The sequence below is a fragment of the Mycobacterium vicinigordonae genome (genome assembly GCF_013466425.1).
Taxonomy (GTDB): Bacteria; Actinomycetota; Actinomycetes; order Mycobacteriales; family Mycobacteriaceae; genus Mycobacterium; species Mycobacterium vicinigordonae.
Window position 1 is genome coordinate 2,124,203 of record NZ_CP059165.1, and the last position, 455,445, is coordinate 2,579,647.

The 455,445-nt window shown below is 66.3% G+C and carries 440 protein-coding genes, 4 tRNA genes and 5 pseudogenes; 294 read left to right on the forward strand and 155 right to left on the reverse strand.

Annotation, left to right across the window (positions count from 1 at the left end):
• Nucleotides 1–194 precede the first annotated feature (194 nt).
• Together H0P51_RS09700 and H0P51_RS09705 are read left to right on the forward strand one after the other, a co-directional pair.
• Complete coding sequence (locus H0P51_RS09700) at nt 195–389, forward strand: ferredoxin (RefSeq protein ID WP_180917707.1); 195 nt, start codon at nt 195–197, stop codon at nt 387–389.
• A gap of 195 nt (nt 390–584) precedes the next feature.
• Nucleotides 585–1,364 carry an SDR family NAD(P)-dependent oxidoreductase gene (locus tag H0P51_RS09705; RefSeq protein WP_246398773.1) on the forward strand — a complete coding sequence of 260 codons (780 nt, stop codon included), beginning with the start codon at nt 585–587 and terminating at the stop codon, nt 1,362–1,364.
• An 18-nt stretch (nt 1,365–1,382) separates the two neighbouring features.
• Here H0P51_RS09705 and H0P51_RS09710 read toward each other — a convergent pair whose 3' ends face one another.
• Both H0P51_RS09710 and H0P51_RS09715 read right to left on the reverse strand, forming a co-directional pair.
• Nucleotides 1,383–1,844 carry a Zn-ribbon domain-containing OB-fold protein gene (locus H0P51_RS09710; protein WP_180917709.1) on the reverse strand — a complete coding sequence of 154 codons (462 nt, stop codon included), beginning with the start codon at nt 1,842–1,844 and terminating at the stop codon, nt 1,383–1,385.
• 61 nt (nt 1,845–1,905) lie between these two features.
• Complete coding sequence (locus tag H0P51_RS09715) at nt 1,906–2,901, reverse strand: TIGR03619 family F420-dependent LLM class oxidoreductase (RefSeq protein WP_180917710.1); 996 nt, start codon at nt 2,899–2,901, stop codon at nt 1,906–1,908.
• A gap of 2,199 nt (nt 2,902–5,100) precedes the next feature.
• On the opposite strand from H0P51_RS09715, the gene H0P51_RS29315 reads away from it, so the two are divergent.
• On the forward strand, nt 5,101–5,463 hold the full coding sequence (locus H0P51_RS29315) for an Rv1352/Rv1906c domain-containing protein (protein WP_484549465.1): 363 nt from the start codon (nt 5,101–5,103) through the stop codon (nt 5,461–5,463).
• Nucleotides 5,464–5,742: 279 nt separating this feature from the next.
• On the opposite strand, the gene H0P51_RS09725 is transcribed toward H0P51_RS29315, so the two are convergent.
• The 3 genes from H0P51_RS09725 to H0P51_RS09735 all read right to left on the reverse strand — a co-directional run bounded on the left by H0P51_RS09725 (nt 5,743) and on the right by H0P51_RS09735 (nt 7,492).
• The gene (locus tag H0P51_RS09725; RefSeq protein WP_425489036.1) at nt 5,743–6,330 is read right to left on the reverse strand and encodes a hypothetical protein; all 588 of its coding nucleotides are present in this window, start codon (nt 6,328–6,330) and stop codon (nt 5,743–5,745) included.
• Between the two features lie 110 nt (nt 6,331–6,440).
• Entirely contained in the window at nt 6,441–6,917 is a 477-nt protein-coding gene (locus tag H0P51_RS09730) for an Rv2253/PknI dimerization domain-containing protein (protein WP_246398531.1), read from the reverse strand.
• Nucleotides 6,918–7,207: 290 nt separating this feature from the next.
• Entirely contained in the window at nt 7,208–7,492 is a 285-nt protein-coding gene (locus H0P51_RS09735; RefSeq protein ID WP_180917713.1) for a DUF732 domain-containing protein, read from the reverse strand.
• 805 nt (nt 7,493–8,297) lie between these two features.
• Between H0P51_RS09735 and H0P51_RS09740 the strand changes: the two genes are divergently transcribed.
• From H0P51_RS09740 to H0P51_RS09780, 9 genes are all read left to right on the forward strand, one after another.
• Complete coding sequence (locus H0P51_RS09740) at nt 8,298–9,179, forward strand: MlaE family ABC transporter permease (RefSeq protein WP_180917714.1); 882 nt, start codon at nt 8,298–8,300, stop codon at nt 9,177–9,179.
• Nucleotides 9,179–10,051 carry an MlaE family ABC transporter permease gene (locus tag H0P51_RS09745; protein WP_180917715.1) on the forward strand — a complete coding sequence of 291 codons (873 nt, stop codon included), beginning with the start codon at nt 9,179–9,181 and terminating at the stop codon, nt 10,049–10,051. The genes H0P51_RS09740 and H0P51_RS09745 overlap by 1 nt, the downstream gene beginning before the upstream one ends.
• Before the next feature lie 7 nt (nt 10,052–10,058).
• The gene (locus H0P51_RS09750) at nt 10,059–11,198 is read left to right on the forward strand and encodes an MlaD family protein (RefSeq protein WP_180917716.1); all 1,140 of its coding nucleotides are present in this window, start codon (nt 10,059–10,061) and stop codon (nt 11,196–11,198) included.
• Entirely contained in the window at nt 11,195–12,196 is a 1,002-nt protein-coding gene (locus H0P51_RS09755) for an MlaD family protein (RefSeq protein WP_180917717.1), read from the forward strand. Before H0P51_RS09750 ends, H0P51_RS09755 begins: the two co-directional genes overlap by 4 nt.
• Nucleotides 12,184–13,152, forward strand: coding sequence for an MlaD family protein (locus H0P51_RS09760; RefSeq protein ID WP_180917718.1), 969 nt, complete (start codon nt 12,184–12,186; stop codon nt 13,150–13,152). Before H0P51_RS09755 ends, H0P51_RS09760 begins: the two co-directional genes overlap by 13 nt.
• Nucleotides 13,122–14,246 (forward strand): MlaD family protein, encoded by a 1,125-nt coding sequence (locus H0P51_RS09765; protein ID WP_246398775.1) that lies wholly within the window; start codon nt 13,122–13,124, stop codon nt 14,244–14,246. Before H0P51_RS09760 ends, H0P51_RS09765 begins: the two co-directional genes overlap by 31 nt.
• A 26-nt stretch (nt 14,247–14,272) precedes the next feature.
• Nucleotides 14,273–15,241 (forward strand): MlaD family protein, encoded by a 969-nt coding sequence (locus H0P51_RS09770; RefSeq protein WP_246398535.1) that lies wholly within the window; start codon nt 14,273–14,275, stop codon nt 15,239–15,241.
• Nucleotides 15,242–15,288: 47 nt separating this feature from the next.
• Entirely contained in the window at nt 15,289–16,197 is a 909-nt protein-coding gene (locus tag H0P51_RS09775; protein WP_180918863.1) for an MlaD family protein, read from the forward strand.
• 203 nt (nt 16,198–16,400) lie between these two features.
• Nucleotides 16,401–17,033, forward strand: a complete 633-nt coding sequence (locus tag H0P51_RS09780) for a hypothetical protein (RefSeq protein WP_180918864.1) — start codon at nt 16,401–16,403, stop codon at nt 17,031–17,033.
• Between the two features lie 621 nt (nt 17,034–17,654).
• On the opposite strand, the gene H0P51_RS09785 is transcribed toward H0P51_RS09780, so the two are convergent.
• On the reverse strand, nt 17,655–18,524 hold the full coding sequence (locus H0P51_RS09785; RefSeq protein WP_180917721.1) for an esterase: 870 nt from the start codon (nt 18,522–18,524) through the stop codon (nt 17,655–17,657).
• A 311-nt stretch (nt 18,525–18,835) separates the two neighbouring features.
• Between H0P51_RS09785 and H0P51_RS09790 the strand changes: the two genes are divergently transcribed.
• The gene (locus H0P51_RS09790) at nt 18,836–19,888 is read left to right on the forward strand and encodes a WD40 repeat domain-containing protein (protein WP_180917722.1); all 1,053 of its coding nucleotides are present in this window, start codon (nt 18,836–18,838) and stop codon (nt 19,886–19,888) included.
• Between the two features lie 214 nt (nt 19,889–20,102).
• Here the strand turns inward: H0P51_RS09790 and H0P51_RS09795 are convergent, their stop codons facing one another.
• Entirely contained in the window at nt 20,103–20,759 is a 657-nt protein-coding gene (locus H0P51_RS09795) for a response regulator transcription factor (RefSeq protein WP_180917723.1), read from the reverse strand.
• Nucleotides 20,756–21,997, reverse strand: coding sequence for a sensor histidine kinase (locus H0P51_RS09800; protein ID WP_180917724.1), 1,242 nt, complete (start codon nt 21,995–21,997; stop codon nt 20,756–20,758). The genes H0P51_RS09795 and H0P51_RS09800 overlap by 4 nt, the downstream gene beginning before the upstream one ends.
• A 134-nt stretch (nt 21,998–22,131) precedes the next feature.
• Between H0P51_RS09800 and H0P51_RS09805 the strand changes: the two genes are divergently transcribed.
• Both H0P51_RS09805 and H0P51_RS09810 read left to right on the forward strand, forming a co-directional pair.
• Nucleotides 22,132–22,521: a hypothetical protein gene (locus tag H0P51_RS09805; RefSeq protein WP_180917725.1), complete on the forward strand. Its 390-nt coding sequence runs from the start codon at nt 22,132–22,134 to the stop codon at nt 22,519–22,521.
• Between the two features lie 37 nt (nt 22,522–22,558).
• Nucleotides 22,559–25,402 carry an MMPL/RND family transporter gene (locus tag H0P51_RS09810; RefSeq protein WP_425489037.1) on the forward strand — a complete coding sequence of 948 codons (2,844 nt, stop codon included), beginning with the start codon at nt 22,559–22,561 and terminating at the stop codon, nt 25,400–25,402.
• A gap of 50 nt (nt 25,403–25,452) precedes the next feature.
• Here the strand turns inward: H0P51_RS09810 and rpmB are convergent, their stop codons facing one another.
• Nucleotides 25,453–25,647: a 50S ribosomal protein L28 gene (gene rpmB / locus H0P51_RS09815; RefSeq protein WP_036354526.1), complete on the reverse strand. Its 195-nt coding sequence runs from the start codon at nt 25,645–25,647 to the stop codon at nt 25,453–25,455.
• Nucleotides 25,648–25,974: 327 nt separating this feature from the next.
• Between rpmB and H0P51_RS09820 the strand changes: the two genes are divergently transcribed.
• The 3 genes from H0P51_RS09820 to H0P51_RS09830 are packed head-to-tail and all read left to right on the forward strand — an operon-like array spanning nt 25,975 to nt 30,538.
• Nucleotides 25,975–27,612, forward strand: coding sequence for a DAK2 domain-containing protein (locus tag H0P51_RS09820; protein ID WP_180918865.1), 1,638 nt, complete (start codon nt 25,975–25,977; stop codon nt 27,610–27,612).
• Entirely contained in the window at nt 27,612–29,828 is a 2,217-nt protein-coding gene (gene recG, locus H0P51_RS09825) for an ATP-dependent DNA helicase RecG (RefSeq protein WP_180917727.1), read from the forward strand. Before H0P51_RS09820 ends, recG begins: the two co-directional genes overlap by 1 nt.
• Nucleotides 29,825–30,538: an HNH endonuclease family protein gene (locus tag H0P51_RS09830; protein WP_180917728.1), complete on the forward strand. Its 714-nt coding sequence runs from the start codon at nt 29,825–29,827 to the stop codon at nt 30,536–30,538. The genes recG and H0P51_RS09830 overlap by 4 nt, the downstream gene beginning before the upstream one ends.
• A gap of 100 nt (nt 30,539–30,638) precedes the next feature.
• Here the strand turns inward: H0P51_RS09830 and H0P51_RS09835 are convergent, their stop codons facing one another.
• Nucleotides 30,639–31,487, reverse strand: coding sequence for an aldo/keto reductase (locus tag H0P51_RS09835; RefSeq protein ID WP_180918866.1), 849 nt, complete (start codon nt 31,485–31,487; stop codon nt 30,639–30,641).
• A 207-nt stretch (nt 31,488–31,694) separates the two neighbouring features.
• Between H0P51_RS09835 and H0P51_RS09840 the strand changes: the two genes are divergently transcribed.
• From H0P51_RS09840 to coaD, 7 genes are all read left to right on the forward strand, one after another.
• A complete protein-coding gene (locus tag H0P51_RS09840) occupies nt 31,695–32,813 on the forward strand; it encodes an alpha/beta hydrolase (protein ID WP_180917729.1) in 1,119 nt (372 codons plus the stop codon).
• 73 nt (nt 32,814–32,886) lie between these two features.
• Nucleotides 32,887–33,645: a DsbA family protein gene (locus H0P51_RS09845; RefSeq protein WP_180917730.1), complete on the forward strand. Its 759-nt coding sequence runs from the start codon at nt 32,887–32,889 to the stop codon at nt 33,643–33,645.
• A 5-nt stretch (nt 33,646–33,650) separates the two neighbouring features.
• Nucleotides 33,651–34,271, forward strand: a complete 621-nt coding sequence (locus H0P51_RS09850; protein ID WP_180917731.1) for a vitamin K epoxide reductase family protein — start codon at nt 33,651–33,653, stop codon at nt 34,269–34,271.
• A 13-nt stretch (nt 34,272–34,284) separates the two neighbouring features.
• A complete protein-coding gene (locus tag H0P51_RS09855; RefSeq protein ID WP_180917732.1) occupies nt 34,285–37,668 on the forward strand; it encodes a pyruvate carboxylase in 3,384 nt (1,127 codons plus the stop codon).
• 26 nt (nt 37,669–37,694) lie between these two features.
• Complete coding sequence (locus tag H0P51_RS09860; RefSeq protein ID WP_180917733.1) at nt 37,695–37,955, forward strand: hypothetical protein; 261 nt, start codon at nt 37,695–37,697, stop codon at nt 37,953–37,955.
• Nucleotides 37,952–38,500: a 16S rRNA (guanine(966)-N(2))-methyltransferase RsmD gene (rsmD, locus tag H0P51_RS09865; RefSeq protein WP_180917734.1), complete on the forward strand. Its 549-nt coding sequence runs from the start codon at nt 37,952–37,954 to the stop codon at nt 38,498–38,500. The genes H0P51_RS09860 and rsmD overlap by 4 nt, the downstream gene beginning before the upstream one ends.
• A gap of 23 nt (nt 38,501–38,523) precedes the next feature.
• The gene (coaD, locus tag H0P51_RS09870) at nt 38,524–39,009 is read left to right on the forward strand and encodes a pantetheine-phosphate adenylyltransferase (protein ID WP_180917735.1); all 486 of its coding nucleotides are present in this window, start codon (nt 38,524–38,526) and stop codon (nt 39,007–39,009) included.
• Nucleotides 39,010–39,094: 85 nt separating this feature from the next.
• Here coaD and H0P51_RS09875 read toward each other — a convergent pair whose 3' ends face one another.
• Nucleotides 39,095–39,724, reverse strand: a complete 630-nt coding sequence (locus H0P51_RS09875) for a hypothetical protein (RefSeq protein WP_180917736.1) — start codon at nt 39,722–39,724, stop codon at nt 39,095–39,097.
• Between the two features lie 300 nt (nt 39,725–40,024).
• Here H0P51_RS09875 and H0P51_RS09880 point away from each other — a divergent pair, with 300 nt between their 5' ends.
• The 3 genes from H0P51_RS09880 to H0P51_RS09890 all read left to right on the forward strand — a co-directional run bounded on the left by H0P51_RS09880 (nt 40,025) and on the right by H0P51_RS09890 (nt 42,324).
• A complete protein-coding gene (locus H0P51_RS09880) occupies nt 40,025–40,588 on the forward strand; it encodes an HTTM domain-containing protein (RefSeq protein ID WP_180917737.1) in 564 nt (187 codons plus the stop codon).
• A 257-nt stretch (nt 40,589–40,845) separates the two neighbouring features.
• The gene (locus tag H0P51_RS09885; protein ID WP_180917738.1) at nt 40,846–41,235 is read left to right on the forward strand and encodes a nuclear transport factor 2 family protein; all 390 of its coding nucleotides are present in this window, start codon (nt 40,846–40,848) and stop codon (nt 41,233–41,235) included.
• A 33-nt stretch (nt 41,236–41,268) separates the two neighbouring features.
• Nucleotides 41,269–42,324 (forward strand): NAD-dependent epimerase/dehydratase family protein, encoded by a 1,056-nt coding sequence (locus tag H0P51_RS09890; protein ID WP_180917739.1) that lies wholly within the window; start codon nt 41,269–41,271, stop codon nt 42,322–42,324.
• Between the two features lie 12 nt (nt 42,325–42,336).
• Here the strand turns inward: H0P51_RS09890 and purU are convergent, their stop codons facing one another.
• Both purU and H0P51_RS09900 read right to left on the reverse strand, forming a co-directional pair.
• On the reverse strand, nt 42,337–43,272 hold the full coding sequence (gene purU, locus H0P51_RS09895) for a formyltetrahydrofolate deformylase (protein ID WP_180918867.1): 936 nt from the start codon (nt 43,270–43,272) through the stop codon (nt 42,337–42,339).
• Between the two features lie 314 nt (nt 43,273–43,586).
• The gene (locus H0P51_RS09900; protein ID WP_180917740.1) at nt 43,587–44,768 is read right to left on the reverse strand and encodes a permease; all 1,182 of its coding nucleotides are present in this window, start codon (nt 44,766–44,768) and stop codon (nt 43,587–43,589) included.
• A gap of 334 nt (nt 44,769–45,102) precedes the next feature.
• Here H0P51_RS09900 and sepIVA point away from each other — a divergent pair, with 334 nt between their 5' ends.
• The 11 genes from sepIVA (at nt 45,103) to H0P51_RS09955 (ending at nt 58,653) form a co-directional block, all read left to right on the forward strand.
• Nucleotides 45,103–45,840, forward strand: coding sequence for a cell division protein SepIVA (gene sepIVA, locus H0P51_RS09905; protein WP_180917741.1), 738 nt, complete (start codon nt 45,103–45,105; stop codon nt 45,838–45,840).
• 57 nt (nt 45,841–45,897) lie between these two features.
• The gene (locus tag H0P51_RS09910) at nt 45,898–46,476 is read left to right on the forward strand and encodes a YceD family protein (protein WP_180917742.1); all 579 of its coding nucleotides are present in this window, start codon (nt 45,898–45,900) and stop codon (nt 46,474–46,476) included.
• The gene (gene rnc, locus H0P51_RS09915) at nt 46,473–47,201 is read left to right on the forward strand and encodes a ribonuclease III (protein WP_246398538.1); all 729 of its coding nucleotides are present in this window, start codon (nt 46,473–46,475) and stop codon (nt 47,199–47,201) included. The genes H0P51_RS09910 and rnc overlap by 4 nt, the downstream gene beginning before the upstream one ends.
• 100 nt (nt 47,202–47,301) lie before the next feature.
• A complete protein-coding gene (mutM, locus tag H0P51_RS09920) occupies nt 47,302–48,162 on the forward strand; it encodes a DNA-formamidopyrimidine glycosylase (protein WP_180917744.1) in 861 nt (286 codons plus the stop codon).
• A gap of 23 nt (nt 48,163–48,185) precedes the next feature.
• The gene (locus H0P51_RS09925) at nt 48,186–48,599 is read left to right on the forward strand and encodes an OsmC family protein (protein ID WP_180917745.1); all 414 of its coding nucleotides are present in this window, start codon (nt 48,186–48,188) and stop codon (nt 48,597–48,599) included.
• Nucleotides 48,586–48,870 (forward strand): acylphosphatase, encoded by a 285-nt coding sequence (locus H0P51_RS09930; RefSeq protein WP_180917746.1) that lies wholly within the window; start codon nt 48,586–48,588, stop codon nt 48,868–48,870. Before H0P51_RS09925 ends, H0P51_RS09930 begins: the two co-directional genes overlap by 14 nt.
• Nucleotides 48,871–48,922: 52 nt before the next feature.
• The gene (gene smc, locus H0P51_RS09935; RefSeq protein WP_180917747.1) at nt 48,923–52,534 is read left to right on the forward strand and encodes a chromosome segregation protein SMC; all 3,612 of its coding nucleotides are present in this window, start codon (nt 48,923–48,925) and stop codon (nt 52,532–52,534) included.
• Nucleotides 52,535–52,683: 149 nt separating this feature from the next.
• Nucleotides 52,684–54,036, forward strand: a complete 1,353-nt coding sequence (gene ftsY, locus H0P51_RS09940; protein ID WP_180917748.1) for a signal recognition particle-docking protein FtsY — start codon at nt 52,684–52,686, stop codon at nt 54,034–54,036.
• A gap of 322 nt (nt 54,037–54,358) precedes the next feature.
• Nucleotides 54,359–55,774, forward strand: a complete 1,416-nt coding sequence (locus H0P51_RS09945) for an ammonium transporter (RefSeq protein WP_180918868.1) — start codon at nt 54,359–54,361, stop codon at nt 55,772–55,774.
• Between the two features lie 2 nt (nt 55,775–55,776).
• Entirely contained in the window at nt 55,777–56,115 is a 339-nt protein-coding gene (gene glnB / locus H0P51_RS09950) for a nitrogen regulatory protein P-II (protein ID WP_180917749.1), read from the forward strand.
• A 63-nt stretch (nt 56,116–56,178) separates the two neighbouring features.
• Nucleotides 56,179–58,653 (forward strand): [protein-PII] uridylyltransferase, encoded by a 2,475-nt coding sequence (locus H0P51_RS09955; protein WP_180917750.1) that lies wholly within the window; start codon nt 56,179–56,181, stop codon nt 58,651–58,653.
• Between the two features lie 159 nt (nt 58,654–58,812).
• Here the strand turns inward: H0P51_RS09955 and H0P51_RS09960 are convergent, their stop codons facing one another.
• Genes H0P51_RS09960 through H0P51_RS09975 form a run of 4 tightly spaced genes read right to left on the reverse strand, consistent with a single transcriptional unit; the run spans nt 58,813 to nt 63,146 of the window.
• Nucleotides 58,813–60,597, reverse strand: coding sequence for a DEAD/DEAH box helicase (locus tag H0P51_RS09960; protein ID WP_180917751.1), 1,785 nt, complete (start codon nt 60,595–60,597; stop codon nt 58,813–58,815).
• A 38-nt stretch (nt 60,598–60,635) separates the two neighbouring features.
• Nucleotides 60,636–61,421 (reverse strand): alpha/beta hydrolase, encoded by a 786-nt coding sequence (locus H0P51_RS09965; protein ID WP_180917752.1) that lies wholly within the window; start codon nt 61,419–61,421, stop codon nt 60,636–60,638.
• Nucleotides 61,422–61,457: 36 nt separating this feature from the next.
• Complete coding sequence (locus H0P51_RS09970) at nt 61,458–62,282, reverse strand: SAM-dependent methyltransferase (protein ID WP_180917753.1); 825 nt, start codon at nt 62,280–62,282, stop codon at nt 61,458–61,460.
• A gap of 54 nt (nt 62,283–62,336) precedes the next feature.
• Nucleotides 62,337–63,146 (reverse strand): helix-turn-helix domain-containing protein, encoded by an 810-nt coding sequence (locus H0P51_RS09975; RefSeq protein ID WP_180917754.1) that lies wholly within the window; start codon nt 63,144–63,146, stop codon nt 62,337–62,339.
• Between the two features lie 53 nt (nt 63,147–63,199).
• On the opposite strand from H0P51_RS09975, the gene ffh reads away from it, so the two are divergent.
• From ffh to H0P51_RS09995, 4 genes are read left to right on the forward strand one after another with little or no spacing between them, the layout of a single operon-like run.
• Nucleotides 63,200–64,756: a signal recognition particle protein gene (ffh, locus tag H0P51_RS09980; RefSeq protein WP_180917755.1), complete on the forward strand. Its 1,557-nt coding sequence runs from the start codon at nt 63,200–63,202 to the stop codon at nt 64,754–64,756.
• A complete protein-coding gene (locus H0P51_RS09985; RefSeq protein WP_246398777.1) occupies nt 64,722–65,843 on the forward strand; it encodes a metal-dependent hydrolase family protein in 1,122 nt (373 codons plus the stop codon). Before ffh ends, H0P51_RS09985 begins: the two co-directional genes overlap by 35 nt.
• A gap of 30 nt (nt 65,844–65,873) precedes the next feature.
• The gene (locus H0P51_RS09990) at nt 65,874–67,694 is read left to right on the forward strand and encodes an N-acyl-D-amino-acid deacylase family protein (protein ID WP_180917757.1); all 1,821 of its coding nucleotides are present in this window, start codon (nt 65,874–65,876) and stop codon (nt 67,692–67,694) included.
• A 1-nt stretch (nt 67,695) separates the two neighbouring features.
• On the forward strand, nt 67,696–68,289 hold the full coding sequence (locus tag H0P51_RS09995; protein WP_180917758.1) for a TetR/AcrR family transcriptional regulator: 594 nt from the start codon (nt 67,696–67,698) through the stop codon (nt 68,287–68,289).
• 6 nt (nt 68,290–68,295) lie between these two features.
• On the opposite strand, the gene H0P51_RS10000 is transcribed toward H0P51_RS09995, so the two are convergent.
• Nucleotides 68,296–69,171, reverse strand: coding sequence for a D-alanyl-D-alanine carboxypeptidase family protein (locus H0P51_RS10000; protein WP_180917759.1), 876 nt, complete (start codon nt 69,169–69,171; stop codon nt 68,296–68,298).
• 71 nt (nt 69,172–69,242) lie between these two features.
• Here H0P51_RS10000 and H0P51_RS10005 point away from each other — a divergent pair, with 71 nt between their 5' ends.
• From H0P51_RS10005 to trmD, 6 genes are all read left to right on the forward strand, one after another.
• The gene (locus H0P51_RS10005) at nt 69,243–69,671 is read left to right on the forward strand and encodes a nuclear transport factor 2 family protein (RefSeq protein WP_180917760.1); all 429 of its coding nucleotides are present in this window, start codon (nt 69,243–69,245) and stop codon (nt 69,669–69,671) included.
• Nucleotides 69,672–69,708: 37 nt separating this feature from the next.
• Nucleotides 69,709–70,005, forward strand: coding sequence for a CDGP domain-containing protein (locus H0P51_RS10010; RefSeq protein WP_180917761.1), 297 nt, complete (start codon nt 69,709–69,711; stop codon nt 70,003–70,005).
• A 172-nt stretch (nt 70,006–70,177) separates the two neighbouring features.
• Complete coding sequence (gene rpsP / locus H0P51_RS10015) at nt 70,178–70,675, forward strand: 30S ribosomal protein S16 (RefSeq protein WP_180917762.1); 498 nt, start codon at nt 70,178–70,180, stop codon at nt 70,673–70,675.
• A 5-nt stretch (nt 70,676–70,680) separates the two neighbouring features.
• Complete coding sequence (locus H0P51_RS10020; protein WP_036354608.1) at nt 70,681–70,923, forward strand: RNA-binding protein; 243 nt, start codon at nt 70,681–70,683, stop codon at nt 70,921–70,923.
• Nucleotides 70,924–70,930: 7 nt separating this feature from the next.
• A complete protein-coding gene (gene rimM / locus H0P51_RS10025) occupies nt 70,931–71,455 on the forward strand; it encodes a ribosome maturation factor RimM (protein ID WP_180917763.1) in 525 nt (174 codons plus the stop codon).
• A gap of 13 nt (nt 71,456–71,468) precedes the next feature.
• Nucleotides 71,469–72,155, forward strand: coding sequence for a tRNA (guanosine(37)-N1)-methyltransferase TrmD (gene trmD, locus H0P51_RS10030; protein ID WP_180917764.1), 687 nt, complete (start codon nt 71,469–71,471; stop codon nt 72,153–72,155).
• Between the two features lie 88 nt (nt 72,156–72,243).
• Here trmD and H0P51_RS10035 read toward each other — a convergent pair whose 3' ends face one another.
• The gene (locus H0P51_RS10035) at nt 72,244–73,197 is read right to left on the reverse strand and encodes a serine hydrolase (RefSeq protein WP_180917765.1); all 954 of its coding nucleotides are present in this window, start codon (nt 73,195–73,197) and stop codon (nt 72,244–72,246) included.
• A 315-nt stretch (nt 73,198–73,512) separates the two neighbouring features.
• Between H0P51_RS10035 and rplS the strand changes: the two genes are divergently transcribed.
• From rplS to H0P51_RS10055, 4 genes are all read left to right on the forward strand, one after another.
• Nucleotides 73,513–73,854 (forward strand): 50S ribosomal protein L19, encoded by a 342-nt coding sequence (gene rplS, locus H0P51_RS10040; RefSeq protein ID WP_180917766.1) that lies wholly within the window; start codon nt 73,513–73,515, stop codon nt 73,852–73,854.
• 90 nt (nt 73,855–73,944) lie between these two features.
• Nucleotides 73,945–74,805, forward strand: a complete 861-nt coding sequence (lepB, locus tag H0P51_RS10045) for a signal peptidase I (protein WP_180917767.1) — start codon at nt 73,945–73,947, stop codon at nt 74,803–74,805.
• A gap of 13 nt (nt 74,806–74,818) precedes the next feature.
• A complete protein-coding gene (locus H0P51_RS10050) occupies nt 74,819–75,568 on the forward strand; it encodes a ribonuclease HII (protein WP_343061785.1) in 750 nt (249 codons plus the stop codon).
• The gene (locus tag H0P51_RS10055; protein WP_012393608.1) at nt 75,565–75,870 is read left to right on the forward strand and encodes a DUF2469 domain-containing protein; all 306 of its coding nucleotides are present in this window, start codon (nt 75,565–75,567) and stop codon (nt 75,868–75,870) included. Before H0P51_RS10050 ends, H0P51_RS10055 begins: the two co-directional genes overlap by 4 nt.
• 12 nt (nt 75,871–75,882) lie before the next feature.
• Here H0P51_RS10055 and H0P51_RS10060 read toward each other — a convergent pair whose 3' ends face one another.
• Both H0P51_RS10060 and H0P51_RS10065 read right to left on the reverse strand, forming a co-directional pair.
• On the reverse strand, nt 75,883–76,680 hold the full coding sequence (locus H0P51_RS10060) for a GAF and ANTAR domain-containing protein (protein WP_180917768.1): 798 nt from the start codon (nt 76,678–76,680) through the stop codon (nt 75,883–75,885).
• A 5-nt stretch (nt 76,681–76,685) separates the two neighbouring features.
• Nucleotides 76,686–78,041, reverse strand: coding sequence for a WS/DGAT/MGAT family O-acyltransferase (locus H0P51_RS10065; RefSeq protein ID WP_180917769.1), 1,356 nt, complete (start codon nt 78,039–78,041; stop codon nt 76,686–76,688).
• A gap of 245 nt (nt 78,042–78,286) precedes the next feature.
• Between H0P51_RS10065 and fdhD the strand changes: the two genes are divergently transcribed.
• The 7 genes from fdhD (at nt 78,287) to H0P51_RS10100 (ending at nt 85,242) form a co-directional block, all read left to right on the forward strand.
• A complete protein-coding gene (gene fdhD / locus H0P51_RS10070; protein WP_180917770.1) occupies nt 78,287–79,111 on the forward strand; it encodes a formate dehydrogenase accessory sulfurtransferase FdhD in 825 nt (274 codons plus the stop codon).
• Nucleotides 79,112–79,219: 108 nt separating this feature from the next.
• Nucleotides 79,220–79,588: a YraN family protein gene (locus tag H0P51_RS10075; RefSeq protein WP_180917771.1), complete on the forward strand. Its 369-nt coding sequence runs from the start codon at nt 79,220–79,222 to the stop codon at nt 79,586–79,588.
• Nucleotides 79,588–81,099, forward strand: coding sequence for a YifB family Mg chelatase-like AAA ATPase (locus H0P51_RS10080; RefSeq protein ID WP_180917772.1), 1,512 nt, complete (start codon nt 79,588–79,590; stop codon nt 81,097–81,099). The genes H0P51_RS10075 and H0P51_RS10080 overlap by 1 nt, the downstream gene beginning before the upstream one ends.
• Nucleotides 81,096–82,241, forward strand: a complete 1,146-nt coding sequence (gene dprA / locus H0P51_RS10085; RefSeq protein WP_180917773.1) for a DNA-processing protein DprA — start codon at nt 81,096–81,098, stop codon at nt 82,239–82,241. The genes H0P51_RS10080 and dprA overlap by 4 nt, the downstream gene beginning before the upstream one ends.
• A 34-nt stretch (nt 82,242–82,275) precedes the next feature.
• The gene (locus H0P51_RS10090; protein ID WP_180917774.1) at nt 82,276–83,127 is read left to right on the forward strand and encodes a siderophore-interacting protein; all 852 of its coding nucleotides are present in this window, start codon (nt 82,276–82,278) and stop codon (nt 83,125–83,127) included.
• Nucleotides 83,128–83,152: 25 nt separating this feature from the next.
• Nucleotides 83,153–84,313: a lactate 2-monooxygenase gene (locus H0P51_RS10095; protein WP_180917775.1), complete on the forward strand. Its 1,161-nt coding sequence runs from the start codon at nt 83,153–83,155 to the stop codon at nt 84,311–84,313.
• Between the two features lie 32 nt (nt 84,314–84,345).
• The gene (locus H0P51_RS10100; RefSeq protein ID WP_180917776.1) at nt 84,346–85,242 is read left to right on the forward strand and encodes a tyrosine recombinase XerC; all 897 of its coding nucleotides are present in this window, start codon (nt 84,346–84,348) and stop codon (nt 85,240–85,242) included.
• A gap of 90 nt (nt 85,243–85,332) precedes the next feature.
• Here H0P51_RS10100 and H0P51_RS10105 read toward each other — a convergent pair whose 3' ends face one another.
• Entirely contained in the window at nt 85,333–85,824 is a 492-nt protein-coding gene (locus tag H0P51_RS10105; protein ID WP_425489038.1) for a M23 family metallopeptidase, read from the reverse strand.
• A 349-nt stretch (nt 85,825–86,173) separates the two neighbouring features.
• Here H0P51_RS10105 and rpsB point away from each other — a divergent pair, with 349 nt between their 5' ends.
• The 3 genes from rpsB to H0P51_RS10120 are packed head-to-tail and all read left to right on the forward strand — an operon-like array spanning nt 86,174 to nt 89,237.
• Nucleotides 86,174–86,995 carry a 30S ribosomal protein S2 gene (rpsB, locus tag H0P51_RS10110; RefSeq protein WP_180917778.1) on the forward strand — a complete coding sequence of 274 codons (822 nt, stop codon included), beginning with the start codon at nt 86,174–86,176 and terminating at the stop codon, nt 86,993–86,995.
• A gap of 13 nt (nt 86,996–87,008) precedes the next feature.
• Nucleotides 87,009–87,833: a translation elongation factor Ts gene (tsf, locus tag H0P51_RS10115; RefSeq protein WP_180917779.1), complete on the forward strand. Its 825-nt coding sequence runs from the start codon at nt 87,009–87,011 to the stop codon at nt 87,831–87,833.
• Between the two features lie 9 nt (nt 87,834–87,842).
• Nucleotides 87,843–89,237 (forward strand): amidase, encoded by a 1,395-nt coding sequence (locus H0P51_RS10120; protein WP_180917780.1) that lies wholly within the window; start codon nt 87,843–87,845, stop codon nt 89,235–89,237.
• Between the two features lie 3 nt (nt 89,238–89,240).
• Here the strand turns inward: H0P51_RS10120 and H0P51_RS10125 are convergent, their stop codons facing one another.
• Nucleotides 89,241–89,669 (reverse strand): MarR family winged helix-turn-helix transcriptional regulator, encoded by a 429-nt coding sequence (locus H0P51_RS10125; RefSeq protein ID WP_180917781.1) that lies wholly within the window; start codon nt 89,667–89,669, stop codon nt 89,241–89,243.
• Nucleotides 89,670–90,179: 510 nt separating this feature from the next.
• Here H0P51_RS10125 and H0P51_RS29210 point away from each other — a divergent pair.
• Together H0P51_RS29210 and H0P51_RS10135 are read left to right on the forward strand one after the other, a co-directional pair.
• Nucleotides 90,180–90,944 carry a DUF1942 domain-containing protein gene (locus H0P51_RS29210; RefSeq protein WP_246398545.1) on the forward strand — a complete coding sequence of 255 codons (765 nt, stop codon included), beginning with the start codon at nt 90,180–90,182 and terminating at the stop codon, nt 90,942–90,944.
• A gap of 85 nt (nt 90,945–91,029) precedes the next feature.
• Nucleotides 91,030–91,965, forward strand: coding sequence for a lysophospholipid acyltransferase family protein (locus tag H0P51_RS10135; protein WP_180917783.1), 936 nt, complete (start codon nt 91,030–91,032; stop codon nt 91,963–91,965).
• Between the two features lie 13 nt (nt 91,966–91,978).
• Here the strand turns inward: H0P51_RS10135 and H0P51_RS10140 are convergent, their stop codons facing one another.
• Both H0P51_RS10140 and mbp1 read right to left on the reverse strand, forming a co-directional pair.
• Nucleotides 91,979–92,719, reverse strand: a complete 741-nt coding sequence (locus H0P51_RS10140; RefSeq protein ID WP_180917784.1) for a winged helix-turn-helix domain-containing protein — start codon at nt 92,717–92,719, stop codon at nt 91,979–91,981.
• Between the two features lie 222 nt (nt 92,720–92,941).
• Nucleotides 92,942–93,178: a microaggregate-binding protein 1 gene (gene mbp1 / locus H0P51_RS10145; protein WP_180917785.1), complete on the reverse strand. Its 237-nt coding sequence runs from the start codon at nt 93,176–93,178 to the stop codon at nt 92,942–92,944.
• A gap of 303 nt (nt 93,179–93,481) precedes the next feature.
• Here mbp1 and pyrH point away from each other — a divergent pair, with 303 nt between their 5' ends.
• From pyrH to H0P51_RS10185, 8 genes are all read left to right on the forward strand, one after another.
• Nucleotides 93,482–94,261 carry a UMP kinase gene (gene pyrH, locus H0P51_RS10150; protein WP_180917786.1) on the forward strand — a complete coding sequence of 260 codons (780 nt, stop codon included), beginning with the start codon at nt 93,482–93,484 and terminating at the stop codon, nt 94,259–94,261.
• 174 nt (nt 94,262–94,435) lie between these two features.
• The gene (frr, locus tag H0P51_RS10155; RefSeq protein ID WP_180917787.1) at nt 94,436–94,993 is read left to right on the forward strand and encodes a ribosome recycling factor; all 558 of its coding nucleotides are present in this window, start codon (nt 94,436–94,438) and stop codon (nt 94,991–94,993) included.
• A gap of 31 nt (nt 94,994–95,024) precedes the next feature.
• Nucleotides 95,025–95,993, forward strand: a complete 969-nt coding sequence (locus H0P51_RS10160) for a phosphatidate cytidylyltransferase (protein ID WP_425489040.1) — start codon at nt 95,025–95,027, stop codon at nt 95,991–95,993.
• A gap of 13 nt (nt 95,994–96,006) precedes the next feature.
• Nucleotides 96,007–97,110 (forward strand): dual-specificity RNA methyltransferase RlmN, encoded by a 1,104-nt coding sequence (gene rlmN, locus H0P51_RS10165; RefSeq protein WP_180917789.1) that lies wholly within the window; start codon nt 96,007–96,009, stop codon nt 97,108–97,110.
• 77 nt (nt 97,111–97,187) lie between these two features.
• Nucleotides 97,188–97,697: a disulfide bond-forming protein DsbE gene (gene dsbE, locus H0P51_RS10170; RefSeq protein WP_180917790.1), complete on the forward strand. Its 510-nt coding sequence runs from the start codon at nt 97,188–97,190 to the stop codon at nt 97,695–97,697.
• A gap of 4 nt (nt 97,698–97,701) precedes the next feature.
• A complete protein-coding gene (locus tag H0P51_RS10175) occupies nt 97,702–98,595 on the forward strand; it encodes a cytochrome c biogenesis CcdA family protein (RefSeq protein ID WP_180917791.1) in 894 nt (297 codons plus the stop codon).
• A gap of 4 nt (nt 98,596–98,599) precedes the next feature.
• Entirely contained in the window at nt 98,600–99,076 is a 477-nt protein-coding gene (locus tag H0P51_RS10180) for an Arc family DNA-binding protein (protein ID WP_180917792.1), read from the forward strand.
• Between the two features lie 22 nt (nt 99,077–99,098).
• On the forward strand, nt 99,099–99,923 hold the full coding sequence (locus H0P51_RS10185; protein WP_180917793.1) for a DUF4097 family beta strand repeat-containing protein: 825 nt from the start codon (nt 99,099–99,101) through the stop codon (nt 99,921–99,923).
• Here H0P51_RS10185 and H0P51_RS10190 read toward each other — a convergent pair.
• Nucleotides 99,916–100,170 carry a DUF2631 domain-containing protein gene (locus H0P51_RS10190; protein WP_180917794.1) on the reverse strand — a complete coding sequence of 85 codons (255 nt, stop codon included), beginning with the start codon at nt 100,168–100,170 and terminating at the stop codon, nt 99,916–99,918. The genes H0P51_RS10185 and H0P51_RS10190 overlap by 8 nt on opposite strands.
• Before the next feature lie 170 nt (nt 100,171–100,340).
• A complete protein-coding gene (locus H0P51_RS10195; RefSeq protein WP_180917795.1) occupies nt 100,341–102,080 on the reverse strand; it encodes a cytochrome c biogenesis protein DipZ in 1,740 nt (579 codons plus the stop codon).
• Between the two features lie 76 nt (nt 102,081–102,156).
• Between H0P51_RS10195 and dxr the strand changes: the two genes are divergently transcribed.
• The 7 genes from dxr (at nt 102,157) to map (ending at nt 110,175) form a co-directional block, all read left to right on the forward strand.
• Complete coding sequence (gene dxr, locus H0P51_RS10200) at nt 102,157–103,362, forward strand: 1-deoxy-D-xylulose-5-phosphate reductoisomerase (protein ID WP_180917796.1); 1,206 nt, start codon at nt 102,157–102,159, stop codon at nt 103,360–103,362.
• Nucleotides 103,362–104,573, forward strand: coding sequence for a M50 family metallopeptidase (locus H0P51_RS10205; RefSeq protein WP_180917797.1), 1,212 nt, complete (start codon nt 103,362–103,364; stop codon nt 104,571–104,573). Before dxr ends, H0P51_RS10205 begins: the two co-directional genes overlap by 1 nt.
• A 21-nt stretch (nt 104,574–104,594) precedes the next feature.
• Nucleotides 104,595–105,776, forward strand: a complete 1,182-nt coding sequence (ispG, locus tag H0P51_RS10210; protein ID WP_180917798.1) for a flavodoxin-dependent (E)-4-hydroxy-3-methylbut-2-enyl-diphosphate synthase — start codon at nt 104,595–104,597, stop codon at nt 105,774–105,776.
• Between the two features lie 64 nt (nt 105,777–105,840).
• Nucleotides 105,841–106,695, forward strand: coding sequence for a GNAT family N-acetyltransferase (locus tag H0P51_RS10215; protein WP_180917799.1), 855 nt, complete (start codon nt 105,841–105,843; stop codon nt 106,693–106,695).
• Nucleotides 106,696–106,837: 142 nt separating this feature from the next.
• On the forward strand, nt 106,838–108,646 hold the full coding sequence (locus H0P51_RS10220; protein ID WP_180917800.1) for a penicillin-binding transpeptidase domain-containing protein: 1,809 nt from the start codon (nt 106,838–106,840) through the stop codon (nt 108,644–108,646).
• 63 nt (nt 108,647–108,709) lie between these two features.
• Nucleotides 108,710–109,303, forward strand: a complete 594-nt coding sequence (locus H0P51_RS10225; RefSeq protein WP_180917801.1) for a DUF1707 SHOCT-like domain-containing protein — start codon at nt 108,710–108,712, stop codon at nt 109,301–109,303.
• A gap of 14 nt (nt 109,304–109,317) precedes the next feature.
• Complete coding sequence (gene map / locus H0P51_RS10230) at nt 109,318–110,175, forward strand: type I methionyl aminopeptidase (protein ID WP_180917802.1); 858 nt, start codon at nt 109,318–109,320, stop codon at nt 110,173–110,175.
• Nucleotides 110,176–110,191: 16 nt separating this feature from the next.
• Here map and H0P51_RS10235 read toward each other — a convergent pair whose 3' ends face one another.
• Genes H0P51_RS10235 through H0P51_RS10265 form a run of 7 tightly spaced genes read right to left on the reverse strand, consistent with a single transcriptional unit; the run spans nt 110,192 to nt 114,877 of the window.
• Nucleotides 110,192–110,743, reverse strand: coding sequence for a nucleotidyltransferase family protein (locus tag H0P51_RS10235; RefSeq protein ID WP_180917803.1), 552 nt, complete (start codon nt 110,741–110,743; stop codon nt 110,192–110,194).
• 25 nt (nt 110,744–110,768) lie between these two features.
• On the reverse strand, nt 110,769–111,158 hold the full coding sequence (locus H0P51_RS10240; RefSeq protein ID WP_180917804.1) for an SCP2 sterol-binding domain-containing protein: 390 nt from the start codon (nt 111,156–111,158) through the stop codon (nt 110,769–110,771).
• The gene (locus H0P51_RS10245; RefSeq protein WP_180917805.1) at nt 111,155–111,736 is read right to left on the reverse strand and encodes a (2Fe-2S)-binding protein; all 582 of its coding nucleotides are present in this window, start codon (nt 111,734–111,736) and stop codon (nt 111,155–111,157) included. Before H0P51_RS10245 ends, H0P51_RS10240 begins: the two co-directional genes overlap by 4 nt.
• Nucleotides 111,733–112,596, reverse strand: coding sequence for an FAD binding domain-containing protein (locus tag H0P51_RS10250; RefSeq protein ID WP_180917806.1), 864 nt, complete (start codon nt 112,594–112,596; stop codon nt 111,733–111,735). Before H0P51_RS10250 ends, H0P51_RS10245 begins: the two co-directional genes overlap by 4 nt.
• The gene (locus tag H0P51_RS10255; RefSeq protein ID WP_180917807.1) at nt 112,596–113,429 is read right to left on the reverse strand and encodes an alpha/beta fold hydrolase; all 834 of its coding nucleotides are present in this window, start codon (nt 113,427–113,429) and stop codon (nt 112,596–112,598) included. Before H0P51_RS10255 ends, H0P51_RS10250 begins: the two co-directional genes overlap by 1 nt.
• A 13-nt stretch (nt 113,430–113,442) precedes the next feature.
• On the reverse strand, nt 113,443–113,862 hold the full coding sequence (locus H0P51_RS10260) for a YybH family protein (protein ID WP_180917808.1): 420 nt from the start codon (nt 113,860–113,862) through the stop codon (nt 113,443–113,445).
• A gap of 19 nt (nt 113,863–113,881) precedes the next feature.
• Nucleotides 113,882–114,877 (reverse strand): LLM class flavin-dependent oxidoreductase, encoded by a 996-nt coding sequence (locus H0P51_RS10265; RefSeq protein WP_180917809.1) that lies wholly within the window; start codon nt 114,875–114,877, stop codon nt 113,882–113,884.
• Between the two features lie 230 nt (nt 114,878–115,107).
• Between H0P51_RS10265 and H0P51_RS10270 the strand changes: the two genes are divergently transcribed.
• Both H0P51_RS10270 and H0P51_RS10275 read left to right on the forward strand, forming a co-directional pair.
• Entirely contained in the window at nt 115,108–116,340 is a 1,233-nt protein-coding gene (locus tag H0P51_RS10270) for a metal-dependent hydrolase family protein (RefSeq protein WP_180917810.1), read from the forward strand.
• 144 nt (nt 116,341–116,484) lie between these two features.
• A complete protein-coding gene (locus H0P51_RS10275; protein WP_180917811.1) occupies nt 116,485–117,549 on the forward strand; it encodes a Glu/Leu/Phe/Val dehydrogenase family protein in 1,065 nt (354 codons plus the stop codon).
• 7 nt (nt 117,550–117,556) lie between these two features.
• On the opposite strand, the gene H0P51_RS10280 is transcribed toward H0P51_RS10275, so the two are convergent.
• Entirely contained in the window at nt 117,557–118,027 is a 471-nt protein-coding gene (locus H0P51_RS10280) for an Lrp/AsnC family transcriptional regulator (protein ID WP_180917812.1), read from the reverse strand.
• 144 nt (nt 118,028–118,171) lie between these two features.
• On the opposite strand from H0P51_RS10280, the gene H0P51_RS10285 reads away from it, so the two are divergent.
• From H0P51_RS10285 to lpdA, 4 genes are read left to right on the forward strand one after another with little or no spacing between them, the layout of a single operon-like run.
• Nucleotides 118,172–119,305 (forward strand): thiamine pyrophosphate-dependent enzyme, encoded by a 1,134-nt coding sequence (locus H0P51_RS10285; RefSeq protein WP_180917813.1) that lies wholly within the window; start codon nt 118,172–118,174, stop codon nt 119,303–119,305.
• Nucleotides 119,302–120,306: an alpha-ketoacid dehydrogenase subunit beta gene (locus H0P51_RS10290; RefSeq protein ID WP_180917814.1), complete on the forward strand. Its 1,005-nt coding sequence runs from the start codon at nt 119,302–119,304 to the stop codon at nt 120,304–120,306. Before H0P51_RS10285 ends, H0P51_RS10290 begins: the two co-directional genes overlap by 4 nt.
• Nucleotides 120,303–121,844, forward strand: coding sequence for a dihydrolipoamide acetyltransferase family protein (locus H0P51_RS10295; protein ID WP_425488979.1), 1,542 nt, complete (start codon nt 120,303–120,305; stop codon nt 121,842–121,844). The genes H0P51_RS10290 and H0P51_RS10295 overlap by 4 nt, the downstream gene beginning before the upstream one ends.
• Nucleotides 121,841–123,220 (forward strand): dihydrolipoyl dehydrogenase, encoded by a 1,380-nt coding sequence (lpdA, locus tag H0P51_RS10300; RefSeq protein ID WP_180917815.1) that lies wholly within the window; start codon nt 121,841–121,843, stop codon nt 123,218–123,220. Before H0P51_RS10295 ends, lpdA begins: the two co-directional genes overlap by 4 nt.
• 160 nt (nt 123,221–123,380) lie before the next feature.
• Here the strand turns inward: lpdA and H0P51_RS10305 are convergent, their stop codons facing one another.
• Nucleotides 123,381–124,364, reverse strand: coding sequence for an SDR family oxidoreductase (locus H0P51_RS10305; RefSeq protein WP_180917816.1), 984 nt, complete (start codon nt 124,362–124,364; stop codon nt 123,381–123,383).
• Between the two features lie 156 nt (nt 124,365–124,520).
• Here H0P51_RS10305 and H0P51_RS10310 point away from each other — a divergent pair, with 156 nt between their 5' ends.
• Nucleotides 124,521–125,651: an XdhC family protein gene (locus H0P51_RS10310; protein ID WP_180917817.1), complete on the forward strand. Its 1,131-nt coding sequence runs from the start codon at nt 124,521–124,523 to the stop codon at nt 125,649–125,651.
• Here H0P51_RS10310 and H0P51_RS10315 read toward each other — a convergent pair whose 3' ends face one another.
• From H0P51_RS10315 to H0P51_RS10325, 3 genes are all read right to left on the reverse strand, one after another.
• Nucleotides 125,652–125,963: an EthD family reductase gene (locus H0P51_RS10315; RefSeq protein WP_180918870.1), complete on the reverse strand. Its 312-nt coding sequence runs from the start codon at nt 125,961–125,963 to the stop codon at nt 125,652–125,654.
• Between the two features lie 23 nt (nt 125,964–125,986).
• Nucleotides 125,987–128,026 carry a phenylacetic acid degradation bifunctional protein PaaZ gene (paaZ, locus tag H0P51_RS10320; protein WP_246398547.1) on the reverse strand — a complete coding sequence of 680 codons (2,040 nt, stop codon included), beginning with the start codon at nt 128,024–128,026 and terminating at the stop codon, nt 125,987–125,989.
• A 101-nt stretch (nt 128,027–128,127) separates the two neighbouring features.
• Complete coding sequence (locus H0P51_RS10325; RefSeq protein WP_180917818.1) at nt 128,128–128,748, reverse strand: TetR/AcrR family transcriptional regulator; 621 nt, start codon at nt 128,746–128,748, stop codon at nt 128,128–128,130.
• 208 nt (nt 128,749–128,956) lie between these two features.
• On the opposite strand from H0P51_RS10325, the gene H0P51_RS10330 reads away from it, so the two are divergent.
• The 7 genes from H0P51_RS10330 to paaK all read left to right on the forward strand — a co-directional run bounded on the left by H0P51_RS10330 (nt 128,957) and on the right by paaK (nt 135,046).
• The gene (locus H0P51_RS10330; protein WP_180917819.1) at nt 128,957–129,757 is read left to right on the forward strand and encodes an enoyl-CoA hydratase/isomerase family protein; all 801 of its coding nucleotides are present in this window, start codon (nt 128,957–128,959) and stop codon (nt 129,755–129,757) included.
• A 79-nt stretch (nt 129,758–129,836) separates the two neighbouring features.
• Nucleotides 129,837–130,817 carry a 1,2-phenylacetyl-CoA epoxidase subunit PaaA gene (gene paaA, locus H0P51_RS10335; RefSeq protein ID WP_425488980.1) on the forward strand — a complete coding sequence of 327 codons (981 nt, stop codon included), beginning with the start codon at nt 129,837–129,839 and terminating at the stop codon, nt 130,815–130,817.
• Nucleotides 130,814–131,122, forward strand: coding sequence for a 1,2-phenylacetyl-CoA epoxidase subunit PaaB (gene paaB, locus H0P51_RS10340; RefSeq protein WP_180917820.1), 309 nt, complete (start codon nt 130,814–130,816; stop codon nt 131,120–131,122). The genes paaA and paaB overlap by 4 nt, the downstream gene beginning before the upstream one ends.
• Nucleotides 131,123–131,174: 52 nt before the next feature.
• A complete protein-coding gene (gene paaC / locus H0P51_RS10345) occupies nt 131,175–132,086 on the forward strand; it encodes a 1,2-phenylacetyl-CoA epoxidase subunit PaaC (RefSeq protein ID WP_180917821.1) in 912 nt (303 codons plus the stop codon).
• A gap of 5 nt (nt 132,087–132,091) precedes the next feature.
• Nucleotides 132,092–132,616, forward strand: coding sequence for a 1,2-phenylacetyl-CoA epoxidase subunit PaaD (gene paaD, locus H0P51_RS10350; RefSeq protein ID WP_180918873.1), 525 nt, complete (start codon nt 132,092–132,094; stop codon nt 132,614–132,616).
• A 1-nt stretch (nt 132,617) separates the two neighbouring features.
• On the forward strand, nt 132,618–133,718 hold the full coding sequence (paaE, locus tag H0P51_RS10355) for a 1,2-phenylacetyl-CoA epoxidase subunit PaaE (RefSeq protein WP_180917822.1): 1,101 nt from the start codon (nt 132,618–132,620) through the stop codon (nt 133,716–133,718).
• Between the two features lie 20 nt (nt 133,719–133,738).
• Nucleotides 133,739–135,046: a phenylacetate--CoA ligase PaaK gene (paaK, locus tag H0P51_RS10360; RefSeq protein ID WP_246398549.1), complete on the forward strand. Its 1,308-nt coding sequence runs from the start codon at nt 133,739–133,741 to the stop codon at nt 135,044–135,046.
• Here paaK and H0P51_RS10365 read toward each other — a convergent pair.
• Nucleotides 135,023–135,955, reverse strand: a complete 933-nt coding sequence (locus H0P51_RS10365) for a DUF1028 domain-containing protein (RefSeq protein ID WP_180917824.1) — start codon at nt 135,953–135,955, stop codon at nt 135,023–135,025. The two genes, paaK and H0P51_RS10365, sit on opposite strands and share 24 nt — an antisense overlap.
• Nucleotides 135,952–138,342, reverse strand: a complete 2,391-nt coding sequence (locus H0P51_RS10370; RefSeq protein WP_180917825.1) for a xanthine dehydrogenase family protein molybdopterin-binding subunit — start codon at nt 138,340–138,342, stop codon at nt 135,952–135,954. The genes H0P51_RS10365 and H0P51_RS10370 overlap by 4 nt, the downstream gene beginning before the upstream one ends.
• Before the next feature lie 169 nt (nt 138,343–138,511).
• Here H0P51_RS10370 and H0P51_RS10375 point away from each other — a divergent pair, with 169 nt between their 5' ends.
• The 6 genes from H0P51_RS10375 (at nt 138,512) to H0P51_RS10400 (ending at nt 144,139) form a co-directional block, all read left to right on the forward strand.
• On the forward strand, nt 138,512–139,123 hold the full coding sequence (locus H0P51_RS10375) for a TetR/AcrR family transcriptional regulator (RefSeq protein WP_180917826.1): 612 nt from the start codon (nt 138,512–138,514) through the stop codon (nt 139,121–139,123).
• Nucleotides 139,124–139,275: 152 nt separating this feature from the next.
• Nucleotides 139,276–139,818, forward strand: a complete 543-nt coding sequence (locus H0P51_RS10380; RefSeq protein ID WP_180917827.1) for an alpha/beta hydrolase — start codon at nt 139,276–139,278, stop codon at nt 139,816–139,818.
• A 38-nt stretch (nt 139,819–139,856) separates the two neighbouring features.
• Nucleotides 139,857–141,230 (forward strand): glutamine synthetase family protein, encoded by a 1,374-nt coding sequence (locus tag H0P51_RS10385; RefSeq protein WP_180917828.1) that lies wholly within the window; start codon nt 139,857–139,859, stop codon nt 141,228–141,230.
• Nucleotides 141,211–142,002 carry a gamma-glutamyl-gamma-aminobutyrate hydrolase family protein gene (locus H0P51_RS10390; RefSeq protein ID WP_180917829.1) on the forward strand — a complete coding sequence of 264 codons (792 nt, stop codon included), beginning with the start codon at nt 141,211–141,213 and terminating at the stop codon, nt 142,000–142,002. The genes H0P51_RS10385 and H0P51_RS10390 overlap by 20 nt, the downstream gene beginning before the upstream one ends.
• Nucleotides 141,999–143,366: an aldehyde dehydrogenase family protein gene (locus tag H0P51_RS10395; RefSeq protein WP_180917830.1), complete on the forward strand. Its 1,368-nt coding sequence runs from the start codon at nt 141,999–142,001 to the stop codon at nt 143,364–143,366. Before H0P51_RS10390 ends, H0P51_RS10395 begins: the two co-directional genes overlap by 4 nt.
• Complete coding sequence (locus tag H0P51_RS10400; RefSeq protein WP_180917831.1) at nt 143,363–144,139, forward strand: 3-oxoacyl-ACP reductase; 777 nt, start codon at nt 143,363–143,365, stop codon at nt 144,137–144,139. Before H0P51_RS10395 ends, H0P51_RS10400 begins: the two co-directional genes overlap by 4 nt.
• Here the strand turns inward: H0P51_RS10400 and H0P51_RS10405 are convergent.
• Nucleotides 144,126–145,076 (reverse strand): class I SAM-dependent methyltransferase, encoded by a 951-nt coding sequence (locus tag H0P51_RS10405; protein WP_180917832.1) that lies wholly within the window; start codon nt 145,074–145,076, stop codon nt 144,126–144,128. The two genes, H0P51_RS10400 and H0P51_RS10405, sit on opposite strands and share 14 nt — an antisense overlap.
• Nucleotides 145,077–145,139: 63 nt before the next feature.
• On the opposite strand from H0P51_RS10405, the gene H0P51_RS10410 reads away from it, so the two are divergent.
• Nucleotides 145,140–145,856 (forward strand): TVP38/TMEM64 family protein, encoded by a 717-nt coding sequence (locus H0P51_RS10410; RefSeq protein ID WP_180918874.1) that lies wholly within the window; start codon nt 145,140–145,142, stop codon nt 145,854–145,856.
• 14 nt (nt 145,857–145,870) lie between these two features.
• On the opposite strand, the gene H0P51_RS10415 is transcribed toward H0P51_RS10410, so the two are convergent.
• The 14 genes from H0P51_RS10415 to nicT all read right to left on the reverse strand — a co-directional run bounded on the left by H0P51_RS10415 (nt 145,871) and on the right by nicT (nt 157,593).
• Entirely contained in the window at nt 145,871–146,635 is a 765-nt protein-coding gene (locus tag H0P51_RS10415) for a class I SAM-dependent methyltransferase (RefSeq protein WP_180917833.1), read from the reverse strand.
• Between the two features lie 84 nt (nt 146,636–146,719).
• Nucleotides 146,720–147,835: an alkaline phosphatase family protein gene (locus H0P51_RS10420; protein ID WP_180917834.1), complete on the reverse strand. Its 1,116-nt coding sequence runs from the start codon at nt 147,833–147,835 to the stop codon at nt 146,720–146,722.
• Nucleotides 147,836–147,839: 4 nt separating this feature from the next.
• Nucleotides 147,840–148,589 (reverse strand): DUF6390 family protein, encoded by a 750-nt coding sequence (locus H0P51_RS10425; RefSeq protein ID WP_246398550.1) that lies wholly within the window; start codon nt 148,587–148,589, stop codon nt 147,840–147,842.
• Nucleotide 148,590: 1 nt separating this feature from the next.
• Nucleotides 148,591–148,857, reverse strand: coding sequence for a HypC/HybG/HupF family hydrogenase formation chaperone (locus H0P51_RS10430; protein ID WP_180917835.1), 267 nt, complete (start codon nt 148,855–148,857; stop codon nt 148,591–148,593).
• Nucleotides 148,858–148,860: 3 nt separating this feature from the next.
• Nucleotides 148,861–149,346, reverse strand: coding sequence for a hydrogenase maturation protease (locus tag H0P51_RS10435; protein WP_180917836.1), 486 nt, complete (start codon nt 149,344–149,346; stop codon nt 148,861–148,863).
• A 19-nt stretch (nt 149,347–149,365) separates the two neighbouring features.
• Nucleotides 149,366–149,485, reverse strand: a complete 120-nt coding sequence (locus tag H0P51_RS29215) for a DUF6893 family small protein (RefSeq protein WP_425488981.1) — start codon at nt 149,483–149,485, stop codon at nt 149,366–149,368.
• Nucleotides 149,473–150,819 carry a hypothetical protein gene (locus H0P51_RS10440; protein ID WP_180917837.1) on the reverse strand — a complete coding sequence of 449 codons (1,347 nt, stop codon included), beginning with the start codon at nt 150,817–150,819 and terminating at the stop codon, nt 149,473–149,475. The genes H0P51_RS29215 and H0P51_RS10440 overlap by 13 nt, the downstream gene beginning before the upstream one ends.
• Nucleotides 150,816–151,475 carry a DUF6084 family protein gene (locus H0P51_RS10445; RefSeq protein ID WP_180917838.1) on the reverse strand — a complete coding sequence of 220 codons (660 nt, stop codon included), beginning with the start codon at nt 151,473–151,475 and terminating at the stop codon, nt 150,816–150,818. The genes H0P51_RS10440 and H0P51_RS10445 overlap by 4 nt, the downstream gene beginning before the upstream one ends.
• Nucleotides 151,472–152,101: a DUF5947 family protein gene (locus H0P51_RS10450; RefSeq protein WP_180917839.1), complete on the reverse strand. Its 630-nt coding sequence runs from the start codon at nt 152,099–152,101 to the stop codon at nt 151,472–151,474. Before H0P51_RS10450 ends, H0P51_RS10445 begins: the two co-directional genes overlap by 4 nt.
• Complete coding sequence (locus H0P51_RS10455; protein WP_180917840.1) at nt 152,098–152,970, reverse strand: NifU family protein; 873 nt, start codon at nt 152,968–152,970, stop codon at nt 152,098–152,100. Before H0P51_RS10455 ends, H0P51_RS10450 begins: the two co-directional genes overlap by 4 nt.
• Nucleotides 152,971–152,978: 8 nt before the next feature.
• Nucleotides 152,979–154,778 (reverse strand): nickel-dependent hydrogenase large subunit, encoded by a 1,800-nt coding sequence (locus tag H0P51_RS10460; protein WP_180917841.1) that lies wholly within the window; start codon nt 154,776–154,778, stop codon nt 152,979–152,981.
• A 53-nt stretch (nt 154,779–154,831) separates the two neighbouring features.
• Entirely contained in the window at nt 154,832–155,887 is a 1,056-nt protein-coding gene (locus H0P51_RS10465) for an NADH-quinone oxidoreductase subunit B family protein (protein ID WP_180917842.1), read from the reverse strand.
• Nucleotides 155,888–156,082: 195 nt separating this feature from the next.
• Nucleotides 156,083–156,418, reverse strand: coding sequence for a hydrogenase maturation nickel metallochaperone HypA (locus H0P51_RS10470; protein WP_180917843.1), 336 nt, complete (start codon nt 156,416–156,418; stop codon nt 156,083–156,085).
• A 56-nt stretch (nt 156,419–156,474) separates the two neighbouring features.
• Nucleotides 156,475–157,593, reverse strand: a complete 1,119-nt coding sequence (gene nicT / locus H0P51_RS10475; protein ID WP_180917844.1) for a Nickel transporter NicT — start codon at nt 157,591–157,593, stop codon at nt 156,475–156,477.
• A gap of 137 nt (nt 157,594–157,730) precedes the next feature.
• Here nicT and H0P51_RS10480 point away from each other — a divergent pair, with 137 nt between their 5' ends.
• Nucleotides 157,731–158,285: a Fur family transcriptional regulator gene (locus tag H0P51_RS10480; protein WP_180917845.1), complete on the forward strand. Its 555-nt coding sequence runs from the start codon at nt 157,731–157,733 to the stop codon at nt 158,283–158,285.
• On the opposite strand, the gene mtr is transcribed toward H0P51_RS10480, so the two are convergent.
• Together mtr and H0P51_RS10490 are read right to left on the reverse strand one after the other, a co-directional pair.
• Nucleotides 158,197–159,585 (reverse strand): mycothione reductase, encoded by a 1,389-nt coding sequence (gene mtr, locus H0P51_RS10485; protein ID WP_180917846.1) that lies wholly within the window; start codon nt 159,583–159,585, stop codon nt 158,197–158,199. The genes H0P51_RS10480 and mtr overlap by 89 nt on opposite strands.
• A 4-nt stretch (nt 159,586–159,589) precedes the next feature.
• A complete protein-coding gene (locus H0P51_RS10490) occupies nt 159,590–160,606 on the reverse strand; it encodes an alpha/beta hydrolase (RefSeq protein ID WP_180917847.1) in 1,017 nt (338 codons plus the stop codon).
• 182 nt (nt 160,607–160,788) lie between these two features.
• Between H0P51_RS10490 and mqo the strand changes: the two genes are divergently transcribed.
• The 8 genes and pseudogenes from mqo to H0P51_RS10530 all read left to right on the forward strand — a co-directional run bounded on the left by mqo (nt 160,789) and on the right by H0P51_RS10530 (nt 171,408).
• Nucleotides 160,789–162,231 (forward strand): malate dehydrogenase (quinone), encoded by a 1,443-nt coding sequence (mqo, locus tag H0P51_RS10495; RefSeq protein WP_425489041.1) that lies wholly within the window; start codon nt 160,789–160,791, stop codon nt 162,229–162,231.
• Nucleotides 162,224–162,700, forward strand: a complete 477-nt coding sequence (locus H0P51_RS10500; RefSeq protein WP_180917849.1) for a GNAT family N-acetyltransferase — start codon at nt 162,224–162,226, stop codon at nt 162,698–162,700. The genes mqo and H0P51_RS10500 overlap by 8 nt, the downstream gene beginning before the upstream one ends.
• Nucleotides 162,697–164,541 carry a magnesium chelatase subunit D family protein gene (locus H0P51_RS10505; protein ID WP_180917850.1) on the forward strand — a complete coding sequence of 615 codons (1,845 nt, stop codon included), beginning with the start codon at nt 162,697–162,699 and terminating at the stop codon, nt 164,539–164,541. Before H0P51_RS10500 ends, H0P51_RS10505 begins: the two co-directional genes overlap by 4 nt.
• A 20-nt stretch (nt 164,542–164,561) precedes the next feature.
• Nucleotides 164,562–165,176 carry a cob(I)yrinic acid a,c-diamide adenosyltransferase gene (gene cobO / locus H0P51_RS10510; protein ID WP_180917852.1) on the forward strand — a complete coding sequence of 205 codons (615 nt, stop codon included), beginning with the start codon at nt 164,562–164,564 and terminating at the stop codon, nt 165,174–165,176.
• A 23-nt stretch (nt 165,177–165,199) separates the two neighbouring features.
• A complete protein-coding gene (locus tag H0P51_RS10515) occupies nt 165,200–166,573 on the forward strand; it encodes a cobyrinic acid a,c-diamide synthase CobB (protein ID WP_180918876.1) in 1,374 nt (457 codons plus the stop codon).
• 89 nt (nt 166,574–166,662) lie between these two features.
• Nucleotides 166,663–167,891, forward strand: a pseudogene (gene cobA, locus H0P51_RS10520) (uroporphyrinogen-III C-methyltransferase).
• Between the two features lie 22 nt (nt 167,892–167,913).
• The gene (locus H0P51_RS10525; RefSeq protein WP_180917856.1) at nt 167,914–169,506 is read left to right on the forward strand and encodes an MFS transporter; all 1,593 of its coding nucleotides are present in this window, start codon (nt 167,914–167,916) and stop codon (nt 169,504–169,506) included.
• A gap of 123 nt (nt 169,507–169,629) precedes the next feature.
• Complete coding sequence (locus H0P51_RS10530) at nt 169,630–171,408, forward strand: proline--tRNA ligase (RefSeq protein ID WP_180917858.1); 1,779 nt, start codon at nt 169,630–169,632, stop codon at nt 171,406–171,408.
• On the opposite strand, the gene H0P51_RS10535 is transcribed toward H0P51_RS10530, so the two are convergent.
• On the reverse strand, nt 171,377–171,841 hold the full coding sequence (locus tag H0P51_RS10535; protein ID WP_180917860.1) for a ferritin-like domain-containing protein: 465 nt from the start codon (nt 171,839–171,841) through the stop codon (nt 171,377–171,379). The genes H0P51_RS10530 and H0P51_RS10535 overlap by 32 nt on opposite strands.
• The gene (locus tag H0P51_RS10540) at nt 171,838–172,377 is read right to left on the reverse strand and encodes a hypothetical protein (protein ID WP_425488982.1); all 540 of its coding nucleotides are present in this window, start codon (nt 172,375–172,377) and stop codon (nt 171,838–171,840) included. The genes H0P51_RS10535 and H0P51_RS10540 overlap by 4 nt, the downstream gene beginning before the upstream one ends.
• 199 nt (nt 172,378–172,576) lie before the next feature.
• Between H0P51_RS10540 and rimP the strand changes: the two genes are divergently transcribed.
• The 13 genes and pseudogenes from rimP to H0P51_RS10605 all read left to right on the forward strand — a co-directional run bounded on the left by rimP (nt 172,577) and on the right by H0P51_RS10605 (nt 184,901).
• Nucleotides 172,577–173,107 carry a ribosome maturation factor RimP gene (rimP, locus tag H0P51_RS10545; RefSeq protein WP_180917864.1) on the forward strand — a complete coding sequence of 177 codons (531 nt, stop codon included), beginning with the start codon at nt 172,577–172,579 and terminating at the stop codon, nt 173,105–173,107.
• Nucleotides 173,104–174,147, forward strand: coding sequence for a transcription termination factor NusA (gene nusA, locus H0P51_RS10550; protein ID WP_180917866.1), 1,044 nt, complete (start codon nt 173,104–173,106; stop codon nt 174,145–174,147). The genes rimP and nusA overlap by 4 nt, the downstream gene beginning before the upstream one ends.
• A 236-nt stretch (nt 174,148–174,383) precedes the next feature.
• Entirely contained in the window at nt 174,384–174,623 is a 240-nt protein-coding gene (locus H0P51_RS10555; RefSeq protein ID WP_425489042.1) for a YlxR family protein, read from the forward strand.
• 75 nt (nt 174,624–174,698) lie between these two features.
• Nucleotides 174,699–177,509: a translation initiation factor IF-2 gene (infB, locus tag H0P51_RS10560; protein WP_180917869.1), complete on the forward strand. Its 2,811-nt coding sequence runs from the start codon at nt 174,699–174,701 to the stop codon at nt 177,507–177,509.
• 62 nt (nt 177,510–177,571) lie between these two features.
• On the forward strand, nt 177,572–178,105 hold the full coding sequence (gene rbfA / locus H0P51_RS10565) for a 30S ribosome-binding factor RbfA (protein WP_180917871.1): 534 nt from the start codon (nt 177,572–177,574) through the stop codon (nt 178,103–178,105).
• Nucleotides 178,068–179,090, forward strand: a complete 1,023-nt coding sequence (locus tag H0P51_RS10570) for a DHH family phosphoesterase (RefSeq protein ID WP_180917873.1) — start codon at nt 178,068–178,070, stop codon at nt 179,088–179,090. The genes rbfA and H0P51_RS10570 overlap by 38 nt, the downstream gene beginning before the upstream one ends.
• Nucleotides 179,056–180,399, forward strand: a complete 1,344-nt coding sequence (locus H0P51_RS10575; protein WP_180917875.1) for an MATE family efflux transporter — start codon at nt 179,056–179,058, stop codon at nt 180,397–180,399. Before H0P51_RS10570 ends, H0P51_RS10575 begins: the two co-directional genes overlap by 35 nt.
• Before the next feature lie 135 nt (nt 180,400–180,534).
• A pseudogene (locus tag H0P51_RS10580) lies at nt 180,535–180,695 on the forward strand (PPE domain-containing protein); the annotation flags it as partial.
• Nucleotides 180,659–180,796: a hypothetical protein gene (locus H0P51_RS10585; RefSeq protein WP_180917878.1), complete on the forward strand. Its 138-nt coding sequence runs from the start codon at nt 180,659–180,661 to the stop codon at nt 180,794–180,796. The pseudogene H0P51_RS10580 and the gene H0P51_RS10585, both read left to right, overlap by 37 nt.
• Nucleotides 180,793–181,689: a carbohydrate ABC transporter permease gene (locus tag H0P51_RS10590; RefSeq protein WP_180917880.1), complete on the forward strand. Its 897-nt coding sequence runs from the start codon at nt 180,793–180,795 to the stop codon at nt 181,687–181,689. Before H0P51_RS10585 ends, H0P51_RS10590 begins: the two co-directional genes overlap by 4 nt.
• On the forward strand, nt 181,686–182,519 hold the full coding sequence (locus H0P51_RS10595) for a carbohydrate ABC transporter permease (RefSeq protein ID WP_180917881.1): 834 nt from the start codon (nt 181,686–181,688) through the stop codon (nt 182,517–182,519). The genes H0P51_RS10590 and H0P51_RS10595 overlap by 4 nt, the downstream gene beginning before the upstream one ends.
• 11 nt (nt 182,520–182,530) lie before the next feature.
• Nucleotides 182,531–183,829, forward strand: coding sequence for an ABC transporter substrate-binding protein (locus H0P51_RS10600; protein ID WP_180917883.1), 1,299 nt, complete (start codon nt 182,531–182,533; stop codon nt 183,827–183,829).
• Nucleotides 183,822–184,901, forward strand: coding sequence for an ABC transporter ATP-binding protein (locus H0P51_RS10605; RefSeq protein WP_180917885.1), 1,080 nt, complete (start codon nt 183,822–183,824; stop codon nt 184,899–184,901). Before H0P51_RS10600 ends, H0P51_RS10605 begins: the two co-directional genes overlap by 8 nt.
• Nucleotides 184,902–184,957: 56 nt before the next feature.
• Here the strand turns inward: H0P51_RS10605 and H0P51_RS10610 are convergent, their stop codons facing one another.
• A complete protein-coding gene (locus tag H0P51_RS10610) occupies nt 184,958–185,707 on the reverse strand; it encodes an enoyl-CoA hydratase (RefSeq protein ID WP_180917887.1) in 750 nt (249 codons plus the stop codon).
• A gap of 129 nt (nt 185,708–185,836) precedes the next feature.
• Between H0P51_RS10610 and H0P51_RS10615 the strand changes: the two genes are divergently transcribed.
• Nucleotides 185,837–186,106 carry a DUF2277 domain-containing protein gene (locus H0P51_RS10615; protein ID WP_180917889.1) on the forward strand — a complete coding sequence of 90 codons (270 nt, stop codon included), beginning with the start codon at nt 185,837–185,839 and terminating at the stop codon, nt 186,104–186,106.
• A 10-nt stretch (nt 186,107–186,116) separates the two neighbouring features.
• Nucleotides 186,117–186,659, forward strand: a complete 543-nt coding sequence (locus H0P51_RS10620; RefSeq protein ID WP_425488983.1) for a DUF1802 family protein — start codon at nt 186,117–186,119, stop codon at nt 186,657–186,659.
• Here H0P51_RS10620 and H0P51_RS10625 read toward each other — a convergent pair.
• On the reverse strand, nt 186,618–188,333 hold the full coding sequence (locus tag H0P51_RS10625) for a CocE/NonD family hydrolase (RefSeq protein WP_425488984.1): 1,716 nt from the start codon (nt 188,331–188,333) through the stop codon (nt 186,618–186,620). The genes H0P51_RS10620 and H0P51_RS10625 overlap by 42 nt on opposite strands.
• A gap of 60 nt (nt 188,334–188,393) precedes the next feature.
• Nucleotides 188,394–188,975, reverse strand: coding sequence for a DUF3558 domain-containing protein (locus H0P51_RS10630; protein WP_180917893.1), 582 nt, complete (start codon nt 188,973–188,975; stop codon nt 188,394–188,396).
• Between the two features lie 145 nt (nt 188,976–189,120).
• Between H0P51_RS10630 and H0P51_RS10635 the strand changes: the two genes are divergently transcribed.
• From H0P51_RS10635 to H0P51_RS10665, 7 genes are all read left to right on the forward strand, one after another.
• The gene (locus H0P51_RS10635) at nt 189,121–190,080 is read left to right on the forward strand and encodes a metallophosphoesterase family protein (RefSeq protein ID WP_180917895.1); all 960 of its coding nucleotides are present in this window, start codon (nt 189,121–189,123) and stop codon (nt 190,078–190,080) included.
• A complete protein-coding gene (gene pptT / locus H0P51_RS10640; protein ID WP_180917897.1) occupies nt 190,077–190,757 on the forward strand; it encodes a 4'-phosphopantetheinyl transferase PptT in 681 nt (226 codons plus the stop codon). Before H0P51_RS10635 ends, pptT begins: the two co-directional genes overlap by 4 nt.
• Complete coding sequence (gene truB, locus H0P51_RS10645; protein WP_180917899.1) at nt 190,754–191,656, forward strand: tRNA pseudouridine(55) synthase TruB; 903 nt, start codon at nt 190,754–190,756, stop codon at nt 191,654–191,656. The genes pptT and truB overlap by 4 nt, the downstream gene beginning before the upstream one ends.
• 142 nt (nt 191,657–191,798) lie before the next feature.
• Nucleotides 191,799–192,998: a lipid-transfer protein gene (locus H0P51_RS10650; protein WP_180917901.1), complete on the forward strand. Its 1,200-nt coding sequence runs from the start codon at nt 191,799–191,801 to the stop codon at nt 192,996–192,998.
• Between the two features lie 12 nt (nt 192,999–193,010).
• Nucleotides 193,011–194,264, forward strand: a complete 1,254-nt coding sequence (locus H0P51_RS10655) for an acyl-CoA dehydrogenase family protein (protein WP_180917902.1) — start codon at nt 193,011–193,013, stop codon at nt 194,262–194,264.
• Nucleotides 194,265–194,404: 140 nt separating this feature from the next.
• On the forward strand, nt 194,405–195,382 hold the full coding sequence (locus H0P51_RS10660; RefSeq protein WP_246398551.1) for an alpha/beta hydrolase: 978 nt from the start codon (nt 194,405–194,407) through the stop codon (nt 195,380–195,382).
• A 94-nt stretch (nt 195,383–195,476) separates the two neighbouring features.
• Nucleotides 195,477–195,650, forward strand: coding sequence for a hypothetical protein (locus tag H0P51_RS10665; protein ID WP_180917903.1), 174 nt, complete (start codon nt 195,477–195,479; stop codon nt 195,648–195,650).
• Nucleotides 195,651–195,684: 34 nt separating this feature from the next.
• Here the strand turns inward: H0P51_RS10665 and mntR are convergent, their stop codons facing one another.
• Nucleotides 195,685–196,386, reverse strand: a complete 702-nt coding sequence (mntR, locus tag H0P51_RS10670) for a manganese-binding transcriptional regulator MntR (protein WP_180917904.1) — start codon at nt 196,384–196,386, stop codon at nt 195,685–195,687.
• A gap of 94 nt (nt 196,387–196,480) precedes the next feature.
• Between mntR and H0P51_RS10675 the strand changes: the two genes are divergently transcribed.
• The 6 genes from H0P51_RS10675 to H0P51_RS10700 all read left to right on the forward strand — a co-directional run bounded on the left by H0P51_RS10675 (nt 196,481) and on the right by H0P51_RS10700 (nt 203,390).
• Complete coding sequence (locus tag H0P51_RS10675) at nt 196,481–197,449, forward strand: bifunctional riboflavin kinase/FAD synthetase (protein WP_180918879.1); 969 nt, start codon at nt 196,481–196,483, stop codon at nt 197,447–197,449.
• A gap of 174 nt (nt 197,450–197,623) precedes the next feature.
• Nucleotides 197,624–197,893: a 30S ribosomal protein S15 gene (rpsO, locus tag H0P51_RS10680; protein WP_180917911.1), complete on the forward strand. Its 270-nt coding sequence runs from the start codon at nt 197,624–197,626 to the stop codon at nt 197,891–197,893.
• 44 nt (nt 197,894–197,937) lie between these two features.
• Complete coding sequence (gene lppU, locus H0P51_RS10685; protein ID WP_180917912.1) at nt 197,938–198,435, forward strand: LppU family putative lipoprotein; 498 nt, start codon at nt 197,938–197,940, stop codon at nt 198,433–198,435.
• 326 nt (nt 198,436–198,761) lie between these two features.
• The gene (locus tag H0P51_RS10690; protein ID WP_180917914.1) at nt 198,762–201,029 is read left to right on the forward strand and encodes a polyribonucleotide nucleotidyltransferase; all 2,268 of its coding nucleotides are present in this window, start codon (nt 198,762–198,764) and stop codon (nt 201,027–201,029) included.
• Between the two features lie 8 nt (nt 201,030–201,037).
• On the forward strand, nt 201,038–202,357 hold the full coding sequence (locus tag H0P51_RS10695) for a M16 family metallopeptidase (protein ID WP_425488985.1): 1,320 nt from the start codon (nt 201,038–201,040) through the stop codon (nt 202,355–202,357).
• A 4-nt stretch (nt 202,358–202,361) separates the two neighbouring features.
• Nucleotides 202,362–203,390, forward strand: a complete 1,029-nt coding sequence (locus tag H0P51_RS10700; RefSeq protein ID WP_180917916.1) for a nitronate monooxygenase — start codon at nt 202,362–202,364, stop codon at nt 203,388–203,390.
• Between the two features lie 5 nt (nt 203,391–203,395).
• Here H0P51_RS10700 and ald read toward each other — a convergent pair whose 3' ends face one another.
• Nucleotides 203,396–204,511, reverse strand: coding sequence for an alanine dehydrogenase (gene ald, locus H0P51_RS10705; protein ID WP_180917918.1), 1,116 nt, complete (start codon nt 204,509–204,511; stop codon nt 203,396–203,398).
• A gap of 138 nt (nt 204,512–204,649) precedes the next feature.
• On the opposite strand from ald, the gene H0P51_RS10710 reads away from it, so the two are divergent.
• The 4 genes from H0P51_RS10710 to H0P51_RS10725 all read left to right on the forward strand — a co-directional run bounded on the left by H0P51_RS10710 (nt 204,650) and on the right by H0P51_RS10725 (nt 208,111).
• Nucleotides 204,650–205,111 (forward strand): SRPBCC family protein, encoded by a 462-nt coding sequence (locus H0P51_RS10710; protein WP_180917920.1) that lies wholly within the window; start codon nt 204,650–204,652, stop codon nt 205,109–205,111.
• Between the two features lie 77 nt (nt 205,112–205,188).
• Nucleotides 205,189–206,106, forward strand: coding sequence for a metal-dependent hydrolase (locus tag H0P51_RS10715; RefSeq protein WP_180917922.1), 918 nt, complete (start codon nt 205,189–205,191; stop codon nt 206,104–206,106).
• Nucleotides 206,107–206,117: 11 nt separating this feature from the next.
• Nucleotides 206,118–207,032: an alpha/beta fold hydrolase gene (locus H0P51_RS10720; RefSeq protein WP_281373951.1), complete on the forward strand. Its 915-nt coding sequence runs from the start codon at nt 206,118–206,120 to the stop codon at nt 207,030–207,032.
• Nucleotides 207,029–208,111: a PDR/VanB family oxidoreductase gene (locus H0P51_RS10725; RefSeq protein WP_213016736.1), complete on the forward strand. Its 1,083-nt coding sequence runs from the start codon at nt 207,029–207,031 to the stop codon at nt 208,109–208,111. Before H0P51_RS10720 ends, H0P51_RS10725 begins: the two co-directional genes overlap by 4 nt.
• Here the strand turns inward: H0P51_RS10725 and H0P51_RS10730 are convergent.
• From H0P51_RS10730 to H0P51_RS10740, 3 genes are all read right to left on the reverse strand, one after another.
• The gene (locus H0P51_RS10730; RefSeq protein ID WP_246398553.1) at nt 208,108–209,289 is read right to left on the reverse strand and encodes an epoxide hydrolase family protein; all 1,182 of its coding nucleotides are present in this window, start codon (nt 209,287–209,289) and stop codon (nt 208,108–208,110) included. The genes H0P51_RS10725 and H0P51_RS10730 overlap by 4 nt on opposite strands.
• Nucleotides 209,268–209,789, reverse strand: coding sequence for a GNAT family N-acetyltransferase (locus H0P51_RS10735; protein WP_425488986.1), 522 nt, complete (start codon nt 209,787–209,789; stop codon nt 209,268–209,270). Before H0P51_RS10735 ends, H0P51_RS10730 begins: the two co-directional genes overlap by 22 nt.
• 84 nt (nt 209,790–209,873) lie before the next feature.
• On the reverse strand, nt 209,874–211,247 hold the full coding sequence (locus tag H0P51_RS10740; RefSeq protein ID WP_180917926.1) for an HNH endonuclease signature motif containing protein: 1,374 nt from the start codon (nt 211,245–211,247) through the stop codon (nt 209,874–209,876).
• A gap of 184 nt (nt 211,248–211,431) precedes the next feature.
• Between H0P51_RS10740 and dapB the strand changes: the two genes are divergently transcribed.
• From dapB to H0P51_RS10755, 3 genes are read left to right on the forward strand one after another with little or no spacing between them, the layout of a single operon-like run.
• A complete protein-coding gene (gene dapB / locus H0P51_RS10745) occupies nt 211,432–212,169 on the forward strand; it encodes a 4-hydroxy-tetrahydrodipicolinate reductase (RefSeq protein ID WP_180917928.1) in 738 nt (245 codons plus the stop codon).
• A complete protein-coding gene (locus tag H0P51_RS10750) occupies nt 212,166–212,630 on the forward strand; it encodes a hypothetical protein (protein WP_180917930.1) in 465 nt (154 codons plus the stop codon). The genes dapB and H0P51_RS10750 overlap by 4 nt, the downstream gene beginning before the upstream one ends.
• Nucleotides 212,627–213,082, forward strand: a complete 456-nt coding sequence (locus H0P51_RS10755) for a flavodoxin family protein (RefSeq protein WP_180917931.1) — start codon at nt 212,627–212,629, stop codon at nt 213,080–213,082. The genes H0P51_RS10750 and H0P51_RS10755 overlap by 4 nt, the downstream gene beginning before the upstream one ends.
• Nucleotides 213,083–213,144: 62 nt before the next feature.
• Here H0P51_RS10755 and H0P51_RS10760 read toward each other — a convergent pair whose 3' ends face one another.
• On the reverse strand, nt 213,145–213,978 hold the full coding sequence (locus H0P51_RS10760) for a thioesterase family protein (protein WP_180917933.1): 834 nt from the start codon (nt 213,976–213,978) through the stop codon (nt 213,145–213,147).
• 74 nt (nt 213,979–214,052) lie between these two features.
• Between H0P51_RS10760 and H0P51_RS10765 the strand changes: the two genes are divergently transcribed.
• The 6 genes from H0P51_RS10765 to H0P51_RS10790 all read left to right on the forward strand — a co-directional run bounded on the left by H0P51_RS10765 (nt 214,053) and on the right by H0P51_RS10790 (nt 222,932).
• Entirely contained in the window at nt 214,053–214,454 is a 402-nt protein-coding gene (locus tag H0P51_RS10765) for a PNPOx family protein (protein ID WP_180917935.1), read from the forward strand.
• 99 nt (nt 214,455–214,553) lie between these two features.
• Nucleotides 214,554–216,077, forward strand: a complete 1,524-nt coding sequence (locus tag H0P51_RS10770; RefSeq protein WP_425489043.1) for a class I adenylate-forming enzyme family protein — start codon at nt 214,554–214,556, stop codon at nt 216,075–216,077.
• Between the two features lie 221 nt (nt 216,078–216,298).
• Entirely contained in the window at nt 216,299–217,066 is a 768-nt protein-coding gene (locus H0P51_RS10775; protein ID WP_180917943.1) for a PPE family protein, SVP subgroup, read from the forward strand.
• Between the two features lie 17 nt (nt 217,067–217,083).
• The gene (locus tag H0P51_RS10780; protein WP_180917945.1) at nt 217,084–218,220 is read left to right on the forward strand and encodes a PPE family protein; all 1,137 of its coding nucleotides are present in this window, start codon (nt 217,084–217,086) and stop codon (nt 218,218–218,220) included.
• 331 nt (nt 218,221–218,551) lie between these two features.
• Nucleotides 218,552–219,667 carry a PPE family protein gene (locus H0P51_RS10785; RefSeq protein WP_180918883.1) on the forward strand — a complete coding sequence of 372 codons (1,116 nt, stop codon included), beginning with the start codon at nt 218,552–218,554 and terminating at the stop codon, nt 219,665–219,667.
• 22 nt (nt 219,668–219,689) lie between these two features.
• A complete protein-coding gene (locus tag H0P51_RS10790; protein ID WP_180917947.1) occupies nt 219,690–222,932 on the forward strand; it encodes an acetyl-CoA carboxylase family protein in 3,243 nt (1,080 codons plus the stop codon).
• A 38-nt stretch (nt 222,933–222,970) separates the two neighbouring features.
• Here the strand turns inward: H0P51_RS10790 and H0P51_RS10795 are convergent, their stop codons facing one another.
• Complete coding sequence (locus H0P51_RS10795) at nt 222,971–223,303, reverse strand: PE-PGRS family protein (RefSeq protein WP_180917949.1); 333 nt, start codon at nt 223,301–223,303, stop codon at nt 222,971–222,973.
• 105 nt (nt 223,304–223,408) lie between these two features.
• On the opposite strand from H0P51_RS10795, the gene H0P51_RS10800 reads away from it, so the two are divergent.
• Nucleotides 223,409–224,176 (forward strand): SDR family oxidoreductase, encoded by a 768-nt coding sequence (locus H0P51_RS10800; RefSeq protein ID WP_180917950.1) that lies wholly within the window; start codon nt 223,409–223,411, stop codon nt 224,174–224,176.
• A gap of 7 nt (nt 224,177–224,183) precedes the next feature.
• On the opposite strand, the gene H0P51_RS10805 is transcribed toward H0P51_RS10800, so the two are convergent.
• Nucleotides 224,184–224,921, reverse strand: coding sequence for a dienelactone hydrolase family protein (locus H0P51_RS10805; protein WP_180917951.1), 738 nt, complete (start codon nt 224,919–224,921; stop codon nt 224,184–224,186).
• A 111-nt stretch (nt 224,922–225,032) separates the two neighbouring features.
• Here H0P51_RS10805 and H0P51_RS10810 point away from each other — a divergent pair, with 111 nt between their 5' ends.
• Genes H0P51_RS10810 through H0P51_RS10835 form a run of 6 tightly spaced genes read left to right on the forward strand, consistent with a single transcriptional unit; the run spans nt 225,033 to nt 231,004 of the window.
• The gene (locus tag H0P51_RS10810) at nt 225,033–225,833 is read left to right on the forward strand and encodes a thymidylate synthase (RefSeq protein ID WP_180917953.1); all 801 of its coding nucleotides are present in this window, start codon (nt 225,033–225,035) and stop codon (nt 225,831–225,833) included.
• The gene (locus H0P51_RS10815) at nt 225,830–226,312 is read left to right on the forward strand and encodes a dihydrofolate reductase (RefSeq protein ID WP_180917955.1); all 483 of its coding nucleotides are present in this window, start codon (nt 225,830–225,832) and stop codon (nt 226,310–226,312) included. The genes H0P51_RS10810 and H0P51_RS10815 overlap by 4 nt, the downstream gene beginning before the upstream one ends.
• A 58-nt stretch (nt 226,313–226,370) precedes the next feature.
• Nucleotides 226,371–227,066, forward strand: a complete 696-nt coding sequence (locus tag H0P51_RS10820) for a coiled-coil domain-containing protein (protein WP_180917963.1) — start codon at nt 226,371–226,373, stop codon at nt 227,064–227,066.
• Between the two features lie 55 nt (nt 227,067–227,121).
• Nucleotides 227,122–228,342 (forward strand): winged helix-turn-helix domain-containing protein, encoded by a 1,221-nt coding sequence (locus tag H0P51_RS10825; RefSeq protein WP_180918884.1) that lies wholly within the window; start codon nt 227,122–227,124, stop codon nt 228,340–228,342.
• Complete coding sequence (locus H0P51_RS10830; RefSeq protein ID WP_180917964.1) at nt 228,342–229,415, forward strand: restriction endonuclease subunit S; 1,074 nt, start codon at nt 228,342–228,344, stop codon at nt 229,413–229,415. Before H0P51_RS10825 ends, H0P51_RS10830 begins: the two co-directional genes overlap by 1 nt.
• A gap of 8 nt (nt 229,416–229,423) precedes the next feature.
• A complete protein-coding gene (locus tag H0P51_RS10835) occupies nt 229,424–231,004 on the forward strand; it encodes a class I SAM-dependent DNA methyltransferase (protein WP_180917966.1) in 1,581 nt (526 codons plus the stop codon).
• Here H0P51_RS10835 and H0P51_RS10840 read toward each other — a convergent pair.
• Nucleotides 230,976–232,577 (reverse strand): FAD-dependent monooxygenase, encoded by a 1,602-nt coding sequence (locus H0P51_RS10840; protein WP_180917968.1) that lies wholly within the window; start codon nt 232,575–232,577, stop codon nt 230,976–230,978. The two genes, H0P51_RS10835 and H0P51_RS10840, sit on opposite strands and share 29 nt — an antisense overlap.
• A 45-nt stretch (nt 232,578–232,622) precedes the next feature.
• Complete coding sequence (locus H0P51_RS10845; RefSeq protein WP_180917970.1) at nt 232,623–233,270, reverse strand: TetR/AcrR family transcriptional regulator; 648 nt, start codon at nt 233,268–233,270, stop codon at nt 232,623–232,625.
• Nucleotides 233,271–233,389: 119 nt separating this feature from the next.
• Between H0P51_RS10845 and thyX the strand changes: the two genes are divergently transcribed.
• From thyX to H0P51_RS10860, 3 genes are all read left to right on the forward strand, one after another.
• Entirely contained in the window at nt 233,390–234,142 is a 753-nt protein-coding gene (thyX, locus tag H0P51_RS10850) for an FAD-dependent thymidylate synthase (protein WP_180917972.1), read from the forward strand.
• Nucleotides 234,143–234,278: 136 nt separating this feature from the next.
• The gene (gene dapA, locus H0P51_RS10855; protein ID WP_180917974.1) at nt 234,279–235,181 is read left to right on the forward strand and encodes a 4-hydroxy-tetrahydrodipicolinate synthase; all 903 of its coding nucleotides are present in this window, start codon (nt 234,279–234,281) and stop codon (nt 235,179–235,181) included.
• Between the two features lie 7 nt (nt 235,182–235,188).
• On the forward strand, nt 235,189–236,865 hold the full coding sequence (locus tag H0P51_RS10860; RefSeq protein WP_180917976.1) for a ribonuclease J: 1,677 nt from the start codon (nt 235,189–235,191) through the stop codon (nt 236,863–236,865).
• On the opposite strand, the gene H0P51_RS10865 is transcribed toward H0P51_RS10860, so the two are convergent.
• The 3 genes from H0P51_RS10865 to H0P51_RS10875 are packed head-to-tail and all read right to left on the reverse strand — an operon-like array spanning nt 236,862 to nt 238,870.
• Nucleotides 236,862–237,734, reverse strand: coding sequence for an SAM-dependent methyltransferase (locus tag H0P51_RS10865; protein WP_180917977.1), 873 nt, complete (start codon nt 237,732–237,734; stop codon nt 236,862–236,864). The genes H0P51_RS10860 and H0P51_RS10865 overlap by 4 nt on opposite strands.
• 3 nt (nt 237,735–237,737) lie before the next feature.
• Nucleotides 237,738–238,556 (reverse strand): mycofactocin-coupled SDR family oxidoreductase, encoded by an 819-nt coding sequence (locus tag H0P51_RS10870; RefSeq protein WP_281373952.1) that lies wholly within the window; start codon nt 238,554–238,556, stop codon nt 237,738–237,740.
• Nucleotides 238,556–238,870, reverse strand: a complete 315-nt coding sequence (locus tag H0P51_RS10875; RefSeq protein WP_180917979.1) for a putative quinol monooxygenase — start codon at nt 238,868–238,870, stop codon at nt 238,556–238,558. Before H0P51_RS10875 ends, H0P51_RS10870 begins: the two co-directional genes overlap by 1 nt.
• Before the next feature lie 186 nt (nt 238,871–239,056).
• On the opposite strand from H0P51_RS10875, the gene H0P51_RS10880 reads away from it, so the two are divergent.
• Entirely contained in the window at nt 239,057–241,648 is a 2,592-nt protein-coding gene (locus tag H0P51_RS10880; protein ID WP_246398555.1) for a DNA translocase FtsK, read from the forward strand.
• Between the two features lie 5 nt (nt 241,649–241,653).
• Here H0P51_RS10880 and H0P51_RS10885 read toward each other — a convergent pair whose 3' ends face one another.
• The gene (locus tag H0P51_RS10885) at nt 241,654–242,178 is read right to left on the reverse strand and encodes an amino-acid N-acetyltransferase (protein ID WP_180917982.1); all 525 of its coding nucleotides are present in this window, start codon (nt 242,176–242,178) and stop codon (nt 241,654–241,656) included.
• A gap of 58 nt (nt 242,179–242,236) precedes the next feature.
• Between H0P51_RS10885 and pgsA (H0P51_RS10890) the strand changes: the two genes are divergently transcribed.
• The 4 genes from pgsA (H0P51_RS10890) (at nt 242,237) to pspM (ending at nt 245,051) form a co-directional block, all read left to right on the forward strand.
• Nucleotides 242,237–242,833: a CDP-diacylglycerol--glycerol-3-phosphate 3-phosphatidyltransferase gene (pgsA, locus tag H0P51_RS10890; RefSeq protein WP_180917996.1), complete on the forward strand. Its 597-nt coding sequence runs from the start codon at nt 242,237–242,239 to the stop codon at nt 242,831–242,833.
• A gap of 101 nt (nt 242,834–242,934) precedes the next feature.
• Nucleotides 242,935–243,261, forward strand: coding sequence for a transcriptional regulator ClgR (gene clgR, locus H0P51_RS10895; RefSeq protein WP_180917998.1), 327 nt, complete (start codon nt 242,935–242,937; stop codon nt 243,259–243,261).
• A gap of 129 nt (nt 243,262–243,390) precedes the next feature.
• Nucleotides 243,391–244,215, forward strand: a complete 825-nt coding sequence (gene pspA / locus H0P51_RS10900) for a phage shock protein PspA (RefSeq protein ID WP_180918000.1) — start codon at nt 243,391–243,393, stop codon at nt 244,213–244,215.
• Between the two features lie 14 nt (nt 244,216–244,229).
• On the forward strand, nt 244,230–245,051 hold the full coding sequence (gene pspM / locus H0P51_RS10905; protein ID WP_180918002.1) for a phage shock envelope stress response protein PspM: 822 nt from the start codon (nt 244,230–244,232) through the stop codon (nt 245,049–245,051).
• Nucleotides 245,052–245,062: 11 nt separating this feature from the next.
• Here the strand turns inward: pspM and H0P51_RS10910 are convergent, their stop codons facing one another.
• Nucleotides 245,063–245,494 (reverse strand): limonene-1,2-epoxide hydrolase family protein, encoded by a 432-nt coding sequence (locus H0P51_RS10910; protein WP_180918004.1) that lies wholly within the window; start codon nt 245,492–245,494, stop codon nt 245,063–245,065.
• Nucleotides 245,495–245,537: 43 nt separating this feature from the next.
• Between H0P51_RS10910 and H0P51_RS10915 the strand changes: the two genes are divergently transcribed.
• Nucleotides 245,538–246,704 carry a glycosyltransferase gene (locus H0P51_RS10915; protein ID WP_180918006.1) on the forward strand — a complete coding sequence of 389 codons (1,167 nt, stop codon included), beginning with the start codon at nt 245,538–245,540 and terminating at the stop codon, nt 246,702–246,704.
• 22 nt (nt 246,705–246,726) lie between these two features.
• On the forward strand, nt 246,727–246,921 hold the full coding sequence (locus H0P51_RS10920) for a DUF3046 domain-containing protein (protein WP_425488987.1): 195 nt from the start codon (nt 246,727–246,729) through the stop codon (nt 246,919–246,921).
• A gap of 76 nt (nt 246,922–246,997) precedes the next feature.
• Here H0P51_RS10920 and H0P51_RS10925 read toward each other — a convergent pair whose 3' ends face one another.
• A complete protein-coding gene (locus H0P51_RS10925) occupies nt 246,998–247,645 on the reverse strand; it encodes a (2Fe-2S)-binding protein (protein ID WP_180918007.1) in 648 nt (215 codons plus the stop codon).
• A 190-nt stretch (nt 247,646–247,835) separates the two neighbouring features.
• Here H0P51_RS10925 and recA point away from each other — a divergent pair, with 190 nt between their 5' ends.
• Nucleotides 247,836–248,876 (forward strand): recombinase RecA, encoded by a 1,041-nt coding sequence (gene recA / locus H0P51_RS10930; protein WP_180918009.1) that lies wholly within the window; start codon nt 247,836–247,838, stop codon nt 248,874–248,876.
• Complete coding sequence (recX, locus tag H0P51_RS10935; RefSeq protein WP_180918011.1) at nt 248,842–249,366, forward strand: recombination regulator RecX; 525 nt, start codon at nt 248,842–248,844, stop codon at nt 249,364–249,366. Before recA ends, recX begins: the two co-directional genes overlap by 35 nt.
• Before the next feature lie 30 nt (nt 249,367–249,396).
• On the opposite strand, the gene H0P51_RS10940 is transcribed toward recX, so the two are convergent.
• Nucleotides 249,397–250,284 (reverse strand): SDR family oxidoreductase, encoded by an 888-nt coding sequence (locus tag H0P51_RS10940; protein WP_180918012.1) that lies wholly within the window; start codon nt 250,282–250,284, stop codon nt 249,397–249,399.
• 108 nt (nt 250,285–250,392) lie between these two features.
• Here H0P51_RS10940 and H0P51_RS10945 point away from each other — a divergent pair, with 108 nt between their 5' ends.
• The 3 genes from H0P51_RS10945 (at nt 250,393) to H0P51_RS10955 (ending at nt 253,652) form a co-directional block, all read left to right on the forward strand.
• Nucleotides 250,393–251,454, forward strand: a complete 1,062-nt coding sequence (locus H0P51_RS10945) for an Lrp/AsnC family transcriptional regulator (protein WP_180918014.1) — start codon at nt 250,393–250,395, stop codon at nt 251,452–251,454.
• 83 nt (nt 251,455–251,537) lie between these two features.
• Nucleotides 251,538–253,025 (forward strand): tRNA (N6-isopentenyl adenosine(37)-C2)-methylthiotransferase MiaB, encoded by a 1,488-nt coding sequence (gene miaB / locus H0P51_RS10950; protein ID WP_246398783.1) that lies wholly within the window; start codon nt 251,538–251,540, stop codon nt 253,023–253,025.
• Nucleotides 253,026–253,037: 12 nt separating this feature from the next.
• Nucleotides 253,038–253,652 (forward strand): Rv2732c family membrane protein, encoded by a 615-nt coding sequence (locus H0P51_RS10955; protein ID WP_180918018.1) that lies wholly within the window; start codon nt 253,038–253,040, stop codon nt 253,650–253,652.
• 13 nt (nt 253,653–253,665) lie between these two features.
• On the opposite strand, the gene H0P51_RS10960 is transcribed toward H0P51_RS10955, so the two are convergent.
• Nucleotides 253,666–255,051 carry a DUF349 domain-containing protein gene (locus H0P51_RS10960; protein ID WP_180918020.1) on the reverse strand — a complete coding sequence of 462 codons (1,386 nt, stop codon included), beginning with the start codon at nt 255,049–255,051 and terminating at the stop codon, nt 253,666–253,668.
• 518 nt (nt 255,052–255,569) lie between these two features.
• Between H0P51_RS10960 and H0P51_RS10965 the strand changes: the two genes are divergently transcribed.
• The 7 genes from H0P51_RS10965 to H0P51_RS10995 all read left to right on the forward strand — a co-directional run bounded on the left by H0P51_RS10965 (nt 255,570) and on the right by H0P51_RS10995 (nt 264,452).
• A complete protein-coding gene (locus H0P51_RS10965; RefSeq protein ID WP_180918022.1) occupies nt 255,570–256,565 on the forward strand; it encodes a DMT family transporter in 996 nt (331 codons plus the stop codon).
• Nucleotides 256,566–256,588: 23 nt separating this feature from the next.
• The gene (locus H0P51_RS10970; RefSeq protein WP_180918024.1) at nt 256,589–257,272 is read left to right on the forward strand and encodes a class III extradiol ring-cleavage dioxygenase family protein; all 684 of its coding nucleotides are present in this window, start codon (nt 256,589–256,591) and stop codon (nt 257,270–257,272) included.
• Nucleotides 257,269–258,189, forward strand: coding sequence for a tRNA (adenosine(37)-N6)-dimethylallyltransferase MiaA (gene miaA, locus H0P51_RS10975; RefSeq protein ID WP_180918026.1), 921 nt, complete (start codon nt 257,269–257,271; stop codon nt 258,187–258,189). Before H0P51_RS10970 ends, miaA begins: the two co-directional genes overlap by 4 nt.
• A gap of 4 nt (nt 258,190–258,193) precedes the next feature.
• A complete protein-coding gene (gene dapF / locus H0P51_RS10980) occupies nt 258,194–259,063 on the forward strand; it encodes a diaminopimelate epimerase (protein ID WP_180918028.1) in 870 nt (289 codons plus the stop codon).
• A gap of 47 nt (nt 259,064–259,110) precedes the next feature.
• On the forward strand, nt 259,111–260,541 hold the full coding sequence (hflX, locus tag H0P51_RS10985) for a GTPase HflX (RefSeq protein ID WP_180918029.1): 1,431 nt from the start codon (nt 259,111–259,113) through the stop codon (nt 260,539–260,541).
• 116 nt (nt 260,542–260,657) lie between these two features.
• Entirely contained in the window at nt 260,658–261,815 is a 1,158-nt protein-coding gene (locus H0P51_RS10990) for an acyl-CoA dehydrogenase family protein (RefSeq protein ID WP_180918031.1), read from the forward strand.
• A 270-nt stretch (nt 261,816–262,085) separates the two neighbouring features.
• Complete coding sequence (locus tag H0P51_RS10995; protein WP_180918033.1) at nt 262,086–264,452, forward strand: sunset domain-containing protein; 2,367 nt, start codon at nt 262,086–262,088, stop codon at nt 264,450–264,452.
• An 18-nt stretch (nt 264,453–264,470) separates the two neighbouring features.
• On the opposite strand, the gene lexA is transcribed toward H0P51_RS10995, so the two are convergent.
• The gene (gene lexA / locus H0P51_RS11000) at nt 264,471–265,151 is read right to left on the reverse strand and encodes a transcriptional repressor LexA (protein WP_180918035.1); all 681 of its coding nucleotides are present in this window, start codon (nt 265,149–265,151) and stop codon (nt 264,471–264,473) included.
• 293 nt (nt 265,152–265,444) lie between these two features.
• Here lexA and H0P51_RS11005 point away from each other — a divergent pair, with 293 nt between their 5' ends.
• From H0P51_RS11005 to H0P51_RS11015, 3 genes are all read left to right on the forward strand, one after another.
• A complete protein-coding gene (locus H0P51_RS11005) occupies nt 265,445–265,960 on the forward strand; it encodes a LysM peptidoglycan-binding domain-containing protein (RefSeq protein WP_180918037.1) in 516 nt (171 codons plus the stop codon).
• Nucleotides 265,961–266,122: 162 nt separating this feature from the next.
• Nucleotides 266,123–266,584: a transcriptional regulator NrdR gene (gene nrdR / locus H0P51_RS11010; protein WP_180918038.1), complete on the forward strand. Its 462-nt coding sequence runs from the start codon at nt 266,123–266,125 to the stop codon at nt 266,582–266,584.
• Nucleotides 266,585–266,595: 11 nt separating this feature from the next.
• Complete coding sequence (locus H0P51_RS11015; RefSeq protein ID WP_180918040.1) at nt 266,596–267,081, forward strand: peroxynitrite isomerase; 486 nt, start codon at nt 266,596–266,598, stop codon at nt 267,079–267,081.
• Nucleotides 267,082–267,092: 11 nt separating this feature from the next.
• Here H0P51_RS11015 and H0P51_RS11020 read toward each other — a convergent pair whose 3' ends face one another.
• From H0P51_RS11020 to sthA, 4 genes are all read right to left on the reverse strand, one after another.
• Nucleotides 267,093–267,779 (reverse strand): PhzF family phenazine biosynthesis protein, encoded by a 687-nt coding sequence (locus H0P51_RS11020; protein WP_180918042.1) that lies wholly within the window; start codon nt 267,777–267,779, stop codon nt 267,093–267,095.
• An 11-nt stretch (nt 267,780–267,790) separates the two neighbouring features.
• Entirely contained in the window at nt 267,791–268,816 is a 1,026-nt protein-coding gene (locus H0P51_RS11025) for an alpha/beta fold hydrolase (RefSeq protein WP_180918044.1), read from the reverse strand.
• Between the two features lie 37 nt (nt 268,817–268,853).
• Nucleotides 268,854–269,846, reverse strand: coding sequence for a proteasome assembly chaperone family protein (locus H0P51_RS11030; protein ID WP_180918045.1), 993 nt, complete (start codon nt 269,844–269,846; stop codon nt 268,854–268,856).
• A 171-nt stretch (nt 269,847–270,017) separates the two neighbouring features.
• Complete coding sequence (sthA, locus tag H0P51_RS11035; protein WP_180918887.1) at nt 270,018–271,424, reverse strand: Si-specific NAD(P)(+) transhydrogenase; 1,407 nt, start codon at nt 271,422–271,424, stop codon at nt 270,018–270,020.
• 113 nt (nt 271,425–271,537) lie between these two features.
• Here sthA and H0P51_RS11040 point away from each other — a divergent pair, with 113 nt between their 5' ends.
• The gene (locus H0P51_RS11040) at nt 271,538–272,593 is read left to right on the forward strand and encodes a DUF4192 domain-containing protein (RefSeq protein WP_180918047.1); all 1,056 of its coding nucleotides are present in this window, start codon (nt 271,538–271,540) and stop codon (nt 272,591–272,593) included.
• Nucleotides 272,594–272,610: 17 nt separating this feature from the next.
• On the opposite strand, the gene ideR is transcribed toward H0P51_RS11040, so the two are convergent.
• The 3 genes from ideR to H0P51_RS11055 all read right to left on the reverse strand — a co-directional run bounded on the left by ideR (nt 272,611) and on the right by H0P51_RS11055 (nt 275,000).
• Nucleotides 272,611–273,303 carry an iron-dependent transcriptional regulator IdeR gene (gene ideR, locus H0P51_RS11045; protein WP_180918055.1) on the reverse strand — a complete coding sequence of 231 codons (693 nt, stop codon included), beginning with the start codon at nt 273,301–273,303 and terminating at the stop codon, nt 272,611–272,613.
• Nucleotides 273,304–273,471: 168 nt separating this feature from the next.
• Complete coding sequence (sigB, locus tag H0P51_RS11050) at nt 273,472–274,443, reverse strand: sigma-70 family RNA polymerase sigma factor SigB (protein WP_180918062.1); 972 nt, start codon at nt 274,441–274,443, stop codon at nt 273,472–273,474.
• Between the two features lie 146 nt (nt 274,444–274,589).
• The gene (locus H0P51_RS11055; protein WP_180918888.1) at nt 274,590–275,000 is read right to left on the reverse strand and encodes a DUF3099 domain-containing protein; all 411 of its coding nucleotides are present in this window, start codon (nt 274,998–275,000) and stop codon (nt 274,590–274,592) included.
• Between the two features lie 58 nt (nt 275,001–275,058).
• On the opposite strand from H0P51_RS11055, the gene H0P51_RS11060 reads away from it, so the two are divergent.
• Nucleotides 275,059–275,298 carry a DUF3039 domain-containing protein gene (locus tag H0P51_RS11060; RefSeq protein ID WP_180918064.1) on the forward strand — a complete coding sequence of 80 codons (240 nt, stop codon included), beginning with the start codon at nt 275,059–275,061 and terminating at the stop codon, nt 275,296–275,298.
• On the opposite strand, the gene H0P51_RS11065 is transcribed toward H0P51_RS11060, so the two are convergent.
• A complete protein-coding gene (locus tag H0P51_RS11065) occupies nt 275,299–276,300 on the reverse strand; it encodes a YihY/virulence factor BrkB family protein (protein WP_180918066.1) in 1,002 nt (333 codons plus the stop codon).
• Between the two features lie 64 nt (nt 276,301–276,364).
• Entirely contained in the window at nt 276,365–276,550 is a 186-nt protein-coding gene (locus H0P51_RS11070; RefSeq protein ID WP_180918068.1) for a DUF7455 domain-containing protein, read from the reverse strand.
• 126 nt (nt 276,551–276,676) lie between these two features.
• Between H0P51_RS11070 and H0P51_RS11075 the strand changes: the two genes are divergently transcribed.
• Nucleotides 276,677–277,042 carry a DUF952 domain-containing protein gene (locus H0P51_RS11075; protein WP_180918069.1) on the forward strand — a complete coding sequence of 122 codons (366 nt, stop codon included), beginning with the start codon at nt 276,677–276,679 and terminating at the stop codon, nt 277,040–277,042.
• Here H0P51_RS11075 and H0P51_RS11080 read toward each other — a convergent pair.
• From H0P51_RS11080 to ppgK, 3 genes are all read right to left on the reverse strand, one after another.
• Nucleotides 276,997–277,398, reverse strand: a complete 402-nt coding sequence (locus tag H0P51_RS11080) for a RidA family protein (protein WP_180918071.1) — start codon at nt 277,396–277,398, stop codon at nt 276,997–276,999. The genes H0P51_RS11075 and H0P51_RS11080 overlap by 46 nt on opposite strands.
• 29 nt (nt 277,399–277,427) lie before the next feature.
• Nucleotides 277,428–278,915, reverse strand: coding sequence for an RNA polymerase sigma factor (locus tag H0P51_RS11085; protein ID WP_180918073.1), 1,488 nt, complete (start codon nt 278,913–278,915; stop codon nt 277,428–277,430).
• A 175-nt stretch (nt 278,916–279,090) separates the two neighbouring features.
• A complete protein-coding gene (gene ppgK / locus H0P51_RS11090) occupies nt 279,091–279,897 on the reverse strand; it encodes a polyphosphate--glucose phosphotransferase (protein ID WP_180918075.1) in 807 nt (268 codons plus the stop codon).
• A 114-nt stretch (nt 279,898–280,011) separates the two neighbouring features.
• Between ppgK and H0P51_RS11095 the strand changes: the two genes are divergently transcribed.
• Complete coding sequence (locus H0P51_RS11095) at nt 280,012–280,896, forward strand: inositol monophosphatase family protein (RefSeq protein ID WP_180918077.1); 885 nt, start codon at nt 280,012–280,014, stop codon at nt 280,894–280,896.
• A 4-nt stretch (nt 280,897–280,900) separates the two neighbouring features.
• Here the strand turns inward: H0P51_RS11095 and cei are convergent, their stop codons facing one another.
• Nucleotides 280,901–281,554, reverse strand: a complete 654-nt coding sequence (cei, locus tag H0P51_RS11100) for an envelope integrity protein Cei (protein WP_180918078.1) — start codon at nt 281,552–281,554, stop codon at nt 280,901–280,903.
• A gap of 199 nt (nt 281,555–281,753) precedes the next feature.
• Here cei and H0P51_RS11105 point away from each other — a divergent pair, with 199 nt between their 5' ends.
• Entirely contained in the window at nt 281,754–282,056 is a 303-nt protein-coding gene (locus H0P51_RS11105; protein WP_065158606.1) for a DUF4193 domain-containing protein, read from the forward strand.
• A gap of 8 nt (nt 282,057–282,064) precedes the next feature.
• Here the strand turns inward: H0P51_RS11105 and H0P51_RS11110 are convergent, their stop codons facing one another.
• A complete protein-coding gene (locus H0P51_RS11110; protein ID WP_180918080.1) occupies nt 282,065–282,544 on the reverse strand; it encodes a DUF3093 domain-containing protein in 480 nt (159 codons plus the stop codon).
• Nucleotides 282,545–282,569: 25 nt separating this feature from the next.
• On the opposite strand from H0P51_RS11110, the gene dut reads away from it, so the two are divergent.
• Entirely contained in the window at nt 282,570–283,034 is a 465-nt protein-coding gene (gene dut, locus H0P51_RS11115; RefSeq protein ID WP_180918082.1) for a dUTP diphosphatase, read from the forward strand.
• Nucleotides 283,035–283,076: 42 nt separating this feature from the next.
• The gene (locus H0P51_RS11120; RefSeq protein ID WP_180918084.1) at nt 283,077–283,847 is read left to right on the forward strand and encodes a DUF3710 domain-containing protein; all 771 of its coding nucleotides are present in this window, start codon (nt 283,077–283,079) and stop codon (nt 283,845–283,847) included.
• On the opposite strand, the gene H0P51_RS11125 is transcribed toward H0P51_RS11120, so the two are convergent.
• Nucleotides 283,844–284,545: an alpha/beta fold hydrolase gene (locus H0P51_RS11125; RefSeq protein ID WP_180918086.1), complete on the reverse strand. Its 702-nt coding sequence runs from the start codon at nt 284,543–284,545 to the stop codon at nt 283,844–283,846. The two genes, H0P51_RS11120 and H0P51_RS11125, sit on opposite strands and share 4 nt — an antisense overlap.
• Before the next feature lie 155 nt (nt 284,546–284,700).
• Between H0P51_RS11125 and H0P51_RS11130 the strand changes: the two genes are divergently transcribed.
• Together H0P51_RS11130 and H0P51_RS11135 are read left to right on the forward strand one after the other, a co-directional pair.
• Nucleotides 284,701–285,069 carry an OB-fold nucleic acid binding domain-containing protein gene (locus H0P51_RS11130; RefSeq protein ID WP_180918088.1) on the forward strand — a complete coding sequence of 123 codons (369 nt, stop codon included), beginning with the start codon at nt 284,701–284,703 and terminating at the stop codon, nt 285,067–285,069.
• Nucleotides 285,070–285,102: 33 nt separating this feature from the next.
• Nucleotides 285,103–285,765, forward strand: a complete 663-nt coding sequence (locus H0P51_RS11135) for a DUF3159 domain-containing protein (protein WP_180918090.1) — start codon at nt 285,103–285,105, stop codon at nt 285,763–285,765.
• On the opposite strand, the gene H0P51_RS11140 is transcribed toward H0P51_RS11135, so the two are convergent.
• Nucleotides 285,762–286,430 carry a potassium channel family protein gene (locus H0P51_RS11140; RefSeq protein ID WP_180918092.1) on the reverse strand — a complete coding sequence of 223 codons (669 nt, stop codon included), beginning with the start codon at nt 286,428–286,430 and terminating at the stop codon, nt 285,762–285,764. The two genes, H0P51_RS11135 and H0P51_RS11140, sit on opposite strands and share 4 nt — an antisense overlap.
• Before the next feature lie 52 nt (nt 286,431–286,482).
• The gene (locus H0P51_RS11145; protein WP_180918094.1) at nt 286,483–287,154 is read right to left on the reverse strand and encodes a potassium channel family protein; all 672 of its coding nucleotides are present in this window, start codon (nt 287,152–287,154) and stop codon (nt 286,483–286,485) included.
• An 80-nt stretch (nt 287,155–287,234) separates the two neighbouring features.
• On the opposite strand from H0P51_RS11145, the gene H0P51_RS11150 reads away from it, so the two are divergent.
• The 4 genes from H0P51_RS11150 to dxs are packed head-to-tail and all read left to right on the forward strand — an operon-like array spanning nt 287,235 to nt 293,880.
• Nucleotides 287,235–289,232: an APC family permease gene (locus tag H0P51_RS11150; RefSeq protein WP_180918095.1), complete on the forward strand. Its 1,998-nt coding sequence runs from the start codon at nt 287,235–287,237 to the stop codon at nt 289,230–289,232.
• Nucleotides 289,229–290,440, forward strand: coding sequence for a class I SAM-dependent RNA methyltransferase (locus H0P51_RS11155; protein ID WP_246398557.1), 1,212 nt, complete (start codon nt 289,229–289,231; stop codon nt 290,438–290,440). Before H0P51_RS11150 ends, H0P51_RS11155 begins: the two co-directional genes overlap by 4 nt.
• Before the next feature lie 7 nt (nt 290,441–290,447).
• The gene (locus H0P51_RS11160; RefSeq protein ID WP_180918097.1) at nt 290,448–291,911 is read left to right on the forward strand and encodes a cation:proton antiporter domain-containing protein; all 1,464 of its coding nucleotides are present in this window, start codon (nt 290,448–290,450) and stop codon (nt 291,909–291,911) included.
• A 55-nt stretch (nt 291,912–291,966) separates the two neighbouring features.
• Nucleotides 291,967–293,880 carry a 1-deoxy-D-xylulose-5-phosphate synthase gene (dxs, locus tag H0P51_RS11165; RefSeq protein WP_180918099.1) on the forward strand — a complete coding sequence of 638 codons (1,914 nt, stop codon included), beginning with the start codon at nt 291,967–291,969 and terminating at the stop codon, nt 293,878–293,880.
• Between the two features lie 17 nt (nt 293,881–293,897).
• Here dxs and H0P51_RS11170 read toward each other — a convergent pair whose 3' ends face one another.
• The 3 genes and pseudogenes from H0P51_RS11170 to H0P51_RS11180 form a co-directional block, all read right to left on the reverse strand.
• Nucleotides 293,898–295,187: a ribonuclease D gene (locus H0P51_RS11170; protein WP_180918100.1), complete on the reverse strand. Its 1,290-nt coding sequence runs from the start codon at nt 295,185–295,187 to the stop codon at nt 293,898–293,900.
• A 1-nt stretch (nt 295,188) separates the two neighbouring features.
• A pseudogene (locus tag H0P51_RS11175) lies at nt 295,189–295,826 on the reverse strand (DUF3000 domain-containing protein).
• A 57-nt stretch (nt 295,827–295,883) separates the two neighbouring features.
• Nucleotides 295,884–296,690: an enoyl-CoA hydratase/isomerase family protein gene (locus H0P51_RS11180; RefSeq protein ID WP_180918103.1), complete on the reverse strand. Its 807-nt coding sequence runs from the start codon at nt 296,688–296,690 to the stop codon at nt 295,884–295,886.
• A 53-nt stretch (nt 296,691–296,743) separates the two neighbouring features.
• On the opposite strand from H0P51_RS11180, the gene hemE reads away from it, so the two are divergent.
• The 4 genes from hemE to H0P51_RS11200 are packed head-to-tail and all read left to right on the forward strand — an operon-like array spanning nt 296,744 to nt 300,601.
• Nucleotides 296,744–297,805 carry a uroporphyrinogen decarboxylase gene (gene hemE / locus H0P51_RS11185; RefSeq protein ID WP_180918104.1) on the forward strand — a complete coding sequence of 354 codons (1,062 nt, stop codon included), beginning with the start codon at nt 296,744–296,746 and terminating at the stop codon, nt 297,803–297,805.
• Nucleotides 297,802–299,154: a protoporphyrinogen oxidase gene (locus H0P51_RS11190; protein ID WP_180918105.1), complete on the forward strand. Its 1,353-nt coding sequence runs from the start codon at nt 297,802–297,804 to the stop codon at nt 299,152–299,154. The genes hemE and H0P51_RS11190 overlap by 4 nt, the downstream gene beginning before the upstream one ends.
• Nucleotides 299,155–299,159: 5 nt before the next feature.
• Nucleotides 299,160–299,855, forward strand: coding sequence for a hydrogen peroxide-dependent heme synthase (gene hemQ / locus H0P51_RS11195; protein WP_180918106.1), 696 nt, complete (start codon nt 299,160–299,162; stop codon nt 299,853–299,855).
• Nucleotides 299,852–300,601, forward strand: coding sequence for a class I SAM-dependent methyltransferase (locus H0P51_RS11200; RefSeq protein WP_180918107.1), 750 nt, complete (start codon nt 299,852–299,854; stop codon nt 300,599–300,601). Before hemQ ends, H0P51_RS11200 begins: the two co-directional genes overlap by 4 nt.
• Nucleotides 300,602–300,800: 199 nt before the next feature.
• On the opposite strand, the gene msrB is transcribed toward H0P51_RS11200, so the two are convergent.
• From msrB to H0P51_RS11220, 4 genes are all read right to left on the reverse strand, one after another.
• Nucleotides 300,801–301,220, reverse strand: a complete 420-nt coding sequence (msrB, locus tag H0P51_RS11205) for a peptide-methionine (R)-S-oxide reductase MsrB (RefSeq protein ID WP_425488989.1) — start codon at nt 301,218–301,220, stop codon at nt 300,801–300,803.
• Entirely contained in the window at nt 301,217–302,479 is a 1,263-nt protein-coding gene (gene aftC / locus H0P51_RS11210) for an arabinofuranan 3-O-arabinosyltransferase (RefSeq protein WP_180918891.1), read from the reverse strand. Before aftC ends, msrB begins: the two co-directional genes overlap by 4 nt.
• Before the next feature lie 93 nt (nt 302,480–302,572).
• Entirely contained in the window at nt 302,573–304,132 is a 1,560-nt protein-coding gene (locus H0P51_RS11215; protein ID WP_180918108.1) for an alpha/beta fold hydrolase, read from the reverse strand.
• A gap of 30 nt (nt 304,133–304,162) precedes the next feature.
• The gene (locus tag H0P51_RS11220) at nt 304,163–304,954 is read right to left on the reverse strand and encodes a pyrimidine reductase family protein (protein ID WP_180918109.1); all 792 of its coding nucleotides are present in this window, start codon (nt 304,952–304,954) and stop codon (nt 304,163–304,165) included.
• On the opposite strand from H0P51_RS11220, the gene zapE reads away from it, so the two are divergent.
• Nucleotides 304,953–306,029 (forward strand): cell division protein ZapE, encoded by a 1,077-nt coding sequence (gene zapE / locus H0P51_RS11225; protein ID WP_180918117.1) that lies wholly within the window; start codon nt 304,953–304,955, stop codon nt 306,027–306,029. The genes H0P51_RS11220 and zapE overlap by 2 nt on opposite strands.
• Here zapE and H0P51_RS11230 read toward each other — a convergent pair.
• The 3 genes from H0P51_RS11230 to H0P51_RS11240 form a co-directional block, all read right to left on the reverse strand.
• Nucleotides 306,001–306,534, reverse strand: a complete 534-nt coding sequence (locus H0P51_RS11230) for a GNAT family N-acetyltransferase (protein WP_180918892.1) — start codon at nt 306,532–306,534, stop codon at nt 306,001–306,003. The two genes, zapE and H0P51_RS11230, sit on opposite strands and share 29 nt — an antisense overlap.
• Nucleotide 306,535: 1 nt before the next feature.
• Nucleotides 306,536–307,072 (reverse strand): hypothetical protein, encoded by a 537-nt coding sequence (locus H0P51_RS11235; RefSeq protein WP_180918893.1) that lies wholly within the window; start codon nt 307,070–307,072, stop codon nt 306,536–306,538.
• Nucleotides 307,073–307,152: 80 nt separating this feature from the next.
• On the reverse strand, nt 307,153–307,884 hold the full coding sequence (locus H0P51_RS11240) for a Clp protease N-terminal domain-containing protein (protein WP_180918118.1): 732 nt from the start codon (nt 307,882–307,884) through the stop codon (nt 307,153–307,155).
• 140 nt (nt 307,885–308,024) lie between these two features.
• On the opposite strand from H0P51_RS11240, the gene H0P51_RS11245 reads away from it, so the two are divergent.
• Nucleotides 308,025–308,357 (forward strand): DUF732 domain-containing protein, encoded by a 333-nt coding sequence (locus tag H0P51_RS11245; RefSeq protein WP_180918120.1) that lies wholly within the window; start codon nt 308,025–308,027, stop codon nt 308,355–308,357.
• 26 nt (nt 308,358–308,383) lie between these two features.
• Here the strand turns inward: H0P51_RS11245 and H0P51_RS11250 are convergent, their stop codons facing one another.
• Nucleotides 308,384–308,563, reverse strand: a complete 180-nt coding sequence (locus H0P51_RS11250; protein ID WP_246398560.1) for a YncE family protein — start codon at nt 308,561–308,563, stop codon at nt 308,384–308,386.
• A 14-nt stretch (nt 308,564–308,577) separates the two neighbouring features.
• Here H0P51_RS11250 and H0P51_RS28895 point away from each other — a divergent pair, with 14 nt between their 5' ends.
• From H0P51_RS28895 to H0P51_RS11260, 3 genes are all read left to right on the forward strand, one after another.
• Nucleotides 308,578–308,709 (forward strand): hypothetical protein, encoded by a 132-nt coding sequence (locus H0P51_RS28895; RefSeq protein ID WP_281373964.1) that lies wholly within the window; start codon nt 308,578–308,580, stop codon nt 308,707–308,709.
• A gap of 95 nt (nt 308,710–308,804) precedes the next feature.
• The gene (locus tag H0P51_RS11255; protein WP_180918123.1) at nt 308,805–310,550 is read left to right on the forward strand and encodes an MFS transporter; all 1,746 of its coding nucleotides are present in this window, start codon (nt 308,805–308,807) and stop codon (nt 310,548–310,550) included.
• A gap of 309 nt (nt 310,551–310,859) precedes the next feature.
• Nucleotides 310,860–311,771: an alpha/beta fold hydrolase gene (locus tag H0P51_RS11260; RefSeq protein ID WP_180918124.1), complete on the forward strand. Its 912-nt coding sequence runs from the start codon at nt 310,860–310,862 to the stop codon at nt 311,769–311,771.
• Nucleotides 311,772–311,967: 196 nt separating this feature from the next.
• Here H0P51_RS11260 and H0P51_RS11265 read toward each other — a convergent pair.
• The 3 genes from H0P51_RS11265 to H0P51_RS11275 all read right to left on the reverse strand — a co-directional run bounded on the left by H0P51_RS11265 (nt 311,968) and on the right by H0P51_RS11275 (nt 312,228).
• Nucleotides 311,968–312,042 (reverse strand) — tRNA-Val (locus H0P51_RS11265).
• A gap of 17 nt (nt 312,043–312,059) precedes the next feature.
• A tRNA-Cys gene (locus tag H0P51_RS11270) sits at nt 312,060–312,130 on the reverse strand.
• 25 nt (nt 312,131–312,155) lie between these two features.
• Nucleotides 312,156–312,228: transfer RNA gene (locus H0P51_RS11275), tRNA-Gly, on the reverse strand.
• Between the two features lie 179 nt (nt 312,229–312,407).
• Here H0P51_RS11275 and H0P51_RS11280 point away from each other — a divergent pair.
• Nucleotides 312,408–312,479, forward strand: a tRNA-Val gene (locus H0P51_RS11280).
• Between the two features lie 38 nt (nt 312,480–312,517).
• Here the strand turns inward: H0P51_RS11280 and H0P51_RS11285 are convergent.
• Nucleotides 312,518–312,937: a DUF732 domain-containing protein gene (locus tag H0P51_RS11285; protein ID WP_246398562.1), complete on the reverse strand. Its 420-nt coding sequence runs from the start codon at nt 312,935–312,937 to the stop codon at nt 312,518–312,520.
• Nucleotides 312,938–313,129: 192 nt separating this feature from the next.
• Here H0P51_RS11285 and H0P51_RS11290 point away from each other — a divergent pair, with 192 nt between their 5' ends.
• From H0P51_RS11290 to H0P51_RS11305, 4 genes are all read left to right on the forward strand, one after another.
• Nucleotides 313,130–313,423 (forward strand): putative quinol monooxygenase, encoded by a 294-nt coding sequence (locus H0P51_RS11290; RefSeq protein ID WP_180918125.1) that lies wholly within the window; start codon nt 313,130–313,132, stop codon nt 313,421–313,423.
• Between the two features lie 5 nt (nt 313,424–313,428).
• Nucleotides 313,429–313,731, forward strand: coding sequence for a hypothetical protein (locus H0P51_RS11295; RefSeq protein ID WP_180918126.1), 303 nt, complete (start codon nt 313,429–313,431; stop codon nt 313,729–313,731).
• Nucleotides 313,732–314,055: 324 nt separating this feature from the next.
• A complete protein-coding gene (locus H0P51_RS11300; RefSeq protein ID WP_180918127.1) occupies nt 314,056–314,928 on the forward strand; it encodes a hypothetical protein in 873 nt (290 codons plus the stop codon).
• Between the two features lie 150 nt (nt 314,929–315,078).
• Nucleotides 315,079–315,846: a sulfite exporter TauE/SafE family protein gene (locus tag H0P51_RS11305; RefSeq protein ID WP_180918895.1), complete on the forward strand. Its 768-nt coding sequence runs from the start codon at nt 315,079–315,081 to the stop codon at nt 315,844–315,846.
• 4 nt (nt 315,847–315,850) lie between these two features.
• On the opposite strand, the gene H0P51_RS11310 is transcribed toward H0P51_RS11305, so the two are convergent.
• Nucleotides 315,851–316,957, reverse strand: coding sequence for a carboxylate-amine ligase (locus H0P51_RS11310; RefSeq protein ID WP_180918128.1), 1,107 nt, complete (start codon nt 316,955–316,957; stop codon nt 315,851–315,853).
• A gap of 144 nt (nt 316,958–317,101) precedes the next feature.
• On the opposite strand from H0P51_RS11310, the gene H0P51_RS11315 reads away from it, so the two are divergent.
• On the forward strand, nt 317,102–317,764 hold the full coding sequence (locus H0P51_RS11315; RefSeq protein ID WP_180918129.1) for a TetR/AcrR family transcriptional regulator: 663 nt from the start codon (nt 317,102–317,104) through the stop codon (nt 317,762–317,764).
• Between the two features lie 27 nt (nt 317,765–317,791).
• On the opposite strand, the gene H0P51_RS11320 is transcribed toward H0P51_RS11315, so the two are convergent.
• Nucleotides 317,792–318,217 carry an anti-sigma factor antagonist gene (locus H0P51_RS11320; protein WP_180918130.1) on the reverse strand — a complete coding sequence of 142 codons (426 nt, stop codon included), beginning with the start codon at nt 318,215–318,217 and terminating at the stop codon, nt 317,792–317,794.
• Nucleotides 318,218–318,377: 160 nt separating this feature from the next.
• Here H0P51_RS11320 and H0P51_RS11325 point away from each other — a divergent pair, with 160 nt between their 5' ends.
• On the forward strand, nt 318,378–319,010 hold the full coding sequence (locus tag H0P51_RS11325; RefSeq protein WP_180918131.1) for a TetR/AcrR family transcriptional regulator: 633 nt from the start codon (nt 318,378–318,380) through the stop codon (nt 319,008–319,010).
• Nucleotide 319,011: 1 nt separating this feature from the next.
• Here the strand turns inward: H0P51_RS11325 and H0P51_RS11330 are convergent, their stop codons facing one another.
• Nucleotides 319,012–319,671, reverse strand: coding sequence for a DedA family protein (locus H0P51_RS11330; RefSeq protein WP_180918132.1), 660 nt, complete (start codon nt 319,669–319,671; stop codon nt 319,012–319,014).
• Nucleotides 319,672–319,828: 157 nt separating this feature from the next.
• Complete coding sequence (locus tag H0P51_RS11335; protein ID WP_180918896.1) at nt 319,829–320,590, reverse strand: polysaccharide deacetylase family protein; 762 nt, start codon at nt 320,588–320,590, stop codon at nt 319,829–319,831.
• 424 nt (nt 320,591–321,014) lie between these two features.
• On the opposite strand from H0P51_RS11335, the gene H0P51_RS11340 reads away from it, so the two are divergent.
• Entirely contained in the window at nt 321,015–321,779 is a 765-nt protein-coding gene (locus H0P51_RS11340; RefSeq protein WP_180918133.1) for an IclR family transcriptional regulator, read from the forward strand.
• On the opposite strand, the gene phtC is transcribed toward H0P51_RS11340, so the two are convergent.
• From phtC to H0P51_RS11370, 6 genes are all read right to left on the reverse strand, one after another.
• Nucleotides 321,776–322,504, reverse strand: a complete 729-nt coding sequence (phtC, locus tag H0P51_RS11345; RefSeq protein WP_180918134.1) for a 3,4-dihydroxyphthalate decarboxylase — start codon at nt 322,502–322,504, stop codon at nt 321,776–321,778. The genes H0P51_RS11340 and phtC overlap by 4 nt on opposite strands.
• Nucleotides 322,482–323,267, reverse strand: a complete 786-nt coding sequence (hcaB, locus tag H0P51_RS11350; protein ID WP_180918135.1) for a 3-(cis-5,6-dihydroxycyclohexa-1,3-dien-1-yl)propanoate dehydrogenase — start codon at nt 323,265–323,267, stop codon at nt 322,482–322,484. Before hcaB ends, phtC begins: the two co-directional genes overlap by 23 nt.
• Entirely contained in the window at nt 323,264–323,497 is a 234-nt protein-coding gene (locus H0P51_RS11355; RefSeq protein WP_180918136.1) for a dihydrodiol dehydrogenase, read from the reverse strand. Before H0P51_RS11355 ends, hcaB begins: the two co-directional genes overlap by 4 nt.
• Complete coding sequence (locus H0P51_RS11360; protein ID WP_180918137.1) at nt 323,494–324,012, reverse strand: 3-phenylpropionate/cinnamic acid dioxygenase subunit beta; 519 nt, start codon at nt 324,010–324,012, stop codon at nt 323,494–323,496. Before H0P51_RS11360 ends, H0P51_RS11355 begins: the two co-directional genes overlap by 4 nt.
• A gap of 4 nt (nt 324,013–324,016) precedes the next feature.
• The gene (locus H0P51_RS11365; RefSeq protein WP_180918897.1) at nt 324,017–325,300 is read right to left on the reverse strand and encodes an aromatic ring-hydroxylating dioxygenase subunit alpha; all 1,284 of its coding nucleotides are present in this window, start codon (nt 325,298–325,300) and stop codon (nt 324,017–324,019) included.
• Between the two features lie 116 nt (nt 325,301–325,416).
• Nucleotides 325,417–327,099, reverse strand: coding sequence for a PE family protein (locus H0P51_RS11370; protein WP_180918138.1), 1,683 nt, complete (start codon nt 327,097–327,099; stop codon nt 325,417–325,419).
• A gap of 331 nt (nt 327,100–327,430) precedes the next feature.
• Here H0P51_RS11370 and pcaH point away from each other — a divergent pair, with 331 nt between their 5' ends.
• From pcaH to H0P51_RS11385, 3 genes are read left to right on the forward strand one after another with little or no spacing between them, the layout of a single operon-like run.
• Nucleotides 327,431–328,129 (forward strand): protocatechuate 3,4-dioxygenase subunit beta, encoded by a 699-nt coding sequence (pcaH, locus tag H0P51_RS11375; RefSeq protein WP_180918898.1) that lies wholly within the window; start codon nt 327,431–327,433, stop codon nt 328,127–328,129.
• Nucleotides 328,122–328,685, forward strand: a complete 564-nt coding sequence (pcaG, locus tag H0P51_RS11380) for a protocatechuate 3,4-dioxygenase subunit alpha (RefSeq protein WP_180918139.1) — start codon at nt 328,122–328,124, stop codon at nt 328,683–328,685. The genes pcaH and pcaG overlap by 8 nt, the downstream gene beginning before the upstream one ends.
• Nucleotides 328,682–329,899, forward strand: coding sequence for a lyase family protein (locus tag H0P51_RS11385; protein ID WP_180918140.1), 1,218 nt, complete (start codon nt 328,682–328,684; stop codon nt 329,897–329,899). The genes pcaG and H0P51_RS11385 overlap by 4 nt, the downstream gene beginning before the upstream one ends.
• A gap of 27 nt (nt 329,900–329,926) precedes the next feature.
• Here the strand turns inward: H0P51_RS11385 and H0P51_RS11390 are convergent, their stop codons facing one another.
• The 4 genes from H0P51_RS11390 to H0P51_RS11405 all read right to left on the reverse strand — a co-directional run bounded on the left by H0P51_RS11390 (nt 329,927) and on the right by H0P51_RS11405 (nt 332,610).
• On the reverse strand, nt 329,927–330,619 hold the full coding sequence (locus tag H0P51_RS11390; protein ID WP_180918141.1) for a phosphoribosyltransferase: 693 nt from the start codon (nt 330,617–330,619) through the stop codon (nt 329,927–329,929).
• Nucleotides 330,620–330,702: 83 nt separating this feature from the next.
• On the reverse strand, nt 330,703–331,188 hold the full coding sequence (locus tag H0P51_RS11395) for a baeRF2 domain-containing protein (RefSeq protein WP_180918142.1): 486 nt from the start codon (nt 331,186–331,188) through the stop codon (nt 330,703–330,705).
• Nucleotides 331,189–331,210: 22 nt separating this feature from the next.
• Nucleotides 331,211–332,011, reverse strand: coding sequence for a class I SAM-dependent methyltransferase (locus H0P51_RS11400; RefSeq protein ID WP_180918143.1), 801 nt, complete (start codon nt 332,009–332,011; stop codon nt 331,211–331,213).
• The gene (locus H0P51_RS11405) at nt 332,011–332,610 is read right to left on the reverse strand and encodes a DUF2249 domain-containing protein (RefSeq protein WP_180918144.1); all 600 of its coding nucleotides are present in this window, start codon (nt 332,608–332,610) and stop codon (nt 332,011–332,013) included. Before H0P51_RS11405 ends, H0P51_RS11400 begins: the two co-directional genes overlap by 1 nt.
• A gap of 54 nt (nt 332,611–332,664) precedes the next feature.
• On the opposite strand from H0P51_RS11405, the gene fdxA reads away from it, so the two are divergent.
• From fdxA to H0P51_RS11435, 6 genes are all read left to right on the forward strand, one after another.
• A complete protein-coding gene (gene fdxA, locus H0P51_RS11410; protein WP_180918145.1) occupies nt 332,665–333,009 on the forward strand; it encodes a ferredoxin in 345 nt (114 codons plus the stop codon).
• A gap of 15 nt (nt 333,010–333,024) precedes the next feature.
• Nucleotides 333,025–333,681, forward strand: a complete 657-nt coding sequence (locus tag H0P51_RS11415) for a helix-turn-helix transcriptional regulator (RefSeq protein WP_246398564.1) — start codon at nt 333,025–333,027, stop codon at nt 333,679–333,681.
• The gene (locus H0P51_RS11420; protein ID WP_180918146.1) at nt 333,678–334,103 is read left to right on the forward strand and encodes a hypothetical protein; all 426 of its coding nucleotides are present in this window, start codon (nt 333,678–333,680) and stop codon (nt 334,101–334,103) included. The genes H0P51_RS11415 and H0P51_RS11420 overlap by 4 nt, the downstream gene beginning before the upstream one ends.
• A gap of 12 nt (nt 334,104–334,115) precedes the next feature.
• On the forward strand, nt 334,116–334,463 hold the full coding sequence (locus H0P51_RS11425) for a cupin domain-containing protein (protein ID WP_180918147.1): 348 nt from the start codon (nt 334,116–334,118) through the stop codon (nt 334,461–334,463).
• Nucleotides 334,464–334,471: 8 nt separating this feature from the next.
• On the forward strand, nt 334,472–335,335 hold the full coding sequence (locus H0P51_RS11430; RefSeq protein WP_180918148.1) for an NAD(P)H-dependent flavin oxidoreductase: 864 nt from the start codon (nt 334,472–334,474) through the stop codon (nt 335,333–335,335).
• 101 nt (nt 335,336–335,436) lie between these two features.
• Nucleotides 335,437–336,681, forward strand: a complete 1,245-nt coding sequence (locus H0P51_RS11435) for an alpha/beta hydrolase family protein (RefSeq protein WP_246398566.1) — start codon at nt 335,437–335,439, stop codon at nt 336,679–336,681.
• Nucleotides 336,682–336,684: 3 nt separating this feature from the next.
• Here H0P51_RS11435 and H0P51_RS11440 read toward each other — a convergent pair whose 3' ends face one another.
• Entirely contained in the window at nt 336,685–337,188 is a 504-nt protein-coding gene (locus H0P51_RS11440; protein WP_180918149.1) for a DUF1990 domain-containing protein, read from the reverse strand.
• A 32-nt stretch (nt 337,189–337,220) separates the two neighbouring features.
• On the opposite strand from H0P51_RS11440, the gene H0P51_RS11445 reads away from it, so the two are divergent.
• The 8 genes from H0P51_RS11445 (at nt 337,221) to H0P51_RS11480 (ending at nt 345,250) form a co-directional block, all read left to right on the forward strand.
• On the forward strand, nt 337,221–338,078 hold the full coding sequence (locus H0P51_RS11445; protein WP_180918150.1) for an aldo/keto reductase: 858 nt from the start codon (nt 337,221–337,223) through the stop codon (nt 338,076–338,078).
• A 49-nt stretch (nt 338,079–338,127) separates the two neighbouring features.
• A complete protein-coding gene (locus H0P51_RS11450; RefSeq protein ID WP_180918151.1) occupies nt 338,128–338,751 on the forward strand; it encodes a PaaI family thioesterase in 624 nt (207 codons plus the stop codon).
• A gap of 136 nt (nt 338,752–338,887) precedes the next feature.
• Nucleotides 338,888–340,930 (forward strand): threonine--tRNA ligase, encoded by a 2,043-nt coding sequence (thrS, locus tag H0P51_RS11455; RefSeq protein WP_180918152.1) that lies wholly within the window; start codon nt 338,888–338,890, stop codon nt 340,928–340,930.
• Entirely contained in the window at nt 340,927–341,481 is a 555-nt protein-coding gene (locus tag H0P51_RS11460; RefSeq protein ID WP_180918153.1) for an ATP adenylyltransferase, read from the forward strand. Before thrS ends, H0P51_RS11460 begins: the two co-directional genes overlap by 4 nt.
• Before the next feature lie 16 nt (nt 341,482–341,497).
• Nucleotides 341,498–342,151 carry a phosphatidylinositol phosphate synthase gene (gene pgsA, locus H0P51_RS11465; protein WP_180918154.1) on the forward strand — a complete coding sequence of 218 codons (654 nt, stop codon included), beginning with the start codon at nt 341,498–341,500 and terminating at the stop codon, nt 342,149–342,151.
• Nucleotides 342,152–342,162: 11 nt separating this feature from the next.
• Nucleotides 342,163–343,101, forward strand: a complete 939-nt coding sequence (locus tag H0P51_RS11470) for a phosphatidylinositol mannoside acyltransferase (RefSeq protein WP_180918901.1) — start codon at nt 342,163–342,165, stop codon at nt 343,099–343,101.
• Nucleotides 343,101–344,225 carry a glycosyltransferase family 4 protein gene (locus H0P51_RS11475; protein ID WP_180918902.1) on the forward strand — a complete coding sequence of 375 codons (1,125 nt, stop codon included), beginning with the start codon at nt 343,101–343,103 and terminating at the stop codon, nt 344,223–344,225. The genes H0P51_RS11470 and H0P51_RS11475 overlap by 1 nt, the downstream gene beginning before the upstream one ends.
• Nucleotides 344,225–345,250 (forward strand): NUDIX hydrolase, encoded by a 1,026-nt coding sequence (locus H0P51_RS11480; protein WP_180918155.1) that lies wholly within the window; start codon nt 344,225–344,227, stop codon nt 345,248–345,250. Before H0P51_RS11475 ends, H0P51_RS11480 begins: the two co-directional genes overlap by 1 nt.
• Before the next feature lie 66 nt (nt 345,251–345,316).
• Here the strand turns inward: H0P51_RS11480 and H0P51_RS11485 are convergent, their stop codons facing one another.
• Nucleotides 345,317–345,904, reverse strand: coding sequence for a TIGR03086 family metal-binding protein (locus H0P51_RS11485; protein ID WP_180918156.1), 588 nt, complete (start codon nt 345,902–345,904; stop codon nt 345,317–345,319).
• 259 nt (nt 345,905–346,163) lie between these two features.
• A complete protein-coding gene (locus H0P51_RS11490; protein ID WP_180918157.1) occupies nt 346,164–346,649 on the reverse strand; it encodes a hypothetical protein in 486 nt (161 codons plus the stop codon).
• Nucleotides 346,650–346,805: 156 nt separating this feature from the next.
• On the opposite strand from H0P51_RS11490, the gene pdxS reads away from it, so the two are divergent.
• From pdxS to pdxT, 3 genes are read left to right on the forward strand one after another with little or no spacing between them, the layout of a single operon-like run.
• Nucleotides 346,806–347,654: a pyridoxal 5'-phosphate synthase lyase subunit PdxS gene (gene pdxS / locus H0P51_RS11495; RefSeq protein ID WP_246398785.1), complete on the forward strand. Its 849-nt coding sequence runs from the start codon at nt 346,806–346,808 to the stop codon at nt 347,652–347,654.
• 9 nt (nt 347,655–347,663) lie between these two features.
• Entirely contained in the window at nt 347,664–348,509 is an 846-nt protein-coding gene (gene tesB / locus H0P51_RS11500) for an acyl-CoA thioesterase II (protein WP_180918158.1), read from the forward strand.
• Complete coding sequence (gene pdxT / locus H0P51_RS11505) at nt 348,506–349,102, forward strand: pyridoxal 5'-phosphate synthase glutaminase subunit PdxT (RefSeq protein WP_180918159.1); 597 nt, start codon at nt 348,506–348,508, stop codon at nt 349,100–349,102. Before tesB ends, pdxT begins: the two co-directional genes overlap by 4 nt.
• Here pdxT and H0P51_RS11510 read toward each other — a convergent pair.
• On the reverse strand, nt 349,093–350,193 hold the full coding sequence (locus H0P51_RS11510; protein WP_180918160.1) for an FAD-dependent monooxygenase: 1,101 nt from the start codon (nt 350,191–350,193) through the stop codon (nt 349,093–349,095). The two genes, pdxT and H0P51_RS11510, sit on opposite strands and share 10 nt — an antisense overlap.
• Before the next feature lie 81 nt (nt 350,194–350,274).
• Between H0P51_RS11510 and H0P51_RS11515 the strand changes: the two genes are divergently transcribed.
• Together H0P51_RS11515 and H0P51_RS11520 are read left to right on the forward strand one after the other, a co-directional pair.
• Nucleotides 350,275–350,925: a TetR/AcrR family transcriptional regulator gene (locus tag H0P51_RS11515; protein ID WP_246398568.1), complete on the forward strand. Its 651-nt coding sequence runs from the start codon at nt 350,275–350,277 to the stop codon at nt 350,923–350,925.
• Nucleotides 350,922–351,677, forward strand: coding sequence for a YebC/PmpR family DNA-binding transcriptional regulator (locus H0P51_RS11520; protein WP_180918161.1), 756 nt, complete (start codon nt 350,922–350,924; stop codon nt 351,675–351,677). The genes H0P51_RS11515 and H0P51_RS11520 overlap by 4 nt, the downstream gene beginning before the upstream one ends.
• Before the next feature lie 7 nt (nt 351,678–351,684).
• Here H0P51_RS11520 and H0P51_RS11525 read toward each other — a convergent pair whose 3' ends face one another.
• Nucleotides 351,685–352,179, reverse strand: coding sequence for a DUF2617 family protein (locus tag H0P51_RS11525; protein ID WP_180918162.1), 495 nt, complete (start codon nt 352,177–352,179; stop codon nt 351,685–351,687).
• A gap of 101 nt (nt 352,180–352,280) precedes the next feature.
• Between H0P51_RS11525 and ruvC the strand changes: the two genes are divergently transcribed.
• From ruvC to H0P51_RS11550, 5 genes are all read left to right on the forward strand, one after another.
• Nucleotides 352,281–352,835: a crossover junction endodeoxyribonuclease RuvC gene (gene ruvC / locus H0P51_RS11530; protein WP_180918163.1), complete on the forward strand. Its 555-nt coding sequence runs from the start codon at nt 352,281–352,283 to the stop codon at nt 352,833–352,835.
• Complete coding sequence (gene ruvA / locus H0P51_RS11535; RefSeq protein ID WP_180918164.1) at nt 352,832–353,422, forward strand: Holliday junction branch migration protein RuvA; 591 nt, start codon at nt 352,832–352,834, stop codon at nt 353,420–353,422. The genes ruvC and ruvA overlap by 4 nt, the downstream gene beginning before the upstream one ends.
• On the forward strand, nt 353,419–354,462 hold the full coding sequence (gene ruvB, locus H0P51_RS11540; RefSeq protein ID WP_180918165.1) for a Holliday junction branch migration DNA helicase RuvB: 1,044 nt from the start codon (nt 353,419–353,421) through the stop codon (nt 354,460–354,462). Before ruvA ends, ruvB begins: the two co-directional genes overlap by 4 nt.
• A gap of 8 nt (nt 354,463–354,470) precedes the next feature.
• A complete protein-coding gene (locus tag H0P51_RS11545) occupies nt 354,471–354,857 on the forward strand; it encodes a DUF1304 domain-containing protein (protein ID WP_180918166.1) in 387 nt (128 codons plus the stop codon).
• Nucleotides 354,858–354,920: 63 nt separating this feature from the next.
• Nucleotides 354,921–355,580 (forward strand): hypothetical protein, encoded by a 660-nt coding sequence (locus H0P51_RS11550; protein ID WP_180918167.1) that lies wholly within the window; start codon nt 354,921–354,923, stop codon nt 355,578–355,580.
• A 3-nt stretch (nt 355,581–355,583) separates the two neighbouring features.
• On the opposite strand, the gene H0P51_RS29220 is transcribed toward H0P51_RS11550, so the two are convergent.
• On the reverse strand, nt 355,584–355,835 hold the full coding sequence (locus H0P51_RS29220; RefSeq protein ID WP_246398968.1) for a hypothetical protein: 252 nt from the start codon (nt 355,833–355,835) through the stop codon (nt 355,584–355,586).
• On the opposite strand from H0P51_RS29220, the gene H0P51_RS11555 reads away from it, so the two are divergent.
• A complete protein-coding gene (locus H0P51_RS11555) occupies nt 355,747–356,046 on the forward strand; it encodes a hypothetical protein (protein ID WP_246398787.1) in 300 nt (99 codons plus the stop codon). The genes H0P51_RS29220 and H0P51_RS11555 overlap by 89 nt on opposite strands.
• Here H0P51_RS11555 and H0P51_RS28900 read toward each other — a convergent pair.
• The gene (locus H0P51_RS28900; protein ID WP_180918169.1) at nt 355,958–360,994 is read right to left on the reverse strand and encodes a PE family protein; all 5,037 of its coding nucleotides are present in this window, start codon (nt 360,992–360,994) and stop codon (nt 355,958–355,960) included. The two genes, H0P51_RS11555 and H0P51_RS28900, sit on opposite strands and share 89 nt — an antisense overlap.
• An 863-nt stretch (nt 360,995–361,857) precedes the next feature.
• Here H0P51_RS28900 and H0P51_RS11565 point away from each other — a divergent pair.
• Both H0P51_RS11565 and H0P51_RS29225 read left to right on the forward strand, forming a co-directional pair.
• Nucleotides 361,858–364,287 (forward strand): PE family protein, encoded by a 2,430-nt coding sequence (locus H0P51_RS11565; RefSeq protein ID WP_180918170.1) that lies wholly within the window; start codon nt 361,858–361,860, stop codon nt 364,285–364,287.
• 390 nt (nt 364,288–364,677) lie between these two features.
• Nucleotides 364,678–364,931, forward strand: a pseudogene (locus tag H0P51_RS29225) (hypothetical protein); the annotation flags it as partial.
• A 260-nt stretch (nt 364,932–365,191) separates the two neighbouring features.
• Here the strand turns inward: H0P51_RS29225 and H0P51_RS28905 are convergent.
• From H0P51_RS28905 to gabT, 4 genes are all read right to left on the reverse strand, one after another.
• Nucleotides 365,192–369,709, reverse strand: a complete 4,518-nt coding sequence (locus H0P51_RS28905) for a PE family protein (protein ID WP_425488992.1) — start codon at nt 369,707–369,709, stop codon at nt 365,192–365,194.
• An 857-nt stretch (nt 369,710–370,566) separates the two neighbouring features.
• Nucleotides 370,567–372,624 (reverse strand): PE family protein, encoded by a 2,058-nt coding sequence (locus tag H0P51_RS28910; protein WP_180918171.1) that lies wholly within the window; start codon nt 372,622–372,624, stop codon nt 370,567–370,569.
• A gap of 503 nt (nt 372,625–373,127) precedes the next feature.
• Nucleotides 373,128–376,634, reverse strand: a complete 3,507-nt coding sequence (car, locus tag H0P51_RS11580) for a carboxylic acid reductase (protein ID WP_180918172.1) — start codon at nt 376,632–376,634, stop codon at nt 373,128–373,130.
• A gap of 172 nt (nt 376,635–376,806) precedes the next feature.
• Nucleotides 376,807–378,147 carry a 4-aminobutyrate--2-oxoglutarate transaminase gene (gabT, locus tag H0P51_RS11585; protein WP_180918173.1) on the reverse strand — a complete coding sequence of 447 codons (1,341 nt, stop codon included), beginning with the start codon at nt 378,145–378,147 and terminating at the stop codon, nt 376,807–376,809.
• 158 nt (nt 378,148–378,305) lie between these two features.
• Here gabT and yajC point away from each other — a divergent pair, with 158 nt between their 5' ends.
• The 6 genes from yajC (at nt 378,306) to H0P51_RS11615 (ending at nt 386,661) form a co-directional block, all read left to right on the forward strand.
• Complete coding sequence (gene yajC, locus H0P51_RS11590) at nt 378,306–378,644, forward strand: preprotein translocase subunit YajC (RefSeq protein ID WP_180918174.1); 339 nt, start codon at nt 378,306–378,308, stop codon at nt 378,642–378,644.
• Nucleotides 378,645–378,750: 106 nt separating this feature from the next.
• Entirely contained in the window at nt 378,751–380,637 is a 1,887-nt protein-coding gene (gene secD / locus H0P51_RS11595; protein WP_180918175.1) for a protein translocase subunit SecD, read from the forward strand.
• A 3-nt stretch (nt 380,638–380,640) separates the two neighbouring features.
• Complete coding sequence (secF, locus tag H0P51_RS11600) at nt 380,641–382,005, forward strand: protein translocase subunit SecF (protein WP_180918176.1); 1,365 nt, start codon at nt 380,641–380,643, stop codon at nt 382,003–382,005.
• A gap of 4 nt (nt 382,006–382,009) precedes the next feature.
• Nucleotides 382,010–383,662, forward strand: a complete 1,653-nt coding sequence (locus H0P51_RS11605; RefSeq protein ID WP_180918177.1) for an ABC transporter substrate-binding protein — start codon at nt 382,010–382,012, stop codon at nt 383,660–383,662.
• Nucleotides 383,644–384,192, forward strand: a complete 549-nt coding sequence (locus tag H0P51_RS11610) for an adenine phosphoribosyltransferase (protein ID WP_180918178.1) — start codon at nt 383,644–383,646, stop codon at nt 384,190–384,192. Before H0P51_RS11605 ends, H0P51_RS11610 begins: the two co-directional genes overlap by 19 nt.
• A gap of 108 nt (nt 384,193–384,300) precedes the next feature.
• Nucleotides 384,301–386,661, forward strand: coding sequence for a RelA/SpoT family protein (locus H0P51_RS11615; protein WP_180918179.1), 2,361 nt, complete (start codon nt 384,301–384,303; stop codon nt 386,659–386,661).
• Between the two features lie 26 nt (nt 386,662–386,687).
• Here the strand turns inward: H0P51_RS11615 and H0P51_RS11620 are convergent, their stop codons facing one another.
• From H0P51_RS11620 to H0P51_RS11630, 3 genes are read right to left on the reverse strand one after another with little or no spacing between them, the layout of a single operon-like run.
• Nucleotides 386,688–387,812: a serine/threonine-protein kinase gene (locus H0P51_RS11620; RefSeq protein ID WP_180918180.1), complete on the reverse strand. Its 1,125-nt coding sequence runs from the start codon at nt 387,810–387,812 to the stop codon at nt 386,688–386,690.
• A gap of 25 nt (nt 387,813–387,837) precedes the next feature.
• Nucleotides 387,838–389,631, reverse strand: a complete 1,794-nt coding sequence (locus H0P51_RS28915) for a protein kinase domain-containing protein (protein ID WP_281373971.1) — start codon at nt 389,629–389,631, stop codon at nt 387,838–387,840.
• Nucleotides 389,632–389,646: 15 nt separating this feature from the next.
• Nucleotides 389,647–390,555 (reverse strand): peptidylprolyl isomerase, encoded by a 909-nt coding sequence (locus H0P51_RS11630; RefSeq protein WP_180918181.1) that lies wholly within the window; start codon nt 390,553–390,555, stop codon nt 389,647–389,649.
• 44 nt (nt 390,556–390,599) lie between these two features.
• On the opposite strand from H0P51_RS11630, the gene H0P51_RS11635 reads away from it, so the two are divergent.
• The 3 genes from H0P51_RS11635 to H0P51_RS11645 all read left to right on the forward strand — a co-directional run bounded on the left by H0P51_RS11635 (nt 390,600) and on the right by H0P51_RS11645 (nt 393,775).
• A complete protein-coding gene (locus H0P51_RS11635) occupies nt 390,600–391,262 on the forward strand; it encodes an MBL fold metallo-hydrolase (RefSeq protein ID WP_180918182.1) in 663 nt (220 codons plus the stop codon).
• On the forward strand, nt 391,259–392,518 hold the full coding sequence (gene hisS, locus H0P51_RS11640; protein ID WP_180918183.1) for a histidine--tRNA ligase: 1,260 nt from the start codon (nt 391,259–391,261) through the stop codon (nt 392,516–392,518). Before H0P51_RS11635 ends, hisS begins: the two co-directional genes overlap by 4 nt.
• A 228-nt stretch (nt 392,519–392,746) precedes the next feature.
• Nucleotides 392,747–393,775: an Rv2578c family radical SAM protein gene (locus tag H0P51_RS11645; RefSeq protein WP_180918184.1), complete on the forward strand. Its 1,029-nt coding sequence runs from the start codon at nt 392,747–392,749 to the stop codon at nt 393,773–393,775.
• On the opposite strand, the gene H0P51_RS11650 is transcribed toward H0P51_RS11645, so the two are convergent.
• Complete coding sequence (locus tag H0P51_RS11650; RefSeq protein WP_180918185.1) at nt 393,772–395,334, reverse strand: purple acid phosphatase family protein; 1,563 nt, start codon at nt 395,332–395,334, stop codon at nt 393,772–393,774. The genes H0P51_RS11645 and H0P51_RS11650 overlap by 4 nt on opposite strands.
• 73 nt (nt 395,335–395,407) lie before the next feature.
• Between H0P51_RS11650 and H0P51_RS11655 the strand changes: the two genes are divergently transcribed.
• Entirely contained in the window at nt 395,408–395,860 is a 453-nt protein-coding gene (locus H0P51_RS11655; RefSeq protein WP_180918186.1) for a hypothetical protein, read from the forward strand.
• A gap of 105 nt (nt 395,861–395,965) precedes the next feature.
• Complete coding sequence (locus H0P51_RS11660; protein WP_180918187.1) at nt 395,966–398,929, forward strand: DUF4132 domain-containing protein; 2,964 nt, start codon at nt 395,966–395,968, stop codon at nt 398,927–398,929.
• Between the two features lie 24 nt (nt 398,930–398,953).
• Here the strand turns inward: H0P51_RS11660 and H0P51_RS11665 are convergent, their stop codons facing one another.
• The gene (locus H0P51_RS11665; protein ID WP_180918188.1) at nt 398,954–399,484 is read right to left on the reverse strand and encodes a helix-turn-helix domain-containing protein; all 531 of its coding nucleotides are present in this window, start codon (nt 399,482–399,484) and stop codon (nt 398,954–398,956) included.
• 77 nt (nt 399,485–399,561) lie between these two features.
• Between H0P51_RS11665 and H0P51_RS11670 the strand changes: the two genes are divergently transcribed.
• Nucleotides 399,562–400,350: an aldolase gene (locus H0P51_RS11670; RefSeq protein ID WP_180918189.1), complete on the forward strand. Its 789-nt coding sequence runs from the start codon at nt 399,562–399,564 to the stop codon at nt 400,348–400,350.
• Nucleotides 400,351–400,367: 17 nt separating this feature from the next.
• Nucleotides 400,368–401,237 carry a dihydrodipicolinate synthase family protein gene (locus tag H0P51_RS11675; protein WP_180918190.1) on the forward strand — a complete coding sequence of 290 codons (870 nt, stop codon included), beginning with the start codon at nt 400,368–400,370 and terminating at the stop codon, nt 401,235–401,237.
• On the opposite strand, the gene ypfJ is transcribed toward H0P51_RS11675, so the two are convergent.
• The 3 genes from ypfJ to H0P51_RS11690 are packed head-to-tail and all read right to left on the reverse strand — an operon-like array spanning nt 401,234 to nt 403,565.
• Nucleotides 401,234–402,118, reverse strand: coding sequence for a KPN_02809 family neutral zinc metallopeptidase (ypfJ, locus tag H0P51_RS11680; protein ID WP_180918191.1), 885 nt, complete (start codon nt 402,116–402,118; stop codon nt 401,234–401,236). The two genes, H0P51_RS11675 and ypfJ, sit on opposite strands and share 4 nt — an antisense overlap.
• Nucleotides 402,119–402,163: 45 nt before the next feature.
• Complete coding sequence (locus H0P51_RS11685) at nt 402,164–402,667, reverse strand: SRPBCC family protein (RefSeq protein WP_180918192.1); 504 nt, start codon at nt 402,665–402,667, stop codon at nt 402,164–402,166.
• A 10-nt stretch (nt 402,668–402,677) separates the two neighbouring features.
• Nucleotides 402,678–403,565, reverse strand: a complete 888-nt coding sequence (locus H0P51_RS11690; protein WP_180918906.1) for an oxidoreductase — start codon at nt 403,563–403,565, stop codon at nt 402,678–402,680.
• 61 nt (nt 403,566–403,626) lie between these two features.
• Between H0P51_RS11690 and aspS the strand changes: the two genes are divergently transcribed.
• The 3 genes from aspS to H0P51_RS11705 all read left to right on the forward strand — a co-directional run bounded on the left by aspS (nt 403,627) and on the right by H0P51_RS11705 (nt 407,037).
• Nucleotides 403,627–405,408: an aspartate--tRNA ligase gene (gene aspS, locus H0P51_RS11695; RefSeq protein ID WP_180918193.1), complete on the forward strand. Its 1,782-nt coding sequence runs from the start codon at nt 403,627–403,629 to the stop codon at nt 405,406–405,408.
• 48 nt (nt 405,409–405,456) lie between these two features.
• Entirely contained in the window at nt 405,457–405,894 is a 438-nt protein-coding gene (locus H0P51_RS11700; protein WP_180918194.1) for a nitroreductase family deazaflavin-dependent oxidoreductase, read from the forward strand.
• 84 nt (nt 405,895–405,978) lie between these two features.
• Complete coding sequence (locus tag H0P51_RS11705) at nt 405,979–407,037, forward strand: FUSC family protein (protein ID WP_180918195.1); 1,059 nt, start codon at nt 405,979–405,981, stop codon at nt 407,035–407,037.
• On the opposite strand, the gene H0P51_RS11710 is transcribed toward H0P51_RS11705, so the two are convergent.
• Nucleotides 407,009–407,398: an MmcQ/YjbR family DNA-binding protein gene (locus tag H0P51_RS11710; protein ID WP_180918196.1), complete on the reverse strand. Its 390-nt coding sequence runs from the start codon at nt 407,396–407,398 to the stop codon at nt 407,009–407,011. The genes H0P51_RS11705 and H0P51_RS11710 overlap by 29 nt on opposite strands.
• A 334-nt stretch (nt 407,399–407,732) precedes the next feature.
• On the opposite strand from H0P51_RS11710, the gene H0P51_RS11715 reads away from it, so the two are divergent.
• Entirely contained in the window at nt 407,733–408,665 is a 933-nt protein-coding gene (locus H0P51_RS11715; RefSeq protein ID WP_425489045.1) for a transglutaminase family protein, read from the forward strand.
• Nucleotides 408,658–409,698: a zinc-binding metallopeptidase family protein gene (locus H0P51_RS11720; RefSeq protein WP_180918198.1), complete on the forward strand. Its 1,041-nt coding sequence runs from the start codon at nt 408,658–408,660 to the stop codon at nt 409,696–409,698. The genes H0P51_RS11715 and H0P51_RS11720 overlap by 8 nt, the downstream gene beginning before the upstream one ends.
• A 76-nt stretch (nt 409,699–409,774) precedes the next feature.
• On the opposite strand, the gene H0P51_RS11725 is transcribed toward H0P51_RS11720, so the two are convergent.
• The 3 genes from H0P51_RS11725 to H0P51_RS11735 all read right to left on the reverse strand — a co-directional run bounded on the left by H0P51_RS11725 (nt 409,775) and on the right by H0P51_RS11735 (nt 417,033).
• Nucleotides 409,775–412,465, reverse strand: a complete 2,691-nt coding sequence (locus H0P51_RS11725; RefSeq protein ID WP_180918907.1) for a circularly permuted type 2 ATP-grasp protein — start codon at nt 412,463–412,465, stop codon at nt 409,775–409,777.
• A gap of 54 nt (nt 412,466–412,519) precedes the next feature.
• Nucleotides 412,520–415,867, reverse strand: coding sequence for a transglutaminase family protein (locus H0P51_RS11730; RefSeq protein ID WP_180918199.1), 3,348 nt, complete (start codon nt 415,865–415,867; stop codon nt 412,520–412,522).
• Between the two features lie 131 nt (nt 415,868–415,998).
• Complete coding sequence (locus H0P51_RS11735) at nt 415,999–417,033, reverse strand: DUF2189 domain-containing protein (RefSeq protein ID WP_180918200.1); 1,035 nt, start codon at nt 417,031–417,033, stop codon at nt 415,999–416,001.
• 132 nt (nt 417,034–417,165) lie between these two features.
• Here H0P51_RS11735 and H0P51_RS11740 point away from each other — a divergent pair, with 132 nt between their 5' ends.
• On the forward strand, nt 417,166–418,533 hold the full coding sequence (locus H0P51_RS11740; RefSeq protein ID WP_180918201.1) for a replication-associated recombination protein A: 1,368 nt from the start codon (nt 417,166–417,168) through the stop codon (nt 418,531–418,533).
• Nucleotides 418,534–418,609: 76 nt separating this feature from the next.
• Here the strand turns inward: H0P51_RS11740 and H0P51_RS11745 are convergent, their stop codons facing one another.
• A complete protein-coding gene (locus tag H0P51_RS11745; protein WP_180918202.1) occupies nt 418,610–419,230 on the reverse strand; it encodes a hypothetical protein in 621 nt (206 codons plus the stop codon).
• Nucleotides 419,231–419,363: 133 nt separating this feature from the next.
• Here H0P51_RS11745 and H0P51_RS11750 point away from each other — a divergent pair, with 133 nt between their 5' ends.
• The 10 genes from H0P51_RS11750 (at nt 419,364) to aroQ (ending at nt 428,868) form a co-directional block, all read left to right on the forward strand.
• Nucleotides 419,364–419,753: a secondary thiamine-phosphate synthase enzyme YjbQ gene (locus H0P51_RS11750; RefSeq protein WP_180918908.1), complete on the forward strand. Its 390-nt coding sequence runs from the start codon at nt 419,364–419,366 to the stop codon at nt 419,751–419,753.
• 94 nt (nt 419,754–419,847) lie between these two features.
• Nucleotides 419,848–422,562 carry an alanine--tRNA ligase gene (alaS, locus tag H0P51_RS11755; RefSeq protein WP_180918203.1) on the forward strand — a complete coding sequence of 905 codons (2,715 nt, stop codon included), beginning with the start codon at nt 419,848–419,850 and terminating at the stop codon, nt 422,560–422,562.
• Nucleotides 422,563–423,042, forward strand: coding sequence for a Holliday junction resolvase RuvX (gene ruvX / locus H0P51_RS11760; RefSeq protein ID WP_180918204.1), 480 nt, complete (start codon nt 422,563–422,565; stop codon nt 423,040–423,042).
• Entirely contained in the window at nt 423,035–424,288 is a 1,254-nt protein-coding gene (gene mltG, locus H0P51_RS11765; RefSeq protein ID WP_180918205.1) for an endolytic transglycosylase MltG, read from the forward strand. The genes ruvX and mltG overlap by 8 nt, the downstream gene beginning before the upstream one ends.
• A complete protein-coding gene (locus H0P51_RS11770) occupies nt 424,275–425,093 on the forward strand; it encodes a shikimate dehydrogenase (protein WP_180918909.1) in 819 nt (272 codons plus the stop codon). The genes mltG and H0P51_RS11770 overlap by 14 nt, the downstream gene beginning before the upstream one ends.
• 11 nt (nt 425,094–425,104) lie before the next feature.
• On the forward strand, nt 425,105–425,521 hold the full coding sequence (locus H0P51_RS11775) for a prepilin peptidase (RefSeq protein WP_180918206.1): 417 nt from the start codon (nt 425,105–425,107) through the stop codon (nt 425,519–425,521).
• A gap of 97 nt (nt 425,522–425,618) precedes the next feature.
• Nucleotides 425,619–426,827 (forward strand): chorismate synthase, encoded by a 1,209-nt coding sequence (gene aroC, locus H0P51_RS11780; protein ID WP_180918207.1) that lies wholly within the window; start codon nt 425,619–425,621, stop codon nt 426,825–426,827.
• A gap of 6 nt (nt 426,828–426,833) precedes the next feature.
• Nucleotides 426,834–427,358 (forward strand): shikimate kinase, encoded by a 525-nt coding sequence (locus H0P51_RS11785; RefSeq protein ID WP_180918208.1) that lies wholly within the window; start codon nt 426,834–426,836, stop codon nt 427,356–427,358.
• Nucleotides 427,355–428,443, forward strand: coding sequence for a 3-dehydroquinate synthase (aroB, locus tag H0P51_RS11790; RefSeq protein ID WP_180918209.1), 1,089 nt, complete (start codon nt 427,355–427,357; stop codon nt 428,441–428,443). Before H0P51_RS11785 ends, aroB begins: the two co-directional genes overlap by 4 nt.
• A complete protein-coding gene (gene aroQ, locus H0P51_RS11795; RefSeq protein ID WP_180918210.1) occupies nt 428,440–428,868 on the forward strand; it encodes a type II 3-dehydroquinate dehydratase in 429 nt (142 codons plus the stop codon). Before aroB ends, aroQ begins: the two co-directional genes overlap by 4 nt.
• A gap of 38 nt (nt 428,869–428,906) precedes the next feature.
• On the opposite strand, the gene H0P51_RS11800 is transcribed toward aroQ, so the two are convergent.
• Nucleotides 428,907–429,662, reverse strand: a complete 756-nt coding sequence (locus H0P51_RS11800) for a B-4DMT family transporter (protein WP_180918211.1) — start codon at nt 429,660–429,662, stop codon at nt 428,907–428,909.
• A 33-nt stretch (nt 429,663–429,695) separates the two neighbouring features.
• Between H0P51_RS11800 and H0P51_RS11805 the strand changes: the two genes are divergently transcribed.
• The 16 genes and pseudogenes from H0P51_RS11805 (at nt 429,696) to H0P51_RS11880 (ending at nt 447,868) form a co-directional block, all read left to right on the forward strand.
• On the forward strand, nt 429,696–430,841 hold the full coding sequence (locus H0P51_RS11805) for a M24 family metallopeptidase (protein ID WP_180918212.1): 1,146 nt from the start codon (nt 429,696–429,698) through the stop codon (nt 430,839–430,841).
• Nucleotides 430,842–431,048: 207 nt separating this feature from the next.
• On the forward strand, nt 431,049–432,407 hold the full coding sequence (locus tag H0P51_RS11810) for a PE family protein (protein WP_180918213.1): 1,359 nt from the start codon (nt 431,049–431,051) through the stop codon (nt 432,405–432,407).
• A gap of 165 nt (nt 432,408–432,572) precedes the next feature.
• Nucleotides 432,573–433,136, forward strand: coding sequence for an elongation factor P (efp, locus tag H0P51_RS11815; protein ID WP_180918214.1), 564 nt, complete (start codon nt 432,573–432,575; stop codon nt 433,134–433,136).
• A 2-nt stretch (nt 433,137–433,138) separates the two neighbouring features.
• Nucleotides 433,139–433,648 carry a transcription antitermination factor NusB gene (gene nusB, locus H0P51_RS11820; protein ID WP_180918215.1) on the forward strand — a complete coding sequence of 170 codons (510 nt, stop codon included), beginning with the start codon at nt 433,139–433,141 and terminating at the stop codon, nt 433,646–433,648.
• The gene (locus H0P51_RS11825; RefSeq protein WP_180918216.1) at nt 433,645–434,052 is read left to right on the forward strand and encodes an antitermination protein NusB; all 408 of its coding nucleotides are present in this window, start codon (nt 433,645–433,647) and stop codon (nt 434,050–434,052) included. The genes nusB and H0P51_RS11825 overlap by 4 nt, the downstream gene beginning before the upstream one ends.
• Nucleotides 434,053–434,071: 19 nt before the next feature.
• Nucleotides 434,072–435,592, forward strand: coding sequence for a PucR family transcriptional regulator (locus tag H0P51_RS11830; RefSeq protein ID WP_180918217.1), 1,521 nt, complete (start codon nt 434,072–434,074; stop codon nt 435,590–435,592).
• An 85-nt stretch (nt 435,593–435,677) separates the two neighbouring features.
• On the forward strand, nt 435,678–436,115 hold the full coding sequence (locus H0P51_RS11835) for an Rv1733c family protein (protein WP_180918218.1): 438 nt from the start codon (nt 435,678–435,680) through the stop codon (nt 436,113–436,115).
• A 125-nt stretch (nt 436,116–436,240) separates the two neighbouring features.
• Entirely contained in the window at nt 436,241–437,509 is a 1,269-nt protein-coding gene (locus H0P51_RS11840; protein ID WP_425488993.1) for an NAD(P)/FAD-dependent oxidoreductase, read from the forward strand.
• Between the two features lie 118 nt (nt 437,510–437,627).
• Nucleotides 437,628–438,059 carry a GreA/GreB family elongation factor gene (locus H0P51_RS11845; protein ID WP_180918219.1) on the forward strand — a complete coding sequence of 144 codons (432 nt, stop codon included), beginning with the start codon at nt 437,628–437,630 and terminating at the stop codon, nt 438,057–438,059.
• Between the two features lie 126 nt (nt 438,060–438,185).
• Nucleotides 438,186–440,924 (forward strand): annotated as a pseudogene (locus tag H0P51_RS11850) (aminotransferase class I/II-fold pyridoxal phosphate-dependent enzyme); the annotation flags it as partial.
• Nucleotides 440,925–441,219: 295 nt separating this feature from the next.
• Nucleotides 441,220–441,957, forward strand: a complete 738-nt coding sequence (locus tag H0P51_RS11855; RefSeq protein ID WP_180918221.1) for a GntR family transcriptional regulator — start codon at nt 441,220–441,222, stop codon at nt 441,955–441,957.
• A complete protein-coding gene (locus tag H0P51_RS11860) occupies nt 441,954–442,184 on the forward strand; it encodes a 4Fe-4S dicluster domain-containing protein (RefSeq protein WP_180918222.1) in 231 nt (76 codons plus the stop codon). The genes H0P51_RS11855 and H0P51_RS11860 overlap by 4 nt, the downstream gene beginning before the upstream one ends.
• An 8-nt stretch (nt 442,185–442,192) precedes the next feature.
• On the forward strand, nt 442,193–443,578 hold the full coding sequence (locus H0P51_RS11865; RefSeq protein ID WP_180918223.1) for an ABC transporter substrate-binding protein: 1,386 nt from the start codon (nt 442,193–442,195) through the stop codon (nt 443,576–443,578).
• On the forward strand, nt 443,575–444,429 hold the full coding sequence (locus H0P51_RS11870; RefSeq protein ID WP_180918224.1) for an ABC transporter permease: 855 nt from the start codon (nt 443,575–443,577) through the stop codon (nt 444,427–444,429). Before H0P51_RS11865 ends, H0P51_RS11870 begins: the two co-directional genes overlap by 4 nt.
• Nucleotides 444,426–445,178: an ABC transporter ATP-binding protein gene (locus H0P51_RS11875; RefSeq protein WP_246398570.1), complete on the forward strand. Its 753-nt coding sequence runs from the start codon at nt 444,426–444,428 to the stop codon at nt 445,176–445,178. The genes H0P51_RS11870 and H0P51_RS11875 overlap by 4 nt, the downstream gene beginning before the upstream one ends.
• Complete coding sequence (locus tag H0P51_RS11880; RefSeq protein ID WP_180918225.1) at nt 445,175–447,868, forward strand: fumarate reductase/succinate dehydrogenase flavoprotein subunit; 2,694 nt, start codon at nt 445,175–445,177, stop codon at nt 447,866–447,868. Before H0P51_RS11875 ends, H0P51_RS11880 begins: the two co-directional genes overlap by 4 nt.
• Here the strand turns inward: H0P51_RS11880 and H0P51_RS11885 are convergent.
• Nucleotides 447,835–449,082, reverse strand: a complete 1,248-nt coding sequence (locus tag H0P51_RS11885) for an FAD-dependent monooxygenase (RefSeq protein WP_180918226.1) — start codon at nt 449,080–449,082, stop codon at nt 447,835–447,837. The genes H0P51_RS11880 and H0P51_RS11885 overlap by 34 nt on opposite strands.
• 21 nt (nt 449,083–449,103) lie before the next feature.
• Nucleotides 449,104–450,309: a serine hydrolase domain-containing protein gene (locus H0P51_RS11890; RefSeq protein WP_180918227.1), complete on the reverse strand. Its 1,206-nt coding sequence runs from the start codon at nt 450,307–450,309 to the stop codon at nt 449,104–449,106.
• A gap of 488 nt (nt 450,310–450,797) precedes the next feature.
• Between H0P51_RS11890 and H0P51_RS28920 the strand changes: the two genes are divergently transcribed.
• The 6 genes from H0P51_RS28920 to H0P51_RS11910 all read left to right on the forward strand — a co-directional run bounded on the left by H0P51_RS28920 (nt 450,798) and on the right by H0P51_RS11910 (nt 455,419).
• Nucleotides 450,798–451,199, forward strand: a complete 402-nt coding sequence (locus H0P51_RS28920; protein ID WP_281373977.1) for an LppX_LprAFG lipoprotein — start codon at nt 450,798–450,800, stop codon at nt 451,197–451,199.
• 29 nt (nt 451,200–451,228) lie between these two features.
• Complete coding sequence (locus tag H0P51_RS28925; protein WP_281373978.1) at nt 451,229–451,423, forward strand: LppX_LprAFG lipoprotein; 195 nt, start codon at nt 451,229–451,231, stop codon at nt 451,421–451,423.
• Nucleotides 451,371–451,535, forward strand: a complete 165-nt coding sequence (locus H0P51_RS28930) for an LppX_LprAFG lipoprotein (protein WP_281373979.1) — start codon at nt 451,371–451,373, stop codon at nt 451,533–451,535. The genes H0P51_RS28925 and H0P51_RS28930 overlap by 53 nt, the downstream gene beginning before the upstream one ends.
• A 238-nt stretch (nt 451,536–451,773) precedes the next feature.
• Nucleotides 451,774–453,258, forward strand: a complete 1,485-nt coding sequence (locus H0P51_RS11900) for a cytochrome b5-like heme/steroid binding domain-containing protein (protein WP_180918228.1) — start codon at nt 451,774–451,776, stop codon at nt 453,256–453,258.
• Nucleotides 453,255–454,442: a type III polyketide synthase gene (locus H0P51_RS11905; protein WP_180918229.1), complete on the forward strand. Its 1,188-nt coding sequence runs from the start codon at nt 453,255–453,257 to the stop codon at nt 454,440–454,442. The genes H0P51_RS11900 and H0P51_RS11905 overlap by 4 nt, the downstream gene beginning before the upstream one ends.
• A complete protein-coding gene (locus tag H0P51_RS11910; protein ID WP_180918230.1) occupies nt 454,439–455,419 on the forward strand; it encodes a sulfotransferase domain-containing protein in 981 nt (326 codons plus the stop codon). The genes H0P51_RS11905 and H0P51_RS11910 overlap by 4 nt, the downstream gene beginning before the upstream one ends.
• The last annotated feature ends 26 nt before the right edge of the window (nt 455,420–455,445 follow it).

Genomic DNA, 455,445 nt, shown 5'->3' on the forward strand with positions numbered 1-455,445 from the left:
TGTAGCGGATGCATTTCGGAACCCGCTTGGACGTGACGAGGCGAGTGAACATGTGTGGCGTCGCTTGGACGGCGCCGTCGGGCTGGAAGAGGCAGCCGGACTGTCCGGGTATCCAATAAACAGTTAAGCATTTACTGGTATCTTACGGCCGTCCAGTACGTGTCGCGCCGTCCGGGTGAGAGAGGAGAGAACGCGTGAAGGTCCGTCTCGACCAAACGAAGTGCTCTGGTCATGCACAGTGTTATGCCGTCGACCCCGACTTGTTCCCTATCGACGATTCTGGTTATTGCATCCTCGAGGAGCGAGAAGTGGTACCCGACGAGCAGGAGCGGGTTCGCGAAGGCGTCGCCGCATGTCCGGAAGCAGCGTTGATGCTTGACGAGGGCTGACGACACGTGTCGTCCGACGTGTGGGCCATCGTCGTGAACGGGTGCCCGCACTCGCGGCCTTTGGCAAGGTGCCCAGTGCGCCCAAATAGCTAGCTTAAAGCACTAACTATTTAGATAAATTTCGGTACCGTGAGCATGCAGCGATACCAACAGCGGCGACGGAGGACAACGGTGCGTGTGAGGAATAAGGTTGTGATGGTAACTGGATCCACTCGGGGGATCGGCCAGGCAATATGCGAGCGTTTCGCGGCCGAGGGAGCCAGTGTCGTCGTCACGGGGCGATCCACAGACGACGGGCGGCGGGTTGCGGCCGCGATTCGGGAGCGCGGGGGGCGTGCGGCGTTCACACCCATGGATATTGCAGTGGAAAACGATGTGCAAGAAGCGGTTCGTTTCGCCGTCGAGAACTTCGGGGGCTTAACCACCCTGATCAATAACGCCGCACCCTCCGAGATGGTCACCCCGGGAATCGGCTTCGACCAGCCCGTTGCCGACCTGAGCGCCGAGCGCTTCGCGCAGATCATTAATGTTGGGCTCGTCGGCACTGTGCACGCTTATCGCCACGCCTTACCGGTGATTCGCGACTCGGGGGGCGGTTCGGTGGTGACCATCTCGTCCGCGACGTCAATCCAAGGGGCGCCTGGATTACCCGCATATTCGGCGACCAAGGGTGCACTGAATGCCCTTACGCGCCAGATCGCTGTCGACTATGGCGCCGACGGTATCCGGGTTAACGCTCTCGTCGTCGGCTTCGTGATGTCCGGAGATATCGCAAACTCACTTGATGCTCATCCTGAGTTTGGCAAGGCGCTGCGCGAGTCGATCCTTACGCGTACGGGACGACCTGAGGATGTCGCGGCAGCCGCCGTGTTTCTTGCGTCAGATGATGCCGAATTCATCACTGGCGCATGCCTAGTCGTAGACGGTGGACTGAGCGTCAAGATTCACGTCCCGACACTCGCACCGGTGCAGTGAGTGCCGCGGCGAAGGCCCTCAGCTGGAACCGCCGCCCACGGGACGGAAGAGTGGGAGCCAAACCCGGCTTTCACTAGCGCCCGATACGGGCCATTCCTCGAAGAATACTTCGACCGGCATACCGATGTAGACGCCGTCGACGTCGACATCCACGATATTGGTGATCAATCGCACGTCGGGCTCGTCGTCAAGCTCCACCATGGCCACCACGTAGGGCGGTTCGAATCCACGGATCCAGGGCTGTCGGTTGACGGTGTGTGCAGCGACCTTCGCCCGTCCCGAAATCGGTTCCGGCGCAACATTGCGACTGCGGCAACGCCAACAAACCGGCGCGGGCGGATGAAAGAAGTGCCTGCAAGCATGGCAGCGGTGGACCAGAAGCTCTCCCCGCCCGCCGCCCGTCCAGAAAGCCAGTGACTCTGTGGTCGGCGTTGGAGCCAAACGCAGCAGCGGCCGTTGATATTTCAAGTCGGCTGTCATGAATCGAACCTCCTGAAGGTCGCCATACTCACCGGGTCAGCGAACGGCTCTCGACGGGCTATCATGCCGGCGCCGACATCGAGCCCGTCGGGTCGACGGGACTCTTGAACTCATTTGGCGGCTTTCGGTGCTCGGTGCGGCCGTGCGTTTCGCGAGCAACCGTTTCAGCGAAGCCAGCGATATAGTCAAGTGCAGCGTTCACGCTAGACGCGTCGACGTGTACGAGAGCCCACGTTGCGCCCGCATCCGACAGTTCGTTCAGGTCATCGATCGCATGGGCAGTAGCCGCGGCGCTACTGAAATCGAACTTGGGCGCTTCTATTTGGATGTCGACTGAGCCACGGCGCCTCCCAGCGGCCTCGAGCTGGTCGTCGAGACGACGAACCGCAGCCTCGAAACTGCGTACACCGTCGATTGTTTCGGTACGAATGGACGTGGCCATCGACGGTGGGGCGATCACCGGACACCACCCCTGCCCGTGCGACACGACCCGCCTGCGGGCCGCTGCACTGTTTCCCCCGATCCACAGTGGAGGGTGTGGTGTCTGGACAGGCCGTTGTAGCCACATCGGACCGTGTGCTGTGAACTCTTCCCCCGAGAACCCACGATCAGGGTTAGTCCAGATATCGACCAAGGCGTGCAACGCCTCGTCGAGAAGTGCTGCGCGCCGGTCGAACGCAACCCCGAGGGCGGCGAACTCCGAGCGCAGATAGCCTGCTCCCACCCCTGCGGTCAACCGGCCACCCGACACGATATCGAGACTCGTTAGCGCCTTCGCGCTGAGATATGGATTGCGAAACGGCAGTACCCACAGATTCGTTATCAACCGGATCCGTTTGGTCGCCGCCGCGAAAAAGCCCAGGGCGACGGCAACATCGAAGGTGTCATGACCGCCACTGTGCCGCCACTTCGCAGACGGTGCCGGGTGGTCACTGAGACAAAGGCCGTCGAATCCTGCTGATTCTGCGGCCTTCGCAACTCGGATCATCGCCTCCGGAGACATGAAATCCGCAGTCGCGGTTGGAACGTCACTAGGGTACTCGAGACAGAACTTCACTGCTTCTGCAACTCCTCAACGCACATTTCTCCACCCACTGGCTCGGCAGTCGGAGACACTATTTGGGACGATTGTATGTCACAACTATATAATCATATTTCCATATAAGGATTTATTGGATCACGGGTGCGTACGCAACCAGATCCGCCAGCACGGATTGTCATACCTATCTTCGCCTTCTCCGCAAGTCGACCGTATGAGGCCCGACCACGTAATCAACAGCATTGCCAACCATTCACGAGCCATCGCGCTGTGATGCTTGGCATCGTCATGGAGAGTGGGTGAGATGAGTCCAGGGAATCTTTCATTGCCGCCGAGGGCATACTGGGTCGTCGCCAAAGCGATCGCAGGGGTAGTAAATCCCCAGTGCATGCCGGGCGGCATCGATGCAGCCTGCAACGAATCCATCATCACTTTCGGGGGAGTTGTTAGACTGCGCGATTCTCAGTTCTTCGTAACACGGCGGGCTCAACTGGCTTGATGGGGTGAAATGGTATTTCCAGCCGACGATTCGGGCCATTGCGTCGTATCCCTGGTCATAGGAGCTGAGATAGCCAGGCGGAAGGGGATAGGGAACAGCCGCCGCGACAGCACCTCCATGTACCGTCATCGCCGCGGCACAAGCGAATACGACGCAGCTCAATAACGACCGGATGTTGTACGCCTTCGCCACTAGAGGCCTCCCGACAGGAACCGACAGCCGCCACTCACTCGGACGGCGTACGCGCGGAATTAATCGAATGCACATGCGCCTGTGGTGTCGGGGTCTAGCGTCGTTGGGTCGGGAAGAGGGAGGCCAGCCATCAGGTCAAGCAGCTTGGCTCGCGCATTTGCCTCCGCCGTCTTTCTGTCCGGGCCCTCAGCTTCCATCCACTTTGAGCCAAACCCGGTGGCAATTCCTATGCACTGTGTGCTCGTTCCTGCTGGTGCACAGGCGGACAGATGCGCCTGGCACGATTGCATCGCACCCTGCCTTGCTCCCGCGGCAGTCGCACTGACGTAAGGCATACCCTGCGGTGCGCCACTGGGCTGGTACCCGACGGCTACGCTCACGTAATTGGGATCGGCTCCCGCCCCAGCTGGTGTCACTACCATGATTGCCGCACCCACGACGAGCGCTGCGGCGGTGCTGGCCTGCGCCATCAATGGTCCTCCCATCTTGCGTTCCGCTTGTTCGAAATGAAGCTAGGTGGCCCTTGGCTCAGCCAAGTTGGATTTATGAGGACAGCGCGCGGCTGATGGTGCGGGTCATGACGGGCTGGACGGCTGTCCTAACGGCGGGCCCGCCGGGGGCCCAGTGGTGGGAGCAAGCGGACGCGAGTGACCGGGCGCAGCCTGTCGCCAAAGCAATTCGTCCAGCTCCGCCTGCCTGTCGAGGTCGTTCAATGCCGCCTCGAGGTCCGGGTCGTTTTGTGCGGCCGGCAGGTCCTGGACGTCTACTGACAGATCGTGCCGCGGCGGCGCCGCCGGTTCCGACCGCACGTCGCTTGTTTGCGGCGCGGAGCCGGTATGTGGTCCATCGGCAACGGTGAGTTGCCTGAGGGGGTCGGGCCGTGGACTTGAGGAACTCGACACGGTTCCAGATGAGCGCGGTGTTGTGTGGCTAGCAACCAGTGCATGCGGCTGGTGTGCTGGCTTGAAATGTTGCCCCGCAACGATGACTCCTCCACCTATCGCGCAGGCGGTCAGCACAGCGGCCACCAACGCCCGGCTCTGGACTGCATGCGCCATGCGAGCGGCCACCGCTGCATTTGGTACGGCCGCAGTGACGTCGAGCAGGATCCGCGGGACGCGCAGTACACGGGCTATGCGCTGTTGCAATGCTGCCAAAGACGGGGGAGCTTGCCTAGCAACGGGAATGGCTGCTCGACTATCCACGGAGTGACGCGCATGATTTCGGAGTGTGGGCCTTCCCTTGCGCGGCTGGCCACCGGCAGACGAGAGCGCGTGTTTCGGCCGTCGGCGCCCTCGGCTGCGGACCAATGCGTGCGTACGCCCGGCGCACGTCTGCGCTATTCCCCTGTGCCGCAGTCTTGGTTGTCCACCCATCGGCTGATGTCACTTCCGCGAGGCGCTACGATTGCCCGCAAGTAGCCGGTGCAACCACCGTCGGGCTCTGACACTTAAACAGTTATATGTTTAGTGATGTTACTTTGTCAATGTCGCCCGAGTGGCCGACGATCGGGGTATCCTTCGCCTATGAAGGCGATAGTGCTCGTCGCCGCCGCAACGGCGGCTGTCGGACTTGCTGCGCCAGCGGCAAGTTCTCCCACCTCGTACATCGAGCACGACGGAACTTACCGAGTTGGCAGCGATATTCAGCCCGGACTTTATTTCACTCCAGGCGGCGCTGCGGGTCGTACCTGCGTATGGTCGCGAGGGACGGATCGGGGCGAGTCGAGCGAGGCCCAATACGTGTTAATAGCGCCCAACGACACGACATTTACGACTGACGGTTGTCAACCATGGACCACGGCGACTCGTCCAGCGACGCCGATCGCGCCGCCAGTTCGCACCTGCATTTATCCGCTAACTGGTTGTGTCGACGTCAATCCGTGGTAGCAGCGCGTTGACCCCGGTCGGGGTTGATGACCGAATCCCGTGGCTTACGATTTCTGCTGGTCGCGGGATAACTTGCGCGACAATCTGATTCAGAGTATTTCGCGTCCGGACTCATCCTACTGCTTTGGCCTGCTTTGGCGCATTCCGTCCGGTAGATGGTGGGCGCGCCGACTGCCCGTCCCCGGCACGGGTTCCGACAGGGCGCATCTCGTTGCGTGGCCTGCAACACGTGCCGACGGCTCGTCTAGATGTGGGCGCGTATGGAGTCTGGAGATGAGCTCACGCCGAATCGCAGACGTGCGACCGGTGAATTTGGCTACCCCAGTGCTTAACCCTTTCCACTGATGGACCGTTTACCCAAGAGGTATTGCGGGCCTTGATACCGACGCCGACATTCGAGAGGTGCTGCCACAACCGATAAAACGCTTCCCCCTCGTAGATGGAGAAGTGTTCGTCGTTGGCGAAATCCGTGGTTCGGGTCAAGGCTTGGGCTCGCGGAGCGAGGAATGCTTCTGACTGGTCGATATTGGCAGCCACGGCGTCAGCCTGCGCCTGGATCTGGCCAACAGTCCAGTCGTTACTAGCTTCGAGCAGGTTGTAGCCAAACCTGTCGATCTGACGGACTAGCTCCCTATATTCTGCTGTAAACCACTGACACATCTCGCGTTCCGCGGTTATGTCAGCGTCCGTCACATCGTTGCGGTTGGCGCTATAGGGAAACGGGAACTTCGGCTGCCAACCACTCGCATGCACGATTACCTCAGGCAATGGCGGATCGGGCGGATCCGTTGGGCTGGCGTAGGCGCGACCGCTGAGCGTCGCAAGTGCAGAATACAGAAACGCTAGACAGCACAGAAGTCCATAGATCAAGCGCGCCAGAGTCTTTGGTCCGCGCCCCGGGCGTGACCCACTCGCCATTTGGTGCCTCCTTGGAATATCGGACCATGACTGGTGTGATCGTCGGTTTGCAGGCGCGGTCACCGAATTTTGTCCAGTCGGAAAGGCATCACGATCGTTAGCGGTTTGCCGTAGCTACCCGAGGCCGGCGCATCGGCTACCGGCGGTATTCCACACGCGGCACGGACGCCCACTGTTTTGTCCCTACCTTCCAGATATGGCGATCCGATCTGGGTGACACCGTTTGTGTTGGCCGGATAGAACATGAAGGTCTGGTGCCCAGCCAACGTGGATCCGTCAAGGCACGTTTCCCAATTCGGAATATCGCGCTCGACGTACCAGACGTTGCCCTCCATGCGAAGCGGTGCGCTCCATCCCTGGTCGCTGCTCACCAGTCCGCTGCAATGTCCGGCGGCGGGGCACGTTGATGTGATGGTCCAGGTGCTTGTCACCGTAGCCTCGTCGTGAAACGCATAGTCCGTGGTGGCGAATGCGCCGTCTGATGTCGCGACGTAGGTTCCGTTGATGGCGTACCCGCTATTATCCGCCTGAGCCAAGGGTGCTGTACGGACTCCACTGAGCAAGGTCGCCGCTACTAGTGATGCGCGCACGAGTGCATTTGACGGATGCATCAGGCTCCCTTCATCCCCTCACTGAACTGCCGCTGCCAATGGTGGCTGGTCGTAGCTGCACGCCACGAACCGAACGCACGGCGCCTTAGCAGCAACCGTTTTCAGCGATGCCACTGTGGTTAGGAAACGAACGGCGGCAGCACATACCGCCGCTTGACGCAGCCGCGGCTGGGTGCCGAATTCGGCGATAGGATCCTGACTCACGCTGCGCGACACTAGTAGTCACCCGGGTTTAGCTGTCTGAAGTTAGGCTCGCACAGCGTCGCCTTGGCGGCGTCTACAAAGCTCACAAGTTGAGCCCGCGTGGCGTCGGGAAAGCCGTAGCCAACTTCTCGTATCGCGACTTCGGTCGGATAGCCGTAGTGGAGTAGTCGGCAGGCGAGCATTCCTCTGCTCAGCGTCAGAACTACATCGGCGGGCGAATCACCGACATTGATACCCGTCTTGGAAACCACGGCTAGAAAGTCGGTACTGCTATCTGCATTGGCAGGCGTGCCCACTGTCGCTGCCGCAGCTAGGAGGGCGACTATCACACCGGTAAGTCGCTTTGCTGTGGCCCCTCCGTAGGTTCTGAATGCGCGGATGCGCTCCGCTCTGGGACCACGACAGCGGTCAATGGCTCGGCCAACAAGGCCGAGTAATTGTTTGGCCCGCAAGCACATTCGCCGAGTGTGGTCGGAAGACACACATCGGAGACTGCTGCCGCCGTTGGTGGATCGACGGCTTCGTGGGGAGCTCATCAGCGCTCACCCCGGACAGCCGTGGCGGCGACATCAATCCCGCCGCCTGCATGATCTTTGTGGCTGCACCGGAAGTGCGCCGTGCAACGGCTCATTCGGTCCAGACGCGGCTGTCTACCCGCGACTCGGAATGACCCCATTACGGCGACTTCTTCTCCGAAATCGCCCGGGTAGCGCTGGAGACTGGCCTTGACTACGGCTGTCCTGCCGGGGGTGTACGACGCGAAGGGTTTGGGAGGGCGCAGACCGCCGATGAGGACGCTGGTCATACCGAAACTCCTTCGACAGCAGACGATTGCTTCGTCCGACTCAAATTAGCGAAATAGTTGTAGAATTCCAACTCTACCGCGTAGCATCCTCCGCGTGGCACAGGTCACTGAAAGCGCAGCACCCCCGAGGAGGTCACAGTGGTTGGGGAGTTAGGTCGCCCACTACCTGCGCGAATCCCGATCGGCAGTTGTCGCGGACAACATCGAGTGACGGGCCCCGCCCCCGCCGACGCCCTCATCAACAAAGCCGGTCAAGTTGACGACCACTGCCCGCTATCGAAGTACCGGCAAGGCTGATGACCGCAGGGACGTTCACTGGCGCGCGGTCGCAATCGCCGCCGACTCCGCAATCGGCGCAAGCGCCTTGGCGACCACCCAAGGCGGTGGTCGCATTGGGGATGCGTCCGCTGAACGCCGTCGGAACGATAGGGCGAACCGCCAAGTTGGTGGTCGACGTCGTTCGCTACGCCGTCGGCGACACGATAGCTGGACGCGTGCGCGCGGGCGAGATCATTGTCCAGGCCTGGACGTTGTACAAAGTCACAGCCTTACCAGCGATCCTGATGGCGGTTCCCTTCGGTGCAATGGTGGCAGTCTGGATCGCGGGCCTGATTAATCAGGTTGGGGCTAATTCACTTGTCGGGGCCGCGAGCGGGGTGGGCATCGTTCGCCAGGGTGCGCCGATCACTGCCGGCCTACTCATGGGTGGTGCTGCTGCATCGGCAATCGCCTCCGACATCGGCGCGCGGGCCATACGGGAAGAACTCGACGCCTTACGCGTGATGGGAGTCGATCCGGTTCGTTATCTCGTCGTCCCGCGCTTTTTGGCTTTGATAATTCTGGCGCCCGTCTTGTGTTCGGTCATCATCGCATCTTCGGTGACGGCGTCACTCATTCTTTCGCTCAACATCAGCGATGTGGCGCCGGGCACCTTTTGGCTGTCCTTTGGGGCATTCGCAAAGATGACTGACATCTGGTTTGCGTTCGGTAAGGCAGTCGTATTCGCGGCAATTACCGCAATTGTGTCCTCAATGCGGGGCATGGAAGCGAAGGGTGGGCCACGCGGTGTCGCCGATGCGGTCAACGCAGCCGTCGTACTGAATGTCGTTTGCATTCTCATCGCTAATGTCGTGATTACGCAGATAGAGACAATGTTTTTCCCTATGAGGGTCGCATAATGGGGTCTCAGACAGCGGCACGCGACAATGCGCCTTCGGTGTATCACCATATATGGCGGAAATTTTCACTCGCGTTACTTGGCCAATTCCGGAGAGTTGGGCAGTGGGTAGTCTTTATCGCCCAAGTCATCTACCTCCTCCCGTTGACTCTCCGCAAGTATCGCAAGGAAACCTTGGCCCGAATGGTTGATCTGGCCTGGGGTCGCGGTTCATTGGTTGTGGACGGGGGGGTGGTCAGCGTTCTGGTCATCCTCGGTCTGGCACTCGGAACGATGGTGTCGATTGAAGCATGGGCGACGCTAAATATCATGGGCATGGGGCCGCTAGCAGGGATTATTGGTAGTTTGGGGGGCGGGCGAGAGATGGCGCCACTGGTTGCGGGAATTGCATTTGCAGCACAGCCCGGTGCTCGCATGACGGCTGAGATTGGCGCGATGCGGATCGCCGAGGAAATCGACGCAACCGAGGTAATGGGGCTGCGGCCCATACCATTTGTCGTGGGTACGCGTCTAGTTGGTGGGTTGCTGTGCGTCATTCCCGGATACGCGCTTACGCTGCTCACGTCGTTTCTAGTCCTCAACTGGGTAACGCTTTTCGCGTATCACGCACCTGGCGGTACATTCAACCACTACTTTGTCGAATTCTTGTCACCAACAGATTTGGTCTATTCGACGGCGAAAGCAGCCGTGTTTTGTGCGGGGGTAATAATAATTCACTGCTATTACGGATACTTCGCGTCGGGCGGTCCGGTGGGAGTCGGTCTAGCTTCCGGACGTGCAGTGCGAGCGAGTCTCGTAGCGGTGATGACGCTCGACTTCGTCATGACGGTGGCGTTGTGGGGCCTGAAACCAACGTTTGTCTTCAAGGGCTAGGCGGGCGATGACGATACTTCATGCTTCCGCAGAGTCGGAAACGCGGACCCTAACCAGGGTCGGGGCGATCGCGGTCCTGGCGCTCGTGATTACGACGACATTCTTGTTGCTGGCCAAACCATTTGATAGCCGACCGCGCAACGTCATCTCCGTCGTTATCGAGGCAGCGTATGTCGGTCACGGAGTCATCGCCGACACTCCCGTGATTATGCACGGGGTAAAGATCGGCCGTGTCGTATCCGTGGCGAACAACGCGGGAGGCGGTGTCCGGTTGCAGACAGACTTGCAGCGGGACCCGACACGCGGGCTTACCGACGCCATGGGAATTGACTACCGGCCATCAAACTATTTCGGCGTAACGGCAATCAATATCATACCCGTGCAAGGTGGTCGCCCGCTGAAAAGCGGCATGCAGATCAAGGTCAAACCTGAAGGCAACTTCTCCCTTCAGGCATTGCTTTACCGCCTCGGGGAACTATCCAATGGCGTGTTCAATCAGCGCCTCATCAGCGTCATTGAGCGCTCGACCCGATACGTGGATGGCCTCAACCCTCTCCTCGAGACCGCGCTCATCGTAGGTAATTCGATCGCGAAGGTGCAGACAGTCAGTAGCGAGCAACTCTTGCGAAATGCGACTGGCATTAGCGTAGCGTTTCCTGGTTTTCTCAGCGCGATAATTGGCACCGGTAAGGATATCTATCACACCGGATATGCGGGTTTTAATCTAGAAGCAGTGAAAAAGAGGAACAGATACTATCCAACATGGGATGAGAATCGAAAAAGACACCTCGAAGAGATGTATCGGATGTTTACGGAAAATCTGAGTAATGACAAATGGTTTGAGTATTCTCACGATCAGATATTGAACATTGCAAAAACGGATCTATTTCTTCGAGTGGGGTATCTGGAGGGATCCCATATTAATGAGTTATTTCCCGTGCTTGAAAGTGTAAGGACCCTGGCCGACACGGTACCGAAAATCCTCAGTCCGGACAGTTTTGCTTACACGATCACGGAAATGCGTCGACGATTGGAGCGCATGTACGAAGGGTCGGGTGAGCAGCGCGCACTGCAGGTGCGGCTCATCTTGGACCGTGTTCCCGGGGTTGCCGCGCCTCTTGGCCTCGCGACGGGCAGTCATCAATGAAAGCTAGGTCCGCGCTCTGGCGATTCGTCCTCGCCTCGATCGTCAGTTCCCTACTGCTGTTCGTGATCGCGAATGCAATCAAGCAACCCGTCGACGCAACAACACGTACCTACAAGGCGGAATTCACCGATGTCTCGGGTCTGAGCGATGGAGCCGATGTGCGGGTCCGCGGCGTGGCCGTAGGAAAAGTCGAAGCCATCGAACTTAAACGATCAGGCGGCCGCAGTATCGCGTTAGTGCGTCTCACCATGGACAAGAGATTTAGCATCGTGCCGGTAAGTCGACTGGCAGTTAGATACCAAGCGTTGACGGGCCTGCGTTATATCGATGTGCGAAACGCCAGCGAAGGAAACTCGGGCGGAAATCTGGTAACCAATGTGCCGACCACAATGACGCAGCCCTCATTTGACATAACTGTGCTATTTAACGGGCTGCAGCCAGTTCTCGCCACGCTGAGCCCAGAGGAGATCAACAGTTTCACCGAGAATGCGTTGGCATTTCTCCAAGGCGATGGCAACGGACTCGGACCCATGCTCGATAGCATCAACAAACTATCCGCACTCGTTACTAATCGGCAGGAAGTCGTTTCCACAATCGTGAGGAACCTCGCGTCCCTGGCTGAAGACACGCAAGGTCGATCTCAATATCTAACCAAAATTTTGGATGAAGTTGAGTTGCCCATTAATCAGGTGCTACAAGTAGTGGACGAGTTCCGCAAGGCTCAAATATCCGGCCCGGCTTTCACCCGAGTGGTGATGCGTCTACTTGCGGCAATAGGAGTCAGGCCCGGGATCGACGCCAACACGGCGCTTGATCGAGCTTTCACAAACGTCTACACCAGCATCGAGGCGCTCAAGCGAACGCCAGTGATATGGGACAACATCCCACCGCCACCTGAGAACGGTGCACCCGTGCCCTGTTCTCACGGACGGGCACAACTGCCCGAAGCCATGGATGTACTGATACAAGGTCAACGGGTGGTGCTGTGCCAGAAATAACGCAGAGCCCAAGGTTATTGGGAGCAATCACCCTTGCCATCGTCGTCGTTGCAGCCGCGGTCGTGGGCTACGTCTACGTCCGGCCGCCGAACCACCAGATCATTTCGTTTTATACGGACGACGCGGCATCGATCCGCCCTCAAGATACCGTCCGGATTGCCGGCATCGTGGTGGGAACCGTCGAGGGCCTGTCGCTCGAGGCCAACCACGTGCGGGTGCGGGCCAGCGTGGACAAGAACGCATTCATCGGCGATCAATCTCAAGTCCAGGTCCGCATGCTCACCGTGATTGGTGGTTACTACATCACCGTCATTCCGCTCGGCAATGTGCCCCTCGGCGACCGCCCCATTCCCAAGGAGCGAGTAACTACGCCCTACACATTGATACAAGCCCTTACGGGTACAACGAAGATAACCGAAAACGTCGCACCGAAGCCGATCGAGGAGAATATCGACCAGTTGCAGCAGGGTCTGCGTGGCACCAATGTCGACTCCGTCGCGTCAGTCCTCAATGCCGGCAACGCAATCACCAGCATGCTCGAGAGGCAACGCGGGCAAATCACCGAGATTCTGCAGCTCACGGATGAGTACATTGACAGGCTGACCAAATACCGCGAACGGCTGCAAGAATATATTCGCAAAATAGCCATTCTCGAACAGGCGCTGGTTCTGGAAGGCAAAGCTTTTGCAGACTCGATCTTAGGAATCGGGGGAGTGCTCGAGATGCTGAAGCCGGTGGTCGACCTGTATGACACGCATCGTCAAGATTTCGTCGAAAAGATCCGATCCCTTCTAGGAGAATTTCGCACAATAGTTTCACGGAATGGGCTGGTCGTACGGCTACTTGGTCGAGTACACGACAGGATGGAGCGTGCATTAGATAGACAGAACAACTTCGTTCGCCCCGAGCTGCTGGCGACAGACATCTGCATCCCGACGCACGGGAGCCCGTGCTGATGTTTGGCATCTCAACGGCTTATGCGCGAAAGGCTATTGGGTGCATTGCCGTCGCGGTGGTAGCCGCTTGCGGCACCTCATGCGGGGCCGAGCCGCGGCGTCACGCTATTCAATACTGCGCAATCATGTCGGACAGTGTCGGACTCTACACCGGAAATCCCGTAACCCAGATGGGTTACAAGATCGGCACCGTCGACAAAATTACCCCTGAAGAAACGGGTGTTCAGGTCGCATTTTCGATAAACGTAGACCGGCCGATACCGCGCGATGTCATGGCAGTGACGCGGTCGACATCAATTCTTGCCGATCGTGCGCTCGAACTCCTGGGGAACTACTCCTCAGGTCCGCGACTGGCGGCACATGAGTGCATACCCCGCAGTCGGACGGCCACGCCGCTGAGCATCTCGCAGGTGATCGGAGCGGCAACAAACTTCGTCAACGGTGTTAACCCGCACGGTTCCACCAACATCCAAGATGCACTCCGCGGTGTCGATGAGGCAGCTAAGGGCAACGGGGCGAATCTAAACAAGTTACTGATCACGTCGTCGTCCCTTCTGGATAATCCCGACCAAGCGATTGCAGACGTCGGCTCGATCGTGCGAAACGTAGTCCAGTTGACAGAAATGTTGAAGCAATCCCGGCCTCCGCTGAAAGAGATACTGCTCGAACTAAAAGAAACCACTCCGTATCTGGTGAACACCCTCGCTGGTACATCCGGTCTCGTCGAGCCAATCGGCGATCTCGTCTTCCTGGCCTCCCAACTGGAAGTCGAACTCGGTGACGAGATCCAACTCGGACTAGACACCGCCGGAGACGCGCTACGACACTTAAGCCCGCACTACAAGGGCATCGCGAACCTTCTCAACCCGGTTCCGAGATTCATCAATACCTTTTCGTCTTATGTCAACAATCATGAGTTCGATGCGATCGCGTGGAGCCCACCGATATTTCGTATCAGCACTCCGAACGGACTGGCCCTGTGTGGGGCGATGAATGCATCGATGCCGGGCAGTTGCGCGGATGTTAACGGCCAACCACATGCCGTGGACGTCGCGCTCCTGCAGTACGTGTTAACGGAGGTTCAGAGACGATGAGAAGCAGAGCCCGCTCAGCGCTAGCAATGGCAGTCGCGGCCGTACTGCTGTTGTCGTCATGCGCCTCGCTCAACGTTAATGCGATACCGATTCCCGGCAACAGCTACAGCCACGGATACGACATCATTATCGAATTCGAGAACATCCTCAATTTGCCTGACCGCGCAAAGGTAGTGATGGACGGCACCAAAGTGGGTGTGGTTAAAGGCGTAGCCCTTACATCCCACGGGGTTGATGTCACAGCACGTATTGATAGCGGGGTCGCCGTTCCGTCGGACATCCATTCAGTGATGCAGCAGGCTACTGTCCTCGGCGACACCTACATTGCACTCGAAGCCGCACTGGATGCGTTACCCACTGCGCCACCGTTGAGGGCCGGTGGGCGGATCCCTGCCGCGCACACCACGTCTCCGCCGCAGCTGGAAGACACCCTTGCCAACATGGCAAATTTTGTCGGCAGCGGTGCGATTCAGCGAGCGCAAAACACGTTGATTAAGATCAATAGAATTACCCCGCCTCGACCGGAAATCCGTGCGATGGCGTCGCGTGTAGCGTTGGACTTATCTGACGTGTCAAAAAACATCGACGATGTCGACCTGTGGCTTAGGGGAGTGTCCGAAACCGCTAATGTGCTGGAAGCCAATGCTCCAGAGCTGGGGCGCTGGTTTACCCCGCAGGGTGTGACGGATTTTCATCACAACTTCATTCTGTCGCACTATCTCGCGCCGATTGTGCCAACGCTCGGGACGATCTACTACAACGGATACTGGCTCACGCCGGCACTAACGGCGCTTGCTGATTCCGCCGAAGCTTTCCAGCATTCTAAATGGGCTTTCGACGAAGAAGTGCCCCGCTGGCAGCATTTATTCACGGACTACTTCCTGCCGGAGCGGCGATATCCAGCGATCAACATCACGTCGATCAAGGGCCCGGACGGACGGGAACTATCTGGCAACATCCAAGAGGTCCTGCGGATGATCGGGGCGATGCCGTGACACGGAAATCGGCAACCGTCATTGCTTCATTCGCCGCGTTTATAGCGATGATCGCTGTGTTCGTGGCATACCTTGCTTCGCTGGGACTTCGTGTAGCCCCGCCGACGAACCGTACAACGCTCTCGATGGCGGTGGCCGACACAAATAACCTGGTCGCCGGTTCCAGTGTGTTGCTCCGCGGCGTGCCGGTCGGAAAGGTAACTTCTATCGACGCCTCGGTGGCAACCGCGAACGTCCACTTCTATGTCGCAGATCAATACAAAATCCCCGTCGACAGTGACGTCCGGCTTGAGAACCTCTCCGCGCTCGGCGAGTCCTACATTGAACTGGAGCCGCGAAGTTACGGCGGCCCCTTCTTTCGTGACGGGCAGCGTATTAAATCAGAGGCGGTAAAACAACCTCCCTCGATCACTGAACTTGCAACCAGTGTCGTGCGCGTCCTGAACCAGCTGGACCCCAAACAGCTTGGTCGCGTCGTCGGCGAGGCTGACGCGGCGCTCCCCGACCCCGCGGCGGTGCTGCCCAACCTGGCGCGCGCCAGTCTGTTAACCCGCAACACCGTCGCCGGTTTCAAGGGTCAGGGCGCAGAACTGCTCGACAATTTCCAGGTACTGCTACGCAATGCCGGCTTTGTGGGTCCCGCACTTGCCGAAGCGGCCCCGCCCGTGCGCGATCTCGGGCCGGTATTCAACATCGTTTGGAGCCACTCCCTCGAAGAGCTCTTGATGAGCATCTATCCCGCAACGGTTACGCAATTGGCCGACCTGGTCAGCCGGATTCAGAAGTTCTTGGACGACCGCGGGACCGACTTGAAGGTGTTAGGTGAAGCGACATCGTCGAACGTGGTGTTGATTGCGAACGCCTTGAAAAACTTGGACAGCAGCCAGATTCTGAGCAATCTGCTGGCGACGGTGCCCGAGGATGGCGCCGTCGAGCTGCATGTGCCGATTCCGTAAAATTAGAGAGGGCCAAAGAGGTGATGAAAACCAAGGAAGGTGTCAGCATGGCTGACGAGGGGGAAAGGCTCGAGCCAGCCGATCTGGAGGGCACTGCGTCGTCGGGAACGGTTGCAGAGCGGGAAAGCCGCGATGGCGGAAAGGCTGACATCACCAAGTCCGGTAATGCTGATGCAGCCACTGACGAGCCGGAAACCGTTGTCGTGCAGAACAAGTCCGATAGTGGAACGGCCAAAGCCACTGACTCCGCTGCCGCTGATGATGCCGCTGATGATTCTGCGGTCGACCGGAAGAAGGCCGGCAAGGCAGAGGCTCGGCGCATATCGGTGTCGGTTCGAACGCTGCTGGTGGCGACGCTGGTTTCCGCTCTGGTGGCGTCAGTGGGGGTATTGGTGTGGTTATATCTCGGCGAACGGGCAAAGCTCGACGAACAAGCACGGCAAGTCGCCAACAACAGCCACGCTGAGCGGATTGCACTCGACTACGCGGTTAACGCTGCAAAAATAGATGCCAGAGACCTGGACGTCTGGAAAAAGAACCTGGTGAAAGGCACAACGCCTGAGCTGAAGACTAAGCTCGATGAAGCCGGGAGGTCGATGGAGCAGATTTTGACTCCGCTGCAATGGAATTCAACCGCGATCCCGCTCGCCGCTAAGGTGCGGTCAAATGCCAACGGCATCTACATTGTCGATACCTTTGTAGGGGTTGAAACAAAGACAGTGCAAGCTCCAGACGGTCTGCAGTCGACCGCCACCTATGGCATTACCATTGACAGCAACCATGATTGGCAGATAAGTGATGTTGGCGGAATCGGTTCGGTCGTCGGGCAGAAGTAGAAATCGACGGCCTGCTACCAGAGTTGTGGCGCGCGCCGTCGTAAGCACACTGGTAACTACCATCGCGGCAGTCACCTGTTCGCCGGTATCGGCCGCCGAGCCACCGTCGAATCTGCAGTCGTCACTGGACGCTGCGCGAGCTGAGTATGGCTGCGCGCCATTGCAACTCGATCCTGTTCTGAACAATGTAAGTCATCGCATAGCCGGCGAAAATGCCGACTATGTCACCCACAGCCCGCGGTCTAGGACATTGCCCACCTCCGGGGAAATCCCTTTGATGGCGACCGGGACCGAAGGACTGCTGCAGGTCCTGCGAGAAGCGGGCTACAACACAAACAGGGCCCGATTACTGATCGGCTATGGCGATGACACTATGGGCGGCGACGGCGATAAGAATGCCAAAGCAGTCCAATCGGCGACAGTGGAAGGTAAGGCGCTCGGTGCTCTTTCTGACTGCTCCTACACGAAGTACGGGGCCGGTGCTGTGGACAACGTGGATACCAGCCAGGGATGGCCATCGATGCCGGCTAGAACCTTCTCCCTGATATCCGTGGTTGTGGCTGGCGCTTCCGGAACGCCCTAAGCGCACGTCCACGGGGCGTGCTTCGCAGCGTTCTGGCCTCAAAGCTGCAGTGGCGGAAGGTTGGCGCGCGAAACGGGAGCGAACAACGGCCCTGCCTCTACCGAAATCGGGAGTTCACCGGAGCCGAAGAAGAAGATCACCGCGTCGTCGGTAATGGCGAAGTTCTGGTAGTGGGACGGATCTTGCCAAACGGCTGCCGGCGCCAACTTGAACTTCCGATCCAGTTGCTGCCGCTCCAGCTCCGTCTTCACCGCAGGGTAGATCGAGGTCATGGGATTCGTGCCAGGCGCAAATAAGGTATCGAATGTCACGGGTCGGTTGTGGTCATAGTCGAAAGTGAACGACTTGAATTTGGTTCCCAGGACAGTGTTCGGATCCATGGACCTGTTGATCTTGAGCACCAGCGTTTGCGTACCGTGCCACGGCTGACCGAGTTCTGAGTAAGAGCGAATCGGCTGCCCGGATCTGTAGTGGTCGTACCTGACGGTCAACTGGTATGGCAGCCCCCGTGCCCCCGGAGACTGAGCCGCCCTGACGAATTGATCGCGAGTCTGGGTCACGAAGTCGAGCACAGGTCGGCTATCGGGATAGTCAGTCCTGAAGCGAAGATCTGAAGAGTAGGTAGGAGTTTCTTCGTAGATGCGGCAAACATTGCCCGACTGAACGTTACCGCCCATCGCCAAGCATTCGCGTTGATCGGCACTAGCGACGCCGGTAGACATATCTCCTGTCGAGACGATGACCGAAGCGCAGAAGGCGAGTGCACGCAGCGTTGCCAATGTTCGCTTGATCCGAGCGCCGCCATTAGATTTTGCCGGCGTCGCAGTGTTGCTCTGGCGGCTGCGGCTGGGCACCTCTGGTCGCATATCCGAGATCGTCGGAGTCGAGTAAGTTACCGCTGCTTTCATAGCGATGCCTCTTTCCGTTCATTGTCTGGCTCGTGGCAATCCTAGCCGGGAAACGCTAAACGGACTAACTGTTTAGCTATTTAACTCATCCATAACCCCTGGGCATCCGCCGTCATGAGCAGATCCATCCATGGCCGCGGTTGAGGCCCAGCATCGACGACCGCAGCGGCGTTGCTGTAGCTTGCGGTCGCAGCCGAGCGGTAGCGCTTCGAATTCGCTTTTTGGCTGGACGTCACAGCGCCGATCACGAGATTTTCAGTTTTCCTGCTACGCAGGCGCCTAACCCTAATCAGGCACCTAAACTGAACGCCATGTGGCCGGAGTACGAGCAAGGTCGCCGACGCGGGAAATTGCGCACAGTCGTGGGCGCGCACCTGTTCTCACATGAATGGTCGCTGGGGATGGGACTGGACCCACAAGGCCGGTTTCTGATCGCCGGCAGCGATCCGGCGCGGGTATGGGATACCGCGAGCGGTCGCTGTGTCCTGACCATTCCAAAGTTCAGCGCCGATACGGTGAATCGGGCGTTCTCCGGGGACGGACGTACTCTCATCACCGGCGGTCCAGACCGTACCGCGCGGCTGTGGGACTGCGCGTCCGGCCGGCTGGTTCGGATGCTGCGCGGTCACTGGCGATCAGTCTGCTGTGTCGCCTTGAGTGCCGACGGGCGTACGGCGGCAACAGGTTCCAGTGATGGGCGGATATGTGTGTGGGGTGTGGTGACCGGCCAGCGCCTGCACACCATGCGCGTCCATCACGGACCGATCTACTCTGTTGCGGTCAACTGCAACGGTACGGTAGCGCTGTGCGGCAACAGGGATTCGGCAACGCTGTGGGATGTCACTACTGGGCGTCGCCTGCACACCGTGGCGGACTTGGGCGGAATCGCTTGGGTCGTTCAACTCAGCGGAGATGGACGCGTCGCACTTACGCTAGCGGGCGAGACAACTCGGGTGTGGGAGACGGCAACCGGCCAAAGTGCGCATAAGTTTTCGGTTCGCACCGACTGCTGGCAGGCGACCGCACTGGCCGCTCGGGGCGACCTAGCGGTCACAGGCGGTATCGACGGAAACGCGTCGGTGTGGGATGTAAGGTCCGGAAGCTTGCGGCACACTTTGACAGGCCACACGCGCAAAGTCACCTCGGTCGCGGTCAGCGCGGACTCGCTAATTGCGTTAACCGGCAGCGAAGACGCGACCGCCCGACTTTGGGACCTCGAGTCCGCCCATTGCTTGACCACGTTCGACGAGCACGCCGCGGCGGTGGATTCGGTGGCCCTCAGCGCCGACGCGCGGATCGCTGCCACCTGTTCGCATGACCGAACACTACGAACATGGAAACTGGAATGGGACTCGGAGTCCTAAAAGTTGCAGCGCTCAAAGCGACTGACCGGACGAGTTATTAAAGCCTGTAGGCGAACGCTGTTGTGGGCTGCACAATGGATCGTGGGCACACGGGGAAGGTGAATGTGGGCCGAGGAGCATGCCGCGTGCATTTTTTCGTCATCCGAAGCAATGCCCGCGAAACTAATTGCGATACCCCGCGTTACATCACCGTGGCAGATTGGCCGGTGGTCGGTTAACGCGGCGCGACTAGGCCGTTGTCGTAGGCATACACGATTGCGGCGGCGCGGTCACGCAACTCGAGCTTGCCGAAGATCCGTCCGATGTGACTCTTGACGGTCACTCCGGAGATGCAGAGTTGGTCAGCGATCTCGTTGTTGGACAACCCTTTTCCTATCAAGGTCAGCACATCGCGCTCGCGCGCGGTGAGTCCGGCGATGTCACCGCCGACCGGCCCGGTCGCGGCCTTGCGGTAAGTATTGAGCACACGTGAGGTCACCGCGGGATCCAGGTAGCTGTCACCCCGCGCGACCGCGCGCACAGCCCGGATCAGCTCCTCGGCCGAGGAGTCCTTAAGTACGAAACCGGCCGCGCCGGCCCGCAGCGCCCCGGATAGCAGGTCGTCCTCGTTGAACGTGGTCAAGGCGAGCACCGGCGGTGTACCGCCGAGCCGTCGTGTCGCCTCTATCCCGTCGACGCGGCGCATCCGAAGGTCCATCACAACCACATCGGGTTTGTAGCAGGCTACCGCGTCGGGCACCTCATCGCCGTCGGCGCATTCGGCGACTATCACGAAACCATCTTTGCGGCGCAGGATCCGGCGCAGCCCGGAGCGCACCAGATCCTGGTCGTCGACCAGCAGGACCGCGATCTCGGGTAGTTCGTCCATCATGAGAACCGACACCTGCGCGGTCGCCGGCCGGTGCTGCCCTCATCGAGTGGAATCTCCGCGTTGACCGACCAGCCGCACTCGGTCGGGCCGACATCGATGTCGCCGCCCAGCAATTCGACGCGCTGGCGCATGCCACGCAGCCCACGACCCTCCATTGGCCGCTCATCGAGCCTTCGAACCGGCAGCTTGACTGATAGTCGGCTGTCCACCGCCAGCCGGGCAGAATGCCCGGCAATCTCAAGCCTTACAACAGATTCGGAATCAGCAGCATGTTTTGCGATGTTGGCCAGCGACTCCTGAGCGATTCGATACAGTGCCAGACCCACCGCTGGGGAGACGCAATCGGTGGACCCCTCGACGCGCAGCGTCACCTTCAGGCCGGCCCGCTCGAAATCGGTAACAAGGCCACCGATGTCGTCCACGCCAGGTTCCGGGGAAGTCGGCACAGCCTTGGCGGTTGGACCGTCGAGCAGCCCGACGGTGCGGCGGATGTCGGCCATCGCCTGCCGGCCCAGCCGCTCGGCCTGTTCGAGCGCCTCGACCGCGTCGTCGAGTTCTTCGGGGTCGCGGTCGTGCTGCAGCGCGCGCCGCACACCCGTCACGTGCAGCAGAGTGATTGATAACGAGTGCGCGATTACGTCGTGCACTTCACGGGCGATGCGCCGCCGTTCGTCGGCTGCGGCATGCTCGGCCAGCGCGTCGCGGGCTTCGAGCACTTCCACCAGCAGCCGACGGTGGGTGTACATCAGGAAGCCGATCAGCCACGCCCCGGCGATAAAGCCCAAGTAGAGCACGACGTTGTCGAGGCGGTGCAGGCCGGACGCGGCGAGCAGCAGCGCCACCGAGGACAGCGCGGCCAGCAGGCCGCCGACCGCGGCGGTCAATGTGCCCACGGCGCCAACCATCACCATCAGCAGCCCGGGTGCGAAATCACTGCGGACCGGAGTCGACGTCGCGAACAGCATGAGCGCGGTCGCCGATGTCCACGTTGCCCAGGTCCACACCGGACTGAGCTTGAGATTGATGAAGAAGAACACAATCGACGGGATCATCATGATGGCGAAAGCGGCCAGTCCGACCGGCAGGTCGGCGGAGGGCCGCTGCAGCATGGACAGCACCGCCCCGCAGACCACCAGGGTGTCGATGACGATGATTGACGACCACGTGACGCCCACTGGCAGCAACTCGCTGCGTCGGCGGAGTTGCTCCCGGAGGTAGCTGGCCGCGGCGTCCAACATTCGTCCAATCGTAGAAGAGAGTGGCAGGTGGCCACATCATGCCGGGGTCGGTACAGGCCTCCTACCGTGGTAGGAGACGAAGACCGTCCTCGGGCACGACGCGCAGCGGCGTTGGCGTTCCTAGCGTTTGAGTCATGACATGGACACTTCTGCACCAGCGCATGGCCCTGATGAAGGAACTGATCGATCTCGCTGCCACCGATCCAGAATCGGCACTGGCACAGCTGTCCCGTCCCGAGCTCGCAGCCGAGGTCACCCGGTTGTTCGGCGACGAGGAGGGACTGCTTTTGTCGTTGCGGCAACGCTGGCTGACGGCGTTGTCGGCGAAATTGGATCAGGCTGACTACGAAGGCATCTCTTCCGAACAGGCGAGAGCGGACCTGGTCGCCGCGCAGCCTGGGTTGCGGGCCCTGCTGGACGTCGCGGGCCGCCGCTCGCTGCGGATGCGCGCGTTGTCCGGCGGCGAACAACGGGTGGTCGATCTTTTTGTGGGGTCGATGGTTGATCGGCTGACTGTTGCCTGACGACGACCTCGACGAGGACGACAGTCGGCTCTCTCGGCTGCTGCACCGGCTCACCGGGCCGGCGGCAATCCTGGTCGTGGGTCTGTGGGTGGTTGCCGCCGCTGTTGGCAATCTGCTGGTACCACAACTGGAACGGGTGATCGACGGCCACTCTCGGTCTTTCATGCCGGCCCATGCCCCGAGCTCGATCGCCGCCGCGCGGGCAGCGCGACTATTCGGGGAAACTCCCAGCAACAATTTCGTCTACGTTGTGCTGGAACAAAGCGGTACCCTCAGCGCGAATGATCGCCGGTACTACGACGCGCTGACGTCGCGACTGAAAGCGGATGCACGACACGTGTATTCGGTGACCGACCTTTGGTCACAACCGGCGACCGCCGCAGGCGCACAGAGCGCCGACGGTCGCGCGGTCACCGTGATGGTGCGACTGGCCGGGATGCTGGGCACTTCCCAGGCACGCGACTCGGTCAACTCGGTGCGTGCCACCGCCAATGCGCTGTCGCCGCCGGCCGGCCTGCAGGTCCATGTCACCGGCCCCGGCGCCACGATTGTCGACGAATTCGCCGCGATCGATCGGCAGATGCTTGGGATCACCGCCGCCACGGTCGTTCTGATCCTGGCGTTGCTGCTGGTGGTGTACCGGTCGCCGACGGCTGCGGCCATCCCGCTGGTGTCGGTGGGACTGGGTTTGGCGGTTGCCCGTCCCATCGTCGCTGCCCTGGGTTTGTCTGACACCGTTGAGGTGTCGCTGTTCTCTGTGGCGTTAATGGCCGCGATGACGCTGGGTGCGGGTACCGACTACGCGATCTTCCTGATCGGCCGTTATCACGAAGGCCGTCGGCGCGGTGTGCCGCCAACCCGGGCACTGCTGCAGGCGCATCGTGCCGTCGCACCGGTGGTGATCGGATCGGCGCTGACGGTCTCGGTGGCATTGTCCTGCCTGGGCTTCGCCGAAGTGGGGATGTTGCGCAGCACCGGGATACCTTGCGCGATAGGGATTTCGGTGACCATGTTGGCGGCACTCACGCTAACGCCGGCGTTGATGGGCCTGGCCGCACGCCGCGGATACCTGGAACCCCGACCCTCGACGACAGCTCGGCGCTGGCGCCGCGTCGGGACGTCGGTGGCACGCTGGCCCGGCCCGATTCTTATCACCGCGGGTGCGCTGACCATGCTGGCGGCGCTTCCGCTGACCGGCATGAAGGTGGGCTGGGACGAACCCGCGGCGACGCCCTCGGACACCGACTCTAGCCGCGGCTACGCCTCGGCCGACCGGCACTTCGCGTCTGACGCGCTGCTGCCCGACGTCGTCACCGTCCAGACAGACCACGACCTGCGCAACCCGGCCGGGCTGATCGCGATCGAGCGGATCAGTCGGCAGATTATGGCGATCCCCGGAGTGCGAGCGGTGCAGTCGGCGACCCGTCCCGACGGCAAAGTACCCGAACAGGCAACGCTGAGCTTTCAGGCCGGGGAACTAGGCCGCCGATTCAACGAGGCGGTCGACTCGCTGACCGCGCGCCTGGACCGCGTCTCCGAACTGGACCAAGCGCTCGCCCAAACCCAGACCGCGGTGGACCGGATGGGTGGGGGACTGCGCGGCGGCAGCGCGGGCCTCGCCGACATGTCCTCGGCGGCAACGGATATGCGGGCCGGCGTGGACGGAGTGCAACGCACGGTGACCACCGTGTCCGGATACCTCGACCCGCTGCGCGACTTCGTCGCCGGGACCCCGAACTGCGCCGCGAACCCGTTGTGCGCGACCGTCGACCGCGTACTGCAACCCATCGACGGGTTGCTGCAGACATCCACTCGAATCGGTGACGGCGCCGCGAAGCTGACCCGCGGGTCGAACACCGCCGCCGACGCGCTGGCGGGACTCCCGCAATCGGTCGCTGCTATGAACGACGCTTTGGGACAAGCCCGTTCGGCCACCCGCGAATTGCTCAGCCTGCGTGAGTCGATCGGGCCGCAGTTACGCCAACTGACCGACTATCTCAGCGAGATCGACACGCAGTTCCGGGGCAGCTCGGCATCGGGTTTCTTCATGCCGCAACGGGCGCTGTCCGACCCGCGTTACCGCGAGGTACTGAACCGACTCGTCTCGGCCGACGGACACGCCACTTTCCTGTTGGTCTATGGCGACGGCGGCGAGTGGGGTGGCGCCGGAGCCGCGCGGGCACAACAGGTGCGTGCGGCGGTCCAGCAGGCGACCAAAGAAGGGACGCTGACTCCGACCGGGATCGACCTGGCCGGTGTCGGACCCGTGACCTCGGACCTGCAGCGGGCGGTCGGCCGCGACACCTTGTTGCTGGTGGCGGCGGCGCTGGTGCTGATCTTCCTGATCGTCACGGCCATGCTGCGCAGCCCGGTGGCCGGCCTGGTGGTCGTGGGCACCGTGCTCGCCTCTTTCGCGTCGGCGTTGGGCGCCAGCGTGGTGATCTGGCAGTACCTGCTGCATCAGCCGCTGCACTGGGCGGTCGCGCCCATTGCGTTCATTGCCCTGATTGCCGTCGGCGCCGACTACAACCTGCTGCTCGCGCTGCGCATCAAACACGAGGCCGCGGCCGGACTCAAGACCGGGATCATCCGGGCGTTCGGCGGCACCGGCGGTGTGGTCACCACCGCGGGCATTGTCTTCGGGATCACCATGCTGGCGCTGCTGGCCAGCAGTGTGCTGTCCATCGCCCAGGTCGGGACCACCATCGCGGTCGGCCTATTGCTCGACACCCTGGTGGTGCGGGCGTTCGTGGTGCCCTCGCTGGTGGCGCTGCTCGGGCGCTGGTTCTGGTGGCCACGTCGCGGCGCGCCGCGACGTCCACCGCGCGAATCCGCCACCGCGCTCAGTGCCGATCGGGCCGCTGCGGAGTTGCTCGGCTAAGGTTCCAAGGCTGTGCGTGCCTAGTTGTGCGTGAAGGCCGGGAGCCGGCTCTAGCCGCGGGTAACCTTGCCCGCTTTGATGCACGATGTGCAGACGTTCAGCCGCTGCTTGTTGCCGCCTGGACGGGTCACCGCGTGCACCGTCTGGACGTTGGGGTTCCACCGGCGGCTGGTGCGGCGGTGGGAGTGCGACACCGACTTACCGAAGCCGGGGCCTTTCCCGCAGATATCGCACACAGCGGCCATGGTTCAAACTCCTCAAGTCTGTTGCTGGGTCCGGCGACCCCTGATGGGTCGGCCGACCTGAGCCGGAATAGCCCGGGTGGACCCAGGCCGTCCCACAATACCGACTGCAGTCGGCAACCACCAAAACGGCCGGGCCACCGCGACGCGCCGTGACCAGTGCTGTCGGCCTAGCTGGATAGGCTTTTGCACTGGCTCACGCGGCGGCGGGCCCGAAGCTACGCTGGCGCGCATCGGGGACCTCGAAAATTGCGCCGTGATGCACCGTCGAGCCCGGGCAAAGGAGGTGGGGTCGGGTTGAACGCCGCGGAAAGCCGCCTGGATCGGCTGTTGGACGGGCCGGCCCTGCGCGACTGGGCGCATGCCGTCGTGAGCGACCTGATCACCCATATCGACGAGATCAACCGGCTCAATGTCTTCCCCGTCGCAGACTCCGACACGGGCACGAACATGCTGTTCACCATGCGTTCGGCGCTCGCCGAGGCGGACGCCGAAGCTGGGCGCCGCAACGACGCCCCCCTTGGCGTCGCCCGGGTCGCGGCGGCGCTGTCAGCGGGTGCGCTCAACGGGGCCCGCGGCAATTCCGGGGTGATCCTGTCGCAGATCCTTCGCGGGTTCGCCGACGCGACCGCCAAGGCCCCCGCCCTGCCGGCTATCGACCCCGCGGCGCTGGCCGCGGCGCTGTGGCGCGGAGTCGAGCTGGTCGTCGCCTCGATGGGCGGCGAAGAGATTCCCGGCACCATCGTGTCGGTGTTGCGGGCGGCCGCCGACGCTGTCGAACAATGCGCTGCCGCCAGCGAGTCACTGGGCCGGGCGGTTGTCGCGGCCGGTGACGCGGCGGTGGTAGCGCTGGAAAAGACGCCCGAGCAGCTCGAGGTGCTCGCCGACGCGGGGGTAGTGGATGCCGGCGGACGCGGCCTGCTGGTGATGCTGGACTCGCTGCGGGCCACGATTACCGGGAAAGTGCCGGCCCGGTCGGTCTACGAACCGGCACCACGCTCGTCGGCGATCGATTCAGCGCCTAGCCGCCCGGCCCCGCAATTCGAGGTCATGTACTTGTTGACCGGCTGCGACGCGTCAGCCGCGGACACGTTGCGACAGCGACTCGACGAACTGGGGGATTCGGTGGCCATCGCCGCCGCGCCCCCCAAGAGCTACTCCGTACACGTCCACACCGACGACGCGGGCGCCGCGGTGGAGGCGGGTATAGCGGCAGGTCAGTTGAGTCGGATCGTGGTCTCGGCGCTCAGTTCCGGCGCCACCGGGCTGCCCGCCGGCAGCTGGACCAAGGAACGTGCGGTACTCGCCGTCGTCGACGGCGACGGGGCCGAGGAGTTGTTCGCCGGTGAGGGCGCCAGCGTGTTGCGTCCGGACCGGGACACCCCCGGCATCAGTGCGCATCAACTAGTCCGTGCGGTGGTGGACACCGGCGCCGCGCAGGTCATGGTGCTGCCCAACGGATATGTGGCCGCCGAGGAACTGGTCGCCGGGTGTACCGCGGCCATCGGCTGGGGTGTGGACGTGGTGCCGGTGCCGACGGGTTCGATGGTGCAAGGACTCGCCGCGCTGGCCGTGCACGATACGGGTCGCCAGGCCGTCGACGACGGCTACACCATGGCACGCGCCGCCGGGGCGGCGCGGCACGGATCGGTACGCGTGGCCACCGAGAACGCGTTGACCTGGGCGGGCACCTGCAAGCCGGGCGACGGGCTGGGTATCGCTGGCGATGAGGTGCTGATCGTCGCCGACGACGTGCCCGCGGCTGCGATCGGCTTGCTTGACTTGCTGATGGCGTCTGGCGGCGACCTGATCACCGTGTTGATGGGAGCCGAGGTCGACGGCGACGACGTCGCCGCGGATGTTGAGAATGTGCTGGAGCGACACATGCACGACCACCACCCCGGCAGCGAGCTGGTGGTGTACCGCACCGGGCACCGCGGCGACGTGCTGCTGATCGGGGTGGAGTAGTGGCCACGCTGAACGATCGGCTCGACTACCTGTTGACGGACAAGTCCATCGCCCTACTCGAGGAGCACTTCGGTATCCGTACCGTCGGCGAGCTGCTTCGGCACTATCCGCGGAGTTATGTCAGGCGTACTGAGACACGCGGTCTCGACGATGAGCGGCCCGAGCCCGGCGAGCACATCACCCTTGTGGACGTCATCACGAAGACCGAATCGTTCCCGATGAAGAAGACGCCACGGCGAAAATGTCTGCGCATCACGCTCGGCAGTGGCGCTACCAAGGTGACCGCCACCTTCTTCAACGCGGACTACATCTCGAAGGTGCTCACCAAAGACGCCAAGGTGATGCTGTCCGGGGAGGTCGGCTACTTCAAAAGCACCATGCAACTCACCCACCCGGCGTTCCTGGTGCTCGACTCGGCGGATGGCAAGAACCACGGCACCGTCTCGCTGCGCAGCATCGCCAACGCTTCGAATCAGACGCGCGGCGAAGTGGCCTTGGAAGAGTTCGAGCGGCCCTTCTTCCCGATCTATCCGGCCAGCGCCAAGCTGCAGAGCTGGGACATCTTCGCATGTGTCCGGCAGGTGCTCGACGTGCTCGATCCGGTACCCGACCCGCTGCCCGCCGACGTACTTGCCGTGCACGACCTGATCTCTGAAGACGAAGCGCTGCGCGCGATCCACCTGGCCGAGGACGAATCCCAGCGCGAGCGCGCCCGGCGGCGGCTAACCTTCGACGAGGCCGTCGGCCTGCAATGGGCACTTGCTGGTCGCCGGCACGGCGAACTGTCGGAATCGGGTCCGCCGGCATCGCCGCGTTCCAACGGGTTGGCAGCGGAGTTGCTGAGGCGGTTACCTTTTGCGCTGACTGACGGGCAACGCGAGGTGCTCGATGAGCTGTCCGACGAGCTGGCGTTGACACGCCCGATGAACCGCCTGCTGCAGGGCGAGGTTGGGTCGGGTAAGACCATCGTCGCACTGCTGGCGATGATGCAGATGGTCGACGCCGGCTACCAGTGCGCTCTGCTGGCACCGACAGAAGTTCTTGCTGCACAACATCTTTCGTCGATCAACAACATGTTGGGCCCGTTGGCGATGGGCGGCCTGCTAGGGGGCGACGATCGTGCCACCCAGTTGGCCCTGCTGACCGGTTCCATGACGCCGGCGCACAAGAAGAAGGTGCGAGCCCAGATCGCGGGCGGCGAGGTCGGTATCGTCGTCGGCACCCACGCCCTGCTGCAGGACTCCGTGCAGTTTCACAAACTGGGCATGGTCGTGGTCGACGAACAACATCGGTTCGGCGTCGAGCAACGAGATCAGTTGCGCGCCAAGGCGCCTGACGGCATCACCCCGCACCTGCTGGTGATGACCGCCACGCCGATTCCGCGGACAGTGGCGCTCACGGTGTACGGCGACCTGGAGACATCGACGTTGCGCGAGTTGCCGAGGGGACGCCAGCCGATCACCAGCAACGTGATCTTTGTCAACCAACATCGGGCCTGGCTCGACCGGGCTTGGCAGCGTATCCGGGAGGAGATCGCCGCCGGCCGGCAGGCATACGTGGTGACCCCGCGCATCGACGAGGGCGAAGCCGACAACAAAACAGACGGTGCCCGATCGTCGGCGACTGCCGAGGGCACCTTCGCTCGGCTGCAATCTGCCGAGCTCGCGGGCCTTCGGCTGGGTCTCATGCACGGTCGGTTGCCCGCCGAGGAGAAAGACGCCGCGATGGCCGCCTTCCGCGCCGGCGACCTCGACGTGCTGGTGTGTACCACGGTGATCGAGGTTGGTGTCGACGTGCCCAACGCCACCGTCATGTTGGTGCTCGACGCCGACCGGTTCGGCATCAGCCAATTGCATCAGCTGCGTGGCCGCATCGGCCGTGGCGAGCATCCCAGCGTGTGTCTGTTGGTCAGCTGGTCTTCGGAGGGATCGACGGCCGGCAAGCGACTCAAAGCCGTCGCCGCGACGATGGACGGCTTCGCCCTGGCGGACCTGGACCTCGAGGAGCGCAAAGAAGGAGACGTGCTGGGCCGCAACCAGTCTGGACGGGCGATCACCCTGAGGCTGCTGTCGTTGGCCGATCATCTGGAGTTCATCGAGGCCGCCCGTGACTATTGCGTTGTCGCTTACGCCAAGAACCCCGACGACACCGGATTGGCGTCCTTGGCAGCGCGTTTCACCGACACCGAACAGATCGAATACCTGGACAAATCATGACCCGCAGGACGCTGCTGTGGCTTGCGGCAATCGCCGCGCTGGCGCTGGTGGTTGCCTACCAGACGTTGGGGTCCTCCTCGTCCCGGCATGCCGACGAATTCGCCGCACGCGCCGACGTCCCGACGGTGCAACCGGGCGACGACGTGCTGTCCGGCGTCGCCGTGGTGCCGTTGCGCATTCGCCGCTATGACTACCTGCGGGCCGCCTACGGCCCGGCGTGGGACGACGAGAACGACGCGCCGCTCGGCCACAACGGCTGCGACACCCGCGACGACATCCTCAACCGCGACCTGGTGGACGTCACGCACGTGTACACCAAGCGGTGCCCCGACGCCGTAGCTACCGGCACCTTGCACGACCCGTACACCAACACCGTCATCGCTTTCCAGCGCGGCCCCAAGGTGGGCGAAGCGGTGCAGATCGACCACATCGTGCCGCTCTCCTACGCGTGGGACATGGGTGCTTACGCCTGGCCGGCCGCGGAGCGGAAGCGCTTCGCCAACGACCCCGCCAACCTGCTGGCCGTGCAGGGGCAGGCCAATCAGGACAAGGGCGACTCGCCGCCGGCGCAGTGGATGCCGCCCAATGCGGCGTTCGCCTGCCAGTACGGCATGCAGTTCATCGCGGTGCTGCGCGGCTACGAGTTACCCGTGGATCTGGCGTCCAGCTTGATGCTGCGTCAGGCGGCAGCCACCTGCCCCGCCCGTTAACCGCCGCGCCCGCCCTTTCGGCGCCGCGTCTCTTTACCGCCGCATCTCTTTACCGCGGGGGTCGTAGAAGAGGGGCGGCGAGGACGAAGGACGAAGGGGGTCAGGTTCCGGCGTAGGTGTCCGGATCCGGACGGAACCGGGTGCCGTCGTCGAGCCCGTTCAACGCGTCCATGTGCTCAGTGGCGAGTTCGAAGCCGAAGACATCCAGGTTGCTTGCGATGTGCTCGGGCTTGGCCGACCGAAAGACAACCGAATTGCCCAGCTGCACGTTCCAGCGCAATAACACCTGAGCTGGCGTTTTGCCGTACTCGTCGGCGACCGACGTCACCGTCGGGTTGTCGTTCAACTTGCCCAGCGCCAGGGGGGTGTAGGACTGCGTCACCACCTCGTGCTCGGCGTTGGAGTTACGCAGCTCCTGCTGGTTGAGCAGCGGGTGCAGCTCGATCTGGTTGACAGCCGGCGTGACGAACGTCAGGTCAATGACCATCGACAGGTGCTCGGCGGTGAAGTTGGAGACTCCAATCGAGCGGGCGTGCTCGTTGCCGCGGCATTGGATCAGCCCACCAAAGGAGTCAACGTACTTGCCCAGCGAGGCGGCCGGCCAGTGAATCAGGTAGAGGTCGACGTAGTCCAAACCCAGCCGTTCCAGGCTGCGCTGGCAGGCGTCCTGCGAACTCTGGAAACCCTGCTCGGCGGTGGCGAGTTTGGTGGTGACGAACAACTCGGCGCGGGGAATGCCCGAGGCTGCGAGCGCGCGGCCTACCGCTGCCTCATTGCCGTAGGCGGCGGCGGTGTCGATGAGCCGGCAGCCCACCTCCAGCGCGGCCGAGACTGCGCGTTCGGTCTCGTCCTCCGACAAGTCCGCGGTTCCAAGACCGAGCACCGGAATGGTGTTCTCGTCATTGAGGGTTATCGAGGGGATCGAAGCGGCGCCCGACTCGCCAGTCAACGTCATCACCTGCCTATTGAATTCGAACCTATGAAATTTGACGGTCTACGGATGAAGCCAAGCCGGGTGCTGTTCAAATCGCCGGCTTGGGGATCACATACTACCGAGTTGAATATGCCACCTAACCAATGCATCGGTCCGTGTCCGTACAGTTGTCGCGGGGTATGCGAGCTAACGGCAGCGAAGCAATTTCTGAGGGAGTGGCCGATGACTAATAGTCTGCCAGGCGCACCGGAGCTTCATCCGGGAGCAACGGACGAACCGACCGGGTGGATGGGTCGCGTGCAGAACACCGTCACCGCCGTCGGCGTAAAGGTGATCCCATGGATTCCGGCTGGGGCCAAACGGCTGCTGACCCGCGGTCGTTCGGTGATTATCGACGGCAACACCCTCGACCCGACCCTGCAACTGATGCTGACCGGTTTACGGGCCGTCGGCATCGACGGGCTGGTGGTGGACGACGACGCGGCCGTCTCGCGGGCGTTCATGCGCCAGACCATGGTCGACATGCCGGGTCCGCAGATCCACGTCGAAGTCGACGAGATCACGTTGCCCGGACCGGCAGGCGACATCACGGCACGGCACTACCGGCCGCCCGGGGACGCGCCAACGCCGCTGCTGGTCTTCTACCACGGTGGCGGCTTTGCCCTCGGCGACCTGGACAGCTATGACGCCCTCTGCCGGTTGACCTGCCGCGACGCGGGAATCCACGTGCTGTCAGTCGACTACCGGCTGGCGCCCGAACACCCGGCGCCGGCCGCGATCGACGATGTCTATGCCGCATTCCAATGGGCCTGGGAGCATGCCGAGGCACTCGGTGCCCTACCCGGGCGGGTCGCGGTCGGAGGCGACAGCGCCGGCGGCAACCTGGCAGCAGTGGTCTGCCAGCTGGCGCGAGACAGCGGCGGACCCGCCCCGGTGCTGCAGTGGCTGATCTACCCGCGGACCGATTTCACCGCGCAGACCCGTTCGCTAAGCCTGTTCGCACGCGGCTTCCTGCTGACCAAACGCGACATCGACTGGTTCACGGCGCAATATCTGCGCAACTCCGGCATTGATGCGACGGATCCCCGGGTCTCGCCGGCGCGCGCCGAGTCCCTGTCGGGGCTGGCACCGGCGCTGATCGCGGTCGCCGGATTCGACCCGTTGCGCGATGAAGGTCAGGACTACGCCACCGCGTTGCGTGCCGCCGACACCCCCGTCGACCTGCGCTACCTGGGTTCGTTGACGCACGGCTTCGCCAATCTGTTTCAGCTCGGAGGCGACAGCGCCGCGGCGACGACGGAGCTGATCTCGGCGCTGCGCGCGCACCTGAGCCGGTGCTGACCGTTGCCGGCAGCACCGTCGGTACTCTAGAGGCGCCCGTGCAGCGGGTGCCGCCAACGAACGTGAGGAAGCTGTGGCCGACAAACGAAAGCGCCCCGCGCGACTTGACCTGAAGTCCGCCGACGGCAAATCCGGCCGACTCATCCAAATCGCCGGCACCGCGATCGTGGTGATCTTCGCCGTCGCCCTGGTCTCCTACATCGTCATCTCGAAGCAGCACAAGAACGGCCCCATCGACGCCCACGGCGCCGTCGTCGTCACGTCGAGCAAGCTCGTCACCGACAACGGCAAGCCCAAGGCGGAGGTGCAGTTCTTCGAAGACTTCCTGTGCCCGGCGTGCGGCAACTTCGAGCGCGGCTTCGGGCCCACTGTCTCCAAGCTGATCGACATCGGCGCGATCGCCGCCGATTACACGATGGTGGCCATCCTGGACAGTACGCACACCCAGAACTATTCGTCGCGGGCGGCTGCGGCCGGCTACTGCGTCGCCGACGAGTCCATCGAAGCGTTCCGCAGGTTCCATGAGGCGCTGTACAGCCAGGACATCCAGCCGTCCGAGACCGGCACCACATTCCCCGACAACGCGCGGCTGATCGAGATCGCCCGGCAGGCCGGCGCCGCGGGCACAGTCCCGGACTGCATCAACAGTGGCAAGTACGTCGCCAAGGTGACCGGGTTGGCTTCCGCCAACGACATTCACGGGACCCCGACGGTCAGGATCAACGGCGCCGAGTACCAGTGGTCGACTCCGGCGGCCTTCGTCGACAAGATCAAGGGAATCGTCGGCAACATTCCCGGCATCGACGAGGTCGCCGCGGCGGCGAAGTCCTGAGGAACGTGTTCGCGGAACCAGCCGAACAATTCGAGGCCAGCGGTGCGGCGGCACCCCGGGTGCCCGTGCTCAGCGCGTGGTGGACGCTGATCGGCGGCGTGATCGGGCTGATCGCGTCGGTCACGCTGACGGTGGAGAAGATCGAGCTGCTGCGCAACTCGTCGTATGTGCCGTCGTGCAACATCAATCCGATCGTGTCCTGCGGTTCGGTGATGGTGACACGGCAAGCGTCGCTGCTGGGTTTTCCGAATCCGCTGCTGGGCATCGCGGGGTTTACCGTCGTGGTGGTCACCGGGGTGCTGGCGGTGACGAAAGTGCAGCTGCCGAGCTGGTATTGGGCGGGACTGGCGAGCGGTCTGTTGATTGGCGCCGGCCTGGTGCACTGGCTGATCTTCCAAAGTCTGTACCGCATCGGGGCGCTGTGCCCCTACTGCATGGTGGTATGGGCGGTTACCGTCACGCTATTGGTTGTGGTGCTGTCGATTCTGGTGCGCCCGAACGCCGACTCGGCTGCCGCGCTGCGGTTGCTCTTCGGCTGGCGGTGGTCGCTGGTGACGTTCTGGTTCACCGCCGTTTTCCTGCTGATTTTGGTTCGGTTCTGGAATTATTGGTCGACACTCATCTGAGTTAGGCTCGGGCGTGATCTCCAAAGTGTTGGTGGCCAACCGCGGCGAAATCGCGATCCGCGCGTTCCGCGCCGCCTACGAGTTGGGCGTTGGCACTGTCGCCGTCTACTCGTACGAGGACCGCAATTCGCTGCATCGCTTGAAGGCCGACGAGTCGTACCAGATCGGGGAGCCGGGGCACCCGGTGCGCGCGTACCTTTCGGTCGACGCGATCGTCGAGACGGCGCAGCGCTGCGGGGCGGACGCGGTGTACCCCGGTTACGGATTCCTTTCGGAGAATCCGGAATTGGCCGCGTCGTGCGCGGCGGCGGGCATCACCTTCGTGGGGCCGGACGCCGAGGTGCTCAAGCTGACGGGCAATAAGTCGCGGGCGATCGGGGCGGCGCGGGAGGCGGGACTGCCGGTGCTGCAGTCCTCGGCGCCGTCGTCCTCGGTGGCGGATCTGGTGTCGGCAGCGGAATCGATGCGGTTTCCCTTGTTCGTCAAAGCGGTTGCCGGTGGCGGCGGTCGCGGGATGCGCCGGGTGACCGAGAAGTCCGCTCTGCCGGAGGCGATCGAGGCCGCCAGTCGTGAGGCCGAGTCGGCATTCGGCGACCCGACGGTCTATTTGGAGCAGGCAGTGCTGCGCCCGCGCCACATCGAGGTACAGATCCTGGGTGATACCCAGGGCAACCTGATTCACCTCTACGAGCGCGACTGCAGCGTGCAGCGCCGCCACCAGAAGGTGATCGAGCTGGCGCCGGCACCCAACCTTGCCGACGAGCTGCGCGAAAAGATGTGCGGGGACGCGGTCGCCTTCGCACGGCACATCGGATACAGCTGTGCCGGCACGGTCGAGTTCCTGCTAGACGAGAACGGCGAGTACGTCTTCATCGAGATGAACCCGCGAATTCAGGTGGAGCACACCGTCACTGAGGAGATCACCGACGTCGATCTGGTGTCCAGCCAGCTGCGGATCGCGGCGGGGGAGACGCTGGAAGACCTGGGCCTGACCCAGGGCGGCGTGCGTCCGCACGGCGCGGCACTGCAGTGTCGTATCACCACCGAGGATCCGGCCAATGGATTCCGGCCGGACACCGGCCGGATCAGTGCGCTGCGCACTCCCGGCGGCGCCGGTATCCGCCTGGACGGCAGCACCAACCTAGGTGCGGAGATCAGTGCGCACTTCGACTCCATGCTGGTCAAGCTGACCTGCCGCGGCCGCGACTTCAAGACCGCCGTCAACCGTGCCCGACGGGCCATGGCGGAGTTCAGGATTCGCGGTGTATCGACGAATATCCCTTTTCTGCAAGCGGTTCTGGACGATCCCGCCTTCCAGGCCGGCCGTATCACCACGTCGTTCATCGACGACCGCCCCCGGCTGCTGACCGCCCGTACGTCGGCCGACCGCGGCACCAAGATCCTGAACTATCTGGCCGACGTCACCGTCAACCAGCCGCACGGCGCTCGGACGTCAAAGGTCTACCCGCAGAACAAGTTACCCGAGATCGACCGGGAAGCCGAGCCGCCGCACGGATCGCGGCAACGGCTACTGGAGCTGGGTCCCGACGGATTCGCGCGCTGGCTGCGGGAATCACCGGCCGTGGGCGTGACGGACACGACGTTCCGTGATGCGCACCAGTCGTTACTGGCGACCCGAGTGCGCACCAGCGGACTGATGATGGTTGCGCCGCACCTCGCGCGTACCACCCCCGAGTTGCTGTCGGTGGAGTGCTGGGGCGGTGCCACTTACGATGTGGCGCTGCGCTTCCTGAAGGAGGACCCGTGGGAGCGGTTGGCCGCGCTGCGCGAGGCGATACCCAACATCTGCCTGCAGATGCTGCTGCGCGGCCGCAACACGGTTGGCTACACGCCGTATCCGGAGATTGTCACGACGTCATTTGTCGAGGAGGCGACGACCACCGGCATTGATATCTTCCGGATTTTCGATGCGCTAAATAACCTGGACTCGATGCGGCCGGCGATCGACGCGGTGCGCGAAACTGGTTCTGCGATAGCTGAAGTCGCTATGTGCTACACGGGCGATCTCTCCGACCCGGGCGAGCGGCTCTACACGCTCGACTACTACCTGCGATTGGCCGAGTCGATCGTGGCGGCCGGCGCGCACGTACTGGCGATCAAGGACATGGCCGGGTTGCTGCGGGCGCCGGCCGCACGCACCTTGGTGAGCGCGTTGCGTAGTCGCTTCGACCTGCCCATCCACGTGCACACCCACGACACCCCGGGCGGTCAGTTGGGCAGCTATGTGGCCGCCTGGCAGGCCGGTGCCGACGCGGTGGACGGGGCCGCCGCGCCGATGGCCGGGACCACCAGCCAGCCGGCGTTGAGTTCGATCGTGGCGGCCGCCGCGCATACCGGCTACGACACCGGGCTGTCGCTGTCGGCGGTGTGCGCCCTGGAACCGTACTGGGAGGCGCTGCGAAAAGTGTACGCGCCGTTCGAATCCGGTCTTCCCGGCCCGACCGGGCGGGTGTATCACCATGAGATCCCCGGTGGGCAGCTGTCGAACCTGCGCCAGCAGGCGATCGCACTGGGGCTCGGTGACCGGTTCGAAGAGATTGAGGAGGCGTACGCGGGCGCCGACCGGGTGCTGGGCCGGCTCATCAAGGTCACCCCGTCGTCGAAGGTGGTCGGCGATCTGGCTTTGGCGTTGGTCGGATCGGGATTGACTGCCGACGAATTCGCCTCCGACCCAGCCCGATTCGACATCCCGGACTCGGTACTGGGTTTCCTGCGTGGTGAGCTGGGCGATCCGGCCGGCGGGTGGCCCGAGCCGCTGCGTTCGCGGGCGCTGGAAGGTCGCGCCGACGCCAAGCCGTCCCCGGAGTTGACCGACGATGACCAGGCCGCGCTGTCGGTTCCGGGTCCCGACCGCCAGGCGACTCTCAACCGATTGTTATTTCCCGGTCCAACAAAGGAATTCGAGGATCACCGGGAAGCTTACGGCGACACCTCGCAGTTGTCGGCCAATCAGTTCTTCTACGGTCTGCGACAGGGCGAAGAGCATCGGGTGAAGCTGGAACGCGGGGTGGAACTGCTGATCGGGCTGGAAGCCATCTCCGAGCCGGACGAGCGCGGCATGCGGACGGTGATGTGCATTATCAACGGACAGCTGCGGCCGGTGCTGGTGCGTGACCGCGGTATTGCCAGCGCGGTGCCGGCCGCGGAGAAGGCGGACCGGGGCAACTCCGGCCACGTCGCCGCTCCGTTCGCCGGCGTCGTCACCGTCAGCGTCTCCGAGGGCGACAAAGTCAGTGCGGGGGAGACCATCGCCACCATCGAGGCCATGAAGATGGAGGCGCCGATCACCGCGCCCGACGACGGCGTGGTGGAACGGGTGGCCGTTTCGAGCACCGCGCAGGTAGAGGGCGGAGACCTGCTGGTGGTGCTGAGCTGACGCCGGCGACGATGCAGAGTGTAGCGATGAGGAGGAGCGGCGCCGTGTTGTTGGCGGCGACGATGCAGAGTGTAGCGATGAGGAGGAGCGGCGCCGTGTTGTTGGCGGCGACGATGCAGAGTGTAGCGATGAGGAGGAGTGGCGCCGTGTTGTTGGCGGCGACGATGCAGAGTGTAGCGATGAGGAGGAGTGGCGCCGTGTTGTTGGCGGCGACGATGCAGAGTGTAGCGATGAGGAGGAGTGGCGCCGTGTTGTTGCCGGCGACGATGCAGAGCGCAGCGATTTGACGCGGATCATCGGGGGCGCGGCTCGGGGCAGACGCCTCGTAGTTCCCCAGCGGGGGACGAGACCGACCACCGACCGAGTCCGCGAGTCTTTGTTCAACATCCTGACGGCACGCATCGACCTGACGGGTCTGGCGGTGCTTGACCTCTATGCCGGATCGGGCGCGCTCGGATTGGAAGCTTTGTCGCGCGGCGCGGCGTCGGCGCTATTCGTGGAATCCGATGCTCGGACCGCGGCCGTGCTGGCGCGCAATATCGATGCGGTGGGCCTGCCCGGTGCAACAGTGCGTCGTGGTGCGGTGGCTGCCGTGCTCGCGGCTGAGACCCGGTCGCCGGTGGACCTGGTGCTGGCGGATCCGCCCTACGAGGTGGAGACCTCAGACATCAACGCAGTGTTGTCGGCGCTGCGTGACTGGACGAGGGAGGGCACGGTGGCCGTGGTGGAACGTGGTGTCGGCAGCGCACCGCTGACGTGGCCGCGGGGCTGGTCGGTATGGCCCGAGCGCGGTTACGGCGACACCCGGTTGGAGCTGGCCGAGCGGGTGTGAGCCGCCGTGTAGCGTCATCTCCCATGAGTGGCGCGGTATGCCCAGGGTCATTCGACCCGGTCACGTTGGGTCACATCGACGTTTTCGAACGCGCCGCGGCCCAGTTCGACGAGGTGGTGGTGGCCATCTTGGTCAATCCCGCCAAGAAGGGCATGTTCAACCTGGAAGAGCGGATCGCGATGATCGAGGAGTCGACGGTGCACCTGCCGAACCTGCGGGTCGAGGCCGGTCAAGGCCTGGTCGTCGACTTCGTCCGCGCGCGTGGGATAAATGCGATTGTCAAAGGTCTGCGTACCGGCACCGACTTCGAATACGAACTGCAGATGGCGCAGATGAACAAGCACATCGCCGGCGTCGACACGTTCTTCGTGGCTACCGCGCCGGAGTATTCGTTCGTATCGTCGTCGCTGGCCAAGGAGGTCGCGATGCTCGGCGGAGACGTGACCGCGTTGCTGCCCGAATCGGTCAACCGGCGGCTGCGTGAGCGGATCAACAACAATCGGTCCTAATCGTCTTGGGACTAGGGCCTGAGACGCGCCCGATCAGGCCAGCCGGGAATTCGACATTGCCGGAATGCCGTTGGGGCGCAGCGGCTCATGGCTGCTGTGTCAGCGGCGACGGCGCTGGTGCGCCGTCGCGGTAGGGACTGGGTCGCAGACGGTCGGTGCACCACCACACCGTCGGCACGACTGCACCGCGGGGCAGGATGACCTGGTTCCACACATCGTTTCCCCACCGCCGCGCTTCTTCCAGCCTCGCGGCGTCGCGTACCGAATCGCGCCGCACCCACCTGCCGCCGCGAGGTGGTCCCGACAACAGCAGCACGTAATCCTGGTCGAGCCTTGCATCACCGACCAGGTCGAGCCGGTCGCGCTCGGCCCAACCGGAGAAGATCTTGATGAAGGCCGGCTCCACCGTGTCGAAGATGTAATTGCGTAGCCCCGCCATGTCGTTGCGCTGCCAGAAGCTGGCGATGCGTCGCTCCGCTAGTCCCGACAGGTCGACGAATTTCAATCGGCTGGTCAATGATGCGCCGCCCCCATCTACTGCCAGCAGGGTCCCGTCGCGCACACCGAGGATATCGGCGTAGCCGTTGAATAGGTAGCCGGTGTTCTGCGCAATATCGCACAGCCCGGCAGACGGATTTCGCTGAAAGTCGCGAGCGGCAGAGAAGAACCCGCTGACCGTGAGCGCCGCGATCACCGCAGCGGTTGTGCTTGCCACCCACCGACCACGGGTTGAGACACTTGCTAGGACTGGCGTTGCCGCCAACGTCACCGTCAGGGCTGCCAGTGGCCAGACCGGTGTGGCAAACCGATACTCGTCCATCCAATCTGGTTGCAGCACAGCATAACTCGTGAAAGCGAGGCTAAGCGGCACCAGCAGCACCGACACAGCTCTGGCCGTAGCTCCGCCGCGACTCAGCGCAAGGGCGACCGTTGCGGCACAAAGCAGTGCGGTGAGCCAGCCGACGTAGGCGATCAGGATTGCGGGCCGATTCAACGCGTCGAGACCGGGCAGCCCTTGCCCGCCGTATCTCCTTGTGGTGCCGGGCTATCACTCGACCAGCGACGCCGGCCGGGATTCTTCTGGTCGGCACAGACGAAGGCCAACTGGCCGATTCGACTGATTCAGGTCCAGATGTCGCTCATCTATCTCGCGGCGGCGCGATCGAAGTTGGCGGGCGAGACGTGGCTGAACGGCACTGCGGTCGCCTATGCGTTGCGCATCGACGACATGCGACGGGTGCCACTGCCTCAGTGGCTCGTGAACAACGCGCTCGCGATGAATGTGATGACCTGGGGCGCGATCGCGATCGAGTTGACAGTCGCGCTATTGGTATGGCTCCCGCGCTTTCGCGCGTGGGTGCTGGCCGGTGGTGTGCTGTTGCACTTGATGATCGATGTCCACATCCAGATCGGCATATTCAGCTATGCCACGTTGGTCATGTACCTTGCGTGGCTCTCACCCGAGACGGTAAAACAACTGCCGGACAAGCTAAGTCACACGTTGAACTGGCGTGGCCGCAACTCGGACACGCACCTACCGGACGACATGGAATCAACCGATGCGGCACCTTCGGATTAGGCGAGCTGCACGCAGTGTTCGGCGTCGATCGCCTTTTCGCCCGACCCTCGGTCGGCGGTCAACGTGCCATCCTTGGCCACACTGAAGTTTACGCAGGCGCAGTGGTCGGTCCAATCGCACTTGGGCTGCGGCTTGTCCCTGCGCCAGTAGTGCCCTCCCTTCCGATTCTTGGGGCGGCGGTATTGGCGTTGCACCCAAGGTTGGCGCGGCCACCTGGCGAAACCTTCTGGAATTTTTGGCGCGTAGAGTGACTAGCCATGACATCGCAAGCCGTCGTCGGCAGCTTCGCGACTGCGATCGTCGAGGAACGTTTGGAGGATGCCCGTCGGCTGCTGGCTGACGAGTTCGTCGCGTACGAGGCGGGCGGACTGCCGTACAGCGGCGAATATCATGGCCCGCAAGGGTTTTTCGAACTGCTGGGGAAGATGACCGACGCCATGGATCTCGCGATGGGCGAGTCGGTTCAATATTTGTTGGCGGACAACACCGTTGGACTGCGGTCCCGGGTGACATTCACCGCGCGGGCGACCGGCAAGAGCGTCGAGATGGGTCTGGTCGAGGTATACACGGTTCGCGATGGGCTAATCGTGGAACTCGATGTCTACTACAAGGACCCCGCGGCGGTCGCCGCCTTGCTGGAGGCGTAGCGCTGTCTTCGGGGAATGGGTTACGGTCCTCCTGTGGCGGAGACCGTGCTGATTACCGGAGCTTTCGGCCTGGTCGGGGTCGAGACCGTGCGACGGTTCGCCGCCGACGGCTGGCAGGTGGTCGCCACCGCTCATCGCAAGACAGCGGGATTGCCACCCCGGGTGCAAACCCGGCGCGTCGACCTGACCGACGCCGATCAGATTGACTCCGTGGTGGCCGAGGTGTCGCCCGACGTAATTGTCCACCTCGCCGCCGTCATTCCGCCGTTGATCTACCGCGACCCGGCGTTCGCCCGCAAGGTGAATGTCGATGCCACAGCCGCGTTGGTGCGCGCGGCAGAGAAGCAACCGAATCGGCCCCGTTTCCTGCACGCATCCAGCGCCGCCGTATATGGCTCGCGCAATCCCCATCGCCACACCGAGCCGCTCGGCGTGGATACGCCGTTGCGACCGTGCGAATTGTATGGGGGACACAAAGTCGAAGCCGAGCAGATTGTGCGGTCGTCGAGTCTGGACTGGGTGATCTTGCGGCTCGGCGGCGTGCTAAGCGTCGACCCATCGGCCATGCCGTTCACCACCGACACGGTGTACTTCGGCAGCGCAATTCCTGCCGACTGTCGGGTGCACTGCATCGATGTGCGCGATGTAGCAATGGCTTTCGCGGCGGCGGCGCACGCTGCTGTCGTTGGAGAGATCCTGTTGATCGCCGGCGACGACTCACATCGTCTGATGCAGGGTGAGATCGGTGCGGCCATGGCGGCCGCGCAGGGCATGGTCGGCCTGATGCCGCAAGGTCTGCCCGGAAACCCGGACAGCGACGACGACTGGTATCTCAACGACTGGATGGATGTCGCCCGGGCACAAGAGTTGCTCCAATTTCAGCACCACTCGTGGCCGGAGATGTTGGCCGAGTTGCAAGCGCAGGCCGGTTGGAAGCGTTACCCGAGACGGTTGATCGCACCGTTGGTGCGCCAGATGATGAAACGACATGCAGCCTACCGGGACTCAACCGGTCAGTACGCCGACGTATGGCCGGCTTTGAATGCCAGATTAGGCGCCACCGCGATGGACATCACCCGTGCCGAATAAGGTCAGCCGACCTCAGAACACGATCGTCTGGTTGTCATGCACGATCACCCGGTCCTGGCAGTGCCAGAGCACGGCACGCGACAGCACTGCGCGCTCCACGTCGGCGCCGACGCGCACCAGATCGTCGACGGTGTCAGTGTGGCTGACGCGCACCACATCTTGTTCGATGATCGGGCCTTCGTCGAGCACCTCGGTGACGTAGTGTGCGGTCGCGCCGACGAGTTTGACGCCTCGTTCCCGGGCACGTTTGTATGGGGCGGCTCCGATGAACGCCGGCAGGAACGAATGGTGGATGTTGATCAGCGGGCAGCCGACCGCGGCGAGGAACTCCGGCGTGAGTATCTGCATGTAGCGGGCCAGCACCACCAAATCCACATTTCCGCTGAGCAACTGCAGTTGGCGCTGTTCGGCTTCGGCGCGGGTGTCGCGGGAAGCGGGAATGTGAATGAACGGTATTCCGAAGGGGCGAACCCGCTCGGCCAGGTCTGCGTGGTTGGCGATTACCATCGCGATCGACATCTGGAGTTCGCCACGACGATTGCGCCACAACAGGTCTAGCAAGCAGTGGTCGTCCTTGGAAGCCATGATGGCGACCCGTTTAGGCTTTGCTGCCTCGGTGAAGCGGTAGTCGATGCCGAACTGTTCGGCGACGGTATCAGCGAACTCGCGTTCCAGGCCGTCGATCGCAGCGGTGAGACCGGGCAGGTGAAAGATCGCGCGCTGCAAAAAGGTTCCGTCTTCGGGCGCGGTGGAATGCTGGTCCAGCGAAATGATGTTGGCCCCGGCTCCGGATAGGAAGGCGCTCACCGCGGCGATGATTCCCGGACGGTCGTGGCAGCGCAGCAACAACCGTCCGATGTCGGCGGGTGGAGGGGGACCGGCAGGCCGTTGCGGAAAGTTGCCTGGCTCTTTCGGTGTGGACACCGTGGCCCCTTTCGCTGTGAAGATTTCGCAGGCCAGGATACCGCCCGCCGATAGATGTGCCGGCAGCTATGGCTCAGGTTCGTCGACCTGCACGCAGAGGATTGGTGGTAGCGGTTGGTGCGTGGTGATGACCACGATCGAGGTCGGCAAGCCATTGGGTTGGCTCAGTTTGCCCGACATGAGCGGGGCGCGACCGCCGAGGAGCGGGGCGTCGTGGAAACGCTGGCCGACAAATTTAGGTCAAGAATGTAAGCACCACAGTTTATTTCGTTCACGACCAATATGGAGCGGCGAGCGTGCAGGAAATGCCCACCGCAGTGGCCTGTCGCCGTATCTGTTCAGTGGCAATCGTTCCCGCTGTGCCCGCTGTGCTCAGTCTCCGGCGGCCCACCCATCATCCGCAGCATCGATTTTCCGCCCGAGGTGAAGAACCGCAACACCAACGCCGCCGCCAGCGCCAGGAAGGCGATGTTCAACCACGTCGTGTAGTTCCACGAGATCCCGGCCGACATAACCATCGCGTTGCGTTGGCTCGGTATCAGACCGACTGTGCCGAAGATCAATTCGACCAGGTAGCCGGCCATCACCATCGCGGCGTAGAACGTAGCCAGCAGGGTCAGCATCATCCGGGTGCCGTAGTACTTGCGGTAGATGTTCAGGATCGGCAGGATCAGCAGGTCGGCGAAGATAAACGCGATAACCCCGCCAAAGCTGATGCCGCCGTTCCACAACACCGCGGCCAGCGGCACATTGCCGATCGAGCAGACGAACGATGCTATCGCCACCAGCGGCCCAACCAATGGGCCCCACACCGTCGACCATGCCGGGTGATTCGCCAAAAAGAAGTCTTGCCAGAACGTTTCGGGAACCCAGGCCGCGATCGCGCCCGCGATCAGCAGGCCGATGACCAGATCTCGCAGAATCGCCAGCCACTCCATTACGAACACGTGTGAGACCGAGGTGAAGCCCGGTCGGGAAAACAGCCGCCGCCAGAACGACCCGTCTCCTCTAATTGACATGTCCATGGCCGCGTGGCCTTCCATGGAACCGGCAATGCCCTTGTCGGCCTGCTCGTGGGCGGCCTCGATCAGCCGCGACCGCACGAAGAGCCGGAACAGCAGGGCCAGCACGATGATCATCAACGGGCCGCCGACGAACTCCGCGGCGGTGAACTGCCAGCCCATCAGCAGGGCCAGGATTATGCCCAACTCCAGCACGAGGTTGGTCGAGCCGATCTGAAAGGCCATGGCGGCGGTGAAGTTCGCACCCTTGCGGAACAGCGATCGGGCCAGGGCCACGGCGGCGTAGGAGCACGACGACGATGCCGCGCCCAGACCTGCCGCGACGGCCAGGGTCCGCGGCCGGTCGTCGCCCATCAGTGCCACGATCGTCGAACGGCGCACCACGGCCTGTACCACCGCCGACAGGGCGAAGCCCAGGATGAGTGCCCAGAGGATCTCCCAGGTCATCGAGCCGGTAAGGGACAAGGCGTGGCCGATGGCCGGTAGCACATTGTCCATTGCGAGAACCTCCGTCGGTTAGGTTTTAGCGCATTCAGCCACACATATACCCCAGTGGGGTATATGTCAAGGCAAACCTCGACGGCCGAGCCCTGGAAGCCGCCGAGCGGGCACTCCAGAGGGCAAACTGCGCGGTGGCGGCTGATCGCTGAATGCCAAGAACCCGCCGACGGCGATAGGCTGGTAGCAAACCACGTGCGTAGGGGTGGTCTGCGGGTCCGAACCGAAAAATTCGAACCCGACACACCGGCGTCACCACCGCCGTCACAGACGTAACACCAGGCACACTGGTAACAACCGGGATTTTATTGCAGGACGCCAGGAGGGTGTGGCCGTGTACCGAGTCTTTGAAGCGCTCGACGAATTGAGCGCCATCGTCGAAGAAGCCCGTGGCGTGCCGATGACGGCGGGCTGCGTGGTGCCCCGTGGCGATGTGCTGGAACTGATCGACGACATCAAGGACGCCATCCCCGGCGAACTCGACGACGCTCAGGACGTGCTCGATGCCCGCGATTCGATGCTGCACGACGCCAAGTCGCACGCCGACTCGATGGTGTCCTCGGCGACCACCGAATCCGAGTCGATGATCAACCACGCCCGCGCCGAGGCCGACCGCCTGCTATCCGACGCCAAGGCCCAGGCCGACAGGATGGTCGGCGAAGCGCGCCAGCACAGCGAGCGGATGGTCGGGGAGGCGCGCGAAGAAGCCGTCCGGATAGCCGCGTCGGCCAAGCGCGAGTACGAGGCCAGCATCAGCCGCGCCAAGTCCGAGTGCGACCGGCTGATCGAGAATGGCAACCTCTCCTATGAGAAGGCGGTGCAGGAAGGCATCAAGGAGCAGCAGCGCCTGGTGTCGCAGAACGAGGTGGTGCAGGCCGCGCACGCCGAGTCCACCCGCTTGATCGACACCGCGCACGCCGAAGCCGACCGGCTGCGCGGCGAATGCGACATCTATGTCGACAACAAGCTCGCCGAATTCGAGGAGTTCCTCAACGGCACCCTGCGCTCCGTCGGCCGGGGGCGTCATCAACTGCGCACCGCTGCCGGCACACACGACTACGTGACGCGCTAAATCGCCGACATCCCCGCAGGCCGTGGCGCTACCGACCGGTAGCCGTAGGATTCCGGTATGGCCAAGCGGCATAGCCAGACGACGCATCGACACGCATCCGGACCAATGGCAATCGACATCGCCCGGTTGGGTCGACGGCCCGGCGGAATGGTGTTGGTTCGCCAGACCGTAGACAGCCCGGTGCGCATCGGTTTGGAGCTGATCGCGATCCAGTCCGGTGCGCCCGTCGACCTGGATCTGCGACTGGAATCGGTGTCCGAGGGCGTGTTGGTGACCGGAACAGTTACCGCACCGACCGCCGGTGAGTGCTCGCGCTGCCTCTCGCCGATCGAGGGGCGGGTGCAGGTTGATTTGACCGAGCTGTTCGCCTACCCGGACAGCGCTACCGAGGCGACTACCGAAGAAGACGAGGTTGGCCACGTCGTCGACCACATGATCGACTTGGAGCAGCCGATCATCGATGCCGTCGGCCTGGAACTGCCGTTCTCTCCCGTATGCTCGCCCGATTGCCCAGGTCTGTGCCCGCAGTGTGGAGTTTCGCTGGCCGCCGAACCGGGCCACCACCACGATCAAATTGACCCCAGATGGGCCAAGCTGGCCGCGATGCTGCCCCCGCCGGAAGGGGAACAACGGTGACCCCGTCGCCGCAGAGTCTGCTTGACGCGCTCGGCGTGGACCTGCCCGACGAACTGCTCTCCCTGGCTCTGACCCACCGCAGCTACGCCTACGAGAACGGCGGCCTGCCCACCAACGAACGGTTGGAGTTCCTCGGCGATGCGGTGCTGGGTCTGACCGTCACCGACGAGCTGTACCACCGCCATCCCGAACGTACGGAAGGCGACCTGGCCAAACTGCGGGCCAGCGTGGTCAACACCCAGGCGCTCGCCGAAGTCGCCCGAAAGTTGTCCGACGACGGGCTAGGCGCCCACGTGCTGTTGGGCCGCGGTGAAGCCAACACCGGCGGTGCCGACAAGGCCAGCATCCTGGCCGACAGCATGGAGTCGCTGCTGGGGGCCATTTACCTGCACCACGGCATCGAGGTGGCGCGCGAGGCGATCCTGCGGTTGTTCGGCCCGCTGCTGGACGCGGCACCCACCCTGGGCGCCGGTTTGGACTGGAAGACCAGCCTGCAGGAACTCACCGCGGCGCGCGCCCTGGGAACGCCGTCGTACCAGGTCACCTCGACCGGGCCGGACCACGACAAAGAATTCACCGCGGTAGTCGTGGTGATGGAAACCGAGTACGGGTCGGGAATGGGCCGTTCCAAGAAGGAAGCCGAACAGAAGGCGGCTTCGGCCGCCTACAAGACGCTCGAGGCAGGCGAAGCGCTCGGTTCGGTGGGGAACCCGTCTGCCTCATGACCCGCGTCCGGTCGCGCCGCCGGCGAAAGTGAACGACCCGACGGCCGCGCGTCGTGTCGCGTCGCAGACTTCACGCTCGGCGCTGAAGGAGGCCCGCTGAATGCCCGAACTGCCCGAAGTCGAGGTGGTACGGCGCGGATTGCACGAGCACATCGTGGGCAAGACCATCACCGCGGTACGCGTCCACCACCCCCGTGCGGTGCGCCGCCACGAAGCCGGTCCGGCCGATCTGACCGCGCGGCTACTCGAAGCCCGAATCACCGGAACCGATCGGCGCGGCAAGTACCTGTGGCTGCTGTTGGACAAGCCGGCTGATCTCGACGTGGCCCTGGTTGTGCACCTCGGCATGAGCGGGCAGATGTTGCTGGGGACGGTGCCGCGTGCTGAGCATGTCCGGATCTCGGCGCTGCTCGACGACGGGACGGTGCTCAGCTTCGCCGACCAGCGGACCTTCGGCGGGTGGCTGCTGGCGGACCTGGTGACGGTGGACGGCAGCGTGCTGCCGGAGCCGGTGGCGCACCTAGCCCGCGATCCGCTGGACCCACGATTCGCCGTCGATTCAGTGGTTAAAGTGTTGCGGCGCAAGCATTCCGAGATTAAGCGCCAGCTGCTCGACCAGCAGGTGGTGTCGGGCATCGGCAACATCTATGCGGACGAGGCGCTGTGGCGGGCCAAGGTCAACGGCGCCCGGGTGGCCGACACGCTGACCCGCCGTCAGCTCACCACGGTGCTGGACGCCGCCGCCGATGTTATGCGGGAGGCGCTGGCCAAGGGCGGGACGTCGTTCGATTCGCTGTACGTCAACGTCAATGGCCAGTCCGGTTACTTCGACCGGTCGCTGGACGCGTACGGTCGCGAGGGCGAACCCTGTCGTCGCTGCGGAGCGGTGATGCGCCGCGAGAAATTCATGAACCGGTCGTCGTTCTACTGTCCGCGCTGCCAGCCGCGGCCGCGCCGGTAGCACACGACGGTGGAAAGGGAGGCATGACCGAACTCTGGGTCGAGCGAACCGGCACTCGGCGCTACACCGGACACAGCTCACGAGGAGCGCACGTCTTGATCGGCAGCGAGGACGTCGAAGGGGTGTTCACCCCGGGCGAGCTGCTCAAGATCGCGCTGGCGGCGTGCAGCGGGATGTCCAGTGACCAGCCGCTAGCCCGTCGGCTCGGCGACGACTACCGGGCGACGGTCCGGGTATCCGGGGTCGCCGACCGCGAGCAGGAGCGCTATCCGCTGCTCGAAGAGACGCTGGAACTGGACCTTTCGGGTTTGAGTGCGCAGGAAAAGCAACGCGTGCTGACGGTCGTGGAGAGGGCCGTCGACGCGGTGTGCACCGTCGGACGGACGTTGAAATCGGGGACCACGGTCGACTTCGAGGTTGCTGATGTCCGCCCCTGATGACGTTCGTCTGACCGCTTGGGTGCACGGTCATGTCCAGGGTGTGGGTTTTCGCTGGTGGACGCGGTGCCGGGCACTGGAACAGGGCCTGACCGGGTATGCGGCCAACCAGGCCGACGGGCGCGTGCTGGTGGTTGCCAACGGACCGCGTGACGGCGCAGAACGGCTGCTGGAACTGCTGCGTGGTGGCAGCACGCCGGGCCGGGTGGACAAGGTCGTCGCCGACTGGTCACAGCCGACCGAGCGGTTCACCGGATTCGTCGAGCGCTAGCCACGCGTCTGGCTTGCCGGCCGGCGCGCAGGTGGCGGTAATCTGGCCCCTCGTGTACCTCAAGAGTCTGACGCTGAAGGGCTTCAAGTCCTTCGCCGCGCCCACGACTCTGCGCTTCGAACCGGGCATTACCGCCGTCGTCGGGCCCAATGGGTCGGGCAAATCCAACGTGGTCGACGCCCTGGCCTGGGTGATGGGGGAGCAGGGCGCCAAGACGCTGCGCGGCGGCAAGATGGAAGACGTCATCTTCGCTGGTACGTCGTCACGCGCGCCGCTGGGCCGGGCAGAGGTCACCGTCACCATCGACAACTCCGACAATGCGCTGCCGATCGACTACTCCGAGGTATCGATCACCCGCCGGATGTTCCGCGACGGCGCCAGCGAGTACGAAATCAACGGCAGCAGTTGCCGTTTGATGGATGTGCAGGAGCTGTTGAGCGACTCCGGCATCGGCCGCGAGATGCACGTGATCGTCGGGCAGGGCAAGCTCGACGAGATCCTGCAGTCGCGTCCCGAAGACCGTCGCGCGTTCATCGAGGAAGCCGCGGGCGTCCTCAAGCACCGCAAACGCAAAGAGAAGGCACTGCGCAAGCTCGACGCGATGGCGGCAAACCTGGCCCGGCTGACCGACCTGACCACCGAGTTACGCCGCCAGCTCAAACCGTTGGGCCGCCAGGCCGAGGTGGCGCGTCGCGCCCAGACCATCCAGGCCGACCTGCGCGACGCCCGGCTGCGGCTAGCCGCCGACGACTTGGTCAGCCGTCGCACCGAGCGGCAGACGATTTTCGACGCCGAGGCGAGCATGCGCCGCGACCACGACGAGGCCGCCGCCCGGCTGTCGGTGGCGGCCGAGGAGCTGGCCGTGCACGAACAAGCGCTGGCCGAGCTCTCGCAGCGCGGCGAGGCGATCCAGCAAACCTGGTTTCGGCTATCTGCGCTGGCCGAGCGGGTCGGCGCAACGGTGCGCATCGCCACCGAACGCGCCCAGCACCTTGACGTCGAACCGCTGCGCGCCAGCGACACCGACCCCGACGCCCTAGAGGCCGAGGCCGACGAGATCGCCTCGTTCGAGCGCCAGTTACTTGAGGAACTCGCCGAAGCGGGCACCAAGTTGGACGCCGCGCGTGCCGAGTTGGCCGAATGGGAACGCCGCTCCGTCGAGGCCGAGAAGGCCCACCTGGCGGCAGTGCGCGCCGAAGCCGACCGGCGCGAGGGCTTGGCGCGGCTGGCCGGGCAGGTGGAAACCATGCGCGCACGCGTCGAATCGACCGACGACAGCGTCGCGCGGCTCACCGAACGCATTGAAGAGGCCGCCGCCAGGGCCCAGCAGACCCGAGCGGAATTCGAGAGCGTACAGAGCCGCGTCGGCGAACTCGACCAGGGTGAGGTCGGCCTCGACGAGCACCACGAACGGACGATGACGGCGTTGCGGCAGGCCGATGCCCGCCTGAACGAGCTGCAGGCCGCAGAACGCGGCGCCGAACGGCAGGTGGCGTCGCTACGGGCTCGCATCGACGCGCTATCGATGAGCCTGGAGCGCAAAGACGGCACTGCCTGGCTCGCCCAAAACCACAGTGGCCCAGGACTTTTAGGATCGATCGCGCAGCTGGTTAAGGTGCGCTCGGGCTATGAGGCGGCGCTGGCCACGGTCCTCGGCCCGGCCGCGGACGCCCTGGCCGCCGACAGTTTAGGTGCGGCTCAGAACGCGGTCGCCGCGCTCAAACAGGCCGACGGCGGCCGCGCCGCGCTGGTGCTCAGCGACTGGCCCGCGCCCGCCGACGCGCCGCATCCGGTTGCCCTGCCCGCCGGGGCGGTGTGGGCGCTGGACCTGATCGATGCTCCGCCCCGGCTGCGCGGCGCGATGGTCGCGATGCTGTCGGGTGTCGCGGTGGTCGACGACCTGGGCGCGGCACTGGACCTGGTGGCCAACTGGCCGCAACTGCGTGCGGTCACCCTCGACGGCGACCTGGTGGGCGCCGGTCGGCTCAGCGGGGGATCGGACCGCAAGCTGTCCACGCTGGAGGTCGCCTCTGAGATCGACAAGGCCCGCGCCGAGCTGGTCGCCGCGGAGGAACACCTCGCCCAGCTCAGTGCCGCGCTGTCCGGTGCGCTGACCGAGCAGGCCGCGCGCCAGAATGCGGCCGAGCATGCGCTGGCTGCGCTCAACGAGTCTGACACCGCGATCTCGGCGATGTACGAGCAGCTCGGCCGACTGGGGCAGGATGCCCGCGCGGCCGAAGGCGAATGGAACAAGTTGCTGCGCCAGCGCGAGGAGCTGGAGGCAGGGCGTGCCCGCACCGTGCAGGAAGTCGTCGAACTCGAGACCCGACTACGCAATGCTCAGCAGACCGAGCTGATCAGCGAGGCCGAGGTCAATCCCGCCGAGGCACGGCAGGCGATCGCCGCCGCGGCAGACAATGCGCGCACCTTCGAGGTTGAGGCCCGGCTGGCGGTGCGCACTGCCGAGGAGCGCGCCAACGCGGTGCGCGGACGCGCCGATTCGCTGCGCCGTGCGGCCGCGGCCGAACGCGAGGCGCGGGTGCGGGCCGAGCAGGCGCGGGCCGCCCGGGTGCGTGCCGCCGGGGTGGCCGCTGCCGTCGCCGACTCCGGGCGGTTGCTGGCGGCACGGCTCAACGGCGTGGTGGATGCGGCGGCGCGCCGGCGCGATCAGCTGGCCGCCGAGCGTCAGCAGCGGTCCGCCGCCTTGGCCGCGGTGCGCGAGGAGGCGAACACCTTGAATGCGCGGGTGGCCGCGCTCACCGATTCGTTGCACCGCGACGAGGTGGCCAACGCTCAGGCGGCGATGCGTATCGAGCAGCTCGAACAGATGGTGCTCGAGCAGTTCGGGATGGCGCCAGCCGACTTGATCTCCGAGTACGGTCCCGACGTCCCGCTGCCGCCCACCGACTTGGAGCTGGCCGAGTTCGAACAGGCCCGCGAGCGGGGTGAACAGGTGATCGCACCCGCGCCGATGCCATTCGACCGCAGTACCCAGGAACGTCGGGCCAAACGGGCCGAGCGGGAACTCGCCGAGCTCGGCCGAGTCAATCCGCTGGCCTTGGAGGAGTTTGCAGCGTTAGAGGAACGCTACAACTTTCTGTCCACTCAGCTCGAGGACGTCAAGGCCGCTCGCAAGGATCTGCTGGATGTCGTCGCTGAGGTCGACGCCCGCATCCTGCAGGTGTTCAGCGATGCGTTCTTCGACGTAGAGCGTGAATTCCAGACGGTGTTCACCGCATTGTTCCCGGGCGGCGAGGGCCGGTTGCGGTTAACCCAGCCCGACGACATGCTCACCACCGGCATCGAGGTGGAGGCGCGCCCGCCCGGCAAGAAGATCACTCGGCTGTCTTTGCTGTCCGGTGGGGAAAAGGCGCTGACCGCGGTGGCGATGCTGGTCGCGATCTTCCGTGCGCGCCCGTCGCCGTTCTACATCATGGACGAGGTGGAAGCCGCCCTGGACGACACCAACCTGCGCCGGTTGATCGGGCTGTTCGAGATGCTTCGGGACCGTTCGCAGCTGATCATCATCACCCATCAGAAGCCCACCATGGAGGTTGCCGACGCGCTGTACGGCGTGACCATGCAGGGGGACGGCATTACCGCGGTGATTTCACAGCGCATCCGGGGCCAGCAGGTGGATCGGCTGGGCGCGGCTGCGGGGTGAGTCACTTCGACCACCCGCGGGTACCGGTGGCGTTGAGTGTGAACCCGATTTGCCGGAGGTGCGAGCGCATGCCCCGGTCTCAGCCCGCCCCCTAACTCGCCGTCAACCCGCCGAGTGCCGGATACCCCCCGGCTGAAAGGATTGTCCGCGTGTCCGAAGGTCTCTGGATCGCTATCGCGGTCGTCGCCGCCCTGCTGATCATCGCGGCGCTGGTCGTCGGCCTGGTCCGGTACCGCAGGCGCCAAATCAGCCTCGCCAAACCGCAACCCGACGCCATCGACCGGTCCGGCGGATACACCGCGTCCTCCGGTATCACGTTTAGCCAGACACCGACGCTGGACACCAGTGGGCTGCCCGCGGTCGGCGACGACGCGACCATCCCGCGCGACGCGCCCAAACGCCCGATATCCGAGGTCCATCTGCCAGCCCCCGAGCCGGACCTCGAGGTGCCGAAGCCCACCGCGCCGCCCGAGGTCCCGGACACCCCCGAGGGTCTGGAAATCCTCGACGTGCTCGAACCCGAGGCACCCGAGAAGCCCGCGCCCGAGGTGCCCGAGTCCGAGCCGCGGGTCGAGGAGATCGCGCCGACCGAAGGGCGGCTGGAACGTCTGCGCGGCCGCTTGTCCCGGTCGCAGAACGCACTCGGGCGCAGCGTGCTCGGCCTGATCGGCGGCGGCGACCTGGACGAGGACTCCTGGCAGGACGTCGAAGACACCCTGCTGGTCGCCGACCTGGGCCCGGTGGTCACCGAGTCGGTGGTCACTGAGCTACGCGCCCGGTTGGCCAGCGGCAATGTCCGCACCGAGGCCGACGCGCGCGCCGTGCTGCGCGACGTGCTGATCAAAGAGCTGCATCCGGATATGGACCGGTCCATCCGTGCCCTGCCGCACGCCGACCACCCGTCGGTGCTGCTGGTCGTCGGTGTCAACGGCACCGGGAAGACCACCACGGTCGGCAAGCTGGCCCGTGTACTGGTGGCGGATGGCCGGCGCGTCGTGCTCGGGGCCGCTGACACGTTCCGGGCCGCGGCAGCCGACCAGCTGCAAACCTGGGCGTCGCGGGTCGGCGCGGAGGTGGTGCGTGGCGCCGAAGGCGCTGACCCGGCGTCGGTGGCGTTCGACGCCGTCGACAAGGGCATCGCCGCGGGCGCCGACGTCGTCCTCGTCGACACCGCCGGACGGCTGCACACCAAGGTGGGCCTGATGGACGAGCTGGGCAAGGTCAAACGCGTGGTCACCCGCCGTGCCGCCGTGGACGAGGTGCTGCTGGTGCTGGACGCCACGATCGGCCAGAACGGGCTGGCGCAAGCCAAGGTGTTCGCTGAGGTCGTCGACATCACCGGTGCGGTACTGACCAAGCTGGATGGAACCGCCAAGGGCGGCATTGTGTTCCGGGTTCAGCAGGAGCTGGGGGTGCCGGTGAAGCTGGTCGGCCTCGGGGAGGGGCCCGACGACCTGGCGCCCTTCGAACCGTCCGCGTTTGTCGACGCCCTGCTCGGCTAGCGGCGATCGCAAGCGCGGCGTATGCCGGGTGCGGCGGGTCGCCGCCATGTGGCTAGCGGCGATCGCAAGCGCGGCGTATGCCGGGTGCGGCGGGTCGCCGCCATGTGGCTAGCGGCGATCGCAAGCGCGGCGTATGCCGGGTGCGGCGGGTCGCCGCCATGTGGTGAGCACTTCTTACACACCAGTTTCTACGTTAATTTTCACGAAACATCGCTGCCCCATTCGCGCAACAACTTATGCGCATGGTTCTGGATCAGGTCACCAGTCATCCATCTGGGGCCCTCCCGACGCTGACTGGAGGTGATAGCGAGTGAGTTTCCCGATGATGGGCCAGCCCAATACGGGCGATACCGCCTGGATGCTGGCAAGTTCCGCGCTCGTTTTGTTAATGACGCCGGGACTGGCGTTCTTCTACGGCGGCATGGTGCGCGCCAAGAGCGTGCTCAACATGATCATGATGAGCATCAGCTCCATGGGCGTGGTCACGGTGCTGTGGGTGCTCTACGGCTATTCCATGGCATTCGGCAACGACGTGGGCGGCGTCGTCGGCGACCCGACCAGCTACTGGGGTCTAAAGGGCCTTATCGGCGGGAACAGTGTTGCCGCCGACGCCACCGCGCAGCCGCCGGTCGACGCGGTCAACATCCCCCTGGCGGGCACCCTGCCGGCCACCGTCTTCGTGGCGTTCCAGCTGATGTTCGCGATCATCACGGTCGCCCTGATCTCGGGCGCCGTTGCCGACCGGCTCAAGTTCAGCGCCTGGCTGGTGTTCTCCGGCCTGTGGGCGACGCTGGTGTACTTCCCGGTCGCGCACTGGGTGTTCTCGTTCGACAAGTTCGCCTCGGAGAAGGGCGGCTGGATCGCCAACAAGCTGCATGCGATCGACTTCGCGGGCGGTACTGCGGTGCACATCAACGCAGGTATGGCAGGCCTGGTGCTGGCGATCGTGCTGGGCAAACGGAAGGGCTGGCCCGCCACCCTGTTCCGCCCGCACAACCTGCCGTTCGTGATGCTCGGCGCCGGCCTACTGTGGTTCGGCTGGTACGGGTTCAACGCCGGCTCGGCCACCAGCTCCAACGGGGCCGCCGGGTCAACGTTCATCACGACCACGGTCGCCACCGCCGCGGCAATGCTGGGCTGGCTGCTCACCGAGCGCATCCGCGACGGGCACGCCACAACGCTGGGCGCGGCCTCCGGCATCGTTGCCGGACTGGTCGCGATCACGCCGTCCTGTTCGTCAGTCAACGTGGTCGGCGCCCTGGTGGTCGGCGTGGTGGCCGGCGTGCTGTGCGCGCTGGCGGTCGGGCTGAAGTTCAAGCTCGGCTTCGACGACTCGCTCGACGTGGTCGGCGTGCACTTGGTCGGCGGTCTGGCCGGCACCCTGCTCGTCGGTCTGCTGGCTGCACCGGAAAGCGTCGCGATCAACGGCGTCGCCGGGGTCTCCAAAGGGCTGTTCTACGGAGGTGGCTTCGCGCAGCTGGAACGGCAGGCGATCGGCGCGTTCAGCGTGTTGGTCTACTCCGGCATCGTCACGCTGGTCCTGGCCCTTATCCTGAAATACACCATGGGGTTGCGTTTGGGAGCGGAGCAGGAGTCCGCCGGTATCGACGAGTCTGAGCACGCCGAGAGTGGCTACGACTTCGCTGTCGCCAGCGGCTCGGTTCTGCCTCGCGCCAGCCTGCCGGACACCCCGAACGGCCTGGACGCGCGTTTGGCCGAGAAAGTGGAGGCGGAGTAGATATGAAGCTGATCACCGCGATTGTCAAGCCGTTCACCCTCGACGACGTCAAGACCAGCCTGGAGGACGCCGGAGTCCTGGGCATGACGGTCAGCGAGATCCAGGGTTACGGGCGGCAGAAGGGCCACACCGAGGTCTACCGGGGTGCGGAGTACTCGGTCGACTTCGTCCCCAAGGTGCGGATCGAGGTCGTTGTCGACGACTCCATCGTCGACAAGGTCGTGGACAACATCGTCCGGGCCGCGCGGACCGGCAAAATCGGCGACGGCAAGGTCTGGGTCAGCCCGGTGGACACCATCGTGCGAGTGCGTACCGGTGAACGCGGTCCCGACGCGTTGTGACTCAGACACGCCTTGTGACACTGAACCCACTGTGACGCCGCACCCAAGACGGGCCGGGCGGGTGTGACACCCGACCCGCCAGGCCCGTCGGAAACCTCGGAATCGGATGTAACGCAAGCAGGAAGCGCCGTCGCGGCAGTCGATCTGGCTACCGCGCGGCGCGAACTGCTGTCCGGCGATCTCAGCGACATGGCACCGGCCGAGCTGCGCAAGGCGGTGCTGGACCTCTACGAAACCTGGCTGACCGCCAAAGCTGCCGAGATCGGCATCACCGGCGACAGCGGCTTTGCGCTCGTGGGTGTCGGTGGGCTTGGCCGGCGCGAACTGCTGCCATATTCGGACCTGGATCTGGTGTTGCTGCACGACGGCAAACCCGCCGACGTGCTGGGCCCGGTCGCCGACAGGTTGTGGTACCCGCTGTGGGACGCCAATGTTCGGCTCGACCACAGCGTGCGGACCGTCAGCGAGGCGCTGACCACCGCCAACGCCGACATGACGGCCGCCCTGGGCATGCTCGAGGCGCGGCACATCGCCGGCGAAGAGCGGCTGTCGGCCGAACTCATCGACGGTGTGCGACGGCAATGGCGCAGTGGAATCCGTTCTCGCATGGACGAACTCGTGGAGATGACGCACGCCCGCTGGCTACGCCTGGGCCGCATCGCGCATCGCGCCGAGCCGGATCTGAAGGCAGGTCGCGGCGGGCTTCGCGACGTCCAGACGATCAACGCGCTGGCGTTGGCTCAGCTCATCGACCGGCACAGCATGTCGCGGCCGGACAATCCAGCCGGGTCCCTGGACGATGCCTACCTGACCCTGCTCGACGTGCGCACCGAGCTGCATGTGGTCTCGCGCCGTGGCCGCGACCAGGTGCTGGCGCAGTTCGCCGATGAAATCAGCGCCGCGTTGGGCGTCGGCGACCGGTTCGACCTGGCCCGCATGCTGTCGAGCGCCGGTCGCACCATCAGCTACCACGCCGTGACCGGCCTGCGCACCGCTGCCAACGCCCTGCCCAAGCGTGGTTTGGCGGCGCTGGTGCGCCGTCCCAAGCGACGCCCGCTGGACGAGGGCGTCGTCGAATACGCCGGTGAGATTGTGCTGGCTCGGGAAGCCCAACCCGAACGCGATCCCGGCCTGGTACTGCGGGTGGCGGCAGCGTCGGCCGACACCGGCGTACCGATCGGTGCGGCAACGTTGAGCCGGCTGGCCGACAGCGCGCCCCCGTTGCCGACGCCGTGGCCGCGCGAGGCGCTGGACGACCTGCTGGTGGTGTTGCTGGCCGGACCCACCGCCCTGCAGACCATCGAAGCGCTGGACCGTACTGGTTTGTGGGGCCAGCTGCTCCCGGAGTGGGATTCGATCCGTGACCTGCCGCCGCGCGACGTCTCGCACAAATGGACGGTGGATCGCCACGTGGTCGAGTGCGCGGTTCATGCCGCGCCGCTGACCACCAACGTGGCCCGTCCGGACCTGCTGGCTCTTGGCGCGCTGCTGCACGACATTGGCAAGGGGCGGGGAGTGGACCACTGTGTGCTGGGCGCCGATTTGGTGGTCCCGATCGGTGAGCGCCTGGGGCTGCCCGCCGCCGACATCAACACCCTGTCCCAGATGGTTCGACACCACCTGCTGCTGCCCATCACCGCCACCCGCAGCGACCTGAACGACCCCAAGACCATCGAGTCCGTCGCCGAGGCACTGGGCGGGGATCCGCAATTGCTTGAGCTGATGCACGCCTTGACCGAGGCCGACTCAAAAGCCACCGGACCCGGGGTGTGGAGCGACTGGAAGGCCTCCCTGGTCGCGGATCTGGTGCGCCGCTGCCGGCTGGAGATGGCCGGTGAACCGCTGCCACAAGCCGAACCGACTGCGCCGCACTACCTTTCGCTGGCGGCCCGGCAAGGCGTGCATGTCGAGATCAATCCGGGTGACGGCGAGCGTCGGCACGCGGTGATGGTGGCGCCGGACGAGCGTGGCCTGGTGTCCAGAGCTGCCGCAGTGCTGGCGCTGAATTCGCTGCGGGTGCATTCGGCGTCGGTCAATGTGCACGAAGGCGTCGCGATCACCGAGTTCGTGGTGTCGCCGCTGTTCGGCTCGCCGCCGGCGGCCGACATGTTGCGTCAGGCGTTCGTGGGCGCCCTGCGCGGCGACGTCGACGTGCTGTCGGCAGTGGCGAAGCGCGACGTCGAAGCCACCAGCTCGGCGACCGCGCGGGCTGGTGAGGTGCAGGTCGGGGTGCCCGTCACCCGCTCGACGGCGCCGCCGCGCATCCTGTGGCTGGACACCGACACTCCGGGCCAGCTGATCCTGGAAGTGCGCGCCATGGACCGCGTGGGTTTGCTCGCGCTGCTGGCCGGGGCGCTGGAGCGCGCCCGTACCGACATTGTGTGGGCGAAGGTGAATACGTTCGGCTCGACGGCGGCTGACGTGTTCTGCGTGACGGTACCGCCGGACATCAACGCCCGCGCCGCAGTGGAGAAGAATTTGCTGGAGGTGTTGGGCACCCCGGCGGTGGTGATGGTCGACGAACCGGTCGGGGATTAAGCCCGAAACCCTCGGTGCCCGCCGCCCAGCGTGAAACCCACGACGTGACACGCCGCTGAGGCGTAGCCGGTTCCACAGTCGGCGGGACGGGGTGGTGCAGGTCCTCACCGGGAGGTTGGTGCCAGGGGGTCTTATCCGGAGGGTCTTAGCTGGGGTTTATCAGCCCTGCTCGGAATTGAGCCGGCGCACGGCGTCGATGCGTTCCTTCAGCTGATCCCGCGTCGCCGCCGCGATCGGCGGGCCACCGCAGCGGCGACGCAGCTCGTTGTGGATCCAGCCGTGCGGCTTGCCGGTGCGGTGATGCGCGATAGAAACCAGCGCGTTGAGCTCGCGGCGCAGCTCCCGCAGCTGGCCGTGCGTGGTGATCGGCTGCACCACCGCGCCCTGGGCGGAGGCGGCCCGCTTTTGCAGCTGCTCGTCCTGGCGGCGGTGTAGCAGCGCACGCATCTGCTCCGCGTCGAGCAGCCCCGGAATGCCCAGGTAGTCGGCTTCTTCCTCGCTGCCGGCGGGGGTGGCAGTGCCGAAGGAGGAGCCGTCGAAGATCACCTGATCCAGTTCCGCGTCGGCCCCCAGCGAGACGAAGCCTTTGTCGGGGTCACCCGGCTCGTTCTGCTCCTTGACCGCCGGTTCGTCGAGCAGCGGATCCTCGAGCGATTCGCGGTGCGGTTTGCCCAGCACGTGGTCGCGCTGCGCCTCTAGCTCACTGGCCAACTGCAGCAGGTTGGGTACCGACGGCAGGAAGATGCTGGCCGTCTCACCCGCCCGGCGGGAACGCACGAACCGCCCGATGGCCTGTGCGAAGAACAACGGCGTCGAGGCACTGGTGGCGTAGATGCCAACCGAGAGCCGGGGTACGTCCACGCCTTCGGAGACCATTCGCACCGCAACCAACCAGCGGCTGGTGCCGGCGGAGAACTCGCTGATGCGGGCCGACGATTTGGGGTCGTCGGAGAGCACCACGGTCGGGTCCTCGCCGGTGAGTTTCTTCAGCAACGTGGCGTAGGCGCGGGCCGCGGTCTGGTCGGAGGCGATGATCATGCCGCCCGCGTCCGGCACGTGCTCCCGCAGCTGGCGCAGCCGGCGATCGGCCGCGGTGATGACCGCCGGCATCCATTCGCCGGCCGGGTCCAGCGCGGTGCGCCACGCCCGAGCCGTCTGCTCGGCCGACAATGGCTCACCCAGCCGGGCCTCGTGCTCTTCGCCGGCGCTGTCGCGCCAGCGCGCCTGACCGGAATAGGCCATGAACACCACCGGGCGCACCACGCCGTCGGCGAGCGCCTCGGCATAGCCGTAGGTGTGGTCGGCCCGCGACCGCAGCACACCCTCGGCGTCCGGCTCGTAGTCGACGTAGGGGATGGGGCAGTCGTCGCTGCGGAACGGCGTACCGGTCAGCGCTAGCCGGCGGGTGGCGTCGCTGAACGCCTCCTGGATCGCGTCACCCCAGGTCTTGGCATCGCCGCCATGGTGGATTTCGTCGAAGACGACCAATGTCTTGCGCTGTTCGGTGCGTACCCGGTGCAACGTTGGGTGCGCGGCGACCTGTGCGTAGGTGACAACCACCCCGTGAAACTCAGGCGAGGTCTGCGGGTTGGAGTTGGAGAACTTCGGATCCAGCGACAGGCCCTGCCGGGCGGCGGCCTGGGCCCACTGGATCTTCAGATGCTCAGTGGGGACGACGACGGTGAGTTGCTCGACGGCCCGATGCGCGATCAGCTCGCCGGCGATCCGCAGCGCGAAGGCCGTTTTGCCGGACCCGGGAGTGGCGACCGCCAGGAAGTCGCGCGGCTCGGTCCCCAGGTACTTGACCAGCGCGCGGCGCTGCCATCCGCGCAGCGCCGCAGAAGTGTCGGCGGGAAAGTGTCCGACCGGCTGCAACGACAACAATCCCCCCGTAGCTGGTTGTGCCGACACACCGAGTCGGTGCTGGTCGCGGCTGTAAAACATAGCATGGCAACGCTTTTCGAAGCGTCAGCGACGTGAGCCTACCTTGGCGCGTCGCGTGTTTCGAGCCAGCGATGAATGCGCGCGGCGACATCCGGCCAGCCGGGTTCGAGCATCATGTTGTGCCCCATGTCGAAGAACTCCGGTTCGGTCCGGTAGGCCCGCGCCGTGGCGCGTACGGCGCGCCTGCTGACGAAACCGTCGTGCAGGGCACCCAGGACCAGCGTGGGGGTCGTCACCTGACGAGTCCTGACCCGGCGGAACATCGGATCGAGCATCGCCGCCCGGATGCTTTCGGGCCCCGCCTGGTTCCAGCAGGATTCGACGATTTCCTCGGGCGTGGACGCGCAGAAGAGGTATTCGCGGGCCAGCGCCGCAGAGCCGAGAAAGCGGACCAAGGTGGGGTCGTTGAACGACTTGATCGTCATCTGAGGACGGCGCCGCCACACCCGCATTGCTGCTCCGAGAACGCCCTGCGGTGGCAGTGACCCCACCAGCACCGCGGCCGGCGCGGCTCGATCCTCGAGGTAGCGCTGGACTGTGTAGCCGCCCAGGGAGTGGCCGATCAGCACCGGCGCCCCGCCCAGCTGGTCGGCGACCGAACCGACGTCGGCGATGTAGTCGGCGATGCCGACCTTTTCTAGCGGCCTATCCGTCGGGCTGGCGCCGTGTCCGCGCAGGCTCATTGCTACTGCGCGGAAGCCGGCGTCAGCGAAATAGTTCAGGAAGTTCTCCCAGCACCAGGCGCCGTGCCAGCCGCCGTGGACGAACAGCAGCGGCGTGGGGTGGCTGTCGGTGGCGGATCCGCGATCGATCAGCTCAAGCACGAGCCTGACAGTAGCGCGCGCGTTGCAGCTTCTCGGCTATTTCTTGGTCGCGATCACGAAGTAGCCCCGCGGCACGCCCGCGACGTCCATCGGTACCGCCGGCGCGAACCAGCGGCCGTAGCGATTGCCGGGCTCCGCGATGTCGGTCACCATCGCCGCCCAGCCCCGTCGCTGCGCCAGCTGTTCGGGCTCGTCGGTGCCGAACAACCAGGGGGCGCCGTTGGCGGCCATCGATCTCACAAGTTCCGCCATGGCCGGTGATTCAAGCAAGATTTTGCCGACGACCTCGTACAGCAACACCGAACCCGGTGCTGACAGGGCGTCGACACGATCGAACAATGCGTGCACCGCGGTCTCGGGCAGGTACTGCAGCAGGCCCTCCATTAACCAGACGGTCGGTAACCCCGGATCCAGGCCGGCCGATTGGATTGCGGCCGGCCAGTCGGCGGTCAGGTCGACACCGACGCTAACCCGATTGCACCGGGGCTGCTCGGCGGCCAGCAGATCGGATTTCTCGGCCAGCACCTCCGGCCGGTCGAGTTCGTAGACGACCGTGCCGTCGGGCCAGGACAGGCGGTACGCGCGGGCGTCCATACCGGCCGCGAGGACGACGACCTGTCGTATTCGCTGCGCCGCATCGAGCAGCGCCCGATCCCAGAACGGGGTGCGTACCACGATTTGGGTGGTGGAGTGCTCGCCGGCCGACTCCAGTGCCGCGGCCAGTAGTTCCCGGCCGCGGTCACCGGCCAGTCGTGCGGCGAAGGGGTCTGAGAAGAGCCGGTCTGGGCGTTCGGATTCGCGTGCCCGGATGGCCGCGACCAACAGTCCGGTGTCCGCTACTGCGCGGTGTTGTATGTCCATGATCGACATCATCGGCCTCAGTAGCCGGTAACGGCTTGGATATTTTCGCCCGGCTCACCCGAGCGTGATGTGGCCGATCATCGGCGATCGCCGCCGCGTGTACTGGGTAGGTGTGATCGCGGCGAACTCTTGGAACTCCCGCACAAAGTGAGCCTGGTCGAAATAGCCGAGGTCGGCCGCGATCGCCGCCCCGCGCGTCGGTGTGTTCAACGCCCGCAACGCCGCTTGCAACCGCCGCACCCGCAGGTAGGCCTTGGGTGACATCCCGACTTCGGCGCGGAACAGCGCGTTAAAGCGTTTTGGCGACAGACCCATCGACTGGCAGGCGCCCGACACCCGCATCGAGGGGTGGACCTCGGCGTCGCGCAGTACCGCGGCAAGCTCGGGGGTGCGCCGTTCGCGCAGGCGGCCTAGCAGGAACTTCTCCAGCAGTGCTACCCGTGCAGATGCGGAACCGGCCAGCACCAATCGCTCGTGCAGGCGGTCCGCGGCGGAACCCCACAGCTCGGACAGGCCGACGCAGCGATCTTCGAAGTCGCTGGCCGCGTAGTCGGCGAAGGCGAGCGCGCCGGCCGGCCTGAAGTGAATCGTCATGGTGCTCTGGGCGGGGCCGATCCGGGTGACGTACGAGCGCACCCCGGCACCGATAAGAAACGCCGCGGGGGCCGGCAGCGGGGTGCGTCCATCCGCCGCGAACAGACCCGTGTTCGCCTGGCCGCCGAGGTCGATGATCACCGTCGCCGCACCGCGCGGCAGGGCCCGGCTGTCGTGCGTTGCGGTGTGATGCTGCCAGATACCGAAATATTCGACGTGGTCGGCGAGTGGCGGCCTTGGCCGATACAGCCGCGGACCGGTCGGGTGCATGCCCGCGATGGTAGAGAGGCGCCCGGTTGAGGCGCCCGGCTAGGCTGGCCTACGTGTTTGAATCGCTGTCCGACCGGTTGACCGGTGCCCTGGCGGGGTTGCGCGGCAAGGGGCGTCTGACCGATGCCGATATCGAGGCCACCACCCGCGAAATCCGGCTCGCGCTACTGGAAGCCGACGTCTCGTTGCCCGTGGTGCGAGCGTTTGTCGCGCGCATCAAGGAACGTGCTCGTGGTCACGAGGTGTCCGGCGCGCTGAACCCGGCGCAGCAGGTCGTCAAGATCGTCAACGAGGAGCTGATCGGCATCCTCGGCGGCGAGACCCGCGAACTCGCCTACGCCAAGAATCCGCCGACGGTGATCATGCTCGCCGGCCTGCAGGGTTCCGGCAAGACGACGCTGGCGGGCAAGCTGGCCTACCGGCTCAAGAACCAGGGGCACACGCCGCTGCTGGTGGCCTGTGACCTGCAGCGGCCCGCCGCGGTCAACCAGTTACAGGTCGTCGGGCAGCGCGCCGGAGTCCCGGTGTTCGCGCCGCACCCAGGCGCCTCACCTGAGTCCGGCCCGGGCGACCCGGTCGCCGTCGCGGCCGCCGGTATCGCCGAGGCTAAGGCAAAGCATTTTGACTTCGTCATCGTCGACACCGCGGGCCGCCTCGGCATCGACGAGGAGCTGATGGCTCAGGCCGCGGCCATTCGCGATGCGGTCAACCCCGACGAGGTGCTGTTCGTCCTGGACGCGATGATCGGGCAGGACGCTGTCGCCACCGCGCGGGCGTTCGGCGACGGCGTCGGCTTCACCGGCGTGGTGCTGACCAAGCTGGACGGCGACGCCCGTGGTGGCGCTGCGCTGTCGGTCCGCGAAGTCACCGGTGTGCCAATCCTTTTCGCCTCCACCGGAGAGAAGTTCGACGACTTCGACGTCTTCCACCCCGACCGGATGGCCAGCCGCATCCTGGGCATGGGCGACGTGCTGAGCCTCATCGAGCAGGCCGAGCAGGTCTTCGACGCCCAACAGGCCGAGGCGGCCGCCGCCAAGATCGGCGCCGGTGAACTCACCCTGGAGGACTTCCTCGAGCAGATGCTCGCGGTGCGCAAAATGGGCCCGATCGGCAACCTGCTGGGCATGCTGCCCGGCGGCGCGCAGATGAAGGACGCGCTGGCCGAAGTGGACGACAAGTCGTTGGACCGGATTCAGGCCATCATCCGTGGCATGACCCCCGAAGAACGGGCCGACCCGAAGATCATCAACGCCTCGCGGCGGCTGCGCATAGCCAACGGCTCCGGGGTCACCGTCTCCGAGGTCAACCAGTTGGTGGATCGTTTCTTCGAGGCCCGCAAGATGATGTCGTCCATGCTCGGCGGTATGGGCATCCCAGGGATGGGTCGCAAGTCCGCGACCCGAAAATCCAAGAATGCCAAGGGAAAGAAGGGTAAGAAGGGCGCCCGCGGCCCGACCCCGCCGAAGGTGCGCAGTCCATTCGGCACCGGGATGCCGGGCATGCCGGCCGGTTTCCCCGACCTCTCGCAGATGCCCGACGGCCTCAACGAGTTGCCCCCCGGCCTGGCCGACTTCGATCTGTCAAAGCTCAAGTTCCCCGGGCAGAAGTAGCCGAGCCGTGCGTTTGCACGTGCGCGGTGTAAGCCTGCCCGGCGAGGTTGCCACCGAGCTGTGGATCGTTGACGGCTGCATCAGCACCGAGCCGGTGGCCGGCGCCGACACCGTGTTCGACGCGGGCTGGATCCTGCCCGGGCTGGTCGACGCGCACTGCCACGTCGGGCTCGGTGAGCACGGCGGCGTGGAACTCGGGGAAGCGATCGCCCAAGCCGAGACCGAACGTGAGGTGGGCGCGCTACTGCTGCGCGACTGCGGATCACCGATCGACACCCGCAGCCTCGACCACCACGCAGACCTGCCTCGCATCATCCGAGCCGGACGGCATCTGGCTAAGCCCAAACGCTACATCCCCGGCCTAGCCGCAGACCTTGAAGACGAGTCGCAGCTTCCGGATGCGGTGGCCGAGCAGGCCCGCCGCGGCGACGGTTGGGTCAAACTCGTCGGCGACTGGATCGACCGGGGGATAGGCGATCTCGCGCCGCTGTGGTCCGACGAGGTCCTCAAAGCCGCGATCGACGCCGCGCACGCCAACGGCGCCCGGGTCACCGCCCACGTCTTCGGCGAGGACGCGCTGTCCGGCCTGATCAATGCGGGCATCGACTGCATCGAGCACGGCACCGGGCTGACCGACGAGACCATCACGTTGATGGTCGAGCACGGCACCGTGCTGGTGCCCACCCTGATCAACGTAGAGAACTTCCCCGGCATCGCCAACGCGGCCACGCGCTACCCGGTTTATGCGTCCCACATGCGCGACCTTTACGAGCGCGCCTATCCGCGGGTGGCAGCGGCGCACGAGGCCGGGGTGCCGGTTTACGCCGGGACCGATGCCGGCGGCATGATCGCGCACGGACGTATCGCCGACGAGGTCGAGGCGCTCAAGAAGATCGGCATGAGTGCTGACGACGCCCTGGGCGCCGCATGCTGGGATGCCAGGCGCTGGCTCGGGCGGCCGGCTCTGGAAGACGGGGCACCGGCGGACCTGGTGTGCTACGCGGACGACCCCCGGCACGGTCCCGCGGTGCTGAACCGCCCGGACCTGGTGATCCTGCGCGGCGGCGTGTTCCGGCCCGGTCGCTGACAGCCGAAAGATTGCGAGCGATCGCTATCTATGTTAGTTTCGCGGTCAGCCCACGATCTTGGAGGACCTGTGACTTACGACGTGATCATCCGCAACGGACTGTGGTTCGACGGCACCGGCGCCAAGCCGCAGGCCCGGACGCTGGGCATTCGCGACGGGGTGGTAGCCACCGTCTCGGTTGCGCCGCTCGACGAAACCGGGTGCCCCGAGGTGATCGACGCGACCGGCAAGTGGATTGCACCCGGCTTCATCGACGTGCACACCCACTACGACGCCGAGATACTGCTCGACCCGGGATTGCGTGAGTCGGTTCGCCACGGCGTCACCACGCTGCTGCTGGGTAACTGCTCGCTGTCAACGGTCTACGCCGACTCCGAGGACGCCGCCGATCTGTTCAGCCGCGTGGAGGCGGTGCCACGCAACTTCGTCCTTGGCGCATTGGAAGACAACCGCAACTGGGCGACGCCGCGGGAGTACATCGAGACGATCGATGCGTTGCCGCTCGGCCCGAATGTCAGTTCAATGCTTGGTCATTCGGACCTGCGCACCGCGGTGCTGGGCCTCGAACGTGCCACCGACGCCACGGTGCGCCCCAGCGACGCGGAACTGGACAAGATGGCGCGACTGCTCGACGACGCGCTGGAAGCCGGAATGCTGGGTATGTCCGGCATGGACGCCCCGATCGACAAGCTCGACGGGGAACGCTTCCGCTCGCGTGCGTTGCCGTCCACCTTCGCGACGTGGCGGGAGCGCCGCCGGCTGATCAAGGTGCTGCGCAAGCGCGGGCGGATCCTGCAGAGCGCTCCCAACGTCAACAGCCCGGTGTCCCCGCTGATGTTCTTCCTCACCAGTAGCCGAATCCTGAACCGCCGCAAAGGTGTTCGGATGAGCATGCTGGTATCCGCCGACGCCAAGTCGATGCCGTTAGCGGTGCACGTATTCGGGCGTGGCACCCGCCTGCTGAACAAGGTGCTCGGATCCAGCGTGCGGTTCCAGCACTTGCCGGTTCCGTTCGAGTTGTATTCCGACGGAATCGATCTGCCGGTTTTCGAGGAGTTCGGCGCCGGCACGGCGGCCCTGCATCTCCGTGACCAACTGCAGCGCAACGAGCTGCTGGCCGACGAGGCATATCGACGCCGCTTCCGCCGTCAATTCGACCGCCGCAAGCTCGGCCCGTCGTTGTGGCACCGGGACTTCCATGATGCGGTGATTGTGGAGTGCCCGGATAAATCGTTGGTGGGCAAGAGCTTTGGCACCATCGCCGACGAACGTGGACTTCACCCGCTGGACGCGTTTCTGGACATCCTGGTCGAGAATGGCGAGCGCAACGTGCGCTGGACCACCACCGTCGCCAACCATCGGCCCAAGCAGCTCAACAAGTTGGCCGCCGACCCGAGCGTGCACATGGGCTTCTCCGACGCCGGGGCGCACCTGCGCAACATGGCCTTCTACAACTTTCCGTTGCGGCTGCTCAAGCGAACAATGGATGCGGAGAAGGACGGTGCTCCGTTCTTGACGGTGGAGCGTGCGATATACCGGTTGACCGCCGAAGTGGCCGAGTGGTTTGGCATTGACGCCGGCACGCTGCGTGAGGGCGACCGGGCCGACTTCGTGGTCATCGACCCCGCGCACCTCGACGACTCGGTGGACAGCTACAACGAGAGCGCGGTGCCGTTCTACGGTGGGCTGCGCCGCATGGTCAACCGTAACGACGCCACCGTGGTCGCCACCGGGGTGGGCGGTGCCGTGGTCTACCGCGGCGGAGAGTTCCGCGAGGGGTACGGCTCGACCGTGCAGTCGGGTCGGTATCTGCGCGCCGGCGAGCGGCGCGCCGTACGCGTGCCCGCCTGACATGGCCAGAACCCAGCGCCAACGGCGCGAGGAGACCGTCGGCCGGCTCCTGCAGGCCTGCATCGACACCATTGTCGAGGTCGGATACGCGCGGGCGTCGGCGGCGGTGATCACCAAGCGCGCCGGAGTGTCGGTAGGTGCGCTGTTCCGCCACTTCGAGACTATGGGCGACTTCATGGCCGCCACCGCGTCGGAGGTGTTGCGCCGTCAGATTGAGACGTTCACCAAGCAGGTCGCCGAGATACCGGCCGATCGGCCCGCGCTGGAGGCGGCGCTGACGATTCTGCGGGATATCACCGGCGGCCCGGCGAACGCCGTCCTCTACGAGCTGCTGATCGCCGCCCGCACTGACGAGAAGCTCAAAGTCACTCTGCAACACGAACTTTGGCAATACCGATCGAAGATGCACGAGGCCGCGCGGCAGATGCCGGGTGCGGATGCCCTCCCGGACGACACCTTCCCGGTTGTCGTGGCGCTGCTGACCAACGTCTTCGACGGCGCTGCTGTGGTGGAAGGTGTGCTCCCGCAACCCGAAATCGCCGAGCGCCGCATTCCGGTGCTGGCGGGGTGGCTCACCGCGGCGTTGCCGAGCTGACAGTCGCTACAGCGAGCCTATGCCCGGCTGCGAACCCTGCGCGAAACCCCAATCGAACAGGCTGCCTGCCTGATCCCAGTACGTCGGGCCGCCTGCCTTGACCAGGCCGTACATCATCGAGATCACCAGCCGCCGGCCACCTCGGGCGGCCGCCCCCACGAACGTCTTGCGGGCGGCGTCGGTGAAGCCGGTCTTACCACCGATCGCACCCGGATACCGCGCCAGCAGCTCGTCCTGGTTGAGGATCGGCTGATCCCCGTGGTCGCCGGGGAACATCGCCGACGGCTCGGCGGTGATGTGGGCGAACATCGGGTTGGCCATCGCCGCGCGGAAAATGACCGCGAGGTCGTGTGCGGTCGAGGCACCCGAGCCTCCGGGCCCGTCCAGGCCGGACGGCGTCGACGCGTGAGTGTTGGTCGCGCCCAGTGCTGCCGCCTTGGCATTCATCTTGCCCACCGCGGCGTCCTGGCCGCCCAGCAGATGCGCCAGGGTGTTGGCAGCGTCGTTGCCCGACACCAACAGCAGGCCGTCCAGCAGTTGGCGCGCGGTGTAGCTGCGGCCCGCCTTGACCCCGACGCAGTTGCACTCGACGTCGGTGTCGCTGGCGTCGGCAACCACCGAGGAGTTCAGGTCCAGCTCGTCGAGCACCACCAGCGCCAGCAGCACCTTGATGGTGCTCGCGGGCGGGTGCGTGACGTTCTGGTCGCGGCCGGCAAGCACTTGCCCCGTGTCCATGTCGGCGACGATCCAGGTCTGTGCCGGGCCGTCCGGGATCGGCATCGACCCGGCCGCCTGCTGCACATCGGTGTCGGCTGACGCGATGGGCGCCGCGACCAGCGTGATCGTGAGCAGCGCGGCGGCCGCGGCGATGAGCTTTCGCATGGGCGCAGAGTTTAACGCCGCAGGGTACGGGTCGCCTATCCCATGACGCTGCCGCGGTGTTGAATCGAGGCATGTTGAGCCTGGAAGAGATTTCCGACCGCCTCGAGATCCAGCAGCTGCTCGTCGACTACTCGACCGCGATCGATCAGCGCCGGTTCGACGACTTGGACAACGTGTTCGTTGAGAGCGCCTACATCGATTACACAGCCTTAGGCGGCATCGCCGGCCAGTATCCCGAGGTCAAGAAATGGCTGTCGGAGGTGCTGCCGAACTTCCCGGTGTACGCGCACATGCTGGGCAACTTCTCGGTCCGTGTCGACGGCGACACCGCCTCTTCGCGGGTGATCTGCTTTAACCCGATGGTGCTGGGCGGACAGGGCAGCGAGGAGAAACAGATCCTGTTCTGCGGGCTCTGGTATGACGACGAGTTCGTCCGCACCCCGGCCGGCTGGCGGATGACGCGACGGGTGGAGACCAAGACGTTTCAGAAGGTTTTATAGCTCCCAGCCGCGGCCATAGGCGGTAGCGTTATTGGCCATGAAGCACCGCATTGTCGCAGCAGCGGCGGCGGCCGTGCTGATGGCGGGCGGGCTGATCGCCGCGGCATCGCCGGCCCACGCTGGCTGCGTCTACGGCGGTGCCGGCATCCTCGGAAAGTGCGACGGACCTATTCAGCCCGATGGCAGCTGGCAGCGTTGCGTGGCGTTCGCCAAATGGGTGCCCAACGGCGCCAGTTCCTACATGATGCCCGACCAGCACTGCGACGTGATGGGACCCGACCAGCGCCCGGCAGATCCGGCGTTCGCCGACCCGCCGATGCACATCGACGACTGAGGCCAACGATTGCGGCCGCGAATTTTTCTCGCGTGGCCATGATCTGGCACAATGGGCCGCTGTCCGCCGCGCGATCAAGATCGCTCGTCGGTCACACACGCGAGGCAAAACCGGACCCGGGCATCCCGCCCCGGTCGCTGAATTGCAGCGTGACATTCACAGGAGTTCGAATATGGCTGTCAAGATCAAGCTCACCCGGCTTGGCAAGATCCGCAATCCCCAGTACCGAATCGCCGTCGCCGACGCGCGCACCCGCCGCGACGGTCGTTCCATCGAGGTCATCGGCCGCTACCACCCTAAGGAAGACCCGAGCCTGATCGAGATCGACTCCGAGCGGGCGCAGTACTGGCTGTCCGTGGGAGCCCAGCCCACCGAGCCCGTCCTCAAGCTGCTCAAGATCACCGGCGACTGGCAGAAGTTCAAGGGCCTGCCCGGCGCCGAGGGTCGTCTGAAGGTCAAGCCGGCCAAGCCCAGCAAGCTCGAGCTGTTCAATGCCGCGCTGGCCGCCGCCGACGGCGGGCCCACCACCGAGGCCACCAAGCCGAAGAAGAAGGCGGCCCCGAAGAAGGCAGCCAAGAGCGACTCCGAGGACACCGCAGAAACTGCAGACGCCAAAGCCCCGGCGGCTGAGCCCGCCACCGAGGGCGGCGCCGAGTCGACCGAAAGCTGACGGACATGAGCACCGTAGTGGTCGACGCCGTCGAGCACCTGGTCCGCGGCATCGTCGACAATCCCGACGACGTGCGGGTGGACCTGGTGACCAGCCGTCGCGGACGCACCGTCGAGGTGCACGTGCACCCGGACGACCTGGGCAAGGTGATCGGTCGCGGGGGACGCACCGCGACCGCGCTGCGCACGCTGGTTGCCGGAATCGGTGGCCGCGGTATTCGCGTCGACGTGGTGGACACCGACCAATAGCGCTCGCATGGAGCTGATCGTCGGGCGCGTCGCTAAGGCCCATGGCGTCACCGGCGAACTCGTCGTCGACGTCCGCACCGACGACCCCGACATCCGGTTCGCGGTGGGCGCCACGCTGCGTGCCAGGAATCCCCGCGATGGGGGCCCGGCACGCAGCTACGTCGTCGAGAGTGCCCGCCCGCATGGCGCCCGGCTGCTGGTCAGGCTGGCCGGCGTGACCGACCGAGACGGCGCCGACGCCCTGCGCGGCGCGCTGTTTGTGATCGACTCTGACGACCTGCCCCCGATCGAGGAGCCCGACACCTACTACGACCACCAGTTGGAGGGTCTTCGGGTATCCACGACAGCGGGCCGGGCGGTCGGCGTCGTCACCGAGGTGCTGCACACCGCGGGTGGGGAGTTGTTGGCCGTCAAGGGCGCGTCCGGCGAGGTGCTGGTGCCATTCGTCGGCGCGATCGTCACTGCGGTGTCGCTGGACGACGGGACCCTGCTGATCGAGCCGCCCGACGGTTTGCTGGATCTGGACAGTTAGCCGTGCGTAGCCCATGAGGATAGACGTCGTCACCATCTTCCCGTCATTTCTGGACCCGCTGCGACAATCGTTGCCGGGCAAAGCAATTGCCTCGGGTCTGGTCGACCTGCAGGTGCATGACCTGCGCCGGTGGACCCACGACGTGCACCACTCGGTGGATGACACACCCTACGGCGGCGGTCCCGGCATGGTGATGAGGGCGCCGGTGTGGGGTGAGGCGCTGGACGAGATCTGTTCGGAAGAAACGCTATTGGTGGTTCCGACGCCGGCGGGTACGCGGTTCGACCAGGCCACCGCGCGGCGTTGGAGCGTCGAAAGCCACCTGGTGTTCGCGTGTGGCCGGTACGAGGGTATTGACCAGCGGGTGGTCGAGGACTCGGCGCGCCGGATGCGGGTAGCAGAGGTGTCTATTGGCGACTACGTGTTGCCCGGCGGCGAGTCGGCGGCAGTGGTGATGATCGAGTCGGTGCTGAGGCTGCTGACCGGTGTACTGGGCAATCCTGCCTCGCACCAACATGATTCCCATTCACCGGCCCTGGATGGGCTACTCGAAGGTCCGAGCTACACGCGGCCGCCGAGCTGGCGTGGCCTCGACGTGCCGGAGATCCTGTTGTCGGGCGACCACGCGAAGATCGCGGCGTGGCGCCGGGAGGTGTCCCTGCAACGCACCCGGGAACGCCGCCCCGAGTTGCTGGACTGACGGCGAGCAGACGCAAAGGCACCGTAAAATGGCCATTTTACGGTGCCTTTGCGTCTGCTCGGCCAGTCCCCGGCCAGTCCCTGGCGCGCTAGATGCGGCCGTTGGGGAAAATAGTCCGGACGGCCTGGGTGATGGTCTCGCGTGCGGTCGCGTCGTCGGAAGGTTGCAGCGACTCGATAACCATGATGTAGCGGTGGTCGGCGCCGATGACGCCGGTGGACAGGTGCATCCAGTCGGCTCCGATGCAGCACATCCAACCTTGCTTGACCGCAACGGGTTCGCCGTACAGTCCCTCGGGAATGCCGAACCGCTGCGGGTAGCCGTCGATCCCGGTGGGTGTCGAATGCGCCAGGTCGTCCACGATCAGGCGGGCGCGGTCGCGCGGGAGGCCGCCCGAGCCATCGAGCAGGCCCTCGTAGTAACGGATCAGGTCTTCGGCTGAGCTGATGGTGTTCCACCACCGCCCATCGCTGGGCGGCGCGGTCGAGGTCAGCCCGTAGCGGCCGGCGACGCGCGCGACGATGGTGTCTCCGCCGTCCTCGCCCCAGAATCGCTCGGCGGCGCCGTCGTCGGACGACTGCAACATCAGGTCCAGCGCCTGGCGGTCGTCGGCGGACAGCACGGCCTGACCCGCGGACTCCCTCAGCAGCAGCTCGTCGGCGATGAACAATTTCGCCACCGATGCGGTGGCGATGATCTGGTTGTTGCCATTGGAGACCAGCTGATGGGTGACGCGGTCCAGAATGGCCACGGCCAGGGTCGCGCCGGTGGCCGTGGCCTGCTCGGTGGCCTGCTGAACCCGTTCCGGCACTCCGGCCAGGCCGTCGGTTGGGGTCGGCAGCGCCATCGGAGTGCCGGTCGGCGTGATGGCCCGCAGCAACAATTCGACCAGCTGCTGCTGCTGGGGTTGTTGCTGCCGCTCGGCAGAGCGCTGATCGCCAGAGCTGGTGGCCTTGGCGTGGACCGTCGCCTCGCAACCCGCAACCACCGCCAGTGCCACCGCGGCCACCGCGGTGAGCATGGTCAGCGGCCGGGCTCGCATCGGCTCTCCTTCCGGCAGCTGGTCGGTGGTGGGCAGGCCCCGGCATCTCGGTTCGAGGCGGTTCGAACCCCGTTCATATGTACCACTTGCAGGCGGTTTAGGGCGGTCGTGAACCGCCACAGATTCCTGTGATTTTCGCTGCACGTGCACCATCTGGCACAATTGAGCGGTTGTCTCCAGCGGTCGTCGGCCGGCCTCTTGTCTGCCGCCTGTTGCGAGATGCAACTCTTGAGCCCGTACCCATCGGCTTGGTGACCGCCGCACAGTCCTGTGCGGGGGTTATCGGGCCGCGAACCTTGAGGAAGTGTCTTTCCAATGAACAGGCTGGACTTCGTCGACCAGGCGTCGCTGCGCGACGACATCCCCGCCTTTAGCCCGGGCGACACGATCAACGTGCACGTCAAGGTCATCGAGGGAGCCAAGGAACGCATCCAGGTATTCAAGGGTGTGGTGATCCGGCGATCCGGCGGTGGCGTCCGCGAGACGTTCACCGTGCGCAAGGAGAGCTACGGCGTTGGCGTCGAGCGGACTTTCCCGGTTCATTCGCCGAACATCGACCACATCGAAGTGGTGACCCGCGGCGATGTTCGTCGCGCAAAGCTCTACTACCTGCGTGAACTCCGCGGCAAGAAGGCCAAAATCAAGGAGAAGCGCTGATCTCGGAGCGTATGCGGGGGCGCGGTGCCTCCCGCCTCGAGGCGCCGCGGCGGTCGCAGACGCACACCGTGCGCTGGCTACGCTGATCCCGTGACTGACACCGAAGACTCTCCATCGGAAGACTCTTCTGGGGAGGTTTCTGCTGCGGAGACTTCGCAGTCGGAGCCGACCGCGGCCCGCGACGGCGAGGCAGCGACCCAGGATTCCAAACCGGAGCCCGAGAAGGCCGAGAAGGACAAGAAGCGCTCGACGACCCGGGAGCTGGCCTGGCTGGCGATAATCGCGATCGGGATTTACTACGTCATGCTGACGTACGTCGCGCGCCCGTACCTGATCCCGTCGGAATCGATGGAGAGCACTCTGCACGGGTGCCCCACCTGCGTCGGCGATCGGATTCTGGTCGACAAACTGACCTACCGGTTCAGCTCACCCGAACCCGGTGACGTCATCGTCTTCAAGGGGCCGCCGGCGTGGAACACCGGGTACAAGTCGATCCGCTCGCACAACACCCTGGTGCGCTGGATCCAGAACGCGCTGTCGTTTCTGGGATTCGTGCCTCCGGACGAGAATGACCTGGTAAAGCGCGTTATCGCGGTGGGCGGACAGACCGTGGAGTGTCGGGCCGACACCGGGCTCACGGTCAACGGTAAACGGTTGCACGAGCCGTACCTGGACCCCAATGTCATCAAGGTCGACCAAACCGGCTACCCACCGGCGTGCCTGGGCAACGAGTTCGGTCCCGTCACGGTCCCGGCGGGACGCCTGTGGGTGATGGGCGACAATCGGACCCACTCGGCAGACTCCCGCGCGCACTGCCCGATGCGCTGCACAGGCGACTCGACGGCGGGCACGGTGCCGGTCGGCAACGTCATCGGCAAGGCCCGCTTCATCGTGTGGCCGCCGTCGCGATGGGGTGGTGTGGGTTCGGTGAACCCTCAGCAGGGTCAGTGATCGTGGCGCCGACATGAGCCGGTCCTGGCCTCCGCGCACGGTGATCCGCAAGTCCGCGGGTCTGCGCACGCTGGAGTCCGCGCTGTACCGCAACGGCCTGGGCCCGGTCGCCGGGGTCGACGAGGTGGGCCGCGGGGCATGCGCCGGTCCGCTCGTGGTGGCGGCCTGCGTGTTAGGTCCTGGCCGGTTGGAAAGCCTTGCCGCGCTTGACGATTCGAAGAAGTTGACGGAAAGGGCGCGGGAGAAGCTGTTCCCGCTGATCCGTCGCTACGCGCTGGCCTACCACGTGGTGTTCATCTCGTCGGTCGAGGTGGACCGCCGCGGCGTGCATGTGGCCAACATCGAGGGCATGCGACGCGCGGTCGCTGGGCTGGCGGTGCGTCCCGGGTACGTGCTGAGCGACGGGTTCCGGGTTCCCGGGCTGGCGGCGCCGTCCCTGCCGGTGATCGGCGGCGATGCCGCGGCGGCCTGTATCGCCGCGGCCAGTGTGCTGGCCAAGGTAAGCCGGGATCGGTTGATGGTCGCCATGGACGCCGAGCATCCGGGTTATGGCTTCGCCGACCACAAGGGTTACAGCACCCCGGCGCACAGTCGCGCGCTGGCCGCACTGGGCCCCTGCCCGCAGCACCGCTACTCGTTCATCAACGTGCGGCGGTTGGCGACCGGGATGCTGGTCAGCTCTGGAGGTCCGGGCGCGCGCGCCGATTACGAGTGCGCAAAGATGGGGCCAAGGTTCGAGGATGAAGGACGTCTGAGCAGATGAGCGCTGAGGATCTCGAGAAGTACGAAACCGAGATGGAGCTCTCGCTGTACCGCGAATATAAAGACATCGTCGGTCAGTTCAGCTACGTCGTGGAAACCGAGCGCCGGTTCTATCTCGCTAACAGCGTCGAAATGGTGCCCCGCAACGCCGACGGCGAGGTGTATTTCGAGCTGCGGTTGGCCGACGCCTGGGTATGGGACATGTACCGTCCTGCCCGGTTCGTCAAGCAGGTGCGCGTGGTGACGTTCAAGGACGTCAACATTGAGGAAGTGGAGAAGCCCGAACTGCGACTGCCGGAGTAGCCGCCGCGGCCGCTAGAAACTCTCCTCGGTGATTTCCAACTCGCCCCGGGAGTCGATGATCTTGCGGGCCACGTCGGCCAGCTTGATGTTGAGGCCCTGGGAGTGACGCCGCAGCAAGTCGAAGGCCTCATCCTCGTTCATCTCGTGCAGCATCATCAGCATGCCGACCGCCTTGCCGATCTCCCGGTTGCTCAACAGCCCCCGCCGCAGGCTGGCGGCGTCTTCGCCGTGTGCGATCGCGTTGATCGCCACGCTGGCAAACGACGCCAGCACCGCTGCGCTGCCCGCGGATTCGGAGTCAAAGACATTTGGCGTCTCGCTGAACAGGTTCAGCGCGGCGCCCTTGCGTTTGTCGATGAGCAGCCGGAACCCCATTGCCCCGCGCACCGGGGTGTCGGCGAGCAGCTTGGCCGCGAACTTCGGCCACTGCGTCGGAACGCTCAGGTCCGATTCGATCTGGGGTGTTTCTTCCTCGATCGCGTCGATGCACGGGCCGTCCCCGGCACGTCGTTCCAGCTCGTCGATGCGGTGCGCCAGGCTGCTGCTGGCGCCAACGGTGACGTAGCGGTCCCCGCGTTTGACCATCAGGCTGGCGTGATCGCAACCGGGGACCACCAGGGTGGCGGCCACGCAGATCGCGGCATACATCTGGCTGGCGTCGGATCCCTGGTAGATGATCTCGGCTAGGGCTGCGAATACGGTCGCGGGGTCGGCGATCAGCGCGCCCTTGGACGGACTCTCCGGTTCGTTGGCCACGTCGTTACCTCCCTTCGGCGCTGCGTTCTGGCCGTACCTTAGTCCGGTGGTCATCACAGTCACACACCGACGGCGCGTTCGAGGTCTTTCAGAGACGTCTCCAGATGACTGAGCATGCGTTGCAGGTGGGGCACACTGCCTCTGGCGCCGACCAAGCCGAAGTCGAGGTTTTCGGCGTTGTTGGTCACCGTGATGTTCATCGCCTGCCCGTCCAGGGTGATCGACAATGGGTAATTGCCGACCATCTCTGCGCCCCGCCAGTACAGCTTCTCCTTGGATCCCGGAACATTGGAGATCACGATGTTGAACGGTGGCGGCGCGGTGCGGATGAATCCCGGAATCAGCCCAAGGAAAAGTCCGCCGGTCAGGAAAGCGGACAAGGCCAGTTGCTGCACCTGGGGGAGCTGGTTGAACAGCTGCTTCTGTTCCGACATCGACGAGCTGATCCCACGAAGACGCTGGCCAGCGTCCTCCACATCGGTATTGAGGTTGCACAACACGGTCCCGACCGAGTTCCCGCCGCCTTCGCTGCCCTCCTTGCGAAGACTCACCGGAACCATCGCGATCAGCGGCGCATCCGGCAGCGCATTCTGTTCGATCAGATACGCGCGGAGGGCGCCCGCGGACATCGCCAGCACGACGTCGTTGAAGCTGACGTTCGTGGCAGTCTTCACGCCGAAGATGCGTTCCAGCGGCCAGGACTGTGCGGCGATGCGCCGAGCGCCGCCGATCCGCACGTTGAACATGGACTTAGGTGCTCGAAACGGGAAGGTGAGCTGTTGCTCGAGCAACGCCGCGCGCGCCAGTGACAAGGTCGACGGGGCCAAGCCCGCTGCCGCCCCGATCGCGCCGGTCAGCGACTGCAGCGCCGACGCGTTGCTGCCCTTTTCCGGCTTGTGGCGCGGTTTGAGCTCCCAAGGCACCCGAATCTCGCCGTCGTTCGGATCGCTGGTGAACGCGCGCTGGATCAGACGCATGGCGGAGACGCCATCCATCAGTGAGTGGTGGAACTTGGTGTAGACCGCGTAGCGCCCGTCACTGAGACCCTCCACGAGGTGCGCTTCCCATAGCGGGCGGTGCCGGTCGAGCAGGCTGCCGTGCCAGCGCGAGCAGACCTCGAGCAACTCACGTACGCGACCCGGGCGCGGCAGCGCGGACCGGCGGAAGTGATAGTCGAGTTCCACCTCACGGTCCACCGCCCACGCCAGGTTGGTGACCGGACCCACGAACGAGGGGTGTTTGCGGAACGTCGGTTGTACGTCGGTGCGGCTGAGCATCGACTCGTACGCTTCGGTGACGAAGTCTTCGTTGGCGCCGTCGGGCGGTTGGAATAACTGCAACCCTCCGACGTGCATCGGATGCTCCCGTGATTCTCCGAGCAGAAACATAGAGTCGGTCGGCGCGATCAGCTTCATGTTTTGCCCCTTTGCCCGAAAGTACGACCCCGCGATTGACGGCGTAGGTATAGCCAACTGTGGCGTCTCGCACACATTTGGTGACGTGTCTCGTTCAAGAGTCTGACCGTCGGCGGCGTGGGAAGGCTGACCGGGCTCGGCGCCGCTGACCGAGGACGGTCCGACAGGCGGCTTTGGCGGCGGGGATGTGACGCCGCGCCCGGTAATCTGGCGGCCGTGACAACCGTGGCAGTTGAGCGGATCCAGTGGGGCACGTAACCGCGCGGCGCCGGGTACGGCATCTTGCTGCCGATCACGCCAGTGACCGGTCGGAGACGCTGGCGGTCGAGGAGCCGTTGGAGATCCGGGTCAACGGGGCGGCGGTAGCGGTAACCATGCGTACACCCGGCTCGGATGTCGAACTGGCGCAAGGGTTTCTGCTCACCGAAGGGGTAATCGTCCGGCGGGCCGATGTGCACACCATTCGCTACTGCGACGGCCGCGACGCCGGTGGCGTCAACAACTACAACGTGCTCGACGTGACGCTGGCTGCCGGCGTCGCACCCCCGAGTCGCGATGTGACCCGCAACTTCTACACCACGTCGTCCTGCGGTGTCTGCGGCAAGGCGTCGTTGGACGCGGTGCAACTACTGAGTCATTACCCGCCGGGCGACGACCCGGTCTGCGTCACCACTGCCGCCCTGGAGAGAATGCCGGACCAGTTGCGCAGCGCGCAAAAGGTTTTCGCGGCCACCGGGGGTTTGCACGCCGCTGGACTGTTCGGAGCGGACGGCACGATGTTGGTCGTGCGCGAGGACATCGGCCGGCACAACGCGGTCGACAAGGTGATCGGCTGGGCGCTGGAGCACGAGCGGGTGCCGCTGACGGGATCGGTCCTGCTGGTCAGCGGTCGGGCATCGTTCGAGTTGACCCAGAAGGCGTTGATGGCTGGGATCCCGGTGCTGGCGGCCGTTTCGGCGCCGTCGTCGCTGGCGGTGTCGCTGGCCGAGGAGTCGGGCATCACCCTGGTGGGGTTCCTGCGCGAGGACTCGATGAATGTCTATGCACGCGCGGATCGGGTGGCCCGCTGACCGCTCGGCCTGTGGATGAAGGGCTGACTGGGGATAGACAGCCGCTGTCGATGCCCTTCGGGCCGCTGCCGCACCGCCGGTGTCGGGGCGCACTGGCAGTTTGGCGGCATGACGACGTTGACGCGGGCCCAGCTCGGGGCGCTGGGCGAACAACTGGCTGTTGACCACCTGAGCGGCCTCGGGTTGCAGATCCTGCACCGCAACTGGCGCTGCCGCTACGGCGAACTCGATGTGATCGCCTGCGATACATTAAGTCGCACTGCCGTTTTCGTTGAGGTCAAGACCCGCACCGGGGACGCCTACGGCGGGGTGGCGCAAGCGGTGACCGAGGCGAAGGTGCGTCGGCTGCGTCGGCTGGCCGGCCTGTGGTTGGCCGATCAGGACCAGGGTTGGGCGGCCCTGCGCATCGACGTGATCGGGGTGCGCATCGGCCGGCGTCCGACCCCCGAACTGATCCACCTCAAGGGTGTCGGCTGATGGCGCTCGGGCGGGCGTTCTCGGTGGCGATTCAGGGGCTCGACGGGCACATCGTGGAGATCGAAGCCGACATCACCTCGGGGCTGCCGGGAGTGCACCTGGTCGGTCTGCCCGACGCGGCGTTGCAGGAGTCCCGCGACCGGGTCCGCGCCGCCGTCACCAACTGCGGCAACACCTGGCCGATGGCCAGGCTCACCCTCGCGCTATCGCCGGCCACCCTGCCGAAGGTCGGATCGGTCTACGACATTGCCCTGGCCGCCGCCGTGCTCTCGGCGCAGCGCAAGAAGCCGTGGCACCGGTTGGAGAAGACGGTCCTGCTCGGCGAGTTGTCTCTGGACGGCCGGGTGCGGCCGGTGCGCGGGGTGCTCCCCGCGGTGCTCGCGGCCAGGCGCGAGGGCTGGCCGGCGGTCGTCGTCCCGACCGCCAACCTGGCCGAAGCCGGCCTGGTGGACGGCATCGACGTCGGTGGTGTGCGCACCCTCGGGCAACTGCGGGACTGGCTGAACGGCTCCGCCGGCCTGGACGAGCCCGCCGACGCATCCGACGCCGAGGAGGAGCCGCTGATGGACATGGCGGACATCGTCGGACAGTCGCAGGCCCGCTTCGCCGTGGAAGTCGCCGCGGCCGGCGCGCATCACCTGATGATGACCGGGCCGCCCGGTGTGGGTAAAACCATGCTGGCACAACGCCTTCCGGGACTGCTACCCCCGCTGACACACCGCGAGGCGCTGGAGGTCACCGCGATCCACTCGGTGGCAGGGCTATTGTCCGCGGACACACCGCTGATCACGCGGCCGCCGTTCGTGGCGCCACATCACAGTTCCAGCGTGGCCGCGCTGATCGGCGGCGGGACGGGCATCGCCCGCCCCGGTGCGGTCAGCCGAGCCCACCGCGGAGTGCTGTTCCTCGACGAGTGCGCCGAGATCGGTGGCCACACGCTGGATGCGCTGCGCACCACGTTGGAGGACGGTGAGATACGCCTTGCCCGCCGCGACGGGGTGGCGTGCTACCCGGCCCGATTCCAGCTGGTGATGGCGGCCAACCTGTGTCCGTGTGCACCCGCGGATCCGCAGGATTGCCAATGTCCAGCCGCGGTGAAGCGCCGCTACCTGAGCAAGTTGTCCGGTCCGCTGCTGGATCGGGTCGACCTGCGGGTGCAAATGCACGTGGTGCGGGCCGGGGCGTTCTCGGCCGCGGACGGCGAACCCACCGCGCAGGTACGCCGCCGGGTGGCGCAGGCCCGGCAGGCCGCGGCCCATCGCTGGGAACCGTACGGGTTCAGCACCAACGGCGAAGTCAGCGGCGCGTTGCTGCGGCGTAAGTTCCGTCTCGGCAGCGCCACCATGGAACCGCTGCGCAAAGCGGTGGAGCGCGGCATCCTCAGCATCCGTGGGCTCGATCGCACGCTCCGGGTCGCCTGGACGCTCAGCGACCTGGCCGGCCGTACCGCCCCGGGAGTCGCGGAAGTTGCTGCGGCACTGAGCTTTCGGCAGTCGGGAGCGGCGCGGTGAGTGCCTGCGACCGGCAGCTGGCGTGGGCCTACCTATCGCGGGTGGCTGAGCCGCCCTGCGCGCAACTGGCGGTCCTGATCGACTCGGTGGGACCGCAGGAGGCCGCCGACCGCATCCGGCGTGGCGCGGTCGAGGGCGAGCTGGCCCGACGCACCGATGCAAGGCGCCATATCGAGCAGGGAAGCGCGGACCTGCGACTGCTGCAGAGCCGAGGTGGACGGCTGATCACCGCCGATGACGAAGAATGGCCAGCGCTGGCGTTCGCCAGCTTCGGCAATATGGCGGTGCGCTCGCGCAGCGGGGCGCCGCTGGCGTTGTGGGCGCTGGGGCCGGCCCGCCTAGACGAGGTGTCCTATCGCTCGGCGGCCGTCGTGGGCACCCGGGCCGCCACCGGCTACGGCGAGCACATCGCGGCCGACCTGGCGGCCGGTTTGGCCGAACGTGACGTCGCGGTCGTCTCCGGTGGTGCCTTCGGCATCGACGGCGCTGCGCACCGCGCGACGCTGGCGGCGGACGGGACCACCGTCGCGGTGCTGGCCGGCGGGATCGACGTCCCCTATCCGGCCGGGCATTCCTCCTTGCTGCATCGGATCGGCCGAACCGGCCTGCTCGTGACTGAATACCCGCCGGGTGTCCGGCCGGCCCGGCACCGCTTCTTGACCCGCAACCGGCTGGTGGCCGCGCTGGCGGGCACTGTGGTGGTGGTGGAGGCGGGACTGCGCAGCGGCGCCGCCAACACTGCGGCCTGGGCGCGTGCTCTGGGCCGGCTGGTAGCCGCGGTGCCCGGACCGGTGACGTCGTCGGCGTCGGCGGGGTCGCACGTGCTGCTGCGCGGTGGCGCGGAATTGGTCACGCGCGCCGAGGATGTCGTCGAGCTCGTCGGACGCATCGGCGAGCTGGCCGAAGATGAGCCGCGGCCCGGCACCGCGTTGGACGGGCTCAGCGACGCCGAGCGGCGGGTGCACGACGCGTTACCGGGCCGCGGCGTCGCCACCGTCGACGAGATCGCCGTTGCGTCCGGGCTGGTGCCCGAGCAGGTGCTGGGGCCCTTGGCGTTGTTGGAGGTAGCCGGCCTCGTGGAGTGCGAAGACGGGCGCTGGCGCATAGCGCGCCACCGTAGTGAACGACCGCGGCTCGTATAGTCGAATGAAATCGGGGTTCGAACAGGAGGATTCAGTGGCAGGTCGGCCTCTGCAAGCATTCGAGGTGGTCAGTACCGAGCAGCTCACGCCGCACATGATCAGGGTGGTGTTGGGCAGCGACCATTTCGACACCTTCGTGCCCAGCAAGTTCACCGACTCCTACGTGAAGCTGGTCTTCGTAACCGACGGCGTAGACGTCGCAGCGCTGCCGGAGCCGCTGACCCTGGACAGCTTCGCCGAACTGCCGCCGGAGAAGCGGCCCGCGGTGCGCACCCTGACCGTGCGCCGCGTCGATGAGCAGGCCCGGCAGATCACCTTGGACATCGCCATTCACGGCGAGCACGGTGTGGCCGGTCCGTGGGCCGCGTCGGTGCAACCGGGTCAACCGATCTATCTGATGGGCCCCGGTGGCGCCTACACGCCCGACCCGGCGGCCGACTGGCACCTGCTGGCCGGGGATGAATCGGCGATCCCGGCCATCGCGGCTGCCCTGGAGGCGCTGCCCGACACCGCCGTCGGCAAGGTGTTCATCGAGGTCGCCGGACCCGACGACGAGATACCGCTGGCCGCCCCCGAATCGGTCGAGGTGAACTGGGTCTACCGGGGCGGGCGCGCCGACCTGGTGCCCGAAGACCGAGCTGGCGACCACGCGCCGCTGATCGAGGCGGTCACCACGACGCTGTGGCTGCCGGGCCAGGTGCATGTCTTCATCCACGGCGAGGCGCAAGCCGTCATGCACAATTTGCGTCCCTACATCCGCAAGGAGCGTGGCGTCGGTGCCCAGTGGGCGTCCTCGATCTCGGGTTACTGGCGCCGGGGCCGCACCGAAGAGTCATTCCGGGCATGGAAGAAAGAACTCGCCGAGGCGGAGGCCGGATCCCAGTAGGGCACCGGGCTGGCATTCTCTTCGCATGGCATTCGGCGATTACCAGTACGAGATCTACTTCCAGGGCCTGTCCGGCGTCACGCCTTCGCTACCGATGGCCTACACGGAGTTGGAAGCCAGGGCGCAGCTGGCCATGCCGCCATCGGTGTGGTCCTACGTGGTCGGGGGAGCCGGCGACGAGCGCACCCAGCGGGCCAACCGCGAGGCCTTCGACCAATGGGGCTTGATGCCACGCATGTTCGTCGGCGCCGCCGAACGCGACCTGACGGTCGATCTGTTCGGCTTGAAGCTGCCTTCGCCACTTTTCATGGCGCCGATCGGGGTGATCGGGCTGTGCGCGCAGGACGGCCACGGTGACTTGGCCACCGCGCGCGCCGCAGCCCGCACCGGGGTCCCGATGGTCGTCTCCACGCTCACCGCCGATCCGCTAGAAGACGTCGCCGCGCAATTCGGCGACACCCCCGGGTTCTTTCAGCTCTACACGCCGAAGGATCGCGATTTGGCCGCCAGCCTCGTCCAGCGGGCCGAGGCCGCCGGCTTCAAGGCCATCGTCGTCACGCTGGACACCTGGATCCCAGGTTGGCGCCCGCGGGACCTGAGCACCGCCAACTTTCCGCAGCTGCGCGGGCACTGCCTGAGCAACTACACCAGCGACCCAGTCTTCCGCGCCGGCCTAACCAAGCCGCCCGAGGAAGACCCGCAAGGGGCCGTGCTGCGCTGGGCACAGCAGTTCGGAAATCCCCTGACCTGGGCCGATCTGCCCTGGCTGCGCTCGCTGACCGACCTGCCTTTGCTCATCAAGGGCATCTGTCACCCCGACGACGCCCGGCGCGCCAGGGACGGCGGCGTCGACGGCATCTACTGCTCCACCCACGGCGGCCGGCAGGCCAACGGCGGTTTGCCCGCGCTGGACTGCCTGCCTGGTGTGGTGGAGGCAGCCGAGGGCCTGCCGGTCCTGTTCGACTCCGGCATCCGCAGCGGCGCCGACGTAATCAAGGCGCTGGCCATGGGCGCGACCGCGGTCGGTGTCGGCCGGCCGTACGCCTACGGCCTGGCGCTGGGGGGTGTCGACGGCGTCGTTCATGTACTGCGCATGCTGCTCGCCGAGGCCGACTTGATCATGGCCGTCGACGGCTACCCGACGCTTAAAGATCTCACCCCGGACACGCTGCGGCGCGTCCGGTAGAAACACCGCGCCCCTTTTGTCAGCGTGGGGGAGTGCAGGCGATTTTCGACGAGTTCGACGAATACCTGAACCTGCAGTGCGGTCGTTCGGCGCACACCCGCAGAGCCTATCTGGGTGACGTGCGGTCGCTGCTCGACTTCCTCGCCGAGCGCGGCTCAGATCTGCAGACCCTGAGCCTGCCGGTACTGCGGTCGTGGCTGGCCAGCGCGGCGGGTTCCGGTGCGGCCCGCACCACGCTGGCCCGGCGCACCTCGTCTATCAAGGCGTTCACCGCGTGGGCGGTCCGGCGGGGTCTGTTGTCCACCGACCCGGCGGTCCGGCTGCAGGTGCCCAAGGCGCACCGCACCCTGCCCGCGGTGCTACGCCAGGACCAGGCGCTGGCGGCGATGGCGGCCGCGAAATCGGGTGCGGAGCAGGGCGATCCGCTGGCGCTGCGGGATCGGTTGATCGTGGAAATGTTGTACGCCACCGGCATCCGGGTCAGCGAGCTGTGCGGCTTGGACGTCGATGATGTCGACACCGGGCATCGGCTGGTACGGGTGCTGGGCAAGGGAAACAAGCAGCGCAGCGCGCCGTTCGGCCAACCGGCCGCCGAGGCGCTGCGCGCCTGGCTGTCCGACGGCCGCCCGGCGCTGGCCACCGTCGAGTCCGGGCCGGCGCTGCTGCTGGGCACGCGCGGTCGCCGCCTTGACGTGCGGCAGGCCCGCACCGTGGTGCACCAGACCGTCGCCGCCGTGGACGGCGCCCCCGACATGGGGCCGCACGGTCTGCGGCACAGTGCCGCGACCCATCTGCTGGAAGGCGGTGCCGACCTGCGGGTGGTCCAGGAGTTGCTGGGCCATTCCAGCCTTGCCACCACTCAGCTCTACACCCATGTGGCGGTCTCCCGGCTGCGGGCGGTGCACGACCAGGCCCACCCGCGTGCGTGAGTATCTGCCAGCAATTAGAAGGCACCGCGAATCTCGGCCGCCGAATCGCAGAGCGCGGTTACGTTTGCAGCCAACCGCAGCCAACCGCAGCTAAGCGGGCGGAGGTGCGAGCGGCTTGAGCCGCAGCGGCGTCGACTCCAGCAGGCCCAGCGGGTCGACGTAGTCGGCGTGCGACGCCGGGCCCCACATGGCACCCCAGTGCAAGCAGGCCGCGGCCGGGCAGCCGGAGTGACCGGCCTGCAACGCGCCGAGCACGCTTCCCGACGCCACCGCTTGACCACCCCGCACGACCGCGCGCACCGGCTCGTAGCTGGTGTGCAGTCCGCCTGGATGCGCCAGCGACACCACCGGCCGGCCGGCCAATAGCCCGGCGAACACCACGGTTGCGTCGCCGGCGGCGTAGACCGGCTGTCCGGGGCGTCCGGCCAGGTCAACCCCACGGTGCCCGGCTAGCCAGCGCTGCGACGGCGCGTCGAACCCGCGCGACACCGTCGGCGGCGGCCGCAGTGGCCAGCTCAACCGGCCGCCGGCGGCGTCCGCTGGCGGCGCGTTGAGCAGCACCCAGCCCAGCAGCAGCACCAGGAACACCCATCGCACCTGCTCAGTGCACTGGTACGCCGAACCCTGGGCCAGTCACCCGCTAACCGCTGTGGACGAGGGGAAAAGCACCGCCGCGACTCGGTGTAAACTGCTCCACGCAGCTCGCATCAGCGGGCTGACTTCGCGCGTCTGCACCGCGACCCAGTATTTGAGGGATCCGCAACAGCATGCCGAGCGGTCCCGCCGTCACAAGCGGGTGCGGCATCGCAGCAGGCGCCAGGGCCCGGCTTCACCCGTCGCCGGGCGACAAACCGAATGGTGCTGACTCGCTGCGCCCGGCCTCGCCGCGCTCGCGACCACCACCAACGACACATGAAAGCTGGGCACAGTCATGGCTGTTGTGACCATGAAGCAGCTGCTCGACAGCGGCACCCACTTCGGGCATCAGACCCGTCGCTGGAATCCCAAGATGAAGCGGTTCATCTTCACCGACCGCAATGGCATCTACATCATCGACCTGCAGCAGACGCTGACCTTCATCGACCGGGCGTACGAGTTCGTCAAGGAAACCGTCGCCCACGGTGGCACGGTGCTGTTCGTTGGCACCAAGAAGCAGGCGCAGGAGTCCGTCGCCGCCGAGGCGACCCGCGTCGGCATGCCGTACGTGAACCAGCGCTGGCTGGGTGGGATGCTCACCAACTTCTCCACCGTTCACAAGCGCCTGCAGCGCCTCAAGGAACTCGAGGCGATGGAGCAGACCGGTGGCTTCGAGGGCCGCACCAAAAAGGAAATCCTTGGTCTGACCCGCGAGAAGAACAAGCTGGAGCGCAGCCTGGGCGGTATCCGGGACATGGCCAAGGTGCCCTCGGCGGTGTGGGTCGTCGACACCAACAAGGAGCACATCGCCGTCGGCGAGGCCCGCAAACTAGGCATCCCGGTGATCGCGATCCTGGACACCAACTGTGACCCCGACGAGGTCGACTACCCCATCCCGGGCAACGACGACGCGATCCGCTCGGCGGCGCTGCTGACCAAGGTGATCGCCTCGGCGGTCGCCGAAGGCCTGCAGGCCCGGGCCGGTTTGGGCCGCGGCGACGGTAAGCCGGAGGCTGAGGCCGCCGAGCCCCTGCCCGAATGGGAGCAGGAATTACTAGCCGGCGCTGCCCCGCCCGATGGCCCCACCGGGGTCGAACCAACCACAGACGCAACCTAAGAAAGGCTGAGCATTGGCGAACTTCACCGCTGCCGACGTCAAGCGACTTCGGGAGCTGACCGGTGCTGGAATGCTCGACTGCAAGAACGCGCTGGCCGATTCGGATGGCGACTTCGACAAGGCCGTCGAGGCGCTGCGTATCAAAGGCGCCAAGGACGTCGGCAAGCGCGCTGAGCGGGCGACGGCCGAAGGTCTGGTCGCCGCCAAGGACGGTGCGCTGATCGAGCTGAACTCCGAGACCGACTTCGTCGCCAAGAACGCCGAGTTCCAGCAGTTGGCCGACACGATCGTTGCGGCCGCCGCGGCATCGAAGGCCACCGATATCGAGGCCCTCAAAGCCGCGCGTTCCGGTGACAAGACGGTCGAAGAGGCCATCGCCGCGCTGTCGGCCAAAATCGGCGAAAAGCTGGAGCTGCGTCGGGTCGCCAACTTCGACGGCACCGTCGAGACCTATCTGCACAAGCGGGCGGCTGACCTGCCGCCGGCGGTGGGCGTGCTGGTGGAATACACCGGCGACGGCGCCTCGGCCAAGGAAGCCGCACACGCGGTCGCGTTGCAGATCGCCGCGCTCAAGGCGCGCTACCTGTCTCGTGACGACGTGCCGGAGGATGTGGTGACCAGCGAGCGCCGCATCGCCGAGGAGACGGCGAAGGCCGAAGGCAAGCCCGAGCAAGCGCTGGCCAAGATCGTCGAGGGCCGGTTGCAGGGCTTCTTCAAGGACTCGGTGCTGCTCGAGCAGCCGTCGGTGTCCGACAGCAAGAAGACCGTCAAGGCGCTGCTCGACGAGGCCGGTGTCACCGTGACCCGCTTCGTGCGCTTCGAGGTCGGGCAGGCCTGAGCGGGCCCCGTGGCGCGCGTACACGCGTTCGGCGATGACGCCCTGCGCGACCTGGACGGCGTCGCGCTGGCCGAGGCCATCCGGGCCGGCGAGCTGGACCAGTCCGCGGTCGTCAAGGCGGCGATCGCCCGCGCCGAAGCGGTCGATCCCGAGCTGAACGCATTGGCGCACCCGGCGTTCGACAGAGCGTTGGCGGCGGGCCGCAGCAGCGGCTTTTTTGCCGGCGTGCCGACGGTCATCAAAGACAACGTCGACGTCGCGGGCCAGCCCACCATGAGTGGCACCGATGCGTGGCAGCCGTACCCGGCGCGAGCGGACAGCGAGGTCACGCGCGTGGTGCTGGGCTCCGGCCTGGTGTCGCTGGGCAAGACGCGGCTGTCGGAGTTCGGGTTCAGCGCCGCCGCCGAGCACCCGCGGCTGGGTCCGGTCCGAAACCCCTGGAACACCGACCACACTGCCGGTGCGTCGTCTTCGGGCTCGGCGGCGTTCGTCGCCGCCGGCGTGGTGCCGATCGCGCACGCCAACGATGGCGGCGGCTCCATCCGGATACCGGCCGCGTGTAACGGTCTGGTGGGTCTGAAACCGTCGCGTGGCCGGATGCCCCTGGAAGCCGCGCTGCGGCGGATGCCGGTCAACATCGTTGCCAACGGGGTGGTGACCCGCTCGGTCCGCGACACCGCAGCCTTCTATCGGGAGGCCGAACGGACGTTCCGCGCGGCCAAGCTGCCTCCGATCGGGGACGTCACCCGCGCCGGCGTCCGGCGGCTGAAGATCGCCGTCACCACCCAGTCGATGCACCGCGACTGCAGCCCTGAACTGCGCGAGCTGACGCGCAGCACCGCGACGCTACTCGAGGAACTAGGGCACCGTGTCGAACCCATCGACCGGATACCCGCGACGGCCAGCTTCCACGCCGACTTCGTGCTGTATTGGGGCTTTCTCGCGCTAGCCCAGGTGAGCGCGGGACGGCGGATGTTCGGTGAAACCTTCGACCGAACCCGGTTGGACGCTCTGACGATGGGGCTGCACGACCACACGCGGCGCAACATCCACCGCCTCCCGCTGGCGATTGCCCGGCTACGCCGGCTACGGGGCCGCAGCGCCGAGTTCTACCGCAGCTACGACGCGCTGCTCACCCCGACACTCGCCGACCCGACGCCACGGGTCGGCTATTTGGCACCGACCGATTACCAGCAGGTGATCGACCGACTGTCCGACTGGGTCGCCTACACGCCGCTGCAGAACGTGACCGGGGATCCGGCGATTTCACTGCCGTTGGCCCAATCCAGCGAAGGCCTGCCGGTCGGGATGATGCTGTCGGCCGACCTAGGCCAGGAAGCGCTGCTGCTGGAACTGGCCTACGAACTCGAAGAGGCCCGGCCTTGGGCACAGATTCACACCTGACGCTCAGTCCGAGCCGAGCGTTCCCAGCATCCGCTTGAAGTCGCGTTGCTCACGCTCGGTCAGTTTCGCCAGGATGCGTGCGTCAGCAGCGTGGACGACCGTTTCGGCGCGCTTGAGCAGGGCCCGGCCGTGGCTTGTCAATGCGGCCGGCAGGGCGCGACCGGCGGACACCGAGGCGGGACGTGACACCGCGCCGATGTCTTCCAGCTTGCGCAGCACCGTATTCATAGCCTGCGGGGTGACGCTGGCGTGTCGCGCCAGTTCGGCGCTGGAGGAGCCCGGCGAGTGGGACAGGATGCGTAAACAGACGAATTCCGGCAGCGTCAGGCCCAGCGGCCCCAGTGCGGCGCTGGCACCGGGTCGTAACACGGACATCACTCGATAGAGCAAGTAGCCCAGCGGGGCGTCCTCAGTGTCGGCGGCTTCACCCATATCAGGTATCCTGACATACCGCGTGGTCCGGACGCGGGGATTGTGCCAAAAAGGTGCAGATCAGCCGGCGTGCGGATGCGGTGGTCCATTTCCGAATGTTGACAAAGCTTTTCGCCGGATGCGCCCTATATATGTCGGCCGCCTGTTTCATCATCAAGCACTGCAATAGATTTGGTAACCCGCTCCTCGTATTTGTCGGCCGCTGCGTCGATGTTATTGCCTGCCGCTCCTATTCGACTGCTGTCACAACAATTCGGTGTGCGTGGGCGCTCGAGCGGCGTAGGGTGGAACACGCTGGGTCCCTGGTGGTGCCCATGGTGACAATGTGGCGCGAATAATTTTGTGGCGCAAATCAATTTGGCCTGGTTCGCGCAGGTAGGCAGGCCGCACAAGGCAATTCGAATGCGGTCGCAGTTTGAGGCTGCGCCCGTTGGGTAAGCGATGAATGCGCGGTTGGTTCGCTCATGTGCTGCTGACCGCTTGGAACGACACCAACGGAGAGGATTCAGCGTGAAGTTCACCAAAACCACTGCAAAGACGGCTCTCGGTGCCGCCGGGATTGCCGCGGTCAGTCTTTTCGGCGCGGCTTCTGCCTCGGCGGCTCCTACCATTGTCGAGGGACTCGGAACGCCCGAGACGCTGGTCGATGGCGCAATGTCGACTGACTACACGGTCAGCGGTCTGCAGCCCGCCAATGTCACCATCCCGGGCTACAACCCGGCCGGGCAACTGTGGCAGGCCGACGTGCACGTGAAGGCAAACACCGGTGTTGTGACGCCTGTGGTCTCAAACTTCAACGCCAGCTCCGGTGAGCAGAGCTACCGCGTGATCAGCGCTCCGGCCGCACCTGCGGGCCTAAGTCCCGCGCCGATCGCGCAGGGTGGCACCGCGACCGGAAAGATCTACTTCGATGTGACCGGCGCGCCCCCGACCCGGGTCGCCTACAACGACGGTGCGCAGGACGTGCTGGTGTGGGAGGGCAACCCGGCGAACATGCCGGCGCCGAACTCGATTCCGGGTCAGACGGCGCCCGGCCAGACCGTGCCGGGTCAGACGGCGCCCGGTCAGACCGTGCCGGGTCAGACGGCGCCCGGTCAGATGATGCCGGGCGAGACGGCCCCGGGTCAGACCATGCCGGGTCAACCGGCTCCGGCTCAGACCGCGCCGGGTCAGACCGCGCCCAGCCAGCTGGCACCTGGGCAGGCGCCCAACGCGGTGCCCGGAGCTGACCAGGAGCCTGAGGCGACACCGAACTCACCGGTGCACAGCAGCTAAATTCCGCACCACAAACCTCCCCGCGCCACCGCCATGGCGCGGGGAGGTTTGCGTTTGATAAGTGCGATCTGGGTATCCGGTCCCTATGACTCAGACTGACCACCGGCCCCCGGAAGTGCAGGATCAAGCCAAGCAACACGCCCGGCGGGCCAGGGAGGAAATGGCCGAAAAGCGCGACAACACCGACGGTGGTGTCAGCGGTTGGGTGGCGGAGCGCGCCGGCCAGTGGGACCTCGACGGCCAGGATGAGACGACTATGCACCGGCAGAAGTTCTTCTGGAACGCGCTGGTGGACTACTGGTTCCGGATGGAGATCGACGGCTGGGAAAACGTCGGACAGTCACCGGTGTTGCTGATCGGCATCCACTCCGGCGCACCATTCGTCTGGGATGCCTGGACCGTCGGGTTGCAATGGTGGCGCAGGTTTGGGCCGGACCGTCCGCTACACGGCACGGCCCACGACGCGCTCATGGCGATTCCCGGCATCGGCCGGTACTTCCGGGCGATGGGTGTGCTGCCGGCAGCCCCCGACGCAATCGCGACAGCCTTGGCTGAAGGCCGCGACGTCGCGTTGTGGCCCGGTGGCGAGGTGGATTCGCTGCGCCCCTGGGCGGAGCGCGATCGCGCCACTCTCGCCGGACGCAAAGGCTTCGTGAAGATGGCGATCCGGGCCGGGGTGCCTATCGTTCCGATCGCGACTGTGGGCGGCGCCGATGCAATGCCGGTGCTGATTCGCGGTGATCGTCTGTCACGGGCCCTGCACCTTGATAAGGTGCTGCGGCTCAAGGTATTCCCATTGGCGATCTCACTGCCCTGGGGCATCGCGCCAGCTGCTCTGCCGCAGCTGCCGCTGCCGGCCAAGATCCGGACTCGATTCATGCCCCCGGTGGAAATCGACCCGGATCCCGCCCGCACCGAGGACGACGACTACATCGAGTCCAAGTACCACGAGGTGGAAGACAGCATTCAGCAAGGCATGGATGCGTTGGCCCGTAAGCGAGCGCTGCCGGTTTTCGGCTAACGCGCGGGTAAGACTATTGGACTATCGGATCGGGTTGGCGCGCACCGGCTTCCGATGTCCATGCTGGACTCAGCATCGGCTCTCCGACTATCCAACGTGGCTGCGGCGGCGTCACTGCCATGTATCCGACACCGCGGACGGTGTCGACCATCGACTCGTAGCGGGCACCGAGCTTGGCGCGAAGCCGGCGTACGTGTACGTCGACGGTGCGGACGCGGCCGTTGCTGTCGTAGCCCCACACTTCGTGCAGCAGCCGGGTGCGGCTGAACGCCCGACCTGCGTGCTGGACAAGGAAATTCAGCAACCTGAACTCGGTCAGTGTTAGTCCGAGGTCGTTGCCGTCCAGCGACACCGTGTAGCTGGACGGGTGCAGGATCAGGTCTCCGAATTGCAGTTTGCCGCCGACGGCGTTGCGGCGGCGCGTGATCGCCAGCCGCAACCGAGCCTGTAGCTCGGCTGCACCGGCCGCGGCCAGCAATACGTCGTCGAAGTTCCAATCGACGTCGACGGCCACGAAGTCGGTCGGCGTGACCACAGCCACCACGGCCAGCGCGGGGGCGGTGGCGGTCAGTCGGCGGCATGCGGCGCGTGCCGCCAACAGGTCAGTGCGTGCGTCGATGACCGCCACGTCGGCGCCGTCGACCGTTCCGGCGGCACCGTCTGCCAAGGGGGCGGTGCGCACCGTTAGGGCGAACGAATCCAGCTCTAGGACGGATTCGAAATCGGCGTCATCGGTTAGGAGTAGAACGTCCAACTGCTATCTCCCAACCCTTGAAGTTGATGCCCGAACAACCCCGACCCGTCGCTGCCTCCGCAGGACTGCCACCCCGCGGCGCCGCGCTGATTACCCCGTCCAGAGGGATTATCCCAAGAATTTGTTACCGCGGGTACTGCGAATCGGGATTAAGAGATATTCGATGGGCCCGGTCCGTTGGCACAGACCGGGCCCATCCTTCCACCAAGTCTTGGTTGACTCCTATTGGTTGGCCTTCTGGCGCTGCTCGGCGACATCTGCCGCGGCGCGGGCCGCTTCGGCCTGTGCTTCCTTCTTGGCGGCGTCGCGCTGCGCCTCCGCCTTGTCCTGCTGCGCTTCGCCCTCGTTGATCAGGTCGCCGTCGCCCGTCACCGTTCCGATGGCTTCCTTGGCCTTGCCCTTGACGTCCTCGACGACTCCCTTGGCCGCCTCGACGGGTCCCGAGTTGCTGTCCGCCATGAGTTCCTCCCTGAGTTGGTCGCAATGGAATGGGCTGTGCGAGTGGATGTGACCGGCCGAAGAGCTGGCCGGTACGGCATCAGGCGGTGCGGTCCTTCTCCTCAAGACCTGGGCTCCGCCGCCGCGGACAGCGGATTCCCGCACCGGCGGGCCGTCAAACCTGTGGTTCGGCGGTGCTCGTCTCAGGACCCCGCCCTCGTCAAACCGTGGCGATGAGGCAGGATGAGTGCGGCTGTTCCGGGTATTTGCCAAGATGGCCCGGGTGGGATGGCCGGAGATGGCACCTGTCATACGAGGAGACTGATGACGGAGTCGAACAACGCCGGTTCGGCGACTCCGGGGCCGAACGGCACCAATGGCGCGGTAACCGGTTCGCCGTCGAAGTACTCACGGGTGCTGCTCAAGCTCGGTGGTGAGATGTTCGGTGGCGGCCAGGTCGGACTTGACCCCGACGTCGTCGCCCTGGTGGCCCGGCAGATCGCCGAAGTGGTCCGGGACGGTGCGCAGGTCGCCGTGGTGATCGGTGGCGGCAACTTCTTCCGCGGCGCGCAGTTGCAGCAACGCGGTATGGAGCGCACCCGGTCGGACTACATGGGCATGCTCGGCACCGTGATGAACAGCCTTGCGCTGCAGGACTTCCTAGAAAAGGAAGGCATCGCCACCCGCGTCCAGACGGCGATCACGATGGGCCAGGTGGCCGAGCCCTACCTTCCGCTGCGGGCCGTCCGCCACCTGGAAAAGGGGCGGGTGGTGATCTTCGGCGCGGGCATGGGTCTGCCGTACTTCTCGACGGACACCACCGCGGCACAGCGGGCCCTGGAGATCGGGGCCGACGTGGTCCTGATGGCCAAGGCGGTCGACGGTGTGTTTGCCGAGGATCCCCGGACGAACCCGGATGCCGAACTGCTCACCGCGATCAGCCATCGGGAAGTCATCGACCGCGGTTTGAGGGTGGCCGACGCGACTGCGTTCAGCCTTTGTATGGACAATGGCATGCCGATCCTGGTGTTCAACCTGCTGACCGACGGAAATATCGCTCGGGCGGTCGCGGGTGAGAAGATCGGGACGCTGGTCACCACTTGAGGAGATGACGCGCAAATGATTCGCGCTGGCGACGATGCAGAACGCAGTGATGAGGAGGAGCGGCGCAAATGATTCGCGCTGGCGACGATGCAGAACGCAGTGATGAGGAGGAGCGGCGCAAATGATTCGCGCTGGCGACGATGCAGAACGCAGTGATGAGGAGGAGCGGCGCAAATGATTGACGAAGCTCTCTTCGACGCCGAGGAGAAGATGGAGAAGGCGGTGTCGGTGGCCCGGGATGATCTGTCCACCATTCGCACCGGTCGGGCCAATCCGGGCATGTTCTCCCGGATCGTGATCGACTACTACGGCGCCACCACCCCCATCACACAGCTGGCTAGCATTAACGTCCCCGAAGCGCGGATGGTCGTCATCAAGCCCTACGAGGCCAACCAGCTCAGCGCCATCGAGACGGCGATCCGCAATTCTGACCTGGGCGTCAACCCCACCAATGACGGCACCATCATCCGGGTGGCCATACCCCAGCTCACCGAGGAACGTCGGCGCGATCTCGTCAAGCAGGCCAAGGCTAAGGGTGAGGACGCGCGGGTTTCGGTCCGCAACATCCGGCGTAAGGCGATGGAAGAGCTGCACCGCATCCGCAAAGACGGCGAAGCGGGGGAGGACGAGGTCAGCCGGGCCGAGAAGGACCTGGAGAAGGCGACCCACCAGTACGTCGCGCAGATCGATGAGCTGGTCAAGCACAAAGAGGGCGAGCTGCTCGAGGTCTAGCGGCCGACAGCAGCCTAATCCGTTGAAGTCCGTGGCAACCACCGACGCCGAAGCCGGCAACAGCCCGTCCGAGGACCCGCTCGCGACGTCAGCGAAGTCGGCCGAGCGCACGAGGTCGGCTGGGAACGAGCGCGCGCAGCCGGCGCGGAAGAAGTCCCGCGCCGGGCGGGACCTGCCTGCCGCCATCGCCGTCGGCGTGAGCATCGGCGCCGTCCTTGTCGCGACGCTGTTGTGGTTCCCGCGGTTCTGGGTGGTGTTGTGCGCCGGGGCCATCCTGCTGGCCAGCCACGAGGTGGTGCGCCGACTGCGCGAGGCCGGATACCTGATCCCGGTGATCCCGCTGCTGGTCGGCGGGCAGATCACGGTGTGGCTGACGTGGCCCTACGGCGCCGAAGGGGCGGCGGCCGGGTTCGGCGGCATGGTCGTGGTTTGCATGATCTGGCGACTGTTCATGCAGGACAACCGGGAACATGACGGCGACGGCACCGGCCCAACGACGTCGAGCAACTATCTGCGCGACGTGTCGGCGACCGTCTTCTTGTGCGCCTGGGTGCCGCTATTCGGCTCGTTTGCTGCGATGCTGGTTTACGACCCGCAGCACGGGCCGGCACGGGTGTTCTGCATGATGATCGCGGTCGTGTGCTCCGATACCGGCGGCTACGCCGTAGGTGCGCTGTTCGGCAAGCACCCGATGGTGCCCAAGATCAGCCCGAAGAAGTCCTGGGAGGGCTTCGTCGGCTCGCTGGTATGCGGCATCACCGCGACCATTCTGACCGCGACTTTCCTGGCCGGTCAGCCACCGTGGGTCGGAGCCCTGCTCGGTCTGCTCTTCGTACTTACCACCACGCTCGGCGACCTGATCGAGTCCCAGGTGAAGCGCGATTTGGGCATTAAGGACATGGGCCGCTTGCTGCCCGGCCACGGCGGATTGATGGATCGGCTGGATGGTGTCCTGCCGTCCTCGGTGGCCGCGTGGGCCGTTCTGACGCTGTTGCCCTGATACTGGACTGGTCATGGTCCAGCAGTTGGTGTTCGAGGAGCCGCCGCGCCGCGGCTCGATTCGGCGACCGCCGCGCCACCTGGCCGACCTCGACGCGGCCGGGCGCGCGGCGGCCGTGGCCGAGTTGGGATTGCCGGGGTTTCGGGCCAAGCAGCTGGCCAACCAGTACTACGGCCGACTGATCGCCGATCCCCGCCAGATGACCGACTTGCCGGCAGCGGTGCGCGAGCAGGTCGCCACCAGCATGTTCCCGACGCTTCTCAAGCCGGCGCGCGAGATCACATGCGACGCCGGTGAGACCCGAAAAACGTTGTGGCGCTGCGTCGATGGTGCCACTGTCGAGTCGGTGCTGATGCGCTACCCGCAGCGCAACACGGTGTGCATCTCCTCGCAGGCCGGCTGCGGCATGGCGTGTCCGTTCTGCGCCACCGGGCAGGGCGGGCTGACTCGCAATCTATCGACCGCCGAGATCCTCGAGCAGGTGCGCGCGGCGGCTGTGGCGTTGCGCGACGACTTCGGTGACCGGTTGTCCAATGTGGTGTTCATGGGAATGGGGGAGCCGCTGGCTAACTACGCCCGCGTGGTGGCGGCGGTGCGCGGCATCATCCAGACGCCCCCGTCGGGGTTCGGAATCTCGGCGCGCTCGGTGACGGTGTCCACGGTGGGGCTGGCCCCCGCGATCCGCAAGCTCGCCGACGAACGGCTCGGCGTGACGCTGGCGCTGTCGCTGCACACCCCCGACGACGAGTTGCGGGACACCCTGGTTCCGGTCAACAACCGGTGGAAGGTCACCGAGGTCCTGGATGCCGCCCGCTACTACGCCGACGTGACCGGCCGCCGGGTGTCCATCGAGTACGCGCTGATCCGGGACATCAACGACCAGCCGTGGCGGGCCGACCTGCTGGGCCGGCGGCTGCACCGCGCGCTGGGTCCGCTGGCGCACGTCAATCTCATTCCGCTCAACCCGACGCCGGGCAGCGAATGGGACGCGAGCCCGAAACCAGTGGAGCGCGAGTTCGTTAAACGCGTTCGTGCGCAAGGTGTTTCGTGCACAGTACGGGACACCCGCGGTCGGGAGATCAGTGCGGCATGCGGCCAGCTGGCTGCCGAAGGTTGAGTGTTCGGTGAACCGCGGCGGCGGGTAATCCGTTAATCACGGCAACGGCTATCGAATGCCTCTCGAAAGGGTTCATCATGATTCGTCGCCTTATGCTGCCGGTCAAGCTCCTGGCCGTCACTGTCTCGGTCCTAGCGATATTGGCCGGTGTCGCCACGGCGCCGCGCGCGATGGCCGCCGACGACCGCCTGGACTTCACCGCAACCACCCTGTCCGGTGCCCCGTTCAACGGCGCCAGCCTGCAGGGCAAACCCACGGTGCTGTGGTTCTGGACGCCCTTCTGCCCGTTCTGCAACGCCGAGGCGCCCGCGCTGAGCCAAGTCGCGGCCGCCAACCCGGGGGTGAGTTTCGTCGGTATCGCGGCGCACTCGGACGTCGCGCAGATGCAGGGCTTTGTCTCCAAGTACGGCCTGAACTTCACCAACCTCAACGACGCCGACGGCGCGATCTGGGCCCGCTACGGTGTGCCCTGGCAGCCGGCGTGGGTGTTCTACCGCCCGGACGGCTCGTCGACATTCGTCAACAACACCACCTCGGCGATGTCCCAGCAGGAGTTGTCCGGCCGGGTCGCGGCGCTGACGTCCTGAGGCGATGAACCAGTCCTTGATCGGGTTGGCTTTCGCGGCTGGGCTGGTGGCCGCGGTCAACCCGTGTGGGTTTGCGATGCTGCCGGCCTACCTGGTGCTGGTGGTGCGCGGCACGGGGACCGGTGCGACGAGGTCGCCGTTGGTGGCGGTCGGGCGCGCGCTGGCCGCCACGCTGGGCATGGCGCTCGGCTTTGTGACGGTCTTCGGCGTGTTCGGTGCGCTGACCATCTCGGCGGCCGCCACGGTTCAGCGCTATTTGCCGTACGCGACGGTGCTGGTCGGTGTCGTGCTGATCGGGCTCGGCGCCTGGCTGTTGTCGGGACGCGAGATCACTGCCGCGCCGCTCGGGGCCCGCTGGGCGCCCACCTTGGGGCTGGGGTCGATGTACGGCTATGGCGTCAGCTATGCGATGGCGTCGCTGTCGTGCACCGTCGGGCCGTTTCTAGCGGTCACCGGTGCCGCATTGCGTACGGGTTCGGCGCTGCATGGTGCGGTGGTCTATGTCGCTTATGTCGCGGGCCTGACGCTGGTCGTCGGGGCGCTGGCGGTCGGCGCCGCGACCGCGAGTTCGGCGTTGCTGGGTCGGCTGCGGCGGCTGCTGCCGTACGTCAACCGGATCGGCGGGGCCTTGCTGGTTTTGGTGGGGCTGTACGTCGGCTACTACGGCCTTTACGAGGTGCGGCTGTTGACCGCCGACGGTGATCCCGACGATGCGGTGATCGCTGCGGCGGGCCGGGTGCAGGGTTGGCTGGCGGGCTGGGTGCACCAGCACAGCGGATGGCCGTGGCTGGCCGCGTTGCTGCTGGTACCGGTGTGCGTGCTGGCCGCCGCAAAGCTCTGGCGGTGTCGCCACGACACCAAAATGTTTGCAAATGACACCACAATGGTGTCATCATGATGCTATGGACTTGCAGCCTTATGTCGACGCCGTCCGCCAGGAACTCACTGAGGCGGCGGCGACCGCCGGGCCTGACGCGCAACGGCTGGCCGATCGGCTGAGCGCTCCGCTGGACTCGGCGCTGCGGTTGGCGCTGCTGGAAGCACTGTCGTCGGCCGCCGAGGAGATCAGCGGTGAGTTGGCGCCCGGCTCCGTCGAAGTGCGGCTGCGCGGCCGCGACCCCGAATTCGTGGTCAGCCTGCCCGACGACGGGGTCGGATTCGAACCGGCAGAGCCATTCGTCCTCGACGACGACGGCGGCGCCACCTGGCGCGTCACGCTGCGGTTGCCGGAGGGGCTGCGGGAGGCCGTGGAGGCGGCGGCACGCCGCGACGGCACCTCGCTCAACAGCTGGCTGGTGCGCGTGGTCGCCAAAGCGAGTCGTGGGTCAAATCACCACGCCCATAAGAACTCCCACCGCGTGACCGGCTGGGTCCGCTGAACCAGATCGAAGGAGACCGCCAGTGCCCACATTCGCCACGCCCGACCCGATCAGCGTTCGCGTAGCGGCAGGCGCGGGATCGGTGCGCCTGGTCGCCACCGACCGCACTGACACCGTGGTGGGGGTGCGCCCGCACGACCCCACCCTGGAATCCGACGTTCGCGCGGCCGAACAGATGCGAATCGACTACCGCGACGACCGCAAACTGACCGTATCGGTTCCCAAGCGCGGCATGCCCCGCATCCGAGGTGGGGCTGTCGACATCGAGATCGAACTTCCCAAAGGCTCCCGAGTCCACGCGGAGCTGCGCTCGGCCGACCTGCGGGCCGAAGGGGAGTACGCCGACGTCCAAATCGGCACGGCCAGCGGCGACGCCGAGATCGACACTGTGACCGCAAGGATCAGGGCCGCCAGCTCATCCGGTTCGCTCACGGTGCATTCGGTTGCGGGATACGCGTCGCTCGCCACGGCGTCCGGAGCACTGCGCGTGCAGGACCTCGACGGTGACGGGAAATTTTCCTCTGCCAGCGGATCGGTGTCCGTTGACACCTTGCGCGGCAACCTCAAGGCACGCACCGCGTCGGGCGCGGTGATCGTCGAAGCCGGAGTGCGTGGCAGCGTGTCGGCTCACACCAGCAGCGGCGAGGTCGCGGTCGGGGTTCCCGACGGCACCGCGATGCGGATGGACATCGTCACCGGTTCCGGTGCCATCACAAACCGATTGCAGCCCGCGGACGGTCCCGAAGCGGGCGACGAGATCCTGGTGCTAAGCGTGCGCAGCGGTTCCGGCGACGTCCACATCCACCGGGACCCGGCCGGCGAACTGTTGCGGCAAACCGCTACCTGAGCCAGCCGCGACGACGGCCCCAGATGTCGCGCACCAGGACGAACAACACCAGTGCAGCGAATCCGACGCAGAAGATGTCTTCGACGTGGCCGACATGGTTGCCGCGGAGGAAGGCCAGCAGCAGCAGGAAGATGAAGGTGCCGACGCCGTACCAGGTGCGGTAGTTGATCTTGCTCCAACCCCACTGCGCGGACGGCACCTCAGCTTCGTCGACACCGGCGAACGGCTCCACCTCAGTACTGGCCACGGCAATCCCTCCGGTCGGACTGGACTTTGAGACCCTGACATTCTGGCACAGGCCGTCCTCGTGATCGCAGGTCCGCACCCGTTAGACGACGGCATCAGCACCGTTGCGCAGGCCTGGGTCGGTCTTGACCCGATCCCGAGTGGTCAGCGGGCCGGGCGCCAGACGCAAAATTAGCCGTAGGTGAACGAAAAGACCTGTAGACCCTTGCTGGGCTGGACTTCGATGGTCTCCGATGTCTGCTGGTCCCCGGCGACGATCTGGCGGTTCGTGGGCGGTCCGCTCACCGGCAGCGTCGTGGATTTTCCACCGCGCGTCACGGTGACGGTGCCTGCGCCGCCCACGACGACGTAAACGTTCTTGGCGTGGTAGTTGAGCTTGATGGTGGAGTCGTCGCCGTCGGCGGTAGCGCCCTGGTGGTCCAACGTCCAACGGCCGCGCAGAGCGAAGCGGTCCGGCGCGAGCATCGGCGGGTAGTCGAACGTCGCAGACCCTTCGTCGTAGTGCCCGCCACCGCCGTAGTTGTCGGCTTTGCCGACGGCAAAGTAGGTCTCCGAGGTCAGCAGGCCAGTCGGGGTGAGGTCGGGCGCGTCCACCGGCCGGGGCAGTTGGATTTTGGGTTCGGCATCCAAGAGCAGCTGCCTGATCAACCTTTCCGTTACGTCATATTCGCCTTCGCCGAACTTGACGTGCCGTACCGTGCCGTCGGCGTCGATCAGGTATTCCGCGGGCCAGTACATGTTCTGATAGTTCGTCCAGGTCGAATAATTGTTGTCCAGCGCGACTGGGTACTTGATGCCCAGGTCGGCGGCACCCTTGGCGACGTTTTCGGGGACCTTCTCGAACGCGTACTCCGGCGTGTGAACCCCGATGACCACCAGGCCATCGTCACGGTAAGCCTGATACCAGCCGACGACGTGCGGGATGGCCCGCTGACAGTTGATGCAGGAGTACGCCCAGAAGTCGATCAGCACCACTTTGCCCCGCAACGAACTCAGCGTGATCGGGCGCCCGCCCGGTGTATTCAACCACTCGGTTATGCCCTTGAGGTCCGGTGCGGGACCACAATTTTGCAGTTGGGTGTCGACATTGCTGCATGCGGACAGCGTTGCGTTCGGGTCGGTCACGTTGCCGCCGAGCTTGTTTCGGAGCTGGTTTGAACTGCCGACGTCGCGCTGCAGTGCAGCGGTGTAGTCGGGGATGGCGCGCTGCAGCGCGGCCGGCACGTCGACGACCAGCGCCACCGCCAGCAGGATTGCCACGATGCCTGCGGCTACCCGGATTTCGCGTTGACGACGCCGAAAGGCGCTCACCCGCTGGGAGATTCGCTGACCGGCCAGCGCGAAGATCAGCAGCGGAAGTGCGTTGCCGAGTGCGAACGCCGCGGTCAGCACCACGGTCGGCACGCCGATGTGAGCCGTCGCGCCTGCCACCACGATGGCGGCCAGCACCGGACCCGCACATGGCACGTACAGCACACCCAGTGCCAAACCGAGACCGAAACCGTTGCCGCGCACTGTGATCTGCCGCTGCGGCAGGCGGGCGAACGGCGTTTCCAGCAGCTGTTGAAAGCGCGGGAAGATCAGCCCCAGCCCGATCGCCACCAGCGCGGCCAGGGCGATCCAGCGGATGGCGTCCTGCGGCAGGTGCAATGCCGACAGCAGCGCCGAGCCGAGCAGGGTGGCCACGCTGAAGCTGAGCACTAAACCGCCGATCACCCGATAGGGGCGCAACGTTTCCGACCGGGTCGGTTTTGCGATCACCGCGACGCCACCCGCCGAGTGAGGTTCGGGGGGTTCGGCGACAGTTCGGTTCGCGCCGGAGAAGAAGATCACCGGCAGCACCGGCAGGATGCACGGCGAAATCCCGGTAACGAGGCCGCCGAGGAAACCGACCAGCGCAAGAGTCCACATGTCAGATATTCGTCACGATGCCGGGTTCGGTTTGGTTCATGCGGGCTGCGACGTACCCACGCGGCACAATGGACGGGTGAGAATTTCCGGTGATGGGCGTGCTGAGGGTCCGGTGCGGGTGTTGGTGCTGGGCAGCACCGGCTCGATCGGCACCCAGGCGTTGGAGGTCATCGCCGCCAATCCTGACCGCTTCGAGATCGTCGGTTTGGCCGCCGGCGGTGCCAACCTGGACACGCTGCTGCGTCAGCGGGCCGAAACCGGGGTGACCAATATCGCAGTGGCCGACGCCGACGCCGCGCAGCGGGCCGGCGACATTCCCTTCCAGGGCGCCGACGCCGTGACTCGGCTGGTGCAAGAGACCGAAGCCGACGTCGTCCTCAACGCACTGGTCGGCGCTCTGGGGCTGCGGCCCACCCTCGCCGCGCTGGAAACCGGCGCCACGCTGGCGCTGGCCAACAAGGAGTCGTTGGTCGCCGGCGGACCACTGGTGTTGGCGGCGGCGCAACCGGGCCAGATCGTGCCCGTCGACTCGGAGCATTCCGCGCTGGCCCAGTGCCTGCGCGGCGGCACACCCGACGAAGTCGCCAAACTGGTGCTCACCGCCTCCGGGGGGCCGTTCCGCGGCTGGGCGGCTGCTGACCTGCAGGATGTGACACCCGAGCAGGCCGGCGCGCATCCCACCTGGTCGATGGGTCCGATGAACACCCTGAACTCGGCGTCGCTGGTCAATAAGGGTCTGGAACTGATCGAGACGCACCTGCTGTTCGGCGTTCCCTACGACCGCATCGAGGTCGTTGTGCATCCGCAGTCGATTATTCATTCGATGGTTACCTTCACCGACGGGTCGACCATCGCCCAGGCCAGCCCGCCCGACATGAAGCTACCGATTTCGCTGGCCCTGGGCTGGCCGCACCGGGTACCCGGCGCGGCCGCCTGCTGCGACTTTGCCACCGCCTCGACCTGGGAGTTCGAACCGTTGGACAGTGAGGTGTTCCCGGCGGTCGAGCTGGCCCGGCAGGCCGGTGAGACGGGCGGGTGCATGACTGCCGTCTACAACGCGGCCAACGAAGAAGCAGCGGCCGCATTTCTGGGCGGGCGGCTCACGTTCCCCGGGATCGTCGCCACCATCGCCGACGTGCTGCACGCTGCCGACCAATGGGCCCCGCAATTGGGTCAAGCACCGGCTACCGTGGATGACGTCCTCGATGCCCAGCGCTGGGCCCGTGAGCGAGCGCAAAGTGCGATCGAGGCAGCTGGCGTGAGAAAGGTCGTAACAGGCTGATGATGTTCGTTATCGGCATAGTGCTGTTCGCACTGGCCATCCTCATCTCGGTCGCCTTGCACGAGTGCGGCCATATGTGGGCCGCCCGCGCCACCGGCATGAAGGTGCGCCGCTATTTCGTCGGCTTCGGCCCCACCCTGTGGTCTACCCGACGCGGCGAGACGGAGTACGGCATCAAGGGCATCCCGGCCGGCGGGTTCTGCGACATCGCCGGCATGACTCCCGCGGAGGAACTCGCACCCGACGAGCAGGACCGCGCCATGTTCAAGCAGGCGACCTGGAAGCGCGTGGTGGTGCTGTTCGCCGGCCCGGGCATGAACTTCGTCATCTGCCTCGTGCTGATGTACGCCATCGCGGTGATCTGGGGCCTGCCGAATCTGCACCCGTCCGACAAGGCGATCGTCGGTGTAACCGGTTGTGTCGCAGCGGATATCGATAAGACCAAGCAGGGCCCCTGTGAGGGTCAGGGTCCGGCGGCACTGGCCGGTATCCGGCCCGGCGACGTGGTGGTGAAGGTCGGAGATACCCCGGTGTCCACCTTCGGGCAACTGGCGGCGGCGGTACGCACCATGCACGGCACCGTGCCCGTCGTCGTCGAGCGAGACGGCCACCTGGTCACCACCAACGTGGCGATCCAGCAAACCCAGCGCTATGACCCCAACGCGAAAGACAAAGATCACCTGGTCACTGTCGGCGCCATCGGGGTGGGTCCGCCCCGCAACGAGCCCACCCGCTACAACGTGCTGACCGCTGTGCCAGGCACCGCCGTTTTCGCCGGTCAGCTGACCGTGGAGGTCGGCAAGTCGCTGGCCGCGATTCCCAGCAAGGTCGGCGCCCTGGTCAACGCGATCGGTGGCGGCGAACGCGACAAGGACACCCCGATGAGCGTGGTCGGTGCCAGCATCGTTGGGGGCGACACCGTCAACCACGGCTTGTGGGTGGCGTTCTGGTTCTTCCTGGCCCAGCTGAACCTGGTGCTGGGTGCGATCAACCTGCTGCCGCTGCTGCCGTTCGACGGCGGCCACATCGCGGTCGCGGTGTACGAGAAGATCCGCAATTTGATCCGGTCGGCGCGGGGCAAGGTGGCTGCCGCTCCGGTGGACTACTACAAGCTCATGCCGGCTACGTACGTGGTGCTGCTCTTCGTGGTGGGCTACATGCTGCTGACCGTCACCGCCGACGTGGTCAACCCCATCCGGATCTTCCAGTAACGAGAGAAGGCGAAGTACACAGTGTCCATTGGCCTGGGAATGCCGGCACCCCCGGCGCCCGTGCTGGCTCCCCGGCGGAAAACGCGTCAGTTGATGGTGCGAGATGTCGGAGTGGGTAGTGATTATCCGATTGCGGTGCAGTCGATGTGCACCACCAAGACGCACGAGGTCAACACGACCTTGCAGCAGATCGCCGAACTGACGGCGGCCGGTTGCGACATCGTGCGGGTGGCGTGCCCGCGCCAGGAGGATGCCGACGCGCTGGCCGAGATCGCTAAGCACAGCCAGATACCGGTGATCGCCGACATCCACTTCCAACCGAAGTACATTTTCGCCGCCATTGACGCTGGATGCGCGGCGGTGCGGGTGAACCCGGGCAATATCAAGGAGTTCGACGGGCGGGTCGGGGAGGTCGCCCGGGCCGCCGGCGCGGCGGGCATCCCGATCCGCATCGGGGTCAACGCCGGATCGCTGGACAAGCGGTTCATGCAAAAGTACGGCAAGGCCACGCCCGAGGCGCTGGTCGAGTCAGCGCTGTGGGAGGCCTCGCTGTTCGAGGAACACGGGTTCGGCAACATCAAGATCAGCGTCAAGCACAACGATCCGGTGGTCATGGTTGCCGCCTACGAGCAGCTGGCCGCGCAGTGCGACTACCCGCTGCATCTGGGCGTCACTGAGGCCGGTCCCGCCTTCCAGGGCACCATCAAGTCGGCCGTCGCCTTTGGGGCGCTGCTCAGCCGCGGTATCGGCGACACCATCCGGGTGTCGCTGTCGGCCCCTCCCGTCGAGGAGGTCAAGGTCGGCACCCAGATTCTGGAGTCGCTGAACTTGCGTCCCCGCGGGCTAGAGATCGTGTCGTGTCCGTCTTGCGGACGCGCCCAGGTCGATGTATACACGCTGGCCAATGAGGTCAGCGCTGGTCTGGACGGGCTCGACGTGCCGCTGCGGGTGGCGGTGATGGGCTGCGTCGTCAACGGGCCGGGAGAGGCCCGTGAAGCCGACCTGGGGGTGGCCTCGGGCAACGGCAAGGGCCAGATCTTTGTCAAGGGCGAGGTGATCAAGACGGTGCCCGAATCGCAGATCGTCGAGACGCTCATCGAAGAAGCGATGCGTCTTGCCGAGCAAATGGGTTCGGAAACCGGGGAAACCGAAAAAGATTCAGGGACGACCGCGAGCGGTTCGCCTATTGTGACCGTAAGCTGATTAGGGCCAAAGCTCGTCGGCCTTCGATTCGCAATACAGGTTTCGCACCACAGAGAGTTATGAGATGTCGGCTCCGCCCATCTTGCGCCTGGTTGGCGAGAGGCGGGTGTCCGTGGTGCGCGACGCCGCCGCGGTCTGGCGGGTGCTAGGCGAGAATCCGGTCGAATCGTGCATGGTGGCTGCCCGCGTCGCGGACTACGGTGTCGAGCCGAATGCGATCGGCGGGGAACTGTGGACTCGGGGCGGCGTGGACGAGTCGCTGTGCTTCGCCGGTGCAAACCTGATCCCGTTGCGCGGCAACCTGATCGATCTAAATGCGTTCGCCGACGAGGCGAAAAGCACTGCGCGGCGGTGCTCGTCACTGGTCGGGCGGGCCGACCTGGTGCTGCCGATGTGGCAAAGGCTGCAATCCGCTTGGGGTCCTGCGCGGGACGTGCGGGACAACCAGCCGCTGATGGCGATCAACGCCCATCCGAACTGCACGCTGGACACCGAGGTGCGGCAGGTGCGGCCCGAAGAGCTGGACGCCTATCTGGTTGCCGCGGTCGACATGTTCATCGGCGAGGTCGGCGTCGATCCCCGCCTCGGCGACGGGGGTCGCGGCTACCGCCGCCGGGTGGCCAGCCTGATTGCGGCCGGGCGGGCATGGGCTCGCTTCGAGCACGGGCAGGTCGTCTTCAAGGCCGAGGTGGGCTCGCAGTCCCCGTCGGTCGGTCAGATCCAGGGTGTCTGGGTGCATCCCGAGCGGCGCGGGCTGGGGCTGGGCACTGCGGGCACCGCGACGCTGGCCGCGGTGATCGTCGGCAGTGGGCGCATCGCCAGCCTTTACGTGAATAGCTTCAACACCGTGGCCCGGGCCGCCTACACCCGGATCGGGTTCAAAGAGGTCGGGACGTTCGCGACGGTCCTGCTGGACTGACACCGCTCTGCTCGGTCGGCAAAGCTCCGCGACATCAAGGGTCCGCCTGCAGCCACGCGGGACCTGCGACTAGGCGTGGATAACGGTTGAGTATCGGTGTGTCGGCGCCGCTACTGCCGTCCCACCTTTAACATCAGCATCGATGGTCACAAAAACAACACTGGCAACATTGGTGGTCTGTCTGCTGATCGCCTTGACTGTCCTGCCCGGGTGCACACCAAAGCCCGAGGGGCCGGGACCGGCCGCCCAAAAGTTCCTAGCCGCGCTGTCCGTCGGCGATACCGCAACTGCCGCGCAGCTCAGCGACAACCCCAACGAAGCCCGCGAAGCGCTGAACGCTGCGTGGGCCGGCCTGCAGGCCAACCACCTGGACGCCCAGGTGCTCAGCGCGAAATACGCCGAGGACACCGGCACGGTCGCCTACCGCTTCACCTGGCACCTGCCCAAGAACCGCACTTGGACGTACGACGGGAAGCTGAAGATGGCCCGGGACGAGGGACGCTGGCAGGTGCGCTGGACCCCCAATGGGCTGCATCCCAAGCTCGGTGAGCACCAGACCTTCGCGCTGCGCGCCGAACAGCCGCGACGTGCCTCGGTCAACGAGCTGGGCGGCAGCGACGTGTTGGCGCCCGGCTACCTGTACAACTATTCGCTGGACGCCGCCCAGGCCGGTCCCGAGCTCATCAACACCGCGCATGCGGTAATCGACGCCCTGCATCCATTCAACGACCAGCTCAACGACCCGCAGCTGCTCGCCGAAACGGCCAGCTCGGACAACCGGCCCGTCGACCTGGTCACCCTGCTGCCCGACGACAACAACCGGGTCTTTCCGGCGATCGGCAAGCTGCCCGGTGTCGTCGTGACACCGCGGCCCGAACTGCTACCCACCGATCCGCACTTCGCGCCCGCGGTGATGGCCGAAGTCAAGAAGGCCGTGGTCGACCAGCTCGACGGGCAGGCCGGCTGGCGCGTCGTCAGCACCAACCAGAATGGTGTCGACGTCGCGGTGCTGCACGAGGTGGAGGGCTCGCCGGCGCCGTCGGTGTCCATCACGCTGGACCGGGCCGTGCAGGACGCCGCGCAGCACGCGGTTGACACCCGCGGCGGCAAGGCCATGCTGGTGGTGCTCAAACCGTCGACCGGGGAGATCCTGGCGATCGCACAAAACGGTGGCGCCAACGCCGAGGGCCTGCTGGCCACGACCGGCCTGTACCCGCCGGGGTCGACGTTCAAGATGATCACTGCCGGTGCGGCCGTCGACCGTGACATGGCTACTCCAAACACCATGATGGGCTGCCCCGGCCACCTGGACATCGGCCACCGCACCATTCCGAACTACGGCGGTTTCGACCTCGGTGTGGTGCCGCTCTCACGCGCGTTCGCCAGTTCCTGCAACACCACTTTTGCGGAGCTGAGCAGCAAGTTGCCGCCACGCGGGCTGACCCAGGCGGCAACCCGCTACGGCATCGGGCTGGACTACCAGGTCGAGGGGATCACCACGGTGACCGGCTCGGTTCCTCCCACGGTGGACCTGACCGAGCGCACCGAGGACGGTTTCGGCCAGGGGCGGGTGCTGGCCAGCCCGTTCGGCATGGCCCTGGTGGCAGCTACGGTCGCCGCCGGCAAGACCCCGGTGCCGCAGCTAATCGCCGGTCGCCCCACGACGGTGACCGGCGATAACACCCCGATCAGCCCGAAGATGGTCGACGCGTTGCGACCGATGATGCGCCTGGTGGTTACCAACGGCACCGCCAAGGAGATCGCCGGTTGCGGCGAGGTCTACGGCAAGACCGGTGAGGCCGAGTTTCCGGGCGGATCGCACTCCTGGTTCGCCGGATATCGGGGTGACCTGGCGTTCGCGGCGCTGATTGTTGGGGGCGGCAGCTCGGAATATGCGGTCCGGATGACGAAGGTGATGTTCGACTCGCTGCCGCCGGCGTACCTGGCTTGACGGCGATCGCGCTGCCCGGCAACGGTAAATTGCGAGGGTGCGCGCGAAACGTCAGGACAGCCCATGACCGATGGGGACATGGCGTTGCGGGTCTCCGATGCAGACCGCAACGGCACCATGCGCCGCCTGCACAACGCCCTGGCGCTCGGCCTGATCGACATCGACGAGTTCGAACAGAGGTCCAGGCAGGTGTCCTACGCGCGGACCCGCCATGAGCTGGACAGCCTGGTCGGTGACTTGCCCGGGCCGGGTGCCGTCGTCACCTCCGCCACCGATCGGGTGGAGCTGCGCGGCTGGGCGGGCTCGCTCAAGCGGCACGGCGAATGGACGGTCCCGACCCGCCTTTCGCTGGTGCGGCGCTTCGGCTCAATCGACCTCGACCTCACCAAGGCCCGGTTCGCGGGGCCCGTCGTGGTCATTGAAATCGACATGAAGTTCGGCAATCTAGACCTGCGGCTGCCCGAGGGCGCCAGCGCCTCCATCGACAACGTCGAGGCCTACGTGGGCAGCGCGAGCGATCGGCGTAAAGACCCACCGGCGGAAGGTAATCCGCACGTCGTGCTGAGCGGTCAACTGGTGTTCGGTTCGGTGATCATCCGGGGCCCGCGCCGAGCGCTGCTGCGTCGTCCCAGGTTGTTCGGAGACCTGACACGCTGACTAAACTGGCAGTCATGCCCATTCGTACCGCGCTTTCCCCCGGCGTGCTCTCCCCGACACTGCCGGTGCCGAAGTGGATAGCGCGTCCGGAATATGTCGGCAAGGACACCGCCAAAGAAGGCACCGAGCCGTGGGTGCAGGAGCCCGAAGTGATCGAGCGGATGCGGGTCGCCGGCCAGATCGCTGCCCGCGCGTTGCATGAGGCGGGCAAGGCGGTCGCCCCGGGCGTCACCACCGATCAGCTCGATCGCATCGCACACGAGTACATGGTCGACAATGGCGCGTACCCGTCGACGCTGGGGTACAAGCACTTCCCGAAGTCCTGCTGCACCTCGCTCAACGAGGTGATCTGCCACGGCATCCCGGATTCGACGGTGATCGAAGACGGCGACATCGTCAATATCGACGTCACCGCCTACATCAACGGGGTGCACGGCGACACCAACGCGACGTTCCTGGCCGGCGACGTCTCGGAGGAACATCGCCTGCTCGTCGAGCGGACCCACGAGGCGACCATGCGCGCGATCAAGGCAGTCAAGCCCGGGAGGGCGTTGTCGGTGGTTGGCCGAGTTATCGAATCGTACGCGAATCGGTTCGGCTACAACGTCGTTCGCGATTTCACCGGACACGGCATCGGCACGACGTTCCACAACGGGCTGGTGGTCTTGCATTACGACCAACCGGCCGTCGAGACCGTGATCCAACCGGGGATGACCTTCACCATCGAGCCGATGATCAACCTGGGCGGGCTGGACTACGAGATCTGGGACGACGGCTGGACCGTCGTCACCAAAGACCGCAAGTGGACCGCGCAGTTCGAGCACACGTTGTTGGTCACCGACACCGGCGCGGAGATCCTCACCCTGCCCTGACGCGCCAGGTCACTTCCTATTCGTCGACGTCGATGCCGGCGGCTAAATCCGAGCAATCCACGTGCAAGACGTCGCCGCGTGCCCGGAGGAAGGTTCGCGCGCCTGCATCACCATGCAGGACTTCACTCAGCTCACCCCAATGCGAGCGTGCGACCACCACCGGATGACCCGGGCGCGAACCGTACCGTGCTCGCCCAATGCCGCCTGGCGCCGCACGCGTGGCCACGAGGACTCGGCTAACCACCTCGGCGCTGACATCGGGAATGTCAACCAGGTGAATGACCGCGAAACCGGCGCCGCCTGCCTTGGCGGCCGCCAACCCGGCGCGCAGTGATGCGCTCAGCCCTGCCGCCCAGTCGGTGACGACGATCGCCCGTGCCGGTGGTGGGACGGCAACAATCGCGGCGCCCAGCATCACCAGCACTTCGTCACACCCGCCGCCGACCAGCGCTGCGACCGCAAGTTGTAGCCACTTGCCTTGCTGGGCAAGCACTTTAGGTGCGCCATACCTGGTGCCCGCACCGGCCGCGAGTAAGACGCCGACGGCGCCGATCTGATCCGTCGTCACGTAGCGTCCCAGTGCGCAGGCGGGGTCAGGAGAAGTCGGTCTCCTCGCATAGTTGAGTGATATGGCGTTGATATTCGGCTGTCCGGGTCAGTGGCATTAACGCTCCGAGCTTGGCGACATTACCCGTCAGCTTGATCCGGCCTTCCATGAACGCGGTTGTCGGAGCCAATTCCCCACGCAGGATTGCGGTTGAGTCGGCAAACGACGCCGTCATGGTGCCGTCGGCGGCGGGATCATCACCGAGGCGCTGTTCGACAGCTCGGCCGTCGCGGACATCGGCGTGGTAGCGGATCTCGCCGCCGTCGGGCGCGCTGGTGAGTCGGTATTGCACGCGCGCGGTGGCTCCCGGACGCAGTCCGAATGACTGTTGAAGCTCAGTTTGCCGGTCTAGCCATTCCTGAGATGCGTACTTCATCGCTTGCCTCCGGGTGATAGGTAACTGCTGTCGATTGCGGCTACGGGGTTTGATGGCCGCGCTTGTGACGTGTGTTCGCCCGTCGCTGGATGCTCGGCAATTAGGTTGGCAACCAACTCTTCTGCGGCTGCGACAATCGGTGTGTAGCCGGTGCAGCGGCACAACGACGAATTGAGGTGCTCGCGGATCTGGGTGCTGTCAGGACGTGCGCCCCTCTCGACGTCGGCAAGCAATTCCTCGATTAGGACCACGAAGCCGGGCGTGCAGAAGCCGCACTGCAGTGCTCGGTGGCGGACCAGTGACTCTTGCACCCTCGAAGGTTGCCCCGGTGTGCTGAGGCCTTCGATGGTGACGATGTCAGCGCCATCGGCCTGGGCGGCCAGCATCAGGCATGCGCGGATCGAATGCGATCCGCAAAGGACGTTGCACGTTCCGCACATGCCTTCGTGGCAGCCGATGTGAGTGCCCGTCAGTCGAAGACGATCGCGCAGAAAGTCCACGAGCGACATCCTGGCCGGCACCGTGTCACGGATTTGTGTGCCGTTGACCCGCAGCTCGATGGCGACACTGTTGCTCATCGGAGTTGCCCCCGTAGCCTGCGCAGGAGGCGGCCGAGTATGCGAACTGCCAGTCGCCGCCGGTAATCGCCCCCGACGTGTGCGTCTGTGGTGAATCCAAGTTCGGCGGCGAAGGTACGACCCACGTGGTCGATGGTGTCGTCATCGAGTGAGTTAGCCAGCGATGCGCAAATCTCGGGGCCGGCCAACACTGGTGCTTGACCGGCTCCGCCAATCGCGATGCGGACTGCGGACGTCCGATCGGCGCCCATCTGCGCGATGACCGCGGCGCTCACCAGCGGAGTGTCGCCGGGTCCGCGAATTGTCACCTCGTCGAAGAACCCGGTCGTGCCGGGGCCTGGCCGGTTGAACCGCACGGTGTGCAGCAGCTCGTCGCCCTGCAGCGCGGTGCGGCGGGGACCGAGAAAGAATTCGTCTGACGGGATCGCACGGATGCCACGAGCGGAGATCGCGGTGACTTCGCCGCCCAGCACAATCAGGCATATGCCAATCTCGGCAGCGGGGTTGGCGTACGCCAGGCTCCCGCAGACCGTGCCGCGATTGCGAGTCGTAACCTTGCCGACCCGGGGCAGCGCTTGCGCCAACACATTGAAATCGTGAACCTCGTCGGACATCTCAACTGTGCGCTGGGTGACCGCTGCGCCCACTTGCAGATGGCTGTCGGTAGCAGAAAATTGTTGAAGTTCAGGGATTTTGGTGATATCGACCAGTCGGCGGGGTCTATCCTGGCGGCGGACCAGCACAGGCATGAGACTCTGCCCTCCGGCTAGTATCCGAGTGCCTTCGGCGTCAGAACACAGTTGCGTACAGGCTTCCTCGACGGTGCCGGGGGCCAAGTATTCGAATGGTGCGGGTCGCATCACGAGCCCCGGATCGCTCGGTAGTCGCCCCGGATCCTCCGATAATCGTTGTGCGACTCCGACTGGATGTGGTCTAGGAGCTGTGCCGCAACCAGCGCTGGATCTTCGAGGTGGGCCATGTGGCCGACGTCGGGCAACAGCGTGCAGCCGGTATGCAGCGCCGCGGCTAGCTTCGCGCCCAGGGCGGGAGGGCAGGTTGTGTCGTAGGCGCCGGTCAGGACGCGGGCAGGCGCCGTGGTCTGGGCGGCGGCCGTCGACACGTCAGCGGTGAGTGCCGCACGCAGGATCTGTTCGACGACGGCGACGTCACGATGTGCGGCCAGCCGTACGAGTTCTCGGATCGCGGAGTCGTCGGCACCGGGCCCGAAGCTGACTGCAGCGATCTGAGCCAGGAACGGTTCGAGGCCGATCCGGCGCAGTGTGGCAATTGCGTCATCGGGGTCGGCGTTGCCTGCGACATTGAGTGCGCCGCCAATAATCGTCAGCGACGCAACGGATTCCGGCATATTCGCGGCCAGCGTGACGCACACAGCACCGCCGAAGGAGCTGCCGACGAGGTGAGCGCGGGCGATGTTCAGAGCCGACATGACCGCATCGACGTCGGCCGCATAGTCCACGGCACCATAGGAACCACCGGGTTGCGAGTCGCCGTGGCCGCGCAGGTCCACAGCTACAATTTCACGGTCGGCGACATGATCGGCAACCGGCAACCATTGTGTCGCAGTCCCGTTGATGCCGTGCACGAATACCACCGGTAGGTCACCGGCTGCATACTCGACTCGGCGCAGACCGCTGATCCGCCCGACCGGGCCCGACACGGAGAATCGCTGCACGGTCTGGCTTCTACTACGTCGGTGTGGAGAAGTGTCCGTGAACAAGTTTCCACTCGCCGTTTCGGCGGCGCCAGATTTCAGTGCTGCGCATGCCCCCGTCGTAGCTGCCCAGCTCGCCAAAATCGGCTTGGTATCGGCTGAGATACGTAACCCAAGCGACGTCGCCGTCGACTTCGATGTGTTCGTCGTGCACTTCCGAGCTGAGTGCGTCTTCCTTCATCGCCGTGGACAGCGCGTCCCATAGTTGGGCGATGTGATCCTGTCCGACGTAAGTTGCGCCGTTGAGGTTGAACCAGACAAGTTCGTTGGGTACTGCACTCGCGTGTTGTCTAAGCCAGCTCGAATCGAGGGGATTGTTGGCGTCGACGAATTCACGGTGCAGCCTCATGATTTCGGCATTGTCACCGCGAAGCTCAACAGTGTTTTCAGTCACCGCAGATCTGTCCTTCTTGTTAAGGGGTCGTTGAGCACTGGGCGGTCAATTCGGGCCGATGTTCGGCCAGCAACCGGATGAGGTCGGGCACCTGTGCGGGGGGCATCAGCGGCGTGATTGCGATCTCATCGACACCCGTCTCGGCGTAGCTGGCCAGCGACTCGGCGATGCCGTCCGGTGGGCACACGATGGCCAATGCGTCGACCACCTCCGGGGTGAACACTTTGGCCGCCTCGGCCGAGCCGCGTTCGGCTGCTTGCACCAAGGCGCCCGGTGGAATAGCTCCTGCCGCAAGGTATTCCGCGGTCGTCGCATCGAAAGCCGACAGAACTGAGGCCACCGACTTTCGTGCTTTGTCCAGCTCTTCGGTGATCACCGCGGGAATCATGACCGATATCCGGAAGTCTTCCCGCCGCCGACCGGTTGCCGCCAGTGTCGACTCGACCTGCCGAACGGTTTCGGCCAGGTATGGCCGTGACGATCCTGCGCTCAGGCACACCCCGTCCGCATAGCGCGCTGCGGTCTCTACCATGCGTGGCCGGACCGCCATGATGTCCAAGTCGGGAGGCGGCCCTAACGGAGTGAGTCGGTAGTCGGCAAAGCTGAAGTCCGGCTTATCCATCGTCAGCTCGTTACCGGCTAGTGCGGCCTTGAGTGATCGGTAAAGGGAGATGGTCGAAGCAATTGGCTTGTCGATCGACTTGCCGATCCTTGCGACCATGTCCGGCACACCGGTGCCGATGGCCGCTCGGACCCGATTGGGTGCGATCTCGGCGAGCGATGCCAATTCCATGGCGGTGAGTCCGGCGTGGCGGGACGCCGGGTTGATACCCATCAGCGTGAATTCCAGCCGCTGAGTTTCCCGTAGGTAGATCGCGGTCGGCACTACGGCATCGTGAGCGCAGATGTGTTCGGCGTACCAGATGCCGTCGAGGCCACATTCTTCCGCGGTCTGGACGGCGGGTAAATCGTCCAAGATTGGGCCGAAACCGGTGAACGACAGACTTAGTCGCACGTGTGACAGACCCTTCTGTAGCGCGGTAGAGCTTTGCGAGACGATGCCCGACCAGTCGAGCTAGCGTTCACGTAACTATAAGTGTGACATCATGTCAATGATCAAGTTAAACATTCAGTAGAACGGTGGTGCACACTGTCTAGCATGTCGATCGTCCAGGTGAATGATCACCGCGCGCCGCGGTTCCGACGCCGTGCGCGTCGGGCTGTTCTCCGCGCTGCGGACGCGAAATGAAACGGCTATTGATTTGTGGGGGCCACATCTTCGACCCGGTTGGCGGCACCGCGGCGTCCGGCGACGTCGTCATCGAGGGGGATCGAGTTGTTGACGTCGGATTGAATTTGGACGGGGATCAGGCCATCGATGCCAGCGGCCGTCTGGTGGTCCCCGGCTTCATCGACTGCCACGTGCACGTCATGCTCGATGACGTCGACACGCTGCGCCTGATCCAGACACCCTTCTCACTCAGGTTCTTTCAGGCTGCCCGCAACCTTGAGCGGACGCTGCGTGCCGGGGTCACGACGGTACGGGATGCCGCGGGCGCCGACCTGGGTGTCAAGCAGGCGGTATCTACCGGTCTGATCGACGGTCCGGACATGCAAATCGCCATCGGAATGCTGAGCCAAACCGGGGGGCACGGGGATGAATGGATGCCGTCCGGGGAATGCATACACGGCTTGTGGCCGCCGCATCCGGGTCATCCGTCGACCGTCGTCGACGGTGCCGACGAAATGCGTCGCAAAGTTCGCGAACTCGTGCGCGCCGGAGCAGACGTCATCAAAGTCGCGACGAGCGGCGGGGTGATCAGTCCGCGCAGCGATCCGCGGCGTGCGGAGCTGGCCGAAGAGGAGCTCGCAGTGATGATGGCCGAAGCGCGGGCTGCTCACGTGCATGTGATGGCGCACGCGCAAGGCACCACTGGGATCAAGAACGCGGTTCGGGCAGGGGTGCGCTCGATTGAACACGGTGTGTACCTCGATGACGAAGCGGTCGAGATGATGGTGCACAACGGAACTTGGCTGGTACCGACTTTGTCGGCGCCGCACGCCATTCTGCGGCAGGCAGACGCTGCGGGCGGAGTCCTCGAGACGACGCGAAACAAGGCTGCTTCGGTGCTTGAAGCTCACAAAGCCTCAGTGGCGCTTGCTTATTCAGCGGGAGTTCGCATCGCCATGGGCACCGATGCGGGCATTTCACGCCACGGTGACAACCTCCTTGAGTTGGAACTGATGAACGAGGTTGGGGTTTCGCCCGTTGATGCGCTACGAGCGGCCTCGACGTCGGCAGCCGAATTGCTCGATGGCGGGTCCGATATCGGCGAGTTGACTCCCGGTAAGCGGGCGGACTTGGTAATCCTTGACGGCTTGGATCTGTCAGTGCAGGAACTTGCGAAACGGGTGCGCACAGTGATCCATCGCGGTGTGGTCGTCCAGGACGCGAGCGGTGCAGTCTGTAGGCCGTAGCCGGCGCATGGCGGTATCGTGTGGACAGATGCGGCAGATATCCGCGTTCTCACTGGCAATTTGTCCGCATAGTACGCCGTATCCGGCACAATATGCGTTGGACGATCTAGTGTTTGTAGGCGTTCATCGAGAGAAGGGCGCACCATGGACCTGGCTGACGAACTCCGGTGGGGTGGGGAACTTACGCTTACCCGTCACGACCCCGACACCGGCACTTTCTTTGTCATCCGCGTGGATTCGATTCGGCTGGGGCAGGCCGCAGGCGGAACGCGCGCGGCCCAATATGCATCGCATCGACATGCGCTAGCAGACGCCGCTCGGCTGGCCGGCGCCATGTCACTGAAGCTGGCGGTGAGCAATTTGCCCATGGGAGGCGGGAAATCCGTGATCGCGTTGCCGGTTCCACGCCAGGATCTCGACGAAGCCACCTGGGCAAGAATATTGCGACTCCACGCCGAGAACATCGATCGGCTGTGCGGCACATACTGGACCGGACCCGATGTCAATACCAACTCAGCCGATATGGACACTTTAAGTGAGACAACCGACTTCGTGTTCGGTCGCTCGATCGGTAGGGGCGGAGCCGGCTCCAGTGCGCTCAACACGGCCGCTGGCGTCTTCGAGGCGATAAAGGCCACTGCCCAATTCCGCGGTCTCGGCGAGCTTGGTGACCTGACGGTCCTCGTCCAGGGCTTCGGCGAGGTCGGGGCTCATCTCGCCAAGAGGACGCTGCAAACCGGCGCACGCGTACTGGTGGCTGACGTGGACGACGAACGGGCGCAGTGGGCGCGAGAACTCGGTTGCCGCATAATCCCGCCCGCGGCGGTGACCACGACATCATGCGACGTCTTCGTGCCTTGTGCGATGGGGAGCGTCATCGATAGCAGTATCGCCCGTCAGTTGCCCGCCCGGGCTGTCGTTGGGGCAGCGAACAACGTGCTCGCCGACACCGACGCCGGGTCAGTCCTGCACAATCGCGGGATCGCTTATGCCCCCGATTTTGTGGCAAACGCAGGCGGTGCGCTGCATCTGGTGGGGCACGAGGTGCTCCAATGGGATGCCGATACGGTGGCCCGTCACACCAAGGGCATTGGCGACACGTTGATCCAGGTGTACGAGATCAGCGCCGCACAGGGGATCTCGACCGATGAGGCCGCCCGCATCCTTGCCTCTCGCCGCACGGACGCACCGGAATCGCTGGCGGTCTGAGCTCGCCTCACATCCATTCGGAGTTCAGGCCACTGCATTCCTCGAACACCAGCCAGGTACGGCTGGAGCGGATGCCGGCCAAGCCATGAAGCCGCTCGAGTAACACGTCCCGCAACGTAGCGTTGTCAGGAGTGCGCACCACCACCAAGACGTCGAAGTCGCCGCCGACCAGGATGAACCGTTCGACGTAGGGGAGTGTCTTGAGCTTTTCGGACAGGCCGCGCCAGGCATCTTGCTGGATCGTCAGGGCAACCAGCGCCGACGTCGCGAACCCTGCTTTCTCCATATTGATCCTGGCGGTGAAACCCTCTATGACACCAGCCTTTTCGAGTCGCTCCACGCGCGCGTAGACGTGCGTGCGCGAGATGTGGGCGCGCTGCGCCAAAGCCAGCATCGATACGCGGCCGTCGTTGACCAACTCTCTGATCAGCCTGCGGTCGACGTCGTCCAGCTGAAGCGGGGTGTGCGGGTTGTCCATTTGTTCACCGCTCTCGTGGTATCGGTACGTCGACTGAACAGTATGCCTCAGTAGAGCAGAAATAGAAGCAATAGCTCCACATTTACCGCACTTCAGTTGGCACTGCGTACATCTGAACTAGAGGATGTAAGACACAGAGCCACTATGGAGGCAGCCGTGACGACGGTCGAGTCGCACATATCCACATACCAGAAGTTCCTTCCCGCTGACGTTCCCGTGCAGTTCCTCGATCCCGCGGGTCATGTGGTGGATAGCCCTGCACGGTACGTGCGCCCGGATGGGCGGCGGCTGGTAGCGATGTACCGAAATATGCTCATAGGCCGTCGTTTTGATGAACAAGCGATAGCATTGACCAAACAGGGAAGACTCGCTGTGTATCCGTCGTCACGCGGGCAGGAAGCCAGCCAGATCGCAGCGGCGATGTGCCTACGGGACGAGGATTGGCTCTTTCCGACGTACCGCGACTCGATGGCCTTGGTGGCGCGGGGGGTTGATCCGGTCGAGATTCTCAGGATGCTGGCGGGTGACTGGCACTGCTGTTATGACCCTAAGCGGCACAGGACAGCTCCGCAGTGCACCCCACTCGCCACCCAACTTCTGCACGCTGCGGGACTTGCACATGCTTTGGCCCGCAAGGCGACTGGCGCTGCAGTGCTGGCCCTGTGCGGCGACGGCGCCACCAGCGAAGGCGATTTCCACGAAGCCCTGAACTTCGCAGCGGTGTTCCGCGCGCCGGTAATTTTCCTAGTACAAAACAACGGCTTCGCGATCAGCGTTCCACTCGCCCGGCAAACGGTGGCTCCGTCACTGGCGCACAAAGGAGTTGGGTACGGCATTGGCAGCGAGCAAGTCGATGGCAACGATCCGGTTGCCATGCTAGGAGTGCTCGACGAGGCCCGCGAATACGTGCTGGCTGATAATGGCCCGGTCATCGTTGAAGCACACACATACCGGATCTCGGGCCACACCAACGCTGACGATCCCAGCCGGTATCGCACCGCCGGCGAAGTGTCCCAATGGCTGGCGCGCGACCCCATTCGCCGGCTGGAGACATATTTGCGTGCTGGTGGATTCATCGACGATGCCGAGGTGGCGACGATCGCGGCCGAGGCCGAGGAGCTTGCCGGTGCGATCAGACGCGGCCTGAATGGTGATCGCGCGATCGACGTCGACGACTTGTTTCGTTACGTGTATGCGGAGCCCACCGCTCAACTACGCGAACAACAAGAGCAGGCGCGCGCCGAATTTCGCGATGCGGTCCAAGGAGTCGAACGATGACACTTACCACGATGGCCCAAGCGCTCAACTCGGCGTTGCGCGACGCGATCGAGCAGGACGACTCGGTGGTGGTGTTGGGCGAGGATGTTGGCACACTCGGCGGCGTCTTCCGCGTTACCGACGGTCTCGCCGACAAGTTCGGAACAAATCGCTGTTTCGATACGCCGCTCGCCGAATCGGGAATCATCGGCTTTGCGGTCGGCATGGCCATGGGCGGCTTCAAGCCCGTGGTCGAGATGCAGTTCGATGCCTTCGCCTACCCGGCGTTCGAGCAGATCCTGTCCCACGTCGCGAAGTTGCGCAACCGAACTCGCGGGATCCTGTCGGTACCGATGGTGATTCGGGTGCCATTCGCCGGAGGCATCGGCGGTGTGGAACACCACTGCGATTCGAGTGAGGCGTACTACGCACATACCCCGGGCCTCAAAGTCGTCTCACCGGCGACCGTCGCCGACGCTTACGCGCTGTTGCGAGAAGCGATCGACGATCCTGATCCGGTCGTCTTCCTCGAACCGAAGCGCCTCTACTTCTCCCGGGCCGACGTCGAGCTCGGCCGGGGGGCGAAAATCGGTCAAGCACAGGTGCTTCGGACCGGTTGCGATGTGACATTGATCGCTTACGGACCAGCTGTGGAGCCGGCGATGCAAGCGGCCGTTGCCGCCGCCGAGATGGGCCGGGACATTGAGATCGTCGACCTCCGATCGATCGTGCCATTCGACGACGACACCGTCGCGGCGTCGGTCCGCAAAACCGGCCGTTGCGTGGTGGTGCAAGAATCGCAAGGGTTTGCCGGGGTCGCCGCGGAAGTTGCCGCGCGGATTCAGGAACGCTGTTTTCACTACCTGGCTGCACCAGTACTGCGGGTTACCGGATACGACATCCCCTATCCGGCACCAAAACTCGAGCGGTGGTATCTGCCTGACGCCGATCGCATCCTCGATGCCGTCGATCGGTTGCAGTGGGACGACGCACCCGATACGCGCTGGGCGGTAGGCGCGTGACTGAACAAACCCGCGTGACCGAACAAACCTTTGTACTGCCTGATCTTGGCGAGGGACTGAAAGAAGCCATGATCACCTGCTGGAAGGTCGACATCGGGGACTTTGTTGCCGTGGACGAGGAAGTTGTCGAGGTGGAGACCGCGAAGGCCGCAGTCGAGGTACCGATTCCGTTCGCAGGTACGGTTCTCGAACTGCACGCAAGGGCGGGAGACACCATAGCCGTGGGATCGCCTTTGATCACGGTGGGCGAACCCGGGCGGTCCGGCGAGGCGAAGCTGGGACCGCCCAATGAACCGGGTGGTTCAGCGAGGCTCGGCGGAGTTGGTCTGCGGACCGGCGAAGGCGAGGCGAAGCTGGGACCGCCCAATGAACCGGGTGGTTCAGCGAGGCTCGGCGGAGTTGGTCTGCGGACCGGCGAAGGCGAGGCGAAGCTGGGACCGCCCAATGAACCGGGTGGTTCAGCGAGGCTCGGCGGAGTTGGTCTGCGGACCGGCGAAGGCGAGGCGAAGCTGGGACCGCCCAATGAACCGGGTGGTTCAGCGAGGCTCGGCGGAGTTGGTCTGCGGACCGGCGAAGGCGAGGCGAAGCTGGGACCGCCCAATGAACCGCGTAGTTCGGGCAGTGTGCTGATCGGCTACGGGACTGGCGTCGTCACCAGCTCCACGCGTCGGCGCCGGCCCGCCGGGGTTGTCAAAAGCGGCCCCGCGAAGGTAATTTCGCCGATCGTCCGCAGACTCGCCACAGAGAACGGCATTGATCTCGACGGGGTCACCGGTAGCGGGGCTGGCGGCGTCGTCACGCGCGCCGACGTCGATCGCGCAATTGCGGACGTTCGATCAGATGCCATTCGAGACGACGACGTTCGGATTCCTCTGACCGGGATCCGGACCACGATCGCCGAAAAGGTGACCACCAGCCGCCGTGAGATTCCTGACGCCACCACGTGGGTCGACGTGGATGCAACCGGACTAATTGCGGCAAGGCGGCTCATTGCCGAGACGGCGCCGGTGAGTCTACTGGCCCTACTGGCCCGACTGGCGGTCGCAGCCTTACGCGAGTTCCCAGATTTGAACTCGTCGTTCGATCCGCACTCCAAAGAGATTTTGCGGCACAACCACATTCACCTCGGAATAGCTGTGCAATCGCCCCGGGGCCTGGTAGTTCCGGTCATTTCGAATGCGGAAACACTCGACACGGTGACACTGTCGGATCGCATCGCCGCACTCGTCGCACAGGCACGCGATGGCAACATCGCGCCGGCACTTCTCTCCGGTGGCACCGTGACACTGAACAACTACGGCGTCTTTGGGGTCGATGGGGCAGCGTCGATCATCAACCATCCCGAAGCAGCCATCCTTGGAGTGGGCCGCATTGTCGACCGGCCCTGGGTGGTAGCAGGCGAATTGGCTGTGCGGAGAGTGACGCAGCTGTCGCTGACCTTTGACCACCGCGTCTGCGACGGCGCGTCGGCAGGCGGCTTGCTGCGGCTGTTCGCCGACTATGTGGAGAACCCCGTTGCTGCGTTAGGGCGACTGTGACACAGCGTCAGCACGCCGATGTGCTTGTTCTGGGTGGCGGTCCGGCCGGGTATTCCTGCGCACTGCGTGCCAGCCAGCTGGGGTTGTCGGTGCTGATGATCGAATCCGATCAACTTGGCGGCACCTGCCTACACCGTGGTTGCATACCGACGAAGGCGCTTCTGCACGCGGCCGAGGTTGCGGATATCACGAGAGATGCAAACACTTTCGGCATTCGTGCCCGCTTCGATGGTGTTGACATGGCTGGTGTTCACGCGTACAAGGAGTCGCTGGTCAGCCGACTGCACAAGGGACTGGAAGAACTCGTCGCACGTCGCAAGGTGGTCGTTGTCCGTGGTGCTGGTCATTATCTGGGCGAGCATGCCGTCGACGTCGAAGGCATGGTCTATACCGGTGACGCCGTCGTACTGGCCACCGGTTCGGCTCCGCGACAAATTCCCGGCATCCCAATCGCCGGACGGATTGTCACCAGCGATCAGGCCCTGCAGCTGCAGTACGTGCCCGCGAGCGTAATTGTTCTGGGGGGAGGGGTTATTGGTGTCGAATTTGCGAGCTTATGGGCGTCGCTCGGGTCGACGGTGACCATCGTCGAATCGCTACCCCGGCTGCTCGCAGCAGAGGATTCGTGGTCATCGGAAGCCCTCGAAAGGGCACTGCGCCGACGTGGGCTGACAATCCGAACCGGGGTTACCGTGACCGAGGCGGTCCAGGATGCGGATAGCGTCGCAGTCACGCTCGACAGCGGTGCTGTGCTGTCTGCCCAGGTCTTACTAATCGCGGCGGGCCGCGAACCGCGCTCGGCCGGGTTGGCGGCCGCGGGTTTGGCGATCGACCGAGGCTACGTATGCGTCGATGAGCGGCTTGCGACGACACATGCGGGCGTGTATGCCATCGGTGACCTGGTGGCCGGGCCTGCGCTAGCCCATCGTGGCTTCGCCCACGGCCTGTTCGTCGCCGAGGAGATCGCGAAACGGCAACCCGTACTTGTCGCTGAGCACCTCATCCCGAGGGTTACCTACTCGGCACCCGAAGTCGCATCGGTCGGACTCACCGAGGTGGCGGCACGCGAGCAGTACCGCGACGTCTCGACCTCCGTGTACAACCTTGCCGGCAATGGTAAGAGCCAGATCCTGCGAACCTGCGGCGGCGTCAAGGTAATTCGTCGTGGTCCCAAGGAAGGCGGGGGACCTGTCGTCGGAATCCATTGCGTCGGCGATCGAATGGGCGAGCTCATCGGTGAAGCGCAACTGATCGTGGGCTGGGAAGCCCTGCCCGGCGACGTGCGCCCCTTCCTGCATGCACATCCCACACAGAACGAAGCGCTCGGTGAGTCGATGCTCGCGCTGGCGGGCGCACCGCTGTATCAACATTCATGATGCCCAAAGGTAAGGGAGCAGAACGACAAATGGGTGACATTCTCAAGCTCATAGTGATGGTAGCGCTGGTGTTGTTTCCGCTGTTCATCCCGATTGCGGTTACCGCGGTTGGGTGGTGGGCTGACCGGCGGAATGGTCGTCGACACCCGAGGACTTCGCACTAGGGAACGAATACGCCTCTATGGTCCCGGAGCCAGGCGTGTAGCGAAATCGGCTCGAATCCCAGCATTTCCGGCGTGAGATGACGTTCTCCGCCGCGTAGATCGTTGCCGCGCTTCAAGAGTTCGTTGATGAACGGAACCTCGTGATGGCACTCGGCGAGGATGTGTGCGGCGGCGTCGTCGTGCTTGTAATACCTGCGCAGCGCGGGCCCAAGCTCACGCAGGAAGCCTTCATCGGTGCCGTCGTAGCTGATTGGCACGCCCCACGCATCGCTCATTATGTCGGCAATCTGGCTGAATCGGATCATCGTGTCGACACCGTTTTCCAGGTGTAGCGTCTCACCGGGTTCGGTGAGAGCGGGGTCGAGTAGAAGTTCGGCAGCGCAGCGACCTATGTCGCGGGTCGCGATGAAATTCATCGGCCGGTCGGCCGCCATCACAAAGGTGCGCTTCTCACGGACGGGGTCAGCCAAGAATTCGGCGAAGTCCTCGAAGAACCACCCGGGAATGTTCATGTATACAACCGGTATGCCCGCTGCCGTCAGCACTTTGCGGGCGCGCAGGTGGTGCAGGGCCGGTTCATTCTTGTAGTCCGGGCCCTTCAATTTCAGCACGTCAGCTTCGTCACGAACGCCGGGCGGGTCGCCGATCAGCCGGACAAGCCGAACGAAGTCAGGCGAATTGTTGATTGCCGCAGCCACATTGGCCATCGCGGTTTCCTCGTCGATGAAGTCCGGTGTGACGACAAACGCTGCGTGAATCCCGTCGAAGGCGGCGACCATGTTCGCCGCGTCCAGGTAATCGGCGATCATGACCTCTGCGCGCGGGTGCGTGTCGGCCAGACCGGCGGCCATATCCGGCCTGCTGGACACGACCCGGATGTGGGCGCTGGGGTGCCGTTCGGCGAGCCATTCGGCACATGGTCCGCCGATGTGCCCAGCAGCGCCGAAAATGAGAAATGAGGGCTGGAGCGGCAGTGTCACAATAGATTTCCTCATGTCGAGTGATCTCGAAGCCTGTCCGGGCTGCCGAGTGTTGCTCTTCAGGGAGCTCTGTGACAGTCTGTCACAGATGCGGTCACATTGCAGCTGTCTCCGTCAGGCAAAGGCGAGGAGACCCGTTAGGCGAAACCGGCGCACATGCGCGAGGTTTTGAGCGATCTCCTTGCGGTGTGGCGCTGCGGGCAGACCGCAAGCGTCGCGACCGTCGTCCGCACCTTCCGATCCGCGCCCAGGCCAACGGGCGCGGCCATGCTGATTGCTCCCGACGGCAGTGTCAGTGGGGCCGTGTCGGGGGGTTGTATTGAGGGTGCGGTCTACCAGCTGGGGATCGAGGTGATGCAGACCGGCAAGCCCATGCTGCAGCGTTACGGCGTCGGTGACGACGATGTGTTCGCAGTCGGGCTGACCTGCGGCGGCACTCTCGACGTATTCGTCGAGCCGTTGTCGCGCAATACCTTTGCTGAACTTGAGCGGATCGGCGACGACATCGACGCGCATCGCCCGGTGGCTGTCGCGACCGTAATCTCGCATCCGGTGGCCGAACGCGTCGGCCATCGCCTAGTAGTGCGCAGTGACGAGGCCACCGGGTCGATAGGCATGCCGCACACAAATGAGGCCGTCGCCGACGATGCCCGTGGTTTGCTCGCCGCGGGTCGCAGCGAAGTGCTGACATATGGGCCCGACGGCCGGCGCCGTGGCATAGGAATGGAGGTCTTCGTCGCAAGTTATGCGCCGCGCCCGCGCATGCTGATATTCGGAGCAATCGACTTTGCCGCGGCGGTCGCGCAGCAGGGCGCCTTCCTGGGTTACCGGGTTACGATTTGCGATGCGCGGCCATTGTTTGCCACCCCGGGACGCTTTCCGGCCGCTGACGAGGTGGTGGTCGACTGGCCGCATCGTTACCTCGCCGCGCAAGCCAGGGTCGGGGCGGTCGATGCCCGCACCGTGATCTGCGTGCTCACCCATGACCCGAAATTCGACGTACCGCTGCTCGAGGTGGCGTTGCGGTTGCCCGACCTCGCCTACATAGGAGCAATGGGATCTCGCCGCACGCATGACGACCGTGTGCGCCGACTCCAACGCGTCGGCATCACCGATACGCAGTTGGCGCGCCTGAAAAGCCCCATCGGGCTGGACCTCGGTGGCCGGACCGCGGAGGAGACAGCTGTGTCGATCGCGGCAGAGATCGTGGCCCGGCGCTGGGGCGGCGGGGGCCGGCCGTTAGCGGATATTTCCGGGCCGATTCATCGGGAACAGCACGGGTGTTAATCAGTTGCGCTGGATCTCTTCAGTGCTGTAGAGCGTGACGCCACCGGTGGCAAATCTGACGACATCCGCACTGGCAGCTGCCATCTCGGGCGATTTCAGCGCTCGTCTCAGATCCTCGGCAGAGTTGAACATGAGGCTGGCGATCATGTAGTACGGTGCGTCTTGGCCCGGCATCAGCGACCGAGGTTTGCCCGTCGTAAAGCCCGCGAGTCCGGGGATCTTCAACGTCAGCGGCGTATGCGCCGCGGCGTAGTACGCATCGAACGTTTCCGGGTCGTCAGGTTGGCCATAGCAGACTGATATACGAAACACGTTTCCTCCTTGAGCGCTGATAGTCATCCGGTCTTCTTCGCAACCAGAGTCAAGACGTCGTAGGTCGCCACCGGTTTGTCTTCCTGATTGACCACGACGGCGTCCCAGCGAACTTCGCCGTAGTCGGCAGACGCGCGCGGCGTCAATTGTTTGGCGGTCAGCGTCACGGTCAGCGCATCTCCAGCCTTCACCGGGGTCAGAAATCGCAGATCGTCTACACCGAAGTTGGCAAGTACCGGGCCCGGTTTCGGGTCGACGAACAACCCGGCAGCCAAGGAGACCACCAGATAGCCGTGAGCAACGATGCCACCGAAAAGTGGATTCTGCGCCGCGGCCACGGGATCGGTGTGCGCATAGAAGGTGTCTCCGGTGAACTCGGCAAAATGGCCGATGTCATCCAAGCTGACGACGCGGGGGCCACCGACGATAGTGTCGCCGATCTCCAGTTCCTCCAGATGCTTGCGGAATGGATGCCTGTCGGTGATGGTGCGCGCCGCGCCGTTCATCCATCGCCCGGTAATGGCGGTAAGCATGTCTGGGCTGGCCTGAATCGCTGTGCGCTGCATGAAATGAAGGACACCGCGGATGCCACCCAGTTCCTCACCGCCGCCAGCACGGCCGGGACCGCCGTGAACCAGCGTGGGCAGCGGAGAGCCGTGGCCGGTCGATTCCTTCGCGTCGTCACGGTCGAGCACGAGGATGCGGCCGTGGTAGGGCGCAATGCCGACGGCGATCTGACGCGCCACCGACGCGTCGTGCGTGACCAAAGACCCGACGAGGCTGCCCCTGCCGCGAGCCGCTAGCGCGACGGCATCGTCGACGTCGCGGTAGCCCAGGACGGTACTGACCGGTCCAAACGCCTCCACCTCATGCAATTCCGTCGCCCAGGAATCTTGCGCCCGCAGCAGCAACGGCGGCAGGAAGGCGCCGCGTGATGGATCGGCGCCCGCCACGCTAAATGAATCCGGATCGCCGAAAACTAAGGTTGCCGAATCTCTCAGCCGTTTCAGCGACCGCAACACCTCGTCGCGCTGCCCCATGCTGGCCAACGGACCCATCCGCACCTTGTCGAGGTCCGGGTTGCCGACAACAATCTGCGACAGCCGTGCGATGGTGGCCTTAACCACGTCGTCGATCAACTCACTGGGGACCAACGCCCGCCGGATCGCCGTGCACTTCTGTCCGGCTTTCGTCGTCATCTCGGCGACGAGTTGCTTGACGTACAAGTCAAATTCGGGTGTGCCCGGTGCCGCGTCGGGTCCTAGAATCGAGCAGTTCAACGAGTCGGCCTCAGCGTTGAACCGCACGCCTGCAACTGCGACGTTGGGGTGACCGCGCAGCTTTGCCGCCGTTGCCGCCGAACCGGTGAACAGTACGATGTCCTGGTTGTCGAGATCGTCGAGCAGCCGCTGCGGGGGCGCGCACAGCAGTTGCACTGAACCCTCGGGCAGCAGTGCCGATTCGATCATCACGCGGAATACTTCTTCGGTGAGGTAGGCCGTTTGATGCGCCGGTTTGACGATAGTGGGGACCCCGGCGAGGAAGGCCGGAGCGAGCTTCTCCAGCATGCCCCAGACCGGGAAGTTGAACGCGTTGATCTGGAGTGCGACGCCCAGGTGAGAGGTGTAGATGTGTTGGCCGACGAAGGTTCCTGCGCGGCCAAGTGTTTCGGCCGGGCCGTCGAGATAAATAGTGTCGTTGGGCAATTCGCGAGCACCCTTGCTTGCGTAGCTGAACAGCGTGCCGATGCCCCCGTCGACGTCGATAGCGGTGTCGCGGAGGGTGGCGCCGGTGGCCGTCGACAACGGATAGAACTCGTCCTTTCGGCTCATCAACAGCTTGGCCAGCGCTTTCAGGGCGGTTGCGCGTTGATGGAAGGTCAACGCCCGCAACGCGGGTCCGCCGACCTCCCGGCCGTAGGCGATCGCGGCGCCACTGTCGATTTTCCTCGAGGTGAAGCGGGCAACTTCCGAGCCGGTGACGGCGTGGAGCAAGGGGATGGCCTCGCCTTGCGGAGAAAACCATCTTCCGGCCACATAGCTTTGCAACACAGCGCTTTCCACGTCACTCCTTACCGACCGTCCGTTCGTTCGGTAATTAATGTGTCAGTGGAATAGTGGGTCCGTCAAGTTCCAGCGCGGAATTGACCAGTCCGATCCAGCGGTCAGTGACGCACTGAGGGCGTGCGCAACCCGTCGAAGATCATCGTCGCGACTGCGTCGGCGATCTCGTTGGCACCTAAGTTCCGGGTTGGCCGGTACCACTCGATCAACGAGTTGACCGTGCCGAAGATGAGCCGACTGGTCAGTGCTGCATCGACGTCGGGCCGAATACTTCCCTCGTTGCACGCGTCTTCGACGAGGCGACCGACGATATGGTCGAACTCGCGCCGCCGAGCGAGTGCGCGCCGTTCGATTGGGGTGTTCCCGCGGATCCGCAGCAGCAACGTCACATAAGGCAATTCCTCCACCAGCACGTGGATACTCCGTTTGACCAGGGTTTCCAGCCGATCGATGGCCGGGCCGTCAGTGGTCTCGGCTGCTTGGGCCGCCGCAAAGAGCGCATCGAGTGCCCGGTCGACCGCCAGGCGTAGAAGTTCTTGCTTGCCGCTCACATGGTGATAGATCGAAGACTTGCTGATCCCCAGGCGTGCCGAGAGATGCTCCATGGAGGTGCCGTCGTAGCCGCGTTGATTGAACACGGCCACGGCCACGGCCAGCAACGAGTCCAGGTCGTAACCTGGGCGGCCGACCTGGCCCGTGTGGCGTGATCGCGAAACGGCCATCTGGCCATCATCGCATCGACCGGCCGCTTTCCCGCGGCTTTCGCCTCGCCGCCGCGTCATACTAGACAACCGACCGAACGATCGGTTATTACTGGACGGGCGAAAGAAACTGCGTACTCGGCGACCGGCCCCGCCCAAGACCCGGTCAGCGTTTCCATGACTTTTTCCAAGACCGGGCCCGTCGCCCCCCCGAAACGGAGGATGAACCGTGACCGAAACCCCTACCGATACGGTGGCTTACGAGGTGCACGCCGGCGTCGCCACCATCACCCTGGACCGGCCGGCAGCGGCCAACGCCCTTAACCGGCCTATGAAAATCCAACTGCTGCGGGCGTTGTCCGCGGCCCGCAATGATCCCTCGGTACGGACCGTGGCCATCGTGGCCACCGGCAAGAACTTCTGTGTGGGCCAGGATCTGGAAGAACACGTCGCGGCGCTTCGGGCCAACCCCGCTCAAGCCATGGGCACCGTCAGAGAACACTACAACCCAATCATGCTGGCCCTGAATGCAATCAAGGTGCCGGTAGTTGCGGCGATCAACGGGGCATGCGTCGGTGCAGGTTTAGGATTGGTGCTGGCCGCCGATATCCGAATCGCCGGTTCTCGTGCGAAGTTTGGGGCGGCATTCGCCGGCATCGGCCTGGCGTCTGATTCAGCATTGTCGGCTTCGCTTCCCCGGCTCATCGGTGCAGGCCGAGCGACGGCTTTGTTCCTACTCGGTGGCAACATCGATGCCGCTACCGCCCACAACTGGGGGATGGTGCACCAAGTGGTCGACGACGAGATATTGAGAGATGTCGCAATTGAAATGGCCGGCCGCCTTGCCGCTGGCCCGACCCAGGCATTCGTATCGATCAAGGAGTTGATGGCGGCGAACGCGATCACGTCGTTGGCCGAGGTGCTGGAGCGCGAGGCCGCCGCACAACAGCGGCTTGGGGCGTCAATCGACCATGGGGTCGCGGTCGAAGCCTTCCTGGCCAAGAAAAAGCCAGCTTTCTCCGGCCGTTAGCGCCTGCCAGTACTTGTGCCGCGGAAGGGCATACGTCAGACTATATAACCGATCGTTCGGTCGGTAACTAGGAGGCTTGATGGATCCGACCAATATGTCGTCAACGGTGGGCGAACACCAGGACGATGCCTTGGCCGACGGATTCGCTGAGATCATCTCGGCGGGTCTGCGCGTCGAACCGCGTGATTGGATGCCCGACGGCTACCGCAATACTCTTATTCGCCAAATCGCTCAGCATGCGCATTCGGAGATCATCGGCATGCAACCAGAGGGTAACTGGTTGACTCGCTCGCCATCGTTGCGCCGCAAAGCGATTCTTCTGGCGAAGGTGCAGGACGAAGCGGGCCACGGCCTGTACCTGTACTCGGCGGCGGAGACCCTGGGCGCCAGCCGGGCCGACCTGACGATCAAGCTGTGCGAAGGTTCGCAGAAGTATTCGTCGATCTTCAACTATCCGACGCTGACATACGCCGATGTCGGCGTGATCGGCTGGCTGGTGGACGGCGCTGCGATCTGCAATCAGGTTCCCCTGTGCCGCAGCTCCTACGGGCCCTACGCGCGAGCGATGATCCGGGTATGCAAAGAGGAGTCGTTCCACCAGCGGCAAGGCTACGAACTGCTGATGACGATGATGTCGGGCACCGATGCCCAGCGCGCCATGGTGCAAGGGGCTGTCGATCGATGGTGGTGGCCCGCCCTCATGATGTTCGGACCGCCCGACGCCAACTCGCCCAACACCGCGCAGTCGATGCGGTGGGGAATCAAGCGCCACACGAATGACGAACTGAGACAACGCTTTGTCGACATGACGGTGCCGCAGGCAAAGGTACTCGGGGTTACGCTCCCTGACCCCCAGCTGGTGTGGAACGAGGAGCGTGGCAGTTACGACTTCGGCGCACCAGACTGGGATGAGTTCGACAAAGTGATCAGCGGCCAAGGTCCTTGCAATGCCGAGCGCATCGCTATCCGCAAACGCGCCCACGACAACGGCGCGTGGGTCCGTCGGGCAGCGACTGCATTCGCGGTAACGACGACCGGCGCGAAAGGCGAATTCCGTTGACAGGCAGCGCTGCTAGTGCAGGAGGTGGCGACTGGCCCCTGTACGAGGTGTTCGTTCGTGGCAAGCGCGGGCTGAACCACGTTCACGTCGGGTCGTTGCACGCCGCTGACGACGCTATGGCACTGCGGCATGCTCGAGACGTCTACACCCGGCGCAACGAGGGGGTCAGTATCTGGGCGGTCCGTACGGACAACCTCATTGCGTCCAGTCCGGCCGAGAAGGATCCATATTTCGCGCCCAGCGGTGACAAGGTCTATCGCCATCCGACCTTCTACGACATCCCCGATGACGTACCCCATATGTGATGCCGGAGATTGTGACGCGGGAGAGATATGTGATGCGGGAGAGCCGAAAACAATGAACGATCACGACTCCGCCTACGCCGGCCTGCTCGATGCGGAAACGAATGAGCAATGGGCATTCGGGACCGGCTTCGACGATCCGCTGGACGGGGTGGACACCACCGTGGCCGAGGACATCGACGGTGCCGATCTTGCCGCATACTGCCTGATGCTCGCTGACGACGCTTTGATCTGCGTGCAGCGACTAATGCAGTGGTGCACCAACGCGCCTGAGATCGAGGTAGAGGTTGCTTTGGCCAACATCGGCCTCGACCTGTTGGGTCAGGCGCGGATGTTGCTGGCTCGTGCCGCCGCAGCTGATCCGAGCGTCGTCCCGGCGCTGCCCGAAGGCTCACCCGTGCCCGCCGAGGATGCGCTGGCTTACTTCAGAGACGCATCGCTGTTCAGGTGCGTGCGGCTGGTCGAAGTGCCCAACGGCGACTTCGCCCGCAGTATCGCCCGCCTGCTGGTGTTTTCGATTTTCCGACTGGCAACACTGCAGCGGCTTCGCGACTCTCGCGACCCGGTGCTGGGTGCCGTCGCGGCAAAAGGCGTGAAAGAGGTCACCTACCACCGCGACTACGCGGCGCGGTGGTTCATCACCCTCGCCCGAGGCACAGCGGAGTCACGGCGACGACTACAGGAAGGGATCGGAGTGGTGTGGCCGTACGTCGACGAGCTGTTCGCGCCCAACCCGGTGGAGCAGCGGCTCGTCAGCCTCGGCGTCGCCGCGCAATCCTCGTCCCTTCGCGGTGAGTTCGATGGGGTCCTGGAAAAGATATTCCGACGGTCCGAGTTGTCCCTGCCGGCAGCAACTCCCGTAGTTGTCGGTAGTTCCGGTCGGGATGGCGTACACACCGAAGCGCTGAGCGACCTCCTTGGAGAAATGCAGTCCGTCGCGCGCGCGCATCCCCTGGGCGTGTGGTGACACCGATGGCTCCCGACGGCACTGTGGACGCCGTGCGCAGAGCACGCGAGGTTGCTGCCACCGTGACGGACCCCGAACTGCCAGTGCTCACCCTGGTGGAACTGGGCGTGCTACGCAGTGTTCACGAGACCGCCGAGGGCTGCATTGTCGTAACGATCACCCCCACCTACTCCGGTTGCCCGGCAATGGCCACCATGCGCGCTGACCTGAAATATGCACTTGCGTCTGCAGGTTTCGATCGATTCGAGGTGCGGACTTCGCTGTCACCACCGTGGAGTTCGGACTGGATCACTGCGGTCGGCCGGCGCAAGCTCAAAGAACATGGCATTGCACCACCGCGAAGGTTGCCTACGCATGCTAATTCAGCCGACCCCATCCCGTTGACTCTGACGCCGCGCCACATGGTTCCGTGCCCACAATGCGGCTCGTTCGACACCGACGAAACCAGCCGGTTCGGATCCACGGCCTGCAAGGCTTTGCACCGGTGTCGCTCGTGCGGTGAGCCGTTCGAGCGAATCAAGGAAATCTGACATGGTCGCCGCCCAATCGTCCGTTCCAGCCCGCCGACGGCCGCGCAAAGCGACGTTCCGCCGATTGCGGGTAGCCGACGTGCAGCAACTGTGCGACGACGCCGCCGCCATCAGCTTCACCGTGCCGGATGAGCACCGATCCGAATTTGCTTTCGCCCCTGGGCAATCCATCACCATGCGTTGCAACCTCGAGGGCGTCGAGTACCGTCGCACGTACTCCATCTGCGCCCCGGCGGGCTCCGCGCCGAGAATCGGGGTTCGCGAAGTCCCTGGCGGAGCGGTATCGGGCTGGCTGGTCCGGCAGGTACGGCCGGGCGACGAAATCGAGGTCCAGCCGCCTTCGGGACAGTTCGCGGCTGACCCTGACAAGGCTTGCCACCATGTTCTGATTGCCGCCGGGTCCGGCATCACACCGATACTGTCGATCGTTGCCTCGGCCCTGGTCCATCCTGACTCTAGGGTCACTCTGATCTACGGAAATCGCCGCGCCAACTCGGTGATGTTCGCCGACGAGCTCGCCGATCTCAAAGACGCATACGGGCCCAGAATGCAAGTCATTCATGTCCTTTCGCGCGAGGCGAGGACGGATGAACTTTTCAGCGGGCGTCTTGACCGACACCGCATTTCCGCCCTCCTGCGAGGGCTCGTGCCCGTGCAGGCGGCCGACCACTTCTGGTTGTGCGGTCCGATCGGGGTGGTCACCGCGGCGCAGGAGGCACTCGACGAACACGGCGTGGACATTAGCCGAGTCCATGCGGAATTGTTCTATGTCGAAACCACAGCGCCGAACCAGGTTAGTCACGCCGAACCGGATTCCAGCGGCCCAGTCAGTGACGTGACGATTGTGTTGGACGGCTCGACGAGCACCCTTGCGCTACCGCGAAGCATGCCGATTCTCGATGCCGCACAACGATTCCGCGACGATCTTCCCTTTGCTTGCAAGGGTGGAGTGTGTGGAACTTGCCGGGCCAAGATCACCGACGGTGCAGTGGACATGCGCCGCAATTATGCCCTTGAGCCGGGCGAGGTCGCGGCTGACTTTGTGTTGACCTGCCAGTCATATCCCATGACCGACGCACTGACCGTCGACTTCGACGCATGATAATGCCCTGGGATAAGGCTATGTCAGACGTCATCAGTCATTCCGTCGACGATCTTGAGCCCATTGAAACTGCCTCACGGGATGAGATCTCGGCACTACAACTGGCTCGGCTGAGATGGTCGCTTCGTCACGCTTACGAGAACGTCGCTCACTATCGACATGCGTTCGATCAAGCCGGCGTGCACCCCAGCGACCTCAACAGCCTCGCGGACTTGTCGCTCTTCCCTTTCACGCAGAAAGCCGATCTAAGGCAGAACTATCCCTTCGGAATGTTCGCCGTGCCGCGCTCGCAGGTGGTGCGTGTCCACGCCTCCTCGGGCACCACGGGCCGGCCGACCGTCGTCGGATACACCGCTGCTGACCTAGACACGTGGGCAAACTTGATGGCGCGGTCACTCCGCGCCGCCGGAATCCGTGCGACCGACACAGTTCACGTTGCCTACGGATATGGCATATTCACCGGCGGGTTGGGCGTGCACTACGGAGCGGAACGCCTGGGCTGCACCGTGATTCCAGTGTCCGGCGGCATGACCGAACGTCAAATCCAACTCATCCGTGACTTCGAGCCAGACGCAATCATGGCCACGCCCACTTACATGTTGACCATCGCCGACGCAATGGAACAGGCTGGTCTTGACCCCCGCGGCACATCGCTGCGGATCGGCGTTTTCGGTGCTGAACCCTGGACCGAAATCATGCGAGCGGAGCTCGAAGCCAAGCTCGACATCAACGCGGTCGATATCTACGGGCTGTCGGAAGTCATGGGCCCAGGCGTCGCCCAGGAATGTTTGGAAACCAAAGACGGACTGCATATCTGGGAAGATCACTTCTATCCCGAGATCGTCGACCCAGAGACCGGACGAGTATTGCCAGACGGATCGCAGGGCGAACTGGTTTTCACCTCCTTGACCAAGCAAGCATTCCCAGTCGTGCGGTATCGGACCCGCGATCTCACCGCACTTCTTCCCGGAACCGCCAGGGCGATGCGGCGAATGCGCAAGATCACCGCGCGATGTGACGACATGATTATTCTGCGCGGGGTCAACCTGTTTCCGACGCAGATCGAGGAGCTCGTGCTCGAGATCGACTTCTTGGCACCTCAATTTCAGTGTGTGCTGGGCCGCCACGGTCGCCTTGACACCCTGACCGTCGTGGCGGAAGCGCGGCCCGGCGCGACGCCAGAACAGCGCGGCGCTGCTTCGGAACTGTTGGCTGCGCGTATCAAGGATCGAATTGGCGTCAGCGTGGAGGTCAACGTCGTCGAACCTCTTTCTCTCAATCGCGCAGAGGCCAAAGCCCGGCGACTAATCGACAATCGCCGGGCGTAGCGCGGCCACCTGAGGGGCGGTGAGAATTTTTGCGTCTGCGATGCGGCCCAGAAAGCGGAGCAGGCGTTCATTGCGGCTTGCTGCGGTGTCGAGCAAGCGGCGAGCCTCGCCTCGGAGCCCGAATTTTGCGTGCAGCACCGCCGACCAGAACACTGCCTCCGGATTGTCGTCGAGGAAGTCGTGCGCCTCTTGGAGCATTGCCGCGGCTGTCGTGACGTCCGCATCGGAGTGCCGCTCTGGTAAGCCGAGGATGGGGCCGTGGGGATCGAAGACAATCGATGACACCTTGGCGAACGCGTCGTCGAGTTCGATCAGCCGAGCGAGTTCGTCGATGGGTTCGCGGTGGTCGTCGACCCGCAGGTCGCGCAGCACGCCGTCCCACGGGGTCTCGCCGCGCTGCCCGCCGACGACCAACAGGGCTGCTGACTGGCGTCCGCGGATGTCTCCGCCGGCCCGATCGCCGTGGCGTAGTCCAGCCACGAGCCGGTGGGCCAGGTGGCCCTCGGCGTGCTGGTAGCCCAGCAAAACGGCATCGGGCACGTTGGGGTTGTCCAGCATGTTGCCCAGCGCGACCGCATTGTCGGCGACGGCGAGGCCGACCGCGCCGACGCACCGGCTCCCGGTATGGATCCCGGCGCCGCCGGATGCGTCGAGGAGTGCGACTTGGCGGATCTCGCGATGCGGATCGTCGGCAAGCAGCTCTGACAGTGCGTCCTGAGCGGAGCATCCCGAGCGCATGATCGCCAGACCGCGCGCTCCATAGGAGGGTGTGGCGAACGCCTGGGTCGCCACGACACCGACACCCGCTTCGGCCCAGGTAACGGTAGGGCCGACGCGGAAGTAGTGGGATTGTGAGGTGACGCCCAGTTGGCCGGTGTGGGCGTCGCGGGCCAGCAAGGAAAAAGTCATCGGGGCCTCCCGAGCGCCCCTGGTGATGCCTTCTGTGGCCGGCGCGCCGGGTGAAGAGATGCCGTGCTGTCAATGGCGGCGAGGATCCGCTCGGCGGTGACCGGAAGGGTGTCGACGATGTGAGCTTGTTCAGAGCCGATAGCGTCGCGGATGGCATTGGCCAGGGCTGCGGGCAGTGGGATGGCTCCGCCTTCCCCGGCCCCTTTGGCGCCATTGAGCGAAAAGGGGGAAGGGGTCTCGAGGTGGACGAGCTCGATAGGGGGAACATTGGCCGGCAGCGGAGGAAAATAGTCCCACATCGATTGGACGACTGGATGGCCGTCGTCGGTATAGGGCAGCTGCTCGTAGAGCGCCGCACCGATCCCTTGCACGGTGCTGCCGAAGACTTGGCCGGCGACAAGAGCCGGGTTGAGCTGAACGCCGCAGTCGTGTCCGAAGACCAAGCGTTGCACCAAGACCGCACCAGTGTCGCGTTCGATTTCGACGACTGCCGCGACCACGCCGAATGTGAAGGCGAAGTTCCGGGGATCGTAGGTATAGGTCGATTCGAGCCCGGGTTGGGTGTCGGGTGGCAAATCCAACGCCCGCCAAGCCGCCTCGGCGACCTCACCGACGGTGACCTGCGCGCCGGACGCCCCGCTGAAGCCGGCATCGGTGTCGTGGACCGTCGCCGAATCGGCGCTCTCCAGCATGTGTGCGGCGATGACACGCATGCGTTCCCGCAGTCCCCGCGAAGCCATCATCACCGCAGATCCGGCAACCCCGGCGCCCCGACTGCCGCCACTGGCGTAGCCGGTGTACGGGCAAGACTGCGTGTCCCCGCACACCACCGTCACCGAATCCAGTGGAACACCGACTTCGTCGGCGGCGACTTGGGCCAGGACTGTCTCCAGGCCCTGACCCATCGGAGTCTGTCCGGTGAAAACCGTCACTGCAGCTGACGCGTCCATGCGCACCACTGCGCTGTCGTGACCTGGGTTGTTGATACCCATCATCGCGGCCGCCGCGGATGGACCGAAATTTGACGCTTCGAGGTAGCAGGCGGCGCCGACGCCGACCAGTCGCCCCGCGGCACGGGCTTGCGCGGCCTCCCGCTTGGTGCGCGTCCAGTCCACGCGATCGGCAACGAGATCGAGAAGTTCGCTGTAGTTGCCGCTGTCCAGGCACATCATCGCGGCGGTCCAATAGGGCAGTTCGTCGGGGCGCAGCAGATTTCGCCGCCGGATCTCCATCGGATCGACCTCGAGACGGCGCGCTCCCTCGTCGATCGCGCGCTCGACGGCGAAGGTGGCCTCGGGCTGGCCGAAGCCGCGGTAGGCCCCGATCGGAGTCTTGTTGGTAACCACGGCCACCAGCTCACTGAGCGCGTTGGAGATTCGGTAGGGGCCCATCACCATGGCCGCTGTGACGACCCCGGACCCCGCTCCGGCCATGTAAGGCGTCGCCCCGCAATCAAGCACGACCGAGGCCCGCAGTCCGGTGATGGTGCCGTCCGCGTTGAGGCCGAGCTCGAGATCGACCGCGGTTCCCCGCCCGTGCACAGTTGCTGTGAACGCTTCGGATCTGCTCTCGATCCATCGCACGGGACGGCCCACGACCCGTGCGGCGAAAGCCACCAGGGTCTCTTCGATGTAGGCGCATGTCTTGTTGCCGAATGCGCCACCGACATCGGGGACCAGCACGCGCACTCGTCCCTCGGGAATCCGCAACGTGGCAGCGAGCGAAGCCCGGACTTGATGCAGTGCTTGTGTCGACGTCCACACGGTGACGGACTCGCCGCCGATGTCCCATGCGGCGCGCACTCCCCGGGTCTCCAGCGGGAGTCCGGCGACCCTGCCGCTGGTGTAGCGACCGGCAACGACCAGCGCCGCGTCCGCGAGGGCAGCCTGCGGGTCGCCGGCCTCAAATCGTGTGCGGGCGAAGACGTTGTCAGGCCAGTCGTCGTAGAGCAGTGGGCGGCTCTCGGCACTTGGCTCGACCACTGCGGGCAATCGATCGTAGGTGACCTCTACGAGTTCGGCGGCGTCCTCGGCCAGGTAGGGGTCGTCGGCGACGACGGCAGCAAGTGGCTCACCCACATAGCGGACCCGATCGCCGGCCAGGCACCATGTCGGTGCGCTGGCCTGCAGTTGTGCCGTCCACATCATCGCCATCGGCTCGGTCGCGCAACGGACGTCCGCGCCGACAAGCACCGTGTGCACGCCGGGGGCCGCGCGAGCTTTGCGGGTATCAACGCGGATGCGTGCGTGCGGTTCGCGCGAGCGTACTACCACCAAATGGAGTTCCCCGGCGGCTTGCTCATCGGCGAGGTAGCTGCCTCCACCAGCGGCAAAACGCCGGAGTTTGATGCCCGGTGGGCTTTGACCGACCTGGCGCCCACTCGTCATCGGTGCACTTCACGCTGTGCAGCCGCCATGTGTGACATGATGTCACGGTGACCGTCCGAATGTCACCCGTGCACCGCGGGAATGACGACAATCCGGGTGCTGGCTCAAGTTGTCCGCACCAGGCCCGACCGTAGGTAGGCTGACGCATCTGACCACTCGACAAAGCAATTTGCAGGCGCACCGGCGTGAGCGGCGTCGCGATGCACGCCGTCGGCTGCTCGACGCGGCACATGACCTCCTCGAGCGACACCGCTGGACCGAGATATCGCTCGACGACATCACCTCGGCTGCCGACGTGCCGCGAACGGCCTTCTACCGCTATTTCGAGGATCGCCAACATCTGCTGATGGCGATGCTCGACGACGTGGGCCTCGAGATGGGCCACGTCGCCGACAACTGGATGTCCGAAAGCGACGATCCCGAAGCTGAGCTGCGCGCGAGCCTGCGCGGTCTGGCGATGATATTCGTCGAGCATGGCCGCCTCATCCAGGCAATCTCCGATACCGCCAGACAAGACCCGGAGATCGGCGCCATGTATCTGCGGCTGGCGGATCAGTTCACCGCCACAACCGCGCGGCGGATTGACGCGGATGTGGCGGCGGGCAGAACTCAGATCGCTGAGTCGCTGGAGGTGGCCCGGGCGCTGACGTGGATGAATGAACGCTATCTGCTGGCTTCGTTTGGTCACACGCATGCAAGTGACCCCGAGGTGGTCATCGAGGCGTTGACAACAGTCTGGATCCATACGCTGTACGGAACCGCCGCCAAGGATGGCCGATGACGTCGCCGCGCGGCACCGCCAACGAAATCCCCACGCTGCACTGAGGGCTTCCCGCCGAGCAGTCGCAAAGTCTCCTGCTCCAACGGGACTCTACGGGGACTTTACGACTGCTCGGGCGGTAGTTTTCCGGTAATTTGCTGAACGTGCCCCCCATGCTGACCACCCTGGACGGCTTCGCCGTCCCGGTGGGTGCTGCTGGCCCGCCGAACGGCACCGTCGTGGTGATACTGGCCGACGAGCAACGTGCTCCCGCGGCGTATGACGCGGTCTGCCAGCGGCTGCACAACGCGTCGCTGCGCACCGTCGTCATCGGTGCCGACCCGCGACTGACCGCTAAATCGGTGATCGGCATCCTCGACTCGCTCGGGATCGCCTGGGCAGTGGTGGTCGGCGACCGCGGCGGCGCCGCGCTGGCCTGGGAACTGGCGGCGACGAAGCTGGGGCGCTTTGCCGGGCTGGTCGCCATCGACCGCGCCCACCCCCGGGTGACCAAGGGCGGCGACGAGAACTGCCCGCCGGTCGAGATCGCCACCACCGTCCTGGCAAGTTCGCCGGCGGTGCGCGAAGCCGCCCGCGGCAGCCAGTGGCTGATCCTGGGCGATTACCGGGTGGTGGACATGCTTGGCCGACGCAATGCCAACGAGTCGACCGCGCAGCTGGCCACCGAGATCATTCTGCGTACCAGCGGCTGGTAGCCCAGCCCGACGGCGCCGCAGGTGGTTGACTGGCGGTCATGACTGGGCAGCCGAGCGTTCCGCCCCTCGCCGAGGCCGACCTGGCGCGGCTGGTCGCCGCTGGTGACATCGACACCGTCATCGTGGCGTTCACCGACATGCAGGGCCGGTTGGTGGGCAAGCGGGTGGCGGGTCGCTTCTTCGTCGATGAGGTGGCCGGCCACGGCGCCGAATGCTGCAGTTACCTCTTGGCTGTCGACGTCGACATGAACACCGTGGCCGGCTACGCCATGTCGAGCTGGGAGACCGGCTATGGAGACATGGTGATGACACCGGACCTCGCCACGCTGCGGCTGATTCCGTGGTTGCCGGGCACGGCGCTGGTGATCGCCGACCTGGCCTGGGCCGACGGCAGCCCGGTCACCGCCTCGCCGCGGGCGGTGCTGCGCCGCCAACTCGACCGGCTGGCCGAGCGGGGTCTGGTCGCCGACGTCGCTACCGAACTCGAGTTCATCGTGTTCGAGCAGTCCTACCGCCAGGCCTTCGCCGACGGCTACCGCGATCTGACGCCGGCCAGCGATTACAACATCGACTACGCGATCCTGGGCTCGACACGGATGGAGCCGCTGCTGCGCGACATCAGGCTGGCAATGTCCGGCGCGGGTATGCGGCTGGAAGCCCTAAAGGGTGAATGCAACAGGGGCCAGCAGGAACTCGGCTTCCGCTACGACGAGGCGCTGATCACTTGTGACAACCACGCGATCTATAAGAACGGCGCCAAGGAAATCGCCGACCGACACGGCAAGTCCCTGACGTTCATGGCGAAATACGATGAACACGAGGGCAATAGCTGTCACATCCACCTTTCTCTGCGCACCGCGCAGGGGCCGGTGTTCGCCGACGCCGACGCGCCACACGGCATGTCGGTGACGTTTCGCCAGTTCGTCGCCGGCCTGCTGGCGTCCCTGCGCGACCTGACGTTGTTCTATGCGCCGAACATCAACTCCTACAAGCGATTTACCGACGGTAGCTTCGCGCCCACGGCGCTGGCTTGGGGGATGGACAACCGCACCTGTGCGTTGCGGGTGGTTGGGCACGGGCCCAGCATCCGGGTCGAATGCCGGGTCCCCGGCGGCGACGTCAACCAATACCTCGCCGTCGCCGCGCTGATTGCGGGTGGCCTGTACGGTATCGAGCAGGGCCTCGAACTCGGTGCGCCCTACCCGGGGAATGCTTATCAGGCAACCGATGTCGAGCGCCTGCCCGCTACGCTGGCCGACGCCGCCGCGACTCTCGGGGCGTCGGGGCTGGCCCGGTCGGCGTTCGGCGACGACGTGGTCGCCCACTACCTGAACAACGCGCGCGTGGAATTGGCGGCGTTCAACGCGGCGGTCACCGATTGGGAAAGGATGCGTGGTTTTGAACGGCTCTGAGTCCGATGGCGTCGACCCGCCGAGCCCAGCTGCGACGCCCCCGCGATCGCCACGAAGCCGCCCGGTTGTGGGATTGACAACGTATTTGGAGCAGATACAGAGCGGTACCTGGGACATTCCCGCCGCCTACTTGCCGTCGGACTACTTCGAGGGCGTGGTGCTGGCCGGCGGCATCCCAATGCTGCTGCCGCCGCAACCGGTGGCTGTGGACACCGTCGATGGCCTGCTCGACAGCCTGGACGCGTTGGTGATCACCGGCGGCTACGACCTGGACCCGGCCACCTATAGCCAGCCGGCGCACCCGACCACCGACCCACCGCGCGCCGATCGCGACGCCTGGGAGTTCGCACTGCTGCGCGCCGCCCTGGACCGGCGGCTGCCGGTCCTGGGTATCTGCCGGGGCGCGCAAGTACTCAACGTCGCGTTCGGCGGCAGCCTGCACCAGCACCTGCCCGAGGTCATCGGGCATTCCGGGCACCGGGCGGGCGGTGGTGTCTTCAGCCGATTGCCAGTGCGCACCGTCGCCGGCACCCGGATCGCGGCGCTCCTCGGCGCGAGTTCCGACGTACCGTGCTACCACCACCAGGCCATCGACAAGGTCGGTGACGGGCTCGTTGTCGGCGCCTGGGACGTCGACGGCGTAGTCGAGGCCGTGGAGCTGCCCGGCGAGGCGTTCGCCGTTGCGGTGCAATGGCATCCGGAGAAATCGCTGGACGACTTGCGGTTGTTCGTCGCATTGATCGACGCCGCGAGATGCTACGCGGCCCGATGAGCGTCTTCGAACTGATCAACCCGGCCACCGAGGAGGTGCTCCGCAGCGTCGAGCACGCCGATGTCGCCGCCGTCGACGACGCGGTGGCCCGGGCGCGGGCGGCGCAGCGGCGCTGGGCGGCCTTGGCGCCGGCCGAACGGGCGGCCGGGCTGCGGGCCTTCGCCGCCACCGTGGATGCCCACATTGACGAACTCGCAGCGCTGGAGGTGGCCAACTCCGGACACCCCATCGCCTCGGCCGAATGGGAGGCCGGCAACGTCCGCGACGTGCTGCAGTTCTACGCCGGCAGCCCGGAGCGCCTGTCCGGCAAGCAGATTCCCGTCGCGGGCGGCATCGACCTCACGTTCAACGAGCCGATGGGTGTGGTGGGGGTGATCACGCCGTGGAACTTCCCAATGGTGATCGCGACCTGGGGCATCGCGCCGGCGCTCGCCGCCGGCAACGCGGTGCTGATCAAACCCGCCGATTGGACACCGTTGACCACATTGCGCCTGGGCGAGCTGGCCGTGGAGGCTGGCCTCGATCCGGACCTGCTGCAGGTTTTGCCCGGCCGGGGTGCCGTAGTGGGGGAGCGCTTCGTAACTAACCCCGGGGTGCGCAAGGTGGTGTTCACCGGATCCACCGAAGTTGGCAAGAAGGTGATGGCCGGCGCCGCCGCCGCGGTCAAGCGGGTGACGCTGGAACTGGGCGGCAAGAGCGCCAACATCGTCTTTGCCGACTGCGATCTGGAGCGCGCCGCAGCGACGGCGCCGGCCGGGGTGTTCGACAATGCCGGCCAGGATTGCTGTGCCCGCAGTCGAATCCTGGTGCAGCGCAGCGTCTATGACCGATTCATGAAGCTCCTCGAACCTGCCGTCAAGGCGGTGGCGGTGGGGGATCCCGGGTCACGTGACACACAGATGGGGCCGCTGGTCTCTCGTGTGCACTGGGAAAAGGTTGCCGCCTACGTGACCGACGATGCTCCGGTCGCCTTTCGGGGTTCCGCCCCTAACGGCCCCGGATTCTGGTTCCCGCCAACGGTACTGACGCCCGAGCGAGGCGATCGCAGCGTCACCGACGAGATTTTCGGGCCGGTGGTCACCGTGCTGGCATTCGACGACGAGCACGATGCGATCGCACTGGCCAACGACACCGAATACGGCCTGTCAGGATCGATCTGGACCGACGACCTGTCTCGCGCGCTGCGCGTGTCACGAGCCGTGGAATCGGGCAACCTGTCGGTGAATTCGCATTCGTCGGTGCGGTTCAACACCCCGTTCGGCGGGTTCAAGCAGTCGGGGCTAGGACGCGAACTCGGCCCGGACGCGCCGCTGCAGTTCACCGAGACCAAGAACGTCTTCATCGCGATCAAGGAGGAGCAGTGATCGACCTGACCCAGCGACTGGCCGGGCGGGTCGCCGTCATCACCGGCGGCGCCAGCGGTATCGGCCTGGCCGCTGCACGTCGGCTGCACGCCGAGGGCGCGATGGTGGTGATCGGCGACATCGACGCCGACGCGGGCGGCGCCGTAGCCGAGCAGCTCTCCGGTTTGTTTGTGCCCGTTGACGTTTCCGACGAGGTTTCAGTGAACAAGTTGTTCGACTCCGCGGCCCACGCCTGCGGCTCGGTGGACATCGCCTTCAACAACGCCGGCATCTCACCACCTGAGGACGACCTGATCGAGAACACCGAATTGGCGGCCTGGCAACACGTTCAGGACGTCAACTTGAAATCGGTGTACTTGTGTTGCCGGGCGGCGCTGCGGCACATGGTGCCTACTGGCAAAGGCTCGATCATCAACACGGCATCCTTCGTCGCGGTGCTGGGTTCGGCGACCTCGCAGATTTCCTATACCGCCTCCAAGGGCGGGGTGCTGGCCATGTCCCGCGAACTCGGCGTACAGTTCGCCCGCCAGGGCATCCGGGTGAACGCGCTGTGCCCCGGACCGGTGAACACGCCGCTGCTGCAGGAGCTGTTCGCCAAAGACCCCGAGCGGGCCGCCCGCCGGATGATCCACGTGCCGCTGGGCCGGTTCGCTGAGCCTGACGAAATCGCGGCCGCCGTAGCCTTTCTGGCCAGTGACGACGCTTCCTTTGTCACCGCGTCGACGTTCCTGGTCGACGGCGGCATCAGCTCGGCTTACGTCACCCCGCTGTAGAACGCTGGGCGGAGATGAACCAGTGTGTCGGGGACGCACCCTGCAGATCCGGCGCCAGCGCACGGCCATAGCGGGCCAAGAGCTCCTCCGACGGAGTCGACGTCACGTCCCAGCCGTGGCGGCGCAACCAGCTACCGACATCTTCGCGTTCCTCGAAGTACCACAGCTCGTCGGTCGTGGGCACCACCAGCTTGGAGTCCGTGCGGGCCATCAAGTCGCGGATCCGGTCCATCCGCTCTCGGCGCTGGGCGCGGCCCTCGGGGTCGGCGAACTCAGGTCCCAAATCCTCCACCGCCAGGTGGCTACCCGGCGCGGCAAGGGAGTGGATGCGCTCGAACAATAGGTCCTGCGAGGGGGCCGGCAGATACATCAGCAACCCCTCCACCGACCACACGCTCGGTAGCGATGGGTCAAATCCGTTCTGCTGCAACGCCATCGGCCAGTCCTGGCGCAGGTCGGCCGCAACGGCTACCCGGTTCGCGCGTGGGTTCGCGCCGTGCTCGCGCAGCGTCGCGGCTTTGAAGTCCAGCACTTTGTCTTGATCCAGCTCGTAGACCGTGGTGCCGTCAGGCCACGGCAACCGCCACGACCGGGCGTCCAGACCGGCGGCCAGTATGACCGCCTGACGGATACCCGCACCCGCCGCTTCGATGAAACTTGTGTCGAAAAACTTTGTCCGCGTAGCAAAATAATTGACCAGCGCGCGCATTCGCGCCGGCATATCGGGTTCGGCCGCGACTACCTCGGCGGGCAGCTCTGGAGCTCCGTACCAGTTCCATACCCCGTCGCCCACGGTGTCGAGGAAAATCCGCGCATATGGATCGTTGATCAGTGGGTCGTCGCTCTCGGTATCCGCGGCTCGGGCCGCAGCCACACCGAGTGCCGTCGCGCCGACGCTTTCGGTGATTTCCCAGCTGTCGTCATCGGTTCTCGCCACGACTTGCACCCTACGTGAACCGGCCGTAGGCAAGAATTGCGGTCAATGGACGGGGACTTAGGGATGGACGAGCAGTCCGAGCCGGTATCGCGGCGACCACACATCGTGCGTCTGGCCGTCTTCGGCGTCTTCCTGGGCGTGTTGTTCTATCTGCTCGCCGTGCGGCACCTGGTCGAGATCCAGGACGTGCGGCGCGTGGTTGCGGCGACGGGTCCGGCGGCGCCGCTGGCCTACATCATCGTATCGGCGGTGCTGGGCGCGATCTTTGTGCCAGGTCCCATCCTGGCCGCCAGCAGCGGGTTGCTATTCGGGCCCCTGCTCGGGGTGTTCGTGACGCTGGGTGCGACCGTGGGCACCGCGATGGTGGCGAGTCTGCTCGGCCGGCGTGGCGGCCGGGACAGCGCACGGGCTCTGCTGGGAACCGCCCGTGCCGAGCGGATCGACGTGCTGATCGAACGCGGCGGACTGTGGGCGGTGGTCGGCCAGCGCTTCGTTCCCGGCCTGTCCGACGCGTTGGCGTCCTACGCGTTCGGCGCGTTCGGCGTTCCGTTGTGGCAGATGGCCGTCGGCGCCTTCATCGGGTCGGTGCCGCGGGCTTTCGTCTACACCGCGCTGGGCGCCTCGATCGGAGACAAGTCGCCGATGTTGGCGTATGCGGCGGTCGGTGTGTGGTGTGTGACCGCTGTAGCTGGCGTTTTCGTGGCACGGCGCGGCGTCAAGCATTGGCGTGCGCACCAGGACCAGGCCGGGGAGCGCGGGACCGGCGAACGCTCGGATTGATGTCGTGTCGCGGCTCATTGCGGTTTGGTCGCGGTGACGATGTGGGTGGGCGCCCAGGGGCCGCCGTACCACATTCGCCATCCCGCGTTTCGGCGCCGTACGTCGCGCCAGCCGAGGTCGCGGAGGTGAGTGGCGTGCCGCCGGGTCTCCCAAAGGTCGGCGATGACTAGGCGCCCGCCGGGACGAAGCACTCGCATCGCCTCGGCCAGGGCCCGACGGCGTCCGTCATGACCGGGAATGTTGTGGATGGCAAGGTTGCTGACGATCACATCGACACTGTTGTCCTCGAGCGGCAGCGCGGTCATGTCGGCCGTGCGCAATTCGATGCGGTCGGCGACGTTCTCCAGTTGCGCGTTGGCCAGGGTGGCAGCGGCCGAGTTGTCGGTCTGGTCGGCCTGCCAGATGTCCACGCCGATGGCGCGCCCGCCTGGCAGGCGTTTAGCCGTGGCCAGCAGTACTGCGCCGCGGCCGCATCCCATGTCCAGTACGGTCTCGTCGCCGTGGAGTGCAAGGTCGTCGAGGATGCGGTTCCAGACCGTGAATTTGCCGGCTTTGGTGGCATGGACGTAGAACGCGACGCTCGCCGTGATCGTGACCGCGGCCGAGCCGGTCAGCGCGGCGGTGAGCCTCTTGCCCCGGGCGAGAGCGCTCGCAGACCATAAGGCCAGGACGGCAGCCTGTCCGGCGAGCCCCAGCGCCTGGGCGCGGGCGGAGACGGTATGGAACGAGCCGTCGATTCCGTAATCGCCCTGGTGTTCTCGTCCTGTACCTGTGCTCATCTCTACTCCTCGTGCCCAGCCTCGGCCCCCGGCACCAGGCTATTCCTGCCGCGCGCATAATCGGCCGGCGGATCCGCGCGGGGCCTACCGAATGGCGATCAGTGGAATTGCCGTCTCGGCTTCGCTTGCCGCGCCGTGAAAGCCGATAAGTCGAGCGGTCTCCGGCGGTTCGTGGCCGGTGGCCAGGATTGCGGCGTCACCGGTGCAGGTCGCCACGACGTCGCCAATGCGGGCCAGATTCCGCGGTGACACAGGGCCGAATACCCCGGAAGCGACGGCCTCCTCGCGGGTGCGTACTTGCGCGCGGCCGGCGAGCAGCTCGGTCCAGGTGGCCAGCACGTCGGTGGCGGCTCCCGGTTCGGTGTGCAGGTAGCGCACCCGGGGTTCGCCGGCGACCACCCGCACTCCGGCCGCAAGCCGAGGATCGGCTGCCATGTCGATGCGGGCGTCCGGTGCCACATTGAGGCCGCCGTGGTCGGCGGTCACCAACAGCGCCGCACCGGCGGGCATCCCCTCGATAACTCGGGACAGCAGCGCGTCCACCCGGCCCGCCGCTTCGTGCCAGTGGGGTGACCCGATGCCGGACACGTGCGCGGCGGTGTCCAGGTCGGCGATGTAGCCGTAGATCAGCCCGGGTGCGGCGCGCACCTGTTCGGCCAGTCGCCCCGGGTAGTCATCACCGGAGCGTATGGCGACGAATTGCGCTCCGCCGTATGCGGCATCGGTCAGCCCGCTGCCGACGAACCGTTCCGGCAGCACCGCGCGGGCAATGACCCCGTCGTCCGTGAGTCGCTGAAACCAGGTCGGCAGCGGTTGCCACTCGGAGTGCGGTGGGTCGTCACGCCACCGGATGTGATTAAGCACCCGGTCGGTGCCGGGGATGTTGAGGGTAAAGCCCAGGATGCCGTGCTCGCCGGGCGGGGCGCCGGTGCCCAACGACACCAGGCTTGTCGGCGTGGTGGACGGGAACGTGCAATCCAGCCGTTGCAGCTGGCCGGTGCGGCCGGCCAGCACCGACGCCAGTATCGGTGCGTCGTCGACAAGGTGCGGCAGCAAATGCCAGCCCAGGCCGTCCACCAGCACCACGCAGACGCGGTCGACACCGCCCGGCTCGCCGGTCAGCCCCAGCGTATCGAGCCCGTCCGGCGCGCCGAGCAGGGCTGCCACGCTGGGCAGCACGTCGCAGATCGAACCAGGCACGCGGTCAGTCTGGCACGCGGGCGTGTGCCAGTCGTTCGCTGGTGAGCAGCAGTTGGCGCCGGGTGCTGTCCTCGAGCGCCCGCACCTGCTCTGGCGCCAGGCGCCCGCACAACCGCGACCAATGCACCGCGACGTCGTCGCCGGCGGACACGTCGGGCACCGCGCAATAGCCGTCGGCCCATAAGTCAAACAGCCGCGGGGATGTTTCGGACAGCGTCAGCGCCCGGCCGTCCCACAGCAGCCGCCGGCAGGTCACCTCGACCGTTTCCTCGGTGCGCGAAAGTACTGTGCCCCAAGTGATCCGGCAGTTATCCAGCACGTACAACGGATGTTCGACGGTGTTGGGGCCGCCGCGTCCCAGGAACCTCGTCCACGGGTACACACCGAACACGTGGAAGCAGTGATTGCCGGCTGCCTCGCGAGCCAGCTCGGCCGTCAGATGCGACCAGTAGTGGCCTGCCCGCGGTCCAATGATTGTCAGCAACCCCTCGAAGAACTCCTGGGGAGCCACGCCGGCGCCGATGCCGCCGCCGAGCCAGTACGACTCGACCAGTCGGTGATCCAGCGGGTCGGCGATCCCGGTCAGCTGCGACAGCACCAGCAGATACGGCCAGGCTCCGGAGAACGTGCGTGCCGCGGCCCGAACCTCGTCCACCGACCCGTCCCGCAGGGTGGCGCCCAGCGGGGGACCGCAATAGCCAAGGGCGTTGGGGGCGTAGGCATACCGCCCGAACATCTCGGCGCCCCCGCTCATCTCAACCGCCGCCCAGCCCGGCGGTCGGGTCGGTGCCGCCTCGACCCATCAGTTCCAGCCCGGCCATCGCCTGCTCGGCCCCGGCCCGATCGGTCTTCTCCATCACGAAACCCATGTGGATGATCACCCAGTCGCCGGGCGAGAACGTCTCGTCCGGCAACATGCCGACGTTGACTCTGCGTTGCTCGCCGGCGACGTCGACCAGCGCCAGTTGACCCTCGTAGCCGTCGAGCATCCTGATCACTCGGCCCGGGATACCCAAACACATGATTCAGCACTCCTTCGGCGCCGAAGACCGCAGGGCCGCAACGATTTCGCGGATGGCGCTGACCGCTCGGGGGACAGCGGCGGCGACCGGCCCGGTCAGACCCATGCCTTCGTCGACGCTGCCGGCCTCGCATCCGACGATCACCGTGTAAGGCGGGTTGCCGCCCAGTGCTCGCAGGCTCGCGAACACCGTCTGCGGATCCATGCTGTGCGCGTCCATGCCGACTGTGCCGTCGTCGGCGTCGTGGTCGGCCTGAAAGACATGCAGGGCACCGGGATTGCCGCGGTTTGGTATCGCGTCGACCAGGACCAGGCTGTTCCATTCGTCGAGCAGGTCATAGGCCAGGTGCATGCCGCCGATCCCGTAGTCGACCACTCGCACGTCAGATTCGTCCCGGGGCATCGTCGCGTGCCGCACCACCTCGGATCCGAACCCGTCGTCGCCGAGGAAGATGTTGCCGATCCCGGCCACCAGAATGCGCGCTGCCATAACCCTGCCTAGATGCGCTTCACATACGCCTGAGTCGCAGGTAACGCTTGACATCCGGCAGGGAGGCGACGCCGATCACTACCGCCACCGCCAGGACCACCCCGATGAGGGCGGCGAAAATCCAACCTAGGACATCCATGGCACATTCCTTTCGGCTTGTTCGCTGTCTAGTTGTTCGGCGATTGGTTCGATTTCGTCGGGGGAGAAGTACAGGTAGCGTCCGTACCAATCGTGCAGTTCGGCGGCTGGGTCGTCTTCGACCACCACGCCGACGTGCTTGTTGCCCTCGACGTCTTCGTGCACCGACGCGACCCGCGCGGTCTTACCGGCGACGAAGATGTCCTGTGCGTCGGCGTTGCGCCGGGGCCGCAACACCACCCGGCTGCCGCGGGCCACCCGGGTGCCGTTCACCAGCACCGCATCGATCTCGGGACGAACCGCGTTGTCGGCCAGCGGATCCCACCAGTCCACACCCTCGGGGACCTTGGGGATCAACCCAGATGCGCTGTGCGGGTCGCGCAGCACACCGTGCAGGCGGGCCATCGCCTCGGGTGACATCGCGTCGCACTGGTCGATGATCTGCGCCGCCCGCGGATCAGTAGCCCGCGCCTGCGCCTTCTCCTCGTCGGTCATCGTCATTACCCGCAACGTCAGGATCTCGTCGATCTCGGTGCAGTCGTACAGTGCGGTGCTGCTCTGTTCGGCGACCTCCGGGTGGTCGTAGAGGATGATCGGCGACACCAGCAGGATGTCGCGTGCACCGGGCGGCCCGGCGAGCACCGGGAAACACCGGTGCTGGCTGCAGCGCGCTGCCGCGTCGGCGGCTTCGGGCGGCGGTTCCAGTAGCGAAACGAAGTTCCCCTCAATGACTTCAGCGATGACGTGGCTGCCGATCATAGACCGGGTGATGGCATCGTCCTTGCTGGACGTGGCGCCTCCGGTGTTCCTCAGCCGCAAGGAGACTCGCAACAGACCACCGTCGGGTTCGGCGTGCAGTGTCAACTCGCCGCGGATCTCCTGTCGTTGCCGGATCAAGCGGCCGCCGTCGACGGCTTCGACGTCTGTTCCCGCGGGAGAAAGTACCGGCAGAGCCTGCGGCATTTCGTCGAACCTGATTGGTCCTAAGGGTATTTCACACTCCACCGCTTCGTCCCAGGTCAGCCAGGATCCCGACGGTGTGACCAGCTCTGCGACCGGTTCGTAACCGCCCGCGATGCGGCGCTGGGCCTGGCGGCGCTGAAGCTGCAGGAACCGTACCACAACCGTGAGCGCCGGACCCGAATCAATCAGGAACTGCGTGGCCAGCGAGTCGTCTTCCCCGAGCCCGGCGCCGGCCGCGTCGGGTGGACCCAGAACGCCAAACTGCCAACGTGATTGGTTCTTGCTTGAGGTTCCGCGGTACGGGTACAACAGATAACCCTCGTACAGCACCGCGTCGGCTACGGCGCGGGCGAGGCCCCAGCCGACGCTCATCGCGCGGCCTCCCGCCGCGCCGACTCGGTCAGCAGCGTGCTCACCGCGAGGTCGAGGTCGAGTATCCCGTGGGCCGACTTGTAACCGGCCAGAGCCGAGACCGTTTCGTGTCGTAGCCGCACCCATCCGGTGTTGGGGTAGTGCAGTGCGACCAGGTCCCGCCAGACCTGGATCGGCATGTCGTAGCGGGCTTCACAGTCCCAGGACACCTGTTGCACCGAGAATCCGCGGTCGGACTTGACGAAAATTGTTCCACTGAACAGAAATTGGAGTGGAATCGCGGCTTCGGATAAGGCGTGCATGTACTTGGCGGCGGTGACCTCGAAATCGTAGGTACAGTCCAGCGGCAGCGCCACGGTGGTGTTGCCGGCGAACCCGGGAACCATGGTGCTGCAATGCTGCCACAGAAAGGTGCGCTGGGTGGTGGCCCACCGATCCCGGTTGCCGAACAGATCGGTCAGCCCGGCGGCCTCCGCGTCGGTGTAGTTGCGGCGCAACGGTTCGATCCGGACCTGGCAGCGCAGCGCAATGGCGTGCACCGGGTCGTCAGGGTCAGCGTCGACGCCGATGCGTGCCGTCAATGTCGGGGTGACCGCGTACGGTTCGGGCACCACGTCCAGCACGGCGAAGCTCACGTCGATCGGCTGCTCGGTCATCGCGGCGCCTCCCGTGCGCGGGCAGCGATTTGCGCGAAGAAGTCGTCGACAAATTGCCGCGCCTGCTGGCCGCCGTCGAAGCCGCGCCACAACAGACGCAGCCGCCCGACGAACTCGTAGCAGGCATCGATCGGCACCAAAAACGTTTGCGGCGATCCTGTGTCGTCGTCTGGCACCCGGATCAGCAGCGCCTCCACGTCGTCGGCCAACATCCCCACTCGGGGGTCGGCGGCGCGGATGGCATTCCACAGCTCCAGGTCCAGCTCCGATTCGCACGCACCGGCCGGGCCGGGATAGAAGGCGACCGTGCGGCCCAGGTCGGAATTGGTGAAGAAGAACGCCACCCCGACCGGGATCTGCAGCGCCTCCCAGGCGCGGCGGTCCAGCGCGAATTGCGGGAACACCAGATAGCGGTCGGGCACCGCGCGGTAGCGCAACTGGGCGTGCGAATCGGCGAACAACAGATAGCAGGCACGGCACACGCACATCAGTTGCCGGGCAGCCACATTCACCACGTGCTGGTGCTCGTCGGTGATCGATTCGGCACACATTTCGCAGCGTTCGCCGGCAGGCTGCGGCTGGCGCCGGTTGGTGATGCCGGTCAACACGTCGTAGGGGCTGCTCATGCCGGGGCCCCCAGCACTGGCAGTGCCACCGACAACACCCCGTCGCGGGTCAGCAACGGCAACGGTTCGAGGTGCGCCGCTGAAGGTCCGGCACCGGCCTGGACGACATCGAATTGCGTCGTGCAGCGCGGGCATTGCAGCGAGCTGCCCGTCAACCGAGCCCCGGCCAGCGTGTCCAGGCACACCGGGCAATGGTCGCGGTAAGCCAGCGCCCGCTCGTCGACCCGGCAGGCCAGCACGGAAACACCGGCGATCGAGAAGCCCGCCACCTCGCCGGGTGCCAACTCGGCTAGCTCCGGCACTGGCTGCCACGAACCGCTCGAATGCACCCGGGACAGCAGCGATTCCGCGGCAATGACATTGGTGGGCTCCGTTGCCGCGACCACCTCGATCGAGCAAATTTCAGGGGCGGCGGCGCGGACAGCATCCTCGACAGCGAGTTCCAGTGTCATGGCCGACGAGGGGCACGTTTTGCAGGTTCCCCGGAACGCCAGGCGCGCAGCCCCGTCGGGGGTGATCTCCAGCAGATCTACGTCGCCGCCGTGCGAACCCAGGTAGGGCCGCACCCGGTCGAGCGCGTCGGCGACCCGACGGTGCACATCGTGCGGGTGCAGGCCGTGCACCAGGAGCAGGCTGGCCACCAGGTCGTCGGTGGCCAGCCGCTCGGCCAACTGCGGATCGGCGTGCGCCAGGATCCGTTCCAACCCCGCCCCGTAGAGCGCGATGACCTCACGGACCAACTCCTGGGCGCGCTCGTAGGCCCCTGGCCCGCCGGTCGCGCAGGAATCCAGCAGGGTCTGGATCCGGTCGCCCGCGGTGCGCCACTGTGCATCATCTGCTGAACCCTGCGGACGATCCGGCCGTGCCATTCGGGGTGTCACTCCCCGATCGGTGACTGGGTCGGGGTGTGCAGTCTCTCCAGCGTCTTGCCCTTGCCCAGGTACATGTGCACGCCGCAGGGCAGACACGGGTCGAAGCTGCGCACCGTGCGCATCACGTCGATGCCCTTAAAGTTCTCCCGGTCGTTCTCCTCGAAAATCGGCTGGCCCTGCACCGCGTCCTCGTATGGGCCCGGCGTGCCGTAGCTGTCACGAGGGTTGGCGTTCCACGGGGTGGGCGGATATGGGTGGTAGTTGGCGATCTTGCCGTCCCGGATGACCAGGTGGTGGCTGAGCACGCCGCGCACCGCCTCGGTGAAGCCGCAACCGATGCCCTCCTCGGGCACGTCGAAGCGCTCCCAGGTCTTGGTACGCCCGGCGCGGATTTCTTCCAATGCCTTCTCGGCGAAGTGCAGCGCGCACGCCGCCGCATAGGCCTGGAAATAGGTGCGGGCCCGGTCGCGTTCGATGGTGTTGCTGCCGAACTTGGGCACCTTCCACTCGAACTCCACCGGACCCTTGAGCGCGGTCTTCGGCAGGTTGATCTTGACGCTGTTGCCGGTGGCCTTGACGTAGCCGATATCGACCAGGCCGGCCAGCGCAGTCGCCCACAGCCGGGCCAGCGGACCGCCGCCGGTGTCTAGCGCCAGGTGGTCCTTGCCGTCGAACCAGCGCGGCGACATCACCCAGCTGTACTTGCCACCGTCCATCTCCCGCTTCTGCGGATGCGGGTTGGTGTGCTGGTTCCACGGGTGGCGGCGGTCCACCGGGTTGCCCAGCGGGTCAGTCTTGACGAACATCTCCTGATCGGTCCAGTCGTCGTAATACGAACTGCCCAAAAGGATTCGGATACCCAAGTTGATGTCTACCAGGGAGTGGGTAACCAGCTTGCCGTCCACCACCACACCGGGAGTGACGAACATCGCGTTACCCCAGCGCTCCATGTCTCGGTATTCGAAATTGCACACCTCGGGGTCCTGAAACGAGCCCCAGCAGCCCAGCAGCGTGCGGCGCAGGCCGACCTTCTCGTAACCGGGTAGAGCGTCGTAGAAGAAATCGAACAGATCGTCGTGCATCGGGACAACCTTCTTCATGAACTCGACGTAGCGCATCAACCGGGTCATGTAGTCGGTCATCAACTGGATGGTGGCCACGGTGCCGACGCCACCGGGGTACAGCGTGGAGGGGTGCACGTGACGGCCCTCCATCAGGCAGAACATCTCTCGGGTCCAGCGACTGACTTGCAAAGCCTCCCGGTAAAACTCGCCGCTGAACGGATTCAGCGAGCGCATGATGTCGGCGATCGTCTTGTAGCCATGCGCATCCGCGTGCGGTGCTTGAGTTTTCTCGGCTTTGGCCAGCACACCCGGATTGGTCTCGGAGACCATCTTTTCGCAGAAGTCCACTCCGACCAGGTTTTCCTGAAAAATGTTGTGGTCGAACATGTATTCTGCTGCCTCGCCGAGGTTGACGATCCATTCACCGATGTGCGGCGGCTTTACCCCGTAGGCCATGTTCTGCGCATAGCACGAGCAGGTGGCATGGTTGTCGCCGCAGATTCCGCAGATACGGCTAGTGATGAAGTGGGCGTCGCGCGGGTCCTTGCCTTTCATGAATATCGAGTAGCCACGGAAGATCGATGATGTGCTATGGCACTCCACGACTTCTCGATTCTCGAAGTCGATCTTCGTGTAAATGCCCAGGCTACCAACGATTCTGGTGATAGGGTCCCACGCCATCTCGACGAGTTGACCGGGCTCCCGCTTGGATGTCGACGGCTCGGGGATGATGGTTGTCATAGCGAATACTGCTCTCCGCCGCATACGGCTCTGAAGGAAAGAGTACGAGGCACCTACCAGGTGCGGCGCGCTCCGGTGGTCAGTTCGGTGCCCTTGTGCCGCCAACGCGGCTCCTTGTCGAGGGTGTGCTCGGTAATGTGCCGCAAGCCGCGGATCACCGAGCCGTACAACCCCGACGTGGTGCTCGATAGCTTGCCGCCCGGCGGTTCGTCCATGAACGGCATGAACTTGTCCGGGAAGCCGGGCATGGTGCAGCCGATGCAGATGCCACCGACATTCGGGCAGCCGCCAATACCGTTGATCCAGCCGCGCTTGGGCACATTGCACTTCACTACCGGGCCCCAACATCCCAGCTTGACAATGCATTTCGGTGACCCGTACTCGGTGGCGAAATCACCCTGCTCGTAGTATCCGGCCCGATCGCACCCCTCGTGCACGGTGTTGCCGAATAGCCACTTGGGTCGCAGCGCGTCGTCGAGCGGAATCATCGGCGCCTGGCCGGTCGCCATGTAGAGCAAGTAGGTCAACGTCTCGGAAAGATTGTCCGGTTGGATCGGACAGCCCGGTACGCACACGATCGGAATACCGGCCTTGCTCTTCCAGTCCCAGCCCAGATAGTCGGGCACGCCCATGGCGCCGGTCGGATTGCCTGCCATCGCGTGGATGCCGCCGTAGGTGGCGCAAGTACCCACCGCGACGATCGCGGTGGCCTTGGGCGCGAGCCGATCCAGCCATTCGCTGGTAGTCATCGGCTGGCCGGTGGCCGGGTCGTTGCCGAACCCACACCAGTAACCCTCGGACTTGATCTGTTCGTTGGGAATGGAGCCTTCGACGACGAGCACGAACGGTTCAAGTTCGCCGCGGTCGGCCTTGAAGAACCACTCGAGGAAGTCGTCGGCGCCCCCGGTTGGCCCACACTCGAAGTCGATCAACGGCCAGTGCACGGCGACCTGCGGGAGTCCGGGAAGGGCTCCCAGTGCGATCTCTTCGACGCTGGGTTGGGTGGCGGCAGTCAACGCCACCGAGTCACCGTCACAACTGAGACCGGCGTTGATCCACAGGACATGGATCAATGTTTGTTCTGCCTTGACTGCTGCTTCTGTTGGCATGCTGCAGCTTTCCGGGGCTGGGCTGGAACCCCTGCACCACCGGAGTCGACCGTCGGCCCACTTGCGTGGCGCTGTTTTTGGGTCTACCCCCGCCGCCAGGCGTTGTCAACGGCTCCCGCTTGGCAGCGGTGCAAGAGTGAGGGATACCCAGTTGCGAACGGTTCGCAGGTGAAAGCCGCTCGTTCCGAAGCAGTTTCACGAGACGTCGAGCGACGTCACCAGAAATTCGTTGCCGCGCAGCACCTCGACGTCGGCACTATCGCACGCCGGACACCAGATCGACCACGCCGAGGTGATCTCCGATTGCTCTCCGCAGGCGCGGCAGCGCACCTCTGCCCTCACGCACTCCAGTTCGAGTTTCGCGTCGGGCATGTCCTCGGAATCCCGCACGAGCGTCCAGCAGAAGGACAGCGAATCCGGTACCACCTGTCGCAAGGCGCCCACCCGGACCCGCACGACTTCGACGTGCCGCCCGTCGGCGTGAGACTTGACCACGCCGGCGATCGCCTGACACAGCGAGAGCTCATGCATCGGCGGCTACCGCCGGCCGACCGGGTCGGAGTCCATGGGGACCGTTCTACACCTTTCTACACAGTCGAATCGGGAGTAGCGGGGTCCGCGGCCGGGGCCCATCTCTCCTCGATGCGTCCGTAGCGCCAGACCAGCAGCGCCAGCAGCCACGTGGCGAGGAACATTGCGACGACGAGAAATCCGACGGTGTTCAGGTTGAGGCCGGCCAGCCAAGCCCAGAACGGGCCGCGCCAGCCCAGCTGTTCGGCGAACAGGCCGAGTAGTTCCACCGTGCCGATCAGCAAGGCGACGGCCACCGACAATGTGGTGACCGCAATGTTGTAGTAGATCTTGCGGACCGGACTGGAAAACGCCCAGCCGTAAGCGAAGTTCATGAACGAGCCGTCGATGGTGTCCAACAGGCACATGCCGGCGGCGAAAAGCACCGGCAGGCACAGGATGGCGTACCACGGCAACCCGGAGGCCGCGCTGGTCCCCGCCAGCACCAGCAGCGCGACTTCGGTGGCGGTGTCAAACCCCAACCCAAAGAGCAGGCCGACCAGGTACATGTGCCAGGACTTGCTGATCGACTTAGTGAATCGGCCCAGGAACCGGTTGATTAGTCCACGGTTGTCCAGCTGTCGCTCGAGTTCGCTCTCGCTGTACTGGCCGCGTCGCAGCCGGGCGAACACCCGCACCATGCCGACCAAAACGACGACATTGAGCAGCGCGATCAGGTACAGGAACACGCCTGAGACGCCGGTGCCGAATAGACCGGTGTAGTGGTGCAGCCGCGACGAGTCGTCCGCGACCGGCCCGGCGACGGCGCGCACCCCGGTCGCCAACAGCAGCGCCAGCACGAACACCACCGTGGAGTGGCCCAGGGAGAAGAAGAATCCGACCGCCAGCGGGCGTTGCCCGTCGCTCATCAGCTTGCGGGTGGTGTTGTCGATCGCCGCGATGTGGTCAGCGTCGAAGGCGTGCCGCAGGCCCAGGATGTAAGCGGTGAGCCCGATGCCGACCCCAAATGCTTTGCTACCCAACCTTAAATGAGCCGGCTCTACCACCAGTGCCAACGTCATCCAGCCGACTAGGTGCAACGCGATGATTACCGCGGCCATCAGTGCCAATCGCCGCAACTCCGCCGTCGACAAGGCGGGCCGTCGGCGGGACCGGTCGAGCGGGACGCGGGACATCCGGGTCCTTCCCACGATCGAGAGACGCACCGACTGTAGGTTCGCCGGCAATCCGGATGCAAGTGACTTGCAAGAACGCAACGAGCTGCCGCATAGGTGCGCTGGCAATCCCGAGTCGGGGGCGAGACACTGGGCGGGTGACGACTGAATCGGCGGGCTTGGATCCGGCGGCCGCCGAACGCCTTGGCGAGTTCCTTCGTGCGCGCGGGTTGCGGCGAACGGCGTCACGAATTCAGATCCTCGCGGTGCTCGAACCCTTCAACGGACATCTGTCAGTGGCCGAGATCCGCGACCGGCTGCCGGCCCACCTGTTCGCCGGAGCCCAGCTGCCCGACCTGGCCACCATCTACCGCACGGTGACCACGCTGGTGGATCAGGGTGTCCTGCATGCGCTGACCCTGGACGGCGGTGTCACCACCTACGGAATGGCCACCGCTCCGCATCACCACGCGGTGTGCACCCGGTGCGGCTCGATCATCGAGGTGCCGGCGCGGCAGCTCAGTGCGGCGCTGGAGCACGCGATGGCGGGCAGTTCCTTCGCACTGTCCGAGCGGGCGGGCCTGACGCTGCACGGCCTGTGCCCGCGGTGTCAGGGCGTTGACCTCAGCCCAGCCCCAGCAGCGCGTTCTCGACAACCTCGGGCAGCGCCGGGTGAATCCAATACTGGCCGCGGGCCATCTCCCGGGCGGTAAGCCCGAAACTCATCGCCTGAATCAGCGGCTGGATCAGCGCCGAGGCCTGATACCCCATGAAATGCGCGCCCAGCAACTGCCCGGAGCGACGGTCAGCGATCAGCTTGAGAATGCCGGTGTTGTCTTCCATCGCCCAGCCGTAGGCGACGTCGCCGTAGTCCTGGATCTTCACCGTCACATCGAATCCTTGTGCGACGGCTTGGTTCTCGGTCAGCCCGACACTGGCCAGCTGCGGGTCGGTGAACACCGCCGAAGGGACATAGCGATGATCGGTGACGGCCATCGATGCGGTGTCGTCCCAGTCGCACAGCAGATTATGCTGCACCACCCGCGCCTCGTGGTTGGCGACGTGCTTGAGCTGATACGGCGAGGAGACGTCGCCGAGCGCGAAAACCCCGCGGGCCGAGGTCCTTTGATACTGGTCGACCACCACGCGGCCGTTCTCGACGTCCACCCCGGCCTGCTCGGCGTCTAACCGATCGGCATTGGACACCCGTCCCGTCGCCACTAGTAGGGCGTCGGCGCCGATCTTCGAGCCGTCATCGAGCGTCAGGGAGACCCCTGCGGCCGTCCCGTTGCGGTTGTGTGCGTCGACGACATTGCGGTGGGTACGCAACTCCCACTTGCCGGCCGCGATACGGGTGAACCGCTCGCAGATGGTGTCGTCACAATGGCGCAGCATGCACCCGCCCCGGATGACCAACGTCACCCGGGTGCCGAGCGCCGCGAAGACATGCGCGAATTCGGCTGCGATGAAGCCACTTCCGACAATCACCAGGTGCTCGGGCAATTCGGCGATCCGCATGATGGTGTCGCTGGTGTGGTAACGGGCACCAGATTCGGCAATGGCCGGCGGAACCATGGGCCGTGAACCGGCCGCGATCACCACCTGCTCGGCGGTGAACTCGTCGCCTGCCTCGGTGCGCAATAGGTAGCGCCCGTCGGGCTGGACCGGCCCGAAGCGGGTGTGCCGGTCGTAGACGTCAATGTTCTTTGCCGAACGCCGGTAGTCCTCGCCCCCTGCCGCGATCGGGTCGATGCGACCGAAAACCCGCGACACGATGTCTCCCCAGCGCACTCCGTCGATGTGCGCGTCGACCCCGTATCGGGCTGCGCCGCGAATCGTCTTGGCCACCTCCGCGGCGTAGACGAACATCTTGGTCGGGATGCAGCCGACGTTGAGGCAGGTGCCACCGAAGGTGTCCTGCTCGCAGATCGCAACCCGCTTGGCGGCGTAGCGTTCGTCGACAATGCTGTTGCCCGAACCGGTTCCGATGATTGCCAGGTCGTAGGACTCCACTGCGTCAGCCTTTCCCCGACGGTGCCGAGGCGCCGGTGTCGTTCAGTTTGTCCAGATATTGGTCGAGCCAGCGGTCCAGATGTCCGTAGGCCAGCGTGCGTGGTTGCGGCAGCGACAAGAACACGTCGTGCTTGGCGTCGGGCACCGGAATGATGCTGCTCCGGTTGCCGATACAGCCAGCCCACCGGGCGATCTGACGGACGTCGAGAACTGCGTCGCCTTGCTGCAGTGCGGCTGCCCCGGCGTTCTCGTCCACGGTGTGGTCCGAACGCAGGATCAGGTTCGGTACACCCACGTCGAGTCCCCGATGCAGCCGGGCCTGGCCGCGGCGCACGGCGTGCAGCCAGCCGAAGGTGACCGGAAACCCGCCCAGCGGTTTCCACTGCAGGTTGTACTCGAACTCACCGTGGTAGTCGCGGTGCAGGCTGGAGCCGTAGCCGCCGGTGCCGCTGGCCCGTGCGACACCTCGGCTGCGAACCCGCGACAGCGCGGCGATGGTGGCCGAGGTGACACCGAGGCGCAGCACTGCGGGTCCGTGCAGGTCCAGAAAAGGGCTGTTGAGCACTAGTCCGTCGACCGCGGCCCGGGCGAGCCGGCGCTGTCGGCGCAGCCGGTCCAAGTACAGCGACACGATCAGGCCGCCCGCCGAATGCCCGTACATCAGTATCGTGACTCGCGGGGACTCGTCGCGGATCAGGGCCAGCGCGCGGTCCAGCTCGGCGTCGTAGTGGGCGAGGTTGGTGGTGAAGTGGGGCGTTTGCTCCGGCTGGCGCGAGCGGCCGCACTTGCGCAGGTCTAGGGCGTAGAACCCGAAGCCGCGGCCGGCGAAGTGGTCGGCCAGCTCGGTCTGGAAGAAGTAGTCGGTGTAGCCGTGGACCGCCAGCACCGCGCGGTCGCCGGCCGGACGGTCGCCGCGCCGCACCAGGGTGGCGACGACATCACCTTCGCCGTCCGGGTCGGGCCCTAGCGGGATCGTGTACTGCCAGAACCCGGGTAGGACGTCGGGCACCCAGCCAGTCACGAAGGCCAGCTTAAAGCGTGGTCGCAGGTACCGGCCATCGATCCCGCACTGATGCCCGCCGCAAGTCGTGAGGCCATCCGGCTCGCGATAGCCTGGGACCGGCGCAGGCCTGGCAAGGAAGGACCACAGACCCGGTGGCAGAACGATCCACGACCGACGTCGTGTTGGTGGGTGCCGGGATCATGAGCGCCACTCTGGGAGCACTGCTGCGACGATTGGAACCGGACTGGTCGGTCACCGTCATCGAGCGGCTCGACGCCGTCGGCGCGGAGAGCAGCAGTCCGTGGAACAACGCTGGCACCGGGCATGCGGGGCTGTGCGAAATGAACTACACCCCCCAGCGGACCGACGGTTCGATCGATATCACCAAAGCGGTGCTGGTCAACGAGCAGTTTCAAATCACCCGTCAATTCTGGGCGTACGCGGTGGAGAACGGCATGCTTGCCGATGTGCGCGGCTTCCTGCGCCCCGTCCCACACGTGAGCTTTGTTCACGGCAGCGACGGCGTGGACTATCTGCGGCGGCGCCGCGAAGCGTTGGCGCACAACCCGTTATTCGCCGCGACCGAACTGATCGAGGACCCCGACGAGTTCGCGCGCCGGTTACCGTTCATGGCTTCCGGCCGCGATTTTGCCGAACCCGTCGCACTGAACTGGGCCGCAGACGGCACCGACGTCGACTTCGGCGCGCTGTCCCGCCAGCTCATCGGTTACTGCGTGAGCACCGGCGTCACGGTGCGCTTCGGTCATCAGGTGACCGGCCTGTCCCGTCAGTCCGACGGCAGCTGGACGCTAACGGTCAGTAACCGCCGCACGGGCGAAAAGCGCAAATTGAACACAAAATTCGTGTTCGTCGGCGCGGGCGGTGATGCGCTGCCGCTATTGCAGAAAGCGGGCATCGACGAGATCAAGGGTTTCGCCGGCTTTCCCATCGGTGGTCGTTTCTTGCGCACCGCCGAACCCGCATTGACCACGACACACCAGGCCAAGGTGTACGGCGTCCCGGCGCCGGGGGCGCCGCCGCTGGGTGCGCTGCATCTGGACCTTCGGTATGTCAACGGCAAGCCGTGGCTGGTGTTCGGGCCGTATGCCGGCTGGTCGCCGAAGTTCTTGAAGCACGGGAATTTCAGCGACCTGCCCCGCTCGATTCGCCCCGGCAATCTATGGCCTGTTTTGGGCGTAGGCGCCACCGAGACCAAGCTACTCAAATACCTACTCGGTCAGCTGCGGCTGGCCGAGCCATCCCGGATCCGGCAGCTTCGCCAATTCGCCCCCAGCGCAACGGGTTCCGATTGGGAGCTGACGGTGGCCGGCCAGCGGGTGCAAGTGATCCGCCCGAACGGACGCAAAGGCGGCGTACTGGAATTCGGCACCACCATCGTTGGCGCGGCCGACCGCAGCATCACGGGATTGCTCGGCGGATCGCCAGGTGCGTCGACCGCCGTACCCGCAATGCTGGAAGTGCTCGAGACGTGTTTCGCGGGGCGATACCAATCCTGGTTGCCCACCCTCAAGGAAATCGTGCCGTCACTGGGCACGCAGCTGTCCCGTGAGCCGGCGTTGTACGAAGAGTTGCGGTCGTGGACGGCACGGGCGCTGCAGTTGGGAGAGCGACATCATGAGTGAAGCTCTGCGCCGCGTCTGGTCCAAGGACCTCGACGCTGCAACGCTTTACGAACTGCTCAAGTTGCGGGTGGAGGTGTTCGTGGTCGAGCAGGCCTGCCCGTATCCCGAGCTGGACGGTCGCGACCTGCTTGCCGAGACGCGGCACTTCTGGCTGGAAACACCTCAGGGAGAGGTGATCTGCACCCTACGGCTGATGGAGGAACATCCCGGCGGGGAGAAGGCGTTCCGGCTCGGGCGGCTGTGCACCAAACGTAGCGCCCGCGGGCAGGGTCACACCACCCGGCTGCTGCGAGCCGCCCTCGCCGAGGTGGGCGATTACCCGTGCCGAATGGATGCGCAGACCTACCTCGCGGACATGTGGGCCAAACACGGATTCGTCCGCGACGGCGACGAATTCATCGACGGCGGCATCCCGCACGTCCCGATGTTGCGACCTGCCTCCGGTCCAGCGGCGGGGGCGCAGCGGTGAAGCCATATCCGTTCAGCGCGATCGTCGGCCACGAACGACTGCGGCTCGCCTTGTTGTTGTGTGCGGTGCGCCCTGAGATCGGAGGTGCGCTGATCCGTGGCGAGAAGGGCACCGCGAAGTCGACGGCGGTGCGCGGCCTGGCCGCCCTGCTGTCCGCGGCCACCGGCTCCGGCGATACCGGTCTGGTCGAGATGCCTTTGGGCGCAACCGAAGACCGGGTGGTGGGATCACTGGACCTGCAGCGGGTGCTGCGCGATGGCGAACACGCCTTCTCGCCGGGTCTGCTGGCCCGCGCCCATGGCGGTGTGCTCTACGTCGACGAGGTCAATCTGTTGCACGACCACCTGGTCGACATCCTGCTCGATGCTGCCGCGATGGGCCGGGTACACGTCGAACGCGACGGCATCTCGCACACGCACGAGGCCCGCTTCCTGTTGATCGGAACCATGAATCCCGAAGAGGGCGAACTGCGTCCGCAGTTGCTGGACCGGTTTGGCCTCACCGTCGACGTGCAGGCGTCGCGGGACGTCGACGTGCGGGTGGAGGTGATCCGTCAGCGGATGGCCTACGAGTCCGATCCGGACGCGTTCGCGAAGCGCTACGCCGACGCAGACGCAGAACTGGCTCGGCGCATCGCTGCCGCACGCGCGACGGTCGACGATGTACTATTGCCGGACAACGAATTACGCCGTATTGCCGCGTTGTGTGCGGCGTTCGATGTGGACGGAATGCGGGCGGATCTGGTGGTGGCGCGGACCGCGACCGCGCACGCGGCCTGGCGGGGCGCCCGCACCGTCGAGGAGCAGGACATCCGGGTGGCCGCCGAGCTCGCGTTGCCGCACCGCCGCCGCCGCGACCCGTTCGACGATCACGGCATCGACGGCGACCAACTGGACGAGGCGCTGGCCAAGGCTGCTGAATCCCAGGCTGGCCTCCAGCCGGACCCCGACCCGCCCGGCGGCGGCGAGGCGGCCCAAGACGCTGAGCCCGCCGAATCGCCACCGGCTTCCCGACCGCCCACTCAGCAACCGCCGCGACCCAGTGCGCCGCCGTCGCAGGTCTTTCGCACTCGGGCGCTGACCGTACCCGGCGTCGGGGAGGGCGCGCCCGGCCGGCGATCCCGCGCCCGCAACGCCTCCGGCAGCGTGGTGGCCGCCGCGGAGCCGTCCGTGCCGGACGCGCACGGTCTGCACCTGTTCGCCACCCTGCTGTCCGCGGCCGGGCAGGCCGCCGGCGCCGGACGGCTGCGGCTGCGCCCGGAGGACGTGCGGCGCGCGGTGCGTGAGGGCAGGGAGGGCAACCTGGTGATCTTCGTCGTCGACGCGTCCGGGTCGATGGCGGCCCGGGACCGGATGGCTGCCGTCAGCGGCGCCACCATGTCGCTGTTGCGCGATGCCTACCAGCGGCGCGACAAGGTCGCGGTCATCACCTTCCGGCAGCAGAACGCCACCATGTTGCTGCCGCCGACGTCGTCGGCGCATATCGCCGGCCGCCGGCTGGCCCGGTTCGACACCGGCGGGCGGACCCCGCTGGCCGAAGGGTTGCTGGCGGCCCGCGAACTGGTGTTGCGTGAGCGGGTCCGCGATCGGGCCCGGCGGCCGCTGGTAGTAGTGCTGACCGACGGGCGGGCCACCGCGGGCCCAGACCCGTTGGCCCGCACCAAGTTCGCGGCGGCCCGGCTCGTCGTCGAGAACGTCTCCGCGGTGGTAGTGGACTGCGAGACGTCCTTCGTTCGGCTTGGTCTGGCCGGCCAGCTGGCCCGCCAGCTGGGTGCGCCCGTCATCCGGCTGGAGCAGTTGCATGCCGACCATCTGACCCGCGCCGTGCGCACCGTCGCATAATCACAAGCCGGTAATCGACTATGCCACAGGGTAATCCGATCGAAATACCGGACGATGGCCTGACCACCCGGGCACGGCGCAACACCCCTGTCCTGGCGGTGCATACCGGTGACGGCAAGGGTAAGTCGACGGCCGCGTTCGGAATGGCGTTGCGGGCATGGAACGCCGGCCTGAATGTCGCGGTCTTCCAGTTCGTCAAGAGCGCGAAGTGGAAGGTGGGGGAGGAGCAGGCATTTCGGCATCTCGCCCGACTTCGCGACGAGCAGAACGTCGGCGGCACGGTGGAATGGCACAAGATGGGTGCCGGCTGGTCCTGGACCCGCAAGTCGGGCAGCGAAATCGACCACGCGGCGGCGGCCGCCGCCGGCTGGGCGGAGATCGAGCGTCGGCTGGCCGCCCAACTGCACGACTTCTACGTGCTCGACGAATTCACCTACCCGCTGAAGTGGGGCTGGCTCGACGTCGACCAAGTGGTTGGCGCCCTGCTGGGCAGGCCCGGTCACCAGCACGTGGTGATCACCGGGCGCGACGCGCCGCCGCGCCTGATCGAGGCCGCCGACCTGGTAACCGAGATGACCAAGGTGAAGCATCCGATGGACGCCGGGCGCAAGGGTCAGAAGGGCATCGAGTGGTGACCAGGAGCGTCACGCCGTCCGCAATACCTGCCGTTGTCGTCGCGGCCCCCACGTCCGGCAGCGGAAAGACCACCGTCGCAACGGGTTTGATTGGTGCGCTGAGCCGGGCCGGTCATCGGGTGGCTCCGTTCAAGGTGGGGCCCGACTTCATCGACCCCGGTTACCACGCCATGGCCGCCGGGCGCCCTGGCCGCAACCTCGATCCGGTGCTGGTGGGGGAGCGCTTGATTGGCCCGCTGTACCGACACGGCACCGCCGGCGCCGACATCGCGGTGATCGAGGGAGTGATGGGTCTGTTCGATGGGCGGATTGATCCGAACGCGCCGGGTCCTGCACCGGGTTCGACCGCGCACGTCGCGGGCCTGCTAGGCGCTTCGGTAATCCTGGTGGTGGATGCGCGGGGTCAGAGCCACAGCGTTGCCGCCCTGTTGCACGGCTTTTCGACGTTCGATCCGCACACCCGGGTCCGCGGCGTCATCCTGAACCGGGTCGGGACGGCCCGTCACGAACAGGTACTGCGGCAGGCGTGCGAGCAGGCCGGGGTCCCAGTGCTCGGTGCCATCCCGCGTGCTGCCGAATTGGAACTTCCGACAAGGTATCTGGGGCTCGTGACGGCGCTCGAGTATGGCCGGCACGCCCGGCGGGCGGTCGAGGCGATGACCGATCTGGTGGCCCGACACATCGATCTGGCCGCAGTGGTGGCCGCCGCCTCGAGCCGCGTCCAGGACGCGCCCTGGGATCCGGCGGTGGCGGTGGGTCCGTCCACCGCGTCGCGCGTCGTCGTCGCGGTGGCGTCGGGCAAGGCGTTCAGTTTCGGTTACCCCGAGCACAACGAGCTGTTGCGCGCGGCCGGTGCGGACATCGCCGAGTTCGACCCACTTGTGGACCCATTGCCCGACGGCGCGAACGCGGTGCTGCTGCCGGGCGGCTTTCCCGAGCAGTTCGCCGCCGAGCTGTCCGCCAACGACAGCCTGCGCCGCCAGGTTCGCGAATTGGCGGCCACCGGCGCACCCCTACACGCCGAATGCGGCGGGTTGATCTACCTGGTGTCCGACGTCGACGGCCAGCCGATGTGTGGCGTGCTGGACGGATCGGCGGACTTCACCCAGCGGCTCACCCTGGGTTACCGCGACGCGGTGGCGCTGGCCGACTCGCCGCTGCATACCCTCGGCGAGCGGGTGGTGGGGCACGAATTCCACCGAACCACAATCACTTTCGCTCGGTCGTATCGGCCGGCGTGGGGGTACCTGCAGCCCGGCGATGCGGATCAGAAGGGTCGCGAGGGCGTCGTGCACCGTGGGGTGCACGCGTCGTACCTGCACACCCACGCTGCGGCGAACCCCGGGGCGGCGGCCCGTTTCGTCGCTCACGCCGCGGCGCCGAGCCCGCGAGCGTAGCGCGACTCCCGAGATCGAGCCCCGCGCAATCACCGTGCGGTCCGACTCGCGACCGAACACATCTGAGCCGCGAACATTAAGCTTGCCCGGTGACCGAGAGCCCCTACCTCGCGGGACTGCGACTGGCCGGCCGGAAAGTCGTTGTCGTCGGCGGGGGCAGCGTCGCGCAGCGCCGGTTGCCGCTACTGATTGCCAGCGGTGCCGACGTGCACGTGGTATCCCGCAGCGCCACCCGCTCCGTGGAGGCGATGGAAGGCATCACCCTGTCGGTGCGCGAGTACCGCGACGGCGATCTGCAGGACGCCTGGTATGCGCTCGCGGCTACCAACGATCCGCAGGTCAACGCAGCCGTCGTCGCCGAAGCCGAACGCCGGCGGATCTTCTGTGTGCGTGCCGACATCGCGGTGGAGGGAACCGCGGTCACGCCCGCGTCATTCAGCTACGCGGGCCTTTCGGTGGGGGTGCTGGCCGGCGGCGAGCATCGCCGTTCGGCAGCCATCCGGTCGGCCATCCGCGAGGCACTGCAGCAAGGGTTGATCAGCGCCGAGAACTCCGACGTCGTGGGAGGGAGTGTCGCGCTGGTCGGGGGCGGCCCCGGCGACCCCGAACTGATCACCGTGCGCGGTCGGCGGCTGCTCGCCCAGGCCGATGTCGTGGTCACCGACCGGCTGGCGCCTCCCGAGCTGCTCGCCGAGCTCGGCCCGCATATCGAGGTCATCGACGCGGCAAAGATCCCGTACGGCCGGGCGATGGCCCAGGACGCCATCAACGCCGTCCTCATCGAGCGGGCTCGGGCCGGTAAGTTCGTCGTGCGGCTCAAAGGCGGCGATCCATTCGTGTTCGCCCGCGGATTCGAGGAAGTCCAGGCATGCGCCGAAGCGGGGATTCCGGTGACCGTGGTGCCAGGTGTGACAAGTGCCATAGCAGTACCTGCCGCCGCGGGCGTTCCGGTCACCCATCGGGCCGTAAATCACGAATTCGTGGTGGTCAGCGGCCACTTGGCGCCCGACCATCCCGAATCGTTAGTGAATTGGGATGCTTTGGCAGCACTGACCGGCACGATCGTGTTGCTGATGGCGGTGGAACGCATCGAACTCTTCGCCGCAGCGCTGCTGAAAGGCGGCCGACCTGCAGAAACTCCGGTGCTGGTGGTCCAGCACGGCACCACGGCGGCCCAGCTGTCGCTGCGGGCGACACTGGCGGACACGCCGGAGAAAATTCGCGCGGAAGGCATCCGACCTCCCGCGATCATCGTTATCGGCCCCGTAGTGGGTCTTGAAAAGGCTTCAGCACCGTCCGGGGTTTAAACAATTCTTAAGATTACTGTAAGGTAACCCGCTATGACGGCTCTCAACGAATCAGAGCGGACAGTCCACACTTGGACGGATGGACGCTCAGAACGTTCGGCCCAGGAGCGTCCCACGCGATCGGTGGAGACCGCTTTGCAGCGCATGAGCAGGTACTACCCGACCTGGCTGCCCTCACGCCGGTTCATCGCCGCGGTCATCGCGATCGGCGGTATGCAGCTGCTGGCAACCATGGACAGCACCGTCGCGATCGTGGCGCTTCCTAAGATCCAGAACGAGCTCAGCCTGTCCGATGCCGGCCGGAGCTGGGTGATTACCGCCTACGTGCTGACCTTCGGCGGGCTAATGCTGCTCGGCGGTCGCCTCGGCGACACCATCGGCCGCAAACGCACTTTCATCGTCGGTGTCGCGTTGTTCACCATCTCGTCGGTGCTGTGCGCGGTCGCCTGGGACGAGGTGACGCTGGTGATTGCGCGGCTGTCGCAGGGTGTCGGGTCGGCGATCGCATCCCCGACCGGCCTGGCGCTGGTGGCGACGACGTTCCCGAAGGGTCCCGCGCGCAACGCCGCGACCGCCGTGTTCGCCGCGATGACGGCGATCGGTTCGGTGATGGGCCTGGTCGTCGGCGGCTTCCTGACGGAATACTCCTGGCGGCTGGCGTTCCTGGTGAACGTGCCGATCGGTCTGGTGATGATCTACCTCGCCCGCACCGCGCTGCGCGAGACCAACCGGGAACGGATGAAGCTCGACGCCACCGGGGCCATGCTGGCCACGTTGGCGTGCACCGCGGCCGTCTTCGCCTTCTCGATCGGCCCGGAGAAGGGCTGGATCTCAGTCACCACCATCGGTTCCGGGCTCCTCGCCGCGGCGGCTGCCATCGCCTTCGCGGTCGTTGAGCGCAAGGCCGAGAACCCGGTCATCCCGTTCGAGCTGTTCCGCGACCGCAACCGGTTGGTCACCTTCGTCGCCATCCTGCTGGCCGGCGGCGTCATGTTCAGCCTGACCGTCTGCATCGGCCTGTACGTGCAGGACATCCTCGGTTATAGCGCGCTGCGCGCGGGCGTCGGCTTCATCCCGTTCGTGATCGCGATGGGAATCGGCCTCGGCATCTCCTCGCAACTGGTGTCGCGGTTCTCGCCGCGGGTGCTGACCATCGGCGGTGGCTGGCTGCTGCTGGGCGCCATGATCTACGGCTCGATGTTCATGCACCGTGGGGTGCCGTACTTCCCGAACCTGGTGATGCCGATCGTCGTCGGCGGAATCGGCATCGGCATGGTCGTCGTCCCGCTGACGCTGTCGGCCATCGCCGGCGTCGGATTCGACCAGATCGGCCCGGTCTCGGCGCTGACGCTGATGCTGCAGAGTCTGGGCGGACCGCTGGTGCTGGCAGTCATCCAGGCCGTGATCACCTCCCGCACCCTGTTCCTGGGTGGTACCACCGGCCCGGTGAAGTTCATGAACGACGCGCAGTTGCAGGCGCTCGACCACGGCTACACATACGGGCTGCTCTGGGTGGCCGGCGCGGCCGTCATCGTGGGCTGCGCGGCGCTGTTCATTGGATACACGCCGGAGCAAGTGGCGCACGCGCAGGAAGTCAAGGAAGCGATGGACGCCGGGGAGCTGTAGCTTCCCCGCGGTACTCCCGTCCCGCCGAACCTCGGCGTCACGTTCGGCGCCGCAGGCCAGGGGTGGCCCTGCCCGTCCGGCGTGACGCTCGCCGCACTGGGCCGCCAAGTAGGCTTGCCGGCTGTGATCACCCGGATGTCCGAGCTGTTCCTGCGCACCCTGCGCGACGACCCCGCCGACGCCGAAGTGCCCAGCCACAAACTCTTGATCCGCGCCGGTTACGTACGGCCAGTCGCGCCCGGGTTGTACAGCTGGTTGCCCCTCGGTCTGAAGGTGCTGCGCAACATCGAACGCGTCGTCCGCGAGGAGATGAACGCCATCGGCGGCCAGGAGATCCTGCTGCCCGCGCTGCTGCCGCGTGCGCCGTACGAAACCACCAACCGCTGGTCCGAATACGGCGACGGCGTATTCCGGGTCAAAGACCGCCGCGGCAACGACTACCTGCTTGGTCCCACGCACGAAGAGATATTCACCCTGACCGTCAAGGGCGAGTACAGCTCCTATAAGGATTTCCCGCTCACGCTGTACCAAATCCAGACCAAGTTCCGGGACGAGGCGCGCCCCCGCGCAGGCATCCTGCGCGGTCGCGAGTTCGTGATGAAGGACTCCTACTCCTTCGACGTCGACGCCGCCGGGCTCAAAGCCTCCTATCATGCCCACCGCGAGGCCTACCAGCGCATATTCGACCGTCTCCAGGTGCGCTACGTCATCGTCTCGGCGGTCTCCGGCGCGATGGGCGGAAGTGCTTCCGAGGAGTTCCTGGCCGAGAGCCCCATCGGTGAGGACACTTTCGTCCGTTGCCCGGAATCCGGCTACGCGGCCAACGTCGAGGCCGTCATCACGGCGCGTCCCGAATCTCGGCCCACCGAGGGGCTGCCGGAGGCGCGGGTGCACGACACCGGTGACACCCCGACCATCGCCACGCTGGTCGACTGGGCCAACGAAGCTCTGGGCCGCACCGTTACCGCCGCCGACACCCTCAAGAACGTCCTGGTCAAGATCCGCCAGCCAGGCGGGGAGTGGGAATTGCTGGCCATCGGCATCCCCGGCGACCGCGAGGTCGACGACAAGAGGCTGGCCGCCGCCCTCGAACCCGCCGACTACGCGCTGCTCGACGACGCCGACTTCGCCAAGTACCCCTTTCTGGTCAAGGGTTACATCGGGCCGAAAGGGTTGCAGAACAACAACGTTCGCTATCTTGTCGATCCTCGCGTGGCAGACGGCACCAGCTGGATCACCGGCGCCGACGAACCCGGCCGCCACGTTGTCGGCCTGGTAGCCGGCCGTGATTTCGCCGCCGACGGCACTATTGAGGCCGCCGAGGTACGCGAGGGCGATCCCTCGCCGGACGGCGCCGGCCGGCTAGTCATGGCCCGCGGCATCGAGATCGGGCACATCTTCCAGCTCGGCCGCAAATACGCCGACGCGTTCACCGCCGACGTGCTCGGTGAGGACGGCAAGCCGGTGCGGCTGACCATGGGCTCCTACGGCATCGGGGTGTCCCGGCTGGTTGCCGTGGTGGCCGAGCAGCACCACGACGAACTCGGGCTGCGCTGGCCGTCGTCGGTCGCGCCCTTCGACGTGCACCTGGTGATCGCCAACAAAGACCCCGAGGCTCGGCTGGGCGCGGCCAAGCTGGCGGCCGAACTGGACAAAATCGGTGTCGAGGTCCTGCTCGACGACCGTCAGGCATCGCCGGGGGTGAAGTTCAAGGACGCCGAACTGCTTGGCATGCCCTGGGTCATCGTGGTGGGGCGGGGCTGGGCGGACGGCCGGGTGGAGCTGCGCGACCGCTTTGCCGGGCAGACCACCGAACTAGCTGTCGGCGACACGCTGGCCGCCGACATCGTGACCGCGATCAGCGGTGGGCTTACTCCGAACCACCCGGGAAAGACGTGGTGATCGGCCACCCGCCCAACACCTTGTTCCAGCGGGCGGCCAGCACCGCGCTTTGAGTCAGGGCGGTGGCGGCGAACGCGCGGTCGTCAGCGGTGTCCGCGTGCTCCACGACCGCCCGCCACGCCGTGGCGCCGTCATTCTCCATCCGCGCGGCCAGCCGGGCCGCTTCTGAGGGGCTGCCCACCGGCGACGGCAGCTGGTAGCCGGCCGCTGCCACCGGAACGCTGGCCTTGCGCGCGGTCAGCATCGCGATCACATCGTCGCGGCGCTGCCGGTGCTGGTTGAGTGCCTCCACCACCAGATCGTTGACGCTGGGCGGCGACATGGCCGACACGATGCCGTAGCCGTAGATGGTGGCATGTTCGACGGCGAGTGCCTCTCCCAGCGCCGCCACGTCGGCGTCCTTTCCAGCCGGTGAACGCTTCGGGCCGGTCATATCGACGGTCCTCCGGGTACCAGCGCGACGGTGGCCGACGCGGTGCACGAGGCGGCGATCGAGCCGAGCAGCCCGGCCCGGTACCCCGACGAGGCGGCCAGCAACCGGTTGGCGTCCTCGGCGGACTTCCGTAGCGAGTCGATGACGTCCGAGACCGCCGGCGGTGGGGGCGGGGGAGCCTCCGGTTCGCCCGCCGGGCTGGCGCTGGAGCTGTTCGTCGTCTCGCTCGTCGAGAAGATGAGCTTGCCCGCCGCGCGGGCAATCTCGGTGGACAGCGCCCGGGCATGCGCGGCGCGCTGAGTGGCGACCACGGTCAACGCGGCCGCGATCTGGGGTGGGCTGCCAACCGCTCCGGCGGCCGCGCTGGCCAGCGCGCTATCGTGCCGGGCCTGTTCCAGCGGAGCCAGCAGCTCTTCGACGGCCGGCGGCTTGGGTGCGGACTCGCCGCAGGCGGTGGCTGCCAACCCGAGCGCCGCGAGCGCCGCACCGCCGGCCAGCACACCCCGCCTGCTGATCACGGGTACTGCTCTGGGCACGTCCCACATCCTGCCATCACCTCATCGTGGCGGACGCCGCGGCAACTGACTGGCGCGTTGCAGCGCCGGACCGGACGAGGTGATCACGGCGTCATCGCAGATTCCTGGCGTATCGTTGTTAGCTGGCCGCAAGTCAGCTAGGTGGCGACCCCGCCGGGGGACCGCCGAACGACCGACAACTCAAGATCAGGAGCTCGCCGTGACCATCGGGCTACCTTCGCAGGCGCAGGTGATCGAGCTGCTCAGTGCTGAGTTCGCGCACGCCGGTTACGAGATCGAAGACGTGGTCATCGACAGCCGCTCCCGTCCTCCACGTATTACCGTGATCGCCGACGGTGACACCGCCTTGGATCTGGACACCGTCGCCGATCTGTCGCGTTCGGCGTCGAATCTGCTGGACAGCTTGGACGCGCCGGGCGGCGATGGCATCGGACAATACGTGCTCGAGGTCAGCTCTCCCGGCGTGGAGCGGCCGCTAAGCAGCGAGAAGCATTTTCGCCGGGCGCGCGGCCGCAAGGTCGAGGTCACGCTCGCCGACGGGTCACGGTTAACCGGACGGGTCGGCCCCGTCCGGGATGGCGCGGTCGCTCTGGTCGTGCGAGCCGGACGGAACCTGACGCTACGCGAGATCCCGCTGGTTGAGATCGTCAAAGCCGTTGTGCAGGTTGAATTTTCGCCACCGACACCAGCCGAACTGGAGTTGGCGCAGGGGATGGAGGGTGGAGCGTGAACATCGACATGGCTGCGCTGCACGCGATCGAGGTGGACCGGGGCATCTCGGTCAACGAGCTGCTCGAAACGATCAAGTCCGCGCTGCTCACCGCGTACCGGCACACCCAGGGCCACCAGACCGAGGCGCGCATCGAAATCGATCGCAAGAGCGGCGTAGTGCGGGTGATCGCCTGCGAGACCGACGACGAAGGCAACTTGATCAGCGAATGGGACGACACCCCAGAGGGTTTCGGCCGCATCGCCGCCACCACGGCCCGCCAGGTAATGCTGCAGCGATTCCGCGACGCTGAGAATGAGCGCACTTTCGGCGAATTCTCCACCCGGGAGGGCGAGATCGTCGCCGGAGTCATCCAGCGCGACAGCCGGGCCAACGCCCGCGGACTGGTAGTAGTGCGGATGGGCACCGAGGCTAAGGCTTCCGAAGGGGTGATCCCGGCCGCCGAGCAGGTGCCCGGTGAAAGTTACGAACACGGCAACCGCGTGCGCTGCTATGTCGTCGGCGTGAGCCGCGGCGCCCGCGAGCCGGTGATCACGTTGTCGCGCACCCACCCCAACCTGGTACGCAAGCTGTTCTCGCTGGAAGTGCCCGAGATCGCCGACGGTTCGGTTGAGATCGTCGCGGTGGCACGGGAGGCCGGCCATCGCTCCAAGATCGCGGTGAAGTCCAACGTCGCGGGTTTGAACGCGAAGGGCGCATGCATCGGCCCGATGGGTCAACGTGTCCGCAACGTGATGAGCGAGCTGTCCGGGGAGAAAATCGACATCATCGACTTCGACGACGACCCGGCCCGCTTCGTGGCCAATGCGCTGTCACCGGCCAAAGTCGTCTCAGTGCAGGTCATCGACCAGACCGCCCGGGCCGCGCGCGTCGTGGTGCCCGACTTCCAATTGTCGTTGGCCATCGGCAAGGAAGGGCAGAACGCCAGGCTGGCAGCGCGGCTGACGGGATGGCGCATCGACATCCGCGGTGACTCACCGGGTCCATCCGGAGACCACCCGGAGCAGGGGGCAAGCCAGGGAATGGCGCACGAACACTGAGCTGGGTGTGAACGGCGCCGGTACCCGAAGGTCCCCCCGTAACGGCCGCATCGGACCGTCCAGCACAGCGGGCCTACCGGGCGGTTCGGCGCAGTAGTTCGGTGACGCTAGACTGAGCCGTGATCCAGCGCGAGCCTTCGGCATCAGCGCACGGACGTTCCGACAACCCCAGTGGACCGGTGCGGACGTGCGTCGGATGTCGGAAGCGAGAGTTGGCCGTCGAACTGCTGCGAGTGGTGGCTCGGTCGGACGGGAACGACAACTACGCCGTGATCGTTGACAGGGCCGCAAGCCTGCCGGGACGAGGTGCTTGGCTGCATCCCGACCCGCAGTGCGCACAACTAGCGATTCGGCGGCGAGCTTTCACCAGAGCGCTGCGCATCACCGGTTCACCGGACACATCCGCGGTGATCGAGCTGTGCAGCTCGTCCCACCGTGCAACAGAACAGGTAGCAACGAACATGAGCACACCGTGAAGTCCCGATGACCATGTGTCATAGCTAAACCCGAGGCGCGGCCCACCGACTGTCGCCTCATAGACAGGAGATGTAGTGGCAGGTAAGGCCCGCGTACACGAGTTGGCAAAGGAACTCGGTGTCACCAGTAAGGAAGTGCTCGCCCGGCTGAATGAACAGGGCGAATTCGTCAAGTCCGCGTCCTCGACGGTAGAGGCGCCGGTAGCCCGGCGGTTGCGCGAGTCGTTCGGCGGCGGCAAGCCCGCCTCCGCGAAGGGCGCCGCGCAAAGCCCCGGCTCCGCGGCGGCCAAGGCTCCCGAGAAGGTCTCCGCCGGTGCGAAGCCGTCGGACGCGGCCCTCGACCGCGCGCTGGACAGGGCGGTCGGCGACGGTACTGCGCCACCCGCGGCGAAGCCGTCAGATCCCAGTCGGGTAGCCCCGCCGGCCGCAGCGGCTCCGGCGGCTCCGGCGGCTCCGGCGGCCAAGCCCACCGCACCGGCCCCGCCGACTCCGGCCCCGAGCCCGGCTCCTGGTCAGCCGCCCAGCCCGCAGACGCCCCAACCGGGCATGACACCCGGCCCGCGGCCCGGCCCGGCGCCCAAACCGGGCGTTCGTACCCCGCGCGTCGGCAACAACCCCTTCTCGTCGGCGCAGCCCGTCGATCGGCCCATACCGCGGCCGCATCCGCAGGCTCCACGACCCGGCGCACCCCGCCCCGGAGCGCCGCGCCCGGGCGGTGCCTCGCCAGGCAGCATGCCGCCGCGTCCCGGCGGTGCCGGCGGTCCCCGTCCAGCGCGTACCGGAGCGCCCCGGCCCGGCGGCGCACGTCCCGGCGGTCCCGGTGGCGGTCGATCCGACGGCGGCGGCGGTAACTACCGCGGCGGCGGAGGCGTCGGCGCAGCTCCCGGGGCCGGCGGCGGGTTCCGTGGCCGCCCCGGCGGCGGAGGCCCCGGTGGTGGCGGTGGTGGCCGTCCCGGCCAGCGCGGCGGCGCAGCCGGTGCGTTCGGCCGTCCCGGCGGCGCACCCCGGCGCGGTCGCAAGTCCAAGCGGGCCAAGCGCGCCGAGTACGAGAACATGCAGGCGCCGGTCGTCGGCGGTGTGCGGTTGCCGCACGGCAACGGCGAAACGATCCGGCTGGCCCGCGGGGCGTCGCTGTCCGACTTCGCCGACAAGATCAACGCCAACCCGGCCGCGCTGGTGCAGGCACTGTTCAACCTCGGGGAGATGGTCACCGCCACCCAGTCGGTTGGTGACGAAACGCTCGAGCTGCTGGGCAGCGAGATGAACTACGTGGTCCAGGTCGTCAGTCCCGAGGACGAGGACCGCGAACTGCTGGAGTCCTTCGACCTCACCTATGGCGAGGACGAGGGCGGCGAGGACGAGCTCGAACAGCGCCCGCCGGTTGTCACCGTGATGGGTCACGTCGACCACGGGAAGACCCGCTTGCTGGACACGATCCGCAAGGCCAACGTCCGCGAGGGCGAGGCGGGCGGCATCACCCAGCACATCGGTGCCTACCAGGTCAGCGTCGAGCACGACGGCAACGAGCGGCTGATCACCTTCATCGACACCCCGGGTCACGAGGCGTTCACCGCCATGCGTGCCCGCGGCGCGAAGGCCACCGACATCGCCATCCTGGTGGTTGCGGCCGACGACGGTGTGATGCCGCAGACGGTGGAGGCCATCAACCACGCGCAGGCCGCTGATGTGCCGATCGTGGTGGCGGTCAACAAGATCGACAAGGAGGGCGCCGACCCGGCCAAGATCCGCGGTCAGCTCACCGAATACGGCCTGGTTGCCGAGGAGTTCGGCGGCGAGACGATGTTCGTCGACATCTCGGCCAAGCAGGGCACCAACATCGAGGCGCTCGAGGAGGCGGTGCTGCTGACCGCCGACGCGGCGCTGGACCTGCGGGCCAACCCCGACATGGAAGCCCAGGGCGTTGCCATTGAGGCACACCTGGACCGCGGCCGTGGCCCGGTGGCCACCGTGCTAGTGCAGCGCGGCACGCTGCGGGTGGGTGACTCGGTGGTTGCCGGCGACGCCTACGGGCGAGTCCGCCGGATGGTCGACGAGCACGGCGACGACGTCGAAGAGGCGTTGCCATCGCGTCCGGTGCAGGTCATCGGGTTCACCTCGGTGCCCGGTGCCGGCGACAACTTCCTCGTCGTCGACGAAGACCGCATCGCCCGCCAGATCGCCGATCGGCGCAGTGCCCGCAAGCGCAACGCGCTGGCCGCCCGCAGCCGCAAGCGGATCAGCCTGGAGGACCTGGACTCTGCGCTGAAGGAAACCAGCCAGCTGAACCTGATTCTTAAGGGCGACAACGCCGGTACCGTCGAGGCGCTGGAAGAGGCCCTGATGGGGATCGAGGTCGACGACGAGGTGGCGCTGCGCGTCATCGACCGCGGCGTCGGCGGCATCACCGAGACCAACGTGAACCTGGCGTCGGCCTCGGATGCGATCATCATCGGCTTCAACGTGCGAGCCGAAGGCAAGGCGACCGAGCTGGCCAACCGGGAAGGCGTCGAGATCCGCTACTACTCGGTCATCTACCAGGCGATCGACGAGATCGAGAAGGCCCTGCGTGGCATGCTCAAGCCGATCTACGAAGAGAACCAGCTGGGCCGCGCTGAGATCCGCGCCATCTTCCGGTCCTCCAAGGTCGGCATCATCGCCGGCTGCATGATCACCTCCGGCATTGTGCGACGCAACGCCAAGGCCCGGTTGCTGCGAGACAACATAGTGGTCACCGAGAACCTTTCGATCAACTCGCTGCGCCGCGAGAAGGACGACGTGACCGAGGTCCGCGAGGGCTTCGAATGCGGTCTGACGCTGGGCTATTCGGATATCAAGGAAGGCGACATCATCGAGTCGTTTGAGTTGGTCCAGAAGGAACGGTCATGACGCGCGTCGCCGGCGATGCAAAGCGCAGCGATCAGGAAGCGGTGCAATCGTGGTGAGCGCGCATGGCTGATCCCGCCCGGGCCCGCCGGCTGGCCAAGCGGATCTTCACCATCGTTGCCTCGGCGATCGAGTACGAGATCAAGGATCCGGGTCTGGCCGGGGTAACCATCGTCGACGCCAAGGTCACCAACGACTTGCACGACGCGACCCTCTACTACACGGTGATGGGTCCCACGCTCGACGACGAGCCGGATTACGACGCGGCGGCCGCGGCGCTGGACCGGGCCAAGGGCACATTGCGCACCAAGGTCGGGGCCGGCACCGGAGTGCGCTTCACGCCCACCCTGACGTTCACCCGCGACACCACGGCCGACTCGGTGAACCGGATGGAAGAGTTGCTTGCTCGTGCCCGCGCGGCGGATGCTGACCTGGCGCGGGTGCGAGTAGGTGCGAAGCCGGCCGGGGAGGCCGACCCGTACCGTGACAGTGGGATGGCGGCCGAACCGTCGACCGCCGGGGGACTTGGCAGTCCGAATGGGCTCGGAGCTGAGGACACCGATGACGACAACCGATCGCAAGATCGACCTGAAGACTGAGCTGACCAGCATGTCGCGGCCTGAGGGGGCGCGCGTCGACGCGGTCGGCGCTGCCCAGTTGTTGTCGGATGCAGACACGGTCGCGGTGATCTGTCATGTCCACCCGGACGCCGACACCATCGGGGCCGGCCTGGCGCTGGCCACCGTGCTCGACCGGTGCGACAAGCGGGTCCAGGTCAGCTTCGCCGCGCCGGCCGAGCTGCCCGAGTCGCTGCGCTCGCTGCCCGGCGGACGCCTGCTGGTTACCCCCGACGAGCTGCGCCGCGATGTCGATCTGGTGGTGACGGTCGACGTGCCCAGTCCCCACCGGCTGGGCAGCCTGCGGGATCTGGCTGGTCCCGGGCAGCAGCTGCTGGTGATCGACCACCACGTATCCAACGGAATGTTTGGCACCGCGAACTTCGTAGACCTGTCCGCGGATTCGACCACGATGATGGTCGCCGAGATTCTCGACGTGTGGGGCAAGGTCATAGACAAGGACGTGGCGCACTGCATTTACGCAGGGCTGACCACCGACACCGGATCGTTCCGCTGGGCCAGCGCCCGCGCCTTGCGGCTGGCCGCAAGGCTGGTCGACATCGGGGTGGACAACGCGTCGATCAGCAGGTCGCTGATGGACAGCCACCCCTTCGCCTGGCTGCCGATGCTGTCGCGCGTGCTGGGTTCGGCCCAGTTACGGGCCGATGCTGTCGGTGGCCGTGGACTGGTCTATGCCATCGTCGATCACCAGGAATGGCTCAACTCCCGTTCCGAGGAAGTCGAAAGCGTCGTCGACATCGTGCGCACCACTCAGCAGGCCGAGGTCGCCGCGGTGTTCAAGGAGGTCCAGCCGCGGCAGTGGTCGGTGTCGATGCGGGCCAAGAACGTCGACCTGTCGATCGTTGCGTCCGGGTTCGGCGGTGGCGGCCACCGGTTGGCCGCCGGCTACTCGACCAGCGGCTCCGTCGAGGATGTCGTCGCGTCGCTGTGTGCCGCGCTGGGCTGAGCAGCGATTGACCGACGGCGGTGCCAGCGGGCGGCGGATCGCCGCGCTGGCTCTGCCCGCGCTGGGGGTACTGGCCGCCGAGCCGCTGTATCTGTTGTTCGACACCGCCGTGGTCGGGCGCCTCGGCGCGGTGTCGCTGGCTGGCCTGGCAATCGGCAGCCTGGTGCTGGGCCTGGTCGGATCCGGGTCGACATTCCTTTCGTACGGGACCACCGCGCGTTCGGCGCGCCATTTCGGGGCCGGTGACCGCGCAGTCGCCGTTCACGAAGGGGTGCAGGCCACCTGGGTCGCCGTTGTCTTGGGCGTGTTGACCGTCGCCGTGGTCCAGGCTGTGGCGGCGCCGGTGGTGTCGGCGATCGCCGGCAATGCCGACGTCGCGGCGGCGGCCGGGCCCTGGGTGCGGATCGCGATCCTCGGCGTTCCGGCGATCCTGGTTTCGCTGGCCGGAAACGGGTGGATGCGCGGGGTGCAAGACACCGTGCGTCCGCTGCGCTACGTGGTCGCCGGATTCACGCTGTCGGCGTTGCTGTGCCCGTTGCTGGTGTACGGCTGGTTGTACCTGCCCCGGCTGGGGCTGGCCGGGTCCGCGGTGGCCAACCTGTCGGGTCAGTGGCTGGCCGCGGTGCTGTTTTTCGGTGCGCTGCTGGCCGAGCGGGTGCCGTTGCGGCCGGATCCCGCGGTGTTGCGCGGGCAACTGGTGATGGCACGGGATCTGATCGTGCGGACGCTGGCTTTTCAGGTGTGCTACGTCTCGGCTGCTGCGGTGGCGGCCCGTTTTGGCGCCGCAGCGCTGGCGGCACATCAGATTGTGCTGCAGCTGTGGACTTTTCTGGCTTTGGTACTGGATTCGTTGGCCATTGCCGCACAGTCATTGGTGGGTGCCGCGTTGGGGGCAGGCCAGGTCGCGCACGCGAAATGGGTGGCGTGGCGGGTGACGTGGTTCTCGCTACTGGCCGCCGGGATTTTGGCGGTTGCCCTGGGGGTGGGTTCGGCGGTACTGCCGGGGCTGTTCACCGACGACCCGTCGGTACTTTCGGTGATCGGCGTGCCGTGGTGGTTCCTGGTGGCCCAATTGCCGGTCGCCGGAATTGTTTTCGCGCTGGACGGGGTGTTGCTGGGCGCGGGTGACGCCGCGTTCATGCGCACCGCGACCGCGGTGAGCGCGGTGCTGGGCTACCTGCCGCTAATCTGGTTGTCGCTGGCCTTCGGCTGGGGCCTGGCCGGCATCTGGTCCGGTTTGAGCTTGTTCATGGTGTTGCGGTTGATATTCGGGGGCTGGCGGGCGCTGTCGGGACACTGGGCGAGGTAGCGACCCGCGAGTGCGGCTTTCACCTTGTGCCGGTGCGGGCTCCGGCGCGCCAAGCGGTGCCGGGCGGGGGAGGTGGCTTTCGTGAATTTCGCGGTGTTACCACACTGCCCGACCCGCAGGTCGACTCGCTGCGGAATGTTCCTCGGTGCCGGGCCGGCACCGATGCGGCAAGCCGCGGCCGCATGGGACGTGCTTGCCGAGGAGCTGGCGGCGCGGCGCACTCTTTCGCGTCGGTGACCTCGGGGCTGACGGGGCAGGCGTGGCAGGGGCCGGCAGCGGCAACGTCGGTTTCGGCAACACCGGCGTGCTGGTCTCGGGCTTCTTCAACGTCGGGGCTATCAGGGTCGCTCGGCTTCATCCGACCGTTCACCTCGACGGCGCTACACTGCGCCGGTGACGCTCCAACGTCCACGGCTACGGTCCCGTCGGGACTACGTGTTGTTCGTCGTCCTGGTCGGGCCCAACGTGGCGCTGCTGTCGTTGTTCATCTACCGCCCGTTGGCCGACAACATCCGGCTGTCGTTCTTCGACTGGAACATCTCCGATCCGCGGGCGCAGTACATCGGGCTGTCCAACTACGCCGAATGGCTCACCCGCTCGGATACCGTCCAGATCCTGCTGAACACCGCGGTGTTCACCGTGGCCGCGGTGGTCGGCTCGATGGTGCTCGGGCTGGCGCTAGCTATGCTGCTCGACCAACCGCTGCGCGGACGGAACCTGGTGCGCTCCACGGTGTTCGCCCCGTTCGTGATCTCCGGCGCGGCGGTCGGCCTGGCCGCCCAATTCGTATTCGACCCGCATTTCGGTCTAGTGCAAGATCTGCTCCGCCGCGTAGGGGCGGGGGTGCCCGATTTTTATCAGGATGCGCATTGGGCGATGTTCATGGTGACCGTGACCTACGTCTGGAAGAACCTCGGCTACACCTTCGTGATCTATCTTGCCGCGCTGCAGGGGGTGCGGCGAGACCTGTTGGAAGCGGCCGAGATCGACGGCGCCAGCCGGTGGACCACGTTTTACCGGGTGTTGCTGCCGCAGCTGCGGCCCACCACGTTCTTCCTGTCCATCACGGTGTTGATCAACTCGCTGCAGGTTTTTGACGTGATCAACATCATGACCCGCGGCGGGCCGGAGGGCACTGGCACCACCACGATGGTCTTCCAGGTGTACGTGGAGACCTTCCGCAACTTCCGCGCCGGCTACGGCGCCACCGTGGCCACGATCATGTTCCTGGTGCTGCTGGCCATCACCTACTACCAAGTGCGGCTGATGGATCGCGAGCAGCACCAATGACTTCCGACCGGCTCCGGCCCGCGCGCCTGCTCGGCTACGCGGCGATGCTGATGGTCATCCTGCTCATCGCCGGTCCGCTGACTTTCGTGTTCTTTACCTCGTTCAAACAGCAGCCCGACATCTACTCCCAACCCACCACCTGGTGGCCGCCGCGCTGGCACCCGCAGAATTACCGGACCGCCACCCACCAGATCCCGTTCTGGATCTACCTGCGCAACTCGGTGATTATCACCTCGGCTCTGGCGCTGGTGAAGTTCGTGCTCGGCGTGCTCAGCGCGTTCGGCTTGGTTTTCGTGCGGTTCCCAGGCCGTAACGCGGTGTTCCTGTTGATCATCGCTGCGCTGATGGTGCCCAATCAGATCACCGTGATCTCCAACTACGCGTTGATCTCGCAACTGGGCTTGCGCAACACATTTCCAGGCATCATTTTGCCGCTGGCCGGTGTCGCGTTCGGAACGTTCTTGATGCGCAACCACTTTCTGTCGCTGCCGGTCGAGGTCATCGAGGCGGCCCGGATGGACGGCGCGCGGTGGTGGCAACTGCTGCTGCGGGTGGTGTTGCCGATGTCGGGGCCCACCATGGTCGCCTTTGGCATCATCACGGTGGTCAACGAGTGGAACGAATACCTGTGGCCCTTCCTGATGTCCGACGACGAGTCGGTGGCCCCGCTGCCGGTCGGCCTAACCTTCCTGCAGCAAGCTGAGGGTGTGACCAACTGGGGCCCAGTGATGGCGGTGACGCTGCTGGCGATGCTGCCGATCCTGCTCATCTTCGTCGCGCTGCAGCGCCAGATGATCAAGGGTCTGACATCGGGCGCGGTGAAGGGTTGACTCCAAACGCCATGAACCGTAGACGGTTTCTATCACTGGCCGCGGTCGCCGGGGTGACCGCAGGGTGCGCCGCGATGGGCGGATCCAGACCGGTCAGGGCCGGCAGCGGCCCAATTACGTTCTGGTCCAATCACCCTGGTTTGTCAACCACGGTGGAAAGGACGTTGATCAACCGCTTCGAAGGGGAGTTCCCCGGCCTACAGGTCAAGTTGATCGACGCGGGCAAAGACTACGACGAAGTGGCGCAGAAGTTCAACGCCGCCGTCATCGGCGCCGACGGTCCCGACGTCGTTGTGCTGGACGATATCTGGTGGTTCCATTTCGCGCTCAGTGGAATCATCGCCCCGCTCGATGGCCTGTTCGAGCAAGTCGGCGTGAAGACCACGGACTACGTCGATACGCTGTTGGCCGACTACGCATTCGACGGCCAGCACTACGCGCTGCCCTATGCGCGCTCCACGCCGCTGTTCTACTACAACAAAGCTAGGTGGGATCAGGCTGGGCTGCCGGATCGCGGCCCGACCTCCTGGCCGGAGTTCGACGAATGGGGTCCGCGACTGCAATCGGTAGTGGGACAAGGAAACTGGGCGCACGGCTGGGCCAATTCGGAAGGCATCTCCTGGACGTTCGAAGGCGTTAACTGGGCGTTCGGCGGCGCATACTCGGATAAGTGGGACCTGAAGTTCACCGACCCCGGGACCATCACGGCGGGCACCTTCCTGCACGACTCGATTCATGTCAAGCGTTATGCGGCCGTCGCCAACAACATCGCCAACGAGTTCGCCACCGGCATCCTGGCATCGACCGTGGCGTCGACGGGCGCACTGGTCGGCATCACCGCGCAGGCCCGTTTCGACTTCGGGGTGGCGCCGTTGCCCACCGGCCCCGGCGGTGCACCCGCGTGCCCGACGGGCGGGGGCGGGCTGGCTATCCCGACGAACCTGTCCGACGAGCGAAAGCTGAACGCGGCCAAATTCATTGCCTATATCACGAATCCACGCAATACCGCCTACTTTAGCCAGCGCACCGGATACTTGGCCGTGCGCAAATCCGCGGTCGAGGATCCTAGCCAGCAGCAGTATCTGGCCGACAACCCGCGCGCCCGCGTCGCTTTCGACCAGCTACCGCATACCCGACCGCAGGACTATGCCCGTGTTTTCCTCCCCGGCGCCGACCGGGTCATCTCAGCCGGACTGGAATCGGTCGGGCTGCGGGGAGCCGACGTGCGCTCCACTTTCGCCAATATCGAACGTCAACTGCAGGTCGTCTACGACCGTCAAATCAAGCGGAAGCTGCCCGACCATGGCTGAAGTCCAGTACCGCTCGGTCACCCACTGCTATCCCGGCGCCGACGCCCCGGCGGTCCAGCGGCTGGATCTTGACATCGCCGACGGCGAGTTCCTGGTGCTGGTCGGCCCGTCCGGTTGCGGCAAGTCCACCACACTTCGGATGCTGGCTGGCCTGGAATCCGTTGAAAGCGGCAGTATCACGATCGGGGATGTCGACGTGACCGCGCTGCCGCCGCGAGACCGCGACGTGGCGATGGTATTCCAGAACTATGCGCTGTACCCGAATATGACGGTGGCCGGCAACATGGGCTTTGCGCTGCGCAACGCCGGCATGTCGCGCGCCGACACCAAAGCGCGCGTGCAAGAAGTCGCGGCCATGCTGGAACTGACCGAACTGCTGGACCGCAAGCCGTCCAAACTGTCCGGTGGGCAACGTCAACGGGTCGCGATGGGGCGGGCCATCGTGCGACGGCCGCAGGTGTTCTGCATGGACGAACCGCTGTCCAATCTGGATGCCAAGCTGCGGGTCAGCACTCGATCGCAGATCTCGGGCCTGCAGCGCCGGCTGGGCACCACCACCGTCTACGTCACCCACGACCAGGTGGAGGCGATGACGATGGGGGACCGGGTTGCTGTGCTCAAAGACGGTGTGCTGCAACAAGTCGACACGCCGCGCGCGCTGTATGACAACCCGGTGAATACCTTTGTCGCGACCTTCATCGGGGCGCCGTCGATGAACCTGCTGGAGGTCGAGGTCGCCGACTCAGTGGTGTGCTCCGCGGGCTTGGGGATCGGGGTTCCCCGCGCGACGACGACCGATCGGGTGTTGATCGGCGTCCGCCCGGAGTCCTGGGACGTCGCGCCGGCGGGCACGCCGGGTTCACTGACCGTGCACGTCGAACTGGTCGAGGAACTCGGGTTTGAATCCTTTGTCTACGCAACGCCATTGGACGACGTAACCCTGGCGCAGCGCATCGTGTTCCGCACCGATCGTCGCACCGCGGTCGGCGTGGGGGAGACACTGGCGATCGTGCCGCACCCGCATGAGGTGTGCTTCTTCGACAGCACCACCAAAACGGTCATTCGACCCTGACGCTGGGCGCTTGGGCTCGGCACTTTGGACGACGGCGGAGGCATGCGAATTGCGGGCTAGCGCATCTGAGCTCGGCCGCGCTGCAGCACCGCGTCACGATTAGCGGCGATGTCGTCGCCACTGGTTTTGAACTGCCGTGCCGCGGCGGCCTCGAGCCACAGGCCGCCGCCGATCTGCGCGTCGTCGATGCGGTGGTAGGAGGCCAGCAGCGCACGCACCGCGCTTTGATTGTTGCCGACGATCGATGCCGCAACCTGACGAGCCGTGGACAGCAGCTGGTCGTGCGGAACCACCTGCGTGACCAGGCCCGCGCGCAATGCGTCGGCCGCCGAGATGTAGTCGCCGGTCATGCTCATCCGGCGGGCCAGTCCCACGCCCACTTTCTGCGGCAACCGCACGCTCAGGCCCCAGGTGGGCAGCAAACCGACCCTGGCATGCGTGTCGGCAAATCGCGCCTGCTCGGAGGCGATCAGGATGTCGCAGTACAGCGTCAGTTCGAGCCCGCCAGTGACCGCGGCGCCGTTGATGGCGCCGATTACCGGCTTGGTCATCGCCGGCCAGCGCGGGGAGATGTCCGGCAAGGTGGTCTGGTCACCCAGTTCTTTCAGGTCCAGCCCGGCGCAGAACACCGGGTCTGAGCCGGTGACGATGACGACGTCCACGCCGTGGTCGATCTCGGCGTCAGCCAGTGCGGCGAAGAATTGGTCTCGCAACGCCGCGGACAGAGCGTTGCGGGACTGCGGGCGGTGCAGGGTCAGGGTGCGCACTCGTGCGTCGGTGTCGATCAGCAGGATGTCGTCGCTCATGGGCTTCACCGTAGCCAACCGCTTCATTGGGCCCCGCACGACGACCTGTCTGCCACCGGGGTGGTTTGAAACGCCGCGCAACCATCGCAACCTCCGACCGGTCACCGATCCCGGCCTATCGTGGACGCCATGTGCCGCAACATCACCGAACTGCGCGGACTCGATCCGCCGGCCACCGCCCAGGAGATCGCCGCGGCCGCGCGGCAATACGTGCGAAAGGTCAGCGGAATCACGCACCCGTCGGCGGTCAACGCCGACGCTTTCGAAGCCGCCGTCGCCGAGGTCACCGCAACCACGGCGCGGCTGCTCGACGCCTTGCCGGCCCGGCGGCAGCCGCCCAAATCGGTGCCGCCGTTGCGCCGGCCCGAGGTCGTGGCCCGGCTCGCGAGATCACAGTGAAGCCCCGTTGATGTGGGGCCTCAAGGAATGGAGCGCGGCCGTGCACGCGTTGCTCGACGGGCGCCAGACCATCCTGCTGCGCAAGGGTGGCATTGCCGAGAAGCGCTTCGAGGTCGCCGCCCGCGAATTCCTGCTGTTCCCGACGGTTGCGCACAGTCACGTCGCGCGCGTCCGGCCTGAACATCAACATCTGCTGACCGCCGCCGCCGAGGACAGTACCGAGCAGCAGGTCACGGTGCGGGCCGCTGCGAAAGTAGTTGCGGCACTGCAGGTTAACCAGCCAGATGGGCTCAGTCAGATCGAGGACCTGCACATCTGGACTGCCGATTCGGTGCGCGAGGACCGGCTGGACTTCCGACCCAGGCACAAACTTGCCGTGCTGGTCGTCTCGGCGCGACCGCTGACCGAACCGGTGCAGCTGATCCGAACCCCCGAGTATCGGGGTTGCACCAGCTGGGTAGACCTGCCCGTGCAGCCGAGCCTGGCGGCGCCGGTGCACTCCGAGACCGCGTTAGCCGACGTCGTCGGCCGCGTGCGTCGGGCGATCGGCTGAACTGCGCTCCACCGGCAGGCGCAGGCGGGACTCGCCGAAGTGCACCGAATGCGTCGCCGGCTTTTGCTGCCGCGCCGTCAACAACGGCTCGCCGGTGCCCAGATTGCGCGCATAGCGGGGAAACCAGCTGCCGGTGATCAGCACTCGGATGCGTGAGCCGGCCACGAAGCGGTGCGCAATGGCATCCAGTTGAATGCTGACCCGGTGCGTGCCCGGCCCGAGCGGCCCGAGTCGCCGGTAGCCGTCGCTGACGTTTCGGGACTTGCCCTTCGCGTCGACCTCGCTGACCCGGACGAACAGGTCGACGTTGGGGTTATCGGCGCTGTGCTCCAACTCGATGACGGGGTTGCCGTACACGAACAAGTCGTGGGTCAGGGTGGCCGCGGTGAAGCTGAGCACGTCGTCGCGCATCGCCAGGCTGGTGTCGTCGCGATAGCCGCCGTTGGGGGCCAGCACCGGGCCGCCGATCGTCGGGGTGGGGTGCGCGGGGTCGTAGTGGAAGCTGGCCGGCCGGGTCTTGGTGGTCGGCGGGTTGTCACCCAGGTGCCCGTAGGGCTGCAGGTAGAGCGCTTGTTCGGTGGTGGGTGGTGGCCAGTCGTCGAGGTAACGCCATCCCTGCCCGTTGACGAAAATGTGCGCCGGGGCCGGTCGGCGCAGCGCGCGCGTGTCGCCCACGTAGGCGGCCAGCCAGTCCAGGGTCTCGTGTGCGCAGGTTGCCAGCCCTTTGGTCACCATTTCGTTGTGCGTCCATGGCCCGATCGTCAGCCCGACTTCGACGCCCCGGTCACGCAGATGTCGGTACTGTTGCAGCGTCTGCCGCAGAAAAATGTCCTGCCAGCCGCTGAGCAGCAACACCGGGACGTTGACGCGGTCCAGCGCCTCGGGAAAGCGCAGCTGGTCCCAGAAGGGGTCTCCGTGATCGGTGTCCACCCAGGACTCGAACCAGGGTGCGCCGTCGCCGAGCAAGGTTCGGGCCGATTCGCCCAGCGGGACCTCGGCCAGCGCGCGTGCCACCTGGCGGGGCGCGCGCAGCTGACGGATCACCGCTTGCAGCAGGCCAGGTTCTTCCTGGCGAGCCACCATGGCGCTCCAGCTCAGGAAGTCGTTGACGGCGAAGGTGCCAGTGCCCCAAACGGACTCGCGGAAATCGTGCGGTCCCACCGTGATGACCGCGGCCGCCAGCTCCGGCGGCGGATCGTCGAGCAGAGCCCACTGGGTGAAGCCGAGATAGGACAGGCCGATGGTGGCGAAGCTGCCGGTGAACCACGGCTGGTCGCGCAGCCAGTGCACCGTGTCGGCGCCGTCAGAGGCCTCGTTGATCATCGGTTCGAATTTGCCGGCGGATCCGAATGTGCCCCGCACGCTCTGCAGCACCACGTGATAGCCGCGGGCGGCATACAACGCGGCGAAGGCCAGCGAGAACGGGAACCGGCGGCCGTAGGGACCTCGGACCAGCAGGGTGCCGGCGGGTTTGGATGTCAGGGGCGCGTAGTGGTCGGCCACCAGTTGGACGCCGTCGCGCATCGGGACCTGGACGCGTTGCCTGGTGTAGCGCGTTTTTGCCCGCGGCAGACCCAATGCCAGTCCCAGCGCACGCAGGGCGGCACGACCGCCCATTCCGGGCGCGCGGTTGCGCAGCTTGACGTCGTCACGCTCGATCGATCTGGTACTCACTTGTCCCACAGTAGGGAAAGGCCGATCGCAGCGTCGGGTGAGGAAGACGCGTCGGGCGAGCTAGAACTTGTACAGGGGGGCGAGTTCGTTGGCTCGCTGCAGGTTGGTGGACGGGCAGTCGACGTCGGGTTCGGAGTAGATCGTGGAGTAGAACAGCGACTGCTGGATTACCCCGTAGCTCGTCTTGAACGTCACCATGCAGGAGATGTACCAGTAGCTGTTGTGGTACGTCGGCTTGAGCACCCAGTACTGCGCGGCGCGATGGCCCTGAACGGTGGTCTCGATGGCGTCGGGCGGCAGCGTCTGGGCGTAGGTACGCCAGACGATCGGCTCGACTGCCAGCTGGTAGTTCCCGGCGTCGAACTGGCAGCGCAGCCCCTCCTGGGGTTCCGGTGGGGAGAACGCCAGGCCCAGCCGCTGCACGGCGTCGAAGGGGATGTCGGTGCATGGGTCGAACGGGCTGGGGTTCTGGGTCTCCACGATTGGGCTCTTCATCGTGGTTTCCATCGGCTGCGCCGTCGACCGCAACTCGACTACGCCTCGGTGTGCCGGAAGCGGACCGTACTGCCAGCCCCCCACTCCCACCACGACGGCTGTGACCAGCGCACCAAACGCTGCGGCCAGACGCACCTTGGCGAACACGACACTCCCTGTAGTTGGCAGCCCTATTGCGGGGAGTGTACAAGCAGCGTCCGCGCTGTCACAGGGGAAACTGGAACTTGTTCTAGCCGCATCCAGATCGGCGGCAAATCGTGCGGCTGGCGCGGGGTCGTTAGGGTGGTTAATCGTGGCAGGGCAGGAAGCGACCGGACAGCCGACGCTGTGGGCTGTCTCGGACCTGCATACCGGTCACATGGGCAACAAGCCAGTCACTGAGTCCCTGCACCCGTCGTCGCCGGACGACTGGCTTATAGTTTGCGGCGACGTCGCTGAACGCACCGACGAAATCCGCTGGGCACTGGACTTACTGCGGCGCCGCTTCGCGAAGGTGATCTGGGTGCCGGGCAACCACGAGCTGTGGACCACCAACCGCGATCCCATGCAGATCTTCGGCCGATCCCGGTACGACTACCTGGTCAACATGTGCGACGAGATGGGCGTAGTTACCCCCGAGCACCCGTGGCCGGTGTGGACCGAACGCGGCGGACCGGCGACCATCGTGCCGATGTTTTTGCTGTACGACTACAGCTTCCTGCCGGAGGGCGCGCGCAGCAAAGCCGAGGGCCTGGCCATCGCCAAGGAACGCAACGTGGTCTGCACCGATGAGTTCCTGCTCTCACCCGAGCCATACCCCACCCGGGACGCCTGGTGCCGCGAGCGGATCAGCAAGACCCGCGCCCGGCTCGAACAGCTGGACTGGATGCAGCCGACCGTCCTGGTCAATCACTTCCCGCTGCTGCGTGACCCGTGTGACGCGCTGTTCTACCCGGAGTTCTCGCTGTGGTGCGGCACCACCAAGACCGCCGACTGGCACACCCGCTACAACGCGGTCTGCTCGGTCTACGGTCATCTGCACATTCCCCGCACCACGTGGCACGACGACGTGCGCTTCGAGGAGGTGTCGGTCGGTTACCCGCGGGAATGGCGGCGCCGCAAGCCCTACAGCTGGCTGCGGCAGGTACTGCCCGACCCCCAGTACGCGCCGGGCTACCTCAACGACTTCGGTGGTCATTTCGTGATCACCCCGGAGATGAAGGCACAGGCCGCCCAGTTCCGGGAAAAACTGCGGCAGCGACAGAACCGGTGACGGACGGCATGCTGGTGTCATCGCTGCTGCCTGCCACCCTGATCGACGACATGGGTTACGCCGAGCTGTATTCCGATCCGCCCGGACTGGTGCCGCTGCCCGAAGAGGAGCCACTGATCGCCAAGTCCGTGGCCAAGCGGCGTAGCGAATTCATCACCGTGCGCCATTGCGCCCGGATCGCGCTCGGCGAGCTGGGTGTGCAACCCGTACCGATTCTCAAGGGGGACAAGGGCGAACCCTGCTGGCCCGACGGAATCGTGGGTAGCCTCACCCACTGCGCCGGTTACCGCGGGGCGGTAGTCGGACGCAGCGAAGGGGTGCGCTCGGTGGGGATCGACGCCGAGCCGCACGATGTGCTGCCCAACGGGGTGCTGGACGCGATCAGCCTGCCTGCCGAGCGCAGCGAAATCCCGCGGGCGATGCCCACCGGCCTGCATTGGGATCGAATCCTGTTCTGCGCCAAGGAGGCAACGTACAAAGCGTGGTTTCCGCTGACCAAGCGGTGGCTGGGTTTCGAGGACGCGCACATCACGTTCTCGGCAGACTCGGAATCTTCCGGTCGATTTCTATCCCGCATCCTGATCGACCCGGCCGCCCGGTCCGGGCCTCCGTTGACGGCGCTGTCCGGGCGCTGGTCGGTGCAGCGTGACCTGGTGCTGACCGCGATCGTGCTGTGAGCGAAAGCGGTGCAGGACTACTTGTCCTCGACAAGCCGGCCGGAATGACCAGCCATGACGTGGTAGGGCGATGCCGGCGGATCTTCGCCACTCGCCGGGTCGGTCACGCCGGCACGCTGGACCCGATGGCGACCGGGGTCTTGGTGATCGGAATCGAGCGCGCCACCAAGATCCTCGGCCTGCTAACCGCGACGTCCAAGGCATACACCGCTACCATTCGGTTGGGCCAGACCACGTCCACCGATGACGCCGAAGGTGAAGTGCTGGAGTCTATTTCGGCAGCGCACGTCACGGATGCGGCGATCGAAGCCGCTGTCAGCGAGCTGCGCGGCGACATCAGTCAGGTCCCGTCGGCGGTAAGCGCAATCAAAGTTGGTGGTCGGCGGGCCTACCAGTTGGCGCGTGCGGGCGAGGCGGTTGAACTGCAGGCCCGGCCGGTACGCATCGACCGCTTTGTGGTGTTGGAGGTGCGACGCGCGTCCAGCTGGGTCGACCTCGATGTAGAAGTCGACTGCTCTTCGGGCACCTACATTCGCGCGCTGGCCCGCGACCTCGGAGCCTTCCTGGGCGTAGGCGGTCATCTGACGTCGTTGCGGCGCACCCGAGTCGGACGCTTCGACCTGGCGCAGGCGCTGACACTCGACGAAGTGGCCGAGCATCCGCGACTGAGTTTGAGCCTCGACGAGGCCTGCCTGCTGATGTTCCCGCGCCGTGCCTTGACCGTGCCGGAAGCTGAGGCGGCGGCTAATGGGCGGGCGCTGCCGGCGGCTGGTATCGACGGCACCTACGCGGCTACCGCCGACGACGGCCGGGTGATTGCGCTGCTGCGCGAGCAGGGGTCGCGGACTCGGTCAGTTGTGGTTATCCGGCCGGCGACGATGCAGTCCGGTACGGATTGAGCAGGAACCGGGGCAATCGGGTCCCGCCGCTGGACCCTGTGACCGCCCAGGGTGGGCCGCGCGCGTAACGTCACTGCAAATCCGCCTTGATCTTTCGCGGTGGCGCTCCACTCGCGAAGTCGGGCCCATGGAAGGGGCAACGATGCCTAAAGCAAGCAACAAAGTATTCGTCGTGGGTGTCGGCATGACGAAGTTCGAGAAACCCGGCCGGCGCGAAGGCTGGGATTATCCGCAGATGGCCAAGGAGTCCGGCACCAAGGCGCTGCAGGACGCCGGTGTCGACTACCGCGATATCGAGCAGGGCTACGTCGGTTATGTGGCCGGCGATTCGACCAGTGGACAGCGCGCCCTCTACGAACTCGGTATGACCGGCATTCCGATCGTCAATGTCAACAACAATTGTTCGACCGGATCCACCGCGCTGTATCTGGGCGCACAAGCCGTCCGCGGCGGACTGGCAGACTGCGTGCTGGCGCTCGGTTTCGAGAAGATGCAGCCCGGAGCGCTCCAGGTGGGGTCCCAGGATCGCGAGTCGCCGCTGGGCAAACACGTGCAGGCCCTGGCCGCGATCGATGAATTCACTTTCCCGGTGGCGCCGTGGATGTTCGGTGCCGCCGGACGTGAACACATGAAGAAGTACGGCACCACCGCGGAGCATTTCGCGAAGATTGGTTACAAGAACCACAAGCACTCGGTCAACAACCCCTACGCGCAGTTCCAGGAGGAGTACTCTCTCGACGACATCCTGGCCGCCAAGATGATCTCCGACCCGCTGACCAAACTGCAGTGCTCACCCACGTCCGACGGATCGGCCGCAGTGGTGCTGGCCAGTGAAGAGTACGTGGCGAAGCACGATCTGGCAGGGCAAGCCGTCGAGATTGTCGGGCAGGCAATGACTACCGACTTCGAATCCACTTTCGACGGGAGCGCGGCCAACATCATCGGCTACGACATGAATGTGCAAGCTGCCCAACAGGTTTATGACCAGTCTGGGCTGGGGCCCGACGACTTCCAGGTGATCGAGCTGCACGACTGCTTCTCGGCCAACGAGCTGCTGCTGTACGAAGCGCTGGGGCTGTGCGGCGAAGGTGAGGCGGCCAAGCTGATCGACGACAACCAGACCACCTACGGTGGACGCTGGGTGGTTAACCCCTCCGGCGGCCTGATCTCCAAGGGGCATCCGCTGGGCGCGACCGGGCTGGCGCAGTGCTCCGAGCTGACCTGGCAACTGCGCGGCACCGCCGACAAGCGCCAGGTCGACAACGTCACCGCGGCACTGCAACACAACATCGGCCTCGGCGGCGCCGCAGTGGTGACGGCCTACCAGCGCGCCGAGCGCTGATCGGGTAGCGACATGATCGAGTGGTCCGAAACCGACCTGATGGTGCGCGATACCGTGCGCCAGTTTATCGATAAGGAGATCCGGCCCAACCTGGACGCCCTGGAAACCGGTGAGCTCCCGCCCTATCCAATCGCGCGAAAGCTGTTCAGCCAGTTCGGCTTGGATGCGTTGGCCGCCGAATCGGTCAAGAAGATGCTTGAGCGTGAGCGCGCCAGGCAAAACGGTGAGCCCGTCGAAAAGGTAAGCGGTTCAGACGGCCTCGGTGGTATGGGTGGTGCACAGGGGTCGATGGCTGCGGTGCTCATCTCCGAACTCGCCGGGGTCAGCATCGGGCTGCTGAGTACCGCGTCGGTCAGCCTCGGTCTGGGCGCGGCGACCATCGCCAGCCGCGGTACCCTCGCGCAGAAAGAACGCTGGCTGCCCGACCTGATGACGCTGAAAAAGATTGCCGCGTGGGCGATCACCGAACCCGACTCCGGTTCGGATGCGTTCGGGGGCATGAAGACCTACGTCAAGCGGGACGGGGAAGACTACATCCTGAACGGGCAGAAGACGTTCATCACCAATGGACCCTACGCTGACGTGCTGGTGGTCTACGCCAAGCTGGACGAGGGCGATCCGTCGGTAGAGAAGCGCAACCGGCCGGTGCTGGTCTTCGTCCTTGATGCCGGCATGGATGGACTCACGCAGGGCAAGCCGTTCAAGAAGATGGGCATGATGTCTTCGCCAACCGGTGAGCTGTTTTTCGACAATGTGCGCCTGAGCCGGGACCGGCTGCTCGGGGAGAGTGAACAACACGACGGCGGCGACGGCCGCGAGAGTGCGCGGGCCAATTTTTCCACCGAACGCATCGGCATCGCGATGATGGCACTGGGCATTATCAACGAATGCCACCGGCTCTGCGTGGACTACGCGAAGAGCCGCACCTTGTGGGGTAAGAACATCGGGCAGTTCCAGCTGATTCAGCTGAAGTTGGCCAAGATGGAGATTGCCCGAATGAATGTGCAGAACATGGTGTTCCACACCATCGAACGCCAGCAAGCCGGTAAGCCGCTGACGCTGGCCGAAGCGTCGGCGATCAAGCTGTATTCGTCGGAGGCGGCTACCGATGTGGCGATGGAGGCCGTGCAGCTGTTCGGCGGCAACGGTTACATGGCCGAGTACCGCGTGGAACAGCTTGCGCGCGATGCGAAGTCGCTGATGATCTACGCGGGCAGCAACGAGGTGCAGGTTACGCACATCGCCAAGGGGCTGTTGGGCGGTTGACTTCGGTGATCGCCGTGTTGATGATTGCGGACACCGGTAGTAGTTGGGCGCTCCCGTAGGACACTGATGGTCGAACCAGACAGCAGATGGCGGTTTCGAGCATTCCAAGCGCGCCCCTCGAGGGTTCTTAAGGTCGCTACATGTCGACGATGAACGGGACTCCGGATCTGCCCACGAAGTTTGTTGCCGCAGTCATGTACGCGTTACTGCGACCGGTTTCCGCGATCCTGCCGGCGAACCGGTGGAGTGTCGCGATTGTGCGTGCGGTGCTACACGTTATGTGTCTGGCCAGCACGCCGGTTCGTGGCACGGTAATCCAACCGGTCACCGGCGAAGTGAGCGGTGAATGGGTTCGGGCGGGACGTTCACCAGTGAGTGCAGGCTCGCAACCCAAGGGGAAGCGGGCAATCCTGCTGCTGCACGGAAGTGGGTACGTGGCGTGTTCACCTCGCACCCACCGCGGTTTTGCTTCCTACCTGTCGCATTATTCCGGCATACCAGTTTTCGTTGCGAGGTACCGGCGTGCTCCGGAGCACCGCTTTCCCGCGGCGGCGGACGACGCGATGTCGGCATACCGTTGGCTACTTGACGAGGGGATCCCAGCCGAGGGAATCGCTATCGTGGGGGATTCCGCAGGTGGCCACCTCGCCATCACACTGACTATGCAAGCCAGTCAGAATGGCCTCCCGATGCCGGCCGCTTTGGCTTTGTTCGGGCCGCTGGTCGATCCGACGTTCGCGGCGTCGGTCGCCGACCCGAGGGTGCGATTCAATCCGTTCGACCCGCGCGGGGCAAAGCGCATTCTGGCCATGTACGTGGGCGACCACGATGTCGCCGACCCACGCCTGAGCGTTCTGAACGGCGAACTCGGCGAGCTGCCGCCGGTGCAACTGCACTACGGCAGCAGAGAGGTGATGCGACGTGATGCTGAGATGCTCGACACCCGAATCCGTGAGGCGGGTGGGGTCTGTCAGAGCTATCTATGGCCGGGACAGGTTCATGGGTACTGGATACTTCCCCGGCTGTTGGCCGACGCCCGCCGAAGCGTCGATACGGCGGCGAGTTTCTTGGCCGCCGCAACCAGTGCAGACCCCTTGGGTCCCGCGGCATCGGCGTAGTCGGGGCTGACTGGCCGATTCTCTGTCTGTTTCAGACAAATGGTTGTCAGGCAAGACCATTCAGCTATGCCGGACCTGCGCATACCGTTCTAACATGCGAGTCGAGTCGGATGTATTGACTGTCAAAAATTCTCCGGTGCGCACCCTGTGCGAGGCGTTCCAGATGAATGTGGCGCAGTACGCGGAAAGAATCGCGTTACGCGCCTTCGATACCGACGAGCAGTTCACCTGGAGCGAATACGGAGAGCGGGGCGGATCTTCCGATTGAGTCGGTGGGTGAACATGCCGTTCGGGTGGTGAACTCAGGCCACCACCCAGATCGCGCAGGCCGCCGGGCTGCCCAGGTCCACCGTCGTCGCGCCGTCGTCGGACTCCACCGCCACCGAGACCATCCCGGCGAATTCACGTCGGGTCAGCACCCGCAGCCGCGAGTCGAGATTGATGCCAACGCTGTCGAAATACCGCAGCATCTGCGGGTCGGCATCGGAGATGCGTGCCACCGTCCCGGTGTCGCCGTCGCCGCAGTCCCATAATTGCCGCGCCGGCGGTGTCGGCACCTGACCGTCCGTCGCCGGAATCGGGTCGCCGTGCGGGTCCCGCTGTGGAAATCCGAGTTTGGCGTCGATGCGGGCCATCAGCCGATCTGACACCGCGTGCTCGAGCACCTCGGCCTCGTCGTGCACTTCGTCCCAGCCGTAGCCGAGTTCGTTCACCAGAAAGGTCTCCAGCAGGCGGTGGCGGCGCACCATGGCCAGCGCAGCGCGCCGCCCGGATTCGGTCAGGGTGACCGCGCCGTATTTCGCATGATCGACCAGGCCCTGCTCAGCGAGCTTGCGAATGGACTCCGAGGCGGTGCTTGCCGATACCCCGATTTTCTCGGCCAGCATCTTGGTGCTGACCTTCTGCGGCGCTCCTTTGGGAGACCACTCCTGGGCAGTCCAAATGACCTTCAGATAATCCTGGGCAACCGCGGTGAGTCCACCAGGCTCTTCGTCCGCCCTCACACGCCAAATCTTAGGGGCAAATCTTAGGCAACCCACGCCTAACCGATGCCCTGAGATTGCCGGGACGTTAAGCGCGATGATTAGGCTAGCGGTCGTGCAGCGGTGGCGCGGCCAGGACGAGATCCCAACTGACTGGGGTCGATGCGTGCTGACCATAGGGGTTTTCGACGGGGTGCACCGAGGGCACGCCGAGTTGATTGCGCATGCGGTCAAAGCGGCCCGTGCCCGCGGAGTGCCGTCGGTGCTGATGACGTTTGACCCACACCCGATGGAGGTGGTCTATCCGGGCAGCCACCCGGCGCAGCTGACTACCCTCACCCGGCGTGCCGAACTCGTCGAAGAGCTCGGGATCGACGTCTTCCTGGTGATGCCGTTCACCACCGACTTCATGAAGCTCACCCCCGAGCGGTACGTACACGAACTGCTGGTGGAGACCCTGCACGTGGTGGAAGTGGTGGTGGGGGAGAACTTCACCTTCGGCAAGAAGGCGGCTGGCAACGTCGATACGCTGCGCCGGGCGGGCGATCGGTTCGGTTTCGCGGTGGAGTCGATGTCGCTGCTGGCTGAGCACCACAGCAACGAGAACGTGACGTTCTCCTCGACCTATATCCGGTCCTGCGTGGACGCCGGCGACGTGACGGCCGCCACCGAAGCGCTGGGCCGCCCGCACCGCGTTGAAGGCGTCGTCGTCCGTGGCTACGGCAGGGGCGCCGAGCTGGGCTTTCCCACCGCGAACGTGGCACCGCCGATGTATTCGGCGATTCCAGCCGACGGTGTCTACGCCGCGTGGTTCACCGTCCTCGGGCACGGGCCGTCGACCGGCACAGTGACTCCGGGGGAGCGGTACCAAAGCGCGGTGTCGGTTGGTACGAACCCGACCTTCTCCGGACGCACCCGCACCGTGGAGGCATTCGTCCTGGACACCAAGGCGGACCTGTACGGCCAGCATGTGGCCCTGGACTTCGTCTCCCGTATCCGCGGCCAGCAGCGGTTCGACTCGATCGACGAACTGGTCAGCGAGATCGCCGACGACACCGAGCGGACCCGCAAGCTGCTCAGCTGACTAGCTCGCCCGCCGTGATCGGCCCGGCGGACCAAGACGGGTCGACGGCCGAACAGCACGAGGGCGCAAAGTCTCAGTCCTGCTAAACTGCGCGACGACATCGGCGCGTGCTGCAGTTCGCGGTGGCCGTGCCGTTCAATCCTTGATCGCGGACCTATTGATGGAGATGTTTTCGTGGCGCTTACCGCCGAGCAGAAAAAAGAAATTCTGAAGTCCTACGGGCTGCACGAAACCGATACCGGATCCCCGGAGGCGCAGATCGCGCTGCTGACCAAGCGCATCGCGGACCTGACCGAGCACCTGAAGGTGCACAAGCACGACCATCACTCGCGGCGCGGCCTGTTGTTGCTGGTCGGTCGCCGTAAGCGGCTGGTCAAGTACCTGACCCAGATCGACGTGGAGCGCTACCGCTCGCTAATCGAACGGCTGGGTCTGCGCCGCTGACACTTGGCGCTGTCCGCGCCCTGATCACCGGGGCCGTTCTAGCCATGATCGGCGGCGCATTGACGGGATGTTCGGCGCGGCCCAGTGGGCCTGAGCTCGCCGACATCAAAGTGGGGGAGTGTCTCAAACTCGGCGGCACGCCCGATCGTCCGCAGGCAACCAAGCAAAGGTGCGGCAGCCCGGAGTCCAACTTCAAGGTCGTCGCCCTCGTCAAGGGTGGCGACCGGGCGAAATGTCCCACCGATGTCGACTCGTCTTATACGACGCACAACGCGCTCAGCGGCTCGGATTTCACGCTGTGCCTGGACGTCGACTGGGTGGTCGGCGGATGCATGAATGTGGATCCACACCACGCCGCCGACCCGGTGCGCGTCGAGTGCGGCGACGTCTCGGCGCCGCACCGCCAGCGTGCCACCGAGATCCTCACCGACCTCGACCCCCCGGTCGGCGTCGACCAGTGCGCCAGCGGTCTGGGCTACGCCTACTCCCAGCGACGGTTCGCCGTGTGTGTCGAGAACGTCAACGCGGGTGCCCGGACATGACCCGCGACCGAAAGGTTTGCTCAATCCGCCGAGTCCGCCGGTGTAGAGTGAGGTCGTTCTGGGCCGGTTAGGCCCGGACGACGTGGTGCGGTTCACGCAGATCCGCGGGTCCCGTTCCAGCGAGTCACCACGAATGTTCGCCAGGAGCTGCTCAGTCTGCATCGGGCGGTCTTCGGTAGTGGCTGCCGTGCTCCCCGGATCTGGGGCAGGTCGGCAGCTTCGATCGATGGCCGTAGCCGCATCCGGACTTTGCTGGTTCTACAGAGGGCGCCTTCGCGTGTGACGACGCGAAACAGCTGAATAACCAGAGAGGCCGCACGGACGTTATGTCTGCGACTGAAATTGAAGAAGGCGTTTTCGAATCCACCGCCACCATCGACAACGGTAGCTTCGGCACCCGCACCATCCGGTTCGAGACCGGGCGGTTGGCCTTGCAGGCCGCCGGGTCGGTGGTCGCCTACCTCGACGAGGAAAACATGCTGCTGTCGGCAACGACCGCCAGCAAGAGCCCCAAGGAACACTTCGACTTCTTCCCGTTGACGGTCGACGTCGAAGAGCGGATGTACGCCGCGGGACGCATCCCCGGCTCGTTCTTCCGGCGTGAGGGCCGGCCGTCCACTGACGCGATCTTGACCTGCCGGCTGATCGACCGGCCGCTGCGTCCGTCGTTCGTGGACGGACTGCGCAACGAGATTCAGGTCGTGGTGACGATCCTGAGCTTGGACCCCAACGATCTGTACGACGTGGTGGCGATCAACGCGGCGTCGGCGTCCACTCAGCTGGCCGGCCTGCCGTTCTCCGGCCCGGTCGGCGGTGTCCGGGTCGCCCTGATCGACGGGACTTGGGTTGCGTTCCCCACCGTCGAACAACTCGAGCGGGCCGTATTCGACATGGTCGTAGCCGGGCGGATCGTCGGCACCGACGGTGACGGCAAGCCCGACGTGGCGATCATGATGGTCGAGGCCGAGGCCACCGACAAGGTGATCGAGCTGGTCGAAGGCGGCGCACAGGCGCCGACCGAAACCGTGGTGGCCGAGGGTCTCGAGGCGGCCAAGCCATTCATTGCTGCGCTGTGCACCGCGCAGCAGGAGCTCGCCGATGCTGCCGCGAAGCCCACCGCCGACTACCCGGTCTTCCCTCCCTACGAGGAGGACGTGTACTACTCGGTGGCCACGGTGGCCACCGACGAGCTGGCCGCCGCGCTGAGCATCGGCGGCAAGGCCGAGCGCGACGCGCGCACCGACGAGATCAAGGCCCAAGTGCTCGAGCGGCTGGCCGACACCTACGAAGGCCGCGAGAAGGAGATCAGCGCGGCGTTTCGGTCGCTGACCAAGAAGCTGGTTCGCCAGCGCATCCTGAGCGATCACTTCCGCATCGACGGCCGCGGCATCACCGACATCCGCGCGTTGTCGGCGGAAGTAGCGGTGGTGCCCCGAGCGCACGGCAGCGCACTGTTCGAGCGTGGTGAAACCCAGATCCTGGGTGTGACCACGCTGGACATGGTGAAGATGGCGCAGCAGATTGACTCGCTGGGCCCGGAAACCTCCAAGCGGTACATGCACCACTACAACTTCCCGCCGTTCTCCACCGGGGAGACCGGCCGGGTCGGCTCGCCCAAGCGGCGCGAGATCGGGCACGGCGCGCTCGCCGAGCGGGCGCTGATCCCGGTGCTGCCGCCCGTCGAGGAGTTCCCGTACGCGATCCGTCAGGTATCCGAGGCGCTGGGCTCCAACGGCTCGACGTCGATGGGGTCGGTGTGCGCGTCCACGCTGGCGCTGCTCAACGCCGGTGTTCCGCTGAAGGCGCCGGTGGCCGGCATCGCGATGGGCCTGGTCTCCGACGACGTCGAGGGTGAGACCCGCTACGTGACGCTGACCGACATCCTGGGTGCCGAGGACGCGTTCGGCGACATGGACTTCAAGTGCGCCGGCACCAAGGACTTCGTCACCGCGCTGCAGCTGGACACCAAGCTCGACGGCATCCCGTCGAAGGTGCTGGCGGGCGCTCTCGCCCAGGCCAAAGACGCGCGGCTGACCATCCTCGAGGTGATGGCCGAGGCCATCGACGCCCCTGACGAGATGAGCCCGTTCGCGCCGCGAGTCACCACGATCAAGGTCCCGGTGGACAAGATCGGTGAGGTCATCGGCCCCAAGGGCAAGGTCATCAACGCGATCACTGAGGAGACCGGGGCGCAGATCTCCATCGAGGACGACGGCACCGTGTTCGTCGGCGCCACCGATGGTCCGTCCGCGCAGGCCGCCATCGACCGAATCAACGCGATCGCCAACCCGCAGCTGCCGACGGTGGGTGAGCGGTTCCTCGGAACCGTGGTCAAGACCACCGATTTCGGTGCGTTCGTGTCGTTGCTGCCTGGTCGCGACGGCTTGGTGCACATCTCCAAGCTGGGCCGCGGCAAGCGGATCGCAAAGGTCGAGGATGTCGTCAACGTCGGCGACAAGCTGCGCGTGGAGATCGCCGACATCGACAAGCGGGGCAAGATCTCGCTGGTCTTGGTGGCTGAAGACGACGCAGCGGCTCCCGCCGAGACTGCGCCGGCTGAGCCGGCTGAGTCGGCCGCGGCGGCCGGCAGCTGATCTGGCGGGTGGCAACCAACGCTGAGCCCGCCGGGGCGCTCCGCGCTGGCGGCGTGCGTCGCAGCACGCTGCCAGGCGGCCTGCGGGTGGTCACCGAACACTTGCCCGCAGTGCGCTCGGCGTCGGTCGGCGTCTGGGTTGGTGTCGGGTCCCGCGACGAGGGCGCGACGGTGGCCGGGGCTGCGCACTTCCTCGAGCACCTGCTGTTCAAGTCGACCCCGACCCGTACTGCCGTCGACATCGCCCAGGCGATGGACGCCGTGGGGGGCGAACTAAACGCCTTCACCGCAAAAGAGCACACCTGTTACTACGCCCATGTCTTGGACAGCGACTTAGAGCTGGCCGTTGACCTGGTTGCCGACGTGGTGCTCAACGGCCGCTGTGCGGTCGACGACGTTGAACTGGAACGCGACGTCGTGCTCGAGGAAATCGCGATGCGCGACGACGACCCCGAGGACGCGCTGACCGATACGTTCATGACCGCGCTGTTCGGCGACCATCCGGTGGGTCGTCCGGTGATCGGCAGCACGCAGTCGGTGTCGTCGATGACGCGCTCGCAGCTGCATTCGTTTCACGTGCGCCGCTACACCCCGGAGCGGATGGTGGTGGCCGTCGCCGGCAACGTTGAGCACGACGAGGTGGTGCGGTTGGTGCGCGAGCACTTCGGGTCGCGGCTGGTCCGCGGCCGCCGGCCGTCGCCACCGCGCAAGGGTGCGGGCCGGGTCAACGGGCGCCCTACCTTGCTGCTGAACAGCCGCGATGCCGAGCAGACGCACGTGTCGCTGGGCCTTCGCACGCCCGGCCGCGGTTGGGAGCACCGCTGGGCGCTGGCGGTGCTGCACACCGCACTCGGCGGCGGGCTCAGTTCCCGGCTGTTCCAGGAGATCCGCGAGACCCGCGGGCTGGCCTACTCGGTGTACTCGGCGTTGGACCTGTTCGCGGACAGCGGGGCGCTGTCGGTCTATGCCGCCTGCTTGCCGGAACGCTTCGCCGAAGTGATGAAGGTGACCAGCGCGGTGCTGGAAACGGTTGCCCGCGATGGGATCACCGAATCGGAGTGCCGGATCGCCAAAGGGTCGCTGCGGGGCGGGCTGGTGCTGGGGCTGGAGGATTCCGGGTCGCGGATGAGCCGCATCGGCCGCAGCGAGCTCAACTACGGCGCGCACCGCAGCATCGAACACACCTTGCGGCAGATCGACAGAGTGACCCTCGACGAAGTCAACGTGGTGGCGCGACGCTTGCTCGGCAACCCCTACGGCGCCGCTGTCGTCGGACCATATAGGTCGAAACGCACACTGCCACAACAACTTCGCGCGATGGTAGGTTAGCTGCGTGGTATTGGGCTTCTGGGATATCGCGGCGCCTATCGTGGGTGCGCCGATGGCCGGTGGCCCGGGCACCCCGGCGCTGGCCGCGGCGGTGTCGAATGCGGGTGGGCTCGGGTTTGTCGCGGGCGGCTATCTAAGCGCGGACCAGTTCGCCGCCGATATCACTGCCGCGCGCGCCGCCACCACCGGGCCGATCGGGGCCAACTTGTTCGTGCCGCAACCCAGCGTCGCCGACTGGCTGCAATTGGAGTACTACGCCGAAGAACTCGAAGAGGTGGCCGACCACTATCACGTCGAAGTCGGCCATCCGGTACACGGTGATGACGACGACTGGGAACGCAAGCTCGAGGTCGTGGCCGACGTGCGCCCGGAGATGGTGTCGTTCACCTTCGGGGCGCCACCTCCGGACGTAATCAGAAGGTTCAGTGCGCTGGGACTGCTGGTGTCGGTCACGGTGACCTCGGCCTACGAGGCCGGGGTGGCGGTCGCGGCCGGTGCGGACAACCTGGTGGTCCAGGGTCCCGCCGCGGGTGGGCATCGCGGCACGTTCGCCCCCGACATGGAGCCCGGCGCCGAGTCGCTGCACCAGCTGCTCGACAAGATCGGGAGCGCGCATGATGTGCCGCTGATCGCAGCGGGCGGGCTGGGCACCGTCGAGCAGATCGCGGCGGTGCTACGTCGCGGCGCGGTCGCTGCGCAGGTCGGTACCGCGCTGCTGCTCGCGGAGGAGGCCGGCACCCATCCGGCTCACCGGGTGGCGCTGAAGAACCCGTTGTTCGACGCCACGGTGGTCACGCGGGCTTTCTCCGGCCGCTATGCGCGTGGGCTGGCGAACAACTTCACTCGCCTGCTCGATCATGTTGCACCACTTGGCTATCCCGAGATCAACCAGATGACCAAGCCGATCCGGGCGGCGGCGGTTCAGCAGGAGGACCCGCACGGGACCAACCTGTGGGCCGGTGAGGGATACCGGGAGGCCCAGGCAGGCCCGGCGGCCGACATCGTCGCCGCCCTGGCGCCCTACATCCGGTAGTCGCGTCAGTTCAGCAAGCCGGCCGGATCGGTGAATGCAAGACCTAGGTCCTCGGCCACGTGATCGGCCAGCAGCGCTCCAGCGTGGGTCGAAAGGCCTTTGGCCAGTGCGGGATCCGACCGGCAGGCCCCTCGCCAGCCGAGGTCGGCCAGCTTGAGCAGGTACGGCATGGTCGCGTTGGTTAGTGCATAGGTGGACGTCTTGGGAACCGCACTGGGCATGTTCGCCACGCAGTAGAACAGGGTGTCGTGCACGCGGAAGGTGGGTTCGTCATGGGTGGTGGGTCGCGAGTCTTCGAAGCAGCCGCCCTGGTCGATTGAGATATCAACCAGCACCGCTCCCGGTTTCATCTGGGCGACAAGCGAATTCGAGACCAGGCTGGGCGCCTTGGCGCCCGGCACCAGCACCGCCCCGATCACCAGGTCGGCGCGTTTGACCGCGCCGACCAGTTCGTAGGTCGACGAGTAGCGGGTGCCGATGCGACCCGCGAATTCCGCGTCGAGCAGCCGCAGTTTGCCCAGGCTGAGGTCGAGCACCATGACGGAGGCCCCCATCCCGCTGGCGACCCTGGCCGCGTTGTACCCGGCGGTTCCTCCGCCGATCACGACCACGTCGGCCGGCTTGACCCCGGGAACGCCGCCCATCAGGGCGCCGCGACCGCCTTGGGTCCGCATCAGATGATAGGAGCCGACCTGCGCGGAGAGTCGGCCGGCGACCTCGCTCATCGGGGCCAGCAACGGCAGTGCGCCGTCAGCAGTCTGCACCGTCTCGTAGGCGATAGATGTTGTGCCGGAAGCCAATAGCGCGTCGGTGCACGAGCGGGAGGCCGCCAGATGCAGGTAGGTAAACACGATCTGGCCCGAGCGCAGGTAGCCGTATTCGGCTGGCAGCGGCTCCTTGACCTTGAGTACCAGCTCGGCCTCGGCCCACACCTGTTCGGCGGTGTCGGTCAGCTGGGCGCCGGCCGCCTTGAACTTCTCGTCGGCGATGGCCGACCCCTCTCCCGCGCCCGCCTGAATCAGTACCTCGTGGCCGTGATGGGTCAGGGTGGCTACGCCTGCGGGGGTGATGGCGACCCGGAATTCGTTGTTCTTGGTCTCGGTCGGGATTCCTACACGCATGTCCGGGCCTCCTGCCGAGTTCGCTTCCGGGGACAGTTCGATTGTCAGAAAAATCCGCGGTCAGCGCCATCCGGGGCGTCGATCCGGTGCCGATCCGTGTGCCGCTACGCCCGTTGAGGTGCTGGTTATGATTTTCCGATGACTGAGCCTTCCGCGACCGCCACCGTGCAGATCGACGCCACCCCCGAGGCGGTGTACGGCTTAATCACCGACCTGCCGACGCTGGCCTCGCTGGCCGAGGAAGCCGTGAAAATGGAGCTGCGCAAAGGTGCGGAGGTGGCCAGGGGCGCGGTGTTCGTTGGCCACAACGAGAACGGCGGTAAGCGCTGGACCACCAAGTGCACCGTGACCGAGGCCGAGCCCGGCCGGGCTTTCGCGTTCGACGTGCGCGCCGCGATCCTTCCGATTGCCCGCTGGAAGTACGACATCGAGGTCGCGGCAGATGGCTGCCGGGTGACCGAGAGCACCTGGGACCAGCGCCCCGGATGGTTCCGCAAGCTCGCAGGCATGCTCACCGGCGTCGCCGATCGCGACGCGGAAAACACCAAGAACATCCAGCTCACGCTGCAGCGCCTCAAGCAGCGGGCCGAAGAAAGGTAGTACCGCGGGTACCGTGTACCGGAGCGCCTGAGTAAAATGCCAAGTGGTTCGGTAGGACGCGAGGCGAGGGGGCCTTGATGAGCACGGTTGACGACAGGGCGGTGGGACCGCATTCGTCGGAATCCGACGCCGCCGACCACGAGCGGCTGGTCCTTGAGGCGCGCAACGTCGAATTCGACTGGGCATCGCTGCCGTTTCACTACGTTCCGAACGAGCCGATGGCGACCCACGTCCTCAATGTCCTGCATCTGCTGCTGCCGGCGGGCGAGGAGTTCTTCGTCGAGGTGTTCAAGAAGACGTTACCGCTGATCAGAGACGACCAGCTGCGGCTGGACGTGCAGGGCTTCATCGGCCAGGAGGCGATGCATTCGCAGGCGCACTCCGGTGTGCTCGCCCATTTCGACGCCCAGGGCATCGACCTGACACCGTTCACCGGCCAGGTGCGGTGGTTGTTCCAGAATTTGCTGGGGGAAAGGCCGTGGCGCAGCGCTCGGCGGCAGCACAGCTGGCTGCTGGAGCAGGTGGCGCTAATCGCGGCGATCGAGCACTACACCGCCGTCCTGGGCGAATGGGTGCTGGACTCACCGGCTCTGGATGCCGCGGGCACCGACCCGGTAATGCTGGACATGCTGCGCTGGCATGGGGCCGAGGAAGTCGAGCACAAGGCAGTGGCGTTCGACACCATGAAGCACCTGCGAGCCAGTTACTGGCGGCAGGTGCGCACGCAGCTGGTGGTAGCGCCGGTGATGCTGCTGATGTGGATTCGCGGGGTTCGGTTCATGTTCTCCGTGGATCCCTGCGTGGCGCCGGGAACCAGGGCGCGCTGGCGCGACTACCTGCGGGCGGCGCGTCGCGGATTGGTGCCCGGACCGTTCCAGTTGATCCGGGTTGTTGGTTCCTACTACCGGCCGAACTTTCATCCTTCCGAGCTGGGCGGGCTGGAGCGGGCCGTCGATTATCTGGCGGTATCACCTGCTGCCCGGGCGTCGCACTGATCATGGGTTCGATGCGGACAGTCGCAGCCTCCGACGGCGTTCTGCTTGCGGTACACAGCTACGGCGAGCCGGACCGCAAGCTCCCGACGGTGCTGGCTGTGCACGGCTATCCCGACAACCATCGGATCTGGGACGGCGTGGCTGCAGAGCTGGCGGGCCGGTACAACGTCACCGCGTACGACGTCCGTGGATGTGGTGAATCATCCTGTCCGACAAGTAGATCTGGGTATCTGCTGCCGCAGTTGGTGTCCGACATGAGCGTGGTGATCGACGGCCTGGGTGTAGACCGCGTGCATCTGCTGGCGCACGACTGGGGTTCGGTGCAGGGCTGGGCGGCGATCACAGACGAGTCGCTGGCGGAACGGATCGGGTCGTTCACCTCGATCTCGGGTCCACACCTACCGTACGCGGGTAGCTTCCTGCGCTCGGCACGCACGCCGCGTGCTGCGCTGGCCGTGGCCAGACAGGTGCTGTCTTCGGGCTATATCGGGTTCCTGTTGTGCCCAGGGTTGCCGGAACTTACCTTCCGATCCGGGCTCGGGGTGAAAGTCGTTGCGGCTCTTGAACGCATCGGACAGCCCGGCGGTACGCGCGGGCGGGCGCCGCGGGCAATCGGTGACTACGTCAACGGGTTGGAGCTCTACCGGGCCAATTTGCGCGGACCCCTGTTGTCGCCGGGTCCGGTGCAGGCGCAGACCGATGTCGCGGTCCAGGTGCTAGCGCCTACCAAAGACATCTTCATCACCCCCGCCCTGCAGCGGTTCATCGGCGCAATCCCGCGGCGCGGGAGGACCGTTGCAGTCGAAGGCGGGCACTGGGCGGTGACTTCCAACCCCGCCGAGGTCGCCCAGTTGACCGGCGAGTGGATCGACCAGGCCTCGGCCGGGGCGGTGACCCCGGATGTCGCCGCAGGCGTGCCGAAATGACCGAGTCGCCGAGCATTTGGGGAACCCGGCCCGCCGACCTGTACGGCCGCCGGAACCGAGACCGGTTTCTGACGGCGCTGTGGGGTGTGCGCACGGTGATTGGTGGCCTGTCGGCGGCGTCGCGATGGACCCCGGCGCGGGTGCGACCGGTGCAGCGCACGCATCACGCGACCGTCGTGGGACGCGAACTCGTCGCGCCCGATGTCGTGGCGCTCACCCTGGCCGATCCACTCGGCGGGTTACTCCCGTCCTGGACGCCCGGCGGGCATATCGACGTGCAGCTGCCGTCGGGTCGGCGGCGGCAGTATTCGTTGTGCGGATCCCCCGGCCAGCGCACTGAGTACCGAATCGCGGTGCGGCGCATTGCCGACGGCGGCGGCGGTTCAATCGAGATGCACGACGCCTACCGCGTTGGCGACACGCTGGTGTTCGAAGGCCCGCGCAACGCGTTCTATCTCGGTGCGGCCGAGGGCGAGGTGTTGTTCGTTATCGGCGGCATCGGCGTCACCCCCATCCTGCCTATGCTGCGAGTAGCCGAGCAACGCGGAATCAATTGGCGCGCAATCTATGCCGGCCGCAGCAGAGAATACATGCCGTTCCTGGACGAGGTGGTGGCGGTGGCGCCGGAGCGGGTGACGGTGTGGGCCGACGACGAGCGCGGCGGCGTCGCACCCGTCCAGGACCTCTTGGCTGGTGCCGGCCCGTCGACCGCCGTGTACGTCTGCGGGCCGGCCGCCATGCTCGAGGCGGTGCGGGTGGCCCGCGACGCACACGCCGATGCGCCACTGCACTACGAGCGATTCAGCCCGCCACCGGTGGTGGACGGCACGCCCTTCGAGCTGGAACTGGCCCGGTCCCGCGAAGTGCTCTCCGTTCCGGCCAATCGCTCGGCGCTGGAGGTGATGCTGGACCGCGACCCCACCACCGCGTACTCCTGCCGGCAAGGTTTCTGCGGCACCTGTAAGGTGAAAGTGCTTGCCGGACAAGTCGATCACCGTGGCCGCGCCGTAGAAGGCGACAACGATATGCTGGTGTGCGTGTCTCGGTCCGGCGGCGGCCGGATTGTCATCGACGCCTAGATCACCCCGCTTTCGGCCAGGGCGTCCGCGAATTTCGCAAGGTCGGTGGCGAATAGCGCGGGTTGTTCGAAGGCAGCGAAGTGACCGCCACGGCCTTGCACCGAGTAGTGAATCAGGTTGTAGCGCGCCTCGGCCCAGGCCCGCGGCGTCTGCATCAACTCGAAGGGATACACCGCATATCCGGTGGGGACGTCGACACGACCGGTCCATTCGTCCAGGGGGCTGGTGCCCGCGCGTGCCGCTTCGCAGTAGAGGCGCGCGGCCGAGGTCGCGGTGCCGGTGAGCCAGTAGAACATCAGGTTGTCGATGAGCCGGTCGGTGCTGATCGGCATGCCGCCCCGGGTGTCGCACCATGCGTGGAACTTCTCGAGTATCCAACCCGCCAAGCCCAGCGGTGAATCGTCGAGCCCGAAGCCCAATGAATGCGGGCGCGTCGACTGCAGCTGCATATAGGCGGTGCCATCCTTGGCGCGTTCGCCGCTGGCGACGAGGGCAGTGAGTTCGGAGTCGGTGATTTTCGCCAACAGTTCTTGGTCGTTCTGGTCAGGTGGGGCGAACAACATGTTGGTGTGGATCGCTGCGACGCGGTGTGCGTAGTGTTCCCCGAGATGGCGGGTGATAAGAGCGCCCCAGTCGCCACCCTGGGCCACGTAACGTTCGTACCCCAGTTGGGCCATCACGTCGTCGACCACCGCGGCAATACGGGCCACGTCAACTCCGCGTTCGCGGGTGGGTCCGGAGAACCCGTAGCCGGGCATCGATACCGCCACTATGTGAAAGCGCTTCCGCAGCAACGGAAGTGTGTCGAGGAACTCGACGATCGAACCAGGCCAGCCGTGCGTGATCGCCAGCGGAACGGCATGTGGATGGTCGGATTTCGCGTGTAGGAAATGCACCCGCTGGCCGGCCGCCTCGGTCATGAAGGAGCCCGCGGCGTTGACCTCGGCTTCGACGGCTCGCCAGTCATAGTGGTGCAGCCAATGCTCGACGACATCGCGGAGAAACGTCTGCTCGGTGCCGTAGTCCCAACTGGCACCATCGATTTCGGCTGGCCAGCGCGCCGTGCTGAGCCGCTGCCGCAAGTCGTCGAGCTCAGCTTCTGGAACGTCGATCCGGTAGGGCTGGGGTTGTCCGGTGCCTGGTGTCAGGTTCTCGGTCATGCCCCGGCCGATCGACATAGGCGGTAGCCCACGTGTGGCACGCTCACACCGGGCAGTGGCTTCCAGATGAAGGTGCGGCCGTCCACTTCGAACTCCTTCTTCTCGTAGAATTCTCGTGCCTTGCGGTTCTTCTCGGCACACCACAGGACCATGTCGCTGTGCGGATACTGCTCCAGCGCTTTGTTCAGCAGCTCGCCCCCGACGCCGGCACGTTGACTCGTCTCCTTCACATAGAGCGCATCGATCTGAATGTGCTTGGGATTGGCGAGGTCTGGGCCTAAGAGCATCATGCCTTGCAGTTGGCCGCGAGCTTCGGCCAGCCACATCGCCCAACCGCCGCGGTTCAGTGTGGTCGGGTAAGAGGTCTCGACCCAGATCTTGGGCGTGACGATCATGTCCAGCACGTGCGGTGCGACGATGCCGTCCCACGACTGCCGCCACACCGGATAGTGCATCGCTGCCACCCGCGCGTAGTCCTTTGGCTTGGCTTCGCGGATCCGGGTCTCGCTGGATCTCACGTGAGCACCTCCGTCGGCTGCATCTGGCATATCGATCATCCAGCCTAGAGATGCACTCTCGGGCCGGGTATTGGCGTGCCCCGCTCAAGGTCCAGCGCGTTCGTCGTCGTTGTCGCGCAGGAGTCGTTCCGGATGGTGATAGGAGTTCGAGCGCGGTTGGTTGCGATCGAGGTGGGGTGGCGGGGTCCAGGCGGTGCGATTATCGCGCCGTTTGCTGGTTTTCCAGCCGTGGTTGAGCAGTTTGTGGTTGGGCCCGCAGGCCAGTGTCATTCTGTCGACGTCGGTGCGGCCTCCGGCGGCCCACTCGTCGATATGGTGGACCTCGCATTTGTCGGCAGTGACGTCGCAGCCGGGGAACGTGCACCCGCGTTCGGCGGCGAAGAGTGTCAGCCGTTGGTCGGTGGTGGCGATGCGGCGGCTGCGGCCCAGGTAGAGGGGCCGGTTGGAGTGGTCATCGAACACGGCGAGGTAGTGATACGCGTCGCGGCTCATGCGGATGAGGTCGCGCATCGGTAGTTGGACTCCGGACGCGGTGACCCCGTGACCGGCAGCGTCAGTCAGTTCCCGCAGCGTGGTGGAGACGACCACAGTAACGGGCATTCCGTTTTGCTGACCTAGGGCGGGGTTCCCGAGTTGGCTTGTCACGAGCAGATTTAGGGCGTCGTGCTGGCGTTGGCGTGGGGTGCGGGTGTCCGCCGCGGCGGCCTGGTCGGTCGGCTCGGCGTCGACAAATGGGTTGGTGTCGGCGGGATTGGCCATCCCGGGGGCGGCGAATTTGGCCAGCCAAGCGTCGAGCTTGGCGCGTAGTTCCGGGGTGGCTATCAGGGTGCCTTCGCTCATCCCGTCGGCACTTTGCGGCTTCCAGGTGAAGCCGCGCTTGCGAGCACGATCGCTGTCCGAGAACTTACCGTCCGGATTGAGATAGCAGGCCATGCGCTTGGCGACTTTGTCCAGCTGGTCGGGGCGCAACTGGGTCGCCTGGAAAGCCAAAGCTTCCTCGGCGTCTTCGACGACGGCCGGAGGAAGATCTTGGGGCACCCCTTCTACGAATCTCTGGATCACCTTCAGGTGTTCCGGGTCGAGCATGCCGTCGCGCCACTGTCGGGCGGTGGCGGGGAGTTCGGGTGGCAGCTGCTCGCCGGTCATCGTGACACGGGGCGCCAGCTGCGCGGCGTCGCGGATTCGGCGCCGGGCCTCGGCGTAGCTGAGGCGGGACCAGTCGGCGATGACCTGGTGGGGCGCGCCGCCTAGGGCAGAGATCTCCTCCTGGGCCAGAGAGTGGATGATGTCGAGGATGACCACCGCCTGAAGCCGACGGGAGGTTTCCAGCCGTTGATGGGCCCGCAGGCGGATCGTCAGGTCCAGAGTGTCGAAGTTGACTTCGCGAAGCCCCGCGACGGCGGCATCGAGGGCCTCGAAACGGGCCACGACGTCGGCCGGAAGGGCAATCGCACACATGTTCGAATGCTATCAGCCGGATTGACAGGGCCGTAGCGGCACGACAGGCGCGATGTGGATAAACCGCCAACTGTGGATAGCCGGAACGCTCGGTATTGTTCGCCGTCTGCGGCCGGGCGAAGACCGCTGCCAGGACTTACCGACCGGTCCGCGCGTCCTGATCTCGAACAGTAGGCTGCAGACCATGCGGGTAGGAGTGCTGGGGTCCAAGGGCAAGGTTGGCGCGACGATGGTTCAGGCCGTCGAGGCGGCCGACGATCTAACGCTGTCGGCCGAGGTGGACGCAGGCGACCAGCTGAGCCTGCTGACCGAGCGCGACACCGAGGCTGTCATCGACTTCACTCATCCGGATGTCGTAATGGATAACCTGAAGTTTTTGATAGACAACGGGATTCATGCGGTGGTCGGTACCACCGGTTTCACCGCAGAGCGCCTAGAACAGGTCGACTCGTGGCTTGCCGCCAAACCCGGCACCGCAGTGCTCATCGCGCCCAATTTCGCTATCGGAGCCGTCCTGTCCATGCATTTCGCCAAGCAGGCGGCCCCATATTTCGACTCGGTTGAGGTCATCGAATTGCATCACCCGCACAAAGCGGACGCGCCATCGGGAACGGCGACCCGCACCGCGAAGCTGATCGCGGAAGCGCGAAAAGAATTGCCCCCCAACCCCGACGCCACCAGCACCGGCCTCCCGGGGGCACGCGGCGCCGACGTCGACGGCATCCCGGTGCACGCGGTTCGGTTGGCAGGGCTGGTCGCTCACCAGGAAATCCTGTTCGGCACCGAGGGCGAGACGCTGACCATCCGCCATGACAGCCTCGATCGCACGTCATTTGTGCCCGGCGTTCTGCTGGCGGTGCGTCGCATCGCCTCGCGCCCCGGCCTGACCGTTGGCATAGAGTCGCTGCTCGACCTGCAATGACCGAGACCGGGCGCACCATCCGCATCCAACTGCTCATCGCCTTGATGTGTGTCGCGATGCTGGCCTACTTCGTCCTGCTCGGCCGCGCCGCGATGATTATGATCGGTTCGGGCCGGCCCGCCGCTGGGGCGTTAGGGCTTGCGGTACTAGTGATGCCGTTCCTGGGACTGTGGGCGATGGTTGCGACCCTGCGGGCCGGCTTCACATATCAAAAACTGGCCCGGCTGATCGCTGAAGACGAGCTGGAACTCGATATCAGTGCGCTGCCGCGACGAGCGTCCGGACGCATCGAACGCGACGCTGCGGACGCACTATTCGCCACCGTGCGAACCGAACTGGACGAGGACCCGGACAACTGGCGTCGCTGGTACCGCCTAGCGCGCGCCTACGACTATGCGGGCGACCGCAGGCGGGCACGCGAGGCGATGAGGACCGCCGCCCAGCTCCAGGCGCTCCAATGACCAAGACGCTGTTGATCATTCATCACACTCCGTCGCCGCATTGCCAAGAGATGTTCGAGGCGGTGGTGGCCGGCGCGACCGACCCCGAAATCGAGGGGGTGGAAGTCGTACGCCGCCCGGCCCTGACGGTCTCGCCGGTTGAGATGCTGCAGGCCGACGGTTATCTGCTTGGCACGCCGGCCAACCTGGGCTACATCAGCGGTGCTCTCAAGCACGCATTCGACTGCGCCTACTACCAGTTGCTCGATTCGTCGCGTGGCCGTCCGTTCGGTGTCTACCTGCACGGTAACGAGGGCACCGAAGGTGCCGAGCGGGGGCTGACCGGCATCACGAATGCGCTGGGGTGGGCCAAAGCCGCAGAGACCGTGGTGGTTTCAGGTAAACCGGGCAAGCAGGACGTGGAAGCGTGCTGGAACCTTGGGGCGACGGTCGCTGCCCAGCTAATGGAGTAAGCGCCCAGCGGGCGGCACTCGAAAATAGCAGGCGGCCGCACGGTTGGTGGGGCCCGCGTGGACTAGGTGTATGTGGGCCTGAACGCATCGGCGGGTTGCGCCAGCGCCAGTGCCGAACTCGAGCCGATCGGCCCGTGCTGGTCGAAGAGGATCGCGCTGCCGGTGGCCACACCGGCTGTGCCGTAATGGCTTTGGGCTGCCAGCCCGATGTACTCGCCATCCGGCAGCCGGCTTGCGGTTACGGTGTAGTCCGCGTTAATGTAGCGTAATCCGCTTGTGCCCCAATGAGTTAGCGAACTTGTCACGTCACCGACGAAGGACAGGCGGGTGAACGGGGTTAGTGGGAAGCCGGCCACCATCGGCCGGAAAAGCCTTGTCCACGCGAACTTCGGTGAGTTCGCCTGCTCCCACTCGCCGGCGGCGATGCCCGGACTGCCTTCCATCGTGGCGCCATAGCCCCAGATCAGAAAAGGCATCTCGTCCGGAAATCCTGTCGAATTGACCGGAAGGGGAGGCATCCGCACCGGCGCCGACCAGACCTCTCCGTCGGGATGTTCGCCGCGCCGCAGGAACAGTGCGCTGGCCCGTGCCACGATCTTGCCGTTCTGCACTAGCGCGCCGTCGACGAGCTTGATACGACGTCCTTCTCGCTGCACCGAGGTCTGAATCCGCACCGGCTCGAGCAGCGCCGGGCGCAACAGGTCAACTGTGAGTCGGGCGGGCTGAAAATCGGCGTCGACGCCGGATCGCTCGATACCCCAACCCAACAGGCCGCCGACGATCTGACCGCCCATTGTCGCGCCCCAGGGGCCGCGCGTCATCTCGCCGGGTAGGTAGAAATCGCCGTCGACGGTGAAGAACGCGTCGAGCGCAGCGGCGGAGTCGGCGGTCGTCATCGATCTCAGACTAGCCCGCGATTCAGGACGTAAGTCCCTGGCCACCGGCCCTCCATTTCTGCAGGCTGAAACCCATGAGCACGTACCGGAATCAGCACGTTCGCGACGCGGTCCGAGAAATCAACAGGCGGGTGACCAACCCGGTGATGATGGCTTTGGCAGGCCGTCGCCACTGGTACGCGTCGGTAATTCGGCACACCGGCCGCAACTCCGGGCGGCAATACCAGACCCCAGTCGTTGCGATCACCGTGCCCGGCAAAGTCCTGGTGCCGCTGCCGTACGGCGCGGGCGTCGACTGGCTGCGCAACGTGGTTGCCGCCGGCTCAGCGACAGTTATGACAAAAGGGTGCACCGTTGAAGTGGCGCGGCCACGCGTGGTTGACGCAGCCACTGCCGAGCCACAGCTTCCGGCGCGGTGGCGGTGGATCCTGCATGCCGCCAACGTCGACAGCTACCTCGAGGCAGCTTTGAACTAATCCTTCTGCGCTAGCGGTCTGGACCGTGGGCCACGACGCTCCTACGGTTTGGGTAAGACGTTCGATCGGGCGGCAGAAGGAGCCGAGGCCATGGTGGACATCGTCGAGATTCCCCGCGACGGCAACCCCTTCCCTCGGACGGGTATTTCCTTCGACGGCAACGGCATCCCACGGTACGACGACATCCCCGCCACCCTGTTGGGCATGCTGGCCGAGCATGTGGATACTCGCCCGGACAGCGAGGCCGTTGTCGAACTGGGCGCGCAGCGGTTGACGTACCGGCAGTTGTGGGACCGTTCGGCGCGGGTTTCCGGGGGGTTGCGGGCGGCCGGGCTCAAACCCGGCGACCGCGTTGCTATTCGCCATCCGGCCGGCGTTGACTGGGTGCTGGCATTCTGGGGCACGGTCATGGCCGGAGGCATTGCGGTGGCGGTCAACACGCGCTCCGCTCAGCCGGAAGTGGACTTCGTTCTTGCCGACGCCGAGACGCACATCGATCTGGCGCCGGGCGCGCCACTGCTCGACGGTCAGCCGTACGTGACCGAGCGGGCCGAAAGCACCGACGTTGCCGCGCTGTTCTACACCTCAGGCACCACCGGTCACCCCAAAGGCGTACCGACCACGCATGAGGCATTTTTGACCAACACCGAGAACGCCCTCCGGTGCCTGCGGCAACCCCGGGACATCGGTGAAGCCTTACGCACCCTAATTTCGGTGCCCTTGTTTCACGTGACAGGCTGCAACTCACAGCTTTTGGCTGCCCACCGGCTCGGCGGCGCGGCGGTGATCATGCCGGCTCTGCACCTCGACGAGTTGGTGACCGCACTGAACGCCGAACGTATCTCGGTGATGGTGACTGTTCCCGCAATCTACTCGTTGTTATTGCGGCACAAGGGGTTCGCTGGCGCCGACGTATCCTGCGTCCGCTGGGCAGGGTATGGCGGCGCACCGATCGCCCCCTCGCTGGTCCGGTCGGTGAAGGCCGCCTTTCCTTGCGCTCACGTGTTCAACGGTTACGGCATGACCGAGAGCGCTTCGTTGATGACCGCCTTACCCGACGAGGATGCGGTCGAGCATGCCGAATCGGTCGGATATGCCGTTCCCTCAGTAGATCTCGGTGTGATCCCGATGGATGACGGCGCCGGCGGACTGGTCGGAGAACTTGTGAGCCGGGGCGCCAATATCACCAGCGGGTACTGGAACCGCCCGGACGCGACCGCTGCGACCATCGTCGACGGCTGGTTGCGCACCGGCGACGTGGTCCGCGTAGACAAGGCCGGCCGCGTGCATATCATCGATCGGCTCAAGGACATCATCAACCGGGGTGGCGAAAATGTTTCCAGCGTGGAGGTGGAGGGCGTGTTGCTGTCGGCGCCCGGTGTCACTGATGCCTGCGTGCTCGCGGTTCCCGACGAGGTGATGGGCGAAAAGGTGGGCGCGGTGCTGATCGGAGAGCAGGTGGATGTGACGGCGGTGCTCGAGCATTGCCGCAGGCAACTGGCCGACTTCAAAATTCCGCAGTACGTCTCGGTGGCGACCACTCCGCTGCCGCGCAACGCCGGCGGCAAGCTACTCAAAGGTGCGCTCCGTGAACAGGTGCAATGGGGTCCGGCCCTGCGCTGAGCCGGGCCGCCCCAGCCGGCACTATTCGCGCGGCGCGCGGGCTGAATGGGTGCTTAGACCGTCGGAAAGTGTCACGCTCGATACAGCTGTATTAAGACTGCTGGCGGTTGCGTTACGGCCTTGTGAATGAATCCATCGCCAGCATCGTCACCAAGGTAGGGGGAGCCGACTTCAGCAAACACATGACCGCAACGCCATGTCTTCAGATAAGGAGCGCCCAGATGTCATTCCTCACCACCCAGACCGAAGAGCTTGCCGCGGCGGCGGCCCGATTGCAGACCGTCGGCACGCAATTCGTCGCACAGAACCGTGCCGCCGCAGCATCCACCACCGGCATCCTTCCCGCGGCCGCCGACGAGGTATCGGCGCTGCAGGCGTCGCTATTCGACGCGTATGGCACTCTCTACCAGCAGGTCAGTGCCGATGCGGCGGCCATGTACGACATGTTTGTGCACACCTTGGGCGTCAGCGCCGGCACCTATGCGGCCACCGAGGCCGCCAACTCCGTTGCGGCGGCCGCCGCGCCGTCGCCGGCGGCCTCGGTGTTGCCGTCGCCACTGTCCGACCTGGCGAACATCGTCAACATCGGGGTAGGCAACTGGGCCTCGGCCGCGTCGAACTTCATCGGTCTGGCAAACGGCGCGCTGATCAACCCGGTGCAGCAGGGCGCGGAAGGCGCCGCGGCGGCGGGCGCGGCGGCGGTTGCGACGACGAGTGCCGGTGCCGGCCCGGTGGTGGCCGCCGTCGGTGGCGCCTCGACGATCGGCGCACTCTCGGCACCGCCGGCGTGGGCCGGAACAACGTTGGTGTCGGCCACCTCCGCCGCGCCCCGGGCGGTGGGTTGGCTGGCTACCGCGCCGCAGACCGCGCCGGCGACGACGTTCCTGCCCGGGATGCCCGGCATGGTGTCGACGGGACGGAACAGCGCCGGGTTCGGTGCGCCCCGCTACGGCGTCAAGCCCATTGTCATGGCAGCAGCCCAAGTCTAGAGAAACGGTATGTAGCAATGGATTTCGGAGCATTTCCGCCAGAGTTCAATTCCGCGCGGATGTACGCGGGTGCCGGGTCGGCACCCATGATGGCGGCCGCCACGGCCTGGAACGGTCTGGCAGTCGAGTTGACCACCACGGCGGCCGCCTTCGACTCGGTGATCACCGAGTTGACCACTGAGCAGTGGCTGGGACCGGCCTCGCTGTCGATGGCGGCCGCGGCGCAGCCCTTTGTGGCGTGGTTGACCCAGACCGCCGAGTCGACAGCGCTGGCAGGCGCGCAGGCGATGGCGTCGGCGGCGGCCTTCGAGGCGGCATTCGCGATGACGGTCCCACCCGCCGAGGTGGCCGCTAACCGCGCGCAGCTGGCGGCGCTGATAGCCACCAACGTCCTGGGGCAGAACACGCCGGCCATCGCCGCCACCGAAGCGCTTTACGGCGAAATGTGGGCGCAGGATGCGTTGGCCATGTACGGCTACGCGGCGGCATCGGCCACGGCCGGAAAACTGAACCCGCTGACTGCGCCCGCCGAAGCAACCAATCCGGCGGGCATAGCCGGACAGGCCTCGGCGGTCAGCCGAGCGGCAGCCGGCTCCGGATCGCAGGTCGGTCTGAACAATTTGATCGGGACCGTGCCCGACGCCGTCATGGGTCTGGCTGCTCCGGCCGCGGCGGCGAACCCGATCGGCGATGCCATTAGCGACTTCCTGAGCATTCCGTTCGTCGACAACGCGATCAACGGCGTGCTCAACACTGCCGCGTGGCTCACCACCGCCGGCGTCACCACTGCGGTGTTCCTGCAGCACACGCTGGACACGGTGCCGGGGGCCGCGGCCGCCGTCGGACTCGCGCCGTTCGCGGCGGCCGGGCTGGCCGGCTCGGTGACACCGGCCGGGATGGGCGGATTGGGTTTGGGCACGGCGTCGTCGGTAGGGGGCCTGTCCGTGCCGGTCAGCTGGGCGACGGCAGCGCCGGCCGTCACCGTCGGGGCCACCGCGGCGCAGCCCAGCAGCTGGACCGTGCCGGCGGAGGCCGCACCGATCGCCGGCATACCCGGCGCGCCGGGCCTGGCTATGGGCGGCAGGGGCGCGGGCGGATACGCCGGACCGCGCTACGGCGTCAAGCCGGTCGTTATGCCCCCGGTCGTTGTGTGAGCGCCCCCCGGTCGTCGTATGCGTAGACCGTGCGAACAGCAACCAGTCGAATTCTATGAATTCTGTATGTTCGGCGACTGCGCAAACGACGTCCCAAGGCGGCCGCAGCCCGAGATCTAGGCTTCTGAGCAGTGCAGATAAGACGACACCGACCGCGAACCGCGGTGGTGCGGGGCCCCGGGGATTCGTGGAACATGCAAAGCAACGGCGACTTGTTCGCGACGAATTGGTGGGGTCTTCGGTGGGTCGGTAGGCGTTCGCCGTGCCGGAACGGAAAGCCGCCCGGCTGGGCAGCGCACCGGTACCGAGGTACCCCGGGGACGGATGCAGATTGGATTTTGGAGCGTTACCACCGGAGGTCAACTCCGCGCTGATGTACGCCGGCGCCGGGACGACGCCGCTACTCGCGGCCGGGGCGGCGTGGAATAGCGTGGCCGCCGAGTTGAGTGCTGCCGCATCGGAGTTTGAGTCGGTGGTCACCAGGCTGACCACCGAGCAATGGATGAGTCCGGCGGCGCGGACGATGGCTGCGGCGGCTCGACCGTTCTCGGCCTGGTTGAGTCGCACTGCCGATTGTTTGGCGGGTGCCGCGGGGCAGGCCAGGGCGTCGGCCGCCGCGTTCGAGGCGGCGTTTGCGGCGGTGGTGCCTCCGGCCGAGATTGCCGCCAACAGGGCGCTACTGGCGGAACTGACGATGACCAACCCGCTGGTGCAGAACATGTCGGCCATCGCGGCCACCGAGGCGCGCTACGGGGAGATGTGGGCCCAGGATGCCGCCGCGATGTATGGCTACGCGGCGGACTCGGCGATGGCCGGGAGACTGGAAGCGCTGAGCAGCCCATCGGCGGGGAGCGATCCGGCGGCAACGTCCGCGATCCAGGCTGACCTGGCAGCACTCATCGGTACCGGTTCCGACGCAATGATGGGTTTGGCGTCACCGGGCGCCACGGCGTCACCGACATCAGTCGGCGGGATCATCGGCCTGCTGGCCGCGATCGATTCCCTCGACCACCCGTTCTTTGAGATTGTCAACCACGTCAAAGCCGTTTACGCCGACTTCGGCGCGAACTTCTCCAGCATGGTGATACCGGCCAACGACGACGATGCCACCGACGAATTCGCCGAGATCGCCGCCCCGCGGGCCGCGGGGCGGACCGGCTCCACTGGGCCCGCGGTACCGTCACGCGCGGCACCGGTGGTGAGCGCCTCGCGCGCCGCGACGTCGGTTGGTCGCCTGTCGGTCCCGACGAGCTGGTTGAGCGCGGCGCCGCCGCCGAGCGCCGATCCGTTGGTGACTGGCACTGGCTGGGTGGCGCCCGACGAGAACGGCATGATCGACGCGGTGCCGCCCGGGGGACTAGGTCTAGTCCCGAACGGTGGCCGGCCGGCCGCTGGGCCGCGATACGGCGTCAAACCGACGGTGATGCCCAAGCACGGCGCCTTCTGATCCTGGCCGTACGCTAAGCGCTATGCGGCCGGCAGCGCGCGAACACCAGACAACTCTGCTGATAGCGAATCGCGGCGAGATTGCGCTCCGAATCATCCGCACCGCAACCGAACTGGGCTTGGCTACCGTCGCGGTCTACGCCGACGACGACGCTGACAGCCCGCACGTGCACGCGGCCGACAAGGCGATTGGCCTGCCGGGAAACGGGGTGGCGGCCTACCTGGATCGTGCCGCGGTCCTGGCGGCTGCCGAATCAGCCGGTGCCAAGCTGATCCATCCGGGTTACGGGTTCCTCAGCGAGAGCGCACAATTCGCGCAAGCCTGCGCTAGCGCAGGCTTTGCGTTCGTGGGCCCGGACGCCGCCGCGCTTGAGCTGTTCGGCGACAAGTCCGCCGCCCGCGGTGCCGCGGTCGCTGCCGGGGTCCCGGTGCTGGCGGCCACCCAAGGGCCGAGCAGCGTCGACGACGTGCGCGCATTTTTCGCCGATCACCACGGCGGCATCATGATCAAGGCGTTGGCTGGTGGTGGTGGCAGGGGCATGCGCAGGGTGGACAGTGCCGACCAGATCGAGGACGCCCACCGGCAATGCGCCGCGGAGGCTCAGCTCGGCTTCGGCGAGCCGGCGGTATTCGCCGAGGCGCTGCTGCGCGACGCTCGGCACATCGAGGTCCAGGTCGTGTCCGCGCCGGCGGGAGAGCAGATACGGGCCCTCGCGCTCGGCGACCGTGACTGCAGCATTCAGCGCCGTTATCAAAAGCTGGTTGAAATCGCGCCTGCGCAACAACTTTCCGGCGATATACGGCACGCACTGCACAGCGCCGCTGCCCGGTTGTGTGCTCGGGTGGGCCTATGCGGCCTGGCCACCGTCGAATTCCTCTTGTCCGGCCCAGAATTCGTCTTCATCGAAGTCAACCCGCGGATTCAGGTGGAGCACACCGTCACCGAGGAAGTTACCGGCATTGACCTGGTTGCGTTACAGCTGGCCATCGCGCAGGGCGCCGACTACGGGCAGCTGCAACTGCCCCCTGGAATCGCCTCGGACGGTACCGAACTCACCGGGCGGCCAGCGCAGTCGCACGGCATCGCGATCCAGGCCCGGGTCAACATGGAGACCTTCGCTCCGGACGGATCCGTGCTGCCCACATCGGGCACCCTGAACGTGTTCTCGCCGCCCGTCGGTCCGGGTGTGCGGGTGGATACCTACGGGCGGCCGGGGCTGACAACCAGCCCGCGGTACGATTCGCTGCTGGCCAAGGTCATCGCCCACATACGGGGCACCTCCTTTTCGGCGGCGGTCCGCAAAACACATGCCGCGCTGGGCGAATTCGGTATCGAGGGCGTCGGCACCAACCTCGATTTCCTGCGAGAGCTGCTGTCTGACAGCGACTTCCAAACAGCACCCGCGACGACGGATTTCCTTGACAGCCGACTTTCCCGGCTGGCCGCGGCGGCGCCGCGCCGGCGTCGCCAGCAGGCTCACATCGAGCTCTACCCGGGGGAAGAAGTGTTGCGTGCACAGCTCGCCGGGACGGTGATAGAGGTGGCGCCCGAGGGCGCTGACGTGCAAGCCGGCGGACAGCTAGTGGTGCTGGAGGCGATGAAGATGCAGCACGTGGTTGTCGCTCCAGGCGCCGCGCACACCACACGCAACCTGATAGAAGCCGGACAGGTCGTAGGGACCGGGGACCCGCTGGTGGTCTTCACCCGCACCGGGCCCGGCTTCGACAACGAATCATGCTCGGGGGAACTTGATCTCGATTCTTCTCGTGATGATCTCGACGAGGTGCGGCGGCGGCACCTGATCACCCTGGACGAAGGCCGCGAGGCTGCTGTTGCCAAGCGGCATGAGCGCGGCCGCCGCACCGCCCGGGAGAATATCGCCGATCTGATCGATCCTGGCAGTTTCGTCGAGTACGGCGCGCTGGCGATCGCCGCGCAGCGCAGCAGGCGCTCCGAAGATGATCTGATCGCCAACACCCCCGCTGACGGACTTGTCGCCGGCCTGGCCACTATCGGGGCGGACAGCTTCGGACGCGATGCCGCAGAGGCGGTGGTGGTGTCCTACGACTACACCGTGCTGGCCGGTACCCAGGGTATGCGCAACCATGCCAAGACCGACCGGGTTTTTGACCTCGCCGTCCGAAAGAGGCTGCCCGTGGTGCTGTTTGCCGAGGGCGGTGGTGGACGGCCTGGTGACACCGACGTCGGCGGCCACGCGGGACTGGATGTGCCGACCTTCCGGGTACTGGCAGGCTTATCGGGGCGAGTTCCGTTGATCTCGATAGTCTCGGGGCGTTGCTTTGCCGGAAACGCCGCGCTGGCCGGTGTCTGCGATGTGATCATCGCAACGCCGGACGCCAACATTGGCATGGGCGGCCCGGCGATGATCGAGGGTGGCGGCTTGGGGGTCTACCCGCCGGAGGCGATCGGACCCATTGATGTACAGCGGCGCAACGGCGTGGTGAGCCTGGTTGCACGCGACGAGTCGCACGCGGTCACGCTGGCCAAACAGTACTTGTCCTACTTCCAGGGTTCGCTCAAGAGCCCGGTGGCGCCCGATTCGCGGCTGGCACGGCATGTGGTGCCGCAGAACCGGTTACGCGCCTACGATGTGCACCGGGCGATTGAGTCGATTGTCGACGTAGGCTCGACTCTGGTGCTGCGCCCCGACTATGGCGTTGGCATCGTCACAGCTCTTGTGCGGGTGGAGGGTGAGGCGTACGGACTGATCGCCAACAGCAGCCACCATCTCGGGGGCGCGATCGACGCCGAGGCCGCCGACAAGGCCGCGGACTTCCTTGCACTGTGCGAATCGTTTCAGCTTCCGGTGATATCGCTCTGTGACACACCGGGTTTCATGGTGGGTCCGGAAGCGGAGAAAGAGGCAGCAGTTCGCCGGTTCGGCCGGATGTTCATCGTGGGCGCGCAATTGACAGTGCCATTTGGAATGATAATCCTGCGCAAGGGATATGGTCTAGGTGCGATGGCCATGGCCGGCGGCTCATTCCATGCGCCGCAATTCACCGTCGCCTGGCCGACCGGTGAGATCGGCGGTATGGGACTGGAAGGTGCGGTGCGCCTTGGGTTCAGCAAGGAATTAGCCGCAGCCGAGGATGACACGGAACGCAAAGCATTATTCGACAAGCTGGTTGCCGCCGCCTATGAGCACGGCAAAGCATTACGCGCCGCCACCACTTTCGAACTCGACGACGTGATAGACCCGTCAGAGTCCCGCGCCTGGATCACCAGGCTGCCGGGACGCTGACGGGATGTGGACAGGTCAGTCGCTCAGATCACAGCGGATCAGCCGTGGCCGGTGCCGCAGCCCACGCCGGGCAGGCAGCCCTCGCCACCGGGAACGCCGCCGGGACCAGCGAATTGGCCGCCGCTACCGCATCCAACACCCGGGATGCAGCCTTGGCCTCCGGGCCCCCCACCGGGACCTTGGTTCACACCGCCCGAACCGCAGTTGCCGTTCGCGTCGCAGCCACTGCCGCCTGGGTCAAGGGGTGCGGGTGCGAAGTGCGTGATCCCCGTGCTGGGAGAGCCCGGCACCGTCGCAACGACGTCCGCTGCTGCCATTGGCGCCGCGGCAATCGCTGTAGCGACAGCCCCGGCCACCACCAGTGGTTTCATGAAATTCAATTTCGATAACATGCACTTCGCATACCACGTGTGCACATCTTCAAACATTGCCCGAAAACATCTTTCGTCACTTCCGACAGACAGCAGGCTCACACCATGACTTCACTTGAGTTGACCGGCCGCACAGCCATCGTCACGGGTGCCTCGCGCGGCATAGGGCTCGCGATAGCGCAGAAGCTCGCCGAAGCCGGCGCCAATGTGGTGCTCACCGCGCGTAAGCAGGAAGCCGCCGACGAGGCAGCCGCCCAGGTCGGCGGGCGTGCACTGGGTGTCGGTGCGCACGCGGTGGACGAGGACGCAGCGCGGCGCTGCGTGGATCTCGCCCTGGAACGGTTCGGGCAAGTGGACATCCTGGTCAACAACGCGGGCACCAACCCGGCTTTCGGACCGCTGATCGACCAGGATCACGCCCGGTTTTCCAAGATTTTCGACGTCAATCTGTGGGCGCCCCTGTTGTGGACGTCACTTGTCGTCAAAGCGGGAATGCGCGAGCACGGCGGCGCGATCGTCAACACCGCTTCGATCGGCGGCCTGCACCAGTCGCCGGGGATGGGTATGTACAACGCGACCAAGGCCGCACTTATTCACGCGACCAAGCAATTGGCACTGGAACTCTCACCGCGCGTCCGGGTCAACGCGATTGCCCCCGGTGTGGTGCGCACCAGGCTCGCCGAGGCGCTGTGGAAAGGGAACGAGGATCCGCTCGCGAAATCCATTGCGCTGGGCCGAATCGGCGAGCCCGTCGACGTGGCCAGTGCGGTCGCGTTCCTAGTTTCCGACGCGGCGAGCTGGATCACCGGCGAAACTATGGTGATCGATGGCGGTCTGCTTTTAGGCCCGGCGGGAGGTTTTCAATCCCAGTGACCGCCCGTCAACGCAGCGCTGTCGCGAACGTCTCCGTCATCGCCGCCCAGTGCCGCTCGGCGGCCGCGGCGTCGTAGGGCGCGTTGTCGGGCACCGCGAACCCGTGCCCGGCTTGGTACCACTCGATGGTGTGCCGGACTCCCGCCGCGGTCAGCGCCTTGCCCAGCTGCTCGGCGTGGTCGGCGGTGAACGACGGGTCGTTCTCGGCGCCACCCACGTACACCGCCGCGTCTATGCGTTCGGCCAGCAGGTGCGGGCTGTCTTCGTTGTCGCTCACCAGGCCGCCGCCGTGGAACGACGCCGCGGCGGCGACCCGTTCCGGAAGGCGCCCCGCCAGCAGCACCGAGATACGCCCGCCCATGCAGTAGCCGCAGACACCGAACCGTTCGCCGGAGACCTCGGGACGTCCGGCCAGGTAGTCGAACAGTGCCCGCGCATCGCGGGTGATCCGGTCCGGGGTCAGGGTACCGATCATGAACATGATCCGGGCTCTCTCGTCGGCGTCGCTGAACACCGACGCCATATCGAACGGGGCCCAGTCACCCTCCCGGTAGTACACGTCAGGGAGCAGGACGGCATAACCGAATCCGGCCAGCTTGGTCGCCATCTCATCGAAAGTGTCCCTTGCGCCACCGGCGTCGGGGAACATCACGACGCCGGGCCAGGGACCGGCCCCGTCGGGGGTGAACAACGCGATCTGGCAGGTCCCGTCGGGGGTGCTGACGCTGTCAATGATTTTTGGCATGCCTTTCGTTCTACTCCGCCTCTCTGCACGGCTGGAGAGCACCGTCGAATCACCGACCGGAAATCGCGGCCAGGTCCCACTCCTGCAGGCAAGCGCGGCTAAGCTGACCGCGTGCTGATCGCGACGCCGTACGAAGATCTGCTGCGCTTGGTTCTGGACAAGGGAACGGCCAAATCCGACCGCACCGGCACCGGCACGCGCAGCCTTTTCGGCCAGCAAATCCGGTACGATCTGTCCGCCGGATTCCCGCTGCTGACCACCAAGAAAGTGCATCTGAAGTCTGTGGTGTACGAGTTGCTGTGGTTCTTGCGCGGCGACTCCAATATCGGCTGGCTACATGAGCACGGTGTCAGCATCTGGGACGAATGGGCCAGTGAGACAGGCGAACTGGGTCCGATCTATGGTGTGCAGTGGCGGTCGTGGCCGACCCCGAGCGGCGAACACATCGACCAGATCAGCGCTGCGCTGGAGTTGTTGCGCACCGACCCGGACTCGCGACGCATCATCGTGTCAGCGTGGAATGTCGGCGAGATTCCGCAGATGGCGCTGCCGCCGTGCCACGCGTTCTTCCAGTTCTACGTCGCTGACCGACGATTGAGCTGCCAGCTCTACCAGCGCAGCGCGGACCTGTTTCTCGGGGTGCCGTTCAATATCGCCAGCTATGCGCTGCTCACCCACATGATGGCCGCCCAGGCGGACTTAGACGTCGGTGAGTTCGTCTGGACCGGCGGTGATTGCCACATCTACGACAACCACCTGGAGCAGGTGCGGCTGCAACTCACCCGCGAGCCGCGGCCATACCCGAAACTGGTTTTGGCGCATCGGGATTCGATCTTCGACTACTGCTACGAAGACGTTGTAGTGGAGAACTACGACCCGCACCCGGCGATCAAAGCCCCAGTAGCTGTATGACCGGCCTGGTCTGGGCACAGTCGACGTCGGGGGTTATTGGGCGCGCCGGTGCCATCCCATGGCGGGTGCCCGAGGACATGGCCCACTTCAAACAGATCACCCTGGGGCACACGGTGGTGATGGGGCGACGGACGTGGGACTCGCTACCTCCGCCTAACCGGCCGTTGCCGGGGCGACGGAACGTGGTGCTGAGCCGCCAGAGCGGTTTCGTGGCCGACGGCGCCGAGGTGGCCGGATCCCTCGACAAGGCGCTCACCGACCCCGACGACACCTGGGTGATCGGTGGCGGCGAGATCTACCTGCTGGCTCTGCCCCGGGCGACGCGATGCGAGGTCACCGAGGTCGATGTCGTGCTGCCACGGGACGACGGCGACACCATCGCCCCGTTGTTGGACGAGACGTGGCGCGGCGAGGCTGGGGAATGGCAGGTCAGTCGCTCGGGCCTGCGGTACCGGTTCCACAGCTACTCTCGAGCGTGAGGGGGCGTGGCGGCGTCCGCTTGTCGAAGTGCCAGGCGTTTCAAAGGGGGAATTCGCAGTGAGAACCGAACCGGGGAAAACATTCCCGCGCATGTTCCGGGGTTACGACCCGGCAGCGGTGGACGCTCGGATCGAGATGTTGACCACCAAGGAGCAGTTGCTGCGCGATGACGTCGAGAGCCTGCGGACAAGATTGAAGGAGTCAGCCGACGAGGCCGCCGCACTGCGCGCAGAGGTCGCCGTGCTGGCCGAGACCTCGCCGTCGCCGCACGCCGTGCAGCATCGGATGGCGAAGATGATGCGGCGCGCGGTCGACGAGATTGCCGAGATGCAGGCCGAAGCGCGGGCGGAGGCCGATGCGCTGATCGAATCTGCGCAGGCTGACATCGCCGACGAGCAGCGCCGGCACGAGGAACAGCTGGCGGACATGCGGGCACAGCGTGAAGCTTTGGCAACGGAATGCGAAGAAACCAGGGAGAAGCTGGCCGCGGAACTTGCCAAGCTGCGGGCGGAAACCCAATCGACGATTGATCGAGACACCCACCAGGCTCAGCAGGAGCGGGACCGGCTCATCGAGCACGCGCGGCGCGTGGTGGACGAGGCGGCCGAGCGGCGCATCAGCATCCTGGAACAACTCGCGGGGGTTCACCGGGATCTGGAGTCGATTCCGGTGACGCTGGAAGCCGCATATCGTGAACGCGACCAGGAGGCGGGTGCCGTGACGCCGTTGGACCAGAAACGCCGTACCGGCTGAGCCACCCGCGCCACGGATCGCCGCTGCGGAGGGCGGTATTGTCGGCGCCGTGTCCATCCGGCCTCCCAGGCTGACCGCCGCCCAAGCCCGGCGGATAGCCATTGCGGCTCAAGGGTTTAGCCAGCTGCGGCCAACCGGCACACTATCCCGGGCGCACCTGCGGCGGCTGATCTCGCGGATTCAGGTGCTGCAGTTGGACTCCGTTTCGGTGGCGGTGCGGGCGCATTACGCGCCGGTGTTTAGCCGGTTGGGGCCCTACGACCGCGACGTGCTCGACGACGCAGCCTGGGGCCCGCCCCGCCGGCGGTTGCTCGCCGAGTACTGGGCGCATGAGGCTGCGCTGATCGCCGTCGACGACTGGCCATTGCTGCGCTGGCGGATGCGCCAGTATCGGCACGGCCGGTGGGGCACCCATATCGTCAAGGCCAACCCGCAGCTGGCCGACGACATCGTCGCCGCGGTGACCGTGCTCGGCCCCAGCACAGCCGGGCAGATTGAGGCCTATCTAGAAGCCGAGCCGCGCGGGGCCAGGGGCCCGTGGTGGGGTCGCAGCGACACCAAGTGGGTGGCCGAGGCGCTGTTTGCTGCCGGGGTGCTGACCACGGCCACCCGGGTCGGTTTCGCCAGGCACTACGACCTGGTGGAGCGGGTATTGCCGGCGGACGTGCTGGCCAGGCAGGTCGACGACGGGGAGGCCGTGCGCGAGCTCGTGCTGCGTGCGGCCACGGCGCTAGGGGTGGCTACCGAGGCCGACATCCGCGACTACTTCCGGCTGTCGGCGCAGCAGACCAAGCCCGCGTTGGCCGAGTTGGTTGCTAGCGGTGCGATCGAGCGGGTCGATGTCGACGGGTGGGCGCCGGCCTACCTGTGCGCTCGGACCGTGCCACGGACCGACCGTGGTACCGCGCTGCTGTGCCCGTTCGACCCGTTGATCTTCTTCCGGCCCCGAGTGGAGCGGCTATTCGGCGGCTTCCACTACCGCATCGAGATCTACACCCCCGCGGCCAAGCGCCGGTACGGGTATTACGTGTGGCCCTTCCTGCTGGACGGCCAACTGGTGGCGCGGGTTGATCTCAAGGCCGACCGGACCGCTGACCTGCTCCAGGTCGTGGGTGCGTTCGGGGAAGCCGCGATCGACCGGCGGCGGGTCGCGGCGGCGTTGACCGGCGAGCTGGAATCGATGGCGTCCTGGCTTGGTTTGGGCGAGGTCGGCGTGAGCGAGCGGGGGGACCTGGCGGGGGATCTGCGCAGAGCCGTGATCAAGCGGGCCGGCTAGTGACCGGCAGCCTCGGGGACTACCTGCAGTTCAGTGGCGGAGAGGTCGTGCCGGCGCTAAAGACCGGCGGTTCTTGTCCGGTGTACGGCGCGAACGGTGTGATCGGGTACACGAGTGAATCCAATGCCCGTGGCCCCTTGATCGTGGTGGGTCGTGTCGGCTCGTGTTGCGGAAGCGTGCACTATTGCCACGGCGACGCGTGGGTCAGCGACAACGCGTTTGTCTGCCGGGCCAGGCGGCCGGAAGAGACGCGGTACTGGTACTACCTCCTGAAAAGCCTTGGCCTTAACAGGTTTCGTGCCGGATCTGGTCAGCCGGTGCTCAATCAACGGGTGCTGCGCAGCGTGCCGGTCCACGCCGCGAACCTTGCGGATCGGCGACGGATCGGCGACATGCTGGCCTCGCTCGACGACAAGATTGTCGCCAACGCCCGCGTCATCGCGACCGCGGAGGTGTTGATGACGACGCTGGTCGAGCAAGTTTCAGAATCCACGACACTGGCGAATTTGGCGCAAAGGTCGACGGCGAGCATCAATCCCCGCAGCCTGAGCGGCAACGTGGCGCTCTACAGCTTCCCAGCATTCGACCACGGCCGACGGCCGATGAAGTTGGATGCCAAGATGATTGAAAGCGTCAAGTTCTCGATTACCCACCCGTGTGTGTTGTTCGCGAAACTGAATCCCCGCATTCCGCGGATTTGGAACGTTTCGTGCGTTGGTAGCGAAACAGGCTTGGCCAGCAGTGAATTCGTTGTGCTGCGACCGGACGGAGTGGACACTTCCGTGCTGTGGTCGGCACTACGGCAGCCTGATGTGACGACCACTATCACACGGCTGGCCCGGGGTATGACCGGCAGCCGCCAGCGAATCCAGCCACGGGAGCTGCTCGGTATCAAGGTGCGTGACGTGCGCTGTTTGGATCACGAATCGTCGCTGACGATCGCGACTCTCGGCGCGGTGTGTGAGCAGGGTCGCGCCGAATCCGCCGAGTTGGCGGCGATGCGCGACCGGCTGCTCCCGCAGCTGATGTCCGGGGACTCCCGGTTACCGGGCGCCCCCGTCGCCGGGGAATAGAGGGACGCATGCCGCCGCGGATACTGCACGAGCCATCAACCATGAAAGAACTCAAGGACACGCTGTGGAAGGCCGCGGACAAGCTGCGTGGATCGCTGCCGGCCAGCCAGTACAAGGACGTGATCCTCGGTCTGTTGTTCCTGAAATACCTCTCGGATGCATTCGACGAACCCGGCGAGCACGCGTTCGTGGTGCCACCGACTGCACACTGGCAGTTCTTGGTGGAGACAGGGAAGTGCTTGGCGGACAACGCCAAAGGCAAGTGCACCAGCGCGGGCCGGCCCCCCACGAACATAGGCCAGCTTATCGACGACGCGATGGACGCCGTGATGACGGCCAACCCGACACTTGCGGGCACGATGGCAGGGCTCTACAACCGTGACAATATCGATCAGTCGCGGCTCGAAGAACTGATCGACCTGCTCGACATTGCCCGGTTCAGCAGGCAAGGCGCGTACAAGGCACGTGACCTAATGGGTGAGGTGTACGAGTACCTCCTGGGCAAATTCGCTCGCGCCGAAGGCAAACGGGGTGGTGAATTCTTCACACCGCCTAGTGTGGTGAAGGTACTCGTCGAGGTGCTCGAACCCACCAGCGGCCGGATTTACGACCCGTGTTGCGGGTCGGGCGGCATGTTCGTGCAGACCGAGAGGTTCATTGCCGACCACCACGAACACGCGAAAGGCATTGCGATTTACGGCCAGGAGAGCGTCGAGGAAACCTGGCGGATGGCCAAGATGAATCTGGCCATCCACGGGATCGATCACAGCGGCCTGGGCAGCCGGTGGTCGGACACCTTTGCAGACGATCAGCACGCCGACGTCCAAATGGATTACGTGCTGGCCAATCCGCCGTTCAACATCAGGAGTTGGGCCCGCGACGAGGAAGATCCGCGCTGGCGGTTCGGGGCGCCGCCGCCCAACAACGCCAATTACGCCTGGATCCAGCACATTCTGTTCAAGCTCGCGCCAGCGGGCAAGGCTGGCGTGGTGATGGCCAACGGTTCGATGTCGTCGAACTCCAATGGGGAGGGCGACATTCGTGCGCGAATCGTGGAAGCCGATCTGGTGTCCTGCATGATCGCGCTGCCGACGCAGCTCTTCCGCAGTACCGGAATTCCGGTGTGCCTGTGGTTCTTCGCCAAGGACAAGACGATGGGAAAGCAGGGATCGGTCGATCGGTCTCGCCAGGTGTTGTTCATCGACGCCCGCGAGCTGGGTTACCTGGTGCATCGATCCGAGCGGGTGCTCAGTGACGGCGACATTGCGCGGATCAAAGACACCTACCACGCGTGGCGCGGCTCCCCGTCGGCAGCTGCAAATGGCCTCGTGTACGAGGATGTTCCGGGATTCTGCAAGTCGGTGACGCTGTCCGAGATCAAGGCCGCGGAGTATGCGCTGACGCCGGGACGGTACGTGGATCTGGCCGCGGTCGATGGCGATGGGGAACCTACTGGCGAGAAGATCGCGCGGTTGAAGACGGAATTGCTTGCCGCTTTTGATGAGTCGGCGCGGTTGGAGAAGTTGGTGCGTGAGCAGCTGGAGCGGATCGATTCAAATTTCAACCCTCGCTTGCGGTCTGGCCGCTGATCGCCTGCAAGGCGCACCCGAGTTCGTGGGCAGGGTCGTCGGGAAGGTGTTCAGCGCGCCATCCGACGAACGCGTCCGGCCGCACCAGCAAGGCCCCATCGCGCATCAGCCCCGTGGCGCGCAACCAGGAACCCTCGGGGTCGTCGATCGAACGAACCGTGACCGGCGGAGTGCGGGGCGAGCGGTTGAGCAGCGCCGCGGCTCGTGTCCACCCTCCGGTCGTATCGCAGCTCAATAGGGTGAATCCGGGCCCCAGCAGGTCCAGCGTCGAAGCGCGCTCGCCCCGACAAGACACCCACGCGTGCGGCACCCTGGTGCCCAACTGCCCGTGCAACCGGTCGACCAGCGCCATGTCCCGGCGCGCCGAGCCGGGCGCATCGCCGTACACCGCTGCGGAACGATACTGATATCCGGCGAGCAACGAGAACATGGACGCCTCTTCCTGGTGGCGCAGTTCAGGTTGGTAAGCATCATGATTCATCAGTTGCAGCGCCGGTCCGGTGAGCGATTGCCGAGCGCTGAACCTGCCGACCGGGTGTCTTTCGCTGTGATACGTGCCGAGCAATCGAGGGTCGGCCCAGCCCTGCAGCACCGCGGCCAGCTTCCAGGCGAGGTTGTCGGCGCTTTGGATCGCCACATTGGCACCGCCCGCCTTCAATGGCGGCATCGCATGGGCCGAATCGCCGACGAGAAATACGCGCGCACAATCAAATCGGTCGGCCACCTGTTCGTAGGGTTGCCATGGAGTGACGTCCAGCACGTCGACCGGGATGGGTTCTCCTACGCCGGCCAGGATCAGTTCCCGGCATCGTGCACGAGTGAACAGCGCGGCGCTCTCGCCGCGGTCGGGGAGGTAGCTGGCGAGGAACATGCCGAGATCGTCCTCGGCGGCGATGAATATCCCGTCCACGTCGGCGTTTCTCACCTGCACCGAGACGCCGTCGCGCAGTGTGGGCGCCAGTGCCCGCCACGGCGCCCGAAAGTACACGAAGACGAAATACATCGGCAGCGCACCGTATCCGCTGGTGCTGATGCCCAGCTGGGTCCGGACCGGGCTGTGGACGCCGTCGGCGGCGACGAGGTAATCGGCGTGAAGGTCGCCGGTGTTTCCGGTCTCGAGGTCGCGCACCCTCGCCCGGACGCCGTCGTCGTCCTGAGTGAAAGATGTCAGCTCGACTCCATAGCGTGCGCGGCTGCCTCGGCTTCGTAGGTAGCGCAACAGGATTGGCTCGAGTCGGCTCTGCGGGCAGTACTGGATCGGCGGTTCGGGGCTCAACGCGGCCAGCCCGTCGAAGATCGCCTCGATGTCTAGCGCCGGGTGCTCCTCGGTGCTACTCACGCTGGGCTTGACCACCATGTCCGAGACGCCCTCGGCCACCGCGTGGACTTCGCCCCCCAGGCCCAGTGCCCGCAGGATCTCCAAGCTGCGAAAGCTCAGGTTGCGGGCCTTCGGATAGCGGAAGATTTCCCGGCGCTTCTCCACCACCAGCGACTCGACACCGTATTTGGCGAGCAGCGCCGACGTGGCGATGCCCCCGGCGCCCGCGCCGACGATCAGAACCGGAACGCGCATGACCTTCCCTAATTCGGGCTAATCGGAACTAGTAGGTTCCGTTCACTAGAGTCGCACAGATGGTGGCTCGCCACAATCCCCGCCGACCAGCGGCAGGACCACCTCGTCCAGTGCCCGTCGCATGAACAACCGGTCCAGGGGACGGCCGGTGATCATCCGGACCAGGTTCAGACCGACCAGGAGATCAGGCACCAAGGTGAGATCACGGTCGGCCGGGATCTCGCCTCGGCGACGGGCCTGATCCAGCACCGACCCCACAATGCGGCGCGGCACGCTGAGCACCAGGTCGTCGATCGCGGCCGACAGCACCGGGTCGTGCATCGCCGCAGTGGCCACTGCGGCGATCACTTTGATGGTGCCGATGTCGGCGTCGGTGTAGCTGGGTACCGCCGCTACCAGCGCATCAAGGTCGCCGCGCAGTGAACCGGTGTCGGGTGGCTGCACCGGGCCGTGCCGTCGGCGCCAGTGGGCGATCGCCTCGGCCACTACGACAGCCTTGGACGGCCATCGCCGATAGATGGCGGCCTTTCCGACGCCGGCCCGGGATGCGACGTCGTCCATCGTGAACCGGTCGTAACCCAGCTCGGCGACCACCGCCAATGTGGCTTCTAGGATGGCGTCGTCCAAGGTTGCGTCCCATCGCGCCGCGCGGCGATTGGGCTCGCGGCGGTTCCGGGTCTCGTTGGTAGCCATCGACGTTCCCGTCTTTTGTAGAACTGGACAGTTTCGTAATAGTTTAAGCCGCAGAGCGCGACACTCGTGCTCACGGCGCGGGAAAAGGGGCGAGACAGAGGCGGGATAGGGTGAGCGCCGTGGCCGAGACCGCGCCGTTGCGCGTGCAACTGATCGCCAAGACCGACTTCCTGGCGCCGCCCGACGTGCCCTGGACCACCGATGCCGACGGCGGTTCGGCGCTGGTCGAGTTCGCCGGCCGGGCCTGCTATCAGAGCTGGTCCAAGCCGAACCCGCGAACCGCGACCAACGCCGGCTACATCCGGCACATCATCGATGTCGGTCACTTTTCGGTACTCGAACACGCCAGCGTCTCGTTCTACATCACCGGCGTCTCCCGCTCCTGCACCCACGAACTGATCCGCCACCGGCATTTCTCCTATTCGCAGCTCTCCCAGCGGTACGTGCCCGAAAGCGAGTCCCAGGTCGTGGTTCCACCCGGATTGGAGGACGACCCCGAGTTGCGGGAGATGCTGACGTCGGCGGCCGACGCCAGCCGCGCCGTGTACGGCGAGCTACTGGCCAAGCTGGAAGCCAAGTTCGCGGACCAACCCAACGCGGTCTTGAGGCGCAAACAAGCCCGCCAGGCTGCTCGCGCCATCCTGCCGAACGCCACCGAGACGCGCATCGTCGTGACCGGGAACTATCGGGCCTGGCGGCACTTCATCGCCATGCGGGCCAGCGAGCACGCCGACGTCGAGATCCGGCGGCTGGCCATCGCCTGTCTGCGACAGCTCGCCGACGTGGCGCCAGCTGTCTTCGCTGACTTCGAAATCACCCGATTGGCTGACGGTACCGAGGTCGCCACGAGTCCGTTCGCGACCGAAGCCTGAGGTGATTCAGAGCCGCCGACACCCGCCTCGACCGCGTGGGGAGACCGGCGTATCCCGTATCGAACTGATTGGATGAACCCCAGACCGCCCGCGGCGATGCCAATCCGCTTGCCGTAGCCAGGTAATCTGGTGAACCGTGAGCACCGTCGGATTCGATGCCCCAGCGCGGCTGGGAACCCTGCTGACCGCGATGGTGACACCGTTCGGCGCCGACGGCGGCCTAGACGCCAAGACTACGGCCCGGGTCGCCACCCACCTGGTGGATCAGGGTTGCGACGGTCTGGTGGTCTCGGGGACCACGGGTGAGTCGCCGACCACCACCGACGACGAGAAGCGTGAACTGCTGCGGGTCGTTCTGGAAGCGGTGGGGGACCGGGCCCGGATCATCGCCGGTGCGGGCACCTACGACACCGCGCACAGCATCAAGCTGGCCAAGGCTGCGGCGCAAGAGGGAGCGCACGGGTTGCTGGTGGTCACTCCGTACTACTCGCGGCCGCCGCAGAGCGGGCTGCGGGCGCACTTCACCGCCGTCGCCGACGCTACCGACTTGCCGATCGTGCTCTATGACATCCCGCCCCGCTCGATCGTGCCGATCGAGCCCGATACACTGCGCGCGCTGGCATCGCACCCCAACATCGTCGCGGTCAAAGACGCCAAGGCCGACCTGCACAGCGGCGGACAGATCATCGCTGAGACGGGCCTGGCCTACTACTCCGGAGACGATGCCCTCAATCTGCCCTGGCTGGCCATGGGCGCCACCGGTTTCATCAGCGTGATCTCCCACGTGGCTGCCGGGCAGCTGCGAGAATTGTTGTCCGCCTTTAATTCCGGTGACATCGCCACCGCCCGCAAAATTAACGTCTCGATGGGTCCGTTGTGCGACGCGATGACGCGGCTCGGCGGGGTTACGCTGTCCAAGTCAGGCCTGCGGCTGCAGGGCATCGACGTTGGCGATCCACGGTTGCCGCAGGTCGCGGCCACCCCCGAGCAACTCGACGCGCTGGCCGCGGACATGCGCGCGGCCTCCGTGCTGCGGTGAGATACGAATGAATGAGGAACTCGCGCCTCCTGGCCCGCTGGCCGCGGGTGGATTGCGGGTCACCGCGCTCGGTGGGATCAGCGAAATCGGCCGCAACATGACGGTTTTCGAGCATCTAGGCCGATTGCTGATCATCGACTGCGGGGTGATGTTCCCCACCCACGACGAGCCCGGCGTCGACCTGATCCTGCCCGACCTGCGTCACATCGAAGACCGCCTGGACGACATCGAGGCGCTGGTGCTGACCCACGCGCACGAGGACCACATTGGCGCGATCCCATTCCTGCTCAAGCTGCGCCCCGACATCCCCGTCGTCGGCTCCAGATTTACCCTGGCCCTGGTGGCCGCAAAGTGCCGCGAGCACCGCATCAAGCCGGTTTTCGTCGAGGTCAAGGAGGGGCAGAGCAGCCGGCACGGCGTGTTCGAATGCGAGTACTTCGCGGTCAACCACTCGATTCCGGACGCGCTGGCCATCGCCGTGTACACCGGCGCGGGCACCGTGCTGCACACTGGCGACATCAAACTTGACCAGCTCCCGCTGGACGGCCGGCCCACTGACCTGCCCGGCATGTCGCGCCTCGGTGACGCCGGTGTCGATCTGTTCCTGTGCGACTCGACCAATGCCGAGCACCCCGGCGTCGGGCCCTCCGAAAGCGAGATCGGTCCCACCCTGCACCGGTTGATCCGCGGCGCCGACGGGCGGGTGATTGTGGCGTGCTTTGCCTCGAACGTCGACCGAGTGCAGCAGATCATCGACGCCGCAGTAGCTTTGGGTCGCCGGGTGTCGTTCGTCGGTCGATCGATGGTGCGCAACATGGGCATCGCGCGCGAGCTGGGATTCCTGCGCGTTGCCGACTCCGACCTGGTCGACATCGCGGCGGCGGAGATGTTGCCGCCCGACCAGGTGGTCCTGGTCACCACCGGTACCCAGGGCGAACCGATGGCAGCGCTGTCTAGGATGTCACGTGGCGAGCACCGCAGCATCACCTTGACGGCGGGGGACCTGATCGTGTTGTCCTCGTCGCTGATTCCAGGCAACGAGGAGGCGGTGTACGGGGTGATCGACGCACTGGCCAAGATCGGAGCGCGTGTCGTCACTAACGCCCAAGCGCGCGTGCATGTTTCGGGCCACGCCTACGCCGGGGAACTGCTTTTCCTGTACAACGGGGTGCGGCCGCGCCACGTCATGCCGGTGCATGGAACCTGGCGGCACCTGCGGGCCAACGCCAAGCTGGCCGCCAGCGCCGGCGTGCCGCAGGAGTCGATACTGTTGGCAGAGAACGGCGTCAGCGTCGACCTGGTTGGCGGCAAAGCCGTTGTCGCCGGCGCGGTTCCGGTTGGCAAGATGTTTGTCGACGGCTTAATCACCGGTGACGTCGGGGAGATCACGCTAGGGGAGCGGCTGATACTGGCCGAGGGGTTCGTCGCGGTGACCGTCGTGGTCAAGCGCGGCACCGCGAAGCCGGTCACGACACCGCATCTGCATTCGCGCGGGTTCTCCGAGGACCCGAAAGCGCTAGAACCCGTGGTACGCAAGGTCGAGGCCGAGCTGGAATCGCTGGCGGCCAACAACGTCGTCGACCCGATCCGGATCGCCCAGGGCGTGCGTCGCACCGTCGGCAAGTGGGTGGGCGAGACATATCGCCGTCAGCCCATGATCGTGCCGACCGTCCTCGAGGTTTAGACCTTCTCGGCGTAGGCCGTCCATTCGACCTGGGAAGTCTCCAGCTTGCGCCCGGTGGGCGCGACGTAGCGCTCGAACAGCTCGTCCGGCCCGAGCTGCTCCACCAGCCGCCAGCCGTACCGGTCCAGAAAGGTGGCGACTTCCTCTGGCGAAAGTCCGAAGTGCCACAATGGCTTTCGTCCACGAACGGATCGATACAAGGTCCGGGTGCCGTATCGGTTGGTGCCGTCGATGAAGTCGCGGCGGACGTAGGTGAATACCAGGCGGCTCCCGGGCGCTGTCGGCCGCAGCCCCTCCATCGTGGTGCGCACCGCCTCCTCGGTGAGGTATTGGGTGACTCCTTCCCAGATGAAGAACGCCCGATAGTCGGGAAGGTAGCCGTGCTCGGCCAGCGCGGTCAGCAGGTCGTCGTGTTCGAAGTTCAAGGCCACCAACCGCACCGAGAGCGGGAGTTCGCCCAGGACTCGTCGTACCGTCTTTGCCTTGCGGGCGATGTTGACCGGTAGATCCACCTCGAAGACGGGCTTGCGAACGCGCCGGTTCAATCGGTAGGCGCGAGTATCCAAACCCGCGCCGAGCACCACCACGGCGTCGATCTGATCGAGCGCTTCGGCGAGTTTCTCGTCGATGAACCGTTTACGGCAGGCCAGATTGGCCCACAGTCCAGGCCCCGTCCACTCCGATGCGCCGATGAGCGCCCGCCTGGCAACAGCGGATGCGCTGGCCGCGACTAGCCGCCGCAGGGGCGCCGGAAGGAAAAGCTCGGCCAGGTCGTCATCCACCAGCCTGCGGTCGGTGGGCTCGTGCTGCTCGACGGCTGCCAATACCATCGGGCCAAATGCGGTGCGCGCGGCTGGGTTTCGGGACATTACCTACCTCTTATTCACCGAACCCGCATCTACGGGAAGTGTGACTCCGGTGATGTAACGGGCCTGGTCGGACACCAGCCAGGCTACCGCGTTGGCGATATCGTCGGGCTGCAGAATCTGTACCGGTAGCGCGTTGGTCATTCCTGGCGCCGAGCCCGATTCGGCGACCATGTCGGCCAACCACTTGCGGATGAACTTGTTGTTGATCATCGGTGTATCGACGCCGGACGGATGCACCGAGTTGACCCGAATATCATGTTTGGCAAGCAGATTGGCGTACAACCGCATCAATCCGACCAGGCCGTGCTTGGCGGCGGCGTAGCCGATGGAGCCGGCGTCGGCGCTGCCCACCCCCGCAAGTCCGGCGGCCGAACTGATCAGCACGATCGAGCCACCGTCGCCATGCGCGACCAGGGCAGGAATCGCGACGTCGACGGTGTGGTACGCCCCCGTGAGGTTCACGTCGATGACATCGCGCCAGCCGTCGGCGGACTGCATCGGAGCGATGCCCGCGTTGACCACCACGATGTCGAGCCGGCCGAACGCGTCCACACCTTCCTGTAGCGCTGCCGCCAGCGCGTCGCGGTCCCGGACGTCGGCTTGGCGCGCCACGATGCGCGCGCCGGTGTCCTCGACCAATTTGACGGTGACGGCCAGATCCTCTGCGGTGCCCAACGGGTAGGGGACGCTGTCGATCTGACCGCACAAGTCGACCGCGATCACGTCGGCGCCGTCAGCGGCCAATCGGACCGCGTACGCACGGCCTTGGCCGCGCGCAGCACCGGTGACGAAGGCGACCTTGCCGTCCAGCGCTCGAGTCATCAGCCGCGGAGTCGGCCCTTGTCGGGGTCCCCGGCGGGAAGTGGCTGCAACATCTTGATGTCGGGTGGCCCGGCGAGGTGCTCACCGGCGGCGCTGAACATCTTGCCGATCGCGGGTGCGGTGCTGTGGGTCTTGAGTGCCTCCTCGTCGGCCCACTGCTCGACGAAGACGAAGGTCTCGCCGGTCTGGTGCAGCGAGTACAGCTGGCAGCCGGGCTCCTCGTGCACCTGCGCCACCGCGCTGGTGAGGATGTCGCGGACGGTGTCGACCGATTCCGGCTTGACGGTCATGGTGGCGACGACGACGACGGGCATGCTGAGCCTCCTGGCGACTTTGGCGGGAACCGGAGCGAGGTTTCGATGGTGTGCCGCGGCACAACCGCGGCCGGTTGTAACCCTACTCACACAGGTCAGGTAACGAAGCGGGCACATCGCGGCGACGCACCCGTTACCAGTGTGGCGGATGGTGCAGATGTTGTTTTTGCGACTAGGCTTGCGGACATGGCAAGTAAGACCGTCGCCGGCTCTGGAACCCGAACGAGCAGGTCAAAGGCCGCTTCGCGGACCGGAGCCCGAGGTGGGCGAGGCGCCGCGGCCGGCGCGTCGCAGGCCAAGCGCCCGGCCCGGCCCGCCAAGCGGCCGGCCAGGCCCGTCAAGCGGCCCAGCAAGACCGCCAAGCGCCGGAAACAGTCGCTGCTGGTGCTCGCGGGCATCGCAGGCGGGCGAGCCGCCCGCGCCACCTGGATGATGGCGGCCCGAGGGACGGGCACCGCTGCGCGATCGATCGGCCAAGCCCGCAACATCGAACCCGGCCACCGCCGTGACGGTATCGCGCTGGTGCTGCTGGGTCTGGCCGTGATCGTCGCCGCCAGTTCCTGGTTCGGGGCCGCCCGGCCGGTCGGCGCTTGGGTGGACGCGGGGCTGCGGACCTTCATCGGTTCGGCGGTTGTGCTGTTGCCGCTGGTAGCTGCCGCCGCGGCGATCGTGCTGATGCGCACCGAACCCAACCCCGACGCGCGACCGCGGCTGATCCTGGGATCCAGCTTGATCGCGCTGTCGTTCCTGGGGCTGCGCCACCTATGGTCGGGATCGCCCGGGGAACCCGAATTACGCCGCCGCGCGGCCGGATTCATCGGATTTGCCATCGGCGGCCCGCTCTCGGACGGGCTGACAGCCTGGATCGCGGCCCCGCTGCTGTTCATCGGAGCGCTGTTCGGGCTGTTGCTGCTGACGGGCTTCACCATCCGCGAAGTGCCCGACGCCCTGCGCAGCATGTTCGGCACAAGGATGTTCCAGCGCGAGTACGAAGACGACGGCTACGACGACTTTGTTGACGACGACTTTGCCGAAGATGACTTTGCCGGAGATGAAGCCGACACCGTCGAAGTCGCTCCTGCCGAGGACTTCTCCGACGGCTACTACGACCAGTCCGTCGACCACGTCGCCAAAGCCTGGCCATCGGCACAGGCGCCCCAAACCCCGGACCCCGAAGACCTCGCCGACTCCGAGGCCCCGACGGAACCCGTCGTCGGGAGGGGACGGCGCAGCGGCAAGGCCGCGAAACGCGACACCCAAGCGCTGGACCGCGTCGTCGACGGTTCCTACACGCTGCCGTCGCTGGATCTGCTGGTGGCTGGCGATCCCCCGAAGAAGCGCAGTGCCGCCAACAACCATATGGCCGAGGCAATCGGGGAAGTGCTTACCCAGTTCAAGGTGGACGCCGCTGTCACCGGCTGCACCCGCGGCCCCACCGTCACCCGCTATGAGGTCGAACTCGGGCCCGGGGTGAAGGTGGAGAAGATCACCGCGCTGCAGAAGAACATCGCCTACGCGGTGGCCACCGAGAGCGTGCGCATGCTCGCCCCCATCCCCGGCAAGTCCGCCGTCGGCATCGAGGTACCCAATACCGACCGGGAGATGGTGCGTCTGGCCGACGTGCTCACCGCGCCGTCCACCCGCCGCGACCACCACCCACTAGTGATCGGGCTGGGCAAGGACATCGAGGGCGACTTCATCTCGGCCAATCTGGCCAAGATGCCGCACCTGCTAGTCGCCGGCTCGACCGGTTCGGGCAAGTCCAGCTTCGTCAACTCGATGCTGGTGTCACTGCTGGCCCGTGCCACCCCGGAGGAGGTCAGGATGATCCTGATCGACCCAAAGATGGTGGAACTCACGCCGTATGAAGGCATTCCGCATCTGATCACCCCGATTATCACCCAGCCGAAGAAAGCGGCGGCGGCGTTGGCGTGGCTGGTCGAGGAAATGGAGCAGCGCTACCAGGACATGCAGGCGTCCCGGGTGCGTCACATCGACGACTTCAACGCCAAGGTGCGTTCCGGGGACATCACGGCGCCGCTCGGCAGCCAGCGCGAATACCGCCCGTACCCCTATGTGCTGGCGATCGTCGACGAGCTCGCCGACCTGATGATGACCGCTCCGCGAGACGTCGAGGACGCCATTGTGCGGATCACCCAGAAGGCGCGCGCCGCCGGCATCCACCTGGTGCTGGCCACTCAGCGCCCGTCGGTCGACGTCGTGACCGGGCTGATCAAGACCAACGTGCCGTCGCGGCTGGCGTTCGCGACATCCTCGCTCACCGACAGCCGCGTGATCCTGGATCAGGCCGGCGCGGAAAAGCTGATCGGCATGGGGGACGGCCTGTTCCTACCGATGGGCGCGAGCAAGCCGATCCGGCTGCAGGGGGCCTACATCACCGACGAGGAGATCCAGGCCGTCGTCGCCGCCTGCAAGGACCAGGCCGAGCCGGAATACACCGACGGTGTCACCACCGCCAAACCGACCGGCGAACGCACCGACGTCGACCCCGACATCGGCGACGACATGGACGTCTTTTTACAGGCTGTGGAGCTGGTGGTGTCCAGCCAGTTCGGCTCGACGTCAATGCTGCAGCGCAAGTTGCGGGTGGGCTTCGCCAAGGCCGGCCGGCTGATGGACCTGATGGAGACCCGCGGCATTGTCGGGCCGTCCGAGGGCTCCAAAGCCCGTGAGGTGCTGGTCAAGCCCGACGAGCTGGCGGGGACCCTGGCGCTGATCCGCGGCGGTGCGGCGGCCGACGGCGGCGATGCCGAGTAGCGAGGCTACAGCACCAGCAGCATGCGGGAGTTGCCCAAAGTGTTGGGTTTGACGTAGCTCAGGTCCAGAAATTCGGCCACCCCGATGTCGTAGGAGCGGCACATCTCCTCGAACACCTCAGCGGTGACCGGGGTGCCCTCGATCTCGGTGAAACCGTGCCTGCTGAAGAACTCGGTCTCGAAGGTCAGCACGAACAATCGCTGCAGCTCCAGCTCCCGCGCGACTTCTAGCAGCCGGTTGACGATCGCGTGCCCGATGCCGTGGCCCGTCATCGCCGGATCGACTGCGACGGTGCGGATCTCGCCCAGATCGGCCCACAGCACGTGCAGAGCGCCACAACCGACCACTTTGCCGTCGATTTCCGGGTGCTCGGCCACCCAGAACTCCTGAACGGCCTCATAGAGCGTGACCAGATTCTTTTCCAGCAGGATTCTCCCCGAATAGGTGTCGACGAGTTGCTTGATCGCGGGGACGTCGGACGTCCGCGCCCGCCGGACTACCGGCTTATTGTCCCGTCGACTTTCGGTCACCTCCAAACACTATCGACGTCACCGACCACATCAGCTGGTCAGCCGTTATTCTGATGCCGTGTCGGGGCAGCCGCAGACGGGTCAAATCGAAGGCCGTGCCCGCATCGCGAACCTCGCCAACATCCTGACGCTGTCGCGACTAGTGCTCGTCCCGATCTTCCTGTACGCCCTGTTCTATGGCGACGGACACCACACCTACGCACGAATCGTGGCGTGGGCGATCTTCGCCGTCGCCTGCATCACTGACCGGTTCGACGGGTTGCTGGCCCGCAATTACGGGATGGCGACCGAATTCGGCGCGTTCATTGATCCGATCGCCGACAAGATCCTCATCGGGTCGGCGCTGATCAGCCTGTCGATGCTGGGCGAGTTGCCGTGGTGGGTGACGGTGGTGATCATGGCCCGCGAATTGGCCATCACGGCCTTGCGATTGGCCGTCATTCGTCGAGGCGTCATCCCGGCCAGTTGGGGCGGCAAGCTCAAGACGGTGGTTCAGGCGGTGGCGATCGGCTTGTTCGTGTTGCCGCTCTCAGGCGCGCTGCATACCGCCGCCGTGGTGGTGATGGGGCTTGCGATCGTGCTCACCTTGGTCACCGGAATCGATTACGTTGCCTCGACGGTCCGCGAAATTCGGCACACCAGGCAGGCCGGCTAGATTCTGTCGTTCTCGTGGGAACCAACTTTGCCTCGATTCGCGTTCTCCTAAAGTCCCATGCTTTCGTGGGGTGCAGACCTTGACAGATGGAGGAAAGCGCGATGACGTCACTGGTGCGCGAGGTCATTGGCGACGTGCTGCGGGGGGCTCGGACATCTCAGGGCCGAACGCTGCGCGAAGTGTCCGATTCGGCGCGGGTGAGCCTCGGGTACCTCTCCGAAGTGGAGCGCGGGCGCAAAGAACCCTCCAGCGAGTTGCTCAACTCGATCTGCGATGCGCTGCAGGTCCCGTTGTCGCAGGTCCTCATCGATGCTGGCGAGCGGATGGCCGGTGAAGAGCGCTGCGCCCGCCGCGAGGCGACCGCCGCCACCATCGATGCCAGCACCAAGGTCGTCATCCCGCCGGTGGTCGCGCTGGCCGTCGCCTGATCGTCCGGCGTACCGCGCCCCGTAGTTCTGCATCATGGGTGGGGAGATGCGGGCTGACCCACTAAATTGAGCGTCAGGGGTAGCGTTGCGGCCCAACCAGCACACAAGAAGCGAAGGCGGAGCTCACTGATGGCCAATCCGTTCGTCAAGGCGTGGAAATACCTCATGGCGCTGTTCAACTCGAAGATTGACGAGCACGCCGACCCCAAAGTGCAGATTCAGCAGGCCATCGAGGAAGCCCAGCGCACGCATCAAGCGCTGACCCAGCAGGCAGCGCAGGTGATCGGCAACCAGCGTCAGCTCGAGATGCGGCTCAACCGGCAGCTGGCCGACATTGAGAAGCTGCAGGTCAACGTGCGACAGGCGCTGACTCTGGCCGACCAGGCCACCGCCGCCGGAGATGCCGCTAAGGCCACCGAGTACAACAACGCCGCCGAGGCGTTCGCGGCGCAGCTGGTGACCGCGGAGCAGAGCGTCGAGGACCTCAAAACCCTGCACGACCAGGCCCTGCAGGCCGCAGGCCAGGCCAAGAAGGCAGTCGAACGCAACGCGATGGTGCTGCAGCAGAAGATCGCCGAGCGCACCAAGCTGCTCAGCCAGCTCGAGCAGGCCAAGATGCAGGAGCAGGTCAGCGCCTCGCTGCGGTCGATGAGCGAACTCGCGGCACCGGGCAACACCCCCAGCCTCGACGAGGTCCGGGACAAGATCGAACGGCGGTATGCCAACGCGATCGGTTCGGCCGAACTCGCGCAGAACTCCGTGCAGGGGCGCATGCTCGAGGTGGAGCAGGCTGGCGTCCAGATGGCCGGGCATTCGCGCCTCGAACAGATCCGCGCCTCGATGCGCGGCGACGCCCTGCCGGCCGGCGGGACGAGCGCGCCGGGCGTGCCCGCCCCCAATCCCGCTACCGGTGCGGGCGGACCCGTTCCCGAACAGCCCCGCGGTCAGCAGTAGGCGAGCCGTCCGAGATGGCCCCGAAGTCGAATCAACGTACGCAGTGGCGGGCGCTGCTGCAGCGTGGATTCGATACCTTTGCCGATTTGACCGGCCTGGTCGCGCAGAAGATTAACGCGGTGACCGATCCGCGGGCCCGGATGCTGCGCCGGCGCCGCCGCGCGCTGCGCTGGGCCTGGATCTTTACCTTCGGGTGCCTGTTTTGGGCCGCGGTGACGGCGGGACTGGCTGCCTGGGGTTGGTTCACGCTGCTGCTGCAGATCACCGGTGCGATCGCGGTCATCATGGTGATTCCCGCGACCCTGCTGTTCTTCCGCTACCGCTGGTTGAAAGCCGAACCATTGCCGTCCCAGCGGCTGACCAGCATCCGGCGGCTACCGGCTCCGGGGTCCGCCGCCCGGCCGGCGATGTACGCGCTGGGCGCCTCCGAGCGAGGGTTCTTTTCACTGCTGGGCGTGATAGAGCGCGGGGCACTGCTGCCCGACGGGGAGATCGCCGACCTGACCGCTGCCGCTAACCGGACATCGGCGGCGATGGGCGCCACCGCCGCGCAGGTGGTGTCGATGGAACGGGCCGCGCACACGTCTGATTCGTCGCGGGAGTACCTGGTGCCGACCATCAACGCCTACACCGCGCAGCTGGCCGCCGGCGTGCGCCAGTACAACGAAATGGTTACTGCCGCAGCACAATTGGTATCGGCAGCGAACGGTGACGGTTCGGGCGATTTCGTTTCGCTCACCCAGCAGCGGTACCGCGAGGAACTCGCCGGCGCGACCGACCGGCTGGCCGCTTGGGCGCAGGCGTTCGACGAACTCGGCGGGCTGCGCCGAGCCTGATCCGAACGGCGTTACAGCGTCGGGCGCAGCGACGGGATGACCATCCCGGCCACACCGCGCAGTGTCGCCTTGAGCATGTCGAAGACGTCGAAGTAGTCGCGCCACAGCGTGATTCGCCCGTTGCGCACCTCGAACACCCCGCACACCCAGAACTGAATCCGCAGCGGCCCGAAGACCAGGACATCGGTGCGTTCGGTGAGCACCGCGTCACCGTCGGCGGCCACCCGGTGGAATTTCACCTCGAAACCCATCCGGCCCTGCATCTTGCGGAACAGTTTCACCACGCGGCGACCGCCGCGAATCGTCGAAAACCCGACATTCTCGTAAACGAGGTTGTCGTCAAGGGCGGCGTCCACGGTCTCGAAATCCTGATCCTGTAGCGCATACAAGAATCCCTCGACCGTGCGAATGTTGTCATTGGTTGTCTGTGTCAGCTCGGTCATGGTTGCCAGCGTAGGCGAGTCCGGTTGTGGCAGGGTAGGGCCGATGCGCGTCGCCGTGGTAGCCGGACCGGATCCCGGGCACTCGTTTCCGGCGATCGCGCTGTGCCAGCAATTCCGTGCGGCCGGTGACACCCCCACGCTTCTGACCGGCGTCGAATGGCTACAGGCCGCCGGTGCGGTCGGGATCAATGCCGTCGAGCTGGACGGTCTGGTGGCGACCGACGAGGACGAGGACGCCGGCGCCAGGATTCACCGGCGGGCGGCGCGGATGGCGCAGCTCATTGCGCCGACGTTGCGAGAGTTGGCGCCCGATCTGGTGGTGTCCGACGTCATCACCTCGGGTGGCGGCATGGCCGCAGAGCTGCTGGGCATTCCGTGGGTCGAACTCAACCCGCATCCGCTCTACCTGCCGTCGAAGGGGCTGCCACCGATCGGCAGCGGGCTGGCGCCGGGCGCCGGAGTTCGCGGTCGCCTGCGAGACGCCGTGATGCGCGCGCTGACGGCGCGGTCGGTGCGTGCGGGTCTGCGCCAGCGTGCCGCCGTGCGGCTCGAAATAGGACTGCCGGCCGACGATCCCGGGCCGTTGCGGCGGCTGATCGCCACGCTGCCGGCTTTGGAGGTGCCGCGTCCCGACTGGCCGGACGAAGCCGTAGTAGTAGGTCCGCTGCACTTTGAGCCGACCAAGCAGGTGCTGCAGATCCCTGCGGGATCGGGGCCGGTGGTGATGGTGGCACCGTCCACCGCGGCGACCGGCACCGTCGGGCTGGCCGAGCTGGCACTGGAAACCTTGATTCCGGGCGACACCCTGCCGGAAGGTGCGCGGCTGGTGGTGTCGCGCCTCGGCGGGGCTGACCTCACGCTGCCGCCGTGGGCGGTGGCGGGGTTAGGCCGGCAGGACGAGCTGCTGGCCCACACCGACCTAGTGGTCGGCGGAGGTGGACATGGTCTAGTGGCCAAGGCCTTGCTGGCCGCGGTGCCGCTGGTGGTGGTACCCGGAGGTGGCGATCAGTGGGAGATGGCCAACCGGGTGGTGCGCCAGGGCAGCGGGCGGCTTGTCCGCCCGCTGACCGCCCAGGCGCTCGTATCCGCGGTCGGCGAGGTGCTGGGGTCGCCGGGGTATCGCGAGGCCGCGCGGCGAGCTGCCGACAGCGGTGCGCAGGTGGCCGACCCGGTGCGGGTATGCCACGAAGCGCTTGCGTTGGCCGGGTAGCGGGCTGGGTATCTTGGCTGGCGTGCGGCTGACGGAGTTCAACGAGCGCGTGGTGTTGCGCTTTGGTGCCGCCTACGGCGCGTCGGTACTGGTCGACCACGTTTTGACCGGGTTCGGCGGGCGCACGGCCGCGCAGGCGATCGAGGACGGGGTAGAGCCGCGGGATGTGTGGCGAGCGTTGTGCGCGGACTTCGACGTGCCGCGCGATCAGTGGTGATGTCGGGGTCTGGCTGTTAGCCCCAAGGACGCCGAAGGGTCACGGCGACGTGACATTCGGCGCTAGACCGAGCCGCTTACAGCGCGCAATCACCGCATTTGCCACCGGCGGGAACGCGATAGTAGAGGCAGCAACTGTTGCGCCGGAAGCCCAGATCGGGACCGACGATCTCGCCGGTTCCGGCTAGTTCGCCGGTATCCAGCAGGGCGACGGTCATGCGGGTGATCGGTCCGCGGAGGTCAGGCCGTGCCGCGAGCAGCATTCTCGCGGTTCCGGCGAGTGCGGAGGCGATATTGCCGTAGCGCAGACCGGGGGCCAGGTCGGCTCGAAGACCGGCTGCGACTCGCTCCATATGGTCCTGCACGACGACGCGGTACAGGAGTTCGGGTGCGGGCGGTGCGGTTTCGCCGACGGGTTCGGGTAGGCGCAGTTGGGCGCTGCCGTCGGCCCGTTGCAGGTCGGTCAGGTCGGGCAGCACGCCGTGGGCCAGCACACAGGCCAACACGGGCGACCATAGCCGGGCGGCGTGGCCCAGGTGCACCAGTGAAGTGCCGATTCGGGGCTCGGGGCTGGCCAGGCGGGCGTTGGTCGCCTCGATCAGATCGGTGAAGCCGTCGGCGTAGGACGTGGTGACGGGGTGCCATCCCGATGGGTCGCCGCCCACTGTTACCGCGAAAAAACCTCCGTACCCGGAGATTTCGGCGAGCTGTGCGGAGATGTCCATGTGTCTTCTGTCGGCATGCTATCGGCCGATACCGGACGAAACAGACCCGCGCGGCGTGTCGAACTTGAGTCGAACAGATGTTCGGCTACTGTGGTGGCATTCGGAGATCTCGACTTGTCGGTGGCTCTCTCTAGTGTCACAGCCAACCGACCAACACCGGTCACCGAACACCGACAACAGGAGAGGCACCATGGCACAAGCCCCTGATCGCGAGAAGGCTCTCGAACTGGCGATGGCCCAGATCGAAAAGAGTTACGGCAAAGGCTCGGTGATGCGCCTCGGTGACGAGGTGCGTCAGCCGATTTCGGTCATCCCGACGGGGTCCATCGCGCTGGACGTCGCCCTGGGCATCGGCGGCCTGCCCCGTGGCCGGGTCATCGAAATCTACGGCCCGGAGTCCTCGGGTAAGACCACCGTGGCCCTGCATGCGGTGGCCAACGCCCAGGCCGCTGGCGGAGTCGCGGCGTTCATCGACGCCGAACACGCGCTAGACCCGGATTACGCCAAGAAGCTCGGCGTCGACACTGATTCGCTGTTGGTCAGTCAGCCTGACACGGGGGAGCAGGCGCTCGAGATCGCCGACATGCTGATCCGCTCGGGTGCGCTGGACATCCTGGTCATCGACTCGGTGGCCGCACTGGTGCCGCGCGCGGAGCTCGAAGGCGAGATGGGGGACAGCCACGTCGGGTTGCAGGCCCGTCTGATGAGCCAGGCGTTGCGGAAAATGACTGGCGCGCTCAATAATTCGGGCACCACCGCGATCTTCATCAACCAGCTGCGCGAAAAGATCGGCGTGATGTTCGGGAGTCCTGAGACGACGACCGGCGGTAAAGCGCTGAAGTTCTACGCGTCGGTGCGCATGGATGTGCGGCGGATCGAGACGCTCAAGGACGGGACCAATGCCGTCGGTAACCGCACCCGGGTCAAGATCGTCAAGAACAAAGTGTCGCCGCCGTTCAAGCAGGCCGAGTTCGACATTCTCTACGGCAGGGGTATCAGCAGGGAAGGCTCACTGATCGACATGGGAGTCGACCAGGGCTTCATCCGCAAGGCCGGGGCCTGGTTCACCTACGAGGGCGAACAGCTCGGCCAGGGCAAGGAGAACGCCCGCAACTTCCTGTTGGAGAACGGCGAAGTGGCCAACGAGATCGAGAAGAAAATCAAGGAAAAGCTCGGCATTGGTGCAGTGGTGACCGATGACAGCGTCCTGCCCGCCCCCGTCGACTTCTGAGTCGTCTCGCCGCGATGAGCAGGCGCGGGCCGTGTGCTTGCGCTTGCTCACCGCACGAGCGCGCACCAGAGCCGAACTGGCCGGTCAGCTAACCAAGAAGGGTTATCCCGACGACGTCAGCAACCGGGTACTCGACCGGCTGGCCGCCGTGGGCCTGGTCGACGACGCAGACTTCGCCGAGCAGTGGGTGCGGTCCCGGCGGACGAACGCGGGCAAGAGTAAGCGTGCGTTGGCCGCCGAGCTGCGCACCAAAGGCGTCGACAACGAGGTGATCAGCGGGGTACTCGGCGGGATCGATGCCGGTGCCGAGCGGGCGCAAGCCGAGCAGCTGGTGCGGACTCGGCTGCGTCGCGAGTTGCTGGGCGACGACGACACCAAGCTGACCCGCAGGTTGGTCGGGATGCTGGCCCGCCGCGGGTACAGCCAGACCGTCGCATGCGAGGCGGTGCTGGCCGAGTTGGCTGCCGAACGGGAGCGTCGGCGGGTCTAGCCGCCACGCTTTACTCCGTGCCGCCGGGACTTAGTCCGCGGCGGGTTGTCGAACGAACGCGGTCGCGTTCTGCTCTGCCCAGCGTCCAAACGAAATCGGTTCGCGGCCGAGAACCGACGCGACAGTCGTGGTGACACCGGCGAGCCGGCCGGCCCGGATTGCCTGGAAGATGCCAAGCCGGGCTTGGATCAGGGGCTCCGGGGTGCCCCATGCGGCCTGCTGACGATGATCCTCGGCCGGGGATATCGACTGGAAGCTGAGTTCTCGCCCAATGGTCGCACCGACTATGGCGGTCATCTCGGCGAAGTTCAGGGCTTCGGGCCCGGTGATTGGCAGCGACCGCCCCACGTAGTCGGGGTTGACCATCGCCTCGACAACGACGGCAGCGATGTCATCGGAATGGATGAACGGAATCCTGCCCTCGCCGGCGCAGCAGCTGACCACTCCTTGGGCTCTGATCGACGCTGCCCAGTTCAGAAAGTTGTCCATGAAACCGGACGGCTGGACGAAGGTGAACCCCAGCCCGCTGTTGCGGATCGCAGCTTCCCCTTCCTGGTGCCAAGCACCTGTTCCGACGCCGGGCCCAACGTCGTACGTGGATAGCTTCACCACCGTTCGCACCCCGGCCCGCCTCGCGATCTCGGCGGCGTTCTGATCGACCTTGGCAAGGTCTGGACCCGCGGTCACCAAGAACAACACAGTGACGCCCTCCAGCGCCTGTGACAACGAGGCCGAATCGGTGAGATCGCCGATTCGGGCATCAACGCCGTCTCCAAAGATCCCCCGAGCCTTATCGCGGTCGCGGACAAAGACACGGGTTCGCTCGCCCCGCCGAACAAGTTCCGTGGCCACCCGGCGGCCAATGTTGCCGGTAGCTCCCGTGACCAAATGCGAAAGCCCGACCCTATTTTCGCGCATTTCTTGCTCCTGTCGTGACGTCCCTGGTTCGGCAAGTCTCGGGCGCTACGGCGGAAAGCAATATCAATTGCTGTCAAGTAGCAGGAAAATTCCGCAATAGTGAGCGATATGACAGATAGCATCAGCAGCCCAGCGGTCCCGACACTGGACGCGACCGACCGCCGGCTACTGCATGCCCTCGGGATCAACTGCCGTGCGTCGTTCCGCCAGATCGCGGCCGTCCTCGGGGTGTCCGAGCAGACGGCCGCACGTCGGTATCGCAAGCTGCGGGACGGGGGCGTGGTGCGGGTCGTGATGATGCAGGCAACGAATCCGGCCGATCGCGGACAGCTAGTGCGCCTCGAGGTCGCGGCCCCCGCAGCACGCACGATCGCTGATGTCCTCGCCCGCCGCCCAGACGTCTCCTGGGTGCGACTAATGAATGCGGGCACCGAGATCCTGTTCGGCGTTCGGGCCCGAGCCCGCTCCGAACGCGACCTGCTGCTCCTCGATCAGCTGCCGCGCGTCGGCCGGATCCTGCGGATTGTCGTCTATTCGGTGCTGCACCATTTCCGAACGCCGGGAGAGGCAGACTGGTCCGGATTTCCGGACCGACTACAGGAACACGAGCGCCGGCAACTGCACACCGAATTCCCGCCAGATATGCCGACATTGGGCACCAAGCCGTCCGACCGGGCGATCGTCGACGAACTTGCCGACGACGGAAGAGCCAGCTATGCGCGGCTAGCCCAGGTGAGTGGCATGTCCGAGTCGGCGGTGGCCAGACGCTTGGAGGTGCTGATGAGTGCAGGGGCCCTGTACGGCGATGTCGATATCTCTCCGGAACTGTTGGGGTATCCCGCCGGGGCGGCGTTGTTCCTCGAAGTGGCCCCTGCCGCTGTGCCAGCGGTTGGTGCGCTGTTGGCCGGTCATTCACAGACGGCGTTCGTCGCCGCCGTGGGTGGCCCGGCGAACCTGATCGCCTCAATCCGGTGCCGCAATGTCGCGGAGATCTACGACTACGTCACTAATACCATCGGCGCCCTCGAAGGCGTCAACCGTCTCGAGGTGTCCACGGTGTCGCGCACCATCAAACACGCCCGCACGACCACCGACGAAGACCGCCTCACCGGCATCGTCGTGAATCCGCGAAACCGTAGACCAGCCGGTCGCCGTACCATGGCCCCGTGACTTCGACGGTGACGCCAGACGCAGCAAGTGATGCTGTGGCTGGTGGGGCGCGCACCTACCAGGTCCGCACCTATGGCTGTCAGATGAACGTCCACGACTCCGAGCGCCTGGCTGGCCTGCTCGAGGCGGCGGGCTACCAGCGCGCCGTCGACGAGACCGAAGCCGACATCGTCGTCTTCAACACGTGCGCCGTGCGGGAGAACGCCGACAACAAGCTCTACGGAAACCTCAGCCACCTCGCTCCGCGTAAGCGCAGCAATCCCGACATGCAGATCGCGGTCGGCGGGTGCTTGGCGCAGAAGGACCGCGACACCGTGCTACGCAAGGCGCCGTGGGTCGACGTCGTCTTCGGGACCCATAACATTGGCTCGCTGCCCACGCTGCTCGAACGCGCCCGGCACAACAACGCGGCCCAGGTGGAGATTGCTGAGGCGTTGCAGGCCTTCCCGTCATCGCTGCCCAGCGCCCGCGAATCCGCTTACGCCGCATGGGTTTCCATCTCAGTAGGCTGCAACAACAGCTGCACGTTCTGCATCGTCCCGTCCCTGCGGGGCAAAGAGGTCGACCGCAGCCCAGCCGACATTCTCGCCGAGGTGCGCTCACTGGTTGACGACGGCGTCCTCGAGATAACCCTGCTCGGCCAGAACGTCAACGCCTACGGCGTTTCATTCGCCGACCCCGCGATGCCTCGCAACCGCGGTGCCTTCGCGGAACTGCTCAAGGCCTGCGGTGATATCGACGGCCTGGAACGCGTCCGGTTCACCTCCCCGCACCCGGCCGAGTTCACCGACGACGTGATCGAGGCGATGGCGCAGACGCCGAATGTCTGCCCCGCGCTGCACATGCCGTTGCAGTCCGGATCGGACCGAATCCTGCGCGCGATGCGCCGCTCTTACCGCGCCGAGCGCTACCTCGGCATCATCGAGCGAGTCAGGGCGGCCATGCCGCATGCCGCCATCACCACCGACCTGATCGTCGGCTTTCCCGGCGAGACCGAGGAGGATTTTGCGGCCACACTCGACGTCGTGGCCCACGCTCGCTTCGCCGCGGCGTTCACCTTCCAGTACTCGCAGCGCCCCGGCACCCCGGCCGCTGATCTACCCGATCAGTTGCCGAAAGCCGTTGTGCAGGAACGCTATTTGCGTCTTGTCGAGCTGCAGGAGCGAATCTCTCTTGAGCACAACCGCGCCACCGTCGGCCGCACCGTCGAACTTCTGGTCGCCACCGGGGAGGGGCGTAAGGACGCCAGCACCGCGCGGATGAGTGGCCGGGCGCGTGACGGCAGGCTGGTCCACTTCGCGCCCCGCGACCGGACCGGCACCGCCAACGGCGACCGGGCCGACGTCGGAACCGGCGACCGGCAAGTGCGTCCCGGCGACATCGTCACCGTCCAGATCACCGACGCAGCACCACACCATCTCATCGCCGATGCGGGCATCCTTACCCACCGCCGCACCCGAGCCGGTGACGCGCACGCAGCAGGGCGCAAACCCAGCAGCGGAGTCGGCCTGGGCATGCCCACGATCGGGCTGCCTGCCGTCCCGACCCAACCGGTCGGCTGCAGCGGATAGGCTGCAATAGGCATGGACGGAGAGACAGAAGTGGCGGATTTCGACGCCTACCGGTCCGAGATCGAGGCCGCCGAACGGCGTGTGGCGCGTGAAATTGACCCTGGTGCAAGGGCTCTGGTCGTAGCAATCCTGGTGTTCGTATTGGTGGGGTCGTTCGTGCTGCCGCACACCGGCAGCGTGCGCGGCTGGGACATGCTGTTCAACACCCATGGCGCGGCCCAAACCGTGGTCGCGCTGCCGTTGCGGGTTTACGCCTGGTTGGCGCTGGTATTCGGGATTGGTTTCTCGACGCTGGCGCTGCTGACCCGGCGGTGGGCGGTGGCGTGGGTGGCGCTGGCCGGTTCGGCGCTAGCCAGCGGAGCCGGGATGCTGGCCGTCTGGTCGCGCCAGACGGTGCCACTGGGCCATCCAGGCCCGGGCATCGGTCTGATCGTCTCCTGGATCACGGTGATCCTGCTGAGTTTCCACTGGGCCCGCGTGGTGTGGCAGCGCACCATCGTGCAACTGGCTGCCGAGCAGGAAAGGCGCCGGGTGGTCGCCGAAGTCGAGTCCAAGACCGTCCTGGGCCGCCCGCCGGAGCCGGATCCGCCCGCCAGCGCGGTCGACCCCGACCCGGACGACCGCTAAGACGGAACGACCGCTACGACCTGCGCGTCAGCGCCTTCGCGGCGGCGTCAGCCCACTGCCGCCACTGCTCGGCGTTCGCCTTGGCCTGTTCGGCTTCCTTCGTCTTGCCTGCGGCTTCGGCCTTCGCTGCCTGCTGTTCGTACTGCTCGGCGCGCGACCGGAACTGCTCGGCGCGGGCCTGTGCCTGGGGGTCGGCCCAGTCCGACTCGCCGGCGTCGCGCACCTTCTTCTCAATCGTCCGCAGCCGCCGTTCCAGATCAGCCGACCGTTCCCGCGGCACCTTGCCGATCGCATCCCACTTGTCCGCGATCGTGCGGAGCGCGGCGCGCGCCGCGTCGTGGTTGCTGGTGTCGATCTTCTCCGCCTCAGCCAACAGGGCTTCTTTGGCAGCAGCATTGGCTCGTTGCTCGGCATCTTTTTCCGCCGTGACGGCGTTACGTGCCTTGAAGAACGTGTCCTGAGCAGCCTTGAACCTGCGCCACAGCGCGTCGTCGACGTCCTTGCTCGCGCGTCCCGCCGCCTTCCATTCCGTCAACAGCTTGCGGAACTCGGCGCTGGTAGCTGTCCAGTCCGTCGAATCGGACAGCGCTTCGGCACGCTCGCACAGCCGCTCCTTGGACTGGCGGATGCCCGATCGTTCCCGGTCCAGCTCGGCAAAGTGGGAACCGCGCCGCCGGTTGAAGGTCTCTCGGGCGGTGGAGTAGCGCTTCCACAACGCGTCGTCGACCTTGCGGTCCAGGCCGCTGATCGTCTTCCACTCGTCGAGGATGGCCCGCAGGCGGTCGCCGGCGACCTTCCAATGCGTCGAGTTGGCGGCCAGATCCTCCGCTTCGGCGGCGAGCGCCTCCTTGCGCGCGGTCTGGGAGATCCGATGTTCTTCACGCCTGGACCGATGGGCCGTCACATACACATCAATGCGCGCCTGAATATCGTCAAGCCGGCGGGCGATCGCATCCACATCGCCCAGCACCGCCGCTGTCGGCAACGTCTCGGCTAAAGCCGCCGCGTTGGCGTTGATCTTGCGCGGATCACCGGTCCCGGACACCAGCCGCTCTTCCATCAGCGTGACCTCGGTGCTGAGGTCATCGAAACGCCGCCCGAAATGCGAAAACGCGGCTTCCGGGTCACCGGCCTGCCACGAGCCGACGACGCGCTCACCGGACGCGCTGATCAACCACACGGTCCCGTCGTCGTCGACCCGTCCGAACTTGTGCGGATCGCTGGGCGGGTTCTTCGACACATGGTGGGCGACCGGTGGCCGAGCGCCCGCCGCAGATCCCGGCGCCGGACCGGGGCGAGGCCCGGGGCGCGGACCCGGACGTGGGCCAGGTACCGGCCTGGCGGGTGTTTCACTGATCGACTGTGCTGTGTCGTTGCCGCTGGGCTGGTCACCCGTCATTGCGCTCGTCCTATCCTTCTCCGTCACGCGGTCGCGATCCCGCGCAGCTGCCGCGCGAAGCGGCACCCAAACGGTCGACAGCTCGAGTCTGACGACCGGATTCCCACAAACTATTCAAGCAGTTTGGCAGGCGGTGCGCGGCCACCTTCCGGCACCGATGCTTTCAAGCGGGTGTGATTACGGGCGACGGGGGAGCGTAACGAATCGGTTCCCGTTGGATTGCGCCCGTCGGCGGCCTCGCCCGGCCGGGTACCGTAACGGTGGATGTTTCTGGGCTCGAACCACAGCTGCTACACAGCCGGCCCTGGGTGGGGCTCAGTTTCATGAGCAAGGCTCTTGGGTCGGAGGCAACACGTTCGGGAGGCTTCGAAAAGCGCGAAACGAGTTAGCAACCGGCTAAAGCACTGTCCAGAGTGTATGCAGGGCCATACAGTATTCAGTGAACCGCCAGCGAACATCAGGTGTACGCAGACCTGGCCGGGGGACGCTGGCGGCGAAGTTGGGAATGAGGGTCACCCATGTCAATGGTTGGTATCGCCGGGATCATCGCCCTGATCGCGGCGCTGGCCTCGGCGACCGGCGACGTGATCCGTCAGCGCTCGGCGCACGAGATCACCGACGAACAGGTCGGCCATCTCAAGCTCTTCGGTATGTCCCTGCGCGACGCCCGTTGGTGGACGGGTGGGCTCTGCGCGATCCTCAACTACAGCCTGCAAGCAGTGGCGCTGATCTGGGCGTCGGTGATGCTGGTGACCGCCCTGCAGGTGACGGCGCTGCTCTTTGCCTTGCCCATCTACGCACGCCTGACGCATCATCGGATCACCCGCTCGGAGTGGACTTGGGCGGTCGTGCTGGCCGCATCCCTGGCGGTGGTTATCACGGTGGGCGATCCGACGGCCGGTCATGACCGGGCGCCGCTGTCTACGTGGCTGATCGTGGCCCTGGTGATGGGGCCCTTGCTGGTGTCCTGTGTGATCGCGGCAAAGGTGTGGTCAGGGCGTCCGCAGGCGGCGGTCCTGCTGGCGTTCGTCGCAGGTTCCTCACTGGCCCTGTTCGCCGTGCTGACCAAGGGTGTGGTCGACGTGCTGCACACGCGCGGCTTCGTGGCCGCCGTAACCGCACCGGAGTTCGTTCCCTGGCTGGTCATGATGTTGTGCGGAATGATCTTCCAGCAGTCGGCCTTCCGCGCCGGCGCGTTGACGGCGTCATTGCCCACGATGACGGTAGCCAAGCCCGTGGTCGCCACGGTGCTAGGTATCACCGTCCTGGGCGAGACACTGCTCGCCGACGGTTTCGAATGGGTCGGGTTAGGTGCGGCGGTCGCCATGGTGATCGCCGCGACCGTGGCACTGGCTCGTGGCGAAGCCGCCACGATTGAAGCAGAAGCAGAAGCAGAAGCAGAAGCAGAAGCAGAAGCAGAAGCCGAGGCCGAGGCCCACGGCGATCCGGCGCAATCCTCCACCGCCCCGGCGATCGTGGCCGAGGGCTCGGGGTGGCGGCCGTCCACCGGGTAGCGCCCAGAAGCTAGTTTTGTGGCGTGTTGAGCGCGATCGCGATCATCCCGTCCGCGCCGGTGCTCGTTCCCGAACTCGCCGGTACGGCCGCCGCCGAGACGCGGGAACTGCGGACGGCAATGCTGGACGCCGCCGCCACCTTGCCAGCGCGCTGGATCGGGTTAGGCATCGCAGGTGTGGATGCGACCCTGGGCCCCGATTGTGCCGGTACCCTCGCGGGATTCGGCGTCGACGTGCCGGTTGCTCTCACGCCAGGCATCACGTCGCAAACGGAACTGCCGTTGTGCGCGTTGATGGCCGGGTGGGTTCGTGGCCAGGCCTGCCCGGACGGCAGTGTGCAAGTGCGGGCATATGCCGCCGACCGAACCGCCGCCGATGCCCTCGCGCTCGGCCGCCGGTTGCGCGCCGAGATCGACCGCGAACCCGAGTCGTTCGGCGTGCTGGTCGTCGCCGACGGCGTCAATACCCTGACACCGAGCGCACCCGGGGGCTACGACCCCAGCGGCGCCGATGCGCAACTGGCCCTCGATAACGCGCTCGCCACCGGTGACACCGACGCACTGACTCGGCTGCCGGACCCGGTCCGGGGCCGGGTCGCCTTCCAGGTGCTGGCCGGCCTGGCCGAACCCGGGCCTCGATCGACCAAAGAGCTCTACCGTGGGGCGCCGTACGGGGTGGGTTACTTCGCCGGTGTCTGGCAACCGTGAGGCCGCTGGCGATCATCGGTCCGACCGGCACCGGCAAATCGCAACTGGCACTCGACATCGCGGACCGGCTGGGTGGGCAGACAGAAATCGTCAACGCCGATGCGATGCAGCTCTACCGCGGCATGGACATCGGGACCGCCAAGTTGCCCATCGCCCAGCGTCGCGGCATCCCGCACCATCAGCTCGACGTCCTCGATGTCACCGAAACCGCCACCGTTGCCCGCTATCAGCAGGCGGCCATCGCCGACATCGAAGCGATCGCAGCCCGTGGCGCACTACCGGTCGTGGTCGGCGGGTCGATGCTCTACATCCAGTCGCTACTGGACGAGTGGTCATTCCCGGCAACCGATCCCGCCGTGCGGGCCCGATGGGAGCAGCGCCTGGCTGAGGTCGGGGTGAGTCGGCTGCACGAGGAGTTGGCACGCCGGGATCCGGCTGCGGCCGCCGCGATCCTGCCTACCGACGGGCGGCGCACGGTGCGGGCGTTGGAGGTCATCGAGCTCACCGGGCGGCCGTTCGCCGCCTCCGCGCCGCAGATCGGCGCCCCGCGCTGGGGCACTGCCATCGTCGGGCTGGATTGCGACACAACGGTTCTCGACGAGTGGTTGGTGCGGCGCACCGAGCGGATGTTCGACGAAGGATTGGTCGACGAGGTACGGATGCTGCTGGGGCGCGGGCTGCGCGACGGCGTCACCGCTGCCCGTGCGCTGGGTTACGCGCAGGTGATCGCGGCACTGGACGCCGGCGGCACGGCCGAGTTGCTCGATGCCGCGCGGCAGCAGACCTTCTTCGGCACCCGACGCTATGTACGACGGCAGCGATCCTGGTTCCGCCGGGACCACCGGGTGCGTTGGATCGATGCGACGGCGGCAGACGTCGTGGACAGAGCTCTACAAGCGTGGCGGCAAGTAGGCTGATTTCGTGTTTTTCGCCAAGGGCCACGGCACCCAGAACGACTTCGTGCTGCTGCCCGATGTGGATTGCCGAATCGCCTTGCCCGCGGCCAAGGTTGCCGCGTTGTGCGATCGGCGCCGCGGCCTGGGCGCCGACGGTGTCCTGCGGGTCACCACCGCTGCCGCCGCGCTGGCCGGCGGCGTGCTCGATCGCCTGCCCGACGGCGTGCGGCCCGACGACTGGTTCATGGATTACCGCAACGCTGATGGCTCGACCGCGCAGATGTGCGGCAACGGCGTGCGGGTGTTCGCCCACTACCTGCGCGTCAGCGGGCTGGAGGCACGCGACGAGTTTGTGGTCGGATCCCTTGCCGGTCCGCGGCAGGTGACGCTGCATCACGTCGACCCGACCAACGCCGACGTCGCCGTCGACATGGGCAAGGCGAACAAACTGGGCAGCGGCGAAGCGATCATCGGTGGCAGGCGGTTCGCCGGCGTTGCCGTCGACGTGGGCAATCCGCACCTGGCGTGCGTCGATCCGCAGCTGACTCCCGCAGCACTCGCCGCGCTGGATGTCGCCGCGCCGGTCAGCTTCGATGCCCAGCAGTTCCCCGACGGCGTCAACGTTGAGGTTCTCACTGCACTCGCCGACGGCGAGGTCACCATGCGCGTGCACGAACGCGGCGTCGGCGAAACCCGGTCGTGTGGCACCGGGACGGTGGCGGCCGCCGTCGCGGCGCTAGCCGCCGCGGGCGCCGAGACCGGGACGCTCACCGTGCACGTTCCCGGTGGCGACGTCGTCGTCACTATCGCCGACGCCACCAGCGTGCTGCGTGGCCCCTCGGTTCTGGTGGCGCGCGGTGAACTCGCCGACACCTGGTGGGACTCGCTGGCCTGATATTCAGGTGCGTCACCGCCCATGACGTGCCACCATCGAAAGCGCTTATGAATTATCCAGATTCGCCCGAAGCGGGCACCCCGGAATCCACGCCGAGCCTTGGTGAGCTCGCGCTCGACGACCGATCCGCACTTCGGCGTGTTGCGGGGCTGTCGACCGAACTCACCGACATCTCCGAGGTCGAGTACCGGCAGCTGCGGCTGGAACGGGTGGTGCTAGTCGGCGTGTGGACCGACGGCAGTGCCGCGGACAACCAGGCCAGCATGGAGGAGTTGGCGGCGCTGGCCGAAACGGCCGGCTCCGAAGTACTCGAAGGTCTCATCCAGCGCCGCGACCGCCCCGACCCGGCCACCTACATCGGCTCGGGTAAGGCCCAGGAGCTGCGCGAGGTGGTGCTCGCCACCGGCGCCGACACGGTCATCTGCGACGGCGAGCTGTCCCCGGCGCAGCTGACCGCGCTGGAAAAGGCCGTCAAGGTCAAGGTCGTTGACCGAACCGCGCTGATCCTCGACATTTTCGCCCAGCACGCGACGAGTCGGGAAGGCAAGGCGCAAGTGGCGCTGGCCCAGATGGAATACATGCTGCCGCGGCTACGCGGCTGGGGTGAGTCGATGTCGCGGCAGGCCGGCGGTCGCGCCGGCGGTAGCGGCGGTGGAGTGGGCCTGCGCGGGCCGGGTGAAACCAAGATCGAAACCGATCGGCGCCGCATCCGTGAACGCATGTCCAAGCTGCGCCGTGACATCAAGGCCATGAAACAGGTCCGCGACACCCAGCGCAGTCGCCGTCTGCACGCCGACATGGCTTCGATTGCCATCGTCGGCTACACCAATGCGGGCAAGTCGAGCCTGCTCAACGCATTGACCGGTGCGGGAGTGCTGGTCCAGGACGCGCTGTTCGCGACGCTGGAGCCCACCACCCGGCGCGCCGAGTTCGAGGACGGCCGTCCGTTTGTGCTCACCGACACCGTCGGGTTCGTACGCCACCTGCCGACTCAGCTGGTCGAGGCATTCCGCTCCACCTTGGAGGAGGTGGTCGACGCGGACCTTCTCTTACATGTGGTCGACGGTTCCGACATCAACCCGCTGGCCCAGATCAGCGCGGTCCGGCAGGTGATCTCCGACGTCATCGCCGACCACGACACCGCTGCTCCACCGGAATTGGTTGTGGTGAACAAGGTGGACGCGGCGAGTGATCTGATGCTGGCCAAGTTGCGTCACGAACTGCCCGGCGCGGTCTTCGTCTCAGCGCGCACCGGGGAGGGCGTCGACGCGCTACGCCGGCGCATGGCTGAACTTGCCACCCCGACCGACACAGCGGTCGACGTGGTGATTCCCTACCACCGCGGCGACCTGGTGGCGCGGCTGCACGCCGAGGGCCGGGTGCAGCAGGCAGAACATCAGGCGGACGGCACTTGGATCAAGGCCCGGGTGCCGGTGGCGCTGGCCGCCACGCTGCGCGATTTCGGTCGCGGGGCCTGACCCGCTCCGAGGTGGGTAGCCGGCGGCTCCCGCCCCTGCTTACCGCCGACCAACCGCCCGGTTGGTATATGTTGGTGGCAAGTCTGTCAGTTCTTCGATAGCCGGAGGTCGCACGCATGGGCGCCGTCAAGTACCAGCGCACTCTTTTCGAACCCGAGCACGATTTGTTCCGCGAGTCCTATCGGGCCTTCCTGGACCGCCACGTCGCGCCCTACCACGAGGAATGGGAGAAGGCCAAAATCGTCGACCGCGGCGTGTGGCTAGAGGCCGGCAAGCAAGGCTTCCTCGGCATGGCGGTGCCCGAGGAGTACGGCGGCGGGGGCAACCCGGACTTCCGCTACAACACCATCGTCACCGAGGAGACCACCGCAGGACGCTACAGCGGCATCGGGTTTGGGCTACACAACGACGTCGTGGCGCCCTACTTGCTCAAGTTGACCAACGAAGAGCAGAAGCAGCGTTGGCTACCCAAGTTCTGCACCGGCGAGCTGATCACCGCAATCGCGATGACTGAGCCCGGAACCGGCAGTGACCTGCAGGGCATTAAGACCCGGGCGGTGAAACAGGGGGATCACTACGTACTGAACGGCTCGAAGACGTTCATCACCAACGGCATCAACTCCGACCTGGTCATCGTGGTCGCCCAGACTGACCCGGAAAAGGGTTCGCAGGGGTTCAGCCTGTTGGTTGTCGAACGGGGCATGGAGGGCTTCGAGCGAGGCCGTCACCTGGACAAGATCGGGTTGGACGCCCAGGACACCGCCGAGCTGTCTTTCACCGACGTGCACGTCCCCGTGGAGAACCTGCTGGGCGAGGAGGGTCTCGGCTTTATTTACCTGATGCAGAATCTGCCCCAAGAGCGGATCAACATCGCGGTGATGGCGGCGACCGCCATGGAAACCGTGCTCGAGCAGACCTTGCGGTACACCAAGGAACGCAAGGCGTTCGGCAAGCCGATCGGCAGTTTTCAGAACAGCCGCTTCCTGCTGGCCGAGCTGGCCACCGAGGCCACCGTGGTGCGCATTATGGTCGACCAGTTCCTGGCGCTGCACCTGGAAGGCAAGTTGACCGCCGAGCAGGCCGCGATGGCCAAGTGGTACTCGACCGAGAAGCAAGTTCAGCTGATCGACCGGTGCCTGCAGTTGCACGGCGGGTACGGCTACATGCGCGAATACCCGGTTGCCCGTGCGTACCTCGATGCCCGGGTGCAGACCATCTACGGCGGCACCACAGAGATCATGAAGGAGATCATCGGTCGCGGCCTGGGTGTCTGACACCCCCTAAGCCCGCAAGAGTCGTGCTATCACCCACGTTGCGTGCGGGATCCGCGCCCTGGTCTGCCCGCGACACGAGCGCGGCACAGCATCATTTCGACATCGGCTCGGTATCCGTTTCCGTAATATCTACAGATTGACTTCGCATTTCTCGTTCGCAAGAGCAAAGTTATGCGAGCCCGGCGACGATGCGCACCGTTGCGGGGAAACGGCCCGCGACGGTGAATCCGCCAGCTCGCCAGGTGGGCAGAGCATCGGCTGGGAGGCTTGGTGAACGGGCAGAGAGGTCAATTGAGCAGGCTGTTCGGGCGGGCGTTAGTTGGCTTGGCGGCTACTGCGCTGGCCGTCACGCTGCTGGCGCCGAGCGCGTCGGCATCCCCGATCGGTGATGCCGAGGCCGCCATGATGGCCGCGTGGGAGAAGGCCGGCGGCGATACGTCGACGCTGGGTGCCCGCAAGGGCGACGTCTATCCCGTCGGAGACGGTTTCGCGCTGGAATTCGACGGCGGCAAGATGTTCTACACGCCGGCCACCGGCGCGAAGTACATGTTCGGGCCGATCCTGGCCAAGTACGAGTCGCTGGGCGGGCCGGCGAACAGCGATTTGGGTTTCCCGACCATCAACGAGGTCCCTGGCCTGGCCGGGCCTGACAGCCGGGTCAGCACTTTTGCCGCCAGCGACAACCCGGTGATCTTCTGGACACCCGACCACGGCGCGTTCGTGGTTCGCGGTGCGCTCAACGCGGCATGGGACAAGTTGGGCAGTTCGGGGGGCGTATTGGGCGCCCCGATCGGCGACGAAACCTACGACGGTGAGGTGACCTCACAGAAGTTCACCGGTGGCGAGGTTTCCTGGAACCGCAAGACCAAGGAATTCACCACCAATCCGGCGGCTCTGGCTGAGCAGCTCAAGGGTCTGCAGGTGGCGATCGACCCCACCGCGGCGATAAACATGTCCTGGCGCGCCGCTGGCGGGGCAAACGGGCCCCTGGGCGCCAAGAAGGGCGCCCAGTACCCGATCGGGGGCGACGGAGTCGTCCAGGACTTCACCGGCGGAAAGATTTTCTTCAGCCCGGCCACCGGAGCCAACGCGGTCGAAGGGCCGATCCTGCAGAAGTACGAAGCGGCGGGGGGACCGGTTAGCAGCGATCTAGGCTTTCCCACCGCTAACGAGGCTGACGGCGGTATCACGCCCGCCAGCCGGATCGCGACATTCTCGGCGGCCGACAAGCCGGTCATCTTCTGGACACCCGACCACGGTGCGTACGTGGTGCGCGGGGCCATGAAGGCCGCGTGGGACAAGCTCAAGGGCCCGACCGGGAAACTTGGCGCTCCGGTCGGGGATCAGACCGTGGACGGCGACGTGATATCGCAGAAGTTCACCGGCGGCAAGATCTCGTGGAACCGCGCCAAGAACTCCTTCACCACCGATCCGGCGAATTTGGCGCCCCTGCTGTCCGGCCTGCAGGTTTCAGGACAGAACCAGCCGAGCAATTCGACCGCCTCGCCGCCGGCCAAGAAGTTCACCTTCCATTGGTGGTGGCTGGTTGCGGCCGTACCGGTGTTGCTGCTCCTGCTGATTTTCGGGCTGGTGGTGCTTGGCGTGCGGCGCCGCCGCACCGCGGGCCACGGTCCGCCCGAATATGAGCGAGAACCGGAACGCGACGCCGGTGGCGCCTACGAGTCGCGCGCCGATGTGCCCTGGGGGCAGGACGACATCGACTACGGGTCCGAGCGATTCCCGCCGCTCGACCAGGAATTCGACGAGCATCACGATGGTGGTTCGGCGGGCCGGGTCAGCTGGTCCAGGGGCGGTGGCGTCCCGGTGGGGCCCCACGGGGAAATTGCCGAGGATGAGGCGGACGCCGACGACGACGACGAATATCTCGCCCTGGCCGACGAGAGCTACGCGGCGGAGGCGGGCGAGGAGTTCGACGAGTTCGACGAAGACGAGGATCCCGATGCGGTGGGCACAACTCCCATTCCGGTTGTGTCGCAGGACGTGCTCGGCGAGCTGGACGTGGACGAACCGGTTGGCGCGGAGTCGGTCTCGCCGGAAGCCTTTGAAGCCGAGGTGATGGTTCCCCAGACCCCGGTGCCAGGCGCTGGCGCGCTGGACGCGGAGACGCCGGAAACCGGTGCGCCGGAACGCTTCCCGGATGCCGAATACCTGGATGCCTACTACGCTGACGTCGAAGTTGCGGACACCCGCTACACCGACGTGGAATATGCCGACGTCGAAGACGGCGGCGTCGAGTCCGCCGATGCCCAATCCGCCGACGACGAGTCGCCGGATTTCGCGTCACCACCGGACCTTGGTCCCCCGGTGCGGACGGGACGGCACGCGGCGGCGGAACCCGCTGAGTACACCGCGGAGGTTGATACGCCGTACGCGGCCGCGCCGCAGGCCGAAGTCCCAACGGCAGTGCCGGCCGGGAGTGCCGCGGTGCGTCCGACTATTCACCTGCCGCTCGAAGACGATCCATACCGGGCGCCGGACGGCTATCCGATCAAGGCCAGCGCCCGTTTCGGCTTGTACTACACGCCCAGCAGCGCGCTCTATCACGACACCTTGGCCGAGATCTGGTTCGCCACCGAGGATGTCGCGCGAGCCAACGGTTTCGTGCGGGCGGACTAGGAGACCGCGCCGCGGCGGTTACACCTTGCGGATGACCGTGACGACCTTGCCGAGCACGATCGCGTCGTTGCCCGGAATGGGGTCGAAAGCGGGGTTGTGCGGCATCAGCCATACCTGACCGCCCGCCCGCTTGAAGGTCTTGACGGTGGCTTCGCCGTCGATCATGGCCGCCACGATGTCGCCGTTGTCGGCGACGTTTTGCTGGCGCACGACCACCCAGTCGCCGTCGCAGATCGCGGCTTCGACCATCGACTCGCCGACCACTTTGAGCAGGAACAGCGTCCCTTCGCCGACAAGTTCGCGCGGCAGCGGAAAGACGTCCTCGACGGCCTCTTCGGCCAGAATCGGTCCGCCGGCCGCGATTCGTCCGAGGACCGGAACGAAAGTGGGCTCCGGCAGTGCGTCCGAACCGGCGACGTCGGTAAGGGGCGGCGTCACCGCGTCGTCGGCGCCGCGGACGTCGACCGCACGCGGACGGTTCGGATCGCGGCGCAGATAACCCTTTCGCTCGAGGGTGCGCAGTTGATGCGCTACCGAGGATGTCGAGGTCAGTCCCACCGCGTCGCCAATCTCGCGAATACTGGGCGGATAGCCGCGGGTGGTCACCGAGGCGCGGATCACGTCCAGGATGGTGCGCTGCCGCTCGGTTAGCGTGGCGTCGACCGCGTGCAAACCCGACTTGTCGTTGCTGTCGCTCATGGCTTTGAATGTAATCGCAGTCGGGCTAAGAATCAAACATGTGTTCGATCGGCGTGTCGGCGCTCGCATACGGCACTGCCATCAGCGGAAATTCAGTGAATCACAAGTGTGTAACTTGCGGATGGATGGGGTATTTAAGAGTCACCCAGCTGGTTGCACCGACAAAGCCTTGTCGGTGGTGTGGTCTACCGTTTTGCTCGTGCGACACGCCTCGCTCAAATGTTCGTCTATCGAACACATGAGCGACTATGGTCGAACACACGAGCGATAAGTAGTCGACCGGAGGGAACAGCATGACACTCATCTACGCGGGTCCGTACCGCAACGGCAGCGTGCAGAGCCCGCTGAACAGGCCGGTCAACAGGCCGAAAGGTGAGAGTTCCTCCTTTCGTGCGGGTCGCGATCGGTCGGTTCGACCCGGCCCTGCTGGGCCTGCGCGTCCCGCGGGCGCTCCGATGCGCTATTACGGCACCGGCGTTGCCCGGTCCACCGCCACGCATCGCCGGCGTCCGGTCGGGGTGATGACGACGATCGGCTTGGCCCTTCTCGCCGGAGTCATCACCCTCTGGCTTGGACTGATGGCAAACTTCGGCAGCATGGTCAACGGCGACTCCACCGACTCGGCGGAGCGGGTGCCGTCCGCACTGGCTGTGGTTCGGGTTGAACCGGGGGAGTCGCTGCAGGATCTGGCCGCCCGCGTCGCTCCCGGCGCGCCCGTGCACGACGTCGTCGAGCGCATCCGTGACCTCAACGCGCTGGATACCGGCGCGGTGTCCGCCGGGCAGACTCTGATCGCGCCCGTAGGCTGACGGACGTCGGTATCGCGGTCTGACTATCGACCTCAGGTTTTCGGCGAGCATGTGGCAGTCACGATCGGTGTGATACATGGCCCTTGGTCCGGCCGGGCGGCGCGCGGGTACTCTCGGGGTGTTCTGCGGACCCGGTTATGTCAGCGCGGCGAAGGAGCGGCCATGCACTGCCCGTTCTGCCGGCATCCAGACTCCCGGGTGATCGACTCCCGGGAAACCGACGAAGGTCAGGCGATTCGTCGGCGCCGATCCTGTCCCGAGTGTGGGCGCCGGTTCACCACCGTGGAAACCGCGGTGCTGGCAGTGGTAAAGCGCAGCGGTGTGACCGAGCCCTTCAGTCGGGAAAAGGTGATCAGCGGTGTTCGTAGGGCCTGTCAGGGTCGGCAGGTGGACGACGACGCGTTGAACCTGCTGGCCCAGCAAGTGGAAGACGCCGTTCGGGCGGCTGGGCCCGAGGTGCCCAGTAACGAGGTCGGCCTGGCCATCCTTGGCCCATTGCGCGACCTCGACGAAGTGGCGTATCTGCGCTTCGCCTCGGTATACCGATCCTTTTCCTCCGCCGCCGATTTCGAGCGCGAGATTGAGGCGCTGCGGGCACATCGCAACGTGTCGGCTTCCGGCTGAGAACGCCACCGATGGCTACCGAACTTCACCCCGAGCTCGCGGATCTCGCGCCGCTGCTCGGTACCTGGGTGGGCAACGGTTCCGGCGTGTACCCGACCATCGAACCCTTCGAATATCTCGAAGAGGTGGTGTTCTCCCACGTCGGTAAGCCCTTCTTGACTTATGGGCAGAAGACCAAGGCGGTTGCCGACGGCAAGCCCTTGCATGCCGAAACGGGCTATCTTCGGGTGCCCAAACGTGGTCACGTCGAGCTGGTGCTGGCCCATCCGAGTGGCGTCACCGAGATCGAGGTCGGCAGCTACACGGTCAGTGGTGACGTCATCGAAATCGAGATGGTCACCTCCGATGTCGGTCTGACGCCAACGGCCAAAGAGGTTTCGGCGCTTGGACGTTCCCTGCGGATTGGCGGCGATGAATTGTCCTATTCGTTGCGGATGGGCGCGGTCGGCCAACCCGTGCAGCATCACCTGTCCGCCGTGCTGCACCGCAGGTCCTGACCTCGCGCGCATCAATGAATCTCACGCACGGTGTCTTCGACGACCCGGCCGCCAACCCGGACCCAGCTTCGCGGACTCCAGCCGGTTTCGATAACTGACCCGTTTCCCTGTGTGATCACCAGATCCCGGCTCAGGTAGTCGGTCAGCCGCATGGCCGCCGAGCCGGTCGCTTCGTCCTCGGCGACACCAAGATTGGCGGCGAACATCCGTGCCCGGACCATTCCGGCGGGCCGGTCGGCCCAGGCCCACAGGTAGTGCGCGACGTCGTCGGAATAGTCCGCGGGATCTGCGGACGCGACCGCTTCCGGTGAGTCCAGATCGTGGATGGCGAAATCGGGCGCCCAGTCCGCGGGTGCCTCGATCGCAGTGAGATCGTGTTCGTAGCTCACTTGCACCAGACCGGCCGGCACGTGCAGAGTGTTGATCGGCAACCCTCGCTGGCGCAACCACCACGCTGCACCGAGTGTCGGGTGTCCGGCGAACGGCAGTTCGATCTGCGGAGTGTAAATGGTGGCCCGCGCCGAGGTTGCTCCGGCGGCGGGCAGATCAACGAAAACTGTTTCGCTGTAACCCAATTCGCTTGCCACGTGTTGCCGTTCGGTGGCGTCGATCAGGTTTGCGTCAACCACCCCCAGCGGGTTGCCGAATCTGCCGTCGGCAGCGGTGAAGACCCGCAGCACGGTCACGTCGACGGTCATCGCCCGGTGACCTAGGTTGCGCTGCGTTCGTCGGCTCCCATCGCGTTGAGTACCGCGACTCGGGTGTCGGCAGGCCCGGTGACGGTGCGCTCTCCGCCGCCCGAGCGGAGCAGCTCTCGCAGCGCGGCTTGGTCGTAATCGGGGGGCTCGGTGCTGTCGATAAATCGCTGCACGATGTCGAGGAACCGGGCCGGGTCATCGTGGAAGGGGAAGTGGCCGGCGTTTGCGAAGATCACGAGCTGGGAGCCGGGCATCGCCGCATGAGCCATGTGGGCGTGCCGGACCGGAATCACGGAATCCTTTCCGCCCCAAACGATCTGCACCGGGATGGCCTCCGTCAAATAACATCGGTCCAGCATCGTGACGATCTGCCCGCGCCAGTCCACCACTGCCCGCAGCGTTCGGGTGAATGCCGACGAAGCCGTCGGCTCCGGCAGGTCGTTGAGGATCCGCAACATGTTGGGCAGATCCCGACCGATGGCCGTCGAACCCAGCGCCAGACCGGCCAGTTGGCCGAGTAACTGGACCGCCGGCAGCACCAGGGGCAGCCGCAACAGCGCCAGCGCTTCGGCGCCCATCGGCAACGAGGCGAACCGCAGCGCGATGTTGACGTCCTTGGTGACGCCTCCGGCCCCGACCAGGATCAGCCGGTCTACCGAATGTGGGAACTGGTAAGCGAATTGCATTGCCACACCGCCACCGAGGGAGTGCCCGATGATGGTCACCCGCTCGATGCCCAGGACACTGAGCAAATCGCGCATGCCGTTTGCGTAGGCCGCGGTCGAGTAGTCGGCGCGGGGCTTGTCGGATTTGCCGTGCCCCAACAGGTCTGGTGCGATCACGGTGAACCGCTGCGCCAGCTTCGCGTGTATCGGCGTCCAGGTCGTGGAGTTGTCGCCGATGCCGTGGATCAGCAGGATCGCCGGGCCGGACCCCGCAATCCGGAAGGCCCGCTTGTAGCCGTGAATGGTGCGGTATTCCAGCGACGGCGAGGTCACGTCCCGCACCGGGCGAAGATTGCGCGTTCGCTCGGTCATGTCGCCAACCTCGTTGTCGTCAGGACGTCACCGAGCGCTAACCCGTGTCGTCGTCGTCACGCTTCTTCTCTGCTTGCTGAGCCAGGAACCGCTCGAACTCTGCGCCGAGTTCATCGCCGCTAGGCAGATCCTCATCCCGTGTTAGTAGGGACCGGTTCTCCTGAGCGTCAATGAAGGCATCGTACTGGCGCTCGAGTGCGGTCACCACTTGAGCGACTTCCGCACTGGCCTGGACCTGTTCGTCGATTTTGGCCCGGATTTCCGCGGCGGCCTCGGCCAGCGCGCTCAGCGGCAGGTCCAGCGACCCGGTCTTGGCGACCTGATCGAGCAATGCCTGCGCCGCAGCGGGGTAATCGGTCTGGGTCAGGTAGTGAGGGACGTGGACGGTGAAACCGACCACTTCGTGTCCGTGCTGTGCCAGGCGGTATTCGAGCAGGTTGGATGCGCTACCGGGGACCTGGATCTCCGAGATCCACGGCTGGAAGTCGGCGATGAGGTCCGGATTGTTGGAGTGTGCGGTCATCGTGACGGGCCGGGTGTGTGGGACGGCCATCGGTACGGTTCCCAGGCCAATGGTCTGCCGCACGCCGAGCCGCTCGGACAGCAGTCGCACCGCGGTGATGAAGCGTTCCCATTTGAGGTCCGGCTCCAAGCCGGCCAGCAGCAGAAACGGGGTGCCGACGCTGTCGCGCAGCGCATACAGACTCAGTTCGGGGTCGTCGTAGCTGGTGAAATGATCGGTCTTGAAGGTCATCAGGGGTCGCCGCGAGCGATAGTCCAGGAGTTCGTCGATCGCAAAGGACGCCACCAACTCGGTGTCCAGTGCCGATTTGAGGTGGGCGGCAGCCAACCGGATCGCATGACCGGCGTCGGAGAACCCCTCCAGGGCGTGGACCAGCACCGGACCGCGGCCGTCGGATGCCGACAGCTGGGGTGCCGGGAACTCGAGTTCGTACATGCCGGACTGGCCGGGCTGGTATTCCTGTGCCTCGCCGGCTTGGCGGTCGGACCGTGCTTCATCGTCGTACATGATGGGGCCTCCTTTCGGGGGTTTCACGGCGTCTCGCGGGTCACTCTAGGTTGCCCTATTCAGTCTCTCTCACTCCACGCGGCACCCACTGCGGAAAACGCGATTGCCTCAGCGGAATTTGCTGACACTTCGATCAACGCATCCGGGGCAATTTCTATTCGCTTGCTGTGTTCACCGCAGAAACTGGCTGAGTGCGCGCATCTTGTTGGTCACGTCCAACGCGGCGACCTTGTAGGCCTCGGAGAACGTCGGGTAGTTGAACACCGCGTCGACCAGGTAGTCGACGGTGCCGCCGCATCCCATCACGGCCTGTCCGATGTGGACCATCTCGGTGGCGCTGGTGCCGAAGATATGTGCGCCAAGCAGCGTGCGGTCGCGAGTGGACACCAACAGCTTGAGCATGCCGTAGGAGTCACCGGCGATCTGGCCGCGGGCGAGTTCTCGGTAGCGGCATACGCCGACCTCATAGGGGATCGAGTTCTTGGTTAACTCCACCTCGGTGGCGCCAACGTAGGAGATCTCCGGAATCGAGTAGATCCCGATCGGCTGCAGCGCGGTAATGCCGTCGGTCGGTTCCCCGAATGCGTGGTAGGCGGCCAGTCGGCCCTGGTCCATCGAGGTGGCGGCTAGCGCGGGGAAGCCGATGACGTCGCCGACGGCGTAGATGTGTTCGACTTTGGTCTGGAACTCGTCGTCGACGAAAATCCTGCCACGATTGTCGGTTTCCAGGCCGGCGTTTTCCAGGCCGAGGTTCGCGGTCTGGCCCTCGCGCCCGGCGGAATACATCACGGTCTCGGCGGGGATCTGTTTGCCGCTGCCCAGCGTGGTGACGGTGCCCGCGGCGCCGACGTCGACCGCCGTCACTTCCTCGCCGAACCGAAATGTCACCGCGAGGTCGCGCAGGTGGAACTTCAGCGCCTCGACGATTTCCGGGTCGCAGAAGTCGAGCATGGTGTCGCGCTTTTCCACGACGGTGACCTTGGTGCCGAGGGCGGCAAACATCGAGGCGTACTCGATGCCGATCACACCTGCGCCGACCACGACCATCGACGCGGGTAATGACCGCAGGTCCAGGATGCCGTCGGAGTCCAGCACCCGCCGTTCGTCGAACTCGACCCCGGATGGCCGCACCGGTTTGGTGCCGGTGGCGATGACGACGTAGTCGCCGCTGACCGTCACGCGTTCACCCTGGGCGTCTTCCTCCACCAGGATGGTGTGCGGGTCTATGAATCGCCCGTGGCCCAGCACCAGGTCGATCCGGTTGCGCATCAGCTGGGAGCGCACCACGTCGACCTGCTTGCCGATCACATGCTGGGTACGTGCCAGCAGATCGGCGGGGGTGATCTTGTCCTTGACCCGGTAGCTCGCGCCGTAGAGCTCGCGCTGGCTCATCCCGGTCAAGTAGACCACCGCCTCGCGCAGTGTTTTCGACGGGATGGTGCCGGTGTTCACGCAGACCCCGCCGACCATCCGGCCACGCTCCACGATCGCGACCGACTTGCCCAACTTGGCTGCGGCAATGGCAGCCTTCTGTCCGCCAGGCCCTGATCCGATCACGACCAGGTCGTATTCGCGCATGGAAGTCATGAGATAGACGATAAGGCTCACAGTCGCGACTTTCTCCACAAGCGGGCGCCTGAATCACGTTGTGCGGGCACCAGCTGACGGTGTCGATCGTCAGCGTTGTGGTCATGACGAAGCATCTAGCAGACTTTGAAGTGAATCGCCCCGGCTCGTTGATCGCCGCGCTGCCCGCCATCCTCGGCTTCGTGCCGGAGAAATCGCTGGTCTTGGTGTCGTTGGAGCGCGGTGCGTTGGGCGCGGTTATGCGCGCCGACCTGGACGAGGGCCTCGTCGACCGGGTCGACCAACTTGCGCAGGTTGCCGCCGCCGCGGAGCCGGAGGCCGCCATCGTGGTGATCGTCGACGACGAGGGTGCGCACTGTCCGGTGTGCAACGAGGAATACCGACGGCTATGTGAAGCGCTATTCGACGCCCTGGCGAAGTACGACATCGCGCTCTACGCGGCGCATGTGGTCGACGAGATCACCTGTGGGGGGCGCTGGCACTGCGTCGACGACTGTGGCGCCAGCGGCGAGGTCGAAGATCCGTCGGCGTCGCCCTTGGCGGCCGCGGCTGTGCTAGACGGCCGGCGTCTTTATCCTCGCCGTGCCGATCTGCAGGCGGTCGTCGCACCGGACCATACGCGCGCCATGGCGCTGGCGCCGGCGGTCGCGAAAGCGGCGAAGACGCGCGAGAAGGCGTGCCGCGATGATGCTGCGGGCTGCTGTCGCAGCGACGTCGAGAACGCGTTGGCGGTCGCCGACCGCGCCATGGACGGCCAGCCGCCGACCGATGCCGAAGTCGCGCGGCTGGGCTGCGCGTTGACCGACACCCAGGTGCGCGACACGCTCTACGCACTTGCCGTCGCCGAGACCGCCGACGCGGCCGAGTCGTTGTGGTCGATGCTGGCGCGGGCGCTACCGCAGCCGTGGCGGGTGGAGGCGCTGGTGCTGCTCGCGTTCAGCGCCTACGTGCGTGGCGACGGGCCACTGGCGGGAGTGTCGTTGGAGGCCGCGCTGCGCTGCGATCCAGAGCACCGGATGGCGGGAATGCTGGATACGGCACTGCAATCGGGTATGCGGCCCAATGAGATTCGGCGCCTGGCCAACACCGGGTATCAACTGGCCGAGCAACTCGGGGTGCGGATGCCGCCGCGGCAGAAATATCGTCGGCGCGCCGGCTAGCGGACCACGCGGATGGATCAGACCTTTTCGACCTTCACGGCATGCGCCATTTCGTGGGGGAGCGTGACGTTCTCGTGGCCGGGGATGACGATGGTCACCCCGCCGCCCGGGCTGGTTTCGACCGTGACGCGCGCGTTGGGAACCACGCCGGCGTCCTTAAGCCGGGTGATCAAGTCGATGTCGCCCTGGACGTGTTCGGTGAGCTGGCGGACGACGACGGCGACCGGCGCCCCACCCGGCAACTCGGTCAGACGAACCAGGTCGGCATCCTCGGCGCCGGATTCCGGGCCGACACCGAGGTCCAGCAGTCCCGGGATCGGGTTGCCGAAAGGGGAGGTGGTCGGATTGTCGAGCACTTTGACCAGCCTGCGCTCGACGTCCTCGCTCATCACGTGCTCCCACCGGCATGCTTCGGCGTGCACCTCTTCCCACGGCAGCCCGATCACGTCGACCAGAAGACGCTCGGCGAGGCGGTGCTTGCGCATCACCGCGATAGCCAGTGCGCGGCCCTTGTCGGTGAGTTCGAGATGGCGGTCGCCGGCTACCCGGAGCAGGCCGTCGCGTTCCATTCGGGAGACGGTCTGGCTGACAGTAGGTCCGCTCTGCTCTAGGCGCTCGGCGATTCGGGCGCGCAGCGGCGTCACGCCCTCTTCTTCGAGGTCGTAGATCGTGCGCAAGTACATCTCGGTGGTATCGACCAGGTCGTTCATTCAGCATCCTCCGTTGCCGCCGAGTCTACTTCGCCAGCCGCGCGAGTGGTTCGTGCAAAACGCCCCACCGCAGCAGTATGCCCGCCGCGTACGCGCGGCGGGCACACCGTCTCCGATAAAGCTTGCCAAATTACGTCGGCTGCTCCGACATTGGCCTCAGCTGGGGCCTCAGCTGGCGTAGGACCGCAGCCGGTCAGCACGCTCGCCGTGGCGCAGTTTGCACATCACATCGCGCTCGATCTGCCGCACCCGTTCCCGGGACAGCCCGAACAACTTTCCGATCTGGTCCAGCGTGCGGGGCTGTCCGTCGTCCAGGCCGAAGCGAAGCCGAATCACCTGATGCTCACGCTCGTCGAGCGTGGCCAGCACACTGCGGATGTCGGTGTGCAGCAGTTCAGCGATGACCGCGTTCTCCGCGGACATGGCCTCGGCATCCTCGATGAAATCACCGAGCGGAGCTTCCTCTTCGGAGCCGACCGGCATGTCCAGGCTTACCGGGTCGCGGCTGTGCTCGAGGAGATCGTTGATCTTCTCGACCGGGATCCCGGACTCGGTGGCGAGTTCCTCATCGGTGGCTTCACGTCCCAGGTTCTGGTGCATCTCACGCTTGATCCGGGCCAGCTTGTTGACCTGCTCCACCAGGTGCACGGGCAGCCGGATGGTGCGGCTCTGGTCGGCCATGCCACGAGTGATCGCCTGGCGGATCCACCAGGTGGCGTACGTGGAGAACTTGAAACCCTTTGTGTAGTCGAACTTTTCCATCGCCCTGATCAGGCCCAGGTTGCCTTCCTGGATGAGATCCAGCAGCGGCATTCCGCGACCCGTGTAGCGCTTGGCCAGTGAAACCACCAGGCGCAGGTTCGCTTCCAGCAGGTGACGACGCGCAGCTTGGCCATCGCGGACCACCGCCGCCAGATCGCGTTTCCGATTCTCGCCGAGGCGCTTTCGGGTTTCCAGCAAATGCTCGGCGTAGAGACCGGCCTCGATGCGCTTGGCCAATTCAACTTCGTCGGCCGCGTTGAGCAGGGCCGTCTTACCGATGCCGTTCAAATACACGCGCACTAGGTCAGCTGCTGGGCTCTGAGCATCCAGATCGCCGTCAATACGGCTAGTGGTCGCCCTCTTTGTGGCATCGGCCATTGCGCCCTCCCGGTTGGCTTGTCTTGTATGCGGTCAACGAAAAGCCCGCTCGCAGAGTTCCCACGGGGTCGCCATCTCACACGCTGTGACGTGCAGAAATACGGCGACGACCTGAGAATGTGCTGAGAAGTGGAGCGACTGGACGGTTAGTCGGAACTGTCCGGCTCGATGGTCTGCCATTCCGTCTGCCGCCGCGGCTCCAGCGCCGGTGGCGTCGCGGTCGGGAACAGCGGCGTTCGCCCCCGCCCGTTGTCGAAACGCCGCGGTTCTTCGGCGCTGCGAGGCGGGCGGTCATTGGCAATCAAAACCGCCATCCACGGCAACGGAATCGAGGCCGCCACGATCAGTAGACAGATCAGGCCGTTGTGCCAGGCGCCGTAGGCGAACGCGGCCAACAGCAGCGCTGGGATCCGGAATGCCATCAAAGTCAGGTATTTACGCACCCGCGCGCGGTGCTGCTCCTCGTAAGAGGTGGCAGCAGCGGTGATCAGTACTGGTTTGCCCTCTTCGTCGAAACCCAGCTGCGGGCCGCGCTTCATACCTCCACTGTCGCACATCGCAGCGGGTTGTGGTTTCCCGGTGCCGGCCGGCAGGTCAGGATGCACAATATTAGGCATGGAGACCCAGACGATTGAGCGCACCGACGCCGATGAACGCGCCGATGACGGGACCGGCAGCGACACTCCGAAATACTTCCACTACGTCAAGAAGGACAAGATCGCCGAGAGCGCGGTGATGGGCAACCACGTTGTTGCGTTGTGCGGTGAGGTATTCCCGGTCACCAAGGCCGCCAAGCCGGGTTCGCCCGTCTGCCCCGACTGCAAGCAGATCTACGACAGGCTAAAGAAGGGCTGATCACGTTTTCGGTTGTGCCGGTTCGGGATCTGGATTGGCCTCAGGTGCCTTGGGTGCGGGCGGATCCGCATCCCCCGCGCCGGAAAGGGCCGACGCCCGTCTCACCAGCCACTTTCGGAGACGGTGTGCATGCGTCGCCGGTGCCGGCCACTCCTCCTGGATGGCGGCATTGAGTTCGGCGCCGATCATGATCGAGAAGCCGCCGAAGAAGGCGAATAACAAAAACGCGATGGGTGTGGCGAGCGCGCCGTAGGTGTATCCGGTGCTGCCGATCCATCGCAGGTAGAGCCGCAGCCCAAGGGTGGCCACCAGAAACACCACGCTGGCCAGCACTGTGCCCGGTATGAGTCGATGCGTCGGCAGCGGAACCGGTAGTGACACCCGGTACAGGACGGTCATGCCGGCCATCAGGCCGAGAATCAGCGCGGGGTAGTAGCCGTAGTGCAGCAGATTCTGCAGGCCAAGCGGGATGTGTTCGCTGACCTTACGGGGTCCGACCACCGCCACCGGGGCCGTCGCCACCACGAAAACCAGCATCACGATGTAGAGGAACAGCGCGAAGAATCGTTGCCGGACCGGATGGCGCAACGGCGTCTGGTCGTGAGCGTCCACGATGGCGTCCACGAACGACGAAATCGCCGACGAGCCCGCCCACAACGAGATCAGGAATCCCAGCGAGGCCACCTCGCCGCCGGCGGTGGCGGTGATGTCCCGGATCGTGGGCTCGATGATCTCGTTGACCACGTTGGGGGAGAAGAAGTTTCGGGCCGTCGACAGGATGCTCTTGATGATGGACGACAACGTGTCCTCGCCGAACAACGGAGCCACCCAGGCTAGCGTCCCCAATATCCCCAGCAGCAGCGGCGGCGTGGAGAGACAAGTCCAAAAGCCCGCTTCGGCGGACTCGGAGAAAATCGAGTCATCCCAGGCTTTGGACAGCGTCCTTTTGCTGAGGTGCCAAATGTGATGGCGGGAAGGCTTAGGAGCTTGCGCGACGGTCATCCCGTCCAGCATTACTCACGATTGCCCGCTGCGCTGCATTGGCACTGGGTGAGTTCGTCGGCAATTACTGCCCGCTGGTCTCCAGGACGGCCGCCAGCTCCGCCAACTTCGCTTCGTGCTTGTTGGCGTGGTGCTGGCAGAAGAGGAGCTCAGCACCGGAAGGCAGCTTGGCGCGGACCCGAGCGGCGGCACCGCAGCGGTCGCAGCGGTCTGCGCGAGTGAGCTCGGGACTGGTCAGAGTTGCGTTCATGGCTCCTCCGTTCTGGCGATAAATTCACTCTGTCAGACGTTCGGAGTTTTTGCCTTGTTCCCCGACCGTTATTGGGTGTGTCGTTTCTCACGCATATTTGCCCAAGTTTCGGGCAGGGTAATCCTCATGTCTGCGAGCCCCGAAACTTTGGTGCGTTTGTGCTCTGAGCAGGAGTGGTCGGACGCCCGCGAGGGTGGCTGGATCCGCCCTGAGGGCGGCGATTCCGGCACCGCGGCATTCGTACACCTGTCGACCCCTCAGCAGGTGCACCTCCCGGCGAACCGTCTCTATGCGGGTCGCCGGGACTTGGTGTTGCTATACATCGATGCCGCGGCGCTGGCCGCTCCGGTGCGGTGGGAGACCGGCGTGCCGGGCGACCCGGAGTCGATGCTTTTTCCGCACCTGTACGGCGCGCTGCCGGTAGCAGCCGTCCGCCAGGTAGTCGCTTACCCGCCCGAGGCCGACGGGACGTTTCCGCCATTGCAGACGTAGGCGTCGGCTTCGATCTCCACCAGCATTTGCGGGGCTATGAGCGCCGAGACTTCGACCATGGTGGCGGCCGGACGGGTCGCACCGAAGATCTCCGCGTGTACGTCGCCTACTTCGCGCCAGCGGGAGATGTCGGTCACGTAGATACGGGTGCGCACCACGTCAGCCATCGTCGCGCCCACCTCGGCGAGGGCAACTCCGATGCGGCGCAAAGCATCTCGTGTCTGGGCTGCCAGGTCGTCGCCGCTGCCGGTGGTACCGGAGACCGCGACGTGCGGGCCGGTGCGCACCGCGCGCGAATACCCGACGGCCGATTCGAAATCGGAGCCCGACGAGACCATGCGGCGCGCGGCTGACATGGCGTCACCCTACGGCCGTGGCGGCCCCGCTAGTCCAGGTAGTCGCGCAGGACCTGCGAGCGGCTGGGGTGACGCAACTTCGACATCGTCTTGGACTCGATCTGGCGGATGCGCTCCCGGGTTACCCCGTACACCTGACCGATCTCGTCCAGCGTGCGCGGCTGACCGTCGGTGAGCCCGAAGCGCAACCGCACCACGCCGGCCTCGCGCTCTGACAAAGTGTCGAGCACCGACTGCAGCTGATCCTGCAGCAGAGTGAACGAGACCGCGTCCACCGCCACCACAGCCTCGCTGTCCTCAATGAAGTCGCCCAGCTGGCTGTCGCCTTCGTCACCGATGGTCTGGTCCAGCGAGATGGGCTCACGGGCGTACTGCTGGATTTCCAGCACCTTCTCCGGGGTGATGTCCATTTCCTTTGCCAGCTCTTCAGGAGTGGGCTCGCGGCCCAGGTCCTGCAGCAGCTCGCGCTGGATGCGACCAAGCTTGTTGATCACCTCGACCATGTGCACCGGGATTCGGATGGTGCGGGCCTGGTCGGCCATGGCGCGGGTGATGGCCTGACGAATCCACCAGGTGGCGTAGGTGGAGAACTTGTAGCCCTTGGTGTAGTCGAACTTCTCCACCGCGCGGATCAGGCCGAGGTTGCCTTCCTGGATGAGGTCCAGGAAGGCCATGCCGCGGCCCGTGTAACGCTTGGCGAGCGACACCACCAGACGCAGGTTGGCTTCCAGCAGATGGTTTTTCGCGCGGTCGCCGTCGCGGCAGATCCACATCATGTCGCGGCGCTGCGCGGCGGGCAGCTTCTCACCCCGGTCCGTCAGTTCCACCATCAGCTGGGTGGCGTACAGGCCGGCTTCGATCCGCTTGGCCAGCTCGACCTCTTCCTCGGCGTTCAGCAGCGCCACTTTGCCGATCTGCTTGAGGTAAGCACGGACCGAGTCGGCGGAAGCGGTGAGTTCAGCGTCCTTGCGTGCTTGTCGGAGTGCCTCGGACTCGTCTTCGTCCCAGACGAAGTCTCCGGATGCCTTGTCCTTTTCGGTGGGTTCGGCGATCTCCTCTTCGTCCTCGCCGGCAACCTCTACGGCGACAGCGGATGGCGTCGCCTCGGCGTCCTCGGCGTCGCCCGCCTCGAGATCGGTGTCGTCCGCGTCGACGGCTACGTCTTCGTCGAGATCGTCGAGAGCGAGGTCCGCGGCGTCGATTTCAAGGTCTTCACCGGGTTCGACGTCGATATCGAGCTCCTCGGTGGCGTCTAGGGCCACGTCAGCTTCGGCCGAGGTGTCGGCCGGTTGCTTCGCGGCGCCCCGCGCCGAGGGGGCCTTCGCGGCCGCTTTGGCGCGGGCCTTCTTCGGGGCTTCGCCGACGGCGCCGTCAGGCTCGGGCGCGCCGGCTTTCGCTGCCCGCTTCGCCGGGGCAGTGCCGTGGGCGGCCTTAGCCGCCGTGCGCTTAGCTGGAGACTTCGTGGCGGTGCGCTTCACCGGCTCGTCGGTCGCCGGAGTTACCTTCGTCGCTGCCACATACACCCCTTCGGTTGGACGCACTTCCGGTGGTTGGGCATGGTTGACCGAAAGTGTCTGTTATGTCGAATGTCGGCGTTTGATATCAGCGTGAGTATCGCGCGCTATCGGTTTGGGCGGCCGCCGACGACCATTGTAACTTCACCCGGCTCTCGCACTGGCCGAGCGCGAAAATTCAGTGCGTCACGTCCCTGGTCGACGCCATGGCCGCGCCGACGATCCCGGCGGCATTCTGCAAGGTGGCGGGCACGACCGGGGTGCGGTTTTCCAGCAGATGCACCCACTTGTCGGCCTTGCGGCTGATCCCGCCGCCGGCGATGAACAGGTCGGGCCAGATCGCGTTTTCGATGGCAACCAACACTTTGGTCACCTGCTTGGCCCACTTCTCAAAGCTCCACCCGTGTTTCTCCTTGACCGAAGAGGCGGCACGGTGCTCGGCCTCCTTCCCACCGACCTCGAGGTGACCGAACTCGGTGTTGGGGATCAGGACTCCGTTGTGGATCACCGCCGAGCCAATCCCGGTTCCGAAGGTGAGTAGCACGACCAGACCTTCATGCCCCCGACCGGCGCCGAAGCGTTCCTCCGCCAGGCCCGCCGCATCGGCGTCATTGAGAATTGTGACTTCTTGACCGTCGAGTTCGGCGCTGATCACGTCGCGCGCGTTGGTCCCGATCCAGGCCTTGTCCACGTTTGCCGCAGTCTGGACGATGCCGTGGGTAACCACGCCGGGATAGGTCACTCCCAGCGGGCCGGTCCAACCGAAACCATTAACTACCTCGGCGATGGTCTTGGCGACCGCTGCGGGGGTGGCCGGTTGCGGAGTGGACAGCTTGATCCGGTCGCCGATCATCTGTCCGGTTTCCAAGTCGACGATCGCGCCCTTGATGCCGCTGCCGCCGACGTCGATGCCGAACCCTCGGCGCTGCGCTGGGTGACCGGCCGGTGTGGCCGACGGGTCAGGCCCCGGGACGCTGCTGGTCATCGCGATCTCCTCGATGAGACTTGGTGGTGCGCCCACCATAGCGAGCTTGCGGGGCCCCGGCGGTGAAGCGGGATCGGCCCATTCGCGAGCCGCCGCCTGTGATGCGATAGACCGGTGACCCCACTCGACAACGCGCCCGCGGGGCTGCGGGCGGTGGCCGAACAGCTCGCGGCCGAGGCGGCGGCGTTTGTGCGCCGCCGGCGGGTCGAGGTGTTCGGCGGCGCCACTCGTGCCGGATCCAGTGTCGATTCCACTGCCGTCCGGGCCAAGACCACGCCGACCGATCCGGTCACCGTGGTCGACACCGACACCGAACGTCTGCTGCGCGACCGGCTGGCTGCGCTTCGGCCCGGTGATCCGATCCTGGGTGAGGAGGGCGGCGGGCCGGTCCAAGCCACCGGCCGCTCGCCGGCTGGTCCCGACGCGGTCACCTGGGTGCTCGATCCGATCGACGGCACCGTGAATTTCGTCTACGGTCTGCCGGCCTACGCAGTGTCGGTCGGCGCGCAAATCCGTGGCGTGTCGGTGGCCGGTGCTGTCGCCGATGTCGTTGCTGGACGGGTGTATTCGGGGGCGGTCGGGCTGGGTGCGCACGTCACCGACCAGCACGGCAGGCACGCGTTGCGGTGTACGGACGCCGCAGATCTGTCGATGGCCTTGTTGGGCACCGGGTTCGGATACTCGCAGGCACGCCGCCGCCGGCAGGCGGCGCTGCTGGCCCAGCTGCTGCCGGTGGTTCGCGACGTGCGGCGCATCGGCTCGGCCGCACTGGACCTGTGCATGGTGGCGGCGGGCCAACTGGATGCCTTCTACGAGCATGGCCTGCAGGTGTGGGATCAGGCCGCAGGTGCGTTGATCGCCGCGGAAGCCGGCGCGCGGGTGGTGTTGCCCGGGCCCGACGTGCGTGGTGCCGGTCTGGTGGTGGCCGCCGCGCCGGGAATCGCCGACGCATTGCTGGCGGCGCTGGGCGACGCCGGTGGGTTGGAAGCGTTGGACTGAACGGTCAGCAGCTGGTGGAGTGGATCTTTGCCAGCAGCGCGCGATCTGCGGGTTCGGTCGCGCCCGGCCGCAGGGTGGCCAGCACGGCGTCAATGTCGTCGTTGTGTGCCAGTGAAGTGAAGTCGGTGCCCAGAGCGAGGTCGACAGAGTCGTCACCGCGGCTATCGCGGAACAGCTCGGTGCACGGCGCAACCAGCCACAACGCGGCCGCGGTGGCCTGTCCGGCGGTGCCGAACCGAATCTGACCCTGGCAGGTCAGACGGGTGCCGGCATAGATGGGGTCGTTGCTCGCCGTGGGCTGCGCGAAGCCCAGATCCTGCAGGGCCCCGGCGACATCACCGGCCTGGCCGCCACGGCCGCTGGCGTTGAGAACGCGAACCTTGGTGTCGCTGAGTTTGGCGGGCGCCACGTCGATCATGTCCGACCGCGACACCTGCTCACCCAGCTTGGCGGGCGCCGCCGTCCCGGCAGGCTCGGGGGGAGGGTTGCACACGGCGACCTCACGGACGTCGGCGGGGCGGGTCAGCGCGACGGTCCACACCACACCGGTGACCACGACCAGGAAGATCACCACGATGATGGCCGGGCGGGGGTTGCGGCGCCGGAACGGCCGACCGTGCTTGTCGAAGGCGGTACCCTCGGTGATGTGTGCGACCACACGTGCACTCTAATCGCACCGTGACCGCGCCCTTTGAGGCCGCGCACGCCGGGCAAACACACCAATGTGACGTAAATCACAGCCAATTCACTATCAATACGGGCACGAATCATTTGGTACACGCGTTCGACGCTGGTACAAAGCGTTGCTTGAACTTTTGCGGGTATTGAAGCTTTGAGGGGATAGGACGGGGAAGAGGATGCCTACCGACTACGACGCTCCACGGCGCACCGAGACCGACGACGTCTCAGAGGACTCGCTGGAGGAGCTCAAAGCACGACGGAACGAGGCCGCCTCGGCGGTGGTGGACGTCGACGAATCGGAATCCGCCGAGTCTTTCGAACTGCCCGGCGCCGACTTGTCCGGTGAAGAGCTGTCTGTGCGCGTGGTTCCCAAGCAGGCTGACGAGTTCACCTGCTCGAGTTGCTTCTTGGTGCAACACCGCAGCCGTCTGGCCAGCGAGAAGAACGGTCTGATGATCTGTACCGACTGTGCGGCCTGACCGCGCGGTCAGCTTCGCAGCGCCGACAGCACCCGCTCGGGGTGACGGCAACTCACCAACCAGTACGGCGTCGGATCGTCCGGATCGTCGAGTACCAGCAGCACCATCGGGCCGATCCACGCCCGATGCACTACGAATGCGGCCGGATCCAGCTGACGCCCCAGGGCCGCCGATTTGGCCGTACGGACAATCTCGGCGGACCGGCAGACCACTGCGACCGGCAGGTGCGCATCGCCGGCCCACAGCTCAACCCCGTCCGTGCCTTCGGTGACGCGAACCTCGACCCGACCAAGCCACAGCAGCACGCCGGTCGCGACCGCAAACAAGACGGCGAACGACACCCAGTCGGGCAGCGCCCGCACTCCCACGTTGACTTCCGCCGCGATCAGGGCCGCCAACCCATATCCGAGGGGCCACCACCACCAGGGCACCCAGAGCCGCTCGCGATACCGCAAGCTGTGCTGCGCGATGTCGCGCGTATCGGACACGCGGTCAAGGGTAATCTGTGCCCCCGTGTCGACCAGTCTCGCCATCGTCCGTCTCGACCCGGGTCTGCCGCTGCCCAGCCGGGCCCACGAAGGCGACGCCGGGGTGGACTTGTTCAGCGCCGAGAACCTCGAACTGGCGCCGGGGCATCGGGCGCTGGTCGGGACTGGTGTCGCCGTCGCCATCCCGTTCGGCATGGTCGGCCTGGTGCACCCCCGCTCGGGATTGGCGTCCCGGGTGGGCCTTTCCATCGTCAACAGCCCGGGAACTATCGATGCGGGCTATCGTGGCGAAATCAAGGTCGCGCTGATCAACCTGGACCCCACCACGCCGATCGTGGTGCACCGTGGCGACCGCATCGCGCAGCTGCTGGTGCAACGGGTCGAGTTGGTGGAACTGGTGGAGGTCTCGTCGTTCGACGAGGCCGGGCTCGCCGCGACGTCGCGGGGCGAAGGCGGTCACGGGTCCTCCGGCGGACATGCGAGTTTGTGAGACCGGGGATGCGGAGCGAGGCGATGAGAAGGAGCGGCGCTGATGCCAGCATTCGGTAGACGCACACGCAAAGACGACAGCGCTTCAGGCGAGCAGCCGGTTGCGCGGGTCGATTCGCCGACCCTGCAGGCAGACGACGGCGACGCCGAACTTGAGGGTCCATTCGACATCGAAGACTTCGACGACCCAGCCGCGGCCGAGACGGCTCGCCTGGACCTGGGCTCGGTGCTGATCCCGATGCCGTCGGCTGGGCAGGTGCAGGTCGAGTTGACCGAGACCGGCGTGCCTAGCGCCGTGTGGGTGGTGACGCCCAACGGGCGGTTCACCATCGCGGCCTACGCGGCGCCCAAGAGCCCCGGGCTATGGCGCGAAGTAGCCAGCGAACTCGCCGAGTCGCTGCGCAAGGATTCGGCCAAAGTCTCCATCAAGGACGGTCCGTGGGGTCGCGAGGTGGTCGGCACCGCGTCCGGTGTGGTGCGCTTCATCGGGGTGGACGGCTACCGCTGGATGATCAGGTGTGTTGTCAACGGGCCGCACGAGACCATCGATGCGCTGACCGACGAGGCCCGGGAAGCGTTGGCAGACACCGTGGTTCGTCGCGGTGACACGCCGCTGCCGGTGCGCACACCATTGGCGGTGCAGCTGCCCGAACCGATGGTGGAGCAACTGCGGGAGGCCGCGGCCGCCCAGCAGGCTGCCGAGCAGGCCGATGCGCAGGGCGACGCGCCGCAGCCGACCGACGAGCCGGTCGCCCGCCGTAGCGCCGACGGATCGGCGATGCAGCAGTTGCGCAGCACCATCACCGGCGGCTAGTCGGCCTCGTGCAGCGCGGCCAGGCAGGCGGCGCCTAGCGCGGCCGTGTCCGCGCCCATCTCGTCCAGCGTGACCGTGCGCAGCCCCGCCCGTGGCGCGGCGCTCACCCAGTCCACGGCCACCTGCAGCGGGTGAATCGGATCGTCCGTCGCAGCCGCTACGCCGAGCGGCGGGGTCAGCCGACTCAACTCGGCGAGACACGGTGCCGCGTAAGCGGCCGCCTCATCCATGGCCTCGGGAAGGCCGGGCCATTGCGCCCGCCACGATCGGGCGAGCTCGTCGGCCAGCCAGGGCGGGCTGGATGCCCGCATCTGGGCCGTCGTCGTCTCTAGCCCGTCGCGACGCAGCTGCGCAGCCGTATATCTCGCAGCGTGCGCTGCCGGAGCCGCCGTGGAGTCGCCGCTCCAGGGCGGCAGTGCGGCCAGAACCGCGACCGTGGACTCGGGATGGGCCAGTGCCCATGCGGCGGCCACGGCGGCGCCGATGGAGACTCCGCCGACGCCGACGGGGCCACGGCGCGCCGCGTTATCCAGCGCCGCGAGGTAGCCGGAGATCAGTCGGCCGGGGTTCGGTGCGGGTGTGATCAACAGCGCACCCAGATCTTCCAATGGACCGGAAAATGCCCGGTAGACGTAGTTATCGTCGGATCCGGTTCCCGGTAGCAACACGGTGGTGACACCGCGCAGATCGACAGCCACCTCCTCATACTGCCCGGTAGCTCCAGGCACTCGAATATCGGTGGTTTCATCGGTGTGGCGGAAGGGAACCAACAGGTCTACGGTGACCGTTGCATGATGGAATGCTGTTTGTTACAGAGCATTCACAACGACGTCGAGTTTTGTCAGGAGTGGCCATGGGGGCCCAAGGTTATCTACGCCGGCTCACCCGTCGGTTGACGGAAGACCCGGAGCAACGCGACGTCGAAGAACTCTCCGACGAGGTCCTCAACACCGGTGCCCAGCGTGCCATCGACTGCCAGCGCGGCCAGGAGGTCACGATGGTGGGCACGCTGCGCAGCGTCGAGACCAATGGCAAGGGATGTTCCGGCGGCGTCCGCGCCGAACTCTTCGACGGTAGCGACACCGTGACGCTGGTGTGGCTGGGGCAACGGCGTATCCCGGGCATCGACTCGGGTCGCACGCTGCGTGTCCGCGGCCGGCTGGGCAAGCTGGAGAACGGCACCAAGGCCATCTACAACCCGCACTACGAAATCCAGCGGTGACCGGGCTGTCATCCTGGCCCGCATCGGAATCCTGTGAGCGTTAACCGGGGCGAGCGGCTGCTGGCGCAGGCCGGCGGTGTCAGCGGTCTTATCTACTCGTCACTGCCGGTGGCGGTCTTCGTCATCGTGTCCAGCGCGGTCGGTCTGGTGCCGGCGATCGGTGCCGCTTTGGGGACCGCCGCCGTGATCATGGTCTGGCGATTGATCCGGCGGCAATCGGTGCAGCCGGCGGTGTCGGGATTCTTCGGCGTCGCGGTTTGCGCTTTGATTGCCTACTTGGTCGGAGAGTCCAAGGGCTACTTCCTGCTCGGTATCTGGACGTCGCTGCTGTGGGCGTTCGTCTTCGGGGTCTCGATAGTGATCCGCCGGCCGGTGGTGGGTTACCTGTGGAGCTGGGCCAGTGGGCGTGACAACAGTTGGCGGCAGGTGTCGCGGGCGGTCTACGCGTTCGATTTGGCGACACTGTGCTGGACCCTGGTGTTTGCGGCGCGATTCGCGGTTCAGGGGCACCTGTACGAGCTGGGCAGGACCGGCCTGCTCGGTGCGGCCCGGATCGCAATGGGCTGGCCGCTGACCGGGCTGGCGGCCCTGGTGACGTACGCGGCGATCAAGGCCGTGATGCGCGCCACCGGCGACGGCCTTGCCGCTTCCGAGCGCGCCGCGGTCGGCGCCGAAGACGAGTCGGTGCTCGACTAGTCCGAGGTCGGCGGAAGCAGCAGCGAGCGCAAGTCTTCTTCGGACTCGGTGACCGCGACGAACAGCAGCTCATCGCCGCCTTCGAGCGGTTCGTCGCCCTCGGGCACGATTACCCGCGGTCCACGCAGAATGGTCACCAGCGAGACATCGCGGGGCAGTTGCAGCTTGCGCACCGGCTTGCCGCCCCAGGGAGTGTCGTCGGGAAGCGTGATCTCGACCAGATTTGCTTGGCCCTTACGGAATTCCATCAGGCGCACGAGGTCGCCGACGGCTACCGCCTCTTCGATCAGTGAAGCCAGCATGCGCGGCGTGGACACCGCCACGTCGACGCCCCAAGCGTCGGTGAACAGCCATTCGTTGCGTGGGTCGTTGACCCGGGCCACCACCCGCGGAACCGCGAACTCGGTCTTGGCCAGCAGGCTGAGCACCACGTTGACCTTGTCGTCGCCGGTGGCCGCGACGACGACGTCGAATTCCTCGAGGTGTACCTGTTCGAGCAGGCTCAGTTCGCAGGCGTCACCCAGTAGCCAGTGCGCAGCCGGGATGGCGTCGGTGTCGAGATGATCGGGGTTGCGCTCGATCAACGTGACGTCGTGAGCGTTCGCGACGAGTTCGCGGGCCACCGAGCGGCCAACGGCGCCGGCCCCCGCCACAGCGACTTTCATTGGCGCCACTCCTCGACCCCGGCTGCGCCGGTGTCTTCGTCGTTGCGGGGTTTCACTTGTCCAAGTCCTCGCTCGGCGGCAGCGCCGCGATGGCGAGGGCTTCGGCGACGCGGCCGGATATCGCCGCGACGTAGACCTGATCGCCGGCCTGCAGGACCGTTTTGGGCTCGGGCAGGATGCCGGTTCCGAACCGGATCAGGAATGCGACCCGCGCGCCGGTGGCCTGCTCCAGATCGGTGGCGCGGTAGCCGACCCAGTCCTCGTGCAGCACCACCTGTGCGACAGCGACGGTACCGGTCGGATCTCGCCACTTGGCGGTCTCGGTCTCCTGAGTCAGCGCGTTGAGCAGGCGATCCGTGGTCCACGGCACGGTGGCGATCGTCGGGATTCCCAGACGTTCGTAGACCTCGGCGCGTTTGGCGTCGTAGATGCGGGCGACGACGCGGCGCACGCCGAAGGTCTCACGGGCCAGCCGGGCCGAGATGATGTTGGAGTTGTCACCTGAGGACACCGCGGCGAAGGCGTCAGCCTCTTCGATGCCCGCACGCAACAGCACGTCCCGGTCGAAGCCCTGGCCGAGCACCCGGTCGCCGGCGAACTCGGGGCTAAGCCGGTTGAAAGCGGCGCTGTCACGATCAATTACCGCGACGTCATGGCCGATTCGCGACAGTCCGTCGGCCACCGAAGAACCGACTCGGCCGCACCCCATCACAACCACCCGCAATTGGAGGTCCTTTCGGTTGTGTCCTGCGCGTCGCAAGCAAACGCTACCGGCAACGTCGCGTGCGCTTACTCTTGGCTCTCGTGTCCAAACTTTCAACCGCTGCACGCCGATTGCTCATCGGGCGGCCGTTTCGCAGCGATGCGCTGGGCCACACCCTGCTGCCGAAGCGAATAGCGCTGCCGGTTTTCGCTTCCGATGCGCTGTCGTCGGTCGCGTACGCCCCCGAAGAGGTTTTCCTGATGCTCTCGGTGGGTGGTCTTGCGGCGTACTCGCTGTCGCCATGGATCGGCCTTGCGGTCGCGGCGGTCATGCTGGTGGTGGTCGCCAGCTACCGGCAGAACGTGCACGCCTATCCTTCCGGCGGCGGCGACTACGAGGTAGTCACCACCAACCTTGGTGCTAACGCGGGTCTCACGGTAGCCAGCGCTCTGATGGTGGATTACGTTCTCACGGTAGCGGTTTCGACCGCGTCGGCGATGTCGAACATCGGGTCGGCGGTGCCCTTGGTCGCCCACCACAAGGTGTCGTTCTGCGTGACGGCAATCTTGCTGGTGACGGCAATGAATTTGCGCGGTGTGCGCGAATCCGGGTTGGCGTTCGCCATTCCCACCTACGCGTTCATCATCGGGGTGACCGCCATGCTGGGCTGGGGGCTGTTCCGGATCTTCGTGCTGGGTAATCCGCTGCGGGCCGAGTCCGCCGGCTTTCAGATGCACTCCGAACACGGCAAGATCGTCGGGTTCGCGTTGGTGTTCCTGATGGCCCGGGCATTTTCGTCCGGCTGCGCGGCGCTCACCGGGGTAGAGGCGATCAGCAACGGGGTTCCCGCGTTCGAGAAGCCCAAGTCGAAGAACGCGGCCACCACTCTGCTAATGCTGGGTGGCATCGCGGTGACGCTGCTGATGGGCATCATCGTGCTGTCCAAGAAAATCGGCGTCCAACTCGTCAGCGACCCGGCGACGCAGCTGGCCGGGGCGCCGGTCGGTTACTACCAGAAGACGTTGGTCACGCAGCTGGCGCAGACGGTGTTCGGCAGCTTCCACCTCGGCTTCGTGCTGATCACCGCGGTGACTGCGCTCATCCTGGTGCTGGCGGCCAACACGGCGTTCAACGGGTTTCCGGTGCTCGGCTCGGTTTTGGCGCAGCACAGCTACCTGCCGCGTCAGCTGCACACCCGCGGCGACCGGCTGGCCTTCTCCAACGGCATCGTGTTCCTTTCCGCGGCCGCCCTGCTGGCGATCGTTGCGTTCCGGGCCGAGTTGAGCGCGCTGATCCAGCTCTACATCGTCGGGGTCTTCATTTCGTTCACGCTGAGTCAGATCGGCATGGTGCGGCACTGGACCAGGCTGCTGCGTACCGAGTCGGATCCGGCGGCGCGGCGACGCATGGCCCGCTCGCGGATCGTCAACACCATCGGCTTCCTCGCGACCGGCGCGGTGCTGCTGGTGGTCATGGTCACCAAATTCCTGGCCGGAGCTTGGATCGCCATTGTCGCCATGGGCCTGCTGTTCGTGTTGATGAAGGCGATCCGCCGGCACTACGACGGGGTCAGCCGGGAATTGGCCGAGCAGGCCGCTGCGCACGGCGACGAGATCGTGCTGCCCAGTCGCAACCACGCTTTGGTCCTGGTATCGAAGTTGCACCTGCCGACACTGCGCGCTGTGGCCTACGCGCGGGCGACCCGGCCCGACGTGCTCGAGGCGGTCACCGTCAGCGTCGACGACGCCGAGACGCGAGAACTCAAGCACGAGTGGGAGGAAAGTGATATCAGCGTTCCGCTGAAGGTCATCGCCTCGCCTTACCGCGAAATCACCGGTCCGGTACTCGATTACGTCAAGCGGGTAAGCAAGGAGTCGCCCCGGACCGTGGTGACGGTCTTTATCCCGGAGTATGTGGTGGGCCGCTGGTGGGAACAGTTGCTGCACAACCAGAGTGCGCTGCGGCTCAAGGGCCGGTTGTTGTTCATGCCGGGGGTGATGGTGACGTCGGTGCCGTGGCAGCTGACTTCGTCGGAGCGGCTCAAGACATTGCGGCCGCACGCGGCACCCGGCGACGCGCGGCGGGGCATTTTCGATTGAACGAGGAATCCGCTTGCGGGGACCTGACTTTGGTCACCGAGTCGCCCGCGAACGGCGGCAGCTGCATCGCGCACCATGAGGGTCGGGTGGTTTTCGTCCGCTATGCGTTGCCGGGGGAGCGGGTGCGGGTGCGGGTAACTGTCGACCGCGGATCATATTGGCATGCAGAGGTTCTCGAGGTGATCGAGCCGTCGCCGGACCGGATCGAATCGTTGTGTCCGATAGCTGGGGTCCATGGCGCGGGGTGTTGCGATCTGGCGTTCGCGCGGCCGTCGGCGGCCCGCGCCATCAAGGCGGCGGTGGTTGCCAACCAACTCGAACGCCTCGGCGGGCACAGCTGGTCTGGTGAGGCGGAGCCACTTTCGGATTCCGGGCCGACGGGCTGGCGTACCCGAGTTCGTCTTGAGGTCGGCGGCGACGGCCGGCCGGGATTCCACCGTTACCACAGCGACGATCTGGTCACCGATCTGCGTTGTGGGCAGCTGCCGAGCGGAATGCTTGACGGGCTGGACACCGCGGACTGGCGGGCGGGCGCGCAGCTGCAGGTGGCCGTTGATGACGTCGGTGAGCGGCATGTGGTCAGCACGTCGAAACAGGGCAAGCGCCACATCGCCACCGTCGTCGAGGGCGGCTATCACGCTGTGCAGCGGGTGGGATCGCGCCAGTGGCGAATCCCGGTGACTGCTTTCTGGCAGGCACACCGCGACGCCGCGCGGGTGTACAGCGCGCTGGTGGCGCAGTGGGCGCAACCCGCTTCGGGGGCGACCGCGTGGGACCTCTACGGCGGTGCGGGCGTGTTCGGCGCGGCGCTCGCCGACGCGGTGGGCGAGACAGGCCGGGTGCTCACCGTGGACACCTCTCGCGGGTCGTCGGGGGCGGCGCGTGCTGCCCTGGCTGACCTGCCGCAGGTCGAGATCGTCACCGATTCGGTGCGACGGGCGTTGGCCGCCCAGCGGGATGGGGCCGACGTCGCGGTGCTGGATCCGCCCCGGGCGGGGGCCGGGCGAGAGGTGATCGACCGGCTTGCTGCCGCCGGAGTACCGCGGATAGTCCATATCGGTTGTGAGGCAGCATCTTTCGCGCGCGATATCGGGCTGTACCGGGACCTTGGTTATCTCGTCGAGAAGCTCCGGGTGTTTGATGCATTCCCGCTGACCCACCATGTGGAGTGCGTGGCGCTGCTGACCCATCCGAAAATGGGTGGTTAGACCCACCGTGAACGAGACCCTGCGGTATGCGCTGATCGTCTTGCTCTCCAGTGCGGTCGGACTAGCCGCGGTCCTCGCGAACCGTCTCACCGAGAAGGTCAAGGTGCCGGTAGCTGTGCTGGTGCTGGTCGGTGCGGCCGCTGCGGTGCACGCTGTGCCGGCGGTCCAGGCTCCCGCGGAGCGGACGGTGGAGCGGGTCATCACCATCGCCCTGGTCCTGGTGTTGTTCGACGGCGGCATGCATATAGGAGTGAAGCGCTTCCGTGCGGCGGCAGTGCCCATCCTCTCGGTCGGCGTGCTGGGGACCGGCCTCGTCGCTGCCGGGGCCGCATTGTTGCTGCACTACGCGTGCGGCATCGGCTGGTACCTCGCGGTGTTGGTGGCTACCGCGGTGGCTCCCACCGATCCGGCGGTGGTCTTCTCCGTGCTGGGCAAACGTGAGATCGCTGGCCGGAGCAGCACCATCTTGGAAGGTGAGTCCGGGATGAACGACCCGGTCGGCATCTCCCTGATGTCCGGCCTGATCGCCGCGGGCGGCCTGAGTGTGGCCGGATTCATCAGCGTCGGAACCCAATTCGCATTGCAGATGGGAACCGGGCTGGTCGTCGGGGTGCTCGGCGGCCGGGTCCTGCTGGTGTTCATGCGCCGCGTCGCACTCCCGAGCGAAGGACTTTACCCGCTGCGAACTTTGGCATGCTGCCTGATGCTGTATGGGGCCGCGACTCTGGCACACGGTTCGGGATACCTGGCGGTCTTCGTCGCCGGCATCGTGATCGGCGACGCGCGCGCTCCCTATAAACCTGAGATCAAGCGATTCCATGCCGCGCTGGCCGGGCTGGCCGAGATCGTCGCATTCGCCGTCTTGGGGCTGACGGTAGACCTGCGCGTCCTCACCCATCCGGAGGTGTGGATTCCCGGGCTTCTCCTGGGCGCGGCCCTGACCGCTATCATTCGGCCGTTGGCCGCGAGCGCCTGCCTAGTTCGTGTGCGACTGGAGCCAAACGAGCGTGCCTTCATTCTGTTCGCGGGCCTCAAGGGCGCCGTTCCGATCCTGCTCGGCGAGTTCCTGCGGGCCGCGCACATCGCCGACGCCGAACGCCTCTACGGCATCGTGGTCGTTGTCGTCATCTTCTCGGTGCTGGTGCAGGGCAGCCTGGTGCCCACCGCCGCGAAGCTGTTGCGCCTGCCCATGCGTACCGTGCAGACACGGCCGTGGGAGATAGGGGCCCGGCTCGCCGACGAGCCGCACGGGGTGCATCGGTTCAGCGTTGCCTCCGGCTCGGCAGCGGAGGGTTGCACGATCGAGCACCTCAGTGACCGGGTCGGCGACATCTGGGTGAGCATCGTGGTCCGCGCCACCGGCCTGGTGGCGGTGCGGGGGCACACGGAACTTCAAGCCGGCGACGAGGTCGTCATACTGGCCGATCCCGAACTCCACAACGGCCTCGCCGAACTGTTCGGCACCTCATAGGGGGCCGACGGTCGCGTGCCCGGCCGCACTTGCGCGCGCTGCGTAGACTGACGGGATGCTGGAACAGATCCGCGGGCCCGCTGATCTGCAGCACCTTTCCCAACAGCAGCTACGCGACCTCGCGCAAGAGATCCGCGAGTTCCTGATCCACAAGGTGGCTGCCACTGGGGGCCACCTCGGACCGAATCTCGGTGTGGTCGAGCTGACTCTGGCCCTGCACCGGGTGTTCGACTCACCCCACGACCCGATCATCTTCGACACTGGTCACCAGGCCTATGTCCACAAGATGCTGACTGGCCGCGCCCCGGATTTTGAGAGCCTGCGCAAGAAGGGCGGCCTGTCGGGCTACCCCTCTCGGGCCGAGAGCGAGCACGACTGGGTGGAGTCCAGCCATGCCAGCGCGGCGTTGTCCTACGCCGACGGCCTGGCCAAGGCGTTCGAGCTGACCGGTCACCGCAACCGGCATGTGGTGGCCGTCGTCGGAGACGGGGCCCTCACCGGCGGCATGTGCTGGGAGGCGCTGAACAACATCGCGGCCTGCAATCGGCCGGTGATCATCGTCGTCAACGACAACGGGCGCAGTTACGCCCCAACCATCGGCGGCGTGGCCGACCACCTTGCCAAGCTGCGGTTGCAGCCGGCCTATGAACAGCTGCTTGAGCGAGGCCGCAACGCGATGCGTTCGGTGCCGCTGGTCGGCGAGGTCGCCTACCACTTTATGCACAGCGTCAAGGCCGGCATCAAGGACTCATTGGCGCCGCAGCTGCTGTTCACCGACCTGGGCCTGAAGTACGTCGGTCCGGTCGACGGCCACGACGAGCGGGCGGTGGAGGTCGCGCTGCGCAGTGCCCGCGGTTTCGGCGGACCGGTGATCGTGCATGTCGTCACCCGCAAGGGCATGGGTTACGGGCCCGCCGAGGCCGACGAAGCCGAGCAGATGCATTCGACGGGTCCGCTGGATCCGCTCACCGGCCAGTCCACCAAGGTGGCTGGCCCGGGCTGGACGGCCACGTTCGCCGAGACCTTGATCGCCATCGGTCATCGGCGCCGCGACATCGTGGCCATCACGGCGGCCATGCCCGGTCCCACCGGGCTGTCGGCGTTCGGGGAGGCTTTCCCGGATCGGTTGTTCGACGTCGGCATCGCCGAGCAGCACGCGATGACGTCGGCGGCCGGGCTAGCGATGGGCGGCATGCACCCGGTGGTGGCGATCTATTCGACCTTCCTGAACCGGGCGTTCGACCAAATCATGATGGACGTGGCGTTGCACAAACTGCCGGTCACCATGGTGCTCGACCGGGCCGGTGTCACCGGCAACGACGGCGCCAGCCACAACGGCATGTGGGATCTGTCGATCCTGGGTGTCGTGCCAGGTATCCGGGTGGCCGCGCCGCGCGACGCGACCCGGCTGCGCGAGGAACTGGCCGAGGCGCTCGACATCAATGATGGCCCGACAGCGATCCGCTTCCCCAAAGGCGATGTCGGCGAAGACATTCCGGCTATCGAGCGGCGCGGCGGGGTGGATGTGCTCGCGGTCCCCGGCGGCGGCTTGACCAAAGACGTGCTGCTGGTCGCGGTGGGCGCGTTCGCGTCGATGGCCCAGGCGGTCGCCAAGCGACTGCACAAGCAGGGGATTGGCGTCACCGTTATCGACCCGCGGTGGGTGCTTCCCGTTCCCGAGGTGATGCGCGAATTAGCTGTGCAGCACAAGCTTTTGGTGACGATGGAAGACAACGGATTGGCAGGTGGCATCGGGTCGGCGGTTTCGGCGGCGCTGCGTAGCGCTGAGATCGACATCCCGTGCCGCGATGTAGGCCTGCCGCAAAACTTCTACGAGCACGCGTCCCGCGGCGAGGTGCTAGCCGAGCTGGGGCTCACCGACCAGGATGTGGCCCGCCGGATCACGGGTTGGGTTGCCGCCCTGGGCAGTTCAGTTGTCGAATCCGAGGTGCACGAGCACCTTGATTGACGCCGCGTGCCCGCGGTTCAATCGTCAACAGTGGCAGGTAGGCCCACCGTCGCGGCCAACACCGGAACCACCAGTTCGCGCTGCCATGGCCGGGCCTGTCCGGCGCGCAGATACTCCTCGATGATGGTTACCGAGTCGGTCACCCCCGGCGCCAGCGTCTCCCACTCCCAGCACAGTCGTCGTACCAGGTCGGGTGCCAGCAGATTCTCGGTGGGTATCTGCACCCGCTCCGACAACTCCGATAGCGCCGCGCGGGCCGCTTCCAATCGTGCGGCCGCGTCGGGTTTGCGTCTGCTCCACCGCGCCGGCGGCGGCGGACTGCTGGACGCCTCGCTGACTTCCGGGGGGTCTGGGTTCTGCCGCGCAGCCTCCAGCGCCGAGAGCCACATCGCGGCGCTGCGCCGCTGGTTGCGCCCGCCGAATACGGGCAACGCGACCAATTCGTCGAGGGTATTGGGGTTGGTGAGCGCCGCGTCGATGATGGCCGAATCCGGCAGGATGCGGCGCGGCGCGATGTCTCGGCGCTGGGCGAGACGATCCCTGGTCGTCCACAACTCGCGCACGGCGGCCAGGGCGTGGCGATCGTGCACTTTGTGAATGCCCGACGTCCGCCGCCAGCGGTCCCGGCGGGTGACCGGGACCGCCCGGTCCTCGAAGGTCCGCAGATATTCGAATTCCTGTGCGGCCCAATCGGTTTTGCCCTGCTGGGTGAGGACCTGAGAAATTGCCGCGCGCAGCTCGATCAGCAGCTCCACGTCGAGGGCGGCGTAGTTGAGCCACGCGGCGGGCAACGGCCGCTTGGACCAGTCGGCCGCGCCGTGGCCTTTCGCCAGTCCCCGGCCCAGCAGCCGCTCGACCATGGTCGCCAGGTTCACCCGTTCGAAGCCGGCCAGGCGGCCGGCGAGTTCGGTGTCGTATAGCGCCGGCGGTCGCAGGCCGACCTCGGCCAGGCACGGCAGGTCCTGATCGGCCGAGTGCAGGATCCATTCGTCCTCGCCCAGCACCTCGGCCACCGGCTGCAACACGCTGGCGGGATCACCGCCATGGCTGACCGGGTCGATCAGCACGGTGCCGGCGCCGGATCGCCGGATCTGGATCAGGTAGGCCCGATTGGAGTACCGGAAACCTGAGGCTCGTTCGGCGTCCACGGCGAACGGGCCGTGCCCGCGGTTCAGCCGAGCGGCGGCCGATGCGATGTCGCGGGCGGTGACGGAAAGGGCCGGAATCCCGTCAGCCGGGTGCAGCAGCGGAGTGGCCAGCGGGTCCGTGCTGTCCGACGGATCCGGCTCCGTAGGAGACGAACTCATATCAGGCGCGTGACCGTGAGTTCAGGTCGGTGACACCGGCGGGCGGCAGGCCCGCCGCGTGCTCGAGCACGTCACAGAACGCGGAGACATGGCTGCCTACCGCAGGGGTGGTGGCCGTCCACGATGCACGTAGCTCCAGCTGGTGTGCGCGCGGCGGACCGGAGATGTCGCCGTAGCGCACCGAGGTGGTGGCCGTGACCGTGCCGCCGAGCGCGGTCATGTGTTCGGTGTGGGCATCGAGCGCCTCGGACAGCCAGCTCCATGCGACCTCCGGGAGCAGCGGGTCAATAGCCTCGTGCGAGTCCAGGTCAGCCTGGATGTAGGCGACCAGGCGGATGGTGCCGTCCCAGGCGTCGGAGCCGTCCGGGTCATAGAGCAGGATCAGCCTGCCGAACGCGTCACCTTCGGAGCGCTCGGGGACGATGTCGAGGTCGGGGTGTTTGACCTCGGCGCCCAGTGCGTAGCTGAAGGGCGCCAGCCGCTGCGGGGGTCGGATGGGGCCCAGCTCGATCTCCGGTCGCACAGTCACGGCGTTCATCGCCGCGACAGCCTCGCGAAACGGTGCGGGTTCGACGGCCGAAGTCATCTGCGCCGCTCCTGCTCAAAGCTGCGCTTGATCTCTTTGTGGGCCCGCCTCACAGCTTCCGACGGTAGACCTATCGTCGCGCAGGCGAAATCAGGCGCGCCGAACCGTGCTCAGCTCTGCGAACCGGTGCCGAACCGGGCGGGGCGCTTCTCGCGGTGCGCGGCCAGCCCCTCGCGAACGTCCGGTCCGGCGAAGCCGAGGAACTCCAGGCCGAGGGAGGTTTCGAAGGCGGGCGCAAACATCCGGTACCAGTGGTTGAGGCTGTGCTTGGTCCAGCGGATCGCGTTCTGCGCGCCGTCGGCCAGGTTCTCGGCCAGCCGCGTTGCGGTGGATAGCACGTCATCGTCGTCGACACAGGTCGAGACCAGGCCGATGCGTTCGGCTTCTTCACCGGAGAGCGGTTCGCAGGTCAGCAGGTAGTACTTGGCCTTGGCCATGCCGGCCAGCAGCGGCCAGCAGATCGCGGCGTGGTCGCCCGCGGCCACCCCGAGTTTGGTGTGACCGTCGATGATCTTCGCCGACCGGCCCGCCACCGAGATGTCGGCCAGCAACGCCACCACCAGCCCCGCTCCGACGGCCGGGCCGGTGATTGCCGACACCACCGGTTTGTCGAAGTTGACCAGGTTGAGTACCAGGTCGCGGGCCTCGCGCATGATGCGCAGCCGTCCTTCGTAGTCGTTGATCGTCTCGTCGATCAGCTCGAAGCTGCCGCCGGAGGAGAACGCTTTGCCTTCGCCGCGCACCAACACCACCCGTACGTCGGGGTCGCGATTGATCACCGGCCAGATGTCAGCGAGGTCGCGGTGCATCTGCGGGCCGACCGAGTTCAGCCCGGGGGCGTCGAGCACCAGATTCAGCAGGCCGTCGCGGTTGGATTCGCAGCGCAGGGTGGGGAAGTCGTCGTAGGTGACTGGCATTGGCGTGATGTTACGGGCCGGGCCGTAGCAGCCACATGGCAGCATTGGAGCCGATGAGCACCCGTCGCGATCTTCCCCACTCGCCCTACTTGGCTGCCGTGGCCGGCCGCAAACCCAGCCGTATCCCAGTCTGGTTTATGCGGCAGGCCGGCCGCTCGCTGCCCGAGTACCGGGCGCTGCGCGAACGGCACAGCATGCTGGCGGCCTGCTTCGAACCGGAAGTGGCTTGCGAGATCACCCTGCAGCCGATCCGTCGCTACGGGACCGATGCGGCGATCCTGTTCTCCGACATCGTCGTACCGCTGCGCGCTGCGGGTATCGATCTGGACATCGTCCCCGACGTGGGGCCGGTGATCGCCGACCCGATCCGCACCGCCGCCGATATCGAGGCGGTGAAACCCCTTGATCCTCAAGCGATTCAGCCGATCCTGGATACCATCGGACTGTTGGTCGCCGGGTTGGGTGACGTCCCGCTGATCGGGTTCGCCGGGGCGCCCTTCACGTTGGCGTCGTATCTGGTCGAGGGTGGGCCGAGCCGTCACCATGCCCACACCAAGGCGATGATGTTGGCCGAACCGTCGAGCTGGCACGCCTTAATGACCAAGCTGACCGACCTCACTGTGGAGTTCCTGCGCGGTCAGATCGACTCCGGGGTGGACGCGATCCAGCTGTTCGATTCGTGGGCGGGCACGCTGTCACTGGCCGATTACCGCCAGTACGTGCTGCCGCACAGCTCCCGGGTGTTCGCCACCCTGGCGGAGCACGGTGTGCCGATGACGCATTTCGGGGTCGGCACCGCCGAGCTGCTGGGTGCGATGTCGGAGGCGGTGCAGCCAGCACGCGCCCGCGTGGTGGGGGTGGACTGGCGGACCTCGTTGACTGATGCCGCGGCCCGCGTCGTATCCGGCACGGCGCTGCAGGGAAACCTCGACCCGGTGGTGGTCTTGGCGGGCTGGGCAGTGGCCGAGCGCGCCGCGAGGTCGGTCGTCGACGACGGACGCCGTGCGATCGATGCGGGTGCGGCCGGCCACGTCTTCAACCTCGGTCACGGAGTGCTGCCCGAGACCGATCCAGGTGTGTTGACCGAGCTGGTGTCGCTGGTCCACTCGCTATGACGTCGTATTGCGTTGTTGGCGGCGGTATTTCGGGTCTGGTGGCCGCATACCGGCTGCGGATGGCGCTCGGCGACGACGCCGAGATCACACTGTTCGATCCAGCCGATCGACTCGGCGGGATTCTGCGTACCGAGCAGGTCGGCGGGCAGCCCATGGATCTGGGCGCCGAAGCCTTCGTACTGCGCCGACCCGAGGTGCCGGCGCTGCTGGCCGAATTGGGGCTGTCCGAGCGCCAGCGCGCCACCACCGGTGTGCGGCCACTGATCTACAGCGGACAACGGCTGCATTCCATGCCGGCGGATACCGTCGCCGGGATTCCGTCGTCGGGTGCATCGGTGGCCGGCCTGGTCGACGACGTCACAGTCGCCCGCATCGAGGCCGAGCCGGGCCGGACGCTGCACTGGACGCCGGGTAGTGACCCAGCCACGGCCGAGCTGGTCTCCGATCGGTTCGGCGACCAGGTGGTGGCCCGACTGCTGGACCCGCTATTGGGCGGGGTCTATGCCGGTTCGGCGGCGACGATCGGGCTGCGGGCGGCCGCGCCGGCGGTGGCGGCCGCCCTCGATCGCGGAGCCCCTAGCCTGACCGACGCCGTGCTAGGCGTGTTGTCGCAGGTCAGCACCGGTCCGGTATTCGGGTCTCTGCACGGCGGCTATCAGGTGTTGCTCGACGAGCTCGTCGCGCGAAGTCGGGCCCGCTGGGTGCGCGCCAGAATCGACACACTCGAACCCGGCTGGATATTGCGCGACGTGACCGGCAAGCAGTGGGGTGCGGACGCGGTGGTGCTGGCCGTGCCGGGCGCTCAGGTTGCGCGGCTACTGGCGACGGTGGCGCCCGACGCGGCAGCGGCGGCGGGCCGGATTATCACCGCCTCGTCGGCGGTGGTGGCGCTTGCGGTGCCGGCCGACACGCCATTTCCCCAGGCCTCAGGTGTGCTGGTGGCCACCGGGGAACCGCTGCACGCCAAGGCGATCACGCTGTCGTCCCGCAAGTGGGGTCTGCCCGGAGACGTCGCGCAGCTGCGACTGTCCTTCGGGCGCTTTGGCGACGACGTGGCGGTGCGCACCGGCGACGACGAGTTGTTGGCCTGGTCGTTGCGCGATCTCGCCGACGTGTTCGGGATCGCCGTCGAAGCGATCGACGTCCGGGTGCAACGCTGGATCGACGCCATGCCGCAGTACGGGCCGGGGCACGCCGGCCTGGTCGCGCAGCTGCGCGCCGGACTGCCCCCGGCGCTGGCGGTGGCAGGCAGCTATCTGGACGGCATCGGGGTACCGGCCTGCGTCGCCGCGGCCGGCAAGGCGGCCACCAGCGTCGTCGAAGCGCGGGGAACGCAAGTGGCACGATAGGGGTCATGTCACGCCTCGATTTCGACAGCCTCAACGCAACCATCCGTTATCTGATGTTCTCGGTGTTTTCCGTCCGGGCGGGTGAGCTCGGCGACCAGCGGGACGCCATCGTCGACGAGACCAGCACGTTCATCAAGCAGCAGGAGGAACGCGGCGTCGTGGTGCGTGGCGTCTACGACGTCGCCGGGCTGCGCGCGGACGCGGACTTCATGATCTGGACCCACGCCGAGCGTGTCGAGGCGCTGCAGGCCACCTACGCCGACTTCCGCCGCACCACCACGCTGGGCCGAGCTAGTACTCCGGTCTGGAGCAGTGTGGCCCTGCACCGACCGGCCGAGTTCAACAAGAGCCACATCCCCGCGTTCCTAGCCGGTGAGGACCCCGGCAACTACGTCTGCGTGTATCCATTCGTCCGGTCTTATGAGTGGTATCTACTGCCCGACGAGGAGCGCCGCCGGATGCTCGCCGAGCACGGCATGGCCGCGCGCGAGTACAAGGACGTGCGGGCCAACACGGTGCCGGCTTTCGCGCTGGGCGACTACGAGTGGATCCTGGCGTTCGAGGCGCCCGAACTGGATCGCATCGTCGACCTGATGCGCGAGCTGCGCGCGACCGACGCCCGCCGGCACACCCGGGAAGAGACGCCGTTCTTCACTGGTCCGCGGGTCGGGGTTGAGCAACTGGTGAACGCGCTGCCATGACCAACTTTGACCCCAACGACCCCACTCGGTTCGAAGAGAGCTACCGCGACGAGCAGGTGGTGCGCGGCCTGCCCGCTGCCACGCCGTGGGACATCGGCGGCCCGCAGCCGGTGGTGCAGCAGCTCGTGGCGTTGGGCGCTGTTAAGGGCGAGGTGCTCGACCCGGGAACCGGACCCGGACACCACGCTATTTACTATGCCTCGCAAGGGCTTTCGGCGACGGGAATTGACGGTTCGCCGACAGCGATCGAACGCGCCCGGGAGAACGCGGCGAAGGCCGGGGTTTCGGTGGACTTCCGGGTTGCCGACGCCACCAAGCTCGACGGCCTCGACGGCAGATTCGACACCATCGTGGACTGCGCTTTTTACCACACCTTCAGCACCGCGCCGGAGTTGCAGCGGTCCTACGCGCAGGCGCTGCATCGGGCGACCAAGCCGGGTGCGCGGCTGTACATGTTCGAGTTCGGCGCCCATGACGTCAACGGGTTCAAGATGCTGAGAACATTGCCGGAGAGCGCTTTTCGCGACGTGCTTCCAGACGCCGGATGGGAGATCGACTATCTGGGGCCTACCACGTATCGGGTCAACATCAGCGCCGAGTCCATAGATTTGATGGTCGCGCGCAATCCCGACATGGCCGGAGAGGCGCAAGAGCTGCTGGCTCGGTATCGGGCGATCGAGCCGTGGCTGGACGGCGGGCTGGTACACGCGCCGTTCTGGGAAGTACACGCCACCCGTGTCGACTGACACGATGCGCCGCGCCCGCCTCTCTTCGCCTCCTGCCCGCCACCTCGCGCTTCCCGCCCGACTCCCCGCGCTTCCTGCCCGCCCCTTCCCACCCCGAAATTGAATCCTGCGACAGGACTCGCCGATGGAGCGTCGCGAACTTCACACTCGGCGGGGAGATGAGGCGGGGACTCGGCGGGGAGATGAGGCGGGGCCCGGGTCAGGCCAAGTCGGGCACCAGACGCAGCGAAACCGAGTTGATGCAGTAGCGCTGGTCGGTCGGGGTCGGGTAGCCCTCGCCGGAGAACACATGCCCAAGGTGGCTGTGACAGTTCGCGCACAGCACCTCGGTGCGGGTCATGCCCATCGAGTTGTCCGAACGCAGGATCACCGCGTCCGAAGAGGACGGGTCGTAGAACGATGGCCAGCCGCAGTGCGACTCGAATTTCTCTGTACTGCGGAACAATTCAGCACCGCAGGCACGGCACTGATAGATGCCTTGGGTCTTGGTGTCGGTGTACTCGCCGGTGAAGGGGCGCTCGGTGCCGGCGCGGCGCAGCACGTCAAACTCTTGCGGGTTGAGCTTCTTGCGCCACTCGTCGTCGGAAAGCTCGAGCTTCGGACGTCCGATATTGGTCATGCTTCCACGCTAGCGCGCGGGGCGCGGTCGACCTTCAGCCAAGCCGGGTCGATGCCGTGTTCCAAGCGGTTTTCCGCCTTGGCGTCCAAATACCGGAAGTAGAGCACCGTGAACGTGACGATCAGCAGCAGCGACCACCCGTAGGTGATCTTCAGGTACTCCAGCGCCCGGCCCCACCGCATCCAGTTGAACAGCAGCCAGCGGTCCAACGTCATGAACCCGTAGATCGCCAGCCAGGAGGGCCAGTTGCGGATCACGGAGTTGGGCAGCACCACCGTCATCAGGAACGGGAACAGCATCATCGAGTAGTAGCCCTGGGCCAGCGACATCGCTAGCCACGACCAGAGCAGCAGCACTCCCGAGGAGGTGGTAAACCAGAACAGCGGGTCGCGGGTCCGGTAGTAGCGGTAGAGCAGCCATAGGGCGCCGATCGCGATCGCGGTGACCAGCAGTCGCAGCGCGACGATCAGCCAGGTGGGCAGGCCGAAGTACAGGCCGTTGCCCTGGATCGAGCTGTTGAAGTAGTCGCGGGTGCCCAGGATGTAGGGCAGCGTGCGCTTAAAGAAGTCCATCGAATGCGGCACCAGCGGCAGGGCGGCCACATTGATCAGCGCCGGAACGACCAGCGCAGTCACCCATGCCCGCCACTGGCGGTTCAGCAGCGGCAACAACAGCAGAGGGCCGAGCAGGGGTTTGAGTGTAAGTGTCAGCCCTATGACAAGTCCGGCCCACCACTGATGACCGACTTTGCCGTCCATCAGCCACCGCAGGAACAGGATCTCGGCCAGCAGCACGCAGCCGTTGATGTTGGTGAAAACCAGCGTGTTGGTCACGGTCTCGGTGCAGAACATGGCCAGGATCAGCGCGGGGGCAGCCACCGACGACAGCGTGAAGTTGAACATCCGCAGCAACAGGTAGGCGGCCAGCAGGATCGCCACGGTGTTGATCGAGATAAATAGGTAGCGCGACGGCGCGAAGGGCAAGTATCCGAACGGTGCCATCAACAGGGTGCCGCCCGGCGGGTACAGGTAGTGCGGGTCGACGTAGTCGAAGTGCTCGTTGTACATATCCAGGCCGTGCCGGAAATTCTCCACCGCACGGTAGACGGGCTTGAAGTCGTCGGTGATGTTGCCGTTGGTCGTGAGCACGATGCTGCGGTGCAGTACGGACAGGATGGCCGCCGGCCAGAGCACGGATCTCAGGATCGCTGCCGTGCTCCTGGGGCCGGGACGAAACGCCGCCTGTATCGCGTTGCGCATGCCGGTCGAGTCAGCTGCCGTCACCTGCGCAAAGTATCAGGCCGACCGGCCGAAGCGTCAGGCAGTCCGCCCGCATTTCCAACGGGACAGATTTCAAGCGGGACAGTAGGTATCGGTTCCGGGCAGCTTGCCGTCGTCGAGATATCCGATCAGCGGCGGAACCGCGCAGGACGAATAAATGCTGGCTCCGTGACCGATGCCCTGCCACATCACCCGCTTGCTTGCCGCGTTGGCGTTGATGACGGTGGCCGCCGTCGCGGCGACGCCTTCGTTGCCGGCGATGGGATCGTTCTGCACGCCGAGCAGCAGTACGTTGACCTTGAGTTGCTTGGGTGCCTGCGGTGTCGAGCCCGTAGGCCAGTGCACGCATTTAGCCAAGTTGAGCGCTGCCACCGCGCCGAATTGCGGATACAGCTTGGGCCAAGCGACCACCAGCTCGCGGATCCGGTCCGGCGTGGGACGGTTCACCGCGTCGCTGCAGTTGTTGACGAACTGACCGTCGCTGTTCTGCAGGCTCTCTGCCCGGTTGACCAGGTTGGTCAGCTGGTTCATGTCTCCGGAGCGTGCGGCGGCCAACGCGGTTGCCAGATTTGTGGTGTTGGCGACGCGGTCGCCGACCGGGAAGCCCAGGGCGATTGTGATGGCATTGGTGAGCGACGCCACCGAGGTGCGGCTCACGCCTTGGCCGCTGCGGGCGGTTGCCAACAAGTCGCTGACCGCGCCCTTCGGGTCGGGCCCCAGCGGACAGTTGACCGCGACGCACTGCGCGGCGAACGCGTCGAGAGCGGCCTGCTGTCCTTTGACCTGTTGTTCGGCGGCCGCTTCCGCGCTGGCGCCCAGCGCGATCGGTGAATCGAGGATGAGCCGGGCAACCTTGTCGGGGCGCGATCCGGCGTAACTCAGCGCCACTTGGGCGCCGTTGCCGACGCCAACCAGCGCCACTGAAGGCACATCCCAGAGGTTGCGCAGCCGCTCGATGTCGGACGCCGCATGGGCGTTGTCGTAGGCCGAGTCGCCAGGAGCAATGGCGTCGGTGCAGTTCGTGGTGGCGGTGTTGGAGATTTCGGAAAGGTTGGCCACCGGGTCGTCGCCGACCTGGAACTGGGCCTGGTCGCGCATTTCGTCGCGGTCTTGACGATCGCGGCAGTCGATTGGGCTGGACATCCCGATGCCGCGGCGATCGATCGCGACGATCGGATGCCCGCGTAGCACGTCGGCACCGGCATGCGTCAACCAGACCGGCAGTTGCGTGGAGGAGGCGATGTCGGAGCCGGTGGTGAACACCAGGGGACCAGCATTGCTGGGTGTTTGGCCCGAGCGGGCGCGGACCACACCGATACTCACGGATCCGGATCCGCCGTTGAGCGGGTCGAGGTCGGCGTCGAAGGTGGCGCACTCCAGCTTGACCCCAGGTGCGCCGGGGACGCCGGCGTCGGAGTTGACCTTTGCCGTGCAGTCACGCCACGACAGATCGTTCTTGGGCGCCGCGATCGGCGGGGGCCCGCTGGGCGGCGGTGTGGTGTTCGGCACGCCCTGCGGCTTGGCGCCGGAGTTGGTGGCGAAGCGCGGGTCGGCGCCGAAAAGCGGGACGCAGCCGGTCAGCAGCGTGGTCACCGCAACCAGGGTCGTGGCGAACGTGATATGCCGGCGCATGCCGACCACAGTAGCGGGACGGTCCGTCACTCAGCCCTTGACGTAGCGGGTGTACAGGTACCCGGCGTCGTCGGTGAGGACATGAGCGCGGTGCATTCGGGTTTGCAGCTGGCCGAGCCCTGAGGCGATGCGGTGGGCAGCGCCGCCGACGACGACGGGTGCCATGGTCAGGCACAGCTCGTCGAGGAGGCCGGCTTCGATGAAGGCGCCGAGGAGTGTCGGACCGCCCTCGGTGAGGACCCGGGTCAGGCCGCGGGCCTGCAGCTGGGCCAGCATGGTGGCGACGTCCAGCACGCCCGTTGCCTGGGCTGAGCAGTCGACGACGTCGTCGATCAGACCGGTGAGATGCCGGGCGGCGTCGGCGGCGGCCGCGGTGCAGGTCAGTATCAGCGGCGGCACCTCGGTGCGGGTGAAGACCGGCAGGTCGCGGTCCAGGTGGCCGGTATTGGTGACGATGGCCAGCTGGGGGATTTCGCTTTGTCCACGGGACTGCCGCTGTTGGCGCTGGCCAGCGCTGACGTGCGCGCCCGAGTAGCCCTCCGAGCGCACTGTGCCCGCCCCAACCACGATGACGTCGGCCAATTCGCGCAATACGACGAAGACGGCTCTGTCGCCGGGGCTGCCCAGTTGTCCGCTGAGGCCCTCGACGGTGGCTCCGCCGTCCAGGCTGGAAATGAAATTAGCGCGCACGCAGGGCCGGTCGGGGGGATAGGCGTAGAGCTTGGGGAGTTCGTCGTGCCCGACTTCGCGCTGTGCGCCCAGCAGCGTCAGGGACGTCTCGGCGGCCACGCCGCCGGCGATATCGGCCTCGAAGTCGGGCATGAGTTCGATTGGAGCACGTCGCTACAGTGCCTGCATGGACGGGGCGGGATCGGGGCAGGTTGCGCATCTGGTCGATCGGCATCCGTCGGTGTCGCCGGAGCGGTTGATCGGGCAGTTGCGGCCGCCGCCGACGTTCGCCGATGTCAGCTTCGCGACCTACCGGCCCGACCCGGCCGAACCCACCCAGTCCGCTGCAGTGGAGTCGTGCCGGGAGTTCTGCCGCCAGGCGGTGCAACGCCGGGCGGGCCGCAGGAAACTGCTCGGCCGCCGCGAGGTGTTGCCCGGTGTGGGGTTGTATCTGGACGGTGGGTTCGGTGTGGGCAAGACCCACCTGCTGGCGTCGGCGTACTACCAGCTGCCCGAGGGGCAGCCCAAAGCGTTCGCCACCTTTGGTGAGCTAACCCAGCTGGCCGGTGTTTTCGGCTTCGCCGAATGCATTGAACTGCTTTCCGATTACACCGCGGTGTGTATTGACGAGTTCGAGCTGGACGACCCGGGCAACACCACACTGGTCTCCCGACTGCTTTCGTCGCTGGTGCAGCGGGGCGTATCAGTTGCCGCCACCTCCAACACGCTGCCCGAGCAGCTCGGCGAGGGCCGTTTCGCGGCTCAGGACTTTCTTCGCGAAATCAACACGCTGGCAAGCATTTTCAGCACTGTTCGGATCGAAGGGCCCGACTATCGGCATCGGGAATTACCGCCGGCGCCGGCGCCGTTGTCCGACGAGGAGGTCTTTGTTCGCGCCGCCGGGCTGCCGGGGGCAACGCTGGACCAGTTCGACGCGTTGTGCGCGCACCTGGCCACCATGCACCCGTCCCGGTATTTGGCGTTGATCGAGGGGGTGACGACGGTATTCGTCACCGGCGTGCACGGGTTGGACGATCAGAATATGGCGCTGCGACTGGTGGCGCTGACCGATCGGCTTTACGACGCGGGCATTCCGGTGGTGGCTTCCGGAGCCAAGATCGACACCATCTTCAGCGAGGAGATGCTGGCGGGTGGTTTCCGCAAGAAGTACCTTCGCGCCACGTCCCGGTTGCTGGCGCTTACTGCAGGGCGAGTTCCCGGACCATGACGTAGTCGTCTTCGACGAATTCGCCCATCTGAAAAGTCTTGGTGCCGTTCACCCTGAAGCCACACTTGGTGTAGAAGCGGGTTGCCCGCAGGTTGTTTTCGTTGGTGCCCAACCACATACAGCGCGCACCCCACGCGGTGGCAGCGGCCAGTGCGGCATCCATCAACGCCGTCGACGCACCCTTGCCGTGGAAGTCCTTCAGCAGGTAGAGCTTTGACAGCTCCACCGCCGGACGTAACGGGACGGCTCGTTGGATGTTCTCGTCGTCGGGGACACCGCGAATCAGCATGGCGTAACCGACGATTCGGCCCTCGTCGCGTGCCACGAAGACCGTGCGTTGCGGGTCGTTCAGGTAGTTCGCGAAGCAGGGTGTGGACAGGTTGCTGTCGATGAACGAGGCGATATCCCGCGGGCGTGACCACGACGGGCAGGCCAACGGAAACGTCCGCGCGGCAACGTCAGCCAGTTCGTCGACGTCATCGCGACCCGCGACTTCTACTCTCAGTTCACAGGTTCCATTGCGCTAGGTGTTCGCCGGTCTTGCGGTCCAGCAGGACGACCACCGACACCGGGTCGCGGTAGGCGTCCCAGTACACCCCGCCCCGCACTACCGACCCTTGTGGCGCGTTGCCCAGAGCGGCGTCCAGCCAGTCGGGCGCGTCGCACGGGCGCGGCTTGTAGGCGTCGGCGAACTGGGTGACGCCGTCGAAGCTGAAATTGGTCGCCATGATGAAGGAGTTGGGCACCCGCACCGCATGGACCACGACGTCGGCGCGAGCGACGGTGCTGTCGGGGAAGCTCTTGACCGGCACGCCGCTGCGCGTGTAGCCGAAACCGGGCGGCGGATCGACCGGTACCACGCTGGTTACGGTGACGTCGGCGACGTAGGTGCCGGTGTCCACCCGCAGCGTGTCGCCGAGGTGGCCGATCGGCGCGTCACCGGCGTGGGCGCGCGGTAGGGCGGCGTCGACGGGCAGCAGGCCGACTTGGAGGGCGGGCGCGCCGACGAGGAATGCACAAAGGACGATCAGCCAGCGGTGCATCTTCGCCTCCTGGGCTGCCAGTGCTCGGGACCCTCGCATGATTGCACACGAGGTGATGCCACGGGGAGGGGTTGGCCTGCTCAGGCGTTGGCCGGGCCGCCAGCGCTGAGCGACTCCAGGGCATCGACGAGGTCGGATTCGACGCGGCTCTTGTCGACGCCGGCCTGGTGCAGCGGGCCGGACCCGTGCTCTAGTTCGAGTAGCGCGAGTAGTAGGTGTTCGGTGCCGATGTAGTTGTGGCCCAACCGAAGTGCTTCGCGGAACGTGAGTTCCAGTGCCTTGCGGGCCGGTCCGTTGAACGGGATCATCGCGGGGGTTTTCGCGCTTGCTTCCGGCAGCTGGATCGAGGCGCGCAGGGCGTCGATGTCAATCTTCTGTAGACGCAACAACACCGTGGCCAGGGCACCTGGGTCGCTGAGTACGCCGAGCAGCAGATGCTCGGGCGTGATTTCGCTGTTAGCGGCCTCGTGGGCGGCGTTCTGCGCCGCGACCACCGCACCGCGTGCCCGCGGCGTGAACCGCCCGAAGCCCTGCTCGGGATCGAGGGTGGCGGAATCGGTCTTCGGGACGAACCGCTTCTGTGCGGCTTGCTTGGTGACACCCATGCTCTTGCCGATGTCGGTCCAGGAGGCTCCCGATCGGCGGGCTTGGTCGACGAAGTGACCGATCAAGTGGTCAGCGATCTCGCCGAGGTGCTCGGCGGCCAGTACCGCGTCGGACAGTTGGTCCAGTGCGTCGGTGTGCACCTTCTTGATGGCGTCAATCATTTCGTCGAGGCGGACTGGGTAGGCAATTTGAGTTGATTCGGCCATGCGTCAACTCTAGGTTGACGTTGAATCTACGTCAACCTAGAGTTGACGTAGCGGTCTGCCTCGGTTGGTCGTAGAACCTTCATTTCGTATTCGCCGCACGAGATGCGCGATAACTACAGGTGCAGCAGAATCTCGTGTTCATGAGGCGTTTGTTGGCGTTGACCAGTTTCCTGGCCGCGATCGGATGCTGCGCGGTGCCTGCACACGCCGATGCCGGGCAGGATCAAGCGTTCTTGGTCTCGCTCGGAGCTGCCGGAATCACCTTCAAAGACCCCCCGAGCGCGATAACTGCCGGCAAGACGGTCTGTGAACTGGCAGAGCAGGGCAAGACGGGTGTCGAGGTCGTCAAAATCATCCAGGGCGCAAACCCCGGCTTGTCGCAGGACAACGCCGCACGCTTCACGGCGATTGCGGCGCATACGTACTGCCCGTCGCAGCTGCCGGCCGCGACGGCCGCGAGTGAGGGGTCTTGACAGTCGCATTGTCGCCACCAGATCCACTACTCACTAATCATCGTCACCGTGCCGTTGACCGAGTTGGTGACGAAGATGTCGCCGGTGCTGGGGTCGACCGCCGCCCAGACCGGATTGCCACCGATACCGATGGTGGCGGTGACGGTGTTGGTTGCCGGGTTGATCACCGACACCGTGCGGCTGACGGGTAGCTGTAGAGAAACCAATGGACGGAGAAGCCGTGACCACCGCTGAACAGCCGCCACCGGAAGGCGACAAACAACCGCCGCAAGCCGCATCCGCCGACGAACCAGGTGAGAGTTCGGGCGCGCGGGACCGCGGCACAGAGGGTGAAGCCACATCCGACGAGTGAGTTAGTCATAGGCGGGCGCTGTCGCGCCGTCATTCGTTTGTATAGCTAACATATGCGCCGGGGGCCGACCGTGCGCAATGACAGGGACGAATGAGATGCCGATGCCTGACGGCCCCCTCGTGACCAATTCGGCCGAGACCGCCCCCGCGCCGGAGATCCGCCGGCCCCGATGGGACGTCGACCACCCGCAGTACAAGTGGGTTGCTCTGTCGAACACCACACTGGGCATGCTGCTGGCAGTAATCAACTCCTCGATAGTGCTGATCTCGCTGCCGGCAATCTTTCGCGGCATCGGTTTGGACCCGCTCGCCCCAGCCAATATCGGCTACCTGCTCTGGATGCTGATGGGCTATCTGGTCGCCACCGCCGTCCTGGTGGTTTTGGCAGGCAGGCTCGGCGACGTGTTCGGCCGGGTGAGGATCTACAACCTGGGTTTTGCGGTATTCACCGTCGCGGCGATCGCGTTGTCGTTCGACCCATTTCACCTCGGCGGTGGCGCCATGTGGCTGATCGGCTGGCGGGTGGTGCAGGGTGTTGGCGGCGCGATCCTGATGGCATTGTCAGCGGCCATTCTCACCGATGCGTTTCCCAGTAATCAGCGCGGCATGGCCTTGGGCTTCAACATGGTTGCGGCGGTGGCGGGTTCGTTCATCGGCCTGCTGCTCGGTGGCGTGCTCTCCGAATGGGACTGGCGGGCGATCTTCTGGGTCGGTGTGCCGATCGGGGTGCTGGGCACAGTTTGGAGCGTGCGCTCACTGCACGAAATTGGTTCTCGCACGGCTGAATCCATGGACTGGCTGGGCACGGTGACGTTCGGGGTCGGGCTGACCGTGTTACTGGCAGCCATCACCTACGGTATCCAGCCCTACGAAGGCCATGCCACAGGGTGGACCAACCCCTGGGTGCTGAGCGCGGTTGCCTTCGGGCTGCTCCTGTTGGGCGCGTTCTGCGTCATCGAGTTGCGGGCGCCGCATCCGATGATGAACGTGCGGCTGTTTCGGTCGTCAGCGTTCGGGATTGGCAACGTGGCTAACCTGATGTCCTCGGTCGGCCGTGGTGGGTTGCAGTTCATGCTCATCATCTGGCTGCAGGGCATCTGGCTGCCGCTGCACGGCTACAGCTTCGAGTCGACGCCGCTATGGTCGGGTATTTATCTGCTGCCGACGACGTTCGGGTTCCTGATCGGGGCGCCGGTGGCGGGGTGGCTGTCCGACCGGTACGGTGCTCGGCCGCCGAGTGTGACCGGCATGTTGCTGATGGCTGTCACATTCGTCGGGTTGGTCATGATCCCAGTGAATTTCGACTATCGGATGTTCGCGCTGCTGGTATTCCTTAACGGGTTGGGTGGTGGGATCTTCACCGCGCCCAACACCGCCGTCATCATGTCAAGCGTGCCGGTGGGGGAGCGCGGCGCCGCGTCCGGAGTGCGGTCGACGTTCTTCAACGCGGGCTCTGCACTGTCGATCGGCGTCTTCTTCTCGTTGATGATCGTCGGGTTGGCGAACACGCTGCCACAGGCTATGAGTGGTGGGTTACAGGCGCAGGGCGTGTCGGCCGCGGTAGCTCATGACGTCGCCGGGCTGCCGCCGGTGGGCAGCCTGTTCGCGGCTTTTCTGGGTTATAACCCGATCGCCAAATTGCTTGCGCCCTCGAATGCTCTGCAGCAACCCGGTGTCAACGCCGAGGTGCTAACTGGCAAAACCTTCTTCCCGCAGCTGATTTCGGGTCCTTTTCATGCTGGCCTGGTCGTGGTTTTCGTCGCTGCGGCGGTGATGATGGTGATCGGAGCGTTGGCTTCGTTGGCCGGCGCGGGGCGGTATGCGGAGGCGGTGGAGGGCTGACGCGGTCGTGGTGATTGGTATTCAGTGCCCACTGTGACGTCGATGCGCTCGTCGCCCGGACCGGCGCTCTAGCAGGGGTCGAACGCGCGGTGGATCGTCTCAGTCAAAGCCGCATCCTGGGAGGGCATGAGATAGCCGATTTGGTGGAGGAAGGTCGTCGAGGAGGTCATCCTGCCCGATACGAAAGCACTCAATCAGGCCCTTGAACAGGCCGCGGCTTCCGACTTCGATTGAGCGGTGACGTCATCGAGTTCCGGTTTGGAAAAGCGTCTACAAGTAAGCAGTAGCGCGTAGTAGACAGGTGAGGATATGGCCAGACTCTCGAAGTTCCGTTCTGACGACGCGCGTGCCGCCTATCTGCGGTTGTACGACGCGGCGCTTTCGGCCAGCCCTGTCCAAGTCACGGAATCGGACGTTGAGACATCGTTTGGAAGCACCCATGTACTGCACGCGGGAGATCGGTCGAAGCCGTCGATTGTGGCCCTCCACGGGTCGTCGATCAGCTCTACGTCCTGGGTGCCGCTCCTTGGCACTCTTACTGCCAGCCACAGCGTCACGATGATCGATGCGATCGACGAAGCCGGCAAGAGCATCGCTGCGAAGCCGACCAAGACCATCGCTGACATCGTGACTTGGCTTGATGAAACGATGCGCGCTCTTGATATTCAGCGGTCAGCGTTTGTAGCCGCTTCGCGTGGTACGTGGATATCCGCCCACTACGCGACTGCCTTCCCCGAAAAGGTGGAGCGCTTGGCGCTGTTGTGTCCAGTTGGCATCGCGGGCGGGATGAGCCCGAGCTTCATGGTCCGGGGACTTGCGCCGCTGGTTCTGCCGCTCAAGGAAGGACACGTCTGGCGAGTGCTCGACACAATGGTCATGCCTCGGAACCGCAAACTGTTGCGCGAACAGCCGTGGATGCCGTCTATGAGTCAATTTATTTGTGGTGCAATGCATTTCAAAATGTCGTTCAGGAACGCACAGCCTCGACCTTGGCCATTTCGAAGCGATTGCGATCTAGATCGACTCAGGGCGGTTCCGGTGCTGGCTGTCATCGGCAGAAACGAGTCGGCGCTGAACGGCCCGAAGGCCGCAGGCATGTTGCGCGAGTCGCTACCGAATGCACGGATCGAGGTCGTCGACGATGCGAACCACATGGTGATGGTGGACCAAGCCGCAACCGTAGAGAAACTGCTCGTCGAGTTCCTCGGTGACGTGAACTGAAGCTGTGGCCCCCGAGGGCGACGTAGTGGAGTTCCGCTTCAACGTCTAGGGACTAGCCGGCGTCGAGCGCGGAGCGACACCGGCGCGATCGCGACCGGTGCGTACCGCGGCGGTACGTCGCGCAGCGATTCGACCGGATCCGCCGCGGTGTGAGTGTCGAAGGACAAAAATCTGGAATGAAATGCCAGGTCAAACGTGGTGCGCGATACTGGGATTGAACCAGTGACCTCTTCCGTGTCAGGGAAGCGCTCTCCCGCTGAGCTAATCGCGCTGGGGGTCAAAAATCGGAGGTGGAGACGGGAATCGAACCCGTGTGCACGGCTTTGCAGGCCGTTGCCTCACCACTCGGCCACTCCACCGCTGGGGTTGATGCCACTTGCACCGAGCGGATGACGGGATTCGAACCCGCGACCCTCACCTTGGCAAGGTGATGCGCTACCAACTGCGCTACATCCGCGCGCAACGGGCGAGATCGTCGCCCGGTGCGAAGCACGACGATAGTCCAGTGTGCGGGCGCACACAAATTGCTTGGTACGCGCCGTGTCGCGTCGGTCGCCCGACCCCTCTGACCCACCTGGCCCGCTCGACCGAGCCGGCAGTCGTGCTAGTCTTCGACGTCGTTCGCCTCTCGGCGCCGGTCCCGTGGCTCAGTGGGAGAGCGTCCGCTTCACACGCGGAAGGTCGCTGGTTCGATCCCAGCCGGGACCACCCTCTTGACGGAATCTGAGCGCGGACCCCGAGCCGGACTACCAGTTGCAGTAACTAACGCGGGCAATATCGACCATCGACGTGATCTGGCCGAACGTGATTCCTCTGCCGTCCAGGTCGGCATGCACTTCCTGGGCTATCCGGTCCGGCGGCCAACCCCAGTAGAGGTCGTCGCAGATCAAGTGCCCCATCCCGACGATGGCGTTGTCATGCTCGGGTGCCCACGCGAAGCCCACGGCGCGCAGTTGAGCGAGGTATGCGTCGTCAACCGAAGTGGCGGCCGCCGTCGCGATGCCGCTATAGGCCGCAGCCACAACCAGAATCGAAAGTCCTAGCATGCGGCGGGGCAAGACCATGTGATCTGGTTCCTTTCGGCACATGTCGGCGACCGCGTCAGTCTGCGGGTTCGAAACGGCTTCGACGTGACCCGCGGCGAATTCCAGAAGAACAAAAGTCAAAGAATCACGCGTGCGTGTTCCGAATCGCTCCTTGGCAGGTCTCGTTGCAGATCAACCGCTCGTCGACGAAGATTCCGCCGCGAATTACCGAGCGGGGCAGCGGTCGCGCCGCGCCCGCCCGGTCGACAGGCCGCGCGCGGCGCGAAGTACGATCCTCGATGCCCGGCCCCGGTACCAGAATGGGAGACGACGATGTCGGTCACGGTGATACTCGAGCTGCGCTTCAAGCCTGAATCGGTCTCGGCGGGGCGCGAGCTGATGGGCCGGGCACTGCAGGACACCCGCGCGTTCGACGGAAATCTGCAGACCGACGTGTGGATCGACGAGGACGACGAGACGCACTGGCTGATCTACGAAGTGTGGGAGTCGGTCGATCACGACGAGGCCTACCGGCGTTTCCGCGCAGGCGAGGGTCGCCTGACGCAACTTCCTCCGCTGCTGGCGGCGCCGCCGGTCAAGAACCGGTACAAGACCAGCGACGTCTAACACCGATGACGGGTTTCTCCGGCTTTTCTGAGGGCATCGGAACGCTGAAACTCGAATGCCCGCAGGCGCATCCAGTCGGCCGGATCTTGCGGGAGAGCGCGCATCAGTCGGTCCAGTATGACCCAGGCGCCGCTGTAGGGCCGCGCCGCTTCTGGCCGAACGATGACGAGCAGGCTCAGTTCGCCACGCGCTGCCGCTTCTGCGACCGTCCGGTCGGAGACGCCACCGCGACGTTGCAGACCAAATTCACCGACCTGCTCGCCGATGCGTCGGAAACCTATCGGACCACCACGCTGCCCTACCTATAGACCTTTTGCTGGGTTGCCTTACGCGAATCGCAACCCAGTGCACATTAAACCCATATCAATCGCATATGTGCGTGGTCTTGACGCAGGGGTTTGACAGTCTGAATTGCCAACGTGCACAGGCACGTTCAATGCAACTACCGCACCTGGTTATCAGAACGCGGGTAGGATCACCGGCTTACTTGTCACTTGTCCAATATCGATTTCAACTGATTCGCCCATGCTGATATCGCCGAATCCTCATTGATTTCGTAAGGTTCATGAGGAAACGTCTACAAAAGCGCACGTAACCGCGTTCTTCTAGGTCCCTACTAGCACGGAGTTCTGATGACGCTAACCCGCAGGCACCCGCTGGGCGTGCTCGTCGTGGTCGTGGCCAGCCTCGCCGCTGTCACTTCTCTCGTCGCGTTCGCACCACGGGCTCAGGCGTTCTACGTCAAGTACCACGAGACGATTACGCGCAATGCTCTACCCGGCGACCAGGTCAGCCAGCTGGCCGTCAACCAGATCCTGCTGGGCCCACCACCCGGGGGCGGCGCGATGGGCAGTGACGCTTACGCCACCGATGAGTTCCGTCACCTGGACAACTCGATCAACCCGGTCGACATCTGCAACCGCGCGAAGCAGGCCTGGGACACCTTCTCGCCGATTGTGCTGAGCGGATCGGTGCTCAACGGCAACGCGGAGGCCGACGGCCCAGGCGCCCGAGCCGCATTCGGTGCCCTGCTGCACACGCAACAGGACTTCTACGCCCACTCCAACTGGGTCGACGAGAACGTCGCGATCGGCCAGTTGGACCGGATCGCCCCGCCGATCTTCCCTACGTGCAACCCAGCCGACTTCCCCGCCGACCTGCACACCGGCTACTACAGCATCGACTTCGCGCAGCAGTTCCCCCTGGAGGGCTGCCCGGCCGGCGGACCGCCGCCCGGCTTCCAGGAATGCCACAGCACGCTGAACAAGGACGGCCCACACACCCCGCGTGGGGGCCAGCTGGTGCCAGGGACCAACATGACGATGTATGAGCTGGCGGCCAAGCTGGCCACCCAGGCCAGCACCACCCTCTACACGCAGGTGCGTGACTGGGTCGCCGACACCAACGGCCAGAACGCCGCAGTGCAGCTGTTCCAGCAGGGTGGCCCGATGCCGTCGCTGAAGAACCTGCCCAACCTGCCGCAGATTCCCTACACCGGGAGCTGAACGACAAAATCAGCGGCTGCTCAGTCCGACAACGGCTGAGCAGCCGCTGATTTCGGCTCTACTGCTCGCAGAGCCAGAAGCGCATGCGCGCCTCGCCGATCAGCTCGAGCGTCGCCGAGAGTCTAGAGTTTCCCGGTGCCGGTTTCCCACATGATTCTGATCGGCCTGGCGGGCTTAGGGGCGGGTGCCATCAACTCCCTCGTCGGCTCGGGTACGTTGATCACCTTCCCGACGCTGGTCGCGCTCGGCTATCCGCCGGTAACGGCAACCATGTCAAACGCAGTGGGTCTGGTCGCCGGGGGAGTGTCGGGCACCTGGGGATATCGCGCCGAGCTGCGGGGCCAGTGGGACCGGTTGCGCTGGCAGATCCCGGCGTCGCTCACCGGCGCCGTGCTGGGCGCGTACCTGCTGCTGCATCTGCCCGAGAACGTGTTCACCCGAATCGTGCCGATCCTGCTGATCTTGGCGCTTACCTTGGTGGTGCTCGGTCCGCGGATCCAGTCGTGGTCGAGCCGACGAGCCCAGCAGGCCGGGCGATCGGCCGATCACGTCAGTCCCGCGCGGATGGCGACGCTGGTGGCAGGCACCTTTGCCGTTGGCGCATACGGCGGTTATTTCACCGCAGCGCAGGGCATTCTGTTGGTCGGCGTGATGGGTGCGCTACTCCCCGAATCCGTACAGCGCATGAATGCCGCCAAGAACCTGCTTACGCTAATGGTGAATATCGTTGCAGCCGTTGGCTATACGTTGGTCGCCTGGGGTCGCATCAGCTGGTCGGTTGCCGGCCTGATCGCGGTGGGTTCGCTGCTCGGGGGATTGCTCGGAGCTCGCTATGGCCGCCGGCTATCGCCAAATGCATTGCGCGCCACCATCGTGGCGGTAGGACTGATCGGCCTGTATCGTCTGCTCGCCCTGTAGAGACTCAGCTGAGCGTCGCCACAGCGGCCTGCTCGATGACGTCCATCACCTCGCCGCGGCGGCGCCATGCCCGCAGCTGGCGCATTGCCCCGTTGCCGTCCGTATTCAGCCGCTCGAGCTCGTCGACAACATTTGGGTAGGCATCCAGCGCATCTAATGCCCGATGTACCCGTCGTACCAGCGCGGCTAACTGGTCGCGGGTGGGCACGGCACCGCTACCGTCGATCAAATCCAGTGTGTTGCCGCTCAATCCGTCATGGGCGGCCTTCCAGTACGCCGCCCGCAGCGCGCCCGGCGGTGGTTGCACGGTGTCGCGGTCGTGCTCGTCGACGGCGGTCATCACCGCGGCCCGGATCAAGGTGGCCAACAGCACCGTCTCGGCGACCGTGGCCGGTACGTCGGCGACCCGGACCTCGACCGTCGGGAAATTCGCCGATGGACGTACGTCCCAATAAACCATGTCCGAATCCAGCAGCACCCCGGAGTCGACGAACATCTGGACCGCGCGGTCGTAGTCGTCAAGTGCGGCGAAATACGGCGGTGCACCCGCAACCGGCCAGCGTCGCCACAGCACGCTGCGCCAGCTCGCATACCCGGTGTCGGTGTTGCGGTAGATTGCCGAATTCGCCGATAGAGCAAGCAGAGTCGGCAGCCACGGCCGCAGCCAGTTGCTGGCGTGGACGGCGGCCGCCCGGTCGGGCACTTGCACGTGCACGTGGCATCCGCAGATACCTTGCTCATGCGCGACCATCCCGAACCGGTCGCCGATTAGCTGGTACCGCGGGGAGTCGGTTATGGGGAACTCGTGCGGTGTGACCGGCGGCAGGCCCAGCGCCAGCAATCGGACCCCGGCACTGTCGGCGGCTGCGGAGGCGGTGCGACGCAGTCTGGTGAGCTGCTCGCGCAGTTCCGCAGCGGTGTCAACGACGGGCGAGGTGGTTTCCACTTGGCAGCTGGTCAACTCCTGCTGCAGCTCGACACCGCGGCGCCCGGCCTCGGCGGCCACTGCCCCGCCCTGCGGGGCCGGCTCACCAGTGTGTGGGTCGACGAGCAGAAACTCCTCCTCGACGCCCACGGTGGGGAGGTCGTCCCAGGAGCATCCTGAGCCCATGGCAGCAAAGCTACCCCGGCAATCGCGGGGCAAACCTCCCCACCGGCCCGACTCAAATACTTTGGCTATCTCTGCGATTCCGCTGTAGGAACCGGGTCTGTTGGGGACAATTGCCTAGATGCGTAGCGAAGGAGCGATCTAGCGGTGTCGAGTCCCCGGCTGTACCACCACGATTACGTCCTCGATTCTGCCGAAGACCTTGTCGCTCAGGACGGCATCGAATCCGTGACGATTCGTGCTCTCACCAAGGCGACCGGAGTCTCCAACGGTGGCATCTACCGAGCTTTCGAGTCCCGCGGCGGATTGCTCGGACGTGTGTGGATACGCGCGGAACGCCGCTTTCTGGACTTGCTGATCAGCCTGGTCGACGAGGCCAGAGTGGCGCCCGGCAGCACTGCGATCGACGCGGTGTACGCGGCCGCCGAGACTTCGCTGCGGTACCCCAAGATGTTTCCAGGATCCTCGGCATGCCTGATGACGGTGCGTCGCGAAGATGTGGTGAGTCAACCGATGCCGAGCGAGGTCGCCGAAAAGCTGCGGGTGTTGGACGCCGAGCTCACCGCGACGATGGCGCAGCTGGCCGAAAGTCTCTGGGGGCGAAGCGATGACAACGCCATCGACTTGATCGCCAGCTGCATCATCGATCTGCCCAAATGGATTGGTTTGCGTGCGCAGCAGCACGGCATGCCGCTGGTGCGCAAGTACCTGCGCGCTGCGGTGCGGTCGGTGCTTGAGGTGGGTCCACCGCCGGCGGAGATCAACCCCGAATTTGTGACGAACGGCGCGCGCTGCGACGGGGCGGCGTAGGCAATAGATCGTCAAGAACCGGAGCAGCTAGCCGTCGCTCAACGCGCTGTCGACCGTCGGGTGAATCGGTAGCAGCGAATCCAGTCTGCAGACCTGCACAATCCGGGCGACGATTGGCGAGCGGCTCACCAGAAGCAGTTTGACCCCGCGTTCACGGCACTGCTCGGCAGCCTCAGCCAGCACCGAGTACGCGCCGCACGCCATGAAGTCGACCTCGGTGACGTCGACGACGAACGGGCCCGGTGGAGCGGCCGTAGCGGCCGCCTCGGTAACCAATCGGCGCCAGGTGTGCTCGTTGCAGGCGTCGATCTCGCCGCCCGCATGGATCACCACGGCTTCGCCGCTGCGGGCGGTGGTGGCCCGCAGGGTGCTGCGGGGCTCACCCAGTTCGAACACCAGCCGCGTGCTCAGAGTCAGGTGGGTGGCGAGGGATTCTGAAAGAACCAGGCTCATGGTGCACTCCTAATCGACTGGCGCTGGAGGCGGCGCCGCGATGGATTGCCCGTCCTGCAGTCTGAAGACAGACAGATAAGTCGTTCGGTGAATCTCAGTTGTATAACAAGACAGGGCGGTCTGTCTATATATCGCCGCTGTGATTACGCTGAGATCACCTATGTTGACTCCTGATGCCGCGGGTCCTCCCGGGACTGCCGTGCCAGCCCGCGAGCGGATACTGGGCGCCGCCTACGAGTTGTTCAGTCGACGTGGAATCCGTGCGGTGGGAACTGACGAGATCATCGAGCGAGCCGGCGTGGCCAAAGCCACCCTGTACCGTCACTTCGCCACCAAGAATGCTTTGGTGCTGGCGGTGCTAGAGCGTCGCGAACAGCTGTGGACCCACGGCCTGATCGAGGAGCAGTCGGCGCTGCGAGGCAAAACGGCCGAGGAACAGTTGCTCGCCATTTTCGACGTTCTGCACGACTGGTTCCAGAACCGCGACGGTTACGAGGGGTGCTCCTTCATCAATGTGCTGCTGGAGATGGGGCTCGATCACCCCGCCGGGCAGGCCAGCATCATCCATATCGACAATGTTCGCAAGATTGTGCGGGAACGCGCCGGCGCGGCGGGACTGCGCGATGCGGAGGATTTCGCCTGGTCATGGCATATCTTGATGAAGGGTGCCATCATCCTCGCCGCCGTCGGCGACCGAGAGGCGGCCCGTCGGGCCCAGGCGATGGCCCGCGACCTTATCGAACGGCACCGACCGGTGCACGCCAGCGACGTGACAGGCAGCGCGGAGAGCTGAATCAGGACGCCGCGGCGGCATCGGTCGTGCGCTTGTGTTCTTCCTCGAGTTCGGCAATTGCGCGTGAGGTGCGCTCGCGCATCAAGATCGCGGCGGTGGCTCCGCAGACGACCGCGATCACCAGCGCGATCCACGAGAACCGCGACATGTACTTCTCGGCGGCCTCACCGGCGTAGTACACCAACGCGGTGGTGCCGCCCGCCCAGCAGATTCCGCCCGAGACGTTGGCCGCCAGGAACCGCGGATAGGGCATCTTCAACGCCCCGGCCAGCGGGCCGGCGAATATCCGTAGCAAAGCGACGAATCGACCAAAGAACACCGCGCGCACGCCCCAGCGATTGAAGGTGCGCTCGGCCAGCATCACGTGCCCAGGGCCGAAGTGCTTGGGGAAGCGGCGGCCGAGACGGTCGAACAGCGGCATCCCGAACCGGCGGCCAATCGAATAGCCGATCGAGTCACCGACCACCGCGCCGACCACCGCGGCGGCGCCGACACCAATCGGATTGACCGCTAGCTCGTGGTGCGATGACATCAACGCCGCGGTGACCAGCACGATCTCCCCAGGCAGCGGGATGCCCAGGCTCTCCAATCCCACGACGCCGCCGACCACCAGATAGACCGCAAGGGGTGGGATCGAATCCAGCAGGGCCTGCACATCCATGGGTAAAGAATGCCTGACCGGCGGTGGCTCCGCGGCGCAACTGGGCCAAAGGTGGGCGGAGCCGATCTCCGTTGGCCTACTCGGGCCGTCACCTTCTGCTCCGAGCAGGACCGTTCACCATCCGGCAAGGTGGGCGGCCGGTGCGCGAAAGCTCAAATCACGCCGAACCTTTGACGATCCGGTGCGGATTCTGCGGCCGCAGGAAGACGTCGTTGAGTGTCACGGTACGCAACCCCCGGGAACGGATGATGTCGACCAATTGCCCGTAAACGTGGGTGACCGGTGGATGGTTGAGGTGGCCGATCACAATGTTCTGTGCAGTGAAGCTCTGATAGGCCATCCTGACGATGTCGGCCTCGGACCGCGGTGCGGAATCCCGGAGGTCACCGGACCACAGCGTCGGAGCCAGATAGCCCAAGTCAGCGGCCACCGCGTCGACCACCGGAGTGCGTCGGCCGTAGGGGGGCCGGTAATACGGGGTGGCGTCCACCCCGTAGGTGTTGCGCAGGAATGCGTCGGTGCTGCGGAGTTCCTCGGCGATCTGGCTTTTCGACAGCGTGGTCAAGTCGGGATGTGTCCACGTGTGGTTGCCCAGCTGGATCTGCCCCGAATCGACCAGCGGTCGCAACAGCGCGGCATTTTCGGTCCACGACCGGTAACTGCCCGTGACGAAATAGGTGAGCCGCACGCCGGTGTCCTTGGCGAATTGCGTGTAAAGGCGCACCACGTCAGGGTTGGATCCGTCGTCGACGGTCCACGCCAGCAGATTCCCGTTGCCAGGAAGTCTCTTCAATGCGCCGGCACCGGGCAGATCGACACGTGATCCAGGGTCAGGGGACGGCGCCATCGGCCGAATGTCGGCGCGCGCCAGCGGTGTTGTGTACCCAGGGAGTCCGATGGCCGCCACCGTCGCGGCCATTGCGACCAGGAGCCGCCGCCGGTCGAATTCGCCCACGTGTCTTCTCCCGATTACCCCAAACTCCCGATCAGGCTAGACGTTGGGCCGATTAACTTCGTCGGAGCGGGTGAAGTGTCGCGCGACTCTATATCAAGCCGTGACGTTCGGGAGTTGGCCAATTGGTAAACCCCGGACTGGTCGTCCACTCGTGTTGACGCCGCCCGAGCGACCATCCGTTGCGCAATTCCCGCAGCCGTGCGTTCGGCCGGATGCTAAGCGCGCCGCGTTGCCGACCAGCCATGATTCCCCGACCACCAAGCAACGCGACGCTGCGAGAACGGTATCGGGGATTCGCGGACAATATGCCGTTTTCGCGACAACTGTTGCAGCAGCCACCATGTCGGGTGTGGCACGGCACACGGAATCCGGGGGATAGGCTCGATGGATGCGGAAAGAGCCGCCGCAGTACCCGATCGAGTCGGTGGACAACGCGCTGAGGCTGTTGTTGCTGCTGGGCGAGCAACCGCAAATCCGGCTCAGTGAGGCGACGCGGTACTTGGGGGTAGCCTCCTCCACCGCGCACCGCCTGCTGGCGATGCTGGCTTATCGCGGCTTTGTCCGACAAGATCCGGACTCCAAGGCCTACCTGCCCGGACCGGCGCTCACCGGAGTGGCGTTCGCTATCTTCGGGCGCATCGACATTCAGCGTGCCGCGGTGCCGGTTATGCGCGAGCTCAGCGACCGATTGGGAGAGTCCGTCCACGTTGGGATGCTCGACGGGGCCGGCGTGCGCTTCGTCGCCGCAATCGAAGGACCCAAGGCCGTCCGGGTGGCATCCCGGCTGGGACGCACCCTGCCGGCGCACTGCACCTCGACGGGCAAGGCGCTGCTGGCGCAGCTGTCCGAACCCGAACTGCGGCAACTACTTCCGGAAGAGACGTTGCCTACCATCACGTCGCGGTCGATCAGCAACCGTACGCGTCTGGAAGACGAGCTCTTCCGCATCCGCGGGCAGGGTTACGCCACCAATCGCGAGGAGAGCGAGGAAGGCGTCGCCTCGGTCGCGGTGCCGATACCGACGCGCGCGCCCGGGATGCTGCTCGCGCTGAACGCTGCAGCGCCGCAGAACCGATTGCCGGCCAAGAAATATCCGGTGGTGGCGGCCGCACTTGTCGAGGCGGCCAACCAAATTAGCGATCAGCTGGGCTAAGCGCTCGACCGCGCGACCTCGTGCCGCCACGCCGACTCGACGTTGAAGCCAGAGCCCAAGTTCGGCAAGTCGTCCCAATCTTCGTCGGCGATTTCGCGCAGAGTTCCGCCGGCCGCGCGCACCCGCAGCGACATACGGGCCAGTTCGTTCAGGCTGATCGCCTGCAACACGGCCTGCTCGGTGGTGCCGGCGGTGCTGGTGATGCCGTGCCCACGGCAGATCACTATCGGAGCATCGCCCATCGCGGCCACCATCTCCCGACCCAGGCGCGAATCACGGATCAGCACAGCCCGTTGGTACACCGGTACTCCGCCGCGGGCCAGCCGGGCTCCGGGAATGTCGTACGCCCCGTAGATGGGGCGCAACGTGATACCGGCCAGGTCCGCGGCCACCACGGCTGGAGGGTGCAGGTGCGCGACGGCCCGATGCCGCGGGTCGGCCCGCATCGTTTCGGTGTGGATCGGCAATTCGTTGGGAACCCGGTATTCGTCGAGTTCGCCTGCGGCGCCGGGCTTCCCGTCGAAGGTCACCAGCCGGATGTCGTCGGGGCGGGTGTAGGCAACCCCGGTGTCGGAGTCGCTACGGCACCGGATCAGCAGGTGCTCGTCGTCAACTCGCAGGCTGAGGTGGCCCAGTATGCCGTCGACCAGGCCGCGGGACGCGGCGACTCGGCAGGCCTGAGCGAGGAGCGCGCGTTCGTGTTCAAGCAAGCCGGAACCCCCCATCTGGGTGGATGGTTTCGCCGGTGAGACCGCGGGAGCGGTCGGCGGCTAAAAACACATAACTCCATGCATGGTCTTCGCCGGACAGCGCGACGCGCAGCGGGGTGCGGGCGGCAAGATCGGTTGCCCTGCCGACAGAGTCGTCGAGACGCACCTGGTCGAGGCCCAGCGCGGCCAGGCCGCGCAGGTCGGTGTTCAGGGTCCCACCCGGCGCCACGCCGTTGACGCGGATCTGCGGCGCCAGTTCATGAGCCAGCGCGGTCACCAGCCCGCGTACCGCGAACTTCGACGACACGTATAGCACGCCACCGCGGCCCGGATAGTACGCGGACGTGGACTCGGTCAACACGATCGAGGGGCCCGTCCCGTCTCGCAGCCGAGGTAGTGCCGCTTGGACCGACTGCAAGTGGCTGAGCACGTTGGTACGGAACATCTCCTCGAATGCGGGGGACAGCTCGTCGGCGCCGATGTCGGCGAGTCTGCGGTAGAAGTCGAAGACACCGACACAGTGCACCAGGGTGTCCAGGCCGCCGTAGCGGTCTACCGTGGCGCTGACTGCCTGCTCGTTGGCCTCCCGGGTGACGGCATCACCTTCGATCACCGGGATGTCGGGGAACTCCGCGCGGAGGTGGTTGCATTTGTCCCGATCATGTTCCAGAACAGCTATTTTCGCGCCTTCATCACGAAACGCGTCGACGACGGCGCGGCCGATCCCGGAGCCCGCGCCCACGATTAGGGCCCGTTTGTCCTGTAGCCACCCGGTCATGGTTGAGGGTCATCCGGCAACAAAGGGGTCTGCGCGCTACCGACCATAGCCGCCAGCGTACGGGGGTTCTGCCAGGTCAGTGCCTCGACCTCGAGGGCGTCCAGGGTGATCTGGCGGCCGCTTCGGGGCGCGGTGATCAACAGCCGCGAGCCGTTGCGGGTGTCCACCCGCTGGACCACCACCTCAGTGAATTCGTTTGCCACACTGATGGGCTCGCCGACTGGATTCATAAGAACACCGCCAGGTTCTGCATCCGCAATACCGATTCGTCCGCGAAGATCGTGCGGCGGGCCAACTTCCAGCCTTGCTCGCTGCGTCGCAGCAAGTCCTCGCGCCCGCAGGACAACAATGCGCTCTCGTTGACGTCGCCGCGGCTGCGGAACAGCAGTTCGGCCGACTCGACAAGCAGTTCCGCCGGATCGTCGGAGGCGAAAGTGCGTACGTTGGTGATGAAGTGGCGCAGCCGCGAGGGCGGGTCCTCCGCCCAGACATGCTCGGTGCCCATCCGCGCCACCCGATGGCTCAACGAGTATTTGTCTTCGTCGAAGTGGTCCATCCCGGGCGAAGTGTCGAATCCGGCGCCGCGCGCGGTAGTGACCCGCACTGGCATGACGTAGCGGATGTCGTCGGTCATGGTGGCCAGCCACGCCTCGTACTGTTGGGCATCCAGCAGGTAGGCTTCGTCGACCAGGAACTGATGCGCCTGCAGGTGCCGAATATCGTTGAAAGGCAGCGGCTTTCTCACTATCTCACACCGCCTCCAGCTGCTGCGCCCACAGCTTGAGCAACTCGCGCTGGTTGTATTCGTTGTAGCCGACCTGCGCGCGGCCCGGACCGTGGAAGGACTCCGGGCTCAGCGCGGCGATGACCGGACTATCGTCGGCCAGCAGGCCCATCCGGCTGTTGAGCAGCAGTCGACGGGCCATCGAGCCGCCCGCGGTGGTGGTCAGCGACACCCAGTTCTCCACGTCGTCCTGTTCGAACATGCCGGTGGACCCGAAGCACATCAGATACGCCTTGTAGGAGTCTTTCTTGAACTGCTCGGGTGCGGCGGCGTCCACCGCGAACCACGAGTACACCTCAGTTTCGTTCGCGCTGATCGGCTGCCATTGCCGGATCGAGATGAATGGCAGCACCTGATCGGTGCCGGGCAGCTTCGGCCAGTTGTGCACGAAGCTCAGATTGGGAAAGCAGGTGGCCGCCGAGAACATGAAGCCGTCCTGTGCGACTACCTGCTGCTGGCGCGGCGACCAGACTTCTTTGATGCGGCTGATCATTTCGTCGGGATAGCCGACGTAGCGCATGCGCTCCTCAAAACCGCCCGGCGGCAGCTTATAAGTGGTGCCGCCGCCCCGGTTCGCCCAGTAGGTGGCGCCGTCCTTGCGCTTCTGCGCCTTGGGTTCCCGAAACAACCCGATCTCGACGATCGAGGCGTGGGTATGGGGCGTGTGGTACATGTCGCCGGAAAAGTTCTCGGCGCCGATCTTCCAGTTCGCCTTGATCCGCCAGCGTTGCGGCCCACGCACTTCCAGGCCGCCGATGCTCTGCTTGCTGTAGAAGTCCAGATAGAAGGTGAAGTCGCCGAGGAATTCGGTCAGCGGGGGCGCGTGCGCATCCAGGCTGATGAACATCAAGCCGTTGTACATTGCGAAATTCGGTGCCGGCAAAAGCGATTGGTCCTTGGGGAAGCCCGCGTCGCCGCCATAGGCGTCGCGGTGGAACGGCAGGCCGGTGAGCCGGCCGTCGTTGCGGTAGGTCCAACCGTGGTACGGGCAGCGGAAATTGGACGCATTGCCCATCTCGGCGCGACAAACCTGCATGCCGCGATGCAGGCACATGTTGAACAGTGCACGCACCCGGCGCTGCGAGTCTCGGGTGATGATGAACGAATCGTCGAGCACCCGGCGCACCACGTAGTCGCCGTCCTGCGGGATCTCCGATTCGTGCCCGACGAACATCCACGCGCGGTTGAACAACCGCTCCTTCTCCAGCGCGAAAATGTCCTGGTCGTTGTAGATGTGCGCAGGGATCATGCCGCGACGGACATGCTCGAAGACGTCGTCCACGGGACCCCTCTCTGTCTGCTCTACAGAGAATATCTCCGAACAGTAGAGAATGGGTGAGAGCGGGCTGCTCCTCGATCGGGAAGTCAGCCAGAGGCGCCGGGTTCGCCCTGGGCGCCGGCGGCGCCGCCGGAGCCCGCATCGCCGAAGCCGCCCGGGGTCTTGGTGGCCTGAAATGAACCCAAGGCAGAACCGCCCGCAGATCCGGGGCCCGGGGTCCCGGCAGCGCCGCCCTGACCACCGATCCCTCCGGTGCCGCCGGAGCCGCTGGCACCCGCGTAGCCCAGCAACCCGCCACGTCCCGCGCTGCCGGCCGCCCCGCCGTTGCCACCGGTTCCGCCGACGCCGCCATCGCCACCGGTGCCGCCGTCGCCGCCGGTGCCGCCGTTGGACAGGAGGGGGACACCGGATCCGGTCGCGGTCGCCGCGCCACCGGTGCCACCGATGCCGCCGCTGCCGCCACCGCCCCCGACGCCGCCCACGCCACCGACACCGCCGTTTCCGGCGTCGCCACCGATACCGAACAGGAATCCGCCGCGGCCGCCGTTACCGCCGTCACCGCCCAGTCCGCCGGTCGCGCCGGCGCCGCCCGTTCCCCCGACGCCGCCGGTGCCGCCGGTTCCCCCGGTGGCCTGCCCGTTCGCGAACCGATTTGTTGCGTCGACGCTCGCGGCGCCACCCGCGCCCCCAGTTCCACCGGCTACGCCGGCGCCGCCAGTCCCGCCGACGCCGCCGACGCCGCCGTGACCGCCCGCCGCGCCGTTCCCGTACAGCAGGCCGGCATTGCCGCCGGAACCACCGTGACCGCCGACGCCGCCGGCATTGAGTGCCGACGCGTCGGCGCCGGAACCTCCCATGCCGCCACCGCCCCCCGCACCGGCCGTCGCGGCGAAGTTCGCGACGTTGCCCCCGGACGAGGTCGCGCTGCCGCCAACGCCACCCGTGCCACCGGTCTGGCCGGGCATCCCGTCGCCGCCGCCACCCCCGTTAGTGCCAGTGACACCGGTAGTGCCGCTACCGTCCACCCCCACACTGCCAGTGGCTGCCACTCCGCCGCTGGGTGTGGTCACACCTGTCCCGGCCAGGCCGGCGCCGCCCTGGCCGCCCGCACCGCCGCTGCCGAACAGCACCCCGCCGCCACCGGTTCCGCCGTTGCCCGCCAGGCCGCCGTTGAAGCCCGTCATCGCAGCCCCACCGGACCCGCCGGATCCGCCGTTGCCGTAGAGCCAGCCGCCGCTGCCGCCCGCGCCGCCGGCCGCGCCGTAGCCCCCGCCACCGCCGCGCCCGCCATTGCCGATCAACCCGGCGTTGCCTCCGCGGCCTCCGGCTGAGCCGGACGAGCCGGTCTGGGTGTAGCCGGCGCCGCCGCTACCCCACAAGACGCCCCCATTGCCACCGTTAGGGGCGGCCGCGGTCCCGTTGGCGCCGTTGCCGACGATCAGCACGCCGAACAGTTCGAGGTGGGGGTCGGTGAGCATGCTCGCCAGGTTGGTGGCCTCGGCGCTGGCGTAGGAGGATGCGCTGGTCGACAGGGTTTGCAGGAACTGGTCGTGGAAAGCTGCGGCCTGGCTACTGATGGCTTGGAATGATCGCGCGTGCGCATTGAACAGTGCCGCGATCGCTGCAGACACTTCGTCGGAACCGGCCGCCGCCACCGATGTCGTTGCGCCCGCGACAGCCGACCGAGCCGCACCGATGGACGACGCGATGTTGGCCAAGTCCCCGACGGCAGCGCTCACCAGCTCCGGAGCGGCGACCACGTATGACATGGTGGCGAAAATTAGCATCGGCCCCCTCCGCGGCAGCGCACATTCGCCAAACTAGCTACCGTATATGGATAATTCGGGTCGCAATCTGTACAAACGACGCACGGATCACGGCCTCGGAAGCGTTGCGTGTCAACGATTCAACACACGTATCTGCCTGCCCCGGGTTAGGCGCGCAGGGTCGATCGACTTGATCGCGCGAGCTTTGCCACGCCGATTTGAGCGCGGTACACGCAGGGCGGTGCGACGCGGCGCAAGAACGGCACGAGTAGCCTCACGCTTCGTGAACGCCGCACCGCAGCGCGTCGCTTCGCAAGCCGATATCAGCGCGGAGATGGCCGCCATCGCCGCGGAGAACGGACGCGCGCCGCAGCCACAGCCACGGCTGGATTACCCGCCCTACCGCAGCAGCATCCTGCGACACCCCCAGCACCCATTGCTGCTGGTCGATCCCGACGAAATCGAACGCTCGGCGCCCTGCTTCGGCCACCAGGACGTCGGCCCCCTGGACGCCGACCTCACGGCCGGGCACCCCGGCGAACCGATCGGCGAGCGCGTCATCGTGACCGGGCGTGTACTCGACGCATCCGGGCGCCCGGTAGCAGGCCAGCTGGTCGAAATCTGGCAAGCCAACGCCGCCGGCCGCTACCGCCACCAGCACGACCAACATCCCGCCCCGCTGGACCCGAACTTCACCGGCGCCGGCCGGTGCCTGACCGGGCCCGACGGCTCCTACCGCTTCAAGACCGTCAAACCCGGCCCGTACCCCTGGCGCAACCACCACAACGCCTGGCGACCCGCGCACATCCACTTCTCGGTCTTCGGCACCGCTTTCACCGAACGCGTGGTCACCCAGATGTACTTTCCCGGCGACCCGCTGGCAGGTCTCGATCCGATCCTCGCCTCGGTTCTCGATCCCGATGCGCGGCAACGACTTATCGCGCGCTACGACCACGAGCTGACCGAGCCGGAATACGCCACTGGCTACCGCTGGGACGTCGTGCTGAGCCGCGGGGGCGCCTGCGATGGATGAGTTGGCGCGCACGCCGGGCCAGACGGTGGGTCCGTTCTTCGGCATCGGACTCCCGTTCCCGCGGGACAGCGAGTTGGTGTGCGCGGAGTTTCCCGGCGCCGTCGAGCTACGCGGGACCGTCTTCGACGGCGCGGGCGTCGCGGTGCCCGACGCATTGGTGGAACTCTGGCAGCCGGACAGCGCCGGCCGCATTCCGCGGGCCTCGGGTTCGCTGCGCCGCGATGGCTGGACCTTCACCGGCTGGGGCCGGGCAGCAACTGGCAGCGACGGCCAGTACTCATTGCGTACCGTGATTCCCGGTCCCACCGGTGCCGGACGGTCACCGTACTTCGCGCTGACGGTATTCGCCCGCGGCCTGCTGGATCGGCTGTTCACCCGCGCCTACCTGCCCGGCGCCGCCCTGGACACCGATCCGGTCCTGTCCGCGGTGGCCCCGCATCGGCGCGCGAGCCTGCTATGCGTCGAGGAAATCGGCCGAGGGGCATTCCGATTCGACATCCACCTCCAGGGTCAGGATGAAACGGTGTTCCTGGCCTACCGGGACGAGGCGCGATGACCAATCTGCTGTGGCCCGGCGACGAGCGTGCCGGGGATCTTCTGACGGACCAAATGTTGATGCGGTCGATGGTCAGGGTCGAATCCGCCTGGCTCGACGCCCTGGTCGGAGCGGGGGTGGCGCCGGCCGAGGGTGCCGACCTGGGCGAGCTGGTGGGGGAGGGCGATACCGAGCAATTGGCGCTTTCGGCCGAGAATGGCGGAAACCCCGTAATCGGGCTGGTCGGCCTACTGCGGCAACGCGCGGCGTCGGCGCAGGGCAGGTACATACACCGCGGACTCACCAGCCAGGACGTCATGGATACCGCCCTCATGCTGGCGCTGAGTACCGCCGCGGAGCAGCTCAGAGCGCAATTTGCCGAACAGATTTCGGCTCTCTCGGCACTGGCCGAAGCGCACCGCGCCACGCCGATGGTGGCACGCACCTTGACCCAGCAAGCGGCACCTACCACGTTCGGAGTGAAGGTGGCTGGGTGGCTGGACGGGGTCGTCGACGCTTATACCCGGCTGCGGGCACTCGCTATCCCGGCCCAGTTCGGCGGCGCCGTCGGAACCTATTCGGCCGCCGTCGAACTAATGGCACTACGCACTGGGGCAACCGACCCGGTGGCGGCCGCCGAACACGTAGCGCGCAGCGCCGCAACCGCTTTGGGCCTGCAATTTCGCCCGCCGTGGCACACCAACCGCGCACCGATCACCGCGTTCGGTGACGCGTTGATCGCATGCACCGACTGCTGGGGACGCATCGCCTCGGACGTAGTCACCCTGGCTCGCCCGGAGATCGGCGAGCTGAGCGAACCCGCCGGCGCGCGGCGTGGCGGGTCGTCGTCGATGCCGCACAAGCGCAATCCGGTGCTGTCCATCCTGATTCGACGCGCCGCCATCGCCGCGCCGGCGCTGGCCGCCACCCTTCACACAGCTGCCGCCCTGGCCAACGACGAACGCCCCGATGGCACCTGGCACGCGGAATGGGACACGCTGCGCACCCTGGCACGCCGCACGGTGGTCGCCGGTTCGCAGTGCATCGAACTGGTGTCCGGCCTGAATGTGCACACCGATGCGATGGCCGAGAACCTTGCTGGCGCAGACGTTCTCGGTGAGCAACGCGCTATCGCCGAGTTGGCTGGAAAACTTCCGTCGCCTGGTTATCTCGGTGCAGCCGACAGGCTGACCGAGGCAAGCGTGCAGCGTGCCCGGCGGGCGCTGGACGGGTGACGCACGCACCGGTGTCCGGGGGGATGCTCACGGCGATGTAGCCACCCAGCTGTGCCCCGATTCAACTGTGCTAGAGACGAAGCCGTTGCGGGCGCGGTCGAGGAGTGCGGCCACGTCGTCGTCGGAAACGGGTGCGAAGTCTCGGTATCCGTGGGCGACCGCGAAGTGTGGGACAGGTTTCTGTGCGCAGACCACATCGTCCGCGTACTCGGTGAGCCTTTTCGCGACGTCGGCGGCCACGATCGGAACTGCTAGGACCACCCTGCGTGCCCCCTGGGCCCGCGCAACCTGGCAGGCGGCCTGCGCAGTCGCTCCGGTTGCGACGCCGTCGTCGACGATCAATGCAATTCGACCCTTGAGTGAAATCCTGCCGTGGTCCTTGCGGAACCGCTGTCCGCGCCGGATCAGGTCCTCCCATTCCCGGTTCTCCACGTCGTCCATCTCCCGGTAGGTGAGGCCCGTCTGCTGGATAACGGCGTCGTTGTTGATTCGCACGCCCCTTTCCCCGACGGCGCCGAAGGCCAACCCGGGCTGGTCGGGCACCGTGAGTGTTCGAGCCAGTAGCACGTCGAAGGGAGCCCGCAACTCGCGAGCCACTTCGAACGCGACCGGAACGCCGCCCCGCGGTAATCCCAGGACCACTACGTCTTCCTCACGCAGATGGCTCAACAATGGGGCGAGCTTGCGCCCGGCGTCCGCGCGATCGGTGTATCGCTGCATGAATCCAGTGTGGATTCCAGTTTGCGGCCGCCGCTATGGACGGAAGGCACTTCTTGAGGTGACGAAAATCCCGACTCCTGGTGTCAGCGGCTGGCCAACGTGTCGCCGTAGCCCTTCCAACCCGCGGTAGCCGGCCGATGGACCGGGTAGCCACCGCCGTTGATGCTTGCCGCCGAGACCGTCTCGCCCTGATAAAGCGCGACGTCGGCGCCGTTGCGGTCAATCGCGGCGAACACGTATGTCGGGCGCTGCATCTCCAAATCCATCAGCGGCACCAGGTACGGATACTCGGACACCCGCACCTCGCTTGCCGAGGGCGGACTGATTGGGTGCTCGTTGACCAGCGCGCGTTCGCCGGTTGCCACGATGGCCCGCCCGCGCCGGCCAACTGGCGGCCGTGAGTTCAGCACGGCATCGCCAACCTTGTCGATGAGTTTGCCTGTGGCGCCGCGGGTTTCCAGTTCCGTGTGAATGTCGTGCCACTTGACCGCGAGTTGCTCGGCGGCGTCCGACGCATTGCGCGAACCGTCGAAATGCACTGAAGCATAAGGGCCGTCAGCGCTTGCCATCCCACGGAACGAACGGGGCGGCTCAGCCCGGTTTGTGAGCGACGATCGCGACCGCGGCCAGACGCTCGCGGTGTTTGCGAAAAGTGTTGCGCATCATGAGGACTCGCTTACGTGCCTCGGATTGCGTCAAAACGTTCCTGGCGAAGCGCAGCGCGCCCAGCACACCCTCGTCGGACACGATTCGCCGCGGCTGCAACAGCGCCATCGGTGCGGTGGTGACGTTGTCCACCACCAGCCCGTGCCCGGCCAGCAGCTGCGACCATTCGGCGATCGTCAGTGGCCGCGCGTTGACCTTGATGGCCCGGGCCAGCGACTGGCGCACCTCTGTGCTGACCTCCTCGGGTACGTCGTCCGGTGTCAGCGCAAGTTCGTGAATCGCGTAGCGGCCGCCGGGCCGCAGCACTCGTGCGGCCTCGGCCACGATCGCGTGCTTGGCCGAATCGCCCTGCATGGTCAGCATCGCCTCGCCGATGACCACGTCGGCGCTGGCGCTGGGCAGGCCGGTTTCTGCGGCGTCGGTGACTCGGACCTCGCCCTTGCCACCGAGGACACCGCGAACGTGGCTGGCCGCATCGGCGTCGCCTTCCGCCCCGACATAGGACTTCGGGTTGCGGGCGACGATCTCGGCGGCGGTGCGGCCCAGCCCTGGTGCCAGCTCGAGGACGTCGGCGCCGGTGATGTCGGCCCGGGCCAGCAGCGTGCGGGTGAGTTCGACTCCGCCGGGCCGCAGTACCCGCTTGCCCAAGCGCGCTAGCAGCCAGTGCCCTTGCACGTGTTCGTCGTCGCGCTGCGACGCCGGCAGCGGTTCGTTGCCCTGAGGCATCAGACTGCCCGCCGGGCCGGGGCCTCGAGAACCAGTGCCTGCCGGCGCTTGTGCACGGTGAGGTAGCGCAGTCCGTCCGGGCCGGCGGTGAACTGTCGTCGGGAACGTCGTGGCAGCCAGAGCAATGCGCCAGGGTGCATGTCGATGATGCCCTCCTCGGTGGTCAGCCGGCCGCTGCCGGACAAGACGTGAATCAGCACGTCAAGATCGGGTCCCGTGTGTGTGTCGATTCTGCCTTCCGGCGGCACTGCGACGACATTGGCGTCCAGATCGCGCGCGCGAACCTCGAGCTTCCACACCGCACCGGTTGCATCCGCCGCGTCGTCACCCAGTTCGGCGGTGTTGGTCAGGACGCGCGGCAACGATGTCGTGGTGCGCTTGCCGATTCGGATGCGCCACTCCTGTGGACCCCGGGCGAGATACTCCCAGTGGTAGCTGCCCGGGTGCTCGATGTCGAACTCTGCGCGCAGGTGTTTGGGGTCGTGATTGTTGACCAGGACGAAGTATTCGCCCGGCGAAAGTTCGTCATAACGGGCAAAGATCGTGGGATGCTTGTCGGGCTTACGCAACTCACGGACGTCAAGCTCGTTCTCGGCCATAGCCTTTCCCGATTCTCCTAGTTTTTACAATACCTATTGTGTAAACTCTAACCCATGGCGTACGTGATCGGGAAGCCCTGCATCGACGTGATGGACCGAGCCTGTGTCGAAGAGTGCCCGGTCGACTGCATCTACGAGGGAGGTCGGGCGCTCTACATCCATCCCGACGAATGTGTGGACTGCGGCGCTTGCGAACCGGTGTGTCCGGTCGAGGCGATCTACTACGAAGACGACCTGCCCGAAGACCTGCAACCGTACCTGGCGGACAATGAAGCGTTCTTCAACGAAACCCTGCCCGGCCGCGACGCGCCACTGGGTTCGCCGGGAGGTGCCGCCAAGGTGGGACCGCTTGGTGTGGATGCGCCGCTGGTCGCCAGCCAACCCAAGGCTGATGAGTGAAGGGGTCGAGTGCCAGTGAGTGACGCAACCGGGCCGGCCGAGGACGGAGGACGCCGCCGCCGCGCGGTGCTGCGGGTCTTGCGGGCCTCAGGAGAGCCGTTGAGCATCCTGGCCATCGCCGACGAACTCGGCGTGCACCCCAACACCGTGCGCTTCCACCTCGACAGCCTGGTGCGCGACGGACAGGTGGAGCAGGTCGAGCCCGCGCGCCGCGGCCCCGGGCGTCCGCCGCTAATGTTCGCCGCGGTGCGGCAGATGGACCGCGGTGGCACGCGGCACTACCGACTGCTCGCCGAGATACTCGCCAATGGTATTGCCACAGAGGAGAATTCGAGCAGCTTGGCGCTGGCCGCGGGTCGGGAGTGGGGCAAGAGACTCGATGCGCCCGACACTGACAGCGTGGATGAGTCGATCGACCGTCTAGTCGTACTGCTCGACGAGTTGGGCTTCGCGCCGGAACGTCGGGTGGCCGACGGCAAGCAACAGGTGGGCTTGCGGCACTGTCCGTTCCTGGAGCTCGCCGAGACCCGGTCCAACGTGGTGTGTCCGATTCACCTCGGACTCATGCGCGGCGCGCTGGAAACCTGGGCGGCGCCCGTAGCCGTCGAGCGCCTGGAGGCGTTCGTGCAGCCGGATCTGTGCCTCGCCCACCTGGAAGGGGTCTCGCGATGAGCACCCCACATGCCGTAGAGACCGCGGTTACCTTCGTGTGGCTGGGCATGGTGCTAGCCATCTCGTTCCTGGAAGCGCCGCTGAAGTTCCGTGCACCGAATGTGACCCTGCAAATCGGGTTGGGCATCGGACGCCTGGTTTTTCGCGCCCTCAATACCGTGGAAGTCGGGTTCGCCCTAGTTCTTTTGGCTTATCTGGTCGCCGGGCCGACGCCGGGGCGAATCCTGGTGGCATACGGGATCGCCGGAGTCGCGCTGGCCATTCAGTTGATCGCGGTGCGGCCCCGATTGGCCCGGCGCTCGGATCAGGTGCTGGCCGGCGCCGAAGGGCCACGGTCGCGCGCCCACTACGTCTACGTCGCAATTGAGGCGGTCAAGGTGGTCGCATTGCTGGTGGCGGGCATACTGCTGCTCAGCCTCTGAAAGGACGCACCGATGGAATCCATTTCATTGAACAGCCTGGCATCCGAGAAACTGGCCGAGGCGCGCAAGTCGCACAGCGGTCGGGCAGCCCACACCATCCACGGTGGCCACACCCACGAACTCCGCCAGACGGTGCTGGCCCTGCTCGCCGAACACGAACTTGCCGAGCACGACAGTCCGGGCGAAGCGACGCTGCAGGTGTTGCAGGGCCATGTGCGCCTCACCGCCGGAGACGACATTTGGGACGGAAAGACCGGTGATTACGTCGCGATCCCGCCGGTTCGGCACGCGCTACTCGCAATAGAGGACTCAGTGGTGATATTGACCGTGCTCAAGTCCCAGCCGGGCGCGTCGCACTAGCCAGAGGAATGCTCGCCACGGCCTGGTCGCGCGCCTTTGGCCTGCGGGTACCGATCGTCAACGCGCCAATGGGCGGGGTCGCCGGCGGCCGACTTGCGGCCGCCGTCACCGCCGTCGGCGGTCTAGGCATGATCGGCATGGGCAGTACCGCGACCAGCGAGTCGCTGGCCGCTGAGTTGCGTTATGTAAGTGAACGATTCGGGATCGGACTGGTCGACTGGGTAATGCGTTCTCAGCCCGGATTGCTGGACGACGCGCTGGCCGCTGAACCGGATTTGTTGTCGGTCAGCTTCGGCACTGACCTGTCCTGGGTCGAGCTGGCGCATGCTGCCGGAATTGCCACTGCCACACAGGTTTACGACGTGATCGGGGCGCGACGGGCGGCCGACGCCGGAGTCGACGTCTTGGTGGCCCGGGGCGCCGAGGGTGGTGGCCACGGCGAAGTGCAGGTGGGCACACTGCCGTTGCTGGATGCGGTGCTCGACGCGGTGACCGTGCCGGTGCTGGCCGGTGGTGCGATCGCGTCACCCCGCAGCCTGGCCGCCGTACTGGCCGCCGGAGCCGCCGGCGCCTGGCTGGGCACCCGGCTGGCGGCCTGCCCGGAAGCTCTCACCGGCGATTCGGCCCGGTCCGCCCTGATTGAGGCGGCCGCGACCGACACCCGCGTCACGCGCGACTTCGACATCGCCGCGGGATTGCCGTGGCCGGAGCGTTTTCCGTCCCGGGTGCTCGCCGAATCGGTGGTCGCCGATGACCTGCCAGTTGATGCGGGGCAAGGGGTCGGGATGATCCGCGAAGCGACATCCGCAGGCACGGTCATCGAGGAGCTGTGCGAGGGCGCGAAAAGTTTGCTGACGCGTTGGTGCGGCTAGGGCGCTAGACGTGATCCACGCCCCATTGACGGGCTTGAAGTGACCAAAATCCGCCTCTTTCGCCCCTAGGCGCGCATCCTTGCGGTGTTAGCGTCGGGTTTATGACAGTAGCCGGTGAACAGCGTCGTTCGCGGGGCCGCAAGGTGCGCCGGACGATCGGAGAGGTGGCGCGGCCGTTTGCGCACACGGGTCGCTATCTTTCCCGGTCGTGGCGTGAGTACCGCAAGTCGGGTGCCGACCCGGATGCCCTCGAACTCCCCGACCTGCCGATCGCACGACCCACTGTTGCGCTGGCGGCGCAAGCATTTCGCGACGAAGTGGTGCTGGCCGGTCTAAAGATTCGACGCCCGGTCAGCCGACCAGTCGCATTCCAGCGCATTAACGACGAAGTGGTCGAGGCGCTCGACTTCTACGAAAGCAAAGGCTGGCTGGAGAAGCCGGAAGGCTATTTCGTTGAGCCACCACCGCCTCCGGACGTGGTGGTTAAGCAGGGACGTCACTACCAGCGGCTGTCCTTCGACAGCGGCTACGCACCGCATGCCGGGGAACCCGGCGCCCAACGGTGGCAGAGCTATACCGCGCTGCGGCGTGAATACGCAGTGCTGCTGCGTCATCCGGAGCCACGACCCTGGCTCGTCTGTGTGCATGGCACCGAAATGGGCCATCCCGGAATCGATCTCATGATATTTCGGGCCCGCAAGCTGCACGAGGAGCTGGGCTTGAACGTGGTGCTGCCCGTGCTGCCCATGCACGGCCAGCGGGCGCGTGGGCTGCCCAAGGGCGCGGTCTTCCCGGGCGAAGACGTGATGGACGACGTGCACGCCACCGCACAGGCCGTCTGGGACATCCGCCGATTGCTGTCCTGGGTCCGCGCGCAGGAGCCGGACTCGCCGATCGGGCTGAACAGCATGTCGCTCGGTGGCTATATCGCGGCACTGGTGGCCAGCCTGGACAGCGGGCTGACCAGCGCCATCCTCGGGGTACCGGTGGCCAACCTCGTCGAGTTGCTCAGCAGGCATTCGGGTCTGCGTGCCGGCGACCCGCGCCGTGACACGATGCGGCTGGCCGAGCCCATCGGAGAGATGATGTCGCCGCTGTCGCTCACCCCGCTGGTGCCGATGCGGGGGCGCTTCGTCTACGCGGGTGTCGCCGACCAGGTAGTCAATCCTCGCGAGCAGGTGATCCGGCTCTGGGAGCACTGGGGCAAGCCCGAGATCCACTGGTACCGCGGCGGACACGCCGGTTTCATCCGGTCGCGCCCCGTCCAACACTTCATCCACGACGCGCTGCAGCAGTCGGGCCTGCTGGACGGGTACCCGCCCGTCGCCCGGCGCTCGGCATCCTGACGATCACACCGCGCGCAGGTACCTCTTGGCGATCGCCCGCTGGGCCAGCACGACGAACGGACCGCCGAGTTTGCTCCACCAGGTCGCCGGCCGGGAAAACGACGACACCTCGGCGTAGACCACGCAGGTGTTCGGGTCGTAGCGGACCACAAAGCGTTCCTCGCCGGACTCTGGGTGACCGGGCAACGTGCCGTAGGCGAAGCCGCGCACGTCGGGTTCTTCGACCACGTAAACCACCCGGCAGGGCGCCCGCAGGAGCCTCATCATCGTGACCACCACCACCGAGGAAACGCAGACCGTCTCGGTGCTGGCCTGCACCCTTAGCCCGGCGCCGCGCTGCATACCCCAGTGCATCAGGGCCTTCGCGGCCTGTTCGAAACGGTCCCGACCCGTCCCGATCTGGGCCGACACGTCGAGGTGGCCGTACCCCGGCGGCAGCTGGCCGGCAGCCGTCGCCCCCACTTCCTGGTAGGTGAGTTGCTGGCCGGCGAGGGCGTCCAAGTCCACCCGGCCAGCTTGCCACGCGTACGGTCGTAGCTGTGAGCGCACGAGCGTCTGGAACCTTCACCCTGGGCAATGAGCTGACCGTCAACCGGCTGGGTTTCGGCGCGATGCGCCTGACCGGTGACGGCGTCTGGGGGCCGCCCAGCGATCGCGGCGAATGCGTGCGGGTGTTGCGACGCGCCGTCGAGCTGGGCGTGAATTTTATCGATACCGCGGACTCCTATGGGCCCTACGTCTCGGAGGAGATCATCCGTGAGGCGCTGCATCCCTACACCGATCTGGTGATCGCCACCAAGGCCGGTTTGCTGCGTACCGGCCCCAATGTGTGGGTTCCGCTGGGTAACCCGAGCTACCTGCGCCAGGAATGTGAAATGAGCCTGCGCCGCCTCGGCGTCGAGACAATCGACCTGTTCCAGTTGCACCGCATCGACGCGAATTTCCCGCTGGCCGACCAGCTCGGGGAACTCGTCGCCCTGAAGAGCGAAGGCAAGATCCGCCACATCGGTCTGTCCGAGATCGACGTCGATCAACTCGAGGCGGCCCGCACGATTGCGCCAATCGTGTCCGTGCAAAACATGTACAACGTGACCAACCGCAAGGCCGAGCCGCTGCTGGACGCGGCGACCGCTCAGAACATCGGATTCATCCCCTGGTTCCCGTTGGCCGGGGGTCCGCTGGCGGCGCCCGACGGTCCGTTGCAGAAAATTGCCGCCGCGCACGACGCGACGTCGTCGCAAGTGGCGCTCGCCTGGCTGCTCAAACGATCGCCAGTGGTGCTGCCGATCCCGGGAACTTCGAAGCTGGCGCACCTCGAGGAGAACGTTGCGGCCGCCGACATCGAGCTTTCCGACGAGGAGTTCGAGACGCTATCGGTGGCCGGCGGCGCCCAGTAGGCCCCACCAGCGGTGCGGGGGAGCCGATCGGGACGCATACGGTGTCCTAATGGCAGCCCCAGATCAGCGACACCCCGGCGGCGGATTCAATCCGCCTGAGCCGACCACTAAGGGCGGGCCCGACTACGGCCGATTCATCGACGCGGTCCGCAGGCTGCAGGATCACGCCCGTGCTGTCGACGCGCCGGACGACGTCATCACCCAAGCCGCTGCGCGCCTCGAAGAGTTATCGGCGCTGCTGGCGCCCTACGACGTCGACGAATGGCACTCGCCGTCGGGCAGACGGATGGACCTGCCGGTACGCGGCAATCTGCTGACCGTGCCGATGGACGCGCACAAGACCCAGGACGGCCGCATCGAGGGCTGTGCCCGGTTCGCGCGATTTCACCTGGGCCGCAACGGGGCTGTGCACGGTGGGTCGCTGGGCATGCTGTTCGATACCGTGCTCGGGCTGACCGCATCTGTGCTCACCGGCAGCCGCCGCCAGCGCACCGCTTACCTGAAAATCGACTACCGCAACATCGTCCCGATCGAAAAAGAGCTGCAGTTCGATGCCGGAATCGACCGTGACGAGGGGCGAAAGATCTTCGTGTCCGGTCGCCTGCACGACGGTGACACGCTGTTGACCGAAGCCGAGGCGCTGTTCGTGCGGCTCAAGCCCGGACAGCCCTAAGCGACCCGCGACATCCACGACATCACCGCCCCTGAGCTGCGGCCCCGGGCTGCGGAAGTCCGGGCCGATCGGCCCCCGATAGCATGGTCGCGACCCTTTCGACACGTCCCGCCACACAGCATTGGAGACCAGCCCGATGAGCGCCCCAATCCGGGTCCCCGCCGGCACGACCGCCGCCGCAGCGGTCGGCGAGGCGGGACTGCCGCGGCGTGGGACTCCCGACGCCGTGGTGGTGGTGCGTGACGCCGAGGGCAAACTGCGCGACCTGAGCTGGGTACCCGAGGTCGACGCGGAGGTGACTCCCGTCGCAGCCAATACCGAAGACGGTCGCAGCGTCATCCGGCACTCTGCTGCCCACGTGCTGGCGCAGGCCGTCCAAGACCTTTTCCCACAAGCCAAGCTGGGCATTGGCCCGCCCATCACCGACGGCTTCTACTACGATTTCGCCGTCGCCGAGCCGTTCACGCCCGAGGATCTGGAGAAGCTGGAAAAGCGGATGCGCCAGATCGTCAAGGAGGGCCAGCTGTTCGACCGGCGGGTCTATGCGTCCAAAGACGAAGCGCGCCAGGAGTTGGCCGACGAGCCGTTCAAGCTTGAACTCGTCGACGACAAGTCCGTAGGAACCGAGTCGATGGCCGAAATAATGGAGGTCGGGGGAGACGAGCTCACCGCTTACGACAACCTCAATCCCCGCACCCGCGAACGGGTTTGGGGCGACCTGTGCCGCGGGCCGCACATCCCCACCACCAAGCACATCCCGGCGTTCAAACTCACCCGTAGCTCGGCCGCCTACTGGCGCGGCGATCAGCGCAACGCCAGCCTGCAACGCGTTTACGGCACCGCCTGGGAGTCGCAGGAGGCGCTGGACCGCCACCTGGAGCTGCTCCAAGAGGCTCAGCGCCGTGACCACCGCAAGCTGGGCGTGGAGCTGGACCTGTTCAGCTTCCCCGACGAAATCGGTTCCGGCCTAGCGGTTTTCCATCCCAAGGGTGGCATCGTGCGCCGGGAGCTGGAGGAGTACTCGCGGCAAAAGCACGAGCAGGCGGGGTACGAGTTTGTCAACACCCCGCACATCACCAAAGAGCAGCTCTACATCACCTCCGGCCATCTGGAGTGGTACGCCGAGGGTATGTACCCGCCGATGCATATCGACGCCGAGTACAACGAGGACGGCTCGGTGCGCAAGCCCGGGCAGAACTATTACCTCAAGCCGATGAACTGCCCGATGCACCACCTGATCTACCGGTCGCGCGGTCGCTCGTATCGCGAACTTCCGTTGCGGCTCTTCGAGTTCGGCAGCGTCTACCGGTTGGAGAAGTCGGGGGTGATCCACGGCCTGACCCGGGTGCGGGGCATGACCCAGGACGACGCCCACATCTACTGCACTCGCGAGCAGATGCGCGACGAGTTGACCTCGGTGCTGCGCTTCGTGCTCGACCTGCTGGCCGACTACGGCCTGGACGACTACTACCTGGAGCTCTCCACCAAGGACCCGGACAAGTACGTGGGCTCCGACGAGGTGTGGGCGGAGGCCACCGAGGTGCTGCGCGAGGTCGGCGAGGCTTCCGGGCTGGAATTGATTCCCGATCCAGGTGGCGCGGCGTTCTACGGACCCAAGATCTCGGTGCAGGTCAAAGATGCGTTGGGCCGCAGCTGGCAGATGTCGACGCTGCAGGTCGACTTCAACATGCCGGAACGCTTCGAACTCGAATACACGGCTGCCGATGGCAGCCGGCAGCGGCCGGTGCTGATCCACCGCGCGCTGTTCGGGTCGATTGAGCGGTTCTTCGGTATCCTCACCGAGCACTATGCGGGTGCGTTCCCCGCCTGGCTGGCGCCGATCCAGGTGGTTGGCATTCCAGTCGCCGACGAGCACCTGCCGTACCTGGAAGACGTTGCCGCGCAACTAAAGTCACATGGCATCCGGGTCGAAGTTGACGGCAGCGACGATCGGATGGCAAAGAAGATCGTTAACCACACCAACCAAAAAGTGCCGTTCATGCTGCTGGCGGGCGACCGCGACGTGCAGGCCGGCGCCGTCAGCTTCCGGTTCGCAGACCGCACCCAGATCAACGGGGTGCCGCGCGAAGCCGCCGTGGCGACTATCGCGGACTGGATCGCCCGTCGTGAAAATTCGTTTCCCACCGCGGAATTGGTGAAGGTTGGCGCTGGTGGGTGACTGTGGCTGACGACGACACGATCCTCGACCGCGGAGTCGGCGAGCGCGACCATCTGCAGCGACTGTGGACCCCGTACCGGATGAACTACCTCGCCGAAGGTCCGCTCAAGCGGGACGAGGCCAACCCGTCGCAACCGTTTACCGACATCCCGCAGATGTCCGACGAAGACGGCCTGGTGGTGGCGCGCGGCGAACTCGTTTACGCCGTGCTCAACCTGTACCCGTATAACCCGGGTCACCTGATGGTGGTGCCTTATCGGCGCGTCTCCGAACTCGAAGATCTCACCGAAGCGGAGAGCGCCGAGGTGATGGAGTTCACCCAGAAGGCGATCCGCGTCATCAAGAGCGTGTCGCGGCCGCATGGCTTCAACGTCGGCATCAATTTGGGCACCTCGGCGGGCGGATCGCTGGCCGAGCATCTGCACGTGCACGTGGTGCCGCGGTGGGGCGGGGACGCGAACTTCATCACCATTATCGGCGGCTCCAAGGTGATACCGCAGTTGCTGCGCGAGACTCGCCGCCTGCTATCCGAAGAGTGGGCCCGACAGTGATGAAGCGGATGAAGTCATGAGTAAGCTGCCGTTCCTGTCCCGAGCGTTCTTCGCCCGACTCACCGACCCGGTCGCCCGGACGGCCCTGCGGGTTGGTCTGACACCCGATGTCGTCACCGTCATCGGAACCGTCGGCTCGGCGGCGGGGGCGCTGATTCTGTTCCCGATGGGCAAGTTGTTCGCTGGCGGGTGTGTGGTCTGGTTCTTCACCCTGTTTGACATGGCCGACGGGGCGATGGCACGCGAACGCGGATTCGGCACCCGGTTCGGCGCGGTCCTGGACGCCACCTGCGACCGCATCGGTGACGGCGCGGTGTTCTGCGGGCTGCTGTGGTGGATTGTGTTTCATAAGCACGACGAACTGCTGGCCGTGGCGACGCTGATCTGCCTGGTCACCTCGCAAGTGATCTCCTACATCAAGGCCCGGGCCGAAGCCAGTGGGCTGCGCGGCGACGGCGGGTTTATCGAACGGCCGGAACGACTGATCATCGTGTTGGTCGGGGCCGGGGTGTCGGACTTTCCGTTCGTCCCCTGGCCGCCGGCGCTGCCGGTGGCGATGTGGCTGCTGGCGGTACTGAGTCTGATCACCTGCGTGCAGCGGTTGCACGCGGTGCGGACTTCGCCTGGGGCGGTCGAGCACTTGACGCTGCCAGGAAAGAGCGAGCCGTGATCCCGCCGTCGATGAACCTCAGAATTCCCGGCCGGCGCCCCCGCGAACTGCTCATCGGCACCGCCACCGACTGGGCGTACGCGAGCGGCTGGATGGCGGTGCGGGCGTTGCCGGAATTCGCCGCCCGCAACGCATTCGATGCCGGCGCCCGCTACGCGGCACGTCGTGGCGGGCCTCTGCAGCTGCGCAAGAACCTGGCGCGCGTGCTCGGCGTGAAGCCCGCCGCGGTGCCCGATACGTTGATGCGGGAGTCGGTGGCGTCCTATGCCCGCTACTGGCGGGAAGCGTTCCGGCTCCCGACGATGGACCTGCGGGCGCTGACCGAACGGCTCGACTCCTGCACCGGTGGGCAGGACAACCTCAACGGGGCACTGGCCCAGGGGCGCGGCGTGGTGCTGGCCCTGCCGCACAGCGGGAACTGGGACATGAACGGCGTGTGGCTGGCGCAGACCTACGGCACCTTCGCCACTGTCGCCGAGCGCCTCAAACCGGAGTCGCTGTACCGGCGCTTCATCGCCTATCGCGAGGGCCTGGGCTTCGAGGTGATCCCGCATTCGGGTGGCGACCGGTCCGCCTTCGAAGTGCTGGCCGAGCGGCTACGAGCAAACCAGATCGTGGCCCTGATGGCCGAGCGTGACCTCACCCGCACCGGCGTCGAGGTCGACTTCTTTGGCGAACGCACCCGGATGCCGGCAGGTCCGGCCAAGCTCGCGATCGCCACGGGTGCGGCGCTGCTACCGTCGCACTGCTGGTTCGACGGCGACGGCTGGGCATGCAACATGCAGACGCCGCTGGACTGCAGCAGCGGTGACGTCGAAGCGATTACCCAGGCACTGGCCGACGAGTTCGCGCGCAATATCGCCGCCCATCCCGCAGACTGGCACATGCTGCAACCGCAGTGGTTGGCCGATCTGTCCGACGATCGTCGGGCGTGGTTGAAGGACGGCTGATGCGGATCGGGATGGTCTGCCCCTACTCGTTCGATGTGCCCGGCGGGGTGCAATCGCACGTGCTGCAACTGGCCGAGGTAATGCGCTCCCGCGGTCACCACGTCAGCGTGCTTGCGCCGTCGTCGTCGGAATGCGAGTTGCCCGACTACGTCGTCTCGGCGGGGCGGGCTGTCCCAATTCCCTACAACGGCTCGGTGGCGCGGTTGCGGTTCGGGCCGGCCACCTACCGGAAGGTGAAGAAGTGGCTTGCGGAAGGCGATTTCGATGTGCTGCACCTGCACGAGCCGGGCGCACCCAGCCTGTCACTGCTGGCGTTGAACATCGCCGAGGGCCCCATCGTTGCGACCTTCCACACCTCGGCCACTAAATCGGTGGCTCTGTCGGTGCTGGGCGGGATATTGCGGCCCCGGTTCGAAAAGATCGTTGGGCGCATCGCAGTGTCTGATCTGGCTCGGCGCTGGCAGATGGAATCGCTGGGGTCCGACGCGGTCGAGATACCCAACGGCGTCGACGTCGACTTCTACGCCTCGGCGTCGATGTTGGACGGCTATCCGCGGCCTGGTAAGACGGTGCTGTTCCTTGGACGTTTCGATGAGCCGCGTAAGGGCATGTCGACGTTGCTGGAAGCCATGCCGATGGTGATCGAGCGATTTCCCGATGTGCAGTTGCTGATTGTTGGGCGCGGCGACGAGGACGAATTACGTTCTCAGTCAGCAGAATTCGTAGAGCACATCCGGATATTGGGGCAAGTGGACGACGACGGCAAAGCCTCGGCGATGTGCAGTGCCGACGTCTACTGCGCGCCCAACACCGGAGGCGAGAGCTTCGGCATCGTGCTGGTGGAGGCGATGGCCGCGGGCACCGCGGTGGTCGCTAGCGACCTCGATGCGTTTCGGCGGGTGCTGCAAGACGGTGAGGTTGGGCGGCTGGTGGCGGTCGATGAGGGGCCCGCGCTGGCCGAGGCGCTAATCGCGGTGCTGGACGACGACCGGCTGCGGGAACGCTACGTAGCCGCCGCGCGCGAGGAAGTTCGTCGTTATGACTGGTCGGTGGTGGCTAGCCAGATCATGCGGGTCTACGAAACGGTCGCCGGCGCCGGCGTCAAAGTACAGGTGGCCGGCTGATGGCGTGGCTGATCGCCGCGACCGCCCTTTTGTTCGTGGTGCTGGTCGCCTTCGCGGCCTGGGGATATCAGCGGGCCCACCGGCTGAATCGGCTGCATGTGCGCTACGACCTGTCTTGGCAGGTCCTGGACGGCGCGTTGGCGCGGCGTGCGGTAGTGGCCCGTGCGATCGCTATCGACGCCTACGGCGGGGCACCCGAGGGCAGGCGGTTGGCTGCATTGGCCGACGCCGCCGAACGGGCGCCGCGCGGTGCGCGCGAGACCGCGGAAAACGAGCTTTCCGCCGCGCTGGCGATGGTCGATGCGGCGTCGGTGCCTGCCGGGCTGCTGGCCGAGCTGGCCGACGCAGAAGCGCGGGTGCTGCTGGCCCGCAGGTTCCACAACGACGCGGTCCGCGACACACTTGTGCTGGCCGAACGACGCATGGTGCGCCTGTTCCGGCTAGGTGGAAGGGCGCCGCTACCAACATATTTCGAGATCGTGGAGCGGCCACACGCGCAAACACACGCCCATCACGAGCTCAACCATCGCACCTCGGCGCGGGTGGTGCTGCTCGACGAGGCCGGGGCCGTGTTGCTGCTGTGCGGCTCGGATCCCGCGATCGCCGGTGCGCCCCGGTGGTGGTTCACCGTCGGCGGCGAAGTGCAGCCGGGGGAGCGGTTGGCCGAGACCGCCGCTCGGGAACTGGCCGAGGAAACCGGGCTGCAGGTGACGCCGGCGGAGCTGTTCGGGCCGATCTGGCGGCGCGACGAGGTCTTCGAGTTCAACGGGTCGACGATCGACAGCGAGGAGTTCTATTTAGTGCACCGCACCCGGCGGTTCGAGCCGACACTCGACGGCCAGACCGAGCTGGAGCGCAGCTACATCCACGGTGCCCGGTGGTGTCGCGCCGACGATATCGCCGAGCTGATCGCCGCCGGCGAGCAGGTCTACCCACGGCAACTCGGTGAGCTGCTGCCCGCCGCGAACGAGGTTGCGGATAGCTCGACCGGTAGCGATGCTGTTGTGCTGCAGTCGATCCGCTAGTGATGAGGGTGCCGTCCGGCAGTTGGCGTTTGTCAGAAGGTCGTCGCCAAATGGTGCTTGCGACTGCTAATGAACACGGTCAACCGAGCGGCCAAGATAAGCCATGAGCCGGATCGTAGGCGTCGCGTCCGCGGGCGCAGGTTGGGCTGGCCCGAATCCGCCCGGCCGCCGCAGCAAGTGTTCCGGCAGCGAGTCGACCAACTCACGGCAGAACGTCAGCAGATCCTCCGGCAACTCGACCGGCTGGCCCTGTGAGCGGTACACGTCCCAGGTGTGCAGGATCAAGTCGGAAACGGGGAAGGTCAGCGCCCGGTAGAGCGGTACCTCGCCTTGCGGCGATGGCCGCATCGCGTTCAAGTCCGCGTTTGGGAGCGCGACTTGCAACCGGCCCGCTAATTCTCGAAGCTGTGCGGCTGGGTTCTCAGATGTCCAGTCGGCCGGTTGGGAGGGTCCCTCCCAAACCTCTCCGCCTTCGACCAACGTCACGATCTTGGTTGCGCTCCCGGTGACATGGCCTACTAGATCGCGAATAGTCCAGCCCTTGAGGTTGCAGGGCTGATCCCAGCTTTCGGGCCGAATCTGTTCTACCGCTGCAATGAGGAGGCCCATCGCAGCGTCGGCTATCGCGCCGATCCGTGAGTTCGCATCGCTCATGACCGCATGGTAAGCGCCCAACCAAGGCGCCGGATTTTTTCCGATGATGCCCTCCCGATCGGAGCTGAAGCGGCGCGCGGAGCTCGGCCAATTCGGTCAACGTGTCAAACTTCGGCGCCGCTTTTGGCCCGCTTTCTGCACCTGCCGCGACTCGAACGTAATTTCGGACCTACGCGAACGGCCCAACGCTGGTGTGCGAGAGCAGGCTGCGACGGGAATCGCCGACGGCAAGACCCCCGCTGGTCGGGAGAGGACTGCGCTAGATGTGCCCGGGCATACCACCGGTTGAATCCGGTGCCGGCATCGCAGGCATTGCGGGTACCACTGGCTCAGGCACCGCTGGCGCAGGTAGCGCGGGTGATGGCATCGCCGGCGCAGGCACCGCGGGAGATGGCGCCGCGGGCACCGGCTGAGCCGGAGCCGACGGGATGGCGTAAGGACCCCCCGCGCATGCCCCGTCGGCAGGCATGGTGGCGCACGTCGGATCAAACGGGGAGGTCGGCACCTTGGGCCCCGCGGGTGCGGCGGGTTGCGCGAACGGACCGCCCTGACACTGCGCCAGTCCCGGCATACCTATGCATCGGGGATCGTTCGGGCCGGTGGGCAGGGTGGGGTCGGGGTCGTCTGCGGCGAAGCCCGGCATTGCGTTCGCTGGGACATCCGCGCTGGTGGCCGGCAAACCTACCAGCGCTGCCGCCAGCAGTGCGGCGCGGATTCCCGAAGTGATGCGGCTTCCCGAAGTCATGGGGGTTCAGATGCCCCAGTTGCGCGCTCACGAAACGCTCCGCAATACCGATTTGCCCGTGACCACTAGACTGGACCCCTGAATCGAGAGCTGAGGAGCGTAGTGAACACCCAGCAAAACGGGGCCCAGACCGGAACCGCCCGCGTCAAACGCGGCATGGCCGAGATGCTCAAGGGCGGCGTCATCATGGACGTCGTCACCCCTGAGCAAGCCCGCATAGCCGAAGGCGCGGGTGCGGTCGCCGTCATGGCGCTGGAACGGGTGCCCGCCGACATCCGCGCCCAGGGCGGTGTCTCGCGGATGAGCGACCCCGACATGATCGAGGGCATCATCGAGGCGGTGACCATCCCGGTGATGGCTAAGGCCCGCATTGGCCACTTTGTTGAGGCGCAGATCTTGCAGAGCCTCGGTGTGGACTACATCGACGAGTCCGAGGTGCTGACCCCGGCCGACTACACCCATCACATCGACAAGTGGAATTTCACGGTGCCATTCGTGTGCGGGGCCACCAACCTCGGTGAGGCGTTGCGGCGCATCACCGAAGGCGCGGCCATGATCCGCTCCAAGGGCGAAGCCGGTACCGGTGACGTGTCCAACGCCACCACACATATGCGCGCCATCGGCGGCGAGATCCGCCGGTTGACATCGCTGTCCGAGGACGAATTGTTCGTTGCAGCAAAGGAATTGCAGGCGCCCTACGATCTGGTGGTCGAGGTGGCTCGGGCCGGCAAGCTGCCGGTGACGCTGTTCACCGCCGGTGGCATCGCCACGCCCGCCGACGCGGCGATGATGATGCAACTTGGGGCCGAAGGGGTGTTCGTCGGATCCGGCATCTTCAAGTCCGGCGATCCCGCGCAGCGCGCCGCCGCAATCGTCAAGGCCACCACGTTCTACGACGACCCCGACGTGCTGGCCAAGGTGTCGCGTGGGCTGGGCGAGGCGATGGTCGGCATCAATGTGGAGGAGATCGCGGAGCCGCACCGGCTCGCGCAGCGCGGCTGGTAAGAACATCCCGTGGCGATCGAAGAGATCCTGGATCTCGAGCAGCTCGAGGTGAATATTTATCGGGGCAGTGTGTTCAGCCCGGAGTCGGGTTTCCTGCAGCGCACGTTCGGCGGGCACGTGGCCGGTCAGTCGCTGGTGTCGGCGGTGCGCACAGTGGACCCGCGCTACCAGGTGCACTCGCTGCACGGGTATTTCCTGAGGCCCGGCGACGCCAAAGAGCGCACCGTGTTCATCGTCGAACGCACCCGCGACGGCGGATCGTTCGCCACCAGGCGGGTCAACGCGATCCAGCACGGCGAGATCATCTTCAGCATGGGCGCGTCGTTCCAGGTAGACCAGGAGGGCATCAACCATCAGGACGCCATGCCAGCGGCGCCGCCCCCGGAGGGGCTGCCCGGCCTGAGTTCGGTGAGGGTGTTCGACGACGCCGGATTCAAGCAGTTCGAGGAGTGGGACGTCTGCATCGTGCCCCGCGAGATGCTGCACTTGTTGCCGGGAAAGGCATCCCAGCAGCAGGTGTGGTTCCGGCACCGCGACCCGCTGCCCGACGACCCGGTGCTGCACATCTGCGCGCTGGCCTACATGAGCGACCTGACCCTGTTGGGTTCGGCGCAGGTGACGCACATGGCTGAACGGGAGCATCTGCAGGTGTCGTCCTTGGATCACGCGATGTGGTTCATGCGAGCCTTTCGGGCCGACGAGTGGCTGCTGTATGACCAGTCGTCGCCATCGGCCTCCGGCGGTCGGTCACTGTGTCAGGGCAAGATTTTCAACGAGAGCGGCGAGATGGTGGCTGCGGTGATGCAGGAGGGGCTGACCCGCTTTAAGCGCGAATACCAGTCGGCCGCCAAGTGAGTTCGCCCCGGATCGGGGTGCTCGCGCTGCAGGGCGACACCCGCGAACACCTGGCCGCGCTGGGCGAAGCCGGCGCCAAGGCGACGACGGTGCGCCGCCGCGCCGAGCTCGATGCGGTGGACGGGCTGGTGATCCCGGGCGGTGAGTCCACAACGATGAGCCACCTGCTGCGAGACTTCGACCTACTCGAGCCGCTGCGGGCCCGCTTGGCCGACGGCCTACCGGCCTACGGCGCGTGTGCCGGCATGATCCTGCTGGCCAGTGAAATCCTGGACGCCGGAACTAAGGGGCGCGAAGCGCTGCCACTGAAGGGAATCGATATGACGGTGCGGCGCAACGCTTTTGGCCGCCAGGTCGATTCTTTCGAGGGTGACATTGCGTTCCAGGGACTGGATAGCCCGGTGCGTGCGGTGTTCATCCGGGCGCCATGGGTCGAGCGCATCGGGAAGGGTGTGCAAGTGCTGGCCCGGGCCGCCGGCCACATTGTCGCGGTGCGTCAGGGTGCGGTGCTGGCGACAGCGTTTCACCCCGAGGTGACCGGCGACCGCCGGGTGCACCAACTGTTCGTCGACATCGTCAGTGCTCACAGCTGAGCCGCGGACAGCCGCAGGTTGCGCGCATCGATTTCTTCCTGCGTGGCCGGCACCAACATTTCGCCGCCGGGGCGGGCGGTGCCTTGTGCGTAGGTGACGTGGGGAAGCTGGTTGCGTTCGTATTGGCGGAACGCCGCCGCGACATCGTCGGGATGATCGCGCAATCCTTCGGCCAGCAGCCAGGCGCCGGTCATCGCCAGGCTGGTTCCGCGCCCGGACAGCGGTGAGGCGCAGTACGCGGAATCGCCGACCAGCACCACCCGGCCGCGGTGCCAGGACTGCAAGTGGATCTGGCTGATCGAGTCGAAGTAGAGCTCGGGGTCGCGGGCCGCGGCGTCGAGTAGTTCCGGGATTCGCCATTCGGTGTGACCGTCGAACGCCTCGCGCAGGATCCGCTTCTGCGCGGCTAGGTCGTGATAGTCGTAGTCGATCCACGGGGCGCGAAACATGAACACCCCCAACGCCTTATCGCGGTAAGTGGCGATTCCGGCCAGGTGGCCGGGAAAGTTATACATCGGGTTGCGGCGGTCCGGTTGTGAGTATCCCGGCAGGTCGGCCAACGCCACGTAGAGGCCCAGGTGTTCCAGGTACTGGCCTTCGGGGCCGTACGTCAGGCGGCGGGTGGCCGAGTGCATGCCATCAGCGCCGACGACCAGGTCATAGCGCTGCCGCGGTCCGGAGGCGAATTGCACCTCCACGCCGTCGCCGTCGTCGTGCAATGCGGTGATCGATTCGCCGAACCGCAACTCGGTGCTCGAGTCGAGAGCTGAGCGCAGCACGTCGGCAAGGTCCTCGCGGGGAATCTCGGTGTCGTCTGGGCAGTCGTTGAACTCGCTGTCGGGCAGCTCGGCGAGCAGGCTCCCGTCGCAGTCGACGAACTGCAACCGCTCGCTCATATCAACCCGGCGGGCGCGGATCTCGTCCAGCACGCCCATCTTTGCGGCGACCTGGATGGAATCGCCGCGAATGTCGATCGGGGAGCCATTCACCCGCAGGTGGTTGGCGCGCTCGACGATGGTGACGTGGTGATCCGCCAGGGTGATGCCACAACTCAAGCCGGCCATTCCGGCACCGCAAACCAAAACCCGCATCGCTAGACGTTCCTTTCAAGCCTTTCAAGTAAGATACAAAGCGTCTCTAATCGACGCTAGCGCGCATACTTAGGAAACGCAATGTCTCTTATGCAAGGCACGCCGCCGCAACGCCGACGCGGCGAGGTCCTGGAACGGGCGCTGCTCGATGCGGCCTGGGACGAACTGGCCGAGAGCGGTTACGACGACCTGACTATTGATGCCGTTGCCAACCGCGCCGGCACCAGCCGGGCGGTGCTGTACCGGAGATGGCCGAACAAGCAGGACCTGATGCTGGCAGCACTGGTGCATCGGGCGAAGTCCGACGTGGTGGCCGCGCCCGACACCGGCAGCCTGCGTGGCGACATGCTTGCGTTGTTGCGACGGGCCAACGAAGTCCGGTATCGGCTGGCCACGCTGGTGTTCACTAGGCTCGGTGGCTACTACCGAGAGGCCGACACCAACCTCGCCGAGCTCTCTGCGTATGTGCAGGGCGACCGCGAGACCGTCCTCGAGGAAGTCATCGAGAAAGCCGTCGCACGCGGCGAAATACGCCCCGGCCAGATCAGCGAACGAATCGCGCGGGTGCCCGTCGAACTGTTTCGTTACCAGCTGATGGCCACACTGCGGCCGGTTCCCGAGCGGGAGCTCGAATCCATCGTCGACGAGGTGTTTCTGCCGCTGGTCAGGGCCCACGTACACTCGTCACTCGATGACCAACGGCATGCAGAAAAAGAGGTAGTCAGTAGATGAGCGGCCATTCCAAGTGGGCCACCACCAAGCACCAGAAGGCCGTCAAGGATGCCCGCCGCGGCAAGGAGTTCGCCCGGCTGATCAAGAACATCGAGGTCGCCGCGCGGACGGGCGGGGGTGACCCGGCGGGTAATCCGACACTGTACGACGCCATTCAGAAGGCGAAGAAGACGTCGGTGCCCAATGACAACATCGAACGGGCCCGCAAGCGCGGCGCGGGCGAGGAAGCCGGCGGTGCCGACTACCAGACCATCATGTACGAGGGCTACGGGCCCAACGGCGTCGCGGTGCTGATCGAGTGCCTGACCGACAACCGTAACCGCGCGGCCGGAGAGGTGCGTGTGGCGGTGACGCGGAACGGCGGCAACATGGCTGATCCCGGGTCGGTGTCCTATCTGTTCACGCGAAAGGGCGTCGTCACCCTGGAGAAGAACGGCCTTACCGAAGACGACCTGCTCACCGCTGTCTTGGAGGCTGGCGCAGAAGACGTCAACGATCTGGGTGACAGCTTCGAAATCATCTCGGAGCCAACCGATCTGGTTGCTGTCCGGACCGCATTGCAGGAGGCCGGGATCGACTACGAATCCGCCGAGGCCAGCTTCCAGCCTTCGGTCAGTGTTCCGGTCGACGTCGAGGGCGCCCGCAAAGTCTTCAAGCTGGTCGACGCACTCGAAGATAGCGACGACGTGCAAAATGTGTGGACCAACGTCGACCTGTCCGACGACGTGCTGGCCGCCCTCGACGAGGACTAAAAGCCGGTTAAGGTTGCCACCGGCTCGCGGTGTGCACGACTGTCCCGCCGGATTTGGTTGGGTACAGGTGCCAGGTCTCCCATCTCCAGCCGGCGCCGTCAGTTTCGGCGTTCAGCACCGTCAGCGCGGCGTCGTCGCCGGGAAACACGCCGCCCAGCCAGCCGGGTTCGGTTGAACACCGTGCCCGCAGCTCGCCTGCGAGTCCCCGAAAGCTGGCTTCGTCGTGGACCTTGATCTGAGAAGTGAGCTGGTATCCGGGTGCTTGCGTTCGCGCGGGCAGATCGCCGTCGACAGCGCACGACACCTGTTCGGAGAACCGCCGGGTGCCGTGCTCGACGGCGACGACGTGCGAAGCGCCCAGCACCCCGAGTGACAACGTGCCGCCACTAGGATGTTCGAGTCGGCAGGTGGCCAGTGGCTGCGGGGCGGGGCGGTTGAGCGCTAGTGCCAATCGGCTGCCGGAGACGTCGGTCGGGGTGACGGCGAGCTGATGGAGCGGCACCGGCCCTAACCTAACGCATCAGCGCGTGTCTCTACCCGGGGTTGTCGGACCCGGCCGTTAAGCTATCGAACAGCTGTTCGGAAACGACATGGGGAGCTGCGGTGCGGGTGATGGGCGTCGATCCTGGGTTGACGCGGTGCGGGTTGTCGCTGGTGGAGAGTGGGCGTGGTCGTCAGATCACCGCGCTCGACGTCGACGTGGTGCGCACCCCGTCGGATCTCCCGCTGCACTTGCGGCTGCTAGCCATCAGCGACGCGGTTGATCATTGGCTGGACACCCACCGCCCGGAAGTGCTGGCCATCGAGCGGGTCTTCTCCCAGCACAACGTGTCGACCGTGATGGGTACCGCGCAGGCGGGCGGCGTGATCGCGCTCGCGGCTGCCAAGCGCGACATCGATGTGCACTTCCACACCCCCAGCGAGGTCAAGGCCGCGGTCACGGGCAACGGCGCCGCCGACAAAGCGCAGGTCACCGCGATGGTTACCAGAATCCTTGCGCTGCAAGCCAAACCGACGCCAGCCGACGCCGCGGACGCACTGGCGCTGGCGATCTGTCACTGCTGGCGGGCGCCGACGCTGGCCCGGATGGCCGCGGCCCAGGCGCAGGCGGCGCTGCAGCGTGACAAATATCTGGCGAAACTGAAGGCCGCCCGATGATCGCCTCGGTGCGCGGTGAGGTGCTTGAGGTGGCGCTCGACCATGTGGTTATCGAGGCGGCCGGCGTCGGGTATCGGGTGAACGCGACGCCATCGACGCTGGCCACATTGCGCACCGGCACCGACGCGCGGCTAATTACAGCGATGATCGTGCGCGAGGATTCGATGACGCTGTACGGATTCGGCGACGCCGAGACCCGCGACCTATTCCAGACCTTGCTATCGGTTTCCGGGGTGGGCCCGCGGCTGGCGATGGCGACCCTCGCCGTGCACGACGCGACGGCTCTGTGCCAGGCCCTGGCCGACGGCGACGTCACCGCGCTGACTCGGGTGCCCGGCATCGGCAAGCGCGGGGCCGAACGGATGATCCTGGAACTGCGCGACAAGATCGGTGTGGTGGCCGGCACGGGCGCCGCACCTGCGGTGAATGGCCACGCAGTGCGGGGTCCGGTGGTTGAGGCGCTTGTCGGTCTCGGCTTTGCCGCCAAGCAGGCAGAGGAGGCGACCGACAAGGTGCTGGCCGCCGATCACGACACGACGACATCGTCGGCGCTGCGAGCAGCGCTGTCGCTGCTGGGTAAGAAATGACCGATCCGGAAGAATTCGACGAGCGCGACGTCTCGCCGGCTCTTGCGGTCGGTGAGGGCGACATCGACGGCAGCCTGCGCCCCCGCTCGCTGCGCGAGTTCATCGGCCAGGCCCGGGTCCGCGAACAGCTGCAGCTGGTCATCGAGGGCGCCACGAACCGCGGCGGCACGCCGGACCACATTCTGCTGTCCGGCCCGCCGGGGCTGGGCAAGACGTCACTCGCGATGATCATCGCCACCGAGCTGGGGTCATCACTGCGAGTCACGTCGGGGCCGGCCTTGGAGCGCGCCGGCGACTTGGCGGCGATGCTGTCCAACCTGGTCGAACACGACGTGCTCTTTATCGACGAGATCCACCGCATCGCCCGGCCTGCCGAGGAGATGCTGTATCTGGCGATGGAGGACTTCCGGGTGGACGTGGTGGTCGGCAAAGGGCCGGGCGCAACGTCGATTCCGCTGGAGGTGGCGCCGTTCACGCTGGTCGGCGCAACCACTCGGTCGGGCGCACTGACCGGGCCGCTGCGCGATCGGTTCGGTTTCACCGCGCATATGGATTTCTATGAACCGGTCGAGCTGGAGCGTGTGCTGGCTCGCTCTGCCGGAATCCTGGGCATCGAACTGGGTGCGGAAGCGGGCGCGGAGATCGCGCGCCGCTCCCGCGGAACCCCGCGAATCGCCAACCGGTTGCTGCGCCGGGTGCGCGACTACGCCGAGGTCCGCGCCGACGGAATCATCACCCGCGACGTCGCCAAGTTTGCGCTGGAGGTCTACGACGTCGACGAGCTGGGGCTGGACCGGCTGGACCGCGCGGTGTTGTTGGCGCTCACCCGCAGCTTCGGCGGCGGTCCAGTGGGGGTATCGACCTTGGCGGTGGCGGTGGGGGAGGAGGCTGCCACCGTGGAAGAGGTGTGCGAACCTTTCCTGGTGCGTGCCGGGATGGTCGCGCGCACGCCGCGAGGCCGGGTAGCCACGGCGCTGGCCTGGACGCACCTGGGCATGACGCCGCCGGCCGGCGGCGGCCAGCCCGGACTGTTCGACTAGGAGGCCGAATGCTCACCGCCGCCTTGGTTTTCGCCGCGCTGGCCGCGATTCTGCACGTCTATATCTTCGTCATGGAGTCCTTGATCTGGACCTCGCCGCGTACCCGCGCGACGTTTGGCACGACGGCCGAGGAAGCCGAGACCACCAAGCTGCTGGCCTTCAATCAAGGCTTCTACAACCTGTTCCTGGCAATCGTGACCGGTATCGGCATCGCCGCGACACTGATGGGCCAGCGCAGCGTCGGCTCGGCATTGGTGTTCGCCGGGGTGGGGTCGATGGCTGCGGCGGCGGTGGTGCTGCTTGTCTCGGCGCGGGACAAAGCGCGGGCGGCGGTGACGCAGGGACTGTTCCCGATGATCGCGATTGTGCTGCTGGGACTCGCCCTGGCGTCCTGACTGGCGGATGCTTCAAGGCCTCAACGCGCGGGTACCCAGCCAGGTACCTATCGAGGAGATGCCATGAAACAGATCGAGGACCGTCCTGTCCGCGGACGCATCCCGCGCTCGCGTGGCGCGGTGACCGGATTGCTGCTCGTCATCCTGGGCGCCTGGGGAGCGCTGATACCGTTCGTTGGCCCCAACTTCGACTTCGCCTACACTCCGGGCCAGTCCTGGACGGCTGCACGCGGCTGGCTGGAAGTGCTGCCCGGCGTGGCGACCGCGCTGGGCGGGCTGCTGCTGATCGCCTCCCGGAGCCGCGCCGGCGGGCTGCTCGGCGGCTGGCTTGCCGCCCTGGGCGGCGCCTGGTTTGTGGTCGGCGGTGCGTTCGCCCCGCTGCTGGGAATCGGCTCGGCCGGCGATCCGGTCGCCGCGACCGAACGCAAGCGGGCGGTGCTGCAGATCGCGTACTTCTCCGGTCTGGGCGTGCTGATCGCCTTCCTGGCCGGCGCCGCGGTGGCCCGACTGGCGGTTCGGCTGGCGCGTGATGTCCGCCCCGTGACGCAGCCGGTGGAGGCTGCGCCGTCGCAGGAGTACACCGGCTTGGTCGAACCTGACCGAGACGCGCAGCAGACGGACGTGTTGACGACCCCCCGCGAGCAGTACACGTCGCCCGGCGAGCACGAATCGCGACGCGGCCTCTTCCGGCGGCACCGCACGCCGGCTGGTCATTCGCAGTAGCGGCTAGCCGGACTGGCTGTTGCCGTCGGTGCCGGTGCCGGTGCCGCCGCCTCCGCCTCCGGCGTAGCCAAGGTTGTTGGTGGCGCCGTGGGGCGTTAAACCGGATCTCGCCGCGGGCCGCGCGACGTTCGGCATCACGGCCGAGGAGGCCGAGACCACAGGGCCGATGGCCTGCAACCAGGGTTTCTGCAACCGGTTCCTGGCGATTGTGACTGTCATCGCCATCGCCATCGCCATCGCCATCGCCGCGGTCATCGCGAAGCCAAATGCACGTGGGCAACGCGCTGGGTCTTCGCGGGGGTGGGGGTATCCATGGTCGCTGCCGCGGTGGTGCTGGCTGCGCCATCGGAGGCGGGTCGCGCATTCGCGGCGGGACCTCAGGCGGATGCAGATGCGCCGCGGCTACCCCCGATGTCCGGGCCGGAGTACAAGCCAAGGCCGCCGCGGCCCCCGTCGCCGGCAGTAAACCCCCCATGACCGCCCGTGAGGCCAAACACACCGCCGTTGCCCTGTCCGCCATCTCCGCCACTGATGCCGTTGAGCCCGGGGAGTCCGGGACCCGCGGTGGGTGTGCCCTGGCTAACGCGCGAAATCGAGCCGCCGCCGCCTCCGCCACCGACTCCCGCGTAAAGAGCGGTGCCGCCGCCGGGGGCTCCAGTCCCGCCGAGTCCCCCGTCAGCGCCGACGGTGCCCACGGCGGTCTGCCCGCCCGCGCCACCGTTTCCAGCGGTACCGCCGGTGCCGCCGGCGGCACCGCCGCCTCCACCACCGCCGCCGTAGGCGCCATAACCGAGGACGGCGTTTCCTGCTTCAGCGCCGGCGCCGCCCCCGCCGCCGCCTCCGCCGGTGCCGCCGAGTTCGCCGGAGGCCGTGCCGCCGCCGCCGCCGCCGCCTCCGCCGCCGCCCTCCGCGAAGGCCACACCTGACGAATTCGAGCTGGCCAGTCCGCCGCTGCCGCCGTTGCCGCCGTTGCCGCCGTTGCCGCCGGCCGCGCCGCCGCCGCCGCCGTTACCGCCGTTGCCGCCGGCGCCGCCGCCTCCTCCGCCGCCGGCGGAACCGAGGGTGGTGGTGGTGCCCGAGGTGTTGGATCCGCCGAAGCCAGCGTTGCCGCCGTTGCCGCCGTTGCCGCCTTGGCCACCTAGCGTATTGCCGGCGCCGGGAGCCCCACCAGCACCTCCAGCCCCTCCGTTACCGCCGTTACCGCCTGTGGCGCTGGTAGTGCCGTTGAGGCCGGTGTTCTGGCCGCCGTTGCCGCCGCCGCCTCCGTTGCCACCTTGGCCGCCGTTACCGCCGGCACCGCCGCCCTGAACGCCAGCCAAGCCGCCGATGCCAGCCCCCCCGTCGCCGCCGGTGCCGCCTTGGCCGCCGTTGCCGCCGTTGCCGCCGACGGTGGGTGTGGTGCCGGTGATACCGGCGGTGCCGACGGCGCCGTTGCCGCCGTTGCCGCCGGTCCCACCGGTGCCGCCTTTACCGATAGCGCCCTGGAGGGGGCCGACGTTGCCGCCGCCACTGTCGACAGTGACACCAGCGGCGCCGGCGCCACCCCCGGTGCCGCCTTTGCCGCCCTTGCCGCCCGTGCCCGCGGTGGTGCCGGTGTTGTCGCCGCCGTTGCCTCCTTGGCCGCCGTTGCCGCCGTTGCCGCCGGTGCCGGCTTGTCCGCCGCCGGTACCGTTGATGCCGGCCCCGGATTGACCGCCCGCGCCGCCGTCGCCGCCTTGGCCGCCTTGGGCGCCGTCGCCGGGTGTGGCGCTGCTGGTGCCGCCGGCGCCGGTGGCGCCCTGGCCGCCGTTACCGCCGTGGCCACCGTTGCCGCCGGTGCCGATGCCACCGGCGGCGCCGCCGTCGATTTGGGTGCCGGCGGCGCCGGCGCCGCCACCGGTGCCGCCGGTGCCGCCGTCGGCGCCTTTGCCGCCCCCGGTGAGCGCGGTGGTGGTGGTGCCGGTGTTGGTGCCGCCGTTGCCGCCGTTGCCGCCTTGGCCGCCGTTGCCGCCGGTGCCGGCTTGTCCGCCGCCGGTGCCGTTGATGCCGGCCCCGGATTGACCGCCGGTGCCGCCGTTGCCGCCTTGGCCGCCGTGGGCGCCGGCCCCGGGGGTGGTGGGGTCGTTGGCGCCGGTGGCGCCGGTGGCTCCGTTACCGCCGTTGCCGCCGTGTCCGCCGTTGCCGCCGGTGCCGTTGTTGCCGGCGGTGCCGCCGTCGATTTGGGTGCCGGCGGCGCCGGCGCCGCCACCGGTGCCGCCGGTGCCGCCGTCGGCGCCTTTGCCGCCCCCGGTGAGCGCGGTGGTGGTGGTGCCGGTGTTGGTGCCGCCGTTGCCGCCGTTGCCGCCGGTGCCGCCGTTGCCGCCGGTGCCGGCTTGTCCGCCGCCGAGCCCGTTGATGCCGGCCCCGGATTGACCGCCGGTGCCGCCGTTGCCGCCTTGGCCGCCGTGGGCGCCGGCCCCGGGGGTGATGGGGTCGTTGGCGCCGGTAGCGCCGGTGGCCCCGCCGCCACCGTTGCCGCCGTGGCCACCGGCCCCGCCGGTGCCGATACTGCCGGCGGCGCCGCCGTCGATTTGGGTGCCGGCGGCGCCGGCGCCGCCACCGGTGCCGCCTTGGCCGCCGTCGGCGCCTTTGCCGCCCCCGGTGAGCGCGGTGGTGGTGGTGCCGGTGTTGGTGCCACCGTTACCGCCGTTGCCGCCTTGGCCGCCGTTGCCGCCGGTGCCGGCTTGTCCGCCGCCGAGCCCGTTGATGCCGGCCCCGGATTGACCGCCGGTGCCGCCGTTGCCGCCTTGGCCGCCGTGGGCGCCGGCCCCGGGGGTGGTGGGGTCGTTGGCGCCGGTAGCGCCGGTGGCCCCGCCGCCACCGTTACCGCCGTGTCCGCCGGCCCCGCCGGTGCCGATACTGCCGGCGGCGCCGCCGTCGATTTGGGTGCCGGCGGCGCCGGCGCCGCCACCGGTGCCGCCGGTGCCGCCATCGGCGCCTTTACCGCCCCCGGTCGCCCCGGTAGTGGTGGTGCCGGTGTTGGTGCCGCCGGTGCCGCCGGTGCCGCCGTTGCCGCCGTTGCCGCCGGTGCCGGCGTGTCCGCCGCCGAGCCCGTTGATGCCGGCCCCGGATTGACCGCCGGTGCCGCCGTTGCCGCCTTGGCCGCCGTGGGCGCCGGCCCCGGGGGTGGTGGGGTCGTCGGCGCCGGTAGCGCCGGTGGCTCCGTTACCGCCGTTGCCGCCGTGGCCACCGTTGCCGCCGGTGCCGTTGTTGCCGGCGGCGCCGCCGTCGATTTGGGTGCCGGCGGCGCCGGCGCCGCCACCGGTACCGCCGGTGCCGCCGTCGGCGCCTTTACCGTCGGTGGGAGGGGTGGAGGGGCCGGAGTTGCCCTGGCCGCCGCCGGTGATGGTGCCGGTGTTGGTGCCACCATTACCGCCGTTGCCGCCGGTGCCGCCGTTGCCGCCGGTGCCGGCTTGTCCGCCGCCGAGCCCGTTGATGCCGGCCCCGGATTGACCGCCCGCGCCGCCGTTGCCGCCGTTGCCGCCGTGGGCGCCGGCCCCGGGGGTGGTGGGGTCGTTGGCGCCGGTAGCGCCGGTGGCCCCGCCGCCGCCGTTGCCGCCGTGGCCACCGGCCCCGCCGGTGCCGTTGTTGCCGGCGGCGCCGCCGTCGATTTGGGTGCCTGCGGCGCCGGCGCCGCCACCGGTGCCGCCGGTGCCGCCGTCGGCGCCTTTACCGTCGGTGGGAGGGGTGGAGGGGCCGGAGTTGCCCTGGCCGCCGCCGGTGATGGTGCCGGTGTTGGTGCCACCATTACCGCCGTTACCGCCGGTGCCGCCGTTGCCGCCGGTGCCGGCTTGTCCGCCGCCGAGCCCGTTGATGCCGGCCCCGGATTGACCGCCCGCGCCGCCGTTGCCGCCTTGGCCGCCGTGGGCGCCGGCCCCGGGGGTGATGGGGTCGTTGGCGCCGGTAGCGCCGGTGGCCCCGCCGCCGCCGTTGCCGCCGTGGCCACCGGCCCCGCCGGTGCCGATACTGCCGGCGGCGCCGCCGTCGACTCCGGTGCCGCCCGCGCCGGCGCCGCCACCGGTACCGCCGGTGCCGCCATCGGCGCCCTTACCGTCGGTGGGAGGGGTGGAGGGGCCGGAGTTGCCCTGGCCGCCGCCGGTGATGGTGCCGGTGTTGGTGCCACCATTACCGCCGTTACCGCCGTTACCGCCGTGACCGCCGGTGCCCCCGGCGCCACCGCCGACCCCACCGATACCTTTGCCGCCGTTACCGCCCTGGCCGCCGTCACCGCCCTGCCAACCGTGTCCACCGCCGGTGGGCGCGATACTCGACGCGCCGTTCCCGCCGGCGTCGCCTTGGCCGCCGGTACCACCGTTACCGCCGGCACCACCGATGCCCGCACCACCGGCATGCCCGCCGGTCCCGAAGAACCCGCCGGTCCCACCGGCCCCACCCACCCCCGCGCCACCACCGTTACCGCCCGTGCCGCCGTTACCGCCGTCGGCCTGGAAACCCACCCCGGTACCGCCGTGACCACCCTGACCCCCGGCCCCACCGGTGCCACCGACACCGCCTGCCCCACCGGAACTGAACAGCCCATACGCGGACCCCCCGGCCCCACCAGCCCCGCCGGTACCGCCGTCGAACCCGAGACCGCCCTGACCGCCGATCGGACCGGCGCCCGCGGTCCCCGCCGCACCCATGGCGCCCTCGCCGCCGGTGCCGCCAGCCCCGCCGGCGCCGCCGCCGCCGAACACCAACGCCCGCCCCGCGCCGCCGACACCGCCGGACCCACCCGCACCGCCCACCGTGCCGACACCCATACCGCCGGTACCTCCGGCGCCCCCGACGCCACCAAACCCGCTCAACCAGCCACCGGCCCCCCCGGCGCCACCGGTTCCCCCGACACCCCCGGGGCTACCGGTTCCACCCATTCCGCCGGCACCGCCATTGCCCCACAACCCGGCATCACCGCCACGCCCACCGGATTGCCCCACGGCACCGGACCCCCCGGCACCGCCATTGCCCCACAAAATCCCGCCATCACCACCGGCCTGACCCGTACCCGCGGCCCCGTTGGCCCCGTCACCGATCAGCGGCCGTCCCAACAACGTGTTGGTAGGGGCGTTAACCAACCCCAACACACTTTGCTCCAGGAACTGCAACGGCGAGGCATTAGCGGCCTCAGCAGCCGCATACGCAGCCCCACCACCACTCAACGCGCGCACAAACTGGTCATGAAAAAGCCCCACCTGCACACTGACGGCCTGATACTCCTGACCCAACCCGCCGAACAACCGCGCCACCGCCGCCGACACCTCATCACCAGCCAACGGCACGATCCCCACCGTCGCCGGCCCAGCCTGCAACGCCGCCGCCCGCAACACCTCACCCAACCCCCGCAAATCACCCGCCGCCACCGCAACACCCTCCGGAGCAGCAACCACAAAAGACAATTCGGGCCTCCCAGCTGACGGGATCGATTGATCTACGAATGCGCAGAGAACGCTACTCGCGGGAGAAGGGAATTTCAGTCAGTTCGATGCAGTTGAATGCAATTCTAAAACTCGCCGCGTCCGGTGACGCCACCCAGCGGCTTGGGTAATTGAACCCGTTATTTGCTGATGCACAGCTGCGCCGCCTCGTGCCTCCATGCCGACGAATCCGAGTGTCGCTCAATGGGCTGGGAACTCGCCCGACTGCAGCTACAAAGCGGTTGCTCGACAGCCTGCAAGAAAGAGTCTGTTGCAACCGGCGGCCGGGGCCTTCCCACGACAACCACCGCGGACATCCCAAGTGGACACAACACTGAGATCACGACGTTCTATCCGCTGGCCGGGACAGGGATCCGCCACCCTGCTAAGCGTCGGCCGGTGGGCATTGGCGCCGCTATTGGCGGGCGCGTGCCATCCGGGCAGCCGCCACAAATCAAAACTGAAATCATGTTTCGCTGCTTGTCTATCCACAAATAGCCGACAGGACGAATCTCCGTAGGCGCGTGATGGTCAGTATGCTGCTGTGTTGTACTTCGATTTTCGCGCCATCTGTTACGACAGGCGAGTCTTTGCTCCTGCTCCAACGCGCGACACGCCCATGCCCGCCGCAGGCTAACTCATTGAAGACGCACTCAATTAATCAAAATGCCGCAGATCTGCGCCAGGCACGATAACCTTCGCTGCGCGGTCCCGGGTAGATCGCTCAGGTCATTCGGGGAGCACCGGGAACCATCGGGCTACCGCCTGATGGTGCTCCGGGGCGCAGATCGTCCCGCTGGTGACGTCGCATAGTCGGAAATGTCGATCGCCAGGAGGCGACTTTCATGTCTTTTGTGGTCATGTCCTCGGATGCGCTGAGTTCAGCAGCCGCTGATCTAAGCAACCTCGCGAATTCGCTCAGTGAAGCCAACCTGGCGGTGGCCGCGCGGACACTCAACATTCCGGTCGCGGCCGCAGACGAGGTGTCGTCCGCCATCGCGTCGCTATTCGCCTTGCACGGCAGCGAGTTTCAATTCGCTAGCGCACAGGCGCGTGCCTTACACGACCGCTTTGTGCTGGCATTGACTTCGGGTGCGGCCGCGTATTCGGGCGCCGAAGCAGCCAACGCCTCGCCATTGCAGACAGTGCTCGACGTGATCAACGCCCCCATCATCACGCTCACCGGCCGTCCCCTGATCGGCAATGGTGCCAATGGTGCACCCGGGACCGGCGCAAACGGTGGCGCCGGCGGATGGTTACTCGGCAACGGTGGCTCCGGCGGGTCGGGGGCGCCGGGTCAGACCGGCGGCAACGGCGGCGCGGCCGGATTCATCGGGACCGGCGGCGCAGGCGGTGCCGGCGGCAACTGGGCCGGCGGGACCGGCGGCGCCGGCGGCAACGGCGGAGCTGGTGGGTGGTTGTGGGGCGATGGCGGTGCGGGTGGAGTCGGCGGCAGTGCGTTGGGCGGCAACGGTAGCGGCGGTACCGGCGGTATGGGCGGTGGCTCGGGCTTGTTCGGTTATGGGGGTGCCGGGGGTGCCGGGGGTGCTGGCGCTCAGGCAGGCCTCAACAACTTCATCGCTAACGGGGGTACCGGCGGGACCGGCGGCAACGGCGGATTGTTCTGGGGCTCCGGCGGAAGCGGCGGCGCGGGCGGCGCAGCGTTTGTCGGGAACGCCGGCAGCGGTGGGACCGGCGGCAACGGCGGCTTGCTGTTCGGGTCCGGCGGTGCCGGGGGCAGCGGCGGATGGGGCGCAAACAGCGGTGGCCAAGGGGGCGACGGCGGTACCTCGAGCTGGTTACTCGGCAACGGCGGCGTCGGTGGCGCCGGTGGCAACGGGAGCGGAGCCAGCTACCCCGCCGGAGTCGGCGGTGCCGGCGGCCGCGCTTTGCTGATAGGCAACGGCGGAGCCGGGGGAATTGGCGGGTTCGGGTTGTACGGCATCGGAGGTACGGGCGGGGAAGGCGGGTTCGGCGGCGTGCTGTTCGGCAACGGCGGCGCCGGCGGCGCTGGCGGCTACGGCGCTACCGGTTTTGGGCTGGGCGGTGCCGGCGGAACGGCCGTATTGATAGGTAATGGCGGCAACGGCGGAGCGAGTTCCTTAGGTTCTGCTGGTGTTGGCGGCACCAGCGGGATGCTCGTCGGCGTCGACGGCTACAACGCACCGATCAGCACCTCGCCGGTACACATCCTGCAGCAGCAGGTTATGGGGGCGATCAACGCGCCCGCTGAGACGCTGCTTGGTCGTCCGCTGATCGGCAACGGGCTGCCCGGTGTAGCGGGTTCAGGGCACGCCGGCGCGGCGGGGGGGATCCTGCTTGGTGACGGCGGTGCCGGTGGCGCCGGCGCGCCGGGCCAAGCCGGGGGGGCCGGCGGGGCAGCGGGGCTGTTCGGGACGGGCGGAGCTGGTGGGTTCGGCGGTTCCATGAACGGCGGAGCCGGAGGGAACGGCGGTGCCGGCGGCACCGGCGGGTGGTTGTTCGGTGACGGAGGCTCCGGTGGAGCGGGCGGGTTTTCCAAGGACTCCAATTTGGTCGGCGGAGCCGGAGGCGTCGGCGGAGCGGGAGGGCTGTTGGGCGCCGGGGGTGCGGGGGGCGGCGGCGGTGCCGGCTACGGTGGGCAGGCTGTCGGGGGAGCCGGTGGCGCCGGCGGTGCTGGTGGCCTGCTCGCAGGCTTGGTTGGCGCGGGCGGCGGCAACGGCGGAATTGGCGCTTTTGGGTCCTATTCCGCTGGTGCAGGGGGTGACGGCGGCGTAGCCGGCCTACTCGGGGGGACCGGCGGCTCCGGCGGCGCCGGTGGGGATACCGCTTACGGTGCCGGGGGAATGGGCGGACGCGGCGGAAACGCTGGCCTTCTGTTTGGTTCGGGCGGTAGCGGAGGGGCCGGCGGCTTCAGCGATGGGTTTCCAGGGGGGCCGTCCGTGGTCTCGGCGGGTCAGGGCGGTGCCGGCGGTAATGCCGGATTGTTCGGCTTCGGCGGTGCCGGCGGCATGGGCGGAGCCGGGCTTGGTACCACGGCGGCCAGCACCGGCGGCACCGGCGGTGCTGGCGGCAAGGGCGGTCAGCTACTCGGGATCGGTGGTGCCGGCGGCGTCGGCGGGTACGGCGGATCGACCGGAGGTCGGGGCGGCGCCGGTGGTGACGGGGTCCTCCTCGGGGGCGGCGGCAACGGCGGCAACGGCGGCGACAGTGCGACGCCGGCAAACGACGGACCTGGTGGAGCCGGTGGTGGCGGAGGATTCTTCGGCACCGCCGGGCACGACGGCATATCGTAGTTTGAGCCCGGTCAGCGACCGATGTCGAACCGGGCACACGATTTGGGCGGCGTGCGGTAGGTCGGCCGGTATGTGGTGCGCGCCTCAGCGCGCACCACCGCACCGGCGTCGGAGGATAGCTGTTCGTATTAGGGAGTCCGCACGTACGGGCGACGCTGGGCGCGTCCACCACCGAAATGTGAGTGTGGTCACCTGATCTGGCCCAGTTCGGCCCGTTGTCGTCGCTAATTTCGGCCCCACCTGGGGTGATCGTCGGCCGCATCACCTTCAACGCGCACATCTTGGAAACCGGCCGAGTACTACTGGCTACAGACCTCGAAGACCACCCCCGCCGGAAACGGGTCAGTAGGGTCCCCGGTGACTTGGACGCGGCCCACCACCAAGTTTCGTATGCGTGCCAATGTTCATGCCGAATCTGGTCCCTCGCGTGGTACCAGCGACGGACAGCTAGACAACAACCACCAAGGCGCATTGACCGGATTGCTGCTAGTTATCCTGGGTGCCTGGGGAGCACTGATCCCGTTTCTCGGCCCGAACTTCTTCTCGGCCCGAACTTCGAGTTTGCTTACATGCCGCGACAAGTGTGGACCGCCGCGCGCGGGTGGTTGGAAGTGCTGCCCGGTACGGCTACCGCGGTGGGTGGGCCTCGTGCCTATTAATGCCGACGAATCCGAGCGCGTCGCTCACTGTGCTGGCAACTCGCCCGACAGGGCCTTCCTACGACACGACCGAGGGCTCCGCGGGCACACAACACTCAAATCACGACATCGTATTCGCTGGCCCGTATTGGCTTGCCTTTTCGCGGTGCAAGTCGCCCCGGTAGCTTCCACAAATCAAGAGCGAATTCTAGTTTCGTAGCAAACTGCGAATAGCGGGCGCGGTGACCGAATTGCTTTTGCCGGCGTCAGCCAGATTGGCCGGCACCGCCCCGCGTGTCCGGGTTGGCGAAGTATCCCTGGCCCCCTTGGCCTCCTGCGCCGGTGTCGGTGCCGCCGATGCCTCCATGAAGACCGAAGGCATTGCTGAAGGCGCCGAGTCCGCCCTCGCCCCCGAACTCACCGGAGAGCCCGGCAAAGCCTGCCAGTGCGGTGGGCGAGGGCGGGATACCTCTGTTGATCGCTGCGCTACCGCCGCCTCCGCCGCCACCACCTCCGCCGGTGGCACCCACGCCGCCGCTACCGCCCAGCGCGCCGGCGCTCACCAAGTTCGCTGCACCGGCGGTGCCTCCGGTTCCGGCGACACCGCCGGTGCCGCCGGCAGCGCCGCCTCCGCCTCCGCCGCCCCCGAAGGCGCCAACGCCAACAGAACTGCCGCCGCCGGCTGCGGCTCCGCCGCCTCCGCCGCCTCCGCCGCCGCCATTGCCGCCGGTGGCGCCGGTGTGGTTGCCGCCCCCGCCGCCGCCACCACCGGCTCCGCCGCCGGCGATTGTGTCGGTGCTCCCGCTGACTGCCGTTCCGCCGTTGCCGCCGTTGCCGCCGTTGCCGCCGTTGCCGCCGGAGGCGGTGTTGCTGCCGGCGTTGCCGCCGCCGCCGCCGGCGCCGCCGCCCCCGCCGCCGCCGGCGTAGCCGAGTGCCGTCGCGGTGCCCGAGGTGTTGATACCGCCGGTGCCGCCATTCCCGCCGTTGCCGCCATTCCCGCCGTTGCCGCCGGTGGTGTTGCCGGCGCCCGGGATGCCGCCGTCGCCGCCGGTGCCGCCGCGGCCGCCTTGGCCGCCGTTGGCGCTGGTGGTGCCGTCGGGTCCGGTGTTGGTGCCGCCCTGGCCGCCTTGGCCCCCGCCGCCGCCGGTGCCGCCGCCGCCGCCCGCGCCGCCGCCGAAGCCGTTGATGCCGGCGCCGCCGTCGCCGCCAGTGCCGCCGTTGCCGCCGGTGCCGCCGTTGCCGCCAGCTGTGGGTGTGGTGCTGTTGGTGCCGGTAGTGCCCGCGGCACCGTTGCCGCCGTTGCCGCCTTGGCCGCCGTTGCCGGCGATGCCGTTGGCGTAGATTCCGGTGCCGCCACCGGTTTCGGTGCCGGCGGCGCCGGCGTCGCCCCCGGTGCCGCCTTTGCCGCCTTTGGCGCCTGTGCCTGCGGTGGTGCCGGTGTTGTTGCCGCCGTTTCCGCCGTTGCCGCCTTGGCCGCCGTTGCCGCCGGCACCGGCTTGTCCACCGCCGGTGCCGTTGATGCCGGCGCCCCCGTTGCCGCCTTTGCCGCCGTTGCCGCCGTTGCCGCCCGTGCCGCCGTCTTCGGGGATGGTGCCGTCGCTGCCGGTGGTGCCGGTGCCGCCGTTGCCGCCGTTGCCGCCGTGACCGCCGGCGCCGCCGGTACCGATGTGGCCCTTGGTGCCGCCGTCCATTCCAACGCCCGCCGCTCCGGCGCCGCCGCCGTCGCCGCCGTCGCCGCCTTTGGCGCCTGAACCTCCGGTGTTGCCGGTGTTGTTGCCGCCATCCACACCGGCGCCGCCCTTGCCGCCGTTGCCGCCGTTGCCGCCGTTGCCGCCCCCGGAACCGCTAATACCGGCCCCGCCGTCACCACCGGCGCCGCCAGTCCCACCCTGGCCGCCGTTACCGCCGGCGGTGGGCGCAATACCGGATTTAGCCGTGGCGCCGGTTCCCCCGTTGCCGCCGTTGCCGCCGTTGCCGCCTTGGCCGCCGGTGCCGATGCTGCCGGCGTGGCCGCCGTCGGTGCCGGTTCCGGCGGCCCCGGCCGTTCCGCCGGTGCCGCCTTTACCGCCCGCGGCGCCCGCACCGCCGGCGGTGGCAGTGTTGTTGCCCCCGTCGCTGCCTTGGCCGCCGGTGCCGCCTTGGCCGCCGTTGCCGCCGTTGCCGCCGCCGCTGCCGTGGATGCCGGCGCCGCCGGTGCCGCCTTGGCCGCCGGTGCCGCCTTGGCCGCCTTGGTTACCCAGGGTCGGTGAGGTGCCCGACTTGGCGGTGGCGCCGGTGGCTCCGTTACCGCCGTTGCCGCCGTGTCCGCCGTTGCCGCCGGTGCCGTTGTTGCCGGCGGTGCCGCCGTCGATTTGGGTGCCGGCGGCGCCGGCTCCGCCACCGGTGCCGCCTTGGCCGCCGTCGGCGCCTTTACCGCCCCCGGTTGCCCCGGTAGTGGTGGTGCCGGTGTTGGTGCCACCGTTGCCGCCGTTGCCGCCGGCGCCGCCGTTGCCGCCGGTGCCGGCTTGTCCGCCGCCGGTGCCGTTGATGCCGGCCCCGGATTGGCCGCCCGCGCCGCCGTTGCCGCCGTTGCCGCCGTGGGCGCCGGCCCCGGGGGTGGTGGGGTCGTTGGCGCCGGTAGCGCCGGTGGCTCCGTTACCGCCGTTGCCGCCGTGGCCACCGTTGCCGCCGGTGCCGTTGTTGCCGGCGGTGCCGCCGTCGATTTGGGTGCCGGCGGCGCCGGCTCCGCCACCGGTGCCGCCTTGGCCGCCGTCGGCGCCTTTACCGCCCCCGGTTGCCCCGGTAGTGGTGGTGCCGGTGTTGGTGCCACCGTTGCCGCCGTTACCGCCGGCGCCGCCGTTGCCGCCGGTGCCGGCTTGTCCGCCGCCGGTGCCGTTGATGCCGGCCCCGGATTGGCCGCCCGCGCCGCCGTTGCCGCCGTTGCCGCCGTGGGCGCCGGCCCCGGGGGTGGTGGGGTCGTTGGCGCCGGTAGCGCCGGTGGCTCCGTTACCGCCGTTGCCGCCGTGGCCACCGTTGCCGCCGGTGCCGTTGTTGCCGGCGGTGCCGCCGTCGATTTGGGTGCCGGCGGCGCCGGCGCCGCCACCGTTGCCGCCGGTGCCGCCGTCGGCGCCTTTACCGCCCCCGGTGAGCGCGGTGGTGGTGGTGCCGGTGTTGGTGCCGCCGTTGCCGCCGTTACCGCCGGCGCCGCCGTTGCCGCCGGTGCCGGCTTGTCCGCCGCCGGTGCCGTTGATGCCGGCCCCGGATTGACCGCCCGCGCCGCCGTTGCCGCCGTTGCCGCCGTGGGCGCCGGCCCCCGGGGTGGTGGGGTCGTTGGCGCCGGTAGCGCCGGTGGCCCCGCCGCCACCGTTACCGCCGTGTCCGCCGGCCCCGCCGGTGCCGATACTGCCGGCGGCGCCGCCGTCGACTCCGGTGCCGCCCGCGCCGGCGCCGCCACCGGTACCGCCGTTGCCGCCATCGGCGCCTTTACCGCCCCCGGTCGCCCCGGTAGTGGTGGTCCCGGTGTTGGTGCCACCGTTACCGCCGTTACCGCCGGCGCCGCCGTGACCGCCGGTGCCCCCGGCGCCACCGCCGACCCCACCGATACCTTTGCCGCCGTTACCGCCCTGGCCGCCGTCACCGCCCTGCCAACCGTGTCCACCGCCGGTGGGCGCGATACTCGACGCGCCGTTCCCGCCGGCGTCGCCTTGGCCGCCGGTACCACCGTTACCGCCGGCACCACCGATGCCCGCACCACCGGCATGCCCGCCGGTCCCGAAGAACCCGCCGGTCCCACCGGCCCCACCCACCCCCGCGCCACCACCGTTACCGCCCGTGCCGCCGTTACCGCCGTCGGCCTGGAAACCCACCCCGGTACCGCCGTGACCACCCTGACCCCCGGCCCCACCGGTGCCACCGACACCGCCTGCCCCACCGGAACTGAACAGCCCATACGCGGACCCCCCGGCCCCACCAGCCCCGCCGGTACCGCCGTCGAACCCGAGACCGCCCTGACCGCCGATCGGACCGGCGCCCGCGGTCCCCGCCGCACCCATGGCGCCCTCGCCGCCGGTGCCGCCAGCCCCGCCGGCGCCGCCGCCGCCGAACACCAACGCCCGCCCCGCGCCGCCGACACCGCCGGACCCACCCGCACCGCCCACCGTGCCGACACCCATACCGCCGGTACCTCCGGCGCCCCCGACGCCACCAAACCCGCTCAACCAGCCACCGGCCCCCCCGGCGCCACCGGTTCCCCCGACACCCCCGGGGCTACCGGTTCCACCCATTCCGCCGGCACCGCCATTGCCCCACAACCCGGCATCACCGCCACGCCCACCGGATTGCCCCACGGCACCGGACCCCCCGGCACCGCCATTGCCCCACAAAATCCCGCCATCACCACCGGCCTGACCCGTACCCGCGGCCCCGTTGGCCCCGTCACCGATCAGCGGCCGTCCCAACAACGTGTTGGTAGGGGCGTTAACCAACCCCAACACACTTTGCTCCAGGAACTGCAACGGCGAGGCATTAGCGGCCTCAGCAGCCGCATACGCAACCCCACCACCACTCAACGCGCGCACAAACTGGTCATGAAAAAGCCCCACCTGCACACTGACGGCCTGATACTCCTGACCCAACCCGCCGAACAACCGCGCCACCGCCGCCGACACCTCATCACCAGCCAACGGCACGATCCCCACCGTCGCCGGCCCAGCCTGCAACGCCGCCGCCCGCAACACCTCACCCAACCCCCGCAAATCACCCGCCGCCACCGCAACACCCTCCGGAGCAGCAACCACAAAAGACAATTCGGGCCTCCCAAGGAAATTGGTGAATTCACGAATGCAGAGAAGAGTACACGCGACGAACCAGGACTTCAGCTGAATCGGAGAGATGGAAGCAATCGCGGACCCTGCCTGTTGAGCTGCGTTGAATTCTCTTCCCGGAAGAAACGTCCCGAATGCGCAGATGGTACTGGCGGTGAAAGAAAGGTAATGGGCCAACTCGAACATCAGGATGAGCCAATCGGAAATCGCTGGGATGCACGTCGGTGCGTTTTCGACGCATCACCGCGGTAGTCGCAGATCTGACCTTGACCAGTCTCGGCAGTGACATATCGCCATCCGGTGTCAGATGGCACGATTCGCTGCGGTGCCTCTCGGTTCGCAGTGCACAGGCAAGCGGCAGCGTGACCCGTGCCGTGCGACGCCGGAATCTCGATACCTGCCCATCCCGCAACCATCGTTGAGCCGACAGACAGCCGCGGTGAGGTCCGCGGGATCGGGGTCATCAACGTGCGACCATGTCGCGCGTTGTGAAAATGTGCACTGGTTTAAACGATTTGCACAATATTTGCAGATTGGATAATTCGCGAGATGCGGACCTGAACACCCTACTTCGCTTCTGTCGGAGTTGTGTCGACGTTCAACTCCGTCGCGTGTGAATTTCAAATGAGTTGCTTATGGGCCCATACTGGAATTTTGTTTCAGTCTATATCGCAGCAGACGCCGCGGACACAACGAGGCACGTCAATTCAAGTGCGCACGCTATAGCTTTCTAGCTGTGCAGCAGCGGCAGCTGAGATGTCCGACGCTGCACATCCGGCGGGGCGCGCAGCAACATTTCGGCATATCGTAGGTTCGGCCCGCTGGCCAGCGCCGGTGCGTTAGGTGGATTCGCCCTGAGCGCCGACATTGCCGGAGTAAAAGTCCACAAATGGCGAGCCGCCGAAGCCGCCTGACCCGTACAACTGCCCGCCCCGTCCGCCCTGCTGGAACGGTTGTGTGCCGCCGCCACCGCCCCCCGTGTTGCCCGAACCGCCGGGTAGACCGTCAATGGCAATCGGAAGACCATTGGTTGGATCGATCCCGGCGTATCCGCCTTGGCCGCCGCCGCCGCCGTGACTGTCAAGGTCTCCTGCGCCGCCCGCTCCGCCCATCCCTATCGTGCGCTGGTCGAAACCTTGCGCCAGACCACCGGACCCGCCGCTGCCGGACGTACCACCCGGATTGCCGGGTGCGCCGCCGCCTCCACCGCCTCCGCCCCAGAACGAATTCGCGAAGGCGTCGCCGCCACCGCCACCGCCACCGCCGCCGCCACCTTTGCCGCCGGTCTCCCCGGAGGCTGGGGCGCCGCCTCCGCCGTGCCCGCCGCCGCCTCCTGCTCCGCCACCGCGGCCCTGGACGCCGTCGAAGAACCCCACCCCGCCGAATCCACCAGTGCCACCCGTGCCGCCCTGCCCGCCGGCCGCTCCGCCACCGCCACTGTTGCCGCCCGTACCACCCGCGCCTCCTCCGCCGCCACCACCACCTGCCACGAAGGAGGTGGAACTAATCTGGGTGGCGCCATTGCCGCCGGTGCCGCCGGTGCCGCCCTGTCCGCCTTGGCCTCCCAGGGTTGCGCCGGCACCCGGTGCGCCTCCGTCGCCACCGGTGCCGCCTGCGCCGCCTTGGCCGCCCTCCCCACCGGCAAGAACGCTGGCGTTGCTGACCATGAGGCCGCCCAGGCCGCCCTTCCCGCCGCCGCCGCCTGCGCCGCCCTGACCGCCGATGCCGCCGCCGGCACCATCGATACCTGCACCACCTGCGCCACCAGCACCACCCGTCCCGCCGGCCCCACCCTTCAACCCTTTGGTGGGCACTTTCCCGCCATCGCCGATGTCGCCCTCGCCACCGTCGCCGCCGCCGCCCCCGATGCCGCCGGTGCCACCGTGCCCATTGGCTCCGAACAATCCACCGGCGCCGGCCGCTCCGCCGGCCCCAGCGGCGCCGCCGGTACCGCCGGGGCCACCTTCGGCGTCCATCCGCACGCCACTCCCGCCTGCCCCGCCCAGGCCGCCGGTTCCCCCGGTGCCGCCGTCTCCTCCGGAACTCAGCAGCCCATAACTCGCCCCGCCAGCACCTCCCGCGCCGCCGTTCCCGCCCGTATATCCGACGCCCGAGAAGGGGCCCCCGCCGTTCGGGCCCGCGGCGCCAATCCCGCCATCTCCTCCGATTCCACCGGCACCGGCGCCGCCACCCCACAGCGCCCGGCCGGCGCCTCCCGCGCCGCCGGTTCCGCCGTTGCCTCCCGGACTGTCGACACCGGGCCCCCCGGTTCCGCCGCCACCGCCCGTGCCGCCGAAGCCGCTCAACCAGCCTCCCGCCCCGCCGGCGCCACCGGCGGCGCCGTTCTGCCCGGCAGCACCGCTCCCGCCGGCCCCACCAGCTCCGCCATCGCCCCAGAGCCCGGCGTTACCGCCCCGCCCTCCGTTCTGCCCGGACGCCCCGGAGCCGCCGGTGCCGCCATTGCCCCAGAGAATGCCGCCGTCGCCACCGGCTTGCCCCGTGCCGGGGGCTCCGTTAGTACCGTTGCCGATCAGCGGGCGACCGAGCAGCGTATTAGTGGGGGCGTTGATCAACGCCAGTAAGTCTTGCTCGATGGACTGCAGGGTGACGAGGTTGATGGCCTCGGCGCCTGCATACGATGAACCCCCGGCGCTTAGTGTGCGCAAGAAGTGGTCATGAAACTGCGCCGCGTGCGTTCCGAGGGCCTGGAAATCCTGCGCGTAGGCGCCGAACATCGCCGTGACGGCCGCCGACACCTCGTCGCCGGCCAACGGGGCGATGATGGTAGTGACAGGCTGCGCCGCCGCAGCGGCCGACTCGAGCGCCTGCCCGATCCCTCGCAAATCACCCACCGCTGTAGCCAATGCCTCGGGTGCTGCGACCACGAAAGCTGACATAAATCCTCCTTGACCAAGCGGAATATTGGGCACGTAACGCGGAGAACGCAAGCGTGCGTGACGCACAACCTACTGCAATTGCACAGAGATTTTGGCAATGCGTTGAAATTATTTACCCAATACCCATTTGCAGTGGCGTCGGGTCCGCTGCCCGGATCAGGGGAGTTCTGATTACAATTCGTAAAGTGTTGCAAAACAAGATGTTTCGCGCGTACGGCGACCGGGGTCAAAGCTGTCGTGCCTCGCTGAATCGCTCAAAACGAAATGGTATTCCGGCGACAGCTTATATTCCTCGGATCGTTCGTCGCTGTATCGATCTACGATGGCTGGAAATTGAAATCTAGTTCTATTCATGTAAAACACAAATCAAATGCAATTCGTACAGCCATAATCAGGAAACGATTGGGCTCGTTCCGGCAATGGCGGAAACAGCTCGTCCCCCCGTTCGATAACGGTCTACCGATATCGAACGGGGGGACGGCCTGTTTCTGCGGCTGCTCGGTCTAGAGCAACCCGAGCAGCTCCAGGTCGGTGATGTACTTGACGATCACCGCCGGCGTGACATGCGGGATGTCCTTGTCGGGGCCGATCTTGGCTTCCTGCACCGCCGCCCGGAAACGGTCGGTCGGGGCCATCGAGCCGTTAATCGGCTTGTCCGGCTGCTGGTAGTTGTGCAGCAACGGCAACAACGAGTACTGGCGTTGCCGCTCTGGAAGGGCGCGCAGCGAAGTCTCGAACCGCTGCAGCCAGTCCTGGTAGTTGTCAATGCGCTCCACGCCGTACCCGGCCTCCACTAGCCAGTCGATGTACTCGTCGAGGCCGATGCCGTCGTCGTAGGGGTTCATCACGTGGTAGGTCTGGAACCCGATGTCGGGCACCTGCGCACCCAGCGTCGAAATCGACTCGGCGATGAACTCCACCGGCAGCCCGTCGTAGTGGGCACGCTGCCGGTTACCGTCAGCGTCCAGCTCGTAGAACGACTTCGGTGCGATACCGGAGGCGACGACGCTGAGCATGGTGCGGGTGAACATATCCGGCAGGTTCAGCTGGCCGGCGTAGCTGGTGTCGGCCAGGATCATGTCGCAGCGGAACACCGCGACTGGCAGCCCGCACAGGTCGTGGGCCTCGCGCAGAAGCACCTCCCCGGCCCATTTGCTGTTGCCGTAACCGTTGGCGTAGCTGTCGTCGATCTTGCGGGTCGCGCTCATCACCCGGACGTCAGCGTCCTCGACGAACTTGCCCGGAGTGATCTGGTCGCCCACGCCGATCGTGGACACGTAGGTGTAGGGCTTGCGCTTGCTGGTCAGGGCAACTCGGATCAGCTCGGCGGTGCCCAGGGCGTTCGGTCCGAACAACTCGCTGTACGGCAGCACGTGGTTGACCAGCGCGGCCGGGTCGATGATCAGGTCGACTGTGTCGGCCAGCCGCTGCCAGGTCGCAGCGTCCAGGCCGAGGTTGGCCTCTCCCTTGTCGCCCGCGATCACCTCGAGGTGATCGGCCGCGAGCTCCCGGTAGTGCGCCAGCAGCTTCGGGTCGCCACTGTCGAACGTCTTGTCTAGGCGGGCCCGGGCGTCTTCGTCAGACTTTGCCCGAACCAAGCAGATGACCTTGCCGTTCACCAGGTCCATCCGTTCCAGCCAGTCCAGCGCCAGGTAGCGCCCCAGGAAGCCGGTAGCACCGGTCAGCAACACCGTGCGCACCTCGGTGGCCGGCCCGGGCAGGTTCGGTGCCGCGGCCAGTGTCGCCTCGTCAATGAACTTGTCCAGGGTCAGGTCACTGGCGTGCACCTCGGTCGCGCCCCGACCATGCACGGAGGCGAAGGTGGGCCGCTTGGAAGCGGCCCGCTCGGCCTCGATGTAGGCGGCGACGGCGGCCAGGTCGTTGGCCGGGCTGACGATCACGCCCACCGGCACCTCGACGTCGAAGATCTCGTTCAGCAGGTTGCCGAATGTCAACGCCGACAACGAGTCGCCGCCGAGGTCGGTGAAGTGTGCGTCTGGGGACACCTCGGCGCTGGCGGCGCCCAGCAGCGCGACCGCTGCCCGGGTGACTGTGGTTAGCACCGGGGCGTCGTTGCCGCTGCGGCGAAGTTCGCTCAGCTCGTTGGCCTGGCCGGCGGCCAGGTCGGCGTAGAGCTGTTCCAGCCGCTCGCCGTAATGTTGCTTGAGCTTGGGCCAGGCCAGCTTGCGGATGCCGGTCAGCAGGCCGTTTTCCAGCGAGAACGGCGTGGTCTCGATGATGAAGTCGCGCGGCACCTCATAGGACTGCAAGTTGGCCTCGCGAGCCACGTTCTGCAGCGAGTCGGCGATCAGCGGCTTCAACTCGTCGACCGAATACCGCGACAAGGCATCTTCGGTGGGCACCACCACGGCCAGCAGGTACGGGTGCGCGCTGTTGCCGTAGACGTAGATCTGCTGCACCAGTGGGCTGTTGCCGAACACAGCCTCGAGCTTGGCGACGGTGACGAACTCGCCCTGCGCCAGCTTGAGCACGTTGTTGCGGCGGTCGACGTAGACGACGTGGTTGGGAGCGGTCTCCGCGACGACATCGCCGGTGCGGTAGTAGCCATCTTCGTCGAACACGTTGGCCGTGATTTCCGGACGCATGTAGTAGCCGGGAAACATGTTCTCGGTCTTGAGTAGCAACTCGCCCCGCGGGTAGGGCCGGTCGGTGTTGAAGTAGCCCAGGTCGGGCACGTCCACCAGCTTGTAGTCGACCACCGGCGGGCGCTGGACTTCGCCGTCGAACAGGACCATGCCGGCCTCGGTGGAGCCGTAGCCGTCCAGTAGGTGCATCTCCAGCAGGGACTCGACCCAGGTCTTGAGTTCCGGGGAGGTGGGTGCTGAGCCCGTCATCGCGAAGATGAACCGGCCACCCAGCAGGTGCTCACGCTGCTCGACCAGCACTTCCGCTTCCACGGCCGCACGGTCTTGAGTGCCATCGGCGAGGCGACGGTCGACCTCGCTGAGATATTCGGCGTACAGCGTCTCCCATATGCGCGGCACGAAGTTGAGCTCGGTGGGCCGCACCAGGGCTAGGTCTTCCAGCAGCGTGGATAGGTCACTCTTGGCGGCGAAGTACGCGGTCCCGCCGTTGCCGAGCGTGCCGTAGAGGATGCCGCGGCCCATCACGTGGCTCATCGGCATGAAGTTCAACGTGATCGACGCGGCCGTCGGGCCGAACCAGTTCTTGGCCGACCGGCGGAACATCTTGCCGACGTTGTACTGCGGGTACATCGCTCCCTTCGGGGCGCCGGTGCTGCCGGAGGTGTAGATCAGCAGTGCCAGCGCGTCCTCTGCGAGGTTCTCGACCGGATGGGCTTGCAGTGTTTTGCCTCGCTGGATCAGCTCGGCAAAGGCCTCGACGACCACGCCTGTGTCGGCTAGGGCGGCTGCAGCACTTTCGACGGCCTCACGCTGGTCTTCGACCTCGGGGTGGTAGTCGAAGACGACGAGCTTGGCCGGCGCGAATCCGGTGGAGATCAACGCGACTGCGTCGGCGAGCTGGTTGATGCTGGCTGCCATCATGCTCGGCTCGGTCTCGGCGACGATCGGTTGCAGCCCGGTGATCGAGGCGCTGGTCTGCAGCGGCACCGACACGGCGCCGATGCTGCCCAGCGCCATGTCGAAGGTGGTGTAGTCGACGCTGGTGAAGCCCAGTACGCAGACCCGGTCTCCGATCTGCACCGAGTCGGCGGTCAGGGCGCGGCCGACCGCGTCGATCCGTTCGCCGAGTTCGCGATAGGTGATGGTGTCGAAGCGGGGGAGCAGTTTCAGCTCGGTGCGTCCGGTGGCTTGGTTGGTGACGAAGTCGATGGCGCGCTGTCCGAGGGCGGGCCGGTCTGCATAGCCGGTCAGGACGGTCTGCAGAACCTCCGGCAACCGCTTATCGGGCTGCTCGAGGGCCGCGGCGACGGTGGGGTCGGGCTGGGCGGCGGCGAATTGCGGGTCGTTGGCAATGAGTTCGGCGGTGCGGCGGGCTATCCGTTCTTCGGTGGTGATGGTCGACATGGCAATCCTCTTTGACTGAATAAAAAGTTTGAAGGCTATTCGCGCGACGTTGCGCTGACTACAAAAACGTTAGCAAAACTAACGTTATTCCTCAACGACGTTGCCCCGTGAACCCGCTGTGAGATCTGACACCGGGTTCAGCTGCCCGGATTCGGGTCCACAGCGCGCAGCTTCACAGCTCGGCAAGTAGTCCCGTCAGCACCTCGACACCCTCCATCAGCAACTCATCGCTGATGGTCAGCGGGGGCAGCAGCCGAATGATGTTGCCGAACATGCCGCAGGTCAGTACAACGACCCCGGCAGCGTGTGCCGCGGTCGCCAGATTCATAGTGAGCTCGGGATCGGGATCGGAACTACCGGACTTCACCAGTTCGACGGCGATCATGGCGCCGCGGCCCCGCACGTCGCCTATCCGGTCGTCGCCCGCCTGCGCCCGCAACAGCGGTGCAGTGATCAGGCGTTCGATTTCCTGCGCGCGCTCGATCAGCCCGTCGGACTCGATGGTCGCGATGGTGGCCAGCGCGGCCGCGCACGCGACCGGGTTGCCGCCGAAGGTGCCGCCGAGGCCACCGGCGTGCGAAGCGTCCATGATCTCGGCGCGGCCGGTGATCGCCGACAGCGGCAACCCGTCGGCGATGCCCTTGGCGGTGACGATCACATCGGGCTCGAGGTCCTCGTGCTCGCAGGCGAACATCGCTCCGGTACGCGCGAACCCGGTCTGTACCTCGTCGGCGATGAACACCACGTCGTTCTCGCGGCACCACCGCAGCAGCGCCCGTAGAAATCCCTCGGCCGGGACGATGAACCCGCCTTCACCCTGGATCGGTTCGATGATGACCGCGGCCAGGTTCTTGGCGCCGACCTGCTTGTCCATCACCGCGATTGCGCGCTCGGCCGCCTTGTCGCCGTCGGTGGCGAGATCCTTGTTCAGCAGTCCGTCGCGGTAGGGGTAAGACATCGGCGCGCGGTAGATCTCGGGAGCGAACGGACCGAACCCGCTCTTGTACGGCATGGATTTGGCGGTCAGCGCCATCGCCATGTTGGTGCGGCCGTGGTAGGCGTGATTGAACGCGACGACGGCCGGCTTCCTGGTGTGGGCGCGGGCGACCTTGATGGCGTTCTCGACGGCTTCGGCGCCAGAGTTGAACAGCACCGAGCGCTTCTCGCCGGCGCCCGGGGTGATCCGGTTCAGTTCTTCGGCGACGGCGACGTATCCCTCGTACGGCGTCACCATGAAGCAGGCGTGGGTGAATTCGGCGACCTGCGCGCGCACCGCCTCGACGACCGCCGGCGATGAATTGCCGATCGTGGTGACCGCGATGCCCGAACCCAGGTCGATGAGTCGATTGCCGTCGACGTCCTCGAGGATGCCGCCGCCGGCGCGCGCCACGAATACCGGCAGGGTGACGGCTACGCTCTGGGACACCGCGGCGGTTCGGCGCTTGTTCAATTCCAGCGATGCGGGACCCGGGATTTCGGTGACCAGATGACGGCTCTGCTCGAGGCTGGCCACGGACCCCTCCTTCCGCGGCGCGCCTGTCACGTCGCGGTTCAAAGCCTAACGGTTGGTGCGACACCGCGGCGGCGGACGATGCCGGTCCGTTTGCGACCTGCGGGAATGGCAGACTGGGGCCACCGGACCCGTCCCACCCCCAACAAGAAAGCGTTTTGATGGAGAGTTTTGTCCTGTTCCTGCCGTTCCTGCTCATCATGGGCGGCTTCATGTACTTCGCGTCGCGGCGTCAGCGCAAGGCGATGCAAGCGACCATCGACCTGCACGAGTCGCTGCAGCCGGGGGATCGAGTGCACACCACTTCCGGTCTGGAGGGCACCATCGTCGGCATCACCGAGGACGACGTCGAACTTGAGATCGCGACGGGTGTGGTGACCACCTGGATGAAGCTGGCGATCCGGGACAAGATCCTGCCGGAGGAGGACCTGGACGAAGGCCAGGACGAGGCGCTCGACGAAGACACCGACGACGAGGCACCGGTCGCCAAGGACTCCTGATCGGGGCTCGCATGCCGCGTCTGTGACGCGGGCCTGAACGCGACACGTAGTCTTTCCGGAGGCTCTCACAGGGCAAGAACCGATTCGCAAGGGAGATAGAAGGAACGTGGCATCGTCTTCGGCGCCGGTGCATCCGGCCCGCTACCTGTCGGTGTTCCTGCTCATGCTGGTCGGCGTCTACCTGCTGGTGTTTCTCACCGGGGACAAAAAGCCGGCCCCCAAGTTGGGCATCGATCTGCAGGGCGGCACCCGAGTGACGCTCACCGCCCGCACGCCCGATGGCAAGCGTCCCAGCGCCCAATCGCTGGCGCAGGCCCAACAGATCATCAGCTCGCGCGTCAACGGGCTGGGCGTCTCCGGCTCCGAGGTCGTTGTTGACGGCGACAACCTGGTGATCACAGTGCCGGGCAACGACGGCAACGAAGCCCGCAACCTGGGGCAGACCGCGCGGCTCTACATTCGCCCGGTGCTGAGCTCGCAGCCCGCGCAGAAGGCTCCGCCGCCCGAAGAGCCCATACCCGCCGAACAGCAGCCGGCGCCGGGCGCTCCCGCTCCAGGTGCTCCTGCGTCGGGCGCGCCGGCGCCCGGTGCACCGGCCCCTGGCGGTCCGGCACCAGCACCTCAGCAGGGGGCGCCGCAGTCGGGAGCGCCGGCCCCGGCCGCACCGCGCGGCCAGCCCCGACCGTATCCGCGAGACCCGGCCCCGAGCCCCGCGCCCAGCCCCACCCCAGCCCCCGGCCCTGCGCCGGCCCAGCAGGCCCCCGGACCTGCCCCGCAAGCGCCCGGCCAAGCGCCGCAAGCGCCCGGGCAAGCGCCGCCTCCCGAGGCGCCCGCGGCACCCGACCCGCGCAAGGATCTCGCCGATCGCATCGCGCAGGAGAAGAAGTGGCGGCAAAGCACCAGCCAGTACATCCAGATGATCGCGTTGCAGTTCGAGGCCACCCGCTGCGACAAAGACGACATCCTGGCCGGCAACGACGACCCGAACCTGCCGCTGGTCACGTGCTCGACGGATCACAAGACCGCCTACTTGCTGGCACCGTCGATCATCAGCGGTGACCAGATTCAGGACGCCTCCTCGGGAATGGACCAACGCAGCCTTGGATACGTGGTGGACCTGCAATTCAAGAGTGCGGCCGCCAATGTGTGGGCCGACTACACCGCCGCGCACGTCGGCACCGCGACCGCCTTCACCTTGGACTCCCAGGTTGTCAGCGCGCCGTCGATCAGGGAGGCGATCCCCGGCGGGCGTACCCAGATCAGTGGCGGTGAGCCGCCATTCAGCGCGGCGACCGCCAAACAGCTCGCCAATGTCCTCAAATACGGGTCGCTGCCGCTGTCCTTCGAATCGTCGGAGGCTCAAACCGTCTCGGCAACACTGGGTTTGACCTCGCTGCGAGCAGGGTTGATCGCCGGCGCGATCGGTCTGGCGCTGGTGCTGCTGTATTCGCTGCTCTACTACCGGGTTTTGGGACTGCTGACCGCTTTGTCTCTCATCGCCTCCGGAGCAATGGTTTTCGCGATCTTGGTGCTGCTGGGCCGCTACATCAACTACACGTTGGACCTGGCCGGTATCGCGGGTCTGATAATCGGAATCGGCACCACCGCCGACTCGTTCGTGGTGTTCTTCGAGCGCATCAAAGACGAGATCCGTGAGGGACGTTCGTACCGTTCGGCCGTCCCGCGTGGTTGGTCGCGGGCCCGCAAGACGATCGTGTCGGGCAACGCGGTCACCTTCCTGGCCGCCGCGGTGCTGTACTTCCTGGCGATCGGCCAGGTCAAGGGCTTCGCCTTCACCCTGGGCCTGACCACGATCCTCGACCTCGTGGTGGTGTTCCTGGTGACCTGGCCGCTGGTGTACCTATCCACCAGGTCGTCCACGCTGGCCAAGCCGGCCTACAACGGGCTCGGGGCGGTCCAGCAGGTGGCGCGCGAACGCCGGGCTGCTTCCGCGGTAGCACGTTCGGGCGCCGGCAAGACGGGACGGGGATAACGCATGGCATCCAAACCCAAAGCCAGCGTCGGGGCCAAAAAGGCTGTGCCAAAAGCGACGTCCAAAACCACCGCCAAGGACTCCAAAGTCGACGAAAACACCACCGTCGCAGTCGAACTCACGGACAGCACCGCCGACACCGCCGGCGGGCCAAAACACAGCTTCCTGTCCCGGCTCTATACCGGTACCGGCGCGTTCGAGGTGGTCGGTCGCCGCAACCTCTGGTACGGGGTCAGCGGCGCGATCATGGCGATCGCCGTGCTGGCCATCCTGATCCGGGGCTTCACCTTCGGTATCGACTTCAAGGGCGGTACCACGGTGTCGATGCCCTCCGACGGCGCCCACGGCACCGTCCAGGTCTCGCAGGTGCAGGACGTGTTCAAGACCGCAATCGGCAAGGACCCCGAAGCGGTGGTCACCGTGGGCAAGGGCGCCTCGGCCACGGTGCAGATCCGCTCCGAGCACCTGTCCAACGAGCAGACCGAGAAGCTGCGCAATGCTTTGTTCGATGCGTTCGGGCCTAAGGGCTCCGATGGCAAGCCCAACAAGAACGCGATCAGCGACGCGGCGGTGTCCTCCACGTGGGGCGGCCAGATCACCAAGAAGGCGATCATCGCCCTGGCGGTGTTCCTGGCGTTGGTCGCCATATATATCACCGTGCGCTACGAGCGCTACATGACGATCTCGGCGCTGGCGGCCATGATCTTCGACATCACCGTGACCGCAGGGGTCTATGCACTGGTGGGCTTCGAGGTAACGCCGGCCACGGTGATCGGCTTGCTGACCATCCTGGGCTTCTCGATCTATGACACCGTCATCGTGTTCGACAAGGTCGAGGAGAACACCCAGGGCTTCCAGCACACCACCCGCCGCACCTTCGCCGAGCAGGCCAACCTCGCCGTCAACCAGACCTTCATGCGCTCGATCAACACCAGCCTGATCTCGGTGCTCCCAGTGGTGGCGCTGATGGTGGTGGCCGTGTGGCTGTTGGGTGTCGGCACGCTCAAGGACCTGGCGCTGGTTCAGTTGATCGGCATCATCGTCGGAACCTATTCATCGATCTTCTTCGCCACCCCGCTGCTGGTCACCCTGCGCGAACGCACCGAACTGGTGCGCACCCACACCAAGCGGGTACTACGTCGGCGCGGCGCGGCGCCGACCGCGGAAAAGGCATCGGCAGACAAGGCATCGGCGGAAAAAGCATCGGCGGAGCCGGAACCGTCCGACGACACAGCCGCCGAAGAGGTCACCCGGGCCGTCGAGCTCACCAAACCCACGGCGGCGAGCAAACCGGCCCCCGGTGCGAGGCCGGCGCGCCCCACCGGCACCCGGCGTCCCACCGGCAAGCGGAACGCTGGTAAGCGGTAGCCGCATGGCCGCTCGGTGTTGCTTGCGCAAAGCCTTGCTGGCCACGGGTGTTGCTGCTGTGTTGGCGGCATCGGGCCTGACCGCCTGCTCGGGTAGCGCCGCGGGTCGGATCGACTACGTCGTCGACGGCGTACTGTCCACGTACAACACCAACACCACCATTGGTTTCGCCTCGGCCGGGGCGCAGGCGTTCGCCCGCGTGCTGACCGGGTTCGGCTACCACGGACCCGAGGGGCAGGTGGTCGCCGACCACGACTTCGGCACCATCTCGGTGGTGGGTGGATCGCCGCTGGTGCTGGACTACCAAATCGCCGATAACGCCGTCTACTCTGACGGCAAGCCGGTCACCTGCGACGATCTGGTGCTGGCCTGGGCCGCCCAGTCGGGCCGCTTCGCCGGTTTCGACGCGGCGACGCAGGCTGGCTATGTCGACATCGCCAACGTCGAGTGCACGCCCGGCCAGAAGAAGGCCCGGGTGTCGTTCATTCCGGACCGCGGGGTGGTCGACTACACGCAACTGTTCACCGCGACCTCGATGATGCCGTCGCACGTCATAGCCGACACACTGGGTACCGACATCACCACCGCACTGCAGAACAACAGGGTGTCGGTGGTGGAACAGGTCGCGCGACTGTGGAACAGCACCTGGGACCTCAAGCCGGGCGCCGACCTCAAGCGCTTCCCGTCGTCGGGTCCGTACAAGATCGAGCGCATCCTGGACGGCGGCGCGGTGGTGCTCGTCGCCAACGATCGATGGTGGGGCACCAAGCCGATCACCAAGCGGATCACGGTGTGGCCGCAGGGTGGCGACATCCAGGACCGGGTCAATAACCGCCGGGTAGACGTGGTCGACGTCGCGGCCGGATCCTCGGGGGCGCTGGCCACTCCGGACGGCTATCAGCGCGGCGACTCGCCATCGGGGGGCATCGAGCAGTTGATCTTCGCGCCGCAGGGGGCAATGGCCGGCGTACCGGCCCGCCGCGCCTTCGCCTTCTGCACGCCCCGCGACGTGATCGCCCGCGATGCCGGGGTGCCCATCGCCAATTCTCGGCTGTCCCCGGCGACCGACGACGCCCTGTCCGCGGCCGACGGCAGTAACGAGGCCGGCCCGTTCGGGAAGTCCGATCCCAATGCTGCCCGCGATGCGCTGCGCGGGGCCCCGCTGACGGTGCGGATCGGCTACCGCGGCCCCAACGCGAGGCTGGCGGCCACCGTCGGCTCCATCGCGTCGGCGTGCGCACCCGCCGGGATCACAGTGACGAACGTGACGCTGGATACCTCGGGAGCTCAGGCGTTGCGGGACTCGAAGATCGACGTGCTGCTGGCCAGCACCGGTGGCGCCGCCGGCAGCGGCTCCACCGGTTCGTCGGCGATGGACGCCTACGCCCTGCACGGCGGCAACGGGAACAACCTGTCTGGTTACTCCAACCCGCAGATCGACGGAATCATCGGTGCGCTGGCGGTCTCGGCCGACCCCGCCGAGCGAGCCCGGCTGCTCGCCGAGGGTGCGCCCATCCTGTGGGGCGACATGCCGACCCTGCCCTTGTACCGGCAGCAGCGGACGCTGCTGATGTCGAAGAAGATGTATGCCGTGAGCCGCAATCCCACCCGGTGGGGCGCGGGCTGGAACATGGACCGATGGGCGTTGGTGAAGTGAGTTCCGTGACCGATGTGGCGGCCATGATCGACGCCATGACCCGCAAGGTCGCCGACTTTCCCGAGCCCGGCGTCCAGTTCAAGGACCTCACCCCGGTGTTCGCCGACCGCGACGCGCTGGCTGCCATCACCGACGCGCTGGCTGACGTCGCCGCAGGCGCCGATCTGGTCGCCGGCATCGATTCCCGCGGCTTCCTGCTGGCCGCCGCCGTCGCGACCCGGCTGCGCACCGGAGTCCTGGCCATTCGCAAGGGCGGCAAGTTGCCGCCCCCGGTGATCAGCGAGGACTACCAGCGCGAATACGGCGCGGCCACCATCGAAATCCCCGCCGACGGAATCGAGTTAGCGGGTTTGCGTGTTGTGGTCATCGATGACGTGCTGGCCACCGGGGGCAGCGTCGCCGCTGCGAGGCGGCTGCTGGAACGCAGCGGCGCTAACGTTCCGGCGGCGGCGGTGGTCGTCGAGCTTCCCGAACTGGGCGGCCGTGCGGCGTTGGCGCCGCTACCGGTGCACAGCCTGAGCCGCGCATAGCCTTAGCCTTCGTTGCGAACGTAACCTGGCTGCGAATTCCGGCTCGCTGTTTGTCAGTGTCGTTACGCTCGCGAACGACAGATATCCTCAAAGGCGGAGGTGACCAACGTGGCGGACGAAAAGAGCGTGCTGCAGGCTGCCGCGCCGCCCACCGAGCCGCTACCCGTCAGCGAGGTGCCCGAGCCGCCGGTTGAGCAACTCAAGACCACTAGCAGCGCGTCCCGCCGGGTCCGGGCTCGGTTGGCCCGACGGATGACCGCGCGCAGCAGCGCCATCAACCCCGTCCTTGAGCCGCTGGTGGCGGTGCACCGCGAGGTCTACCCGAAGGCCGACCTCTCGATGCTGCAGCGCGCATACGAGGTCGCCAACCAGCGGCACGCCACGCAAATGCGGCACTCCGGGGACCCCTACATCACTCATCCGCTAGCCGTGGCCAACATCCTGGCCGAGTTGGGCATGGACACCACCACATTGGTGGCCGCGCTGCTGCACGACACCGTCGAGGACACCGGGTACACCATCGAGGCGCTGTCCGAGGAATTCGGCGAGGAGGTGGGTCACCTCGTCGACGGGGTGACCAAGCTGGACCGTGTCGTGCTGGGCAGTGCCGCCGAGGGCGAAACCATTCGCAAGATGATTACCGCGATGGCCCGTGACCCGCGGGTGCTGGTGATCAAGGTGGCCGACCGGCTGCACAACATGCGCACCATGCGGTTCCTGCCTCCGGAGAAGCAGGCTCGCAAGGCCCGCGAAACGCTGGAAGTCATTGCGCCCCTGGCGCATCGGCTCGGTATGGCCAGCGTCAAATGGGAGCTGGAGGACTTGGCGTTCGCGATTCTGCATCCCAAGAAGTACGAGGAGATCGTCCGGCTGGTCGCCGGCCGTGCCCCGTCCCGCGACACCTACCTGGCCAAGGTTCGCGCCGAGATCACCTCGACGTTAAGCGCATCGAAGATCAAGGCGACGGTGGAGAGCCGCCCCAAGCACTACTGGTCGATCTATCAGAAGATGATCGTCAAGGGCCGCGACTTCGACGACATCCACGACCTGGTCGGAATCCGGATCCTGTGCGACGAGATTCGGGACTGCTATGCCGCGGTGGGTGTGGTGCACTCGCTGTGGCAGCCGATGGCGGGGCGCTTCAAGGACTACATCGCCCAGCCTCGATACGGGGTGTACCAGTCGCTGCACACCACTGTCGTCGGGCCGGAAGGCAAACCGCTGGAAGTGCAGATCCGTACCCGCGACATGCACCACACCGCCGAATTCGGCATCGCCGCGCACTGGCGCTACAAGGAAACCAAGGGACGCAACGGAGTTCCGCATCCGAACACGGCCGCCGAGATCGACGACATGGCTTGGATGCGTCAGCTGCTCGACTGGCAGCGGGAAGCTGCCGACCCCGGCGAGTTCCTGGAGTCCCTGCGCTACGACCTTGCGGTACAAGAGATTTTCGTGTTCTCGCCCAAAGGCGATGTCTTCACGCTGCCGGCCGGCTCCACGCCGGTGGACTTCGCCTACGCCGTCCACACCGAGGTCGGGCACCGCTGCATCGGCGCCCGGGTCAACGGCCGCTTGGTAGCGCTGGAACGCAAGCTCGAAAATGGGGAAGTCGTGGAGGTTTTCACCTCCAAGGCGCACACCGCGGGGCCTTCGCGGGACTGGCAGCAGTTTGTGGTGTCGCCGCGGGCTAAGACCAAGATCCGGCAGTGGTTCGCCAAGGAACGCCGTGAGGAAGCACTGGAGGCCGGCAAGGAGGCCATTTCCCGCGAGGTTCGCCGGGGCGGACTTCCGTTGCAGCGCTTGGTAAATGGCGGGTCGATGGCCGCGGTGGCGCATGAGTTGCACTACACCGACGTGTCGGCGATGTACACCGCGATCGGTGAGGGGCACGTCTCGGCGCGGCACGTCGTGCAACGCTTGGTGGCCGAACTCGGCGGCATCGATCAGGCCGAGGAGGACCTGGCCGAACGTTCCACGCCGGCGACCATGCCGCGGCGCCCGCGCAGCACCGAGGACGTCGGTGTCTCGGTTCCTGGCGCGCCGGGCGTGCTGACCAAGCTGGCCAAGTGCTGCACTCCGGTGCCCGGCGACCAGATCATGGGTTTCGTCACCCGCGGGGGTGGGGTCAGCGTGCACCGCACCGACTGCACCAATGCCGCGTCCCTGCAGCAGCAGGCGGAGCGGATCATCGAGGTGCTCTGGGCCCCGTCGCCGTCGTCGGTGTTCCTGGTGGCGATCCAGGTGGAGGCGCTGGACCGGCACCGGCTGCTTTCGGATGTGACGCGGGTGCTGGCCGACGAGAAGGTGAACATCCTGTCGGCGTCGGTCACCACGTCGGGTGACCGGGTGGCGATCAGCCGGTTTACCTTCGAGATGGGCGACCCCAAGCACCTGGGGCATCTGCTGAACGTGGTGCGTAACGTCGAGGGCGTTTACGACGTGTACCGGGTGACGTCAGCTTCCTGAGGCTTCGTGAGGCTCTCTGAGGCCGGTTACGGTGTCTCCTCGGTTGGTTCGGAGGTGACGGTGGTCGTCACCGTGCTCTCCGTCATCGGCTCCGAGCTGTCGGACGACTCGGGGTACTCACTGCTCGTCACGCTGGTCGTGGTGACTGGTGTCGGCTTGTCCGGGGGAGCGTCGTTACCGCTGGCGAAGAACGCCACCGCTGCGGCCACCAGAACCAGCGTCAGGCCCGAGCCGGCGACGGTCGCGATCAGCGCGGCGCGACTGCCCGCCTTGACCGGCTGCGGCGAGTAGTCCGGCCCCGTATCGGGCGGTGGCGGGGGTAACGCGACGGCTGCACCGCCCAGCGCCGCCCGGGCGGCGTCGCCGAGTTCGGTCACCGTCTGAAACCGCGTCCGCGGATCCTTGGCCAGTGCTCGCGCGACCACCGCGTCGAAGGCCGGTGGCACGTCGTGAAACACGGCCGCCGGGCGCGGGGGTGGGGCGTGGAAGTGAGCAGAGATCTGCTCTTCATACGTGTCGCCGGGAAACGGTCTGGATCCGGTCAGGCATTCGTAGAGCACGCAGCCCAGGGAATACACGTCAGCGCGGGAATCCGTTATGCCCCTGAATCTTTCGGGGGCCAGATAGGCCAGGGTGCCCATCGTCTGCCCGGTGCTAGTGAGCGAGGTGTCGGTTTGGGCCCTTGCCAGCCCGAAGTCGATCAGGTAGACAAAATCCCGGGCGTGAGCGACCAGGATGTTGGACGGCTTGACGTCCCGGTGCACCAACCCGGCGCGATGCGCGCTTTCTAAGGCTGCCGCCGTCTGGTCGATGATTGCCACCGTCTGTGCGGGGGTCAGCCGCCCGCCCTTCTCGGCGATGAACTTCACCAGGTCGCGGCCGTCGACCAGCCGCATGTCGACATACAGTCGCCCGTCGATCGCGCCGAAGCTGTGAATGGGCACAACATGCGGGTCGCTGAGGCTGGCGGCGATACGGGCTTCGCGGCGGAATCGTTGCTGGAACTCCTCGTCCTCGACCAGGTGCGGGGGAAGCAGCTTGATCGCCACGACGCGGTCGGTCTGGGTGTCGTAGGCGCGGTAGACCTGACCCATGCCGCCGCGTCCCAGCAATCCCTGTAACTGGTACCGACCGAATGAGCTATCGGTCACGAGCCTCCTTCGAGCTAGTCGCGCACTAGTCGGGCAAAACTGAGGTGATCACCACGTCGGTGGCGGGCGATCCGTCCTGGCCACCTCCTACCACACCCGCCGCGGCGATCCTGTCCAGGGTAGCCAGTCCATCGGCCTGGACGGTGCCAAACACCGTGTAGTTGGGCGGCAACGCGGAGTCGCGGTAGACGAGGAAGAATTGGCTGCCGTTGGTGTCGGGTCCGGCGTTGGCCATGGCCAGGGTGCCGCGTGGATAGACGACCGGTTGCTGCAGCTTGGGGTCCTGCGCGGGGTATTGGTCAGTGGGGTATTCGTTGCCGAATTGGTAGCCCGGACCGCCGGTGCCGTTACCAGCGGGGTGGCCGCACTGCAGTACCGACAGCGCCTTTGCCGTAGTCAGGCGGTGACACTTTGTGTCCTTGAAATAGCCCTGAGTGGCGAGACTGATGAAACTGTTGACGGTGCAAGGGGATTCGTTATTGGCCAGCATCAAACCGATGTTGCCCTGGTTGGTCACCATGCTGACGCTGACCTGGGCGGGGTCGGTGGGTACCGTGCCGGTGCGCGGCGGTTTGACTTCCTTGGCAGCCCGTTCCGACGTTGCCGGGTACTGGCAGTTTGCCCCGACGCCGGACGACGGCCGAAACGGCGGGAGCGGTGTCGCGCTGCCGAATTGTGCAGGTGGCGGGCTGGCGAAGCTGGAGTCGACCGAGGTGCCCCGCGACGTGGTCGAGCCGCTGTGGTCGTCCGTCCCGACCGCGACGGCGACGGCGGTCACCACGGCGACGACCGCAACCGCCGCGGCAACCGCCCCGCCGGCGATCCACTGAATTCGGCGTCGTCGGGCCAGCTCGGCGCGTTGCTGGCGCTCTGGCTGCACCCCAAAATTCGGCTCCGTGCGCAAGTGTTCGCTGGCCGGGGGCCAGCCGGGAAAGCCGGCAGGTTGGATCGCAGGGTGGGGGGCTGGTGCGTGCGCAATGGGGGTGGTCCACGCGGAGCCGACCGGGCCGGTCAGGGCTACTCGCGCGGCTCTGGCGAACTCGGACGCAGTTCGGTACCGGTCCTGGGGGTTCTTGGCCATACCCCGAGCAATCACCGCGTCCAGCGCTTGCGGTAGGTCGGGACAGCGCACCGACGGACGCGGCGGCGGCTTCGTCAGGTGGCCCGCGACCTGCTCCTCGAGACTGTCGCCGGGGTAGGGCCGCTCGCCGGTGAGGCATTCGTAGAGCACGCAGGCCAAGGCGTATACGTCCGAACCCGGATCCGTTGTGCCGTTGAAACGTTCGGGTGCCATGTAGGCCAGCGTGCCGATCATGTGCCCGGTCTTGGTCATCGCGGTGTCCGCCGCTGCCCGGGCGATCCCGAAGTCGATGAGATAGGCGAAGTCGCGCCCGGTGATCAAGATATTCGACGGCTTCACATCGCGATGTACCAATTGCTCCTGGTGCGCGCTGTCCAGTGCGCTGGCCACCTGTTCGATGATCGCTACGGCTCGTGCGGCGTTGAGTCGTCCACCCTCGTCGGCGATGAGCGTGCCCAAGTCGCGGCCCTCGATGAGCCGCATGTCGACATACAATCGACCGTCGATCTCGCCGTAGTTGTGGATGGGCACCACGTGCGGGTCGTTGATGGTCGCCGCCGTGCGCGCCTCGCGACGGAATCGTTGCTCGAATGCCGCGTCCCCGGCGAGGTCCGCGGGCAGCACCTTGACGGCAACGATGCGTTCGGTGATCGTGTCGTGGGCCCGGTAGACCTCACCCATTCCGCCGCGGCCCAACATATCGAGAAGTTGATACCGGCCGAACGGCTGTGCTGCCACGAACCGGCCCAGGCCTCAGTCAGGTAGCACGGAGGTGATCACCACATCGGTCGCGGGCGCACCTTCGGGACCGCCACCGGCGACACCCGCCGAGGCGATCTTGTCCAAGGTGGTCAGCCCGTCGGCCTGGATCGTGCCGAACACCGTGTAGTCGGGCGGCAATGCCGAGTCGCGGTAGACCATGAAGAACTGGCTGCCGTTGCTGTTCGGCTTTTCCGAGTGAGCCATGGCCAGGGTGCCGCGCGGATAGATAACGGGCTGCTTGAGCTTGGGATCGTTGGGCGGGAACTGATTGGTGGGGAATTCGTTGGCGAAGTCGTAGCCCGGTCCGCCGGTGCCGGTGCCGGTGGGGTCGCCGCACTGCAGGACAGAGAGCCCCGCGGACGCGACCAGCCGATGGCATTTGGTGTCCTTGAAGAAGCCCTGCGTGGCGAGACTAATGAAACTGTTGACCGTGCAGGGGGATTGGTTGTTGGTCAGCATCAAACCGATGTTGCCCTGGTTGGTCACCATGCTGACGCTGACCTGGGCGGGCTCGGTGGGTACTTTGCCGGTGCGCGGCGGCTTGACTTCCTTGGCGGCCTTCTCGTCTTTGGTCGCTGGGTACTGACAATTGGCGCCCAAGTTGGCCGGAGCTTTGAACTGCGGCATCGGCACAGCGCCGGCGAGGTCGACGGGCGGCAGATTCGTGGCAGCCGAACCTGAGGTCGCGCTGCTGGGCGTGGTCGACGCCGACGGTTTGCCTTTGTGGTCGTTCTTGCTGACGACGACGGCGACCACCACTGCCGCCACCACGGCGACCGCGGCCACTCCAGCACCGGCGATGGTCAGGATGCGTCGCCTCTTGGCCTGCTGGGCACGGCGCTCCAGCTGTCGCTCGAGTTTGCGCTTGGCGGTTTCCCGTCGCTGCTTGTTCGTTGGCACGGCCGCCATCTTTCCACGGCTATGGGGATGGGAAACTGGGCACCGTGTTGATCACCGGATTTCCCGCCGGGTTGTTGCAATGCAACTGCTACGTGCTGGCCGAGCGGCCAGGCGCCGACGCCGTCATTGTCGACCCGGGCCAGCGCGCGATGGGCCAGTTGCGGCGCATCCTCGACCAGAACCGGCTGACCCCGGCCGCGGTGCTGATCACCCATGGCCACATCGACCACATCTGGTCTGCGCAGAAGGTGTCCGACACCTTCGGCTGCCCCACCTACATCCACCCGGAAGACCGGTTCATGCTGAAGGACCCGATCTACGGGCTGGGCCCGCGGGCAGCGCAGCTGGTGGCTGGCGCGTTCTTCCGGGAGCCTAAGCAGGTCGTCGAGCTGGACCGCGACGGCGACAAGATCGACCTCGGCGGTATCTCAGTCAACGTCGACCACACCCCAGGCCACACCCGCGGATCGGTGTGTTTCCGAGTGCTTGCCGACAAAGACCTGGTGTTTACCGGCGATACGTTGTTCGAGCGGTCCATCGGCCGCACTGACTTGTTCGGCGGCAGCGGCCGGGACCTGCTGCGTTCGATCGTCGACAAATTGCTGGTGCTCGATGACGAGACGGTGATACTCCCGGGCCACGGCAACCCGACGACCATCGGCGCCGAGCGTCGCTTCAACCCGTTCCTCGAAGGTTTGAGCCCGTGAGCGAATTCGTGGCCCCCAAAGGGGTGCCGGACTACTTCCCGCCCGACTCGGCGCAGTTCGTCGCCGTGCGCGATGGGCTGCTGGACGCGGCCCGGCGCGCCGGGTACGGCCACATCGAGCTGCCGATCTTCGAGGAGACCGCGCTGTTCGCGCGCGGCGTCGGCGAATCCACCGACGTGGTGTCCAAGGAGATGTACACCTTCGCCGACCGCGGCGACCGCTCGGTGACGTTGCGGCCCGAGGGTACCGCCGGGGTGGTGCGCGCGGTCATCGAACACGGCCTGGATCGCGGCGGGCTGCCGGTCAAGCTCTGTTATGCGGGGCCGTTCTTCCGCTACGAACGTCCGCAGGCCGGCCGCTACCGGCAGCTGCAGCAGGTGGGTGTCGAGGCGATCGGCGTCGACGACCCGGCCCTGGACGCCGAGGTGATTGCGGTGGCCGACGCCGGCTTCCGGTCGCTGGGGCTGGACGGGTTCCGGCTGGAGATCACTTCGCTGGGCGACGATAGTTGCCGGCCCCAATATCGAGAACTGTTGCAGGAGTTCTTGTTTGGACTGGAATTGGACGACGAGACCCGGCGCCGCGCGGAGATCAACCCGCTGCGTGTGCTGGACGACAAGCGTCCTGAGGTCAGGGCCAAGACGGCGGACGCGCCGGTTTTGCTCGATCACCTCTCTGATGCGGCCAAGCAACACTTTGACACCGTGCTGTCGCACCTGGACGCGCTGGGCGTGGCCTACGTCGTCAACCCGCGCATGGTGCGCGGGCTGGACTATTACACCAAGACCACCTTCGAGTTCGTGCACGACGGGCTGGGCGCCCAGTCTGGCATCGGCGGTGGCGGGCGCTACGACGGGCTGATGCGTCAGTTGGGCGGACAAGACCTGTCCGGCATCGGTTTTGGGCTCGGCGTGGACCGCACGCTGCTGGCGTTGCGGGCCGAGGGCAAAAGCGTTGGGTCTACGGCGCGCTGCGAGGTGTTCGGGGTGCCGCTGAGCGAGGCGGCCAAGCTGCGGCTGGCGGTGCTCGGCGGCGAGCTGCGGGCCGCCGGGGTGCGCGTCGATCTGGCCTATGGCGACCGGGGTCTCAAGGGCGCGATGCGCGCGGCCGACCGCTCGGGGGCCCGCTTTGCTTTGGTAGTGGGGGATCGCGATCTCGACGCCGGGGTGGTGGGTGTGAAGGATCTGGCAAGCGGGGAGCAGGTCTCGATTCCGGTGGATGCTGTCGTTACCGAGGTGCTTTCGCGATTGGGCTGACGCGCCCGCGCCCCTGCCCCTGCTTCGCGGCCCCTGTCCCTGCTTCGCGCCCCCTGCCACGGCTTCGCGGCCCCTGCCCCTGCTTCGCGGCCCCTGCCGCAGCGAGCGTCCTCGTATGTACGGTCAATTGGCCTCGCGACCGGCATCTCGGGGTCTCTCGCTGGCCGGGCGGAGGACAACCCTCGCCGAAACCTTGACGCATCAATCGAACTATTGTTCGAATAGGGGATGCGCTGGTCCGATCAAGTGGTAGCTGTCAACGGATCTGCCGTCGACGACGGCGCGCTCCCCGGCCTGCAGCGGATCGGCTTCGTCCGAACCGTGCGGGTGCCGCAGTTCGAAGGCATGACTTTTCACGAGGTGCTATGCAAGTCCGCACTTAACAAGGTGCCGAACGCAGCCGCCCTGCCTTTCCAGTACACGGTCAACGGCTACCGCGGGTGCTCGCACGCCTGCCGCTACTGTTTCGCCCGCCCTACCCACGAGTACCTGGACTTCGATTCCGGTGCCGACTTCGACACCCAGGTCGTCGTCAAGACCAACGTGGCCGAGGTGCTAAGCCGCGAACTCCGCAGGCCGTCCTGGCAGCGCGAGACCGTTGCCTTGGGCACCAACACCGATCCATACCAACGCGCTGAGGGCCGGTACGCGCTGATGCCCGGCATCATCACCGCGCTCGCCGCCTCCCGGACGCCGCTGTCGATCTTGACCAAGGGGACATTGCTGCGCCGCGACCTCAAGCTCATAACCGAAGCGGCCCAGCAGGTTCCGATGTCGGTGTCGATATCGCTGGCGGTCGGGGACGCCGAACTGCACCGAGACGTCGAGCCGGGCACGCCCACGCCGCAGGCCCGGTTGGCGCTGATCTCGGCAATCCGCGAGGCCAATCTGGACTGCCATGTCATGGTGGCCCCGGTGCTGCCGTACCTCACCGACTCGGTCGAGCACCTCGACGACCTGTTGGGCCAGATCGCGGCCGCCGGGGCTACCGGCGTGACCGTCTTCGGTCTGCATCTGCGCGGATCGACGCGCGGTTGGTTCATGTCCTGGCTGGCCCACACACATCCCGAACTGGTCAGCCGGTATCGCGAGCTGTACCGCCGCGGCGCTTACCTGCCGCAGGCCTACCGCGAAATGCTGCGCGAGCGCGCCCGACCATTGGTCGCGAAGTATCGTCTGAGCGGCGACAGCCGTCGGACCACGCCCGCCGCCGCGGCCATCGCGATGCCTGAGCCCGTCCAGCAGACGCTGTTCTAACCGCGTGGCTTGGTCAAAGTGAACTGATCCACCGCCCGTGTCGCCCCGTAGGGCCCCGTCACCACGTAGTACGTCGCCTTGATCGACGTGTTTCCGCCGGCTTCGCCCGGGTCGACGTCGAAGGCGACGAAACCGTACGGGTTGTCGCGGTCGCGAAACGCGGACCAGGGCGCGTCCTCCATGACGTAAATCGGTGCCTTTCGTCCGATCGCGGGATCGAATTCACCGACGCCAGTGATCACCCGGCACCGCAGGTCGGGAAAGAACAAGCCGTTGGTCGGTCGCGACGTGCCGCCTCCGCCGATGACGAGGTGCACCGTTCCCCGGGTCACGTCGATGACGTCGCTGCGGGTGTCGACGGGGGTCGGCGTGCGGGTGTCGTTGCCCATTACGCCGCGCAGCGGATGGGACCGCTCGTAGTGATGCTCGTGGCCGCACAACACGAGATCGACGTGATATTGGTCGAACAGCGGCAGCCACTCCTGGCGTATTCCTAGGTCGGCGCCGTTGCCCTTGGCGGTCGAGATCGCGGTCTGGTGCATGCAGATCACCAGCCAGTCGATACCCGGATCACGCCGTGCCGCCGCGAGTTCGCCAGCAAGCCAACGCCTCTGCGCACCGCCGGAATAGCCGTGCACATACGAGTTACCGCCGTCCTGATAGGCGATGTCGTCGTTGTTGAGGCTGATCACCCGCACCGAACCGGCCGTGAAGGAGTACCACAATCCGCGCAGCTCGGCGGCCGCCCCCGAATCCGGCACCTCGAAGTAGGCCTGGTAGGCGCCGTAACCGACTGGCCCGTTGCCCAATTCGTTCTCGTGATTGCCCGCTGCGGGCATCCACGGCCGGTGCCGGGCTGATCGGGAGTTGTTGACGAACCAATCCGACCAGGTGCGGATCCGGTCGTGTGCCAGGTTGGCGTAGCACAGGTCGCCGTTGACCAAGTTGAACAGCGGCGCCATCCGTTCGATCGCCGCGGTGGTGTCGCCCGCCGCGGGGGAGCCGATGTTGTCACTGACGTAGGTACCGTTGGTCAACCGGCCCAGGCTTGGCGTCGACTGATCGCCGAAACTGGTGAAGCGAAGCGGTTTTCGTCCGGACGGCGCCGTCCGGATCGAGCCGAGTTCGGGGGTGGCGCCATCGTGCACCGCGGCGTAGATGTAGTCGGTGTCTGGGGTCAGGCCGACGAGCCGGGCATGGTTGACGCGAACTTCGGTGCCCGACTTCGCATCCCGATACGTGCGAGTCTCGGCCGCCACGCCGTTGCCTAGGCCTCCGGTCGGCGTCCCAAGCAGGACGCGCGGATTGCGCACGGCGTCGGTGGTGTGCCAGGAGACCGCCACCTCGGTGGCGGCGTCGCGGCCGTACTGCAGGTGCAGGCCGCCCACTGGCGGGGCGCCGGTGCGGTCGGGCTGAACCCAGGCCCCGGGGGCGTGCGACTTCGACCACAGCAGCGCCGCACCGCCCACCCCGGCGCCGGCGCCGAGCACGGCCGCTGTGGCCCCGGTACCCAACAGCGCGCGCCGGCTGATGCCTGAGCGTTCCGGGTCGTCGGTCATGGCTGTTTCATACCGCAAGCGGGTGAACACCGACAGAATCAGGCGGGGTAACGAATCCGGTAGCGTTTCCGATATGACGAACGTGCGAAGAATCGTAATCGCGGTTGCGGCGACGGCGTACGCGGCGACGATCGCCGCAGTGTTCGCCGTGATGGCGACCCCGGCGACCGCACACGCCGACCCAGCAGGACACCAGGTCACCTACACGGTTACCGCCACCGGCGAGCTGACCGGCAACGTGCGTTACATCACCGCCGATCCGCCCAGCCAGGCGGCCTTCGACGCGAACTCGTCGCAATTCCTGACGACCGCGCCGGTGTCGTTCAGCCCCGGCACGCCGCTGGTGTACACCGCCACGCTGACCAATCCGAACCAGTGGGCGTTTGTCAACGCCAGCGGTGGTTGCCACTGGCCGAACTGCGGGTCGGGCACTCCGGAACTGCACTGCGAGATCGCCGTCGACGGCCAGGTGGTGGTCAACCAGACCGCCACCACGGGTGTGACCTGTTCGACGCGGCCCTGGTAGCCAAACGGCGGTTCGCCCAACTCGGGTCGTCGGCATTCGATTTGTGAGGTCGTCGCCGGACTCCGACGCGAAATAACGTCTGGGTGCGGCACTATGGTTGCTTGGATGCCCACCGACAGTAGCGTCGCGCTTTGGCGCGAGACTGTGCGCAACGCGCTCGAGCGCTGGGGCGGCGAGGCTGATCCGAGGCTTGGTTCTGACGTCGCCGAGTATGTCGTAACCGGAAACGCCAGAGCGGATCTACCCGAACGCCTCGCCGCCGCGGGTCAACTTCAGCCGCTGCGACTCCTGCCCCATGACGACGGCTTGGGGGCGGTTCACGCATTGCTGGACACCATGCCCGCGCAAGTCGGACTGCGATGGGCCGAGGTCGTGCTCCGCCTCAAGCGCCACACCCTGACACTCGAGCCGCTTGCCGGCGGCGACGCGATCGAGAACCTGATCTGTGATCTCGTCGGCGACTGCGGGATGTTCACCCCCAAATTCCCCGACCTTGCCGTCGGTTACGACACTCTCGACGAGATCGTCGTTGCCGCGGGTGGTCGGCGCGGAGAGTTGCTGGCGGCGGCCTTCAGCAAGAGCGGGACCCGCCCGGAGGCGTGGATGTGGATGACCCGCAACGTACTGCTGTCAACGCGGGGCTATGCGGACGCGGTTGCCCGGCACGCTGCCAAACTCTCGCCCTTGGCCGCGGCGCAGACGGGCGAGGACATGCGCTTGCGGGTGCTCGAGTTACTCGAACCGCTTGACGGCGCTCAGCTCGCGCACTTCGCGGACACCCTGGCCACGTTTGTGGTGGAGGGGAACAGCGAGGTCGCGGGCAAGGCCGAACGGCTGTGTGCGCGCAGCGATCGTGCGGCGATCTATGCGGCCTTTCAGCGTCAGGTCACCGGACGGCCGGCACGGCGGGCCGCTGCGTTGCGCGCGACGTGGCGGTATGCCGACACTGACGCGGATCGCCAGTGGGCAAAAGAAACGGCCCGATCCGATCGGGCGCCCAGCGTGCGACTGATCGTCGACGAGTGGCGCCATTCACCTGCCGCACCGGTCACCGAGCCGGCGTCCGGATGGCCGGTAATTGATCCTGCTCCCACCCGTGCCGCCCTGGAAACCCTTTTCGCGCAACTCAATTCGGTCGTCGAAAGCCGAGACTGGGGCGTCAACTCACCGCCGCTGCTCGGTGCGGCGGACGTGCAGGCCGTCGAATCGATGCTCCGCGCCGGCCGGGCGCCGGACCGGCAGAATCCTTGGCCACCGCACGCCACGGTTTGGATGCGTGACGCGTTGTGTGACTTCGCGAACGCCGACCACGTTGACATGGTGGTGCTGCTGGTGGTCTGCCACTATCTGGACGAACACGCTTTTGCTTTCCTCGAGTTCGCCGATGCCGTGCACGCCAAGCGCGGCGCTCCGACGCTGGCCGATCTGGCGGCGTTGCTCGGCGACTTGACCGAGCATGCCGTCACCGCGCTGGTCTATCACTTCGCGATAGGCAAGATAGGCCGTGGCTGGCCGGCCGTTGACGTGCTGCCTTTCGTTACCGCCAACGCGCAGTACCTGGTCGAGTCGGCGATGAAGGCGAGCTATCTCAAGGAGTCGCCCGCGGTCTACTGGGACACCTTGGCGGCGCTCCCGGGTTTGCCGGCCGACGTAACCGATTCGCTCTATTCGATCGCTCTGGGGCCCGCCAGCTCCGGTCGCGAGGAGGCTCAGCGGATCCTCGCCGACGCGTCCGATCGCCGGGCCCGCATCTACACCGCGCTGGCCGACGGTCGTGCCAAGGTCCGACTGGCGGCCGCTCAGTGGATGGCCGGAACCGCCGACGAGTCCGACGTGCCTCGATTGGAAACCTGCCTGCGCATCGAGGCCGACGATCGGGTGCGCGGAGCGCTGCTCGATGCGCTGACCGCCGCCGGGAGGACCGCGGCCGGTTACCTCACGCCCGACCACCTGATCGCCGAATCGGAAGCGGCGCTGCGCTCCGACCCACCGGCCAGCTTGTCCTGGTTGCTGTGGGAGCGGGTGCCGGTGCTGCACTGGGATGTCAGTGGGGCGCCGGCGCCCGCGTCGGTGGTGCGCTGGCTGATCGTCACGGCATGCCGCGCTAATGACCCCGCACCCGACGCCGGCCTGCGCCATCACCTGGGGCTGTTCGCCGCCGATGACCGAGTTGCGTTGGCCGACTTCCTGCTCGACGCATGGACGACGGCCGACGAGTACGCCTTCCATTCCAGCAAGACCGCCCAGCAGACGGTCTCAGCCATCAAATCCAAGGGCGTGCTGGCAGTGGTCGCGGCCTGCGGCAGTCCCAACACGCCCGCGCTGGCGTCGGAGTTCATCCGCCACTGGGACACCATGCGGATGGCGCAGTGCGGTGCCCTGATGACGATGCTCAGCCACATCGACAGTGTTGAGGTCGTCCGGATCTTGACCTCGGTGCCTTATTGGTCGAAGTCGGCCCGCCTGATCGAGGAGGCTGCCGGCCAGCTGGCCAAGTTGCCCACCCGGCGGGGGTGGTCGCCGGACGAGGCCGCCGACCGGACCGTGCCCTACGTGGGGTTCGATCCGGCGGGCCGTCTACAGCTGTGCTACGGGGATGTCCCGTATTTCGCTGCGCTACAGGGGGATCTGAGTGTCGCAGTGTATGACGGCGACGGGAACATCTGTGCCAAAGCGGATCTCGCCGGTCCGGACGCGATCCTGACGGTCACCCGCAAGAATCTGGCACGTGTCCGCAAGTTGGTTGCTCCGGTGGTCGCTGCGCAGACCGATCGGCTGACCGAGGCGATGCGCCGCAAGCACCGGTGGTCTGGGACGGATTTCGAGCGCTTCATCATTGGGCATCCGGTACTGAGCCGGCTGGCGCGACGATTGGTGTGGGTCGCCGAGACCGACGGCGGTTCAGTGCTTTTCACGGTACCCGGATCGGCCGCTGAGCCTGCCATCCCGGCTGGGGCGGCGACGGTGCGGATAGCTTGCGTCGACGACGTGCCCCCCGGGCAGACTGCCCAATTGCGCACGGCGATCACCGCCGTCGGTGCGGCGCCGCTGTTCGAGCAGTTCGGGTAATTCGCGCGTCCGGCAGGGTCGGCGTCAGCGTCTGGGTTCGGCCTGGGTCACGACAACCACCTCGGCCCGAACCTTGCCGAGCGCCCGTAATCTGTGGCCGACGGACGCGTCGAAGTAGGCACTGTCGCCCGCTCGCAGCGTGACGGTCTGGTCGCCGTACTCGAGTTCGACGGTACCGGTGTGCACGAAGACGAATTCCTGGCCGGTGTGCGTGGGATGCGGGTCGTCGGAGGGGGTATCGGTGGGTCGAACGACGAACGGCGACATGGACTTCCCGAGCAGAGCTCCCGCCAGCGCGTGGTACCGGCCGCCCTGGGAATGGGTGCGGTCCGACGCGCGGTCGACGGTGAACTTCTCCTGGGCCGCCTCGTCGGAAAAGAGCCTGCCCACGTCGACGTCGAGTGCGCGGGCGACCTTGAGTGCCACAGCGATCGACGGAGTGCTTTGGCCGCGTTCGATCTTGGACAGGTAGCTCTTGGTCAGGCCGGTCTGGTCGGCCAGCTCTTCGAGGGTGAGCCCGCGTTGCCGGCGAACGGCGCGAAGCAATGCTGTCACCGGCCGGACCTCCCATGACACAAAGTTTCCTAGAGTGCTACTATTGTGTCACATATTCGCGAGCGAGGGGTCCGCCGATGGCAACTACCTTCACCGAGTCGAAATCGGAATTGATGCGGCGCGCCCAGCAGCGACTCGACGCCGAGACGGTCGAATCGCAACTGAGCACCCGGCAGAAGGTCGCATTGACCTGCCGCGCGCTGTTCGACGCCGGACACGATTCCGGCCTGGCCGGACAAATCACCGCCCGCGCCGAGGCGCCTGGCACCTACTACACCCAGCGCCTCGGCCTGGGCTTCGACGAGATCACCGACGACAACCTGCTGCTGGTCGACGAGGACCTCAACGTCCTTGAAGGCTCCGGAATTGCCAATCCCGCCAACCGCTTTCACAGCTGGATCTACCGGGCGCGCCCCGACGTGCAGTGCATTGTGCACACCCACCCCTTCCACGTGGCAGCGCTGTCGATGCTCGAGGTGCCGCTGGTTGTCTCTCACATGGACACCACGCCGCTCTACGATGACTGCGCCTTCCTGGCCGAGTGGCCCGGAGTGCCCGTCGGCAACGAAGAGGGCGAGATCATCTCCGCCGCACTGGGGGACAAGAAGGCGGCCCTGTTGGCCCACCACGGGCAGGTGGTGGCGGGCGCCAGCGTCGAGGAGGCCTGCTCGCTGGCCGTCCTGATCGAGCGCGCCGCCAAACTGCAGCTGGCCGCCATGGCCGCGGGTTCGATCAAAGCGCTGCCCGCCGAACTGGCGCGCGAAGCCCACGACTGGACTCTGACGCCGTCGCGCAGCCGGGCGAACTTCGCCTACTACGCGCGGCGAGCCCTGGACCGCCATCCGGACGCACTCAAAAACGTTTAAAAATAACAGGAGTCAACGTGCCCGAGAAGTTGCACGGCATCATCGCCTATCCGATCACCCCGTTCGCCGCTAACGGGATCGACACCGACCTACTCGCCGCACTGGTCGACCGGCTGGTGTCGTCGGGAGTCCACGCGGTCGCGCCGCTGGGCAGCACCGGCGAGCTGGCATACCTTGACGAAGGTGAAGTCGACGCGGTCGTGGACACCACGATGGCCACCGTCGCCGGGCGGGTGCCGGTGATCGTCGGCGTCTCGGATGTCACCACCGCCAAGACGATCCGGCGCGCCCAGTACGCGCAGCACGCCGGCGCCGACGCCGTGATGGTGCTGCCGGTCTCGTACTGGAAGCTATCCGACCGAGAGATCACCCAGCACTATCGCAGCATCGGCGCGGCCATCGACATCCCGATCATGGCCTACAACAATCCGGCGACCAGCGGCGTCGACATGGGTCCTGAGTTGCTGGTCGGCATGTTCGAGAGCATCGAGAACCTGACGATGGTCAAAGAGTCGACCGGCGATCTGTCCCGGATGCAGCGCATCGCCGAACTCAGCGGCGGCCGGTTGCCGTTCTACAACGGCAGCAACCCCCTGGTGCTCGACGCGCTCAGCGCTGGTGCCGCCGGATGGTGCACGGCCGCACCGAATCTGGCACCCCAGCCGTGCATCGACCTGTACAACGCGGTGCGCGGCGGCGACCTGGACAAGGCACAGGCACTCTATGACGACCTCAAGCCGCTGCTGCAGTTCATCGTGGCGGGCGGGCTGCCCACCACCGTCAAAGCCGGCCTGGACCTGCTTGGCACACCGGTTGGCGACCCCCGGGCTCCGCAGCTGCCGCTCGACGAGCAGGGCCGCGGCGAGTTGCGAAAGATCTTGAGCTAGCCCAAATCGTTGGTCGCGAAGGTGTCGCACTTGTTCGGGTCACCGCTTTGATATCCGGTGGTGAACCACTTCTGCCGTTGCGCCGACGAGCCATGGGTCCAGGATTCGGGATTGACGCGTCCGTTCACCTCGGCCTGGATCCGATCGTCACCCACTGACGCCGCCGCCGACAACGCGTCTGCAATATCCTTGTCACTCAACGGATTCAGGAATGGCTTGCCGGTGCTGTCCTGCTTGACCGTCGAGGCGTAGTAGGCCCACACCCCGGCGTAGCAGTCGGCCTGTAGCTCGGTGCGCACGCCGTTGCCCTGCGAGCCCTGCGCACCCTGCTGGGCACGGCCGAGGGTGTGCTGCAAGTTCTGCACGTGATGTCCGTACTCGTGCGCCACCACGTATTCCTCGGCGAAAGGACCACCGCTGGAACCGAACCGGTCCACCAACACGGAGAAGAAGTCGGTGTCGAAGTACGCTGTCCGGTCCACCGGGCAGTAGAACGGTCCGACCTCGGTGCTGGCTGGCCCGCATCCGGTACTCACGCTGCCGCTGAACAGTCGCATTTTCGGTTTGGTGTAGCTGGGCATCAGCTGCTTCCACACCGCGTCGAGCGAATTGCCGGTAGCGACCACCCGGCACTGCACGTATTTGTTGGCGTCGGCGCCGGTCTTGCATTTGCTGAGGTCGAAGCCCGGTGCCACGTCGCCGCGAGTGTCCATGGGCTGCTGGCTGATAATCCCGCCGGGGTCGACGCCGAGCAGCATCGCGACCACCACGATCAGCAGGCCACCGATCCCGCCGCCGATGGCGATCGGCCCCATCCCGCCACCGCCACCGGACGAGGACGCGGAGCTGGTATCGATCTGCATACCCTCGTTGAAGGTCATCGCACGCTCCCGGAATCTGAGTTTGGTTACCGCGCCGCAATCAGCCTATCGCTGCTGCGCGGCGGCAAACCTGGTGTCGGTGTAAGTGCGCAGGTTACGCAGAAACCACCGCAGGCCCAGGTTCAGTAACGGACCGAACAGCACCATGCCTAGGCCGGCGCCACGGGCCGGCTGCTGAGCCATGATCCAGGTCAGCCGGCAGCCGCCTGGGATGGCCTGCACTCGGTAATCCTCGGCGAACGCGGCGACTGCCTTCGTCGAGCATGAGTTAAATCGAAATGCCATGTGAGTGAACGGTTCCCAGGCAATGAACTCCTCGTCGCCGACGATGCCGCCGCGCATCTCGACCACCCGGGTGGTGCCGACCCCGCGCGGCTGGGGGCTGGTCCAGGTGACTTTGGTGATCGCCTTTGCCCAGCGCGGCCAAGCCTGCGCGTCGGCCAGCACCTCGAACAGCTGCTCAGGCGTGATGGTCAGGTCGACGCTGTTGCAAAAGCGGTACTTGGCGTTGTCGATGAAGCCCAAGTCGACGCGTTCGCACGGATGCATGCTGTGCACCTTAGCCGGGGCCTTCGCTGGCCGCGGCCAGCAGCGGTACCAGGACGTCGCTGATCGGGGTGGGCAGTCCGTGGGAGCGGGCCTTGCGAACGATGACGCCGTTGCGCAGATCCCATTCCAGCGGCCGATGGTTTTCCCGATCGGTCAATATCGACGTCGTCATGTCCGCGGGAACCGCCCGGAACGAGTCGACGATCTGCTCGACGACGTCGTCGTCGAGTCGGGCGCCCTCGGCCTGCGCCACTGCGACGCACTCGGCCACATACCGTCGCGACAGGGCGGCGACGTCCTCGCGGCGGAACATCCCCGAACGCCGCCCGGTGAGCGCCATCAGTCCGGCCAGAGCGTTGAGCAGCAGTTTGCGCCAAATCACGGTGGTGAAGTCGGGGTCGCAGTCCACCTGGCAACCGGCCGCGCGCAACAGCTCGGCGAGAGCCTCCGCCGCCGGCCCGGTGGGCAGCACCAACGCAGCCTTGCCCCGCAACCGCACCCACCCGTCGGGCTGGGTCTCCGCCGAGTACCACACACTGCCCGGAACCACGGTCGACGACGGGCACAACGGTTGCACCTGCTCGAGATGTTCGACGCCGTTCTGCAGTGCCGCCACCACTGTGCGCTCGTCGCACAGCCGGGCGAGCCAGCTTGCGCAAGCATCGTTCTGGGTGGCTTTGACGGCCAGGATCAGCACTTCGACCGGTCCGCTGACCTGCGCCGGATCGGTGTGCACGGGGCCGGGCACCACGATCGGGTCACCGTCGTCGGGCCTCAGTTCGACGCGGTCGCGTGGGGTGTGGCCGCACAGCAGCACCGGGTGCCCGGCGCGATGCAGCAGCGCGGCGACCGTTGTGCCGACGGCGCCGGGGCCCACGAGTGCGATGGAGGTTGCAATGCGATCGAAGTTACCCCGTGGGGCGGGTGTTTAGACTGGGCAGTCGTTCAATCGAAGGGGAGTGTTTGTGCTGCGCAGCCACGCCGCAGGTTCGCTACGGGACAGCGATGCCGGGCAACAGGTGACGTTGGCAGGCTGGGTGGCGCGCCGCCGCGACCACGGCGGTGTCATTTTCATCGACCTACGCGACGCGTCCGGCGTCGCGCAGGTGGTGTTCCGCGACGCTGACGTGCTGGCCCAAGCGCACCGGCTGCGCTCGGAGTTCTGCATCAGCGTCACCGGGATAGTAGAGAACCGCCCGGAAGGCAACGCCAATCCCGAGATCGCCACTGGTGACATTGAGGTCAACGCCAGCGCGCTTACTGTGCTCGGTGAATCCGCGCCGCTGCCGTTCCAGCTCGACGAGCCCGCCGGCGAGGAATTGCGGTTGAAGTACCGCTATCTCGATCTGCGCCGCGACGGCCCGTCCGCGGCAATTCGGTTGCGCTCCAAGGTGAATGCCGCAGCCCGCGAGGTGCTGGCCCGGCACGCATTCGTTGAGATCGAGACACCGACCATCACCCGCTCCACCCCGGAAGGAGCGCGCGACTTCCTGGTACCCGCCCGGCTGCGGCCCGGCACGTTCTACGCGCTGCCGCAGAGCCCGCAGCTGTTCAAGCAGCTGCTGATGGTGGCCGGCATGGAACGCTACTACCAGATCGCGCGCTGCTACCGCGACGAGGACTTCCGTGCCGACCGCCAGCCTGAGTTCACCCAGCTCGACATGGAGCTCAGCTTCGTCGACGTCGACGACGTCATCGCGATCTCCGAGGAGATCCTGTCCGCGCTGTGGGCGTTGATCGGCTATCAGATCTCCACTCCGATTCCGCGGATGACCTACGCCGACGCCATGCGCCGGTTCGGCTCCGACAAGCCGGACCTGCGCTTCGGGCTGGAACTCGTCGAGTGCACCGAGTTCTTCAAGGACACCACGTTCCGGGTGTTTCAGGCGCCCTACGTCGGCGCGGTGGTGATGCCCGGAGGAGCGTCCCAACCGCGGCGCACCTTGGACGGCTGGCAGGAGTGGGCCAAGCAGCGCGGGCACCGTGGACTGGCCTACGTGCTTGTCGGCGACGATGGCACCTTGAGCGGACCGGTTGCCAAGAACTTGACCGACGCCGAGCGCGCCGGCCTGGCCGATCACGTCGGTGCCAGCCCGGGCGACTGCATCTTCTTCTCCGCCGGCCCGGTGAAGGGATCGCGGGCATTGCTGGGCGCGGCGCGCTCGGAGATCGCCCACCGCCTGGGCCTGATCGAACCGGGCAGCTGGGCCTTTGTCTGGGTGGTCGACCCGCCGCTGTTCGAGCCGGCCGACGACGCCGTGGAAGCCGGTGACGTCGCCGTCGGCTCTGGGGCGTGGACCGCGGTCCATCACGCGTTCACCTCACCCAAGCCGGAGCAGCAGGACAGCATCGAATCCGATCCCGGCGCTGTGCTGGCCGACGCTTACGACATCGTCTGCAATGGCAACGAGATCGGCGGCGGCTCGATCCGTATTCATCGCCGCGACGTCCAGGAACGGGTGTTCGAGGTGATGGGCATCGGCCCCGACGAAGCGCGGGAGAAGTTTGGATTCCTGTTGGAGGCGTTCACTTTTGGCGCACCGCCGCACGGCGGCATCGCGTTCGGCTGGGACCGGATCAACGCGCTGCTGTCGGGGGTCGACTCGATTCGCGAGGTGATCGCGTTCCCCAAGACCGGCGGCGGCGTTGACCCCCTGACCGATGCGCCGGCGCCGATCACGGCACAGCAGCGCAAGGAGTCCGGAATAGATTTCAAACCCAAGCCGCTTGACGGGGTATGACGCGCGGCCGTTGAGGCGGGAGCGCAGCGACGGGGAGGAGCGGCGCATATGACTGAGGACCCGAAGGCGATGGCCGAGACGGCCAAGGCGATGAACAAAGACATCATCGCTGAATTCCGTGCCAACGACGGAAAGGTGGGCGGCCAGTTCGAGGGCGCCAACCTCTTGCTGCTGCACACCACCGGCGCCAAGACCGGCGAGCAGCGGACTTCGCCGCTGGCGTACTTCGACGTCGACGGCAAGCTGATCATCATCGGGTCCTTTGCGGGCGCTCCGGTCAACCCGGCCTGGGTGCACAACCTGCGGGCAAACCCGAAGGCCCGTATCGAGGTCGGCACCGAGGCCTTCGACGTGACCGCGCGCGAACTGCGGCCCGACGAGCGCGACGCGTTGTTCGACAAGATCACCGCCAAGGCGCCCGGCTTCGCGCAGTACCAGTCGAAGACCACCAGGATCCTGCCGTTGTTTGAGTTGCAGCGCGGCTAGGGCTTCTGGCAAACCGCCAGGGTCGCCGGGGACGAACCGCGGATCCAACTACCCAATCCACCCACGCTGCGGTAAGCAGGCGTGATGGGCACTTCGCTGCTGACCGGCGTGGCCGACGAGGCAGCCGCCGCCATGCACCGGCTGCGCGCCGTGCTGTGGCCGATCACCCAAACCTCCGTGGTCGCCGCCCTGGCGTGGTACCTGACGCACGATCTGCTGCACCACCAGCAACCGTTCTTCGCACCGATCTCCGCGGTGGTATGCATGTCAGCCAGCAACGTGCTGCGGGCGCGGCGTGCCACCCAGATGATGGTCGGCGTCGCGTTGGGTATCGCGGTGGGCGGCAGCGTGGAAGGCCTTCTCGGTCGCGGTTACCTCGCGATCGGTGTGGCGGTGTTCGTGGCGCTGTCGGTCGCGGTGCTCAGCGGGCGGGGCGTGATGGGTCAGGGGCTGATGTTCGTCAATCAGACGGCGGTCTCGGCAGTCCTGGTTCTGGTGTTCGCGCATAGCGGCGTGGTGGTGACCGAACGCCTCTTCGACTCGTTGATCGGCGGTGGGTTGGCCCTGGTGTTCGCTATCGGGTTTTTCCCCGCCGACCCGCAGCGCCTAATCGCCCAGGCTCGGACCGGGGTCCTGGCGGCCGCGCAAGAGGCACTCGAGCAGGCCGCGAGCATCTTGCGTGATCCGGACAGCCGCACCCCCGATTGGCCGCGCGACGTCTCAGATCGCCTGCATGCGCAGGTCGGCGCGCTGATCGAGGCCCGCTGCACTGCCGACCTGGCAGCGCGCCGGGCACCGAGGCGTTGGGCGTTGCGCGGCCTGATCCGCGATGTCGACGCCCAAGCGGCACAGCTGGGCCTGTTCGCGGGGTGTGTGCTGCACCTGGTCCGCTCGGTGACCCGCCCCGTCGGCCTGAAGGTAATGCCCGCCATGCAGGCGGCGGTGGCCGACCTGGCTGCGGCGACGGCCCTGGCGGACTCTGATCCCGCGGGCGCGGCCGCCCGCCTCAACGCGGCCCGCCGTCACGCCGCCGAACTGCAAAAAGAGGCCGTAGACAGCACCGATGTTCTACTCGCCGACGTGCTCGCCGGCTGCGCTGAGGACCTGCACGCCGTTAGCCAGACTTGGCCAGAAACTCCTTGACCAGCCGTTTCGGCGCTTGGGTCAGCCAGCCCTCGGTGATCAATTCGCGTAGCTCGGGCACCTCGATCCGGGCCAGCCGGACCAGGACCGCCGCGTACCCGTCGAAATGCGGGGTGGTGAAGTACACCCTCGGATCGTCGGCGATCAATGCGAACTTCACGCCCTCGTCGGGAACCCGAACGCCGAGGATGTCGCCCGACGGCGGCTGCACGCCGGCGCGGTTCAGCGCTTCGATGTCAGACTTACGCAGCGGCCGTTCCCAGGCCAGCAACTTCTTGCCGACTCGCCAGTCGTGCGGCGCCAGTTCGCCGGTCAGTGGCAGCTCCGCAGCGATGCGAGCCACGTCGTCCCAGGTGGCCACGTCTTCGATTGTGCGCCCGACCGCCCCGCTACGGAATGGTTCTCGGCAAACTCAGGTGCCTGGGTCCCGATCCAGCTCAGCAGTCTGTCGTAGACCGCCGGATCGTTGAGCAAGGTCGAAGTGGTTCAGACCGGTCAAGGTCAGCCCGTGCTCCGGCTCGGGGTCGAAAGGAATTTGGCGTCCCGGCCGCGGGCCTGTATAACCGCTTCCTCGCTGTCTGACGGTCCTCAGACGCGCGGTGTTCCCCGTTGCCGACGGAATAGTCGGGCATGTGGTGTGATCTATGGCCGAGGGGGATCACGCACAGGGGAGACGCCACTTGCCGTATACCGAGTTGTCCGGCCTGACCAGCCCTGCCGACGCTAAACGCTACCGAGTGACCCATCGCACCGAATACCGGTACTCCGATATTGTGACCAGCTCTTACGGGCGCGGTTTCCTCACCCCGCGCAACTCGCTGCGCCAGCGCTGTGTCGCGCACCACCTGGTGATCAACCCCACCCCGTCCGACAGCTCCACCAGCCGCGACACGTACGGCAACATCAGTTCCTACTTCCACGTGACTGAGCCCCACCGCGCGCTGACGATCACCAGCGACTCGATCGTCGATGTGGCCCCACCGCATCCCGGGCTCTACAACAGCGGTCCGGCGCTGCAGCCATGGGAAACCGCACGGCCGGCCGGGACGGCCGGAGCGCTGGCTGTCGATTTCACGCTCGACCTCACTCCACCCGAGATCACCGCCGAAGTCCGTGAGTACGCCGCACCTAGCTTCGAACCCGGTCGCCCGCTGGTCGAGGTGTTGCGTGACCTCTCATCGCGAATCTTCCGCGATTTCACCTACCGGTCCGGATCGACCACCGTTTCCACCCGCGTCAACGAGGTTCTGATCGCCCGCGAGGGGGTATGTCAAGACTTCGCGAGACTGGCGATCGCCTGTCTGCGCGCCCACGGTCTGGCGGCCTGCTACGTGTCCGGGTATCTGGCCACCGACCCACCACCGGGGAAGGATCGGATGATAGGCATAGACGCGACACATGCCTGGGCATCGGTGTGGACACCACAGCAGCCAGGCCAATTCGAGTGGCTGGGACTGGATCCCACCAACGACGCGCTCGTCGACCAGCGCTACATCATCGTCGGGCGCGGCCGCGACTACGCGGACGTGCCCCCGCTGCGCGGCATCATCTACACCAACAGCGAACGTAGTGTGATCGACGTCGGCGTCGACGTCGTCCCGTTCGAAGGTGATGTGTTGGATGCGTGACTTCCATTGCCCCACTTGTGGACAACGCCTGACATTCGAGAACTCCGAGTGTTTGAGCTGTGGAAGTTCGCTGGGTTTTTCGCTGGACCAGATGGCATTGCTGGTGATCGCCAAGAAAGACGACGAAGACCACGCCGGGGCGGTGCCCGCCGCGGAGTATAAGCTGTGCGCCAATCTCCATCTCGCCGAATGCAACTGGCTGGTTCCGGTCGATCCCCCGGGCACCCTGTGCGAGTCGTGCTCGCTGACCATCGAGCGCCCTAACGACGCGGACACCGTTGGGCTGGCGGAGTTCGCACGGGCCGAGGCGGCCAAGCGCCGGCTGATCGCCGAGTTGCGTGAGATGAAGCTTCCCATCATCGGCCGCGTGGAGGACCCAGATTACGGCCTGGCCTTCCGGCTGCTGTCCAGCGCCCACGAGAAAGTTTTCACCGGCCACGAAAACGGAGTCATCACACTGGATTTGGCTGAAGGTGACGACGTGCACCGGGAGCAGCTGCGGGTCGAGATGGACGAGCCTTACCGCACATTGCTGGGGCACTTCCGCCACGAGGTCGGGCACTACTACTTCTACCGGCTGATCAGGTCGCCCGAATACCGGCAGCGGTTCAACGAGCTGTTCGGCGACCCCGACGCGGACTACCAGGCTGCGCTGGACCGCCATTACGGCGAGGGTGCACCCGCGGGCTGGCAGGAGACCTATGTCTCGTCATACGCGACCATGCATGCCGCCGAGGATTGGGCTGAAACCTTCGCGCACTACCTGCACATCCGCGACACACTGGACACCTCGGCGTGGTGCGGCTTGGCGGCAGCGTCGGCAACCTTTGACCGACCACCCTTGGGCCCTAGCGGTTTTCAAACGATCATCGACATGTGGCTGCCATTGTCGTGGTCGCTGAACATGGTTAACCGGTCGATGGGACACGACGATCTGTACCCGTTCGTGTTGCCGCCGGCGGTGCTGGAGAAGATGCAGTTCGTGCACGACGTGATCGACGAGGTCACATCGCAACTGGCGGTAGCACGATAGCTGCGAGGCCGGCAGCGCCCCCGGTGACCTGCGCGCCATAAGGCATGATTCTGCTGACTGCCGGTACGACGGCCGGTCAGGCCGGTAGCGTGCGGCGCTCGTCGGGGCCTCCCCACAGCGGCTGCATGCCGCCGGGCAGCGCCAGCTGCGTGGCGGTGATTGCGTCGGCCAGGTCGCGCAGCGCGGCGTGCACCCAGTCCAGCAGCTCGGCCAGATTGGCCCGGTGCCCATCGTTGATCTCTTCCAGCTCAACGGGATCCGAGCGGCGCAGCCGGGTGCCGATCTCGTCCACAATCCGCTCGGGACGCGAGGACCCCGACGAGCCGGGCAGGTCTTTGAGGTGCGCCCGCAACTGCTCCAGCTGATACAACAACGAGCGCGGGTTCTGCGGATCGAACAACATCAACTCGGTCACCGCGGCCACGCTGATCTTGCCCAGGGTGCGACGCCGATAGATGACCGACGACTCACAGGCAACCAGCGTCGCCTCGACGATCGACTGCTCGGCGACGGTGCTTCTTATCGTGGTCAGCGTTTTGGCCAGCAGCGCGGTCAGCCATAAGCCCCGTTCGATCCGTTTGCCGATGTCCATCATCGTCCAGCCGACGTCGCGCACCATCGACTCACCGGCCACCCCGGCCAGCGTCAGCATCCCCGCCAGCGCCTGGGACTGAGCCGCGGCGAGCAACGCGTCGGCTTCGGCCAGCGACTGCGGCGGGTCGGACCGAAGCGCAACGGCGCGTTCGACATTGGCGAGCACCATCCATGTGTCGTTGGACAGCTGATCGCGTACCGCGCGGGCGGCCAGCGCCAACCCCTCCACCGACTGGATCAGCGAACCGGGTCGGCCCGGCTCCACCGTCAGTGCCCACAGCATCGAGGGCGCGACGGCGATCATCTCGGCCGGGTCGTACTCGTCGGCACCGCCGGTTCCCGTGTCGGTGCCGGTGATGCGTCCCAGCGCGGCCATCAGTAGCGGCACGCATTCACTTTCTTCGCTGTCCTGATGGTGCCGGTAGACGTGGTAGCGCTCCCGCGCGACGATCAGCAGCCGCGCCATGTCCTCGGCGCGCTCGCCGTAGCGTCCCATCCAGAACAGGTCTGAAAGCACGCGCGGCGAGCTGACGGCCCAGGTGCCCGCGCCAGACTTCACCGGCTGCGGCTCCGACGGCAGACGCACCGCCTCGGCGATCGCACGTTCTGTTGGACGCACCCAAATATCTTTTGCAGCAACAGTTTTCAATGTATATGCGGCAGTGCCCGGTGCCACCACGTAGCCAAGACCGCCGATCATGGGGGCGTAGCCGCCGCGTTGGGCAACGGTGAACAACCGCATCCCGACGCCCGCCGAAGACAGCACCCCGGCGTGGTCGGTGGGCGCCGAAGAGAACGTCGGCGGCTCCTGGCCGGTCCACCGCCACGGCGCTGCGTCGATGCGGGCGGTCAGGTCACTTAGCTGAGTGGACGAAAGTGTCGGACCGACAAGGGTTTCCCCGCCGTCCACCGGCCGGATCAGCAGCCGCGAGAGGTTGGCCAGCAGGTGGGAGAGTTCGGCCGGGATGCCGCCCCAATATACCTGCGCCGACGGCAGCAGCGGCTCCTCGCCGAGCAACCGCTCGGCCAGCTCGGGTAGAAAACGAAGCAGCCCAGGGCTTTCCAGTATCCCGCTGCCCAAGGTGTTGACCACGGTCACGGTGCCGCGGTGCAGGGTCTCCACCAGGCCGACCACGCCGAGCCGAGAGTCGGCACGCAGGTCCAGCGGGTCGGCGTAGAGCGCGTCGACACGGCGCAACACCACGTCGACCCGCTTGAGCGTGCCCAGCGAACGCATCCACAGCTTGCCGTCGCGTACCACCAGATCGGCGCTCTCCACCAACGGAAAACCCAGCAGCGTGGCCAGATACGCCTGGTCGAACGCCGTCTCGGAGTAGATGCCGGGGCTGAGCACCACCACCACCGGGTCCTGCGCCGCGTCCGGCGCGGCGTCGATCAGCGCCAGCCGCAGCGCCTGGGCGAACGGGGTGTTCGCCCGCGGCGCGATCCGTTCGTAAAGGTCCGGAATCGCGTGCGCCAGCACCCGCCGGTCGGCCAGGGCGTATCCGGCGCCGGACGGGGCCTGCGTCCAGTCGGCATTGACCTGAAAGCCGCCGTCCGCGCACCGGCTCAGGTCGCATCCGTGCATGAACAGTTGGTGGTGGCCAGGAACCTCGATCCCGTTGGCGGGCCGCACGTATCCGGGATGGGCGAAAACCAGCTGCGGCGGCAGCAGTCCCTCGGTGAGCAGATGACGCGACCCGTAAAGATCGGCGAGCGCCGCGTCAAGCAGCCGGGAGCGCTGTACCAGCCCGGCTTCGAGTATCTCCCAATCGGCCGCCGAGACCACCAGGGGCAGTGTGTCCAGGTGCCACAGCCCCGGCTCCGGTCCGTGCCCGAGGTAGGCCTCGCGCGCGTACGGCGTTTCTGCGACGCCGGTATAGGTGATGCCGTCGTGGTCAATCAGGCTGTGCACGACCGACCGCAACCGGTCCAGCCCGGCCCGGCCGCGCTCGGCGATCGAGTCGGCGAGTTCGTGCCAGCCCGGCCGGACGTTGCCGTCGGCGTCGACGAACTCGTCGTAGCCGACGCCGGGCCCGTCCCGCAGGTCGAACAGCGCTTCCTGGGCGCGTGCGGTGCGGTACCCGGCCAGCAGCCGGTCGACGTCGTAGTGCCGGTCCTCCGCCCCCGCAGAGCCCGCTCGGGGCCCGGCGAACGCCGAAGGCCCGCTCATGCTCATGCCGACTGCCATAGATGTGTCAATTCCAGTGCCGTGTCCCGAACGCCACTACTGCTGCACGGTACGCACGCGCCGCAGGTCCAGGATGCCCGGCGCGCCGATGTCGGTGAACAAACGCGCCTGCTTCTCCCGGATGCCCGCCAGGTCGAGCTTGCCGGGTGTGAACCCCGTCGCCTCGAATCGACGCGACCGGCGTGATTCGGCTTCCACGGCGTTAACCGGCGGCTCATCGTAGGCGCGGCCGCCAGGGTGGGCGACGTGGTAGGTGCAGCCGCCGCGAGACGTCCCGGTGGTCAGGTCGATCAGTTCAAATTGCAGCGGCGTGTCCGTGGAGATGGTGGGGTGCAGGGCGCTGGGCGGCTGCCACGCCTTGAACCGCACCCCGCCGACGTGGATGTCGGGGTTGTCGGTGGCCAGCAACGGGACGGGGTAGCCGTTGCAGGTCACCGCGTAACGGTGCCGGTCGGCGCCGATGACGCGGACCTGGACCCGCTCGACCGAGGAGTCGACATAGCGGGCGGTGCCGGTGGCGGAGGACTCCTCGCCCAGGGTGTTCCACGGCTCGATCGCCCCGCGCAGTTCGATCTCCACACCGTCGAACACCGCGGTGCCAATGCGGGGGAAGCGGAACTCGGTAAACGGGTCCAGCCAGCTGGTCTCGAAACCGATGCCGTGCGCGCGCAGGTCGGCTGCGACGTCAGCGATGTCGTGAATCAGGAAGTGCGGCAACAGGTATCGTCCATGTAGGTTCTCGCCGTGCCGGATCAGCGGGGCGCGCAGTGGCTCGTCCCAGAACCAGGCCACGAGCGAGCGCACCAGCAGCGACTGCACCATCGCCATCCGCAGATGCGGCGGCATCTCGAAGCCGCGCAGCTCCAGTAGGCCCAGCCGGCCGCGGGGCCCCTCTGGGCTGTACAGCTTGTCGATGCAGAATTCGGCGCGGTGGGTGTTGCCGGTGATGTCGGTCAGCAGGTGGCGCAGCGCGCGGTCGGTCACCCATGGCTTGGCGTTGCTTTTCAGCCCACCGCCGCCCAGCCGGGCGATCTCGGCGAAGGCGATTTCCAGCTCGTAGAGCGCCTCGGCGCGGCCCTCGTCGACCCGCGGCGCCTGCGAGGTGGTGCCGACGAACCGGCCGGCAAACAGGTAGGACAGCGATGGGTGCCGCTGCCAGTAGGTCAACAGCGAGACCAGCAAGTCCGGGCGGCGCAGCAGCGGCGAGTCGGCCGGGGTGACGCCGCCGAGGGTGATGTGGTTGCCACCGCCGGTACCGCCGTGCGTGCCGTCCACTTCGAACGACTCGGTGGACAGCCGGGACAGCCGGGCTTGTTCGTACAGCGTCTCGAGCTGCCGGCGCTGGTCGTCGAAACTGGCGGTCGGGGCAACGTTGACCTCGATGACGCCGGGGTCGGGGGTGATTGTCGTCGATATCAGCCGGGGGTCGGTCGGGGGCCCGTACCCCTCGATCACCACCGCGGTGCCGGCCTTGGCGACCGCAAGCTCGACACGGCTGATCAGATCGATGAAGTCTTCCAGCGCCGTGGTGGGCGGCAGGAAGATGTAGAGCAAGCCATCGCGGACCTCGGCGACAAGCGCGGTCGGTGGCGCGCCCTGCGCGTCCACCAGCACCGCCGGTTCGCCGGTCGCGGCCGGTTCGGGTAGCGGCAACGGCCCTAAGGCTGCCGGGTCGGCGTCGAACGGCGTCGGCGGCGGGCGCCAGCTGATGGAATCCAGCGGCAGCCGCAGGCCGGCGGGTGAGTCGCCCTCGGTCAGCACCAGCCGCCCGCGGCGCAGCTGCCAGTCCGCGCTGGCCCAGCCGGAGCCGTCCTCGCGGCGGTGGATCGGGAGCACGAATGCCACCGGAACCGTGACGGTGTCGTCCAGTCTGGCGAGCAGGGCGGCGCCGTCGTACCCGGAGCCGGGACGCAGGTCGTCGGCGGGATCCACCGGGTCGCCGGCTGGCATCCGCACCGCGGCCGCCAGCCGTGCCAGCGGGTCCTCGTAGGCCGGGCGTACCTGGGAGAGCGGCAGCCCCAGACCCTCGGCAACCGTTGCGAGCACATCGCGGGCGACCGCGCTGTCGATCACCGGGTCGGCGTGTTGCGGCGGTTCCCGGGTCCCGGGGTCAGCCAGCAGCGCCTCGTTGGTCCACAGCGGGCGGCCGTCGGCGCGCCAGTACAGCCCAATCTGCCAGCGCGGCAACGGTTCTCCCGGGTACCACTTGCCCTGGCTGCGCTGCACCAGCCCCTGTGGCGCCCACTGGGCTTTGAGCCGGGCGGCAAGTTGTGAGGCCAGCCGGCGTTTGTGGGGGCCATCGGCAGCGGTGCGCCATTCCGGGTCGACCTGGTTGTCCACCGACACGAAGGTGGGTTCGCCGCCGATGGTGAGCCGGACGTCGCCGGCGGCCAGCCGCTCGTCGACGCGGTGGCCGACCTCGCAGATGGTCCGCCAGGCGGCGTCGGAGTAGGGCAACGTGACCCGCGGATCTTCGTGGACGCGGGTGACGGTGTTGGAGAATTCCAGCACCGAGGTGCAGGGATCGGTGGTGCCGGTGATCGGCGCCGCCGACGACGGGTGCGGGGTGGCCGCCAGCGGGATGTGGCCCTCGCCGGCGAACAGCCCGGACGTCGGGTCCAGCCCGATCCAGCCCGCACCGGGGATGTACACCTCGGTCCAGGCGTGCAGGTCGGTGAAGTCGGCGGCCGGCCCCGACGGGCCGTCCAGTGCCTCCACGTCGGATGCCAGTTGTACCAGGTAGCCCGACACGAAGCGGGCGGCCAGGCCGAGTTGCCGCAGGATCGACACCATCAGCCAGGCAGAGTCGCGGCACGAGCCCACGCCGCTGCGCAGCGTGAAATCCGGTGTCTGCACGCCGGGCTCCATCCGCAGGCTGTAGGTGACGTCGGCGTTGATTGCGTGGTTGAGCGCGACCAGGAAGTCGATCGTGCGGGTGCCGGCGGGGACGGCGAAGTTGCGCACCCAGGCCTGCACGAGTTCGCCCGGCCCGGATCCGTCGTGGTACTCATCGACGGGCCGCATGAACGGCTCCAGGTCGGCGGCCAAAGCTTTGGGGTAGCGCAATCCCGCGGCTGGCCACGTCTCAGCCCAGTCTTCGATGAAGAAATCGAACGGGTTGATCACCTTGAGGTCGGCGATCAGGCCGACGGTGATGGTGAGCTCGGGGGTGGGTTTCGGAAAGACCAACCGTGCCAGGAAGTTGCCCAGCGCATCCTGCTGCCAGTTAATGAAGTGCTCGGCCGGTTCGACGCGCAACGAGTAAGCCTCGATCGGGGTGCGTGAGTGCGGCGCCGGCCGTAGCCGCACGATGTGCGGGTAGACCTGGACCAGCTTGTCAAAGGTGTAACTGGTGCGGTGCTCCAGTGCAACTTTGATGCTCATAACCGCTGATCCCATCACAAGTGACTGCCGCCCGCAGCGCGCGCCGTTTCCGGCTTGTGCTGCGGGCGGCAGTCTTTCGTTCATCAGGCCGCTGCGTGTGAACGGCCTGTTTCGCTGGGGTTTAGGAGTACTTACGAATACTGCGGACCCGGGTACTGGCCCGGCGGCGGGCCGGGTGGCAGACCGCCCGGTGCATCCGCCGGAACCACCTGTCCGCCGGAGAGCTTGCGGTAGGTGTAGGTCAGTACGAGCGCGCTGACCGGGACGGCCACCAACAGGCCGATCCCGCAGGTGATCTGGCCAAGGATGGCGGCAGCGACCAGGACGAGCACGCACAACAGCGCGGGGCCGACGTTGGCCCGTACGGTAGCGATACTGGCCTTGATCGCCTCGACCGGTGACAGGGACCGGTCGATCGCGAACTGGATCGAGAACATCGCCAGCACAGCGAAGATCAGCCCGGGGATGATGCACAGGATGGTCCCGATCGTCACGCCGATACCCACCAACAGCATCGTGAGTACCGCCCCGCCCAGATTGCGGGGCTTGAAGAACGTCCCGATGGACACCGGGCGGCCGTCGGCGATGTCGAGGGTTCCAGACGCGAACGAGGCCTGCTGGTAAATCCCAACCGCGGCGACCAGCAGGTAAATGACCAGGGAGAGGGCCATTGCGCCGCCACTGGCCGCGGAGTCCGGGGCTGAGGAGTAGGTGCCGGTCTCGGCGTCGTAATGGGTGCCCCCGCCACTCATGGCGGCTGCGAAGGTAGTCGCGTAGACCACTCCGATGAGCACGCCGTTGATCAGGCTGTAGACCAGGGCCGGGACGATCAGCGCCGCGGCGTTCTTGGTGAACTTGTTCCACGCCCAGCCCACCGCGTCACCGATGCTGAACGGCACGCCGGGTCCGCCTGCCGGCGGGTAGCCCGCCGGCGGCCCGCCGGGAGCGCCGTAGCCGGGGGGCGGGGGCGGGGGCTGGCTGCCGTAGCCGGGCGACTGATAGCCGCCCGGCGGGCCCTGTGGTGGCGGTGGGGGCGTGTAGCTAGGCGGCGGCGCGCCGTAACCACCTCCGGGCGGTGGCCCGCCGTAACCCCCTCCGGGTGGCGGCGGGGGCGGGTAGCCCTGCGGATCGGACGGGTTGCCTGGATATTCTGGCGGCTGGCTCATGGCGGTCCTAGTTGCCTCGTAGTTCGCTCTGGTCGATCGGGGCCTCAACTTTTCAATCAGGCGTAGCAAACGGGAACTTAGCAAATCAGAGCCGGGATCGCGCGCATTGGTCGGCTATCTGCACAGCGTGGTATGCCTGAACTCGTGTCCGACGGTCTGTTCGACCTTCCCCGGGAGCCGGTCACCCCTGGCTTGAGCGGCGCGGAAGCGGCGGCGGCTGCGTCAGTTTCGGCGCCGCTGGCGGTGCGGATGCGTCCGGCGACGCTGGACGAAGTCGTCGGGCAGGACCATCTGCTGGCGCCCGGATCCCCGCTGCGGCGTCTGGCCGAGGGCTCCGGTGTCGCGTCGGCCATCCTCTACGGGCCGCCGGGAAGTGGTAAGACCACCTTGGCTTCGTTGATCTCCCAGGCCACCGGCCGTCGATTCGAGGCGCTCTCGGCACTGTCGTCCGGGGTCAAAGAGGTGCGGGCGGTGATAGAGCAGGCGCGCCGGGGCCTGCTTTCCGGCGAGCAGACGGTGCTGTTCATCGACGAGGTGCATCGCTTCTCCAAGACTCAGCAGGATGCGCTGCTGGCCGCCGTGGAGAACCGGGTGGTGCTGCTGGTGGCGGCGACCACCGAGAATCCGTCCTTCTCAGTCGTGGCGCCATTGCTGTCGCGGTCGCTGATCCTGCAGCTGCGGCCGCTGACCGCCGACGACATCCGCGCCGTGGTGCAGCGCGCGATCGACGACCCCCGCGGCCTAGGCGGCAAGGTAGCCGTCGATGCCGCCGCCGTCGACCTGCTGGTGCAGTTGGCGGCCGGCGACGCCCGCCGCGCCTTGACCGCGTTGGAGGTGGCCGCGGAGACGGCGGGGGAGGCCGCGGTGACCGTCGAGACGGTCGAGCAGTCCCTGGACCGGGCCGCGGTGCGCTACGACCGCGACGGCGACCAGCACTACGACGTCGTCAGCGCGTTCATCAAGTCGGTGCGAGGCTCGGATGTGGATGCGGCGCTGCACTACCTAGCCAGAATGCTGGTCGCCGGCGAGGACCCCAGGTTCATTGCGCGCCGGCTGATGATCCTGGCCAGCGAGGACATCGGTATGGCAGACCCGACCGCCCTGTTGGTGGCGGTGGCCGCCGCGCAGACCGTCGCACTGATCGGCATGCCCGAGGCGCAGCTGACGCTGGCGCACGCCACCGTGCACCTGGCGACCGCGCCGAAGTCCAACGCGGTGACCACGGCGCTGGGCGCGGCGATGGGCGATGTCAAAGCGGGCAAGGCCGGCATGGTGCCGCCCCAGCTGCGTGATGGGCACTACTCCGGTGCGGCGGCACTGGGCAATGCACAGGGCTACAAGTACTCCCACGATGACCCGGATGGTGTTGTAGCACAACAGTATCCGCCGGATGAGCTGGTTGGGGTGAACTACTACCGCCCGACGGGCCGGGGCGGGGAACGGGAGATGGCCGGGCGCTTGGAGCGGTTGCGAGCCATCATCCGCGGGAAACGGCGCTGACGGGTCGCCCGTGCGGGCCCACCCGCGATTTGCTGCGCTGAAATCGCGGTGGGGTCCGCTTCGTGGACCCGAAGGTTCAGACCAGTTCGGGCACCCGCAGCCGGGCGATTGCCAGCTCGAATTCGCCGACGTCGTCCTGGTCGATTCCAAGGTCCCGCAGGATCGCCGTGCGCAGCGAACGCGCCGCCTCGCTGCTGCGATCCATTGCCTCGCGGCTGTCGTAGGTCACCGACACCACCGCCCGCGCCGAGGTGCGGTCGATCATCAGGCTGGCGCTGCAGAATCCGTCGAACTGCTCGACGGCCGGCAGCACTGCCAGCTTGTAGTAGTCCAGGGCCTGGTCGAATCTCTCCGGCCGGGCCTTGAGCCAGGTGGCCCGCACGCAGGCGCCCAGGCCCGAGCGGTGGTCGCGGTGCAGCATCGAGATGTCCCACTGGTCCACCACTGCGCTACCGCCGAAGATCTTGACGGCCCTGCTCCGGATCGGCCACACCCGCTCCGCACTGCCGCGCATCGCCTCCGCGGTCTCCCAGGCGCTGGTCGCCACGCACCGCGCGGATTCGCGGTCCACCAGCAGCGACATGCCCAGGCACCCGTCGATGTCCTGCAGGGTTGGCAACACCACGTCGCGCATATGGGCCACACCCATGTTGAGCAGCGAAGGTTGCGCCTGGATGGTGGTAGAGCGTGCGTACACGATCGGTCCCTTTCTCCCGTCTTTGGTGGTGCATCACCCACCTTCCTCCGACCCCGCGGGTGTGGCAACCGTCACACTGTCGATTGGCAGCGCGCCGACGCCGCGCCGTACGCTGGACCGGATGCATACCGACGTGCTTGAAGTGGACACCGCGCGTCGCCGCATCGTCGATCTGACTGAGGCGGTGCGCAGGTTCTGCGGTAGTCACGAAGACGGCCTGTGCAACGTCTTCGTCCCGCACGCCACCGCCGGGGTGGCCGTCATCGAGACCGGCGCCGGCTCCGACGACGACCTGGTCGACACGCTGGAGCGGCTGCTGCCGCGCGACGATCGCTACCGGCATGCGCACGGATCGCACGGGCACGGCGCCGACCATGTGTTGCCGGCCATTGTCTCGCCGTCGGTGACGGTGCCGGTCCATGGCGGCGAGCCGCTGCTGGGCACCTGGCAAAGCGTCGTGCTGGTCGACCTGAACCGTGACAACCCCCGGCGGTCGGTCCGGTTGAGCTTCGTCGAAGGCTGAATGGAAGGCTAAGCGGGCCGAATTCCGTATTCGGTAGCCGGCCGCGGCGAATAGGCTGAAGGTTGACCCCGTACCGAAGCAAGGAAGAAGAACAGTGCAGACACACGAGATCAGGAAGCGTTTCCTTGATCATTTCGTGAAGGCCGGTCACACCGAAGTGCCTAGCGCCTCGGTGATACTCGATGACCCCAACCTGTTGTTCGTTAACGCCGGCATGGTGCCGTTCGTGCCGTTCTTCCTGGGGCAGCGTACTCCGCCGTACGCCACGGCGACCAGCATCCAGAAGTGCATCCGCACGCCGGACATCGACGAGGTCGGCATCACTACCCGGCACAACACGTTCTTCCAGATGGCCGGCAACTTCAGCTTCGGCGACTACTTCAAGCGTGGCGCCATCGAACTGGCCTGGGCGTTGCTGACCAACCCGGTTGCCGACGGGGGATACGGGTTGGATCCCGAAAAACTCTGGGCAACAGTCTATCTCGATGACGAAGAGGCGGTAGGGTTGTGGCGGGAGATCGCCGGCCTGCCGCCCGAGCGGATCCAGCGCCGCGGCATGGCCGACAACTACTGGTCGATGGGCATTCCGGGCCCGTGCGGGCCGTCCTCGGAGATTTACTACGACCGCGGCCCCGAGTTCGGCGTCGACGGCGGCCCGATTGCCAACGAGGACCGCTACCTCGAGGTCTGGAACCTGGTGTTCATGCAGAACGAGCGCGGCGAGGGCGCCTCAAAGGAGGACTACGAGATCCTCGGGCCGTTGCCGCGCAAGAACATCGACACCGGTATGGGCGTGGAGCGCATCGCGCTGGTGCTGCAGAACGTGCACAACGTCTACGAGACCGACCTGCTGCGTCCGGTGATCGATCTGGTGGCCAGCCGCGCACCCCGCGGATACGACGTCGGTAATCACCCCGACGATGTCCGCTATCGCATCATCGCCGACCACAGCCGCACCACCGCCATTCTGATTGGCGACGGTGTCAGCCCCGGCAATGACGGCCGCGGCTACGTACTGCGCCGACTGCTGCGGCGAGTCATCCGCTCGGCCAAGCTGCTTGGTATCGAAACCCCGATTGTGGGGGAGCTGATGGCCACCGTGCGCGACGCGATGGGCCCCTCCTACCCCGAGCTGGTAACCGACTTCGACCGGATCAACCGCATCGCAGTGGCCGAGGAGACCGCGTTCAACCGCACCCTGGCCGCGGGGTCCAAGCTTTTCGATGATGTGGCCGGCACCACGAAATCGGCTGGCGCGACCGTGGTTTCCGGCTCGGACGCCTTTACCCTGCACGACACCTACGGCTTCCCGATCGAACTCACCCTCGAGATGGCCGCCGAGTCGGGCCTGACCGTCGACGAGGCCGGTTTCCGGGAGCTGATGGCCGAGCAACGGCAGCGCGCCAAGGCCGACGCGGCCGCGCGTAAACACGCCCACGCCGACCTGACCGCCTACCGTGAACTGGTCGACGCCGGCCCCACCGAGTTCACCGGTTTCCACGAATTATCTTCTGAGGCAAAGATACTCGGAATTTTCATCGACGGCCGCCGGGTTCCGGTGGTGTCACATTCGGACAGCGCGGACGCCGACCGCGTCGAGCTGATCCTGGACCGCACACCGTTGTACGCCGAGTCGGGCGGCCAGATCGCCGACGCCGGCACCATCACCGGCACCGGATCCGGCGGCAGCGCCAAGGCCGCCGTCGGCGACGTGCAGAAGATTGCCAAAACCGTTCACGTGCACCGCGTCACGGTCGAATCGGGCGAGTTCGTCGAGGGCGACACCGTTGTTGCCGCGGTGGACCCGGGCTGGCGCAAGGGGGCCACCCAAGGTCACTCCGGCACGCACATGGTCCATGCCGCGCTGCGCCAAGTGTTGGGCCCCAACGCTGTTCAGGCCGGGTCGCTGAACCGTCCGGGCTACCTGCGGTTCGATTTCAACTGGCAGGGTCCGCTCTCAGAAGAGCAGCGCACCGAGATCGAGCACGTCACCAACGAGGCCGTGCAGGCCGACTTCGAGGTACACACGTTCGTCGAGAATCTCGAGAAGGCCAAGGCGATGGGCGCGATGGCGTTGTTTGGCGAGGCCTATCCGGAGCGGGTGCGGGTGGTCGAGATGGGCGGACCGTTCTCCCTGGAGCTGTGCGGCGGCACCCATGTGCACAACACCGCGCAGATCGGCCCGGTGACCATCCTGGGCGAGTCGTCGATCGGTTCGGGAGTGCGCCGGGTCGAGGCCTACGTGGGGCTGGAGTCGTTCCGGCACCTAGCCAAGGAGCGCGCGCTGATGGCCGGACTGGCGTCATCGCTGAAGGTGCCCTCCGAGGAGGTGCCGGCCCGGGTAGCGGGTCTGGTGGAGCGACTCAAGGTTGCCGAGAAGGAACTCGAGAAGTCCAGATTGGCCAACGCGCGGGCGGCGGCGACAAACGCTGCCGCCGGGGCCGAACGGATCGGTAACGTCCGCCTGGTGGCGCAGCGCATGTCGGCTGGGATGACGGCAGCAGACCTGCGCACCCTGGTCGGCGACATCCGCGGCAAGCTGGGCGCCGACCCGGCCGTGGTGGCCCTGATCTCGACAAGCTCGGCAGGGGAGGGCTCTACCGTGCCGTACGCGGTGGCGACCAATCCCGCCGCGCAGGACCTGGGTTTGAGCGCTAATGAACTGGTCAAGCAGCTTGCGCAGGCGGTCGAGGGACGCGGCGGCGGCAAAGCCGACCTGGCGCAGGGTTCGGGTAAGAACCCGACCGGTATCGAGGCCGCCCTTGCCGCGCTGCGCGCGGAGATCGCAGCGATAGCGCGGGTCGGTTGAGTGGCTGACGAAGCTGACCCCAGACGAGGACGCCGCATCGGCGTGGACGTCGGCACGGTGCGCATCGGGGTCGCAGTCAGCGATCCCGACGGCATCCTGGCTACTCCGGTGGAGACCGTCCGCCGCGACCGATCCGGCAGACATCTGCGTCGGCTGGGCGCCCTGGTATCCGAATACGAGGCCGTCGAGGTGGTGGTGGGGTTGCCGCGAACGCTGGGCGACCGCATAGGTTCGTCGGCGCAGGACGCGATCGAGCTGGCGGACCTGCTGGCGCAGCGCATCGCGCCCGTCCCGGTGCGGCTGGCGGACGAGCGGTTGACCACGGTCGCCGCGCAGCGGTCGCTGCGCGATGCGGGGATGCGGGCCAGGCAGCAGCGCTCGGTGATCGACCAAGCGGCTGCGGTCGGGATCCTGCAGGGCTGGCTCGACCAGCTGCGTGCTCGCGCAGCCCGCCCCGCCGAGCAGGCGTCCGATGTCTGACCTGGACGAAGGCCGGGCCGAGCGCCGAGCCGAACCCGTCGCCGTGGGCACCGGTGGGCCGCGCCGGACCCGGGCGCAGCGCAAGCGCGCCCAGCGCATCCGTCGTCGCCGACGCATCGCCGGCGGTCTTGCGGCCGGTCTGCTGGTCGCGGTCGTGGCGGCCGCGGTGCTGCTGGGCGGCAAGCTGTGGCATCTGGTGTCGGGCACGGACAACGACTTCACCGGCGACGGCAAGCGCGACATCGTGATCCAGATCCAGGCAGGCGACTCGACCACTGCGGTGGGGGAGACGCTGCTGCAACGCGGCGTGGTGCGCACCGTGCGGGCGTTCGTCGACGCGGCCCACGGCAATGCCGCAATCTCATCGATCCAGCCGGGCTACTACCGGATGCGAACGGAGATCCCGGCGGCCAATGCGGTCGCCCGGCTGGCGGACCCGGGTAGCCGGGTGGGCAAGTTGGTCATCCCGGAGGGTCGTCAGCTAGACGACACCACCGACATGAAGACCAACAAGACCACCCCCGGCATCCTCACCTTGATCTCGCGGGCCACCTGCGTGGACCTCGACGGCAACCAGCGCTGCGTCTCGGTGGCCGACCTGCGCACCGCGGCCAGCAAGAGCACACCGGCCGCGCTGCTGGTGCCGGACTGGGCCCTGGCGCGGGTGCGGGAACTCGGCGACGACCATCGCCGTATCGAGGGGTTGATCGCACCGGGCACCTTCAACATCGACCCAGCGGCCTCCGCGGAGACGACGCTGGCAAACCTGGTCAGTGCCGGCGCGGTGCAATCCCTGACCTCCGGTCTACTCGACACCGCCAAATCGCTGGGACTGTCGCCGTACGAGATCCTCGTGGTGGCCTCGCTGGTCCAGCAGGAAGCCAACGCGCAGGACTTCGCGAAGGTGGCGCAAGTCATCTACAACCGGCTGCACGAGCACCGCCGGCTTGAGTTCGACTCGACGGTGAATTACCCGCTGGATCGCCGCGAGGTGGCTACCACCGACGCCGACCGCGCACAGCACACGCCGTGGAACACCTACATGGTCGAAGGCCTGCCGCGCACGGCGATCTGCTCACCCGGAGTGGACGCGCTGCGCGCCGCCGAGCATCCGGCGCCGGGCGACTGGCTATATTTCGTCACCATCGACAGCCAGGGGACCACCCTATTTACCCGGGACTATCAGCAGCACCTGGCGAACATCGAACTGGCCAAGCGCAACGGTGTCCTCGATTCCGCACGCTGACGGGCGCCCCCGCAAGGCGGGCGTGCTGGGCTCACCCATCGCGCATTCCCGGTCGCCACAACTGCATTTGGCCGCGTACCGGGCACTGGGCCTGCGCGGCTGGACCTACGACCGCATCGAGTGCGACGCCGACGCGCTGCCGGGCGTGGTCGGCGGGTTCGGGCCGGAATGGGTCGGGGTTTCGGTGACCATGCCGGGCAAGTTCGCCGCGCTGCGCTTCGCCGACGAGCGCACCGCGCGGGCCGAGCAGGTTGGGTCCGCCAACACCCTCGTACGCACGGCGCGCGGCTGGCGAGCCGACAACACCGACGTCGACGGCGTCGCGGGTGCGCTGGGATCGGTATCGGGAGACGCGCTGGTGGTCGGATCGGGCGGCACCGCGCCGGCGGCCGTCGTCGCGCTGGCCGCGCTGGGCGCCGATTGCATCACGGTGGTGGCGCGCAACCCGGAGAAGGCCGGGCGGCTGGTGGAACTCGGCCTGCGGGCGGGCGTCGCGACTCGGTTCTGCGGCCTCGACGACGCGGCTTTGGCCGATCGGGTGGCCTCGGCGGCGGCGCTGGTCAGCACCATCCCGCCCGATGTTGCGGCGCGCTACGCCGACACCTTCGCCGCCGTCCCGGTGCTGCTGGACGCCGTCTACGAGCCCTGGCCGACGCCGTTGGCCGCCGCGGTGCAGGCGGCCGGGGGCCGGGTGGTGAGCGGCCTACAGATGCTGCTGCATCAAGCGTTCTCGCAGGTGGAGCAGTTCACCGGACTGCCGGCTCCGCGCGAGGCGATGACTTGCGCGCTGCGGGAATTGCTCTAACGTGCCCCGGCATGCGGATCGCGTGCGGGAGTGTGGTGCTGGCCTGGCTGGCGGTGTTGAGCGCGTGTGACATCCGCCACCGCCGACTGCCGAACCTGCTGACGCTGCCCGGTGCGTTCGTGCTGCTGGTGGGTGCTGGGTGGGCTGGGCGCGGGGTTCCGGCGCTGCTCGGCGCGGCGACCCTGACGGCGCTGTACCTGGCAGTGCATTTCCTGGCGCCGGCGGCGATGGGCGCCGGCGACGTCAAGCTGGCCATCGGGCTGGGTGCGCTGACCGGCTGCTTCGGGGCCGACGTGTGGTTTTTCGCGGCGTTGGCAGCGCCGCTATGCACGGTGGTGATCGCGGCGGCGGTCGGGCTGCGCACCCTCGCTCACGGTCCGTCGATGTGCCTGGCCAGCGCGCTGGCCGTCGGCCTGGCGCTGCTGTAGGGGCACGTTCACCCTGCGGGTCGGCCGGTGCTGTTCGAACTGCTTCGACATAGGCGCAGAGTCCAAACCGCGGATTGTTCCGTGGGAAGATGTTCGGGTGTTGCGCTGGATAACTGCCGGGGAATCCCATGGCCGGGCGCTGGTGGCCATGGTCGAGGGCATGGTCGCCGGCGTCGAAGTCACCTCCACCGAAATCGCCGACGAGCTCGCCCGGCGCCGGTTGGGCTATGGCCGCGGCGCCCGGATGAAGTTTGAGCGTGACGCGGTGACCATGCTGTCTGGGGTCCGGCACGGCGTGACCCTGGGCGGCCCGATCGCCATCGAGATCGGCAACACTGAATGGCCCAAGTGGGAAACCGTGATGGCGCCCGACCCGGTCGACCCCGCCGAGCTGCAGAACAGCGCCCGCAACGAACCGCTGACCCGGCCGCGGCCCGGGCACGCTGACTACGCCGGCATGCTCAAGTACGGCTTCCAGGACGCCCGCCCGGTGCTGGAGCGGGCTAGTGCCCGCGAGACCGCCGCTCGGGTGGCGGCCGGGACCGTGGCTCGGGCATTCCTGCGTCAGGCGCTGGGCGTCGAGGTGCTCTCCCACGTCATTTCGATTGGCGCCTCCACGCCCTACGACGGTGCGCCGCCGCGGGCCGAAGATCTCGCCAAAATCGACGCCAGTCCCGTCCGCGCATTCGATGAGCAGGCCGAGCAGTCCATGATCGCCGAGATCGAGGCGGCCAAGAAGGACGGCGACACCCTGGGCGGCGTCGTCGAGGTGGTCGCGCTGGGCCTGCCGATTGGGCTTGGCTCCTTCACTAGTGGCGACAACCGCCTCGACAGCCAACTGGCCGCCGCGGTGATGGGCATCCAGGCAATCAAGGGGGTGGAGATCGGCGACGGGTTCCAGACCGCGCGCCGCCGCGGCAGCCGCGCCCACGACGAGATGTATCCCGGGCCGGACGGCGTCGTGCGCTCCACTAACCGAGCCGGCGGGCTGGAAGGTGGGATGACCAACGGCCAGCCGTTGCGGGTGCGCGCGGCGATGAAACCGATCTCCACCGTGCCGCGGGCGCTGGCCACTGTCGATATGGCCACCGGCGACGAGGCGGTGGCTATCCACCAGCGGTCCGACGTGTGTGCGGTGCCAGCCGCCGGCGTAGTGGTCGAGACCATGGTGGCCCTGGTGCTGGCCCGGGCCGCGCTGGAAAAGTTCGGCGGCGACTCGCTGGCCGAAACCCGCCGCAACATCGAGGCCTACCGGCGTTCGGTCGCCGACCGCGAGGCGCCGGGCGCGCGGGCGTCCGGAAGCTAGTCTGAGATGGCTCCCAAAGCGGTACTCGTGGGCTTGCCGGGTTCCGGCAAGTCCACCATCGGACGCCGGCTGGCCAAGGTGCTCGGGGTGAGCATGCTGGACACCGACGCCGCCATCGAGGAGAAAACTGGTCGCACCATCGCCGACATCTTTGCCACCGACGGCGAGCAGGAATTCCGCCGCATCGAGGAGGAGGTGATCCGTGCGGCTCTGGCCGAGCACAATGGGGTGCTGTCCCTGGGGGGCGGCGCGGTCACCAGCCCCGGGGTGCGCGCCGCGCTGGCCGGCCACACCGTGGTCTACCTGGAGATCGGCGCCGCCGAAGGCGTACGGCGCACTGGCGGCAGCACCGTGCGGCCGCTGCTGGCCGGCCCGGACCGCGCCGAGAAGTTCCGCGAGCTCATGACCACCCGCATCCCGCTGTACCGCCGCGTCGCAACCATCCGGGTCGACACCAATCGGCGTAACCCCGGTGCGGTGGTCCGCTACATCGTGTCCCGGTTGCAGACTCAAGTAGAGGCCGCCACATGACAGACAAGGATTCGCCGGTCACCGTCGAGGTGGCTGTCGACCCGCCCTACCCCGTAGTGATCGGCTCGGGGTTGCTTGACCAGCTTCAGCAACTGCTCGCCGGCCGGCACAAGGTGGCCATCCTGCACCAGCCGGTGCTGACCGACACCGCCGAGCAGATGCGTATCCGCTTGGCCGACAACGGAGTTGACGCACACCGAATCGAAATCCCGGACGCCGAGGCCGGAAAAGATCTGCCGGTGGTCGGCTTCATCTGGGAAGTGTTGGGCCGCATCGGAATCGGTCGCAAAGATGCCCTGGTCAGCCTGGGCGGCGGCGCGGCCACCGACGTCGCCGGATTCGCGGCGGCCACCTGGCTGCGGGGTGTGTCGATCGTGCACGTACCCACCACCCTGCTCGGCATGGTCGACGCTGCTGTCGGTGGCAAGACCGGCATCAACACCGAGGCGGGCAAGAACCTGGTCGGTGCGTTCCACCAGCCGCTGGCCGTGCTGGTCGACCTGGCAACGCTAAAAACTCTGCCACACAACGAGATCGTTGCTGGAATGGCTGAGGTGGTGAAAGCTGGGTTCATCGCCGACCCGATGATCCTGGACCTGATCGAGGCCGACCCGCAGGCGGCGCTGGACCCCGACGGCAAAGTGCTGCCCGAACTGGTCCGCCGCGCCATCGCCGTCAAGGCCGAGGTGGTCGCCGCCGACGAGAAGGAATCCGAACTCCGCGAAATCTTGAACTACGGCCACACTCTGGCCCACGCGATCGAACGCCGGGAGCGCTACCGGTGGCGGCACGGCGCGGCGGTGTCGGTTGGTCTGGTGTTCGCCGCGGAACTGGCCCGGCTGACCGGCCGCCTCGACGACGAGACCGCCGCGCGCCACCGCAATATCCTGACCTCGCTGGGCCTCCCGGTCAGCTACGACGCGGACGCGTTGCCTCAGCTGATCGAATTCATGGCCGGGGACAAGAAAACGCGCGCCGGTGTGCTGCGGTTCGTGGTCCTCGACGGGCTGGCTAAGCCGGGACGGTTGGTCGGGCCCGATCCGGGACTGCTGGTGACCGCGTACGCCGGAGTGTGCGCGCCATGACCATCACCGTAAACGTGTTCAACGGGCCCAACCTGGGTCGGCTCGGTCAGCGCGAGCCGGCTGTCTACGGCAGCACCACTCACGACGAACTGGTCGCCCTGATCGAGCGCGAGGCGGCCGAGCTGGGCATCAAAGTTGTTGTACGACAAAGCGACAGCGAAGCCGAACTTCTCGACTGGATTCACCGGGCCGCCGACGCTTCGGAGCCGGTGATACTCAACGCCGGCGGGCTTACCCACACCTCGGTGGCACTGCGTGACGCCTGCGCCGAACTGAGCGTGCTGATCGAGGTGCACATCTCCAATGTGCATGCGCGCGAAGAGTTTCGCCGCCACTCTTACCTGAGCCCGGTCGCCACGGGGGTAATCGTGGGCCTGGGAATCCAGGGTTACCTGCTGGCGTTGCGCTACCTCGCCGGGGCCTGACTCGAAAAGTCCGATCCGCTGCGCACGCCTGCGCGGTGCTAGTCCTTGCGGGGGTCCGGCTTGGTGTGGTCGGCGTCGGTGCGAATGATCTCGGTCTTGGCTTCGGGATCGTCGGTGCGAATTACTTCGGTCTTGGGGTCGTCCTCGTGGGTGCGGATGATCTCGGTCTTGGCGTCACTGTCGTGGGTTGGAATCACCTCGGTGCGCGAGTCTTGTTCGCGTTCCATGGTCGCCACCGGCGAGGTGCGCTCCTCGGTGGCCACCGCTGTCGGTATTTCCCCGGTCGGGCTGTCGTCGGCGCGGACCGCGGAGAAGACGTCCGTGTCGGCACGGTCGGGGCCGCCACGCGAGCCATCGTGCTTCTCGACCGGGGGAGCGGTGCGATCCACCCGCCAGCGGCCGAGCGACACACCGACGATGGCGAACAGGAAGACCAGCAGGGCGGTGAACGCTGCGAACGTTGTTAGCTCGTTGAGCAACCCGCCGGTGTAAATCGCCTTGTAGAACAGCGCGATGATCCAGGCGACCGCGCCGCTGATCAAGCCGGCCACCAGGCCGGCCAGCAACCACACCATGGCCAGGTCCTCGCGGCGGTCGGGGTCGGGGTTGGTCTTGGCGTCGGCGCGACCGTCGAAGGTGCCCCAGACCGCGGCGCAGATGATGAAGATCGTCAGCAACACGATGCTGATCAGCGCGGACTGCGTCTGCCATGCGTTGATCAGCGCTCCCTGCACCAGGCGAAGGACGACCATCCCGGCCGCAAAGACCAATCCACGCACCATCCACTTGTTCATGGGCAAACAGCGTAGCGAGTACCGTCAAGGGTCGTGACACATTCCCAGCGCCGACACAACCTCAAATCCAAAATCGGTGCCGCCGGACTAGACGCGATACTGGTCACGGACCTGATCAATGTGCGGTATCTGTCCGGTTTCAGCGGCTCCAACGGCGCGTTGCTGGTGTATGCCGACGAGCGGGAGGCGGTGCTGGCCACCGACGGCCGATACCGCACGCAGGCGGCGCAGCAGGCACCCGATTTGGAGGTGGCGATCGAACGCGCGGTCGGGCGCTACCTCGCCGGACGCGCTGGGCAGGGCGGCGTGCCGAAACTGGGTTTCGAAAGTCACGTCGTCACGGTCGACGGCTTCGATGCGCTGGCCGAGGAATTGGACGGTCACCACACCGAGTTGGTTCGGGCATCGGGGACCGTGGAGGTGTTGCGCGAAGTCAAGGATGCCGGAGAGCTGGCGCTGTTGCGGCTGGCCTGCGAGGCGGCCGACGCCGCGTTGGCCGATCTGGTGGAGCGCGGCGGGCTGCGGCCGGGGCGCACCGAGCGCGAGGTGAGCCGCGAGCTGGAGAGCCTGATGCTCGACCACGGCGCCGACGGGATCTCGTTCGAAACCATCGTTGCCGCCGGGGCCAATTCGGCGATCCCGCACCACCGGCCCACCGATGCCGTGCTGGCCAGCGGGGATTTCGTCAAGATCGACTTCGGCGCCCTGGTCGCGGGATATCACTCCGACATGACCCGCACGTTCATCCTGGACAAGGCGGCCGAGTGGCAGTTGGAGATTTACCAGCTGGTCGCCGCGGCGCAACGAGCCGGTCGGGAAGCGCTGCACCCCGGCGCCGAGTTGCGCGAGGTCGACGGCGCGGCGCGGCAGGTGATTGCCGAGGCCGGCTACGGCGACAACTTCGGTCACGGCCTGGGTCACGGGGTAGGCCTGCAGATCCATGAAGCGCCAGGCATCGGGGCCACGTCCGCTGGAACACTGCTTGCCGGTTCCGTTGTGACCGTGGAGCCTGGCGTCTATCTACCCGGCCGTGGTGGTGTCCGCATCGAGGACACCCTGGCGGTCCCCTCGGCAACATCGAATGCAGTGCTTCACGACGCCCACGATGACTCTTCGAAAGCCGAGCCGATCCCGGAGTTGTTGACCCGCTTCCCGAAGGAACTGGCCATCCTGAGTTAGCAGGGGCTGTTCCCGGACCTGAAGAATTTTCCGATTCGAGGAGTGGTGTGCCCACTGTCGGTGCTTTGCTGGTGGGTCCGTTGAATTACCTTGCAGCAAGGCTTGAGCCTTGCCTGCGGATCGCAGTATCGTCTGACTACCGACTGTTCGCCGGCGATCCGGGCTCCAGTTCGGGAACATGTGGTCGGGTCACATGGGAGGTGTCAAGTGTCCTTTGTGACCGTAGGGCCGGCAAGTCTGGCCGAGTCGGCTTCGGATTTAACCAGGCTTGCTTCGACGATTAACGAGGCCAATGCGGCGGCGGCGGCTCGGACGACCGAGCTGCTGGGCGCGGGCGCTGATGAGGTGTCGGCGGCCGTCGCGGCGCTGTTTGGCGCGTACGGCCAGGAATACCAGGCGCTGAGCGTGCAGGCGACGGCATTTCACGAGCGCTTCGTGCAACTGATGCGCGGTGGCGCGGGGCAGTACGCATTGGCCGAGGCCGCCGCTGCCTCGCCGCTGCAGACCGCGGAGCAGCAGCTGCTCAACTTGATCAATACGCCGTTCGTGACACTGACCGGGCGCCCGCTCATCGGCAACGGCGCCAACGGGACTCCCGGAACCGGACAAAATGGTGCGCCGGGCGGGTGGTTGATCGGCAACGGCGGCGACGGCGGGTCCGCCAGGGCCCAGAGCGGCGCGCCCGGCGGGAACGGCGGCCAGGCTGGGCTGTTCGGCAACGGCGGTGCCGGCGGTGCGGGCTGGACAGGTCTCGCCGGCCAGGGCGGGCCCGGTGGGCGTGGCGGCGACGCTGTGTTGTTCGGCTCCGGTGGGACCGGTGGCACTGGCGGCCTCGGTGCCGCGATGGGTGGGGCCGGGGGTGCCGGCGGAAACGCCGGCATACTCTTCGGCCGTGCCGGAATCGGAGGTGCCGGCGGGCCCGCTCTGAATACCGGTACCGGTGGTGCTGGCGGTGCCGGCGGAGTCGGCAGTCTGTTCGGCACCGGCGGAGCCGGTGGGGTCGGCGGCGCGGGCAACGCCAACTTCGATGGGGCCGGCGGTGCCGGCGGGGCCGGTGGGGCCGGTGGGCTGTTCGGCGGCGGTGGTGCCGGCGGTGCCGGCGGAGCCACCGCCGCCAACGGCGGGGTAGGCGGGGCTGGCGGGGCCGGTGGCAACGCGGGCATCTTCGCCCTCGGTGCCGGCGGCGGGGCTGGCGGTGCCGGTGGCACCGAAAACAATCCCGCTATTGGCGGGACCGGGAGCGGTGGAGCCGGCGGCGCTGGTGGAGCCGGCGGCCTGTTCTTCAGTTCCGGCGGCGCCGGCGGTGCTGGTGGAAACGGCATCGGTGGTGGTGGCGGCGGTGGGGCTGGCGGCAAAGCAGGGCTGATTGGCGACGGAGGTAATGGCGGTGCCGGTGGCAGCGCTGCCAATGGCGACGGCGGCTCGGGTGGCGCTGGGGGCGGCGCCTTCCTGATCGGCAACGGTGGTAACGGCGGCAATGCCAGCACCGTCGGTGGTAAGGGCGGTATCGGTGGCGTCGGCGGACAGCTGTTCGGCTTGAACGGGACAAACGGGTTGGCACTGTAAACAAGACGGCTCTCGAGCCCGGGTAAACTACTGCGGGTGCCACCGGCCTTGCGCCAACGCAGGTACGGGCCGACCTCCGCGCAAGCAGGAATTGACATTAAGGTCGGGCGGCGGCGAAGAATCAACGACGCCAGTGAACTGGCCGTCCCGTAGGGAGACTTGACTGTGGCGAGCACTGCTGACTTCAAGAACGGACTTGTCCTGGTCATTGACGGCCAGCTCTGGACCATCACCGAGTTCCAGCACGTCAAGCCTGGCAAGGGCCCGGCGTTCGTGCGCACCAAGCTCAAGAACGTGCTGTCCGGCAAGGTCGTCGACAAGACCTACAACGCGGGCGTCAAGGTCGACACCGCCACCGTCGATCGCCGCGACACCACCTACCTTTACCGCGACGGCTCGGATTTCGTGTTCATGGACAGCCAGGACTACGAGCAGCATCCGCTGCCGGAGTCGCTGGTCGGCGACAACGCCCGCTTCCTGCTGGAGGGTCTGCCGGTACAGGTGGCGTTCCACAACGGTGCCCCGCTGTACATCGAGCTGCCGGTGTCCGTCGAACTAGTGGTGTCGCACACCGAGCCCGGCCTGCAAGGCGACCGGTCCAGCGCGGGCACCAAGCCCGCCACCGTCGAGACCGGGGCGGAGATCCAGGTGCCGCTGTTCATCAACACCGGCGACAAGCTCAAGGTGGACACCCGCGACGGCAGTTACCTGGGCCGGGTCAACGCCTGAGCATGCCGGCCGGGGAACCCAAGCCGGACAAGCCGGCACCGAAACCGACTCGCCCGGTCAAGGGGCGCCATCAGGCGCGTAAACGAGCGGTCGACCTGCTGTTCGAAGCCGAGGCGCGTGGTCTTAGCCCCGCCGAAATGGTCGACGTCCGGACCGAGCTGGCCGCCGCCAACCCCGAGGTGGCTCAGCTGCACCCGTACACGGCCGCGGTGGCCCGCGGGGTCGCCGAGCACGCCGCCCATATCGACGATCTGATTAGCGCCCATCTGCAGGCCTGGACTCTGGACCGGTTGCCCGCGGTGGATCGCGCGGTGCTGCGCGTCGCGGTCTGGGAGCTGCTCTACGCCGACGACGTGCCCGAGCCGGTCGCGGTCGACGAGGCGGTCGAGCTGGCCAAGGAGCTGTCCACCGACGACTCGCCAGGGTTCGTCAACGGCGTGCTGGGCCAGGTCATGCTGGTGACGCCGCAGATCCGGGCGGCGGCCCAGGCGGTGCGGGGGCAGTCCTCGTGACCCGACTGGAGCTGCGCGTGGTTCTGTCGGTGCTGGCGGCGGTGATCGTGGTGGTGGGCGCCGTGGTGAGTTCGGCGTTCGGATGGACCATCGTGGCCTCGGTGCTGGCGATTTTCGCGCTGGGTGTGGGCGCCTGGGTGTACCACGCCGTCGAACGGCTGATACTGGCGCGCCGGATAAGCACGGTCCGCACCGCGGCCAAGCCGCTGCAACCGCTGCTGCCGGTGATGGCCGCGATTATGGGCCTGACCCAGGGTGTAGTGCGCTCACTCACCGACGTCACCGATCTGCCCGGAAAGCGTTGGGAGATGCCGCAAGTGCCGATACTCAAATGGATGGAGAACCCACTCGGCAACCGCGCCAACCGCCAAGTCGTGGACAGCGACGACGAGACGGACGACTGAACCTTCCGGAGCGGGTCGAATGATCACCTTGGACCGCCTGGTCAATGTCCTGGGTGGCTACGGCGTCCGGCTGCGCTGGTCGTCGGTGCCACGCTCAACCGAGCTGCGCAGCGTGGTGATCCACGAATCGGCCCCGGGCGGGGCCGGGTGGGGTGACCTGTTGCTGGCGATCGGCGCCGCTTCGCCGGCCGAAGCGGTGCAGTGGGCGGTGGCGACGCACGCCGTGGTCGTGCTGATCCGCGACGTCGACGAGCCCATCACGACCGTCGACGATTGGGCCGGTGCGGTGCTGGTCCTGGAACCGACGGTCTCGTGGAGCGAGGTCGCCGCCGTGGTGTACGGGCTGGTCCTCGAGGGTCGCGAAACCGAGTCCGGCCGCGGACCCACCGACCTGTTCGCCCTGGCCGACAGCCTGGCCGAGGCCACCGGTGCGGCGGTGACGATCCAGGACCCGCTGTTGCGGGTGCTGGCGTATTCGCGCCGGCACAACGCGGACCCGGCCCGGGTGGCCACCATTCTGGAGCGCCAGGCGCCGGTCGAACTGCGGGCGCTGTTCGAACACCGGGGCGTATTGGCGCACCTCGCGGCCTCCGACGAGCCGCTGTTCGTCGCGCCGGCACCCGAACACGGGTTGTCCGGACGGATGGTGGTCGCGGCACGCTCGGGACGGGAGCTCCTGGGCTCAGTGTGGGTGGCGTGCCAGGCCGAGCTGAACGGCGCCCCGCGTACCGCGCTCGCCGAGGGTGCCCACACGGTGGCACTGCATCTGTTGCGTTCTCGAGCGAGTGCGGACCTGGAACGTCAAGTGGAATCAGACCTGGTGATCCGCTTGCTGGAAGGCACGATCGACGCCGCGACCGTGGTGAGCCGGCTGGGCCTGCCGCCCGGCCCACTTCGGGTGATCGCGCTGCAGGCCGCGATCGGTGCCTCCCGCGATGCGGCGCTGTTGTTGGCGTTCGACCGCGCCACCACGGGGTTCGGGTGGTCGCGGCCGGGGCGAAGCGCGTTGATCCGCAACACCATTTACACGTTGCTGCCCGGCGATCCGGCCGATGGCGCGCGGCGCTGGATCAGCGGGTTGCGGGCCGCGCTGCCCGAGGACGTTGTGGTCTCGGCCGGGATCAGCGCACCGGCCGAGCCGACCGATCTTGCGGCGGCCCGCCAGGAGGCCGACGAGTGCTTGGCGCTGCGGGAGGCGTCTGCGCCGGAGTTGCCGCCGCCGGCATACGACGAGTCGTGGGACGAGGTGCTGCTACAACGGCTGCGGACTGCCGCTCGTGCGGGTCGCGCGCCGGAGCGGGGACCGGTGGCGGAACTGCGCGCGCACGACCGTGCCCACGCCACCGACTACGTCGCGACGCTGCGGGCCTGGCTGGCCGCTCAGGGCGACCCGGTCGGGGCCGGTGAGCGGCTCGGGGTCCACGAGAACACGGTGCGTTACCGGCTGCGCAAGATGGGCGAGATCACCGCGCTGCCGCTCGATGACGCGCGCAAACGACTGGCGATGACGATCGAACTGGCGGCGACCGACCCCGACTGACGCTGTTCCAGCGCGACAAACCGCCCTGCCTGATTTGTTCCGCCACGGCAATGATTGCCGGGCAGGCGGGCGCGACTATGAAACGGTGAGGTCACCTATCGCCCTGCTGCTGGTGCTGATCGCCGTGTCGGCGGCGATGATCACCGGCGTCAGCGTGTATGATGCCCGCGCCGACTTTTACGCCGAACAGGCACACAACCGTCGCCAGGTCACCGCGACGGTCGTCAGTACGGCGCCGCGGCACCGTGACCTGGACAGCCCGCTGGCTGCCGTGCCGGCCCGCTGGTCTGCGGCCGGCTCCGAACACAGCGGTGCCGTGGTCACCAACCGGTCCGCCAAAACCGGTGACACCATTCATATTTGGGTCGACGACACCGGGCAGGTGGTGAATCCGTCGGCTACCACCGCGCTGGACGAGGCCGTGATGACCGCACTCGGGGTCGGCTTGGCGGTGTTCGTCGCGGGGGTGTCGGTGCTCGGGATCGCACGGCTCGCCCTCGCGGGCATCCAGCATCAGAAATAACCGCGCCCCGGGTGTTGTCGGGACCCGACAATCCGTCGGCGCTGTGTTGTCCGGATCGGGCAAGCACCCCGCAGTCACCCTCACCACCATGGGAAATATCAGCTCAGAGCTTTCGGAGGTGCGTGATGGTGGTCGACAGCGAGCAGATCGACAGCGGACCCCGGTCCGCGATCGTCGTCGGGGCGGGCATCGTCGGATTGTCGACGGCCTGGTTCCTGCAGGAACGTGGGGTCGACGTCACGGTGGTCGACGGTAGCTATGTGGGAGCCGGTGCGTCCGGCGGCAACGCCGGATGGATCGCCCCGGGGCTGATCGTGCCGCTGAACTCGCCGGCGGTGTTGCGCTACGGGCTGCGGTCGCTCCTCGACCCCCTTGCCCCGCTGCATATTCCGGCCCGACCGGATCCCAAGCTTGCGAAGTTCTTGCTGCAGTTCGCCGCCAGTTGCCGGCACGCGCCGCGGACACGCGCGCTGCGGGCCAATGTGCCGCTGAACGCGGAGTGCGTGGAGGCGTTCGAGGTGCTCGTCGGCAACGGCATCGATGCGCCGGTGACCGATGCGCCGATCACCGCGGTCTTCCGCACCTCCGAGCAGGCGCAGCACCTGCTGGCTGAGCTCCGCGAGGTCGAAAGCGCCGGCCAGACAATCGATATCACCTCTATCGTGGGAGCTGCCCTGCGCGAACAGGTGCCGGTGGCGTCGGACACGGTCACCGCCGGACTCAACATCAACGGGCAGCGCTTCGTCGACCCGGGCCGGTTTGTCGCCGCCTTGTGCCGCGCGGTGATCGAGCGCGGAGCTACCACGTGTCGACTGCAGGTAGCGGGCATCGGTACTTCGCGCACCGGCATCGCGGTGCTGCCGAGCAGGGGCACGGCCCTGAAGGCGGACGTTGTCGTCCTCGCCACCGGTGCGCAGCTGTCGCGGCTGGCCGGCCGCTGGATGAGGGTGCCGGTGCGGGCCGGCCGCGGCTATTCGTTCACTGTGCCGGTCGAGCGTCCGGTACCCGGTCCCATCTACCTGCCGGACGCGCGGGTGGCATGCACGCCCTACCGCGGGAAGCTGCGGGTGGCCGGCACCATGGAGTTCCGCGGGGTGCACGAACCTGGCCGTCCCGAACGCGTCGATGCGATTGTGGCGTCGGTGCGCCCGTTGCTGGACGGTGTGTGCTGGGGGGCGCGCACCGACGTCTGGGTGGGTGCCCGACCCGTCACTCCGGACGGTCGGCCGGTGATCGGTCAGGTAGCGCCGGGGGTGTACGTGGCCGGTGGGCACGGCATGTGGGGATTCGCGCACGGGCCGGTCACCGGCCGACTGCTGGCTGAGCAGATCACCACCGGCAAGCAACCGCAGGAACTTCGTGAGTTCGACCCGTTACGCAGGGTCGGGCGCTGAAACCTGGCCGTCACCGGCCGTCGAGTCGTCAGGGACGGCTGCCCCCCTGGGCCCGTCCCTGACGACACCCTTGACCAAAATCGTTGATGTCGAACAGCTTTAACGAGAGGAGCAGCGCATGACCGCACCCACCTGGATGTCACGACAGGCATATGAGCGGCTGCAACAGAAGTTGTCCGGCCTGCGTCGGCTGATGGGGTCGGCCGCGGACGCGGACGAGGTGTCGATGCAGATTCAGCGCATTCACGACCTGATGCTCGACGCTATCGTGGGCGACGATCCGCCCGACGACGGGATCGCCGAGCCCGGCATGGTGGTCACCGTCCGCTTCGAGGACAGCGGCGACATCGAGACGTTCCTGCTGGGGGTCCGCGGCGCCGAGCACGGTGACGTCGAGGTCTACTCGACCCGTTCTCCGCTGGGCGCCGCGCTCGTCGGTGCGTCCCCCGGCGAGCAGCGGACCTACCGCCTGCCCAGCGGCACCACCTTGACTGTTACCCTGCTCGCCGCCGTCCCGTACGGCGTGCATGTGGCGGACCTTTCGGCCTGAAATCGCCGTCGCGGCGCCCGATGTCGCTTGCCAACAGGCGCGGTTCGGTTCCGATCCCGGCCCGCCGACCTCTACTGTGGCATGGGATCAGCTGTAACGCTGGCGCTACCGAAGACAGGTGACGACATGAACCGAAACAGCGGCTATACGCGACGACTCCGAGTGTCCGCGCTGGCCGCCGTAGCCAACCCGTCGTACACGCGCATCGACACCTGGAACCTGCTCGACGACGCCTGCCGCCACCTGGCCGAGGTCGACCTGGCCGGGTATGACAAGACGCACGACCTGGCCAAGGTGAAGCGGCTGATGGACCGCATCGGCGCCTATGAGCGCTACTGGCTGTATCCCGGTGCGGGGAACCTGGCGACGTTCCGCGCCCATCTGGAGAGCTTGTCCACCGTGCGACTCGCCGAGGAAGTGTCGTTGGCTGTGCGGCTGTTGTCCGAATACGGCGACCGGACTGCGCTATTCGACATTTCCGCGCCGCTGGCCGACCAGGAGTTGGTGGCGCAGGCCAAGCAGCAGCAGTTCTACACGGTGTTGCTGGCCGACGACTCCCCGCACAACTCACCGGATTCACTCCTGGAAAGCCTGCGCGCGCTGCACAACCCCTCCGAGGACATCCAGTTTGAGATCCTGGTGGCTCCCAGTGTCGAGGATGCGATCACCGCGGTGGCGCTCAACGGTGAGATCCAGGCCGCAATCATCCGCCACGACCTGCCGCTGCGTTCGCGCGACCGGGTGCCGTTGATGACCACGCTGCTGGGTGCCAACGACGACACTCCGGTGTCCGACCGTGCGCACGATTGGGTCGAGTGCGGCGAATGGATCCGCGAGTTGCGTCCGCATATCGACCTGTACCTGCTTACCGATGAGTCGATTGCGGCAGGCAGCGACGACGAGCCCGATGTTTACGACCGCACCTTCTACCGGCTCAACGACGTCACCGACTTGTACAGCACGGTGATCGCCGGGCTGCGAAACCGGTTCTCCACGCCGTTCTTCGATGCGTTGCGGGCCTACGCCTCGGCGCCGGTAGGCCAGTTCCACGCGCTGCCCGTCGCCCGCGGCGCTTCCATCTTCAACTCGAAGTCGCTGCAGGACATGGGCGAGTTCTACGGCCGCAACATCTTCATGGCTGAGACTTCGACCACCTCCGGTGGACTCGATTCGCTGCTGGATCCGCACGGCAACATCAAGAAGGCGATGGACAAGGCGGCCATCACCTGGAACGCCAACCACACCTACTTCGTCACCAACGGGACCTCCACGGCCAACAAGATCGTCGTGCAGTCGCTGACCCGGCCCGGCGACATCGTGCTTATCGACCGCAACTGCCATAAGTCTCACCACTATGGCCTGGTGCTGGCCGGCGCCTACCCGTTGTATCTGGACGCCTATCCGTTGCCGCAGTTCGCCATCTACGGGGCGGTGCCGCTGAGCACCATCAAAAAAGCGCTGCTGGACCTTGAGGCGGCAGGGCAGCTGGACAAGGTGCGCATGCTGTTGCTCACCAACTGCATTTTCGACGGAGTCGTCTACAACCCGCGGCAGGTGATGGAGGAGGTGCTGGCGATCAAGCCGGACATCTGCTTCCTCTGGGACGAGGCTTGGTACGCATTTGCCACCGCCGTCCCGTGGGCCCGGCAGCGCACCGCGATGGTGTCGGCCGAACACCTCGAGCAACGCTTGGCTTCCCCGGAATATCGTGAGGAATACCGCAACTGGCAAGCCTCGATGGAGGGAGTGCCCCGCTCGGAATGGGTCGACCGCAAGCTGCTGCCGGATCCCGATCGGGCTCGGGTGCGGGTGTACGCGACGCACTCCACGCACAAGTCATTGTCGGCGTTTCGGCAGGCGTCGATGATCCACGTCCGCGACCAGGACTTCAACGCACGTGCCCGCGACGCATTCGGGGAGGCGTTCCTGACGCACACCTCGACCTCGCCGAACCAGCAGCTGCTCGCTTCGCTCGACCTGGCTCGCCGGCAGGTCGACATCGAGGGTTTCCAGCTGGTCCGCCAGGTCTACGACATGGCCCTGGTGTTCCGTCACCGGGTCCGCAAAGACCGGCTGATCAGCAAGTGGTTCCGCATCCTCGACGAGTCCGACCTGGTGCCCGAGGACTACCGGGCTTCCCACGTCAGCTCGTATCGGGAGGTCCGGCAGGGCGCCCTCGACGAGTGGAACGAGGCCTGGCGGTCCGACCAATTCGTGTTGGACCCCACCCGGGTCACGCTGTTTCTGGGCAAGACCGGGATGAACGGCTACGACTTCCGCGAGAAGATTCTGATGGACCGGTTCGGCATCCAGATCAATAAGACGTCGATCAACAGCGTGCTGCTCATCTTCACTATCGGGGTGACCTGGTCGAGCGTGCACCACCTGCTCGATGTGCTGCGCCGGGTGGCCACCGACTTCGACCGGGCGAAAATGGCCGCCAGCGCAGCCGACTGGGCGCTGCACGAGCGCCGGGTCGAGGAGATCACCGAGGATCTGCCGCACCTGCCTGACTTCAGCGAGTTCGACGTCGCGTTCCGGCCGGAGGGGGCGACCACCTACGGTGATACCCGGTCAGCGTTTTACGCCGGGTACGAGGAGTCCGACCGCGAGTACGTGTTGATCGGCACGGCCGGGCGCCGGCTCGCCGAGGGAAAGACGTTGGTGTCTACCACTTTTGTGGTGCCCTATCCGCCCGGATTCCCCGTGCTGGTCCCCGGCCAGGTGGTGTCCAAGGAGATTATCTACTTCCTGGCCCAGCTCGACGTCAAGGAAATCCACGGCTACAACCACGATCTCGGGTTGTCGGTATTTACTCAGGAGGCCCTGGCCCGGCTGGAGGCCAAGCGCAGTGCGGTGGCCAGCGCCAGCACCAACGGCAACGGATCCGGCCCGGCCACTGCGGCCGAACAGGCGCTGGTGGCAAACGAGCACACCGTGCCGGTGAACTGAACGCAGCTGTCTGGCCGGCGCGGCCGTTACGCTCAGCGGGATCGGAAGTTTGAGCTGACGCGCCCGGTGGCGCAATGGCTCGGTGGTTCGCGGTTTTGGCTGGTCGTGGCCGAGCAGCGGGTACCGGTGCCTGGCGCAATGCGCGGCGACGCCGCAGACCTCCTTCGCGTCCCCAGAATGTGCTGCTGACCTGCATTAGCGTGGCGTCGTGGCCGAAGCAGTACCGATCCAGGGCGCCCGCGCCGACCGGGCGCGGCGGACCGCCGACGTGTTGCGTCAGCAGATTCACGTCGGCGCCTACGCCTATGGCTTACCGGCCGAAAGCGAGCTGGCCGCCGAATTCCTGGTGTCGCGCAACACCATTCGCGAGGCGCTCGGCATACTGAAGAACGAAGGGCTGATCGACCGCGGGCCCAAAGTGGGAACCCATGTCGCACAACGGAAGTACGCACATGGCTTGGACGCCCTGCTGGGACTGAAGGAGACGTTCAAGAACGACGGTGAGGTCCGTAACGAAGTCCGCGTCGCGATGACGGTCGTGGCACCGCCCTCGGTGGCCCACCGGTTGCGGCTGGAACCCGGGGCAAAGGCGGTGTTCGTCGAACGGTTGCGTTTCCTGGGCAACCTTCCGCTCAGCCTCGACCTGACCTACCTGGCCCCCGACATTGGTGCCGAGGTGCTCAAGCATCGGCTGGAGACCGACGACATCTTCGCGCTCATCGAACAAGTCAGCGGGCAGGTCCTGGGTTCGGCGACTTTGGCGCTAGAGGCCATTCCCGCCGACGCCCATTCGGCGGCCACCCTACAGGTACCGGACGGGGTACCGCTGCTCATGCTCGAGCGGCTCACCAGCCTCGACGACGGCCGGCCTGTCGACCTGGAGTACATCCGGATGCGTGGCGACCGAATCACCATGCGCGGCAATCTGATTAGGAGTAAGCCATGACACTGGTCAGCAACAACCGCGCCGATGTGCCGGTCACCATCGACGAGTCGCTATGTATCGACGGCTGCACGCTGTGCGTTGAAGTCTGTCCGCTGGACGCGTTGGCGATCAACCCCGAAACGGGCAAGGCATTTATGCACGTCGACGAATGCTGGTACTGCGGGCCGTGTGCGGCGCGCTGCCCCACCGGCGCCGTCACCGTCAACATGCCCTATCTACTCCGCTAGGACCGCCGATGAAAATCCGTGCCGCGCTCGCATCGGTAGTGATGGCGGCGGCGACCTTGGCCTCCGGCTGCTCGCTGGAATCGATGGATCAGTCCGCCGGGGTGGTCAACGTCGTCATCGGCTACCAGTCCAAGACCATCAACACCGTCACAGCGGGCACCTTGCTGCGTGCCCAGGGCTACCTGGAGCATCGGCTGGCCGACATCACCGCCCGCACCGGTACCCGATACGCGGTGCGCTGGCAGGACTACGACACCGGGGCCCCGATCACCGCGCAAATGCTGGCCGAGAAGATCGACATCGGCTCGATGGGGGATTACCCCCTGCTGATCAACGGGACCAAGACGCAGACAAATCCACGGGCACGCACCGAGTTGGTGTCGGTCACCGGGTACAACCCCAAAGGCGCTCTGAACATGGTTGTGGTTAAACCGGATTCGACTGCCACTACGCTGGCTGACTTGTCCGGCGCGAAGGTCTCGGCCTCGGTGGGTTCGGCCGGCCACGGAACCTTGATGCGTGCGTTGGCCAAGGGCTCGGTCTCCGGAGTCGACGTACTCAACCAGCAGCCCCAGGTGGGCGCCTCGGCCCTGGAATCAGGTCAGGTGCAGGCGCTTTCGCAGTTTGTCGCGTGGCCGGGCCTGCTGGTCTACCAGAATAAGGGCAAGTTGCTCTACGACGGTGCCGAGCTGGATGTGCCGACCCTGCACGGTGTAGTGGCGCGGCGGGCCTATGCGGCTGCCCACCCCGAGGTGCTGGCTGCGTTCCTGCAGGCACAACTGGACGCTACGGACTTCCTCAACACCGAACCGCTGGAGGCTGCCCGGATCGTCGCCGAGGCCAGCGGGCTGCCGCAGGAGGTTGTGTACCTCTACAACGGGCCTGGCGGTACGTCGTTCGACACCACGCTGAAGCCGTCGCTGGTCGAGGCGCTCAAAGGTGATGTGCCGTACCTGAAGTCGATCGGTGACTTCGCCGACGTCGACATCGACGGGTTCGTGCAGGAGGAGCCGCTACGCGCGGTGTTCGGCGCCCGCGGGCTGGACTACGCCGCGGCGCGCCAGCGGACGACGAATCCGTCGGCGCTCGGCGGGGATCCCGGACTGGCCAGTGAACTGTGGTTGGACGGAACCGCTGCGACGCAACCGGCGGCCGATCCGACCGCCCTGCTGCAGGCGGTCCGGGAAGCAACTTCCCGTGGGGCCAAAGTGCGCGCCGCCTATGTGCCCGACGCCGAACTGGGCACCCGCTGGTTCGCCGACAAGGCGGTGTGGGTGCGCGACGGCGCCGCCTACCGCCCATTCGGCACGGTAGCTGGGGCGCGACGCTATCTGGCGGCTCATCCCGGCGCCACGACGCTGAGTTACCAACAGGCACTGGGAGGTTCGCTATGACGGCCGAGTTGACCGACAGGGTGGTCGGTGCGGTTCCCGCACCCGTTTTCGTGACGGCCCGACGAACGCGCTCGCCGTGGGGGTCGCGGCTGCTGCGGCTGGCATCGGTGGCCGCGGCGATCGGGTTGTGGCAGCTGCTCACCGCTGGGAAGGTGCGGTGGGGCCTGCGGTTCGACACGCTGCCGACCGTCACCGAGATCATGCATGCGGCGAGTCGCCGGCTGCATACCAACGAGTACTGGCTGGACCTGGCGCAATCCTTGCTGCGCATTCTGACCGGATTCGGCATCGCCGCGGTCATCGGCATCGCGACCGGGGTACTGCTCGGGCGTTCACGATTGTTCGCCGACACCATCGGCCCGCTGACCGAGCTGGCCCGGCCCATTCCTGCCATCGCGATGGTGCCGGTGGCGATCCTGCTGTTTCCCACCGACGAAGCCGGGATCGTGTTCATCACGTTCCTGGCGGCCTTCTTCCCGATCATGGTCAGCACCCGGCACGCCGTACGTGCGTTGCCCACGCTGTGGGAGGACTCGGTGCGCACCCTGGGTGGCCGCCGCTGGGAGGTACTAACCCAGGTGGTGCTGCCCGGCATCCTGCCCGGCGTGTTCGGGGGACTCTCGGTGGGCATGGGAGTGGCGTGGATCTGTGTGATCTCCGCGGAGATGATCTCCGGCCGGCTCGGGGTCGGATACCGCACCTGGCAGGACTACACGGTGCTGGCCTACCCGCAGGTGTTCGTCGGGATCATCACGATCGGCGTGCTGGGCTTCGTCACTGCGGCAGGGGTGGAACTCATCGGCCGGCGGGTGACGCGCTGGCTGCCACGGGCAGAGGAGGAACGGCGATGACCCCGGTTAGTCATGCGATGGGTCTGGAGCTGGATCGGGTTCGGCTGTCCTACACCGGAGTTCCGGTCATTGAGGGGCTGAGCCTGGCGGTACGCCCGGGCGAGATCCTGGTGCTGACCGGGCCGTCGGGTTGCGGCAAGTCGACCGTGCTGCGCGCGGTGGCGGGGCTGCTGCGGCCCGAAACTGGGCGGGTGCTGGCCGACGGCCAGGAGGTCACTACCACCTCGGGTGACCGCGGCATGGTCTTCCAGGACAACGCGCTGTTGCCTTGGCGCACCGTGCGATCCAACATCGAACTCGCACTGCGGCTGCGCGGAGTGCCGCGGGCCGGCCGGCGGGCGCAGGCCGAAAGGTGGATCACCGAACTCGGGCTCAGCGGCTTCGGCGAGTACCTGCCCAAGAGCCTGTCCGGCGGCATGCGACAGCGCGTCCAACTGGCCCGCGGTCTGGCCGGGGCGCCGCGGGCGGTGATGATGGATGAGCCGTTCGGGGCGTTGGACACCCAAACTCGCTCCGCCATGCAGAAGCTGCTGGTCGACACCTGGGGTGTGCACCCCACCACCGTGGTGTTCGTCACCCACGATGTTGATGAGGCGCTGCTGCTAGGCGACCGAATCGCGGTGCTGGGCAAGGCCGGACAACCCTTGCGCGCGGTGATCGAGGTGCCCGAGCCGCGCGTGGACAAGCCACGTCCGGCACTGCGCGCCGAAATCATCGCCGCGCTAGGTCATTCGGCGGTGGCAGCATGATGCAGATCCCGGACTTCGAACCGCAGTTGCGGCTGGACTGCGACGTGCTGGTCATCGGCGGCGGCACCGCCGGCACCATGGCGGCGCTGACGGCGGCCGAACACGGTGCCCAGGTGCTGTTGCTGGAAAAGGCGCACGTTCGGCACTCGGGCGCGTTGGCGATGGGCATGGACGGGGTGAACAACGCCGTCATACCGGGTAAGGCCGAACCCGAGGACTATGTCGCCGAGATCACCCGGGCCAACGACGGAATCGTCAACCAGCGCACCGTCTATCAGACCGCTACCCGCGGCTTTGCCATGGTCCAGCGGCTGGAGCGCTATGGGGTCAAGTTCGAGAAGGACGAACACGGCGAGTATGCGGTACGCCGCGTGCACCGCTCCGGCTCGTATGTGCTGCCGATGCCCGAGGGCAAAGATGTCAAGAAGGCCCTCTACCGGGTGCTGCGGCAGCGCTCCATGCGGGAGAAGATCCGCATCGAGAACCGCCTGATGCCGGTCCGGGTCCTGGTTCAAGACGGCCGGGCCGTCGGCGCCGCCGCGTTGCACACCCGCACCGGCCAATTCGTTGCCGTCGGTGCCAAGGCGGTGGTCCTGGCGACGGGTGCGTGCGGGCGGCTCGGGCTGCCCGCTTCGGGGTATCTGTACGGCACGTACGAGAACCCGACCAACGCCGGGGACGGCTATTCGATGGCGTATCACGCCGGGGCGGAGCTGTCCGGCATCGAGTGCTTCCAGGTCAACCCGCTGATCAAGGACTACAACGGCCCGGCCTGCGCCTACGTGGCCAACCCGTTCGGTGGCTATCAGGTCAACGCCGATGGCGAGCGGTTCGTGGACTCCGACTATTGGTCGGGTCAGATGATGGCCGAGGTGAAGAGCGAGATCGACTCTGCCCGCGGACCCATCTACCTGAAGGTGTCGCACCTGCCTGACGAGACGTTGACCGCGCTGGAGAACATCCTGCACACCACTGAACGGCCCACCCGTGGCACCTTCCACGCCAACCGCGGCCACGACTACCGCACCCATGACATTGAGATGCACATCTCCGAAATCGGCTTGTGCAGCGGGCATTCGGCGTCCGGGGTGTGGGTCGATGAGCATGCCCGGACCACGGTGCCGGGCCTCTACGCGGCCGGGGACCTTGCGTGCGTGCCGCACAACTACATGATCGGGGCGTTCGTCTTCGGTGACCTGGCCGGCGCCGATGCCGCCAGCCTAGCCCTGAAAGTAGCTGCACCGCAAGAACTTCCGGTTGACCAACTACGCGAAGCGCATGAGCTGATCTACCGTCCGCTGCGCCATCCCGACGGGCCGCCGCAGCCACAAGTGGAGTACAAGCTGCGGCGCTTCGTCAACGACTATGTGGCGCCGCCGAAGTCGGCGGCCAAGCTGTCCATCGCAGTGCGCACTTTCGACCGGATGCGTGACGAGATCGCCACTATGGGTGCGCGCACCCCCCACGAGCTGATGCGTGCGGTTGAGGTTTCGTTCATCCGCGACTGCGCCGAGATGGCCGCCCGGTCCTCGCTGACCCGGACCGAGTCGCGTTGGGGCCTCTACCACGACCGCGCCGACCTGCCCGGCCGCGACGACAGCCAGTGGGGCTATCACCTCAACCTGTGCAAGGGTCCCGGCGGCGGCATGTTGTTCCGCAAGCGCCCTGTGGCGCCTTATTTCGTGTCGGTGCCTGAACTCGAAGGGCTGCCGCCGGCCGATCAGCGGGTGCTCGACGTGCAGGAACCCGCGCTGGTCGGCGGCCAGGCGCCGGCCACTACCCGGTCGCGGATCGGCGCGGCGCCTGCGGTCGAGTCACCGTCGCCACGCATCGCCGAGGTGCTGGCGTTGGAGGTGCCCGCGACCAGCGAGTTGCAGCCTTACCTGGCCGACCTCGACCCCGGGGTGCGGCGCACCGCGGTGGCCACGCTGACCGAGCACACTCCCGACGGGTACGGCTCGGCCTTGTTGGCCGCGTTGGATGACGTCGACGCCTCGGTGCGCCTTACGGCCGCCGAGGGCGTCCGGGAACTCGTCGAGGTGTTGCCCGACCCGGCGGACGCCCGCGCACACCTGGGTTCTCCGGACCGGGTGGTGCGGGCGGCCGCGGTGTACCTGCTGGCCTCGCGGCGGGCCGGCGAGCCCGAGCTATACCGCCGCGCCCTCGGCGACGACGATCATCGGGTGCGCATCGAGGCGGTGCGCGCTCTGGTATCGGTGGACGACGCTGCGGGCGTGATCGAGGCCATTGACGACGAGAACCGCGAGGTTCGCATCGCCGCGGCCGCCGGGCTGGCGACGCTGCGCGAATGTCCAGGCACCGGCCGGGCCGCCGCCCGGCTGGTCGGCGATCCCGACCCGCTGGTGCGCGCCGCGGCCCTGGCGGCTATCGGAAAAATCGGTTGCAGCACAGAGGATTTGGTGTATATCGAGCAGGCTCTGCGAGCGCCTGCCTGGCAGGAGCGTGAAGGTGCCGCCCGGGGCCTGGCGGGTGCCGATGCGGAGTTCGCGGTGCCGCGGTTGGCCGATGCGCTCGGCGACGCGCATCTGGACGTGCGAAAGGCGGCCGTGCTCAGCCTGACTCGCTGGGCCGATCAGAGCGCGGCCCGGCATGCGCTGCGAATTGCGTTGAAGGACAACGATGCCGACGTGCGGGCTTACGCCCGGTTGGCGCTGGACATGGCCGGATAGTCGGGCAATTCAACCGCGTCGCCGGTCGCGAACCACTTGCGTTCGGCGAAGCGGCGAAACGGCCGGCGCTGCATGTATTTCATCGCCATGGCAGTCAAGGCGATGTCGGCGGCCGACTTGGGTGCGTAGCGTTCGACGGTGTTGCCCATCGTCTGGCACCGGTCGACGAAGGGCCGCAGCACTGCGGCATAGCGATTCAGTGCGGCGGCCAACCGCCCGGCGTCGAAGTCGACAGCTGGGCCCAATTCGCCGGCCAGGACGTGAGCCCCGACCAGCGCCAGGGTGGTGCCCATCCCACTGAGCGGGGACGCGCAATAGCCGGCATCGCCGACCAGCGTGACGCGCCCCCGTGACCAGGTAGCCATGTGCACCTGGTCGAACGCGTCGAAGTAAAAGTCATCGGCCGCCCGGGCGGCGTTCACCAGCGCGTCGCATTGCCATCCTGCGCCGGCGAACCGCGAAGCCAACAGCTCGCGCTGAGCCTCCAGGTCGCGCCGGTCGTACTGCAGGGGTGGGGATTGAAAAGCCAAGCCGGCCTTGGCTGTTGCCGGGTCGTGCGAGGGCCGCATCGAGGCGAGCAGCCCGCCCGGCGCCTGATAGATCAAAAACCAGCCATCCAGACCGACGGTGTCGGGGGCGGTAAACCAGCCGTGGTAGCCGCCCAGCGGCTTGACGAATTCTTCCTCCGGCCCGAAGGCCAGCCGCCGGACCGCCGAGTGTGGGCCATCGGCACCGACGACCAGGTCGGCGGTCACCGTGGTGCCGTCCGTCAAGCTCGCCTGCGCCGGCCCGTGCGCCGGAAGATCGGGCTGGGTCAGGGCGGTGATGCGGGTGCCAAACCGGTACTCGACCCCGGTCGCCCGGCAGCTGGCCTGGTAGAGCACATCGACCAGGTCGCCGCGCAGGATTTCCAGCTGGCTGACCAGACCGTTTCCGTGGAAGGCGGTCACTGGCATCTCGGCCCGACGGCTGCCGTCGGTCTTGACCCAGGCGACCCCACGCTGGGCCAGGCTGCGGGCCCGCATCTGTTCCAGCAGGCCCATCCGTTCGATCACCGTGCGCCCGGCGCCTCGTAGATCCACGGTCTGCCCGCCGGGACGGATCCCGTCGGCGACTTCGACCACCACCACGCGGTACCCGGCGCGGCTCAACCAGAATGCGAGCGCGGGTCCGGCTATCCCGGCACCGCTGATCAGGACGGTCGGTTTGGCCACGGCTCCTAGCCTAAAACGGTTCTACAGTCCCAGTGCGCGGTAGGTGTGCCGGACGAATCGGGGTTGGGCGGTGCGTAGCCGGGCCAGGGTCGGGTTGCCGGCCACCGCGGCGGCCGCGTTGACAGTCAGGTCGGGGCAGTACTGGATCAGGTACATCAGGATCAGGTCTGCGGTCGGGTCAGCCTGCCACCATGTCCCATAGGCGCCGGGCCAGCTGAACGTTCCCAGCCCGCCGGGCCCGAACAGCGGCGTGGCCTTGGCCGGATCGGTCACCACTGACAGGTTCAATCCGAATCCGCGGCCGACCCAGTACGGCGAGCCGAGGAAGTTGTGCCGCTTCTGCTCCTCGGTCAGCCGGTCGGTGCGCATCAGCCGCACCGACTCTGGCGACAGCACCCGCACCCCGTCGATCGATCCGTCGCCGAGCAGCATCCGCACGAACCGCAGGTAGTCGTCGGCGGTCGACCACAGCCCGCCGCCGGCGTTGCAGAACGACGGCGGCTTGACCTGCGGTGGGCCCATCACGTCGTGCCGCAGCCGGTCGTTCTCGTCGTGCCGATACATGGTGGCCGCGCGGGAACGTGCCTGCGGTGTCACGAAGAAGCCGGTGTCGGGCATGCCGGCCGGACCCAGCACGCGCTCGTCGAAGACCTGATGGAGCGGCTTGTCCTCAATGCGGGACAAGACGACCCCCAGCACGTCGATGGCGTGGCTGTAGGTCACCTTCTCGCCGGGCTGATGGACCAGCGGCAGGGCGGCAAGTTCGGCGAGCCATACGTCGGAACCCTGGTTGAACGGCAGCCGCAGGTAGGACCTGCCGATCGGGCCGCCCACTGAGAACCCGTAGGCCAGCCCGCTGGTGTGGGTGAGCAGATCCTGGATCAGGATCGGTCGCCGGGCGGGATGCGTGTGGTCCAGCGGGCCGTGCGGGTCGTCCAGCACCCGCAGGTCGGCGAGTTCTGGCGCCCACCGCGACACCGGATCGGTCAGCGTCAGCTTGCCCTCGTCGACCAGGCTCATTACTGCCGCGACGGTGACAGGTTTGGTCATCGAGGCGATGCGAAACAGCGTGTCGCGCTGCATCGGCAGCCCCGCCTCGACATCGCGGTAGCCGATTTCGTTGACTTGCAACAGTTTTCCGCGCTGCCAGACCACCGTCACCGCTCCGGCGAGCAGACCGGCGTCGCAGACCTCGCGGATGGTTGCCTGATTGCCGTCGAGATTCACCCGGGTAGGTTAGCCGCTCGCTTCGTCGTCGCGGCGTATGCGCTAGGAATTGACGCCTCCGCCAGGAACGGATCGAGTGCCCTTCGGCCTGGTCAGGCCTGTGAAAGTGACTTCTGCGAAACGGTTTGCAGCACGCCAACTGCGTGTTACTGTCGCGCTCTCCGGCAAATGTGATCTGGGGAACACGCTGAGAGGGCAGCGACATCAATGGACGGTGTCGTTACCGGTGAACCAGGGTGCGGGTGTGCAGTCACCGAGATCCGCGACCGTGACTGTTGTCTGGGGGTTCCAGGCATCGGTCATACCCTACGAGGGCGGCGACCCGCTGCTCACTACCACTGGTTGGTTAACTCAGCAAAGGCTGGCCATGAATGGCTTGATCTCACAAGCGCAAATCTCCCAACGACGTGTTTCCTGGCGATCCTGGACCCGGCCGTCTGTCGCGATGGTGTTCGCGGCGGCAGTTGTCGCGACGGTCATCACCGGATGTGGAAGCAAGAACTCGACTACCGCGTCCTCGACTTCGGCGACGTCTGGTTCCGCTGCCTCGTCGGCGACCTCCGGTTCGTCGGCGGCGCCCTCGGCGGAAGCCCAGCAGCTGCTGCAGGACAGCTTCCAAGGCGACCACCGGGCTGCACTCCCTGCACGTCAACCTGCAGACCGCCGATATCACCACCTTGCCGATGGAGTCGGTCAACGCCGACGTCACCAACCAGCCGCAGGAACTCGGGGGACAGGCGGTCGGTGACGCCATGATCCGACTGCAGCCTCAGGCACCCGCGGTGCCCAAGCAGTTCGTGGTCACCAAGAAGACCATGTACACCAAGGACGACACCGGCAAGTACACCTCGGCCGGACCCGCAGACAAAGATCTACGACCCGGGGTGTAGTCCTGGATAAGGACAAGGGCATCGGCGCCGTGATCGCCAAGGTCCAGAGCCCGCAGGTCGCGGGCAACGAGAACATCGACGGCGTGGCCACCATCAAGGTGACCGGGACGATCGACCCGGCCGTCGTCGACCCGCTGGTACCACCAGATCGCCAAGGACGCCAAGGGCCCCTTGCCAATCACTCTCTACATCGTCGACGTGAAGGCGCCGGGCGCGCCTGGTAACCCGCCGAGTGCCTACCTGGTGCGGATGGTGCTCGACAAGGACAAGGGTCACGTCACCATCACTCTGTCGAACTGGGGAGCGCCGGTCACGATCCCCAATCCGCAGGGATAACGGCCGGGGTCAACTCTCGGGGTAGGGGACCGACCCGGATGTGCGGCACTGCGTTTGCGGCCGCCGGACTCCGGGTCGGTTCTCGTCCGCAGCTTTCGAGTGATGCGCGGGATCCAAGCGCGCAGCCGTTGAGAATTCTCCAAGCCTCCTCCAAGGCCGAGCTTCCAACATTTGGGCCAGCTCGCCGGAAAGCCCGGCGTGCTGCCAATTTCACTCGATCAGACCTGGAGGACCAGCAATGACCAATGACGTCCCGGAGGTACAGGAGCGCGGGACCGACCCGCGCCCCGGACCTCCGCCGGGCGGAGGGCCCCCCGTACTGCCCGACGTATGGGTCTACAACGGACGGGCCTACGACCTGAGCGACTGGATCGACAAGCATCCCGGCGGTGCATTCTTCATCGGGCGCACCAAAAACCGTGACATCACCGCGATTATCGCGTCGTACCACCGCGATCCAAAGGTAGTCGAGCGCATACTTCAGCGCCGCTATTCGCTGGGGCGCGAAGCAACGCCGCGCGACATCCATCCCAAGCACAACGCCCCGCCGTTCCTGTTCAAGGAGGGCTTCGACAGCCGGCGCGATACGCCGCACTACCGGTTCGACAACAACGAGGACCTGATGCACCGGGTCAAGGCGCGGCTGACCGAGCCGGCGCTGGCCGCGCGAATCAAGTTGATGGACCGCCTTTTCAACATAGTCGCGGTGCTGCTGGCGATCGGCTATTTCGGTGTGCAGGCGCTGCGCCTGGTCGAGCCGCGGTGGATGCCGTTATGGGCCTTCGTTTTCGCGATGGTCGTGCTGCGCAGTTCGTTGGTCGGCTACGGCCACTACTCGTTGCACCGGGCGCAACGAGGCCTGAATCGGGTGTTCTCCAACACTTTTGACCTGAATTACATCGCGCTGGCCCTGGTGGTCGCCGATGGTCACACGCTGCTGCACCACCCGTACACGCAGAGCGCAGTGGACATCAAGAAGAACGTGTTCACCATGATGATGGGGTTGCCCAGGCTGTATCGGGTACCCGTGCACACCGTTCACAAGTTCGGCCACACCGTTACCGGCATGGCGGTGCGGATCGCGGACGTGTGGAACATGACCCGCAAGGTGGGTGTCGAGGAAGGATATGGCAGCTGGCGCAACGCACTACCGCACTTCCTCGGATCCTCGGGGGTGCGGTTGCTGCTGGTGACCGAGATGATCGTCTTCCTGGCCGCCGGAGACTTCTGGGCCTGGGCGCTGCAGTTCTTCGCCACGCTGTGGGTCAGCACGTTCATGGTGGTGGCCAGTCACGAATTCGAGGACGAAGATCCCGATGCCCCCGAGCCCACGGCGGCCGGGCAAGACTGGGCCGTGGACCAGGTCGAGCATGCCCACGACCTGAAGGTGATCGGCAACCGCTACGTCGACTGCTTCCTGTCAGCCGGCCTGAGCTCGCACCGTGTGCATCACGTATTGCCGTTCCAGCGCAGCGGTTTCGCCAATATCGTGACCGAAGACGTGTTGCATGAAGAGTCGGCGCGATTCGGGGTGGAATGGTTGCCGCCGAAGAGTTTTCTCACCGATCGGCTTCCCAAGCTCTGTCGCACCTATCTATTGTCGGCGTCGCGTCCGGCGCGAGAACACAACTGGGGTGTACTGCGCGAGCACCTCTCGCCCACGGCGTTCAAGGACAGCGTCAACTACGTGGTAGCCGGCTTCGTCGGAATCGGGTCGGTATGAGCACCCCGGAGGGTGGTGTCGTGGTGCCCGCCGCAGAAGTCGACGAGATCGGCCTGACCCAGCTGCCGCCGGCCCCGCCGACCACCGTCGCGGTCATCGAAGGCATCGCGACCGGCTGGCCCCAGCGGACGGTCGGGCAAGCCGACGCCGCTGCGCGGGTTGTCGAACTTTTTGACGATCCCAAACAGCGCCAACGGATTCCACGGCTCTACGAGAAGACGCGGATCGATACCCGCCGGATGGCGATCGACCCACTGGACCCCGACTTCGACGCATTTCGGAGCGACCCGGCGACGATCCGGGACCGGATGAACATGTTCTTCGACCACGCGGTTCCGTTGGCGGTGGACGTGAGCAGGCGAGCGTTGGCGGATCTCCCTTACGGAGCCGACGAAATCGGGCTGCTGGTCTTCGTCACCAGCACCGGATTTATCGCGCCGGGGGTCGATGTCGCAGTCGTCAAGGAACTCGGGCTGTCGCGGTCCATCTCCCGGGTGGTGGTCAACTTCATGGGCTGCGCCGCCGCGATGAACGCGGTGCGCATCGCCGCCACCTATGTACGTGCTCACCCCAGCATGAAGGCGCTCGTGGTGTGCATCGAATTATGTTCGGTAAACGCCGTTTTCGCCGACGACATCAACGACGTGGTGATTCACAGCCTGTTCGGCGACGGTTGTGGTGCGTTGGTGATCGGTGCCAGCCAGGTTCGGCAGCTGCTGCCGCACGGCAGCGTGGTGATCCGCAGCAGCTTCACTCAGCTGCTCGACGACGCCGAGGACGGCATTGTGCTCGGCGTTAACCACAACGGCATCACCTGTGAGCTGTCGGAGAACCTGCCCGACTACATCTATCGCGGCGTCGAACCCGTCGTCGCAGAAGTGCTGCGGGACAATGGGTTGACGAAATCCGACATCGATCTGTGGGCGATCCACCCGGGTGGTCCCAAGATCATTGAGGAGTCGGTGCGATCGTTGGGCATCGCTGCCGACCGTGCGGCGCCGAGCTGGGAGGTGCTGGCCAGGTTCGGCAACATGCTCAGCGTGTCGCTGATCTTCGTGCTGGAATCCATGGTGCGGCAAGTAGAGTCGAACAAACCCATCTCCACCGGCATGGCATTCTCGTTCGCACCGGGCGTCACCATCGAAGGCATTCTGTTCGACATCATCCGGGAGTCTCCGAAATGAACACCGCGTCTAACCGCGTGCTGTACCGGTCGTTGATGAGCGACAACACGCGCTGGGATGCGCTGGAATTGCGTCCTGGCGACATCATCATCACCACTCCGTCGAAATGCGGGATGACCTGGATGCAGCGGCTGGTCTCCCTGCTCGTATTCGACGGCCCGGATCTGCCCGGGCCATTGTCGACGGTGTCGCCCTGGTTCGACCAGACAATCCGTCCGGTCGAGGAGGTTGTCGCGGTCCTGCAGGCGCAGCGGCACCGCCGTTTCATCAAGACGCACACCCCGTTGGACGGCCTCGCCCTCGACGACCGGGTCACCTACATCTGCGTCGGCCGCGACCCACGCGATGCGGCGGTGTCGATGCTGCACCAGACCACCAACATGGACCGCGACCGGGTGCGTGAGCTGTACGAGGCCGCGCTCCCGGCGCACCATCGCGCGAGACCGCCGGGCGCGATGGCCGATCCCCGGCCCGGCCCGCACGGACCGTTGGACGAGTTCCGCGACTGGATGGAAGGCCCGGCACATCCGCCACCCGGGGTCGGCTTAGCGCCACCCCAAGGTATTGGCACCCTGGCCAACATCCTCGACCAGTTTGGCAAGTCCTGGGAACGGCGCCACGCGCCCAATGTCGCCCTGTTCCATTACGCAGATTTACAGGCCGACCTTGTTGGCGAGTTGCTTCGACTGGCGGCGAGGTTGAATACCGACCTCACCGGCGATCGCGCCAGGGAGCTGGCCGGGTACGCCTCCCTGGCTGCGATGCGGTCGCGGGCCAGCGAGATCGCGCCCAACACCACCGACGGTATCTGGCGCAGCGACGAGCGTTTCTTCCGGCGCGGCGGTAGCGGGGAGTGGCAGCAATACTTCGGTTTCCACGAATCTCGCCGTTACAACGACCGCATCAACCAGTTGGCTCCGCCGGACCTGCTGGCCTGGGCGCACGAGGGACGCCGGGGCTGCGACCCCGACGGCTAATCCGCTCGCTGCGCGCGGAGAACGGC

Excerpts from the sequence above, each read along its gene's own strand:
- H0P51_RS09705 (WP_246398773.1), top strand. The coding sequence starts at position 585 with ATGGTAACTGGATCCACTCGGGGGATCGGCCAGGCAATATGCGAGCGT.
- H0P51_RS09710 (WP_180917709.1), bottom strand. The coding sequence starts at position 1,844 with ATGACAGCCGACTTGAAATATCAACGGCCGCTGCTGCGTTTGGCTCCA.
- H0P51_RS29315 (WP_484549465.1), top strand. The coding sequence starts at position 5,101 with ATGAAGGCGATAGTGCTCGTCGCCGCCGCAACGGCGGCTGTCGGACTT.
- H0P51_RS09740 (WP_180917714.1), top strand. The coding sequence starts at position 8,298 with ATGACCGCAGGGACGTTCACTGGCGCGCGGTCGCAATCGCCGCCGACT.
- H0P51_RS09745 (WP_180917715.1), top strand. The coding sequence starts at position 9,179 with ATGGGGTCTCAGACAGCGGCACGCGACAATGCGCCTTCGGTGTATCAC.
- H0P51_RS09750 (WP_180917716.1), top strand. The coding sequence starts at position 10,059 with ATGACGATACTTCATGCTTCCGCAGAGTCGGAAACGCGGACCCTAACC.
- H0P51_RS09755 (WP_180917717.1), top strand. The coding sequence starts at position 11,195 with ATGAAAGCTAGGTCCGCGCTCTGGCGATTCGTCCTCGCCTCGATCGTC.
- H0P51_RS09770 (WP_246398535.1), top strand. The coding sequence starts at position 14,273 with ATGGCAGTCGCGGCCGTACTGCTGTTGTCGTCATGCGCCTCGCTCAAC.
- H0P51_RS09775 (WP_180918863.1), top strand. The coding sequence starts at position 15,289 with ATGATCGCTGTGTTCGTGGCATACCTTGCTTCGCTGGGACTTCGTGTA.
- H0P51_RS09785 (WP_180917721.1), bottom strand. The coding sequence starts at position 18,524 with ATGAAAGCAGCGGTAACTTACTCGACTCCGACGATCTCGGATATGCGA.
- H0P51_RS09790 (WP_180917722.1), top strand. The coding sequence starts at position 18,836 with ATGTGGCCGGAGTACGAGCAAGGTCGCCGACGCGGGAAATTGCGCACA.
- H0P51_RS09795 (WP_180917723.1), bottom strand. The coding sequence starts at position 20,759 with ATGATGGACGAACTACCCGAGATCGCGGTCCTGCTGGTCGACGACCAG.
- H0P51_RS09800 (WP_180917724.1), bottom strand. The coding sequence starts at position 21,997 with ATGTTGGACGCCGCGGCCAGCTACCTCCGGGAGCAACTCCGCCGACGC.
- H0P51_RS09805 (WP_180917725.1), top strand. The coding sequence starts at position 22,132 with ATGACATGGACACTTCTGCACCAGCGCATGGCCCTGATGAAGGAACTG.
- rpmB (WP_036354526.1), bottom strand. The coding sequence starts at position 25,647 with ATGGCCGCTGTGTGCGATATCTGCGGGAAAGGCCCCGGCTTCGGTAAG.
- H0P51_RS09830 (WP_180917728.1), top strand. The coding sequence starts at position 29,825 with ATGACCCGCAGGACGCTGCTGTGGCTTGCGGCAATCGCCGCGCTGGCG.
- H0P51_RS09840 (WP_180917729.1), top strand. The coding sequence starts at position 31,695 with ATGACTAATAGTCTGCCAGGCGCACCGGAGCTTCATCCGGGAGCAACG.
- H0P51_RS09860 (WP_180917733.1), top strand. The coding sequence starts at position 37,695 with ATGAGGAGGAGCGGCGCCGTGTTGTTGGCGGCGACGATGCAGAGTGTA.
- coaD (WP_180917735.1), top strand. The coding sequence starts at position 38,524 with ATGAGTGGCGCGGTATGCCCAGGGTCATTCGACCCGGTCACGTTGGGT.
- H0P51_RS09885 (WP_180917738.1), top strand. The coding sequence starts at position 40,846 with ATGACATCGCAAGCCGTCGTCGGCAGCTTCGCGACTGCGATCGTCGAG.
- H0P51_RS09900 (WP_180917740.1), bottom strand. The coding sequence starts at position 44,768 with ATGGACAATGTGCTACCGGCCATCGGCCACGCCTTGTCCCTTACCGGC.
- H0P51_RS09910 (WP_180917742.1), top strand. The coding sequence starts at position 45,898 with ATGGCCAAGCGGCATAGCCAGACGACGCATCGACACGCATCCGGACCA.
- mutM (WP_180917744.1), top strand. The coding sequence starts at position 47,302 with ATGCCCGAACTGCCCGAAGTCGAGGTGGTACGGCGCGGATTGCACGAG.
- H0P51_RS09925 (WP_180917745.1), top strand. The coding sequence starts at position 48,186 with ATGACCGAACTCTGGGTCGAGCGAACCGGCACTCGGCGCTACACCGGA.
- H0P51_RS09930 (WP_180917746.1), top strand. The coding sequence starts at position 48,586 with ATGTCCGCCCCTGATGACGTTCGTCTGACCGCTTGGGTGCACGGTCAT.
- H0P51_RS09945 (WP_180918868.1), top strand. The coding sequence starts at position 54,359 with ATGATGGGCCAGCCCAATACGGGCGATACCGCCTGGATGCTGGCAAGT.
- glnB (WP_180917749.1), top strand. The coding sequence starts at position 55,777 with ATGAAGCTGATCACCGCGATTGTCAAGCCGTTCACCCTCGACGACGTC.
- H0P51_RS09960 (WP_180917751.1), bottom strand. The coding sequence starts at position 60,597 with ATGTTTTACAGCCGCGACCAGCACCGACTCGGTGTGTCGGCACAACCA.
- H0P51_RS09970 (WP_180917753.1), bottom strand. The coding sequence starts at position 62,282 with ATGGACATACAACACCGCGCAGTAGCGGACACCGGACTGTTGGTCGCG.
- H0P51_RS09975 (WP_180917754.1), bottom strand. The coding sequence starts at position 63,146 with ATGCACCCGACCGGTCCGCGGCTGTATCGGCCAAGGCCGCCACTCGCC.
- H0P51_RS09990 (WP_180917757.1), top strand. The coding sequence starts at position 65,874 with ATGTTAGTTTCGCGGTCAGCCCACGATCTTGGAGGACCTGTGACTTAC.
- H0P51_RS09995 (WP_180917758.1), top strand. The coding sequence starts at position 67,696 with ATGGCCAGAACCCAGCGCCAACGGCGCGAGGAGACCGTCGGCCGGCTC.
- H0P51_RS10000 (WP_180917759.1), bottom strand. The coding sequence starts at position 69,171 with ATGCGAAAGCTCATCGCCGCGGCCGCCGCGCTGCTCACGATCACGCTG.
- H0P51_RS10005 (WP_180917760.1), top strand. The coding sequence starts at position 69,243 with ATGTTGAGCCTGGAAGAGATTTCCGACCGCCTCGAGATCCAGCAGCTG.
- H0P51_RS10010 (WP_180917761.1), top strand. The coding sequence starts at position 69,709 with ATGAAGCACCGCATTGTCGCAGCAGCGGCGGCGGCCGTGCTGATGGCG.
- rpsP (WP_180917762.1), top strand. The coding sequence starts at position 70,178 with ATGGCTGTCAAGATCAAGCTCACCCGGCTTGGCAAGATCCGCAATCCC.
- H0P51_RS10020 (WP_036354608.1), top strand. The coding sequence starts at position 70,681 with ATGAGCACCGTAGTGGTCGACGCCGTCGAGCACCTGGTCCGCGGCATC.
- rimM (WP_180917763.1), top strand. The coding sequence starts at position 70,931 with ATGGAGCTGATCGTCGGGCGCGTCGCTAAGGCCCATGGCGTCACCGGC.
- trmD (WP_180917764.1), top strand. The coding sequence starts at position 71,469 with ATGAGGATAGACGTCGTCACCATCTTCCCGTCATTTCTGGACCCGCTG.
- H0P51_RS10035 (WP_180917765.1), bottom strand. The coding sequence starts at position 73,197 with ATGCGAGCCCGGCCGCTGACCATGCTCACCGCGGTGGCCGCGGTGGCA.
- rplS (WP_180917766.1), top strand. The coding sequence starts at position 73,513 with ATGAACAGGCTGGACTTCGTCGACCAGGCGTCGCTGCGCGACGACATC.
- H0P51_RS10050 (WP_343061785.1), top strand. The coding sequence starts at position 74,819 with ATGAGCCGGTCCTGGCCTCCGCGCACGGTGATCCGCAAGTCCGCGGGT.
- H0P51_RS10055 (WP_012393608.1), top strand. The coding sequence starts at position 75,565 with ATGAGCGCTGAGGATCTCGAGAAGTACGAAACCGAGATGGAGCTCTCG.
- H0P51_RS10060 (WP_180917768.1), bottom strand. The coding sequence starts at position 76,680 with ATGACCACCGGACTAAGGTACGGCCAGAACGCAGCGCCGAAGGGAGGT.
- H0P51_RS10065 (WP_180917769.1), bottom strand. The coding sequence starts at position 78,041 with ATGAAGCTGATCGCGCCGACCGACTCTATGTTTCTGCTCGGAGAATCA.
- H0P51_RS10075 (WP_180917771.1), top strand. The coding sequence starts at position 79,220 with ATGACGACGTTGACGCGGGCCCAGCTCGGGGCGCTGGGCGAACAACTG.
- H0P51_RS10080 (WP_180917772.1), top strand. The coding sequence starts at position 79,588 with ATGGCGCTCGGGCGGGCGTTCTCGGTGGCGATTCAGGGGCTCGACGGG.
- H0P51_RS10095 (WP_180917775.1), top strand. The coding sequence starts at position 83,153 with ATGGCATTCGGCGATTACCAGTACGAGATCTACTTCCAGGGCCTGTCC.
- rpsB (WP_180917778.1), top strand. The coding sequence starts at position 86,174 with ATGGCTGTTGTGACCATGAAGCAGCTGCTCGACAGCGGCACCCACTTC.
- H0P51_RS10125 (WP_180917781.1), bottom strand. The coding sequence starts at position 89,669 with ATGGGTGAAGCCGCCGACACTGAGGACGCCCCGCTGGGCTACTTGCTC.
- H0P51_RS10135 (WP_180917783.1), top strand. The coding sequence starts at position 91,030 with ATGACTCAGACTGACCACCGGCCCCCGGAAGTGCAGGATCAAGCCAAG.
- mbp1 (WP_180917785.1), bottom strand. The coding sequence starts at position 93,178 with ATGGCGGACAGCAACTCGGGACCCGTCGAGGCGGCCAAGGGAGTCGTC.
- pyrH (WP_180917786.1), top strand. The coding sequence starts at position 93,482 with ATGACGGAGTCGAACAACGCCGGTTCGGCGACTCCGGGGCCGAACGGC.
- frr (WP_180917787.1), top strand. The coding sequence starts at position 94,436 with ATGATTGACGAAGCTCTCTTCGACGCCGAGGAGAAGATGGAGAAGGCG.
- rlmN (WP_180917789.1), top strand. The coding sequence starts at position 96,007 with ATGGTCCAGCAGTTGGTGTTCGAGGAGCCGCCGCGCCGCGGCTCGATT.
- dsbE (WP_180917790.1), top strand. The coding sequence starts at position 97,188 with ATGATTCGTCGCCTTATGCTGCCGGTCAAGCTCCTGGCCGTCACTGTC.
- H0P51_RS10175 (WP_180917791.1), top strand. The coding sequence starts at position 97,702 with ATGAACCAGTCCTTGATCGGGTTGGCTTTCGCGGCTGGGCTGGTGGCC.
- H0P51_RS10180 (WP_180917792.1), top strand. The coding sequence starts at position 98,600 with ATGGACTTGCAGCCTTATGTCGACGCCGTCCGCCAGGAACTCACTGAG.
- H0P51_RS10195 (WP_180917795.1), bottom strand. The coding sequence starts at position 102,080 with ATGTGGACTCTTGCGCTGGTCGGTTTCCTCGGCGGCCTCGTTACCGGG.
- H0P51_RS10205 (WP_180917797.1), top strand. The coding sequence starts at position 103,362 with ATGATGTTCGTTATCGGCATAGTGCTGTTCGCACTGGCCATCCTCATC.
- H0P51_RS10215 (WP_180917799.1), top strand. The coding sequence starts at position 105,841 with ATGTCGGCTCCGCCCATCTTGCGCCTGGTTGGCGAGAGGCGGGTGTCC.
- H0P51_RS10220 (WP_180917800.1), top strand. The coding sequence starts at position 106,838 with ATGGTCACAAAAACAACACTGGCAACATTGGTGGTCTGTCTGCTGATC.
- H0P51_RS10225 (WP_180917801.1), top strand. The coding sequence starts at position 108,710 with ATGACCGATGGGGACATGGCGTTGCGGGTCTCCGATGCAGACCGCAAC.
- map (WP_180917802.1), top strand. The coding sequence starts at position 109,318 with ATGCCCATTCGTACCGCGCTTTCCCCCGGCGTGCTCTCCCCGACACTG.
- H0P51_RS10240 (WP_180917804.1), bottom strand. The coding sequence starts at position 111,158 with ATGAAGTACGCATCTCAGGAATGGCTAGACCGGCAAACTGAGCTTCAA.
- H0P51_RS10245 (WP_180917805.1), bottom strand. The coding sequence starts at position 111,736 with ATGAGCAACAGTGTCGCCATCGAGCTGCGGGTCAACGGCACACAAATC.
- H0P51_RS10250 (WP_180917806.1), bottom strand. The coding sequence starts at position 112,596 with ATGCGACCCGCACCATTCGAATACTTGGCCCCCGGCACCGTCGAGGAA.
- H0P51_RS10270 (WP_180917810.1), top strand. The coding sequence starts at position 115,108 with ATGAAACGGCTATTGATTTGTGGGGGCCACATCTTCGACCCGGTTGGC.
- H0P51_RS10275 (WP_180917811.1), top strand. The coding sequence starts at position 116,485 with ATGGACCTGGCTGACGAACTCCGGTGGGGTGGGGAACTTACGCTTACC.
- H0P51_RS10280 (WP_180917812.1), bottom strand. The coding sequence starts at position 118,027 with ATGGACAACCCGCACACCCCGCTTCAGCTGGACGACGTCGACCGCAGG.
- H0P51_RS10285 (WP_180917813.1), top strand. The coding sequence starts at position 118,172 with ATGGAGGCAGCCGTGACGACGGTCGAGTCGCACATATCCACATACCAG.
- H0P51_RS10290 (WP_180917814.1), top strand. The coding sequence starts at position 119,302 with ATGACACTTACCACGATGGCCCAAGCGCTCAACTCGGCGTTGCGCGAC.
- H0P51_RS10310 (WP_180917817.1), top strand. The coding sequence starts at position 124,521 with ATGCGCGAGGTTTTGAGCGATCTCCTTGCGGTGTGGCGCTGCGGGCAG.
- H0P51_RS10325 (WP_180917818.1), bottom strand. The coding sequence starts at position 128,748 with ATGGCCGTTTCGCGATCACGCCACACGGGCCAGGTCGGCCGCCCAGGT.
- paaA (WP_425488980.1), top strand. The coding sequence starts at position 129,837 with ATGGATCCGACCAATATGTCGTCAACGGTGGGCGAACACCAGGACGAT.
- paaC (WP_180917821.1), top strand. The coding sequence starts at position 131,175 with ATGAACGATCACGACTCCGCCTACGCCGGCCTGCTCGATGCGGAAACG.
- paaD (WP_180918873.1), top strand. The coding sequence starts at position 132,092 with ATGGCTCCCGACGGCACTGTGGACGCCGTGCGCAGAGCACGCGAGGTT.
- paaE (WP_180917822.1), top strand. The coding sequence starts at position 132,618 with ATGGTCGCCGCCCAATCGTCCGTTCCAGCCCGCCGACGGCCGCGCAAA.
- paaK (WP_246398549.1), top strand. The coding sequence starts at position 133,739 with ATGTCAGACGTCATCAGTCATTCCGTCGACGATCTTGAGCCCATTGAA.
- H0P51_RS10365 (WP_180917824.1), bottom strand. The coding sequence starts at position 135,955 with ATGACTTTTTCCTTGCTGGCCCGCGACGCCCACACCGGCCAACTGGGC.
- H0P51_RS10370 (WP_180917825.1), bottom strand. The coding sequence starts at position 138,342 with ATGACGAGTGGGCGCCAGGTCGGTCAAAGCCCACCGGGCATCAAACTC.
- H0P51_RS10380 (WP_180917827.1), top strand. The coding sequence starts at position 139,276 with ATGCTGACCACCCTGGACGGCTTCGCCGTCCCGGTGGGTGCTGCTGGC.
- H0P51_RS10385 (WP_180917828.1), top strand. The coding sequence starts at position 139,857 with ATGACTGGGCAGCCGAGCGTTCCGCCCCTCGCCGAGGCCGACCTGGCG.
- H0P51_RS10395 (WP_180917830.1), top strand. The coding sequence starts at position 141,999 with ATGAGCGTCTTCGAACTGATCAACCCGGCCACCGAGGAGGTGCTCCGC.
- H0P51_RS10410 (WP_180918874.1), top strand. The coding sequence starts at position 145,140 with ATGGACGAGCAGTCCGAGCCGGTATCGCGGCGACCACACATCGTGCGT.
- H0P51_RS10415 (WP_180917833.1), bottom strand. The coding sequence starts at position 146,635 with ATGAGCACAGGTACAGGACGAGAACACCAGGGCGATTACGGAATCGAC.
- H0P51_RS10425 (WP_246398550.1), bottom strand. The coding sequence starts at position 148,589 with ATGAGCGGGGGCGCCGAGATGTTCGGGCGGTATGCCTACGCCCCCAAC.
- H0P51_RS10430 (WP_180917835.1), bottom strand. The coding sequence starts at position 148,857 with ATGTGTTTGGGTATCCCGGGCCGAGTGATCAGGATGCTCGACGGCTAC.
- H0P51_RS10435 (WP_180917836.1), bottom strand. The coding sequence starts at position 149,346 with ATGGCAGCGCGCATTCTGGTGGCCGGGATCGGCAACATCTTCCTCGGC.
- H0P51_RS29215 (WP_425488981.1), bottom strand. The coding sequence starts at position 149,485 with ATGGATGTCCTAGGTTGGATTTTCGCCGCCCTCATCGGGGTGGTCCTG.
- H0P51_RS10440 (WP_180917837.1), bottom strand. The coding sequence starts at position 150,819 with ATGAGCGTCGGCTGGGGCCTCGCCCGCGCCGTAGCCGACGCGGTGCTG.
- H0P51_RS10445 (WP_180917838.1), bottom strand. The coding sequence starts at position 151,475 with ATGACCGAGCAGCCGATCGACGTGAGCTTCGCCGTGCTGGACGTGGTG.
- H0P51_RS10450 (WP_180917839.1), bottom strand. The coding sequence starts at position 152,101 with ATGAGCAGCCCCTACGACGTGTTGACCGGCATCACCAACCGGCGCCAG.
- H0P51_RS10455 (WP_180917840.1), bottom strand. The coding sequence starts at position 152,970 with ATGGCACGGCCGGATCGTCCGCAGGGTTCAGCAGATGATGCACAGTGG.
- H0P51_RS10460 (WP_180917841.1), bottom strand. The coding sequence starts at position 154,778 with ATGACAACCATCATCCCCGAGCCGTCGACATCCAAGCGGGAGCCCGGT.
- H0P51_RS10465 (WP_180917842.1), bottom strand. The coding sequence starts at position 155,887 with ATGCCAACAGAAGCAGCAGTCAAGGCAGAACAAACATTGATCCATGTC.
- H0P51_RS10470 (WP_180917843.1), bottom strand. The coding sequence starts at position 156,418 with ATGCATGAGCTCTCGCTGTGTCAGGCGATCGCCGGCGTGGTCAAGTCT.
- nicT (WP_180917844.1), bottom strand. The coding sequence starts at position 157,593 with ATGTCCCGCGTCCCGCTCGACCGGTCCCGCCGACGGCCCGCCTTGTCG.
- mqo (WP_425489041.1), top strand. The coding sequence starts at position 160,789 with ATGAGCGCCACTCTGGGAGCACTGCTGCGACGATTGGAACCGGACTGG.
- H0P51_RS10500 (WP_180917849.1), top strand. The coding sequence starts at position 162,224 with ATGAGTGAAGCTCTGCGCCGCGTCTGGTCCAAGGACCTCGACGCTGCA.
- cobO (WP_180917852.1), top strand. The coding sequence starts at position 164,562 with ATGCCACAGGGTAATCCGATCGAAATACCGGACGATGGCCTGACCACC.
- H0P51_RS10525 (WP_180917856.1), top strand. The coding sequence starts at position 167,914 with ATGACGGCTCTCAACGAATCAGAGCGGACAGTCCACACTTGGACGGAT.
- H0P51_RS10535 (WP_180917860.1), bottom strand. The coding sequence starts at position 171,841 with ATGACCGGCCCGAAGCGTTCACCGGCTGGAAAGGACGCCGACGTGGCG.
- rbfA (WP_180917871.1), top strand. The coding sequence starts at position 177,572 with ATGGCTGATCCCGCCCGGGCCCGCCGGCTGGCCAAGCGGATCTTCACC.
- H0P51_RS10570 (WP_180917873.1), top strand. The coding sequence starts at position 178,068 with ATGACGACAACCGATCGCAAGATCGACCTGAAGACTGAGCTGACCAGC.
- H0P51_RS10575 (WP_180917875.1), top strand. The coding sequence starts at position 179,056 with ATGTCGTCGCGTCGCTGTGTGCCGCGCTGGGCTGAGCAGCGATTGACC.
- H0P51_RS10595 (WP_180917881.1), top strand. The coding sequence starts at position 181,686 with ATGACTTCCGACCGGCTCCGGCCCGCGCGCCTGCTCGGCTACGCGGCG.
- H0P51_RS10600 (WP_180917883.1), top strand. The coding sequence starts at position 182,531 with ATGAACCGTAGACGGTTTCTATCACTGGCCGCGGTCGCCGGGGTGACC.
- H0P51_RS10605 (WP_180917885.1), top strand. The coding sequence starts at position 183,822 with ATGGCTGAAGTCCAGTACCGCTCGGTCACCCACTGCTATCCCGGCGCC.
- H0P51_RS10610 (WP_180917887.1), bottom strand. The coding sequence starts at position 185,707 with ATGAGCGACGACATCCTGCTGATCGACACCGACGCACGAGTGCGCACC.
- H0P51_RS10615 (WP_180917889.1), top strand. The coding sequence starts at position 185,837 with ATGTGCCGCAACATCACCGAACTGCGCGGACTCGATCCGCCGGCCACC.
- H0P51_RS10620 (WP_425488983.1), top strand. The coding sequence starts at position 186,117 with ATGTGGGGCCTCAAGGAATGGAGCGCGGCCGTGCACGCGTTGCTCGAC.
- H0P51_RS10650 (WP_180917901.1), top strand. The coding sequence starts at position 191,799 with ATGCCTAAAGCAAGCAACAAAGTATTCGTCGTGGGTGTCGGCATGACG.
- H0P51_RS10655 (WP_180917902.1), top strand. The coding sequence starts at position 193,011 with ATGATCGAGTGGTCCGAAACCGACCTGATGGTGCGCGATACCGTGCGC.
- H0P51_RS10660 (WP_246398551.1), top strand. The coding sequence starts at position 194,405 with ATGTCGACGATGAACGGGACTCCGGATCTGCCCACGAAGTTTGTTGCC.
- H0P51_RS10665 (WP_180917903.1), top strand. The coding sequence starts at position 195,477 with ATGCGAGTCGAGTCGGATGTATTGACTGTCAAAAATTCTCCGGTGCGC.
- lppU (WP_180917912.1), top strand. The coding sequence starts at position 197,938 with ATGATCGGCGGCGCATTGACGGGATGTTCGGCGCGGCCCAGTGGGCCT.
- H0P51_RS10690 (WP_180917914.1), top strand. The coding sequence starts at position 198,762 with ATGTCTGCGACTGAAATTGAAGAAGGCGTTTTCGAATCCACCGCCACC.
- ald (WP_180917918.1), bottom strand. The coding sequence starts at position 204,511 with ATGCGTGTAGGAATCCCGACCGAGACCAAGAACAACGAATTCCGGGTC.
- H0P51_RS10710 (WP_180917920.1), top strand. The coding sequence starts at position 204,650 with ATGACTGAGCCTTCCGCGACCGCCACCGTGCAGATCGACGCCACCCCC.
- H0P51_RS10715 (WP_180917922.1), top strand. The coding sequence starts at position 205,189 with ATGAGCACGGTTGACGACAGGGCGGTGGGACCGCATTCGTCGGAATCC.
- H0P51_RS10720 (WP_281373951.1), top strand. The coding sequence starts at position 206,118 with ATGCGGACAGTCGCAGCCTCCGACGGCGTTCTGCTTGCGGTACACAGC.
- H0P51_RS10725 (WP_213016736.1), top strand. The coding sequence starts at position 207,029 with ATGACCGAGTCGCCGAGCATTTGGGGAACCCGGCCCGCCGACCTGTAC.
- H0P51_RS10730 (WP_246398553.1), bottom strand. The coding sequence starts at position 209,289 with ATGTCGATCGGCCGGGGCATGACCGAGAACCTGACACCAGGCACCGGA.
- H0P51_RS10740 (WP_180917926.1), bottom strand. The coding sequence starts at position 211,247 with ATGTGTGCGATTGCCCTTCCGGCCGACGTCGTGGCCCGTTTCGAGGCC.
- dapB (WP_180917928.1), top strand. The coding sequence starts at position 211,432 with ATGCGGGTAGGAGTGCTGGGGTCCAAGGGCAAGGTTGGCGCGACGATG.
- H0P51_RS10750 (WP_180917930.1), top strand. The coding sequence starts at position 212,166 with ATGACCGAGACCGGGCGCACCATCCGCATCCAACTGCTCATCGCCTTG.
- H0P51_RS10755 (WP_180917931.1), top strand. The coding sequence starts at position 212,627 with ATGACCAAGACGCTGTTGATCATTCATCACACTCCGTCGCCGCATTGC.
- H0P51_RS10760 (WP_180917933.1), bottom strand. The coding sequence starts at position 213,978 with ATGACGACCGCCGACTCCGCCGCTGCGCTCGACGCGTTCTTCACCGTC.
- H0P51_RS10765 (WP_180917935.1), top strand. The coding sequence starts at position 214,053 with ATGAGCACGTACCGGAATCAGCACGTTCGCGACGCGGTCCGAGAAATC.
- H0P51_RS10775 (WP_180917943.1), top strand. The coding sequence starts at position 216,299 with ATGTCATTCCTCACCACCCAGACCGAAGAGCTTGCCGCGGCGGCGGCC.
- H0P51_RS10780 (WP_180917945.1), top strand. The coding sequence starts at position 217,084 with ATGGATTTCGGAGCATTTCCGCCAGAGTTCAATTCCGCGCGGATGTAC.
- H0P51_RS10790 (WP_180917947.1), top strand. The coding sequence starts at position 219,690 with ATGCGGCCGGCAGCGCGCGAACACCAGACAACTCTGCTGATAGCGAAT.
- H0P51_RS10795 (WP_180917949.1), bottom strand. The coding sequence starts at position 223,303 with ATGAAACCACTGGTGGTGGCCGGGGCTGTCGCTACAGCGATTGCCGCG.
- H0P51_RS10800 (WP_180917950.1), top strand. The coding sequence starts at position 223,409 with ATGACTTCACTTGAGTTGACCGGCCGCACAGCCATCGTCACGGGTGCC.
- H0P51_RS10805 (WP_180917951.1), bottom strand. The coding sequence starts at position 224,921 with ATGCCAAAAATCATTGACAGCGTCAGCACCCCCGACGGGACCTGCCAG.
- H0P51_RS10815 (WP_180917955.1), top strand. The coding sequence starts at position 225,830 with ATGACCGGCCTGGTCTGGGCACAGTCGACGTCGGGGGTTATTGGGCGC.
- H0P51_RS10835 (WP_180917966.1), top strand. The coding sequence starts at position 229,424 with ATGCCGCCGCGGATACTGCACGAGCCATCAACCATGAAAGAACTCAAG.
- H0P51_RS10840 (WP_180917968.1), bottom strand. The coding sequence starts at position 232,577 with ATGCGCGTTCCGGTTCTGATCGTCGGCGCGGGCGCCGGGGGCATCGCC.
- H0P51_RS10845 (WP_180917970.1), bottom strand. The coding sequence starts at position 233,270 with ATGGCTACCAACGAGACCCGGAACCGCCGCGAGCCCAATCGCCGCGCG.
- H0P51_RS10860 (WP_180917976.1), top strand. The coding sequence starts at position 235,189 with ATGAATGAGGAACTCGCGCCTCCTGGCCCGCTGGCCGCGGGTGGATTG.
- H0P51_RS10865 (WP_180917977.1), bottom strand. The coding sequence starts at position 237,734 with ATGTCCCGAAACCCAGCCGCGCGCACCGCATTTGGCCCGATGGTATTG.
- H0P51_RS10870 (WP_281373952.1), bottom strand. The coding sequence starts at position 238,556 with ATGACTCGAGCGCTGGACGGCAAGGTCGCCTTCGTCACCGGTGCTGCG.
- H0P51_RS10875 (WP_180917979.1), bottom strand. The coding sequence starts at position 238,870 with ATGCCCGTCGTCGTCGTCGCCACCATGACCGTCAAGCCGGAATCGGTC.
- H0P51_RS10880 (WP_246398555.1), top strand. The coding sequence starts at position 239,057 with ATGGCAAGTAAGACCGTCGCCGGCTCTGGAACCCGAACGAGCAGGTCA.
- clgR (WP_180917998.1), top strand. The coding sequence starts at position 242,935 with ATGACGTCACTGGTGCGCGAGGTCATTGGCGACGTGCTGCGGGGGGCT.
- pspA (WP_180918000.1), top strand. The coding sequence starts at position 243,391 with ATGGCCAATCCGTTCGTCAAGGCGTGGAAATACCTCATGGCGCTGTTC.
- pspM (WP_180918002.1), top strand. The coding sequence starts at position 244,230 with ATGGCCCCGAAGTCGAATCAACGTACGCAGTGGCGGGCGCTGCTGCAG.
- H0P51_RS10910 (WP_180918004.1), bottom strand. The coding sequence starts at position 245,494 with ATGACCGAGCTGACACAGACAACCAATGACAACATTCGCACGGTCGAG.
- H0P51_RS10915 (WP_180918006.1), top strand. The coding sequence starts at position 245,538 with ATGCGCGTCGCCGTGGTAGCCGGACCGGATCCCGGGCACTCGTTTCCG.
- H0P51_RS10925 (WP_180918007.1), bottom strand. The coding sequence starts at position 247,645 with ATGGACATCTCCGCACAGCTCGCCGAAATCTCCGGGTACGGAGGTTTT.
- recA (WP_180918009.1), top strand. The coding sequence starts at position 247,836 with ATGGCACAAGCCCCTGATCGCGAGAAGGCTCTCGAACTGGCGATGGCC.
- recX (WP_180918011.1), top strand. The coding sequence starts at position 248,842 with ATGACAGCGTCCTGCCCGCCCCCGTCGACTTCTGAGTCGTCTCGCCGC.
- H0P51_RS10940 (WP_180918012.1), bottom strand. The coding sequence starts at position 250,284 with ATGCGCGAAAATAGGGTCGGGCTTTCGCATTTGGTCACGGGAGCTACC.
- H0P51_RS10945 (WP_180918014.1), top strand. The coding sequence starts at position 250,393 with ATGACAGATAGCATCAGCAGCCCAGCGGTCCCGACACTGGACGCGACC.
- miaB (WP_246398783.1), top strand. The coding sequence starts at position 251,538 with ATGAACGTCCACGACTCCGAGCGCCTGGCTGGCCTGCTCGAGGCGGCG.
- H0P51_RS10955 (WP_180918018.1), top strand. The coding sequence starts at position 253,038 with ATGGACGGAGAGACAGAAGTGGCGGATTTCGACGCCTACCGGTCCGAG.
- H0P51_RS10960 (WP_180918020.1), bottom strand. The coding sequence starts at position 255,051 with ATGACGGGTGACCAGCCCAGCGGCAACGACACAGCACAGTCGATCAGT.
- H0P51_RS10965 (WP_180918022.1), top strand. The coding sequence starts at position 255,570 with ATGTCAATGGTTGGTATCGCCGGGATCATCGCCCTGATCGCGGCGCTG.
- hflX (WP_180918029.1), top strand. The coding sequence starts at position 259,111 with ATGAATTATCCAGATTCGCCCGAAGCGGGCACCCCGGAATCCACGCCG.
- H0P51_RS10990 (WP_180918031.1), top strand. The coding sequence starts at position 260,658 with ATGGGCGCCGTCAAGTACCAGCGCACTCTTTTCGAACCCGAGCACGAT.
- lexA (WP_180918035.1), bottom strand. The coding sequence starts at position 265,151 with ATGAGCGACAGCAACGACAAGTCGGGTTTGCACGCGGTCGACGCCACG.
- H0P51_RS11005 (WP_180918037.1), top strand. The coding sequence starts at position 265,445 with ATGACACTCATCTACGCGGGTCCGTACCGCAACGGCAGCGTGCAGAGC.
- nrdR (WP_180918038.1), top strand. The coding sequence starts at position 266,123 with ATGCACTGCCCGTTCTGCCGGCATCCAGACTCCCGGGTGATCGACTCC.
- H0P51_RS11015 (WP_180918040.1), top strand. The coding sequence starts at position 266,596 with ATGGCTACCGAACTTCACCCCGAGCTCGCGGATCTCGCGCCGCTGCTC.
- H0P51_RS11020 (WP_180918042.1), bottom strand. The coding sequence starts at position 267,779 with ATGACCGTCGACGTGACCGTGCTGCGGGTCTTCACCGCTGCCGACGGC.
- H0P51_RS11025 (WP_180918044.1), bottom strand. The coding sequence starts at position 268,816 with ATGACCGAGCGAACGCGCAATCTTCGCCCGGTGCGGGACGTGACCTCG.
- H0P51_RS11030 (WP_180918045.1), bottom strand. The coding sequence starts at position 269,846 with ATGTACGACGATGAAGCACGGTCCGACCGCCAAGCCGGCGAGGCACAG.
- sthA (WP_180918887.1), bottom strand. The coding sequence starts at position 271,424 with ATGCGCGAATACGACCTGGTCGTGATCGGATCAGGGCCTGGCGGACAG.
- H0P51_RS11040 (WP_180918047.1), top strand. The coding sequence starts at position 271,538 with ATGACGAAGCATCTAGCAGACTTTGAAGTGAATCGCCCCGGCTCGTTG.
- ideR (WP_180918055.1), bottom strand. The coding sequence starts at position 273,303 with ATGAACGACCTGGTCGATACCACCGAGATGTACTTGCGCACGATCTAC.
- sigB (WP_180918062.1), bottom strand. The coding sequence starts at position 274,443 with ATGGCCGATGCCACAAAGAGGGCGACCACTAGCCGTATTGACGGCGAT.
- H0P51_RS11055 (WP_180918888.1), bottom strand. The coding sequence starts at position 275,000 with ATGTGCGACAGTGGAGGTATGAAGCGCGGCCCGCAGCTGGGTTTCGAC.
- H0P51_RS11060 (WP_180918064.1), top strand. The coding sequence starts at position 275,059 with ATGGAGACCCAGACGATTGAGCGCACCGACGCCGATGAACGCGCCGAT.
- H0P51_RS11065 (WP_180918066.1), bottom strand. The coding sequence starts at position 276,300 with ATGACCGTCGCGCAAGCTCCTAAGCCTTCCCGCCATCACATTTGGCAC.
- H0P51_RS11070 (WP_180918068.1), bottom strand. The coding sequence starts at position 276,550 with ATGAACGCAACTCTGACCAGTCCCGAGCTCACTCGCGCAGACCGCTGC.
- H0P51_RS11075 (WP_180918069.1), top strand. The coding sequence starts at position 276,677 with ATGTCTGCGAGCCCCGAAACTTTGGTGCGTTTGTGCTCTGAGCAGGAG.
- H0P51_RS11080 (WP_180918071.1), bottom strand. The coding sequence starts at position 277,398 with ATGTCAGCCGCGCGCCGCATGGTCTCGTCGGGCTCCGATTTCGAATCG.
- ppgK (WP_180918075.1), bottom strand. The coding sequence starts at position 279,897 with ATGACCAGCAGCGTCCCGGGGCCTGACCCGTCGGCCACACCGGCCGGT.
- H0P51_RS11105 (WP_065158606.1), top strand. The coding sequence starts at position 281,754 with ATGCCTACCGACTACGACGCTCCACGGCGCACCGAGACCGACGACGTC.
- H0P51_RS11120 (WP_180918084.1), top strand. The coding sequence starts at position 283,077 with ATGCCAGCATTCGGTAGACGCACACGCAAAGACGACAGCGCTTCAGGC.
- H0P51_RS11130 (WP_180918088.1), top strand. The coding sequence starts at position 284,701 with ATGGGGGCCCAAGGTTATCTACGCCGGCTCACCCGTCGGTTGACGGAA.
- H0P51_RS11140 (WP_180918092.1), bottom strand. The coding sequence starts at position 286,430 with ATGAAAGTCGCTGTGGCGGGGGCCGGCGCCGTTGGCCGCTCGGTGGCC.
- dxs (WP_180918099.1), top strand. The coding sequence starts at position 291,967 with ATGCTGGAACAGATCCGCGGGCCCGCTGATCTGCAGCACCTTTCCCAA.
- H0P51_RS11170 (WP_180918100.1), bottom strand. The coding sequence starts at position 295,187 with ATGAGTTCGTCTCCTACGGAGCCGGATCCGTCGGACAGCACGGACCCG.
- H0P51_RS11180 (WP_180918103.1), bottom strand. The coding sequence starts at position 296,690 with ATGCCAGTCACCTACGACGACTTCCCCACCCTGCGCTGCGAATCCAAC.
- hemE (WP_180918104.1), top strand. The coding sequence starts at position 296,744 with ATGAGCACCCGTCGCGATCTTCCCCACTCGCCCTACTTGGCTGCCGTG.
- H0P51_RS11190 (WP_180918105.1), top strand. The coding sequence starts at position 297,802 with ATGACGTCGTATTGCGTTGTTGGCGGCGGTATTTCGGGTCTGGTGGCC.
- hemQ (WP_180918106.1), top strand. The coding sequence starts at position 299,160 with ATGTCACGCCTCGATTTCGACAGCCTCAACGCAACCATCCGTTATCTG.
- H0P51_RS11200 (WP_180918107.1), top strand. The coding sequence starts at position 299,852 with ATGACCAACTTTGACCCCAACGACCCCACTCGGTTCGAAGAGAGCTAC.
- msrB (WP_425488989.1), bottom strand. The coding sequence starts at position 301,220 with ATGACCAATATCGGACGTCCGAAGCTCGAGCTTTCCGACGACGAGTGG.
- aftC (WP_180918891.1), bottom strand. The coding sequence starts at position 302,479 with ATGCGCAACGCGATACAGGCGGCGTTTCGTCCCGGCCCCAGGAGCACG.
- H0P51_RS11215 (WP_180918108.1), bottom strand. The coding sequence starts at position 304,132 with ATGCGCCGGCATATCACGTTCGCCACGACCCTGGTTGCGGTGACCACG.
- zapE (WP_180918117.1), top strand. The coding sequence starts at position 304,953 with ATGAGTTCGATTGGAGCACGTCGCTACAGTGCCTGCATGGACGGGGCG.
- H0P51_RS11220 (WP_180918109.1), bottom strand. The coding sequence starts at position 304,954 with ATGCCCGACTTCGAGGCCGATATCGCCGGCGGCGTGGCCGCCGAGACG.
- H0P51_RS11235 (WP_180918893.1), bottom strand. The coding sequence starts at position 307,072 with ATGCACCGCTGGCTGATCGTCCTTTGTGCATTCCTCGTCGGCGCGCCC.
- H0P51_RS11240 (WP_180918118.1), bottom strand. The coding sequence starts at position 307,884 with ATGGCCGAATCAACTCAAATTGCCTACCCAGTCCGCCTCGACGAAATG.
- H0P51_RS11245 (WP_180918120.1), top strand. The coding sequence starts at position 308,025 with ATGAGGCGTTTGTTGGCGTTGACCAGTTTCCTGGCCGCGATCGGATGC.
- H0P51_RS11255 (WP_180918123.1), top strand. The coding sequence starts at position 308,805 with ATGCCGATGCCTGACGGCCCCCTCGTGACCAATTCGGCCGAGACCGCC.
- H0P51_RS11260 (WP_180918124.1), top strand. The coding sequence starts at position 310,860 with ATGGCCAGACTCTCGAAGTTCCGTTCTGACGACGCGCGTGCCGCCTAT.
- H0P51_RS11290 (WP_180918125.1), top strand. The coding sequence starts at position 313,130 with ATGTCGGTCACGGTGATACTCGAGCTGCGCTTCAAGCCTGAATCGGTC.
- H0P51_RS11295 (WP_180918126.1), top strand. The coding sequence starts at position 313,429 with ATGACGGGTTTCTCCGGCTTTTCTGAGGGCATCGGAACGCTGAAACTC.
- H0P51_RS11300 (WP_180918127.1), top strand. The coding sequence starts at position 314,056 with ATGACGCTAACCCGCAGGCACCCGCTGGGCGTGCTCGTCGTGGTCGTG.
- H0P51_RS11305 (WP_180918895.1), top strand. The coding sequence starts at position 315,079 with ATGATTCTGATCGGCCTGGCGGGCTTAGGGGCGGGTGCCATCAACTCC.
- H0P51_RS11310 (WP_180918128.1), bottom strand. The coding sequence starts at position 316,957 with ATGGGCTCAGGATGCTCCTGGGACGACCTCCCCACCGTGGGCGTCGAG.
- H0P51_RS11320 (WP_180918130.1), bottom strand. The coding sequence starts at position 318,217 with ATGAGCCTGGTTCTTTCAGAATCCCTCGCCACCCACCTGACTCTGAGC.
- H0P51_RS11325 (WP_180918131.1), top strand. The coding sequence starts at position 318,378 with ATGTTGACTCCTGATGCCGCGGGTCCTCCCGGGACTGCCGTGCCAGCC.
- H0P51_RS11330 (WP_180918132.1), bottom strand. The coding sequence starts at position 319,671 with ATGGATGTGCAGGCCCTGCTGGATTCGATCCCACCCCTTGCGGTCTAT.
- H0P51_RS11335 (WP_180918896.1), bottom strand. The coding sequence starts at position 320,590 with ATGGCCGCGACGGTGGCGGCCATCGGACTCCCTGGGTACACAACACCG.
- H0P51_RS11340 (WP_180918133.1), top strand. The coding sequence starts at position 321,015 with ATGCGGAAAGAGCCGCCGCAGTACCCGATCGAGTCGGTGGACAACGCG.
- phtC (WP_180918134.1), bottom strand. The coding sequence starts at position 322,504 with ATGGGGGGTTCCGGCTTGCTTGAACACGAACGCGCGCTCCTCGCTCAG.
- hcaB (WP_180918135.1), bottom strand. The coding sequence starts at position 323,267 with ATGACCGGGTGGCTACAGGACAAACGGGCCCTAATCGTGGGCGCGGGC.
- H0P51_RS11355 (WP_180918136.1), bottom strand. The coding sequence starts at position 323,497 with ATGAATCCAGTCGGCGAGCCCATCAGTGTGGCAAACGAATTCACTGAG.
- H0P51_RS11365 (WP_180918897.1), bottom strand. The coding sequence starts at position 325,300 with ATGATCCCTGCGCACATCTACAACGACCAGGACATTTTCGCGCTGGAG.
- H0P51_RS11370 (WP_180918138.1), bottom strand. The coding sequence starts at position 327,099 with ATGTCATACGTGGTCGCCGCTCCGGAGCTGGTGAGCGCTGCCGTCGGG.
- pcaH (WP_180918898.1), top strand. The coding sequence starts at position 327,431 with ATGGCCGCCATCGCCGCGGAGAACGGACGCGCGCCGCAGCCACAGCCA.
- pcaG (WP_180918139.1), top strand. The coding sequence starts at position 328,122 with ATGGATGAGTTGGCGCGCACGCCGGGCCAGACGGTGGGTCCGTTCTTC.
- H0P51_RS11385 (WP_180918140.1), top strand. The coding sequence starts at position 328,682 with ATGACCAATCTGCTGTGGCCCGGCGACGAGCGTGCCGGGGATCTTCTG.
- H0P51_RS11390 (WP_180918141.1), bottom strand. The coding sequence starts at position 330,619 with ATGCAGCGATACACCGATCGCGCGGACGCCGGGCGCAAGCTCGCCCCA.
- H0P51_RS11395 (WP_180918142.1), bottom strand. The coding sequence starts at position 331,188 with ATGGCAAGCGCTGACGGCCCTTATGCTTCAGTGCATTTCGACGGTTCG.
- H0P51_RS11400 (WP_180918143.1), bottom strand. The coding sequence starts at position 332,011 with ATGCCTCAGGGCAACGAACCGCTGCCGGCGTCGCAGCGCGACGACGAA.
- H0P51_RS11405 (WP_180918144.1), bottom strand. The coding sequence starts at position 332,610 with ATGGCCGAGAACGAGCTTGACGTCCGTGAGTTGCGTAAGCCCGACAAG.
- fdxA (WP_180918145.1), top strand. The coding sequence starts at position 332,665 with ATGGCGTACGTGATCGGGAAGCCCTGCATCGACGTGATGGACCGAGCC.
- H0P51_RS11420 (WP_180918146.1), top strand. The coding sequence starts at position 333,678 with ATGAGCACCCCACATGCCGTAGAGACCGCGGTTACCTTCGTGTGGCTG.
- H0P51_RS11425 (WP_180918147.1), top strand. The coding sequence starts at position 334,116 with ATGGAATCCATTTCATTGAACAGCCTGGCATCCGAGAAACTGGCCGAG.
- H0P51_RS11430 (WP_180918148.1), top strand. The coding sequence starts at position 334,472 with ATGCTCGCCACGGCCTGGTCGCGCGCCTTTGGCCTGCGGGTACCGATC.
- H0P51_RS11435 (WP_246398566.1), top strand. The coding sequence starts at position 335,437 with ATGACAGTAGCCGGTGAACAGCGTCGTTCGCGGGGCCGCAAGGTGCGC.
- H0P51_RS11450 (WP_180918151.1), top strand. The coding sequence starts at position 338,128 with ATGGCAGCCCCAGATCAGCGACACCCCGGCGGCGGATTCAATCCGCCT.
- thrS (WP_180918152.1), top strand. The coding sequence starts at position 338,888 with ATGAGCGCCCCAATCCGGGTCCCCGCCGGCACGACCGCCGCCGCAGCG.
- pgsA (WP_180918154.1), top strand. The coding sequence starts at position 341,498 with ATGAGTAAGCTGCCGTTCCTGTCCCGAGCGTTCTTCGCCCGACTCACC.
- H0P51_RS11470 (WP_180918901.1), top strand. The coding sequence starts at position 342,163 with ATGAACCTCAGAATTCCCGGCCGGCGCCCCCGCGAACTGCTCATCGGC.
- H0P51_RS11475 (WP_180918902.1), top strand. The coding sequence starts at position 343,101 with ATGCGGATCGGGATGGTCTGCCCCTACTCGTTCGATGTGCCCGGCGGG.
- H0P51_RS11480 (WP_180918155.1), top strand. The coding sequence starts at position 344,225 with ATGGCGTGGCTGATCGCCGCGACCGCCCTTTTGTTCGTGGTGCTGGTC.
- H0P51_RS11485 (WP_180918156.1), bottom strand. The coding sequence starts at position 345,904 with ATGAGCGATGCGAACTCACGGATCGGCGCGATAGCCGACGCTGCGATG.
- H0P51_RS11490 (WP_180918157.1), bottom strand. The coding sequence starts at position 346,649 with ATGACTTCGGGAAGCCGCATCACTTCGGGAATCCGCGCCGCACTGCTG.
- pdxS (WP_246398785.1), top strand. The coding sequence starts at position 346,806 with ATGGCCGAGATGCTCAAGGGCGGCGTCATCATGGACGTCGTCACCCCT.
- H0P51_RS11510 (WP_180918160.1), bottom strand. The coding sequence starts at position 350,193 with ATGCGGGTTTTGGTTTGCGGTGCCGGAATGGCCGGCTTGAGTTGTGGC.
- H0P51_RS11515 (WP_246398568.1), top strand. The coding sequence starts at position 350,275 with ATGTCTCTTATGCAAGGCACGCCGCCGCAACGCCGACGCGGCGAGGTC.
- H0P51_RS11520 (WP_180918161.1), top strand. The coding sequence starts at position 350,922 with ATGAGCGGCCATTCCAAGTGGGCCACCACCAAGCACCAGAAGGCCGTC.
- ruvA (WP_180918164.1), top strand. The coding sequence starts at position 352,832 with ATGATCGCCTCGGTGCGCGGTGAGGTGCTTGAGGTGGCGCTCGACCAT.
- ruvB (WP_180918165.1), top strand. The coding sequence starts at position 353,419 with ATGACCGATCCGGAAGAATTCGACGAGCGCGACGTCTCGCCGGCTCTT.
- H0P51_RS11545 (WP_180918166.1), top strand. The coding sequence starts at position 354,471 with ATGCTCACCGCCGCCTTGGTTTTCGCCGCGCTGGCCGCGATTCTGCAC.
- H0P51_RS11550 (WP_180918167.1), top strand. The coding sequence starts at position 354,921 with ATGAAACAGATCGAGGACCGTCCTGTCCGCGGACGCATCCCGCGCTCG.
- H0P51_RS11555 (WP_246398787.1), top strand. The coding sequence starts at position 355,747 with ATGGCCTGCAACCAGGGTTTCTGCAACCGGTTCCTGGCGATTGTGACT.
- H0P51_RS29220 (WP_246398968.1), bottom strand. The coding sequence starts at position 355,835 with ATGACCGCGGCGATGGCGATGGCGATGGCGATGGCGATGACAGTCACA.
- H0P51_RS11565 (WP_180918170.1), top strand. The coding sequence starts at position 361,858 with ATGTCTTTTGTGGTCATGTCCTCGGATGCGCTGAGTTCAGCAGCCGCT.
- H0P51_RS28910 (WP_180918171.1), bottom strand. The coding sequence starts at position 372,624 with ATGTCAGCTTTCGTGGTCGCAGCACCCGAGGCATTGGCTACAGCGGTG.
- car (WP_180918172.1), bottom strand. The coding sequence starts at position 376,634 with ATGTCGACCATCACCACCGAAGAACGGATAGCCCGCCGCACCGCCGAA.
- yajC (WP_180918174.1), top strand. The coding sequence starts at position 378,306 with ATGGAGAGTTTTGTCCTGTTCCTGCCGTTCCTGCTCATCATGGGCGGC.
- secF (WP_180918176.1), top strand. The coding sequence starts at position 380,641 with ATGGCATCCAAACCCAAAGCCAGCGTCGGGGCCAAAAAGGCTGTGCCA.
- H0P51_RS11605 (WP_180918177.1), top strand. The coding sequence starts at position 382,010 with ATGGCCGCTCGGTGTTGCTTGCGCAAAGCCTTGCTGGCCACGGGTGTT.
- H0P51_RS11610 (WP_180918178.1), top strand. The coding sequence starts at position 383,644 with ATGGGCGTTGGTGAAGTGAGTTCCGTGACCGATGTGGCGGCCATGATC.
- H0P51_RS11645 (WP_180918184.1), top strand. The coding sequence starts at position 392,747 with ATGCGCTGGTCCGATCAAGTGGTAGCTGTCAACGGATCTGCCGTCGAC.
- H0P51_RS11650 (WP_180918185.1), bottom strand. The coding sequence starts at position 395,334 with ATGACCGACGACCCGGAACGCTCAGGCATCAGCCGGCGCGCGCTGTTG.
- H0P51_RS11655 (WP_180918186.1), top strand. The coding sequence starts at position 395,408 with ATGACGAACGTGCGAAGAATCGTAATCGCGGTTGCGGCGACGGCGTAC.
- H0P51_RS11660 (WP_180918187.1), top strand. The coding sequence starts at position 395,966 with ATGCCCACCGACAGTAGCGTCGCGCTTTGGCGCGAGACTGTGCGCAAC.
- H0P51_RS11670 (WP_180918189.1), top strand. The coding sequence starts at position 399,562 with ATGGCAACTACCTTCACCGAGTCGAAATCGGAATTGATGCGGCGCGCC.
- ypfJ (WP_180918191.1), bottom strand. The coding sequence starts at position 402,118 with ATGACCTTCAACGAGGGTATGCAGATCGATACCAGCTCCGCGTCCTCG.
- H0P51_RS11685 (WP_180918192.1), bottom strand. The coding sequence starts at position 402,667 with ATGCATCCGTGCGAACGCGTCGACTTGGGCTTCATCGACAACGCCAAG.
- H0P51_RS11700 (WP_180918194.1), top strand. The coding sequence starts at position 405,457 with ATGACTGAGGACCCGAAGGCGATGGCCGAGACGGCCAAGGCGATGAAC.
- H0P51_RS11705 (WP_180918195.1), top strand. The coding sequence starts at position 405,979 with ATGGGCACTTCGCTGCTGACCGGCGTGGCCGACGAGGCAGCCGCCGCC.
- H0P51_RS11720 (WP_180918198.1), top strand. The coding sequence starts at position 408,658 with ATGCGTGACTTCCATTGCCCCACTTGTGGACAACGCCTGACATTCGAG.
- H0P51_RS11725 (WP_180918907.1), bottom strand. The coding sequence starts at position 412,465 with ATGAGCGGGCCTTCGGCGTTCGCCGGGCCCCGAGCGGGCTCTGCGGGG.
- H0P51_RS11730 (WP_180918199.1), bottom strand. The coding sequence starts at position 415,867 with ATGAGCATCAAAGTTGCACTGGAGCACCGCACCAGTTACACCTTTGAC.
- H0P51_RS11735 (WP_180918200.1), bottom strand. The coding sequence starts at position 417,033 with ATGAGCCAGCCGCCAGAATATCCAGGCAACCCGTCCGATCCGCAGGGC.
- H0P51_RS11740 (WP_180918201.1), top strand. The coding sequence starts at position 417,166 with ATGCCTGAACTCGTGTCCGACGGTCTGTTCGACCTTCCCCGGGAGCCG.
- mltG (WP_180918205.1), top strand. The coding sequence starts at position 423,035 with ATGTCTGACCTGGACGAAGGCCGGGCCGAGCGCCGAGCCGAACCCGTC.
- H0P51_RS11775 (WP_180918206.1), top strand. The coding sequence starts at position 425,105 with ATGCGGATCGCGTGCGGGAGTGTGGTGCTGGCCTGGCTGGCGGTGTTG.
- H0P51_RS11785 (WP_180918208.1), top strand. The coding sequence starts at position 426,834 with ATGGCTCCCAAAGCGGTACTCGTGGGCTTGCCGGGTTCCGGCAAGTCC.
- aroB (WP_180918209.1), top strand. The coding sequence starts at position 427,355 with ATGACAGACAAGGATTCGCCGGTCACCGTCGAGGTGGCTGTCGACCCG.
- aroQ (WP_180918210.1), top strand. The coding sequence starts at position 428,440 with ATGACCATCACCGTAAACGTGTTCAACGGGCCCAACCTGGGTCGGCTC.
- H0P51_RS11800 (WP_180918211.1), bottom strand. The coding sequence starts at position 429,662 with ATGAACAAGTGGATGGTGCGTGGATTGGTCTTTGCGGCCGGGATGGTC.
- nusB (WP_180918215.1), top strand. The coding sequence starts at position 433,139 with ATGCCGGCCGGGGAACCCAAGCCGGACAAGCCGGCACCGAAACCGACT.
- H0P51_RS11830 (WP_180918217.1), top strand. The coding sequence starts at position 434,072 with ATGATCACCTTGGACCGCCTGGTCAATGTCCTGGGTGGCTACGGCGTC.
- H0P51_RS11840 (WP_425488993.1), top strand. The coding sequence starts at position 436,241 with ATGGTGGTCGACAGCGAGCAGATCGACAGCGGACCCCGGTCCGCGATC.
- H0P51_RS11845 (WP_180918219.1), top strand. The coding sequence starts at position 437,628 with ATGACCGCACCCACCTGGATGTCACGACAGGCATATGAGCGGCTGCAA.
- H0P51_RS11860 (WP_180918222.1), top strand. The coding sequence starts at position 441,954 with ATGACACTGGTCAGCAACAACCGCGCCGATGTGCCGGTCACCATCGAC.
- H0P51_RS11865 (WP_180918223.1), top strand. The coding sequence starts at position 442,193 with ATGAAAATCCGTGCCGCGCTCGCATCGGTAGTGATGGCGGCGGCGACC.
- H0P51_RS11870 (WP_180918224.1), top strand. The coding sequence starts at position 443,575 with ATGACGGCCGAGTTGACCGACAGGGTGGTCGGTGCGGTTCCCGCACCC.
- H0P51_RS11875 (WP_246398570.1), top strand. The coding sequence starts at position 444,426 with ATGACCCCGGTTAGTCATGCGATGGGTCTGGAGCTGGATCGGGTTCGG.
- H0P51_RS11880 (WP_180918225.1), top strand. The coding sequence starts at position 445,175 with ATGATGCAGATCCCGGACTTCGAACCGCAGTTGCGGCTGGACTGCGAC.
- H0P51_RS11900 (WP_180918228.1), top strand. The coding sequence starts at position 451,774 with ATGACCAATGACGTCCCGGAGGTACAGGAGCGCGGGACCGACCCGCGC.
- H0P51_RS11905 (WP_180918229.1), top strand. The coding sequence starts at position 453,255 with ATGAGCACCCCGGAGGGTGGTGTCGTGGTGCCCGCCGCAGAAGTCGAC.
- H0P51_RS11910 (WP_180918230.1), top strand. The coding sequence starts at position 454,439 with ATGAACACCGCGTCTAACCGCGTGCTGTACCGGTCGTTGATGAGCGAC.